The sequence below is a fragment of the Gibbsiella quercinecans genome, assembly GCF_002291425.1.
Taxonomy (GTDB): domain Bacteria; phylum Pseudomonadota; class Gammaproteobacteria; order Enterobacterales; family Enterobacteriaceae; genus Gibbsiella; species Gibbsiella quercinecans.
This window is the reverse complement of sequence record NZ_CP014136.1, coordinates 3,448,426-3,909,798: the sequence shown is the minus strand read 5'-3', so window position 1 is coordinate 3,909,798 and position 461,373 is coordinate 3,448,426. Positions and strand designations below refer to the sequence as shown.

The 461,373-nt window shown below is 56.6% G+C and carries 396 protein-coding genes, 7 tRNA genes, 3 rRNA genes, 2 other RNA genes and 9 pseudogenes (1 of these 417 only partly in view); 169 read left to right on the top strand and 248 right to left on the bottom strand.

Annotation, left to right across the window (positions count from 1 at the left end; translation table 11 throughout):
* Nucleotides 1–185: the 5' portion of a Fe-S cluster assembly transcriptional regulator IscR gene (gene iscR, locus ACN28Q_RS18000; protein WP_095847597.1), read on the bottom strand. It extends 310 nt beyond the left edge of the window; only the first 185 of its 495 coding nucleotides appear in the window; it begins with the start codon at nucleotides 183–185; its stop codon lies off the left edge, out of view.
* A 192-nt stretch (nucleotides 186–377) separates the two neighbouring features.
* Nucleotides 378–1,112: a tRNA (cytosine(32)/uridine(32)-2'-O)-methyltransferase TrmJ gene (gene trmJ / locus ACN28Q_RS17995; protein ID WP_095847596.1), complete on the bottom strand. Its 735-nt coding sequence runs from the start codon at nucleotides 1,110–1,112 to the stop codon at nucleotides 378–380.
* Between the two features lie 118 nt (nucleotides 1,113–1,230).
* Between trmJ and suhB the strand changes: the two genes are divergently transcribed.
* Nucleotides 1,231–2,034: an inositol-1-monophosphatase gene (suhB, locus tag ACN28Q_RS17990; protein WP_095847595.1), complete on the top strand. Its 804-nt coding sequence runs from the start codon at nucleotides 1,231–1,233 to the stop codon at nucleotides 2,032–2,034.
* Between the two features lie 79 nt (nucleotides 2,035–2,113).
* Here suhB and ACN28Q_RS17985 read toward each other — a convergent pair whose 3' ends face one another.
* The 4 genes from ACN28Q_RS17985 to glyA all read right to left on the bottom strand — a co-directional run bounded on the left by ACN28Q_RS17985 (nucleotide 2,114) and on the right by glyA (nucleotide 6,417).
* Nucleotides 2,114–3,136 (bottom strand): nickel/cobalt transporter, encoded by a 1,023-nt coding sequence (locus tag ACN28Q_RS17985; protein ID WP_095847594.1) that lies wholly within the window; start codon nucleotides 3,134–3,136, stop codon nucleotides 2,114–2,116.
* Complete coding sequence (locus ACN28Q_RS17980; RefSeq protein WP_095847593.1) at nucleotides 3,127–3,795, bottom strand: DUF1007 family protein; 669 nt, start codon at nucleotides 3,793–3,795, stop codon at nucleotides 3,127–3,129. The genes ACN28Q_RS17985 and ACN28Q_RS17980 overlap by 10 nt, the downstream gene beginning before the upstream one ends.
* A 58-nt stretch (nucleotides 3,796–3,853) precedes the next feature.
* Nucleotides 3,854–4,990, bottom strand: coding sequence for a 3-phenylpropionate MFS transporter (locus ACN28Q_RS17975; RefSeq protein ID WP_095847592.1), 1,137 nt, complete (start codon nucleotides 4,988–4,990; stop codon nucleotides 3,854–3,856).
* A 173-nt stretch (nucleotides 4,991–5,163) separates the two neighbouring features.
* On the bottom strand, nucleotides 5,164–6,417 hold the full coding sequence (gene glyA / locus ACN28Q_RS17970; protein ID WP_095847591.1) for a serine hydroxymethyltransferase: 1,254 nt from the start codon (nucleotides 6,415–6,417) through the stop codon (nucleotides 5,164–5,166).
* Between the two features lie 602 nt (nucleotides 6,418–7,019).
* On the opposite strand from glyA, the gene hmpA reads away from it, so the two are divergent.
* Nucleotides 7,020–8,210 carry an NO-inducible flavohemoprotein gene (hmpA, locus tag ACN28Q_RS17965; protein ID WP_095847590.1) on the top strand — a complete coding sequence of 397 codons (1,191 nt, stop codon included), beginning with the start codon at nucleotides 7,020–7,022 and terminating at the stop codon, nucleotides 8,208–8,210.
* A 50-nt stretch (nucleotides 8,211–8,260) separates the two neighbouring features.
* On the opposite strand, the gene ACN28Q_RS17960 is transcribed toward hmpA, so the two are convergent.
* From ACN28Q_RS17960 to purL, 15 genes are all read right to left on the bottom strand, one after another.
* Nucleotides 8,261–9,433: a c-type cytochrome gene (locus tag ACN28Q_RS17960; protein WP_413541195.1), complete on the bottom strand. Its 1,173-nt coding sequence runs from the start codon at nucleotides 9,431–9,433 to the stop codon at nucleotides 8,261–8,263.
* Between the two features lie 2 nt (nucleotides 9,434–9,435).
* Nucleotides 9,436–11,346, bottom strand: a complete 1,911-nt coding sequence (locus ACN28Q_RS17955; RefSeq protein ID WP_095847588.1) for an NAD(P)-binding protein — start codon at nucleotides 11,344–11,346, stop codon at nucleotides 9,436–9,438.
* 1,061 nt (nucleotides 11,347–12,407) lie between these two features.
* Nucleotides 12,408–13,832 (bottom strand): aminobutyraldehyde dehydrogenase, encoded by a 1,425-nt coding sequence (patD, locus tag ACN28Q_RS17950; RefSeq protein WP_095847587.1) that lies wholly within the window; start codon nucleotides 13,830–13,832, stop codon nucleotides 12,408–12,410.
* Between the two features lie 77 nt (nucleotides 13,833–13,909).
* Entirely contained in the window at nucleotides 13,910–14,716 is an 807-nt protein-coding gene (locus ACN28Q_RS17945) for an ABC transporter permease (RefSeq protein WP_095847586.1), read from the bottom strand.
* Nucleotides 14,706–15,650 (bottom strand): ABC transporter permease, encoded by a 945-nt coding sequence (locus ACN28Q_RS17940; RefSeq protein ID WP_095847585.1) that lies wholly within the window; start codon nucleotides 15,648–15,650, stop codon nucleotides 14,706–14,708. Before ACN28Q_RS17940 ends, ACN28Q_RS17945 begins: the two co-directional genes overlap by 11 nt.
* A gap of 1 nt (nucleotide 15,651) precedes the next feature.
* Nucleotides 15,652–16,677, bottom strand: coding sequence for an ABC transporter ATP-binding protein (locus ACN28Q_RS17935; protein WP_095849082.1), 1,026 nt, complete (start codon nucleotides 16,675–16,677; stop codon nucleotides 15,652–15,654).
* Between the two features lie 107 nt (nucleotides 16,678–16,784).
* Nucleotides 16,785–17,936, bottom strand: coding sequence for a putative ABC transporter substrate-binding protein YdcS (gene ydcS, locus ACN28Q_RS17930; RefSeq protein WP_095847584.1), 1,152 nt, complete (start codon nucleotides 17,934–17,936; stop codon nucleotides 16,785–16,787).
* 160 nt (nucleotides 17,937–18,096) lie between these two features.
* The gene (locus ACN28Q_RS17925) at nucleotides 18,097–19,560 is read right to left on the bottom strand and encodes a gamma-aminobutyraldehyde dehydrogenase (protein ID WP_095847583.1); all 1,464 of its coding nucleotides are present in this window, start codon (nucleotides 19,558–19,560) and stop codon (nucleotides 18,097–18,099) included.
* Between the two features lie 100 nt (nucleotides 19,561–19,660).
* Nucleotides 19,661–20,581, bottom strand: a complete 921-nt coding sequence (locus tag ACN28Q_RS17920; protein WP_095849081.1) for a LysR substrate-binding domain-containing protein — start codon at nucleotides 20,579–20,581, stop codon at nucleotides 19,661–19,663.
* 270 nt (nucleotides 20,582–20,851) lie between these two features.
* On the bottom strand, nucleotides 20,852–21,190 hold the full coding sequence (gene glnB / locus ACN28Q_RS17915; RefSeq protein WP_095847582.1) for a nitrogen regulatory protein P-II: 339 nt from the start codon (nucleotides 21,188–21,190) through the stop codon (nucleotides 20,852–20,854).
* A 13-nt stretch (nucleotides 21,191–21,203) separates the two neighbouring features.
* A complete protein-coding gene (locus tag ACN28Q_RS17910; RefSeq protein ID WP_095847581.1) occupies nucleotides 21,204–22,826 on the bottom strand; it encodes an NAD+ synthase in 1,623 nt (540 codons plus the stop codon).
* Between the two features lie 131 nt (nucleotides 22,827–22,957).
* The gene (glrR, locus tag ACN28Q_RS17905; protein WP_095847580.1) at nucleotides 22,958–24,295 is read right to left on the bottom strand and encodes a two-component system response regulator GlrR; all 1,338 of its coding nucleotides are present in this window, start codon (nucleotides 24,293–24,295) and stop codon (nucleotides 22,958–22,960) included.
* The gene (qseG, locus tag ACN28Q_RS17900; protein ID WP_095847579.1) at nucleotides 24,292–25,146 is read right to left on the bottom strand and encodes a two-component system QseEF-associated lipoprotein QseG; all 855 of its coding nucleotides are present in this window, start codon (nucleotides 25,144–25,146) and stop codon (nucleotides 24,292–24,294) included. Before qseG ends, glrR begins: the two co-directional genes overlap by 4 nt.
* A gap of 3 nt (nucleotides 25,147–25,149) precedes the next feature.
* On the bottom strand, nucleotides 25,150–26,586 hold the full coding sequence (locus tag ACN28Q_RS17895) for a sensor histidine kinase (protein WP_095847578.1): 1,437 nt from the start codon (nucleotides 26,584–26,586) through the stop codon (nucleotides 25,150–25,152).
* 983 nt (nucleotides 26,587–27,569) lie between these two features.
* On the bottom strand, nucleotides 27,570–31,460 hold the full coding sequence (gene purL, locus ACN28Q_RS17890) for a phosphoribosylformylglycinamidine synthase (RefSeq protein WP_095847577.1): 3,891 nt from the start codon (nucleotides 31,458–31,460) through the stop codon (nucleotides 27,570–27,572).
* 279 nt (nucleotides 31,461–31,739) lie between these two features.
* Between purL and mltF the strand changes: the two genes are divergently transcribed.
* Nucleotides 31,740–33,185, top strand: a complete 1,446-nt coding sequence (mltF, locus tag ACN28Q_RS17885; protein WP_095847576.1) for a membrane-bound lytic murein transglycosylase MltF — start codon at nucleotides 31,740–31,742, stop codon at nucleotides 33,183–33,185.
* Nucleotides 33,186–33,201: 16 nt separating this feature from the next.
* Here the strand turns inward: mltF and tadA are convergent, their stop codons facing one another.
* The 3 genes from tadA to murQ all read right to left on the bottom strand — a co-directional run bounded on the left by tadA (nucleotide 33,202) and on the right by murQ (nucleotide 35,528).
* Nucleotides 33,202–33,708: a tRNA adenosine(34) deaminase TadA gene (tadA, locus tag ACN28Q_RS17880; RefSeq protein WP_095847575.1), complete on the bottom strand. Its 507-nt coding sequence runs from the start codon at nucleotides 33,706–33,708 to the stop codon at nucleotides 33,202–33,204.
* A 134-nt stretch (nucleotides 33,709–33,842) separates the two neighbouring features.
* Entirely contained in the window at nucleotides 33,843–34,499 is a 657-nt protein-coding gene (yfhb, locus tag ACN28Q_RS17875; protein WP_095847574.1) for a phosphatidylglycerophosphatase C, read from the bottom strand.
* A 129-nt stretch (nucleotides 34,500–34,628) separates the two neighbouring features.
* Nucleotides 34,629–35,528: an N-acetylmuramic acid 6-phosphate etherase gene (murQ, locus tag ACN28Q_RS17870; protein ID WP_095847573.1), complete on the bottom strand. Its 900-nt coding sequence runs from the start codon at nucleotides 35,526–35,528 to the stop codon at nucleotides 34,629–34,631.
* 148 nt (nucleotides 35,529–35,676) lie between these two features.
* On the opposite strand from murQ, the gene ACN28Q_RS17865 reads away from it, so the two are divergent.
* Entirely contained in the window at nucleotides 35,677–36,525 is an 849-nt protein-coding gene (locus ACN28Q_RS17865) for a MurR/RpiR family transcriptional regulator (protein ID WP_095847572.1), read from the top strand.
* A gap of 221 nt (nucleotides 36,526–36,746) precedes the next feature.
* On the opposite strand, the gene ACN28Q_RS17860 is transcribed toward ACN28Q_RS17865, so the two are convergent.
* From ACN28Q_RS17860 to ACN28Q_RS17850, 3 genes and pseudogenes are all read right to left on the bottom strand, one after another.
* Entirely contained in the window at nucleotides 36,747–37,076 is a 330-nt protein-coding gene (locus ACN28Q_RS17860; RefSeq protein WP_095847571.1) for a type II toxin-antitoxin system RelE/ParE family toxin, read from the bottom strand.
* Nucleotides 37,045–37,281: a ParD-like family protein gene (locus tag ACN28Q_RS17855; protein WP_095847570.1), complete on the bottom strand. Its 237-nt coding sequence runs from the start codon at nucleotides 37,279–37,281 to the stop codon at nucleotides 37,045–37,047. The genes ACN28Q_RS17860 and ACN28Q_RS17855 overlap by 32 nt, the downstream gene beginning before the upstream one ends.
* Nucleotides 37,282–37,431: 150 nt before the next feature.
* Nucleotides 37,432–37,585 (bottom strand): annotated as a pseudogene (locus ACN28Q_RS17850) (IS4 family transposase); the annotation flags it as partial.
* 270 nt (nucleotides 37,586–37,855) lie between these two features.
* On the opposite strand from ACN28Q_RS17850, the gene ACN28Q_RS17845 reads away from it, so the two are divergent.
* Nucleotides 37,856–38,116, top strand: coding sequence for a YfhL family 4Fe-4S dicluster ferredoxin (locus ACN28Q_RS17845; RefSeq protein ID WP_095849080.1), 261 nt, complete (start codon nucleotides 37,856–37,858; stop codon nucleotides 38,114–38,116).
* Nucleotides 38,117–38,152: 36 nt separating this feature from the next.
* Here ACN28Q_RS17845 and acpS read toward each other — a convergent pair whose 3' ends face one another.
* From acpS to lepA, 7 genes are all read right to left on the bottom strand, one after another.
* Nucleotides 38,153–38,533: a holo-ACP synthase gene (gene acpS, locus ACN28Q_RS17840; protein WP_095847569.1), complete on the bottom strand. Its 381-nt coding sequence runs from the start codon at nucleotides 38,531–38,533 to the stop codon at nucleotides 38,153–38,155.
* Entirely contained in the window at nucleotides 38,533–39,264 is a 732-nt protein-coding gene (gene pdxJ, locus ACN28Q_RS17835) for a pyridoxine 5'-phosphate synthase (protein WP_095847568.1), read from the bottom strand. The genes acpS and pdxJ overlap by 1 nt, the downstream gene beginning before the upstream one ends.
* A 75-nt stretch (nucleotides 39,265–39,339) precedes the next feature.
* Nucleotides 39,340–40,071: a DNA repair protein RecO gene (recO, locus tag ACN28Q_RS17830; protein ID WP_095847567.1), complete on the bottom strand. Its 732-nt coding sequence runs from the start codon at nucleotides 40,069–40,071 to the stop codon at nucleotides 39,340–39,342.
* A gap of 6 nt (nucleotides 40,072–40,077) precedes the next feature.
* A complete protein-coding gene (era, locus tag ACN28Q_RS17825) occupies nucleotides 40,078–40,986 on the bottom strand; it encodes a GTPase Era (protein WP_095847566.1) in 909 nt (302 codons plus the stop codon).
* Nucleotides 40,983–41,663 carry a ribonuclease III gene (gene rnc, locus ACN28Q_RS17820; RefSeq protein ID WP_095847565.1) on the bottom strand — a complete coding sequence of 227 codons (681 nt, stop codon included), beginning with the start codon at nucleotides 41,661–41,663 and terminating at the stop codon, nucleotides 40,983–40,985. The genes era and rnc overlap by 4 nt, the downstream gene beginning before the upstream one ends.
* A 344-nt stretch (nucleotides 41,664–42,007) precedes the next feature.
* A complete protein-coding gene (lepB, locus tag ACN28Q_RS17815) occupies nucleotides 42,008–42,985 on the bottom strand; it encodes a signal peptidase I (protein WP_095847564.1) in 978 nt (325 codons plus the stop codon).
* Nucleotides 42,986–43,015: 30 nt separating this feature from the next.
* Nucleotides 43,016–44,815 (bottom strand): translation elongation factor 4, encoded by a 1,800-nt coding sequence (gene lepA, locus ACN28Q_RS17810; RefSeq protein WP_095847563.1) that lies wholly within the window; start codon nucleotides 44,813–44,815, stop codon nucleotides 43,016–43,018.
* Nucleotides 44,816–45,380: 565 nt separating this feature from the next.
* Between lepA and ACN28Q_RS17805 the strand changes: the two genes are divergently transcribed.
* A complete protein-coding gene (locus ACN28Q_RS17805) occupies nucleotides 45,381–46,208 on the top strand; it encodes a hypothetical protein (RefSeq protein ID WP_095847562.1) in 828 nt (275 codons plus the stop codon).
* A gap of 29 nt (nucleotides 46,209–46,237) precedes the next feature.
* Here the strand turns inward: ACN28Q_RS17805 and rseC are convergent, their stop codons facing one another.
* Genes rseC through rpoE form a run of 4 tightly spaced genes read right to left on the bottom strand, consistent with a single transcriptional unit; the run spans nucleotide 46,238 to nucleotide 48,929 of the window.
* Nucleotides 46,238–46,717 (bottom strand): SoxR-reducing system protein RseC, encoded by a 480-nt coding sequence (gene rseC, locus ACN28Q_RS17800; RefSeq protein ID WP_095847561.1) that lies wholly within the window; start codon nucleotides 46,715–46,717, stop codon nucleotides 46,238–46,240.
* Entirely contained in the window at nucleotides 46,717–47,670 is a 954-nt protein-coding gene (gene rseB / locus ACN28Q_RS17795) for a sigma-E factor regulatory protein RseB (RefSeq protein ID WP_095847560.1), read from the bottom strand. The genes rseC and rseB overlap by 1 nt, the downstream gene beginning before the upstream one ends.
* Complete coding sequence (gene rseA / locus ACN28Q_RS17790; RefSeq protein WP_095847559.1) at nucleotides 47,670–48,323, bottom strand: anti-sigma-E factor RseA; 654 nt, start codon at nucleotides 48,321–48,323, stop codon at nucleotides 47,670–47,672. The genes rseB and rseA overlap by 1 nt, the downstream gene beginning before the upstream one ends.
* Before the next feature lie 30 nt (nucleotides 48,324–48,353).
* Nucleotides 48,354–48,929 carry an RNA polymerase sigma factor RpoE gene (rpoE, locus tag ACN28Q_RS17785; protein ID WP_095847558.1) on the bottom strand — a complete coding sequence of 192 codons (576 nt, stop codon included), beginning with the start codon at nucleotides 48,927–48,929 and terminating at the stop codon, nucleotides 48,354–48,356.
* Nucleotides 48,930–49,147: 218 nt separating this feature from the next.
* Between rpoE and nadB the strand changes: the two genes are divergently transcribed.
* Nucleotides 49,148–50,749 (top strand): L-aspartate oxidase, encoded by a 1,602-nt coding sequence (gene nadB / locus ACN28Q_RS17780; protein WP_165907078.1) that lies wholly within the window; start codon nucleotides 49,148–49,150, stop codon nucleotides 50,747–50,749.
* A gap of 8 nt (nucleotides 50,750–50,757) precedes the next feature.
* Here the strand turns inward: nadB and trmN are convergent, their stop codons facing one another.
* Entirely contained in the window at nucleotides 50,758–51,510 is a 753-nt protein-coding gene (gene trmN / locus ACN28Q_RS17775; RefSeq protein WP_329957321.1) for a tRNA(1)(Val) (adenine(37)-N(6))-methyltransferase TrmN, read from the bottom strand.
* Nucleotides 51,511–51,632: 122 nt separating this feature from the next.
* Between trmN and srmB the strand changes: the two genes are divergently transcribed.
* Entirely contained in the window at nucleotides 51,633–52,943 is a 1,311-nt protein-coding gene (gene srmB / locus ACN28Q_RS17770) for an ATP-dependent RNA helicase SrmB (protein WP_095847556.1), read from the top strand.
* Between the two features lie 111 nt (nucleotides 52,944–53,054).
* Here srmB and grcA read toward each other — a convergent pair whose 3' ends face one another.
* Nucleotides 53,055–53,438 carry an autonomous glycyl radical cofactor GrcA gene (gene grcA, locus ACN28Q_RS17765; protein ID WP_095847555.1) on the bottom strand — a complete coding sequence of 128 codons (384 nt, stop codon included), beginning with the start codon at nucleotides 53,436–53,438 and terminating at the stop codon, nucleotides 53,055–53,057.
* Between the two features lie 357 nt (nucleotides 53,439–53,795).
* Between grcA and ung the strand changes: the two genes are divergently transcribed.
* The gene (gene ung, locus ACN28Q_RS17760) at nucleotides 53,796–54,479 is read left to right on the top strand and encodes a uracil-DNA glycosylase (RefSeq protein ID WP_095847554.1); all 684 of its coding nucleotides are present in this window, start codon (nucleotides 53,796–53,798) and stop codon (nucleotides 54,477–54,479) included.
* A 146-nt stretch (nucleotides 54,480–54,625) separates the two neighbouring features.
* Here the strand turns inward: ung and grpE are convergent, their stop codons facing one another.
* Nucleotides 54,626–55,213, bottom strand: coding sequence for a nucleotide exchange factor GrpE (gene grpE, locus ACN28Q_RS17755; RefSeq protein WP_095847553.1), 588 nt, complete (start codon nucleotides 55,211–55,213; stop codon nucleotides 54,626–54,628).
* A 126-nt stretch (nucleotides 55,214–55,339) separates the two neighbouring features.
* Here grpE and nadK point away from each other — a divergent pair, with 126 nt between their 5' ends.
* From nadK to bamE, 3 genes are all read left to right on the top strand, one after another.
* Nucleotides 55,340–56,218 carry an NAD(+) kinase gene (gene nadK / locus ACN28Q_RS17750; RefSeq protein WP_095847552.1) on the top strand — a complete coding sequence of 293 codons (879 nt, stop codon included), beginning with the start codon at nucleotides 55,340–55,342 and terminating at the stop codon, nucleotides 56,216–56,218.
* Between the two features lie 86 nt (nucleotides 56,219–56,304).
* Nucleotides 56,305–57,966, top strand: a complete 1,662-nt coding sequence (recN, locus tag ACN28Q_RS17745; RefSeq protein WP_095847551.1) for a DNA repair protein RecN — start codon at nucleotides 56,305–56,307, stop codon at nucleotides 57,964–57,966.
* A 408-nt stretch (nucleotides 57,967–58,374) separates the two neighbouring features.
* A complete protein-coding gene (bamE, locus tag ACN28Q_RS17740; protein ID WP_095847550.1) occupies nucleotides 58,375–58,713 on the top strand; it encodes an outer membrane protein assembly factor BamE in 339 nt (112 codons plus the stop codon).
* 99 nt (nucleotides 58,714–58,812) lie between these two features.
* Here the strand turns inward: bamE and ACN28Q_RS17735 are convergent, their stop codons facing one another.
* Together ACN28Q_RS17735 and ACN28Q_RS17730 are read right to left on the bottom strand one after the other, a co-directional pair.
* The gene (locus ACN28Q_RS17735; RefSeq protein ID WP_095847549.1) at nucleotides 58,813–59,097 is read right to left on the bottom strand and encodes an RnfH family protein; all 285 of its coding nucleotides are present in this window, start codon (nucleotides 59,095–59,097) and stop codon (nucleotides 58,813–58,815) included.
* Nucleotides 59,090–59,524: a type II toxin-antitoxin system RatA family toxin gene (locus ACN28Q_RS17730; protein ID WP_095847548.1), complete on the bottom strand. Its 435-nt coding sequence runs from the start codon at nucleotides 59,522–59,524 to the stop codon at nucleotides 59,090–59,092. Before ACN28Q_RS17730 ends, ACN28Q_RS17735 begins: the two co-directional genes overlap by 8 nt.
* A 160-nt stretch (nucleotides 59,525–59,684) precedes the next feature.
* Between ACN28Q_RS17730 and smpB the strand changes: the two genes are divergently transcribed.
* From smpB to ACN28Q_RS17715, 3 genes are all read left to right on the top strand, one after another.
* Nucleotides 59,685–60,170 carry an SsrA-binding protein SmpB gene (gene smpB / locus ACN28Q_RS17725; RefSeq protein ID WP_095847547.1) on the top strand — a complete coding sequence of 162 codons (486 nt, stop codon included), beginning with the start codon at nucleotides 59,685–59,687 and terminating at the stop codon, nucleotides 60,168–60,170.
* A 49-nt stretch (nucleotides 60,171–60,219) separates the two neighbouring features.
* Nucleotides 60,220–60,582: a transfer-messenger RNA gene (gene ssrA, locus ACN28Q_RS17720) on the top strand.
* Between the two features lie 180 nt (nucleotides 60,583–60,762).
* Nucleotides 60,763–62,004 (top strand): integrase domain-containing protein, encoded by a 1,242-nt coding sequence (locus tag ACN28Q_RS17715; RefSeq protein WP_095847546.1) that lies wholly within the window; start codon nucleotides 60,763–60,765, stop codon nucleotides 62,002–62,004.
* Between the two features lie 69 nt (nucleotides 62,005–62,073).
* On the opposite strand, the gene ACN28Q_RS17710 is transcribed toward ACN28Q_RS17715, so the two are convergent.
* Both ACN28Q_RS17710 and ACN28Q_RS17705 read right to left on the bottom strand, forming a co-directional pair.
* The gene (locus tag ACN28Q_RS17710; RefSeq protein ID WP_015854887.1) at nucleotides 62,074–62,340 is read right to left on the bottom strand and encodes a helix-turn-helix transcriptional regulator; all 267 of its coding nucleotides are present in this window, start codon (nucleotides 62,338–62,340) and stop codon (nucleotides 62,074–62,076) included.
* A gap of 108 nt (nucleotides 62,341–62,448) precedes the next feature.
* On the bottom strand, nucleotides 62,449–62,730 hold the full coding sequence (locus ACN28Q_RS17705) for a helix-turn-helix domain-containing protein (RefSeq protein ID WP_095847545.1): 282 nt from the start codon (nucleotides 62,728–62,730) through the stop codon (nucleotides 62,449–62,451).
* A 158-nt stretch (nucleotides 62,731–62,888) separates the two neighbouring features.
* On the opposite strand from ACN28Q_RS17705, the gene ACN28Q_RS17700 reads away from it, so the two are divergent.
* From ACN28Q_RS17700 to ACN28Q_RS17655, 10 genes and pseudogenes are all read left to right on the top strand, one after another.
* Entirely contained in the window at nucleotides 62,889–63,134 is a 246-nt protein-coding gene (locus ACN28Q_RS17700; RefSeq protein ID WP_095847544.1) for a helix-turn-helix domain-containing protein, read from the top strand.
* 767 nt (nucleotides 63,135–63,901) lie between these two features.
* Entirely contained in the window at nucleotides 63,902–64,777 is an 876-nt protein-coding gene (locus ACN28Q_RS17695; RefSeq protein WP_095847543.1) for an integrase domain-containing protein, read from the top strand.
* Between the two features lie 80 nt (nucleotides 64,778–64,857).
* Nucleotides 64,858–65,112, top strand: a pseudogene (locus ACN28Q_RS17690) (IS110 family transposase); the annotation flags it as partial.
* 176 nt (nucleotides 65,113–65,288) lie between these two features.
* Nucleotides 65,289–65,621: a hypothetical protein gene (locus ACN28Q_RS17685; protein WP_095847542.1), complete on the top strand. Its 333-nt coding sequence runs from the start codon at nucleotides 65,289–65,291 to the stop codon at nucleotides 65,619–65,621.
* A gap of 193 nt (nucleotides 65,622–65,814) precedes the next feature.
* Nucleotides 65,815–66,117, top strand: coding sequence for a hypothetical protein (locus ACN28Q_RS17680; RefSeq protein WP_095847541.1), 303 nt, complete (start codon nucleotides 65,815–65,817; stop codon nucleotides 66,115–66,117).
* A gap of 438 nt (nucleotides 66,118–66,555) precedes the next feature.
* Nucleotides 66,556–67,629: a patatin-like phospholipase family protein gene (locus ACN28Q_RS17675; protein WP_095847540.1), complete on the top strand. Its 1,074-nt coding sequence runs from the start codon at nucleotides 66,556–66,558 to the stop codon at nucleotides 67,627–67,629.
* 23 nt (nucleotides 67,630–67,652) lie between these two features.
* Complete coding sequence (locus tag ACN28Q_RS17670; RefSeq protein WP_131928990.1) at nucleotides 67,653–68,717, top strand: cyclic GMP-AMP synthase DncV-like nucleotidyltransferase; 1,065 nt, start codon at nucleotides 67,653–67,655, stop codon at nucleotides 68,715–68,717.
* The gene (locus tag ACN28Q_RS17665; RefSeq protein ID WP_095847538.1) at nucleotides 68,717–70,483 is read left to right on the top strand and encodes a ThiF family adenylyltransferase; all 1,767 of its coding nucleotides are present in this window, start codon (nucleotides 68,717–68,719) and stop codon (nucleotides 70,481–70,483) included. Before ACN28Q_RS17670 ends, ACN28Q_RS17665 begins: the two co-directional genes overlap by 1 nt.
* A complete protein-coding gene (locus ACN28Q_RS17660) occupies nucleotides 70,458–70,919 on the top strand; it encodes a M67 family metallopeptidase (RefSeq protein WP_165907080.1) in 462 nt (153 codons plus the stop codon). Before ACN28Q_RS17665 ends, ACN28Q_RS17660 begins: the two co-directional genes overlap by 26 nt.
* Nucleotides 70,920–72,054: 1,135 nt before the next feature.
* A protein-coding gene (locus ACN28Q_RS17655) for an IS3 family transposase (protein ID WP_418251455.1) occupies nucleotides 72,055–73,568 on the top strand; the annotation gives its coding sequence in 2 pieces (ribosomal slippage) (nucleotides 72,055–72,505 and nucleotides 72,505–73,568; 1,515 coding nt in all).
* Nucleotides 73,569–73,732: 164 nt separating this feature from the next.
* Here the strand turns inward: ACN28Q_RS17655 and ACN28Q_RS17650 are convergent.
* The 5 genes from ACN28Q_RS17650 to dapA are packed head-to-tail and all read right to left on the bottom strand — an operon-like array spanning nucleotide 73,733 to nucleotide 78,423.
* Nucleotides 73,733–74,419 (bottom strand): GntR family transcriptional regulator, encoded by a 687-nt coding sequence (locus tag ACN28Q_RS17650; protein WP_095847536.1) that lies wholly within the window; start codon nucleotides 74,417–74,419, stop codon nucleotides 73,733–73,735.
* Nucleotides 74,420–74,468: 49 nt separating this feature from the next.
* A complete protein-coding gene (gene hydA / locus ACN28Q_RS17645) occupies nucleotides 74,469–75,887 on the bottom strand; it encodes a dihydropyrimidinase (RefSeq protein WP_095847535.1) in 1,419 nt (472 codons plus the stop codon).
* Nucleotides 75,887–76,633 carry an amino acid ABC transporter permease gene (locus tag ACN28Q_RS17640; RefSeq protein WP_095847534.1) on the bottom strand — a complete coding sequence of 249 codons (747 nt, stop codon included), beginning with the start codon at nucleotides 76,631–76,633 and terminating at the stop codon, nucleotides 75,887–75,889. The genes hydA and ACN28Q_RS17640 overlap by 1 nt, the downstream gene beginning before the upstream one ends.
* Nucleotides 76,634–76,656: 23 nt before the next feature.
* Nucleotides 76,657–77,487 (bottom strand): ABC transporter substrate-binding protein, encoded by an 831-nt coding sequence (locus tag ACN28Q_RS17635; protein ID WP_095847533.1) that lies wholly within the window; start codon nucleotides 77,485–77,487, stop codon nucleotides 76,657–76,659.
* Nucleotides 77,488–77,523: 36 nt separating this feature from the next.
* Nucleotides 77,524–78,423: a 4-hydroxy-tetrahydrodipicolinate synthase gene (dapA, locus tag ACN28Q_RS17630; protein ID WP_095847532.1), complete on the bottom strand. Its 900-nt coding sequence runs from the start codon at nucleotides 78,421–78,423 to the stop codon at nucleotides 77,524–77,526.
* Between the two features lie 86 nt (nucleotides 78,424–78,509).
* Here dapA and ACN28Q_RS17625 point away from each other — a divergent pair, with 86 nt between their 5' ends.
* The 3 genes from ACN28Q_RS17625 to ACN28Q_RS17615 are packed head-to-tail and all read left to right on the top strand — an operon-like array spanning nucleotide 78,510 to nucleotide 83,423.
* On the top strand, nucleotides 78,510–81,443 hold the full coding sequence (locus tag ACN28Q_RS17625) for an FAD-dependent oxidoreductase (RefSeq protein ID WP_095847531.1): 2,934 nt from the start codon (nucleotides 78,510–78,512) through the stop codon (nucleotides 81,441–81,443).
* A gap of 14 nt (nucleotides 81,444–81,457) precedes the next feature.
* A complete protein-coding gene (locus ACN28Q_RS17620) occupies nucleotides 81,458–82,693 on the top strand; it encodes a M20/M25/M40 family metallo-hydrolase (protein WP_095847530.1) in 1,236 nt (411 codons plus the stop codon).
* Nucleotide 82,694: 1 nt separating this feature from the next.
* On the top strand, nucleotides 82,695–83,423 hold the full coding sequence (locus tag ACN28Q_RS17615; protein ID WP_183096712.1) for an amino acid ABC transporter ATP-binding protein: 729 nt from the start codon (nucleotides 82,695–82,697) through the stop codon (nucleotides 83,421–83,423).
* Between the two features lie 362 nt (nucleotides 83,424–83,785).
* Here ACN28Q_RS17615 and ACN28Q_RS17610 read toward each other — a convergent pair whose 3' ends face one another.
* The gene (locus ACN28Q_RS17610; RefSeq protein ID WP_095847528.1) at nucleotides 83,786–84,754 is read right to left on the bottom strand and encodes a LysR family transcriptional regulator; all 969 of its coding nucleotides are present in this window, start codon (nucleotides 84,752–84,754) and stop codon (nucleotides 83,786–83,788) included.
* A 267-nt stretch (nucleotides 84,755–85,021) separates the two neighbouring features.
* Between ACN28Q_RS17610 and ACN28Q_RS17605 the strand changes: the two genes are divergently transcribed.
* Genes ACN28Q_RS17605 through ACN28Q_RS17595 form a run of 3 tightly spaced genes read left to right on the top strand, consistent with a single transcriptional unit; the run spans nucleotide 85,022 to nucleotide 87,531 of the window.
* Complete coding sequence (locus ACN28Q_RS17605) at nucleotides 85,022–86,464, top strand: NAD(P)-binding domain-containing protein (protein ID WP_095847527.1); 1,443 nt, start codon at nucleotides 85,022–85,024, stop codon at nucleotides 86,462–86,464.
* Nucleotides 86,457–86,954, top strand: coding sequence for a CMD domain-containing protein (locus ACN28Q_RS17600; protein WP_183096711.1), 498 nt, complete (start codon nucleotides 86,457–86,459; stop codon nucleotides 86,952–86,954). The genes ACN28Q_RS17605 and ACN28Q_RS17600 overlap by 8 nt, the downstream gene beginning before the upstream one ends.
* 1 nt (nucleotide 86,955) lies before the next feature.
* Nucleotides 86,956–87,531 carry a peroxidase-related enzyme gene (locus ACN28Q_RS17595; RefSeq protein ID WP_095847526.1) on the top strand — a complete coding sequence of 192 codons (576 nt, stop codon included), beginning with the start codon at nucleotides 86,956–86,958 and terminating at the stop codon, nucleotides 87,529–87,531.
* An 87-nt stretch (nucleotides 87,532–87,618) separates the two neighbouring features.
* Here ACN28Q_RS17595 and ACN28Q_RS17590 read toward each other — a convergent pair whose 3' ends face one another.
* The 11 genes from ACN28Q_RS17590 to smrA form a co-directional block, all read right to left on the bottom strand.
* The gene (locus tag ACN28Q_RS17590; RefSeq protein WP_095847525.1) at nucleotides 87,619–89,103 is read right to left on the bottom strand and encodes a tripartite tricarboxylate transporter permease; all 1,485 of its coding nucleotides are present in this window, start codon (nucleotides 89,101–89,103) and stop codon (nucleotides 87,619–87,621) included.
* Nucleotides 89,100–89,582 carry a tripartite tricarboxylate transporter TctB family protein gene (locus tag ACN28Q_RS17585; RefSeq protein WP_095847524.1) on the bottom strand — a complete coding sequence of 161 codons (483 nt, stop codon included), beginning with the start codon at nucleotides 89,580–89,582 and terminating at the stop codon, nucleotides 89,100–89,102. Before ACN28Q_RS17585 ends, ACN28Q_RS17590 begins: the two co-directional genes overlap by 4 nt.
* Nucleotides 89,573–90,499, bottom strand: coding sequence for a tripartite tricarboxylate transporter substrate binding protein (locus ACN28Q_RS17580; RefSeq protein WP_230469551.1), 927 nt, complete (start codon nucleotides 90,497–90,499; stop codon nucleotides 89,573–89,575). The genes ACN28Q_RS17585 and ACN28Q_RS17580 overlap by 10 nt, the downstream gene beginning before the upstream one ends.
* Before the next feature lie 432 nt (nucleotides 90,500–90,931).
* Nucleotides 90,932–91,939, bottom strand: coding sequence for a family 8 glycosyl hydrolase (locus ACN28Q_RS17575; protein WP_413541220.1), 1,008 nt, complete (start codon nucleotides 91,937–91,939; stop codon nucleotides 90,932–90,934).
* A 3-nt stretch (nucleotides 91,940–91,942) separates the two neighbouring features.
* Nucleotides 91,943–92,425, bottom strand: coding sequence for a cellulose biosynthesis protein BcsD (bcsD, locus tag ACN28Q_RS17570; RefSeq protein WP_095847522.1), 483 nt, complete (start codon nucleotides 92,423–92,425; stop codon nucleotides 91,943–91,945).
* Between the two features lie 15 nt (nucleotides 92,426–92,440).
* Nucleotides 92,441–96,394, bottom strand: coding sequence for a cellulose biosynthesis protein BcsC (locus ACN28Q_RS17565; RefSeq protein ID WP_095847521.1), 3,954 nt, complete (start codon nucleotides 96,392–96,394; stop codon nucleotides 92,441–92,443).
* A 61-nt stretch (nucleotides 96,395–96,455) separates the two neighbouring features.
* Complete coding sequence (bcsB, locus tag ACN28Q_RS17560; RefSeq protein WP_095847520.1) at nucleotides 96,456–98,864, bottom strand: cellulose biosynthesis cyclic di-GMP-binding regulatory protein BcsB; 2,409 nt, start codon at nucleotides 98,862–98,864, stop codon at nucleotides 96,456–96,458.
* Nucleotides 98,861–100,960 carry a UDP-forming cellulose synthase catalytic subunit gene (bcsA, locus tag ACN28Q_RS17555; RefSeq protein ID WP_095847519.1) on the bottom strand — a complete coding sequence of 700 codons (2,100 nt, stop codon included), beginning with the start codon at nucleotides 100,958–100,960 and terminating at the stop codon, nucleotides 98,861–98,863. Before bcsA ends, bcsB begins: the two co-directional genes overlap by 4 nt.
* Nucleotides 100,961–101,015: 55 nt before the next feature.
* Nucleotides 101,016–101,789 (bottom strand): cellulose biosynthesis protein BcsQ, encoded by a 774-nt coding sequence (gene bcsQ / locus ACN28Q_RS17550; protein WP_095847518.1) that lies wholly within the window; start codon nucleotides 101,787–101,789, stop codon nucleotides 101,016–101,018.
* A complete protein-coding gene (locus ACN28Q_RS17545; protein ID WP_095847517.1) occupies nucleotides 101,780–102,493 on the bottom strand; it encodes a cellulose biosynthesis protein BcsO in 714 nt (237 codons plus the stop codon). The genes bcsQ and ACN28Q_RS17545 overlap by 10 nt, the downstream gene beginning before the upstream one ends.
* 423 nt (nucleotides 102,494–102,916) lie before the next feature.
* Nucleotides 102,917–103,489 carry a DNA endonuclease SmrA gene (smrA, locus tag ACN28Q_RS17540; RefSeq protein ID WP_095847516.1) on the bottom strand — a complete coding sequence of 191 codons (573 nt, stop codon included), beginning with the start codon at nucleotides 103,487–103,489 and terminating at the stop codon, nucleotides 102,917–102,919.
* Between the two features lie 205 nt (nucleotides 103,490–103,694).
* Here smrA and ACN28Q_RS17535 point away from each other — a divergent pair, with 205 nt between their 5' ends.
* Together ACN28Q_RS17535 and ACN28Q_RS17530 are read left to right on the top strand one after the other, a co-directional pair.
* The gene (locus ACN28Q_RS17535) at nucleotides 103,695–104,033 is read left to right on the top strand and encodes an MbeD/MobD family mobilization/exclusion family protein (protein ID WP_095847515.1); all 339 of its coding nucleotides are present in this window, start codon (nucleotides 103,695–103,697) and stop codon (nucleotides 104,031–104,033) included.
* Between the two features lie 49 nt (nucleotides 104,034–104,082).
* Nucleotides 104,083–104,529, top strand: a complete 447-nt coding sequence (locus ACN28Q_RS17530; protein WP_095847514.1) for a DUF1198 family protein — start codon at nucleotides 104,083–104,085, stop codon at nucleotides 104,527–104,529.
* Between the two features lie 31 nt (nucleotides 104,530–104,560).
* On the opposite strand, the gene ACN28Q_RS17525 is transcribed toward ACN28Q_RS17530, so the two are convergent.
* From ACN28Q_RS17525 to ACN28Q_RS17515, 3 genes are all read right to left on the bottom strand, one after another.
* Nucleotides 104,561–104,896 carry a DUF2002 family protein gene (locus ACN28Q_RS17525; RefSeq protein ID WP_095847513.1) on the bottom strand — a complete coding sequence of 112 codons (336 nt, stop codon included), beginning with the start codon at nucleotides 104,894–104,896 and terminating at the stop codon, nucleotides 104,561–104,563.
* Between the two features lie 103 nt (nucleotides 104,897–104,999).
* Nucleotides 105,000–106,205: an MFS transporter gene (locus ACN28Q_RS17520; RefSeq protein WP_095847512.1), complete on the bottom strand. Its 1,206-nt coding sequence runs from the start codon at nucleotides 106,203–106,205 to the stop codon at nucleotides 105,000–105,002.
* A gap of 78 nt (nucleotides 106,206–106,283) precedes the next feature.
* On the bottom strand, nucleotides 106,284–107,306 hold the full coding sequence (locus ACN28Q_RS17515) for a helix-turn-helix domain-containing protein (RefSeq protein WP_095847511.1): 1,023 nt from the start codon (nucleotides 107,304–107,306) through the stop codon (nucleotides 106,284–106,286).
* 146 nt (nucleotides 107,307–107,452) lie between these two features.
* Between ACN28Q_RS17515 and ACN28Q_RS17510 the strand changes: the two genes are divergently transcribed.
* Nucleotides 107,453–108,499: an alpha/beta hydrolase family protein gene (locus ACN28Q_RS17510; RefSeq protein WP_095847510.1), complete on the top strand. Its 1,047-nt coding sequence runs from the start codon at nucleotides 107,453–107,455 to the stop codon at nucleotides 108,497–108,499.
* A 111-nt stretch (nucleotides 108,500–108,610) separates the two neighbouring features.
* Here ACN28Q_RS17510 and asr read toward each other — a convergent pair whose 3' ends face one another.
* Nucleotides 108,611–109,003: an acid resistance repetitive basic protein Asr gene (gene asr / locus ACN28Q_RS17505; RefSeq protein ID WP_095849077.1), complete on the bottom strand. Its 393-nt coding sequence runs from the start codon at nucleotides 109,001–109,003 to the stop codon at nucleotides 108,611–108,613.
* Nucleotides 109,004–109,216: 213 nt separating this feature from the next.
* Between asr and ACN28Q_RS17500 the strand changes: the two genes are divergently transcribed.
* Complete coding sequence (locus tag ACN28Q_RS17500; protein ID WP_095847509.1) at nucleotides 109,217–109,525, top strand: ElaB/YgaM/YqjD family protein; 309 nt, start codon at nucleotides 109,217–109,219, stop codon at nucleotides 109,523–109,525.
* 90 nt (nucleotides 109,526–109,615) lie between these two features.
* On the opposite strand, the gene ACN28Q_RS17495 is transcribed toward ACN28Q_RS17500, so the two are convergent.
* From ACN28Q_RS17495 to ACN28Q_RS17485, 3 genes are read right to left on the bottom strand one after another with little or no spacing between them, the layout of a single operon-like run.
* On the bottom strand, nucleotides 109,616–111,313 hold the full coding sequence (locus tag ACN28Q_RS17495) for a M28 family peptidase (protein WP_095847508.1): 1,698 nt from the start codon (nucleotides 111,311–111,313) through the stop codon (nucleotides 109,616–109,618).
* Complete coding sequence (locus ACN28Q_RS17490; protein ID WP_095847507.1) at nucleotides 111,300–112,103, bottom strand: transporter substrate-binding domain-containing protein; 804 nt, start codon at nucleotides 112,101–112,103, stop codon at nucleotides 111,300–111,302. The genes ACN28Q_RS17495 and ACN28Q_RS17490 overlap by 14 nt, the downstream gene beginning before the upstream one ends.
* Nucleotides 112,100–113,311: a M20 family metallopeptidase gene (locus tag ACN28Q_RS17485; RefSeq protein WP_095847506.1), complete on the bottom strand. Its 1,212-nt coding sequence runs from the start codon at nucleotides 113,309–113,311 to the stop codon at nucleotides 112,100–112,102. The genes ACN28Q_RS17490 and ACN28Q_RS17485 overlap by 4 nt, the downstream gene beginning before the upstream one ends.
* A gap of 162 nt (nucleotides 113,312–113,473) precedes the next feature.
* Here ACN28Q_RS17485 and ACN28Q_RS17480 point away from each other — a divergent pair, with 162 nt between their 5' ends.
* The 10 genes from ACN28Q_RS17480 (at nucleotide 113,474) to proX (ACN28Q_RS17435) (ending at nucleotide 124,949) form a co-directional block, all read left to right on the top strand.
* Complete coding sequence (locus ACN28Q_RS17480; protein WP_095847505.1) at nucleotides 113,474–114,328, top strand: LysR family transcriptional regulator; 855 nt, start codon at nucleotides 113,474–113,476, stop codon at nucleotides 114,326–114,328.
* A gap of 240 nt (nucleotides 114,329–114,568) precedes the next feature.
* Complete coding sequence (gene nrdH / locus ACN28Q_RS17475) at nucleotides 114,569–114,805, top strand: glutaredoxin-like protein NrdH (RefSeq protein WP_095847504.1); 237 nt, start codon at nucleotides 114,569–114,571, stop codon at nucleotides 114,803–114,805.
* A 9-nt stretch (nucleotides 114,806–114,814) separates the two neighbouring features.
* A complete protein-coding gene (gene nrdI / locus ACN28Q_RS17470; protein WP_095847503.1) occupies nucleotides 114,815–115,219 on the top strand; it encodes a class Ib ribonucleoside-diphosphate reductase assembly flavoprotein NrdI in 405 nt (134 codons plus the stop codon).
* Nucleotides 115,201–117,345, top strand: coding sequence for a class 1b ribonucleoside-diphosphate reductase subunit alpha (nrdE, locus tag ACN28Q_RS17465; RefSeq protein ID WP_095847502.1), 2,145 nt, complete (start codon nucleotides 115,201–115,203; stop codon nucleotides 117,343–117,345). The genes nrdI and nrdE overlap by 19 nt, the downstream gene beginning before the upstream one ends.
* A gap of 8 nt (nucleotides 117,346–117,353) precedes the next feature.
* Nucleotides 117,354–118,313, top strand: coding sequence for a class 1b ribonucleoside-diphosphate reductase subunit beta (nrdF, locus tag ACN28Q_RS17460; RefSeq protein ID WP_095847501.1), 960 nt, complete (start codon nucleotides 117,354–117,356; stop codon nucleotides 118,311–118,313).
* 146 nt (nucleotides 118,314–118,459) lie between these two features.
* A complete protein-coding gene (locus ACN28Q_RS17455) occupies nucleotides 118,460–120,055 on the top strand; it encodes an ATP-binding protein (protein WP_095847500.1) in 1,596 nt (531 codons plus the stop codon).
* A 428-nt stretch (nucleotides 120,056–120,483) separates the two neighbouring features.
* On the top strand, nucleotides 120,484–121,683 hold the full coding sequence (gene proV, locus ACN28Q_RS17450; RefSeq protein ID WP_095847499.1) for a glycine betaine/L-proline ABC transporter ATP-binding protein ProV: 1,200 nt from the start codon (nucleotides 120,484–120,486) through the stop codon (nucleotides 121,681–121,683).
* The gene (proW, locus tag ACN28Q_RS17445) at nucleotides 121,680–122,837 is read left to right on the top strand and encodes a glycine betaine/L-proline ABC transporter permease ProW (protein WP_095847498.1); all 1,158 of its coding nucleotides are present in this window, start codon (nucleotides 121,680–121,682) and stop codon (nucleotides 122,835–122,837) included. Before proV ends, proW begins: the two co-directional genes overlap by 4 nt.
* A gap of 63 nt (nucleotides 122,838–122,900) precedes the next feature.
* A complete protein-coding gene (gene proX / locus ACN28Q_RS17440) occupies nucleotides 122,901–123,896 on the top strand; it encodes a glycine betaine/L-proline ABC transporter substrate-binding protein ProX (RefSeq protein WP_095847497.1) in 996 nt (331 codons plus the stop codon).
* A 51-nt stretch (nucleotides 123,897–123,947) separates the two neighbouring features.
* On the top strand, nucleotides 123,948–124,949 hold the full coding sequence (gene proX, locus ACN28Q_RS17435) for a glycine betaine/L-proline ABC transporter substrate-binding protein ProX (protein ID WP_095847496.1): 1,002 nt from the start codon (nucleotides 123,948–123,950) through the stop codon (nucleotides 124,947–124,949).
* A gap of 30 nt (nucleotides 124,950–124,979) precedes the next feature.
* Here proX (ACN28Q_RS17435) and ACN28Q_RS17430 read toward each other — a convergent pair whose 3' ends face one another.
* Nucleotides 124,980–125,858 (bottom strand): LysR family transcriptional regulator, encoded by an 879-nt coding sequence (locus ACN28Q_RS17430; protein WP_095847495.1) that lies wholly within the window; start codon nucleotides 125,856–125,858, stop codon nucleotides 124,980–124,982.
* Nucleotides 125,859–125,960: 102 nt separating this feature from the next.
* Here ACN28Q_RS17430 and ACN28Q_RS17425 point away from each other — a divergent pair, with 102 nt between their 5' ends.
* The 7 genes from ACN28Q_RS17425 (at nucleotide 125,961) to emrB (ending at nucleotide 133,663) form a co-directional block, all read left to right on the top strand.
* The gene (locus tag ACN28Q_RS17425) at nucleotides 125,961–127,142 is read left to right on the top strand and encodes an MFS transporter (RefSeq protein WP_095847494.1); all 1,182 of its coding nucleotides are present in this window, start codon (nucleotides 125,961–125,963) and stop codon (nucleotides 127,140–127,142) included.
* Nucleotides 127,143–127,268: 126 nt separating this feature from the next.
* Nucleotides 127,269–128,006: an AzlC family ABC transporter permease gene (locus ACN28Q_RS17420; RefSeq protein WP_095847493.1), complete on the top strand. Its 738-nt coding sequence runs from the start codon at nucleotides 127,269–127,271 to the stop codon at nucleotides 128,004–128,006.
* Nucleotides 127,996–128,337, top strand: coding sequence for an L-valine transporter subunit YgaH (ygaH, locus tag ACN28Q_RS17415; protein WP_095847492.1), 342 nt, complete (start codon nucleotides 127,996–127,998; stop codon nucleotides 128,335–128,337). The genes ACN28Q_RS17420 and ygaH overlap by 11 nt, the downstream gene beginning before the upstream one ends.
* A 172-nt stretch (nucleotides 128,338–128,509) precedes the next feature.
* Complete coding sequence (mprA, locus tag ACN28Q_RS17410) at nucleotides 128,510–129,028, top strand: transcriptional repressor MprA (protein WP_095847491.1); 519 nt, start codon at nucleotides 128,510–128,512, stop codon at nucleotides 129,026–129,028.
* A gap of 28 nt (nucleotides 129,029–129,056) precedes the next feature.
* Nucleotides 129,057–130,508, top strand: a complete 1,452-nt coding sequence (locus tag ACN28Q_RS17405) for an efflux transporter outer membrane subunit (RefSeq protein ID WP_095847490.1) — start codon at nucleotides 129,057–129,059, stop codon at nucleotides 130,506–130,508.
* A 408-nt stretch (nucleotides 130,509–130,916) separates the two neighbouring features.
* Nucleotides 130,917–132,110 (top strand): multidrug efflux MFS transporter periplasmic adaptor subunit EmrA, encoded by a 1,194-nt coding sequence (emrA, locus tag ACN28Q_RS17400; protein ID WP_095847489.1) that lies wholly within the window; start codon nucleotides 130,917–130,919, stop codon nucleotides 132,108–132,110.
* A 17-nt stretch (nucleotides 132,111–132,127) separates the two neighbouring features.
* Entirely contained in the window at nucleotides 132,128–133,663 is a 1,536-nt protein-coding gene (gene emrB / locus ACN28Q_RS17395) for a multidrug efflux MFS transporter permease subunit EmrB (RefSeq protein ID WP_095847488.1), read from the top strand.
* Between the two features lie 81 nt (nucleotides 133,664–133,744).
* Here emrB and ACN28Q_RS17390 read toward each other — a convergent pair whose 3' ends face one another.
* The gene (locus ACN28Q_RS17390) at nucleotides 133,745–134,833 is read right to left on the bottom strand and encodes a tRNA/rRNA methyltransferase (protein WP_095847487.1); all 1,089 of its coding nucleotides are present in this window, start codon (nucleotides 134,831–134,833) and stop codon (nucleotides 133,745–133,747) included.
* Nucleotides 134,834–135,039: 206 nt separating this feature from the next.
* Between ACN28Q_RS17390 and trxC the strand changes: the two genes are divergently transcribed.
* The 5 genes from trxC to ACN28Q_RS17365 all read left to right on the top strand — a co-directional run bounded on the left by trxC (nucleotide 135,040) and on the right by ACN28Q_RS17365 (nucleotide 140,926).
* Nucleotides 135,040–135,459, top strand: coding sequence for a thioredoxin TrxC (gene trxC, locus ACN28Q_RS17385; RefSeq protein ID WP_095847486.1), 420 nt, complete (start codon nucleotides 135,040–135,042; stop codon nucleotides 135,457–135,459).
* A 155-nt stretch (nucleotides 135,460–135,614) separates the two neighbouring features.
* A complete protein-coding gene (locus ACN28Q_RS17380; protein ID WP_095847485.1) occupies nucleotides 135,615–136,319 on the top strand; it encodes a tRNA-uridine aminocarboxypropyltransferase in 705 nt (234 codons plus the stop codon).
* A 34-nt stretch (nucleotides 136,320–136,353) separates the two neighbouring features.
* A complete protein-coding gene (locus ACN28Q_RS17375; RefSeq protein ID WP_095847484.1) occupies nucleotides 136,354–139,005 on the top strand; it encodes a bifunctional acetate--CoA ligase family protein/GNAT family N-acetyltransferase in 2,652 nt (883 codons plus the stop codon).
* A 151-nt stretch (nucleotides 139,006–139,156) separates the two neighbouring features.
* Nucleotides 139,157–140,512 (top strand): CDP-diacylglycerol--serine O-phosphatidyltransferase, encoded by a 1,356-nt coding sequence (pssA, locus tag ACN28Q_RS17370; protein ID WP_165907127.1) that lies wholly within the window; start codon nucleotides 139,157–139,159, stop codon nucleotides 140,510–140,512.
* 81 nt (nucleotides 140,513–140,593) lie between these two features.
* Nucleotides 140,594–140,926, top strand: coding sequence for a YfiM family lipoprotein (locus ACN28Q_RS17365; RefSeq protein ID WP_095847482.1), 333 nt, complete (start codon nucleotides 140,594–140,596; stop codon nucleotides 140,924–140,926).
* A 1-nt stretch (nucleotide 140,927) separates the two neighbouring features.
* Here ACN28Q_RS17365 and ACN28Q_RS17360 read toward each other — a convergent pair whose 3' ends face one another.
* The 7 genes from ACN28Q_RS17360 to gmhB form a co-directional block, all read right to left on the bottom strand.
* A complete protein-coding gene (locus tag ACN28Q_RS17360; protein ID WP_095849076.1) occupies nucleotides 140,928–142,232 on the bottom strand; it encodes an MFS family transporter in 1,305 nt (434 codons plus the stop codon).
* Nucleotides 142,233–142,520: 288 nt separating this feature from the next.
* A 5S ribosomal RNA gene (gene rrf / locus ACN28Q_RS17355) occupies nucleotides 142,521–142,636 on the bottom strand.
* A gap of 108 nt (nucleotides 142,637–142,744) precedes the next feature.
* A 23S ribosomal RNA gene (locus ACN28Q_RS17350) occupies nucleotides 142,745–145,654 on the bottom strand.
* A 174-nt stretch (nucleotides 145,655–145,828) separates the two neighbouring features.
* Nucleotides 145,829–145,904 (bottom strand) — tRNA-Ala (locus ACN28Q_RS17345).
* A gap of 118 nt (nucleotides 145,905–146,022) precedes the next feature.
* Nucleotides 146,023–146,099: transfer RNA gene (locus tag ACN28Q_RS17340), tRNA-Ile, on the bottom strand.
* A gap of 73 nt (nucleotides 146,100–146,172) precedes the next feature.
* A 16S ribosomal RNA gene (locus ACN28Q_RS17335) occupies nucleotides 146,173–147,714 on the bottom strand.
* Together the 16S, 23S and 5S rRNA genes with 2 tRNA genes alongside form the textbook arrangement of a ribosomal RNA operon.
* A 386-nt stretch (nucleotides 147,715–148,100) precedes the next feature.
* Entirely contained in the window at nucleotides 148,101–148,664 is a 564-nt protein-coding gene (gene gmhB, locus ACN28Q_RS17330) for a D-glycero-beta-D-manno-heptose 1,7-bisphosphate 7-phosphatase (protein ID WP_095847481.1), read from the bottom strand.
* 187 nt (nucleotides 148,665–148,851) lie between these two features.
* On the opposite strand from gmhB, the gene metN reads away from it, so the two are divergent.
* The 6 genes from metN (at nucleotide 148,852) to proS (ending at nucleotide 154,793) form a co-directional block, all read left to right on the top strand.
* The gene (gene metN, locus ACN28Q_RS17325; RefSeq protein WP_095847480.1) at nucleotides 148,852–149,883 is read left to right on the top strand and encodes a methionine ABC transporter ATP-binding protein MetN; all 1,032 of its coding nucleotides are present in this window, start codon (nucleotides 148,852–148,854) and stop codon (nucleotides 149,881–149,883) included.
* A complete protein-coding gene (locus tag ACN28Q_RS17320; RefSeq protein ID WP_095847479.1) occupies nucleotides 149,876–150,529 on the top strand; it encodes a methionine ABC transporter permease MetI in 654 nt (217 codons plus the stop codon). Before metN ends, ACN28Q_RS17320 begins: the two co-directional genes overlap by 8 nt.
* A gap of 251 nt (nucleotides 150,530–150,780) precedes the next feature.
* Entirely contained in the window at nucleotides 150,781–151,596 is an 816-nt protein-coding gene (locus tag ACN28Q_RS17315; RefSeq protein WP_095847478.1) for a MetQ/NlpA family lipoprotein, read from the top strand.
* Nucleotides 151,597–151,836: 240 nt separating this feature from the next.
* Entirely contained in the window at nucleotides 151,837–152,250 is a 414-nt protein-coding gene (gene rcsF / locus ACN28Q_RS17310; RefSeq protein WP_095847477.1) for an envelope stress sensor lipoprotein RcsF, read from the top strand.
* Nucleotides 152,247–152,954, top strand: a complete 708-nt coding sequence (gene tsaA, locus ACN28Q_RS17305) for a tRNA (N6-threonylcarbamoyladenosine(37)-N6)-methyltransferase TrmO (protein ID WP_095847476.1) — start codon at nucleotides 152,247–152,249, stop codon at nucleotides 152,952–152,954. The genes rcsF and tsaA overlap by 4 nt, the downstream gene beginning before the upstream one ends.
* Nucleotides 152,955–153,074: 120 nt before the next feature.
* On the top strand, nucleotides 153,075–154,793 hold the full coding sequence (gene proS / locus ACN28Q_RS17300; RefSeq protein WP_095847475.1) for a proline--tRNA ligase: 1,719 nt from the start codon (nucleotides 153,075–153,077) through the stop codon (nucleotides 154,791–154,793).
* Nucleotides 154,794–154,871: 78 nt separating this feature from the next.
* On the opposite strand, the gene nlpE is transcribed toward proS, so the two are convergent.
* The 3 genes from nlpE to ACN28Q_RS17285 are packed head-to-tail and all read right to left on the bottom strand — an operon-like array spanning nucleotide 154,872 to nucleotide 156,562.
* Nucleotides 154,872–155,558 carry an envelope stress response activation lipoprotein NlpE gene (gene nlpE / locus ACN28Q_RS17295; RefSeq protein WP_095847474.1) on the bottom strand — a complete coding sequence of 229 codons (687 nt, stop codon included), beginning with the start codon at nucleotides 155,556–155,558 and terminating at the stop codon, nucleotides 154,872–154,874.
* Nucleotides 155,559–155,596: 38 nt separating this feature from the next.
* A complete protein-coding gene (gene arfB, locus ACN28Q_RS17290; RefSeq protein WP_095847473.1) occupies nucleotides 155,597–156,010 on the bottom strand; it encodes an alternative ribosome rescue aminoacyl-tRNA hydrolase ArfB in 414 nt (137 codons plus the stop codon).
* Nucleotides 156,011–156,013: 3 nt separating this feature from the next.
* Complete coding sequence (locus tag ACN28Q_RS17285) at nucleotides 156,014–156,562, bottom strand: YaeQ family protein (RefSeq protein WP_095847472.1); 549 nt, start codon at nucleotides 156,560–156,562, stop codon at nucleotides 156,014–156,016.
* A gap of 251 nt (nucleotides 156,563–156,813) precedes the next feature.
* Here ACN28Q_RS17285 and ACN28Q_RS17280 point away from each other — a divergent pair, with 251 nt between their 5' ends.
* Together ACN28Q_RS17280 and rof are read left to right on the top strand one after the other, a co-directional pair.
* The gene (locus ACN28Q_RS17280) at nucleotides 156,814–157,014 is read left to right on the top strand and encodes a YaeP family protein (RefSeq protein WP_095849075.1); all 201 of its coding nucleotides are present in this window, start codon (nucleotides 156,814–156,816) and stop codon (nucleotides 157,012–157,014) included.
* Nucleotides 157,001–157,264 (top strand): Rho-binding antiterminator, encoded by a 264-nt coding sequence (gene rof / locus ACN28Q_RS17275; protein ID WP_095847471.1) that lies wholly within the window; start codon nucleotides 157,001–157,003, stop codon nucleotides 157,262–157,264. The genes ACN28Q_RS17280 and rof overlap by 14 nt, the downstream gene beginning before the upstream one ends.
* A gap of 64 nt (nucleotides 157,265–157,328) precedes the next feature.
* Here rof and ACN28Q_RS17270 read toward each other — a convergent pair whose 3' ends face one another.
* From ACN28Q_RS17270 to rpsB, 21 genes are all read right to left on the bottom strand, one after another.
* Complete coding sequence (locus tag ACN28Q_RS17270) at nucleotides 157,329–157,646, bottom strand: c-type cytochrome (protein ID WP_183096690.1); 318 nt, start codon at nucleotides 157,644–157,646, stop codon at nucleotides 157,329–157,331.
* On the bottom strand, nucleotides 157,643–158,968 hold the full coding sequence (gene tilS / locus ACN28Q_RS17265; protein WP_095847469.1) for a tRNA lysidine(34) synthetase TilS: 1,326 nt from the start codon (nucleotides 158,966–158,968) through the stop codon (nucleotides 157,643–157,645). Before tilS ends, ACN28Q_RS17270 begins: the two co-directional genes overlap by 4 nt.
* 11 nt (nucleotides 158,969–158,979) lie before the next feature.
* Nucleotides 158,980–159,372 (bottom strand): VOC family protein, encoded by a 393-nt coding sequence (locus tag ACN28Q_RS17260; RefSeq protein ID WP_095847468.1) that lies wholly within the window; start codon nucleotides 159,370–159,372, stop codon nucleotides 158,980–158,982.
* A 28-nt stretch (nucleotides 159,373–159,400) separates the two neighbouring features.
* Complete coding sequence (locus ACN28Q_RS17255) at nucleotides 159,401–161,557, bottom strand: lysine decarboxylase LdcC (RefSeq protein WP_095847467.1); 2,157 nt, start codon at nucleotides 161,555–161,557, stop codon at nucleotides 159,401–159,403.
* 158 nt (nucleotides 161,558–161,715) lie between these two features.
* Complete coding sequence (gene accA / locus ACN28Q_RS17250; RefSeq protein ID WP_095847466.1) at nucleotides 161,716–162,675, bottom strand: acetyl-CoA carboxylase carboxyl transferase subunit alpha; 960 nt, start codon at nucleotides 162,673–162,675, stop codon at nucleotides 161,716–161,718.
* Between the two features lie 12 nt (nucleotides 162,676–162,687).
* On the bottom strand, nucleotides 162,688–166,176 hold the full coding sequence (dnaE, locus tag ACN28Q_RS17245; RefSeq protein ID WP_095847465.1) for a DNA polymerase III subunit alpha: 3,489 nt from the start codon (nucleotides 166,174–166,176) through the stop codon (nucleotides 162,688–162,690).
* Nucleotides 166,177–166,250: 74 nt separating this feature from the next.
* A complete protein-coding gene (rnhB, locus tag ACN28Q_RS17240; protein WP_095847464.1) occupies nucleotides 166,251–166,847 on the bottom strand; it encodes a ribonuclease HII in 597 nt (198 codons plus the stop codon).
* Nucleotides 166,844–167,992 carry a lipid-A-disaccharide synthase gene (gene lpxB, locus ACN28Q_RS17235; protein WP_095847463.1) on the bottom strand — a complete coding sequence of 383 codons (1,149 nt, stop codon included), beginning with the start codon at nucleotides 167,990–167,992 and terminating at the stop codon, nucleotides 166,844–166,846. The genes rnhB and lpxB overlap by 4 nt, the downstream gene beginning before the upstream one ends.
* A 3-nt stretch (nucleotides 167,993–167,995) precedes the next feature.
* A complete protein-coding gene (lpxA, locus tag ACN28Q_RS17230) occupies nucleotides 167,996–168,784 on the bottom strand; it encodes an acyl-ACP--UDP-N-acetylglucosamine O-acyltransferase (protein ID WP_095847462.1) in 789 nt (262 codons plus the stop codon).
* 3 nt (nucleotides 168,785–168,787) lie between these two features.
* Entirely contained in the window at nucleotides 168,788–169,243 is a 456-nt protein-coding gene (gene fabZ, locus ACN28Q_RS17225) for a 3-hydroxyacyl-ACP dehydratase FabZ (protein ID WP_145957819.1), read from the bottom strand.
* Nucleotides 169,244–169,599: 356 nt separating this feature from the next.
* On the bottom strand, nucleotides 169,600–170,622 hold the full coding sequence (gene lpxD / locus ACN28Q_RS17220; RefSeq protein WP_095847461.1) for a UDP-3-O-(3-hydroxymyristoyl)glucosamine N-acyltransferase: 1,023 nt from the start codon (nucleotides 170,620–170,622) through the stop codon (nucleotides 169,600–169,602).
* Nucleotides 170,623–170,625: 3 nt separating this feature from the next.
* Complete coding sequence (skp, locus tag ACN28Q_RS17215) at nucleotides 170,626–171,123, bottom strand: molecular chaperone Skp (RefSeq protein ID WP_095847460.1); 498 nt, start codon at nucleotides 171,121–171,123, stop codon at nucleotides 170,626–170,628.
* 220 nt (nucleotides 171,124–171,343) lie between these two features.
* Nucleotides 171,344–173,749, bottom strand: coding sequence for an outer membrane protein assembly factor BamA (gene bamA / locus ACN28Q_RS17210; RefSeq protein ID WP_095847459.1), 2,406 nt, complete (start codon nucleotides 173,747–173,749; stop codon nucleotides 171,344–171,346).
* Nucleotides 173,750–173,784: 35 nt separating this feature from the next.
* On the bottom strand, nucleotides 173,785–175,140 hold the full coding sequence (gene rseP / locus ACN28Q_RS17205; protein WP_095847458.1) for a sigma E protease regulator RseP: 1,356 nt from the start codon (nucleotides 175,138–175,140) through the stop codon (nucleotides 173,785–173,787).
* Between the two features lie 29 nt (nucleotides 175,141–175,169).
* A complete protein-coding gene (gene cdsA / locus ACN28Q_RS17200) occupies nucleotides 175,170–176,018 on the bottom strand; it encodes a phosphatidate cytidylyltransferase (RefSeq protein ID WP_095847457.1) in 849 nt (282 codons plus the stop codon).
* 9 nt (nucleotides 176,019–176,027) lie between these two features.
* Complete coding sequence (ispU, locus tag ACN28Q_RS17195) at nucleotides 176,028–176,786, bottom strand: (2E,6E)-farnesyl-diphosphate-specific ditrans,polycis-undecaprenyl-diphosphate synthase (protein ID WP_095847456.1); 759 nt, start codon at nucleotides 176,784–176,786, stop codon at nucleotides 176,028–176,030.
* Between the two features lie 279 nt (nucleotides 176,787–177,065).
* Nucleotides 177,066–178,262, bottom strand: a complete 1,197-nt coding sequence (gene ispC / locus ACN28Q_RS17190) for a 1-deoxy-D-xylulose-5-phosphate reductoisomerase (protein WP_095847455.1) — start codon at nucleotides 178,260–178,262, stop codon at nucleotides 177,066–177,068.
* A gap of 157 nt (nucleotides 178,263–178,419) precedes the next feature.
* On the bottom strand, nucleotides 178,420–178,977 hold the full coding sequence (frr, locus tag ACN28Q_RS17185; RefSeq protein ID WP_095847454.1) for a ribosome recycling factor: 558 nt from the start codon (nucleotides 178,975–178,977) through the stop codon (nucleotides 178,420–178,422).
* Between the two features lie 175 nt (nucleotides 178,978–179,152).
* Nucleotides 179,153–179,878 carry a UMP kinase gene (pyrH, locus tag ACN28Q_RS17180; protein ID WP_095847453.1) on the bottom strand — a complete coding sequence of 242 codons (726 nt, stop codon included), beginning with the start codon at nucleotides 179,876–179,878 and terminating at the stop codon, nucleotides 179,153–179,155.
* Between the two features lie 147 nt (nucleotides 179,879–180,025).
* The gene (gene tsf / locus ACN28Q_RS17175; protein ID WP_095849074.1) at nucleotides 180,026–180,877 is read right to left on the bottom strand and encodes a translation elongation factor Ts; all 852 of its coding nucleotides are present in this window, start codon (nucleotides 180,875–180,877) and stop codon (nucleotides 180,026–180,028) included.
* Between the two features lie 180 nt (nucleotides 180,878–181,057).
* The gene (gene rpsB, locus ACN28Q_RS17170; protein ID WP_095847452.1) at nucleotides 181,058–181,783 is read right to left on the bottom strand and encodes a 30S ribosomal protein S2; all 726 of its coding nucleotides are present in this window, start codon (nucleotides 181,781–181,783) and stop codon (nucleotides 181,058–181,060) included.
* Nucleotides 181,784–182,189: 406 nt separating this feature from the next.
* Between rpsB and map the strand changes: the two genes are divergently transcribed.
* The 4 genes from map (at nucleotide 182,190) to ACN28Q_RS17150 (ending at nucleotide 187,235) form a co-directional block, all read left to right on the top strand.
* On the top strand, nucleotides 182,190–182,984 hold the full coding sequence (gene map / locus ACN28Q_RS17165; protein ID WP_095847451.1) for a type I methionyl aminopeptidase: 795 nt from the start codon (nucleotides 182,190–182,192) through the stop codon (nucleotides 182,982–182,984).
* Between the two features lie 133 nt (nucleotides 182,985–183,117).
* On the top strand, nucleotides 183,118–185,796 hold the full coding sequence (gene glnD / locus ACN28Q_RS17160; RefSeq protein WP_095847450.1) for a bifunctional uridylyltransferase/uridylyl-removing protein GlnD: 2,679 nt from the start codon (nucleotides 183,118–183,120) through the stop codon (nucleotides 185,794–185,796).
* 42 nt (nucleotides 185,797–185,838) lie between these two features.
* Complete coding sequence (dapD, locus tag ACN28Q_RS17155) at nucleotides 185,839–186,663, top strand: 2,3,4,5-tetrahydropyridine-2,6-dicarboxylate N-succinyltransferase (RefSeq protein WP_095847449.1); 825 nt, start codon at nucleotides 185,839–185,841, stop codon at nucleotides 186,661–186,663.
* 185 nt (nucleotides 186,664–186,848) lie between these two features.
* Nucleotides 186,849–187,235 carry a DUF3461 family protein gene (locus ACN28Q_RS17150; RefSeq protein WP_095847448.1) on the top strand — a complete coding sequence of 129 codons (387 nt, stop codon included), beginning with the start codon at nucleotides 186,849–186,851 and terminating at the stop codon, nucleotides 187,233–187,235.
* A 57-nt stretch (nucleotides 187,236–187,292) separates the two neighbouring features.
* Here the strand turns inward: ACN28Q_RS17150 and ACN28Q_RS17145 are convergent, their stop codons facing one another.
* Genes ACN28Q_RS17145 through ACN28Q_RS17135 form a run of 3 tightly spaced genes read right to left on the bottom strand, consistent with a single transcriptional unit; the run spans nucleotide 187,293 to nucleotide 188,875 of the window.
* The gene (locus tag ACN28Q_RS17145; RefSeq protein ID WP_095847447.1) at nucleotides 187,293–187,742 is read right to left on the bottom strand and encodes a flavodoxin; all 450 of its coding nucleotides are present in this window, start codon (nucleotides 187,740–187,742) and stop codon (nucleotides 187,293–187,295) included.
* A gap of 30 nt (nucleotides 187,743–187,772) precedes the next feature.
* Nucleotides 187,773–188,546, bottom strand: a complete 774-nt coding sequence (gene truC / locus ACN28Q_RS17140) for a tRNA pseudouridine(65) synthase TruC (RefSeq protein WP_095847446.1) — start codon at nucleotides 188,544–188,546, stop codon at nucleotides 187,773–187,775.
* Nucleotides 188,546–188,875, bottom strand: a complete 330-nt coding sequence (locus tag ACN28Q_RS17135; protein ID WP_165907093.1) for a YqcC family protein — start codon at nucleotides 188,873–188,875, stop codon at nucleotides 188,546–188,548. The genes truC and ACN28Q_RS17135 overlap by 1 nt, the downstream gene beginning before the upstream one ends.
* 173 nt (nucleotides 188,876–189,048) lie before the next feature.
* On the opposite strand from ACN28Q_RS17135, the gene ACN28Q_RS17130 reads away from it, so the two are divergent.
* Entirely contained in the window at nucleotides 189,049–190,287 is a 1,239-nt protein-coding gene (locus ACN28Q_RS17130) for an MFS transporter (RefSeq protein WP_095847444.1), read from the top strand.
* 91 nt (nucleotides 190,288–190,378) lie between these two features.
* Here ACN28Q_RS17130 and ACN28Q_RS17125 read toward each other — a convergent pair whose 3' ends face one another.
* A complete protein-coding gene (locus ACN28Q_RS17125) occupies nucleotides 190,379–190,888 on the bottom strand; it encodes a GNAT family N-acetyltransferase (RefSeq protein ID WP_095847443.1) in 510 nt (169 codons plus the stop codon).
* Nucleotides 190,889–191,077: 189 nt separating this feature from the next.
* Between ACN28Q_RS17125 and ACN28Q_RS17120 the strand changes: the two genes are divergently transcribed.
* Nucleotides 191,078–191,716 carry a LysE family transporter gene (locus ACN28Q_RS17120; RefSeq protein ID WP_095847442.1) on the top strand — a complete coding sequence of 213 codons (639 nt, stop codon included), beginning with the start codon at nucleotides 191,078–191,080 and terminating at the stop codon, nucleotides 191,714–191,716.
* Here ACN28Q_RS17120 and ACN28Q_RS17115 read toward each other — a convergent pair.
* From ACN28Q_RS17115 to syd, 4 genes are all read right to left on the bottom strand, one after another.
* Entirely contained in the window at nucleotides 191,687–192,508 is an 822-nt protein-coding gene (locus ACN28Q_RS17115) for an AraC family transcriptional regulator (RefSeq protein WP_095847441.1), read from the bottom strand. The genes ACN28Q_RS17120 and ACN28Q_RS17115 overlap by 30 nt on opposite strands.
* A gap of 281 nt (nucleotides 192,509–192,789) precedes the next feature.
* On the bottom strand, nucleotides 192,790–193,293 hold the full coding sequence (locus ACN28Q_RS17110; RefSeq protein WP_230469467.1) for a VapC50 family PIN domain-containing toxin: 504 nt from the start codon (nucleotides 193,291–193,293) through the stop codon (nucleotides 192,790–192,792).
* A gap of 71 nt (nucleotides 193,294–193,364) precedes the next feature.
* On the bottom strand, nucleotides 193,365–193,826 hold the full coding sequence (locus ACN28Q_RS17105; protein ID WP_095847439.1) for a helix-turn-helix domain-containing protein: 462 nt from the start codon (nucleotides 193,824–193,826) through the stop codon (nucleotides 193,365–193,367).
* An 837-nt stretch (nucleotides 193,827–194,663) separates the two neighbouring features.
* On the bottom strand, nucleotides 194,664–195,215 hold the full coding sequence (gene syd, locus ACN28Q_RS17100; RefSeq protein ID WP_095847437.1) for a SecY-interacting protein: 552 nt from the start codon (nucleotides 195,213–195,215) through the stop codon (nucleotides 194,664–194,666).
* A gap of 62 nt (nucleotides 195,216–195,277) precedes the next feature.
* On the opposite strand from syd, the gene queF reads away from it, so the two are divergent.
* From queF to xni, 3 genes are all read left to right on the top strand, one after another.
* Nucleotides 195,278–196,123 (top strand): NADPH-dependent 7-cyano-7-deazaguanine reductase QueF, encoded by an 846-nt coding sequence (gene queF, locus ACN28Q_RS17095; RefSeq protein WP_095847436.1) that lies wholly within the window; start codon nucleotides 195,278–195,280, stop codon nucleotides 196,121–196,123.
* Between the two features lie 196 nt (nucleotides 196,124–196,319).
* The gene (gene ppnN, locus ACN28Q_RS17090; protein ID WP_095847435.1) at nucleotides 196,320–197,687 is read left to right on the top strand and encodes a nucleotide 5'-monophosphate nucleosidase PpnN; all 1,368 of its coding nucleotides are present in this window, start codon (nucleotides 196,320–196,322) and stop codon (nucleotides 197,685–197,687) included.
* Nucleotides 197,688–197,781: 94 nt separating this feature from the next.
* The gene (xni, locus tag ACN28Q_RS17085) at nucleotides 197,782–198,540 is read left to right on the top strand and encodes a flap endonuclease Xni (RefSeq protein WP_095847434.1); all 759 of its coding nucleotides are present in this window, start codon (nucleotides 197,782–197,784) and stop codon (nucleotides 198,538–198,540) included.
* 324 nt (nucleotides 198,541–198,864) lie between these two features.
* On the opposite strand, the gene rlmM is transcribed toward xni, so the two are convergent.
* From rlmM to ACN28Q_RS17065, 4 genes are all read right to left on the bottom strand, one after another.
* Nucleotides 198,865–199,965 carry a 23S rRNA (cytidine(2498)-2'-O)-methyltransferase RlmM gene (gene rlmM / locus ACN28Q_RS17080; protein WP_095847433.1) on the bottom strand — a complete coding sequence of 367 codons (1,101 nt, stop codon included), beginning with the start codon at nucleotides 199,963–199,965 and terminating at the stop codon, nucleotides 198,865–198,867.
* Nucleotides 199,958–200,353: a DUF423 domain-containing protein gene (locus ACN28Q_RS17075; RefSeq protein WP_095847432.1), complete on the bottom strand. Its 396-nt coding sequence runs from the start codon at nucleotides 200,351–200,353 to the stop codon at nucleotides 199,958–199,960. The genes rlmM and ACN28Q_RS17075 overlap by 8 nt, the downstream gene beginning before the upstream one ends.
* Nucleotides 200,354–200,401: 48 nt before the next feature.
* Nucleotides 200,402–201,319 (bottom strand): transcriptional regulator GcvA, encoded by a 918-nt coding sequence (locus ACN28Q_RS17070; RefSeq protein WP_095847431.1) that lies wholly within the window; start codon nucleotides 201,317–201,319, stop codon nucleotides 200,402–200,404.
* A 376-nt stretch (nucleotides 201,320–201,695) separates the two neighbouring features.
* Nucleotides 201,696–201,920: a YgdI/YgdR family lipoprotein gene (locus ACN28Q_RS17065; protein ID WP_095847430.1), complete on the bottom strand. Its 225-nt coding sequence runs from the start codon at nucleotides 201,918–201,920 to the stop codon at nucleotides 201,696–201,698.
* 193 nt (nucleotides 201,921–202,113) lie between these two features.
* On the opposite strand from ACN28Q_RS17065, the gene csdA reads away from it, so the two are divergent.
* The gene (csdA, locus tag ACN28Q_RS17060) at nucleotides 202,114–203,319 is read left to right on the top strand and encodes a cysteine desulfurase CsdA (RefSeq protein ID WP_095847429.1); all 1,206 of its coding nucleotides are present in this window, start codon (nucleotides 202,114–202,116) and stop codon (nucleotides 203,317–203,319) included.
* 19 nt (nucleotides 203,320–203,338) lie between these two features.
* Nucleotides 203,339–203,773: a cysteine desulfurase sulfur acceptor subunit CsdE gene (gene csdE / locus ACN28Q_RS17055; RefSeq protein WP_095847428.1), complete on the top strand. Its 435-nt coding sequence runs from the start codon at nucleotides 203,339–203,341 to the stop codon at nucleotides 203,771–203,773.
* On the opposite strand, the gene tcdA is transcribed toward csdE, so the two are convergent.
* Nucleotides 203,764–204,570: a tRNA cyclic N6-threonylcarbamoyladenosine(37) synthase TcdA gene (tcdA, locus tag ACN28Q_RS17050; RefSeq protein WP_095847427.1), complete on the bottom strand. Its 807-nt coding sequence runs from the start codon at nucleotides 204,568–204,570 to the stop codon at nucleotides 203,764–203,766. The genes csdE and tcdA overlap by 10 nt on opposite strands.
* Nucleotides 204,571–204,673: 103 nt before the next feature.
* Complete coding sequence (gene mltA, locus ACN28Q_RS17045; RefSeq protein ID WP_095847426.1) at nucleotides 204,674–205,813, bottom strand: murein transglycosylase A; 1,140 nt, start codon at nucleotides 205,811–205,813, stop codon at nucleotides 204,674–204,676.
* Nucleotides 205,814–206,025: 212 nt separating this feature from the next.
* Between mltA and ACN28Q_RS17040 the strand changes: the two genes are divergently transcribed.
* Nucleotides 206,026–206,102: transfer RNA gene (locus ACN28Q_RS17040), tRNA-Met, on the top strand.
* 65 nt (nucleotides 206,103–206,167) lie between these two features.
* Nucleotides 206,168–206,244 (top strand) — tRNA-Met (locus ACN28Q_RS17035).
* 91 nt (nucleotides 206,245–206,335) lie between these two features.
* On the opposite strand, the gene amiC is transcribed toward ACN28Q_RS17035, so the two are convergent.
* Nucleotides 206,336–207,592, bottom strand: coding sequence for an N-acetylmuramoyl-L-alanine amidase AmiC (gene amiC / locus ACN28Q_RS17030; protein ID WP_095847425.1), 1,257 nt, complete (start codon nucleotides 207,590–207,592; stop codon nucleotides 206,336–206,338).
* A gap of 226 nt (nucleotides 207,593–207,818) precedes the next feature.
* Between amiC and argA the strand changes: the two genes are divergently transcribed.
* The gene (gene argA, locus ACN28Q_RS17025; RefSeq protein WP_095847424.1) at nucleotides 207,819–209,144 is read left to right on the top strand and encodes an amino-acid N-acetyltransferase; all 1,326 of its coding nucleotides are present in this window, start codon (nucleotides 207,819–207,821) and stop codon (nucleotides 209,142–209,144) included.
* A gap of 24 nt (nucleotides 209,145–209,168) precedes the next feature.
* Here the strand turns inward: argA and recD are convergent, their stop codons facing one another.
* The 12 genes from recD to rppH form a co-directional block, all read right to left on the bottom strand.
* On the bottom strand, nucleotides 209,169–211,025 hold the full coding sequence (recD, locus tag ACN28Q_RS17020; protein WP_095847423.1) for an exodeoxyribonuclease V subunit alpha: 1,857 nt from the start codon (nucleotides 211,023–211,025) through the stop codon (nucleotides 209,169–209,171).
* Nucleotides 211,022–214,570: an exodeoxyribonuclease V subunit beta gene (recB, locus tag ACN28Q_RS17015; protein WP_095847422.1), complete on the bottom strand. Its 3,549-nt coding sequence runs from the start codon at nucleotides 214,568–214,570 to the stop codon at nucleotides 211,022–211,024. Before recB ends, recD begins: the two co-directional genes overlap by 4 nt.
* A complete protein-coding gene (ptrA, locus tag ACN28Q_RS17010) occupies nucleotides 214,567–217,455 on the bottom strand; it encodes a pitrilysin (RefSeq protein ID WP_095847421.1) in 2,889 nt (962 codons plus the stop codon). Before ptrA ends, recB begins: the two co-directional genes overlap by 4 nt.
* Nucleotides 217,456–217,656: 201 nt before the next feature.
* Nucleotides 217,657–221,037, bottom strand: coding sequence for an exodeoxyribonuclease V subunit gamma (gene recC / locus ACN28Q_RS17005; RefSeq protein WP_095847420.1), 3,381 nt, complete (start codon nucleotides 221,035–221,037; stop codon nucleotides 217,657–217,659).
* A gap of 27 nt (nucleotides 221,038–221,064) precedes the next feature.
* Nucleotides 221,065–221,451, bottom strand: coding sequence for a prepilin-type N-terminal cleavage/methylation domain-containing protein (locus tag ACN28Q_RS17000; RefSeq protein WP_413541200.1), 387 nt, complete (start codon nucleotides 221,449–221,451; stop codon nucleotides 221,065–221,067).
* Nucleotides 221,429–221,872 carry a YgdB family protein gene (locus ACN28Q_RS16995; protein ID WP_095847419.1) on the bottom strand — a complete coding sequence of 148 codons (444 nt, stop codon included), beginning with the start codon at nucleotides 221,870–221,872 and terminating at the stop codon, nucleotides 221,429–221,431. The genes ACN28Q_RS17000 and ACN28Q_RS16995 overlap by 23 nt, the downstream gene beginning before the upstream one ends.
* Nucleotides 221,869–222,447: a prepilin peptidase-dependent protein gene (locus tag ACN28Q_RS16990; RefSeq protein ID WP_095847418.1), complete on the bottom strand. Its 579-nt coding sequence runs from the start codon at nucleotides 222,445–222,447 to the stop codon at nucleotides 221,869–221,871. The genes ACN28Q_RS16995 and ACN28Q_RS16990 overlap by 4 nt, the downstream gene beginning before the upstream one ends.
* Nucleotides 222,441–222,941, bottom strand: coding sequence for a prepilin peptidase-dependent protein (locus ACN28Q_RS16985; RefSeq protein ID WP_095847417.1), 501 nt, complete (start codon nucleotides 222,939–222,941; stop codon nucleotides 222,441–222,443). The genes ACN28Q_RS16990 and ACN28Q_RS16985 overlap by 7 nt, the downstream gene beginning before the upstream one ends.
* Before the next feature lie 212 nt (nucleotides 222,942–223,153).
* Complete coding sequence (thyA, locus tag ACN28Q_RS16980; RefSeq protein WP_095847416.1) at nucleotides 223,154–223,948, bottom strand: thymidylate synthase; 795 nt, start codon at nucleotides 223,946–223,948, stop codon at nucleotides 223,154–223,156.
* Between the two features lie 16 nt (nucleotides 223,949–223,964).
* A complete protein-coding gene (gene lgt / locus ACN28Q_RS16975; RefSeq protein WP_095847415.1) occupies nucleotides 223,965–224,828 on the bottom strand; it encodes a prolipoprotein diacylglyceryl transferase in 864 nt (287 codons plus the stop codon).
* 233 nt (nucleotides 224,829–225,061) lie between these two features.
* Nucleotides 225,062–227,308 carry a phosphoenolpyruvate--protein phosphotransferase gene (gene ptsP / locus ACN28Q_RS16970; RefSeq protein WP_095847414.1) on the bottom strand — a complete coding sequence of 749 codons (2,247 nt, stop codon included), beginning with the start codon at nucleotides 227,306–227,308 and terminating at the stop codon, nucleotides 225,062–225,064.
* 12 nt (nucleotides 227,309–227,320) lie between these two features.
* Nucleotides 227,321–227,848: an RNA pyrophosphohydrolase gene (rppH, locus tag ACN28Q_RS16965; protein WP_095847413.1), complete on the bottom strand. Its 528-nt coding sequence runs from the start codon at nucleotides 227,846–227,848 to the stop codon at nucleotides 227,321–227,323.
* A gap of 697 nt (nucleotides 227,849–228,545) precedes the next feature.
* On the opposite strand from rppH, the gene mutH reads away from it, so the two are divergent.
* From mutH to ACN28Q_RS16945, 4 genes are all read left to right on the top strand, one after another.
* The gene (mutH, locus tag ACN28Q_RS16960) at nucleotides 228,546–229,232 is read left to right on the top strand and encodes a DNA mismatch repair endonuclease MutH (RefSeq protein WP_095847411.1); all 687 of its coding nucleotides are present in this window, start codon (nucleotides 228,546–228,548) and stop codon (nucleotides 229,230–229,232) included.
* Between the two features lie 96 nt (nucleotides 229,233–229,328).
* Nucleotides 229,329–230,045 (top strand): TerC family protein, encoded by a 717-nt coding sequence (locus ACN28Q_RS16955; RefSeq protein WP_095847410.1) that lies wholly within the window; start codon nucleotides 229,329–229,331, stop codon nucleotides 230,043–230,045.
* Between the two features lie 129 nt (nucleotides 230,046–230,174).
* A complete protein-coding gene (locus ACN28Q_RS16950) occupies nucleotides 230,175–230,393 on the top strand; it encodes a YgdI/YgdR family lipoprotein (RefSeq protein WP_095847409.1) in 219 nt (72 codons plus the stop codon).
* Between the two features lie 187 nt (nucleotides 230,394–230,580).
* Nucleotides 230,581–231,621, top strand: coding sequence for an NADP(H)-dependent aldo-keto reductase (locus ACN28Q_RS16945; protein WP_095847408.1), 1,041 nt, complete (start codon nucleotides 230,581–230,583; stop codon nucleotides 231,619–231,621).
* A gap of 22 nt (nucleotides 231,622–231,643) precedes the next feature.
* On the opposite strand, the gene lplT is transcribed toward ACN28Q_RS16945, so the two are convergent.
* The 6 genes and pseudogenes from lplT to ACN28Q_RS16915 form a co-directional block, all read right to left on the bottom strand.
* Complete coding sequence (gene lplT / locus ACN28Q_RS16940; protein ID WP_095847407.1) at nucleotides 231,644–232,843, bottom strand: lysophospholipid transporter LplT; 1,200 nt, start codon at nucleotides 232,841–232,843, stop codon at nucleotides 231,644–231,646.
* Nucleotides 232,840–234,996 carry a bifunctional acyl-ACP--phospholipid O-acyltransferase/long-chain-fatty-acid--ACP ligase gene (gene aas, locus ACN28Q_RS16935; RefSeq protein WP_095847406.1) on the bottom strand — a complete coding sequence of 719 codons (2,157 nt, stop codon included), beginning with the start codon at nucleotides 234,994–234,996 and terminating at the stop codon, nucleotides 232,840–232,842. Before aas ends, lplT begins: the two co-directional genes overlap by 4 nt.
* 793 nt (nucleotides 234,997–235,789) lie before the next feature.
* Complete coding sequence (locus ACN28Q_RS16930) at nucleotides 235,790–239,104, bottom strand: NERD domain-containing protein (protein WP_095847405.1); 3,315 nt, start codon at nucleotides 239,102–239,104, stop codon at nucleotides 235,790–235,792.
* Nucleotides 239,104–239,484, bottom strand: a complete 381-nt coding sequence (locus ACN28Q_RS16925; protein ID WP_095847404.1) for a hypothetical protein — start codon at nucleotides 239,482–239,484, stop codon at nucleotides 239,104–239,106. Before ACN28Q_RS16925 ends, ACN28Q_RS16930 begins: the two co-directional genes overlap by 1 nt.
* A gap of 291 nt (nucleotides 239,485–239,775) precedes the next feature.
* A complete protein-coding gene (locus tag ACN28Q_RS16920) occupies nucleotides 239,776–240,000 on the bottom strand; it encodes a DUF2274 domain-containing protein (RefSeq protein WP_095847403.1) in 225 nt (74 codons plus the stop codon).
* Nucleotides 239,997–240,125, bottom strand: a pseudogene (locus tag ACN28Q_RS16915) (TrbI/VirB10 family protein); the annotation flags it as partial. The pseudogene ACN28Q_RS16915 and the gene ACN28Q_RS16920, both read right to left, overlap by 4 nt.
* On the opposite strand from ACN28Q_RS16915, the gene ACN28Q_RS16910 reads away from it, so the two are divergent.
* The 3 genes from ACN28Q_RS16910 to ACN28Q_RS16900 all read left to right on the top strand — a co-directional run bounded on the left by ACN28Q_RS16910 (nucleotide 240,064) and on the right by ACN28Q_RS16900 (nucleotide 242,712).
* The gene (locus tag ACN28Q_RS16910; protein WP_165907092.1) at nucleotides 240,064–240,270 is read left to right on the top strand and encodes a hypothetical protein; all 207 of its coding nucleotides are present in this window, start codon (nucleotides 240,064–240,066) and stop codon (nucleotides 240,268–240,270) included. The pseudogene ACN28Q_RS16915 and the gene ACN28Q_RS16910 sit on opposite strands and share 62 nt — an antisense overlap.
* A 353-nt stretch (nucleotides 240,271–240,623) precedes the next feature.
* Nucleotides 240,624–241,637, top strand: coding sequence for an HTH-type transcriptional regulator GalR (gene galR / locus ACN28Q_RS16905; RefSeq protein ID WP_095847402.1), 1,014 nt, complete (start codon nucleotides 240,624–240,626; stop codon nucleotides 241,635–241,637).
* A 61-nt stretch (nucleotides 241,638–241,698) separates the two neighbouring features.
* Nucleotides 241,699–242,712, top strand: a complete 1,014-nt coding sequence (locus tag ACN28Q_RS16900) for a LacI family DNA-binding transcriptional regulator (RefSeq protein ID WP_095847401.1) — start codon at nucleotides 241,699–241,701, stop codon at nucleotides 242,710–242,712.
* A gap of 49 nt (nucleotides 242,713–242,761) precedes the next feature.
* Here ACN28Q_RS16900 and lysA read toward each other — a convergent pair whose 3' ends face one another.
* The gene (gene lysA, locus ACN28Q_RS16895) at nucleotides 242,762–244,018 is read right to left on the bottom strand and encodes a diaminopimelate decarboxylase (protein ID WP_095849072.1); all 1,257 of its coding nucleotides are present in this window, start codon (nucleotides 244,016–244,018) and stop codon (nucleotides 242,762–242,764) included.
* Between the two features lie 121 nt (nucleotides 244,019–244,139).
* Here lysA and ACN28Q_RS16890 point away from each other — a divergent pair, with 121 nt between their 5' ends.
* Nucleotides 244,140–245,063: a LysR family transcriptional regulator gene (locus ACN28Q_RS16890; RefSeq protein ID WP_095847400.1), complete on the top strand. Its 924-nt coding sequence runs from the start codon at nucleotides 244,140–244,142 to the stop codon at nucleotides 245,061–245,063.
* Here the strand turns inward: ACN28Q_RS16890 and ACN28Q_RS16885 are convergent.
* Nucleotides 245,060–246,223, bottom strand: a complete 1,164-nt coding sequence (locus tag ACN28Q_RS16885; protein ID WP_095847399.1) for an MFS transporter — start codon at nucleotides 246,221–246,223, stop codon at nucleotides 245,060–245,062. The genes ACN28Q_RS16890 and ACN28Q_RS16885 overlap by 4 nt on opposite strands.
* A gap of 313 nt (nucleotides 246,224–246,536) precedes the next feature.
* Nucleotides 246,537–247,445 carry a LysR family transcriptional regulator gene (locus tag ACN28Q_RS16880; RefSeq protein WP_095847398.1) on the bottom strand — a complete coding sequence of 303 codons (909 nt, stop codon included), beginning with the start codon at nucleotides 247,443–247,445 and terminating at the stop codon, nucleotides 246,537–246,539.
* 106 nt (nucleotides 247,446–247,551) lie between these two features.
* On the opposite strand from ACN28Q_RS16880, the gene ACN28Q_RS16875 reads away from it, so the two are divergent.
* The 4 genes from ACN28Q_RS16875 (at nucleotide 247,552) to lldD (ending at nucleotide 253,400) form a co-directional block, all read left to right on the top strand.
* Nucleotides 247,552–248,433: an MBL fold metallo-hydrolase gene (locus ACN28Q_RS16875; protein ID WP_095847397.1), complete on the top strand. Its 882-nt coding sequence runs from the start codon at nucleotides 247,552–247,554 to the stop codon at nucleotides 248,431–248,433.
* Nucleotides 248,434–248,652: 219 nt separating this feature from the next.
* The gene (locus ACN28Q_RS16870) at nucleotides 248,653–250,395 is read left to right on the top strand and encodes an ABC transporter ATP-binding protein/permease (protein WP_095847396.1); all 1,743 of its coding nucleotides are present in this window, start codon (nucleotides 248,653–248,655) and stop codon (nucleotides 250,393–250,395) included.
* 417 nt (nucleotides 250,396–250,812) lie between these two features.
* Nucleotides 250,813–251,733 (top strand): LysR family transcriptional regulator, encoded by a 921-nt coding sequence (locus ACN28Q_RS16865; protein ID WP_095847395.1) that lies wholly within the window; start codon nucleotides 250,813–250,815, stop codon nucleotides 251,731–251,733.
* A gap of 524 nt (nucleotides 251,734–252,257) precedes the next feature.
* Nucleotides 252,258–253,400 (top strand): FMN-dependent L-lactate dehydrogenase LldD, encoded by a 1,143-nt coding sequence (gene lldD / locus ACN28Q_RS16860; RefSeq protein WP_095847394.1) that lies wholly within the window; start codon nucleotides 252,258–252,260, stop codon nucleotides 253,398–253,400.
* Nucleotides 253,401–253,451: 51 nt separating this feature from the next.
* On the opposite strand, the gene actS is transcribed toward lldD, so the two are convergent.
* From actS to ACN28Q_RS16845, 3 genes are all read right to left on the bottom strand, one after another.
* On the bottom strand, nucleotides 253,452–254,204 hold the full coding sequence (actS, locus tag ACN28Q_RS16855; RefSeq protein ID WP_095849071.1) for an amidase activator ActS: 753 nt from the start codon (nucleotides 254,202–254,204) through the stop codon (nucleotides 253,452–253,454).
* A gap of 195 nt (nucleotides 254,205–254,399) precedes the next feature.
* A complete protein-coding gene (locus ACN28Q_RS16850) occupies nucleotides 254,400–255,413 on the bottom strand; it encodes an ABC transporter substrate-binding protein (RefSeq protein ID WP_095847393.1) in 1,014 nt (337 codons plus the stop codon).
* Between the two features lie 63 nt (nucleotides 255,414–255,476).
* On the bottom strand, nucleotides 255,477–257,693 hold the full coding sequence (locus ACN28Q_RS16845) for a TonB-dependent receptor (RefSeq protein ID WP_095847392.1): 2,217 nt from the start codon (nucleotides 257,691–257,693) through the stop codon (nucleotides 255,477–255,479).
* A gap of 291 nt (nucleotides 257,694–257,984) precedes the next feature.
* On the opposite strand from ACN28Q_RS16845, the gene ACN28Q_RS16840 reads away from it, so the two are divergent.
* The 4 genes from ACN28Q_RS16840 (at nucleotide 257,985) to ACN28Q_RS16825 (ending at nucleotide 261,053) form a co-directional block, all read left to right on the top strand.
* Nucleotides 257,985–258,914: a LysR family transcriptional regulator gene (locus tag ACN28Q_RS16840; RefSeq protein ID WP_095847391.1), complete on the top strand. Its 930-nt coding sequence runs from the start codon at nucleotides 257,985–257,987 to the stop codon at nucleotides 258,912–258,914.
* 89 nt (nucleotides 258,915–259,003) lie between these two features.
* Nucleotides 259,004–259,411, top strand: a complete 408-nt coding sequence (locus ACN28Q_RS16835) for a DoxX family protein (protein ID WP_095847390.1) — start codon at nucleotides 259,004–259,006, stop codon at nucleotides 259,409–259,411.
* Between the two features lie 70 nt (nucleotides 259,412–259,481).
* Nucleotides 259,482–260,432, top strand: a complete 951-nt coding sequence (locus ACN28Q_RS16830) for a glutathione S-transferase family protein (RefSeq protein WP_095847389.1) — start codon at nucleotides 259,482–259,484, stop codon at nucleotides 260,430–260,432.
* Between the two features lie 18 nt (nucleotides 260,433–260,450).
* Nucleotides 260,451–261,053 carry an alpha/beta hydrolase gene (locus ACN28Q_RS16825; RefSeq protein ID WP_095847388.1) on the top strand — a complete coding sequence of 201 codons (603 nt, stop codon included), beginning with the start codon at nucleotides 260,451–260,453 and terminating at the stop codon, nucleotides 261,051–261,053.
* 40 nt (nucleotides 261,054–261,093) lie between these two features.
* On the opposite strand, the gene lpxL is transcribed toward ACN28Q_RS16825, so the two are convergent.
* Entirely contained in the window at nucleotides 261,094–262,017 is a 924-nt protein-coding gene (gene lpxL / locus ACN28Q_RS16820; protein WP_095847387.1) for an LpxL/LpxP family Kdo(2)-lipid IV(A) lauroyl/palmitoleoyl acyltransferase, read from the bottom strand.
* Between the two features lie 519 nt (nucleotides 262,018–262,536).
* Between lpxL and ACN28Q_RS16815 the strand changes: the two genes are divergently transcribed.
* A complete protein-coding gene (locus tag ACN28Q_RS16815; RefSeq protein ID WP_165907095.1) occupies nucleotides 262,537–264,090 on the top strand; it encodes a sensor domain-containing diguanylate cyclase in 1,554 nt (517 codons plus the stop codon).
* 49 nt (nucleotides 264,091–264,139) lie between these two features.
* On the opposite strand, the gene ACN28Q_RS16810 is transcribed toward ACN28Q_RS16815, so the two are convergent.
* Both ACN28Q_RS16810 and ACN28Q_RS16805 read right to left on the bottom strand, forming a co-directional pair.
* The gene (locus ACN28Q_RS16810; RefSeq protein ID WP_095847385.1) at nucleotides 264,140–265,909 is read right to left on the bottom strand and encodes an EAL domain-containing protein; all 1,770 of its coding nucleotides are present in this window, start codon (nucleotides 265,907–265,909) and stop codon (nucleotides 264,140–264,142) included.
* 220 nt (nucleotides 265,910–266,129) lie between these two features.
* A complete protein-coding gene (locus tag ACN28Q_RS16805) occupies nucleotides 266,130–267,251 on the bottom strand; it encodes an aminotransferase class V-fold PLP-dependent enzyme (protein WP_095847384.1) in 1,122 nt (373 codons plus the stop codon).
* Between the two features lie 751 nt (nucleotides 267,252–268,002).
* Between ACN28Q_RS16805 and ACN28Q_RS16800 the strand changes: the two genes are divergently transcribed.
* The 4 genes from ACN28Q_RS16800 to ACN28Q_RS16785 all read left to right on the top strand — a co-directional run bounded on the left by ACN28Q_RS16800 (nucleotide 268,003) and on the right by ACN28Q_RS16785 (nucleotide 276,006).
* Nucleotides 268,003–268,830 (top strand): TonB family protein, encoded by an 828-nt coding sequence (locus tag ACN28Q_RS16800; protein ID WP_095847383.1) that lies wholly within the window; start codon nucleotides 268,003–268,005, stop codon nucleotides 268,828–268,830.
* A gap of 45 nt (nucleotides 268,831–268,875) precedes the next feature.
* Nucleotides 268,876–271,458, top strand: a complete 2,583-nt coding sequence (locus ACN28Q_RS16795; protein WP_095847382.1) for a TonB-dependent receptor plug domain-containing protein — start codon at nucleotides 268,876–268,878, stop codon at nucleotides 271,456–271,458.
* A gap of 97 nt (nucleotides 271,459–271,555) precedes the next feature.
* Nucleotides 271,556–274,342 carry a M16 family metallopeptidase gene (locus ACN28Q_RS16790; protein WP_095847381.1) on the top strand — a complete coding sequence of 929 codons (2,787 nt, stop codon included), beginning with the start codon at nucleotides 271,556–271,558 and terminating at the stop codon, nucleotides 274,340–274,342.
* Nucleotides 274,339–276,006, top strand: a complete 1,668-nt coding sequence (locus tag ACN28Q_RS16785; protein WP_095847380.1) for an ABC transporter ATP-binding protein/permease — start codon at nucleotides 274,339–274,341, stop codon at nucleotides 276,004–276,006. The genes ACN28Q_RS16790 and ACN28Q_RS16785 overlap by 4 nt, the downstream gene beginning before the upstream one ends.
* Nucleotides 276,007–276,223: 217 nt before the next feature.
* Here ACN28Q_RS16785 and ACN28Q_RS16780 read toward each other — a convergent pair whose 3' ends face one another.
* From ACN28Q_RS16780 to ACN28Q_RS16760, 5 genes are read right to left on the bottom strand one after another with little or no spacing between them, the layout of a single operon-like run.
* Nucleotides 276,224–277,168 (bottom strand): agmatinase, encoded by a 945-nt coding sequence (locus tag ACN28Q_RS16780; RefSeq protein ID WP_095849070.1) that lies wholly within the window; start codon nucleotides 277,166–277,168, stop codon nucleotides 276,224–276,226.
* 14 nt (nucleotides 277,169–277,182) lie between these two features.
* Nucleotides 277,183–277,932 (bottom strand): amino acid ABC transporter ATP-binding protein, encoded by a 750-nt coding sequence (locus ACN28Q_RS16775; RefSeq protein WP_095847379.1) that lies wholly within the window; start codon nucleotides 277,930–277,932, stop codon nucleotides 277,183–277,185.
* Nucleotides 277,929–278,600, bottom strand: a complete 672-nt coding sequence (locus ACN28Q_RS16770) for an amino acid ABC transporter permease (RefSeq protein WP_095847378.1) — start codon at nucleotides 278,598–278,600, stop codon at nucleotides 277,929–277,931. The genes ACN28Q_RS16775 and ACN28Q_RS16770 overlap by 4 nt, the downstream gene beginning before the upstream one ends.
* Before the next feature lie 15 nt (nucleotides 278,601–278,615).
* Complete coding sequence (locus tag ACN28Q_RS16765) at nucleotides 278,616–279,356, bottom strand: transporter substrate-binding domain-containing protein (protein WP_095849069.1); 741 nt, start codon at nucleotides 279,354–279,356, stop codon at nucleotides 278,616–278,618.
* Between the two features lie 18 nt (nucleotides 279,357–279,374).
* Complete coding sequence (locus ACN28Q_RS16760) at nucleotides 279,375–280,340, bottom strand: agmatinase (RefSeq protein WP_095847377.1); 966 nt, start codon at nucleotides 280,338–280,340, stop codon at nucleotides 279,375–279,377.
* 105 nt (nucleotides 280,341–280,445) lie between these two features.
* Between ACN28Q_RS16760 and ACN28Q_RS16755 the strand changes: the two genes are divergently transcribed.
* Entirely contained in the window at nucleotides 280,446–281,336 is an 891-nt protein-coding gene (locus ACN28Q_RS16755) for a LysR family transcriptional regulator (RefSeq protein WP_095847376.1), read from the top strand.
* Between the two features lie 173 nt (nucleotides 281,337–281,509).
* Here ACN28Q_RS16755 and mgtU read toward each other — a convergent pair whose 3' ends face one another.
* From mgtU to ACN28Q_RS16730, 5 genes are all read right to left on the bottom strand, one after another.
* Nucleotides 281,510–281,596, bottom strand: coding sequence for a magnesium transporter protection protein MgtU (mgtU, locus tag ACN28Q_RS16750; RefSeq protein ID WP_252997359.1), 87 nt, complete (start codon nucleotides 281,594–281,596; stop codon nucleotides 281,510–281,512).
* 13 nt (nucleotides 281,597–281,609) lie between these two features.
* Nucleotides 281,610–281,702, bottom strand: coding sequence for a protein MgtR (gene mgtR, locus ACN28Q_RS16745; protein WP_095847375.1), 93 nt, complete (start codon nucleotides 281,700–281,702; stop codon nucleotides 281,610–281,612).
* A gap of 18 nt (nucleotides 281,703–281,720) precedes the next feature.
* On the bottom strand, nucleotides 281,721–284,453 hold the full coding sequence (gene mgtA / locus ACN28Q_RS16740) for a magnesium-translocating P-type ATPase (protein ID WP_095847374.1): 2,733 nt from the start codon (nucleotides 284,451–284,453) through the stop codon (nucleotides 281,721–281,723).
* A 155-nt stretch (nucleotides 284,454–284,608) separates the two neighbouring features.
* Nucleotides 284,609–285,304, bottom strand: a complete 696-nt coding sequence (locus tag ACN28Q_RS16735) for an MgtC family protein (protein ID WP_095847373.1) — start codon at nucleotides 285,302–285,304, stop codon at nucleotides 284,609–284,611.
* Nucleotides 285,305–286,156: 852 nt separating this feature from the next.
* Nucleotides 286,157–287,029 carry a DUF6998 domain-containing protein gene (locus ACN28Q_RS16730; RefSeq protein WP_095847372.1) on the bottom strand — a complete coding sequence of 291 codons (873 nt, stop codon included), beginning with the start codon at nucleotides 287,027–287,029 and terminating at the stop codon, nucleotides 286,157–286,159.
* Between the two features lie 31 nt (nucleotides 287,030–287,060).
* On the opposite strand from ACN28Q_RS16730, the gene ACN28Q_RS25195 reads away from it, so the two are divergent.
* Complete coding sequence (locus ACN28Q_RS25195; protein WP_461628984.1) at nucleotides 287,061–287,198, top strand: putative zinc ribbon protein; 138 nt, start codon at nucleotides 287,061–287,063, stop codon at nucleotides 287,196–287,198.
* Nucleotides 287,199–287,346: 148 nt separating this feature from the next.
* The gene (locus tag ACN28Q_RS16725) at nucleotides 287,347–288,549 is read left to right on the top strand and encodes a multidrug effflux MFS transporter (RefSeq protein ID WP_095847371.1); all 1,203 of its coding nucleotides are present in this window, start codon (nucleotides 287,347–287,349) and stop codon (nucleotides 288,547–288,549) included.
* Nucleotides 288,550–288,720: 171 nt separating this feature from the next.
* On the opposite strand, the gene ACN28Q_RS16720 is transcribed toward ACN28Q_RS16725, so the two are convergent.
* Entirely contained in the window at nucleotides 288,721–289,770 is a 1,050-nt protein-coding gene (locus tag ACN28Q_RS16720) for an alpha/beta hydrolase (protein WP_165907096.1), read from the bottom strand.
* 250 nt (nucleotides 289,771–290,020) lie between these two features.
* On the opposite strand from ACN28Q_RS16720, the gene ACN28Q_RS16715 reads away from it, so the two are divergent.
* From ACN28Q_RS16715 to ACN28Q_RS16670, 10 genes are all read left to right on the top strand, one after another.
* Nucleotides 290,021–291,187 (top strand): aldo/keto reductase, encoded by a 1,167-nt coding sequence (locus tag ACN28Q_RS16715; RefSeq protein ID WP_230469466.1) that lies wholly within the window; start codon nucleotides 290,021–290,023, stop codon nucleotides 291,185–291,187.
* A 14-nt stretch (nucleotides 291,188–291,201) separates the two neighbouring features.
* Nucleotides 291,202–291,882 (top strand): heavy metal response regulator transcription factor, encoded by a 681-nt coding sequence (locus ACN28Q_RS16710; protein WP_095847368.1) that lies wholly within the window; start codon nucleotides 291,202–291,204, stop codon nucleotides 291,880–291,882.
* Between the two features lie 14 nt (nucleotides 291,883–291,896).
* Complete coding sequence (locus ACN28Q_RS16705; protein WP_095847367.1) at nucleotides 291,897–293,354, top strand: heavy metal sensor histidine kinase; 1,458 nt, start codon at nucleotides 291,897–291,899, stop codon at nucleotides 293,352–293,354.
* Nucleotides 293,355–293,418: 64 nt separating this feature from the next.
* Nucleotides 293,419–293,898: a (R)-mandelonitrile lyase gene (locus ACN28Q_RS16700; protein ID WP_095847366.1), complete on the top strand. Its 480-nt coding sequence runs from the start codon at nucleotides 293,419–293,421 to the stop codon at nucleotides 293,896–293,898.
* Nucleotides 293,876–294,637, top strand: coding sequence for a carboxymuconolactone decarboxylase family protein (locus ACN28Q_RS16695; RefSeq protein WP_095847365.1), 762 nt, complete (start codon nucleotides 293,876–293,878; stop codon nucleotides 294,635–294,637). The genes ACN28Q_RS16700 and ACN28Q_RS16695 overlap by 23 nt, the downstream gene beginning before the upstream one ends.
* 9 nt (nucleotides 294,638–294,646) lie before the next feature.
* Entirely contained in the window at nucleotides 294,647–295,231 is a 585-nt protein-coding gene (locus ACN28Q_RS16690; RefSeq protein ID WP_095847364.1) for a flavodoxin, read from the top strand.
* Nucleotides 295,232–295,338: 107 nt separating this feature from the next.
* Nucleotides 295,339–296,403, top strand: coding sequence for an alpha/beta hydrolase (locus ACN28Q_RS16685; protein WP_095847363.1), 1,065 nt, complete (start codon nucleotides 295,339–295,341; stop codon nucleotides 296,401–296,403).
* A 357-nt stretch (nucleotides 296,404–296,760) separates the two neighbouring features.
* Entirely contained in the window at nucleotides 296,761–297,291 is a 531-nt protein-coding gene (locus ACN28Q_RS16680) for a glyoxalase superfamily protein (RefSeq protein ID WP_095847362.1), read from the top strand.
* Between the two features lie 201 nt (nucleotides 297,292–297,492).
* On the top strand, nucleotides 297,493–298,344 hold the full coding sequence (locus ACN28Q_RS16675) for an aldo/keto reductase (RefSeq protein ID WP_095847361.1): 852 nt from the start codon (nucleotides 297,493–297,495) through the stop codon (nucleotides 298,342–298,344).
* A gap of 26 nt (nucleotides 298,345–298,370) precedes the next feature.
* Nucleotides 298,371–299,360 carry an aldo/keto reductase gene (locus ACN28Q_RS16670; protein ID WP_095847360.1) on the top strand — a complete coding sequence of 330 codons (990 nt, stop codon included), beginning with the start codon at nucleotides 298,371–298,373 and terminating at the stop codon, nucleotides 299,358–299,360.
* Between the two features lie 34 nt (nucleotides 299,361–299,394).
* Here the strand turns inward: ACN28Q_RS16670 and ACN28Q_RS16665 are convergent, their stop codons facing one another.
* Nucleotides 299,395–300,288, bottom strand: coding sequence for a LysR family transcriptional regulator (locus tag ACN28Q_RS16665; RefSeq protein WP_095847359.1), 894 nt, complete (start codon nucleotides 300,286–300,288; stop codon nucleotides 299,395–299,397).
* 148 nt (nucleotides 300,289–300,436) lie between these two features.
* Between ACN28Q_RS16665 and ACN28Q_RS16660 the strand changes: the two genes are divergently transcribed.
* Together ACN28Q_RS16660 and ACN28Q_RS16650 are read left to right on the top strand one after the other, a co-directional pair.
* Nucleotides 300,437–301,213, top strand: a complete 777-nt coding sequence (locus tag ACN28Q_RS16660; RefSeq protein ID WP_095847358.1) for an SDR family oxidoreductase — start codon at nucleotides 300,437–300,439, stop codon at nucleotides 301,211–301,213.
* A gap of 452 nt (nucleotides 301,214–301,665) precedes the next feature.
* Nucleotides 301,666–302,133 carry an NIPSNAP family protein gene (locus ACN28Q_RS16650; protein WP_230469465.1) on the top strand — a complete coding sequence of 156 codons (468 nt, stop codon included), beginning with the start codon at nucleotides 301,666–301,668 and terminating at the stop codon, nucleotides 302,131–302,133.
* A 55-nt stretch (nucleotides 302,134–302,188) separates the two neighbouring features.
* Here the strand turns inward: ACN28Q_RS16650 and ACN28Q_RS16645 are convergent, their stop codons facing one another.
* From ACN28Q_RS16645 to xerD, 8 genes and pseudogenes are all read right to left on the bottom strand, one after another.
* Nucleotides 302,189–302,527 carry a DUF1493 family protein gene (locus tag ACN28Q_RS16645; protein ID WP_095847357.1) on the bottom strand — a complete coding sequence of 113 codons (339 nt, stop codon included), beginning with the start codon at nucleotides 302,525–302,527 and terminating at the stop codon, nucleotides 302,189–302,191.
* A pseudogene (locus ACN28Q_RS16640) lies at nucleotides 302,518–302,661 on the bottom strand (STM2901 family protein); the annotation flags it as partial. The gene ACN28Q_RS16645 and the pseudogene ACN28Q_RS16640, both read right to left, overlap by 10 nt.
* Before the next feature lie 440 nt (nucleotides 302,662–303,101).
* Nucleotides 303,102–303,175 (bottom strand) — tRNA-Gly (locus tag ACN28Q_RS16635).
* Between the two features lie 165 nt (nucleotides 303,176–303,340).
* Complete coding sequence (gene lysS, locus ACN28Q_RS16630; RefSeq protein ID WP_095847356.1) at nucleotides 303,341–304,858, bottom strand: lysine--tRNA ligase; 1,518 nt, start codon at nucleotides 304,856–304,858, stop codon at nucleotides 303,341–303,343.
* Between the two features lie 9 nt (nucleotides 304,859–304,867).
* Nucleotides 304,868–305,966 (bottom strand): peptide chain release factor 2 gene (gene prfB, locus ACN28Q_RS16625; RefSeq protein WP_121525517.1). Its coding sequence is split into 2 segments (ribosomal slippage): nucleotides 304,868–305,890 and nucleotides 305,892–305,966, totalling 1,098 coding nucleotides; the frame shifts between segments, so codons are not numbered across the junction.
* Between the two features lie 391 nt (nucleotides 305,967–306,357).
* The gene (recJ, locus tag ACN28Q_RS16620; RefSeq protein ID WP_095847355.1) at nucleotides 306,358–308,091 is read right to left on the bottom strand and encodes a single-stranded-DNA-specific exonuclease RecJ; all 1,734 of its coding nucleotides are present in this window, start codon (nucleotides 308,089–308,091) and stop codon (nucleotides 306,358–306,360) included.
* A 6-nt stretch (nucleotides 308,092–308,097) separates the two neighbouring features.
* Complete coding sequence (gene dsbC, locus ACN28Q_RS16615; RefSeq protein ID WP_095847354.1) at nucleotides 308,098–308,814, bottom strand: bifunctional protein-disulfide isomerase/oxidoreductase DsbC; 717 nt, start codon at nucleotides 308,812–308,814, stop codon at nucleotides 308,098–308,100.
* A 26-nt stretch (nucleotides 308,815–308,840) separates the two neighbouring features.
* Nucleotides 308,841–309,791 carry a site-specific tyrosine recombinase XerD gene (gene xerD / locus ACN28Q_RS16610; RefSeq protein WP_183096689.1) on the bottom strand — a complete coding sequence of 317 codons (951 nt, stop codon included), beginning with the start codon at nucleotides 309,789–309,791 and terminating at the stop codon, nucleotides 308,841–308,843.
* 68 nt (nucleotides 309,792–309,859) lie between these two features.
* Here xerD and fldB point away from each other — a divergent pair, with 68 nt between their 5' ends.
* Nucleotides 309,860–310,378 (top strand): flavodoxin FldB, encoded by a 519-nt coding sequence (gene fldB / locus ACN28Q_RS16605; protein ID WP_095847352.1) that lies wholly within the window; start codon nucleotides 309,860–309,862, stop codon nucleotides 310,376–310,378.
* Nucleotides 310,379–310,399: 21 nt separating this feature from the next.
* Here fldB and ACN28Q_RS16600 read toward each other — a convergent pair whose 3' ends face one another.
* A complete protein-coding gene (locus ACN28Q_RS16600; RefSeq protein WP_095847351.1) occupies nucleotides 310,400–310,831 on the bottom strand; it encodes a protein YgfX in 432 nt (143 codons plus the stop codon).
* Nucleotides 310,812–311,078 (bottom strand): FAD assembly factor SdhE, encoded by a 267-nt coding sequence (gene sdhE, locus ACN28Q_RS16595; RefSeq protein WP_095849067.1) that lies wholly within the window; start codon nucleotides 311,076–311,078, stop codon nucleotides 310,812–310,814. Before sdhE ends, ACN28Q_RS16600 begins: the two co-directional genes overlap by 20 nt.
* 288 nt (nucleotides 311,079–311,366) lie before the next feature.
* Between sdhE and ygfZ the strand changes: the two genes are divergently transcribed.
* On the top strand, nucleotides 311,367–312,356 hold the full coding sequence (ygfZ, locus tag ACN28Q_RS16590; RefSeq protein WP_095847350.1) for a tRNA-modifying protein YgfZ: 990 nt from the start codon (nucleotides 311,367–311,369) through the stop codon (nucleotides 312,354–312,356).
* A 41-nt stretch (nucleotides 312,357–312,397) separates the two neighbouring features.
* Here the strand turns inward: ygfZ and trhA are convergent, their stop codons facing one another.
* Nucleotides 312,398–313,072: a PAQR family membrane homeostasis protein TrhA gene (gene trhA / locus ACN28Q_RS16585; RefSeq protein WP_095847349.1), complete on the bottom strand. Its 675-nt coding sequence runs from the start codon at nucleotides 313,070–313,072 to the stop codon at nucleotides 312,398–312,400.
* A gap of 194 nt (nucleotides 313,073–313,266) precedes the next feature.
* On the opposite strand from trhA, the gene ACN28Q_RS16580 reads away from it, so the two are divergent.
* Nucleotides 313,267–313,875: an HD domain-containing protein gene (locus ACN28Q_RS16580; RefSeq protein WP_095847348.1), complete on the top strand. Its 609-nt coding sequence runs from the start codon at nucleotides 313,267–313,269 to the stop codon at nucleotides 313,873–313,875.
* Between the two features lie 58 nt (nucleotides 313,876–313,933).
* Here ACN28Q_RS16580 and gcvP read toward each other — a convergent pair whose 3' ends face one another.
* From gcvP to ACN28Q_RS16545, 7 genes are all read right to left on the bottom strand, one after another.
* Complete coding sequence (gene gcvP, locus ACN28Q_RS16575) at nucleotides 313,934–316,810, bottom strand: aminomethyl-transferring glycine dehydrogenase (protein ID WP_095847347.1); 2,877 nt, start codon at nucleotides 316,808–316,810, stop codon at nucleotides 313,934–313,936.
* A 95-nt stretch (nucleotides 316,811–316,905) separates the two neighbouring features.
* Nucleotides 316,906–317,292, bottom strand: a complete 387-nt coding sequence (gene gcvH / locus ACN28Q_RS16570; RefSeq protein WP_095847346.1) for a glycine cleavage system protein GcvH — start codon at nucleotides 317,290–317,292, stop codon at nucleotides 316,906–316,908.
* A gap of 82 nt (nucleotides 317,293–317,374) precedes the next feature.
* Entirely contained in the window at nucleotides 317,375–318,472 is a 1,098-nt protein-coding gene (gcvT, locus tag ACN28Q_RS16565) for a glycine cleavage system aminomethyltransferase GcvT (protein ID WP_095847345.1), read from the bottom strand.
* Between the two features lie 517 nt (nucleotides 318,473–318,989).
* A complete protein-coding gene (gene ubiI / locus ACN28Q_RS16560) occupies nucleotides 318,990–320,192 on the bottom strand; it encodes an FAD-dependent 2-octaprenylphenol hydroxylase (RefSeq protein ID WP_095847344.1) in 1,203 nt (400 codons plus the stop codon).
* Nucleotides 320,193–320,288: 96 nt separating this feature from the next.
* Complete coding sequence (gene ubiH, locus ACN28Q_RS16555; RefSeq protein WP_095847343.1) at nucleotides 320,289–321,467, bottom strand: 2-octaprenyl-6-methoxyphenyl hydroxylase; 1,179 nt, start codon at nucleotides 321,465–321,467, stop codon at nucleotides 320,289–320,291.
* Between the two features lies 1 nt (nucleotide 321,468).
* Entirely contained in the window at nucleotides 321,469–322,791 is a 1,323-nt protein-coding gene (gene pepP / locus ACN28Q_RS16550; protein ID WP_095847342.1) for a Xaa-Pro aminopeptidase, read from the bottom strand.
* Between the two features lie 95 nt (nucleotides 322,792–322,886).
* Nucleotides 322,887–323,465 carry a YecA/YgfB family protein gene (locus tag ACN28Q_RS16545; protein ID WP_095847341.1) on the bottom strand — a complete coding sequence of 193 codons (579 nt, stop codon included), beginning with the start codon at nucleotides 323,463–323,465 and terminating at the stop codon, nucleotides 322,887–322,889.
* 351 nt (nucleotides 323,466–323,816) lie between these two features.
* Between ACN28Q_RS16545 and zapA the strand changes: the two genes are divergently transcribed.
* From zapA to ACN28Q_RS16530, 3 genes are all read left to right on the top strand, one after another.
* On the top strand, nucleotides 323,817–324,146 hold the full coding sequence (gene zapA / locus ACN28Q_RS16540) for a cell division protein ZapA (protein ID WP_095847340.1): 330 nt from the start codon (nucleotides 323,817–323,819) through the stop codon (nucleotides 324,144–324,146).
* A 41-nt stretch (nucleotides 324,147–324,187) separates the two neighbouring features.
* Nucleotides 324,188–324,369: non-coding RNA, 6S RNA (ssrS, locus tag ACN28Q_RS16535), on the top strand.
* Nucleotides 324,370–324,416: 47 nt separating this feature from the next.
* Nucleotides 324,417–325,031 carry a 5-formyltetrahydrofolate cyclo-ligase gene (locus ACN28Q_RS16530; RefSeq protein ID WP_095847339.1) on the top strand — a complete coding sequence of 205 codons (615 nt, stop codon included), beginning with the start codon at nucleotides 324,417–324,419 and terminating at the stop codon, nucleotides 325,029–325,031.
* Between the two features lie 112 nt (nucleotides 325,032–325,143).
* On the opposite strand, the gene serA is transcribed toward ACN28Q_RS16530, so the two are convergent.
* Nucleotides 325,144–326,382, bottom strand: coding sequence for a phosphoglycerate dehydrogenase (serA, locus tag ACN28Q_RS16525; RefSeq protein ID WP_095847338.1), 1,239 nt, complete (start codon nucleotides 326,380–326,382; stop codon nucleotides 325,144–325,146).
* A 340-nt stretch (nucleotides 326,383–326,722) separates the two neighbouring features.
* Nucleotides 326,723–327,379: a ribose-5-phosphate isomerase RpiA gene (rpiA, locus tag ACN28Q_RS16520; RefSeq protein WP_095847337.1), complete on the bottom strand. Its 657-nt coding sequence runs from the start codon at nucleotides 327,377–327,379 to the stop codon at nucleotides 326,723–326,725.
* A 208-nt stretch (nucleotides 327,380–327,587) separates the two neighbouring features.
* Here rpiA and ACN28Q_RS16515 point away from each other — a divergent pair, with 208 nt between their 5' ends.
* The gene (locus ACN28Q_RS16515; RefSeq protein ID WP_095847336.1) at nucleotides 327,588–328,481 is read left to right on the top strand and encodes a LysR family transcriptional regulator ArgP; all 894 of its coding nucleotides are present in this window, start codon (nucleotides 327,588–327,590) and stop codon (nucleotides 328,479–328,481) included.
* 95 nt (nucleotides 328,482–328,576) lie between these two features.
* On the opposite strand, the gene ACN28Q_RS16510 is transcribed toward ACN28Q_RS16515, so the two are convergent.
* The 3 genes from ACN28Q_RS16510 to mscS form a co-directional block, all read right to left on the bottom strand.
* Nucleotides 328,577–329,305, bottom strand: coding sequence for an oxidative stress defense protein (locus tag ACN28Q_RS16510; RefSeq protein ID WP_095847335.1), 729 nt, complete (start codon nucleotides 329,303–329,305; stop codon nucleotides 328,577–328,579).
* Nucleotides 329,306–329,541: 236 nt separating this feature from the next.
* Nucleotides 329,542–330,159 carry an arginine exporter ArgO gene (gene argO / locus ACN28Q_RS16505; RefSeq protein WP_095847334.1) on the bottom strand — a complete coding sequence of 206 codons (618 nt, stop codon included), beginning with the start codon at nucleotides 330,157–330,159 and terminating at the stop codon, nucleotides 329,542–329,544.
* A gap of 228 nt (nucleotides 330,160–330,387) precedes the next feature.
* Complete coding sequence (gene mscS / locus ACN28Q_RS16500; protein WP_095847333.1) at nucleotides 330,388–331,254, bottom strand: small-conductance mechanosensitive channel MscS; 867 nt, start codon at nucleotides 331,252–331,254, stop codon at nucleotides 330,388–330,390.
* Nucleotides 331,255–331,462: 208 nt separating this feature from the next.
* Here mscS and ACN28Q_RS16495 point away from each other — a divergent pair, with 208 nt between their 5' ends.
* Nucleotides 331,463–332,131: a DUF1345 domain-containing protein gene (locus ACN28Q_RS16495; RefSeq protein ID WP_095847332.1), complete on the top strand. Its 669-nt coding sequence runs from the start codon at nucleotides 331,463–331,465 to the stop codon at nucleotides 332,129–332,131.
* Between the two features lie 53 nt (nucleotides 332,132–332,184).
* On the opposite strand, the gene fbaA is transcribed toward ACN28Q_RS16495, so the two are convergent.
* The 3 genes from fbaA to epd all read right to left on the bottom strand — a co-directional run bounded on the left by fbaA (nucleotide 332,185) and on the right by epd (nucleotide 335,629).
* A complete protein-coding gene (gene fbaA, locus ACN28Q_RS16490) occupies nucleotides 332,185–333,264 on the bottom strand; it encodes a class II fructose-bisphosphate aldolase (RefSeq protein ID WP_095847331.1) in 1,080 nt (359 codons plus the stop codon).
* A 114-nt stretch (nucleotides 333,265–333,378) separates the two neighbouring features.
* Nucleotides 333,379–334,542, bottom strand: a complete 1,164-nt coding sequence (gene pgk / locus ACN28Q_RS16485; RefSeq protein ID WP_095847330.1) for a phosphoglycerate kinase — start codon at nucleotides 334,540–334,542, stop codon at nucleotides 333,379–333,381.
* Between the two features lie 70 nt (nucleotides 334,543–334,612).
* Entirely contained in the window at nucleotides 334,613–335,629 is a 1,017-nt protein-coding gene (gene epd / locus ACN28Q_RS16480) for an erythrose-4-phosphate dehydrogenase (RefSeq protein WP_095847329.1), read from the bottom strand.
* Nucleotides 335,630–336,000: 371 nt separating this feature from the next.
* Here epd and ACN28Q_RS16475 point away from each other — a divergent pair, with 371 nt between their 5' ends.
* On the top strand, nucleotides 336,001–336,288 hold the full coding sequence (locus tag ACN28Q_RS16475; RefSeq protein WP_095847328.1) for a putative quinol monooxygenase: 288 nt from the start codon (nucleotides 336,001–336,003) through the stop codon (nucleotides 336,286–336,288).
* A 39-nt stretch (nucleotides 336,289–336,327) separates the two neighbouring features.
* Here the strand turns inward: ACN28Q_RS16475 and ACN28Q_RS16470 are convergent, their stop codons facing one another.
* On the bottom strand, nucleotides 336,328–337,266 hold the full coding sequence (locus tag ACN28Q_RS16470) for a LysR substrate-binding domain-containing protein (RefSeq protein WP_095849066.1): 939 nt from the start codon (nucleotides 337,264–337,266) through the stop codon (nucleotides 336,328–336,330).
* 101 nt (nucleotides 337,267–337,367) lie between these two features.
* On the opposite strand from ACN28Q_RS16470, the gene ACN28Q_RS16465 reads away from it, so the two are divergent.
* On the top strand, nucleotides 337,368–338,447 hold the full coding sequence (locus tag ACN28Q_RS16465) for a tartrate dehydrogenase (RefSeq protein WP_095847327.1): 1,080 nt from the start codon (nucleotides 337,368–337,370) through the stop codon (nucleotides 338,445–338,447).
* A 144-nt stretch (nucleotides 338,448–338,591) separates the two neighbouring features.
* Here the strand turns inward: ACN28Q_RS16465 and tkt are convergent, their stop codons facing one another.
* Entirely contained in the window at nucleotides 338,592–340,586 is a 1,995-nt protein-coding gene (gene tkt, locus ACN28Q_RS16460) for a transketolase (RefSeq protein WP_095847326.1), read from the bottom strand.
* A gap of 237 nt (nucleotides 340,587–340,823) precedes the next feature.
* Here tkt and loiP point away from each other — a divergent pair.
* A pseudogene (loiP, locus tag ACN28Q_RS16455) lies at nucleotides 340,824–341,576 on the top strand (metalloprotease LoiP).
* Between the two features lie 94 nt (nucleotides 341,577–341,670).
* Here the strand turns inward: loiP and speB are convergent.
* From speB to ACN28Q_RS16440, 3 genes are all read right to left on the bottom strand, one after another.
* Complete coding sequence (gene speB, locus ACN28Q_RS16450; RefSeq protein ID WP_095847325.1) at nucleotides 341,671–342,591, bottom strand: agmatinase; 921 nt, start codon at nucleotides 342,589–342,591, stop codon at nucleotides 341,671–341,673.
* 223 nt (nucleotides 342,592–342,814) lie between these two features.
* Nucleotides 342,815–344,803: a biosynthetic arginine decarboxylase gene (gene speA, locus ACN28Q_RS16445; protein WP_413541201.1), complete on the bottom strand. Its 1,989-nt coding sequence runs from the start codon at nucleotides 344,801–344,803 to the stop codon at nucleotides 342,815–342,817.
* Nucleotides 344,804–345,023: 220 nt separating this feature from the next.
* The gene (locus ACN28Q_RS16440; protein ID WP_418251454.1) at nucleotides 345,024–345,167 is read right to left on the bottom strand and encodes a small protein YqgG; all 144 of its coding nucleotides are present in this window, start codon (nucleotides 345,165–345,167) and stop codon (nucleotides 345,024–345,026) included.
* A gap of 508 nt (nucleotides 345,168–345,675) precedes the next feature.
* Here ACN28Q_RS16440 and metK point away from each other — a divergent pair.
* Nucleotides 345,676–346,830, top strand: coding sequence for a methionine adenosyltransferase (gene metK, locus ACN28Q_RS16435; protein ID WP_095847323.1), 1,155 nt, complete (start codon nucleotides 345,676–345,678; stop codon nucleotides 346,828–346,830).
* Nucleotides 346,831–347,050: 220 nt separating this feature from the next.
* Here metK and ACN28Q_RS16430 read toward each other — a convergent pair.
* The 8 genes and pseudogenes from ACN28Q_RS16430 to hrpB all read right to left on the bottom strand — a co-directional run.
* Nucleotides 347,051–347,200, bottom strand: a pseudogene (locus ACN28Q_RS16430) (type II toxin-antitoxin system HipA family toxin); the annotation flags it as partial.
* A gap of 7 nt (nucleotides 347,201–347,207) precedes the next feature.
* Nucleotides 347,208–347,504 carry a helix-turn-helix domain-containing protein gene (locus tag ACN28Q_RS16425; RefSeq protein WP_095847322.1) on the bottom strand — a complete coding sequence of 99 codons (297 nt, stop codon included), beginning with the start codon at nucleotides 347,502–347,504 and terminating at the stop codon, nucleotides 347,208–347,210.
* 197 nt (nucleotides 347,505–347,701) lie between these two features.
* Nucleotides 347,702–349,684, bottom strand: a complete 1,983-nt coding sequence (fhuB, locus tag ACN28Q_RS16420; protein ID WP_095847321.1) for a Fe(3+)-hydroxamate ABC transporter permease FhuB — start codon at nucleotides 349,682–349,684, stop codon at nucleotides 347,702–347,704.
* Nucleotides 349,681–350,577, bottom strand: a complete 897-nt coding sequence (gene fhuD, locus ACN28Q_RS16415; RefSeq protein ID WP_095847320.1) for a Fe(3+)-hydroxamate ABC transporter substrate-binding protein FhuD — start codon at nucleotides 350,575–350,577, stop codon at nucleotides 349,681–349,683. The genes fhuB and fhuD overlap by 4 nt, the downstream gene beginning before the upstream one ends.
* On the bottom strand, nucleotides 350,577–351,371 hold the full coding sequence (gene fhuC / locus ACN28Q_RS16410) for a Fe3+-hydroxamate ABC transporter ATP-binding protein FhuC (protein WP_095849065.1): 795 nt from the start codon (nucleotides 351,369–351,371) through the stop codon (nucleotides 350,577–350,579). The genes fhuD and fhuC overlap by 1 nt, the downstream gene beginning before the upstream one ends.
* A 45-nt stretch (nucleotides 351,372–351,416) precedes the next feature.
* Nucleotides 351,417–353,606: a ferrichrome porin FhuA gene (fhuA, locus tag ACN28Q_RS16405; RefSeq protein ID WP_095847319.1), complete on the bottom strand. Its 2,190-nt coding sequence runs from the start codon at nucleotides 353,604–353,606 to the stop codon at nucleotides 351,417–351,419.
* Nucleotides 353,607–353,831: 225 nt separating this feature from the next.
* The gene (gene mrcB / locus ACN28Q_RS16400; protein WP_095847318.1) at nucleotides 353,832–356,372 is read right to left on the bottom strand and encodes a bifunctional glycosyl transferase/transpeptidase; all 2,541 of its coding nucleotides are present in this window, start codon (nucleotides 356,370–356,372) and stop codon (nucleotides 353,832–353,834) included.
* Nucleotides 356,373–356,471: 99 nt separating this feature from the next.
* Complete coding sequence (gene hrpB, locus ACN28Q_RS16395; protein ID WP_183096692.1) at nucleotides 356,472–358,910, bottom strand: ATP-dependent helicase HrpB; 2,439 nt, start codon at nucleotides 358,908–358,910, stop codon at nucleotides 356,472–356,474.
* A gap of 137 nt (nucleotides 358,911–359,047) precedes the next feature.
* Here hrpB and thpR point away from each other — a divergent pair, with 137 nt between their 5' ends.
* The 6 genes from thpR (at nucleotide 359,048) to folK (ending at nucleotide 364,007) form a co-directional block, all read left to right on the top strand.
* The gene (thpR, locus tag ACN28Q_RS16390; RefSeq protein ID WP_095847317.1) at nucleotides 359,048–359,590 is read left to right on the top strand and encodes an RNA 2',3'-cyclic phosphodiesterase; all 543 of its coding nucleotides are present in this window, start codon (nucleotides 359,048–359,050) and stop codon (nucleotides 359,588–359,590) included.
* Nucleotides 359,587–360,294: a DNA/RNA nuclease SfsA gene (sfsA, locus tag ACN28Q_RS16385; protein ID WP_095847316.1), complete on the top strand. Its 708-nt coding sequence runs from the start codon at nucleotides 359,587–359,589 to the stop codon at nucleotides 360,292–360,294. The genes thpR and sfsA overlap by 4 nt, the downstream gene beginning before the upstream one ends.
* Before the next feature lie 182 nt (nucleotides 360,295–360,476).
* Complete coding sequence (gene dksA / locus ACN28Q_RS16380; RefSeq protein WP_095847315.1) at nucleotides 360,477–360,932, top strand: RNA polymerase-binding protein DksA; 456 nt, start codon at nucleotides 360,477–360,479, stop codon at nucleotides 360,930–360,932.
* 63 nt (nucleotides 360,933–360,995) lie between these two features.
* Nucleotides 360,996–361,907 (top strand): tRNA glutamyl-Q(34) synthetase GluQRS, encoded by a 912-nt coding sequence (gene gluQRS / locus ACN28Q_RS16375; protein WP_095847314.1) that lies wholly within the window; start codon nucleotides 360,996–360,998, stop codon nucleotides 361,905–361,907.
* A 61-nt stretch (nucleotides 361,908–361,968) separates the two neighbouring features.
* The gene (gene pcnB, locus ACN28Q_RS16370) at nucleotides 361,969–363,513 is read left to right on the top strand and encodes a polynucleotide adenylyltransferase PcnB (protein WP_095847313.1); all 1,545 of its coding nucleotides are present in this window, start codon (nucleotides 361,969–361,971) and stop codon (nucleotides 363,511–363,513) included.
* Nucleotides 363,513–364,007: a 2-amino-4-hydroxy-6-hydroxymethyldihydropteridine diphosphokinase gene (gene folK, locus ACN28Q_RS16365; RefSeq protein ID WP_095847312.1), complete on the top strand. Its 495-nt coding sequence runs from the start codon at nucleotides 363,513–363,515 to the stop codon at nucleotides 364,005–364,007. The genes pcnB and folK overlap by 1 nt, the downstream gene beginning before the upstream one ends.
* Nucleotides 364,008–364,018: 11 nt before the next feature.
* Here the strand turns inward: folK and qseC are convergent, their stop codons facing one another.
* Together qseC and qseB are read right to left on the bottom strand one after the other, a co-directional pair.
* Nucleotides 364,019–365,389 carry a quorum sensing histidine kinase QseC gene (gene qseC, locus ACN28Q_RS16360; RefSeq protein ID WP_095847311.1) on the bottom strand — a complete coding sequence of 457 codons (1,371 nt, stop codon included), beginning with the start codon at nucleotides 365,387–365,389 and terminating at the stop codon, nucleotides 364,019–364,021.
* Nucleotides 365,386–366,048: a quorum sensing response regulator transcription factor QseB gene (gene qseB / locus ACN28Q_RS16355; protein ID WP_095847310.1), complete on the bottom strand. Its 663-nt coding sequence runs from the start codon at nucleotides 366,046–366,048 to the stop codon at nucleotides 365,386–365,388. The genes qseC and qseB overlap by 4 nt, the downstream gene beginning before the upstream one ends.
* Before the next feature lie 172 nt (nucleotides 366,049–366,220).
* Here qseB and panB point away from each other — a divergent pair, with 172 nt between their 5' ends.
* From panB to panD, 3 genes are all read left to right on the top strand, one after another.
* Nucleotides 366,221–367,015 carry a 3-methyl-2-oxobutanoate hydroxymethyltransferase gene (gene panB, locus ACN28Q_RS16350; RefSeq protein WP_095847309.1) on the top strand — a complete coding sequence of 265 codons (795 nt, stop codon included), beginning with the start codon at nucleotides 366,221–366,223 and terminating at the stop codon, nucleotides 367,013–367,015.
* 59 nt (nucleotides 367,016–367,074) lie between these two features.
* Nucleotides 367,075–367,929: a pantoate--beta-alanine ligase gene (gene panC / locus ACN28Q_RS16345; protein WP_095847308.1), complete on the top strand. Its 855-nt coding sequence runs from the start codon at nucleotides 367,075–367,077 to the stop codon at nucleotides 367,927–367,929.
* A gap of 277 nt (nucleotides 367,930–368,206) precedes the next feature.
* Nucleotides 368,207–368,587 (top strand): aspartate 1-decarboxylase, encoded by a 381-nt coding sequence (gene panD, locus ACN28Q_RS16340; protein WP_095847307.1) that lies wholly within the window; start codon nucleotides 368,207–368,209, stop codon nucleotides 368,585–368,587.
* Nucleotides 368,588–368,638: 51 nt separating this feature from the next.
* On the opposite strand, the gene ACN28Q_RS16335 is transcribed toward panD, so the two are convergent.
* A complete protein-coding gene (locus tag ACN28Q_RS16335; protein ID WP_095847306.1) occupies nucleotides 368,639–369,409 on the bottom strand; it encodes an ABC transporter permease in 771 nt (256 codons plus the stop codon).
* Entirely contained in the window at nucleotides 369,406–370,329 is a 924-nt protein-coding gene (locus ACN28Q_RS16330) for an ABC transporter ATP-binding protein (RefSeq protein WP_095847305.1), read from the bottom strand. Before ACN28Q_RS16330 ends, ACN28Q_RS16335 begins: the two co-directional genes overlap by 4 nt.
* 187 nt (nucleotides 370,330–370,516) lie before the next feature.
* Between ACN28Q_RS16330 and can the strand changes: the two genes are divergently transcribed.
* The gene (gene can, locus ACN28Q_RS16325; RefSeq protein WP_095847304.1) at nucleotides 370,517–371,209 is read left to right on the top strand and encodes a carbonate dehydratase; all 693 of its coding nucleotides are present in this window, start codon (nucleotides 370,517–370,519) and stop codon (nucleotides 371,207–371,209) included.
* Nucleotides 371,210–371,262: 53 nt separating this feature from the next.
* On the opposite strand, the gene hpt is transcribed toward can, so the two are convergent.
* Together hpt and cueO are read right to left on the bottom strand one after the other, a co-directional pair.
* Nucleotides 371,263–371,799 (bottom strand): hypoxanthine phosphoribosyltransferase, encoded by a 537-nt coding sequence (gene hpt, locus ACN28Q_RS16320; RefSeq protein WP_095847303.1) that lies wholly within the window; start codon nucleotides 371,797–371,799, stop codon nucleotides 371,263–371,265.
* A gap of 141 nt (nucleotides 371,800–371,940) precedes the next feature.
* Nucleotides 371,941–373,536, bottom strand: coding sequence for a multicopper oxidase CueO (gene cueO, locus ACN28Q_RS16315; protein ID WP_095847302.1), 1,596 nt, complete (start codon nucleotides 373,534–373,536; stop codon nucleotides 371,941–371,943).
* Nucleotides 373,537–373,787: 251 nt separating this feature from the next.
* Between cueO and ACN28Q_RS16310 the strand changes: the two genes are divergently transcribed.
* The 3 genes from ACN28Q_RS16310 to speD all read left to right on the top strand — a co-directional run bounded on the left by ACN28Q_RS16310 (nucleotide 373,788) and on the right by speD (nucleotide 375,936).
* Nucleotides 373,788–374,135 (top strand): YacC family pilotin-like protein, encoded by a 348-nt coding sequence (locus ACN28Q_RS16310; protein WP_095849063.1) that lies wholly within the window; start codon nucleotides 373,788–373,790, stop codon nucleotides 374,133–374,135.
* Between the two features lie 115 nt (nucleotides 374,136–374,250).
* Nucleotides 374,251–375,114 carry a polyamine aminopropyltransferase gene (gene speE / locus ACN28Q_RS16305; RefSeq protein ID WP_095847301.1) on the top strand — a complete coding sequence of 288 codons (864 nt, stop codon included), beginning with the start codon at nucleotides 374,251–374,253 and terminating at the stop codon, nucleotides 375,112–375,114.
* A 27-nt stretch (nucleotides 375,115–375,141) separates the two neighbouring features.
* Entirely contained in the window at nucleotides 375,142–375,936 is a 795-nt protein-coding gene (gene speD, locus ACN28Q_RS16300) for an adenosylmethionine decarboxylase (RefSeq protein WP_095847300.1), read from the top strand.
* 128 nt (nucleotides 375,937–376,064) lie between these two features.
* Here the strand turns inward: speD and ACN28Q_RS16295 are convergent, their stop codons facing one another.
* The 6 genes from ACN28Q_RS16295 to ACN28Q_RS16270 all read right to left on the bottom strand — a co-directional run bounded on the left by ACN28Q_RS16295 (nucleotide 376,065) and on the right by ACN28Q_RS16270 (nucleotide 384,668).
* On the bottom strand, nucleotides 376,065–377,060 hold the full coding sequence (locus ACN28Q_RS16295) for a VirK/YbjX family protein (RefSeq protein WP_165907116.1): 996 nt from the start codon (nucleotides 377,058–377,060) through the stop codon (nucleotides 376,065–376,067).
* A 399-nt stretch (nucleotides 377,061–377,459) separates the two neighbouring features.
* Entirely contained in the window at nucleotides 377,460–380,531 is a 3,072-nt protein-coding gene (locus ACN28Q_RS16290; protein WP_165907115.1) for an efflux RND transporter permease subunit, read from the bottom strand.
* Nucleotides 380,528–381,742, bottom strand: coding sequence for an efflux RND transporter periplasmic adaptor subunit (locus tag ACN28Q_RS16285; protein WP_095847297.1), 1,215 nt, complete (start codon nucleotides 381,740–381,742; stop codon nucleotides 380,528–380,530). The genes ACN28Q_RS16290 and ACN28Q_RS16285 overlap by 4 nt, the downstream gene beginning before the upstream one ends.
* A 24-nt stretch (nucleotides 381,743–381,766) precedes the next feature.
* On the bottom strand, nucleotides 381,767–382,612 hold the full coding sequence (locus ACN28Q_RS16280; RefSeq protein WP_095847296.1) for a MipA/OmpV family protein: 846 nt from the start codon (nucleotides 382,610–382,612) through the stop codon (nucleotides 381,767–381,769).
* Nucleotides 382,613–382,782: 170 nt separating this feature from the next.
* Nucleotides 382,783–383,973: a sensor histidine kinase gene (locus tag ACN28Q_RS16275; protein WP_095847295.1), complete on the bottom strand. Its 1,191-nt coding sequence runs from the start codon at nucleotides 383,971–383,973 to the stop codon at nucleotides 382,783–382,785.
* Nucleotides 383,970–384,668, bottom strand: coding sequence for a response regulator (locus tag ACN28Q_RS16270; RefSeq protein ID WP_095847294.1), 699 nt, complete (start codon nucleotides 384,666–384,668; stop codon nucleotides 383,970–383,972). Before ACN28Q_RS16270 ends, ACN28Q_RS16275 begins: the two co-directional genes overlap by 4 nt.
* A 244-nt stretch (nucleotides 384,669–384,912) precedes the next feature.
* On the opposite strand from ACN28Q_RS16270, the gene ACN28Q_RS16265 reads away from it, so the two are divergent.
* From ACN28Q_RS16265 to ACN28Q_RS16250, 4 genes are read left to right on the top strand one after another with little or no spacing between them, the layout of a single operon-like run.
* Nucleotides 384,913–386,175, top strand: a complete 1,263-nt coding sequence (locus tag ACN28Q_RS16265; protein WP_230469468.1) for an aminotransferase class I/II-fold pyridoxal phosphate-dependent enzyme — start codon at nucleotides 384,913–384,915, stop codon at nucleotides 386,173–386,175.
* Between the two features lie 15 nt (nucleotides 386,176–386,190).
* Entirely contained in the window at nucleotides 386,191–387,327 is a 1,137-nt protein-coding gene (locus ACN28Q_RS16260; protein WP_095847293.1) for a GNAT family N-acetyltransferase, read from the top strand.
* Entirely contained in the window at nucleotides 387,324–388,544 is a 1,221-nt protein-coding gene (locus ACN28Q_RS16255) for an MFS transporter (protein WP_095847292.1), read from the top strand. The genes ACN28Q_RS16260 and ACN28Q_RS16255 overlap by 4 nt, the downstream gene beginning before the upstream one ends.
* An 8-nt stretch (nucleotides 388,545–388,552) precedes the next feature.
* A complete protein-coding gene (locus ACN28Q_RS16250) occupies nucleotides 388,553–389,977 on the top strand; it encodes an efflux transporter outer membrane subunit (RefSeq protein ID WP_230469469.1) in 1,425 nt (474 codons plus the stop codon).
* A 118-nt stretch (nucleotides 389,978–390,095) separates the two neighbouring features.
* Here ACN28Q_RS16250 and ACN28Q_RS16245 read toward each other — a convergent pair whose 3' ends face one another.
* The 8 genes from ACN28Q_RS16245 to pdhR all read right to left on the bottom strand — a co-directional run bounded on the left by ACN28Q_RS16245 (nucleotide 390,096) and on the right by pdhR (nucleotide 402,060).
* Nucleotides 390,096–390,728, bottom strand: a complete 633-nt coding sequence (locus ACN28Q_RS16245) for an ECs1377 family protein (protein WP_095847290.1) — start codon at nucleotides 390,726–390,728, stop codon at nucleotides 390,096–390,098.
* 255 nt (nucleotides 390,729–390,983) lie between these two features.
* Nucleotides 390,984–391,349, bottom strand: coding sequence for a protein YacL (gene yacL, locus ACN28Q_RS16240; protein ID WP_095847289.1), 366 nt, complete (start codon nucleotides 391,347–391,349; stop codon nucleotides 390,984–390,986).
* Nucleotides 391,350–391,486: 137 nt separating this feature from the next.
* Entirely contained in the window at nucleotides 391,487–394,084 is a 2,598-nt protein-coding gene (acnB, locus tag ACN28Q_RS16235) for a bifunctional aconitate hydratase 2/2-methylisocitrate dehydratase (protein WP_095847288.1), read from the bottom strand.
* Between the two features lie 325 nt (nucleotides 394,085–394,409).
* Nucleotides 394,410–394,694 (bottom strand): hypothetical protein, encoded by a 285-nt coding sequence (locus ACN28Q_RS16230; RefSeq protein WP_095847287.1) that lies wholly within the window; start codon nucleotides 394,692–394,694, stop codon nucleotides 394,410–394,412.
* 161 nt (nucleotides 394,695–394,855) lie between these two features.
* Nucleotides 394,856–396,280, bottom strand: a complete 1,425-nt coding sequence (gene lpdA / locus ACN28Q_RS16225; RefSeq protein WP_165907118.1) for a dihydrolipoyl dehydrogenase — start codon at nucleotides 396,278–396,280, stop codon at nucleotides 394,856–394,858.
* 210 nt (nucleotides 396,281–396,490) lie between these two features.
* Entirely contained in the window at nucleotides 396,491–398,401 is a 1,911-nt protein-coding gene (gene aceF, locus ACN28Q_RS16220; RefSeq protein ID WP_095847285.1) for a pyruvate dehydrogenase complex dihydrolipoyllysine-residue acetyltransferase, read from the bottom strand.
* A gap of 13 nt (nucleotides 398,402–398,414) precedes the next feature.
* Entirely contained in the window at nucleotides 398,415–401,078 is a 2,664-nt protein-coding gene (gene aceE, locus ACN28Q_RS16215) for a pyruvate dehydrogenase (acetyl-transferring), homodimeric type (protein WP_095847284.1), read from the bottom strand.
* 217 nt (nucleotides 401,079–401,295) lie between these two features.
* Complete coding sequence (gene pdhR / locus ACN28Q_RS16210; protein WP_095847283.1) at nucleotides 401,296–402,060, bottom strand: pyruvate dehydrogenase complex transcriptional repressor PdhR; 765 nt, start codon at nucleotides 402,058–402,060, stop codon at nucleotides 401,296–401,298.
* Nucleotides 402,061–402,673: 613 nt separating this feature from the next.
* On the opposite strand from pdhR, the gene ACN28Q_RS16205 reads away from it, so the two are divergent.
* Nucleotides 402,674–404,050: an amino acid permease gene (locus ACN28Q_RS16205; protein ID WP_095847282.1), complete on the top strand. Its 1,377-nt coding sequence runs from the start codon at nucleotides 402,674–402,676 to the stop codon at nucleotides 404,048–404,050.
* An 87-nt stretch (nucleotides 404,051–404,137) separates the two neighbouring features.
* Here ACN28Q_RS16205 and fumA read toward each other — a convergent pair whose 3' ends face one another.
* Nucleotides 404,138–405,784 carry a class I fumarate hydratase FumA gene (gene fumA / locus ACN28Q_RS16200; RefSeq protein WP_095847281.1) on the bottom strand — a complete coding sequence of 549 codons (1,647 nt, stop codon included), beginning with the start codon at nucleotides 405,782–405,784 and terminating at the stop codon, nucleotides 404,138–404,140.
* A gap of 316 nt (nucleotides 405,785–406,100) precedes the next feature.
* Here fumA and ACN28Q_RS16195 point away from each other — a divergent pair, with 316 nt between their 5' ends.
* The 6 genes from ACN28Q_RS16195 to ruvX all read left to right on the top strand — a co-directional run bounded on the left by ACN28Q_RS16195 (nucleotide 406,101) and on the right by ruvX (nucleotide 410,274).
* Entirely contained in the window at nucleotides 406,101–406,616 is a 516-nt protein-coding gene (locus tag ACN28Q_RS16195) for a SprT family zinc-dependent metalloprotease (RefSeq protein ID WP_095847280.1), read from the top strand.
* Between the two features lie 98 nt (nucleotides 406,617–406,714).
* Complete coding sequence (endA, locus tag ACN28Q_RS16190) at nucleotides 406,715–407,401, top strand: deoxyribonuclease I (protein WP_095847279.1); 687 nt, start codon at nucleotides 406,715–406,717, stop codon at nucleotides 407,399–407,401.
* Nucleotides 407,402–407,487: 86 nt separating this feature from the next.
* A complete protein-coding gene (gene rsmE / locus ACN28Q_RS16185) occupies nucleotides 407,488–408,219 on the top strand; it encodes a 16S rRNA (uracil(1498)-N(3))-methyltransferase (protein ID WP_095847278.1) in 732 nt (243 codons plus the stop codon).
* Nucleotides 408,220–408,234: 15 nt separating this feature from the next.
* Nucleotides 408,235–409,185: a glutathione synthase gene (gene gshB / locus ACN28Q_RS16180; RefSeq protein ID WP_095847277.1), complete on the top strand. Its 951-nt coding sequence runs from the start codon at nucleotides 408,235–408,237 to the stop codon at nucleotides 409,183–409,185.
* A gap of 103 nt (nucleotides 409,186–409,288) precedes the next feature.
* Nucleotides 409,289–409,852, top strand: coding sequence for a YqgE/AlgH family protein (locus ACN28Q_RS16175; protein ID WP_095847276.1), 564 nt, complete (start codon nucleotides 409,289–409,291; stop codon nucleotides 409,850–409,852).
* On the top strand, nucleotides 409,852–410,274 hold the full coding sequence (gene ruvX, locus ACN28Q_RS16170) for a Holliday junction resolvase RuvX (RefSeq protein ID WP_095847275.1): 423 nt from the start codon (nucleotides 409,852–409,854) through the stop codon (nucleotides 410,272–410,274). The genes ACN28Q_RS16175 and ruvX overlap by 1 nt, the downstream gene beginning before the upstream one ends.
* Here the strand turns inward: ruvX and ACN28Q_RS16165 are convergent.
* Nucleotides 410,237–411,274: a type IV pilus twitching motility protein PilT gene (locus ACN28Q_RS16165; RefSeq protein ID WP_095847274.1), complete on the bottom strand. Its 1,038-nt coding sequence runs from the start codon at nucleotides 411,272–411,274 to the stop codon at nucleotides 410,237–410,239. The two genes, ruvX and ACN28Q_RS16165, sit on opposite strands and share 38 nt — an antisense overlap.
* A 20-nt stretch (nucleotides 411,275–411,294) precedes the next feature.
* On the opposite strand from ACN28Q_RS16165, the gene ACN28Q_RS16160 reads away from it, so the two are divergent.
* The 6 genes from ACN28Q_RS16160 to hemW all read left to right on the top strand — a co-directional run bounded on the left by ACN28Q_RS16160 (nucleotide 411,295) and on the right by hemW (nucleotide 415,528).
* A complete protein-coding gene (locus ACN28Q_RS16160) occupies nucleotides 411,295–412,002 on the top strand; it encodes a YggS family pyridoxal phosphate-dependent enzyme (RefSeq protein ID WP_095847273.1) in 708 nt (235 codons plus the stop codon).
* Between the two features lie 20 nt (nucleotides 412,003–412,022).
* The gene (gene proC, locus ACN28Q_RS16155; RefSeq protein WP_095847272.1) at nucleotides 412,023–412,844 is read left to right on the top strand and encodes a pyrroline-5-carboxylate reductase; all 822 of its coding nucleotides are present in this window, start codon (nucleotides 412,023–412,025) and stop codon (nucleotides 412,842–412,844) included.
* 85 nt (nucleotides 412,845–412,929) lie between these two features.
* Nucleotides 412,930–413,484: a YggT family protein gene (locus ACN28Q_RS16150; RefSeq protein ID WP_095847271.1), complete on the top strand. Its 555-nt coding sequence runs from the start codon at nucleotides 412,930–412,932 to the stop codon at nucleotides 413,482–413,484.
* Nucleotides 413,481–413,771: a DUF167 family protein YggU gene (gene yggU / locus ACN28Q_RS16145; protein WP_095847270.1), complete on the top strand. Its 291-nt coding sequence runs from the start codon at nucleotides 413,481–413,483 to the stop codon at nucleotides 413,769–413,771. The genes ACN28Q_RS16150 and yggU overlap by 4 nt, the downstream gene beginning before the upstream one ends.
* Nucleotides 413,772–413,790: 19 nt before the next feature.
* Nucleotides 413,791–414,387 (top strand): XTP/dITP diphosphatase, encoded by a 597-nt coding sequence (locus ACN28Q_RS16140; RefSeq protein ID WP_095847269.1) that lies wholly within the window; start codon nucleotides 413,791–413,793, stop codon nucleotides 414,385–414,387.
* Nucleotides 414,377–415,528 carry a radical SAM family heme chaperone HemW gene (gene hemW / locus ACN28Q_RS16135; protein WP_095847268.1) on the top strand — a complete coding sequence of 384 codons (1,152 nt, stop codon included), beginning with the start codon at nucleotides 414,377–414,379 and terminating at the stop codon, nucleotides 415,526–415,528. The genes ACN28Q_RS16140 and hemW overlap by 11 nt, the downstream gene beginning before the upstream one ends.
* A 41-nt stretch (nucleotides 415,529–415,569) precedes the next feature.
* Here the strand turns inward: hemW and ACN28Q_RS16130 are convergent, their stop codons facing one another.
* From ACN28Q_RS16130 to trmB, 4 genes are all read right to left on the bottom strand, one after another.
* Nucleotides 415,570–416,286: a YggN family protein gene (locus ACN28Q_RS16130; RefSeq protein ID WP_095847267.1), complete on the bottom strand. Its 717-nt coding sequence runs from the start codon at nucleotides 416,284–416,286 to the stop codon at nucleotides 415,570–415,572.
* A 30-nt stretch (nucleotides 416,287–416,316) separates the two neighbouring features.
* Nucleotides 416,317–417,240, bottom strand: coding sequence for a glutaminase B (gene glsB / locus ACN28Q_RS16125; RefSeq protein WP_095847266.1), 924 nt, complete (start codon nucleotides 417,238–417,240; stop codon nucleotides 416,317–416,319).
* Between the two features lie 117 nt (nucleotides 417,241–417,357).
* Nucleotides 417,358–417,684, bottom strand: coding sequence for a YggL family protein (locus ACN28Q_RS16120; RefSeq protein ID WP_095847265.1), 327 nt, complete (start codon nucleotides 417,682–417,684; stop codon nucleotides 417,358–417,360).
* Nucleotides 417,684–418,403 carry a tRNA (guanosine(46)-N7)-methyltransferase TrmB gene (gene trmB / locus ACN28Q_RS16115; protein WP_095847264.1) on the bottom strand — a complete coding sequence of 240 codons (720 nt, stop codon included), beginning with the start codon at nucleotides 418,401–418,403 and terminating at the stop codon, nucleotides 417,684–417,686. The genes ACN28Q_RS16120 and trmB overlap by 1 nt, the downstream gene beginning before the upstream one ends.
* A 222-nt stretch (nucleotides 418,404–418,625) precedes the next feature.
* Between trmB and mutY the strand changes: the two genes are divergently transcribed.
* The 3 genes from mutY to mltC all read left to right on the top strand — a co-directional run bounded on the left by mutY (nucleotide 418,626) and on the right by mltC (nucleotide 421,133).
* On the top strand, nucleotides 418,626–419,723 hold the full coding sequence (mutY, locus tag ACN28Q_RS16110; RefSeq protein ID WP_165907114.1) for an A/G-specific adenine glycosylase: 1,098 nt from the start codon (nucleotides 418,626–418,628) through the stop codon (nucleotides 419,721–419,723).
* On the top strand, nucleotides 419,720–419,992 hold the full coding sequence (locus ACN28Q_RS16105; protein WP_095847263.1) for an oxidative damage protection protein: 273 nt from the start codon (nucleotides 419,720–419,722) through the stop codon (nucleotides 419,990–419,992). The genes mutY and ACN28Q_RS16105 overlap by 4 nt, the downstream gene beginning before the upstream one ends.
* Nucleotides 419,993–420,056: 64 nt before the next feature.
* Complete coding sequence (gene mltC / locus ACN28Q_RS16100; RefSeq protein WP_095847262.1) at nucleotides 420,057–421,133, top strand: membrane-bound lytic murein transglycosylase MltC; 1,077 nt, start codon at nucleotides 420,057–420,059, stop codon at nucleotides 421,131–421,133.
* Between the two features lie 70 nt (nucleotides 421,134–421,203).
* On the opposite strand, the gene speF is transcribed toward mltC, so the two are convergent.
* Complete coding sequence (gene speF, locus ACN28Q_RS16095; protein WP_095847261.1) at nucleotides 421,204–423,366, bottom strand: ornithine decarboxylase SpeF; 2,163 nt, start codon at nucleotides 423,364–423,366, stop codon at nucleotides 421,204–421,206.
* Nucleotides 423,367–424,071: 705 nt separating this feature from the next.
* Here speF and ACN28Q_RS16090 point away from each other — a divergent pair.
* Nucleotides 424,072–424,147 (top strand) — tRNA-Phe (locus ACN28Q_RS16090).
* A gap of 116 nt (nucleotides 424,148–424,263) precedes the next feature.
* Here the strand turns inward: ACN28Q_RS16090 and ACN28Q_RS16085 are convergent.
* A pseudogene (locus ACN28Q_RS16085) lies at nucleotides 424,264–424,869 on the bottom strand (transposase); the annotation flags it as partial.
* A 130-nt stretch (nucleotides 424,870–424,999) separates the two neighbouring features.
* On the opposite strand from ACN28Q_RS16085, the pseudogene ACN28Q_RS16080 reads away from it, so the two are divergent.
* A pseudogene (locus tag ACN28Q_RS16080) lies at nucleotides 425,000–425,872 on the top strand (IS110 family RNA-guided transposase); the annotation flags it as partial.
* Between the two features lie 364 nt (nucleotides 425,873–426,236).
* Here ACN28Q_RS16080 and ACN28Q_RS16075 read toward each other — a convergent pair.
* From ACN28Q_RS16075 to gpt, 14 genes and pseudogenes are all read right to left on the bottom strand, one after another.
* Nucleotides 426,237–426,617 (bottom strand): hypothetical protein, encoded by a 381-nt coding sequence (locus ACN28Q_RS16075; protein WP_131928998.1) that lies wholly within the window; start codon nucleotides 426,615–426,617, stop codon nucleotides 426,237–426,239.
* Nucleotides 426,614–426,841 (bottom strand): hypothetical protein, encoded by a 228-nt coding sequence (locus tag ACN28Q_RS16070; RefSeq protein WP_131928997.1) that lies wholly within the window; start codon nucleotides 426,839–426,841, stop codon nucleotides 426,614–426,616. The genes ACN28Q_RS16075 and ACN28Q_RS16070 overlap by 4 nt, the downstream gene beginning before the upstream one ends.
* Nucleotides 426,842–426,874: 33 nt before the next feature.
* Nucleotides 426,875–427,525: a hypothetical protein gene (locus ACN28Q_RS16065; RefSeq protein WP_095847260.1), complete on the bottom strand. Its 651-nt coding sequence runs from the start codon at nucleotides 427,523–427,525 to the stop codon at nucleotides 426,875–426,877.
* Nucleotides 427,526–427,858: 333 nt separating this feature from the next.
* Nucleotides 427,859–428,101 (bottom strand): annotated as a pseudogene (locus tag ACN28Q_RS16060) (integrase core domain-containing protein); the annotation flags it as partial.
* A gap of 245 nt (nucleotides 428,102–428,346) precedes the next feature.
* Nucleotides 428,347–428,526 carry a DNA N-6-adenine-methyltransferase gene (locus tag ACN28Q_RS16055; protein WP_165907113.1) on the bottom strand — a complete coding sequence of 60 codons (180 nt, stop codon included), beginning with the start codon at nucleotides 428,524–428,526 and terminating at the stop codon, nucleotides 428,347–428,349.
* 385 nt (nucleotides 428,527–428,911) lie between these two features.
* On the bottom strand, nucleotides 428,912–429,664 hold the full coding sequence (locus tag ACN28Q_RS16050) for a YaaW family protein (protein WP_095847257.1): 753 nt from the start codon (nucleotides 429,662–429,664) through the stop codon (nucleotides 428,912–428,914).
* A 14-nt stretch (nucleotides 429,665–429,678) separates the two neighbouring features.
* Complete coding sequence (locus ACN28Q_RS16045) at nucleotides 429,679–430,140, bottom strand: helix-turn-helix domain-containing protein (protein WP_230469470.1); 462 nt, start codon at nucleotides 430,138–430,140, stop codon at nucleotides 429,679–429,681.
* A 170-nt stretch (nucleotides 430,141–430,310) separates the two neighbouring features.
* The gene (locus ACN28Q_RS16040; protein WP_165907112.1) at nucleotides 430,311–430,463 is read right to left on the bottom strand and encodes a hypothetical protein; all 153 of its coding nucleotides are present in this window, start codon (nucleotides 430,461–430,463) and stop codon (nucleotides 430,311–430,313) included.
* A 656-nt stretch (nucleotides 430,464–431,119) separates the two neighbouring features.
* Nucleotides 431,120–431,195: transfer RNA gene (locus ACN28Q_RS16035), tRNA-Thr, on the bottom strand.
* A gap of 204 nt (nucleotides 431,196–431,399) precedes the next feature.
* Nucleotides 431,400–432,653, bottom strand: a complete 1,254-nt coding sequence (gene proA / locus ACN28Q_RS16030; RefSeq protein WP_095847256.1) for a glutamate-5-semialdehyde dehydrogenase — start codon at nucleotides 432,651–432,653, stop codon at nucleotides 431,400–431,402.
* Between the two features lie 9 nt (nucleotides 432,654–432,662).
* On the bottom strand, nucleotides 432,663–433,766 hold the full coding sequence (gene proB, locus ACN28Q_RS16025) for a glutamate 5-kinase (RefSeq protein ID WP_095847255.1): 1,104 nt from the start codon (nucleotides 433,764–433,766) through the stop codon (nucleotides 432,663–432,665).
* 118 nt (nucleotides 433,767–433,884) lie between these two features.
* Complete coding sequence (gene crl / locus ACN28Q_RS16020) at nucleotides 433,885–434,286, bottom strand: sigma factor-binding protein Crl (RefSeq protein ID WP_095847254.1); 402 nt, start codon at nucleotides 434,284–434,286, stop codon at nucleotides 433,885–433,887.
* Nucleotides 434,287–434,346: 60 nt separating this feature from the next.
* Nucleotides 434,347–435,594 (bottom strand): esterase FrsA, encoded by a 1,248-nt coding sequence (frsA, locus tag ACN28Q_RS16015; protein WP_095847253.1) that lies wholly within the window; start codon nucleotides 435,592–435,594, stop codon nucleotides 434,347–434,349.
* 253 nt (nucleotides 435,595–435,847) lie between these two features.
* On the bottom strand, nucleotides 435,848–436,306 hold the full coding sequence (gene gpt / locus ACN28Q_RS16010; RefSeq protein ID WP_095847252.1) for a xanthine phosphoribosyltransferase: 459 nt from the start codon (nucleotides 436,304–436,306) through the stop codon (nucleotides 435,848–435,850).
* Nucleotides 436,307–436,622: 316 nt separating this feature from the next.
* On the opposite strand from gpt, the gene pepD reads away from it, so the two are divergent.
* Nucleotides 436,623–438,083 (top strand): beta-Ala-His dipeptidase, encoded by a 1,461-nt coding sequence (gene pepD, locus ACN28Q_RS16005; protein ID WP_095847250.1) that lies wholly within the window; start codon nucleotides 436,623–436,625, stop codon nucleotides 438,081–438,083.
* Nucleotides 438,084–438,113: 30 nt separating this feature from the next.
* Here the strand turns inward: pepD and dinB are convergent, their stop codons facing one another.
* Complete coding sequence (gene dinB, locus ACN28Q_RS16000; RefSeq protein WP_095847249.1) at nucleotides 438,114–439,178, bottom strand: DNA polymerase IV; 1,065 nt, start codon at nucleotides 439,176–439,178, stop codon at nucleotides 438,114–438,116.
* 195 nt (nucleotides 439,179–439,373) lie between these two features.
* On the opposite strand from dinB, the gene ACN28Q_RS15995 reads away from it, so the two are divergent.
* On the top strand, nucleotides 439,374–440,267 hold the full coding sequence (locus tag ACN28Q_RS15995) for a glycerophosphodiester phosphodiesterase family protein (protein ID WP_413541202.1): 894 nt from the start codon (nucleotides 439,374–439,376) through the stop codon (nucleotides 440,265–440,267).
* Nucleotides 440,268–440,292: 25 nt separating this feature from the next.
* On the opposite strand, the gene nqrM is transcribed toward ACN28Q_RS15995, so the two are convergent.
* The 6 genes from nqrM to ACN28Q_RS15965 are packed head-to-tail and all read right to left on the bottom strand — an operon-like array spanning nucleotide 440,293 to nucleotide 445,841.
* On the bottom strand, nucleotides 440,293–440,520 hold the full coding sequence (gene nqrM / locus ACN28Q_RS15990; protein ID WP_095847247.1) for a (Na+)-NQR maturation NqrM: 228 nt from the start codon (nucleotides 440,518–440,520) through the stop codon (nucleotides 440,293–440,295).
* A gap of 33 nt (nucleotides 440,521–440,553) precedes the next feature.
* A complete protein-coding gene (gene nqrF / locus ACN28Q_RS15985; RefSeq protein ID WP_095847246.1) occupies nucleotides 440,554–441,777 on the bottom strand; it encodes an NADH:ubiquinone reductase (Na(+)-transporting) subunit F in 1,224 nt (407 codons plus the stop codon).
* A gap of 60 nt (nucleotides 441,778–441,837) precedes the next feature.
* Entirely contained in the window at nucleotides 441,838–442,467 is a 630-nt protein-coding gene (locus tag ACN28Q_RS15980; RefSeq protein ID WP_095847245.1) for an NADH:ubiquinone reductase (Na(+)-transporting) subunit D, read from the bottom strand.
* Nucleotides 442,460–443,257, bottom strand: a complete 798-nt coding sequence (locus tag ACN28Q_RS15975; protein ID WP_095847244.1) for a Na(+)-translocating NADH-quinone reductase subunit C — start codon at nucleotides 443,255–443,257, stop codon at nucleotides 442,460–442,462. The genes ACN28Q_RS15980 and ACN28Q_RS15975 overlap by 8 nt, the downstream gene beginning before the upstream one ends.
* Nucleotides 443,247–444,488 carry an NADH:ubiquinone reductase (Na(+)-transporting) subunit B gene (locus tag ACN28Q_RS15970; protein WP_095847243.1) on the bottom strand — a complete coding sequence of 414 codons (1,242 nt, stop codon included), beginning with the start codon at nucleotides 444,486–444,488 and terminating at the stop codon, nucleotides 443,247–443,249. The genes ACN28Q_RS15975 and ACN28Q_RS15970 overlap by 11 nt, the downstream gene beginning before the upstream one ends.
* A 3-nt stretch (nucleotides 444,489–444,491) precedes the next feature.
* Nucleotides 444,492–445,841 (bottom strand): Na(+)-translocating NADH-quinone reductase subunit A, encoded by a 1,350-nt coding sequence (locus tag ACN28Q_RS15965; RefSeq protein ID WP_095847242.1) that lies wholly within the window; start codon nucleotides 445,839–445,841, stop codon nucleotides 444,492–444,494.
* Between the two features lie 378 nt (nucleotides 445,842–446,219).
* Here ACN28Q_RS15965 and dpaA point away from each other — a divergent pair, with 378 nt between their 5' ends.
* Nucleotides 446,220–446,978: a peptidoglycan meso-diaminopimelic acid protein amidase gene (gene dpaA, locus ACN28Q_RS15960; protein ID WP_095847241.1), complete on the top strand. Its 759-nt coding sequence runs from the start codon at nucleotides 446,220–446,222 to the stop codon at nucleotides 446,976–446,978.
* Here dpaA and ACN28Q_RS15955 read toward each other — a convergent pair.
* Nucleotides 446,922–447,716 carry a class II glutamine amidotransferase gene (locus ACN28Q_RS15955; protein ID WP_095847240.1) on the bottom strand — a complete coding sequence of 265 codons (795 nt, stop codon included), beginning with the start codon at nucleotides 447,714–447,716 and terminating at the stop codon, nucleotides 446,922–446,924. The genes dpaA and ACN28Q_RS15955 overlap by 57 nt on opposite strands.
* Nucleotides 447,717–447,971: 255 nt before the next feature.
* Complete coding sequence (gene lpcA / locus ACN28Q_RS15950; protein ID WP_095847239.1) at nucleotides 447,972–448,553, bottom strand: D-sedoheptulose 7-phosphate isomerase; 582 nt, start codon at nucleotides 448,551–448,553, stop codon at nucleotides 447,972–447,974.
* A 252-nt stretch (nucleotides 448,554–448,805) separates the two neighbouring features.
* Here lpcA and fadE point away from each other — a divergent pair, with 252 nt between their 5' ends.
* Nucleotides 448,806–451,262: an acyl-CoA dehydrogenase FadE gene (fadE, locus tag ACN28Q_RS15945; RefSeq protein WP_095847238.1), complete on the top strand. Its 2,457-nt coding sequence runs from the start codon at nucleotides 448,806–448,808 to the stop codon at nucleotides 451,260–451,262.
* 94 nt (nucleotides 451,263–451,356) lie between these two features.
* Here fadE and ACN28Q_RS15940 read toward each other — a convergent pair whose 3' ends face one another.
* A complete protein-coding gene (locus ACN28Q_RS15940) occupies nucleotides 451,357–452,214 on the bottom strand; it encodes a DMT family transporter (protein WP_165907117.1) in 858 nt (285 codons plus the stop codon).
* 350 nt (nucleotides 452,215–452,564) lie between these two features.
* Between ACN28Q_RS15940 and ACN28Q_RS15935 the strand changes: the two genes are divergently transcribed.
* Both ACN28Q_RS15935 and ACN28Q_RS15930 read left to right on the top strand, forming a co-directional pair.
* Entirely contained in the window at nucleotides 452,565–453,056 is a 492-nt protein-coding gene (locus ACN28Q_RS15935) for an Lrp/AsnC family transcriptional regulator (protein WP_095847236.1), read from the top strand.
* Between the two features lie 195 nt (nucleotides 453,057–453,251).
* Nucleotides 453,252–454,268, top strand: coding sequence for a 1-aminocyclopropane-1-carboxylate deaminase (locus ACN28Q_RS15930; protein ID WP_095847235.1), 1,017 nt, complete (start codon nucleotides 453,252–453,254; stop codon nucleotides 454,266–454,268).
* A gap of 52 nt (nucleotides 454,269–454,320) precedes the next feature.
* Here the strand turns inward: ACN28Q_RS15930 and ACN28Q_RS15925 are convergent, their stop codons facing one another.
* Nucleotides 454,321–454,830 (bottom strand): Lrp/AsnC family transcriptional regulator, encoded by a 510-nt coding sequence (locus tag ACN28Q_RS15925; RefSeq protein ID WP_095847234.1) that lies wholly within the window; start codon nucleotides 454,828–454,830, stop codon nucleotides 454,321–454,323.
* 982 nt (nucleotides 454,831–455,812) lie between these two features.
* Here ACN28Q_RS15925 and ACN28Q_RS15920 point away from each other — a divergent pair.
* On the top strand, nucleotides 455,813–461,338 hold the full coding sequence (locus tag ACN28Q_RS15920) for a glutamate synthase-related protein (RefSeq protein ID WP_095847233.1): 5,526 nt from the start codon (nucleotides 455,813–455,815) through the stop codon (nucleotides 461,336–461,338).
* The last annotated feature ends 35 nt before the right edge of the window (nucleotides 461,339–461,373 follow it).

Below are 461,373 nucleotides of genomic sequence, written 5' to 3'. Positions count from 1 at the left end.
CCTGGCCCACGCACGCTGGCCACCAGGCCATTTTTACGCAGGCGCGAGAAGAGTTGTTCCAGATAGGAGAGCGAAATACCCTGGCGCTCAGAAATATCCGCCAGAGGAACTGGCCCGTCCTGGGAGTGTAATGCCACATCGAGCATTGCGGTTACGGCATAACGGCCTTTGGATGTCAGTCTCATAGCTAAATGGTTACCTGTTGGTGGAACATAGCCGGAGTCTGACATTCCCGAGTAAATCAGTCAACTATTTAACCGAGTAATTTACTCAAGTATTAGCATTTTTGAGTTTTTTCCTAACGGTAGCATCTCAAATACATGTTATAACCCACTGAAAATAAATGCCATTACCGTTTCTTTCTAGGCCGCGTTAAATTAATTTCCTTGATGTTTATCCTGTTTTTCGATCGAAGTCAGCATGCCGCGCAGGATGTTCAGCTCTTGGGCTTCAGGCCGCGCGCGAGCAAATAAACGGCGCAAACGGTTCATCACCTGCCCAGGGTGGGCCGGGCGAATAAAGCCGGTTTTTTGCAGCGTCTGCTCCAGATGCTGATAAAAGCGTTCCAGATCGTCCACCAACGGATAAGGCGAGGCTTCCTGCGGCGCGGCGCCCTGCTGCTGGCGATCCAGGTAAGCAACGCGCACTTCGTACGCCAGGATCTGCACCGCCATCGCCAGGTTCAGCGAGCTGTATTCCGGGTTGGCGGGAATGGCGACGTGGTAGTGGCACTTTTGTAGCTCATCGTTGGTCAGGCCCACGCGTTCGCGGCCGAAGACCAGCGCCACCGGTGCCTGTTCGCTTTCCTGCACGGCGCGCACGCCGCACTCGCGCGGCTCCAGCATCGGCCAGGGCAGCGTGCGTGAACGCGCACTGGTGCCCACCACCAACCCACAACCGGCGATGGCCTGATCGAAACTGTCAACAATGGTGGCATGGCCGATCACGTCGCTGGCGCCGGCGGCCAGGGCAATCGCCTGGGAATCGGGTTTGACTAAGGGATTAACCAGATAGAGGTTGGTCAACCCCATGGTTTTCATGGCTCTGGCGGTGGAGCCCATGTTGCCGGTATGGGAGGTTTCTACCAGAACAATGCGGATATTATGCAGCATACAAACTCTAAACGTAGCGGAAAATCGCAGCATCTTAACACAGGCATAGGTATTTTGCCGAACACCTGCTATACTCTGCGCCGTTTCCTGTTCTTTAACATCCTAGTGGAAGATACCCATGCATCCGATGCTGACTATCGCCGTGCGCGCTGCGCGCAAGGCCGGTAACCTGATTGCCAAAAACTATGAAACCCCGGACGCTGTAGAAGCGAGCCAGAAAGGGACCAACGATTTCGTCACTAACGTCGATCGCGATGCAGAGCATCTGATCATCGACGTCATTCGCAAATCCTACCCGCAGCACACCATTATTACGGAAGAACGCGGCGAACTGGTTGGCGAAGACCAGGATGTACAATGGGTGATCGATCCACTGGATGGCACGTCAAACTTCATCAAGCGTTTTCCTCATTTCTCCGTTTCCATTGCCGTACGTATTAAAGGCCGCACTGAAGTCGCCGTCGTGTACGATCCAATGCGCAACGAACTCTTTACCGCTAGCCGTGGCCAGGGCGCACAGCTCAATGGTTACCGCCTACGCGGCACCCACGCCAAAGATCTGGATGGCACCATCCTGGCAACCGGCTTCCCGTTCAAGGCCAAACAGCATGCGCCGGCCTATATCAACCTGGTGGGCAAACTGTTCACCCAGTGCGCAGACTTCCGCCGCACCGGCTCCGCCGCGCTGGATCTGGCCTATGTTGCCGCTGGCCGCGTTGACGGTTTCTTTGAAATTGGCCTGAAGCCATGGGATTTTGCCGCCGGTGAACTGCTGGTGCGTGAATCCGGTGGCGTGGTGACCGACTTTGTCGGCGGCCATAACCATTTCAGCTCTGGCAATGTGGTGGCAGGCAACCCGCGCGTAGTGAAAGGGCTGCTGTCGACCATGCGTGAAGAATTAAGCGAAGCGCTAAAACGCTAATCCGCCCGTTGCAGCACCTAATCTATGCCAGTCCGCTCACGCCGACTGGCATTTTTTATGGTGCGTACTGCACTGGCGCTCAGCGGGAAAACGGCCGGATGCCGCCGCCAAGCTCCGGCTGGGCGCTCAGGTAAAGCAGCACCCCGGCGAACAGCAGGATCAGCCCGCCGGCCAACGCCAACGCCCCCCAGGCGACCGAGCGCCAGGCGGCCGGCGCTCGTGTGCGGCTAATGCGCTCCGCCATCTGGCGGCTGTAATGCACCAGCAGCGCCAGCAGAGAAATGGTTAACGACGTGCCCAACGCCATTGCCAACGCGGAAATTACCCCCCAGACATACACGCCGAGCACTTTGGCAAACAGCAGCACCAAAATCGCGCCGGAACAGGGCCGCAACCCCATGGCCAACACGATGGCGGCCTGGGTGCGCCAGTCGCCGCCCGCCTGCAGTTCGGCATCATTGGGCAAATGGCGGTGGCCGCAGCCGCAGTTGGCGCTGTGCACATGGCCCGCCGGCAGCGGCTGCAAGCGGTTGATCCGCAGCCCCGGTGCCGGCTTTAGCGCCTTAATGGTGTGGTAAAGTTGCTTCAACGCCCGCCAGCTCAGCATCACGCCCAACACAATCACCAGCAAGAAACTGCCCTTCTCCATCCAGAAGCTGCTCTGGTGCAGTTGGCGGGAAGAAAGCTGTAATACCACCAGCACCAGCGTGACCAGCGCGATAGCCACCAGCCCCTGAACCAGTGAAGAAACAAAAGTCAGTTTCAGGCTGCTTTTCAACCGTGCTGGATGCGTCGCCAGGTAGGTGGCGATCACCACTTTACCGTGCCCCGGCCCCAGCGCATGCAGCACGCCATAGCCCAGGCTGAACAAGAGCAGCGTTATCCCGGCCTGCCGTGGCGCGGCTTTAACCTGTTGCATCAGCCCGGCCATCTCCTGGTGCAGGCTTTTCTGCCATATCACGCTTTGCATCACGATCTGCGGCCAGAAATGCCACGCAATCTGCGCGCCAGCGGCCAACACCAGCAGGAATAGCGCCAACGGCCACAGGCTGAAAGCCCAATGGCGTTGGCTGGCAGGCGGCTGGCTAAGGTTTATTGACATTGCAGCGTTATCCGTTGTGCAAACTGCTGCCCCAGCGCCATATCTTCGCCGGGGGAATCGTTTTTATCCAAAGACAGCGCATACGCCTGCAGTGAGGCATCCGGCTTTGGCGTCTTCAGCGTAAACTTGCACTGCTGAGCGATTTCTGGCGGCAGATGAATGGCTTTCTCATCTTTGTAGCTCATATCGACAAAGTAGGTGGGATCGTAGGTGGAGATTTCAAACGGCTTGCCGGCCAGCGGCTGCGGCGTGGCCAACGGCAGGATAAACTCCAACACCGCCTGGTTGCCCTGGCGCGAAAGATGGTATTCCGGCGGCAGGTTCAGGTATTTCACCGGTTTGCCGTCGCGGTAGATGTCGGTAAAGTAACGCTGGCCGAGCACATTGGCCATCACCTCTGCCGCCAGCTTTTTCCAAATTTCGGAATCGCTTTTGGCATTCTGTGCATCATAGAGCAGATCGGCAGACGTAATCTCATCCATCACCCACACCATTTTCAGCCCCTGGAGCTTGCCGTCTTTCACCACCAAGGTGGTGTTGATATCGATAAAACTGTGCGGATGGGCGGCAACGCCACCGCAAAACAGCATGAATAATCCGGCCAGTAAACCACGTATCTTCATGATCAAAGCATATTCGCTCTTGGTGTAAAACAACATAAACAGAGGCTAAACGGCGGTTAAACGCCGCGGGCATCGTAAGCGCGATACCCCCGACTTAACGCACCACCGCTGGGCGAATGAACAACGCAGGCAGCGCCAGCGCCGCCATCACCCAGAATAATCCACCGCCCCAGTGTTCAAACAGGAAGCCGGCAAGCACCGTCATCACCGCAATGCCACCGCCCATCGCCAATCCTGAATACACTGCCTGCAGGCGAATCACCTCAATGCCTTTATAGGCGGTGATAAAGCGCATCGCCGCCAGGTGGCAGACGGTAAACGTCCCACAGTGCAGCACCTGGATTAGCAACAGCAAGTTCAGGTCGGTTGAGGATGCCATCAGGCTCCAGCGCACCATACCGCAGCAGGCGGAAAGCAACAGCAGGTGGCTGGCGCTCCAGCGGCGGAACAGCACATTGCTGCTGGCAAAAATGACGATTTCCGCCACCACCCCCAGTGACCAGAGGTAGCCGATGGTTGCGGCAGAATAGCCGGCATCCTGCCAGTAAATCGAGGCAAAGCTGTAATAGCCGGCGTGCGCGCCCTGCAATAGGGTAACGCAAAGTAAGAAGCGCCAGACCGGCCCCTGCGTTAGCAGCGCACGCCAGCTGCGCGTGGATCCCGCCGGGCCGCGCGCCTCCCCTTTCGGCATGACGCTAGGTTTGAGCAACATGCCGAGCAGCATGGCGCACAGGCTAGCGATCAGGCTAAACAGAATGGCGTTATGCCCCCACACCGAAACCAGCTTGCCGGTCAGCGCCGAGCCAATCACAAACGCCAGCGATCCCCACAGCCGCACCCGGCCGTAATCCATAGCGATCTGCTTTTGCCAGGTGGCAGACAGAGCATCGGTGAGCGGCACCAGCGGCGAGAAAAACAGGTTAAACCCGGCAATCACCAGCATCAGCCAGGCCCAGCCTTCACCAAAACAGAACCCCACCGCAAAGGCCAGCGCCAACAAGGCCAGCAGGCGCAATGCGCTAACCAGATGCGCGGGCTCTTTTACCCGCGGCGCAATCAGCAGGCTGCCCAGAAAACGCGCCACCAGGCCGGCGCCCAGCAGAATACCGATGGTGTCCGGCGCCAGGCCTTCGCCTTTGAGCCACACGCCCCAGAAAGGCAAGAAAATGCCATAGGAAAAAAAGTAGGTGAAATAACTGAGCGCGAGCCAACGCGTTGATTGCAGGACCATGAACCCTCCGGTGTAAGGGCAATACTTTGACAGAGGCCCCCCCTGCCCGCAAGGCTCACGTTGCCAGCCGGGCGGCGGCCCAGGCATAAAAAAACGGAGAATAGCCAAAAGGCATTCTCCGTTCGTTTACCGCCGTCTTTGCGCAGCGTCAGCAGACGCTGCGATGCCCATGTTTAGGCATAAACCGGCAGGCGCGCACAGATTTCCAGCACTTTCTTCTTGGTACGTTCGATCGTGGCTTCATCATTGATGTTGTCCAGCACGTCGCAGATCCAACCGGCCAGTTCACGCACGTCCGCTTCTTTAAAGCCGCGGCGCGTTACGGAAGGCGTACCGATACGCACGCCGGAGGTGACGAACGGGCTTTTCGGATCGTTTGGCACACTGTTTTTGTTCACCGTGATGTTAGCGCGGCCCAGTGCGGCATCGGCTTCTTTACCGGTCAGGTTTTTATCAACCAGATCCAGCAGGAACAGGTGGTTATGCGTCCCGCCGGAAACGACGTTGTAACCACGTTCCAGGAACACTTCAACCATCGCCTTGGCGTTTTTGGCAACCTGTTGCTGGTAAACTTTAAACTCTGGCTCCATGGCTTCTTTCAGCGCCACCGCTTTACCGGCGATCACGTGCATCAGCGGGCCGCCCTGGCCGCCAGGGAACACGGCGGAGTTCAGTTTTTTGTACAGATCTTCATCGCCACCCTTCGCCAGGATCAGGCCACCGCGTGGGCCAGCCAGGGTTTTGTGGGTGGTGGTGGTCACGATGTGGGCATGGGGAACCGGGTTAGGGTAAACGTCTGCTGCCACCAGGCCGGCCACGTGGGCCATGTCCACAAACAGGTAAGCGCCGATGCTGTCAGCGATTTCACGCATTTTTGCCCAGTCAACCACGCCGGAATAGGCAGAGAAACCACCCACGATCATTTTTGGTTTATGGGTTTTCGCCAGTTCAGCCAGCTCGTTATAGTCAATCTGGCCTTTATCGTCGATGCCGTAAGAAATCACGTTGTACAGTTTACCGGACAGGTTGACCGGGGAACCGTGAGTCAGATGGCCGCCGTGCGCCAGGCTCATGCCCAGGATGGTGTCGCCCGGCTGCAGCAGCGCGGTATAGACGGCAAAGTTAGCCTGGGAGCCGGAGTGCGGCTGAACGTTGGCATAATCTGCGCCGAACAGCGCTTTTGCGCGATCGATCGCTAGTTGTTCAACGATATCAACGTATTCGCAACCGCCATAGTAACGCTTGCCTGGATAGCCTTCCGCGTATTTGTTGGTCAACTGGGAACCCTGTGCCTGCATAACGCGCGGACTGGTGTAGTTTTCAGAAGCAATCAGCTCAATGTGCTCTTCCTGACGCACCACTTCCTGCTCCATTGCTCGCCACAGTTCGGCATCGTAATCGGCAATGTTCATTTCACGCTTTAACATCCGGCATCTCCTGACTTCAATCAGCTAACTAAAAAAATCACCAAAAATATACCCATAAACTCTGCGTTGTTGCCTGCCGGCACGCGCATCAATCCTCAGGCGCCGGTTTCACCCAGGTGACTGAGGATGAAGGCGCGGGGCCAACACCGCTGCAACAAGAAAGAGGAAGGGTATACCTACCCAGGTTGGGTTCTGGCTAACAGTGTAAACTGTTTTCCCCCGTTGAAGATAGGCCTTGACAGAGGTTTTTACGCAAACGATTGGCTTTAGGCCCGGCAAGGATTTCACCCGCCAAATTGGCCATCCAGGCAACGGACTTTTCCTCATATCGTGAATGCGTGTTTTTCATGTTCTGCATGCCCTGGCGCCGCCATAACGATTCTGGGGGTATTTACAAACGTAGTCGCACCCAATAAGATGCATTTAAAATGCAACATTTAACTCACCCCAGGAACTCTACCCAATACATTCGAGCCGCAAAACAACCTGCCAACGCGTTTTAAACTGCGTTTGCGTTAACGCTGGCCCCTTAGGACGGGTAACAGAGCCAACGTAGCTGCGGCCAGAAAGAATGAAAGGTATATCCCTTAAGGAGCGTCACCATGCTAGATAGCCAAACCATCGCCACCGTTCAATCCACTATTCCCCTGCTGGCTGCAACCGGGCCGAAGCTAACCGCTCATTTCTACGATCGTATGTTCAGCCATAACCCCGAGTTGAAAGACATTTTCAACATGAGCAACCAGCGCAACGGCGATCAGCGCCAGGCGTTGTTCGATGCCATCTGCGCCTATGCCAGCAACCTGGAAAACCTGGCGGCGTTGCTGCCGGCGGTGGAGCGCATCGCCCAGAAGCACGCCAGCTTCAATATTCAGCCGGAGCAATATCAGATTGTCGGCCAACACCTGCTGGCGACGCTGGATGAAATGTTCAGCCCCGGCGACCAGGTATTGGATGCCTGGGGTAAAGCATATGGCGTGCTGGCCAACGTTTTTATCCAGCGCGAAGAACAAATCTATGATGAAAGCGCCGGGGCCAACGGCGGCTGGCGCGGCCTGCGGCCGTTCCGTATTGTCAGCAAGCAGATGCAGAGCGAAGCGATCTGCAGCCTGACGCTGGCGCCGGTTGACGGCCGCCGCGTGGCAGACTACCAACCGGGGCAATATCTGGCGGTTTACCTGCGCCACCCTAGCCTGCCGCAACAGGAGATCCGCCAGTATTCACTGACCACCGCCCCTAACGGCGAGTATTATCGCATCGCGGTAAAGCGCGAAGATCACGGCGCTGTCTCTGGTTTTCTGCACCAGCATAGCCAACCAGGCGATGTGATCGAACTGGCCGCGCCGCACGGTGATTTTTTCCTTGATGAGCAGCCCGGCACACCGATTGCGCTGATTTCGGCCGGCGTTGGCCAAACCCCGATGCTCAGCATGCTCCATACATTGCATAACCAACGGCACACGGCGCCGGTGTATTGGCTACATGCGGCAGAAAATGGCGCGGTGCACGCCTTTGCCGATGAAGTGGCGGCGATTGCCGGCCAGATGCCAAACCTGAGCCGCCACGTTTGGTACCGTGAACCGGGGGCGAACGATGTCGCTGGCCAAGATTACCAACACCGCGGGTTGATGGCGTTCGATCAATTAGGCAGCGCGCTGGCCGATCCGCAGATGCAATTCTACTTCTGCGGGCCAGTGGCATTTATGCAGTTTATCGCGCAACAATTGCTGGAGCAGGGAGTGGCGGCGGAACGCCTTCATTACGAATGCTTTGGCCCGCATAAGATCCTGTAATTCCCACGAGCCGCTTCCCTATGGTGGAAGTGGCTCGTGTTTACAGGCGCTTACTGCCCGGCCAGTTTGCGCGTCTCCTTCACCTGCCCGGCGGTGACCGGCGCCGCCTGGTTGCCCCAACTGCCGCGCAGATAGTTCATCAAATCAGCCACCTGACGATCGTCCAGCGCCCAGGCATAACCGGGCATGCTGAGCGCCGCCCCATGTTCGGTAATGGGCGTCTGCGCCCCTTCCAACACCACGCGCAGGGCCGTCAGTGGGTTACTTGCCGTTACGCTGGGGTTACCCGCCAGGGCGGGAATGGCGTTGTCGCTGCCCTCGCCCTGATTGCCGTGGCAGGTAGAACAGTACATGGCGTAGGTCTGTTTGCCGGATGAGCCGTCTGCGGCGCCCGCCGATTGAACCGCCGGCACCGCCGATGCCAGGCTATGCAAATACAGCCCGATACTCTGCAGATCCGCATCGTTCAGGTACTGGGTACTGTGCGTGACCACCTCGGCCATTGGGCCGGCTACCGCCGCATGCCGGCTGCGGCCGGTTTTCAACAATGCCGCCACGGCGCCCGGCTCCAGGCCACGCAGCCCGGTTGCATACCAGCCATCCAGCTCCGCCCCGCTCAAATACAGCGGCGAGGCGTTATCCAGCGCCTTTTCCTGCATCGCCAAACCGCGCGGCGTATGGCAACTGCCGCAGTGGCCAAGCCCTTGTACCAGATAAGCCCCGCGGTTCCATTCAGCGCTCTGCCGGGCATCCGGCTGGTAAGGCGTGTCATCGTGGAACAAAAGGTTCCAAGCGGCCAGCGGCCAACGCATCGACAGCGGCCAGGGGATGTCGCTGCGGCGGTTGGCGGTGGGGTTGGGATCCACATCATGCATCAGGTAGTCGTAGAGCGCATGCATGTCTGCGGCGCTCATCCTGGCATAGGCGGTATACGGCATCGCCGGGTAGAGGTGATGCCCGTCTTTGGCGATCCCCTGGCGCATCGCACGGTCGAAATCCTCAAACGAATAGGCGCCAATGCCGTGCTGCTTGTCCGGGGTAATATTGGTGGCATAGATATCGCCGATCGGCGTAGAAAAACGCCGGCCGCCGGCAAGCGGTGCGCCATTCTCGCTGGTGTGGCAGGCGGTGCAGTCGCCCGCTTTCGCCACGTATTCACCGGCAGGCATGGCGTTAACGGTGCCGGCCAAGGCCAACAGCAGGCCAAGATAACATTTACGCATCGTTATACCCCTTCCCTGGCGGCAATCTTGCCGTAAGCCAATTCATTCACCGCACGCCATGCCTGATCGATCGCCGAATTGGCATATGGGCTCCAGTCCGCATCGGAGTTGGCAATCGCGATTTTGCCGATCGGCCGGCGGGCAATGGCGATAATCTGCTGCGCTTCGTCTTCATCATCGAACAGGCCGTTGAGAAAATAGGAATAGCCGTGGGACCAGCGGTTGACGGTGATCGCCTGAATATCACGCTGGTGATCAAAGCCAGCGGCACCCAGCATGCCCTGCAACTGTTCCCGGATCATGTTTTCATGCACCTCAAACGGCGTGCCCAGCAGCAACGCGCGCCCTTTGCGCGACTGTTCGCGCGGGCTCAGGCCGCTGCCCGGCAATACCGGCACATACACCATATGCAGGCCGATTGGGTTGTCGGGATCGTCCGGGTGGGCGTAGCCGCCCATGCTCACCGGGTAATCCAGCTTCACGCGGCAATACGGCGCGGTGGGCGAATACACTTCGTGTACGCCAAGCTTGAGGAATGGCCGCCAATTGCGGATCACCACTTTGCTGTACACCAGCGGCGCCTTCACGTTTTGCTTCAGCGCTTCCTGTTGCGCCAGCGGCATCTCCGGCACCAGGTAAGGGATCATCATGTTGTAGCCGGCCATCACTACCTGCCCGGCGCGCACTTTGGTCATTTTCTCACCGGTCATATAGGTGACTTCCACCCGATCGCCCACGTTGGCCGCATGCAAGCCGGTGCTGTTCAAGCGAAGCTTCACCGGCGATTCGGGGCGATCGAGCTGGGCATAATCAAACCGGGCCAACACGATATCGTTCATATCTTTGCCGGCAGGCGCCACGGCCGGGATCAGATGGCGCACCATCAGGCGTGCCAGCGTTGCGTTGCCGTCCGGAAAGTGAAACACGTAAGGATCGTCCAAATCCGCCTGTGATTCGGCATCCAACGGCGGCAGGTTCATGCCGTCTAACCCAGGCAAATCGCAAATCCGCGCATCGCTGCAGGAGGTGGCATCAATGCCCACCGCCTGAAAATCGCTGGTCGTCTGCTGGAAATAGCGTATCGCCATTTCGCTCAGCCCTACCTTTTCACGCAGGAACTGTTCATAGCTGTGGCTATCCAGCCACTTCACCTTTTCGTCTACGCTTAGCCCCGGCAGATAGTCTTTCTCCACCGTGTGCAGCGCAATCAGGGCCTGACGATCGCTTTCCGGCAGCGGAAAATCACCGATAAACGCCTGATAAGAACGGCCGTTGAGCCGATCGCGCGGGATGTCATCCGCCACCATGCGGCCCGGATCGCCGCTGACCACTTTATCCACGCCAAAGTTTTTACGATCGAAATAAACGCCGCGGCTCAGATTCAGATCGGGGTAAAAGGTTTTGTCGAAGGCGTTTTCCAGCCCATCGATGCTGACGCCGAGCGTTTTCAACAACCCGATGGCCACCGGGCTAAAGTTAGAACGGGGTGACTGAAGCGATTCGCTGCCGCCGTAACCCAGTATCCTATTCTGGCCGCTGCCGAATTCGTTGCGCTTGGCGTGGCCGCCAAAGTCATCATGGTTGTCAATGATCAGGATGCGCTGCTGCGTGCCTTTCATCTGTTGCCAGAAACAAGCGGCAGCCAGACCGCTGATCCCGGCCCCCACCACCACTAAATCAAATTCTTCGGTTACCGGCACCGCGCTGAAATCAAACTGCCGGCCATCGCGGCCAAGCTGGTGCGCATGTTCGAACGATCCGGGGTGGTTGCCACGCAAACCGGTTAATGCCGGCGGGTAGTACAGCGTTTTCTGGGCAGTTTGCGGCGCAGCGCGCAACGCCTGCATCGGCGTTAGCCCAGCGGCGATGGTTATCGCTACCCCATTGAGAAAATCACGACGAGTTATACTCATATTGGCTTCCTATGCTTTTTTATTATTATCAGGCCGGCGTCTCTGGCCGCCTGAAAAGCGCGTCATTGTGCAGATATGCAAACTGATAGCAAGATGCAATGCTGTGGGGGATCAGGCAGAAGCAGGCTTGGTGTCAGTGCAGACGCAACAAAATAAATATCCTTGTAGTATAGATGGTTATTAGTCGACCGGAGGGGGCGTTTTTTATGCCTGCGGTGGCAGGGTATTGTTTCGGCAACGTTCTTTGCCCTGACCGAGAGGGTTTCGGTCGCTATAACTCGGTCGTTTTTTGTCGCCTTCAATGGCTTCAACCCCCGTGCTCCACTCACCAATAATATTGTCTTTAATTGTGTCAAAACCGAAGGTTAGGTTGCCCGGTGGCGATAGATTCTGGTTTTGACCCTCCGCGCGCATCTTGGGCTGCCGAGCAAGGCACCGTTGCCAGGGGCAATCGGCCACGGCCGGCCGGTTGAGGCGAGACAAACAGGGAGGTTTGTCGTAGCCGACCCGTCCGGCGACGGTAACGCCGCGAGGGTACCCGCGCAGCGGGCAGGCCATGTTAAGCGCAGGCCGGGGTGTCGGGGCCGGGCCTTCGGCCCTGACAATTGCCTGCCACTATTGCCGCAAAGAAATTCGATACGATTAAGGCAATTCCATTTACATCGGTGGTTACAGAGTCTGTTCCAGCAACGTTCTTTGTTAGGTTCGGGGAGGGTTTCGGTCGCCATAATATCGTGGCTTTTTGTCGCACCGCAGCCCGCGCCCGAGTAAGGGGCCGTGGGCGCGGCCCCTTACGACCCGCGCCTTCGCCATATCAGGCGGCCGCTACGCGGCTACCCTCACTGTGTCACTGCGCATCAACGGCCGGCTACGACAGGCGTCCCTGCCTGTCTCGCCTGAAACCGCCGTCCTGGCGGTTTCGCCTATGCTACGTTCCGCCGTTCGGCGCCTTCAATGGCTTCCACACCCGTGCTCCACTCACCAACGATATTGTCTTTGATTGCGTCAACACCAAGAGTTAGGTTGTATTAAAACCGACAAAAGCAGCCTGATAACGCGCGTTAGTGCTTAAACATCACATGCCGAACAACGGTGTAATCTTCCAGCCCATACATCGACATATCCTTGCCGTACCCCGACAGCTTCTGCCCACCGTGCGGCATTTCACTCACCAACATGAAGTGCGTATTCACCCAGGTGCAACCATACTGCAAGCGGGCGCTCAGGCGGTGCGCGCGGCCAACGTCCTGCGTCCATACCGAAGACGCCAGGCCATAGTCAGACGCATTGGCCCAGGCCAGCGCCTGTGCTTCATCCTCGAATGGCGTAATGGTCACTACCGGCCCAAATACCTCACGCTGCACAATTTCATCTTCCTGGCGCGCGCCGGCCAGCAGCGTCGGCTGGAAATAGTACCCCGGCCCATCCACCTTCTCACCGCCGGTGACCACCTGAATGTGCGGCAGCGCCTTGGCGCGCTCGACAAAGCCGGTCACCCGCTCCAGGTGCTGTTGGGTAATCAATGGCCCAAGCTCGGTGCTGCTGTCGTCCGGCGAGCCGATTTTCAGGCTGGCGACCGCTTCGCCCAACGCCTTCACCAGCTCAGGATAGATGCCTTTCTGAGCGTAGATACGGCAGGCGGCGGTGCAGTCTTGCCCGGCATTGTAGTAACCGAAGGTGCGGATGCCTTCAACCACCGCGGCCAAATCGGCGTCGTCAAACACCAGCACCGGTGCCTTGCCGCCCAGTTCCATATGGGTGCGTTTCACCCCCTGGGACGTATGGGCGATAATGTGCGAACCGGTCGCGATCGAGCCGGTGAGCGAAACCATGCGCACTTTGGCATGCCCAGTCAGGGCATCGCCCACGCTGGCACCTGCGCCGAACAGCACATTCAGTACGCCGGCCGGGAATAGCCCGGCGGCCAGTTCGGCCAGTTTGAAAGCGGTCAGCGGCGTCTGCTCGGCGGGTTTCAGCACCACGCAGTTGCCCGCCGCCAACGCCGGCGCCAATTTCCAGGCCACCATCATCAGCGGATAGTTCCACGGCGCGATCGACGCCACCACGCCAAGCGGATCGCGGCGGATCATTGAAGTGTGGTCCGCCAGGTATTCACCGGCGGCCAACCCGCCAAGGCAGCGGCTGGCGCCGGCAAAGAAGCGGAACACGTCCACCACCGCCGGCAGTTCGTCATTAAGCACCGCATGGTAAGGCTTGCCACAGTCCTGCGATTCAAGCCGGGCAAAAGTTTCCGCGTTTTGTTCTATCAAATCGGCCAGCTTCAGCAGGTGTTCGGAGCGCTCTTTCGGCGTGGTCTGGCCCCAGGTCGCGAAGGCCGTATCGGCGGCCTGTACCGCCTGATCGACCTGCTCGGCGCTCGCCTGTGCAATCTGCGCAATCACCTCACCCGTCGCCGGATTATACACCGGCAGTTTTTCGCCCTGGCCGGTCACCAGTTGGCCGTTAATCAGCAGTTGACTTTGCATAGGGGTATCCTTTTGTGTTCATTAACCCTGGTTCTACAAGTTTGCAGACATCAGCATATAAAAGCAGTGGCGCAGAGCTATTTGCCGCTGCCGGCAACGCCTTCCCCACCTTTGGTGAGGTAATAGGCACCCAAAATCGGGATCATGGTCATCACCATTACCGCTAGCGCCACCACGTTGGTGATCGGCACGTCACGCGGCCGGCTCAACTGATTGAGCAGCCACAGCGGCAGCGTGCGTTCGTGCCCGGCGGTAAAGGTGGTGACGATGATTTCATCAAACGACAGCGCAAAAGCCAGCATCCCGCCCGCCAACAGCGCCGAACCGAGGTTCGGCAGGATCACATGGCGGAAGGTTTGCCAGCCATCGGCGCCAAGATCCATCGAAGCCTCAATTAGGCTGTACGACGTGCGCCGAAAGCGCGCTATAACGTTGTTAAACACAATCACCACACAGAACGTGGCGTGGCCGATAACGATGGTCATCATCCCCGGTTCAATATCCAACGCCTTAAACGCCGCCAACAGCGCGATACCGGTAACGATCCCCGGCAGCGCGATCGGCAACAGCAGCAGCAGTGAGATACTTTCCTTGCCGAAAAAGTCGCGGCGATACAGCGCGGCGGCGGCCAGCGTGCCGAGGATCAATGCGATCATCGTCGCCAGACAGGCGATCTGCACCGAAAGCCACACCGCATCCATAATGTCCTGGCGGCCGGCGGCCACGCTAAACCAGTGCAAGGTGAAGCCGCGCGGCGGAAAGCTGAACGCCGCGTCCTCCGTATTAAAAGCATAGATAGCAATAATCACCAATGGAAAATGTAAGAAGACCAGGCCGCCCCAGGCGGCGATCTTCAGGGCTAATGGCGCGCGTTCAGAGTGCATCAAAGGCCCCCAGACGTTTCACAATGGAAAGATAAATGGCGATCAGTACGATGGGCACCAGCGTGAACGCCGCCGCCATCGGCATATTGCCGATCGCCCCCTGCTGGGCATACACCATGCTGCCGATAAAGTAGCCCGGCGGCCCCACCAGCTGCGGCACGATGAAATCCCCCAGCGTCAGAGAGAAGGTGAAGATCGAACCGGCGGCGATCCCCGGCACGGCCAACGGAAGTATCACGTGGCGAAAGGTCTGCGCCGGGCGCGCGCCCAGATCCGCCGAGGCCTGCAACAGCGACGGCGGCAAGCGCTCCAGCGCCGCCTGGATCGGCAGGATCATGAACGGCAGCCAGATATAGACGAACACCAGAAAACGCCCCAGCCCGGATGTCGACAGGGTATTGCCGCCCACGCCGGGTACAGACAGGATCGCCGTCAGCACCGGCTCCAGGCCAAGGTGCATCAGGAACCACTGCGCCACGCCGTCTTTCGCCAGCAACAGCGTCCAGGCGTAGGCTTTGACGATATAGCTGGCCCACATCGGCATCATTACCGCGATATAAAACAGCGCCTTTACCTTGCCGCTGGTGTAGCGCGCCATGTAATAGGCGATGGGGAATGCCACCACCGCGCTGGCCAGCGAAACCACAATCGCCATCGTTAACGTACGCACGATGATGTCGTAGTTGGCCGGGTTGAGCAGCGCACGCAGGTTGTCGAAGGTCAGATCCGGCGTCACCGTCATGGTGAAATCATCAAAGGTGTAAAACCCCTGCCACAGCAACGTCAGCAGCGATCCCAGATACACCGCGCCAAACCACAGGAGCGGCGGCACCAGCAGCAACGACAGGTACAGCGTGGGTTTGCGATACAGGAAAGTTGATAGCGCACGCATCCTACCGCCGCGCGCCCTCGGGCAGTCAATGCTCATATCCATCTCACCTCTCCTCCAGCTCCACCATCGCCTCACGCGCCCAACAGGCGGTCACCGGTTGGCCAATCGTCGGCAAGGGTTGCGCTGCAGGCCATTGCGGGTTGGCCTGGCTGACCAACAGCTTTTCGCCGTTAGCCAGCATGATTTCATAACGTGTGGCCGCCCCTTGATATTGAATATCCTGCAAGGTGCCCTGCACCTGCACATCGCCATGAGCAGCGTCCATCCCATCCAACAGCCGAATATGTTCCGGGCGGATGGAGTAAGTGGCGCCCTGGCCCAGCAGTTGCTGCGCCAGTTCGCGGCGCACCACGTTCGACGTGCCGACAAACTCGGCGACGAACGGCGTTTTGGGGCGCATATACAGCTCACACGGCGCATCCACCTGCTCAATGCGGCCGTTGTTGAATACCGCCACCCGATCGGACATCGACAAGGCTTCACTCTGATCGTGAGTAACGAAAATAAAGGTGATCCCCAACTGGCGTTGCAGCTTCTTCAACTCGCCCTGCATCTGCTCGCGCAGCTTCAGATCCAGCGCGCCCAGCGGTTCATCAAGCAGCAGCACCCGCGGGCGGTTGACCAACGCGCGCGCCAGCGCCACCCGCTGGCGTTGGCCGCCGGAAAGGTGCGCCGGTTTGCGCTGGCTAACAAAACCCAGTTCCACGCTTTCCAACGCTTCCTGCGCACGCGCCAGGCGTTCTGATTTGGACACGCCCTTCACCATCAGGCCATAGGCGACGTTTTCCAGCACTGACATATGCGGGAACAGGGCGTAATCCTGGAATACGGTGTTCACATCACGCTGGTAAGGCGGCAGGCCGGCGGCTTCCTGGCCGTGGATACGGATAGCACCTGCGCTCGGTTGTTCAAAGCCGGCGATCAAACGCAAGCAGGTGGTTTTGCCCGAGCCAGAAGGCCCGAGCATGGAAAAAAACTCGCCATCTTGAATATCAATGGATACACGATCAACAGCGCGAACATCGCCGAAAACCCGAGAAACATCTATAAACTGCACGGCAATGGTCATAATCATCGCTCCCAATTTTACTGAAACCCGTCAAAGCGGCGCAGCCGGGCGGGGGATAGGCGGCCTACGGTGCCACCCATAGCCAGGCCGGCTACGCATACGCGGCCTTAACGCCCACCCATAATGGCGATATAGTCCTGCGTCCAGCGGCTGTAAGGGACAAACTTACCGCCCTGGGCCTGTGGCGTTTTCCAGAAAGCGATTTTGTCGAACTGGTTGAATCCATTGGTTTCACAGCCTTTTTCACCCAGCAGCGTGCTGGCCTTGCAGCCGGCGGGCGCCGCAGGCACCGAGCCAAACCAGGCGGCGATATCGCCCTGCACTTTCGGCTCCAGCGACCAGTTCATCCATTGGTAGGCGCAGTTCGGGTGTTTGGCTTCGGCGTGCAGCATGGTGCTGTCGGCCCAGCCAGTCACGCCCTCTTTCGGAAAGACGGTGGCGATCGGCTGCCCTTCCCCTTTCAGGGCGTTGGCCTGATAAGGCCAGGCGCTGGAGGCGACAATGCCTTCATTTTTGAAGTCGCTCATCTGCACCGAAGTGTCATGCCAGTAGCGATGCACCAATGCATGCTGGCTGCGCAGTAGCTTCAGCACGGCCTGGTACTGCTCTTCATTCAATTGGTACGGATCGGTAATACCGAGCTGCGGTTGGGTGGTTTTCAGGTACAGCGCCGCATCGGCGATGTAAATCGGCCCATCATAGGCCTGCACGCGGCCCTGGTTGGTTTTGCCGTCCGGCAGAGTTTGCTGTTCGAAGACCACCGCCCAACTATCCGGTGGCGTAGGGAAGGTTTTGGTGTTGTACATCAGCAGGTTCGGCCCCCACTGATAAGGCGTGCCGTAGGTTTTACCGGCAACGGTATACCACGGGCCGTTCAGCAGGCGCGGATCGATGTTTTTCCAGTTCGGGATCAGCGCGGTATTGATCGGCTGCACCCGCTTGCCGAAAATCAATCGCAGCGAGGCATCGCCGGAGGCCGTAACCAGATCGTAGCCCCCTTTGGCCATCAGGCTGACCATTTCATCAGACGTGGCGGCGGTTTTTACATTCACCGCACAGCCGGTTTGCTTTTCAAACTGGGTGACCCAGTCATATTGTTTGTCGGTCTGGCCGCGCTCGATATAACCCGGCCAGGCGATAATATCCAGGCGCCCTTCGCCCTTGCCAATCTGCTGCGGAAGTTCGGCAGCCAGAGCCTGGCCGCAAAGCACCGTGAAACAGAGTGCGGAGAGCGTGGAGACAGTAGTGGTTTTTCCCATCGTAATTTCCCCTGTATTGCGTATATTGCGTTTTATTACGGCAGGGAACGGCTGCCGCGGTTTTTATCCCCGTTCTCTTTCAGGCCACAACGGCGTTTTTAGGGCGTGCGTGCGCCGCCTTGCCGCGGCCTGAAAGCTATCAGGTGTAATTTATAAGTCGCTAAAATGCGGGTTTAACTTTCGCCATCACATGCCTGACCACGCTGTAGTCCTGCAGTGAATCGCTGGAGAGATCCTTGCCGTAGCCCGAGCGCTTCATGCCGCCGTGGGGCATTTCACTCACCAGCGTAAAATGGGTATTGATCCAGGTGCTGCCGTATTGCAGATGGGCGGCAATGTGCAGCGCCCGATCGATATTCTGTGTCCACACTGAGGAAGCCAGGCCGTATTCCGAATCGTTCGCCCAGTCGACCGCCTGCTCCAGCGCCTCAAAGCGCGTGACGCTGACCACCGGGCCGAAGACCTCGCGCTGTACGATTTCGTCGCTTTGCCGGCAACCGGCCAGCAGCGTGGGCTGGTAGTAAAAGCCAGGCCCCGAATGTTCGGCGCCGCCGGTGATAAGCTCAATATGCGGCTGGCTGAGCGCACGTTCGACAAAGCTGGCGACGCGATCGCGCTGGCGTGCGCTGATCAAGGGGCCCATCTCGTTTTCTTCGTCGCGCGAGCGGGCAAAGCGCAGGCTGGATACCGCTTCACCCAGCGCGTCCACCAGCCGTGGATAAATCCCGGCCTGAGCATAGATACGGCAGGCGGCGGTACAGTCTTGCCCGGCGTTGTAATAGCCGAAGGTGCGGATACTGCTGACCACCTCATCCAGATCGGCGTCGTCACAGACGATCACCGGGGCCTTGCCGCCCAGTTCCAAATGGGTGCGTTTGATGTTTTTCACCGACGCCTGCAGGATTTTCTGCCCGGTAACGATATCGCCGGTAACCGACACCAGCCGCACCTGCGGGTGGCCGACCAAATGGCTGCCGACGCTCTCCCCGCCGCCATACACCACGTTCAGGACGCCGGGCGGCAGAATCTCCTGCAACGCCGGCACCAGCGCCAGGATGGTCAGCGGTGTATGTTCAGACGGTTTGAAAACCACGGTATTGCCCGCCGCCAGCGCCGGCGCAATCTTCCACGCCGCCATCATTAACGGGTAATTCCAGGGCGCGATCGAGGCCACCACGCCCAGCGGATCGCGGCGGATCATTGAGGTGTGCCCGGCCATGTATTCGCCGGCCAGTTGCCCTTGCTGCGTACGCACGGCGCCGGCAAAGAAACGGAACACGTCGACGGCGGCCGGTAAATCATCATTAAGCGCCAGATGCAGCGGCTTGCCGCAGTTGAGCGCTTCAAGCTGCGCCAGGCGTTCGGCCTGGTGTTCGATGGCGTCGGCGATGCGCAACAAGAGCGAGGAGCGATAGGCCGGCGTGGTACGCGCCCACTGGCTGAACGCCTGCTGCGCGGCCTGTACGGCGTGGCCGACCTGCGCGGAAGAGGCCTCGGCGATGGAAACCAGCGTTTCGCCGGTCGCGGGATTGATAATGCTTTCATTCCGGCCTTCGCCAGCCACCGATTGCCCATTAATGTACTGTTGGCAGGTAAAGCCCGTCGGGAAGCACACATCCACCATTGCGTATCCCCCTTGTTAACTAAATGTGATAAGCCGGTTTTATCAGACTAGGCGAGACGAAGGCGGGCAACAAATTCTAAATACTGAACGCCGCGTTCGGTTAAACCGAATGCTTGGCGGCGGCGCTCATCGTGCTGTTTTCCCGAGCAATAGTCAGGAACGGCGTAACCAGCTCCGGCCGCGCGCTGCCACGCCGCCAGGCCAAGCCGATATCCAGCGGTTCCAGCAAGTCCACCAGCTTGCGCGCTTCAATCAGGTTGCCTTCCAGCGACCAGGCGCGGTAGGCCATATCGGGCTGAATGGAAATCCCAATGCCGGCGGCAACCAGGCTGCGTACCGCTTCCGTCGAGGCGGTTTTCATCGCAATATCCGGCTTCAGGCCGGCGCGCGCCCAGATACGCTGCGCGTGCATATCCATTTCATCCACGTTGAGCTGGATCAGCGGCTGCTTGGCCACGTCCGCCAGGCTGATGCTCTCATGCTCCAGCAGTGGGTGCAGCGGCGGTAGCCACAGGCGATACGGCGAGTGCATCAGCACTTCGGTTTGCAAGGCGTCACGGTCTTCGATGTTGGATAGAATAAGCACGCCGATATCGATTTCACCGTTGACCAGCAGGTGCTCGATATACCGGCGCTCGTCTTCGATCACCCGCAGGGTGACGTTGGGGTAAGCGGACTGAAAGCGCTTCAACAGCTCCACCAGAAAATAGCCGGCCACCAAGCTGGTCACGCCGATGGTCAGCTTGCCGGTCAGGCTTTCCGTGCCCAGTTGCAGGCTGCGCCGGGCGTTGTCGACGGTCGCCAGGATCAAATAGGATTGGCGTAAAAACTGGTGGCCATGATGCGTCAGCTCCATGCCTTTGGCGTGACGATCGAACAGGCGGACACCGATATCGGTTTCCAACTGTTGGATCGCTTGCGTCAGCGAAGATTGGGAAACAAACACCGTTTGCGCCGCGGCCGAAATTGAGCCATTTTCAGCCACGGCAATGAAATGGCGGATCTGGCGTAACGTCATCATGGCAAGAACCTCAAACAAAACATACGGTTTGAGTATATGTATTTGCCTGCGGCCGATCGAGTAACCTGCGAAAAACGCGATAGCGTTCGCTTTTTCCGAATGATAACAGTGGGAAATAGCGAGTTTTGCAACGATTGCGGTCTGATTACACGGGCGAAGAAAGAAAAACGCGCCACCAATGAGAAAGGCGCAGCACGCTGCGCCTTGATAAACAGGAAGGGAGACGGCCGCGCCGCACAGTGTTTAGCGCGCGCAGCCGCGATGGCAAAATCAGATCGCCTCTTCGTCCTGCTCGCCGGTACGGATCCTTATCACCCGCGCCACGTCAAACACAAAGATTTTACCATCGCCGATTTTACCGGTCTGGGCCGTTTGCATGATGGTTTCCACGCAGGTGTCCACGATATCGTCAGGCACGACGATTTCCACTTTCACCTTCGGCAGGAAGTCGACCATGTACTCGGCACCACGATACAATTCGGTGTGGCCTTTCTGGCGACCAAAGCCTTTCACTTCGGTGACAGTCATCCCGGTGATGCCGACTTCAGCCAGCGCTTCGCGGACGTCATCCAGTTTGAACGGCTTGATAATAGCGTCAATTTTCTTCATGGCGATTCCTTAATTACCAATTTTTACGGCCAAAGCCGGATGTGATCGGATAGCGACGATCTTTGCCGAAGTTACGGGCAGTGATACGTGGCCCGACGGGGGCCTGACGGCGCTTGTATTCGTTAATGTCTACCAGGCGGATCACCTTGCGCACCGTGGCTTCGTCAAAGCCCTCGGCCACCAGATCGGCCACCGATTTATCAAGCTCCACATAACCGCCCAGGATCGCATCCAGAATATCGTACGGCGGCAGGCTGTCCTGATCGACTTGATCCGGCGCCAGCTCGGCGGATGGCGGACGATCGATCACCCGCTGAGGGATCACGTAAGAGACGGTATTACGGTATTCCGACAGCTTGAACACCAGGGTTTTCGGCACATCTTTCAGCACGTCGAAGCCCCCGGCCATATCGCCGTACAGCGTCGCATACCCCACCGCCATCTCGCTCTTGTTGCCGGTGGTCAATACAATACTGCGCCGTTTATTGGACAGCGCCATCAACACCACCCCACGGCAACGCGCTTGCAGGTTTTCTTCTGTGGTGTCGCGTTCGGTGCCGGCAAACATCGGCGCAAGCTGGCCCATAAACGCATCAAACATCGGCTCAATCGAGACGATATCGAAATCCACACCGAGGATCTCGGCTTCTTCTTTCGCATCGGCAATGCTGATATCTGCAGTGTAGCGGAACGGCATCATTAACGCCTGAACCTTGTCTTTGCCCAGCGCATCCACCGCAATGGCCAACGTCAATGCGGAATCGATACCGCCAGACAGGCCGAGCACCGCCCCCTTGAAGCCATTTTTGGTCACGTAGTCACGCACAGCCAACACCAACGCCTGGTAGATTTGCGCCAGCGCCGGCAGCTCTGCCGCCGGTTCCGCCATCGGCTGCGGCGCCAGATCGTTAAATTGCAGCATCGTCACCTGTTCGGCGAACGCCGCCAACCGATGAGTCATATTGCCGGCGCCGTCAAACACTTTGGAGCCGCCGTCAAAAATCAGCTCATCCTGGCCGCCAACCTGGTTCAGGTATACCAGCGGCAGCCCGGTGCGCTGGCAGTGGCCGGCCATCAGCGTTTTACGCACGTACGGTTTTTCACGATTATACGGTGAAGCATTGATAGACAGCAGGATCTCGGCCCCTGCCGCGCTGGCGGCGTCGACCGGTTCCGGGAACCACATGTCTTCGCAAATCAACAGCCCCAAACGGTAGCCTTTCAATTCAACCACGCAGTTTTCCGTGCCTTCACGGAAATAGCGTTTCTCATCGAAAACGCCGTAGTTCGGCAGGCGCTGTTTAAAGTAGCGCGCCAGCAGTTTCCCTTCAGAGAACAGCGACAGTGCGTTATACAGCGCCCCGTCCTCGCGCCACGGGTGGCCGACCAGGATCCCCACCCCGCCGGACGCTTGCTGCAGCCGGGCCAGTTGCGTATCGCAGCGCTGGTAGAAATCGTCGCGATACAGCAGGTCTTCCGGCGGATAGCCGGACAGCGCCAGTTCGGTGAACATAACCAGATCGGCTCCCGCCGCCTGCTGCTCCTGCACTATTTGCAACATACGTTCGGTGTTGCCTTCAATATCGCCCACCAGCAAATTCAGCTGGGCCAGAGCGATGGAAAGTGATCTGCTCATTGTTTTCGATCTCGCTTAATACGATCCAAATTCACGACGAACGGTCATGCCGCAAAAAAAGAAACCGGAGTGTAAAACATTCCAGGCCATTTGTTGAGAACCCGCGTTACCGCAGGCCCGGCAAGAAAACATCATTCTTTGAAATCGTTCGCGTCCAATTCGTGGCGCGATAACAATTTATAGAACTCCGTACGGTTGCGGCCCGCCATGCGCGCCGCCTGGGTGACGTTCCCTTTGGTAATCTGCAGCAGCTTGCGCAGATAGTGTAATTCAAACTGATTACGCGCTTCGACAAACGTCGGCAACGCGGTATTTTCTCCCTCCAGCGCCTGCTCGACCAGCGCTTCGCCGATCACCGGTGCCGAAGTCAGCGCCACGCACTGTTCGATCACGTTGACCAGTTGGCGCACATTGCCCGGCCAGCTGGCGGTCATCAGCCGCTTCATCGCATCGGTAGAGAAACTGCGCACAAACGGCTTATGCCGATTAGCGGCAACCCGCAACAGGTGGTTCGCCAACAGTGGAATGTCCTCCGCACGCTCGTTCAGCGCCGGGATTTTCAGATTAACCACGTTCAGGCGGTAGTAGAGATCTTCACGGAATTCGTTTTTCGCCATCGCTTTTTGCAGATCGCGGTGCGTGGCGGAAATAATGCGCACGTCGATGTCCAGATCGCGATTGCTGCCCAGCGGGCGCACCTTGCGCTCCTGCAATACGCGCAGCAGCTTTACCTGCAAAGAAAGCGGCATATCGCCGATTTCATCCAGGAACAACGTGCCGCCCGCCGCTGCCTGGAACAGCCCCTCACGGTTGCTCACCGCGCCGGTAAAGGCGCCTTTGGCGTGGCCGAACAGTTCCGATTCCAGCAGCTGTTCCGGCAGCGCACCGCAGTTGATGGCGATAAAGGCCTTGCCTGCGCGCGGGCTGGCGCCGTGGATTGCCTGGGCCAGCACCTCTTTGCCGGTGCCGCTTTGGCCATTGATCAACACGCTGACGTCAGACTGCGCCACCATTTTTGCCTGCTCCAGCAGGCGCAGCATAATCGGGCTGCGGGTGATGATATCCTCACGCCAGCTTTCATCGCCGGCCGGCGCGGCAAGCGCCAGCGCCTCGTCAATCGCCTTGTACAACGCATCACGATCCACCGGCTTGGTGAGGAAACTGAACACCCCTTTTTGGGTGGCGGCGACCGCATCCGGGATCGAACCGTGAGCGGTCAGGATGATCACCGGCATCCCCGGCTGGTGCTTCTGGATTTCCGCAAACAGCGCCATGCCGTCCATTTCATCCATCCGCAAATCGCTTATCACCAGATCGATCTGCTCACGCGCCAGCAGGCGCAGGGCCTCCTGGCCACTTTCGGCGGTGGTGACGTGAAAACCTTCACTGCTCAGGCGCATGCCCAGCAGCTTCAGCAGGCTTGGATCGTCGTCCACCAACAACAGGTTGGCCGGTTTACGTGCGGTCATTGCGCGTCAGACTCCTTGTTGTCAGGCAGCGGCGTCTCGCTATCTTCAGGCTCTACCGGCAGCGCCGTGCCCTTCTCCGGCATAGATTCCGGCGCCGCTTTTTTGGCTGGGGCGCTGCCCTTGCCGCTGTTATCCGGCCGGGTGGCGTTTTCCGGAATGTCGCCCTGCAACTGTTTGCGTGAAGAAAGCCGCCGCTCAATATCGGTCAGGTTTTCCAGCTTGCGCGACGTTTCCTGCAGTTGCGTTTGCAGGCCAAGTTGGCTTTGGCGCAGCGCATCAATCTGGCTGTCGCTGCTTTCCTGCAAACGCTGATAGCGGGCTTTTTCATCGGCCAGCGCTATCTGCAATGCCTGCTGCTGGCTCCAGATCTGCAGCAACGGGCGCAGCGCATTCGGGAACTCAAGGCTGTAGCTGTTCACGCGCTCGGCCTGTTGGCGGCGCTCTGCCACCACGGGCTGTGCGGCGCCAAGCAGGATACCTTGCTTGAAGGCGCCGTCCCAGTGGCCATTTTCCACGGTTTTCGCCAGCGTTCGCGCCTGATTGGCGCTCAGGCTTTCCGCACATTCCATGGCGCGCAGCCAGTAAAGCGAATTCTCAAGCGTTTCCTGTTCATCGAGCTGCCACAGCGTGCCGCAGGCGGCAAGGCGAAAGTCCACCACTTTGCTGTCAGGGATGGTTTCTTGTTGTTGCAGGGCCAGGCTGCCGCTAACGGCGCGCTCAGCGCAACCCGCCAACAGGAAAGGCGCTAAAAAAAGCATGCCCCAGAAAGAAAGAGGATGTTTGTTGAGCAACGCTCCCTGCGTTGCACATTCACGCGTTATGCGACGTGGGCGTTTAAGCCATGTAGACATTTTTTATTCATTCTCGGCGGTTAATGGCAATTCAATACGGAAGCAGACGTCAGCGCCATCTACGCTGACCAACTGCAACTCTCCACGCATGCGGCGGATACAGTCCCGGGCAATGCTCAACCCCAGCCCACTTCCTTTTACCGCCCCTTTCCGCTGGTGACTCCCCTGGAAAAAAGGCTCAAAAATCATGGCTTGTTCGGACTCGGGAATCGGCGTACCGGTATTGGCGACATCGATCTGCACGCGTTGCCCAACCCGGCGGCTACGGATCCAAATGTTACCGGATTCCTTGCCGTAGTGCACCGCATTGGAATAGAGATTATCCAGCACACGCATTAATAGCGTAGGCTCTGCCCAGCAAATTTCCGCCTCGAGTTCCACATCGGTTGCGATCAGTTTGGCGCGCGCGGGCAAACTGTGGGCGGCGACCACCGCCTCGACCAGTGCAGCCAGCGCGACCTTTTCATGTTCCGCCGGCCCATCGGCCATTTTGCGGTTATAGTCCAGCAGTTGTTCGATCAGGCGTTGCAGATGGCGGCTACTCTGATCGAGGATCGCCACCACTTCTTTTTGATCCGGCGTCAGCGAGCCGACCACTTCATCCGCCAGCAGCTCCGTGCCCTCGCGCATGCTGGCCAATGGCGTTTTCAATTCATGCGATATATGGCGCAAAAACTCATGGCGTTGTGATTCCAGCCACGCCAGGCGCTCACTCAACCAGATAATGCGCTGCGCCAGGGAACGCAGTTCACGCGGCCCCTTGAAGGTTGCGGTGGTGCCCAACGCTCGCCCTTCGCCAAGGCGGTTGATCATGCGTTCTACCGCCTTGACCGGGCCGATGATCATCCGGGTGAACAAGCCCACCAGCAGCACGCTGACCAGAAACAGCAGCAGCGCCTGCCAGCCAAAGAACTGGCCACGCTCGGCGATTGCCCGTTGCAACTGCTGGCCGCGGGAAAATACCACCGTGCGCGTTGCCTGAACCATTTCGGCGTTTGAGCGGGAGAAAGATTCCAGCAATTCAGAGGTATCGGCGTCGGGGCCGCTATTGTGGCATTTTATCGCCGCCAGTTGCGTCAGCAGGCCGCGCAACGTTTGATAATAGCGCTCATCCGGCAGCACCGGCGCATGGGCATCTAACATTTGTGAATACTGCTTGCGCTGATTTTGGTAAAGCCGCGCCAGCGTTGGATCCACCAGCACGCAGTATTGGCGGTAGCTGCGCTCCATTTCCAGCGCCACGCTGGTCATCGCTTCACTGCGGCGCGCATCGACCAACGTGGTGCGGTTAATGTCCGCCGCCTGCGCACTCAGGTGATCCAGGCTCTGGTAGGCCTGATACGCCAAAACCAGTAATGGCAGCAATACCAGCAGGAAGGCCATCAATACCAGTTGGCGCAGCGAGCGCGGGGATATACGCCATTTTTTCAATGAAATCATCTCATGGTTTCTCTTCTGCTGTGATGCTAACCGAGTCGCCGGTAAGAAAAAAGCCCAGGTGGGAAGAATCCACTGATCCACGGCGCCCCGCCAGAATCAGCGTTAAAAAAGCACCGATTTACCTACCTTGCAGCGGTATTTGGCGCCAAAACAGCGTCGGCAGAACAGAATAGAGACGGCGGTGAGGGACGGCGTTATAGAGCGGATGAAAGCAGAGAAGTGCGGGGCAACGCAGTGCCCCGCAGCAGGAATGCGTGGATGCTGTGTTTCGCCCCAGGCCGATATCACCACAAGTGACATCGTTATTGCTGCGCCAGGCAGCCAGGGCGGAGAGCATCCGGTTTTGATGAATGCTTCACCAAAACTCAATACAGGCGGTGCCTCACTCCACGTGTCGCCCGATGCTTGATAAAGCGCTTGCGCGGCTGTTATCGGTTTGGTTGGACGATAGGCACCATTTCTTTGGCATCATTCTGGGCTTATGAGGTATGTTGCCGATCTATGCCGGACCATCATAAAAAGTTGAATGAGCAACTGGTGGGTATAATGCACGTGGCGTGCCAAACTTGCAAAATAAAAAATAACCAATTGAAAATAATAAGTTTTATTTTACAGCACAGATAATTCATCGGGGAATACCCGGCAAATGGCGTACGATAATTCGCTATACCGTCGCCAAAACCCGACATCCAAATACGGAAAATATAAACAGCATGAAAATCAATGGATTGCATGTCACCTTTTAGCGACAAGCAAAATCAGGTTTGTCGCTAAAAACCGACAATGGCGGATATCAGGCATAACAATGCGGGTGGTCAACAAAACACGTTGGCCGCAGCAGCGGCCAACGTTACACAGGCTGATACTCGTCATACTTCAAGTTGGCTACGCCAGCACGCCCCGGTCGCAGAATGCTCTCTGCTCCCAGGCACTCACTGACGCGCCGCCCCGGCGCATGGTGAGAATGATTTACCTCAGCGCGATCACCCTAATTGCTTACGCGCATTGCGGAACATACGCATCCATGGGCTATCTTCACCCCATGAATCCGGGTGCCATGAGTTGCTGACCGTACGGAACACACGTTCCGGGTGCGGCATCATCACGGTAGCGCGGCCGTTGGCGCTGGTCACCGCCGTGATCCCATTCGGCGAACCATTCGGGTTAGCTGGGTAAGTTTCGGTTACCTGGCCGGCATTATCAACAAACCGCAACGCCACCAGGCTGCTGCTTTCCAGCGCCGCCAGGTGCGCGGCATCACGCACTTCCACATGGCCTTCGCCGTGGGAAACCGCAATCGGCATCCGGGAACCGGCCATACCGTCCATAAACAGCGATGGGCTTGCCGCCACTTCCACCAGGCTGAAACGCGCCTCAAAGCGCTCTGACAGGTTGCGAACAAAGCGCGGCCAGTGCTCTGCACCCGGGATCAGTTCGCGCAGGTTAGACATCATCTGGCAACCGTTACACACCCCTAATGCCAAGGTCTGCGGGCGGTGGAAGAAGGTTTCGAATTCATCGCGTACGCGCGCATTGAACAGGATAGACTTCGCCCAGCCCTCCCCGGCCCCCAGCACGTCACCGTAAGAGAACCCACCGCAGGCCACCAGCGTGTGGAAATCTTCCAGGCCGATACGCCCGGCCAGCAGATCGCTCATGTGCACATCCACCGCATCGAAGCCGGCGCGGTGGAACGCCGCAGCCATTTCCACGTGCGAGTTGACGCCCTGCTCACGCAGCACGGCGACCTTCGGCCGCGCGCCGGTGGCGATATAAGGCGCGGCGACGTCTTCTTCCGGTGCGAAGGTTAGCTTCACGTTCAGGCCCGGATCGTTGTCGTCCTGCTTGGCCTGATGTTCCTGATCGGCGCACTCTGGGTTGTCACGCAGGCGCTGCATCTGCCAGGTGGTCTCTGCCCACCAGGTGCGCAGATGGGTACGGCTTTCGCTGTACACCGGCTTGCCGCCCTGGGTGATAACAAAGCGATCGCCCGCTTGCACGCGGCCAATCGGGTGTACGTTATCCACCAGGCCATGCTGAGCAAACACCTGTTGCACCGCCGCGCGCTGTTCAGCCGTAACCTGGATCACTGCGCCCAGTTCTTCATTGAACAATGCCGCCAGCGCATCGCTGCCCAGCGCCTGAATATCCACTTCCACGCCGCAGTGGCCGGCAAAGGCCATTTCCACCAGTGTGACCAGCAGGCCGCCGTCGGCGCGATCGTGATAGGCCAGCAGTGCGCCGTCGGCCACCAACTGCTGCATGGCATTAAAGAAGTCCGCCAGTTGTTCGGCGCTGCGCACATCGGCCGGTTTGTCACCCAGTTGGCGATAAACCTGCGCCAGCGCCGTTGCCCCCAGTGCGTTGTGGCCGTTGCCCAGATCGATCAGCAGCAGTTCGGTGTCGCCTTTATCCGTACGCAGCTGCGGCGTCACGGTGCGGCGCACGTCTTCCACGCGGGCGAACGCGGTGATCACCAACGACAGCGGCGAAATCATCTCGCGTTGTTCGTTGCCTTCCTGCCAGCGGGTTTTCATCGACATGGAGTCTTTGCCCACCGGAATGGTAATGCCAAGCGCCGGGCAGAGTTCTTCGCCCACCGCCTTCACGGCATCATACAGGCCGGCGTCTTCGCCCGGGTGGCCGGCTGCGGCCATCCAGTTGGCGGAAAGTTTCACGCGCTTCAGCGAGCCGATATCCGTCGCCGCCAGGTTGGTCAACGCTTCGCCCACCGCCAGGCGGCCGGAAGCGGCAAAATCCAACAGCGCCACCGGCGCACGTTCGCCGATCGACATCGCCTCGCCGTAATAGCTGTCCAGGCTGGCGGTGGTCACCGCGCAATCGGCCACCGGCACCTGCCAGGGGCCGACCATCTGATCGCGCGCCACCATGCCGGTTACGGTACGGTCGCCGATGGTGATCAGGAAGGTTTTCTCGGCCACGGCCGGCAAATGCAACACGCGTTTTACCGCATCGGCGAGGGTGATGCCGGCACGATCGATCGCTTCGCCGGGCGCCGGCAAGCGCGTCACATCGCGGGTCATCTTCGGCGTTTTGCCCAACAGCACGTCCAGCGGCATATCGATAGGCTTATTGCCAAAGTGGCGATCGCTCAACGACAGGTGCTGTTCTTCGGTGGCTTCGCCAATCACCGCATACGGCGCGCGCTCACGGCGGCAGATTTCGTCGAACTGCGCCATCTGCTCCGGTGCTACCGCCATTACGTAACGCTCCTGAGATTCGTTACACCACACTTCCAGCGGGCTCATGCCCGGCTCATCGTTAAGGATATCGCGCAGCTCAAAGCGGCCACCGCGGCCGCCGTCGCTCACCAGCTCCGGCATGGCGTTCGAAAGGCCGCCGGCGCCCACATCGTGGATAAACAGAATCGGGTTCGCCTGCCCCAGTTGCCAGCAGCGGTCGATCACTTCCTGGCAGCGGCGCTCCATTTCCGGGTTGTCGCGCTGCACCGAAGCAAAGTCCAGATCGGCGTCAGACTGGCCGGAAGCCATAGAAGAAGCCGCGCCGCCGCCCAGCCCGATGTTCATCGCCGGGCCGCCCAGCACCACCAGCTTGGCGCCAACGGTGATTTCCCCTTTCTGCACGTGTTCGGCACGAATGTTGCCGATACCGCCGGCCAGCATGATCGGTTTATGGTAACCGCGCAGCTCAACGCCGTTGTGGCTGTTGACCTGTTCTTCATAGGTGCGGAAGTAGCCCACCAGCGCCGGACGGCCGAATTCGTTGTTAAACGCTGCGCCGCCCAGCGGGCCGTCGGTCATGATATCAAGCGCGGTCACAATGCGTGCCGGCTTGCCGAAATCCTGCTCCCACGGCTGTTCAAACCCCGGAATGCGCAGGTTGGAAACCGAGAATCCCACCAAGCCCGCTTTAGGCTTGGCGCCACGCCCGGTAGCACCTTCATCGCGGATCTCACCGCCGGAGCCGGTTGCCGCGCCTGGCCACGGCGAGATCGCCGTTGGGTGGTTGTGGGTTTCCACCTTCATCAGGATATGCGCATCTTCCTGATGGTAATCATATTTGCCGTTTTCCGGCGCAGCGAAGAAACGCCCAACCGATGAGCCTTCCATCACCGCGGCGTTGTCCTTATAGGCAGACAGCACGTAGTCGGGGGTTTTCTCGAAGGTGTTCTTGATCATTTTGAACAGCGATTTGGGCTGCTGTTCGCCGTCGATGATCCAATCGGCATTGAAAATTTTGTGGCGACAGTGCTCGGAGTTGGCCTGCGCGAACATATACAGTTCGATGTCGGTCGGGTTGCGCCCCAGGCCGGTAAAGGCCTGCAGCAGATAGTCGATTTCATCCTGCGCCAACGCCAGCCCCAGCCGGATGTTGGCCTGCTCCAGCGCCGCATGCCCTTCACCCAACACGTCCACCGTCTGGTACGGCGCCGGTTGATGATGGGAAAACAGTTGCTCGGCCTGCTGCAAATCGCTGAATACGGTTTCCATCATGCGATCGTGCAGCAGCGCCGCCAGTTGCTGCCACTGAGCCGGCGCCAACTGCGGCGCAGTGACGTAAAACGCCAGGCCGCGCTCCAGGTGCACAACCTGCGCCAGGCCGCAGTTACGGGCAATATCGGTCGCTTTGGAAGACCACGGCGAAATGGTGCCGGGGCGCGGGGTCACCAGCAGCAGCCGCCCTTCAGGGGCGTGTTCGGCGAGAGAGGGGCCGTATTTGAGCAGGCGCTGCAGTTTGGCGTGCTCTTCAGCGCTTAGCGGCGCGCTGACATCGGCAAAGTGAACGTATTCGGCGTAAATATCACTAACCGGAAGTTGAGCGTCCTGAAAGCGGGACAGCAGTTTAGTAATACGAAAGGCCGACAAAGCGGGCGAACCACGCAGTATTTCCATAATCAAAGTTCTCTCGTCTTCGAAGCAACTGACTTCAGCACTTCATTGGGCGCAACAGGGGGAAAACGCGCGCCATTATAGAGAATCAACGCCGCAGACGAAACCGTTTGCGCGGTGATAATTAATAAAAGCGCACCGGCCCGGCAAATTGTCATAACGTGTCAATAAAGTTGCACACTGGCGTTTTGTTGCGCAAAATGCCCCGACACTGTTGATTTAACCATAACAAATTTGCGGTAAAAAACCAGCGGTGTTTATGTGTCACCAGCGGATAACTTTTTGAAACGTATAAAAATAAATTACATACTGATCGGTATTGTCGCCTTGCTCCTGGCGCTTGCCTTATGGCCCAATATTGCCTGGCGCAGTGGGCAAGGTGGGCAACTTGATGCCATCAAATCCCGTGGGGAACTACGGATTAGCACGTTAAATTCACCGGTCACCTACTTCTCGACCCCGCAAGGGCCGGGAGGGCTTGACTACGAGCTGGCAAAACGCTTTGCCGATTACCTCGGCGTGAAGCTGGTGGTGCAGGCGCGCCAGAACATCAACGACCTGTTTGACGATCTGGACGACGGCGATGCCGATCTGTTGGCCGCCGGGCTGATCTACAACCAGGAGCGCATCAGCCGTGCGCGCACCGGCCCGGCTTATTACTCTGTTTCCCAGCAGTTGGTCTATCGCCTGGGCACGCCGCGGCCGAAAAGCTTTGCCGATATCAAAGGCCGGCTGGGGGTTGCTTCCGGCTCGGCGCATGCCAGCACGCTGAAACAGCTCAAGCAGGCCGCCTTCCCGGCGCTCAGTTGGGAAGCCGCCAGCGACCAAACCTCAAAAGAGTTGCTCGAACAGGTTGCCGACAACAAGCTGGATTACACCGTGGGCGATTCGGTGACGATCGCCCTGCTGCAGCGCATCCACCCACAGTTGGCGGTGGCGTTCGACGTTACCGACGAAGAGCCCGTCACCTGGTATTTCAAACGCGCGAATGACGACAGCCTGTACGCTGCGATGCTCGATTTCTATAGCAAGATGGTGGAAGACGGCACGCTGGCAAAGCTGGAAGAAAAATACCTTGGCCACGTTGGCAGCTTTGATTATGTCGATACCAAGACGTTCCTCTCAGCGATCGATACCGTGTTGCCGAACTTCCGCACGCTGTTTGAACACTATGCCAACGAGATCGATTGGAAGTTGCTGGCGGCGATCGCCTATCAGGAATCACACTGGAACCCGCAGGCCACCTCCCCTACCGGCGTGCGCGGTCTGATGATGCTGACACGCGCCACGGCCGATGGGCTGGGGGTTAATAATCGCCTGGATCCGGAAGAAAGCATCCAGGGCGGCGCGCTCTACCTGCGGCGCCTGATGGACAAGGTGCCGGACAGCGTGCCGGAAGATGAGCGCATCTGGTTTGCTTTGGCTGCCTATAACATGGGCTGGGGCCATATGCTGGATGCCCGCAAGCTGACAAAAATGCAAAAAGGCAACCCGGACAGTTGGGTGGATGTAAAACAACGCCTGCCGATGCTCAGCCAAAAACGCTACTACCCGCATCTGACCTACGGCTACGCGCGCGGGCGCGAGGCTTACTCTTACGTAGAGAATATCCGCCGCTATCACGTCAGCCTGGTAGGGTATCTGGTGGAAAAAGAAAAGAAGGCGGCAACGCAGAAGTATAGCTACCCGGCCGTTGCGCCGGAGCTGGCGCTCAATCAGCAGCGGTGAGCCGCATGGCCCACGCTTATTGCTCGCCTTTATCCGCGCGGCGCGCCAGCTTTAAGGCCTTTTGCTGCTCACGGCGCTGGCGGAAGAACGCGCTCAGCATCCCTGCACAGTCATCGGCTAACACACCGGCGGTAATGGCCAATTGGTGATTCATGCCTGGGTGGCGCAGGATATCCAGCAACGAACCGGCCGCGCCGGTTTTCATATCTGCCGCGCCGTAAACCAGGCGGCCGATGCGGCTGTGGATCATCGCGCCGGCGCACATGACACAGGGCTCTAACGTCACGTACAGCGTAGCGTTCAGCAAACGGTAGTTTTGCAACACCGCCCCGCCTTGGCGCAGCGCCATAATTTCCGCATGGGCCGTTGGATCGTGGCGGCCAATCGGCCGGTTCCAGCCTTCGCCAATCACCTGGTTGTCCAGCACCAGCAGCGCCCCGACCGGCACTTCGCCTTCCTCCTGCGCACGCAGGGCAAGCTGCAATGCCTGGCGCATCCAGTATTCATCATTATATTCGGTCATGGCATGGCTCCTCGGGCGCTTTTGCGGCGGGCATTATACACACCCGGCGAAGCCCGGCAATGCTGCGTGAGTGCCCGCAGCCATGATTAGGCTACGCCGCCAGAAACAACAAAGGGCGGAAATCCGCCCTTTTTTCATTCCAACTGCTGCAGTTCACCCTTCTTGCTCACCCGCCAACGGTGTTCGCAAAAAAACAGCAGCGGGTTGTCTTGCTTGCTGTCGCTGTAGCCACTGTACAGCTTGAGCGGTGCGCCCAACCGCTGTTCCAACTGCACCACTTTCTGCACGCCAAGACAGCGCATCGCCAGCACCCAGCCGCCGTGGCGGCGCGCCATCTGGCTGCCCACCAGCCGCACCCCGGGCAAAAAAGCCGAATCACGATAGACCTGCTCCACCAGGCGCTCTGGCGAGCCGGTGATCAACCACACCTGCGCATCGTGCGATTCAAGGTATTGCCGCAGGCGCAACTGCACCACGGGAAAAGCAGTGACCTTCGCGCGGAACTCGCTGACAAACTGTTGCTCCAGCGCTTTCAACCGGGCTTCGCGACGGCCGAAGGTAATGGCCCACAGCAGCACGCTCATCGGCCAGCGCGCCGCGCGCCCCATCACCAGCATGGCCAGCCCGACGATTGGCAACAGCGGCACCACCAACAGCAGGTTCAATGGCATATTACGCAGCAAAAAGCGCAGAAAGCTGCCGAACATGTCTTCCTGATGCAACGTACCGTCCAGATCGAAAAAGACGATGCGGTAACCTTCTATGGCCTCCTGGCCCTGTTGGTCATTCAAACCTGACTCCTTTAGAGAGTAAACCCAGCATTCGGGCAAACATGCACCCAGCGGCTATCGTAATCACCCCGCCGGGCAGATACAACTGAGGCCGCATTCCGAATACCGGCACGGCCCCAACGCCGGCCATCAGAGCTGCGGGCCTAACGCCGCACGCAAATAGCCCTGGTGCTGGCGCAAACGCCGCTGCGCTTCGGGTGCGTCAACGCCGGCCAGTATCATCAGGATCGCCGGTTTTACCTCAAACCCCGTTTGCGCCAGCGCCGCCTGCGCCACGCTGCGTTCCGCGCCAGTGGCTTCGACGACGATACGGCAGGCGCGATCCACTAACTTTTCATTGGTGGCTTTCACATCCACCATCAGGTTCTGATACACCTTGCCCAGTTTGACCATCGCGCCGGTTGAGATCATATTCAACACCAGCTTTTGCGCAGTGCCGGACTTCATGCGCGTGGAGCCGGTCAGCGCTTCAGGGCCGACCACCGGGGAAATAGCCACCTGCGCTTCTTTTGCTATCGGCGAACCGGGGTTGCAGGAAATAGCCGCCGTCGGGCAGCCCAGCTGGCTCGCATAGCGCAATGCGCCGATCACATACGGCGTGCGCCCGGAAGCGGCCAGGCCAATCACCATATCGGTAGCGGCCAGGTTTAACGCCCGCAGGTCTTCTTCGCCCAAGGCGGCGTTATCTTCCGCCCCTTCCACCGCTTTCAGCAGCGCACCCGGCCCGCCAGCGATCAGCCCCACCACCATGCCATGCGGCACGCCAAAGGTCGGTGGGCATTCCGAAGCGTCCAGTACCCCCAGGCGGCCGCTGGTGCCCGCCCCCAGGTAGATTAAGCGCCCGCCGGCCTGCAGTGCCGCCGCGGCCAGATCCACCGCCTGCGCGATCGCCGGCAGCACCTGCGCCACTGCCTCCGGCACGTTGTGATCTTCCCGGTTAAAGCAGGCTACCATCTCCAGCGTGCTCATCTCATCAAGCGCCATGGTCGCCGGATTGCGGGTTTCTGATACTAAAGCCCCTAAATCCATCTCATCACCTTTCGATTCTCTAATTGATTAATTTTTGAATACTTTATGCAACAAAGCGAGCGCTATTTGCTATTTTAAATGCGTACGCACGGAAAAATTTAACGTTTTTTTGACTGCCAGCCTCCGCTGGCTCAAAGGAAAGGATTCAATGAATACCTTACTGCGCATTCGCCAACTGTACCCAACGTTGGCGCAGAACGATCGCAAACTGGCGGACTTTCTTTTGCACAATACCGAGCAGGTTTGCCATATCAGTTCGCAAAAGCTGGCCGATCTCATCGGAGTGAGCCAGTCAGCGGTGGTGAAATTCGCCCAAAAAATGGGCTACAAAGGCTTCCCGGCGCTGAAACTGGCGCTCAATGAAACCCTGGCCCATGCGCCAGCAGAGACGGTGGTGCCGGTGCACAACCAGATCCTCAGCAGTGACGCGCTGAAGACCGTGGGCGAAAAACTGCTGGCCGAAAAGCAGGCGGCGCTGCGTGCTACGCTTGATATCAACAGTGAGGATCGCCTGGCGCAAGCGCTGGAGATGCTGCGCCAGGCGCGGCGCATTATCCTGGTGGGCGTGGGCGCCTCCAGCCTGGTGGCCAAGGATTTTTGCTTCAAGCTGCTTAAAATCGGGGTGATGGCCACTGCCGAAGCGGATACCCACGTGCAGTTGGCCGCGGTGCAGGCGATGGAAAAACAGGATTTGCTGGTGGCGATTTCATTCAGCGGTGCGCGGCGGGAAGTGAATCTGGCGGCGGAAGAGGCGCGCCTTGCCGGCGCCAGCGTGCTGGCGTTAACCAGCTTTACCCCCAACGCCCTGCAGCAGCGGGCCGATCACTGCCTGTATACCATTGCCGAAGAGCCCAATACCCGCAGCGCAGCGATCTCTTCCAGCACGGCGCAGTTCGCGCTGACCGATCTGCTCTTCATGGCGCTGATCCAGCACGATCCCGATCACGCGCGCGATCGCATCCGCCACAGCGAACAATTGATGAAAAAATTGGTATAACCGCCAGGGATTGCCGGGCGGCCTTGAAATAATCAATGAGGGGCTTGAAGCGCCCATATTTGTTACGCTCGTCCTGCTGTTCGCAGCACGGGCAAAGGTTCGCTAGTGACCAATGACATGAGCGCCTGGCGCTCTGAATGTTACCTCATCCTTTCCGCCGCCCACTTCGCAAACATTAAGCTGGAAAAAGCCCCGGATATTATTCCGAGGCTTTGAAGTCGTCACCCGATAAGCTTCAAATCAACTTTTCGGTGTGTCTTTTGGTCTTGGTAGAAGTTTTCATGAGGCCCCACACTAAGTAAGTAAAGCTCCAATTTATCCTCCACCCAGCTGTAACCAAGAAGAGTTAAGCGGTTGTTCAGCTGAAATTTATGAACACGCAGAAATGACAAGTCGCCTTTCTTTTGTTCACCAATTTCAGGGTTTGCAATTATCACATCGATTTCATCTTCAACGATTTCTTGCAAGGGTTCAGGAAGTTTATCAATGGTCTTTTCAAAGCGGCGGCTCTGATAAACATCAACCTCTCTTTCGTTCTGTCCTTCTGACATAACGCTTTACCTTGTTGTTCTTGATTTCGCTTTGTGCAAGCAAGACTTCGCTGATGAAACTGAATGGTAAATCGGGGTTATCCTCGGCTATACGGCCAATTCTAGCCCAATGTTCAATCTGCTTCGGAATGCTCCTACTGGAAGCGTCAGCATAAACCTTAACATCACTTACAAAGTCGTCGTCTAAGCGGATGCTGGTTGCCATATGGGATCCTCGGATTTCGTTTTCAGGTTTTCGGGCTTCAGCTAGGAGGCCCACAATCATGTTGCGACAATTTGTCGCGCATTGCAACCAAAAGAAGCAAGGTTAGCCATTAACGCCAGAACGAAAAAAACCGCTCATGACGTACACTGTTTACCTAAGATGTTTTGAGTGAACGGAATACTGGGTTTTTGAGATACGAACGGTCCTCTGTTTGGGCCGTTTTCTTTTCTCTGGCAGGATAAACTGCTTCACATTCTTCCTCCTTCCTCAGCTTCGTCGGGATAGACCCGGGTTTTCCCAACGAAGCGCGCAGATGCGGCCAAGAAATCATCATTTTTGGGGATATCCTGCATCTGTGTTACAGTGCGCGGCATTGATATTCCCGTGTATCAGAGGCCACCAGCAGTAAGCTCACACATGAGGTTAAATCTGGGGGCTAAAAAAGGCATGTGTTGCCATTCTGTGTTGCTGAACATGTTTTTTCAATGTTTGAAATATAAACACACACACCGCACGGAATAAAAAAAGCATATAACCGCATGATTTTAACAGATTAAACTCGTAAGTGATTGATATGGCGTTACTAATAACAAAGCGGTGCATCAACTGCGATATGTGCGAACCAGAGTGCCCTAATCAGGCCATCTCAATGGGGGACAATATTTACCAGATAGACAGCGACCGCTGCACGGAATGCGCCGGCCATTATGATACCCCGACCTGCCAGCAGGTTTGCCCCATCGATAACACCATCATTACCGATCCGCAGCGGGTGGAAAGCCAGGAACAGCTGTGGGAAAAGTTCGTGGTGCTGCACCACGCCGACCGGCTGTAAATCCGCGGCCAGCGCAGTTTCGCAAAGCCCAGTGCTTTAGCCTTCGATAATCACCGTCGCGCAGGCGTAGCGGCGTTCATCCGCCAGTGATACATGAATCGACGTGATGCCCATTTGCTGCGCCAGCTCGGCTGCGCGCGCGTGCAAGCGAATGTTGGGTTTACCGAGCGCGTCGTTGAACACTTCGAACTGATTGAAGGCCAGACCATTGCGGATGCCGGTGCCGAACGCTTTCGCCGCCGCTTCCTTGACCGCAAAACGCTTGGCTAAAAAGCGCACCGGTTGCTGATGTTGCAGAAACAGCGCCCACTCCGCCTGATTGAGCACGCGCCGCGCCAGACGATCGCCGCTGCGCGCCACCACTGCCTCGATGCGCGCGATTTCAACGATGTCGGTGCCCAGCCCCAGCACAGCCATCAGCGGCGGGCTTCCCGCATCAGTTGCTTCATCTGCGCCACCGCAACCGGCAGGCCGCTCATTACCGCTTGGCCGATAATCGCGTGGCCGATATTCAGCTCATGCATTTCCGGCAGCGCAGCGATCGGCTGCACGTTATGGTAGGTCAGGCCATGGCCGGCATTCACTTTCAGCCCTTTGCTGGCGGCGTAGCGCGCCGCTTCAACAATGCGCGCCAGTTCAGCCTGGGTGGCCTGTTCGCCCTGCGCATCGGCATAGGCGCCGGTGTGGATTTCGATAAACGGCGCGCCGACGGCGACCGCGGCATCAATCTGGCGCGCGTCAGGATCGATAAACAAAGAAACCGCAATCCCCGCCTGCGCCAGGCGTGCCACGGCCACCGCCATTTTATCCAACTGGCCGGCGACATCCAGGCCGCCCTCGGTGGTGACCTCTTCGCGTTTTTCGGGCACCAGGCAGCAGAAGTGCGGCTTAAGCTCAACGGCAATCTCCACCATTTCATCCGTCACCGCCATTTCCAGATTCATGCGCGTCTGGATAGTTTGGCGCAGCAGGCGCACGTCGCGATCGGTAATATGGCGGCGGTCTTCACGCAGGTGCACCGTAATGCCGTCCGCGCCGGCCTGCTCGGCAATAAATGCCGCCTGAACTGGATCCGGGTATTGGGTTCCGCGCGCGTTACGTAACGTGGCGATATGATCGATGTTAACGCCGAGCAATAAATCAGCCATGACAACCTTCTAAATAACAATGACAAAGTACAGGCAGTTTACACGCTGGCGGAAAACGGCAAAAGCAGAAAGCGACTAGGCGTCGTCGACCGGAGGTGGGGAGGCTTTGCGCACGAACTGGCGGAACAGCTCGCGGCTTTTCAACGGTTTGCCGCCCAGGTAGGGTTTCAGCGCGATGCGGGTAAAGCGTTTGGCGGCGCGCAGCGTCTCGGCGTCAGGAAACTGGCGCTGCGCCAGCGCCCGCAGCTCGCGGCCGGTGAAGCTGTAGTGATCCACCACCAGACTGGCGATAAAGCCCTTTTCTTCGCGGTAGCGGTAGGTCATGCCGTCATCGACAGGCTGGCCGCTGCCGGCGCAGTGCAGGAAATCAACGCCGTACCCCAGGTGATGCAACAGCGCCAACTCAAACTGGCGCAGGGCGTGCTCCGGCGAGCTGTCCTCGCCGGCCAGCGCCTGCAAACACTGCAGGTAATCGAAAAACAGCACTGAGTAGTTGGCTTCCTGCTCCAGCACGCGCGACAACAGCTCGTTCACATACAGGCCGCTGTAGAGCATCATGCCGCTGAGCGGCAAACCAAGAGAGACGGCCTCTGCGCCGCGCAGCGTTTGGATTTCGCCACGCCCGCCCCAGCGCACCAGCAGTGGCGTAAAGGGCTGCAGCGAGCCCTTCAGATTAGAACGGCGGCTGCGCGCGCCTTTGGCCAGTAAACGCACCCGGCCATGCCCTTCCGTGAACAGATCCAGCATCAGGCTGGTTTCACTGTACGGCCGCCCATGCAGGACGAAAGCGCGCTCCCAGCCATCCATGATGGGTTACTTCAGATCGTCAACATAACCCAGGCTACGCAATGCGCGTTCGTCATCAGCCCAGCCGGATTTCACTTTCACCCACAGCTCCAGATGCACTTTGGCTTCGAACATCTGTTCCATATCCTGGCGCGCTTCAATACCGATGGTTTTGATCTTGCTGCCTTTATTGCCGATCACCATTTTCTTCTGGCCTTCACGCTCAACCAGAATCAGGCCGTGCACGTCATAACCACCGCGATCGTTGGCGACAAACTGCTCGATCTCGACCGTCACGGAATAAGGCAGCTCTTCACCGAGGAAACGCATCAGTTTTTCACGAATGATTTCCGAGGCCATAAAGCGCTGGGAACGATCGGTGATGTAGTCGTCCGGGAAGTGGTGCTCCGCTTCCGGCAGCTGTTTGCGCACGATAGCGGCGATGGTGTCCACGTTCATGCCTTTTTCCGCAGAGATTGGCACTACATCGAGGAAATTCATCTGCTGGCTGAGAAACGCGATATGCGGCAACAGCTTGCCTTTATCGGTGACGTTATCGACTTTGTTGATCGCCAACAGCACCGGGCATTTCAGGCTGCGCAGCTTGTTGATCACCATGTCATCGTCGTCAGTCCAGTTGGTGCCTTCCACGACGAAGATCACCAGCTCGACATCGCCGATGGAGCTGCTCGCCGCACGGTTCATCAGCCGGTTGATGGCACGCTTTTCTTCGATATGCAGCCCGGGGGTATCCACGTAGATGGCCTGGTATGGCCCATCGGTATCGATGCCCATGATTCGGTGGCGCGTGGTTTGCGGCTTACGCGACGTAATGGAGACTTTTTGCCCCAGCAGTTGGTTCAACAACGTGGACTTGCCCACGTTTGGCCGGCCAACGATCGCGATAAACCCGCAGTATTGCTTCTCTTCGCTCATTCAAGCTCCAGCTTTTTCAGCGCCTGTTCCGCCGCGGCCTGTTCGGCTTTGCGACGGCTTGAACCCGTACCTACTACGGGCTCGCTTAACCCACTCACCTGGCAATGGATGGTAAATTCCTGATCGTGCGCCTCACCACGGACTTGCACCACCAGATAAGCCGGTAATGGCAGATGCCGGCCCTGCAGGAACTCCTGCAAACGGGTTTTCGGGTCTTTCTGCTTATCACCGGGGCTGATTTCATCCAGCCGGCTGCGATACCAGTCCAGGATCAACCGCTCAACGGTTTGAATATCGCTGTCCAAAAATACGCCGCCGATCAGCGCTTCTACCGTATCGGCCAGGATCGATTCACGGCGAAAACCACCGCTTTTTAATTCCCCCGGCCCCAGGCGCAAACATTCACCCAGATCGAATTCTCGCGCCATTTCCGCCAGCGTATTACCACGCACCAGCGTCGCACGCATTCTGCTCATGTCCCCTTCGTCAACCCGGGGGAAACGATGATAGAGCGCATTGGCGATGACAAAACTGAGGATGGAGTCGCCCAGAAACTCAAGACGTTCATTGTGCTTGCTGCTGGCACTGCGGTGAGTCAACGCTTGCAGCAAAAGCTCGTGCTGTTGAAAAGTATAGCCCAGCTTCCGCTGCAGCCTGTTAATTACGATGGGGTTCATGAGTTACCAATAGATATAATGCGTCAAAAACTTTGCAGCATACGGAACAGGCCTGAGCCGAGCAGAAAGCCAATCCAAAGCTGTTTCGTTTGCAGTGGCTCCCGCAGAAGCCAACTTTTATCATGCGTGAACTATTCTACAACGAGTGGAAATATAATGCTGCGTTTATATATACCCAAAATAACGCGCGTTGCCCCCAAGGGTGAGCAAAGAAAGCCAACGCACTTGCAACCAGGGAGCTTCCCCTGGCAACAGCTTATTGCCCTAACCTGCGAATAAAACCCCGGCGCTTATTTTAAATAATGCGTCGGGGTTAATCTGCGGATTAAAGAGGATATACGCGCTTAATGAATTCCACCGATACGGCTAAACCTTACGCCGGTAGGCCATTCACCTTCTTGTTTTTCAAAACTCATCCAGATTGCCGTGGCTTTACCCACCAGATTTTTCTCCGGCACAAAGCCCCAGTAACGGCTGTCGGCGCTGTTATCGCGGTTATCACCCATCATAAAATAATGGCCCGCCGGCACCACCCACTCCGCCAGTTGCTGCCCGGGCTGCTGGTAATAAGCGCCGATCTGATCCTGAACGCCCGGTACCGCTAGAATGCGGTGGGTAACGTCGCCCAGCGTTTCCTGGCGCTCACGCAGGCGGATGCCCCCCTGAGGAACGGCATCGCTGGTCGGGATCTGATAAAAACCGTTGCTGGCTTCGCCCATGCCGCTGCGGCTGAACATCTGCACAAAGTCACTGGGCTGCGCATTGCTGTAGGTGACTGCCACTGCGGTATCGCAAGACTGCCCGCTATTGCAGGAAGGCTGCACCGTCACACGTTTGTTGACCGGATCATAAGTTACGCGATCGCCCGGCAGGCCGACCACGCGCTTAATATAGTCGAGCTTAGGATCAAGCGGATATTTAAATACGGCGATATCGCCGCGTTTCGGGTGGCCGGTTGGAATCAACGTGGTCTGGGTAATCGGATCTTTAATACCGTAGGCGAATTTCTCCACCAGAATAAAATCGCCAATCAGCAGCGTCGGCATCATTGAACCGGACGGGATCTGGAAAGGTTCATAAATAAATGAACGCACCACAAATACCAGCAACAGCACCGGGAACACCGATGCGCCGGTTTCAACCCAACCCGGCTGCTTGGCGGCCTTCGCCAACGTGTTGTCGTCTACCACGCCCGCAGTCTGTGCATTCAGCGCCGCGATTTTCTCGCGCCGCGCCGGCGCCCATTTAAAGCGCTCGAAGCACCAGATGATCCCGGTCACCAACGTTGCGACCGCCAGGATCAGGGCAAACATATTCGCCATGCAAACTCCCTCGTTACGTAAGCCTTCCGCTTACTTACCGTCTTTACCAACATGCAGGATTGCCAAGAAGGCTTCTTGCGGCAGCTCAACGTTACCGACCTGCTTCATGCGTTTCTTACCGTCTTTCTGTTTCTGCAGCAGCTTTTTCTTACGGCTGACGTCACCGCCGTAGCACTTGGCCAGCACGTTTTTACGCAGCTGTTTCACCGTGGAACGGGCAATAACCTGGTTACCGATAGCCGCCTGGATCGCGATATCAAACTGCTGGCGCGGGATCAGCTCTTTCATCTTCTCCACCAGCTCACGCCCGCGGTAGTTCGCGTTATCGCGGTGAGTGATCAGCGCCAACGCATCCACGCGCTCGCCGTTGATCAGCACGTCAACCCGCACCATGTCTGAAGCCTGGAAACGTTTGAAGTTGTAATCCAACGATGCATAGCCGCGCGACGTTGACTTCAGGCGATCAAAGAAATCGAGCACCACTTCCGCCATGGGGATTTCATACGTCAGCGCCACCTGGTTACCATGGTAAACCATGTTGGTCTGCACACCACGCTTTTCCACACACAGCGTGATGACGTTGCCCAGGTATTCCTGCGGCACCAAAATATGGCACTCGGCGATCGGCTCGCGCAGCTCTTCAATGTTATTCAGCGGCGGCAGCTTGGAGGGGCTATCGACGTAGACAGTCTCTTTGCTGGTGGTCTGCACTTCGTACACCACCGTCGGCGCCGTGGTGATCAGTTCCAGATCGTATTCGCGCTCCAGGCGTTCCTGGATGATTTCCATGTGCAGCAGGCCAAGGAAGCCACAACGGAAGCCAAAGCCCAGCGCCGTCGAGCTTTCTGGTTCATAGAACAAGGAAGCATCGTTAAGGCTTAGCTTGCCGAGCGCATCGCGGAAGCTTTCGTAATCGTCAGAGCTGATCGGGAACAGGCCGGCATACACCTGCGGCTTCACTTTCTTAAAGCCTGGCAGAGCCTTTTCCGCTGGCTGACGGGCCAACGTGAGGGTATCACCCACCGGCGCGCCGAGGATGTCTTTGATCGCACAGACCAGCCAACCCACCTCACCGCAGTTCAGAATGTTGCGGTCGACCTGTTTCGGGGTAAAGATGCCCAAACGGTCGGCGTTATACACCTGGCCGGTGCTCATCACCTTGATTTTGTCGCCTTTGCGCAGCGTGCCGTTTTTTATCCGCACCAGCGAAACCACGCCCAGGTAGTTATCGAACCAGGAGTCGATGATCAGCGCCTGCAACGGCGCATCGGCGTCGCCTTCCGGCGGCGGAATATCACGCACCAGGCGTTCCAGCACTTCGGGCACGCCCACGCCGGTTTTCGCCGAACAGCGCACAGCGTCGGTGGCATCGATACCAACGATATCTTCAATTTCCTGCGCTGCGCGTTCTGGATCGGCCGCCGGCAGGTCGATCTTATTCAGCACCGGCACAACTTCCAAATCCATTTCGATCGCCGTGTAGCAGTTGGCCAGCGTCTGGGCTTCTACGCCCTGCCCGGCATCCACCACCAGCAACGCGCCTTCACAAGCCGCCAGCGAGCGAGAAACTTCATAAGAGAAGTCAACGTGGCCCGGGGTATCAATGAAGTTCAGTTGGTAAATCTGGCCGTCTGGCGCTTTGTAGTCCAGCGTAACGCTCTGCGCCTTGATGGTGATGCCGCGTTCACGCTCCAGGTCCATAGAGTCAAGGACCTGCGCAGCCATTTCACGGTCGGCCAGGCCGCCGCAAATCTGGATAATACGGTCAGACAGCGTCGACTTACCGTGGTCAATATGGGCAATAATGGAAAAGTTTCTTATGTGCTTCATTTAATTAATTTTATCTCTAATTAAGCGCTTAAGTTTTAATTTGGTGGACACAGTCATGGACACAAACCCAAAACCACCCACATAGCATGGGGCGCATCTTACACTGTATATGCGCTGCGTGAAAGGCAGTGAGGGCTCGCTGTTTGTAAGGTTGGGTAACCCTAAACCTGGCAATCGGTTCAGTGAAACACGCTATTATGCAGGCTTCAGTGTGTTACATGCCGCGCAGGGTTATGAAAGCAGATGTTAAAACGCCAGGCGCCCCCTTTGCCGAATAAAACATCACGTTAATCCTCGGCCCACCATCTGCTAAACCATTAACGACGATCGCGCCATAAACCCTTTCCTAAAAATTTAAAAAATAATATTGAGATCAAGGTATTAGATTTTAATATCGCCGTTCCGCTTTAGGAAAAAACCCATATACGCTACCGCGGCGCCCAGTTAGAAAGGGGGCCGAACTCCGCAAAAAAAATACTTCGCGTCACCACGCATGGGCTCTACACATCGGCATGCCCACCGGAGTTCATCAGCATATCTCTGTTCGTTGTTTGGAAGGTAAGTCATGATCGATAAAGGGCAAATGCTGAGCCGGCACGATTTTTCGAAGGTCAACTGGGGCATTCTGGCGGCCGCCGCGCTGCTGTTAACCACCGGCGCAGTGCTTTTACTGCTGCCGTTGCTGAATAACAGCATGGATGAAGCCGGCGTTCTCGCCCTGTTGCAAGCCGGCACGGCCACAATACTACTGGGGTGCATTCTACTGGTGCTGCGGCATTACCTGCGGCCAACGCTCACCTATCGTCTGTATGAGTACGGCGTGCGGGTTGTGGATAATGCCAGCAATAAAGAACGTTTTATTCCGTTTGAAAAAATCAGCGAGATCTACCGCTACCGGGCAAGGAACCCGTTTGGCCAATTATGCAACGTTATGGCCTTCCGCTGCGCGGCGGAGCGGCCCTGGTACACGATTTTTAGCAATCTTTCCCATGCCTGGAGCCTGAGCGATGCCATCATCAACCAGCAGGTGCAAATCCGTGGGCCGCAGGCGCTGAACGAGCTGTATAACGGCAACGTGCTCGACTTTACCTATATCAACAACAACGCCCGGGCGCTGTTCCACCTGCTGCGCAACGACATGCGAACTCTGCCGGGGCAAACGTTGCGTTTAAGCAGCACGCTGTTGATCACCCCGCAGCGCCAGATCCCGCTGGCAACCCTTGGCGCGCTGGAAAGCAACCGTGAGCAGGGCACGATTCGTTTGCTTGATAAGCAGGGGAATACGCTGTTTGTAGCCGATTACTTCGCGCTGATCTGCGCGGATTTATTTATCGCACTGCTGGAGCATATGATTTATCACCGCGCCACGGACGCCAAGCGCCTCTCCCAGTAGGCACTCAAAGCCGGTGGCGCGGCGGCGGTTTACAGCGGGGAATGTTGTTCCGGCGGCTCGCGCATTGCGCCAGGCGGCAGACCAATTTGCAGCACCACCGGTTGGTAACTCGCCTGGGCGCTCAAACGGCCAGCCAGGCGGCGCACCACGAGAAAGGCCCCGCCGCCGCCTACTAAGGCGCCAAGCAGCGCAGCGCTGTCGCTGCCCATCAGCCATTGCAGCATAGCGGCACCTAAGAGGATCCCCAGCAGCGGCGCCAGATACACCAGCATGGCGGAGCGCAGCAGGCTGCCTTCGGCGATCCCCACCTCAATACGCTGGCCCGGCACCACCGGCTGGGCAATGTGCACCTGCAGTTGATGCTGCGTCTCGGGCGCCAGTTCGTTCAGGGCGCGGGCGCCGCAGCCGGTGCGAGCGTGGCAACTGCCGCAGCCGCCGGCTTTGGGCTCACAGCGCAGCACCGCTACGCCCTGCTGCCACGAGATGACCGTGGCCCATTCTTTCATCATTAGGGAGCTACCTTAAACGTAATACTGTCTGCAATGCGTTTGGCCGTTGGCGTTGGCAACTCGCCAATAATCGTGATCTCATGGCCATTGCGCACCTCAATCTGGATAGTACGCCGCCCCTGGCGGTAATACTGCGGAGCGCTGCCGCTCGCCGCCGGGCTGACATTCACCGAGAAACTAAACAAACCATCGCTATAGAGCCGTGATTCCACCGGCACCGCCACGTTAGGCAGCGAGTGGCGAGTGGTCGCCACCTCATCAACGCCAGCCGGCAACCAACCCACGGCCCACCCCAGTTTAGCGGTGGCGGCCGCCGGTGGCGATAACACCGGCGGCAGGTTGGCTTTGAGCAACCCGCGCATCACGTTCTGCACGTCGCTGCCGACCACGAAGGAAATGACCCGGTATTGTTCCAGCGTTTCACCATCGCGATCAAGCAAATCGACCCGCAGCGGCAGCTTGGTGTCTTCATCAATCCACACCAGGTAACTGTAGCGTGAACCATCACGGGCCACGACGCGAACCACTTCGCACGGGCGATCGGCAATACGGGTACGGCCCACGGAGAGAAAGTCGTAATATTTCGCCAGGCGGTTGAAATCGCTATAAACGATGCCCGGCAGCGCATCGACGATATGATCCCCAGGCAGGGTGAACGGCTCTAAACCGGGCTCAAAATAACTGATGCCCTTGCCCCGCTGCAACACTTCACGGCGCGGGCCATCCATATGCAATAGCTGGGCAAGCGGCTGTTGATCAATCAACGCATAGCGATAGCGCAGGGATTCAATCCCCAGCTTACTGATGCTGATATAGGCGAGTTCATAATTGAGCGTGCGGCTGGCGCTGTTCATCTGTTGTAACATCGCCCCGGGCGTATCTTGCGCCGGGGCGATGCTTGAGTAGAACAGGCTACCCGCCAAGAGACAGACGGAGAACCAAAGTTGCTTCATTACTGCTGCTGCATTCCTAAGGACTGGGTGCCTGGAACCTGAATGGCGGCCTGCTGCGGATTGCTTTGTTCAAGCTGCAGATCGCCAGAATGCAGGCGGCGTTGCAATTCATAATCCTGCAGCATTGCGTTGATACGCCGGCGCTGTTCCTGCACCTGCTGCTGTTGGCCGCTGCCCACCGCCAGGCCTTCAGACGGCACGCCAAGGCTGACCGGTGAAGGTTGCCCCATGATCGGCAACGTATTGAACGCCGGCGTTTCAGCCGCCTCGGAGTGCGCGGCCGGCTGGTTGTACTGCTGAACCCCAACAATCACCGCCAGAGAAACACAGGCGGCAACGCCCACCTGAGTGAGCTGGCTGGCCCACGGGCGAACCTTGTGCCAAAACGGCAGTTTTTGCCAGGTTTCGGGCTGGGGTTGAGACTCGGGAATAGCTGAAGGAACCAAACGAGCCGGCTCTTTCTCCAGCGCTGCAGCCACACGTTCTGCGATATCGAAATGAATTACTTGCCCGATATCACCCCGCATCGTGTCACGTATCAGGTGATAGCTCTGCCAGCTTTGTTGAAGCGCACGATCTTTAGACAATGAACTCAGCAGTTCATTATCGAGCGATTCCCCATCCATCAGAGCGGAAAGCTTTTCTTTCTGCATGCCTAAGTACCCTTCCTGTGCCCGCTATTGCTAACGTTGGATCAGCGGTTGAACTTTATTATCGATAGCCTCCCGAGCACGGAAAATGCGCGAACGCACCGTTCCGACCGGGCAATCCATGACGGCCGCTATCTCTTCGTAGCTTAAACCGTCCAGCTCACGCAAAGTGATCGCCATGCGGAGATCCTCTGGGAGCGACTCAATAGTACGGAAAACTATCTGTCTCAGCTCTTCTGACAACATTAAGTTCTCAGGGTTCGAAATTTCTTTCAGTGCGCCCGCACTTTCGTAATTTTCCGCATCGTTGGCGTCCACATCGCTGGACGGCGGACGGCGGCCCTGGGCAACCAGGTAATTCTTTGCCGTGTTCACGGCGATACGATATAGCCAGGTATAAAAGGCGCTATCACCACGGAACGACTCCAGTGCGCGATAGGCTTTAATGAACGACTCCTGCACCACATCAGGCACATCGCCCTGCGGCACATAGCGGGAAACAAGGCTCGCAACCTTGTGCTGGTAACGAACAACCAGCAGGTTAAACGATTTTTGATCACCCTTTTGGACCCGCTCAACCAGAACCTGATCCGTTAACTGCTCGCTCATCCGAGGTAATGTCTCCCCAAATCTGTCTCCACGCATAAAATTGTACTGCCAGCCATACGTTCTTTTCCTGAGCAAGCATTCGCTTGGAGTTTACACATAACACGAAGTTCCCTGACGCCGTTGTTTTTTTGTACCACTTGTGTGCCCCATCCATGGCTTTTGCCGGGAGAAGTAGGCTAACATGAATTTCATTCTTCTTCCTGCACAGATCATACGCTATGCAACCGTCATCTGAACATGTCAGCGATGTGCTGATCATTGGCAGCGGTGCTGCTGGCCTTTCTTTAGCCCTGCGGCTGGCCGAATACTGCAAAGTTACCGTACTGAGTAAGGGGCCGCTCAATGAAGGCTCGACCTTCTATGCGCAAGGCGGTATCGCCGCTGTGTTTGATGAAACCGACAGCATAGCCTCCCACGTGGACGATACGCTGATCGCCGGCGCGGGCCTGTGCGATAAGGAAGCCGTTGAGTTTATCGCCGGCAATGCGCGCCACTGTGTGCAATGGCTGATCGACCAGGGCGTTTTATTCGATACCGAAACCAACGCCCAGGGAGAAGCGCGTTACCACCTGACGCGCGAAGGGGGCCACAGCCACCGCCGCATTCTGCATGCCGCCGACGCGACCGGCAAGGCAGTAGAAAACACGCTGGTGGGGAAAGCAAGCGCCCATCCGAATATTTATGTAAAGGAACGTAGCAACGCCGTTGATCTGATCACCTCGAACAAAATCGGCCTGCCGGGCACCCAACGCGTCGTCGGCGCCTATGTCTGGAACCGCGATCGCGAGCAGGTGGAAACTCACCGTGCCAAAACGGTCGTGCTGGCCACCGGCGGCGCGGCAAAGGTGTACCAATATACCACCAACCCAGACGTTGCCTCGGGTGACGGCATCGCCATGGCCTGGCGCGCCGGCTGCCGGGTGGCGAATCTCGAGTTCAACCAGTTCCACCCCACCTGCCTGTTTCATCCGCAGGCGCGCAACTTCCTGCTGACGGAAGCGCTGCGCGGTGAAGGCGCCCATTTGAAACGCCCGGACGGCAGCCGTTTTATGCCGGATTTCGATCCGCGCGGCGAACTGGCCCCGCGAGATATTGTGGCCCGCGCCATCGATCATGAAATGAAGCGCCTGGGCGCAGATTGTATGTATCTGGACATCAGCCATAAACCGGCTGAATTCATTACCCAGCACTTCCCGATGATCCACGAAAAGCTGCTGTCGCTGGGCTTTGATCTCACCCGCCAACCGATCCCCATCGTCCCGGCGGCCCACTACACCTGCGGCGGAGTGATGGTCGATCAGCACGGCCGCACCGATCTGGACGGCCTGTACGCTATCGGCGAGGTCAGCTATACCGGCCTACACGGCGCCAACCGCATGGCCTCTAACTCACTGCTGGAATGCCTGGTGTATGGCTGGGCGGCGGCGGAAGACATCCGGCTGCGCCTGCCTGCCATAAAAGCCGCCAAAGCGCTACCCGCCTGGGATGAAAGCCGGGTTGATGATTCCGATGAACGCGTGGTTATTCAGCATAACTGGCATGAGCTGCGGCTATTTATGTGGGATTACGTCGGCATTGTGCGCACCACCAAGCGGCTGGAGCGCGCCCTGCGCCGTATAACGACGCTGCAGCAGGAAATCGATGAGTATTACGCCAATTTTCGCATTTCCAACAACCTGCTGGAACTGCGCAACCTGGTTCAGGTGGCGGAGCTTATCGTGCGCAGCGCCATGGCGCGCAAAGAGAGCCGCGGGCTGCATTACACGCTGGACTACCCTGACACGCTGCCGGAGGCGAAGCCCACCATTCTGCAGCCCTGAGTTTTCTATTAATAGAACAGATAAAAATCAGTAATCAGGCGGCGAAACTGCGCAGTATAGCTACCGTCCGCCTGCTTGATGGCGAGCGCCGTTTCCGCCGTTGCCTGCGGCTGGCGCACCAGCGCCAACAGTACCCGATGGCATGGCGTGTCGGCACGATCGCTAACGTTAACCCGCTGTGCGCAGTGCCAACCGCACTGCAACGCGGCGGTTTCAAACGCGCTGCCGATATCATGGGGCAACACCACGCAGAAAACCCCCTGCTCACTCAGCAATTGGCTGGCGCAGGCCAGCAGCGCTTCGTGTGTCAGGGTGCCGGTGTAACGCGCCTGGGCGCGGGCGTCATCGCGGCAGGCGACGGCGGGTTCGAAATACGGCGGGTTGCTGACGATCAGATCGTAAACCCCGGCGTGCTGCCGCACATAGTCGTGAATATCCTGCTGGTGCACCTGAATGCGCTGCGGCCAGGGGCAAGCTTGTACGTTGTCGCTGGCCTGGGCGGCGGCATCGGCATCCAGTTCCACCGCATCAATATGCAGTTGCGCGGAACGCTGCGCCAGCATGAGGGCAATCAACCCGCTGCCGCAGCCGATATCCAACGCACGGCCCTTGGCGGGTAGCGGCGCCCAGGCGCCGAGCAACACGCCATCAGTGCCCACTTTCATGGCGCAACGATCGTGGGCGACAAAAAATTGTTTGAAGGTAAACCCGCCGCGGCGCGGCTTAAAATTCGCTTTAGACTGACTGCTCACAGTAACCACCGGGTGTTAAAACTGGCGTAGCATAAGGCAAAGCGTTTTTCGGGAAAAGGAAAGCTTTCCACTTAAAGGGTGAACAACGCGGCCAACCCGTCTATAATCGGCGCCCCAAGTAGAGGTAGACAATGACAGCAACCAATTTTTCCGAACTCGATCTCGATGACCGCCTGCTCGACGCGCTGCGCGACAAAGGCTATGACCGCCCAACCGCCATTCAGGCTGAAGCTATCCCACCGGCAATGGATGGGCGTGATGTATTGGGCTCTGCGCCAACCGGCACCGGAAAAACGGCTGCGTTTTTGCTGCCTGTATTACAGCACTTGCTGGATTTCCCGCGCAAAAAATCCGGGCCGCCGCGCGTACTGATCCTGACCCCAACGCGTGAACTGGCGATGCAAGTGGCCGATCAGGCCCGCGAACTGGCCGCCCATACCTCGCTGGACATCGCCACCATCACCGGCGGTGTGGCTTATATGAACCACGCCGAAGTCTTCAGCGAAAACCAGGATTTGGTCGTCGCCACCACCGGCCGTTTGCTTCAATACATCAAAGAAGAAAACTTTGATTGCCGCGCGGTCGAAACCCTGATCCTCGACGAAGCCGACCGCATGCTGGATATGGGCTTTGCGCAGGATATCGAAACCATCGCTGCCGAAACCCGCTGGCGCAAACAGACCATGCTGTTCTCCGCCACGCTGGAAGGGGAAGCGATCAGGGAATTCGCCGAACGCATTCTGGAAGAACCGGTAGAGGTGGAGGCTGATCCTTCACGCCGCGAGCGCAAAAAGATCCTGCAGTGGTACTACCGCGCCGACGACATCCAGCACAAAACCGCCCTGCTGGTGCATCTGCTCAAACAGCCGGACGTGCAGAAATCCGTGGTGTTCGTGCGCAAGCGTGAGCGGGTGCATGAACTGGCGGCCTGGCTGCGCGAAGCGGGCATCAACACCTGCTATCTGGAAGGCGAAATGGTGCAGGCCAAGCGTAACGAAGCGGTTAAGCGCATGATGGATGGCCGCGTGAATGTGCTGATCGCCACCGACATCGCCGCCCGCGGCCTGGATATTCTGGATATCACCCACGTATTCAACTTTGATATGCCGCGCACTGCCGATATTTACCTGCACCGCATTGGCCGCACCGGCCGCGCTGGGCGCAAAGGCACCGCCATCTCACTGGTTGAAGCGCACGATCATCTGCTGTTGGGTAAAGTGGGCCGTTACCTGAATGAACCGCTGAAGGCGCGGGTGATTGACGAACTGCGGCCCAAGAGCAAGGTGCCCAGCGAAAAGAGCAACGGCAAACCTTCGAAAAAGGTGCTGGCAAAGCGCGCTGAACAGAAAGAAAAGAATAAAACCAAGCCTAAAACCAAAGTGCGCCAGCGCGACGCGAAAAACGTCGGCAAGCGCCGCCAGCCAAAAGCTAACCAAGCCTAATCCAGGCCGGGCAACCGGCCTCAGCTCCCGCCACACTTTTCGGCCAAATGTAAAAAAGCCAGTCAGCGTTAACTGACTGGCTTTTAGCCCCCCTGTTACCTTAAGCCGGAATTACAGGCTTTCAGTAAAGGTACGGGTGATAACGTCGCGTTGCTGTTCTGGAGTCAGTGAGTTGAAACGCACGGCGTAGCCAGAAACACGGATGGTCAACTGCGGATATTTTTCTGGGTGTTTAACCGCATCTTCCAGCGTTTCACGGCGCAGTACGTTCACGTTCAGATGCTGACCGCCTTCTACGCGCACGGAAGGTTGCATTTCCATTGGCACTTCGCGGTATTCGAACTGGCCCAGTTCGCTGACCGGTACAACCTGGTCTTCCGCGTAGTCAGCTTTGGCGCATACGCAGCGGGCTTCAGATTTGCCTGCATCCAGCAGCCAGAAAGAATTCACCAGCGCCTGATTGTTCGCTTTCGTGATTTGAATACCTGTGATCATCTTGTGCCTCCTACAAGAGCGAAAGAATTTTGTTGCGTGAGAAAACCTAACGCCGGTTTTGGCCATTTGGTAAAACCATTGTTGTCTTGTTGTTCTATATACCAGCCTAAACGTGGCGATTCTTTGACTAATATCAATTTTTTAGGGGTAACGCGAAACACCAAAGAAGCAAATTTCTGTTTTATATCAATATTCTCATTTTCGCCGGTAAAAAATAATTTTGTAAATTTTCAACTATTTTTGCAAAGATCGTGGGCATTCTACTTTTTCAGGATCACGAAAAGCAGGTTTCACTCAACGTTGGTAAACGGTAAGCTATGCCCGGTGAAATGTTAACAAAAACAAAGGAGAGCGGTTATGTCCACTTCCCTCACATGGCATGACGTGATCGGCAAAGAAAAAGAGCAGCCCTATTTTCGTGAAACGCTCGCCTTTGTTGCCGCAGAACGCCAGGCCGGTAAGACCATTTACCCACCCCAGAAAGACGTATTTAACGCTTTCCGCTTTACTGAACTGGGCGACGTGAAAGTGGTTATCCTGGGGCAAGATCCTTATCACGGCCCGAACCAGGCGCATGGCCTGTCGTTTTCCGTTCGCCCGGGCGTGCCTGCGCCACCGTCTCTGGTCAATATGTATAAAGAGTTGGCGACGGATATTCCCGGCTTCCAACGCCCGGAGCACGGCTACCTGCAAAGCTGGGCGGAACAAGGGGTTATGCTGCTCAACACCGTGCTGACCGTTGAGGCCGGCCGGGCGCACTCCCACGCCAACCTGGGCTGGGAAACCTTTACCGATCGGGTTATCGCCGCATTAAACGAACATCGCGAAGGAATTGTGTTCTTGCTGTGGGGATCGCACGCGCAGAAGAAAGGGAATTTTATCGATCGTAACCGCCACCACGTCCTGAAAGCGCCGCATCCTTCACCGCTTTCTGCTCACCGTGGGTTCTTTGGTTGCCATCATTTTTCGCAGGCGAACCAACTGCTGGAACAACAGGGGCTGGCGCCGATTGATTGGGTGCCGCGTTTGCCGCAGGCCTAAGCGACAAAGCGCTAAAGGTTATCGCCCCCTCGATCAATAAACCGAGGGGGCATGCAGTGCCTTGCCCCTGACTTTACCCTGCGGGTAACAGCAAGGAACAGCCACCGCGGGGTTCAGCGGCGGCCGATGCACTGCATAGGGGTTTGTTAGCTTTTGGCTTTGGAAACCGCCACCATCGCCGGGCGCAGCAGGCGGCCATTTAACGTATAGCCTTTCTGCATCACCATGGTCACGTGGTTTGGCTGGTGTTCTTCAGATTCCACCATGCTCATCGCCTGGTGCACATCCGGGTTGAACGGCACATTCACATCCCCGACGATCTCAATACCGTATTTGCGAACCACATCCTGCAGCGATTTCAGCGTCAGCTCAATGCCTTCAATCATCGGCGCCAGATCGGGGTTATTTCTATCCGCCAGTTCCAGTGCACGCTCCAGGTTATCGATCACCGGCAGCAAATCGGCAGAGAATTTTTCCAGCGCAAATTTATGCGCCTTTTCAATATCCAGCTCGGTGCGGCGGCGGATATTTTCTACTTCAGCCTTGGCACGCAGCAGGCTTTCACGTTCACGTTGCTGCGCTTCGGCCAGTTGCGCTTCCAGTTCAGCAATACGCTCATCACGCAGATCGGCACTTTCGGTCTGCACATCATCATGTTCGTTGTGTACTTCCTGCGCCTGATCCTTTTCTTCCGAGACTTGCTCGTTTGGCGTCTTCTGTTCTTTACTACTCATGAATATCTCCGCGTTTTAGCATTAATCTCGCAACTTGGCTTATTATGTGGGGATCAAAACCGGGGTTTCAAGTCAACCGGTGATAATGTCGGGCATAATCCGGCTCGGGTGAGGAAAATCACACCAATGAATAAAAAATTCAAATGTATTGGCATTGTTGGGCACCCAAGGCACCCCTCTGCACTAGCAACCCATGAGATGCTGTACGACTGGCTGAAAGCCCATGGTTACCCGGTGATCGTCGAACGGCAAATTGCCCATGATTTAAAGCTGAAAGGCGCGGCAACTGGCAGCCTGGCGGAAATAGGCCAGCAGGCCGATCTGGCCGTGGTGGTCGGCGGCGACGGCAATATGCTCGGCGCCGCACGCGTGCTGGCGCGCTATGCCATCAAGGTGATTGGCGTTAACCGCGGCAACCTCGGCTTCCTGACCGATCTGGACCCGGACAACGCCCTGCAGCAGTTGGCTAACGTGCTGGAAGGCGAATATATTGATGAACAGCGCTTCCTGTTGGAAGCCCTGGTGCACAATCAGCATCAACAGTGCCGCACCAGCACCGCCATCAACGAAGTGGTGCTACATCCGGGCAAGGTCGCCCATATGATTGAATTTGAAGTCTATATCGACGACATTTTCGCCTTCTCGCAGCGCTCTGACGGGCTGATTATCGCCACCCCCACCGGCTCGACCGCCTATTCGCTCTCTGCCGGCGGCCCGATCCTGACGCCTTCGCTACAGGCCATCGCACTGGTGCCAATGTTCCCACATACCCTGTCTGCGCGCCCGCTGGTCATTAACGGCGACAGCACCATCCGGCTCAAATTTTCGCAGGTGAGCAGCGATCTGGAGATCAGTTGCGACAGCCAGATTGCTCTGCCGATCCAGGAAGGAGAAGAGGTGTTAATCCGCCGCAGCGACTTCCATCTGGATCTGATACACCCCAAAGATTACAGCTATTTCAATACGTTGAGCACCAAGTTGGGGTGGTCAAAAAAATTATTCTGAAAATAGCGCCAGCTACTTTACTGTATATAAAACCAGTTTATACTGTATGAAACCACAGTCATGTATTTATACACAGGAAGGTCACCATGCTGGCGCAATTAACCATCAGCAATTTTGCTATCGTTCGTGAGTTGGAAATTGATTTTCAACCGGGTATGACGGCGATTACCGGTGAAACCGGCGCCGGTAAATCCATTGCCATTGATGCCCTGGGGCTGTGCCTGGGCAACCGGGCTGATGGCAACGTGGTGCGCCAGGGGGCCTCCCGCGCCGATATCTGTGCACGCTTTTCGCTGGCAGACACCCCATCGGCTCGCCAGTGGCTGGAACAAAACCAACTGGACGACAGCAACGAATGCCTGTTGCGCCGCGTGATCGGCGCCGATGGCCGCTCACGCGGCTTTATTAACGGCACCGCCGTGCCCCTTTCACAACTGCGCGAACTGGGCCAACACTTGATCCAAATCCATGGCCAGCATGCCCACCAACTGTTGCTCAAGCCCGAGCACCAAAAGGCCCTGCTGGACGCCTATGCCGGCGAACACGCGTTGTTCACCGCCATGCGCCAGGCATACCTGCAGTGGCACCAAAGCTGCCGCGAACTGGCGCACCATCAGCAGCAGTCGGTTGAGCGCGACGCACGCAAACAGTTGCTGCAATACCAACTGAAAGAGCTGAACGAGTTCTCACCCCAGGCTGGCGAGTTCGAACAAGTCGACGCCGAATACAAACTGTTGGCCAACAGTGGCCAGTTGCAGACCCTTAGCCAACAGGCACTGCTATTACTGGCCGATCACGACGAGCAAAACATGCTCAGCCAGCTCAACAGCGCCAGGCATCTGCTGGTTGAACTGGCCGGTATGGATGAAAAACTGGCCGGCCTGTTGGAGATGCTGGAAGAAGCCACGATTCAAATCAGCGAGGCCAGCGACGAACTGCGGCACTATGCCGATCGCATGGAGCTTGATCCCAACCGGCTGCATGAACTGGAACAACGGTTGTCGCGCCAGATCGGCCTGGCGCGCAAGCACCACGTTGCGCCGGAAGAACTGCCCCAATTGCACCAGCAACTGCTGGATGAACAGCAACAGCTTTCACAGCAGGAAAGCGATCATGCCCACCTGAGCGAAGCCGTGAACCAACATCATCAGCAGGCGCTGCAGTTGGCGCAACAGCTGCAACAAAAACGCCAGCACTATGCCGACGAACTGACCCAACTGATCACCGCCAGCATGCACGCGCTGGCGATGCCGCACGGCAAGTTCCATATCGCCGTGCACTTTGAGCCGGAGCATCTTAGCGCCGAAGGGGCCAGCCGGGTGGAGTTTTGCGTTTCCACCAACCCAGGGCAGCCGCTGCAGGCGTTGGCAAAAGTGGCATCAGGCGGTGAGCTTTCGCGCATCGCATTGGCGATCCAGGTGATTACCGCACGCAAAATGGAAACCCCGGCGCTGATCTTTGACGAAGTGGACGTGGGCATCAGCGGCCCAACCGCCGCCATTGTCGGCCGCCTGCTGCGCCAACTGGGGGAATCAACCCAAGTGATGTGTGTGACCCACCTGCCGCAGGTTGCCGGGTGCGGGCATCAGCACTTCTTTGTTAGCAAACTCACCGACGGCACAGAGACGGAAACCCAGATGGCGGCGCTGGGCAAACGCGCCCGTCTCCAGGAGCTGGCCCGCCTGCTGGGTGGCAGTGAAGTCACCAAAAATACGCTGGCAAACGCAAAAGAACTGTTAGCCGCATAGAAAAGCTCAACTTTTTTGCATCCTCGTGGTCTGAGTTTGGCGCTCTATGCCCGGCAGCTTTCCGTCAACGGGAAAACGCCGCTCCCGCCCTTCGATCGCCTGGTGCCTAAGGGCCGGAGGAGCGCCAACGCTCTGGCAAGTTGAAATATGCCGGGTATATACTCTCATAATCTACGTTGCAGAATAAAAACGCCAACAGCGCGTTTATTCTGCCCTTGTGCTGGCCCCGCGGGCGTATCGCCGAATACGCGGCAAGCAAAGGAGCCGAGGGCTGACTCAGATAAATGATTCGGGCGGCTGAGCGCAGCCAACGCACAGGCAACTTGCAGTATGGTGAGCATAAAGGTTTCCAACTGCTGCAAGGTCTATTATCATCGGCACCCTATGCCCAAAAGGAATGTAATTACTATGCGCTGTAAAATGCTGACTGCTGCCGCTGTGGTTCTTGTGATGCTGACTGCAGGCTGTTCAACTTTTGAAAAAGTGGTTTACCGGCCGGATATCAATCAGGGGAACTACTTAACAGCAGCCGATGTGGCGAAAATTCACAAAGGTATGACCCAACAGCAGGTCGCTTACACCTTGGGTACCCCTATGATGCAAGATCCGTTCGGTACTCAAACGTGGTTCTATGTGTTCCGCCAGCAGCCTGGCCATGAGCCAATCAGCCAACAAACGCTGACGCTGAGTTTTGATAGTGCGGGTGTATTGACGGATATTCAGAACAAGCCAGCGCTGACCAATTAATCAGCCCGGCGCCCGTTATCATCGCAGGTGGCGCTGGCCTTGCCAGGCTGGCGCACTTTCCGGTGATGGGTAGCAAAAAAACAAGGCGCCTTCCGCGCCTTATTTTTTTGCTCTTTCCGCCCGCTGGCGGCGCAACTCTTTCGGATCGGCAATTAACGGCCGGTAGATCTCCACCCGATCGCCATCATTCACTTCATCCCCCAGCTTGGCCGGGCGGCTATAGATGCCCACCTTGTTGGCGGCAAGATCGATCTCGCTGCGCAGTTCCAACAGCCCGGAAGCCCGGATCGCCTGTTCAACACTGCTGCCCTGCGCCAGGGTAACCGTGCGCAGGTACTGGCGCTCCGGCAGTGCGTAGACCACTTCGACCCGGATATCAGGCACTGTAAACCTCTTTGGCCCGCTGGGTGAACGCTTGCACCATGCTGCCTGCCAGCTCTTTGAACACTTTACCGAAAGCCAACTCGATCAGCTTATTAGTGAATTCAAAATCCAGATGTAACTCCACCTTGCAGGCATCGGGGCTCAGCGGCGTGAAATGCCAGCCGCCCATCAGTTTGCGGAATGGGCCATCCACAAGCTGCATATTGATGCTTTGGTTATCCTGCAAGGTGTTACGTGTGGTAAACGTTTTGCTAATCCCCGCCTTGGCGACATCTACCGCCGCCGTCATTTCCTTATCCGTGGCGTTGAGCACGCGGCTACCGGTGCAACCCGGCAGGAAATCAGGGTAAGAATGAACATCATTAACCAATTGGTACATCTGCGCAGCACTGAACGGTACCAACGCAGACCGACTGATCTGTGGCATATCATTTCCTGTGAATCATAAACGCGCAGATAATAACATCGATCGGGCATCAGACAAAAAATCTACGCTTGATTTACCCGGCGCAAAAAGCGAGAAATTACGCATGTGCTGAACGGGAAAGGATTTCTTTCGCTGCGGCATCCAGTATAATGACCGCACTATGACAAAGAAAAAAGCATACAAACCCGGTTCCGCCACCATTGCGCAAAACAAGCGCGCCCGCTACGAATACTTCATTGAAGAAGAGTTCGAAGCCGGCCTGTCCCTGCAAGGGTGGGAAGTTAAATCGCTGCGTGCTGGCAAGGCCAACATCAGTGACAGCTACGTTATGTTCCGCGACGGCGAAGCTTATCTGTTTGGTGCCACCATCACGCCACTGAACGTGGCTTCTACGCACGTGGTGTGCGATCCCACGCGTTCACGCAAACTGTTGCTGAACAAACGCGAGCTTGATTCACTGCTCGGCCGCGTTAACCGCGAAGGCTACACCGTGGTCGCCCTTTCCATGTACTGGAAGAATGCTTGGACCAAACTGAAAATTGGCGTAGCCAAAGGTAAAAAAGAGCACGATAAGCGCGACAACATTAAAGAGCGCGAATGGCAAACGGCGAAAGCCCGCATCATGAAGAACGCCGCCGGCCGTTAAGTTGCTGGCGTAGCAGGGTAAACTTCTGTTATACTGCTGTTTAGTTACTGGGGCTGATTCTGGATTCGACGGGATTGTGAAGCCTTAGGAGCATGCCGAGGGGCGGTTGGCCTCGTAAAAAGCCGCAAAAAAATAGTCGCAAACGACGAAAACTACGCTTTAGCAGCTTAATAACCTGCTCTGAGCCCTCTCTCCCTAGCCTCCGCTCTTAGGACGGGGATCAAGAGAGGTCAAATCCAAAAGAGATCGCGTGGATACCCTGCCTGGGGTTGAAGCGTTAAATCCAATCAGGCTAGTTTGTTAGTGGCGTGTCCATCCGCAGCTGGCAGGCGAATGTAAAGATTGGACTAAGCATGTAGTGCCAACGGTGTAGTAATTTCGGACGGGGGTTCAAATCCCCCCAGCTCCACCAAATTTTGTTCTATAGAACGCCAAAGAAGTCCACTAAGCCCGCATGGCACAAGCCCTGCGGGCTTTTTTACGTCTGCTGGGCGCTGGGGCGATCTTGTGGCTTCCACAACTTTTAGGTACCTTCTTAGGTACCCGAAAGGCAGGTACCCATTTAGCGGGTACCTAAATGATGGAGGTACCTATGGCACGGTTAACAAAACCCCTCACCGATACGGAGATCAAAGCCGCCAAACCACAGGAGGCGGATTACACACTGCATGACGGCGACGGTCTGCAACTGCTCATCAAAAGCAGCGGCAGGAAAGTCTGGCAGATGCGCTACTACCGGCCTTTAACCAAAAAGCGCGCAAAACTGACTTTTGGGCCTTATCCCGAAGTTACTCTGGCCGACGCCCGGCAACGCCGTACAGCGGCCCGCGCCCTGCTGGTAAAAGATATTGACCCTTATGAACACCAGCTTTCATTGCGCAAGCAAGCGCTGGAAACCCAATCCAACACCTTTAAGGTCGTTGCCGAACGCTGGCTACAGCTAAAAAAGAGCAGCGTCACCGCCGACTATGCCTCCGATATCCAGCGCTCCCTCGAAAAGGATATCTTTCCCGCCATCGGCGATATCAGCATCACGGATATTAAAGCGCGCACGCTGGTGCAGGCTATTCAGCCGGTACAGGCCAGAGGCGCGCTGGAAACGGTAAGGCGGTTATGCCAGCGGATTAACGAAGTGATGATCTATGCCATGAACGTTGGTCTGATCGATGCGGCTCCCAGCGTCAATATCAGCAAGGCATTCGAGAAACCGCAGAAAAAGCACATGCCCAGCATCCGCCCGGATCAACTACCGCAACTGATGCAAACAATGCGGCTGGCAAATATCGAGTTACCGACCCGCTGTCTGTTCATGTGGCAGCTTCTCACCCTCACCCGCCCTGTCGAAGCCGCTGAGACGCGCTGGCAAGAGATCGAGCTGGAAGCTAAAGAATGGCGCATTCCGGCCGAACGCATGAAAATGAAGCGGGTACATATCGTTCCGCTGTCAGAACAGGCGTTGGCGATTCTGGCGCTAATGAAGCCCTTAAGCAGCCAGCGGGAATATGTTTTCCCCAGCCACATTAAGCCGTTACAGCCAATGAATAGCCAGACAGTCAACGCCGCGCTGAAACGCGCTGGATTAGGCGGCATTCTGGTATCCCACGGCATGCGCTCCATTGCCAGCACCGCGCTCAATGAGCAAGGCTTTCCGCCCGATGTCATCGAAGCCGCCCTCGCCCACGTAGATAAAAATGAAGTACGCCGGGCCTATAACCGCAGCGATTATCTGGAACAACGTCGCCCCATGATGCAATGGTGGGCTGACTTTGTGAAAGCGGCGGACAACGGCAGCGTGCTGGAAGGCGGAGTCCGGGGACTTAAGGCGATCGGGTGATTGTATGAGGCCGTGTTTTCTCTCCCGCCTCACACCATAAGCAAGTGATGGTGTGAGGCGGGAGACGCGTTATTTTTCTTTGCGTCGGGAACGCTCAAGGTACAAATTCAGCACATCTTCTGCGAATTCATCGTCAACAATGTAAAAGTAGCACTCCGGCACATTGAGTACACGGGCAAATTCGCAGGCCAATTCAAACGTGGGTTTATGCGTGCCATTTTCATAATGAGACAGACGCGAATAGGCGGTAGCCTCTTCGATACCAGCCAGTACGCCGAGCTTCTCCTGCGTAAGATTCGCTCTTAATCTGGCCGCTTTCAAACGCTTAGGAATCATTCAGTTATTACCGGCAGTTAATGTATTGCGGTAATCTTTAGCATTCCTCAATATGAATTTTCTTTAGAGTTTATAAAGATGGCGACGCGCTTAGTGTGTACCCTGCCCTTATTTGTCATCTGGTGTGCGTTGCCACCGTACGGTTTCACCGGCATACAGTGTCAGGATCGCTTCTGCAAAGCTATCGTCCACGGTGTAGAAATAGCTCTCTGGCACGTTCAATGCGTGTGCAAAGGCGCAAACCGTTTTGAACGATGGCGTATGCGTTCCGCTCTCATACTGCGAGAGACGAGAATAGGCCGTCTCTTCGCCAATCCCGGCTAATACGCCAAGCTGCTCTTGCGTCAGATTAGCCCGTAACCTCGCATTTTTAAGACGTTCAGGGATCATAAGGATCTGCCACCAATAACTGTATTGACAGAATCTTTAGCATTCCTTAAGATTCATTATCTTTAGACTTCCTAAAGAAGAAACATAAAACATGCCTGAGTCGGAAGAAGGCAACTTCGCTGACTCTGTCTTATGACTACTAACGAGGGTAACTTCCGATGACCGAACAAGACTGGCATCCGGCAGATATCATTGCTGGTTTAAGAAAGAAAGGCACAACGCTGGCTGCGGTTTCCAGAGAAGCGGGACTCGCCTCTTCCACTTTGGCAAATACACTGACGCGCCATTGGCCTAAAGGAGAACGCTTAATCGCCGAAGCCTTGCATAAACGCCCCGAAGAGATCTGGCCTTCGCGTTATAACAGCGGACAACATCAACAATACCGAGATGGAACCTCGGATTAGCCACTAAAAATTTACAAAATTTTTTTTCATCCTGTTGGTGGATTTAGACACTCCTCACTGGATTTCTATGGAATAGAAATCCAGTGAGGAGCCAACAAGCGCAGCGCGTTAGCCGCTTGATATACGGATTTTGGCGCAGTAAATTGTCAGTGCGATACCGCTGCTGCAAGCAGCATTCCCATGTTGCCACGACCTTCAAGGCAACGCGCAGGCCCAGCCTGTGTGGTCGACCCCCAACCCGCCCCGCTACCCTTTTGCGGGTGATCGCTGCGGCGATGGTAGCTACCTTATCCCAATGCCTTAGGGCTGCATCCTTTTTGCATACGCACTGATGCGTACAACAACCTCTATTGCTGGCGCAACCGTCTGCGGCCTTTTGCTGCCTCAGCGAATACTTCAATGAGGCTGCGGCGTCACTTCATACGGCGCATAGCCGTTGCAAGTGACGCCGCGAACAAACCCTGCGCCAGCCCTTACGCCACAACGCTTTCCGGCGTGCCCTGTCATCTGACGCACATTTTCTGCGTCAATTCTCATCAACCCACTTATCAGAGGAGGACTGAACCGATACCTGAGGCAGGCTTTCAGCCTGAGGGGATTACCCTGCTGATGCAGGCGGCTGCACCGAGTGCATAACCGATATCTCCGTCATACCTCAACCGCTGCCGCTCCGGCGCGCAGGTATTGCTCAGTGCGGCACGGTTTCCCCGTGTCGTAAATCGCCGTGCGCCGGAGAACAGAGGTTATTGAGGATGGGGGGATAACATATGTCACGATTAAGCCGGGAGATGCAGACGCTGGCCCGACAGGCTGGCGGCAGCCATAAGACGGTACATGACCGACTAAAAATTGCAGAGCGGCTTGCCAGCCACCTGCTGTCTTTGAATATTCAGATACGCACGGTGCAGCATCTGAAAGCGAAACATATCGAATGCTATATCGCCGGGCGGTTAGAACAGGGAATTACTCTACGCACGCTGCATAACGAAATGGCGGCGGTACGGGTGATGCTGCGCACCGCCGGGCGAGTTAAGCTGGCGGATGCGGAACGCTTGAGCAACAAGGCGTTAGGGCTGAGCGGCGCCAGCCGGGACGGTACGCGGCAGGCGATTACGCCGGAGCGCTATCAGGCAGCGCTGGCAACCCTGCAACAGAAAGACACCGGACTCGCGCTGACGCTGCAACTGGCTCGCATGATGGGCCTGCGCTCACAGGAAGCGGTGCAGTGTTCGCAGTCGCTTCAGACATGGGCCACCGCGCTGGAACGGGGCGACGAGCAATTGACGGTAGTATTTGGCACCAAGGGCGGACGGCCCCGACAAACGCGGGTGCTGGATCGGAAAGTGTTAATGCAGACGGTGAATCAGGCGCTGGCGATTGCCGCTACCCGCAACGATCGGCTGATTGATAAACCGGATCTGAAAAGCGCCATGAATCGCTGGCGCTCGCAAACCGTTCTGGCAGGACTAAAGGGGCAATATTCCCCGCACAGCCTGCGTTACGCATGGGCGCAGGATGCGATGCGTTATTACCGGCGACAGGGGTTCAGCAACCGGGAAGCCCGCTCGCTGGTGTCGATGGATTTAGGGCATGGTGATGGACGTGGGCGGTATGTGGAGCGGGTTTATGGGAAAGCGCTGTAGAGTGTCGTTGAATAAATCGGCGTGTTCTGACCCATGCTCGATCTGGCTCTTTTGCTGATCTGAGCGCAATCTAATCCGGCAGGCGGCTATGTGCCAAGTTCGTCCGACAGACATTCGTGGAATGGACTGCGAAGACGGTTAACTCATCATACTGGGCCAAACTGTATTATCAGGGGCAGAGAGAAAAGGGAAAATCTCATCAATCCGCGATCCAGGCTCTGGCGTTCAAATGGATAAGGATCATTTACCACTGCTGGAAGGCCAGAACATGCTACGACGAAGCAAAATACTTGCTGGCACTCAAAGAGATAAATTCGCCCTTACTGAAGTCATAAAAAACTTGTCGAGTGCCTCAGGGCGTGAAGCGGACATGGCTGACATCATGAGGAACTGGTCCTCTCTTTGCCGATTTTACAAAATGGGATAGAGTTAAGTGCTGGCCCCGGAAGCTTTTCATTGCAAACTTAGCTCACATTTATGACGCTGAGACGTAAAATATATGGAGATCATTATGGCATTTATACGTAAGCCGCAAACAATCCTTTCAGTACCAAATACTGAATCATTAAATGAACAGGAGTTTAACGAACTGGTAACAGAATTATCAGCGCAGGGCTTCACACATAGCTCGGAGGTTTCTGAATATATTGTTAAGAATAACCTTGGCGCTAAATATAAAAATATATCTGGTGTTCTGCAGATGAAGAAACGTGGTGATGAATGGTCATTTGACGGAGGTTTTCCTCCCGATATTTATGCTCGGTTATGCCAAAAGCTAAAGCTTAAAAATAAAGGATCACAAGCTCGTCCGGGAGAATTTACTCCCTATAAAAACGTCAAGTAATCTGTTGTGGATGATGCATCGATGAATAAGCCACAACTGAGAAGTGTTTGCCGTCAGCACTGACGGCCCTTCCGGCAATAGTTGGAGGGGGCCGAACGTCCTCAGAGTGCCAAGAGCGGAAGTTTCATAGGAACTCTTATGCTAGATTATTCAGGTTCTGACACTATAAATCTGGGGCAGCAAGGAGTCATGAGTGGAAGCATTTACAGTACGGCGCATAATCGAGAACGATCTGGACGATTTCAGGAAATTGAGGTTGGAGGCTTTACGGCTTCATCCTGAAGCCTTTGGTGCGTCTTATGGAGAATGCAGCCAGAAGCCACTGCAATTCTTTGCCGAACAACTACGAACCAGTCATGTCTTCGGCGGTTTTGATGTTCATAACACCTTGCAGGGCATGATTGGCGTGAACAGAAGCTCGTTACCAAAGCTGAGTCATGTTGCGAATATCTGGGGAATGTATGTTCGCGCCGAGAAGAGAGGTTCCGGGCTTTAAGCCAGACTCATGGATGCGGCGCTGGAAGCCGCCAGTTCAGCCAAAACAGTAAAACTGTCAGTAGTTACAACCAACCGGGCTGCATATGCGCTTTATCGTTCCTTCGGGTTCACCGAGTGGGCGACTGATAACGCTGCGCTATGCGTTGATGGGGAGTTTCATGACGAATTTCTGATGAGACGCGATTCACAGACCGATTCATAATAGGGATGTGATGTTCGATGTGAAAAATATTCAACCCTGACTAGTCAATGTCAGGTCCTCGCGGTGTTTCAGGCGATCCGCTCCGTGCCAAAAGCGGAAGTAGCTAACAGCACTTAGTGTTGACTGACGGGGAGCAAGTCACAGTATGTGATTATATCCAGCATGACTTGAAAAAAGATTGAAATCACTATATATAGTAACTAACCCATTTTTCTTTTGGCATATATAGTGCAAATGAACCCATTTCGTGTTTTGTGCTTAGACGGTGGTGGAATGCGTGGTGTTTATCAGGCCACCTACTTACAGACTTTTTCTCAAAGGCTAAGTCAGACAGGTTTTAAACAGTCTGACCCTGGTTCTGCCTTCGATCTACTGGTAGGTACCAGTACAGGAGGGATCGTTGCCTGCGCATTAGCCGCTGGTATTCAGCTTGAGAAGGTTCTCGAGCTTTACCAGACTTACGGTAAAGATATTTTTCCACGGCAGCGACTTCGTGCCCTTCCTTTTGTAGGTAAATACGTTCGCGGGTTGTGCTCGGGACTAGCTTCAGGTGAATTTGCCTTACGTAAAGTGCTTAAAGATACCTTTGGTGAAGAAACTATTGGCAAAGTTTATGAACGCCGAGGGATCGGTTTAGCCATCACTACTTTAGATTTAAATCGTCACTCCTCAACTGTATTTAAAACACCGCATATGGCTCGCCTAAATGGACGAGACAATGATCGACTACTGGTTGATGTATGTATGGCAACTAGTGCTGCACCTATCCTCCGATCAATCGCACGCCTTGAGGAGCCAGGCTCTGGCGGAGCAATCGTCGATTACGTTGACGGTGGGCTCTGGGCTAATAATCCAGGTGCTGTAGGCATGATCGAAGCCCATGAAATTCTCCAGCTCAGGGGCGAGACTGAACGCCCTGTACACTTATTCATGCTGGGCACTCTTCCTGTTCAGGGAGGTGAGGAACTTGCCAGTAGCAGTATGTTGCACCGTGGAGCTTTGGGATGGTCCGGCGGCCTCAAAGCAATCACTGCGAGTATGAATGCCCAGGCGGTTGCTTACGATTATATGGCTCGGAAAATTGCCGAGTTGAGAGGCAATGGCAGTTTTGCATACCGAATGCCAGCTCAGTGCCCCTCTGGGGAGCTACACAAATACCTCGAAAATATGGATGACGCACGTCCAAGAGTACTTAATGCATTAGCCCGGCAGGCAGTGTCCGACGTTGATTACGCATGGGCTCTTGCCGAATCAAATAATCACATGAAAGAATTTCGAACCGCCCTGTCGATTAAATCTAATACCTAAATTTAAATCTCTGGGAGATCAACATGACGTTAATTGACTGCAATAAAGAAATGAAAGGGTATCATTCAGAAAAAGTAACTCTGTCAAACACTGACCAGTCTGAAATGCGTGACCGTCGTGATAATGGAAGAAAACGGCTCGAAAATGGCCTGACTCGCTCATCCCATCCATTGCCAAAAGAATTTAGCTCCCAAGGTTCTTATGCGATGCGCACCATGGTCCAGGACGATTTATGTGATTACGACATCGATGACGGAATTTATTTCAACAAAGAAGACCTGAAAGATGGAGACGGTAATTATCTTGGTGCGCAGGATGCACGAAAGCGAGTTCGAAAAGCGTTGAAAGACGACAGGCTGGCCTATAATGCTGTTGTTAAGACAAATTGCGTACGCCAACTCTACCCTGATGGTTATCACATCGATATCCCAATATACCGTTCATTTATCACAAAGGACTTTTGGGGTAACGAAACAACTGAATATGAGCTCGCCAGTGGCGATGAGTGGACTAAATCCGATGCCCGTAAGGTTACCCGATGGTACAACAATGCTGTTGGTTCAGAGCTTAAAACTGGTCAGGCTGATACCAGCCAACTTCGCCGTGTTACAAAGCTGACCAAGAAAATGGCTCGTTCCCGGACCTCATGGAAAAAGAAAACCACCAGCGGTATTTGTATTTCGAAATTAGTTGTAGATCATTTTGTTGGTCAGGCGGGCCGAGATGATGATGCTTTACGTGAAACGTGGAAGGTCATCAAATCTCAGCTGACATATAGCCAGCGCATCGGGCATCCGGTGTTTGCAGATAAGAATCTTGCAGAAGAAAACGATGACGCCGTAATTTTCTTTCAAGAATGCCTAACTGAGGCGCTAAATGTACTTGAAGTGCTTGAAGAGTATAACTGCACTCGTGAAAAAGCCGCGCTTGCCTGGGATAGGGTTTTCAACACTGATTATTTCAGTACAGAAATCTCTCAGGACACCAACATGTCCAAATCTCTCATGCGCCCAGCTGTCAGCGCATCGGCATATCTATCCTTCCCCGCTCACCCCGTCACACCTAATAAATCAGCGGGGTTTGCCTGATGAATTGGTTACTGGAGAATCCTGCGCGCTTTTTGCGTGAGCAGGAGGAGCTCAAACGCCTTGAGAGTGAGCAAGAGTGGCTAAACATAGCTTTGCGCTTTAAGGGCGATGGTAAGTTGTCAGTAGAAATAAACATGACTATTCATGGTCGCGTTTATGAAGGGAGAATGACTTATCCGGACTCGTTTCCAGATTCTCCACCCTATATCCGTCCCAGAGATAGTTCCGAGAGATGGTCAAACCACCAATATGGTGAAGGGGGGTCATTGTGTCTGCAATGGCGAGCAGATAACTGGCAGCCTGACGTAACTGGGGCGGATATGGTGCTCAGTGCCTTTGAGTTGCTGAACACAGAGCAGCATCCCGAACTACCAAATTCAGTTCCCTCAGCACATCGTTTAACAGAAGGCCAGATTTTGCGGAGTTCGACCTGGCGCTTAATACTAACCACCGATATCATGGAAACTTGGAGTAATCTTCCTCCTCTATCCAGAGCCAGTTTAAAAACGGCAACCCTGTTCAGTTCTGATAAGGCTGTTACATTCATCACTCAGATTTCCGATGCAGAGAATAATTTCAAAAACGTCGAAGACGTTCCACAAAGTCTTGGGGCATTAACTTACTTACTTTCACTTTCCGGAGAAGGGTGGGTGTTCAAAAGTGAAGGATTTGATTTGAGATTGAAAATTAAATCTGGAGAAGATTTAATTCAGGCGATATCAGATGAGGGCTTTGATACAGAAGACATTCTGGTTCAGGAAGATAATAAGTACAAGGCCAGAACGATAGCGTTACTAGGTAGAGATGGATCATCAGTGAGAACTTTTTACCTTACCTCTAGTGATGAACCCACTATACACGAATTCAGTATTATTTTTCCTTCATCCACAGAGCTTAGGTTATCAGAGGAATCACAACGACTGACGAAGATCAGAGTAGGAATCATTGGCCTGGGCTCAATGGGTAGTAAAATCGCAACTTCACTTGCCCGGTCAGGAATAAAGCGATTTTTGTTAGTTGATGATGATTACCTGGCTACCAGCAATATGGTACGTCACGAGCTGTACTGGAATCATGTTGGCGAACATAAGGTAGAAGGCGTAAAAAGTGCACTTTCACTGATTTCTGCGGGCATTGAAGTCGATGCAAGTATTATTCGTCTGGCGGGACAAGAGTCCTCGGTATTTATGGCTTCCATCCTTAATGAACTCTCCAAATGCGATCTGCTTATTGACGCAACGGCAAACCCTGAGGTTTTTCTTCAGCTGTCCGCTCTTGCGAAACGCTATAAGATTCCGCTGTGTTGGGGGGAAATTTTTGCAGGAGGGTACGGGGGAATGATTGCTCGTTCCCGTCCGGGTTATGACCCAAACCCTTTGGCCGTTCGCGATGCATTTTATAGTCATCTATCAACTCTTCCTAAAGCACCTTTTGATAGCGCCCAAAATTACGATGGCAGTGAAGAACAGCCTCTGACCGCATATGACAGTGATGTTGGATTTATCGCTACAGCGCTAACCAGGCTTGCTATTGATACAGCATTATCAAGAGACCCCAGCGTATTCCCTTACTCTCTATATTTACTCGGCATGCGCTGTGAGTGGATTTTTGAGCAACCTTTTGACACGCACCCAGTCCATGTGTCTGGTGCTGGGTGGGATACCGATGACACAAGCGTCAGTGAAGAGGATCGTTTAGCTGCCCTACAAGCAATACTGAAAATTTATGAAGGAGAGGAACGTGCTGAACCTGATTCTTCCGGCTGAACAACAGGCAGTGATAATGGACGCTCTATCTAAAGCCGGACGCCGCGAAATTGGTGGGGTTTTAATGGGGGAACATATTGGACCCAATGAATTTATAGTACGCGAAATGACAGTACATCGTTGTGGTGCATTTGCCTACTTTGTCAGACGGCTTGAAGAAGCAATCAGTGGGTTCAGTAAATTTTTTAACGAAACAGGCCATAATTATCAGATATTTAACTATATCGGTGAATGGCACTCCCACCCATCTTTTGAACCGTACCCCAGCAGTAAGGACGACAGGTCCATGCTTCAAATTGTTCAGGATAAAAATGTTGGAGCAAACTTCGCGGTCCTTGTCATTGTCAAATCAGGTTCGAAAGGTGAGCTAATTATAACTGCTCACACCTATCTCCCAAATGGAACGAAAAGCGAATCAGAAATAACTTTGTTATGACCCTGGCCACGAATATGATCCATGCATAATCAGGAATAACCGGCTTCATGACCCTGACCCCGAATATGATCCATACATAATCAGGAATAACCGGCTTCAGGTTGGTTGCTTATTCTGGCAACCGGCAGATTTCTCGGCGAATTCGGACGGGGTCATCCTGACCTGCTCCCCGTTGATAAACACACCATAATGATAGGTCTGCTTATCGCTCATAGCCGCCTGATGGAACTCTTGCAGGCAACTGAGTGCCAGAAGCAGATATTACAAACACTACCGTATGTTAATCAATTGGGAGCAGGTCACTATGGCTAAAAACACATAATTCGATTCCTCGGTTGAAAATATTTTGCTACTCATGTCAAAAATGAGTCCCACAGCATCTACTTTAAGCAAGCAAAAAATTTTTAGGCCCACACTTGGGCCCATAAAACAAAAATCAAATCATGAATAAGCCATATAATCAAAATAATAGGGAATAAATTCAACTTCCCCCAGCGCGGGCTGTTTTGTGCCTGCTAAATGCGGTGGCGGCCTTATCGCTGGCGTAACTGCTACAGCCCGTAGCTGCTACCAAGCATTCCGGCGGCAGCTCTGTCATTAGATGCACATGTTTTGCGCCAACTCTTTTCAACCAATCGATCAGAGGAGAACTAAACCGATGCCAGGGCAGGCTTTCAGCCTGAGTGTCTACTGTACTGCTGAATGTACCACTGTATGAAACTGAAGAGATTGCGCTAAAACCAATCATGTGCCCTTCATCCATTCATTTACCCCTGTGAAGGCTCAAGAATGAGTATAAAACAGTCAGCGGCCGCAAATATTCAACACTTTGCCTGAAGAAACGCAGTGGAACGATATCGGAAAGGAAGGAATTCGTCATCAGGGCCAAAAGCCACATCCACTCTTCGCAGGCATAGCGGATATTTAGTTAATCATAATATATTGGTCATGCTGCAAGTTTCAGGTGTGTTGGCTTGGTTACCCGGCTTATCCTGATAGCTCTCTGCACCGCTGCCCTCCTGCAACGCGAATTGTTTTTGGTATATCACCATATTTCAGGCTGCAGATACGCCCCCTCTGTCAGGATAGATGGCACCCCCTATCGAAAACACTAATGACAAGATGGGACCCGATCGTGAAACGTATTTCACCAGAACGTAAATCAGCCGCACTGGCTAAATTACTGCCGCCCTACAACATGACCGTCACCGCAGTTGCACAGATGGAAGGGATATCAGAAGCTACCCTCTATAACTGGCGTAACAAGGCGAAAACAGAGGGAATACCGGTGCCGGGTGCAGACAAAACCACAGACCAATGGTCAGCCGATGCCCGGCTGGCAGTGATTATCGAAACCGCCACACTCAGTGAAGCGGAACTGGCGCAATACTGCCGTAAGAAAGGGATTTATCCTGAGCAGATTAGTCAGTGGAAACAAGGATTTTTGCAGGTATCTTCGCCTAATGATAAAGCCGCGCTCAGACAAAGCCAGAAAGAAGTCAAGCAACTGAAACGCGAACTGGTTCGTAAGGAAAAGGCGCTGGCGGAGGCGGCAGCGATACTGGTGCTCCGAAAGCAGTTGCGGGACTTCTACGGGGAAACCGACGAGGACGACTGACATCCGGCACAGAGCGACAGGTCCTGGTGGGTTATGTGCGCGAAGCGATGGTGTCAGGCGCTCGGTTGTCGGTGTCGCTCACTGAAGCCGGATTAAGTGAGCGGACGTGGCGGCGTTGGCAAATCTCGATGGAGGACAAGCGTGCCAGCTCAGTCAGACCCTCGCCGGCGAACCGGCTAAGTGCGCAAGAAGAGCAACAGATACTGGCGGTGTGCCATCAACCCGCGTATGCCAGCCTGCCCCCGTCACAAATCGTGCCGGAGCTGGCTGATAACGGGATTTATCTGGCGAGTGAATCAACCTTCTACCGTGTGCTGCGTCGGCATGGAGAAGCGCATCGCAGGGGACGACAGCGAGCGGCACAGAAAGTCACCCCGGCAACGACCTGGCAGGCCAGTGGGCCGAATCAGGTGTGGACATGGGATATCACATGGCTCCCGTCAACCGTGAAGGGACGCTGGTTTTACCTGTATCTGGTGGAAGACCTCTTCAGCCGAAAAATCGTGGGATATGAAGTGCATGAAGCAGAAAGTGGCGAGCAGGCAGCCGCCCTGATACAGCGCACGGTACGTCGGGAAGGATGCTGGCAATGTCCGCCGGTGCTGCATGCGGATAATGGGGCGGCGATGAAGTCACAGACGTTGCAGATGAAGCTGCATGAGTTGGCAATAACGCCATCTCACAGCCGGCCAAGGGTCAGTAACGATAATGCCTATGTGGAGTCGCTGTTCAGGACGCTGAAATATGTGCCGCAGTGGCCGTCATCGGGGTTCGACAAGTTAGATGATGCGCGTGAATGGGTAGAGAGTTTTACCCGGTGGTATAACGAAACGCATCGACATAGCGGCATCAGGTATGTAACGCCAGGCCAACGGCACCGTGGTGAAGATGGCACGGTGCTGAAGAAGCGGGATGACGTGTACCAGATGGCAAAAGCGCAACGACCTGAACGCTGGTCTGGCAGGACACGGAACTGGCAACCGATAGGCGAGGTAATGTTGAATCCAGAGCGGGAAAAACAGGCAGCCTAAATTAACCGGGGGTGCCAACTATCTTGACACTTACCGTACGTCGGCTGCACTTAATTATATGGCCCGCGACGTGGCCTCAACAACCAGCAGCGCTGAAATCCCGGCCGGCAGATTTTTCTGCCCCCCAAATTATTTAGAGTATATATTTTTATTACTGGTAAAAATTAGCCGGATAAAGAAACAATCACGTCGTTACGCAATTTACTAATATGCATTCTCATCGCCTCGACGCTTTTTACCGCATCGCGCTGAGTCAGGTAATAAATAATATCCTGATGCTCGACATGATTTTCACTCTGGCGATGCAGCGGGCTGTGCAGGCGAAACAGCCGCACATTAATACGCAGCTTTTCCAGCATTTGCACCAACACTTTATTGCCTGAGGATTCGGCGATAAAATTGTGCAGCCGGTCATCAAAGCGCCAGTATACATGTTCCTCATGCTCGCCAGACATCAACGCCTGCAGTTCGCTGGCATACTGGCCGAGTTCGTCCAGGTCGATACGCTCTACCGCGCGGTTTACCGCCTCGCACTCCAGCACCTCGCGCAGCGCCATGGTGTCCAGATATTCTTTAATATCCACGGAACGCACCGCATAAGAGCGAGCGCCACGCCTCACCAGCAGATTCTCGCCCGCCAGTCGGACCAATGCTTCACGCATCGGCGTGCGCGATACCTGCAATTCATCAGCCAGCCGCGATTCAGACATCTCGCTGCTGCCCGGAATTTTCCTTTCCAGAATCAACTCCCGCAGCAGCAGGTAAACCTGCTCGGAAAGACTGGCTGATTTCAGATAAAGTGGCTTAGCCGCCATAATCGCGGCAAGCACGTGATCCTGATAGTCTGACATGGAACATGTTTACCTGTGTCCATAAAAGTAAGGGCCTAAGTGTAACGAATTATATGGCCGGAGGGAAAGGCGCCGCGCAGGGTAAAAAGCGCCCGTCGCCCGCCTGGCCACAAAAAGCCCCATCGGCCCATACTACTTTGCCGCGCGCCAGCGTGATCGATGGCCAGGCGCGCAGCGCCTTACCCTCATACGGCGTGTAATCGGCAGCCGAATGCAGATCCGCATGGCGGATCGTTTTATCGCTCTGTGTATCCCAGATAACAATATCCGCATCGGCGCCGATCGACAGCGTACCCTTCTGCGGATACAGCCCGTACAACTTTGCGGGCGCCGTCGCGGTCAGCTCGACAAACCGCTGCGGCGTCAGCCTGCCGCTCAGCACCCCTTCGCTCATCAATAACGGCATACGCGTTTCCAGCCCCGGAATACCGTTGGGCACCCGATCGAACGAGGCGTTATCGCCATGCAGTTTCTTGCCGTGCGGATCGTCATAGTTATAGGGCGAATGATCGGACGAAAAAATGCTAAAGGTGCCGTTGGTCAGCCCGGTCCAGATCGCGTTTTGGCTGTCGGTATCGCGAGGTGGCGGGCTGCAGATACATTTCGCGCCGTGGAAATGATCGTCGATCCCCAGATCTTCCGCGGTCAGGAACAGATACTGTGGACAGGTTTCAGAGAAAATATTCAGCCCCTTGCCACGCGCCCAATAGATCTGCTCCAGCGCAGAGCGGCTGGAGACGTGCACCAGTAAAATCGGTACATCGACCAGTTCGGCCAGCGAAATCGCCCGGTGCGTCGCCTCCCTCTCGCCGATCGCGCTATGCGCAACGGCATGGAAACGCGGCGCGCTCTTACCCTGCTTTAACAGACGTTCAGTCAGCCAACTGATGCAGTCGTCGTTCTCCGCGTGGATCATGCTAAGCGCCCCCAGTTTGCGCGATGCGTCCAGCACGTCAAGAATGTCGCGATCTCTGAGTTTCAGCGCGTCATAGGTCATGTAAATTTTAAATGAGCTATAGCCAGACGCCACCATGCGTGGCAGTTGTTCATTCACCACGTCGGGCGCGGCGTCGCTGATGATCAGGTGGAAGGCATAGTCGATACAGGCCTTACCGTCGGCACGCCGATGGTAATCGGCCACCGCGTCATCCAGGCTTTGCCCCTTAAACTGCATGGCGAACGGGATCACTGTGGTGGTGCCGCCGCAAGCGGCCGAGCGGGTGCCAGTGAGAAAGTCGTCGGAACCGACAGAGCCGTCGGCCGAAGGCTGATCGAGATGACAATGCGCGTCTACCCCGCCCGGCGTCACCATCCGCCCCGCCGCGTCAATGGTCTGTTCCGCCAGAGCCGGATCAAGCCGTTCGCCAATGGCGACAATCCGCCCCTGATGAATACCGATATCGCCGGTAAAGCGATCCGCCGCAGTTACGATGTCGGCCCGGCGGATGATCAGATCATATGCTTTCATTAGCGCGTCTCGTTATTTAATTTGTTGCCGGCGCCGATCGCCGCCCCGGCCTTTTCGTCCTTCGGCGTATGCTCGCTGCGGTAAGCGTTAGCGTAATGTCGCTCAATGCGGCGCTGTATCAGATCCCACAGCGTGGTCAGAATCAGGTAATAGGTGGCGGCCACCATAAACAGCTCCAGCACCATAAACTTTTCCTGAATCAGCATCTGCGTACGGCGCAGCAGCTCTTCCATCGAGATCACCGAGGCAATCGAGGTAGTTTTCAGCAAGCCGTTGAAACTGTTGCCAAGAGACGGCAGGATCAGCCGCATCGTCTGGGGAAAGATGACGTAGCGCAGCACGCCTACACCGCCGAACCCCAGCGCTTTCGCCGCGTTGATCTGGCCACGCGGGACCGCCTGCACGCCGCCGCGGATAATCTCGGCCAGATAAGCGGCCTCGTTCAGAATCAGGCCAATCAGCACCGCCTCCACAACGGTAAAGCGAATACCTATCTGCGGCAGGCCGGTATAGATGATGATTAACTGCACCAGCAACGGCGTGCCGCGGAATATCCATGTATAGAATTTGGCCGTCTGGCTCAACCAGACTATCGGGGAGAGGCGGGAGAAAGCGACTAACGCACCCAGCAGTAGGCCTCCGAGCATCCCCACCAGGGTAAGACAGATGGTATAAACAACACCCATCATTAAATAATGATTGAACAGGTACTCGAAGTAGCCTGCCCAGCTCCAGCCGTGATTCATTGCTCATCTCTCCCGTAAGGCAGTTACAAGGAAGGGCCGTGAACGGTAAAAGTTCCGGACGTCGTTTGCGCATTAAAGCGTTTAAACAGGGCATCCAGGCTGCCATCGGCACGCATCTCGTTTAGGACTTTCGCCGTGGCCTCCGCCAGGGCGCGATCGCGGAACGCAAGAGAAACCGGCGTTGGCTCCAGGCCGGAAATCACCTGGCGAAACTGTCCCTGCCGCTGGTATTCATTGGCCACAGCATCCAGGCTGATCACTGCGTCCACTTGGCCGGCGCGTAACGCCTGAAAAGCGATGGCGAAGTTATCAAAGGTGAGGATCTCAATCGGCTTGAGCTTTTTAGCCTGCAGCTCAGCGCTGACACGGCGGATCGCTTTTTCTTCAAAACCGCCGATCTCCACGCCCACGCGCTTACCTGCCAGATCCTCAGGCTTGCTGATACCGGCTGGGTTGTCCGGGATCGTCGACAGGCCCACTGACTGATTTTCATACGGGATCATCCACATGATTTTGGCGCGTTCCGGCGTAAAGAAAATGCCGGTATTGATCATGTCCCAGCGGCCGCCCTGCAGCCCCGGCACCATGGCGGAAAACTCGATACGAATATAGTTCGGTTCAAGGCATAGCCTCTTCGCGATCTCTTTGCCCAGCTCGATACGCATCCCCTTCAGTTGGCCAGTGTTATCAACAAACTGCAAAGGCGGCAGCGTCGGGTTAGTGGACATATTTAACTGACCGGGAACGATCAGCTGCGCGCCGGCTGGCGCGCTACAGGCGGCGGCGAAAGATCCCGTGCTAACCAACAGCCCGGACAGCGCAACAGCGTGAAGCAAAGCAGACAATTTTTTCATATCGTTTTCCCCAGTAATGAACAAAGAGAGAATCGGTTACTGCATATTGATGCTATTAAGCACACCGAGCTTATCCAGCGCCTGGCGCAACGCCTGTTGGGCGGACGCCTCCAGCGGCAAACGCGGCGCGCGCGGATCGCCGACCGGCAGACCGAGCATATCGAGCCCGGCTTTGCTGGCCGAAACATAGAATGGCCCGCCCACGGCCCGGACGACAGGCACGATCTGTTTATAGATCGCCAGCGCTTCGTCGCGGTTCTGCCGGTCCACCGCAGCTTCAAACATCTGGGCGCACAGTTGCGGCAGCAGATTAGAGGCGACGGCAATCCAGCCACAGGCGCCCAGCCAGAAGGATTCATAACCGAGAATGCCGGCGAATACGTTCATTTTGTCGCCGCACAGTTCGATGATGTCGCGCACCCGGGTGACTTCCAGCGTCGATTCCTTGATGTAATTCACCGTATCAATCTGCGCCAGCCGCGCGACCAATTTGGGTTGCAGATCAACATTCGCCGTAGCCGGGTTGTTGTAGATCATGATCGGAATGCTGATCGCTTCGCCGACTTTGCGGTAATGGGTGAAGAGCTCATCATCATTCGGGCAGCTATAGAACGGCGGAATGATCATCACGCCATCCGCTCCCATCGCCTCCGCTTCCCGGCTGAGTTCGATACAGTCGCGGGTCCATTCGGCCCCGGTGCCCATTAGCACGGGCACACGCCCTCTGCTGGTGCGAATCACCGTTTCGGTGACCAATTGTCGCTCTTCCCGCGTCATCGACAAAAACTCGCCGGTGCTACCAAGCGGAATAAGCCCATGAATTCCCTGTTCTATTTGCCATTCCACCAGCTGTTCCAATGCTGGCACGTCAATTGCTGCTCCATCCGGAGTAAATGGAGTGACTAAAACCGTATAGGTACCGCGAAAAGTTTCCATCGTTCTGTCCAAATGTAAATGAGGTTATTGCATACGAAGTGTATACGTATACAATGTGTATGCAACCTTTTTTTGGACAGGATCAAATGCGCCTTATTCATCCCTCAATTGAATGTGATTCTCCGACGATCCAGATCTGGTTCAACGGCACCCCGATTCCCGCCCAGCAGGGGGAAACCATCGCCGCCGCGCTGGCAAGAGCCGATCTGGTCAGCATTCGCCAGACTCAGAGCGGCGATCGTCGGGGGCTATACTGCGGCATGGGTGCCTGTTTCGAGTGCGTGGTGGAAGTCGACGGCTGTCCTGGGCAACGCAGTTGTATGACCAAAGTAGCGAACGGCATGCAGATCAGCAGTGCGCCGTCCACCCTTGACCAGCGCCAGGCGCTGAGCAATACGCCGTGCGAAAATGAACCGCCGCTGGAAACCTGTGATGTGCTGGTGGTGGGCGCGGGGCCTGCGGGGCTCTCCGCCGCGCTGGCCGCCGCACGCCAGGGGGCGAAAGTCTGTGTCCTCGACGAACGGGCGCAAAGCGGCGGGCAGTTCTATAAACCGCTGGCGCCATCGCACCGCTTTGTCCGCCGGGTGCCGGCGCAGTTCGCCAATGGACTCTCCCTCCTTACACAGTTGAAGGATGTTGGCGTTACCCTGTATCAGAACACTACCGTCTGGGGCGCCTTTGCAGCCGATGAAATCGCGGTGTTGATCGACGGTAAAGCGAGATTGTTTCGTCCCCGTAAACTGATCATCGCTGCCGGCGCCTATGAACGGCCGGTGCCCTTTCCCGGCTGGACCCTGCCGGGCGTCATGACCACCGGTGCGGCGCAAACTTTATCGCGGGCTTACCAGGTTATGCCCGGCCAGCGTATCGCGATCAGCGGCAATGGCCCGCTGAATCTACAGCTAGCGGCCGATCTGACCGCCGGCGGTGCCAGCGTGTGCGCGCTGTTGGAAACCGCCCCCCGGCCCGGCCTGAAAGACAGCGTACAGGCATTGAGGCTACTGAAAAATGCGCCGGACCTGATCGCCGAAGGGCAGAAATATATCGCGCGGCTGAAACTGGGCCGCGTACCGATGTACTGGGGGCAGACAGTGATTGCCGCACACGGCGCTGAACGGCTCGAGGCGATCACCGTTGCCCGGTTTGATCCGTCAGGCCAGGTCGTGCCCGGCAGCGAGCGGCGTATCGAGTGCGATGTGCTCTGCCTTGGCCACGGTTTTATTCCTTCCACCGAGCTGGCGCGCATGCTGGGCTGCGAGCAATACTTGCGCGACACCCCGTTCAGTACGCCGGCCATTAAAACCGATCCTGCCGGCGCCAGCAGCGTCGACGGGGTGTTCGTGGTGGGCGACGGCGCGGATCTGGGCGGCTCCCGCGTGGCGTTAGCCCGCGGCACGCTGGCCGGACTGGCCGCCGCCGCCGCGCTGGGGCTTGGCGACAATGCGCCCGCGCGGCGTCAGGCGGAAGCGAAGCTGCGGCGGGCGGAGGATTTTCAGCGCGCGCTGTGGCGTATTTACCAGGCGCCGCCGGTTAGTCTGTCCCATCTGCCCGACGACACGCTGATCTGCCGCTGTGAAAATATCACCCTTGGCGAGCTTCGCAACCAGATCAAACAGGGCTATGACACGCCCGGCATGCTAAAACGCAATACCCGGCTCGGTATGGGCCCCTGCCAGGGGCGCTACTGTTCCGGCGTCGCTGCCCGCTTAATCAGCGAAATGACCGGGCGCCAGCCCGACGTGGAAGGATTTTTCGCCCCCCGAGTGCCGGCCAAACCCGTTCCGATCGCCGCCCTAACGTTCGAAAAACCGGAATGGGGCGGCCACTTCCCGGCCATCACCCCCAACCTCGCCCGGCCGGTGGTCAGCGATACGCTGCCAGAACAATCTGTCGACATCCTGACCATCGGCGCCGGCGTGCTGGGCAATTGCCTGGGCTATTACCTGGCCAGTCAGGGCGCCGACGTTCTGGTGATCGACCGCGACGAGGCCAATATGCAGGCTTCAGGCGCCAATGCCGGCAGTCTGCACGTCCAATTATTGTCATTTGATTTCGGCCAGAAAGCGCAGGCCGGCGGCGGCCCGGCAGCCCAGACGCTGCCGCTCGGCCCACACGCCATCCGTCAGTGGCAAATGCTGGAAGCGTTGAGCGGCGAGTCGCTGGAGATCAAAATCACCGGCGGCCTGATGGTCGCGGACAGCGAACAAGGGCTGCGTTTCCTTGAGCAAAAAATCCGCATGGAGCGCAGCTACGGCATTGAAGCGGAACTGCTGGGCCAGGCGGATCTGCTGCGTCTTTCGCCGCACCTTGCGCCAACGCTGAAAGGGGCGGAATTCTGCCCGTTGGAGGGAAAAATCAACCCGTTGCGCGCCACCTATGTGGTTGGCCGTCTGGCTCGGCAACAGGGAGCGCGCTTCCAACGCGGCACCAACGTTTTGTCGATAGAAACGCTGCGCGAAGGCGGCTATCGCGTCACTACCAGCCGCGGCGTTATCCGCGCCCGGAGGCTGGTCAACGCCGCAGGCGCCTGGGCCGGCAGCATCGGTCAGATGGCCGGTATTAACGTTCCGGTACGCGGCGCACCGCTGCAGATGATCGTGACTGAACGGGCACCCAAAATGATCGACCACCTGATCGCCCATGCCGACCGCCATTTAAGCCTGAAACAGACCGTCAACGGCGGCCTGCTGATCGGCGGCGGCTGGAGCGCGGGCTTTTCCGCCGATATGCGCATGAATTACGCCCTGCGCCGCAGCATCGAAGGCAATTTATGGGTCGCCGCCAACGTGCTGCCACCGTTGCGCGGGCTGCATATGTTACGCAGTTGGGCCGGCATGAACGTCAACATCGACGGCGCGCCGATCATCGGCGAGGTGCCCGGCAAACCGGGCTTCTTCAACGCTGTGACCTCGAACGGCTACACGCTGGCGCCGATTGTCGCCCGCATCGTGGCCGATCTGATGACCCGCGGGCATACCGACATCGATATTTCCCCCTACCTTATTGAGCGTTTCAACTAAAGAGGCCGTATTGAATGAATGTGGATAAACAACGACTGGCAACTCTGATTGACGACGACTTCGCCGCCCAGGTCGATATGCTGAAAGCCCTGGTGCAGACGCCGTCGGATAATCCGCCGGGCGACTGCGCCCCGCATGCGGAACGTACGGCCCAGTTGCTGGAGGAAATGGGGTTCACGGTGGAACGCCATCAGGTGCCGGCGGACGTTGTGCAGGGTGCCGGCATGCGCAGTGCAACCAACCTGATTGTGCGCGAGCATTTCGGCGCCGGCCCGACTATCGCACTCAATGCGCACGGCGATGTGGTGCCGCCTGGCCAGGGCTGGAGCGTGGATCCCTACGGCGCGGAAATCCACGACGGCTGGCTGTATGGCCGGGGCGCAGCGGTATCCAAATCGGATATCACCACCTTCGCCTGCGCGTTGCGAGCGTTGAAACAGCTGGCCCCTCCCCTTGCCGGCTGCGTTGAGCTGCACGTGACCTACGATGAAGAAACCGGAGGCCAAACCGGCCCGGGCTGGATCCTCGATAACGGTAAAAGTAAGCCGGATTACGTGATCTGCGCGGCGCTGCCCTACCACGTAGTTACCGCGCACAACGGTTGCCTGCATCTGGAGATCACGGTGAAGGGCGTGTCAGCCCACGCGGCGATGCCGGACAGCGGCACCGATGCCATTGAGGCGGGCGTACAACTGCTGCAGGCGCTGTACGCCTATCGCGATAGTCTGGCGCAGCGCAGTTCAGCCATTCCCGGGATCGGTCATCCCACCATGGTGGTCGGCTTAATTAACGGCGGCATCAATACCAATGTGGTGGCTGATACGCTGACTCTGCGGCTAGACCGACGCATTATCCCGGAAGAATCCCCGGAAGAGGTTGAAGCAGAAATGCGCGCGCTAATCGCCCGCGTGGAGGAGACGCTGCCGCAGATCACGATTCAGGTGCGCCAAATCCTGCTGGCACGCCCGTTTACCCCGGTGGCGGGCAGCGATCGGCTGGCGGAGCTGGTATGCCGGGAAGCCGAAGCCGTGCTGGGCGAACCGATTCCGGTGGTCGGCCTGCCGCTCTATACCGATGCCCGCCTCTACAGCAGCGCCGGTATTCCCACCATCATGTATGGCGCCGGTCCACGCACGCTGCTCGAAGCGAATGCCCACCGCGCCGACGAACGCGTGCGGCTGGAAGATTTGCGTCTGGCCACGCATGTTGTGGCGAACAGCCTGTTCTCTCTGTTATCCGAAGGAGTATAAAGTGATAAAAATCAACAATCTTTGCAAATCTTACGGAGACTTTCAGGTGCTGAAGAACTGCTCCGTTCAGGTGAATACCGGCGAAGTCGTTGTTATTTGCGGCCCGTCCGGCTCCGGCAAATCGACGTTAATTAAATGCATCAACGCGCTGGAAACCTTTGATCAGGGCAATATCCAGATCGATGAGATGCAGCTGGGCGATAAAAATACCCATTTGCCGGAGCTGCGCCGTCAGGTCGGCATGGTGTTTCAGTCATTCGAACTGTTCCCACATCTGACCGTGATGGATAATTTGGTGATTCCGCAGAGAAAGATCTTAAAGCGCAATAAGGCGGCCGCGCTCTGCAAAGGCCAGGCGCTGCTGCGACGCGTCGGCCTGCTGGAGCACGCCGATAAATATCCGGAGCAACTGTCCGGCGGGCAACAGCAGCGCGTCGCCATCGCCCGAGCGCTGGCGATGGAGCCTCGCGCAATGCTATTTGACGAACCGACATCTGCGTTAGATCCGGAAATGGTGGCGGAGGTGCTCGCGGTGATGGCCGAACTGGCGCACGACGGGATGACCATGTTCTGCGTAACACATGAGCTGGGCTTCGCGCGAAAAATAGCCGATCGGATATTGTTTATGGATGCGGGAGAGATTGTTGAAGATACCGACGCCGAGCAATTCTTCCAGGCACCGAAGTCGCAGCGCGCGCGGGAATTTCTGCAGCAGGTGCTAACGCATTGAGGGAAGCCACTGCCAACCGATGGCGCCACCAGGCACACGCGGTGCGGAGCCAGCCTGGCGCTGGGGGGCGGATTGGATACGCGAGAATGGCAAACTGATTATCGGCTGCGGTGGTATGAACCGAACACAGGGGTCACAGGTTATAACTCGCACAGTCAACGAGATAGATAGGTTTACTGTGCCTTGGTCTGTAACCTATGTGCCAGGTTCATACACAGTTCGAACGCCTACTGAAGAAAATTAGCATCGAGACGGCGCTCAACACTGAAATAACTCACCGCCCAGGTTACGAAAACCAACCACATCAGGCTCTAATACCTGCAACGGCTACCCGGCACCACGGTTAATACCCAAAATCTCCCCTACAACGCCTTTTCCTTATTCAGCAGTTGCATCACCCGCTGGTGCTCGCCCGGTGCCAGGCGCTGGAACATGGGCAGCATGGCGGCGGCAACGTTACCCAGGGCTTCCACCAGCGCCAACACCCGCTCGTTCGGCGCCCGGCCAAGCGGCGTGACCACGCCAAAGTAATAGGGAATATCAATCTCCAGCTCGCGGATCGCCACCCCTTGCACCGGCAGGCCATAGGCCGTCACCGGTTCCAGAATGGCGATGCCCAGCCCGGCGCGCACACAGGCAAGAATATTGGCAGAGGAGTTGGTTTCAACGATCGTTTTTGGTCGGGTGCGGTGCTTTGCCAGCGCCTTATCGAAGCGGCGACGCAGACGCCAGGGGTTGTGCGGGGCAATCAGCGGGCGCGATGCCAAATCGCCCAGGCTAATCACCGCCTTGGCCGCCAGCGGATCGGCTTCCGGCAGCGCCAGCACGCAGCGCGCCTGGCCGATCCAGTGCAGGTTTACCGCATGGTGCTCCAGCGGCAGGCTACTGATGGCCAGATCGGCCTCGCCGGTGATCACGGCATGGGCGGTTTGTTCAGCCGAGTCGCTGAGGATCTGCACGCCCGCCGTCAGCGCCATCTGCGCCAACGCCCCCGGCAATAAACCGGAAGACATCGCCGGGGTGGCGGCAATCATTAGCGGTTTCTCCCCTGCCTGGCCGATCTCCTGCGCCCGCAGGCGAATCTGCTCCAGCGAAAGCAGCGCCTTTTCTACATACTGATGCAGCTTCAGCGCCTGTTCGGTGGGGTGAATGCGCGGGCCATTGCGCACAAACAACGGGTAGCCCAAAGAAGCTTCAAGATCCTGAATAAGCCTAGTCACCGCCGGTTGCGAACGGCCCAACACTCTGGCCGCCGCCGTCACGCTGCCGGCAGAGATCACGGTGGCGAACGCTTCCAGTTGGCGCAGATCCAGATCGTTTAGTGATGTCATGTTACTTCTTCTCCCCTGAGCGCCATCAGCGCTTGGGCGCGCTAAAACGCCCGATAATCCGCGGTTAACCAGCGATAATAAATCGCTGTTTGTGAATAAGCTAATGATTAATTATTATTAATCAATCACATCAAACACCAATTATAATCCATAAAAAACATAATAAGCATTCGCCTCTGGCGGCCTTCTCGGGCATGCTTACCGAAGGTTGCCGCTTAAACGGCCCCGCTCCATCGCGAAATACCGATCTGAAGGAGACACTGTTCGATGAGCAGTCATCACACCACTCTGAAGGCGCTTGAACAGCGGCTGGCAGACGATCTCAGCCTGCTGGAACTGCCGGCCAAACCCTGGATCCCGCCACGCCATTACCAGCAGCATGCGGTTCACGATGTGATCATCATCGGCGCCGGCATGTGCGGCCTCACCGCCGCCGCATCACTGCGCTTTCTCGGCGTGGACAACCTGCTGTGCCTTGATAAATCGCCAGCGGGATTAGAAGGGCCCTGGCTGAAGTTTGCCCGCATGGAAACGCTGCGCTCGCCAAAACAGCTCACCGGCCCGGCGCTGGGCCTGCCGGCACTCACCTTCCGCGCATGGTACCAAGCGCAATTCGGCAACGCCGCCTGGGAGGCGCTCGGGAAAATCCCCCGCACCCAATGGATGGACTACCTGGCCTGGTATCGCAAGGTGCTGCAATTGCCGGTGGTTAACCAGGTTGAGGTAACGGATATTCGATCCATTGAACCCGGCCTGTTTGCGCTGCACACACAGGATTTGGCGAACGGCGGCACACAGATTTATTACGCGCGGCGCGTGGTGCTGGCGAATGGCCGCGACGGCCTGGGCGGCCCTTACGTGCCGGGCATCGCCCACTCGGTGGATCAACGCTTCTGGGCGCACTCGGCCGATGATATCGATTTTACCCAACTCGCCGGTAAACACATTGCGGTGATCGGTGCAGGCGCTTCGGCAATGGACAACGCTGCCACCGCGCTGGAACTGGGGGCCGCCCAGGTGGATCTGTTTATTCGCCGTGGCGATATCCCACGCATTAATAAATTCACCGGCATCGCCAGCCAGGGTGTGGTGCACGGTTTCCAGGCGCTGGACGATCACTGGAAGTGGAAGTTCCTGCACCATACGTTAGCGGCACAGACCCCGCCGCCGCGTGATTCAACGTTGCGCGTTTCACGCCATCCAAACGGCCGGTTTTGGCTCAACAGCCCGGTTCTGTCGCTTAAGCAACAGGGCGAGCGCGTGCTGCTGGCAACGCCTTCCGGTACCCACGAACTGGATTTTGTGATTTTCGCCACCGGCTTTCGGGTTGATCTGGCCCAAAAGCCAGAATTGGCGCGCTTTGCTTCGGCCATCAAATTCTGGCAAGACGCCTTCACGCCACCCGCCGGTGAAGAACAAGGCGAACTGGCAACCTCCCCCTATCTGGGGGATGACTTTAGCTTCCAGGAGAAACAACCGGGCCAATGCCCTGCGTTGCACCGCATTTACTGCTTCAACTATCCCTCCACCCTCAGCCACGGCAAACTCTCCGGCGATATTCCGGCGGTGAGTGAAGGCGCGCGCCGCCTGGCGCAGGGGATTGTGCGCAGCATTTTTGTGGAAGACCGCGAAACCCACTTCGCCAACCTGGTGGCGTTTGATACGCCGGAGTTGTTAGGGGATGAATGGCAGGATGCAAACCATGAATAATCAGGGTGAAGCCCCACTCAACGTGGTGGATGCCGTGGCCGGCATTGCGCCCGGCTCTGCACTGCATGCAATACGCCGCGCCCGCCCGGAGTTTGTCGATGGCGTCGAAGCCTGCCGCGCTACTGTGCTGTGGCCCAAGAACGATCAAGGGCTCCCCAGCGCACTGCGCATCGCGCTGGCGCAACGCATAGCCCGGCTAAGCGGTAACCCGGCGCAGGCGGCGTTTTACCACACGCTCGCCCAGGGCGACGCCTATCAAGCGATCGCCAACGGCGGCTCGCCGTCGGCAGAAGACACCTGGCTGGCGGCCATCGTGCGCCATAGCGATCACGTTACCCTGCAGCCCAGGCACAGCACCGAGCAACACATTCACGCGCTGGCCGAAGCCGGCCTGAGCGCGCCGCAGATTGTCGCGCTAACGGAGCTGATAGCCTTTGTTAATTTCGAATCCCGCGTGATGGCGGGCCTACAGTTGCTGGGGGCGCTGTAATATGGCGAACAAGGCCGTAAAAGTCACGGTGAAAGCCCAGCACTGGGCGCCCTGGATCACGCCGGTTGACGTCGCGGAAGCCACGCCGGAACAGTTGGCGGCGATGCAGGTCACGCCGTCCAATACTAAAATCTCGCCCTACGTGCGCACCCTGGCGCACGATCCGGAATCCTACCTGGCGCGTACCCGCCTGTTTAACGCCATCATGTACTGCCGTGGCGGCCTGGGCCGCGATGAGCGGGAACTGGGCGCGTTGGTGGCCTCTGGCGTTAACGGCTGCGTCTACTGCGCATCCGTGCATGCCCGCCGCTATCTGGAGCTTTCCGGCCGGCAGGATGTGATCAACGCCTTATATACCCAAGGCTTTAGCGCCCGTTTTGCTCCGCGTCAGCAGGCAATTATCGATTTCTGCCGCGCACTTTCGCAAAGTGCCGATGCAGTTACCGCCGAACAGCTGCAGCCGTTGTTGGCCGCCGGCCTGAGCAAAGCGGAAATCGTCGATCTGATCCACGCCGCCGCCATTTTCGGCTGGGCCAACCGTTTGATGCATACGCTGGGCCACGCCACGCCCAGGTAGGCGCCGTTTTATTTCCGCATCAGTGATAAAAAAAGCGCAACGGCCGGAATGGCGGTTGCGCTTTTGGCTGTGCCGTTGCACGCCGGCTCAGCGGCGGTTGCGCAGGTAACGCCAGCCAGGCGTCAGCAGGATAAACACCGAAAGCGCGATCAGCAGCCAGGAAAGCGGCGTATTGACCAACGCCACAGGATCGCCGCCTGAAATGGTCAGCGCCAGGTTCAACTGGGTTTCGGCAATCGGCCCAAGCATCACCCCCAGAATAATCGGTGCGCTGGGATAGCCCAATTTCTCAAGGAAATACGCCACAATGCCAATGCCGAAGAACAACCACAGATCAAACTCGGCGTTATTGACCGCATAGACCCCCACGGTGATAAACAGCATGATCACCGGTGCCAACAACACGGTCGGCAGGCGCAGCGCCTGGCCAAAAATACGCGTGGCGGTCAACCCGCCCACCAGCACCAACATCAGGGCAGAAATCAGCATTTGCAGCATAAAACCGTAGACCACGTCGGGGTGATCCTGAAACAACTGCGGGCCAGGGCGCAGCCCCTGCACCAGTAGGCCGCCAAGGATCACCGCCGCCACCCCGGAACCGGGAATGCCCAGCGTCAGCGCCGGGATCAGTGAAGAGGCGTTATCCGCGCCGTTGCCCGCTTCCGATGCCGCAACGCCGCGCGGGTTGCCATAGCCAAAGCTTTCCGGGTCTTTATCGCGGCGCTTGGCATCGTTATACGCCAGATAGCAAGACATGCTGCCGCCCGCGCCGGGCAAGATACCGATGATGATGCCAATCACCGAGCTGCGCAGCCACACCGGCAGAAACTCACGCCACTTCGCCAGCACCGAGCCCTGTTTGCGCAGATGCAGCAGGTGCGAAGACATGCCTTTCAGCGTTACCTTCTCCAGCATGTGGATCACCGGCGGGAAAGCGAACAGCGCCGTCAGCAGCACCACCAGATCCAGCCCTTCCGCCAGTTCCAATCTGCCAAACGTGTAGCGCTCGTCACCGGTGGAGATATCCTGCCCGATGGTGCCAATCACCAGCCCGATAATCGCGGCAATCAGCCCTTTCAGGAAATCGTTGCCCAATAGCGAGGTGACGGTCGCCAGGCCAAGGATCGACACCCAGAAATACTCCGCCGGGCCAAATACCAGGCTGACCTTCGCCAGCCCCGGCGCAAATAAGATCAGTGAAATCGCCGAAAGCACACTGCCCACCACGCCGGAGACTACCGCTACCTGCAGCGCATAGGCCGCCTTGCCCTGCTGGGTCAGCGCGTAGCCATCCAGCGTGGTGGCGACGGATGCCGGCGTGCCGGGGATACGCAACAAAATCGCCGGTATGGCGCCGCCGTAGCTGCCGCCGTTGTACATCCCCGCCATCATGCCAAGCGCAAACAGCGGCTCAATGCCAAAGGTGAGCGGGATCAGCACCGCAATACCGGTCGTCACGGTCAGGCCGGGCAACGCCCCAACCACCAGGCCGGCCACCGTGCCCAGCAGCACCGCCAGCAGGTTCATCGGGGCCAGCACGAGTGGCAAGGCGTTAATCAGCGCATCGATCACAATAGGCCCCCCAGGAACGACGCCACAATGCCCTGCGGCAACGGGCGCTCCAGCAGCACGTTAAACACCAGCCAGATAAACACGATGGTGCCGCCGATCACCCACAGCAGTTGTTTCCAGTCGCGATAACCGGCCAGCAACGGCAGCACCAGGCCAAACAGCAGGCTGGCGGCGATATACCCCACCCAGTCCATCAGCAACAGATAGAGGAACACCAGCACAAAGCCCATCAGCACGCGGCCCGGCGCCTGAAACAAGCGTGCCGCCTGCGCGGCGGGCAAACGGCGCAGCGCCAGGAAAGATTTAACGCTGAGCACCACGCCGCAAATACCAAGCAGCACCGCCAGCGCGCGTGGGAAAGTGGCACTGGCCGCGCTGAAATGGCCGGCCTCAACATACAGCCAAATGGCTAACGCCACCCAGAGGATGGCGAACAGCAACTCAACCCGAGCCTTGCGGGGGTTAAAACTTAACGCCATGGCGTGATTTTCCAGGTTTCGGCCAGGTCAGTGTTAATACGGGCGATTAACGCGCTGTAGCTTTTGGCATCCAGGTAGTTCAGCGGCATTTCGGCTTTTTGCGCGGCCGCCAGGTAGTCCGGATCGTTAACCACATCGTGCAGCGCTTTTTCCAACCTGGCGACAATCGCCGGCGGTGTGCCCTTCGGCGTAGCGATTCCCCGAGAGGCGCCGGCGATCAGATCGATATGCTGCTCACGGAAAGTAGGCACATCTTTCACATAGTCCGAGCGCTGTTCGGCCATCACGCCGAGGATACGTATCTGCCCTTCACGCGCCAGTTGCAGCGCTTCGCTCAGGTTCATGGTCGCCGCCGGCACATGGTTCCCCAACACCGCCTGTTTTACCGGCGCGGTGCTGCCGAAGAACGCGGCTTTCAATTCAACGCCCGCCAGGCGGTTAAGGTTGAGCAACGCCACATGTTCAGAAGAGCCGGCCGCGCCAGACGTGCCGATCACCAGCTTGCCGGGCGCTTGCTTGCCGGCGTCGATAAACTGCTGCAGCGTTTGATACGGGCTCTTGCTATTCACCACCAGAATGGCCGGATCGTAAACAATATTGGCGATCGGCTGGAAATCATCCATGGTGTATTTGGCTTTCCCCTCCACCACCAGTGAATTGGTGGCTGGCGGGTTGATCATACCGATGGTGTAGCCATCCGGCTTGCTGCGCGCCAGCGCTGTCCAGCCGATTTCGCCGCCCGCGCCGGGTTTGTTGATCACCGCCACGCGCGCGCCGTCCGCCAGGTGTTTTTCCAGGTAATGCGCAATGGTGCGCGCCGCGATGTCGGTGCCGCCGCCCGGCGCAAAGGCGACAATCATCTGGATCGGTTTATCAGGGTAGCTGGCATCCGCCGCAGCAAAACTCGCGTGGAACATGGCAGCACCTGCCATTAAGCCGTATAAGCCAGAGCATAACTTCTTCATGATTTCCCCTCGATTTTGCTGCAACGCCGTGGTTACCGGTGCCATCGCCAGCCTGGCACAGGTTAAATATCGCTATGATTTGTATATAAAAAAAATAAAAAAACGCGCTATGTGTTGCAAAATCATGCGGTAATTCATTCACCATGTACAGGCACATTTTTTTATAAAATTATGCTTTTTTATTATTAATAAACCGCATCAATGAAGTTTAACAATACTTTTTATGCATAATTGAAGGCGTCGATAGGCTAACCGATGAAGTCTAGCCAGCCAAGGCAATGCATTGACAGCGGCAGGGCCATGCTGGCGGGGCAAATCGATTTGATTGCTGGCAGAGTGAGGGAAAGGACCAGGCCGCCGGTCAGCGCACGGCCTGGCGCGCGCTTAATGGGCGCCGTTGGCGGCCCACCAGGCCAGCAGTTGCAGGCTGGAGGAGTAGTAATCATCCCCCTGGGAGAGTTGATCGCTGATGGCGCCGGTATTTGCCATGGTGAAATCGCGAATCGCCAGTTGGCCCGGCGACATCATGTAATTGGCCTTGGCGCCACTCAACACGTTAACCCAGGCCGGGGTGGCATTACGCGGGGTTTGCTGCCAGAACTGAATATAGGGCGCCAGCGCCGCTTGCCCAGGGTGCGCCCAGCGCAGATAAAGTGGGATGCGAATAGCATCGTAACTGAACAGCGCCGGCCACTTGCTGGCGGGCGCCAGTGTGCCGTCGGCATTGAGCGTGACCCAATCGGAAGGCAACCGGTATTGGCCAAACGTCATTTTCCCAAGCATCGCCAGCGCGCTGGTGTCCAGATCCTTCCACACCTTCAAATGGCTGTGTTGATAAAACGCCTGCCACGCAGGGAAAAGGAAGTAGGAAGGGTTAACGGTAATCGACGTGGTTTGGTTAAAACCACTTAACCCAGGCAGCATCACGGTATAACCGGCGTATTTTATTACCGTATGTTTGATCAGCGCCGCCTGCAGCTTCTCGGAAGCCTGGGTATAGCGGGTATCATGCCATTTGTCGCCGGCCAGCAGCAGCGCCCATGCCATCAGCGTATCACCGTCGGAAGCGGTATTCTTATCCGCCACCTTGGGCACGCTGTTGGGATCATAACGCCAGGAATACATCCCTACGTCGCTGCGAAACAGGTTGGCGTTTGACCACTGCCACAGTTTATCAAAGGTTTGCCGATCGTTATTGAACACCGCCAGCAACATGCTGAACCCCTGCCCTTCGGTATGGCTGACGTTTTTATTCGCCGTATCAACGATACGTCCATCAGCCATTAGGAAACGCTGTTTGTAGGTTGACCAACCGTTGCCTTGGGCCAGCGCCGCTGTGGAAAACAGCGCCAGCACCAACAGACTGATAGCCCTTATCGACCGCATAAACATTCCTTACAATCCATTTTGGTAACGGAAGATAAACGCGCCTTCCGCCGAATTATTCACCCAGCGCAGCGGCACCGTGGGGTGCCCGCCCTGGGACAGCAGCCATTCAGCGTACATGCCTTCAAGCAGTGAGATCAACGCCACGCGCCACAACTCATCGTCCTGCCCCTGGGGGGAAGGCGGCCACGCCAGGTGCACCAGCGTGAGCTGTTGCTGGCTGGCTTCGATGGTTAACACGCCCCAGTCAAAGCGGCCGAGGATGGCATTCATATTGTCTTCCAATTCCCCCAGCGAACGCGAAAACGGCAGCGGGTGCTGGCCGGCCAAATTCTTGCCGACCAGGTTGAGAAAGCGCCGGCCGTCTTCATCATCCGAAGAGGACAGAATACCGGAAAACAAGGCCTGGGTAAGGACTTGCCAACCGGAGACGGCCTGCTGACGATGGCGATAATATTCCTGTTCGAGCTGTGTATAACGGTGTTCTTGCATATTCCCCACCAGCAATCAGTTGTCGCCCATCAAATAGCGGAAGTAAACCTGCGCTTTGCTTTCATTGTAGTCGCCGAAGGTATCGTAGCTGACCTGGCCGCCAATGCGCATGTTCCTGTTCAGATGATAATTGCCGCCAACCCCCAGATTCCAGCCAATGCCGTTCTGGGTTGCGCCCGCGTAGTAGGCTTCGGTGGCGTAACCGGCCGCCACCAGATTTTCGAGCTCGCTCTGCATATCCGGGTTGTTCGGATAATAGGCGCTGCGGTCCTGCGTATACGATTGGTAACCCACCGCACCGCTAAGCTTCAGATCCCAGTTGCTGTATTGCTGGGTATATTCCACCGGGAACGACACGCTAACGTAGTTCTGCGGGCTGAAATAGCCCCCCTGGCCGTAGCTGTAGTAACTGAGGTTTTTATCGAAGTTGAGGTAACCGACGTTAATGCCGGTTTTCAGCTCGCGGTCATCCTCGCGGTATGGGCGAATATACAGGCCGGCGTTGGCATTGACCGAGCTATTGCTGGCGACGTTGTTGCCCAAATAGCTGTAATAGCCGGCGCCGGCATAGAACCCGGCGTCGCCGTCATCATAGGACAGGTTCAGGCTGCCGCCGTTTTTGGTAACCTGGCCCCAGGTATCGCCGCTGTAGGTATCTTTGGTACCCACGTAAGACAGGTAGCTGTCGGTAACCATCCGCCGCTCGGCGGTGGCGGTCAGCGTAGTGTAGTCCGTCAGCTTCGGCGACCACTGGACGCCCCCCACCAGCGTGTTGAGATCCTGGCCCAGCGGTGTGCTGCCGATATCCGCCCGGTAATTGTCACCGGACAGCGCCAGGTTCAGCTCAACGCCGGTAGTGCTTTGCCCGCCGGCATCAGGTGCGGAATAGGTGGTTGGATCCATACCGCTGATAGCGCTATAGGCATCGCACTGCGTGTCTGATGCGGTTTGTGAACTGCTGCTACAACTGCTGCTATAGGCTCTGGTGGCTGCGGTTTGCAACGCCGACAGCGTATCCCCCGAAATCCCCAGCGTGCTCGCATATCCTTCGGCATCTTCTTTTGCATACTGTGCCTGGGCAAGCGCCCCCTGCCCAAAACGCGTGTTGCCGGTGCCGGATGGGTTGCCGGCATTCAGAGAAACCGGCGTCGCCGTCAGGCTTAAGCGCGAGGTTTCGAACGGCACAAACGAGAAGGTCATCGGTGCTTTGGCTTCCGTCAACTGGCTGAGGCCGCTTTCGCCATCGCGCCCACGCACCGACAGATCGCCCTGTACCCACGTGGCCGTTTTGTCCCGCAGGCGATCGAGCATGGTGTCGATCTGCTGCTCCGTCGCACTGCGCTGCGCCACCGCGGTAGGCACGCTGCCGGCCTGCAATGCCGCCGCGCCGGAAGAAAGCTGATCGGACTGCTGCCATGGCATTACCGTACCGTAAACCGACTGCGTCGCCGGCCGGTTGCCGCGCGTTGTGCGATTGACGAACGGATTGTCGGCCATCTGCAGGCCGGCAATTTGCAATGAGCCTTCCCCGCCATCCAGGCCAATCATTTTTCCTTTGGCGGAGCGCAACAGCGCCTGCGCCTGCTGGTGATCGCCCTTCGCTTCCGCCACCCTGGCCGCCAGTAGCAGACGATCCGGCGTGCGCGGGCCAGTTAACCCTTGCATCAGCGTATCCGCCCGCTGGGTATCCCCTTCAGCCAACGCGATATTGATCGCCCCCATACGCGCATCCTGCCCCGGGGTGTCATTGTTCATCAGGTAGGTATAGACCTGATTCGCCTGTTGATTCATTTTGCCCGACTGATAAAGGCGCGCCATTGCCAGCATCATATCGCGGTTTTGCGGATCGGCCTGTAGCGCCACCACCAGCCGATCGTAAGCTTCGGCATATTGGCCCTGCTCGCGCAGCCGATCGGCTTCGTTGATCACAAAGCCGTTGCGGATATCCGCCAGCACCGTTGAGGAGGTCGAAGACTGAATCTGCGGATCCTGTAAGAAGGCCAGCGCTTCATTGCTCAGGCCGGCTTCATTGAGCACCGCGACCTGATCGGCATAGTCGCCGGCATTGCCTTTCACCCCGGCCTGCATGCTCTGGCGCACCAGTTGCACCGCCAGCGGCAGTTGCCCGGTCGCGGCCAGTTTCTTCGCCAGTGCGCCCACATCGGCCGGCGCAGCCGGTGGGTTTTGCGCCAGCGCGCGCAGCGTATTGGCGGCGGCAACACTGTTGCCCTGTTGCAGATAGGCATCGGCGGCGGCCATCTGCTGGTTGAAATTGGCACGCTGGTTCAGCTCACGCATAGCCGCCGTCTGGCTGCCCGATGGGATGCGCGCCATCAACGCACGGGTATAAGGCCAATTTTGTTTTTCCGAGGCAAACAGCGCGGCGGCGTACAAATCGGTAGTGCCGGCTCCCGGGCGTTCCAGCGGCAGCATCAGCGCCTGAGCCTGCGCGGTTTGCCCCTGTTGTTGCAGGATGCGCGCCATATCCAGCCGCACCCAGACGTTGCCGGGCTGGCGCGCCTGCGCCTGTTGCAGCAAGCTCAGGGCACGCTGCGGCTCGCCATTAGCCACCGCCTGGGCCGCCTGGCGGCGCAGCGGTTCAATGGCATCCACCACCGGCGGCGCCTGCAACCGGCTGCGCAATTCCGCCGGCAACGTTTGCAACACCTGATCGGCCTGCGCCGTTTTGTTCTGCTGGCGCAGCACGTAATACAACCCAGCGCGGGCATTCTGGTTGCTGCCCAGCGCGCTGTATTGCTGCTCAGCCGCGGCCAGATCCCCTTTGCTGCGCAGAATATCGGCACGCAGCAGCGCGGCAGACACGCCCTTGTCATCACTGCCTTGCGCCAGCGGCGTCACGGCAGCCAGCGCGGCGTCATAGTTACCGCGGTCCGCGCTCGCTTTGGCGTTAGCCAACTGCGCATAGAAGGCGGCGTCTTCCGCCTGGCTTTTCAGCTGTTCGCTATTCGCGCCGCCCTGCTGAGCTGCACGTGACAGGTAGTCGGCGGCCTGGGCAAAATCGCCGCTGCGCTGGGCGATATACCCTAGGCCGGCCAGCGCATCCTGATCGTTCGGGTTGCCGGCCAGCACGCTGTTAAACTGGCTTTTCGCTGCGTTGACATCGCCGCTGTTTAGCGCCGTGAACCCCTGGTTTTTGGCGGCGCCGCCGATGTTCTTCTGGAAATATCCCATCACCGCCGTATCATTCGGGTGGCGCGCCTGGTACTCCTGATAGACATCGCGATCGCTTTCCTGTGGGGCCTGCCACAGCAATGCCTGGCGCAAAGCGCGATCGGCCTCGGGGCTGTCGGCCGCCATGCCGTTCAGCAAGGCAATCCCCTGGCGGCGCGTGGTTTCCTGATAGGTCATGATCTTGCCCAACGCCAGGCGCGCTTCGGCATCGCCCGGGCGCTGGGCAACCCGTTGTTCCAGGCTGGCTATCGACTGCGGCAACAGTTTTTTATCCCCCGCCATGGTGAGGTAATATTCGGTCGCCAGGCTGTCCAAAGGGGTATCGCCGTTGAAAATCACGCGGTAAGCAGCCAGCGCGCCGGTAATGTTGCCCTGCGCCGCCATCTGGCGCGCCGAGGCAAGCTGCGAAGGCGGCACCGCGCGCAGCGTCTTGGCGTTCCCCAGTTCAATCAGCAACGGATCTTGCGGCGACACCTTCGCCAACCGCTCACGCCACTGGGTCGCCGCCGCCGTATTGCCGCTTTGCAGCGAATACAGCGCCATCAGATACAGCGCCCGGCTGTTGTTCGGATCGACCAACAGCACTTTCTGCAAGGCGTCTTTCGCTAATTCATCGTGCGCCCGCGCGTGCCAGTACTCCGCCTGCTCAAACAGCGCCCTCATCACCGGGTTGGGCGCATCCGCCGCCTGGGCCGGCATGGCGCCCGCAAGGATCCCTGCGCTACCGACCAGGTACAGCACCCTGAGTATTGCCAAAGACAGCGTTGTTCTTTTCATTTTCTACCCCGGGAATCGCCAGGCTGCTTAATAGGTAATGCGTTTATCATTGTCATCATCGTTATTTCTTTGGCTGCTTGCCCAAGCGCCTGGCCGAATGGCGCACCAGCATCAGATAGGCCGCGCTGCCCGCGATCAGGGAAAGCGCCACGGCGATCCACGCCAGGATCACAATATGGGTGCTGGCATACCAGATCACCATCATGTGCCAGGGCATTTGGCCGCTCGGGAACTGTTGGCCAACGCTGAAACTGCGCACGCCATTTTCATCGGTGATCACCGCGAGATCACCGCGCACGCCGGCGTTGATCTCCGGCGACTTCAGATCGTTATGGATTTTGGCCAATTCCTGCTCGTCGCTGCCACTCACCAGCACCACAACATGATTGGCCGACCACGGTGAACGGTAGCTGACAAAGCCGCGCCACTCGCCGTTAGACTGCAGATAACGATCGGCATCCAGCGGTTGGGTATACCAATCACCGGTCAGCCAGGACACCAGGCGCTGTAACTGGGTGGTCTTTTTCACTGCCAGTAAGTCAGCGCTGATGTCAAACGGCGACTGCTGCAACAACCGTTGGTTAAACCCGCTGTTCGCCAGCGTGCTGACCGCCAAAATATCGCGGGCAAACAGCGGGTTTTCCTGGGCGTTTTCCGGCAAGCCAAACGCCACCTGCACATTGCCCACCGGCACTCCGGTAGCATTACCGGCACGGGCGCTCATGTTCATCAGGCTACGGATTTCCCCTGCGCTAGGCGCCTCCGGCAGCAACAGCAGGCTGCTGGAAAAATCCGCCAGTTTAGAGAAGGGATAGGAAGCGCCGACAAAGTAGGACAGGTTCGGTAACTGGGTAAAATGATAGCTGCCGCTCAGATCGATATACGAGCGGGGGTCAATGCGGCTTTTGCTGTTATTGCTGGTGAGAATGCTGCACGGTGTGCCCTGCTTCGGCTTGATGTCGAAGTAAAACTGCAGTTGGTTATCGCCGTAGATCAGGTAAGGGGAAAGCTGCAACGTGTAGCTTTCCTGGCGGCTGTCGCCCCCCAGGCGGCGCCAGATATTCTCCAGCAGGCCAACTTTATTCACCGTCAGATCGCGCAGGAAGGTGCCGTTGATTGACACGTTGAGCCGCGAGCGGTCTTCATCAATCCAGTGATCCGCCGGGAAGTGATAATCCAGGCGCAGCGGAATATGGCGGCCATCCCACATGAACAGATCCGGCGCGGCGCGGAAGGCCACCTTGATGCCCTCATGGTAAATGCCGTTCGATGTCAGCGCATTGTTCTGATCGCGGCCGATCAGTTCGCCCAGGGGCACGGGCTGCGAAGTATCAATCCAGCGCGGGGCATCATAAGGCGCCCTTGACGGGATCAACGTGTTGTCCACGGCCACCGTATCCATCTGATCGGGCAGCGGGCTGGTCACCAGCCGGTAGGCGGCCTGGCGCAATTGGACATCGTTATTGCCCAGCACCAGCAACAGTTTGTAAACCGGGTTCACCGGGTTATTGATAACCTTCAGTGAGGCGCCGTTGCTGGCCGGCAGCGTCAGCGAGCCAATTTTTTCGCCCGGCCGGCCAAACAAAATGCCGTTTTGCTCCGGCAGATCGCCCAGCACCACGGGGAAATCCACGCCGCGATAATCGGACACTATACCAAAATAAGAGGCAACGATGGCCGCGGCGCTAACGTCGCCCGGTTTCATCGTGGAGGAGAACGCCAGCGGGATTTTCGATTCCTGCATTTGCAGCGAATCAAAGAATGGCCGTGGGAAATGGCCCAAATCCGGGCTGCTGTCCAGTTGTAACCCTTCCAGCTTCAACACGCTGTTCGGTTGCACGGTAACCCAATACTGTGAGGATTCCGACGCCTGGCAGGTCATACTGTCGCTGCCGCTCACCCGGAAGCTCAGGTTGTTGCTGGAGACGATCATCGCGCCGGGAATATCCAGCTCATAGGTACCGTTGCCGCCGCTATCCTGGCTGAGCGGCAGGCTACCCAGCGGCTGGCCGTTGAGCATCAGATCGAGCGAGGCGTCGCGGGCAAGCAATGCCGGCGACACCTTCAGCACCAGGGTCAATTTGGCATTGGTGATCACCTGATCGCGCGGCAGCGTGAACGTGATGCCGGATTGCAATTGCACGCCGCTCAGCGTCAGGCCGCCGGGCTGCCCCATTTCAGCTACGGTCAGATCCGTGGCGAGCGGCTGCGCCGCTGGCCCGCCGGGCGGCGGCGTAACCGGCTCATCAGTTTGTTGTTGGGCTGTGGGAGCCGCTCCCACAGCCGCCGGCGCCGTAGGCGCCGGCGGTAACCAGTCGGGCAACGTAACCGCAGCGGCATCGCCGGCGGCAGGGGCGGCTTCTTCCGCAGCGCTCTGCGCTGCGGGTAATATACCGAGCATCAACAGCAGGCTGCTGAGCAGTTTATGGCCGCGAAATAAACGCTTGCCGTTTTTCACACTGTATTTCATGCCGCTTCACCTTTGCTGGCAGGCGCAGCAGGCTTGTTTTTGGCCCGACGCTCTTTCCATGTGTTGTAAAAAAGCTCAAAGACACAGCGCACAATGCTGGCCAGAGAGCGCAGCGGGTTATCCTGTGGGTAACTCTCGCCAATCCAGGCGTCCGCTCGGCATAAAACAATGCGCACCAGCTCACGGCGCCGTGGTAAAGACAGGTTCTTGAACTGCAGACGAAGACGATCTTTGTCGCCGCTGATTTGCCGCACCGGGAAGCTTTCGGCACCGGAAGATAACTGAATTTCCACATCCTCAATCTCTTCATTCAGGTAACGCTCATCCGGGGTGATCAGTTGAACGCCGCCCATAGAGATATCAATGGTGGTGGTGCGCAGGGAAATACCGTTGGCGTAGTGGATAATCGCCGGGATCGCCGCTTCCACGCGGATAGTTTTGCGCACCTGGCGGGTTTCCTTGGCAACGGCGATCGCCGCCAGCAGGATCAGTACGCTAAATCCCCCCCACAGCACGTTCAGCGCCACTACGCGCGGATCCACGCCAAAGTAATCGTGGAAAATGGCCCGCACAATGCCGTAGCCGATACCGATCATCATCAACACGGCAACGATTAGGTGCGGTTTTACGATGTTGAAGTCGAAGAAGCCGACGTCCAGCAGCCCGCCTTTATCCGTGACGTTGAATTTACCGCGCTTGGGCGCCAGCATGGTGACGAGCGTCGGCAATACCAGGTGAAACGCCATGACGGTATCGTAAATTTCGCCCCAGAAACTGTAGCGAAAGCGGCCGTTCATGCGCGAGTTGACATAGATCGACATCACCAGGTGCGGCAGCGCATAGGCAAAAATCAGGCTGGCCGATGAGGAGATAATATTAAGGTTAAACAACAGGTAGACGCTCGGCGCCGTCAGGAACACCACCCGCGGCAGCCCCAGTTGGTAATACAGCATGGCGCTGAGGTAACACAGGCGCTGCGGTAGCTTCAGCCCACGGCCAAGCAGCGGGTTGTCGACGCGGAAAATCTGTGTCATGCCGCGCGCCCAGCGGGTACGCTGAACAATGTGCAGCCCCAGGCGCTCCGTTGCCAGCCCGGCGGCCAGCGGAATCGACAAAAAGGACGTATTCCAGCCGCGACGCTGCATTTTCAATGCGGTGTGGGCATCTTCGGTTACCGTCTCAACGGCAAAACCGCCGACTTCATCCAGCGCAGTACGGCGGATAACCGCACAAGAGCCGCAGAAAAAGGTGGAGTTCCAGTTGTCGTTGCCCTGCTGAATCGGGCCATAGAACAACGCCCCTTCGCCCGGCATGGCACGCGCGGCGGACAGGTTGCGTTCAAACGGATCGGGGGAATAAAAATAGTGCGGCGTCTGCACCAGCGCCAGGCGGGGATCCTTCAGAAAACCGCCAACCGTCGCCTGCAGGAAAGCGCGGGTGGCCACGTGGTCACAGTCAAATACGCAGATCAACTCGCCTTTGGTGACCTTCATCGCATGGTTCAGGTTGCCGGCTTTGGCATGCGAGTGCTCGGCGCGGGTAATGTAGCCCACGCCGGCGTCCGCCGCGAACACGGCAAACTCGTTGCGCGTGCCGTCATCCAACACATAGATTTTTATTTTGTCTTTTGGGTAATCAATGCATTGTGCGGCCAGTACGGTGTCGCACACCACGTCCAGGCTTTCGTTGTAGGTGGGGATATAAACATCCACCGTCGGCCAAAGTGTGGTGTCATCCGGCAACGGCTCAATCTTGCGCTGTAGCGGCCACGTGGTTTGCAGGTAGCCCAGCAGCAGGATCCCCCAGATGTACAATTCGGCCAGGTATAACCCGATGCCTAGGATGGCTTCGATGGTGGAGTTAAAATGCAGCGTTTCCGTCGTGCGCCAGTAAATGTAACGTATCGACATCATGGCCGACATGATGACCATTACAACCGTAATACGCTTGCTTTTGCTTTGCCCCAGCAAAAACAGTATGGCGATGCTAATCAGACCAAAAATATACTGTTTCTCGCTATCCATCGGCGTAATGATAATCACCACGGCAACCGGTAATAGCAAAAGCATCAGGAGATAAAAAAGTATTTTATTCATAACATCAGGCCACCAAAAAATAATATTGATAATTATTTATATCTAATCGTGCGAATCATTCCCCCACGCCGATTTTAATCCCCAAAATGGCGGCAACCTTTTTGCTAATCAATTCAATATCAAACGCCGAAGCAGATACCGGATTAAAGTCAATTATGGCCTGTTGCGAAGCGTTAGCCTCCGGCACACACTCATCCCGGTGAACCGTTCCTAATAAATGCTCATGCAAACGCTGCTCAAAAAACTGCGTGACATCTCGGCTTAACGTACGGCGGGTATCAATTTGGTTGACGACATAATACTCGCCATTTTTATTATTGAGCGGCATACCGATTAATTTATGTTGCTCCATATGCGGCAACAGTGACAGCGAGGCGGTATCCGCCAGCATCACCACCACGTGCAAATCGGCAATGGCCTGCACCGCTTTGAGCGCCGGCCCTGGGCCTGGCGGAAAGTCGGCGATAATCACCAGCCCCGGATAATTCAATACGGCGTTCAGGCCGCGCTTCAAAAACAGCGGATCGGCCGCCAAACGGTGTTCAAACGCCAGGCGCTGATCTTCCGTCACGTCGCCATAGGGCAGCACAAAAGTATTAGAGCCGGCCTTTAAAATAAACTGGCTCCAATCCGATTCCTCCGTGGCATTCGCCACAAAGCCACGCGTATCCGAAATGGGCACGCCAAAGTGCAAACGCAGTGCGTTCTGCACGTCAAAATCAATCACCAGGATTTTACTGCCACTGCGGGCCAGGGAATAGGCCAAATTTGCAGCTATCGTGGTTTTCCCTACGCCACCTTTCGGCGAACAAACGCAAACTAACGGCATAATGCAATCATCTCTAGCAAGGGTTGGAGCGGTGTGTCGCGAGGTAATAATGCCGCGGCCTGCTGCGGTGCTTTTTGCTTAAACATCTGGCGGAACCCGCTATCCGCTGCCGCTGGCGGCAGTGTAGCCGCTACCGGCGCCGTTAATGGCGCCTTCTCCAACAGCGAAGGGGCAGCCGCTGGCGCAACATCCTGCTGGCCTGGCGGCAAAAACTGATTAAGGGAATCAAGCAGGTTCTGTTGGTGGCCCGGGGTAATGGATGCGACTTGCAGCACCGGGTTTTCGTCCTCCAGCGCCACAGTGGGCGCCGATTGCGGCGGCAGCACCGCATGCAGGGAATCCATCAGACGGGAGCCTGGTACCGGCGGCGGCACTTCGGAAGAAAAAGGATCAATCGCAGGCGCAGAGGTGGCTTTTGGCGCGCGCGGTGCGGCAGCAGCCGTTTCTGCTTGCTTACGCGCCTGCCGTGCCGCATTGGCAAACTCTTCCGCACTCACGGGCTGCGGCACAGATTGGGTGGTCATGCCTTTACCAAAAGGGGGATCGGAATCTTCTTCAATGGCGGAAATTTGTTTAATCAAACTCCATTTTTTCATTGAGGTTGCCAGATCCTCTTCCACCACCCTTTCATTTATCTCTTTATAATCAATGCCTTCTACTTTTGTTTTTTCGATAAAGCGTTTGATATCATCATACTTATTCATATAGGCAACCCTGTCTGGATTATCTTTTTATCCACGCAAAAGGCACTGACATCACCATTAATCAGGGAGACAAACGGCGGGTTCATAGTAAAAAAACACAGTCCATTGTAAAAACACCGTCTTACGCTTTAATGTTACTCAAAGTGTAACGAAGATCAAAAAAATATCACGAGATTATTTTTATTGTGTACAGAAAAACATCTGTAAAGGCACATAAAGGAAACAAATATAAACCCGGCGTAATTATTGATTACGCAACGTAATCTCTATCCCCTTCATACTTCAAGTTGCAGGTGTGTTGGCTTTCTTCGCTCACCCCAGTCACTTACTCAAGTAAGCTCCTGGGAATTCGCTGCGTTGCCGCCTTCCTGCAACTCGAATTATTTTGGGTATATATTCATTAGTTTTTTTAAAATATTTTGGCTAACGGCTATGTTTGGCATGACGCTCGAAGTTATCGGCCCTTGCCGCCGCAGACTTACGCAGCGTGACATAACAGGCGCCATCGCCGCCGTCCCGCGGTAAAGCCCGGCAAAACGCTTGCACCTGCTCGAGCTGCGCCAGCCATTTGGCGACATAGCTGCGCACGATGTTCGCATGGCTGTCATCCGCCCGGCCATAGCCGTGCACAACCAGCAACGAGCGCAGGTTTTGCCTTTCCGCCTGGACAATAAAACTAAACAACGCCTGCCGGCACTGCTCCACCGTGCTGCCACGCAGGTTCAAACTGCCCTGCAGGGCATAGCGCCCCTGGCGCAGCTTATCCAGCACGCCCTGCTGGATCCCTTCACGTTTATATTCCAGCGCCGTAGCTCGGGGAATAATCGCCAGAAAATCAGTGCTAAGAACGTTGTCCAACGGTAAGGCCCGCGCCTCCCGGCGCTGGGTTTTATCCACATAATCCTGCGGTTTCAAGTACAGCGTCTGCTGCCGCCCGGCGAGCGGGATCACATCCGCCATCGCCTGCTCAAAAAAACCTTGTTCATCGTTGCTCATCGTCGTGTCACTCTTACTGGCTTACTGGGGATAGCAAAAAAAAGGCTGGGATCCTTCTCCGTCAGGGGATAGTGATGATTGTAAGACACCGCCGCAGGGTTGCAAGTAACAGATTGTCAACAAAGGGTGCGGCAACGGGTGAGCTTCTGAACAGTTTTCGCTATACTGCCAACCTCGATTGAGTGCCGCAATAAGGAAGAAGAAGATGACAATGCGCGAGCTGGATATTCGGTTTCAACATGCAATGAATGAATTGCAAGCCAGCTTCGAAAAGCAGCACCGTGAATGGCAGCAAAGCTATCAGGCACTGCAACAGCTGCTGGAAGAAGCCAAACAGCGGGAAGCGGCTCTGCGCGCGCAGAATGAACAGTTGCGGCGCAAATTGAGCACCGCCAGTTCGGTGCCGGAACAGCATGCGTTGGTGAAACAAATCAAAATGCTGGGCGCCCATCTGGATGCGCTGGCGAAAGATGCCGCTACCTTCAACCACCACCTGCATAATTCGCAAACGCGCCCCGGCGGCAGTTTTGGCAATGAGCACTAAGCCGGTGCCTATAGCCCGGCACAGCGCCCCAACACAATAAGACAACGTCATGACGTGGATCATCATCGCTGCCTTGGTATTCGTTTTTATCGCGGGTTACTTCATCCTGACTTCCGATACCCGCAAAGCGGTGGCTTCACTGGCGCATCGGCTGAAGATCAAACCCTTGCTGATTGAGTCGATGATGCAGGAAATGGGGCCGCGCCAAAGCCAAAATTTCATCAGGATGCTGAATAACGGCTACACCGAAGAAATGCATCAGGCAGCCTATCTGATCTTTATCTATGCCACCTTTGTCAAACAGGCGGACGATGAGCAGATCGGCCACTGGCGCGAAATATTAATACGCGCGGGCCTGTCGCCGGAGTTGCTCAGTGAGCACACCGAGGCCGCGCTGTTTTATTTTGCCGATATGGATCTGGACGCGTTTGAGCTGGCGCAGTTTCGCCGCAGCTATAACGAGCGTTTCAACCATGAGGTGCTGGTAGCGCTGTGAGTGCGTTCCCCCTCAGCCGGGGGAAAACGCATCAGAACATGCTGTACAGATAGCGTGAAAGCGCATCGCGGGAGCTAAAACCGTGAGGGATACCATAACGCTGGGTTGGCGCATCACCACTTAAGTCCAGAGGGAATTCGAGATACTGCTCGCTGGTGCGCACCGGTGAGGTCGGCGAGGCAAAATGCTGGCTCTTCTCTTTCAGCGCGGGGTGGATCACCAGGGCTGTTCGCCCCAAACGCGCTTCCCGGTTAACATACACATAGTGTTCGCCCTTGCGGTAACCATAGGCCTGGTCGCTGACATAATCACGTACAAAGCCGGCACTCTCCAACACTCTAGCCACTTCATCCGGCCGTAAATACATTAATTTCTCCTTATTTTTATTTCTAAATAGCAGTGCGACCTTACCGCAAACGACAGATGAAACAATAACTTTATTAATATAAATAAGGGTTTCAGAATAATCCCTAGTTATGGTTTATTGCCGATCCACGGCGCGCCAGCGCCTGCATCCGCAGCGTTAACAGCGCGCCAAAAAACACCATCAGCGCCGCCGCCAGATAGATTGACGGCATACCGCTATAGGTGATCAGCAGCCCGGCCACCGGCCCAGTGATCCCCAGCGCCAAATCCAGAAACGCCGAATACAACCCAAGCGCAGTCCCCTGGTTTTGTTGCGGCACCTGTTTTACCGCCTCAACGCCCAGCGCCGGGAACACCAGCGAGAAGCCCGCCCCGGCCAGCAGTGCGCCGATCTGCACCATCCACGGCGCAATCGCCAGCCAGATCAACAGCAGGCCGGCAATTTCGATCGCAAAAGACACCAGCGTCACACTCAGGCCGCCATGACGGTTGATGGCATTACTGAACAACAACCGCATACCGACAAACGCACAGCTAAATAACGTGAGCGTGAAGGCCGCGCCACTCCAGCTTTTTTCGGCGTAGTACAGGGTGATGAACGTGGCGATAACGCCAAACCCCACGGTGCCGAGCGCCAACCCCACCCCATACGCCCAGATGCGCCCAAACACGGCGCTGAAGGCAATACGCTTGCCGGCCGAAATCGCCACCACCGGTTTGCCGCTTGCCAGCCACAACGACACCAGCACCGCGAACACAATCAGCCCGGCCACCCCGGCCAGGCCCCAGTGCTGGTTAAGATAAACGCCCAGCGGCGCGCCGCCGGCCATCGCACCATAGGTGGCCACACCGTTCCAGGAAATCACTCGCGCCGTATGTGCTGATCCCACCAACCCGATGCCCCACAGCGTCGAACCGGTGCTGGCGAAGCTTTCCCCCACGCCCAGAAACACGCGGCCAACGCACAGCAGGATCAGGCTCAGCAACGGCAGGCCATCGAACCAATAGGCGATAGCGTAAAACACCCCGCTCAACCCGCAGCAGGCCAGGCCAAACAGCACCACCTTTTTCGGCCCGAACTGATCGGCGTAGCGGCCGGCATGCGGACGGCTGACCAGCGTTGCGAAATATTGCGCGCTGATAATCAACCCTGCCATCACCGAGTTATAACCCAGGTGGTTATGTACAAAGCCCGGCAACACCGCCAGCGGCAAACCGATGGTCAGATAACAGGTAAACGTAAACATCACCACGGATAAAATCCGCTTGTTAAGCTGAGAATTATTTTCTTTGCTACTGATTGCGGTCATGGGGCGTGGCTCACAAACAAGGGGGAACGACAACGTCTATCAGCATACCCCAGCACAAACCGATGAGAAATGTGATAGTTATAACGAATTATTATTTTCATTCTCAGTTTGCTGCCTGCGCCATTCACTGGGGCTCATGCCCAGGACGCGCTGAAACTCGCGATTAAAATTCGATTTAGTGATAAAACCGGCATCCAGCATAATTTCTGTCACGGGCTTTTCACTGCCGCGCAGCCACGCCGCCGCCTGCTGGATCCGCAGTTGATTCACATACTGGGAAACGTTCATCCCGGTCTGCTGGTTAATGGCCTGCGAAACCTTACGGGCCGGCAGGCCCACTTTGCGCGCCAGGCTGGCCAGGTTCAGCTCAGGCGTTAAGTAAAGATTATCCTGTTGCAAACGCTGGCATATTTGGGCAAACCACGCCGCCGTCTGTTCAGGGGCGGCACGCTCCTCGCCGCCCGGCTCCGCCACGGGCTCCACCGCGGCCTCCGGCGGCCGCATCAGCCCAAGCGCCAGGGCGACGCCAAGAGCCAGCAGCGTATTGCTGACGGTGGCCACCAGCGCCGCCAACCGCCCGTCGAACAGCTCGAAATCCACAATAATCACGATTTCAGCCATGCTGCACAGTATCAGCACGGCGCCCAATGCCCGCCACAGCCGGTAGCTCAGCCAGCTTTCCGTCAGCGCCACCTGTTGCAGGCAGTTCTCCCCCCGGCGCAGGTAAAACAGCATGGCGATGCCATAGCCCAGATAGCTGGCGACAATCGACGCATCCAACAACACCGGCGCCCACCGGACAACCAGCCACACCCACAGCGGCAGCAGCAGGTGCCCATAGGTATAACGGCTCAACCGCCCCTGGGCACTGGTCAGCAACGCCAGATAGCTCAGCACCGGCACCAGCACGGCGCCGAAGGGCTGCAACGGATTAAACAGCGCCACATGGTAGCCATAGCGCACCCCAATCAACAGGCTCTGCCAGATACACAACAGCAGCAACAGTTGGAACGCCCAGCGCTGGCGCTGTGGGCGGCCAAGGCGCAACAGCAGGATCAGGCACATCAGGCTAAACAGAAAGGAAAGCGGAACAAGTGGCATAGCGATCCATCAGAGTAGTGACTGAATGCCGAGTGTAGGGCCTTAAAACTGTTAAAACAATCGGTTGAGGTGCTGGATCGCGATCGAGGTCGCGGCAATTCCCGGCGTGGGCACAATGGCGTCTCCATCAGCCATGAGAACCCGAAATGAAAACCCTACTGCTGCTTATTGCATTATTCAGCACATTGGCGAATGCCGCGCCCTATCAGGTCGCCAGCCATCAACAGACCTTTCACAACGGTGAGCGAGTGCTTACTGGGTGGGTACGTTACCCCACAACGCCGCCCGATGAACAACGCGCGGCGAGCACCCCGGCGCCTGAATGCCTCTCCGCAGTATTTAACTGCATCAACACCCATCTTGATGCGCCTGCCGCTGCCGGGCGTTTCCCGCTGATTGTGTTAAGCCATGGCAGCGGCGGCAACGCAACGAGCCAAGCCTGGCTGGCGCAGGCGTTGGTGCAGCAAGGCGCTATCGTGGTGGCGGTGAACCACCCCGGCAGCACCACCGGCGATTCCATACCGGCACGCTCGGCCAGGCTGTGGCAGCAGACGCAGGATATTTCCGCCCTGATTACGGCGGTCAGCCAAGACCCACGCTGGCGCCAACATATCAATCCTAACGCCATCGGCGTCATCGGCCATTCCAAAGGGGGCTACAGCGCCATTGCCGCCATCGGCGGACGCATCACGCGCGAGGGTTTCGCCCACGGTTGCCGCCAGGCGCCAGCTACGCCAAGCTGCCAATTCTATACTGCGGCCGGGGTAGATTTGTCGGCCTTGCCGGCACAGCAAATGGATGCAGACTATACCGATCCGCGCATCCGTTTTGCCATCGCGCTCGATCCGGGGATGGTGCATTACCTGTCGCCGTCCAGCCTGCGCAGGCTCAGTGCGCCGCTGTTGGTTATCGTGCCGCAGCACTATATGGAAGGGAACACGGTGGGGAATCTGGGCGGCGCCAAACTGGCCGCCGATAGCGGTAACTACCCTATTCGCACGCTAACGTTGCCTGGCGGTAACCACTTCGATTTTTTGCCGACCTGCACACCGGCGGCGAAATCCATCCTGGAAGCGGACGGAGAAGCATTTATTTGCGCCACACCGGCGGCGCAACGCGACGAATTTCACCAACAGGCCATTCGTGCCGCCGTTGACTTTATCCGGCCATGGCTCCCGCCGCGCAGCGCATGACAGCGCACGGATGATTGCCCCGTTGGCGTACAAAAAGAAAACACCCGGGCAAGCCCGGGTGTCTGCATACTGGCACGGTGCCGTTAACCGGCACCGTTCCGTCACTGATGATTAAGCGGCTGGGGTAGCGGCTTTTTTAGCGACGGTTTTTTTAGCGGTTTTGTGGTGTTTTTTGGCAGCCTGCGCTTTTTGAGCGGCTGGTGCTGCTTTCTTAGTGGCTTTGTGGTGTTTTTTTACAGCCTGTGCTTTTTGAGCGGCTGGCGCTGCTTTTTTAGTGGCTTTATGATGTTTTTTAGCCGCCTGAGCTTTTTGTGCCGGGGCTTTTTTGGTGACTTTTTTATGGGCTTTCTTGTGAGTGGTGGTTTTAGCCGGTGCTTTCTGTGCAGCAGCAGGCGCCGCAGCAGTAGCAGGTGCTGAAGCAGGTGCAGCTGCAGTATCAGCGGCAAAAGCAACAGAAGACAGACCCATAGCGGCAGCAACGATCAGCGCAAATACTTTTTTCATAGTGACATTCCTCAGCGTTTTTTTCGGTAAGCCCCCAATGGAGCCGTTGCGCTGATAATAGAGGAACCCGTGTAGCACTTCAGTAAGGGATTGGTTTCCTCGCGTAACCAAATGTACAGAAGCCGTTTGCCGCAGCTCAAACACATCAGCACCGCCTGCAAAATGACCAAAATGGTCTATACTTACTGGACATGTGTCGAAACGGAGAGCCGAATGTTTAAGAAAAGCGAAAAAGTAGAACGAGATATCGATCAGGACGTCACTCTGCTTGCCGATACATTAGACGAAGTCCTACGGGCTTCCGGTGATAAGAGTAAAGAGGAACTGAAAGAGCTGCACAATAAGGCAAAAGGGGTTTTACGCGATGCCCGAGCACGCTTTAACGACTCCCCCAGCCTGACACAGCACGCGCGTGACGCGGTCAGCCATGCTGACAACTATATACACGACAAACCTTGGCAGGGCGTAGGCATCGGGGCCGCTGTTGGCATCGTGCTCGGCGTCCTGCTGGCCCGGCGTTAACACCCCCTGTAGTTATAAAGAGAAAACAACAAATGTGCGTCTGGCCCGTGGGTAACCACGGGCCGCTTACGTTTTATCCCCCCGGCTTCCCTACGCCTTTGGCTGCTCGCACAGCAGGGCATGGCTCTGCGCCAGCAGACTCAGCGCCCGATCGCGCTGGCGATAAAACTGGGTTTCCATCATCAAAAAGGTCACTGCGGTACAGTCGGCCTGATGCTGGCCGCGCAACATCTGTAGGCCGGGAAACGCGCCGCCGCGGTAGCTGAGATCGTAATGAAAATCATCCGTTGAGCTGTAGCGCAATTGATGCCAAAGCGCCAACACCCCGCGAACCGTTGGCTGCCAACGCCGTGGATCCTGCCGCCAACCGGCCACGGTGCGGGAAACATCCGCAGCCATCGCCGCTAGGCGTAGCAGAAGCGGCGTGAGATCGAAGCGCGCATCAAGCTCCACCTGCAGTTCTACCAGGGATTGCACCATCTGCTGGCGGTAGCTTTCCAGATCGGCCGGTAAGGCCGGCTCACTCAACAACCCCGCCAGCCAATGGGCATGGATACGGCAATCGCGCCATAAAATCGCTTCATCAACCTTATCTAGCGTATCAGCCTGAGTATGCCACCACCAGCCGCCACCGCTGCCCGGCGATTGGGTAGCCCGCACCGCCGGCTCTTCCCGGAAAGCAAAATGCAGGGCAATGCCGCTGCCCCAGAATGACTGGTCACCCCCCTTGCCCAAAGGGGCGATACGCCGCGCTGGCGCACCGGTCACGGCGATAACGGCCTGATTGAGAAATGCGAGATCTTCCGCGCCGCTGGCATTGATCACCACTTCTGTAGCCTGCCGGCACCCTGGCGAATCAACGTTGATGTGCGCCACGCAATGCTTCTGCAGCACGGCACGGTGCCGATCGGCATACCAGGTCGAGCCGCCATAGCGCGCATTGGAATGGCCAGGCCACCAGGCAATACGCAGCCCACGCTGCAACTGCCCGCGCTGCTGATGAAAATGCAACGCCAGCGCCAGGCACAGTGCATTGCCGGTAGCGTTATCGGTGACGCCCTCATGCCAGGAATCATAATGCGATGACAACAGCACAAACTCATCGCTGCGCCCGGCAATCGTGACCAACGGCAGGCTGCATTCGGCAACATGCACCCGCACCTCGGTCGCCAGACGTGCCGTTAATCGCCCCTGGCGGCACAGCGCCAGCAATGATTGGCCCTGCTGTTGATTAATGGAAACCACCGGCAGCGCTGGATAGCGCACGGCATCATCCGGCACAGGGGTTCCCCAGATGGGGCCAACCGTTTCTTCGTGCAGCGCCTCTTCCGGCGAGCCCCAAATATGCACCAGGCCAGCGGCACCCGCGGCGGCTAGCCGTTGCACATAGTCTTCAAACCCCTGATCGGCAATCACTATCTTGCCACGCACCTGCTCCGCCCACTGTGCCTGTAGCCGATCCGGAATCGCCATCCGCGATCGCTCGTCATAAAACAGTTCGGCTTCAACCCCTTGTGGGCAATGGGCAGAAAATGAACGCGTTTTCGCTTCGCAGCGCCAATCTGGGTTGCCCGGCAACGCCAGGCTGGCGGAGAGCGGATCGCTTAGCAGCAGCGGGCAGCGCTCCCGCGTCGCCACGATGCCAAGCGCTTCAAGCATCTGCAGCAACACATCGGCGCTGTGCTCCGCATCCGCCGAACCGGAAAGCCGATGCAGATGCTGGAAACGAGCCAACAGTTGCTGCATCAGCGGCGCCAACTGCGCCTGATTGAGTTCACTGAGCGGCATGGCGGCTCCCTGATGGGGCCACTTTCATGTCGATATCGCCGAAATAGTGCTGTTTAATCTTGTCCCAGGTTCCGTCGGCCATAATCTTCGCCAGGCCGGTATTGAGCAATTCACGCGTTTTATCATCCCCTTTGCGCACCCCATAGGCCGAGCCGATGCTGAACAGTACGTCATCACGCACCTCGCCGCCGACCAGTGCGAAATCTTTCCCTTCCGGCGTGTTCAAGAAGCCATGGCTCACGGCCACCGCCGGGCATAATGCCCCATCAAGACGGCCGGAAACCAGATCCTGATAGATCATGTCTTGATCGGGATACATCACAATCTCCACACCTTTCGCCGCCCAGTACTTGTTGGCGTACATTTCCTGGATCGATCCCTGTTGCACGGCGATCCGTTTGCCCTGCAATACGGCCGCATCCGGCAACAGATTACTGCCTTTACGGGCAACCAACTGCGTCGGAACATGGAAAATATAGTCACTAAAATCAATAGACTGTCGCCGTTTGGTGGTGGCGCCCAGCGGTGAAATAAAATCGACTTTTTTAGCCACCAACGATGGGATCTCGGCATCAAAACTGCTGACGACGTAATCACACTTCACCTGTACCGCCTGGCAAACCGCATTGGTGATATCAATTTCAAAACCGCTCGGTTTGCCGTTTTGATCGCGGAACTGGAACGGCGGATAGGCCAGATCCGCCGCCACGCGCAGCGTTTGCCCCGCCGCCAACGCAGCATGGCAAGTCAGGGCCAAGGCCGCAACGGCCGCTATTTTCAACAGTTTCATGAATGCATTTCTCCGGTGGAAGTCGAACGGGACTGCCATTGCGTAAACTCATCGCGGACAGCGTGGAAAAACGCCGGATCGGCGCAAAGATCATAGGCGGTCATCGCCAGCGCTTTGGCGGCATTCAGCATGGCGATCATGCCCGCGCTGGAGCCAGCGGCAACGGCAAACTCCGGCGTATGCGGCATGGCGTCGCCAATACGTAAATACGGGTGAATAGCGGCGGTCACCTGGCTGACGTTGCCGATGTCGGAGGAACCGACGCCGCCGCCCGCAGGCGGCTCATTCACCGCTATCCCCAGCGTTGCCAGGTTGCGCTGGAAACCGCCCGCCAAGGCCTGGTTGTTATTACGTTCGGCATAGGTCAACCCTTCTTCGATCTCAAGCCGGGCGCCGCTCATTTCCGCAGCGGCCCGCGTAGCGGCATACACTTTGCGCCGCACTTCTTTCAGGCCAGCCACCGTCGCGGCGCGCAGCAGGAATTTAGCCTCGGCATAGGCCGGTACGATATTGGTGGCGCTGCCGCCGTGGGTAATAATGCCGTGTACCCGGACATCGTCGGTAAAGAACTGGCGCAGCGCATTGATGCCGACAAACGTTTGGATCACCGCATCCAGCGCGCTGATGCCCAGGTGCGGCGCGGATGCAGCATGCGAAGCCTTGCCATAAAAGCGAAACACCGCATCCACGCAGGCCAGCGCACCACGCGTCACCATGTTACGTTCGCGCGGATGGAACATCATGGCCGCATCGACATCCTGGAAAACGCCGCCATCGACCATCATGATTTTACCGCCGCCCTCTTCTTCGGCCGGCGTGCCAATCACTTCAATACGGCCGGGGATTTGCGGGCAAGCGCGCACTAGCGCCAAAGCCGCCGTCACCGATGCCGTGCCGATCAGATTATGTCCGCAGGCATGCCCCAGTTCCGCCAGCGCGTCGTACTCCGCCAAAAAGGCAATGCGCGGCCCAGCCTGGCTACCGTTAAAGGTCGCGCGAAACGCCGTCGCCATGCCGGCCACGTTTTCCTCAATCTCAAAGCCAGCGGCTCGCAGCGGCGCGATCAGCGCTGCCGCAGCGTGGTATTCCTGAAAACTCAGTTCAGGCTGCGCATGGATCGCCATCGCCAGTTGCGTCATCGGTTGGGCCAACTCATCCACGGCATAAATAATTTTTTCCTTATGCCCAATATTGGTGCATTCGCTCATATCCCATCCCCATAAAAGTGCAACTAATTTCTTTTAAATTAAGATATTAACTAGATATAAGCGTTTTTATTACGCATGCCCAATTAAGCTTTTTTATCGCTTGCAGCCCGGCTGCAAAAATTATTTTATGGTAGGAGCGTAAACAGCGGCGGAGGGCGCCACATGAATGAAAAAGACTGGCTGATCGTACAGGCGGTTTGGCAGCATAAAAACATCACACGCGCCGCCGAACAGCTTTACACCTCACAGCCGGCGCTAAGCTACCGCCTGCGCCAAATTGAGCGCAAACTCGGTATCCGCCTGTTTGACAGCAGTAGCCGCGGCCTGGTGTTCAGCGCGCAGGGGCGCTATCTGGCACAGCGCGCCACAGGCATGCTGCAAGAATTCCAACAGTTGAAGAGCACGCTGTCCGATCTTGACCGGCCCCGGCAAGGCGAACTGCGGATCGGCGTTTCCAGCAACTATGCCGCTTACCGTTTGCCGGAACGGCTGGCCGCTTTCTGCAGGCTGTATCCCGGCATCAGCGTGAGTTTGATCAGTGGTTATAGCGAAGCAATATTTCGCAAACTACAGCGTGAAGAGATTCACCTGGCGCTGGTCAAGGATGATTTCGGCTGGAAAGAAGGCAAAAAGCTGGTCGAAGAAGATGATTACTTGCTGGTGAGCAGCCAGCCCATCGAACTGGCGCGGCTGCCGCAACTGCCGCAAATCCGTATCAATCACGGGCCGCACCTTACCCAATTGATTGAGCGCTGGTGGAACGCCAACTACTCACAACCGCCGCGAGTGGCGATGACGGTAGATAAGCTGGAGGTGTGTTTAGCCATGGTGGCGCGCGGCCTGGGCTATGCCATTGTTGCCAACTATCCGGCGTTGAACGATCGCCTTTGGCGGGTTCCTATCCAGATTGCCGATGAAACGGTGAAAAACCGCACCTGGCTACTTTACCGCCACGCCAGCGCCGATGCGGGCGTTACTCACCCGTTTGTCGAGATGTTTGAAGACGGGCCGCATTAAGAACAACTCACGCCAGAAAAAAAATTTTTCCCGCGCAACCCAGCCCGGCTGGGGTTTGCATAAAAAAAGCAAAAAACACTATATGTAGAATGGTTGATAAAACCAACATCAATATATAGTATTCATTGTGTCAGCCGCAGGGACATCGCGCCGGCTGATAACACTGCCAGAAACGCCGTAAGATGCTCCGTTTCCTGGCGTTGTCCGCCTTTCCTTCAAACCACAAGGTAAATGCGAATCATGAGCATTATTATTTACAGTAAACCTGACTGTGTCCAGTGCAATGCCACCTATCGCGCATTTGATAAGCAAGGGATTGATTATCAGGTCATCGACCTCACGCAGGATCAACAGGCCCTGACACACGTAAAATCATTAGGTTACCAACAGGTTCCGGTGATTATCGCCGGCGACGATCACTGGGCCGGGTTCCGCCCGGACAAAATCGGCGCGCTGGCCCAAGCCCTGGCATCGTGAGGTTCAGGCATGAATCCGTTGGTCTATTTCTCCAGCAGTTCGGAGAACACCCATCGGTTCGTTGAGAAGCTGGGCCTGCCGGCGATCCGCATCCCGATCGCCGGCGCCCGCAGCAAGCTGTTAATGGATCAACCCTATATATTGATTGTGCCCAGCTACGGCGGCGGTAGTCCCGTCGGCGCGGTGCCGATCCAGGTGATCCGTTTTCTCAATGTGCCACAGAACCGTTCCTATCTGCGCGGCGTGATCGCCGCCGGGAATACCAACTTCGGCGCAGCGTACGGCATTGCCGGCGACATTATCGCTAAAAAATGCCAGGTGCCTTTTCTTTACCGTTTTGAACTGCTCGGCACCGAGCTTGACGTTGCAAACGTTCGACAGGGAGTAACCGCATTTTGGCAACAACAGAACTGACCAAACCGGCGTCCGGCGCGCTGGATTATCATTCGCTCAACGCGATGCTCAACCTTTACGATGCCGAAGGGCGCATCCAGTTCGATAAAGATCGGCTGGCCGCACGCCAATACTTCCTGCAACACGTCAACCAAAACACCGTTTTCTTCCATAACCTGGAGGAAAAGCTGCGCTATCTGGTAGAGGAAGGCTACTACGAGGCGCAGGTGCTGGCGCAGTATGAGTTCGCCTTTATCAAGCAACTGTTCCGCCAGGCCTATGCCAAGAAGTTCCGCTTCGATACCTTTCTGGGCGCCTTCAAGTATTACACCAGCTACACGCTGAAAACCTTTGATGGCAAACGCTATTTGGAACGTTATGAAGATCGCGTGTGCATGGTGGCGATGACGCTGGCGGCCGGCAACACCCAACTGGCGCAGGATCTGGTCGAGGAAATTATTTCCGGGCGCTTCCAGCCGGCCACCCCCACCTTCCTCAACTGCGGCAAGCGCCAACGCGGGGAGCTGGTTTCCTGCTTCCTGCTGCGCATTGAAGACAATATGGAATCCATCGGCCGGGCGGTGAACTCTGCGCTGCAGCTTTCCAAGCGCGGCGGCGGCGTGGCCTTCCTGCTGACCAATATTCGCGAAGTGGGCGCACCGATCAAACGCATCGAAAACCAGTCGTCCGGCGTTATCCCGATCATGAAAATGCTGGAGGATGCCTTTTCCTATGCCAACCAGCTTGGCGCGCGCCAGGGGGCCGGTGCGGTATACCTTAACGCGCACCACCCCGATATCCTGCGCTTTCTCGATACCAAGCGTGAGAACGCCGATGAGAAAATCCGCATCAAAACCCTGTCGCTCGGCGTGGTGATCCCGGATATCACCTTTGAGCTGGCGAAAAACAACGAAGAAATGTACCTGTTCTCGCCGTATGACGTGGAACGGGTGTATGGCGTGCCGTTCTCAGAGATCAGCGTCAGCGAAAAATATCGCGAAATGGTGGGCGACAAGCGCATCCGCAAATCCCGTATCAATGCGCGCGAGTTTTTCCAGGTGCTGGCGGAAATCCAGTTTGAATCCGGCTACCCGTATATGCTGTTTGAAGATACGGCCAACCGCGCCAGCCCGATCGCCGGGCGCATCAACATGAGCAACCTGTGCTCGGAGATCCTGCAGGTCAACCGCGCCAGCACCTACCGCGACGATCTGAGCTACGCGGAAGTGGGCAAAGATATCTCCTGCAACCTCGGTTCGCTGAACATCGCCAAGACCATGGACGCGCCGGACTTCGGCAAAGCGGTGGAAACGGCGATTCGCGCACTGACGGCGGTGGCGGACATGAGCGATATCAGCTCGGTGCCTTCGATCGCCAGCGGCAACCGCGCCTCGCACGCCATCGGTCTGGGGCAGATGAACCTGCACGGCTACCTGGCGCGTGAGCGTATCTACTACGGTTCCGAAGAAGGGATTGATTTCACCAACATCTATTTCTACACCGTGGCCTACCACGCCATCCGCGCGTCCAACCAGTTGGCGATAGAACGCGGCAGCAGCTTCGGCGGGTTTGAAAACTCCACCTACGCCAGCGGCGAGTATTTCAGCAAATACATCGAGCAAAGCTGGCAGCCGCAAACCGCGCGCGTCAGCGAACTGTTCGCCCAGGCCAATATCAGCATCCCCAGCCAGGACGACTGGCAGGCGCTGCGCCAGTCAGTGATGGCGCACGGGCTGTATAACCAAAATCTGCAGGCGGTGCCGCCAACCGGTTCGATTTCCTATATCAATAACTCCACCTCAAGCATTCACCCGATCGTGTCACGCATCGAGATCCGCAAAGAGGGCAAGATTGGCCGCGTGTATTACCCCGCGCCTTACATGACCAACGACAACCTGGATTACTACCAGGATGCCTATGAGATCGGCCCGGAAAAGATTATTGATACCTATGCCGCCGCCACCCAGCATGTCGATCAGGGGCTGTCGCTGACGCTGTTCTTCCGCGATACCGCCACCACGCGCGACATCAACCGGGCGCAGATTTACGCCTGGCGCAAAGGGATCAAAACCATTTACTACATCCGCCTGCGCCAGATGGCGCTGGAAGGCACCGAGGTGCAGGGCTGCGTGTCCTGCTCGCTGTGAGGGATCTTATGACTATGCAACGTGTCCAGGCGATTAACTGGAACAAAATCGAAGACGACAAGGATCTGGAAGTGTGGAACCGCCTGACCGCCAACTTCTGGCTGCCGGAGAAAGTGCCGCTTTCCAACGATATCCCCTCATGGGCCACGCTGACCCCACAGGAGCAGCAGTTGACCATCCGGGTGTTTACCGGCCTGACGCTGCTGGACACCATCCAGAACACCGTCGGCGCGCCGGCGCTGATTGCCGATGCGCTAACGCCGCATGAAGAGGCGGTATACTCGAACATCAGCTTTATGGAAGCGGTGCATGCGCGTTCTTACAGCTCGATCTTCTCTACGCTGTGCCAAACGCCCGACGTCGACGACGCCTACCGCTGGAGCGAAGAGAACCGCGCGCTGCAGAAAAAGGCCAGCATCATTCTGGCCCACTACCGCAGTGACGATCCACTGTTGAAAAAGGTCGCCAGCGTCTTCCTGGAATCTTTCCTGTTCTATTCCGGCTTTTATCTGCCGATGTACTGGTCCAGCCGCGCCAAGCTGACCAACACCGCCGATCTGATCCGCCTGATCATTCGCGACGAAGCGGTGCACGGTTACTACATCGGCTATAAATTCCAGAAAGGGCTTGAAAAAGCCGATCCGGCACGCCGCCAGCAGGTGAAAAACTTTGCCTTTGATCTGTTGCAGGATCTGTACGACAACGAAATTCACTACACCGAAGAACTGTATGACGGCGTCGGCTGGACGGAAGATGTGAAAACCTTCCTGCATTACAATGCCAACAAGGCGCTGATGAACCTGGGCTATGAGGCTCTGTTCCCACCGGCGATGGCCGAAGTCAACCCGGCGATCCTTTCAGCGCTGTCGCCGAACGCGGATGAAAACCACGATTTCTTCTCCGGCTCCGGTTCGTCATACGTCATCGGCAAGGCCGTCAATACCGAAGACGAAGACTGGGATTTCTAAGCAGGCCGTCACCGCCCCGCCTCACGTTGCGCCAAACCCGGCGCAACGTGATCGGCCGCAATATTACTGGCACCGCATATCATGTTAGGCTTACCGGCTGAACGCACCACTGCGCCCTTGTTATTCACCGGATTAAGCGGCAGGCCATGCGCATAAAACTGTCTTTCCAAATCAAACTGTTTCTTGGCCTGGTCGCCTTTTCCTGCCTGCTGCTGACGGCGATCGGTATCTATACCTATTACCGGCTGGATGCCAAACTGCATGAGGATCTTGGCGCCCGCGCCCAGGTACAGGCACGGGAAATTGCGCTGATGCCGCCGCTGATCAGCGCGGTGGAACACAACGATACCGGGCAAATCGCCGCCCTGATGAACAAAATCCGCGCCGTCAGCGATGCCAGCTATATCGTTATCGGCAATAGCCAGACCCTGCATCTTTATCACTCACAATCCCCCGACAGTATCGGCACGCCGATGGTCGGCGGCGATAATAAACAGGTGCTGGCCGGCAAGAGCATCATTTCAGTGCGCGAAGGCGGCATCGGCATTTCGCTGCGCAGCAAAGCCCCGATTCTGGATGAGCACAACCGGGTGATCGGCATTGTCTCCGTCGGCTACCTGAAATCGTACATCGACAGTTTGAATGCCCGTAGCCTAAGCCAAATTGTGCTCTCCGTGGTGTTGCTATTGCTCACCCTGTTCATTTTCTCCTGGCTGCTGGCAAAAAACCTCAAACGCCAGATGTTTTGGTTGGAGCCGGAAGAGATCGCCCTGCTGGTCCGCCAGCAAAAGGCCTTGCTGGAAGCCATCTACGAAGGGGTGATCGCCATTGACGATCGGCGGCGCATCATCACCATCAATCGCGCCGCACGTGAACTGTTAACGCTGCATCAACCGGCCAGCGTGTTGATCGGCAAAGAGATCAACGAAGTGATCAACGCCCAGCCAGACTTTTTCAGCCCGGCCAAGCTCGCGCAGAATACCCACGATGACGTTTGCCGCTTTAACCACGTGCGCGTCATCGCCAGCCGGGTACGCATCCTGCAGGAGGACAAACTGCAGGGCTGGGTGATCAGCTTCCGCGACAAAAACGACATCAATACGCTAAGCAGCCAGCTCAGCCAGGTGCGGCGCTACGCGGATACCCTGCGTATCATGCGCCATGAGCAGCTTAACTGGGCGGCGACCCTGGCCGGGCTGTTACATATGCATCGCTACGATGAAGCCGTGCGCTATGTCGAGGCGCAGTCGGAAGGCGCCCAGGAAATCCTGGATTTCATTGCACAACGCTTCAGTTCGGCGGCGCTGTGCGGCCTGCTGTTAGGGAAATATGCCAGCGCCCGCGAAAAAGGCATTACTCTGCAGTTTGATCCCGCCTGCCAACTGCGCCAGCTGCCTGCCGCGCTGAATGAAACCGAGCTGATGTCGATCATCGGCAACCTGGTGGATAACGCCGTAGAGGCAACGCTGCACGGCGCAACACCGCAGGCGCCCGTCGAGCTGTATATTAGCGATAGCGGCAGCGAACTGGTGATAGATGTCGCAGACCAGGGTACCGGCATTGCACCGGCAATCCGTGACACGCTGTTTGAGCAAGGGGTGACGACAAAAGATAAGGGCGATCACGGCATTGGCCTGCACCTGGTCGCCAGCCACGTGGCGCAGGCGCACGGCAGCATAGAAGTGACGGATAATTCGCCGCATGGCACCGTGTTCTCCCTTTTTATTCCCAAAGCAAGATAACCATTCGGTTCATTAGGCGGGGTTACATATCCACACAATAATTAAGCGTAATTTGTGTTTTATTGCAGCGAAATATCCCGCAGAAAATAGCATCACGTAAACCTAAAATGTAACGCCTATTTTCCCCAGAAAGCGTCACGTATTACGGTAATATTTTAATACTAAGAATAATTTTTGAAAATCTCACAACGAATTTATTACATCTAAAAATCAGTGTGTTCGTGGAATTATTGCGAATAGTGAAAAAAATATTCAAGGTGGGCGAAACTACCATAACCAATAAAAAAGCGGATGTAAACCGCAGATATACCCTTGAGGGAAGATTGAGACTTGTCTCAGAAGCTCACTGTGTTAGGGTATAGGGCACTATTATTTTCTATTAGGAAATTTTTATCGTTTGAATTACTCCAGAGGAAACAGAAAATTGCATGGCAATTAAACTCGAAGTAAAAAACCTATATAAGATATTTGGCGAGCACCCAGATCGCGCATTCAAACTGATTGATAAAGGATTATCCAAAGATCAGCTGTTTGAAAAAACCGGGTTATCACTGGGTGTAAAAAACGCAAGTCTGGCCATTGAAGAAGGCGAGATATTTGTCATCATGGGGCTTTCCGGTTCGGGGAAATCCACCCTGGTACGCCTTCTCAATCGTCTGATAGAACCTACCCGCGGGCAGGTTCTGATCGACGGTGAGGATATTTCAAAAATATCCGATGCCGCCCTGCGTACCGTGCGTCGTAATAAGATCAGCATGGTGTTCCAGTCATTCGCGCTAATGCCACATATGAACGTATTAGACAATACGGCATTCGGCATGGAATTAGCCGGCGTACCACTGCGTGAGCGCCAGGAAAAAGCGCTGGATGCATTGCGCCAGGTGGGGCTGGAAAATTATGCCAAATCCTATCCGGATGAACTTTCCGGCGGCATGCGCCAGCGCGTAGGGTTAGCCCGTGCGATGGCAAACGATCCCGACATATTATTAATGGATGAGGCCTTCTCGGCGCTGGATCCATTAATCCGTACCGAAATGCAGGATGAACTGGTGAAATTGCAGTCTAAACACCAGCGTACCATCGTGTTTATTTCCCATGATTTGGATGAAGCCATGCGTATTGGCGATCGTATTGCCATTATGCAAGGCGGTGAAGTTATTCAAGTCGGTACACCGGATGAAATCCTGAATAATCCGGCCAATGATTATGTCCGCACCTTCTTCCGCGGCGTTGATATCAGCCACGTATTTAGCGCGAAAGATATCGCCAAACGCCGCCCGGTAACGTTAATTCGTAAAACCCCCGGTATTGGTCCGCGTTCAGCGCTCCGGCTGCTGCAGGATGAAGACCGCGATTATGGCTATGTTCTTGAACGCGGGCAGAAATTCATCGGCGTGGTGTCGATAGAATCGCTGAAAAAAGCCCTGGCGGCCGGCCAGACGCTGGACGATGCGCTGCTCGAAGCGCCCGCACCGGTGCCGGCCGACATGCCGCTCAGTGAGCTGATTTCCTTGGTCGCGCAGGCGCCTTGCGCCGTGCCGGTCGTCGGCGAAGAGAACAACTATATCGGCATTATTTCCAAAGCCATGCTGCTGCAGGCTTTAGATAAAGAGGGCTCAACCGAATGACTGATCAAACTCAAGACCCGTGGGCCAGCACCGCAGAACAGAGTGCCGCTCCGGCCCATGATGCCGCAGGCCAGGCCACGGCAAGCAGCGATCCCTGGGCCAGCACCGCAGCGCCCGCAGGCAATGCGAACGATGCCTGGTCAACGTCACCGCCGCCCGCGTCACACGATGCCGCCAGCCAGGCCGCACAGGGCAGCGACTGGCTGAACAGCGCCCCGGCACAGCCGGAGCACTTCAACCTGCTCGATCCGTTCCATAAAGCCTGGGTGCCGTTCGATTCCTGGGTCACCAGCGGCATCGACTGGCTGGTGCTGCACTTTCGCCCCCTGTTTCAGGGGATCCGCGTGCCGGTGGATTTCATTCTGAGCGGCTTTCAGCAAATGCTGCTCGGCATGCCGGCACCGGTCGCCATTGTGCTGTTCTCGCTGATCGCCTGGCAGCTTTCAAGCCTGGGCATGGGCGCCGCCACGCTGGTGTCGCTGGTGGCCATCGGCGCCATTGGCGCCTGGTCGCAGGCGATGGTCACGCTGGCGCTGGTATTAACCGCCCTGCTGTTTTGTATCGTGATCGGCTTACCGCTCGGCATCTGGCTGGCGCGCAGCAGAAACGCCGCCAGGGTGATACGGCCGATTCTTGATGCCATGCAAACCACCCCGGCGTTTGTTTACCTAGTGCCGATCGTCATGCTGTTTGGTATCGGCAACGTGCCCGGCGTGGTGGTGACCATCATCTTTGCCCTGCCGCCCATCGTGCGTTTGACGATCCTGGGGATACAGCAGGTGCCGGAAGATCTGATCGAAGCGGCCGAGTCCTTTGGCTCCAGCCCACGCCAAATGCTGTTCAAAGTACAACTGCCGCTGGCGATGCCAACCATTATGGCGGGCGTGAACCAAACGCTGATGCTGGCGCTTTCGATGGTGGTCATCGCCTCGATGATTGCCGTTGGCGGCCTGGGCCAGATGGTGTTGCGCGGTATCGGTCGCCTTGATATGGGCCTGGCGGCGGTCGGCGGCGTCGGTATCGTTATTCTGGCCATTATTCTCGATCGCCTGACCCAATCACTGGGGCGCGATCGCCGCAGCAAGGGGATGGGCCGCTGGTACGCCCACGGGCCAATCGGCCTGCTCGCCCGTCCATTCATCAAAAAAGCGTAATAGCTCGGCTCCCGGCGCCAGCCGGGGGCCGTGGCACGCAACCATCACCGAAGGGGAACCATTATGCGTTCGGCAGGAATTTGGGCTGTCGCCCTTGGAGCATTGTTTAGTGCTCAAGCCTTTGCCGCAGAACTTCCCGGTAAAGGCGTCGTGGTAAAACCGGTACAAAGTACCCTTGCAGAAGAAAGCTTCCAGACAGAGCTGGTCAACCGAGCCTTGACGGTATTGGGCTACGACGTTCAGCCCACGGCAGAAGTGGACTACAACGTAGCCTATACCTCGATTGCCGCCGGCGACGCCACCTATATGGCGGTGAACTGGGAACCGCTGCAGGTGGATATGTATAACAACGCCGGCGGTGGGCAAAAGTTTTATCGTGAAGGGGTGTATATCACCAACGCCGCACAGGGCTATCTGATCGATAAGAAAACGGCGGATCGCTACAAAATCCACGATATTTCCCAGTTAAAAGACCCCAAGCTGGCGAAATTGTTTGACGCGGACGGCGACGGCAAGGCCGATCTGGCCGGCTGCGAGCCGGGTTGGGTGTGCGGCAATGTGATCGACACCCACATCCATGCCTATGGGCTTAGCCAAACCGTTACACAAAACCAGGGTAACTACTCGGCGATTATCGCCGATACCCTGACCCGCTTTAAACAGGGCAAGCCGGTGCTCTACTTCACCTGGACACCATACTGGGTCAGCGACGAACTGGTGCCGGGCCGCGACGTGGTGTGGCTGACGGTGCCGTTTTCCTCCGGCCCCGGCTCGTTGAAAAACACCGACACCACCTTGCCTAACGGCAAAAACTACGGTTTCTCGGTCAATAACGAGCATATCGTCGCCAATAAACAGTGGGCGGCGGCCAACCCGGCGGCGGCGAAACTGTTCGCCATCATGAAGCTGCCGCTGGCCGATGTGAACGCGCAGAACCTGCGTATGCACAACGGCGAAAACAGCAGCGCCGATATACAGCGCCATGTCGACGGCTGGATCCACGCTCACCAGGCCACGTTTGACGGCTGGGTCAAAACGGCTGCCGCGACGGCGAAATAATCTCCTGCGCCGGTAACCCGGCGTCACATGACAAAAATAAGGTATTTCACTATGCGCAAAGCAGGAATATGGGCTCTGGCCCTGACAACACTGATGGGTTCATCGTTCACCTACGCCGCCGATCTGCCAGGCAAAGGCATTTCGGTACAGCCGGTGCAAAGCACCATCTCGGAAGAAACCTTCCAGACGCTGCTGGTCAGCAAAGCGCTGGAAAAACTCGGCTATGACGTTAAGCCGCCGCGTGAAGTGGACTATAACGTTGCCTATACCTCCATTGCCTCTGGCGACGCCACTTTCCTCGCCGTGAGCTGGGATCCGCTGCACGCCGATCAGTACAAGGCTGCCGGCGGCGATGCCAAGTTCTACCGTGAAGGTGTGTACGTTAACGGTGCCGCACAGGGCTACCTGATTGACAAGAAAACCGCCGAACAGCACCACATCACCAACATTGAACAGCTGAAAGATCCCAACATCGCCAAGCTGTTTGATACCAATAACGACGGCAAGGCCGATCTGACCGGCTGTACGCCAGGCTGGGGCTGTGAAGCGGTGATTAACCACCAGATAGAGGCTTACGGCCTAAGCAAGACCGTTGAGCACAACCAGGGCAACTACGCAGCGATGATTGCCGATACCATCACCCGTTATAAAGAAGGCAAGCCGGTGCTGTACTACACCTGGACGCCATACTGGGTTAGCGACGTGCTGGTGCCAGGGCGTGACGTAGTGTGGCTGCAGGTGCCGTTCTCATCCCTGCCGGGCGCGCAGCAAAACGTGGATACCAAGCTGCCTAACGGCAACAACTACGGTTTCCCGGTTAATACCATGCGTATCGCCGCCAACAAACAGTGGGCCGAAGCCAACCCGGCAGCCGCCAAACTGTTCGCGATCATGCGCCTGCCTATCGCGGACGTGAACGCACAAAACCTGCGTATGCATGAAGGCCAGTCTTCTGAAGCCGATATCGAAAACCACGTCAATGGTTGGATTAAAGCCCACCAGGCGACCTTCGACGGCTGGGTCAAAACCGCCGCTGAAGCCGCACAGAAATAATGCCTTCCGGGGCGCAGCCTGCTGCGCCCCTTATTCCTCGACGACAATCCCCCCACACTGCAAAAAACGCTCAGCGGCCTTTGACAGCGGCTGTGGCCATACGCAAAACACCTGGCGCCGCGGCCCATCCTGAATCGGGATCGACACCAGCGTGCTCAGGCGCTGCGCCGTTGAGATCGGCACGATACCCGCAGCCAATCCTCGGCTGACCAGATTTTCCAGCCATTCGAAATGGTCGATTTCAAAGCTGACGTGCCGCTTGATACCCGCAGCCTGAAACGCGCGATCGGTCTGCCGCCTTGCGGCGGTGCCGCTATAAAAATCCACCAGCGGCACTTCCGACAGCGCCTTCAGGCTTACCCGTTCACAGCCGGCCAACGGGTGCTGTGCGGCCACCAGCGCCACCAATGGCTCATCGATCAACCGACGATGGGAAACCGGCAGCAGATCGATATCCCCCGGCCAGATGCCAACAAACGCCAGGTCGATTTTCTGCTGGCGCACATCCTCCAGCAGCATCTCGCTCATGCCCACATACAGCCGGATATTCACCGCCGGATAGTGGCGGTGAAACTTGTCGAGCATACTGGGCAGATCAATCGCGTTTATCGTTGAGATGGTGCCGATACTCAGGGTGCCGGACACCGTGCTGCTGGCGGCGGTGACCTCTTCCACCAGCGCCTGTTTCGCCGCCAGCAACCGCTGCGCGGACGGAATAAATGCCTGGCCAGCGGTCGTCAGCCTGACCCGGCGCGAAGTGCGTTCAAACAGTGAACAACCCAGCTCATCCTCCAGCTTGGCAATCTGGTGGCTCAGAGCCGACTGCACCGTATGGCAGCGCTGCGCCGCCCGGGTAAAGCTCTGCTCCTCGGCCACCGCCAGCGCATAGCGGATCTGTTTCAGGTTCATGGTATCTATCTCAAAATGAGATTAATCAAATGAAAATTATACATTGGTTTAATGCACCGCGCTGCCGGATACTCCCCCCACGTTTTCCGATGATGAGAACCTATGCGCCCATCAACCCCAACTTCAGGCCTCAGCCCGATGCTGACCGCCCTGATCGCCATCGCCACCGGCCTGGCGGTCGCCAGTAACTATTATGCCCAGCCACTGCTGGAAACCATCGCCCAGAGTTTCCGCCTGTCGGTCAACCAGGCTGGGCTGATCGTCACTGTCGCCCAGTTGAGCTATGCCACCGGCCTGCTGCTGCTGGTGCCGCTCGGCGATATGTTTGAACGCCGCGGGCTGATTGTATTCATGACGCTGCTGGCAGCCTGCGGCATGCTGATCACCGCCAGCGCGGGCACACTGCCGCTGATGATGTTGGGCACCGCCCTGACCGGGCTGTTTTCGGTGGTGGCGCAGATACTGGTGCCGCTGGCGGCCTCGCTGGCGCAGCCGGAAAAGCGCGGAAAGACCGTGGGGATTATCATGAGCGGCCTGCTGCTGGGTATCCTGCTGGCGCGCACTGTGGCAGGCGCGCTGGCGGCGATCGGCGGTTGGCGCACCATTTACTGGGTAGCCAGCGTGCTGATGATCCTAATGGCGCTGCTGCTGTGGCGTGCGCTGCCGCGCTACAAACAGCATACCGGGCTAAATTATCTCCAGTTGCTGAAATCGATTTTCACCCTATTCAGCGGCACGCCGTTGCTGCGTACCCGCGCGCTGCTTGGCGCGCTGTCGTTCGCCAACTTCAGCGTTCTCTGGACGTCCATCGCCTTTCTGCTGGCAGCGCCGCCGTTCAACTATTCGGAAGGCGCCATTGGGCTGTTCGGGTTGGCGGGCGCTGCCGGGGCGCTGGCCGCTTCACGCGCCGGCCATCTGGCCGATAAGGGCAAGGCTCGCCTGACCACCAGCGTTGGCCTGGCGCTGTTGCTGTTGTCATGGCTGCCCATTGCGCTGGCGAAACAATCGCTATGGGCGCTGATTGTGGGGATTGTGATCCTCGATCTGGCGGTACAGGCGGTACACGTCACCAACCAAAGCGTGATTTACCGTATTATGCCGGAAGCCCGCAACCGCCTGACCGCCGGCTATATGACCAGCTATTTTATCGGCGGCGCGCTGGGCTCACTGTTGTCCGCCTCGGCCTACCAGCACGCAGGATGGTATGGGGTGTCCGCTGTCGGCGGCGTTTTATGCCTGCTCAACCTGACGATTTGGCAGTTCGGCAAGCGGCTTGATCCCTAGGGCGCAGCCGAAAGCCTGGGTAGGGGTATAAAGGCGCCTGGCTCTCTGGTAAGGTGATGAGCATGAAACGGGGCCGTATTTCGCTATGCGTGACGGCGCCCTTTATCCCTGATAATTCGAATAAAAATGCCAAACCAAGCAGCAGACAACCTCACCCCCGCCGCCACCTTCACGAACGGCGTCGTTGACAGTTTACCGATCGTGATCGGCTATGTGCCTGTGGCGTTTGCCTTTGGCCTGAGCACGGTAAAACTGGGCTTCACCCCGCTCGAAAGTATTTTCTTCTCCTGCATTATCTATGCGGGCGCCAGCCAGTTCGTGATTACCGCCCTGCTAAGCGCCGGGATGTCGCTGTGGGTATCGGCCCTGACAGTGATGGCGATGGACGTGCGCCACCTGCTGTACGGCCCGGCGCTGCGCCACCGTATTGTTACGCACATGTCGGGCGGGAAAACCGCGCTGTGGGCGTTTGGCCTGACGGATGAAGTGTTTGCCGCCGCCACCACCAAACTGATGCGCAATAACCGCAGTTGGAGTGAAAACTGGATGCTGGGTATTGCGCTGTGTTCCTGGCTGGCCTGGGTGGCCGGCACCGCCGTTGGGGCACTCTTCGGCAATGGCCCGCTGGAGCAGTTCCCGGTGCTGGAAGCGGCGCTTTCCTTCATGCTGCCGGCGCTGTTCCTAAGCTTTCTGCTGGCCGCATTTAAACGCCCGCAAAGCCTGACGATCGCCGCCGCGCTGGCCGGCGCGCTGCTCGGCGTGGTGCTATTTTCCATCCCGGTCGCCATTTTAACCAGCCTCGCCGCCGGCGGTGTGGCTGCGCTGTGCCGCCCCGCAGCCGAGGAGGCCGCCGATGAACACTAATGTCCTGCTCATTGGGCTGATCGTCGGTTGCGCCAACTACCTGTTCCGCTACCTGCCATTGCGCCTGGGCGCCAGGCGCAATCCGGCGGCGCTCAAACGCGGTAAAACCGCCCTGCTGCTCGACAGCATCGGCATCGCTTCTATCTGCGCGCTGCTGGTGGTTTCCAGCACGCCGGTGATCATGCGCGAACCCGACAAACTCTGGCCCACGCTGGCGGGGTTCGGCGCGCTGGCGCTGTGCTTTTATCGCAGCAAAAGCATCATTCTTTCGACATTAACTGGCGCATTAACCTTTGGGATTACATTAAAACTACTTATATGTTTCAGCTAAGGCTGATACGCTACGGCGTACAGCTTGCGGTCATAATCACATTTTTCTGCCAAAACACGCATTTGTTACCGCTGAAAATGACACAAATTGTTAAATTATTCACCGTGCTGAACATTTACATTATTAATCACCATGGTTATTATGCCAGACGAAATTAATGAGGCGATAGATTATGGAAAGTTCGTTCACTCCCATAGAGCAAATGCTGAATTATCGGGCGAAGCGCGAGAAGGATTTCCCCTATCAGGAGATCCTGCTCACCCGTCTGTGCATGCATATGCAAAGCAAATTGCTGGAAAACCGCAATAAGATGCTCAAAGCGCAAGGCATCAATGAAACGCTGTTTATGGCGCTGATCACCCTTGATGCACAGGAAAGCCACAGCATCCAGCCTTCCGAGCTCAGTTCGGCCCTCGGCTCTTCGCGCACCAATGCCACCCGCATCGCCGATGAGCTGGAAAAACGCGGCTGGATCGAACGCCTGGAAAGCGATAACGATCGCCGCTGCCTGCACCTGCACCTGACCCCGCAGGGCGAAGAGTTCCTGGCGCAATTACTGCCACCTCAGCACAAATGTCTGCACCTCCTGTGGTCCACGCTCAGCGCCGACGAACAAAGGCAGTTGGAAGCGTTAACACGCAAGCTATTAGCACGTCTGGATCAAATGGAAGTGACAGAACAGTTACTCTAATTAGCTCTTTCTGTTCAGGTACACACGTATGAACCCCCTGTTTAACTGGAGATTGACCCCGTTGTGCGCGGTTTTGCTGCTCGCCGGGTGTGCATCAACCGATAATATTGCGCCGCAGTCTACGCTGATGGATGCGCAAAACCTGCAGTTGGCTCAGCCAAAGGTCAGTTCGCTGGCGCTTAGCCCACAGTGGTGGCGTTCACTGAACGATCCCCAGCTTGACGACCTGATGGCCCGCACGCTGCAAAGTTCGCCCTCACTAAGGCAAGCCGCCGCCCGCGTGCGTGAAGCGCAGAGCGTGGTGGGTGAAGCCAACGCCGCCAATGGGCCGAACCTGGATCTTAACGGCAGCATTACGCGCCAGCGTACGCCGCAAAACGTCTATGAGGTCATCGGCTACCCAACCAGCCCGGTCTACACCAGCGCCAACTCGCTGGGGTTGAATCTGGCCTATGAGCTGGATTGGTGGGGCAAATACCGCAATCAGGTCAATGCGGCGCAGGCCCAGGTGAATGCCGCCAGGGCAGAGCAGGAACAGGCCACGCTGACGCTGACCTCGTCGGTCGCCTCCGCTTACTATCAGTTGCAGAGCACCTACGCGCTGGAAAACGTGCTGCAACAGGAAGTCGATAATAACCAGCGCCTGGCCGATCTGCGCCAACAGCAATATAAAGCCGGCATCACCGGGGTGGATATCCCACGGCAGATCCAGGCCCAGGCCGACGGCGCCAAGCAACAGCTGTTGCAACTGCAATCCCAGATTGAACAACTGAAGCACCAACTGGCGGCGCTGGCCGGCCAGGGGCCGGATGCCATGCAGCACCTGCGCCCGGTTGCCTTGCCGGCCGATGGGCTTTTGGCGCCACCGGGCGAGCTGACTACCGATCTCCTGGGCCGGCGCCCGGATATTGTCGCCCAGCGGCAGTTGGTCGAATCGTATAACCAACGCGTGAGCGCAGCCCGGAAAGAATTTTACCCCAGCTTGTCGATCTCGGCCTTCGCCGGCCTGACGACCACCAACATCAGCGGCACCAGCCCGAACCTGTTGGAAGCGGCGAGCCAGGCCTGGAATTTTGTGCCGGCCATAACGCTGCCTATTTTCCATGCCGGCGCGCTGCGCAGCAAACTGGGCGAGGAATCCGCGCTTTACGATCAGGCGGTGGAATCCTATAACCAAACCATCGTCAACGCTGCACAACAAACGGCAGACGCCATTACCGTGCAAAAAAGCAGCACACAGCAATTGGCGCAGGCGTCTTCCGCCGCCGGCGCTATCCAGCAGGTCTATCATGTCGCGAATGCCCAATATCAGGCCGGTATTATCGGGCGCGATCAGCTGCTGACCAGCCAAACCCAGTGGCTCCAACAGCAACAGGCGGAACTGAACGCTCGCAGCAATGTGATCCAGGCGAAGATAGGATTGATCCGTGCCCTTGGCGGCGGCTATCAGGCCCCGCAAAGCGCGGATAAAAAAGCATAAATATACTCTAAATAATTCGAGTTGCAGGACAAAAACGCAAAAGCGTTTTTGAACAGCGTTAGCGCTGGCCCCGTAGGGGTGAGGCCGTATGGCCGTATGGCCGAATCACGCGGCGACGCAGCGAGTCCCCAGGAGCTTACCGAAGTCAAGTGACTGGGGTAAGCGACAAATCTGCCGGGAGCAGATTTGAACGCTGTTAGCAGCGGCCCCGAAGGGGCGAGACCCAGGGATGGGCCGAGTAACCAAGCCAACACACCTGCAACTTGAAGTATGACGAGTATAAATAATAAACATGCCCGCTATAGCCTGTGTTGTCAGCAAGCGCTAGCCCACTCCCGACATCAAGCAGGGAGCGCATACGGCGCATAACGCAGCGGCACGGCAGTGAGGGTAAACGTGGAGAATACCATGAGTGTAAGCGCGGAGAATCAAGCCCCGCAGCAGCAGGCCGGCCAGAAACGCAAACCGGCAGGCAAGAAAAAACAACGTAAATTTTGGCTATCACTATTAACCGTTATTTTCGTCGTCATTGGGGTGGCCTATCTGGTGTATTGGTTCTTGGTGCTGCGCCATCACCAGGAAACGGATGATGCCTATGTGGCCGGTAATCAGGTGCAAATCATGGCCCAGGTATCCGGCAGCGTGAACCGCATCAACTTCGATAATACCGATCTGGTGAAACAGGGTGATGTGCTGGTCACGCTCGATCCGACCGATGCGCAACAGGCCTTTGAGCGTGCCCGTACCGGCCTGGCCAATGCGGTGCGCCAAACCCGGCAGTTGATCATCAACAGCAAGCAGTATCAGGCCAATATTACCCTGCGCCAGGCGGATCTCAGCAAAGCGGAAAACGATCTGAAACGCCGCGTGGTGCTGGGCAACGTTGACGCCATTGGCCGTGAAGAGCTGCAACACGCCCGCGATGCGGTAACCAGCGCTAAGGCCGCGTTAGAAGTGGCCACGCAGCAATACAACGCCAACCAGGCCATGGTGTTGAATACGCCGCTGGAGAAACAGCCGGCCGTCCAGCAAGCCGCCGCACAGGTGCGTGACGCCTGGCTGGCCTTGCAGCGCACCCAGGTAATCAGCCCGATTACCGGTTATGTGTCACGCCGCAGCGTGCAGGTGGGGGCGCAAATCGCCGCCGGTTCCCCGCTGATGGCGGTGGTGCCGGCCGATCACGTCTGGGTTGATGCCAACTTCAAGGAAACCCAAATCGCCAATATGCGCATCGGCCAGAGTGCCACGGTGGTCAGCGATGTTTATGGCGATGATGTGGTGTACAACGGCAAGGTGGTCGGGATCGATATGGGTACCGGCAGCGCCTTCTCATTGCTGCCGGCGCAAAACGCCAGCGGCAACTGGATCAAGGTGGTTCAACGCCTGCCGGTGCGTATTGAGCTGGATGCCAAACAGGTGGCGGAGCACCCGCTGCGTATCGGCCTGTCGACGCTGGTCAAGGTAGATACCGCCGATCAGGCCGGCCGTATGCTGGCGGACGTGGTGCGCGACACGCCACGCTACCAGAGCGACGCTCTGGCGTTGGATCTGGCGCCGGTGAATCAGATTATTGCTGAGATCATCCATGCAAACGCCGGTTAAACGAGTGGGAGGCTTCCTTGGCACAAAAACCGCTTGAAGGCGCCCAGCTCGCCTGGATGACCGTCGCCCTGGCTATGGCGACCTTCATGCAGGTGCTGGACTCCACCATTGCCAACGTTGCGATACCGACCATCTCCGGTAACCTGGGGGCCTCCAACTCGCAGGGCACCTGGGTGATCACGTCATTTGGGGTAGCGAACGCGATCTCCATTCCGATCACCGGTTGGCTGGCGAAGCGTATTGGTGAAGTCCGCCTGTTCCTCTGGGCGACGGTGCTGTTCGTCCTTGCCTCTTGGCTGTGCGGGATTTCCAACAGTTTGGGTATGCTGATCTTCTTCCGCGTGGTTCAGGGCGTGGTGGCCGGGCCGTTGATCCCGTTGTCGCAAAGCCTGTTGTTGAACAACTACCCACCCGCCAAACGGGCAATGGCGCTGGCGCTATGGTCGATGACGGTGATCGTGGCGCCGATTTTCGGGCCGATCCTCGGCGGCTATATCAGCGACAACTACCACTGGGGTTGGATCTTCTTTATCAACATCCCGATTGGCCTGTTCGTGGTCATCGCGGCCATGTCGACGCTGAAAGGCCGAGAGACCAAAACCGAGATCAAACCGATCGACACCGTCGGGCTGGTGCTGCTGATCGTGGGTATTGGCTCGCTGCAGATCATGCTCGATCAGGGTAAAGAGCTGGACTGGTTCAACTCCACCGAGATTATCACCCTGACGGTGGTCGCCGTGGTTTCGTTGCTGTTCCTGGTGGTCTGGGAGCTCACGGACGATCACCCGGTGGTGGATCTGTCGTTGTTCAAATCGCGCAACTTTACCATCGGCTGTCTGTGTATCAGCCTGGCCTATATGCTGTATTTCGGCGCGATCGTGCTGTTGCCGCAGTTGTTGCAGGAGGTCTTCGGCTATACCGCCACCTGGGCCGGCCTGGCTTCGGCGCCGGTGGGGCTGATCCCGGTGCTGCTGTCGCCGATCATCGGCCGCTTTGGCAACCGGCTGGATATGCGCCGCCTGGTCACTTTCAGCTTCATTATGTATGCCGTTTGCTTCTACTGGCGCGCCTATACGTTTGAACCGGGAATGGACTTTGGCGCCGCCGCGTGGCCGCAGTTTGTGCAGGGCTTTGCCATCGCCTGCTTCTTTATGCCGCTGACCACCATTACGCTGTCAGGGCTACCGCCGGAACGTATGGCGGCGGCGTCAAGCCTGTCCAACTTTACCCGTACTCTGGCAGGCTCGATCGGTACGTCGATCACCACCACGCTGTGGACCCAGCGCGAATCGCTGCACCATGCGCAATTGAGCGAGTTTGTGAACCCTTACAACCCGCAGTCGCAGTCGATGTACCAGCAGTTAGAACAGTTGGGTATGAGCACCCAGCAAGCCTCTTCCTATATCGCCAGCGAGATCACCGCACAGGGGCTGATTATCTCCGCCAATGAGATTTTCTGGCTATCCGCCGGGGTGTTCCTGGTGATGCTGGTGTCGGTCTGGTTCGCCAAACCGCCGTTTGGCTCCGGCAGCGGCGGTGGTGGCGCTCACTGATCGCCAAGGCGGTTGCTTTGCGGTAAAAAAAGGCGGGCCAGTGCATCCACACTGGCCCGCCTTTTACATGCGCTAACCGAATCAGGCGTGGTTCTGGCGCCACCAGTCCGCCAGCAGGATGCCTGCAGCCACGGACACGTTCAGGCTTTCCACCTTGCCGGTTCCGCCGATCGCCACGCTAATATCCCCTTGCTGCAGAGTATTGTCACTCAGGCCATCGCCCTCATGGCCCAACACCAGCACCATTTTAGCCGGCAGTTTGGCCTGCGCCAGCTGCGTTGCGCCTTTATGGCTGGAGGTGGTGACGATGGTGTAGCCCGCGTTGCGGAAAGTTTCCAACTCGGCCTGCAGGTTGTCTGCGCCGATCGCCCGGATATGCTCGGCGCCCCCTTCGGCGGTGCGCACCGCCGCACCGGACTCCAGCAGCGCCGGATCCTGCAGCAACAGGCCATTAACGCCAAAGTGTGCGCAGGAGCGAACAATCGCCCCCAGGTTATGCGGGTTGCCCACGTCTTCCAGCGCCAGCACGCAGTCTGTCGCCGGCGCGTCTTGCAGATAAGCCTGCGCATCCAGGCCCTGACGTTTTTTAATCAGGAAGCAAACGCCGCCGTGGTGCTCAGTGCCGGACGCTTTGGCCAGCTCTTCTTCATCCACCACATGGTAGGCTTTGCGGTTCGCGGCCATCCAGCGCAGCGCCTCGCGAAAACGCGGCGTAACCGACTGAATAAACCACGCGCGGACGATCGCCTCTGGGCGGCTGGCAAACAGCGCCTGGCAAGCATTCTCGCCGTAGACGCGGGTTTCTTCCGCGCGCTGGCGGCGCAGCTGTTCCGGATCGATAAAGCTTTTACCGCTGATGCCGCCGTGATCAAATGCCGGCTCTTCATCCGGCCCACGGGAAACGGTTTTCCATGGGGAATCGTAGCCATCGCGGCTATCCTGGCGCGCCGGCCGGCGTGGGCGTTCGCCCTCGTTGCGGCGTGGTTCGGCGCCACGGCGCTCGCTGCCACGCGGTTTGTTGTGCCCGGCGCGATCTGGGCGCGCACGGTCATCCGCCCGCCCTTTGCCCGCCGGACGCTTGTTCTTGTTACGGTTGTCGCCGCCTTCGTCGTCGCTGCGGACGTACATCACTTTGACCTTACCGTTCTTGCCACTAAATGAATCGTTCATTGTCTTCTCCACCAACGCGCAGGGCGCGAAGATTACCTGATGTCCGTGCACTAAGCCACCAGCTTGGGCCAAAAGCCAACAACTATTGCACTTATTGAACAAACCGTTTTGTTCGGCTACGCGGTTTTACCGATAATCGTCAACATTAATAGAACATACTCGCAGCCAACGCGGCGTGTGTAACGCTTTCCGAAAACGAGGTAAATATGAATACCGTTTGTTCAGCTTGTAATGCGACCAACCGCGTTCCGGAAGAACGCCTGGCAGACAGCGCGAAATGCGGCCGCTGCGGCCACGATCTGTTCGACGGCGAAGTGACGAACGCCACCGCCGCGACGCTGGATCAATTGCTGGCGGACGATCTGCCCGTGGTAGTCGATTTCTGGGCGCCGTGGTGCGGCCCGTGCCGCAGCTTCGCCCCCATCTTTAAAGATGTGGCCGAAGAGCGCGCCGGTAAAGTCCGTTTCGTTAAGGTCAACACCGAGGCCGAACCGGAACTGAGCGCCCGCTTCCGCATCCGCAGCATCCCCACTATCATGGTGTTCCGTGACGGCAAGATGGTCGATATGCTCAATGGCGCCATGCCCAAGGCGCCATTTGATAGCTGGCTCAATGAGTTAGTCTAACCTATAACGCATCAGCCTGCCCGGCCCTGGCGCCGCCAGGCTTTTGATATGGCCGTAACGGATAACGTTGCGGCCTTTCTTTTAACACCGAGCCTGGCAGAAGGCCCTCGCGCCGGTTTTTTTACGCTACAATAGCGGTTTTCACCGGGATCATCATGACCGCTAACGCCGTACTTCGCCTGCGCCAGTTTCGCTTAGATCGCGCCACCCGCCCGTTTCTGGCGCGCGGCTGCCGCGTGGCCCGTTGCCAGGGCTGCCTGTTGCCGCAAAAACAGTGCCTGTGCAGCACGATAACCCCCCAGCAGGCCAGCAGCCGCTTTTGCCTGATCATGTTCGGCGCCGAACCGCTAAAACCCAGCAACACCGGCCGCCTGATCGCCGATATCTTGCCGGATACCCTGGCCTTTCTCTGGGCGCGTACCGAAGTTGATCCCGCGTTGCTGGCAGCGATTAGCGATCCCACTCGCCAGCCCTATGTGGTGTTCCCCGGCTCTTACGCACTGCCGGGGCGCGAAGTGGTCACCCAACTGCCCGCGGGCGGCAAGCCGCCGCTGTTTATCATGCTGGACGGCACTTGGGCCGAGGCGCGCAAAATGTTCCGCAAAAGCCCTTACCTGGACGCCTTGCCGGTATTTTCCCTCAATGTCACCCAGGGGTCAGATTATCAACTGCGCGAGGCCAGCCGCGCGGAACAGCATTGCACCGCGGAGGTTGCCGCCGCGTTGCTGGCGCAGGCCGGGGATCACGCCGCCGCCGACGGCCTGGGCCAACACTTCCGCTACTTCCGCCAACAGTATCTGGCAGGGAAACCCACACGCCAGGAGGCACCGGTCACAGCAAGCCTGCCGCAAAGCACCTAAAATCAGGCAATAACATTGCCGAAAGGAGCAGCACATGAGCCAACGGGGATTAGAAGCGCTGTTGCGCCCCAAATCGATCGCCGTTCTCGGCGCCTCACAGCAACCAGGACGCGCCGGCTACCTGATGATGCGCAACCTGTTGGCCGGCGGCTTCAACGGCCCGGTGCTGCCCGTTACGCCGCGTTATAAGGCCGTGTGCGGCGTGATGGCCTACCCAGACGTCGCCAGCCTGCCACTCACCCCCGATCTGGCGGTGATTTGCACCAACGCCAAACGCAATCTGCAGTTGCTGGCCGCACTGGGGGAACGCGGCTGTAAAACCGTCATCGTGCTTTCCTCGCCGCAGGAACAGTTCCCGGCGCTGAAAGGCTGCGCCCAACAATACGCCATGCGCCTGCTGGGCCCCAACAGCCTTGGGCTATTAGCTCCCTGGCAAGGCATTAACGCCAGCTTTTCCCCGGTGCCGATTCAAAAAGGCAAACTGGCCTTTATTTCGCAATCCGCCGCCGTCGCCAACACCATTCTTGACTGGGCGCAGCAGCGGGAGGTCGGATTTTCCTACTTCATTGCGCTTGGCGACAGCCTGGATATCGACGTTGACGATCTGCTCGACTTCCTGGCGCGCGACGGCAAAACCAGCGCGATCCTGCTGTATCTGGAAAATATCAGCGATGCACGCCGCTTTCTCTCCGCCGCGCGCAGCGCTTCGCGCAACAAGCCGATTCTGGTGATTAAAAGCGGCCGTAGCCGCCAAGCCCAGCAGTTGCTCAACGGCCACCCAGGGCTGGACGCCGCCTATGACGCCGCGATCCAACGCGCCGGTTTGCTGCGCGTGCAGGATACGCATGAGCTGTTCTCCGCAGTGGAAACGCTGAGCCATATGCGCCCGCTGGGCGGCGAGCGGCTGATGATCGTCAGCAACGGCGCCGCCCCCGCCGCCATGGCGCTGGATGCGCTGATTGCCCGCAACGGCAAGCTGGCCACGCTGAGCGAAGCCACGCGGCAAAATCTGGCGCAAGCGCTGCCCGAACTACGCCATATCAGCAACCCGCTCGATCTGTACGACAATGCGACGCCAGAGCGCTATCAGGCCGCAGTGCAGGTACTGCTAAGCAGCCATGACTATGATGCCCTGCTGCTGATCCATGTGCCCAGCGCCGCCGCGCCCGGCACGGCAACGGCGCAGCGAGTGATCGACGTTTGCGGCCAACACCCCCGCGGCAAACGCGTCACGCTGTTAACCAACTGGTGCGGGGAATATTCATCCCAGGAAGCGCGGCGGCTGTTTAACGAAGCGGCCATACCGACTTACCGCACGCCGGAAGGCGCTGTGACCGCGTTTATGCATATGGTGGAATACCGGCGCAATCAAAAACAGCTGAAAGAAACGCCGGCGCTGCCGGTGGGGCTGACGGCCAATACCGCCGATGCCCACCGCCTGATTCATCAGGCGCTGGCAGAGGGCGCGACGCAACTGGATACCCACGAAGTGCAGCACATCCTGCGCGCCTATGGGCTGAGTACCTTGCCCACCTGGATCGCCAGCGACAGCGCCGAAGCGGTGCATATCGCTGAACAAATCGGCTACCCGGTAGCGCTGAAACTGCGCTCACCCGATATTCCGCACAAGTCGGAAATTCAGGGCGTGATGCTGTACTTGCGGTCAGCCACCGAGGTGCAGGGCGCCACCGAGGCGATTCTCGATCGCGTTAAACGCACTTATCCGCAGGCCCGGATCCACGGCCTGCTGGTGCAAAGCATGGCTAACCGCGCCGGCGCGCAGGAACTGCGTATTAGCGTTGAGCAGGACGCCATTTTCGGCCCGTTGATTATGCTGGGCGAAGGCGGGATTGAGTGGCGGCAGGAAAACCAGGTCGCGGTGGCGCTGCCGCCGCTGAATATGGCGCTGGCGCGCTATCTGGTATTGCAAGCGGTAAAAGGCGGCAAGATCCGCGGCCGTAGCGCCCTGCGGCCACTGGATATCCCCGGGTTAAGCCGCCTGCTGGTGCAGGTTTCCAACCTGATCCTCGACTGCCCGGAGATCACCCGGTTGGACATCCACCCGGTGCTGGCTTCCGGCAGTGAATTCACGCTGCTGGATGTCAACATGCAGTTGGCGCCGTTTAGCGGCGATCCGCAGGCACGCCTGGCGATCCGCCCGTACCCGCATGAGCTGGAAGAAACCATTACGCTCAAAGACGGCACCCACTGCCTGTTCCGCCCGATCCTGCCGGAAGATGAACCGGCGCTGAAACATTTTATCGATCGGGTCACCAAAGAAGATCTCTATTACCGTTACTTTAGTGAGATCAGCGAGTTTACCCATGACGATTTAGCCAATATGACGCAAATTGACTACGATCGCGAAATGGCCTTCGTGGCCGTGCGCAATGATGAGGAAATTATCGGCGTCACCCGCGCCTTGTCCGATCCGGATAATACCGATGCGGAATTCGCCGTGCTGGTGCGTTCCGATCTCAAAGGGCTGGGGCTGGGCCGCCAACTGCTGGAAAAAATGATCGGCTACGCCAGCGCTCACGGCCTGACCCGCCTGACGGCGGTCACCATGCCACGCAACCACGGCATGGTGGCGCTGGCACGGAAACTGGGCTTTACGGTGGATATGCAGCTTGAGGACGACATTGTTAACCTGAGCTTGCCGTTAGCTAAGAGCGCAGCAAAGTGAGCCACGTCGCAATGCGCTATGAATCCATGACTTAACGCTAAAACATGCGCACAAGCGGGAAAACTAGTGGTATTATCGCCCGATTGTTCATTTTTTTATTTACGTACGTGGCGTTATGGCCATCTAATTATGAGAGAAGAAGCGCACTGTGATGTTGTCAAAATTTAAACGTAGCAAACATCAACAACACCTTGCACAACTGCCCAAACTCCCCCAGACGGTTGCTGATGTACGTACCCTGTACAGCCCTGCAGATTTCCGCACTACGCTGCTGGAAGCTATCGCAAACGCCACAACACGTATCTATCTGGTCGCCCTCTATCTGGAAAATGACGATGCAGGCCGCGACATCCTCAACGCGCTTTATCAGGCTAAACGCCAGCGCCCGGAGTTGAAGATCTGCGTGCTGGTTGACTGGCACCGCGCCCAGCGCGGGCGTATCGGCGCCGCCGCCGCCCATACCAACGCAGACTGGTACTGCGAAATGGCGGCGAATAACCCTGAGCAATCGATAGCGATTTACGGCGTGCCGGTAAACACCCGTGAAGCCCTGGGCGTGCTGCACCTGAAAGGCTTTATCGTGGATGACACCGTGATTTATAGCGGCGCCAGCATCAATGATGTTTACCTCAACCAGCACGACAAGTACCGCTATGACCGTTATCAGTTGATCGCCAATGCGCAATTGGCCGACATCATGGTGGGCTACATCCGCCAGCACCTGATAAATGCCAGCGCAGTGCATCGCCTGGATCGCGCCGATCGGCCGAAAAGCCCGGAGATCAAAAACGAAACGCGCATATTCCGTTTCTCACTGCGCCAGGCCAACTATCAGGTGCGTGCCAAAGCCGGCAACGGTGAACTGGCGGTAACGCCGCTGGTTGGGCTGGGCAAGCCCAGCATCCTGAATAAAACCGTTCACCACCTGATGGCCAGCGCCGATCAAAAACTGACGCTGTGCACGCCTTATTTCAACCTGCCCGCGCTGCTGGTGCGCAATATCATTTATCTGCTGCGCCAGGGTAAGCAGGTGGAAATTATCGTCGGCGACAAAACCGCCAATGATTTCTATATTCCAGAAGATCAGCCGTTCAAAATCATCGGCGCCCTGCCTTATTTGTACGAGATCAATCTGCGCCGCTTCCTCAGTCGCCTGCAGCGCTATGCCGACACCGGCCAGCTGATTATTCGCCTGTGGAAAGACGGGGAGAACAGCTACCACCTGAAGGGAATGTGGGTAGATGACGAATGGCAGCTAATTACCGGCAACAACCTTAACCCGCGTGCGTGGCGGCTCGATCTGGAAAATGCCATCTTGATCCACGATCCCAAACAGGAAATGCGCGAGCAGCGCCTGAAGGAGCTGGAGCACATTCGCACCCATACCAGCATCGTGGACAATTACCAGGATCTGCAGAGTATTCAACAGTATCCGGTAAAAGTGCGCAAACTGATCCGCCGCCTGCGCCGTATCCGCATCGATCGCTTGATTAGCCGTATACTCTAACCGCGCTATACTTTTCATCCGGGCCGAACCGTGCCCGGCTGTTCCTCCGTTCGGGGTACTGAAACAACAGGATGTTTCATCATGCGCGTGCTTCCCCCCTTGCTGTTACTCCCTTGCCTGCTGTTGGCCAATGGCTGTACACACCTGGCCAACGATCGCTGGACAGGGAAAGATAAAGCCCAACACTTTGTGGCTTCTGCGGCGTTAGCCGCGGCGGGGGCGGCATATGGCGACCATCGCGATTGGAGCGCGGCGCACAGCCGGGGGTTTGGCTTGTTGTTTTCTATCAGTCTGGGGGCTGGTAAGGAGTTGTATGACAGCCGGGCCGCAGGCACCGGCTGGAGCTGGAAAGATTTCGCCTGGGATGTGGCAGGCGCAGCCACCGGCTACGGCCTGTACCACATCACACGCTAATTTAGAGCTGAATTTCCATCCCTTTGCGGTGCAGGCGCAGTGAAACAATCAGCGCCAGCAAACACATCCCGGACACATACCAGAAGAACGCGTTTTCAAAGCCAAAGGATTTGAGCGACAGCGCCACATACTCAGCCGAACCGCCAAAGACCGCGTTCGCTACCGCATAAGACAGGCCAACACCCAGCGCCCGCACCTCCGGTGGGAACATTTCTGCTTTCAGCAACCCGCTGATGGCGGTATAGAAGCTGACGATCAGTAATGCCACAGTGGTCAGGGCAAACGCCAGGAACGGATTGGTTACGCTTTTCAGGGTTAGCAAAATAGGAACCGTCAGGAACGTCGCTAAAGAAGCAAAGGCGATCATTGAGTTACGGCGGCCAATGCGATCGGACAATGCGCCAATCAGCGGTTGCACCAACATAAACACAAACAGCGAGCCTGTCATGACGGCGCTGGCCAATTTGGCATCCATCCCTGCGGTATTCACCAGGTACTTCTGCATGTAGGTGGTATAGGTGTAGAAACTTAACGAACCACCGGCGGTGAAGCCCAACACCATCAAAAAGGCCTTACGGTTTTTCCATATCCCCTTCAACGAACCGGCATCCTTGTGATTACGGGTTTTGGCATCCGAGGTTTCATTTAACGAGCGGCGCAGGAACAGCGCGACAATCGCCAATGCTGCGCCCAGGCCAAACGGAATACGCCAGCCCCAGGCACGCAGCTCTTCCGTTGACATTACCTGCTGCAGAACGACCAGCACCAACAGCGCCAACAGTTGGCCGCCAATCAGCGTGACATACTGGAATGAGGCATAGAATCCACGGTGGCCCTTAACGGCGACCTCGCTCATATAGGTGGCGCTGGTGCCATATTCCCCACCAACAGACAGCCCCTGGAACAGGCGAGCTACCAACAGCAAAATCGGTGCCCAATAACCAATGCTGGAATATACCGGCAGGCACGCAATGGCCAACGAACCGGCACACATCATGCAGACAGAAATCAGCATTGAGGTTTTACGGCCATGCTTATCAGCGATATAGCCAAACAGCCAGCCGCCGATTGGCCGCATAAAGAACCCGGCGGCGAAGATGCCTGCCGTCTGCAACAGCTGTGTGGTGGCGTTGCCCGCGGGGAAGAACGCCGATGCGAAATAGATAGAACAAAAGGAATAGACGTAAAAGTCAAACCACTCGACCAGATTCCCGGAGGATGCCCCAACGATAGCAAAGATACGTTGTTTCTTATCTTTATCATCCGCAAGAGGACGATCCGCGATACCCGAGGTTGTTTCTGCCATAATATTTTCTCCCGGCCAGACCGGCATTACCGTCCGGCTTCCTGCCTTGTGTTATGTATGTTGTGAATTGCGATTTCTTATTTTTTTGAACATTAACAATTAGCACCGTCGGCAGACGAAGAAAAGCAGAATATTTATTAATTATGCAAATATATACAGCAACAGCGGCATCATGATGAATAAATAAGCAAAAAAACAGAAAAAATAACGCTAAATATGGGGAAAATAAAAGGCAATAAAACGCAAAAAGCCCCGCGCTGATGCACGGGGCTTTCTACTGGATTTGATGCCTGGCAGTGTCCTACTCTCGCATGGGGAGACCCCACACTACCATCGGCGCTACGGCGTTTCACTTCTGAGTTCGGCATGGGGTCAGGTGGGACCACCGCGCTATTGCCGCCAGGCAAATTCTGTTTCATTCCGGCCGTTGTGCACTTTCACACAACCACCAAAACCAATCTGCAAACAAGCCAAAAATCTCTATCAAGTCTCTAAAACACCTTCGGTGTTGTAAGGTTAAGCCTCACGGTTCATTAGTACTGGTTAGCTCAATGCATCGCTGCACTTACACACCCAGCCTATCAACGTCTTAGTCTTAAACGTTCCTTTAGTGGACTCAAGGTCCAAGGGAAGACTCATCTCGAGGCAAGTTTCGCGCTTAGATGCTTTCAGCGCTTATCTCTTCCGCACTTAGCTACCGGGCAATGCCATTGGCATGACAACCCGAACACCAGTGGTGCGTTCACTCCGGTCCTCTCGTACTAGGAGCAACCCCTCTCAATCTTCCAACGCCCACGGCAGATAGGGACCGAACTGTCTCACGACGTTCTAAACCCAGCTCGCGTACCACTTTAAATGGCGAACAGCCATACCCTTGGGACCTACTTCAGCCCCAGGATGTGATGAGCCGACATCGAGGTGCCAAACACCGCCGTCGATATGAACTCTTGGGCGGTATCAGCCTGTTATCCCCGGAGTACCTTTTATCCGTTGAGCGATGGCCCTTCCATTCAGAACCACCGGATCACTAAGACCTGCTTTCGCACCTGCTCGAGCCGTCACTCTCGCAGTCAAGCTAGCTTATGCCTTTGCACTAACCTCCTGATGTCCGACCAGGATTAGCTAACCTTCGTGCTCCTCCGTTACTCTTTGGGAGGAGACCGCCCCAGTCAAACTACCCACCAGACACTGTCCTCACCCCCGCTCAGGGGGCAGAGTTAGAACATCAAACATTAAAGGGTGGTATTTCAAGGTTGGCTCCATGCAGACTGGCGTCCACACTTCAAAGCCTCCCACCTATCCTACACATCAAGGCTCAATGTTCAGTGTCAAGCTATAGTAAAGGTTCACGGGGTCTTTCCGTCTTGCCGCGGGTACACTGCATCTTCACAGCGAGTTCAATTTCACTGAGCCTCGGGTGGAGACAGCCTGGCCATCATTACGCCATTCGTGCAGGTCGGAACTTACCCGACAAGGAATTTCGCTACCTTAGGACCGTTATAGTTACGGCCGCCGTTTACCGGGGCTTCGATCAAGAGCTTCGCCTTGCGGCTGACCCCATCAATTAACCTTCCGGCACCGGGCAGGCGTCACACCGTATACGTCCACTTTCGTGTTTGCACAGTGCTGTGTTTTTATTAAACAGTTGCAGCCAGCTGGTATCTGCGACTGGCTTCAGCTCCGTCCGCGAGGGACTTCACCTACGCGCCAGCGTGCCTTCTCCCGAAGTTACGGCACCATTTTGCCTAGTTCCTTCACCCGAGTTCTCTCAAGCGCCTGAGTATTCTCTACCTGACCACCTGTGTCGGTTTGGGGTACGATTTGATGTTACCTGATGCTTAGAGGCTTTTCCTGGAAGCTGGGCATCAACTGCTTCGCCACCGTAGTGACTCGTCATCACGCCTCAGGGTTAAAGCAGTCCGGATTTACCAGGACTACCCCCCTACACGCTTAAACCGGGACAACCGTCGCCCGGCCAGCCTAGCCTTCTCCGTCCCCCCTTCGCAGTAACACCAAGTACAGGAATATTAACCTGTTTCCCATCGACTACGCTTTTCAGCCTCGCCTTAGGAGTCGACTCACCCTGCCCCGATTAACGTTGGACAGGAACCCTTGGTCTTCCGGCGTGCGGGTTTTTCACCCGCATTATCGTTACTTATGTCAGCATTCGCACTTCTGATACCTCCAGCAACCCTCACAGGCCACCTTCAACGGCTTACAGAACGCTCCCCTACCCAACAACGCCTAAGCGTCGCTGCCGCAGCTTCGGTGCATGGTTTAGCCCCGTTACATCTTCCGCGCAGGCCGACTCGACCAGTGAGCTATTACGCTTTCTTTAAATGATGGCTGCTTCTAAGCCAACATCCTGGCTGTCTATGCCTTCCCACATCGTTTCCCACTTAACCATGACTTTGGGACCTTAGCTGGCGGTCTGGGTTGTTTCCCTCTTCACGACGGACGTTAGCACCCGCCGTGTGTCTCCCGTGATAACATTCTTCGGTATTCGCAGTTTGCATCGGTTTGGTAAGCCGGGGTGGCCCCCTAGCCGAAACAGTGCTCTACCCCCGAAGATGAGTTCACGAGGCGCTACCTAAATAGCTTTCGGGGAGAACCAGCTATCTCCCGGTTTGATTGGCCTTTCACCCCCAGCCACAAGTCATCCGCTAATTTTTCAACATTAGTCGGTTCGGTCCTCCAGTTAGTGTTACCCAACCTTCAACCTGCCCATGGCTAGATCACCGGGTTTCGGGTCTATACCTTGCAACTTGACGCCCAGTTAAGACTCGGTTTCCCTACGGCTCCCCTATGCGGTTAACCTTGCTACAAAATATAAGTCGCTGACCCATTATACAAAAGGTACGCAGTCACCCTGATAAATCAAGGCTCCCACTGCTTGTACGTACACGGTTTCAGGTTCTATTTCACTCCCCTCGCCGGGGTTCTTTTCGCCTTTCCCTCACGGTACTGGTTCACTATCGGTCAGTCAGGAGTATTTAGCCTTGGAGGATGGTCCCCCCATATTCAGACAGGATAACACGTGTCCCGCCCTACTCATCGAACTCACAATCCATGCCTTTTGGTGTACGGGGCTATCACCCTTTGCTGCGCGACTTTCCAGACGCTTCCACTAAGACACAAACTGATTCAGGTTCTGGGCTCTTCCCCGTTCGCTCGCCGCTACTGGGGGAATCTCGGTTGATTTCTTTTCCTCGGGGTACTTAGATGTTTCAGTTCCCCCGGTTCGCCTTGCATGGCTATGGATTCACCATGCAATAGTGTGTCGAAACACACTGGGTTTCCCCATTCGGGTATCGCCGGTTGTTACGCTTCATATCAGCTTACCGACGCTTATCGCAGATTAGCACGCCCTTCATCGCCTCTGACTGCCTAGGCATCCACCGTGTACGCTTAGTCACTTAACCTCACAACCCGAAGATGTTTCCATCATCGGCTGTGCGCTTTTGAGAGACTCGTGAATAATCTTCCGATTATTCATCATTTCAATTTTCAGCTTGTTCCAGATTGTTAAAGAGCAAAATACTTCGCAGCATACTGTCGCCAATATACTCTGAAGTATTATAAATACAGGACCGATATGGTGGAGCTAAGCGGGATCGAACCGCTGACCTCCTGCGTGCAAGGCAGGCGCTCTCCCAGCTGAGCTATAGCCCCATACAGTCTTGCAGAGACCTTTATTCATACCGAGTCAATTCTTTCTCAGACAAGGCATGCGAACGGGAAGTTTACTTCGGTAAACAACCGCGAGCATAACGCAGTATGAGGAAGAATTTGGTAGGCCTGAGTGGACTTGAACCACCGACCTCACCCTTATCAGGGGTGCGCTCTAACCACCTGAGCTACAAGCCTATAAAGGTTTCTCTGCTCGTTACTTTTTCATCAGACAATCTGTGTGGACACTGCACATTTCAATATCGTTCGGTAAGGAGGTGATCCAACCGCAGGTTCCCCTACGGTTACCTTGTTACGACTTCACCCCAGTCATGAATCACAAAGTGGTAAGCGCCCTCCCGAAGGTTAAGCTACCTACTTCTTTTGCAACCCACTCCCATGGTGTGACGGGCGGTGTGTACAAGGCCCGGGAACGTATTCACCGTAGCATTCTGATCTACGATTACTAGCGATTCCGACTTCATGGAGTCGAGTTGCAGACTCCAATCCGGACTACGACATACTTTATGAGGTCCGCTTGCTCTCGCGAGGTCGCTTCTCTTTGTATATGCCATTGTAGCACGTGTGTAGCCCTACTCGTAAGGGCCATGATGACTTGACGTCATCCCCACCTTCCTCCAGTTTATCACTGGCAGTCTCCTTTGAGTTCCCGGCCGAACCGCTGGCAACAAAGGATAAGGGTTGCGCTCGTTGCGGGACTTAACCCAACATTTCACAACACGAGCTGACGACAGCCATGCAGCACCTGTCTCACGGTTCCCGAAGGCACCAAGCCATCTCTGGCAAGTTCCGTGGATGTCAAGAGTAGGTAAGGTTCTTCGCGTTGCATCGAATTAAACCACATGCTCCACCGCTTGTGCGGGCCCCCGTCAATTCATTTGAGTTTTAACCTTGCGGCCGTACTCCCCAGGCGGTCGATTTAACGCGTTAGCTCCGGAAGCCACGGCTCAAGGCCACAACCTCCAAATCGACATCGTTTACAGCGTGGACTACCAGGGTATCTAATCCTGTTTGCTCCCCACGCTTTCGCACCTGAGCGTCAGTCTTCGTCCAGGGGGCCGCCTTCGCCACCGGTATTCCTCCAGATCTCTACGCATTTCACCGCTACACCTGGAATTCTACCCCCCTCTACGAGACTCTAGCCTGCCAGTTTCAAATGCAGTTCCCAGGTTAAGCCCGGGGATTTCACATCTGACTTAACAGACCGCCTGCGTGCGCTTTACGCCCAGTAATTCCGATTAACGCTTGCACCCTCCGTATTACCGCGGCTGCTGGCACGGAGTTAGCCGGTGCTTCTTCTGCGAGTAACGTCAATCGCTGCAGTTATTAACTACAACGCCTTCCTCCTCGCTGAAAGTGCTTTACAACCCGAAGGCCTTCTTCACACACGCGGCATGGCTGCATCAGGCTTGCGCCCATTGTGCAATATTCCCCACTGCTGCCTCCCGTAGGAGTCTGGACCGTGTCTCAGTTCCAGTGTGGCTGGTCATCCTCTCAGACCAGCTAGGGATCGTCGCCTAGGTGAGCCATTACCCCACCTACTAGCTAATCCCATCTGGGCACATCCGATGGTGTGAGGCCCGAAGGTCCCCCACTTTGGTCTTGCGACGTTATGCGGTATTAGCTACCGTTTCCAGTAGTTATCCCCCTCCATCGGGCAGTTTCCCAGACATTACTCACCCGTCCGCCGCTCGCCGGCGAGGAAGCAAGCTTCCTCCCGCTGCCGCTCGACTTGCATGTGTTAGGCCTGCCGCCAGCGTTCAATCTGAGCCATGATCAAACTCTTCAATTAAAAGCTTGATTTGCTAAGTTAATAGCGTGCTCGAAGATTTACTGCATGAATTTTACTTCAGTTAGTCACTCTTCAAGACTTGATATTTTTGTGCACCCGAAGGTGCTGGATATCGTCTTGTGAGTGCCCACACAGATTGTCTGATAAATTGTTAAAGAGCAATGAGTTACGAGACTTGGCTCGTTCACTCGAGGTGGCGTATATTACGCTTTCCTCTTTCAGAGTCAACCCTAAATTTCAGGATTCTCTCTTTTCTTCCCGACCGCCTCGTGAAGTGAATCACTTGCGCCGTGTCGATGGAGGCGCATTATAGGGAGCCGATTCAGAATGACAAGCGATAATCTGCAGTTTTCTTTCAACCGCTCACTATTCGGCCGGAGCGTTTATTAAACCCGCGATTTAATCGCTTTCGGCAAGTCCGCCAGGCTATTTAGCACCCAGTCGGCCAATTCTTCACCCGCTTGCGTCACCGGTTTGCCGGTACGCACCAAAACCTTGGTGCCGACGCCAGCGGCAATCGCCGCCTGCATATCTTCTGGTTTATCCCCCACCATATAAGAGGCGGCCATATCAATATTCAGTTCTTGCTGCGCCTGCAGCAGCATACCCGGCTGCGGTTTACGGCAATCGCACACCTGGCGATACTCTTCGACTGCCGCATCCGGCAAATGTGGGCAGAAATAGATACCGTCGAGATCCACATCGCGATCGGCCAATGACCAGTCCATCCATTCGGTCAACTGCATAAACTGATCTTCGCTAAACTTGCCGCGCGCAATGCCGGACTGGTTGGTCACCAGCACCAGAACATAGCCCATCGTTTTTAATTCACGGCATGCCTCTATTACACCGTCGATAAATTGAAAATCGTCAATTTCATGGACATAACCATGATCTATATTAATGGTACCGTCACGGTCTAAAAAAATAGCTGGAACGCGTTGTGTCACCGGTTTACTCCTGAGGGCCTGAAATCGCCCACAGTATCGCATGTTTTACCCACGGCTGAGAACGCCGGATAATATGCGTGTCCGTTGACTTAGACGTCTAGACACCTTAGCATCGGCCCACATCTTGGTACCAGGCCAAGGTCAACTGTTATCTAGCCACGGGCAACCACGCGACAATTAGAAGAATATGATAAAACTTTCTAACATAACTAAAGTGTTTCAGCAGGGGGCGCACACCATTAACGCGCTCACCGACGTCACGCTTCATGTCCCCGCCGGGCAAATCTTCGGCGTTATCGGCGCATCAGGCGCGGGTAAAAGCACCCTGATCCGCTGCGCGAATATGCTTGAGCGCCCAACCTCCGGCCAGGTACTGATTGACGGCCAGGATCTCACCGCCATGTCTGACAGCGAACTGACGCGTGCACGCCGCCAGATTGGTATGATTTTCCAGCACTTTAACCTGCTGTCGTCGCGCACCGTATTCGGCAATGTCGCCCTGCCGTTAGAACTGGACACGACTCCACGCGCTGAAATCAAAAAGCGCGTCACCGATTTGTTGGATCTGGTCGGGCTGGCGGACAAACACGATGCCTATCCGGCCAACCTGTCCGGCGGGCAAAAACAGCGGGTGGCGATCGCCCGCGCGTTGGCAAGCCAGCCTAAAGTCTTGCTGTGCGATGAAGCCACCAGCGCGCTGGATCCCGCCACCACCCGCTCGATTCTGGAATTGTTGAAAGACATTAATCGCCGCCTGGGCCTGACGATCTTGCTGATCACGCATGAAATGGATGTGGTAAAACGCATCTGTGACCAGGTGGCGGTCATCAGCCAGGGCCGGCTGATTGAGAAAGACACGGTGAGTGAAATCTTTTCGCACCCCAAAACGCCGTTGGCGCAACAGTTCATTCAATCCACCCTGCATCTGGATATTCCCAATGACTATGCCGAGCGCCTCAACCCGGTGCGCACGGGCGACCTGAAGCCACTGCTACGCCTGGAGTTCACTGGCCAATCGGTTGATGCGCCCCTGCTTTCGGAAGCGGCACGCCGCTTTAACGTCAACAACAATATTATCAGCGCGCAAATGGATTATGCCGGCGGCGTGAAATTCGGCGTAATGTTGGCCGAACTGCAAGGCGATGAGGCCGGCACGGCGGCAACCATCCAGTTCCTGCAGGAAAATCAGGTTAATGTAGAGGTTTTGGGGTATGTCTGAAGCAATGATGTGGTTAATGGCGCGAGGCGTATGGGAAACCGTCATGATGACGCTGGTCTCGGGCTTCTTCGGCTTTGTGCTTGGCCTGCCGGTCGGTGTTCTGCTGTATGTCACCCGCCCGGGGCAGATTGTCGCCAACAACACGCTGTATAAGGTGCTGTCTGGGCTGGTTAACATTTTCCGCTCGATTCCGTTCATTATCCTGCTGGTGTGGATGATCCCCTTTACCCGCATGATTGTCGGCACCTCTATCGGCCTGCAGGCGGCCATCGTGCCGCTGACCGTCGGCTCCGCGCCCTTTATCGCCCGCATGGTGGAAAATGCCCTGCTGGAAATCCCCTCCGGCCTGGTTGAAGCGGCGCGCGCCATGGGCGCAACACCGATGCAAATCATCAAGAAGGTTCTGCTGCCGGAAGCGTTACCCGGTTTGGTGAACGCTGCTACCATCACGCTCATTACGCTGGTAGGCTATTCGGCGATGGGCGGTGCGGTCGGCGCCGGCGGGCTGGGGCAAATCGGTTACCAATACGGTTATATCGGCTACAACGCGACCGTAATGAATACCGTATTAGTGCTACTGGTTATTTTAGTGTATCTGATTCAGTTTTGTGGTGAACGCGTCGCCAAGGCCGTTACCCATAAATAAGCTCATAGCAAACACGCAACGTATCTACCCAAAATAATTCGAGTTGCAGGAAGGCGGCAACGCAGCGACTCCCCAGGAGCTTACTGGAGTAAGTGACTGGGGGGAGCGACAAATCTGCCGGGAGCAGATTTGAACGCTGTTAGCAGCGGCCCCGAAGGGGCGAGGCCCAGGGATGGGCCGAGTAACCAAGCCAACACACCTGCAACTTGAAGTATGAAGGGTATACATACGAGTCTAATTGAGGAAGGAATATGTCGTTAAAATTTAAATCCATTGCGGCAATCGGCGCACTGATCGGTACTCTGGCTCTGGCCGGCTGTGGGCAAGATGAAAAAGATCCGAACCATATCAAAGTGGGGGTGATCGTCGGTGCGGAACAGCAGGTTGCCGAAGTAGCGCAAAAGGTTGCGAAGGAAAAATATGGCCTGGACGTAGAACTGGTGACGTTCAACGACTATGTGCTGCCAAACGAAGCGCTGAGCAAAGGCGATATCGATCTTAACGCCTTCCAGCATAAGCCTTACCTGGATCAGCAGATCAAAGACCGTGGTTACAAGCTGGTTTCCGTCGGCAACACCTTTGTTTATCCAATCGCCGCCTACTCCAAAAAAATCAAGTCGCTGTCTGAACTGCAAGACGGTGCGCAGATCGCCCTGCCAAACGATCCCACCAACCTGGGGCGTTCACTGTTGCTGCTGCAGAAACAAGGCCTGATCAAGCTGAAAGACGGCGTCGGCCTGTTGCCAACCTCACTGGACGTGGCCGAAAACCCGAAAAACCTGAAGCTGGTAGAACTGGAAGCACCGCAGTTGCCGCGCTCACTGGACGATCAGCAAATTACGCTGGCCATCATCAACACCACCTATGCCAGCCAGATTGGGCTGACGCCGGCCAAAGACGGCCTGTTTGTTGAAGATAAAGACTCGCCGTATGTGAACCTGTTGGTTGCCCGCGAAGATAATAAAGACGCGGAAAACGTAAAGAAATTTGTACAAGCTTACCAAACGGATGAAGTTAACGAAGCAGCCAACAAGATTTTCAACGGCGGCGCGGTGAAAGGCTGGTAAGCCGGTTATTCACTTTTATACTCTAAATAATTCGAGTTGCAGGAAGGCGGCGACGCAGCGAGTCCCCAGGAGCTTACTCCAGTAAGTGACTGGGGTGAGTGAGGAAAGCCAACACACCTGCAACTTGAAGTATGACGAGTATAGGCGTTTTATTGTAAGGCGGGCTTAGGCCCGTCTTGTTATTTCCACCATAGCTTGCTTCAATAGCGCCACTTTATATAAAAAGGCAGAGGAATTTCTATGCGTGTTTTACCTCTCTGTTTGTTCGCGCTTACGTTGAGCGGTTGCTCCATGCTGCCCGGGGGCTCTACCCCAGCAAACAAGACCAGCAAACCCGCTGCTACCAGCAGCAGTGCCCCGGCTAAAACGGCATCGGCACCACGCCCGGCACCGGTAAAGCTTTATAAGAATGCAGAAGAATTAGTTGGCAAGCCCTTCCGCGATCTGGGCGAGGTTTCCGGTGAATCATGCCAGACGACCGCGCAAGATTCGCCGCCGAACCTGGCAACGGCGCGCAAACGCATGCAGATCCGCGCTTCCTACATGAAAGCCAATGCCGTGTTGCTGCACGACTGCCAAATCATCAGCGGTGTGGCAGGTTGTTACCAACAGGCCGTTTGCCAAGGGTCGGCGCTGAACGTTTCCTCCAAATGACAGCGTTTCATTTCAACCAGATAGGCACCATTCGCTCACCGTATAAAGAGAAATTTGCCGTTCCCCGCCAGCCAGGGCTGGTGGAGGATGGCGGCGGTGAGCTGGTGCTGTTACCGCCGTACAATCAGGCAGAAGCGGTGCGTGGCCTGGACGATTTCAGCCACCTGTGGCTGATGTTTGTTTTCCATCAAACGATGGAAGGCGGCTGGCGGCCAACGGTTCGGCCACCGCGCCTGGGCGGCAATGCCCGCATGGGCGTGTTCGCCACCCGCTCCACCTTCCGGCCAAACCCGCTCGGCATGTCCCTGGTGGAATTGAAAGGCATCCGTGCCCAAGGGGGAAATGTGGTGTTGGAGCTCGGCAGCCTCGATCTGGTTGACGGCACGCCGGTGATCGATATCAAGCCCTATCTGCCGTTCGCCGAAAGCCAGCCCCAGGCCCGCGCGGGCTTTGCCAAGGAAGCGCCGGCCGGCGATATGCCGGTTTATTTTTCGCCCCAGGCGGAGCAGCACCTGCAACTGCACCAACGGCGCTATCCACAGCTGCGCCGTTTTATCACCCAGGTGTTGGCGCAGGATCCGCGCCCGGCCTACCGGAAAAACGAAACGGCCGAGCGAGAATATGCCGTCTGGCTGCTGGATTTCAACGTGCGTTGGCGGGTGGTTGATCGGCAAACTGAAGTGCTGGCCCTGGAGGCCCGTTAAAATTCCTTCCGCTCTCTTTTGGCGGCCGGCTCACGCTGGTAAACTAAACCACTTTTATTTTTTTCGGCTGCCATGCTGACAGCCCGATGCTACTTGCTGTTCTAACGGAACCAAAACACCATGCGTACTAGCCAATACCTGCTCTCCACCTTGAAGGAGACACCTGCCGATGCCGAAGTGATCAGCCACCAACTGATGCTCCGCGCCGGGATGATTCGCAAGCTGGCCTCCGGTCTTTATACCTGGTTGCCCACCGGCCTGCGCGTTCTGAAGAAAGTTGAAAACATCGTTCGCGAAGAAATGAATAACGCCAATGCGATCGAAATCTCGATGCCGGTAGTGCAGCCCGCGGATTTGTGGCAAGAAAGTGGGCGCTGGGAACAGTACGGCCCGGAACTGCTGCGCTTTGTCGATCGCGGCGAACGCCCGTTTGTGCTGGGCCCAACGCATGAAGAAGTCATTACCGATCTGATCCGTAACGAAATCAGCTCATACAAACAGCTGCCGCTAAACTTTTTCCAGATCCAGACCAAGTTCCGTGACGAAGTCCGCCCACGCTTCGGCGTAATGCGCTCGCGCGAGTTCCTGATGAAGGATGCTTACTCGTTCCACACCTCACAGGAATCGCTGCAGGCAACCTACGACGCCATGTATGCCGCTTACAGCAAGATCTTCAGCCGCATCGGCCTGGATTTCCGCCCGGTGCAGGCAGATACCGGTTCGATCGGCGGCAGCGCTTCGCATGAATTCCAGGTGCTGGCGGATAGCGGTGAAGACGATATCGTGTTCTCCACCGGCTCCGATTACGCAGCCAATATCGAGTTGGCTGAAGCGGTCGCCCCGGCAGAACCGCGCGCGGCAGCCACAGAAGCATTGCGCCAGGTTGATACGCCGAACGCCAAAACCATCGCCGAGTTGGTTGAACAGTTTAAATTGCCGATCGAAAAAACGGTGAAAACCCTGCTGGTTCGCGCCAAAGAAAACAGCGGCCACCAGTTAGTTGCACTGCTGGTACGTGGCGATCACGAACTGAACGAAGTGAAGGCGGAAAAACTGCCGCAGGTGGCTGCACCGCTCACCTTCGCCAGCGAAGAAGAAATCCGCGCCATTGTAGGTGCCGGCCCTGGCTCCCTGGGCCCAATCAACATGCCGCTGCCGGTAGTGATTGACCGCAGCGTAGCGGCAATGAGCGATTTCGGCGCCGGCGCCAATATCGACGGCAAGCATTACTTCGGTATTAACTGGGAGCGCGATTTGCCGCTGCCGCAGGTTGCCGATATTCGCAACGTGGTCGAAGGCGACGCCAGCCCAGACGGCAAAGGCACCTTGCTGATCAAACGCGGGATTGAAGTTGGCCACATTTTCCAGTTGGGCACCAAGTATTCGGAAGCCCTGAAGGCAACGGTACAAGGCGAAGACGGCCGCAACCAGATCCTGACCATGGGCTGCTACGGCATCGGCGTGACCCGCGTGGTCGCAGCGGCGATTGAGCAAAACCACGACGATCGCGGCATTATCTGGCCAGACGCTATCGCGCCTTTCCAGGTGGCGATTCTGCCAATGAACATGCACAAGTCCTTCCGCGTGCAGGAACTGGCGGAAAAACTGTACGCTGAACTGCGTGCCCACGGCATCGACGTGATCCTTGACGATCGTAAAGAGCGCCCAGGTGTGATGTTCGCGGATATGGAGTTGATCGGCGTGCCGCACTCTATCGTGATTGGCGACCGTAACCTTGACAGCGACGAGATCGAATACAAGAACCGCCGCATTGGTGAAAAACAGATGATCAAAACCGGCGAGATCATTGATTTCCTGCTGGGGCAGATTGCACGTTAATCGGTAAAAACCCACTGCCCTCTGGCGGTGGGTTAACGCTGACAACAACAACCCGCCGCGGCGGGTTGTTTTTTATCGTTACGATGCGCTGTCGCAGTGCTTAGCGTTATCGAACACCGCATTGCCATCCGGCACCAGCGCCTTGTGCATCTGCCCGTCTTCTGTTGATGGCTGAGTGCTAAAATGGCCATCAAGCATCAAAAACACCGGTTCGCCTGCGGCCTTGCGGGCCCTGGCATATCCCTGTTCCAGGCTGACGTTGTTATTGATAGGAAAAGTTTTACCGGTGACACAGTCTTTAAAGATCGCCGCATCGGCCATGTAGGTGTAGCTGCCTTTCAGCGCCATCGGGGTGCTCGGCAGTTTCTTTTCAACCGGCGCCAACTGGTAGTTCAACGGCGAGCGAATAGGCACACCGCTTTGATCAAGCATTTCCAGGTTTTTACCCAGCGGGCGGAAATAGCGCTTATCCCCGTTGCTGCCGGTTAGCACCAGTTTATCTGCGGTGCGTTCCCATTTGCCGTACTCGGCAAAGGTTTGATCGCCATCTTTCGTCTCGCGATAGGTTTCCTGCAGCACAAAGGTACCGTCGGTATCCAGATACAGTAACGTATCCAAACCGCTACAGTCGGCGCAGGGCAATACCCCCTGATAGCTTTGCTGCATCGGCTGGAGCGGCTGCTCTTTAGGTTGAAAGTGGTTATTACATCCCAGTAATGAAAGTGCGCCCGCTGCTAAAAACAGGGCAACTGATATATTCTTCACAGTTTTTCTCCTACTGTGTTGCCGTATCCCATACTCCATCAGGTGCGGATCTTGCCGCGCAGTGCTTTGGTTGCGCCTTTGCGAACTTTGCCTTCTAACCGGCGTAATTTCGCCCCTTTGCTGGGCTTGGTCGCTTTACGTGTTTTTTCGACTACCAGCGCCTGAGCGATCAGCGCCGCCAGACGCGCTAGTGCCGCCTCGCGGTTGAGCTCCTGGCTGCGGTATTCCTGCGCCTTGATAATGACCACGCCTTCGTCCGTCACCAAATGGTGCTTCAGCGCCAATAGCCTTTGTTTGTAATACTCTGGCAGGCTAGAGGCCCGGATGTCAAAGCGCAAATGGATAGCCGTTGAGGTTTTATTCACATGCTGCCCACCGGCTCCCTGGGCGCGAATTGCCGTAAGGACTATCTCCGAATCCGGTATAACCACGTTTTTTGATAAAACCAACACCCATTACACCTGCGGCCGTTGCCATTCGGCAAATTGAATTTCCAGACTATTCTGAGCATCGGACAGCCAGATCATCCCTTCTTGCAGCGTGGCTTGCAGCACCATATTACGGTTTGCCAATGCGGCAAGCCGGGCTAGCTGGGCGTCGTCCAGAAAACGTATATGCAAATTTTTGTGATTGGCCGCTTTTGCCTGCATGCCCTGCCACCACACCTGGCCGGCGCGCTCGCCATAGGCATATAACACCACCTGCGCCGATTGATTACAGGCTTTTCGCAGGCGTTTTTCATCCGGCAGCCCCAGCTCAACCCATAACTCCAGGCCGTTATGATCGTTACGCTGCCAGATTTCCGGCTCATCGGCAGTGCTCAACCCCTTGGTGAACACCAGGCGCTCATTGGCATGGCAGATCCAGGCCAACAGGCGCAGCATCATACGCTGCTCGGTTTCTGAAGGATGCTGCGCCAGCGTAAGCGCGGCGTCATAGTAAAAATGGCGATCCATATCCGCGATATTGACCGTGGCTTTGTAAATAGTTGCTTTTAGCGCCATGAGAAACCTCGTAATTATCAGGCGATAGTGTACTTGATTTCCCTCGCCGGCGCAGTGAAAGCTCGGCGCAACGGCCCCGAAGGGGCGAGGCCCAGGGATGGGCCGAGTAACCAAGTCAACGCACCTGCAACTTGAAGTATGACGAGTATAGCTGTGCTATAGTCGTCTAAGTCAGGTTGGTAGCGCCAAGATCCTGCGCTTCATCACGATAATGCTTCCCGATGATGCAGAGGCTCTTGTGGGAGGAAACTGTGCAACAATACTGTGAGTTAGTACGCCGTTTTTACGCTGGGATAGGCAGTGGAGATCTCGGTTACGTGCCCGATGCACTAACATGTGTATTGAAGGCATTGGACGATGTTGCCGCAAATGAGGCACTTCCGTCCTCCGTTAGGGAACAGGCGGCTTTTGCCGCCGCTAACTTATTGGTGAGCGACTATGTTGATGAATGATGAGTATCAACCCATCAATTGTGATGACTACGACAACCTGGAACTCGCCTGTCAGCATAAACTTGTACTGAAGCTGGCGTTACGCGACGGCGAAGAGATCGAGGCCAAGGCCCTTGATTTGCTGCAAAAAAAACGTGTTGAATACCTGACCATTGAACTCAATGGCGAGCAACGCGATCTGCGCCTGGATTATATCCACAGCTTTAGCCACCCGGAAATCGGCACCGTCGTCGTGAGTTTGTCCGACTGAACAGCGCTGGCACTACAACCACGCAGGGCAGCCATTGGCTGCCCTGCTTTGTTTCGGCGGCGGCTCAGGGTTTCAGGCTGGCATAGTAGGCAGCCAGATCGGCAATGTCATCATCAGACAGGCCGGAAACATAGGCCCGCATCACTTCGGCCTGCCCGCCGGAACGCTCCCCTTTCTTATACGCCTGCAGCGCTGCCCCCAGATACAGGGCATTCTGGCCGGCAAGGTTCGGGTACATCGGCACGCTGGCCTTTCCCTGCATACCGTGGCAGGCCATACAGCTTGCCGCTTTCGTCTTGCCCACGGCGGCATCCCCCGCCGCCATCGCCGGCAGGCTCAGAAAGCCAACGGCCAACAACATGGCGCTCACCCATTTCATCATTGCTCCTTGGTATTTTCTTCTTCTTTATCCCAGCGCAAACGCCACGGCTGCTCATCTGGCGGCACGCCCCCGGCTTCAGTCACGAAGACGCCAAGCGCGGCGATCAGCCGGGCATCATAATAGATCAGCGGCGTACGCTCACGCAGCCAGGGCGGAACGCCCAGCTCCTGCCACAGCTTTTTGATCGGCCGGGAATGCGCTCGCCCGATAATACGGTGCTTGCCCGCTGCGCTAAAACGCACGCTCACCTGCTCCCCTGGCTGCGGCGCACGCAGCAGGATATCCCCTTCCCCACTGACCAGCGTGCCCAGGCCATCCGGCAGCGGCAACCGCGGCTGCCACGGCAGGCACAGCGCATGCAGATCGGCCATTTGCGGCAGCAGATACAAGTGCTGGCGATAGCGGCGTATTTGATACTGGCCCAGTTGCAACTGTGGCACGGCATCCGGCCGGGCCATCGCCACTTCATCCCACAGCCGCTGAAGTTGCTCCCGCGCCGGCATGGTCACGCCAAAGCGGGCTATCCAGCGGCGCAGCAGGGCAAAGCGGCGCACGGGTGAGCAGGCCACCAGCCCCGCGATGGCCAGCGAACCGTCATTTGCCAGCAATGCGTGTAGCTCTTCCGCCAGCAGTTCATCCAGCAATTGCTCCTGCTCGGCGCACAGGCTGGCGCTGCGGGCGCTGGCTGCGGCAAAGTGCGGCCATCGCTGCTGCAACAACGGCAACACCTGCAGGCGCAGGAAATTGCGATCGAAACGCGCATCCTGATTGCTGTCATCCTCAATCCAGCACAGTGAGTGCTGCCGGGCATAGGCTTCCAACTGCACGCGGGAAAAATCCAGCAGCGGGCGCAGCAACGGCTTCCCACTCAGTTGGCTTTGCGCCGCCATGGCGGAAAGCCCGGCCGGGCCGCTGCCACGCTTTAGCGCCAGCAAAAAGGTTTCACACTGGTCATCAAGATGCTGCGCGGTCAGCAGCGTTTCGCCGCCGGCCAGCGCCTCTGCCAGCGCGGCGTAGCGCGCATTACGGGCGGCGGCTTCGATACCGCCGTGCTGGCTGTCAACCTGCACATGCTGCACTTGCAGCGGCACCTGCCATTCCAGGCACTGCTGCCGGCAATGCGCTACCCACTGGTCGGCAAAACGGCTCAGCCCATGGTGCACGTGCACCGCGCGCACCTGCAGTTCAGGGCGCTGCCGGCGCAGTTGCGCCAGCAGGTGCAGCAGCACGCTGGAATCCAGCCCGCCGCTGAACGCCATCAGCAGCTTGCTGTGCCCGGCCAACCGTTGAGCAACCTGTTCGGCTAAACGTTCGCTATCCATCGTGGGGTTTATCACCGTTGTTCATACAGCTCCAGCGGCAGCCCGTCCGGATCGCTAAAGAAAGTGAAACGGGCCTGGGTGTAAGGATCCACACGCACCGGTTCGCAGGCAACGCCCGCCTGCTGCAGGTCCGCCACCGCCAGTTCGATATCGGCGACGCTGAAGGCCAAATGGCGCAGGCCACAGGCCTCGGGGCGGCTCACGCGCGCCGGCGGCGAAGGGAAGGAAAACAGTTCCAGGGTATACTCGCCATTGAGCGCCAAATCGGCTTTCCACGAATCACGCTCGGCGCGGTAAACCTCCGCCTGCAGCGTGAAGCCAAGAATGTCGCAATAAAAATGCTTGCTGGCCGCGTAGTCAGAAGCAATAACCGCGATGTGATGGAGCTTGCGTAATGCCAACATTGAACACCCTCTTTCAGGATAACTACCGCTATTGTTCCACTTCAGGCTGCGGCGCTTTCAGCACCTTGACCAGGTAGCGCCCGTCTTCCGTCAGCCTGGTGCCGTGGATATCGGTTTCAAAGCCGGGATAGTGTTCCCCGATGGAACACAGCATCAGCAGGAAATCAAGCACCGCCCGGCTCTCTTCAGTGATCATTTCCCCCGGCATCACCAGTGGAACGCCCGGCGGATAAGGCAGGATCATATTCGCCGCCACCTTGCCGATCAACTGGCCGATCTCGCAGGTTTCGACATTGCCGCGCACCTGCTGCTGGAACATTTGGTGCGGGGTCATTTTCATTTCCGGCAGCACATCGAAGGCGCGTTGCATCAGGCGCGGCAGATCGTGCTGGCGGATCAAATTATGGATCCCGGCCGCCAGATCCTGAATACGCATCGTGCGGTAGAAATCCGGATCTTCCGCATACAGATCCGGCAGCATGTTCCTCACCCGCAGATTGAGATCATAAGAACGTTTGAAGTCGGTCAGGCCACGCAGCAAACTCATCGACTTGGTTTTATCAATGCCAATGCTGAACAGGAACAGCAGGTTGTACGGCCCGGTTTTCTCAACCACGATCCCGCGCTCATCAAGGTATTTCGCCACCAACGCGGCGGGGATGCCGTCATCCGCCAGCCCGCCCTCTTCACTCATGCCCGGCGTGAGAATGGTCACCTTGATCGGATCAAGATACATATGATCGCGATCCGTCTGCCCAAAGCCGTGCCAGTTATCATCCGGGTTCAACGGCCAGCATTGCGCTTCACCGATCTCATCCGGCTGCCAAATATCAAAAAACCAGCTGTCGCTTTCTTCACGCAGGCGCTGTATCTCATGCCGGAAGTGCAGCGCGCGCTCCAGCGAGCGATAAATCATGCGCCGGCCAGGGTTGCCACGCAGCATCGCCGCGGCGGTCTCCATGGACGCCACAATGCCGTAATGCGGCGAGGTGGTGGTATGCATCATATAGGCTTCATTGAAGGTATCTTCATCATATTCACCTTTGATATGAATCATCGATGCCTGTGAGAATGCCGCCAGCAGCTTATGCGTTGATTGGGTTTCATAGATCACTTTGCCGGGAACGCGCTCGCCGCTCATACCGCTTTTGCCATCATACATCGGGTGAAAATTGGTATAGGGCACCCAGGCGGAGTCAAAGTGGATCGAAGGCACATCCAGCGTGTGTTTGATGTAATCGGTGTTGTACAGCAGGCCGTCATAGGTGGAGTTGGTGATCACCGCGTGCACCGGCCAACTGGCGCCGGCGGTTTCCGCCACCCGCTTGGCTATGCTGTCGCGCGTGAATTCACGCTGCGGGATCCCCCCGAGAATGCCATAGGCATTACGCAACGGGCGCAGGTAAATCGGCACGATATCGGTCATCATCATTAAATGGCACAGGGACTTGTGGCAGTTACGATCGATTAATACCGTGCTGCCCGCCGGCGCCGAATACATGCCGACAATCTTATTGGCCGTCGAAGTGCCGTTGGTCACCATATAGCTTTGCTCGGCATTGAAGGTGCGGGCGATATACTCTTCCGCCTCAAGATGCGGGCCGGTGTGATCCAGCAACGAGCCCAGCTCGGTGACAGAGATAGAAACGTCCGCCTTCATGGTGTTGGCGCCGAAAAAATCATAAAACAGGCTGCCCACCGGGCTTTTCTGAAACGCGGTGCCGGCCATATGCCCCGGCGTGCAGAAGGTATACTTCCCCTCCTTCACATAGTTGAACAACGCCTTGGTCAGCGGCGGCGTGATGGTATCCACATATTCGTCGGTGTACTGGCGAATACGTTGCGCGATATCGCCCGCTGCGTGCAGATCGTACTCGAAGAAATACAGCACCATACGCATTTCATGCAGGCTGACGTCGAAGGTGGAGTGGGTATTAATGAACGCATACAGCGGCAGGTATTCGTTCAGTTCGTTAATTTCGCTGCATAGCTCCAGGCTGTATTCATCCCAGTCAAACACCACGCCGCAGATACGCGCATTGTGTTCAATAAGCTTGAGCAGATCGCTGCTGCTCTTCGGGTATACCAACTGAAACCCCATGGCGGCCAGCGCCTGGTGAAGTTCGCGGATGGGTTCATCTTTGTAGTACACGCCCATTGGGCTCATGATGGCGATGATGTTCATCGTGCGACTCCTGTCAGTTAACGGTCTTTATAACAACATGATTTACCGCCGTTGTGTACCCCGGGCGCCAGGGCAGCCAGCGCGCTGCGGATAAAAAAATGCCAGTCAGCTTAACTGACTGGCATTTTTCACAACTGCGGCCTGGAGAAACGCCAGGATCAGCAGTAACCGTAGCTCATCAGGCGCTGATAGCGGCGGTTGAGCAACTCTTCGGTGTTCAACCCGTCAAGATCGGTCAGATCGGCCAGCAGCTGGGCTTTCAACGCTGCCGACATCGCCGGCACGTCGCGATGCGCGCCGCCCAGCGGTTCCGGGATCACCGAGTCAATCAGCTTCAGCTCTTTCAGGCGCGGCGCGGTGATGCCCATGGCTTCCGCGGCCAACGGTGCTTTATCGGCGCTTTTCCACAGGATCGAGGCGCAGCCCTCCGGCGAGATCACCGAGTAAGTGCTGTATTGCAACATGTTCACTTTATCGCCAACGCCGATCGCCAGCGCGCCGCCGGAACCGCCTTCGCCGATAACGGTGCAAATCACCGGAACGTTCAGCCGGGACATTTCGCGCAGGTTGCGGGCGATAGCCTCTGACTGGCCGCGTTCTTCCGCGCCCACACCCGGGTAAGCCCCCGGCGTATCAATGAAGGTGATGATCGGCATATTGAAACGGGAAGCCATTTCCATCAGGCGCAGGGCCTTACGGTAGCCTTCCGGTGCCGGCATGCCGAAGTTGCGACGGATTTTCTCTTTGGTTTCACGCCCTTTCTGATGACCAATGATCATCACCGGGCGACCATCCAGCCGCGCAATACCGCCAACGATCGCTTTGTCATCGGCATAGGCGCGATCGCCCGCCAGCTGTTCGAAGTCGGTAAAGATGTGTTTGATATAATCCAGGGTATAAGGACGGCGCGGGTGGCGTGCCAATTGGGCAACCTGCCAGGCACCAAGATCAGAAAAAATCTTGCGCGTCAGTTCAACGCTTTTTTCGCGCAGACGCAGAACCTCTTCGTCCAGATTAATATCCAATTTTTCGTCTTGACGACTGACTGCAGTCAGCGAATCAATTTTCGCTTCCAGCTCTGCAATCGGCTGTTCAAAATCAAGAAAATTCAGACTCATAGCATTCCTATTTTAGTCAAATTCCAGGTCCACCTGCTCATTACCTACCAAAGTCCGCAAATCTATCAACAAGCGGTCAGTGGGCGTTACACGCCATGCGGCCCCAAAACGCAGCCTTGCGCGCGCATCTTCCCGTTGATAGTAGAGATGCACTGGAATCGTCCCCGAGCGATGGGGTTCCAACGACTGACGGAGACGGGTCAAAAGCTGGTCATCAATTTGCCTGTCCGTCAGCGAGATAGCAAGCCCGCGAGCGTATTTTTCACGGGCTTCACTGATATCCATTAGCTCGCGGGCCATCATTTTAAGCCCACCGCTAAAGTCATCAAAGCTGACCTGTCCACTGGCGATCAGGATACGGTCTTTTTCCAACAAATGCTGGTATTTTTCCAATGCCTCGGTGAATAACATCACCTCCAGGCGCCCGGAACGGTCATCCAGCGTACAAATCCCAATGCGGTTGCCACGCTTGGTGATCATCACCCTGGCGGCAACCACCAGCCCGGCGGCGGTGATCATTTTTCCGCGCTCGGTTGGGTGCATATCTTTCAGGCGCTGGCCGCCGGCGTAACGTTCGATTTCCTTCAGGTACTGCGTGATCGGGTGGCCGGTCAAATACAGCCCCAGGGTCTCACGCTCGCCGTCCAGCACCACCTGCTCCGGCCACGGTGCTACGCTGGCGTAGGATTGTTCCACCTGCTCCGGCGCATCCGCCAGCACGCCAAACATATCCACCTGGCCGATCGCTTCGGCCTTGGCGTGCTGATCGGCCGCTTTCAGCGCATCGCCCAGCGCATTCATCAGCGCGGCGCGGTGCGGCCCCAGCCGATCAAACGCCCCGGACATGATCAGTTTTTCCAGCACCCGGCGATTGAGCTTTTTAATATCAACGCGGGCGCACAGATCGAACAGGTCTTTGAAATACCCCTGTTCGCCACTGTTACGCGCTTCGATAATAGCTTCAATCGGGCCTTCGCCAACGCCTTTAATGGCGCCAATGCCGTAGACGATTTCCCCGTCATCGTTAACGTGGAAATGATACAGGCCGCTGTTGATGTCCGGCGGCAGGATTTTCAGCCCCATACGCCAGCACTCATCCACCAGGCCAACCACCTTATCGGTGTTGTCCATATCGGCGGTCATTACCGCGGCCATAAACTCGGCCGGATAGTGCGCCTTCAGCCACAGCGTCTGATAGGAAACCAGTGCATAGGCCGCGGAGTGGGATTTGTTAAAGCCGTAGCCGGCAAACTTTTCCACCAAATCGAAGATTTTCATCGACAGCTCGCCGTCGATGCCCTGGCTCTTGGCGCCGGCTTCAAACACCGAGCGCTGTTTCGCCATCTCTTCCGGTTTTTTCTTACCCATGGCGCGGCGCAACATATCTGCGCCGCCCAGCGTATAGCCCGCCAGAACCTGGGCTATCTGCATGACCTGTTCCTGATACAGGATGATGCCGTAGGTCGGTTCCAGTACCGGCTTCAGCGATTCATGCTGCCACTGAATATCCGGGTAAGATAATTCTTCGCGCCCGTGCTTACGGTCGATAAAGTTATCCACCATGCCGGACTGCAAAGGCCCTGGGCGGAACAGGGCCACCAGCGCGATCATATCTTCGAAGCAGTCGGGCTTCAGGCGCTTGATCAAATCTTTCATGCCGCGCGATTCAAGCTGGAATACCGCCGTGGTTTCCGAACGCTGCAACATGTCGAAGCTTTTCTTGTCCTCAAGCGGGATGGCGGCAATGTCTATCGGCTCTTGCCCGGCCTTGGCCCGCCGGGCGTTGATCATCTCCAGCGCCCAGTCGATGATGGTCAGCGTGCGCAGGCCCAGGAAGTCGAACTTCACCAGGCCGGCATACTCAACGTCGTTTTTATCAAACTGGGTAACCGGATGGTTCCCTTCGGCATCGCAATACAGCGGCGCAAAATCGGTGATTTTGGTGGGTGCGATCACCACCCCACCGGCGTGCTTACCGGCGTTACGCGTCACCCCTTCCAGCTTGCGCGCCATGTCGATCAGCGCCTTGACCTCTTCGTCCGCTTCGTAGATTTCCGGCAGTTGCGGTTCGGCGGCAAAGGCTTTTTCCAGCGTCATGCCCGGATCGGGCGGCACCAGCTTGGAAATACGATCGACAAAACCATACGGGTGCCCCAATACGCGGCCGACGTCGCGGATAACCGCTTTCGCCGCCATGGTACCGAAGGTGATGATTTGCGAAACCGCATCGCGGCCGTACATGTCCGCTACGTGGTCAATGACCCGATCGCGTTTTTCCATGCAGAAATCGACGTCGAAGTCAGGCATCGAGACACGTTCCGGGTTCAGGAAACGTTCGAACAGCAGATCGAATTCCAGCGGATCAAGATCGGTGATTTTCAGCGAGTAAGCCACCAATGAGCCCGCGCCGGAGCCGCGCCCCGGCCCAACCGGCACGTCATTGTCCTTGGACCACTGGATAAACTCCATCACGATCAGGAAGTAGCCGGGGAAGCCCATCTGGTTGATAACCTGCAGTTCGATCTCCAACCGCTCATCGTATTCCGGCCGGCGCTTGGCGCGTTCTTCCGGCTCCGGGAACAGGAATTCCAGGCGTTCTTCCAGGCCCTGTTTGGCCTTGGCAACCAGGAAATCTTCGGTGGTCATCTCACCGGTTGGGAACTGCGGCAGGAAGTACTCGCCCAGACGAATGGTCACGTTGCAGCGCTTGGCGATCTCAACACTGTTTAGCAGCGCTTCCGGAATGTCGGCAAACAGCTCGCACATTTCATCTTCGCTGCGCATATATTGCTGTGCGCTATAGTTACGCGGGCGTTTTGGATCGTCGAGGGTAAAACCGTCATGGATCGCCACGCGGATTTCGTGGGCGTCAAAATCGTCGGCCACCAGGAAGCGCACATCGTTGGTCGCCACCACCGGCAGGCCGCGCTCGGCTGCCAGCGACACCACGGCGTGCAGGTAGTTTTCTTCATCCTGCCGGCCGGTACGAATCAGCTCCAAATAGTAGCTGTCCGGGAAATATTCCTGATAAAACGCCAGGCATTGATCAACCACCGCCTGATTGCCGCGCAGGATAAACTTGCCCACGTCCCCCATCCGGCCGCCAGACAGCAGGATCAGGCCGTTGCGGTGTTCAATCAACCAATCGCGATCGATAGTCGGGCCTTCGCCGCCGTAACCGCGCTGATAGGCGCGCGAAATCAACAGCGTCAGGTTCTGATAACCTTCATTATTGGCCGCCAACACCGTCAGTTGCGCCAACTCATCGCCCAGGGCTTCGCTTTGCACATGGAAATCGGCGCCGATAATCGGTTTGATCCCGGCACCATGCGCGCTGCCATAAAACTTGACCAGGCCGCACAGGTTGGTGAAATCGGTAATGGCCAGAGCAGGCATGGCTAACGCGGCGGCTCGTTTCACCAATGGCCCGACTTTAGCCAGCCCATCGATCATGGAATAGTCGCTATGAACACGCAGATGAATAAAACGGGGTTCGGCCATATCCAGATACCAGAAACGAATGAGTGAATAACCTGCGTATTATGCCGCAGCGCGGGGCCCAGGTGTAGGGGGCATTACAATGCCAGAACTCTGCGCACCGGAGCAAAACTGCGGCGATGGTGTTCCGTCGCGCCCAGCTGCGCCAATTTCTCCAGGTGGAAAGCCGTCGGGTAGCCCTTGTGCTGGGCAAAACCGTAGGCGGGAAAGACCTTGTCCAGCTCGGCCATTTCACGATCGCGGGTGACCTTGGCAAGAATAGAAGCGGCGCTGATTTCCGCCACCCGGCTATCGCCTTTCACCACCGCCAGGGCCGCCATCGGCAAGGCGGGACAACGGTTGCCGTCAATCAGCACGTAGTCCGGTATCACAGATAAACCGGCTACCGCCCGCTGCATGGCCAGCATGGTGGCATGCAGAATATTCAACTGGTCGATCTCCTGCGGCTCGGCGCGCCCCAGGCTCCAGGCCAAGGCTTTATCGGTGATTTCGTCATACAGCGCCAGCCGCCGTTTTTCACTTAGCTTTTTTGAGTCCGCCAGCCCAACGATCGGCCGAGCCGGATCGAGGATCACCGCAGCCGTTACCACCGCGCCCACCAAGGGGCCGCGGCCAACTTCATCCACGCCGGCGATTAACCGGGCCGTCGCAGGGTAAATAAAGGGATCTATCATGATTTTGCCAGCTCCAAGACGGCCTGAGCAGCCTGTTGGTCGGCACCGCAGCGAATGCGCTGGTGCAACTCAAGAAAAGTCTGTTTCAAACGCGCAGATTCGGGGCTGTCTTCCAGCAACGGCAGCAGCGCCGCCGCCAGCTTGGCCGGCACGCAGTCGTGCTGCAGCAGCTCGGTAACCAGCTCGCGCCCGGCCAGCAGGTTGGGCAATGAAACATAAGGGGTTTTCACCAGCCGCTCGGCCAGCCAGAAGGTCAATGGCTGCATGCGATAGCCCACGACCATCGGGCATTTAGCCAGCATGCATTCCAGCGCCGCCGTGCCGGACGCCAACAACGCCGCATCGCTGGCGATCATCGCTTCACGCCCTTTGCCATCCAACAGATGGGCCGGCAAATCGGGCGCTACCTCGGCCTTGATGCGCTCAAACTGCGCACGGCGCTTGGCGTTGACCAGCGGCACCACCACTTCCAGATCCGGATAGTGGCTGCGCAACTGCAGCGCAGTTTTCAGAAAATCGGCGCTCAGCATTTCCACTTCAGCGTTACGGCTGCCCGGCAGCAGCGCCAGGCAACGCGCATCGGGCGCAATGCCCAGCACCGCGCGGGCGGCCAGCCGATCCGGCTGCAGCGGCATGGCATCGGCCATAGTGTGGCCGATAAAGCGGCAGGGAACATTGAAACGATCGTAAAACGCTTTTTCAAAAGGGAGAAACGCCAATACTAGGTTAGTCGCTTTACCGATTTTGAAAACACGCTTTTGGCGCCATGCCCAAACGGAGGGGCTGACGTAATGAATGGTGCGGATGCCGTGCTGCTTCAAACGGCCTTCCAGGGTGATATTGAAGTCCGGAGCGTCGATACCGACAAACACATCCGGCTTCAACTCGCTGAACCGGCGGGTAAGATCGCGGCGGATCTTTAACAAGCGTGGCAAACGTTCAAGCACTTCCACCACGCCCATTACCGCCAGCTCTTCCATCTCGTACCAGGCTTCACACCCTTCGGCCTGCATCAGCGGGCCGGCGACGCCGACAAAACGCGCGCCAGGGCACTGCGCCTTGAGCGCGCGGATTAATCCGGCGCCCAGGATATCGCCGGAGGTTTCCCCGGCAACCAAGCCGATAGTCAATGGACGATTAGGCATAACTCAGCGAATGATGCCGCGGGTGGAACGGCTAAAGAAATCAAGATATTGCTGCACTACCGGCTGTTGCTTCGCCAGTTCAGCAAGTTCTGCTTTAGCTTCATCCAGCGTCTTTTCGCTGCGGTAGATGATCTTGTAGGCATTACGGATCGCCTGCATTTCATCCTTATCAAAACCACGGCGTTTAAGGCCGACGGCGTTGATGCCGAAAGGCGTCGCATGGTTGCCCTGTGCGATGACAAAAGGAGGTACGTCTTGCGCAACGCCGGAACAGCCGCCAACCATCACATGGGCGCCAATGATGCAGAACTGGTGGATTGCCGTCATGCCGCCAATGATGGCGTGATCGTCAATTTCCACATGGCCTGCCAGCGTCGCGTTGTTGGCGAGGATACACGAATCGCCCACCACGCAGTCATGAGCGACATGCACGTTGACCATCAGCAGGTTACCGCTGCCGACTTTGGTCACACCGTGAGCTTGTACCGTCCCACGATGAATGGTGACGCTTTCGCGTATGCTGTTGCGATCGCCGATTTCCACACGCGTGGGCTCGCCCGCGTATTTCAGATCCTGGTTTACCTCACCAATGGAAGCAAACTGGTAGATCTGGTTTTCGCGGCCGATACGGGTAATACCGTTCACCACGACATGGGATTTCAGCACCGTACCTTCGCCGATTTCCACCTGGGAGCCGACGTAGCAGAAGGGACCGATATGCGCGCCAGCGCCGATCACGGCGCCCTCTTCAACAATCGCGCTTGGGTGGATAAAGGCGGTTTTGTCTGTCACAGATTAAGCCTCCCGGCTACGGGCACACATCATGGTTGCTTCACAAGCAATTTTACCGTCGACGGTTGTGACCCCTTTAAAGCGCGTCAGACCACGACGAGTTTTTTCGAAGGTGACTTCCATGATCATCTGATCCCCTGGCACAACGGGGCGCTTGAATCGCGCTTCGTCAATCCCGGCGAAGTAGTACAGCTCGCCTGGCTCCAGTTTACCGACGCTTTTGAATGCCAGAATGCCGGTGGCCTGCGCCATCGCTTCCAGGATCAATACGCCCGGGAAAATCGGTTTACCAGGAAAATGCCCCTGGAAAAACGGTTCGTTTACGGAAACATTCTTCACAGCACGCAGATATTTATGTTCTTCGAACTCCAGTACACGGTCAACCAATAGGAACGGATAACGATGAGGAAGCAGTTCCAAAATCTCTGCAATATCTAGAGTATGAGTGTCAGTAGTCAAAATACTCTTCCTGTCTAAAAAAACTTATGATATCAACAACACGGCCTGCATTTATCCCCAAAAGAGGGAGTCAGGCAGGCCGCAAATTAACAACGCAATACGCTTGGGGAACCTGTTCAATCGGCGTTATTATCGCAGACAGTGTAGGCTTGGCGAGCACGGAAAAACCGGGAACGCACGCAAGGTACGCAAATTTTATCCGTATCGCTCACCAGATTGAGTGTTAACAAGGCTGCCAGATGCCAGCATGTATCAACTCGGCCCCTGTCCAAATGGCTGGTAAATGGCCTGTTTGAACCGGTTCCTGGCCTCGCGGCCAACGCATTCGTTTTACCCAGAATGACGGGCGGTAGTGACTAGTCTTTTCCGACTTTTCGTTCGACAGCTTTTAAGCGCTTGCTAATCTCATCGATATTCATCACCAACGCGGCGGTTTTACGCCAAACTTTGTTGGGTTGGAGCGGGATCCCCGAAGAGTATACCCCAGGTTCGGTGATTGGTCGCATAACCATTCCCATCCCGGTCACCACAACCTGATCGGCAATCTCCATATGACCATTGATCACACTGGCGCCGCCGATTTGGCAGTAACGACCGATTTTCAGGCTGCCCGCCATGATCACACCGCCGGCAACGGCAGTATTCTCACCAATCACCACGTTGTGTGCAATCTGACACTGGTTGTCGATGATAACACCATTCCCAATCACGGTGTTATCCAGCGCGCCGCGGTCGATGGTGGTACAGGCGCCGATTTCCACGCGATCGCCAATAATCACTGTCCCCAACTGCGGGATTTTGACCCAGTTGCCGCGTTCATTGGCATAGCCAAAACCATCGGCGCCGATCACCGTACCGGACTGGATCAGGCAACGCTGGCCAATTTCAACTTCATGATAAACGGTAACATTCGCCCACAGGCGGGACCCAGCGCCAATACGCGCGCGTTGCCCAACAAAGCAACCGGGGCCAATAACAACGTTATCACCCAGCACCGCACCCGATTCGATAACCGCATTCGCGCCAACCGCAACGTTTTGCCCCAGTTGGGCATCAGCGGCGATCACCGCGCTGGGCGCGATGTCCTGCGCCGGCGAAGGCGTGGTATCCATCAACTGCGCCATACGCGCATAGGTGAGGTAGGGATTTTTCACTACCAGCGCCGCACATTTGCAGTGCGGTAAATCCGCCTCGGTAAGCACGATAGCGCTCGCCTGGCAGGCCGCCAGCTGTTCTTGATAACGGCTGTTTGACAAAAACGTGATTTGGCCAGCCTGTGCCGAATGCATAGAAGCAATGCCGGTGATGACGATATCGCCATCACCGTGCAATTGTGCATCCAACTGCTGTGCTAAATCAGCCAGTCGAATTGAAGGCATGTCTTATTTAACCTGTTTCAGCACGTCAGCAGTAATATCTTTAGACGTTCCTGCGTAAGCAACGGCGTTGGCGTCGATCACCACGTCATAGCCTTCTTTGCTGGCAACAGATTTCACAGCGTCCTGAATACGGCTCAGGATTTTGTTACGTTCTTCCATCTGGCGGCGACGGTTGTCCTGCTCGAAAGCCTGGGCTTTCTGAGAGAACTGTTCACGCTGCGCCATCACGTCTTTTTCCAGTTTGGTACGTTCGCTGGCTTTCATGGTAGAACCATCGCGCTGCAGCTTCTGCATTTTAGTCTGCAGACTGCGTTCCATGTTCTGGAGTTCGCCCGCGCGGCCTTTGAACTCATTTTCCAATTGCTTAGCCACGGTGTCACGTGCCGGTAATTGCTGGAAAATGCTGGCTACGTTCACTACAGCGATTTTATCTGCAGCCTGAACGCCAGCCGAAGCAGCCATTGCTAAACCGAGGCCTGCGGCACACAACCACTTTTTCACTATAAACTCCTTACCATCACCCATATGTGTCATATGACACTTTGAAGTACACAATTTGCCAGATGCATTCCGCCAGACAATGAGAATTATCCCTCTCTGTCTGGGCAAGGCCCGGCAATGTGATGCTCAGCTACTACTGCTTATACTTTCGTTCTGCAGGTTGCAGAAGGATTTCCTGCAACCTGCCATCATTGGCTACCCTCAGAGAGGAACCGGCCCGTTACCAGGTCTTGCCAATGTTAAACTGGAACTGCTCTGACTTATCGCCATCATATTTCTTGATAGGATCGGCATACGAGAACACCAGCGGCCCCAACGGTGACATCCACTGCAGCGCGATACCGGCAGAAACGCGGATATTGCCCGCCTTGCTGTAATCCGGAATATCATACATCCGCGTCAGATCGGTATTCTGCCACTTGGTGTCCCACACGGTACCGGCGTCGACAAACAGCGAGGTACGCACGGAGTTGGCGTACTTTTCACTGATGAACGGCGTAGGCGTAATCAACTCCATGCTGGCGACCGCCATGGCGTTACCGCCCACGGCATCGTCAGAGTTACAGATCGCGGTGCTGCCGGAACAGCTGTACGAATTGGAATTGTAGTACACCGCTTTCGGCCCGATGGTATTGGACTGGAAGCCGCGCACGGTACTGGAGCCACCGGCATAGAAGTTTTCATAGAACGGCATTTCTTTGCCGCCCAGCCCATCGGCGTAGCCCAAGCGGCCACGGCCCAACAGCACCCAGGTGCGATCTTCGTTGATCGGCACATACTGCACGCTGTCTAACGTCAGCTTGTAGTAGGAGTTGTCAGAACCAGGGATCGTCACCTTACCGTTCAACGTAGTGCGGTTACCGGCGGTTGGGAAGTAGCCACGGTCAAGGTTGTTGTAGGTCCAGCCCAGGTTCAGCGTAAAGTCGTCAGCCTTGTAGCTGGCGCGATCGGTGCTGGTTGGATCCTGGCCCACGGACTCCAGATAACGCCACATGGCGATCTGCGGCTGCATATCCGACAACGAGTTATGCACGTAGCCCAGGCCGGCGCGCAACGAGTTGAACTCGTTGATTGGGAAGCCCAGCGTGCCGTCAAGGCCATAGCTCTTGTTGGTATAGTCCGACAGATCGGCGTCGTACGCTTTAAAGCTGTTGTAGAAGATGCGGCCACCCAGGCTAACACCGTCAACGGTGAAGTACGGGTTGGTTACCGACAGTTCGGAATACGTCTGGTAGTCGTTCTTGGTGCCGCTGATCCCGACCGAGTAGCCGGTACCCAGCCAGTTGTCCTGCTGGACGCCCGCCTGGAAGCTGACGCCGCTTTCCGTGCCGTAACCGATACCGAAGTTCAAAGTACCGGTATTGCGTTCTTTCACCTTATAGGTCACGTCCACCTGATCGGCGGTGCCGGGAACGCGCTGGGTTTCAACATCGACGGTTTCAAAATAGCCCAGGCGGTTCAAACGCTCTTTGCCCTGCTCAACCTGATCGTTGCCCAGCCATGCGCCTTCCATCTGGCGCATTTCGCGGCGCAGCACCGAATCTTTACTGGTGTCGTTGCCTTCGAACTTGATACGGCGCACATAGAAACGGTTGCCGGCATCAACGTTGACGTGCAGCTTGACGGTTTTATCCGCGTCGTTGATTTCCGGCTGGGTCTGTACGCGCGGATAAGCATAACCATAACGGCCGAACATCTTCTTGATGTTGTCTTCCATCTTGGTCACTTTGCTGCCGTTGTACAGCTCGCCCGGCTCGATTTTGGTCAGCTGCGTTACTTCCGCCGAGTGGCCGGCCAGGCTGCCGTTCACCACCACGTCGGACAGTTTGTACTGTTCGCCTTCGGTGATATTGATGGTGATATAGATGCCTTTTTTGTCCGGCGTCAGGCTGACCTGCGTCGAATCAATATTGAAACGCGCATAGCCACGATCCAGATAGAAGCTGCGCAGGACTTCAAGATCCCCGGCCAGTTTCTGTTTCTGGTATTTGCGATCGCCGACAACGTTCCACCACGGCACTTCATCACGCAGTTGGAAGCGGGAAATCAGCTCATCGTTGGTGAAGGCATGATTCCCCACGATATTGATTTGTTGAATCTTGGCGGAGACCCCTTCCGTGAAGACCAGCTTAAGATCGACACGGTTGCGCGGCAGCGGCGTGACCACGGCTTTCACCGAAGCGCTGTACTTACCGACGCTGTAGTAGAAGTCTTCCAGGCCTTTTTCAATGCTGGAAATCGTGGTGCGATCGAGTGCTTCCCCCACCCGGACGCCGGAGGCTTCCAGGTTTTGCTTCAGCATGTCATCTTTCACCGATTTGTTGCCGGAGAAGGTGATGCTGGCAATGGTTGGGCGCTCTTTCACCTGGACAATCAGCGTATTCCCATCACGCAGGACGCGGACGTCCTCGAAGTTGCCCGTGGCAAACAACGCGCGGATGGTATTACTGATATCATCGTCAGTGACGGTATCGCCTACGCGAACCGGCATATTGAGTAACGCCGCACCGACGGCAACCCGTTGCAGGCCTTCGAAATGAATATCTCTCACTACGAACCCGTCTGCACCGTATACGGTGGCGCTGCCAAACAGCAGCGACGCTATGAGCAACTTTTTCATCGCCATCGTTGTTATGCGTTCTTCCTAACCTGTCCCCGCCCCTAAAGGCGAGAAAAATCATTGAAAAGCGCAAGCCCCATCAGCAACACCAGCACGATCGATCCAATGCGGTAGCTGTAGTCCTGCACTCGCTCAGAAACCGGCCCTCCCTTCAGCTTTTCTATCGCCAAGAAGAGAAGATGCCCACCATCTAATACCGGCAAGGGGAACAGGTTGATGATCCCGAGGTTGACGCTAATCAACGCCAGAAACATCATGTAGTACACAAACCCGACCCCGGCTGACGCCCCTGCTCCCTGTGCAATAGAGATAGGGCCGCTTAGGTTATCCAGCTTTACATCACCGGTTATTAATTTGCCCAGCATGCTGACCGTAAGCCGCATCAGTTGCCAGGTTTTGTCCCCGGCCTGATACAGCGCCTGGAACGGCCCATACTGACGAATCGTTTTGTACTCATCCGGCAGCGGCAACACTTTCGGAATTATACCGGCAAATCCCACCACCTTGCCTTTGCCCACCGGCTTTGTATCCGGAATCAGCGTTAAAGACAAGGGGGCGCCGTTTCTTTCAATCTCTAAAGCCAGCGCTTGCCCCGGGCCGTCGTGGATTCGCTTCACCAGCGTTTGCCAACGCCCCAACAGTTGCCCATCGACTTTAACGATCCTGTCCCCGGCTTGCAAACCCGCCTTTTGCGCCGCCGACCCGGCTTGAACTTCCGCCAGTACCGATTCTATCTGTGGACCGCGTGGAATAATACCCAGCGATACCACGGGATCCTGCTGGTCCGGTTCAAAGTGCCAATCGCGCAAATCCAGCGTTTTATGCACCACTTGCGAACTGCCAAACGGCGCGATACCCACTTCGCTTTGCGCATCGCCGATTTTACCGACCAGGGCCAAACGAACAGATTCCCAATCAGGCGTTTCGATACCGTCAACGGACTTTAGTTCCATTCCTGGAGAAATTTGCGCCTGCTCGGCAATGGACTGCGGTGATATTTCACCGATCACTGGGCGGTAGCTGGGCACACCGATGATGAACACCAGCCAGTAGGCAAGAATGGCGAACAGAAAGTTGGCGACGGGCCCGGCACTGACGATCGCCGCACGCTGCCAAACAGTTTTGTTGTTGAAGGCACTATGGCGCCGCTCCGGCGCCACCGTATCGACGCGCTCATCCAACATTTTGACGTAGCCGCCCAGCGGGATCAGCGCAATCACATATTCTGTGCCCTGCCGATCGGTGCGCCGCCATAGCGCGCGGCCAAAACCGATTGAAAAGCGTTCAACATAGACACCGCAGCGGCGAGCCACCCAAAAGTGCCCAAACTCATGCACAGTGATCAACACACCGAGAGCAATAATAAACGCTACCAGGTTCCAGAGCACACTGACCATTCTATCTCCACTTTGCCGCTACTGACGGATTAAAACACTAACAGCATCAGGCAAGCAAATACAGGCACTGCCGCCGTTAGGCTATCGATACGATCCAGTATCCCGCCGTGCCCAGGTATCAGGCTACCGCTGTCTTTGATACCCGCTTCGCGTTTGAACATGCTTTCCGTCAGATCGCCCAGCACCGAAGCCAGCGCGGCGATCACCGAACAGACAAGCAGCGTCACCGGCACCACGCTTAGCGGCGCGTAACGGCCAAACAGCCAGGAAATCACCGCCGAAGTAACCAAACCGCCAATCAACCCTTCCCAGGTCTTGCCTGGCGAAACCTTCGGCGCCAGCTTGTGTTTGCCGAACAGCTTGCCAAACATATAGGCGCCGGAATCCGCGCCCCACACCAACAGCATCACGTACAGCAACCACCAGGCGCCGGTAAACGGGTTTTGGGCATAATCATATTGGCGCAGCGCCAGCATGCCCCAAAAGAACGGCACGATGGTCAGCAGGCCGAAAACCAGCCGCAACGAGCGCGAATTACGCCACACGCCGGCAGAGCCAGGGTAAAACAGCACCAGTAGCAATGCGGCCAGCCACCAGGCCAGCGACAGCCACAGTGAGCCGCCTATCTGCAGCAAATGGACGGAATGTTGATAAGCAGGAATGCTCAGCACCATCAGCGCCAACAGCAGGCCACACAACACGGCCAGCCAAATGCGCTGTGAACGGGAAGAGAAGCCGGCCAGCGGCCCCCACTCCCAAGCGGCCAGCATGCACACAGCGAGCGTAACCAGCGTAAAGCCCAGCGGCGGCAGCAAGAACAGGGCCGCAATAACAACCGGTATTAAAATCAGAGCGGTAATGAGGCGATACTTCAGCAAAAGTTCCCCCTAGGACACATGGGTGCCGATAGGTGTTGTTCCCCCGAAGCGACGCTCACGTTGTGCAAACGCATTCAGCGCACCTTCAAAGACAAGTTCATCAAAATCGGGCCAGAGCACATCGGTAAAATACAGTTCAGCATACGCAATCTGCCACAGCAGAAAATTACTGATGCGATGCTCGCCACCGGTGCGGATCACCAGATCCACTGGCGCCAAATCGCTCATACAAATTTTTTCGCTCAGTAAACGCTCACTGATTTGAGACGGACGCAGCATGCCTTCCTGCACCTGCTCAGCCAGTTGCCTGACACCCTGAATGATATCCCAACGGCCGCCATAATTCGCAGCGATATTCAGCGTTAGCCCATCGTTATTTTCCGTCAGCTGTTCGGAACGGCGGATCCGCTCTTGCAAACGCTCGCTGAAACGGCTGGTATCGCCGATGACGCGCAACCGGACATTATGTTTATGAAGGCTTTTTACTTCGCTGTCCAACGCACGGACAAACAATTCCATCAATGCAGAGACTTCTTGAGCCGGACGATTCCAGTTCTCACTGCTGAAGGCATAAAGCGTGAGCGCATCCAAATGGTGGCTGGCAGCAAAACTGACTGCCCGACGCACGGATTTCACTCCTGCTTTATGACCGAAGACACGTAATTTACCCTGACGTTTAGCCCAACGCCCGTTACCATCCATGATAATAGCGACATGACGTGGCCCAGGAGCGGACAGATTAGCCTCTTGTTGGTTTGCGGACGACATAACTCGTACTTATTTCCTCAATAGAAATACAACGGCCTTCCCGGAATAAAGAGCCCTTACGCGCAAAAAAAAACCGCGTGCCCGACACGGCTTTTTTAGTCTGCCCGCCAATGCCCCAGAAAGCCCCGGAAATTGCCTGGCATCAACCGCCAGACCGGCCATTATTCAACGGTATATCCGCTGACAGGTGGCGCAGACTATATCACCTCAGCAGGACACGAACAAACAACCCCACTTCAGCCACACGATTAACAGACAAAAATCAGGAAATATCGAACGCTAATTACGCAGCGCCGCCACCATGCCAGCGGCGGTTTCGCGTGCCTGGCGATCTATCTCCAGAACTTCATCAATGCTGACCGGTTCCGGCAACGCCAGTTGCTCAACCACGCGGCGGTTAACCGCGGCAATATCGCTAAAGCGGATCTGCTGCTGCAAAAACGCCGCAACCGCAATTTCATTGGCGGCGTTGAGCGTGGTGGTCGCCGCCTGGCCGGCATCGCAAGCTTCGATCGCCAGAAACAGGCAAGGGTAGCGTTTGGGATCGGGCTCAGAGAAGCTCAGCGCCCCCATGCGGCAGAAATCCAACGCCGCCACGCCCGAGCTGACGCGCTGCGGATAGGCCATCGCATGTGCGATCGGCGTACGCATGTCCGGCGTGCCCAACTGCGCAATAACGCTGCCGTCAACATAGCGCACCATCGAGTGAATCACCGACTGCGGGTGTAAAATCACTTCCATTTGCTCTGCCGAGGCATTAAATAACCAGCGGGCTTCGATATATTCCAGACCTTTATTCATCATGGTGGCGGAATCGACCGATATCTTGCGCCCCATCGACCAATTGGGGTGGGCGCAGGCCTGATCCGGCGTCACGTACGCCAGTTGCTCTGGCGGCGTCGTGCGGAACGGCCCGCCAGAGCCGGTCAGCACGATGCGTGAAATCCCATGATCCTGCAAAGAAGCATATCCCAACTGGCGCTGAATGCTCTCGGGCAAACTCTGAAAAATCGCGTTATGTTCGCTATCCAACGGCAACAGTTGCGCTTTGCTCTTTTGCACCGCATCCATAAACAAACGGCCGCAGGTCACCAGGGATTCCTTATTGGCCAGCAACACCTGCTTGCCCGCCCGCACGGCCGCCATGGTCGGCAGCAGGCCAGCGGCGCCCACGATAGCCGCCGTCACCTGGTCAACGCCGCTCAACGCGGCCAGTTCACAGGCCGCCGGTTCACCCGCCAACACCTCGGTTTTCACGCCGTTTTCCGCCAGCACGCTGCGCAGCTCGCGCGCGGCGCCTTCATCCGCCATGGCCGCGTAGTCTGGCCGAAATTCCATACATTGACGAGCCATTACCGCTACGTTACGCCCGGCCACCAGAGCCTTAATCGCGAAACGCTCGGGGTTTTCCCTGACCACGGCCAGGGTGCTGGTGCCCACAGAGCCGGTGGAGCCCAGAATAGTCAGTTGCTTCATGAGTTCGCTCTGAATAACTGTCTGATCAGATCGGAGGTGCACCAGTTTGAAACCTTCGCTACCGCTTGTCTATGATCTTTCAGTACGGTGAAACGGGATCTGCTTCATAAAAAACAAAGCGCCGCACAGGCGACGCTTGATAACCGCTAGGTGCTGATTAGAAATCCAGCAACTCTTTTTCTTTGTCCGCCAGGGCGGCATCTACCTGCTTGATGTAGACGTCGGTCAGCTTCTGAATATCGTCTTGTGAACGGCGCTCTTCGTCTTCACTGATTTCTTTGTCCTTCAGCAGCGCTTTCACTTTGTCGTTGGCATCACGACGGACGTTGCGCACGGCCACACGGCCTTGCTCAGCCTCACCGCGCACCACTTTGATCAGATCCTTACGGCGCTCTTCCGTCAGCGGCGGCAGCGGAACGCGAATGTCAGTGCCGGCAGAGGATGGGTTCAGGCCCAGATCGGATGTCATGATGGCTTTCTCAACGGCCTGGCTCAGGGAGCGGTCAAACACGTTGATTTTCAGCGTGCGGGAATCTTCAACCGTCACGTTAGCCAGTTGGCGCAGCGGCGTAGCGGCGCCATAGTATTCCACCATGATGCCGTCCAGAATGCTGGGAGAAGCACGGCCGGTGCGAATTTTGCTGATTTGGTTTTTAAATGCTTCGACGCTTTTTTCCATGCGTGCTTGCGCATCTTTTCTGATGTCGTTGATCACGTTGCGAACCCTTGGAAGCTGGTTACTTGGCAGGCCATAATGCATTACAGCCCGTGCGTTTCACTTGGAGCCTAGCCCGCTTGCCGTTTTGGCTTAGGATAGGCTCAAAAGCGTGAACAGAACATAGCGCACCGGGCGCTGCCGTTCCCGCTCAATAAAATCGTGCGATCGGCAATTATTTGCTGATCAGCGTACCTTCGTTTTCACCCATCACCACGCGGCGCAGCGCGCCAGGCTTGTTCATATTGAACACGCGGATCGGCAGGCCATGATCCCGTGCCAGCGTAAACGCCGCCAAGTCCATCACTTTCAGCTCGCGTTCCAGCACGTCCTGATAGGTTAATTGCTCGTAAAGCGTTGCATCCGGATTTTTTACCGGATCCTCAGAGTATACACCATCCACTTTAGTCGCTTTCAATACTACATCCGCTTCAATTTCAATACCACGCAGGCAAGCGGCGGAATCGGTGGTGAAGAACGGGTTGCCGGTACCGGCGGAAAAAATCACCACGCGGTTATTGCGCAGCAGGCTGATAGCCTCTGCCCAGCTGTAGTTGTCACACACGCCATTGAGCGGGATTGCCGACATAAGGCGGGTGTTCACATAGGCGCGGTGCAGCGCATCACGCATCGCCAGGCCGTTCATTACGGTCGCCAGCATCCCCATGTGGTCGCCTACTACGCGATTCATGCCGGCTTGCGCCAGGCCCGCACCGCGGAACAAGTTGCCACCGCCAATCACTACACCGACCTGAATGCCCAGTTCGACCAGCTCTTTCACTTCCTGAGCCATGCGATCCAAAATGCTAGCATCGATACCAAAGCCTTCTGCACCTTGCAGGGCTTCGCCGCTCAGTTTGAGCAGGATACGCTGATATACGGGTTTTGCATTGGTTGCCATGGTGTTTTGTCCTAAGAAGCAGTAATAGTATTGGGGATTTTAGCCGACAAGCAGCGCCTGTCTGAGTATAGCGCGACAGGGGTCATCGTCGGCGATTTCTGGCTGGATAAAACGGAACCGCCTGACCGGCGGTTCCATTTACAAGCATTAAGACTGTTTGCTCATTGCTGCAACTTCAGCAGCAAAGTCAGTTTCAACTTTCTCAATGCCTTCACCCACTTCAAAGCGGATGAAACCTTTCACGTCAGCGTTGTGTTCTTTCAGCAGCTGAGCAACGGTTTTGCTTGGGTCCATAACGAAGTGCTGGCCGGCCAGAGAAACTTCGCCGGTGAACTTACGCATACGGCCTTCAACCATTTTTTCTGCGATTTCGCGTGGTTTGCCAGACTGCATGGCGATATCCAGCTGAATCTGGTGTTCACGTTCAACCACTTCCGCAGGAACGTCTTCAGGCTTCACGTATTCTGGTTTGCTTGCCGCGATGTGCATCGCGATATGTTTAACCAGTTCTTCGTCAGCGCCGGTTGCAGCAACCAGAACGCCGATACGTGCGCCGTGCAGGTAAGAACCCAGCACATCGCCTTCCAGAGCGGCAACGCGGCGGATATTGATGTTTTCACCAATTTTAGCCACCAGCGCGGTACGCTGCTCTTCGAATTGCGCTTTCAGCGCTTCGATATCGGTGATACGGCCAGCCAGAGCGGCGTTGATCACTTCTTCGCCAAAGGCTTTGAAGCCGGCATCTTTAGCCACGAAGTCGGTTTCGCAGTTCAGTTCAACGATAGCCGCGTAGTTACCGTCGATTTTGGTCAGGATGATGCCTTCAGCAGCCACACGGCCTGCTTTCTTGGCAGCCTTAGCCTGGCCGGATTTACGCATGTTGTCGATCGCCAGCTCGATGTCGCCGTTAGCTTCAACCAGCGCTTTCTTACATTCCATCATGCCTGCGCCAGTACGTTCACGCAGTTCTTTTACCAGGGCAGCGGTAATATCAGCCATTTTATTTTCCTCGGTTATCTCGCACGGAGATAGCCCTTCATCTTTCATGCCGCGTTGCCGCGATATGAAAGTATCGGGCATGGTTCTCATTCAGATAAGCAAAGGGGGCCTTTCTAGGCCCCCCTAACCAACATATGTCAATACCTGGTTAATAAGGGCTCGGGTTGCGAGCTTGCCTTATTATTCAGCTTCTACGAAGCTTTCTTCCGCCTGAACGGCCAGATCTTGAGAACGACCTTCACGTACAGCGGCAGCAACGGCAGTCAGGTACAGGCTTACTGCACGGATTGCGTCGTCGTTACCAGGGATGATGAAGTCAACGCCGTCCGGATCAGAGTTGGTATCAACGATAGAGAATACCGGGATACCCAGGTTGTTGGCTTCTTTGATCGCGATGTGTTCGTGATCGGCATCGATAACAAACAGAGCGTCTGGCAGGCCACCCATGTCTTTGATACCACCCAGGGAGTTTTCCAGCTTGTCCAGTTCGCGAGTACGCATCAGCGCCTCTTTCTTGGTCAGCTTGTCAAAGGTGCCATCTTGAGACTGAGTTTCCAGATCTTTCAAACGCTTGATGGACTGACGAACGGTTTTCCAGTTGGTCAGCATGCCGCCCAGCCAGCGGTGGTTCACGAAGAACTGATCGCAGTTGGTTGCAGCTTCTTTTACCGCTTCGCTAGCTGCGCGTTTGGTACCAACAAACAGGATCTTGCCTTTACGGGAAGAGATCTTGCTCAATTCAGCCAGCGCGTCATTGAACATTGGTACGGTTTTCTCAAGGTTGATGATGTGAACTTTGTTACGAGAGCCGAAGATGAAAGGCTTCATTTTCGGGTTCCAGTAACGGGTCTGGTGACCGAAGTGAACACCGGCCTTGAGCATATCGCGCATGGAAACAGTTGCCATGATTAAAACCTCTATAGATTAATTGGGGTTATGCCTCCACGTATCCCATAACGCCGACCCGAAAAGCGCAAACCGCTTTCAGGCACCCCGGCGCATGTGCCGATACGTGTGTGTTATTTACACAATGTGAGTGCAGTTCAGTATTTTCGGCCAGAACCTGCGTTGTCACGAAGAACAACATCAATGGATCTGCCGGCGCGCTTTATACCATAAACCCGCCCCAGACTCCAACTTTTGTTGCACTTTCAGCGGCGATTTCATCGCGGCCAGGCCCCGACGGCTCATGTTCCCGCCCGGTTCTCGCCGGCCATGAAAAGAAATGAAATTTGGCAGCGGCCCGGCTGGGCTGGTACCATAGGGTACTGCTTCTCATTGTCGATAATACAGACCCTTGCGGACAAATTTCATGGCAATTTCAATTAAATCATCAGATGACATCCAGAAAATGCGCGTAGCCGGCCGCCTGGCCGCCGAAGTGCTGGAAATCGTTGAACCGTATGTTAAACCCGGCGTCACCACCGGCGAGCTGGACCGTATTTGCCACAACCACATCATTAACGAACAGCACGCGATTTCGGCCAGCCTTGGCTACCACGGCTTTCCCAAGTCGGTGTGCATCTCCGTTAACGAAGTGGTATGCCACGGCATCCCCAGCGACGAAAAAGTGCTGAAAGACGGCGATATCGTCAACATTGATGTGACGGTCATCAAAGACGGTTTTCACGGCGATACCTCCACGATGTTCATCGTCGGCAAACCCACCATCCTGGGTGAGCGGCTCTGCCGCATCACGCAAGAAAGCCTGTATCTGGCGCTGAAAATGGTGAAACCGGGTATCCGCCTGCGTTCACTGGGTAAAGCCATTCAGCAATTCGTTGAAGCGGAAAAATTCTCCGTGGTGCGCGAATACTGCGGCCATGGCATCGGCGAAGGTTTCCACGAAGAGCCGCAGGTGCTGCACTATGACGCCGACGACGGCGGCGTGGTTCTTCAACCCGGCATGGCATTCACCATTGAGCCAATGGTCAACGCCGGTGACTACCGCATCCGTACCATGAAAGACGGTTGGACGGTAAAAACCAAGGATCGCAGCTTGTCGGCACAGTACGAGCATACTATTGTGGTTACCGATAACGGCTGCGAGATAATGACGTTGCGCAAGGATGAGACTATCCCCAACATCATTACGCACGAACAGTAAAGAAAAGGCGGTCCGTTGCCGCCGTTTCTTGTGATAAGCCGGCTTTATATCTGAGCGTTGGTCAGCCCCGCCCTGGCGGCGGCTGGAACAACTGCGGTGGTATAACCGGCTTTTTTATGGGCTGCTTACTACTATGTCTGAAAATTTTCGCCAACAGGCCGCGCCGGCCATCCCCTCACAGGCCATACCGAAGCAGCCGGAATATCCCAACGCCTATGGCGATGAGGAAATTAATTGCGTTGCGTTGAAACAGCGCCTTGAGCAGTTCCAGCTTTGGCTGGCTGCGGCGTTTAACGCCGGTGCCAGCGTAGAAAGCCTGGTGGCCGCACGCTGCGAGTTTATCGATCGGCTGTTGCGGCGGCTGTGGTTGTTCTACGGCTTTGAGGATATTCCCGCCACCTCACTGGTGGCGGTGGGCGGCTACGGCCGCGGCGAGCTGCACCCGCTTTCCGATATTGATGTGCTGGTGCTTAGCCAGCAACGTTTAAGCGACCGGCAAGCGGCGCGGGTGGGCGAATTCATCACCCTGATGTGGGATTTAAAGCTGGAAGTCGGCCACAGCGTGCGTACGCTGGAAGAGTGCCAGCTGGAAGGGCTGGCGGATCTGACCGTCGCCACCAACCTGATTGAATCCCGCATGATCTGCGGTGATGTAGCGCTGTTTCTGCAACTGCAAAAACACATCTTCAGCGACGGCTTCTGGCCCTCGCCCAAGTTCTTCCCCGCCAAAGTGGCGGAACAGCACGAACGCCACCAGCGCTACCACGGCACCAGCTACAACCTTGAGCCGGACATCAAAAGCAGCCCCGGCGGCCTGCGCGACATCCATACCCTGCTGTGGGTTGCGCGGCGCCACTTCGGCGCGACCTCGCTTGACGAAATGGTCGGCTTCGGTTTTCTGACCCAGGCTGAACGTAACGAACTCAATGAATGCCAGAGCTTCCTGTGGCGGATTCGCTTTGCTCTGCACCTGGTGCTGCCGCGCTACGATAACCGGCTGCTGTTCGATCGCCAACTGAGCGTAGCCCAGCTCTTGTGCTACGAAGGCGAAGGCAACCAGCCCGTTGAGCGCATGATGAAAGACTTCTACCGCATGACGCGCCGCGTCGGCGAGCTTAATCACATGCTGTTGCAGTTGTTCGACGAAGCGATTCTGGCGCTCGACGCCACCGAGAAGCCGCGGCCGCTGGACGAGGATTTCCAACTGCGCGGCAACCTGATCGATCTGCGCGACGAAACGCTGTTTATCCGCCAGCCGGAAGCCATCATCCGTATGTTCTACGTGATGGTGCGCAACCGCGAAATCGCCGGCATCTATTCCACCACGGTGCGCCAACTGCGCCATGCCCGCCGCCACCTGAAACAGCCTCTGTGCACGATCCCGCAGGCGCGGGAACTGTTTATGGCCATTTTGCGCCACCCGGGCGCCGTATCGCGCGCGCTGGTGCCGATGCACCGTCACAGCGTGCTGTGGGCCTATATGCCGCAGTGGGGCAATATCGTCGGCCAGATGCAGTTTGATCTGTTCCACGCCTATACCGTGGATGAACACACGATCCGCGTGCTGCAAAAGCTCGAAAGCTTCGCCGATAATCAAAACCGGCCGAGCCACCCACTGTGCGTTGAGCTGTACACGCGGCTACCGAATCTGGAGCTGTTGCTGATTGCCGCCCTGTTCCACGATATCGCCAAGGGGCGTGGCGGCGATCACTCGCTGCTCGGCGCGCAGGACGTGGCGGAATTCGCCCAGCAGCACGGCCTGAACGTGCGTGAAACCCAACTGGTCGCCTGGCTGGTGCGTTGCCACCTGTTAATGTCGGTCACCGCCCAACGCCGTGATATTCAAGATCCCACCGTTATCCAACAGTTCAGCAACGAAGTGCAGAACGAAACCCGCCTGCGCTATTTGATTTGCCTGACGGTTGCGGATATCTGCGCCACCAACGAAAGCCTGTGGAACAGTTGGAAGCAAAGCCTGCTGCGCGAGCTGTATTTCGCCACCGAAAAACAGCTGCGCCGCGGCATGCAAAACGGCCCGGATCTGCGCGAACGCGTGCGTCACCACCGCTTGCAGGCGCTGGCGCTACTGCGCATGGATAATATCGACGAAGAGTCGCTGCACCGCATCTGGAGCCGTTGCCGCGCCGATTATTTCCTGCGCCATTCGCCGAACCAGCTGGCCTGGCATGCGCGCCATCTGCTGGCCCATGACTCCACCAAACCGCTGGTGCTGTTGAGCCCGCAGGCCACGCGCGGCGGCACCGAGATCTTTATCTGGAGCCCGGACCGCCCTTACCTGTTCGCCGCCGTGGCCGGGGAGATGGATCGCCGCAACCTGAGCGTGCACGATGCGCAGATCTTTACCAACCGCGACGGAATGGCGATGGATACCTTCATCGTACTGGAGCCGGACGGCAGCCCGTTGGCGCCGGATCGCCACGAGGCCACGCGTTTCGCGCTGGAGCAGGCGCTAACGCAGCGGGAATACCAGCCGCCGCGGACGCGGCGTCCCTCTTCCAAACTGCGCCACTTCAGCGTGCCGACCGAGGTCACCTTCCTGCCGACCCATACCGATCGCCGCAGCTACCTCGAACTGGTGGCCCTCGATCAGCCCGGCCTGTTGGCTCGGGTGGCGGAAGTGTTCGCCGATCTGGGGGTTTCCCTGCACGGCGCGCGTATCTCGACCATCGGCGAACGAGTTGAGGATTTGTTCATTCTTGCCGATAGCGATCGCCGGGCGCTGAATGGCGAAACGCGCAAAAAGTTGGCGCAGCGGCTGGTCGAGGCGCTCAACCCGAACGAAAAAATGTGATACAAGTAATCTTTTGACCAACAAAATCAGGAAAGAAACAGAATGCAGCAATTACAGAACGTTATTGAAAACGCCTTCGAGCGCCGTGCGGAGATCACCCCGGCGAACGTAGACACGGTAACGCGTGAAGCGGTAAACCAGGTGATCGCCCTGCTGGACAGCGGCGCACTGCGCGTAGCTGAAAAAATCAACGGTCAGTGGGTCACCCATCAATGGCTGAAAAAGGCCGTGCTGCTTTCTTTCCGAATCAGCGACAACAAAGTCATCGACGGCGCCGAAACCCGTTTCTACGATAAAGTGCCCATGAAATTCGCCGATTACGACGAAGCCCGCTTCCAGAAAGAAGGCTTCCGCGTGGTGCCGCCGGCCAGCGTACGCAAAGGGGCGTTCATCGCCCGCAATACCGTGCTGATGCCTTCTTATGTCAACATCGGCGCTCACGTGGATGAAGGCACCATGGTGGACACCTGGGCTACCGTCGGCTCATGCGCGCAAATCGGCAAGAACGTTCACCTGTCCGGCGGCGTCGGCATCGGCGGCGTATTGGAACCGCTGCAGGCCAACCCAACCATCATCGAAGACAACTGCTTTATCGGCGCGCGTTCCGAAGTGGTGGAAGGTGTGATCGTGGAAGAAGGTTCCGTGATCTCCATGGGCGTATTTATCGGCCAAAGCACCCGTATTTACGATCGTGAAACCGGTGAAGTTCACTACGGCCGCGTTCCTGCCGGCTCCGTGGTGGTTTCCGGCAACCTGCCTTCCAAAGATGGCACCTACAGCCTGTACTGCGCCGTTATCGTGAAGAAAGTGGATGCGAAAACGCGCAGTAAAGTCGGCATTAATGAGTTATTGAGAACAATCGACTAAAATGAAATGGCGGGTATTTACCCGCTATTTTTTTATCTTCAATCTGCGGGCGATCACTGCCGTGGGCGGGCGCAGGCGCCATAATCACCACATGCGGTATGCCCCGAGGATTGCAGGCGAGCGGCAAACAGGCAGGCATGGCCGGCGTGCAGGTATGAAGGGTATAAAATCTAAAGGGGCGCTCTATGTACGATAATCTGAAAAGCTTAGGCATCAACCAACCGGAAGACATTGATCGTTATACACTTCGCCAAGAGGCCAATAACGATATTCTCAAAATTTATTTCCGTAAGGATAAAGGCGAGTTCTTTGCAAAAAGCGTCAAGTTCAAATACCCACGCCAACGTAAAACCGTGGTTTCGGACAGCAGCCAGGGTTACAAAGAAATCCACGAAATCAACCCAAACCTGCGCTATGTGATCGATGAACTCGATCAGCTGTGCCAGCACGAACAGGCGGACGTCGATCTTAAACGCAAAATTCTTGACGATCTGCGCCACCTGGAAAGCGTGGTTTCCAACAAAATTGCCGAGATCGAAGCCGATCTGGACAAACTGACGCACGGGAAATAACCCACGCGGCGCTGCATCGGGTCGGCGCATCCGCACCGACCCAGCACTGGCCGCGGGTTATTTCAGCAACGTGCTCCACTGCTCAACCCATGGGCAGGAGATCGCCTCCGGCTCTGGGTGCTCAATCGCATCAATTTCCAGCACATCGCCTATCCGCGTCGCCCCCTGCTCCTGCAACAGCGCGTCAAACGCCCGCCCGCCGCCGCAGAAACGATCGTAGCTGCTATCGCCCAATGCGATCAGGCCATAACGTAACTCCGGCTGGTAGCCAACCTGATCGCGGATCGCGGCGAACAGCGGCGCGATGTTATCGGGCAGATCGCCCTGCCCGGTGGTGGACGTGATCACCAGCGCATAGTGCTGGCGATAGTATTGCCAGGCTTCCAGCGTGCCTTCTTCGAACAGTTTGACCGTATGCCCCTGCTCGTTAAGAATGTTTTCCGCCTCTTCCGCAACCAGCAAAGCATTACCGTAAACCGTCCCGACGAAAATACCGACCTGAGCCATCGCTCAAACTCCCTTGATGATCCATAAAAATTACGGGCTATCCTGACCGCTTACCGGGGGAAACTCAACCCTGGCGAGTTCAGGGACAACGTCCAGCCAGCCAAATTGTGACATCAACCGCTGCCACGGGCTATCCCAGCGCGCAGAAATCTGCAGCGGCTCACCGCTGATCGGGTGCGCCAGGCGCAGGTGGCTGGCGTGTAACATCAGGCGCGGGCAGCCAAAGTGCTGCGCCATCGCCCGGTTCTGGCGCAGATCGCCATGCTTACTGTCACCGACGATCGGGTGCCTGATATGCACCATATGGCGGCGCAGCTGATGCTTGCGCCCGGTTTCCGGCCGCAGTTCCACCAGCGTATAACGGGCACTGGCATAGCGGCCCACCGCGACCGGCATTTCCACCCGCGCCAGCGGCCGATAGTGCGTGAGCGCAGACTGGGGCGCTTTGTCTGCACTGGCGAACCTGTCGGCGACTTTATCCCGCTCTTGCGTGAGCGGGTAATCCAAGGTGGCGGCGTCATGCACATAGCCGCGCACCACCGCGTGGTAGGTTTTCTGCACCTGATGCTGTTCAAACTGTTGCGACAACCGGTGCGCCACCTCGCTGGAGAGCGCCAACAGCAGCACACCGGAGGTGGGACGATCGAGGCGGTGCACGGTGAACACATGCTGGCCGATCTGATCGCGCACGGTCTGCATCACAAAAACCGTCTCGTGGCGATCCAGCCAACTGCGATGCACCAGCCAACCGGCCGGCTTATTCACGGCCACCAGATGCGCATCCTGATAAAGAATCTCCAGCATTACGGCGATTCTTGATTCAGCATGTTGTCCAGGCGCTGCAGCACCGCCAGCAGCGGCAGGCAAACCGGCTCTCTATGCTTAAGCGCCTCTTCGAAATAAGGCGTGATGGCAAAGCGGGTGGGCAGCGGCGCGTTCGCATCCAGCAGCGCATACATCCGCGGCAGGAAGACCCATTGCAGCCACTCTTCCGCCTGCATGCTGTCAACGCAGAACGGTTCCACGCTGGTGAAAGCCTCAGGCTCCGGCGGTGCCGATTGCCACAGCGCCAAATCGCGCATTGACTGCTCAATCGCCAGCAAACATTGGCGAACCTGATTTTCTATACTCATCTGCATTCCCGATTGTGTAAATCATGATCTTCAGCGGCCTGGCTGAAGGGCGGCAAAGCATAGCATTTTCCCGGTGTGCGCCCAAACCCTTGCCAGCCTACTGAATTTATTATGGAGACTCTTCGCGCTCGGCGGCACAATACCTGCTCCAGATAAACAACAAGATAAAAAATATGCCCAACCACACACAGCGTAATCATCATGCAACACCCGGTAAGGCGATGCTGGCTTCCGTTAGCGGCTATGCCATGGACGGCTTCGATTTACTGATCCTTGGCTTTATGCTGCCGCTTATCGCCGCTGAACTGCAGCTCACCTCCCCGGAGGCCGGCTCGCTGGTCACCTGGACGTTAATCGGCGCGGTGCTCGGCGGCGTGATTTTCGGCCATCTTAGCGATCGCTTTGGCCGCATCCGCGTTCTCACCGTCACGATTTTGATGTTTTCCCTCTTCACCGGCCTGTGCGCCATCGCACAGGGTTACTGGGATTTACTCGCCTACCGCACGCTGGCCGGTATCGGCCTGGGTGGAGAATTCGGCATTGGCATGGCGTTGATCGCCGAGGCCTGGCCCGCGGAAAAGCGCAACCGCGCTTCCGCCTACGTCGGCATGGGCTGGCAGCTTGGCGTATTGGCCGCAGCCTTTTTAACGCCGTTATTGCTGCCGCACATTGGCTGGCGCGGCATGTTCCTGGTCGGCCTGTTGCCGGCGCTGGCGTCGTTTCTTATCCGCCGCACCATGGGGGAACCCGAAGCCTTTGCCCAGCGGAAAAGCCACAGCCACACGCTGTCTTTCGGCCAGCGCATCAGGCTACTGTTTAAAGATAGCGCCACCAGCAAGGCCAGCCTGGGTATTTTCATCCTCTGTTCGGTGCAGAACTTCGGCTACTACGGCCTGATGATCTGGATGCCCACTTACCTGGCGAAGAACTTTGGCTTTTCGCTGACGAAATCTGGGGTATGGACCGCGGTGACGGTGGTTGGCATGGCCTTCGGCATCTGGCTGTTTGGTGTGTTGGCAGACCGCTTCACCCGCTGGAAAATTTTCGTTGCTTATCAGATTGGCGCTGTGGTGATGGTCATTTGCTACGCCCAACTTAGCGATCCCACCCTGATGCTGTTTGCCGGCGCGGTCATGGGGCTGTTCGTGAACGGTATGATCGGCGGCTACGGCGCGTTGATCTCCGATACCTACCCGGTTGAAGCGCGCGCCACCGCACAGAATATCCTGTTCAATCTTGGCCGCGGCGTCGGTGGCCTGGGGCCTTGGGCGATTGGCGCATTAGCCAGCCAGATCTCCTTCAATGCGGCCATTAGCCTGCTGGCGGCAATTTATCTGCTGGATATTTACGCCACGCTGTTCCTGTTGCCGAAGAAACAAAGCCAGGGCGATACGCTGGGCGCTATTGGCTAAGGGGAATGCGCTTAGCCCTGAGCTGGCATTTTGCGGCTCAGGGCTCTATCCAGGTCTGATAGGCAGATTCAGCGTTGAGAATAATAATATTCTAATAGTGCAGTTGCATGGCGACGCGACGTTGCGGATCCATTCCCGATGCGGCTTCTTTATCGAGCAAATCTTTCAGCCGCCGTTGAATTCCCTCCCCTTCCACAATTTTAAACCCCAGAGAGGCGTAAAAAGATGCGTTGCAAGGCACGTAGCGATCGGTGGTCAGAGTAGCGCCAGTGAAACCACGAGCCTTCCCTGCAGAAAGAAGCGTATTCATCAGGCGCCGACCTATTCCGCGGTGCTGCCAGTTCGGGTGCACGTCAACTTCTGCAATGTGCAGCCAATTATCAACGATTGACGCTCCAGCGAATCCTACCGGGATGTCGGCCGGGGCGAAGGCGACAAAGAGCAATCCTTCATGGCATAACTGGTTGAAGTCATCAATGCTGCCCGCGGCAGGAGGCCCTGTCACTGCGCCTCCTGCGCGTAGCGTCTCAAACGCCGCTAACTCAATGATGCGAAGCGCGGCCAGGTGTTCATTTCGCGCAAGACTGATCGTGATGTCCATGATTAGGTTGATCCATATTTTAGCAATGCCGGTAGTACGGCGTATGAGTAAGGCTCCGGCAAGGAAATAACCTGTTGTCTAAAAAGACAGTATCATTTCATACACTCTGCGCAATTCCTTCCAATACCGGTTACGCATGCAATGGTTAAGTAAACGTCTCGGCATGCTTAAAATCAAAGGCTTCACTTTATGATCCCGTTTTCAAATGGTTTTTTACTGAGCCTTTCGCTGTGTCTCGATATCGGCATTGCCAATATCGCCATGATTACGCTGGCCATGCAACGTGGGTATTTTCATGGTTTCTGGCTGGGAATTGGCACCTGCGTGGGTGATTTAGTCTATGCGTTACTGGCGCTGGCAGGAATGACCCTATTGCTTCAGTATGAAGCCGTACGCTGGATCTTATGGATTGGGGGCGGCGCGATGCTGTTGTGGTTCGCAGGCAAAATGCTCATTGCAGCTTTTCAGAAGGCTGCAGAGCTTAACGTGAACGAAGCCCATCAATACCGCTCACTACTGCGCGAATTCGGACGAGGAGTCTTGCTCGCGATGTCCTCTCCCACGGCCATCCTGTGGTTTGCTACAGTGGGAGGGGCGCTGATTTCCCGGATGGGGCAACACAGCGTAACGGCATCATCCTGGTTTTTAAGTGGCTTCTTTATTGCGGGCGTGTTCTGGACCTGTGTGCTGTGCCTGGTCGGTAGCTTTGGTGGCAGGCTACTTGGCCATCGTCTGCTTAAATATTCCTACATAGCGTCAGCGCTGATATTCAGCTATTTTGCCCTTTATGTGATCGTGTCAGGTTACCAGGAGTTTATGGCGGCCTGATCTTACCTGAGAAGCATAGTGATGGGGCGTCGTTCCCATCACTTTGCGAAAAGAATTGATGAAATGACTCTGGTCATAGAATCCCAGCATAATGGCCACATCAAGCGGATGAACATTCCTGCGCAACAAATCGCGGGCCTGGTGCAAGCGCAACTGCATATGATATTGCAAAGGCGGCATGCCCGTCTGTCGGGTGAAACAGCGAACAAGATGATATTTACTCAACCCGGCCATCTGCGACAGTATTTCCAGCTGTGGTTTTACGTTGAGATGCTCGCGTAAATATTCAATGACTAAGTTAACCCTCTGTTTATCACTGCCCTGCAGCATGGCGGGTGTTTCCAGCAGCTCGCCACAAAGTAATATCAGCTCCTGCTCCTGATTAATGCTGTGTTGTTCCTGCCGAGCGGATGTTGCAAAACGGCACAGAGCATCAAATAGGCGCACATTATTGATTATGCCCTCACGCAGGATCGGTGCTTCACGATCGCTGCGTAGATTTTCCTCATCGGCAAGCGTTTTCATCACTGACTGAGGCATATGCACGCTGATAAATTCAACGCACTGACTATCAAAGCGCGACGCTTGAATCGTGCCAGGGTTATATAAGGTCACCTGACCACTTTTAACGTATGCAGTTTCTCCTGACAGCCAGATCTCCTCGACACCCGTCAGGTTTGCACTGATAACATATTCATCATGGAGATGTTTCGGAAAGCAGGAATTTCTGGCTTTTACTCGGGAGCACTCTACCCCATTCCGGCTAAACCACTCTGCAGACTGTAATGACAACGTATCTGACCTTATGCTGGAATTGTGAATAGTTATTAAGGTTTAATAAAACCATTGGCTGCCCATTTTTTCAACTATTGGTTTGGACTCCCTGCTTTCGATGAACAGTAATGCGAACCCCGGTCCCCAGCAATGGGCCTGACAGAAACAACTACCTGCGGTATGCACAAGGCCTGGCTGTCTGAGCTGGAAGACAAAAAGCAATAAACGGGGAGCAGATCATTTGATGACGATTTTCAGTTGAAGCCGTTTGCCAGTGGCCGAAGCGGCCAGCAAGCTGACTAAATAAGGGCGCGGAATTTACTCAATTCTTTTACTGTTTGTGGTAGAGCCTGGCGAAGTAGCGCATCAAGATACTCATCAACCGATTTCGGCGGCTTTCTCATATTGCGGCGCTGCTTGTTTACGGCCGCCAGAACAAGTGCCTGATTCAAATCGAAAAAATCAGTAATAAAATCATCTGGATGTAATGCTTCAATGCCGAAATTATTCAGGTATTGTAGTGGGAAATCTTTCAAGTTGAACGTAACGACGATTTCAGCATTGCTGCAAATGGCGGCAGCAACAACATGCCTGTCATCAACATCAGGAAGATCGATACTGGCAACGAGCGGCTCGAAACCTGTAACCATTGCATCAGGCAATGCCCGATTCATAAGCTCCCCAGTTTGTTTGATTTGGTCAGAATTTAAGTCAGGTCTATCCTTAATCAAATTACGCTGCCATTCTTCTTCGATAATGGCCGACCATTTCGGTTGATACAGCCCGGTCAGTCCCAGATGCATCAATAAATCCCGTAGTAAGGATGGATAGAGTACGCAAGCATCTAATACTACGGGATAAGGTGAAAGAGTCATCAGTAAAATCCAAGTTCCTGGCTATGATCTGCCAATACCTGCATTGCTTTGTGGCTTTCGCTATCTCGCTGATCTTTGTACCTCATTAAATCGGCGAAAAGCACGCGGCGATGGCGACCTGTTTTGTGAAAAGGTAGCTTCCCATCTTCCAGTAGTTTCACCATATGAGGGCGAGAAACATTCAGAATGTTGGCAGCTTCCTGCGTTGTTAATTCAGCATGCACAGGAACAACCTGAACCGCGTTACCGACGGCCAACTCTCCTAAAATCGACATAAGCAGCGTCAATGAAGACGTTGGCAACTCGATCTGGCGAGTGTTGTTATCTGCGTCCTGAATCGAAATTTTTTGTGTTTCCATTTTCGTGGAGAGGTAGGCAGCAAGCTCCCTTTGCCCACGAACAGCTGCCTCAATCTCCCCTTGAGCCGGAAGGCTCAGGCTATCAAGAATTGAGTTTTTCATTTAAGTATCCAATGTTTAGGTTTAGTTTATGAGTTTCAGTTTTACGATTTAGTGTTGACAGCAATGATTGATTGCAGATTAGTCGAAACAAACGAAAAACACAACAAACGAAACAGACGAAACGGACGAAACGGACGAAACGGACGAAACGGACGAAACTAAATTTAGACGGGAATGGTTACCGGTACGGTGTGCTGGCAGTGGATAAGGCGTATTGCCTTCGATTATTGGCTACCGCGCGCGCCCTTATCACATTCTCCCGGACACAATGAATGGGTAAAAAAATAGGGGCACTGCGTTAACAGTGCCCCCAGTTCGTTTTATAGCCATCCAGCTACAAAGTGTGCTCCCTGCTCAATCCCTGAAAACTTTTCCCTATGGCCATCCTGGCCCAACATCCGTGCAAATCCCTGAACGCCTTCCCAGCGTGGTTCCTTATAGCCTTTCATGGCCCGCCAATATTCCTTTATCGGCTCTCGATCTCCTTCCTGGAGGTGTCCCGAGTTCATCCTGAAAACCGCAAGGCCCCTGCCTGATAGGTTGCCTTTTGCCCAGAACGGGCTTGTTCGTGCTGCCCTTAAAACGCCCGGCGCCTGCCGTTATCCGTTTCAAGTTCATATATCCTATAAACATCAAGATCGCTTAATTTTCATTGTTGCACAATATACCAAGAACGCGGCTAGCGGACGGATGAGGGAAAAACACGAAGAGATCAAAAACAACCTATTGATAAACAACTAGATAATATTGATCTGGGACAAATTTCGAAAAAAATAAAAAGCAATATCTCACACGTAATGTGAGATATCTCTTACACGGTATTACCTATAAACGTAATTAATCAGAGAGGGTTGGCCGCAGCGCGTCGAGGAAATTGCCCAGTGAGGCCGCCAGCAACGTGCGTTTGCTGCTGCCGAACTGCTCCAGCACCACGTTGCCGCTGACGTTGCAAAGCGATACCACTGTCATCTCTGATGCCGTGGTGGCGAGGAACAGCGTGGGCGAGAGTTTCAGGCGTTTTTGCGTCACCAGGTGACCGATCAGGTTTTCCTGCAGGCGAATGAAATCGTCTTCACTCCACACCTGCAGCAGCGTCAGGTGCTGCTCGCCAAATTGAGCGGTCATATCGCCGGCATATTGCTGCGTGTAAAAAGTATGGATATCCGGCTGCAGCCGCAGTTCAAGTGCGGTTTCCACCCGGGCCAGCGTCGCCGGTGGCGTGAACGGCTGCGGCAACCACAGCACATCGTCAGTGCGGCTTTCCACAATGCAAGGCGAAGACACGCCGTACAGTTCGCTACTGGCCGGCGCATGGCCGCGCTGCTGTTGCCAAAGTGCAACATAACGCTGGGTAAATTCACGCAGAGCGTGTGCTACATCATGGTCCATATTTTATCCCATATACGGTAAACTGGCGGCCATTGTATCGTTCTGGGACCAAGGTGACATCTATGTCCACATATCAAAACAATCAGGCGCTCGCCGGCCTGAAGCTCGGTAAACCCACTGCCTATCACGATCAGTACGACGCCACGCTGCTACAGCCGGTTCCGCGCAGCCTGAATCGCGAGCCGCTGGGGCTGTATCCGCAGAGCCTGCCTTTCCACGGCGCCGATATCTGGACGCTGTACGAACTCTCCTGGCTGAATGATAAAGGCCTACCGCAGGTGGCCGTGGGGGAAATCAGCCTGAACGCCAATAGCGCCAACCTGATCGAATCCAAAAGCTTCAAGCTGTATCTCAACAGCTTCAACCAGACGCGCTTTGATAATTGGGACGCCGTGCACAGCACCCTGCAGCGCGATCTGGCGGCCTGTGCGCAAGGCGAAGTCAGCGTCACCCTGTTCCGCCTGGAACAACTGGCCGGGCAACCGATCGCCATGCTGGCGGGAGAATGCATCGACGAACAAGACATCGCTATCGATAACTATGACTTCAACGCTGGCTATCTGCAAGGCGCCAACACCGGCCCGCTGGTGGAAGAAACGCTCGTCAGCAATCTGCTGAAATCCAACTGCCTGATCACCAACCAGCCGGACTGGGGTTCAGTGCAGATCCAATACCGCGGGCCGCAGATCGATCGGAAAGCGCTACTGCGTTACCTGGTGTCTTTTCGCCATCACAACGAGTTCCACGAGCAATGCGTTGAACGCATCTTTAATGATGTGCTGCGTTTTTGCCAACCGGAGCAACTGTCGGTATACGCGCGCTACACGCGCCGCGGCGGGCTGGATATCAACCCCTGGCGCAGCAATACGGCGTTCACCCCGAATGCCGGGCGGCTGGCCCGCCAGTAAGCCAACCATTGCTCAACGAGTGCGCTAACGCGCTGCGTTGTATTGGTAAAAATCAAGGGACGGCGGTAAGGTTAAACCAGAGTATCCGCCGCCGTAGAATGCGTTCCGGCACGCAGGCGCCAAGCGCGATGCTCGCATACAATAACAAGCTGCTGTATGGATTGCTAATGCCCAGCCAGGGCGCAAAGGAGTTATCTTGATTACACATATCAGCCCACTCGGCTCTATGGACTTGTTGTCGCAGTTGGAAGTAGACATGCTCAAGCGTACCGCCAGCAGCGACCTGTACCGTTTGTTCCGCAACTGTTCACTGGCCGTATTGAACTCCGGTAGCCAGACTGACAACAGCAAGCAACTGCTGTCACGCTATGAAAACTTTGACATCAACGTGTTGCGCCGTGAACGCGGCGTTAAACTGGAATTGATTAACCCGCCGGAAGAGGCCTTCGTCGATGGCCGTATCATCCGTTCACTGCAAGCCAATCTGTTTGCCGTACTGCGTGATATTCTGTTTGTGCATGGTCAGATCGCCAACGCCACCGGCCGTTTTCAAAACTTAAACCTGGAAAATTCCACGCACATCACCAACCTGGTGTTCTCCATCCTGCGCAACGCCCGCACGCTGCATCTGGATGAAGATCCGAATATGATCGTCTGTTGGGGTGGCCACTCCATTAATCCGACCGAATACTTGTATGCGCGCAAGGTGGGCAGCGAGCTGGGCCTGCGCGAACTGAACATCTGCACGGGCTGTGGGCCTGGCGCGATGGAAGCGCCGATGAAAGGCGCCGCGGTGGGCCATGCCCAGCAGCGTTACCGCAACAGCCGTTTTATCGGCATGACCGAGCCTTCGATCATCGCCGCCGAGCCGCCTAACCCGTTGGTCAATGAACTGGTGATCATGCCGGATATTGAAAAACGGCTGGAAGCCTTTGTGCGCATTGCGCACGGCATCATTATCTTCCCTGGTGGCGTTGGCACCGCCGAGGAATTGCTCTATCTGTTGGGGATCTTGATGACCCCGGAAAACAGCGAGCAGGTGCTGCCGTTGATCCTGACCGGGCCAAAAGAGAGCGCCGACTACTTCCGCGTTCTGGATGAGTTTATCGGCAATACGCTGGGAGAACAGGCCCGCCGCCACTACCAGATCATCATTGACGATCCGGCCGAGGTTGCGCGCCGCATGCGTAACACCATGCCGTTGGTTAAAGAAAATCGCCGTAATACCGGCGATGCCTACAGCTTCAACTGGTCAATGCGCATTGCGCCGGATCTGCAATTGCCGTTTGAGCCGACCCATGAAAACATGGCTAATCTCAACCTGTCGCCGGCCCAGCCAGCCGAACAGTTGGCGGCGGCGCTGCGCCGCGCGTTTTCCGGCATCGTGGCGGGCAACGTGAAAGAAAATGGCATACAGGCCATTGAAGAGTTCGGCCCCTATAAGCTGCATGGCGATCGGCAAATGATGAAGCAGATGGACCAACTGCTGCAGGGTTTTGTCGTCCAGCACCGGATGAAACTGCCGGGCACGGCCTATGTGCCCTGCTATGAAATCATCGCCTGATTGTCTCCAGCCCAGCATGCGGGCGGTCAACACCGCCCGCCGTTAATAACGCTTATCATGGCGTTGCCGGCCAATATTCCAACAGCGATTAACGATGCCTATACACTTACTGATTGTTGACGCCCTGAACCTGATCCGCCGCATTCATGCCGTGCAGGGTTCCCCCTGCGTGGATGCCTGCCGCCATGCGCTGCAACAGCTCATCCAGCACAGCCAACCTACGCATGCGGTGGCGGTATTTGATGAAGACGATCGCCGCGACAGCTGGCGCCATCAATGCCTGCCTGACTATAAAGCCGGCCGCTCGCCGATGCCGGAAAACCTGCAGCAGGAGATGCCGCAGTTGCGCCAGGCCTTTGAAGCCAGCGGCGTAGCTTGCTGGCATTCGCCCGGTAATGAAGCGGACGATCTGGCCGCCACGCTTGCGGCAAAAGTGGCCGCGGGCGGCTATCAGGTCACGATTGTTTCAACCGATAAAGGTTACTGCCAACTATTGGCGCCCAGCGTACAACTGCGTGATTATTTTCAGAAACGCTGGTTGGATATGCCTTTTGTTCAGCGTGAGTTTGGCGTGCTGCCACAGCAACTGCCGGATTTCTGGGGGCTGGCGGGCATCAGCAGCAGCAAGATCCCTGGAGTTGCAGGCATTGGCGCCAAAACTGCCGCGTTGCTGCTGCAACAAGCCGGCGATCTTGACAGGCTTTATCAGGATTTGGCAAGCGTGCCAACGAAGTGGCGAACCAAACTGGAGCAACAGCGTGAAATGGCCTACGCCTGCAAGCAGGTTGCCACGCTGCGTACCGATCTTCAGCTAAGCGGCAATCTGCAGCAATTGCGGTTGCCGGCAAGATAATGCCCTCACCCCAACCCTCTCCCACCGGGAGAGGGAGCAGCCCGAGTGAATATGGGGCTATGGCAGACGGAAAACCCCCAGCTATTCATTGTGCACGGACACTCCCCCTCTCCCACTGGGAGAGGGAGCGGCCCGAGTGAATATGGGGCTATGGTAGACGGAAAACCCCAGCTATTCATTGTGCACGGACACTCCCCCTTTCCCACCGGGATAGGGAGCGGCCCGAGTGAGTATGACAGGCAGAAAGCGTTAGCTATTCATTGTGCACCCTAGCCCTCTCCCGGTGGGAGAGGGCTAGGGTGAGGGCGAGGAACAAAGAAAAGATTAACGCTCGTCGCGGCGCCCTGGGATCGCCGACCAGATACGGCGCACGTGCACAGTGATCTCTTCACGATCGTGATACAAATGCCGGGCATGAATCTCTGAATTAATACCAAACGCGTCAAGCGCTTCGCGGATCGTCTGCAGGTTTTGCGAAACCTCTTCATAGCGCTTTTTCATCGGCAGCTTCAGGTTGAAAATCGCCTCGCGGCACCAGCCGTTGGTCAGCCAGTCGATCATCAACTGCGTTACGCGCGCCGGCTTCTCTACCATATCGCACACCAGCCAATAGATATTGCTGCGCGTCGGCTCAAACTTAAAGCCGTCGGCGCGATGGTGGGTCACTTGCCCGGTATCCATCAGGCTGGGCGCCATTGGGCCATTGTCCACCGCATGGACCATCATGCTGCGCTTCACCAATTGGTAAGTCCAGCCGCCCGGGCAAGCGCCCAGATCCACCGCATGCATGCCGCTGCCCAAACGTTCATCCCACTCATCGGCGGGAATGAACACGTGAAACGCCTCTTCCAGCTTCAACGTGGAACGGCTTGGCGCATCAGCCGGGAACTTCAACCGTGGAATGCCCATATAAAACGGGGAATTGTTGTTGCTGTAAGAGTAACCCACGTAGCAGCAACCCGGCGCGATAAAGAACACGTGCACCACCGGGCGGGTTGGATCCTCACGCGCCATCAGCACCTTTTCCTGCCGCATCGCCGCGCGCAGCGGTACCGTCAGCTTGCGGCAGAACTTCATCAGCTCTTTGCTTTCGTTGGTATCCGGTACTTCCACCCGCAGCTCGCCTGCGCGCTCCACCACGCCCATCAGCATACCGACGATCGGCGTGACGCGATCTTCCGGCGGCAGATCGCGCAACAGTTCGCCCACCACGATCATCTGGCGGGCGAAAATCATCTCGCGGAACGGCAGCTCGCGCGCCAGGCGGTCGGCATCTTCCGGCTGGTAACATTCGAACAGCACGTAGCCGCTGTTCTCTTTCACCCTGGCGAAGCCAAACACCTCGCGCTGCGCGGCCTTATCGGTGATCTCCGCCGCGCACTCTTTTTCAAAGCCCAGGCGGCAGTACAGTGCAATCTTATTCATGGCGCTCGGCCTTTTTCCTCAGACGCAAAGCGCCAATCAACATCAGTATCCAACCGATCAGGAAGCACGCGCCCCCGATTGGCGTGACATAAACCCAGAGCTTCAGGTGCGAAAGCGCCAGGCAGTAAAGGCTGCCGCTAAACAGCACGGTGCCCAGCGCCAACAGCGCGGCGCTCCAGTAAAACCACAAACAGACGCGGCGCTGCATCGCCACGGCCAATGCCAAAATAGCCAGGGTATGAAACCCCTGATATTCCAGCCCGGTATGGATCCAGGCCATTTCATCGGCGCCCAGCGTATTACTTAATACGTGGGAGCCTATTGCCCCTAGGGCGACAAAAACAAAACCGCTGATCGCGGCAAAAATAAACATGGAACGACTCGTCATCGTTATTTTACCTTTTGATCTTTACCGGCGGTGGCGCCGCCACCGGCCTTATTGTTCATAGCGGAAACGGAATTTTTCCTGCTCACTGGCGGCGCGCGTCAGTATCCATTGGCGAAAGGCGGCTATTTTACCCAGTTCTGCCTGGCTGTCATGGCATACCAGATAATACGCATTTTTACTTACCAGCACGTCGTTGAACGGGCAGACCAAGCGCCCTGCCTCCATTTCCGTTTGCGCCATCACATTATTCACCAGGGCCACCCCTTGCCCATGCACCGCTGCCTGCACCACCATCGCACTATGGCTAAAGATTGGCCCCTGCTGCACATTGATATGCTGCAGCCCAAGTTGGCGGGTGTAAGTCTGCCAGTCACGGCGCGAAGTATCATGCAACAGGGTATGATAAACCAGATCGCCCGGCGATTTTAATGCATGCTCGCCGCCGAGCAGCGCCGGGGAGCAAACCGGCAGCAGGTATTCCGCATACAAGCGCTCGGCCCGCAGCCCCGGCCAGTTGCCGCGCCCGTAGAAAATCGCGACGTCAACGTCATCCGCCAACTTATCCTCTTCGCGGTCAACGGCCTGAATGCGCACGTCGATCCCCGGATAAGCGGAGTTAAAGCCCGAAAGGCGTGGCACCAACCATTGAATGGCAAAACTGGGCGGCACGCTGACGGTCAATGCGCCCTTGGCGCTACGCGCCTGTAGTTTGCGGGTGGCCTCATTGATAGAAGAAAAAATCTCTTTGATATCGAGGTAGTAACTCTGCCCTTCTTCCGTCAGCAACAGTGACCGGTTACGCCGCCGAAACAGTTTCAGCCCCAGAAAATCCTCCAGCGATTTAATCTGATGGCTCACTGCCGCCTGGGTAACAAACAGCTCTTCAGCGGCTTTGGTAAAGCTAAGATGACGGGCGGCGGCATCAAAGACCCGCAGCGCGTTAAGGGGGGGTAAGCGTTTTGACATGAATTATCGGCTTTTTACCAATTTATCGGATTAAGCTGCGTAAAAAATCAGGCGGCATCAGGCGTTCGCCACTTCGGCGCCACCAGAAACCGCTAATATTAGTTTTTTTTATCCGAGGCATTATAAATTGTCCGTTGAGGGTACGCCAGCAAATACCTATAGTGGCGGCACTTCCTGGGCCGGAACGAAAAGGGATTGGGTGTTCAAGGCACCGATGAACTTTTGGCCTGTGGTTGTGATGTTGTGTTTGCAAATTGTCCGGTTTTTCGGACATGGTAGCCAAGCTACTTTTTTCACTTCCTGTACATTTACCCTGTCTGTCCATAGTGATTTTTTGCAGCACCGCAAGCTTGCGGTGCTTTTTTTTACCTGGCGTTTACTGGTCGGTTTCGAGCATTTCTTTGACTTCAGAGCGGTTAATCTGCTGCTGTACGCCGTTGGCGTCTTTGTAGCTGATCATCCCGGTATCTTCATCTACCTTGGGTTTTCCATCTGCGACAATGGTGCGCCCATCGTTGGTATGCATAACATAGTTACTGGAACACGCGGCCAGCGTAAACACCAACATCAGGGAAGAGATAACTGCGGCTGTTTTCTTCATTTGGCACTCCTTGTAGATAAAAATTCTGTTATAAAACTTCTTATTCATCTAAGAAACTGCTACATGCCGTCTATAACAGCATAACAAACTTTCACCAGTTTTCCAGAAAACGGGCCGATTGTTCAGGGTAACTTGTCTGAAAAGACAAAATAGGACAGGATCACCTCATCTTCAGGCCAGTGATAATCAGGGTATGTCGCCATTTAACCCCACGCTTTTCCGTAACCAGTTCCCGGCGCTCCGCCAAAGCGGTATCTATCTCGATAGCGCCGCCACGGCGTTGAAACCGCAGGCCGTCATCGACGCCACGCAGCAGTTCTATTGCAGCAGCGGCGCCACCGTACACCGTAGCCAACACCGTGCCGCACAGGATCTGACCGCCCGCTTCGAGCTGGCGCGCCAGTGGGTGGCCGAATGGCTCAATGCCCCTTCAGCGCAAGACATCGTCTGGGTGCGCGGCGCCACCGAGGCGATCAATCTGGTGGCGCAAAGCTACGCCCGCCCGCGCCTGCGGCCGGGTGATGAAATCATCGTCAGCGAAGCGGAACACCACGCCAACCTGATCCCATGGTTGATCGTCGCCGAACAGACCGGCGCCAGGGTGGTTAAGCTGCCGCTAGGGGGCGATCTGCTGCCCGATTTAGCGCAACTGCCAACCCTGCTGACCCAGAAAACCCGCCTGCTGGCGCTAACGCAGATGTCCAACGTCACTGGCGGTTGCCCGGATCTGGCACAAGCGATCGGCCTGGCCCATATGGCCGGTGCAGTAGTGATGATCGATGGTGCGCAGGGAATGGTCCACCGCCCGGTGAATCTGCAGCAGTTGGATATCGATTTTTACGCTTTTTCCGGCCACAAGCTGTATGGCCCAACAGGTATCGGCGCGCTGTATGGCAAAAGCGAATTGCTGGCGCAGATGGTGCCATGGCAGGGCGGAGGGAAAATGCTCACCCAGGCTTCCTTTAACGGCTTCACCCCGCAAAAGCCCCCGCACTGCTTTGAGGCGGGAACGCCAAACATTGCCGGCGTGGTCGGCCTGGCGGCTGCGCTGGAGTGGTTACGCACGCAGGATATGGCCGGGGCCGAACGCTACAGCAGCGAACTGGCGGCAAGCACGCAGCAGCGCCTGGCGCAGTTGCCCGGTTTTCGCAGCTTCCGTAACCCCGGCGCCAGCCTGTTGGCATTTGACATCGCCGGGATTCATCACAGCGATATCGTCACCCTGCTGGCCGAACAGGGCATTGCGCTACGCGCCGGCCAGCACTGCGCCCAACCGCTGATGGAGGCGCTGGGGGTGAGCGGCCTGCTGCGCGCCTCCTTCGCCCCGTACAACACGCCGGAAGATGCCGATGCGCTGGTCAACGCCATGATCAACGCCATCGCGCTGCTGGCCGATTAACCCGATGACCGGAGGAACCATGCTCGCCCCTCATCCGTTTGGCAACACCCTAACCACAGAGACGCTGGCCGCCCGGTTCGCCCCGCTGCGCCAATGGGAAGATCGCTATCGCCAGGTCATCTTGTTGGCCAAACAACTGCCGCCGCTGCCGGAGGCGCTACGCACGCCGGATATTGAACTAAGTGGTTGTGAGAACCGTGTGTGGCTGGGGCACCAACTGCTGGAAGATGGAACGCTGCACTTTTATGGCGACAGCGAAGGCCGTATCGTGCGGGGGTTACTGGCGGTGTTGCTCACCGCCATTGAAGGCAAAACCCCCGCTGAAGTGTTAACGCAGGATCCCCTGGCGTTATTTGATCGCCTGGGGCTGCGCGCCCAGCTTAGCGCCACCCGGGCCAGTGGGCTGGCGGCGCTGGCTGCCGGCGCCAAATCAGCGGCAGCGCGCTACGCTTGACGCGCCGCCTTCGCCAGCATTTTCTTCAACGCGTGGGAAACCGCCACAAAACCAAAGGTGGCGGTCACCATGGTCGCTGCCCCGAAGCCGGCGCTGCAGTCCATCCGTTTTGGCCCTTCCGCCGTGCTGCGTGACGCACACACCGTGCCGTCCGGTTGCGGGTAAACCAACGGTTCGCTGGAGAACACGCAGTCAATCCCCAGGCGGCCCTTGCTGTTTTTCACCACGTTGAAATCATGCTTCAGGCGCTCGCGCAGTTTGGCGGCCAGCGGATCCTGAATGGTTTTGGCCAGATCGGCCACGGCAATGCGCGTTGGGTCGATCTGCCCGCCCGCGCCGCCGGTGGTGACCACCGGGATCTTAAAACGGCGGCAATAGGCCAACAGCGCCGCTTTTGGGCGCACGCTGTCGATGGCGTCAATCACATAGCTGAAGTTTTGCGCCAGCAGTTCGGCAACGTTATCCGGGGTAATAAAGTCATCTACACAGGTCACGCGGCACTCGGGGTTGATGGCCTGAATACGCGCCGCCATCACCTCGGTTTTCGACTGGCCCACGTGCTGGCGCAGCGCGTGAATTTGGCGGTTGGTGTTCGTTACGCACACATCGTCCATATCAATCAGGGTGATGGCGCCGATGCCGGTGCGCGCCAGCGCCTCCGCAGCCCATGAGCCCACGCCGCCGATGCCGATCACGCACACATGCGCCTGCGCAAACAGCGCCAACGCCTGCTGGCCATATAAACGTGCCGTGCCGCCAAAACGCTGCAGATAGGCTTCCGAATAGGGTGTACTCATAACGCGTTACTTACCTTAACGATTGCAAATGACAAGGGCCGGAAGATCCGGCCCTGGCTTTGGGCGCAGCCCCACATGGGAGCGCCGCGGGAAACAGGTGCGCTCAGCGGTTAACCAGCAGCGAACCGCCGCCGGGTGCCGGCGAGTTGGCGCTAAACAACGTGCCCGCATTCGCCCCTTTCAGCACCCAAACGCGGCCATAGTGGTTGTAATAACCCGCTGCGTGGCCAGCCTCTGGCCCAATGCCCTGATAAATATCGAAGTGCTGCCCTTTAATGGCGCCGCCGACGTCCAGCGCCACCATCAGGCGCATCTCATATTTTCCCGTGAATTTCCCCTGGTTGTCCAGTAGGGGTACTTCCGCCAGCAATGTGGTGCCGGCGGGGATCAGGGAACGATCGGAAGCAACGGAAGCCTTGGCGATCAGCGGAACGGCGCTTGCCCCTTTCACCGGCGCAAACGCCTCTGGGCGGAAGAAGACAAAGGAAGGGTTCTGCTCCAGCAGTTCGCGCACTTCCGCTTCACTGTGGGTTTCCGCCCAGTGGCGAATCGCCTGCATGGACATATCTGCCCTGGCGACTTCGCCGCGATCAATCAGCACTTTGCCGATGCTGCGGTAGGCGTGGCCGTTTTTGCCGGCGTAGCCGAAGAACATCAGCGGTTGGCCGTCGCCAAAGTCCACATAGCCGCTGCCCTGGACTTCCATCATAAAGTTGTCCATCAGCGAGTTGGTGTAGGCGATAACATAGCGATCGTCGAGAGCGCCAGAATAGATACCGGCACGATCGGGCAGGCGGCTACAGCCTTTTGGCGGCATACGGTACAGCGGATAACGGAACTCACCCTGCCGGGTATAGCGCGCCTGCACCACCGGCGTGTAGTAACCGGTAAACTGTACGTTGCCATAGTTGTCCACGCCTTCCATCTGGAAGGCGCTCAGCCCAAACTGGCCCAGTTGGCGCGTATCGCCGCCGGAGGCGACCCAGCGCTGCACCGCCTCATAGGTTGGCGTATTACGGTTAAACAAAGCAGGAGACGCGTACTGGATCTCCATCAATTGATTCGAATAATCTTTGGCATTTGCCGGCATGCCCTGCGCATTGGGGCTATTGACCAATTCCAACGACTGATCAAAATGGCCGTCCTTATACTGCTGCCCCCGGTCCGTCGGCTTGGACGAACAGCCCGCCAACACCGCTATTACCAATCCGCCCAGCAGATATTTGCCCCAACGTCCTTTCATTACGCTTGCTCTCATACTGAATTAGCCCACCGGCGAACGATAACAAACCCCTATAGATAAAGGAATCGCTGCAAATAAAAAAAACCACGCGTATAACGATGAAAAAGAACGCGAATTGGGGAGAAATTCAACAAAAAAACGGCTTACGTTCAATTAATTGCAAAAAGGAGTTGCAAGATAATCCATGCAGCGTATAGTGCGCATCCATCGGACGCGGGGTGGAGCAGCCTGGTAGCTCGTCGGGCTCATAACCCGAAGGTCGTCGGTTCAAATCCGGCCCCCGCAACCAACCGATGCTGTACCAGCAGCATCACAGTAAAAAGTTGGTTTCGATAACATAAGCATTAAGACGGACGCGGGGTGGAGCAGCCTGGTAGCTCGTCGGGCTCATAACCCGAAGGTCGTCGGTTCAAATCCGGCCCCCGCAACCATTTTAATGAATTACATCAAACACCTTAACGGGTGTTTTTTTGTATCTGCCGCCTGTGAAATGGCCCTTCCCACGGGCACATGCGCCGGTGTTTACTGCGCCCGCGCGCCACCGTTCGCAAAGTATGCCTTGATCCCTGCCAGAATCGATTCGGCCACCTGCTGTTGAAAATGGCTGGTCTTCAATTTACGCTCTTCTTCCAAATTGCTGATAAAGGCGGTTTCCACCAGAATGGACGGAATATCCGGCGCTTTCAATACGGCAAAACCGGCCTGTTCAACGCGGTTTTTATGCAATCGGTTGATTTTCCCCATCCGGCCCAGCACTTCCTTGCCAAACTTCAGGCTGTCGTTGATGGTGGCGGTCTGCAACAAATCCAACATGGTGTGATCCAGATAGCGATCGCCGCTTTTACTGACGCCGCCAATCAGATCCGATTCGTTCTGGGTTTGCGCCAGGAATTTTGCCGCCGAGCTGGTGGCGCCTTTGGTCGACAGGGCAAACACCGAGGATCCACGCGCCGCGCGGCTGGTAAAGGCATCGGCATGAATCGAGATAAACAGATCGGCGCGCTGTTTACGCGCTTTGGCGACCCGCACCCGTAGCGGAATAAACACGTCTTCGTTGCGCGTCATATGCACCCGCATGTTAGGTTCACGCTTGATCAGGTTGCTCAGGCGGCGGGCAATCTGCAGCACGATGTCTTTTTCGCGGGTTTTATATTTGCCAATCGCCCCCGGATCCTCCCCGCCGTGGCCGGGATCCAGCATAATGACGATCGGCCGATCGCGCCCGGCCTTACCGGCCTGGGTGGCCTGCGCCCGCGCCGGTAGCGTGCGCTCAAGATCCCCTTTATTGTAATCTTCCAGCAACGCCAGCAGCGGATCATATTCTTCACCCTGCGCCGTCCCACCGGTGGGGTACAGATCCATCACCAGGCGGTTGCGGTATTCCGCCACCGGCGGCAAGGTAAAAATATTGGGCGCCACAGGGTGTTTAAGATCCAACACCAGCCGCACCGTATTTTTATCGAACTGCCCTACGCGGGCCTGCTGTAGGTAAGGATCGTTGGCATTCACCTGCCCGGCAATGCCCTTCAGGACGCTGTTGAGGTGCACGCCTTCAATATCAACCACGATGCGATCGGGGTTGGTGAGCGCAAACTGTTTATAGTTAAGCGCAATATTGGATTCAAGCGTAATACGGGTATAGGTGGAAGAAGGCCAGACGCGCACGGCGACGATATGCGATACAGCAGCCAAACCAACGCGACTCACACTCAGCAACCAGGTTGCAGTTACGCCCTGCAGAAAACGGCGGCGACCCAGATTGTGATTAGCGTTTGGCATGCGGCTCCGACATAAAAACAGGTTAAAAAAACACCAATGGTTACAATGCCCAAAACTTTAACTAATCCGTCATACGCTGTCATCAGAAAATATATCGATGTTTTTTCAGTTTATTAATGAGTTAGCATTCATGATTCAAAAATCCAAGATAATTCCCACTTGCCATTGCGCCAAGAAAGAATAAAAATACAAAAATATCGTATAAATATGCAAAAGAGGTTTTGCCGTGAAGGAACGTAGTACAGAGCTGGTTCAAGGATTCCGTCACTCAGTTCCCTATATCAATGCGCACCGTGGCAAGACATTTGTCATCATGCTGGGCGGTGAAGCCATTGAACATGAAAACTTTTCCAATATCGTCAACGATATTGGCCTATTGCATAGTCTGGGTATCCGCCTGGTCGTGGTGTATGGCGCGCGCCCACAGATCGACAGTAACCTGGCGGAGCATCACCTTGAGCCGGTTTACCACAAATATACCCGGGTAACCGATTCCCAAACGCTGGAATTGGTAAAACAGGCTGCCGGCCTGCTGCAGCTGGATATCACCGCGCGGCTCTCCATGAGCCTGAACAATACGCCGCTGCAGGGCGCGCATATTAATGTGGTGAGCGGCAACTTTGTGATCGCTCAGCCGCTCGGCGTGGATGACGGCGTGGACTACTGCCACAGCGGCCGCATCCGCCGCATTGATGAAGATGCCATCCATCGCCAGCTCGACAGCAACGCCATCGTGTTGATTGGCCCAGTCGCGGTTTCCGTTACCGGCGAAAGCTTCAACCTGACCTCGGAAGAAGTGGCCACCCAGTTGGCGATCAAATTGAAAGCAGAGAAAATGATCGGCTTTTGTTCTTCGCAAGGCGTGACCGATGCCGATGGCAACATCGTTTCAGAGCTTTTCCCGAACGACGCGCAAAAACGCATTGAAGAGCAGGAAGAAAGCGGCGATTACCTGTCCGGCACCGTCCGGTTCCTGCGCGGCGCGGTAAAAGCCTGCCGCAGCGGCGTGCGCCGCAGCCACCTGATCAGCTACCAGGAAGACGGTGCGCTGGTGCAGGAACTGTTCTCACGCGATGGTATCGGCACCCAGATCGTTATGGAAAGCGCCGAGCAGGTGCGGCGCGCGACTATCAACGATATCGGCGGTATTCTGGAACTGATCCGCCCGCTGGAGCAACAGGGGATCCTGGTGCGCCGCTCACGCGAACAGTTGGAAATGGAGATCGACAAGTTCACGATTATCGAGCGCGATAATCTGACCATCGCCTGTGCCGCCCTCTACCCGTTCCCGGAAGAAAAGATCGGCGAAATGGCCTGCGTGGCAGTGCACCCTGATTATCGCAGCTCGTCGCGCGGTGAGCTCCTGCTGCAGCGGGTGGCGAGCCAGGCGCGGCAAATGGGGCTCAGAAAGCTGTTCGTGCTGACCACCCGCAGCATTCACTGGTTCCAGGAGCGCGGCTTTACCCCGGCGGATGTCGATGTGCTGCCAATGCGTAAGCAGGCGCTGTACAACTATCAGCGGCGTTCAAAAATCCTGCTGGTCGATTTGTAATCCACAAGGGGCGCCATTGCGCCCCTACCCTTCCGCCGGCAGCAGGCGCTCGGCCAATCCGCTGCGGCGCTGGGTCGGCGTATTGATGGCGCTCAGCAAAACCTTGTCCACCGCATAGAGAGAAAGCTGGCTGCGCGCGCGCGTGATGGCGGTATACACCAGCTCGCGCGTTAATACCGGCAGCATATGGTTCGGCAACACCAACAACGTGTGATCAAACTCCGAGCCTTGCGATTTATGCACCGTCATCGCGTAGGCTGTTTCATGCGCCGGCAGGCGGCTTGGCTGCACCGATTTGATACTGCCGTCCGGCAGTGGGAAGTGCACGCGCAGCTCGCTACTGCCCGGTTCTGACAACGCAATGCCGATATCACCGTTAAACAACCCCAGCGTGCTGTCGTTGCGGCCAATCATGATCGGGCGGCCCGGGTACCAACGCCCTAGGCTGCCGCTGGGCCGGTTAATCGCCCCCGCACGCTGCAGCCCGGCTTCAATCCGCTCATTTAACCCCACAACGCCAAACGGCCCTTCACGCAATGCACACAACACTTGAAAACGGCCGAAGGCTTCCAGGGTTTGCCCGGCATCCGCCCCGGCGGCCATCTGCGCCAGGTAGTCACGGTAGCCCGCCACGCAGGCGGCCAACAGCGCCTGATAATCGGCGGTTTCCGCCAGCGGATAGCCGTGAAGATCGCCAAAGCGGCCATCCAGCGCCGCCAATGCCGCTTTGCCGTCGCCGGCGTTGACGGCAAACGCCAGTTGCCCAATACCCGAACCGGCATCAAAGCGGTAACTTTTGCGCAGCAGGCACAGGCTATCGCGCACCGCCGCGCTGCCTGCGTTATCCTGCCCAGGTACCACGTAACCGGTCAACCGGGCCAGTTGGCTCGCCCGCGCCGTGCTGTAGCCCTGTTCGGTAAAGCGGCAAATATCGCCCAACACCGCCCCCGCCTCCACCGACGCCAACTGATCGCGATCGCCAAGAAAAATCACCCGCGCATGGGCGGGCAAGGCGGCGATCAGGCGCGCCATCATCGGCAAATCCACCATTGAGGCTTCATCCACCACCAGCACGTCCAGGTGCAGCGGATTGCCGCGGTGGTAACGCATCCGCTGGCTGTTCGGCTGCGCGCCCAGTAAACGGTGCAAGGTGGCGGCCTCCTGCGGGAACAGCGCCTGCTGCGCCGGCGTCAGAGCCAGCTTGCGGCTGGCCCGGCCCAGCGATTCAGTTAACCGCGCAGCCGCTTTACCGGTCGGCGCAGCCAGTTGAATGCGCAAGCGCGCCTCGCCGGCCAACTGCACCAGCGCCGCCAGCAGTTTAGCGACGGTGGTGGTTTTGCCGGTGCCCGGCCCGCCGGATATCACCGCGATCCGGCGCGTGGCGGCCACCGCCGCGGCGATCTTCTGCCAATCCGGCTCCCCAGCGGCGGGGCCAAACAGATGATCGAGAATGTCACGCAGGCGCTGTTCATCCACCGCCGCCGGCACGCTTTCGCTGCCGATAAACGCCGCCACCTCGCCTTCGCTCTGCCACATGCGCTGCAAATACAGGCGCTGGCGCTGCAACACCAGCGGCGTGGCCTGGCTGCCGTCGCTGACCGCAGCCCAGGCGCCCAGGCTTTGCTGCCAGCCTTCAGCCCCCGGCTGCCCAGCCGCCGCCCACAAAGCCTGCGCCAGCGCAGGGAAACGCCCTTCAAACAACAGCGCCGGCTGCAACTGATCCAGCGCCAGGCAAACATGGCCGGCACCGGCCTCTGCGCTCAGGCAAGCAGCGGCCAGCAGGCGATCCGGTTCATCTTCCCCCGCCACAACGCGGGCAAACTGCACGTCCAACGGGCGCAGTGCCCCCAGTTCCACCGCCTGTTCCAGCAGATCGATCATGATTCATTTTCCTCTGCGGCCGGGGCAGCGCCAAACAGGCTATCCATCCCCTCGACCAGTTCCTGCGCCGGGCGGCAGGCAAAAATGCCATTGCCGGGATGCTCAACATCCACACCGCGCAAAAACAGGTAAATAACCCCGCCAAAGTGGCGCTGGTAGCTATAGTCCGGCAGACGGTGGCGCAGATAGCGGTGCAGCGCCAGCGTATAGAGCTGGTATTGCAGATCGTAGCGGTGCTCCGCCATCGCCTGTTCCATTGCCGGCCGCGTATAGGCCGCACTGCTTTCGCCCAGCCAGTTGGATTTGTAATCCAGCAGATAAAACTTGCCCTGCCAGCAGAACACCAGATCGATAAACCCCTTCAGCATCCCCTGCACCTGTTGGAAATCCAACGGCGGGCAGTTGGCGGATAGCGGATCATGGCGTTTTGCCAGCGCGTCCAGATCATGCGCCTGCAACATGCGGCTAATGGGCAGATAAAACTGCAGCTCAGCCTGTTTATGCTGCGGTGCCAGCGCCGCCAGCATAATCCCAGCGTCATTCAGCGGGGTGTTCAGCAACGCCTGTATCCATTGCGCCAGCACCGGCAGCCACTGTTCGTCGATACCGTTCTGCTGCAGTTGTTCCTGTAGCCAGCTCTCATCCAACGGCTGGCTGAAATCCAGGGTTTCAAACAGGCTGTGCAAAAACGTGCCGGGTGCCGCACCGCGCGGGAAGGTGTGCGGGGTAAGCGCTGGCTCAGCCTGTTGCGCTTGCTCGCCGGCCGCATCGATATCCAGGCGCGGCAGCAGCTCCTGCATCAGGCCCGCGCCGTGCTGCTGCAGGCCGGTATAGCTGGTTACGCGCCAATTGTCCTGCACCCGGCGGGAAAAGCGTTTTGCCGCCAGTTCCACCGCCGCATCCTGCTGTGGCTGCCACACCTGTTCATCCGGCGCCTCAACCAGCGAAAGCGCGATATCGTCGCCGGCCAACTGTTGCAGGCAAGTTTGCAGGTAAGCCGCATCCCCGGCGTCGCCCGCCTGCACCAGATAGCCCAGCGCGCTGTGGTGCAGATCGGTTTCCCCCTGCTTTTTACGGCTGCCGTGAATCAGCGGCGCAATCCCGATGCTACAGTGGTAAACCGAACGGGTCAGCGCCACATACAGCAGGCGCAAATCCTCCGCCAGCCGCTCCTCTTCCGCCCATTTTTTGCTGTCTTCATCGGCGTTCAGATCAAGCAACGCCTGGAAATTGCTGCGGTCGTGATACAGAACCTGCTGCTGCAGGCGGAAGTTGCCGACAAACGGCAACCACACCAGCGGGTATTCCAGCCCTTTCGATTTGTGGATGGTGATCACCCGCACCAGGTGGCGATCGCTTTCCAACCGCAGTTGCTGGTTGTCGGACTGGCGGTTCGGCTGCGCAATCTGCTGCGCCAGCCAACGCACCAGCGCATGTTCGCTGTCGAGCTGGGCCGCCGCCTCCTGCAAAAGCTCGCCCAGGTGCAGCACGTCGGTCAGGCGCCGCTCGCCGCCGGGGCTTGCCAGCAGGTTTTCCGCCAAATGGCGCTGCTTCATGATCTCGCGCAGCATCGGCAACACCCCGCGCGCCAGCCAGTGCGTACGGTAGCGGTCAAATTCATTAACCAAGGCGTCCCAGGCGAGTTCATCGCGGTTCAGTGCATCCAGCGCCGGCGCATCCAGCCCCAACAGGCCGGTGGCCATCGCGCTGCGCAAGGTGCGCTCCTGCTCCGGCGCCAGCACCGCCTGCAACAGCCACAGCAAATCTTTGGCCTCTGGCGTATCAAACACGCTGTCCCGGTTCGACAAATAAACCGAAGGAATAGCCAGTTGGCTTAAGGCATCGCGCACCAACGCCGCTTCGGCGCGGCTGCGCACCAGAATAGTAATATCCGATGCCTGCACGGCCCGCCGCTCATCGCCATTGACCAACCAGGCACGGCCGGCCTGCCCGGCGCTTAGCCAGTCGCGGATTTGCGCCGCGCACAGCCGCGCCATGGTTTGTTGGTAATCACTTACCCCCACACCCTCGCCCTGCTGCAGCCAAAACTGCATCGCTGGCTGCGGGCAGGCGTCAAGCTCAAACCCCAGCCCGTGATTCTTCGGCGCCGCCGCCACGTTGATAAAGGGGATCTGGCTGAAAATGAATGGGTTTTCCTGCCGGGTGAACAGCCGGTTAACGCTGCCGACCATCGCCGGGGAGGAGCGCCAGTTGGTCTCAAGCGTATAGTGGGCGCTCACCTCTGAACGGGCGCGCATATAGGTAAAAATGTCGGCGCCGCGGAAGGCATAAATCGCCTGCTTGGGATCGCCAATCAGCAGCAGGCCGCACTCCGGCCGGCCAACGTAAAGGGTTTGAAAGATACGGTATTGCTGCGGATCGGTATCCTGAAATTCATCAATCATCGCCACCGGGTAGCGCTGGCGGATCGCCTGCGCCAGCGCCGCGCCGCCGCGCCCTTGCAGGGCGGCATCCAGGCGGCTAAGCAGATCGTCAAAGCCCAGCTCAGCCCGCTGGCGCTTTTCCTGCTGGATGGAGGTGCGGATCTCACTCAGCGCCCGCGCCATGATTAAGTCACGCAGGGTTAACGGCTCATCAAACAGCGCGTCAATCGCCGTGAACAGCGCATGTCTTGGCGCCTCGCCCTTTTTGGTTTTATCCAACAGCACCGACTGGCGGAACTTTTCCAGCTCCTTCGGCAGTTGGTAATCCTGCGTTTCCAGGCCCGCCCATTCGCTGACCTTGCCGAGCCAGTTAGGCAAATACCGTGCGCTGTAGCTACGTTTATCAACGCCAGAGGCAACGATCAGCACTTCGATCTCCCCGGCGGCCGCTTGCCAGTGGCTTTTCACGGCGTCAATGCGCGCGACAATCTGCGCATGGCGCATCAGCACGGTCTCATCGGCCGGCGGCGGCTGTCGCAGCGCCGGCGCTTCACCGTGCAGGAAGCCGGCCAGATCGGCCAGCAGCGCCTCGGGGCCGCTCCACTCCTGGCTCACCACCCGGGCGATAGCCAACGGCAGCGGGTAGCAGTGGCGGCGCCAGAAGTCCGCACAGGCCTGGCGGCGCAGCGGCAACTCATCCTGCACCAGGGTTTGTTCAAACAGAATGCCGGATTCGAAGGCATTGTGGGTAAGCATTCGCTGACAAAAGCCGTGGATGGTATAAATCGCCGCTTCATCCATTTGCCGCTCGGCCGCCAGCAATTGGGCCGCCGCGTCGGCGTGATCGCCAATCTGCGCCAGCAGTGATGCCATCAGCGGATCGTCACTGTGGCCACGCACGCAGGCGATACGCAGCGTATGGATATTACTGCGGATACGCCCACGCAGCTCTTCGGTCGCCGCTTCGGTGAAGGTCACCACCAGGATTTCTTCAACCGTCAACGGCCGGGGAAACGCCGAGGCTTGCCCCAGGCCAAGCAGCAGGCGCAAATACAGAGCGCCGATGGTAAAGGTTTTGCCCGTCCCCGCCGATGCTTCGATCAGCCGTTCGCCAAACAGCGGCAGCGCCAGCGGATCAAGCGTCTGTGGTGCCGCCGTCATGGCGTAGCCACCTTGCGCGGCAAGGTCTGTTGCAACGCAGACGCGCTGGGGTAAGTTACCCAACCGTCCTGCACCGCATATTCTGCGGCTTGCTGGCCGTTACCGCTGATTTGTGAAAGCACCGCCATGCCCTGCGGCTCAAGCACCGCCCGGTGGAAAAAGTCCGCCAGCGCCGTTGGCGACAGCGTTTTTATCTGCGCGATCAACTTTTCACGGGTATCAAAGGCGAAATTGCCGCGATCAAAATCGTTGCTAACGCGGCCGGCTTCCTCGCTCAGGGTTTGTGGCCGCTGTTTAAGTTCGTTGATCGCGGCCTGTTTATACTGTTCGAATTCCGTCGCACCAATCTCACGCAGACGTTTTTCGGTCTTCAGGTAAAAATCCTGATAGCGCTGATAAAGGTAGCCAGGCTGCTTGCTGTTGCTTTGCAGCAGCAAGCCAATCCCCCACTGGCGCCCAACCGAAATCGGGAAGGCGAATACCGCATAGCCCAGCTGTTCTTCGGTGCGCAGTTGGCTGTAAAACCAGGGCTGAATAATCTGCCCCAGCAGCGAGCTATGCGCCATGCCGGCAACCTCATCGTAGCCGGTCGGCACATAGGCCGCGGCCAACGCCGAGTCGGTGCTGCTGCCCGCACGCTGTAAATTGGCCAACTGTTTATTCACCACCTGCACGTTTTCACCGTGCCACCAGGACACACCGGTGCAGCCCAGGCGGTGTTTCAGCGTTGAGGCCAGCGTATCCACCTGCTGTTTGCTCATGTTGCCCACCACCAATAGTTCGGGGGTAGCATCGACCAGTAGGCTGTTGCGATAAGCGATCACCTCTTCCAGGGTGATGGATTTCAGCAGTTCCCGGCGCGCCTGGCGCTCGGTATAAGGGACGCGGGACAGCGCCTGGATCGGCTGGATAGCCAGCTCAAACGCTTTCCCTTTCTCTGCGGCATCCAGCTTCTCCAGATACCAGGACTTGGCCTGCGCCAGTTGATCCGCCGTCGGGGTAAAGCCGGCATATCCTTCGATTAACGCCGTCAGCAGCTTCGGCAAACGTTGGGTGAAGCCGTTGGCGTTGAACAACAGGCCGTTGTCCGGCGCGGTGGAAAAACTCAACCCGCCGACGGATGCCTGATAGCTCAACTCATCCAGCGCAATACCGGCCAGGTAGTCGGTCAGCGAAAACAGCACCTGGTTGCGCGCCGAATCCATGGTTTTGGCATTGCGGAACGCCACGGTGACATCCGCTTTCGGCTCGTCGGCAAAATAGCGGCTTGGCATATACAACACGCGCAACCCGGGTTGATCCACCACCAGCTCCGGTTTCGTGAACGTGCGCGAAGGTTTGGTCAGCGTAAAATCGTCTGGGATATAAGGGTTCAGCGCCGGCAGAGAAAGGCTGATGCCCTGGCCGAGCTGCTGCCACTGAGCAAAGCGCGACGCCGGGATTTTATCAACTTGGTACGGCGCGCCGACGAAATAGGCGGTTTTGTTATGTGGTTCATCCGGGCTGATAAACCAGACACGGGCATTCTGCGGCGTCATCTCATCCAGGCGGGCGGCAATCGCTTTAGGATCGAAACGGTCGGCCAGATAAGGCGCATCCAGGGTATGCGCAACCGGCACCCGCATCATGGTGTCCACCAGCCATTCAATATATCCCATATCGCGCGTAATGGACGGGTAACGGAAGTCCAGATTCAGCACGTGGGCTATCTCATCAAAATAGCTTTGTTTGATGCCTTCGCTGCGCAGCATCGTCAGGTAGTTGAAAATCGCAGCCACCACTTTGTCGCGCTGCGCCAGCCCCTTATCCGTTAGCGAAACGCTGATGACAAACACCCCGCCGTTGCGATCGACCATCGGATCCGCCCCGGCGTTAATTGCATCGGCCAGCCCTTGCTGCTGCAGCCAGTCAGACAGCGTGTTCTGGCTGCGGTTACCAATCAGGTAACCAATGTAGGTATCTGTTTTGCTGCGAAATTCCGCGCTGTTGTTGTCAATGCGGAACTCCACCTTCAACTGTTTGCGTGGCTGTGCCGGCACATAATGAATAATGATGCCTTTCTGTTCCTGGGTTGCGGCAGGCACGGCGATCGCCGGCACGCTGGCGTTGCGATTGGGCACGCGGCCAAAGGTGCTGCTGGCCAGCGCCGCCAACTGCGGCAATGGCTGATTGCTGTACAACACGCCGACCATCAGGTTCGCCGAATAGTAGCGTTGATAAAACGCCGTCAGCTCATCGTGCAGCTTACTGCCTGGCTTATCCTGCAGCGTCTCCAGGTTGCCGCCGGAAAAGCGGGCGCTGGGATGCGCCGGATTGAGCGTTTCCGCCCCCACCTGCGCCATACGCATACCGTCGCGTGAACGCGCCATGGTCAATTCGGCGTTAACGGCATTGCGCTCTTTGTTGGCGTTTACCGGATCCAATAACGGCGCGGCGAGCGCATCCGCCAGGCGATCGACAGCAGGCTGCAGCGCATCGTTCTCGACCTCCAGATAATAGGCGGTGCGATAAGAGGCTGTGCTCGCATTATGGCTGCCGCCGTGCTTTTTCAGGAACTCGGTGAGGTTTTCCGGATCGGGATAACGCTGGGAGCCCATCAGCACCATGTGTTCCAGATAATGCGCCAACCCAAGCTGGCTATTGGGATCTTCGAGCGATCCCACGGGCAACGCCAGCGCCGCCAGGGATTTCGTCGCCTGCGTATCGGAAACCAGCAGCACCGTCATGCCGTTTGCCAGCGTGATCGCCTGGTACTGGCGCTTATCGTAGGCGCTTTTATGAATGGTTTCCGTCTGCGGCTGCCATCCTTGTTCTGCCCAGGCTAACGGCGCCAAAAACATCACGAATAAGATTAACCCGGCAATGCGAGCCAACTGTTTACGCATATCCAAAATGAACCCCTATGCAAACACCGCCTGCGCCATTCCCTGACGCCAACCGTGCGATAAAAAAATCACCCAAATGCTATGCTCTTTACAACCCGCCATACGTCAAGCCGCCGCGGCGTTAGCGTTTCTGCAACGCGCATTACGTTGGCGAGAGACTTCTTTTACCACTTCCCCCTGACCGGCACCACCGGCCAAAAACTAACCCAGATTGTGCCTGATCACCGGCAAAAGATAACGCTCTGTTTCCGCCAGAATTTCCGCCAGGTGCGCAGGATCCATTTGCCGGAAGACACGCTGAATATAAGGATCTTCCCCTTCTCCCGGAATGCGCTGATCCCCTTGCCACACCTGCAGCAGTTTGACGCGCGCCTTGGCCTGCACCGCCTCATCCCAGTCAATCTGTTGGGTTTCCGGCTGGTAACATTGGCTTAGCCATGCCCAACCGCTTTTATTTAGCAGCATCAATGGCTGGCACATCCCGCGTTGGTAGCCGACGATCAGTTCAGCCAATTGTTGCTGCGCCTCTTCAACCGCTAACGGCGCAAAACGCCAGGCGGTATTTTGGCGCCCGTAGATACGGCTTTCACCATGGCCGCCCGCGCAACAATACACCAGGTGCTCCAGCCATAACAGGATGCCATCGACGGCGGAAAGCGCGGCCGGGCGCCAGCGCAACAGGCCATCGTCCTGCACCTGGTGCAGCCAGCCGTTAATCTGTACCCCGGCAACCTCGATATCCAACTCCAGGCTGGCCCCCTCGCGGCGCTCTTCAGACACCCGCTGCGCCAGTTCAGCCATCTCTTCCTGCTGTTTTTGCCAGTAAATTTCACCAAAGGCGCCATAAGGCAGGCCGCCGCCGGCACGGACCCGTTGATACAAGCGCATGGCGTCTTCCCCATCAATCAGCGCATTCAGCAATTGGCTATTGAACTGATAACGGCTGAGATTATCCAGCGTGAAGGGTTCTTCGTCCGGCAGTTCGGTTTCTTCCAAAATGAAGTTCACGCCAAGGCGCAATTGGAAGAACGCCCGAATCGGGTGGCGATAAAAACGCTGCAGTTGGTCCAGCGAAAGCGCCTGCGACGGCGCCCGTTCGTCCGGCGGCAGCGGTTGGTTAAACGGCGGCAGCGGCGCGCCATGCCCGCCCGCCGCCGGCAGCCATTCGGCGGCATAGCTTTGCCGATCGCTGCCCGGCAGGAAGTTTTCCGAGGCAAACGGCATGCGCGCATGCCAACACAGCAGATGTTCGGCAACCTTGCGCGCGCTGCTATCGGCATCTAGCGTTTCATCCCCGGGCAGATAATAGCTCTGCTGCAGATATTCCAGCAGCTCGGCCACCAGCACCGAAGGATAGCGCTCACTGTTGTCCTGAATGGAACGGCCGATAAAGCTGATATACAATTTTTGCTGCGCGGACAGGATCGCCTCCAGGAACAGATAGCGATCGTCATCACGGCGGCTGCGATCGCCGCGCCGAACCTGCTGCGCCATCAGATCAAACCCTAACGGCGGCAGCGTACGCGGGTAAACGCCGTCATTCATCCCCAGCAGGCAAACCACTTTAAACGGGATGGAACGCATCGGCATCAGCGTGCAGAAATTAATCTGCCCGGCGAGGAAACGCTGGCTGATGCGCTCCTGATCAAGCCGGGCCGCCAGTTCATCACGCAAGAGCGTCAGCGGCACCACATCCGGGTAGCGCGCGGCCTGCCCATAGCCAATCACCTGCTGCCACTGCTGCTCAATCAGCGCCAGCACCACTTCGGTATCGCTGTCGGTGCTGAAGAAAGCGTTCATCAATTGGCGGCAAAGCGGCAACCACTCCGCCAGCGTGCGCGCTTCGCCCAGCCGCAGGCGCCATTGGCTGAGCTGCGCCAGCAGTTCGGCCAACTGGCCCGCCAGTTCCGCCACCAGGCCGCTGGATTCATCATAAGGCAGCACGCCCTGCCAATCCCCTGCGTTGCTGTCCATCGCATAACCCAGCAGCATACGCGTAATGCCAAAGCGCCAGGTATGCTGGCCGGTGGCCGGCAGCGCCAGCTCGCGCACATTGTCGTCGTCCAGCCCCCAACGCACGCCGGACTCCGCCACCCAGTGGCGCAGCAGGCGCAGCCCATCTTCCTGAATGGCGAAGCGCGCCGCCAGCGCAGGCACTTCCAGCAGCGCCAGCACCTGTTCAGCGGTGAAGCGGCTTTGCGGCAGATCCAGCAGCGCGATAAAAGCCTGCAGCACCGGGTGCGCCTCGCGGGCCTTACGGTCGGAAATGGCAAACGGCAGGTAGCGCTCTTGCGCCGCATTGCCGAACACCGCCTGAATGTAGGGGGTATAACTGTCGATATCCGCCACCATCACGATAATATCGCGCGGCGTGAGCTGCGGATCGTCAGCCAGCATGGATAACAGCCGATCGTGCAGCACTTCCACCTCACGCTGCGGGCTGTGGCAGGCGTGCAGGCTGATGGAGCGATCGTCAGGATCCAACAGGCGCTTGCCGTTGCTGGATGCCAAGGCGCTCTGGCTGGTTACGATGACGGCATGGTCTTCAAGCTCCAGCATATCGTGCTGGACCGCATGCAGGAGGTTATCCGGCGCAATATCAACGAAGGCGTCCACTTCCTGCGTGGCTTGCATTTGCGCCAGCAGATACAAGTGATCGCGCCCCAGTTTGCCCCAGGAAGCCAGCAAAGGGTTGCTTAGCTGTTGCTCCCCCTCGGCGTCAAACAGTTGCGCGGCCTGCTCCGGCTGCCGAAATAGCCCCTGTTCCAACGCCTGATGGTAGCGGCGGCGTTTCCGGCTTTGCAGCCGCGCCAGAAAAGCGTAATCCTGAATATCCCCCCAGTAATAGCGGCAGGGGTTGGTGAACATCAGGTGGATATCAATATGTTTGCCCAGCGCCTGTAAGGCATCCAGGTACACCGGCGGCAACGCGGAAATGCCGCAGATGAAGACCCGCGGCGGCAGACCGGGCGGGCACGCATCCGCCTTATCCAGCGCGGAAATAAATCGGTGATACAGGTTGGCGCGGTGCCATTCAGGCTGCTCGAGCGCCCGCGTATACTCGACCAACTTGTTCCACAGCGGCGCCTGCCACTGCTGGGCTTCGGCCAGTTCTTCAACGCGCTCCCCCCGCTCCCAGCGCTCCAGCCACTGGGGGCGATAAACCAGGTATTGGTCGAACAGATCCGCCACGCGGCCGGCCAACTGGTGAATTTTGCGTTTGTCGCCGTCGTCGGTCAGGTAATGCTGCAGCGGCGCAAACGCGGGCTCCGGCAGCAGCTCAGGCAGCAGCCACATCAGCTTCCAGGTCATGGCATCTTTACTGAATGCGCTTTCCTTAGGGATATCGGGCAACACCCGGGTAAACATGTCCCAGATAAAGGATGCCGGCAACGGGAAAGCGATATTCGCGGCGATGCCAAACTGCTCGGCCAACTGCATCTGCAGCCACTGCGCCATGCCGGGGCTTTGCACCAGCACCACTTCCTGCTGGAATGGATCCGCCAGCGGCTCACGGGCGATCAACGCGCAGGTTAACGTCTTGAGCAGATCCAACTGATTGGAATGGTAAACCGTAAACATGAGGCTCCTTAACAGCTTGAGGCCGGCTTAACCGGGCGAGCAAAACCAGCGGCTCAGCGCCGCTTCTTGCCGCAAGGGGGTACGTATCCTGACCACCACCCGCTGGCAGGGCGGATCAACAATAACGCGCTGCATATCAGCCTGCCAGCCCGCGGGCAACGGCGCGGCGTTTTCCGTTTGCCCGCTCGCCGCAACGCTTTCCAACTGCCGGTGCGCCAATGCCCAGGCCTGGCGATACTGCCACTGGCGCTGGAACCCCTGCAATAAAACCTGCTGGTATTGTAACAGGCCCAGCAGCGAAACGGCGAACAGCAACGCCGCCACCAAAACCTCCAGCAGGCTGAACCCGCGTTGCGTTGACGCTCGCCCATTGGCGGGGCAGGCACGCCGATCAGCCATCACAGTCAGCCGCATTCTTTTCCGGGCAAAAATCCAGCCAGCCCCCCGGTTCAGCGCTCAAGAGATCGCCAGCGCCCGGTACCGTTAGCGCATACAGCCAAAACGGTGACACATTGCGCATTTCCCCCATACCGCGCAACACCACGACGCCTTCCCGCGAGGCGGGCCTGGCGCAGGCTTTCAGGTTATCGCTCCCCTGTTGCCGGCAATGCCAGGCACCGGCGCGCAGCTCGGCCTGGGGCCAACGCTGCGTTAAGCCCCAGGCTAACGCAGAGGCCGCCTGATTATAGGCCCGCAGATATTGCTGCTGATCGGCCGCCATCAACAATGCGTTATCCAGTTGCCGCTGCTGCGCCGTCAATAGCATCAGCCCCATGGCTAACAGCAACAGCACCGCCGCCAGCGTGCTGCCCCCCTGTTGGGCCGGCACGTTCATCGCGCCTCCAGAGCGATCGCCCAGCGCATGCTGCGGCGAATGTCGGCGTTAAACGCCGAGCGACCGGTTAATGCCAGCGCCACCTGCGTTTTCCCGCTCATCCCTGGGGTAACCGCCACGGTAAAGGCCTCGATGATAATATCGTCCTGATCAAATACCCGCTCCCAGCCATTGCCGCGGCAGTGGGTTACGCCACGCTGCGTTTCCAGCGCCCCACGGTGCAAGCGGTAGCCAAACTGCTCCGCGTCGCTGCCGCCAGCGTCTTCCCAGCGGCCGTTGCGGTTCAAATCGTAAACAACAATAACGCAGCTGCCGGTGGCTTCGCCTTCGGCATTGCCGATCAGCAATGGCTTACCCGTACATTGGCCCGCGCAAAAACCGGCGCGGCGCAGATCCTTTTCAATACCAAAAGCGATTTGGCGCAGAGTGACTTCCAGGCGATAGTGTTGCCCCAGCGCCAAAGTTTGCTGGCGCAGCAAAGGATAAGTTTTTGCCGCCGCTATCGCAATCAGGCTGCCGAAGGCCATGGCCAGCAACACCTCCGGTAGGGTGAAGCCACCTTCCCGTACTAGCATGAGGTTATTCCTCCGATCGCTACGCCTTCGCTGCATAACCGCAGCCGCCCTTTGGCGGATAGCACCACCCGCACGTTGCCCGCCCCGTTGCCAAGCGTAATGTGCCCAGCCTGGGCATTGTTGCGTAATCCATAGAACCCCATCTCCTTTTGGGTAACGTCCTTAAGCGCCACATCGGGGTGCACGGGAACAAACAGCCAGGCGTTGCCCGGCCGGCACTGCTGCTCACTGCCGCCGCTGCCAATGCACCAGGGATCGCCCTGCCGAAACCACAGCAGCGCCGTGCGGTTGCGCCAATTGGCATCGGCCTGCAACCGGGTAAGAAATGCCAGCAGTTGCTGAGCCGTGTGTTCCAGCCGCAGCACCTGTTGCTGGCGGCGCCACTGGCCAATCCCCCAACCGGTCAATATCGCCACCAGCGCCATAACGGCCAGCAGTTCCAGCAGCGTGAACCCCCGCTGCTGCCGAAGGCTTTCCATCCGTTTGATCTTCATGGGCGTGAGGATACCTGCCCGGCAGCATCAGGGGCAGCGGGTTGTTTTCAGGTTGGGAAAGACATGGCGAAAAGATGTTGCAACCGCCTGGGAAACCGGCCGCTATGCGGCGTGCGCCGCAAAAAACAAGCTATCTGCCTGGCGGCAGCAGGCAAAAAAACAGGGGCGCAACGTGGTTGCGCCCCTGAGAGGAAAGCGGTGTATCGCCCGGCTTAGATGGCAACCGGTGCTTTGATCGCTGGGTGTGGATCGTAACCTTCAATGGCAAAATCATCGAAGCGGTAGTCAAACAGCGATTCAGGCTTACGCTTGATGATCAGTTTTGGCAGCGGGCGTGGCTCGCGCGTCAACTGCAACTGGGTCTGTTCCATATGGTTGTTGTACAAGTGGGTATCGCCACCGGTCCAAACAAAGTCGCCCACGGCCAGATCGCACTGTTGCGCCATCATGTGCACCAGCAGCGCATAGCTGGCGATGTTAAACGGCAGGCCGAGGAACACGTCGCAAGAGCGCTGATACAGTTGGCAAGAGAGCTTGCCATCCGCCACGTAGAACTGGAAAAAGGCATGGCACGGCGCCAGGGCCATTTGATCCAGCTCGCCCACGTTCCAGGCGGAAACGATGATGCGGCGCGAGTCAGGATCCTGCTTCAGTTGCTGCAGCACAGTGCTGAGCTGGTCGATTTGCCGGCCGTCGGCCGCACCCCAGGCACGCCACTGTTTGCCGTAAACCGGCCCCAGATCGCCGTTTTCGTCCGCCCACTCATCCCAAATGCTCACCTTATTCTCGTGCAGATAAGCAATGTTGGTGTCGCCATTCAGGAACCATAACAGTTCGTGGATAATTGAGCGCAGATGGCATTTTTTGGTGCTCACCAGCGGGAAACCTTCCTGCAGATTGAAACGCATCTGGTGGCCGAAAATCGACAGCGTGCCAGTGCCGGTACGGTCGGCTTTAGGGGTGCCCTCAGCGAGCACTTTTTTCATTAGGTCCAGATACTGTTTCATTTTTCCTCACAAACGGTTATTGCTGCGGGCGACGACGGTACGCCCAAATCATCATAATAATACCGGCCAGCACCATCGGAATCGACAGGATCTGCCCCATGCTGATCATGTTATCAAACAGGCCGAGTTGCGCGTCAGGCTGGCGGAACGCTTCGACGATAATCCGAAACGCCCCATAGCCAATCAGGAACAGCCCGGAAACGGCACCCATCGGGCGGGGCTTGCGGATAAACAGGTTCAGAATGATAAACAGCACAATCCCTTCCAGCAGCAGCTCGTACAGCTGCGACGGGTGGCGCGGCAAAACGCCGTACTGATTCAACAGCGGCAGCCATTTAGGATCGGCCACAGCGATGGCCATATCCTCGGTGCGCGAGCCAGGGAACAGCATCGCCCAAGGCACATCGGTGGTGACACGGCCCCACAGTTCGCCATTGATGAAGTTGCCAAGCCGGCCGGCGCCCAGGCCAAACGGGATTAACGGGGCGATAAAATCAGACAGTTGAAAGAAGTTGCGCCCGGTGCGGCGGGCAAACCAAAACATCACCAGAATAACGCCGATCAGGCCGCCGTGGAACGACATGCCGCCGTCCCACACTTTGAACAGATACAGAGGGTTATCCAGGAACAGCGGCAGGTTGTAAAACAGCACATAGCCAACGCGGCCGCCGACAAACACACCGAGGAAACCGGCGTACAGCAGGTTCTCCACCTCATCCCGGGTCCAGCCGCTGCCCGGTTTATTGGCGCGGCGAATGGCTAACCACATGGCAAAAACAAACCCCACCAGGTACATCAGCCCATACCAATGCAGGGACACCGGGCCGAGCGAGAAAATCACCGGATCAAACTCAGGAAACGCCAGATAGCTATTGCTCATCTATCACCACAATAAGTCTATTGTTCTACCCATCCACAGGCGGATGGTGCCAAATACGGCGAAACACAGCTGCGATAAATCATCTTGCCACTGCCTTCAACGCAACCAGTGGAACCTGCCAACCAAAATTGAACGGTATGACGGCCAAAGACGCGCATGATAGCACAAGCACAACCCCGACCGGATTGGCCCGCTGGGAAAAGTTCTGTAAAAAAATCAGACAGCCGCTGCCTTCAGCGGCCGCCGCGGATCAGCCCGCCCATGCCGCGCCGCTCCATAAACGCCGCCACCAGGTGGCGCACTTCGCTGGTCATCTGGGCATTCAGCACGCGCTGGGCCAATGCTTGCGCATCCGGCAAGGCAATATGCCGCAACAGGTACTTAATGCGCGCCACGCTGCGCCCGTTCATGCTCAGGTTGCGGAACCCCATGCCGACCAGCAGCAGCGCCCCCATCGGATCGCCGGCCAGCTCACCGCACAGCGCCACCCGCAGACCGGCGGCTTCCCCCTGGCTGACGATCAGTTGCAGCACGCGCAGCATGGAAGGATGCAGGCCATCGTACAACGCGGCCACCCGGGTATTGTTGCGATCGACCGCCAACAGGTACTGGGTGAGATCGTTGGTGCCGACGGAAATAAAATCCACGCGCCCGGCCAGATGCGGGATCAGGAAGATCATCGAAGGCACTTCCAGCATCACGCCGATCTGCGGTTTGGGGATGGCGTAGCCGAGCATCTCTTCCACCTCATGCCCGGCGCGATCGATCAGGCGTTTCGCCTCGTCGATCTCATCCAGGCTGCTTACCATCGGCAGCAAGATGCTCAGGTTACCCGTGCCGGCGTTGGCACGCAGCATGGCGCGCACCTGAATCAGGAATATCTCCGGCTGATCAAGCGTAATACGAATGCCGCGCCAACCGAGGCAGGGGTTCTCTTCGCTGATCGGCATATACGGCAGTTGCTTATCCGCGCCGACATCCAGGGTGCGCAGCGTTACCGGCTTTGACGGGTAAAGCTGCAGCATGCCCTGATACTGCGCGACCTGCTCCTCTTCGGAAGGAAAGCCGCTTTGCAGCATGAACGGGATTTCGGTGCGGTACAGCCCCACGCCGTCGACCCGGCCGCCAAGCAGTTGTTCATGCTCCGGGCTCAGGCCGGCGTTGAGCAATATCTGCACCCGTTCGCCGCTTTGCAACTGTGCCGGCTGCTCAACGTCCCCTTCCGCCAGCTTGCTGAGCTCTTGTTCTTCGGTAATCAGCCGCTGGTATTCCTGCACCAGTACCGGCTCCGGATCCACCAGCAACTCGCCGCGGTAACCGTCGACGATCAGCAGGCGCTGGCTAAGCAGCGCGGGCTGAATATCCGCGCCCATCACCGTCGGCACGCCCATGGCGCGCACCAGGATCGCCGCGTGCGAATTGGCGGCGCCATCGCGCACCACCACGCCGGCCAGCCGATCCTGCGGCACTTCCGCCAGCAGGGTGGCACTCAGTTCTTCGGCCACCAAAATAAAGCGTTGCGGCCACTGGGTGGCGCCGTGGGTGGTGTCGTCAAGGTAGAACAGCAGGCGTTGGCCGAGCGCGCGCAGATCGCTGGCGCGCTCGCGCATGTAGGTATCCTTCAGCTTGGCGAACTGTTCGGCAAAGGCTTCGATCACCTGTTTCACCGCCCATTCGGCCACCGAGCCGGCGTCAATTTCGGCAAACAGTTCGCGCTTCAGGCGGGAGTCGTTCAACAGGTGGGAATAAAGATCAAAAATCGCCGCGCTTTCTTTTTGCGCGCCGGCGCTAAAGCGCTTGCTGAAACGGCGGAACTCCGCACCGGCCTCTTCCAGCGCGTGCGTCAGGCGCTCACGCTCTCTGGCGGTATCGAGCGTAGAGGCCTTGTACACCTGCTCAAGCGTGGGCTGGCTGCTGTCCTGCCAGCCTTCCGCCACCGCCACGCCCGGCGCGGCGGCCAGCGCACGCACACGCGTTTGGCGATACTGACCGAAAATGGCATTGAGTTGCGACTGCGAGAGGATCCCGGCCATTTGTGTGGCCAGGGTGACCATAAAGGATTCTTCACTTTCATCGAACTGGCGCAGCTCACGCTGCTGCACCACTAACACGCCAAGCAGTTGGCGGCGGTGGATGATCGGCACCCCGAGGAAGGATCGAAAACGATCTTCCTTTACCTGCGGCACATACTTGAAGCTGGGATGGCTCTGCGCATCCGCCAGGTTGATGGGCTCCGCACGGCGCCCCACCAGCCCAACCACGCCTTCATCAAATGCCAGCGCCACGGCGCGCCCGCGCGGTTTTTTCAACCCGCGCGTCGCCATCAGGTAATAACAGCGGCGATCATTGTCAGCCAGATAGATAGAGCACACTTCCGTATCCATCGCCTGACAGGTTTCGTTGACCAGAATATCCAACGACTCTGCCAAACTGGCCGCACCAGCCACCTTTTCAACAATTTCTCGCAAGCGCGTCAGCATAGTCTGCTTAACTCAACCTCTCTTTCTACGGTAGGCGGGAGCCTGCCGTTGCGGCGCTGGCTCCTGCATCGGCATGACGGTCACGGAGAATTCCTTCATCACCCGGCGATAGACATCACGCTTGAACGACACAACCTGCCGCACCGGATACCAGAAGCTCACCCAGCGCCAGCCATCAAACTCGGGCGTGCCGCTGCGCTGCATGTTGATATCCGCTTCGTTGCACATAAGCTGCAGCAGAAACCATTTTTGCTTTTGGCCGATACATACCGGCTTTGTGTCCCAACGCACCAAACGTTTTGGCAATTTATAGCGCAACCAGTTACGGGTTGAGGCCAGGATACGCACATCCTTTCTGCTCAAGCCCACTTCTTCGAACAGCTCACGGTACATCGCTTGCTCAGGCGTTTCGCCAGGGTTTATGCCGCCCTGGGGGAACTGCCAAGAGTGTTGACCGTAACGGCGGGCCCATAGGACCTGCCCCTGACGATTACAGATTACGATACCAACATTCGGGCGGTAGCCATCATCATCGATCACCGGACTACCTCGATAAGCATAAATTCGTAAAGATGACCTGATTGTTTCACACATGCCACAGGCGGTAAACCACTGCTTTGCAGCCGTGCGCGCCGGATAACATTTGGATAACTCACAGATAATGGCAAAGTTATAAACACACGCTGGCCTCGCAGGGCGCTTTTATTCACTTTTTCTGTGGATAGGTGTGTGTAGAACTCAATGAATAAACGGGTAAAACTCCAGACAGTACAAAATCACCGCCAAAAAAAAATTTATAGATTTACTTTAAAAACAAACAGGTAAATCGATTACTTCAGTTATGAACAGGGGAAAAATGTGATCTATGCACGCTTAGGATCTTAGGCTGGCGAAAGATCCACCAACGCCTTTTTTATCCACAGATTATCCGCTGGAGTTACGCACAAAACGGGCAATTTCGCAATTAGCCCGCCACGTCAAGGCTGTAAATCGAACCAGTGATCGGGAAAATTTTGGGTTATCCCATAAATCTGTGGATAAATAGGTGTAAGATCCTGTTCATTGTCGGTGGCTTCAGGTGCACAAGCGCAGGTCAGTTTCGGCCATCCAGCGCCAGCACAGAAAAAAACCATGGAAAATCATGCTACTATTACACTTTTCCCTTATCGTACCCAGCCATTATTTGCGGTGCGTAAAGTCAGTGTGTTTTTTGACCAGCATTAACAGGCTTTGATTTATGGTTTTTTTATCCCCACTGCCCGCCCCGCCGGAAAACGAACGCCAGCTGTTTGAGCGCGCCCAAGCACTGGCCGGCTTTAGCTTTGGCGAGCTGGCCGCGCAGGCGCAAATCGCCATCCCCAACAACCTGAAGCGGGATAAAGGCTGGGTGGGCATGCTGCTGGAGCTTTACCTGGGCGCAATGGCCGGCAGCAAACCGGAACAAGATTTCCCGGAGCTGGGCATTGAGTTGAAGACCATTCCGGTCGACGCCGCCGGCAATCCGCTGGAAACCACCTTTGTCTGCGTTGCGCCGCTGACCGGCAACAGTGGGGTAACCTGGGAAAGCAGCCACGTGCGCCACAAGCTGGCCCGGGTGCTGTGGATCCCGGTTGAAGGCGAACGCCAAATTCCACTGGCGCAGCGCCGGGTCGGCTCGCCACTGCTCTGGAGCCCCAATGCGCAAGAAGAAGAGATGCTGCGCCGCGATTGGGAAGAGCTGATGGATCTGATCGTGCTCGGCCACGTTGAACGTATCACCGCGCGCCATGGCGAAGTACTGCAACTGCGGCCCAAGGCGGCCAACAGTAAAGCCCTGACCGAAGCGATCGGCGAACAGGGCCAACCCATTCTGACCTTGCCACGCGGTTTCTATCTGAAAAAGCGTTTCACCGCGGCCCTGCTGGCCCGGCATTTCACGGTTTAAAGGCTGTTAGCCGCACGCCATTGCAGGCAACGCGGTGTCACGGCTTTCAGAAACGCGTATAATCGCTACTTTGCATTTTTTGAGGTGTTCTGGGCAATGTTTGAATGGATTATGGATCCCAATGCCTGGTTGGCATTAGGTACGCTGACCATCCTTGAGATCGTTTTGGGTATCGATAACATTATTTTTCTTTCACTGGTGGTAGCAAAGCTGCCGAAGGCACAGCAAAACAAAGCGCGCCGCATGGGGCTGGCGGCGGCGATGCTGATGCGCCTGGCGCTGCTGGCTTCCATTGCCTGGGTTGTCCGCCTGACACACCCGTTGTTCAGCGTCGCTGGCTTTGATATTTCCACGCGCGATCTGATTCTGCTCTTCGGCGGGTTGTTCCTGATTTGGAAAGCCAGCAAAGAGATCCACGAAACCATCGAAGGCACGGAAGAAGAACACCACACCAAAGTGCACAGCTTTTGGGGCGCCATCATTCAGATCATGCTGCTGGATATTATCTTCAGCCTTGACTCGGTGATTACCGCGGTCGGGCTATCCGATCATCTGTTCATTATGATGGCCGCCGTGGTGATTGCCGTGGGCGTGATGATGTTCGCCGCCCGGCCGATTGGCGAATTCGTCAGCCGCCATCCTTCGGTAAAAATGCTGGCGCTCTCTTTCCTGATCCTGGTGGGCTTTACCCTGATGCTGGAAAGCTTCCAGATCCACGTGCCCAAAGGCTATATCTACTTTGCGATGTTCTTCTCAATGTCGGTCGAAGCCTTGAACCTGGTGCGCAACAGGAAAAGCCATACGGCGGATTAAGCCGTGCGCCTGGCCCTTGTGTGGGGCCAGGACGGCACCAGCCCCAGATAAAGACTTATCCGAAACTTTCGCCGGCCGAAATTTGTTAATCTTAACAGCGACTCTTTGACACAGATGAGGATTCGCGCAATGAAGAAATGGGTAATGGCGGCATCAGCGCTGCTGACGATCGCCGTGCTGGCGGGGTGTTCCAGCAATTATGTGATGGCGACCAAAGAGGGGAACATGATCCTCACCCAGGGCAAGCCACAGATGGATAGCGACACCGGCTTAATCAGTTATACGGACGAACAAGGCAATAACCGCCAGATTAACAGCGATCAGGTTTCACAAATCATCGAACGCTAAGTTAAGCCCAGGCAGTGCACCGCCTGCTTCATTGCGCTATCGCGCCCTCACGGCGTGATAGCTTTCTGCTCTGCCCCGCTTTAATCCTCTTCCCCCCCGTTCGCGGCTTGGTTATAGTCGGAAAAGGCGCCCTGCGTCGCATCTTTCACCAGGCTCCTGTTAAGCGCTCTATTAAGGAAGGCCGTTAATGCAATATCACCGAATTCCCCACAGTTCTTTAGAAGTGAGTGTGCTGGGACTGGGCACGATGACCTTTGGCGAACAAAATAGCGAAGCCGATGCCCATGCGCAGCTGGATTATGCCTTAGCTGCGGGTATCAACCTGATTGATACTGCGGAAATGTACCCGGTTCCCCCGCGCCCGGAAACACAGGGCCTGACCGAACAGTACATCGGCAGTTGGATCAAAGCGCGCGGCAACCGCGAAAAGATCGTGTTGGCGAGCAAAGTGGTCGGGCCGGTGCGCGGCAACGACAACGGCATTCGCCCCAACCAGGCGCTGGATCGAAAAAACATCCGTGCGGCGCTGGACGCCAGCCTGCAACGCCTGAACACCGATTACCTGGATCTGTACCAGTTGCACTGGCCGCAGCGCGCCACCAACTTTTTCGGCAAGCTGAACTACCGCTATAGCGATGAAAAAGCGGCGGTCACGCTGCTGGAAACGCTGGAAGCGCTGAACGAACAGGTGCGCGCCGGCAAAATCCGCTATATCGGCGTTTCCAACGAAACGCCCTACGGCGTGATGCGCTACCTGCACCTGGCGGAAAAACACGAACTGCCGCGCATTGTGACCATCCAGAACCCCTACAGCCTGCTGAACCGCAGCTTTGAAGTCGGCCTGGCGGAAATCAGCCAGCATGAAGGGGTGGAACTGTTGGCCTATTCCTGCCTGGCCTTCGGCACCCTGACCGGCAAATATCTGAACGGCGCCAAGCCGGCCGGCGCGCGCAATACGCTGTTCAGCCGTTTTACCCGCTACTCCTCGCCGCACAGCGAGCAGGCGATCGCTGAATACGTGGCGTTGGCGAAAAAGCACGGGCTGGATCCCGCGCAGATGGCGTTGGCGTTCGTGCGCCAGCAGCCGTTTGTCGCCAGCACTCTGCTGGGCGCCACCACGCTGGAACAGTTGAAAACCAACATCGACAGCTTCAACCTGACGTTAGGTGAAGAGGTATTGCAGGCACTGGAAGAAATCCACAGCCGCTTTACCATCCCCGCGCCTTAGCCTGTAATCCCCGGTGCGCGGTCTAGGCCGCGCGCCGCTGCGAAAACCACAGTGCGGCAATCGCCAGCGCGAACACCACGCCGAACCCAATACCGACCCCGACCACCGGCACGCCCATTTTCACCACCAGCGAATACAGGCCCAGCATTAACAACATCGCCGCGTTTTCGCCCAGGTTCTGCACGGCGATCGCGTTGCCCGCGCCAACCGACAACTTGCCGCGCGCCTGCAACAGCGCATTCAACGGCACCACGAAAAAGCCCCCCAACACGCCAATGGCGAACAGCAACAGGTAGGCATTGAGCATGCTGGTCTGCAGTGCGAAGATCGCCACTACCACGCCAATCAGGATCCCGGACGGCATACAGCGCTTTACCGTTTCCAGCGTCACGAAGCGCGCCGCCGCCCCAGCGCCGGCGACGATCCCCACGGCGACCATGGCATTGAGCAACGTCGGCGTGGCGTTATCGCTAATGCCCAGCGCAACCGGCACCCACAGCACCAGCAGGAAACGCAGCGTCACGCCGGCGCCCCAGAACAGGCTGGTGCCAATCAGCGAGAAGCGCGTCTGGCCATCGTGCCATAGCGTTTTGCAGGCGCTGAAAAACGCCCGGCCCATCGCCAGCGGCCGCCAGGAGGTGCCGGGATGCGCCGCCGCAAGATACGGAATGTAGTAGTTCGCCACCACCGCGGCGGCATAAACCAATGCGCACGCCGCCAGCGCGGCGATAATATGCCAGTCCGCCAGCACCCCGCCGGCGACGGAGCCTATCAGGATTGCCGCGATGGTCGACGCTTCCATCAGGCCGTTCGCCTTCACCAACTGATCGCCGCGGGCGATTTCCCCCAGGATGCCGTATTTGGCCGGCGAATAGGCCGCCGCGCCAATCCCCACCAGGGTATAACCGAGGAATGGGTCAAAGCCGAAACAAATCGCCAGCGCGCCGGCCAGCTTCAGGCCATTGGCCACCATCATCACCCGCCCCTTGGAGAAGCTGTCGGCGATCTGGCCGACAAAAGGCGCCAGAATAATGTAGGTGGCGACAAACGCCATCTGCAACACCGGCTGGCTCCAGTCCGGGTAGTGCTGCTGTTTGATCAGCGCCAGCGTAGCGAACAGCAGTGCGTTATCGCCAAACGCCGAAAAGAACTGGGCGCAGATCACCGCCATCATGCTGCGTGACAGCAACGGCGCCTCCGCATTATGCGACGAGGTATTCATTGGGCATTCTCCGGCTGCTCGGCCATTTTACGCAGGGTCACAAAATCGGGTTTGCCGCTGCCCAGCACCGGCAACGTTTTCTGTATGCGAATATCGCGCGGCACCGCCAGCTCCGGGATGCCCTGCTCGCGCGCGGCGCGCAACAGCGCATCGCGGGTGACTGCGGCATCGGTGGTAAACAGCACCAGCACTTCGCCTTTGCTGCTGTCGCTTTTCACCGTCGCCGCGTGCTGGCCATCCGGCGATACGCTGAGCGCCAGCTGTTCAACGCTCTCCAGCGAAACCATCTCCCCGGCCAGCTTAGCGAAACGCTTCACCCGGCCGCGGATAGCGCAGTAACCCTGTTCATCCAGCGTGACGATATCGCCGGTGTCATACCAGCCTGGCTGCACGTTGCCGTGTTGGTCTTCTGCGGCCGGCGGCTCCAGTTCGCCTGGACGTTCGACGCGCAGATAGCCTTTCATGATGTTTGGGCCTTTCAGTTGCAGGCGGCCGCCGTGCTCAATCCCCGGCATGGCGATCAGGCGCGCCTCCATCTTCGGCATGATGCGCCCGACGGTGCCCACTTTGGCCGCCATCGGCACGTTGATCGACACCACCGGCGCACACTCGGTTACGCCATAGCCCTCCAGAATGCGGATACCGAACTTGTCCTGCCAGATTTGCCGGGTGCTGTCCGCCAGTTTCTCCGCGCCTGCAACCACGTAGCGCAGGCGGGCAAAATCATACGGGTGGGCAAAGCGCGCGTAGTTGTTCAGGAAGGTCGGCGTGCCAAACAGCACCGTACAGTTTTTATCGTAAACCAGCTCCGGCACCACCCGGTAATGCAGCGGGCTTGGGTAGAGGAAGACCCGGCTGCCGGTGATCAGCGGCGTAATCAGCCCGACGGTCAGGCCGAAGGAGTGAAACAGCGGCAACGACGACATAAAGCGATCGCGCGGGGTGAAATCGGCAATCGTGCGAATTTGCTCGACGTTGGCCAGCAAGCTGGCATGGGAATGAACCACGCCCTTCGGCGTGCCTTCAGAGCCGGAGGTGAACAACACCAGCGCCGCATCGTCCGGCTGCTGCGCCAGCATGGCACGGGCGGGCTGCAGCAGGTGGCGCAGGATCCACAGTTTATCCGCCAGGGTAACCGTGTCTTTCAGATCTTCCAGATAGACCCAGTTGGCCTGCGGCACCTGTTCGGGCAAGTGGGTGAGCTTACCCTTTTCCAGGAACTGCCGGGAGGTGACAATGGTGTTGATGGTCGCCGCGGTCATCGCGCTTTTCAGCCCGTTGGCGCCTGCGGTGTAATTCAACATCGCCGGGATGCGGTTGCGCAGTGAGGCGCCAAAAATCGCCGCCACGGTGATGGTGGCGTTCGGCAGCAGCAGCCCGACGTGTTCCCTTTCCGCCGTAAAACGTTGCAGGATACGGCTGACGCCCAGGGACTTTTTGATCAGCCCGCGGTAGCTGTCTTCCTGAAAATTGATGTCTTCAATGCAGGGCTTGCCGTAGCCATAGCGTTGGCTGGCCGCCAGCAGCGCGCCGAACAGCGTTTGCGGCGTGCGGGTGTCCATCCGCGCCTGCATCATGATCTGGTGCAATTTTTCCCCCGCCAGCATGCGGCGCTCGCGGGCGCGCGGCGCTTGCGGCATCGGCAGTTGACAAGGGGGTAAAATAGACAGGGTGATCGACGGGAACCAGCGGATTTTAAATACCCCGGCCATACGGCCAAACGGGCTGTATTCAGGACCGTCAATACGCACCGGCACCACGGTGGCGCCGGATTTGGCGGCGATAAACCCGGCGCCGTCATAAACCTTCATCAGCGAACCGGTCACCGTGATGCGCCCTTCCGGGAACACCACGATAGGCCGGCCTTTTTGCACTTCGCGCACCAGGTTCTTCACCGCCATCGGCTTGGTGGGATCCAGCGAGACAAAATCGACATAGTTTTTCAGCCAACGCATAAACCAACGGTCGGAAACGCTGGAATAGACGGCAAACACCGGCTTGATCGGCAGGAACAGCGCTAACAGTGCGCCATCAAGGAAAGAGACGTGATTGGGGGTGATCAGCAATTTTTGCTGATTTACGTTGTTTAGGTCACCTTCAACGCGCACGCGAAACAACACCCGGAACAGTGTGCGTAATATGGCATACATCATGCCCCTTCTCCTTGGCTAAACGGTTGTAGGGGCAAAGAATACTATATGGTAGGGGCGGGGCAAAAAAAAACCTACGCATCCGCGTAGGTTGGTGCAATTGAAAATGGTATCAACATACCGGGTATGCTGATTTCTCACCAATCAATACCTCTGGGACTACCTACTCTAGAGAAAGGCCGCGTAAGAAACTACCGCGGAAACGCAAACGTTCTGCTCTAAATGCAACCAGCTGTAAATATCCCGCACCGGCTGGAAATAACTCATAAAATCAGCAGAAATGGGCTGCGGCGACGGCTAAACGGCGGGCAAAAAAACCGATGTCAAACCATTCGCGCAAATCACCATTTAATTAAAAATACATACAATACAGATGGTTACGCCACTTTTCATACCGCTTGCGGGAGATGCAGCGTTGTGGGCTGGAAGCCACATAAAAGCCCAGAGAAAGCAAGCCGGGGGCGTGTTGTAAAGGTGACGATTGCCAAGAGAAAGATAGTGGGCTTATATCGTCATCGTAGTTCATTTCTTCACGCTCCATCCAGAACAAAGAAGGAGCGAGTTAGCCACCAAAATGCAACATGCCGAGTAGATCTTCGAGTCGTTCGAACCGACTTGATCAAGGCCTGCTATGCAGCGATGACGGTCGGCGCTGCACATGAAGCACGTAATACATTTCTATGCAGCGACTCCGCTCCCAGAATTTCGTATTACCCGACAGTCAATAGAAAGAGCCAAGAGACGCAGTGCCAGAGATAAGAGGTTCCGATGGACATGAATATCCCCGCTGACGCATTTACTTTCGGTAACGAACACGGTCTTCAATCTTCTGGATCGCGTTGAGTGCTTCATGACCTAGCTCCTCTTCGTCGCAAAGACTGCGTAAATGTTGCAAGTCGTCGGCATCTCCAAACTGCCCAATCACTTGAATGGAAAAGGAAACAATTCGCGTCAGATCATTCATGAACCCGTGTTCGTGGTACGTCTTCTGCGACTCGCGATTGGTCAATGCATCACGGCAGACAGCCAGGGCTGTGTTCGGATAACTCGTTGTAACGTGAGTTCTTGTACCATCCGAAGACAACATTTGAGATGTTGAATACCACAGTGCTCCGGCACTTGCCGATGCGGAGTAAGCCAGTAACGTAGTTCGTGCACTGAGAGTCTGGGGCGAGGATTCGAGTTCGTAATCGCTCAACCGGCAAGCCCAGTAAGCTAATTCCCCGCAGGCCCGCATGGTTTCATCGACATCGACCGGCGATGTCGGAGCAGCAGGAAGTGGAAGGCTCAAAATTCCCATTGCTTCGTGTGCTGCGAAAAATGCCTCGACCGCATCTTGCGGCATGACCGACCGTTTGGCTGGCAACCTAAGCCATGGCTCAATAGCTTCGGAAACTGCTGGATCACCGAAGTCTGTAAGCTGACGAATCAGAATGCCGACAAACGAAACATACTCTGTGCTCGCCCCTTTGAGCGCCTTGAATAGGAATTGCCGCTTCTGATCGCTAGCGAGATTGTCGATCTCCTCCCAATAAATTCTGTCATACGGGTGATCGAATTGTCGCAAGAAGATATCCCATGCTTCCGTATTGGCCTGGGGCCCCGACTCGGAGAACACGCTTTTGATCTCCTCTAAGACTGCCGTTCTGTAATTTTCTTCTTCAGCGTCTAGTCCACCCAAACTCTTCAGTGCATCGAAAATCATGGAATTCATAAACACGCCGAGTTTATCCATGGAGTCCTCAAGCGCCACGATCATCTTCGCCTTGACGGCATCATCCACATCTCTCAAGTGGACACAAAAATCCATTGTGGCTAGCTGAAGGTGGTAGGGCAAGCTCCTTAGTCGTTCAAGAAGATTCAACACACATGACGCTGCCCATGATGTATGCTCCGTGAACCTGGTGATTCCGATAAGAACGTAGAACTCGCTATGCGTGCTCGCTTCATTCCATGCTCCTTTTAGGGCCTCACCAAACTCACGCCCTGGATTGTGGCGAAAGCTCAGGCCTCCACTATGGATAAAGGACACAAGCTGTGACAGCGCGACCTTGCGATTGAACACATAGACTTGGCTAAAGATCTCATGCCGAAGCGGCACCTCTTTGGCTCTTGCTTCCTCATAGAGATCATGATTGGCTTCGACAATTCTCTCTTCCATGGCACGACATGCCGTCATGATTTGATTGAAGTGGATTCCCTGCATTAGAAGCCAGCCAATAGCAGGAAGAAAAGCTTCAAACGTCGAGAGGATTGGCCGACGTTCGCCAGTCTCAATCGAACAGCTATGCCACCCCTCGCCATTCAGAAGGAAGTGCAGTTCAGAAGGCTCTGCGACCATTTCGGCGAGCAGCACGTCGAGCTTTGCTTTCACGATACGTCTAGCTGCACCTCCACATTCCCCCCGAACACAAGACTCCAGGATGCCCTGATCAGTGGTCTTATCCAGAATATCCCTTAGCGTCGAATCGTCCTCCATCGCCCCTAGGATAAGAACCTTGGAGCCATGGAATCGCGGCGATCGCAGCATAGCTTGCACACGCTCAGAATCTTTGTGAGTTGCGCGAACCACAAATTCTGCCATGAAGGCATAGAAAAACATTTCGTGAGAGAAGCTGAGTCTGTCACCGCGCTGTGACACAAGCCGCGACTCAAGGACCGCGTGCCATGTTGCGTCTGTCACGCCTGCCGCATCGCAAAACCTGTCAAATTCTCGAACAGACAAACTAAATGCAGTTTGGGAGAACAGTTCTCCTGCGAACCCGGAAAGCAGCCGAATTCCCGCCGCTGCGGAATCACCGAAACGCATTCGGGCGACTGTGTCGAATAGAACGAACTTACTTGCTCCGGCAGGCAGTAATGCAGCGGCCTGCCCAATAAGTTCCGCTTCAAGTCCTGAGCGCGCTATTTCTAGGAGGGGTTGGCAGTTCGTGAAGTTTTCATCTTCCCGACTAAGTTTTGCAAGCAATGACTTCAGCTTGGGTTGTGGCGGATTGACAAGAATTTCTTCGACTGGCAGAAGGTCTTGCCTAGCAAGGGTGCATTGTGAGGTAATAACAATGCCCGCACCATAGCGCAGTGAGAACGCTTGGAGACTTCGCGTCAAAGCAGTTCGCAAAGGCTCTGGACACTCGTTGTAGCCGTCGAGAAACAGAACAATATGCTTTGCAAGGAGGCGGCTGGCTCTTAGGAAATCGCGCGCGGAAGTGCCTAGTAGTCCAAGCTCGACGTCAATGATCTTCTGCAGCTTGCCCTCGAAGTCTTTGCCTTGGATGTGAATAGGCAGCACACCGGCCTGGATACATTCCGTGGCGATGCGTGCACTCAGCAAGGACTTTCCACATCCTGACGGCCCTCTGATCAGAAGCGCAGATTTCGACGACAGGGCCATCTCTAGAATCTTAGATGCCGAGATAAATTTGTCATCAAGGTGGTATTGGTCCTCTGCCAGCCGTGCACCGATTGGCCCGTGAAACTCCAAAAAAGCGGACTCATAACTTGACACTATTCGCTCTGATAAGAGCACAGTTTCATGAATTGCCGCATCTTTTCCCGATACGCGTTCAAGGTTCAAATGAGCTGCGAGCACTTGGCATCGCTCTTCACTCAACAAGGCTCCTGACATTGTGCTGAGAGCAACCTCGATCGCATCCAGCCCGCCAGTGATCACCTTGAAATCACTCGGTGGCAACGAGGAGCCTGACGGAATCGCCGGCGCAATGGCTAGCAAGGAGTTGGGATAGCCGGAAAGAGCGCCGAATAGCTCGGCCATTGCATCACGCAACGCATTCTTGGCATCCAAGGCTTGAATGTACCCGTTGCGTAGCTTTCGACTACCGTACGATCCGACCTGGGTCCAACTGCCGTTCACACCTCCCTTGATGGGCAGTGTGTATCCCTTGGCTTCAATAACAAGCGTAGTTGTGGCGGAAAAGACCGCGACATCAACCTGACGCCCATTAACGTTGAAGTTGGCGAATATGTAGGCCCACTCAGTGCCCTTTTCTAGAGCATCGCAAACGGTGACCAAAACCTCGCGATCCGAGGCGTGTTCAAGCCGCTCTCCGATAAATAGCCGGACGCCGTTCCCACCGTGACGTGCTGTGCTCATCAGTTTGAATCACCCGTACGACGCGCCAAATATCGACACAGCACTCCACTCCCCCCGACCATCAATTCCGCTTCTTCAAATTCAGGCGGCATTTCTTCCACGAGATGCCTGCCGAAGTTGGAGGAGTAGGCCCATGCCTTTTCAACGATCTGATCGACAGGCTTGGGAAAAAGTCCGGAATTTCGCTGGGTCAGTTGACCCGGCGTGTCTTTGCTTCCTACAACGTCTCGCGCCACGTACTCAAGAGCGGCCATCGCATGTTGGATCGCCCCACTAATTTCAGGTTGAGGCCTACGTGACAGATTTTGCAGGGCCTCGTGCCTGATACTGATTTCTGCATCAGGCCTTGAATATCCCTGTCGCCTGGAAAACAAATCCATAGTACCTCCGTGAAAATAACATACCAAGCTACCACATCCCCCCCCCGAGTTTCCCAACTGCTAAATCCGGCCGCCATATACTTTCGCCTGCTCCGACTGATAATCATACTGCTCACAGAATTACCAAGCCCCGGACAACTTGTGCCCCAGCATAATTTCCGCGACGTGCTGCTCGGTGAACGTTAAAATGTTCGCTCTGGCCGCAGCCAGGCTGAAACTGTAGGCCAAACGGGGGACGATCGGCAGTTCCTGGTCGATAATGGAAATTATAGAATTCTATTTAGTTTTTTGTTACTTCGGCCTAGCCCCCTTTCTGAACCCCCGCTCCCCCGCCATGAATGCTTCCAGCATGTGCGGGATCAGCGTCGCGGCATCGACCACCTCGCCATACACCTGCGCATGCAGCGCGGCGTAACGGTCTAGGTCGGCTTTCAGGCTAGCCGGGCAGACAAAGGTCAGCTTGACGTTCTCGGTCTTGGGTAGGGGCCCCAGCAGCAGTTTACTGGTCGTGCTCATCGCGAAGTCCACTTGTTGAAGAACATCGGCTGATAGGGCCGTAGCACCAGATGGCAGTTGACGATGATGCGCACCGGCAAGCCAGGGCGGCTGGTCAGCGTGGGCTGGATGTTAAGGTTGGGCCGCATCGACTGCGGACTTGGCGAGCTTGATCTTCGCCATGATGACTCCTCGGAAAGCCCGGTTTCCAAGATCCGCATTGGGGCCACGCGATGGGAAGCCGGGTCAAGTTTTGGAAAGCACCGGCATATGTTGGTTGAACTCGCCTAATGGATTGATAAACCTGCTGTACCTAGCCTTGGCGTAGTCCAGTGAACTGCGGTACTGGAGTCATCGTGAAACAAAAAAAAACCTACGCATCTGCGTAGGTTGGTGCAAGGACAATGGGTTCAACACGAATGTTGACACTCACCAATCAATACCTCTGGGTCCGAATACTGTAGCGCGTAGCCCGGCCAGGCGGCCAACGAACAATCGAAACATTAGCGCGCAAAGTGTAACGAGCGGTGTAAAGCGCCAATTATGCCGGTAACACCACAGTTGGCGCTGCCGCCGCTTGCAGCGCCGGTTTTTTTCCGCAAGACTGTGGGCGTGTAAGCGGTTACCCAGGATCATTGAAAACTATGGCCACGATAAAGGATGTTGCCAGGCTTGCGGGCGTTTCCGTAGCCACGGTATCACGCGTCATCAACAATTCGCCCAAAGCCAGCGAAGGATCGCGTAACGCCGTGCTGGCGGCGATGGAACAACTGCAGTACCACCCCAACGCCAATGCGCGCGCGCTGGCACAGCAATCCACCGAAACGCTGGGGCTGGTGGTTAGCGACGTATCCGATCCGTTCTTTGGCACGATGGTCAAGGCGGTGGAACAGGTGGCCTACGCCACGCACAACTTCCTGTTGATTGGCAACGGCTATCACGATGCCGAAAAAGAGCGCCAGGCGATTGAGCAACTGGTGCGCCACCGCTGCGGCGCGCTGGTGGTGCACGCCAAAACGCTGAGCGACAGCGAACTGGGCGTGTGGATGGAACAAATCCCGGGCATGGTGCTGATTAACCGCACGCTGCCGGGGTTTGAGCAACGCTGCGTGGCGCTCGACGATCGCTATGGCGCCTGGCTCGCCACGCGCCATCTGATCCAACAGGGGCACCGGCGCATCGCGATCCTCTGCTCCACCCACAAGATTTCCGATGCGGCCGACCGGCTGCAGGGCTATCTGGACGCCTTACAAGAGCATGACATCGCGCTGGATGAAAAACTGATTGTCTATGGCGAGCCGGACGTGGTCGGCGGCGAACAGGCGATGATCGAGCTGCTGGGGCGCAGTAAACCGTTCACCGCCGCCACCTGCTACAACGATCCGATGGCCGCCGGCGCGCTTTCGGTGCTAAGCGACAACGGCATTGACGTGCCGGGGAAAATTTCGCTGATTGGCTTTGACGATGTGTTGATCTCGCGTTACCTGCGCCCACGCTTAACCACCATCCGCTACCCGGTGGTGGCGATGGCCACCCAGGCTGCCGAGCTGGCGTTAGCGCTGGCCAATAACCAGCCGCTGCCGGAGACCACCCACATGTTCAGCCCCACGCTGGTACGCCGCCATTCGGTCGCCAGCCTGGCGGGCGCCGATCGCTGACGCCGCTATGTTAAACTCGGCAAAATTTGTCATAGCGGACGTTGAAAGAGGTTAGCCACAGATGATCACCATGTTGGATGTCGCCCTGCGCGCGGGGGTTTCTAAAGCCACGGTATCACGCGTATTAAACGGCACCGGCCAGGTGAAAAAAAGCACCCGCGACGCGGTATTCAAAGCCATGGATGAGTTGGGCTACCGGCCGAATTTTCTCGCCCAATCGCTGGCCAATAAAAGCTCCAACAGCATTGGGTTGGTGGTTTCCAACTTCGACGGCCCCTACTTTGGCCGCCTGCTACGCCAGGCCGCCAAGCAGGTGGAAGCCAGCGGTAAGCACCTGATCGTGACCGACGGCCATGACTCGCCGGAGGATGAACGGCAGGCGGTGCAGTTGCTGGCAGACCGCCGTTGCGACGCGATTATTCTTTATACCCGTTTTATGTCCGAACCCGCGCTGATGGCGCTGCTGAACACCCTGCCGGTTCCGTTGATGATCATCAACCGCGATCTGCCCCAGGCGCGCGAACGCTGCGTGTTCTTTGAGCAGCAGCGCGCCGCTTTCAACGCCGTCGACTATTTGATCCGCCAGGGGCACCGTGAGATCGCCTGCATCACCGGGCCGATCGCCACGCCAACCGCCCAGGCGCGCCTGGCCGGCTATCGCCAGGCCTTACAGCAGCAGCGGTTGCCGTATAACGAGCGGCTGATCGCCCACGGCGACAGCAGCGTACCCAGCGGCTATCACGGCTGCCGCGAGCTGCTGGCGCGCAAGGTGGCGTTCAGCGCCCTGTTTGCCAGCAATGACGATATGGCGATCGGCGCGATGAAAGCCCTGAATGAAGCGGGGAAACGCCTGCCGCAGGAGGTTTCGCTGTTCGGCTTTGACGACGAACCCAGCGCAGCCTACCTGCACCCGGCGCTTTCCACCGTCTACCTGCCGATTGATGCGATGATCGAAGCCGCCATCACGCAGGCCTTCCGCCTGATTAACCATGAAAAAACGCCGCCGCTGACGCCGTTTACCGGCGAACTGCGGCTGCGTGATTCCGTGGTGCCGGGGCCCTACGCCGGGCAGTAGCCGTGGGCAGCGTGTGGCCCGGCGGCAATCACCAGCCCACGTGCCACGGTTAAACCAACTCCAGCGCGATCAGCTCTTCAATGGTCTGCCGGCGGCGGATCAGGCGCGGCACGCCATGCTCAAACAACACCTCCGGCAACAGTGGGCGGCTATTGTAATTGGACGACATCGAAGCGCCGTAGGCGCCGGTATCGTGAAACACCAGATAGTCATCCACCTGCACCGGTGGCAGCGCGCGGGTTTCAATACCGCCGCCGGCCTGCTGGGTAAACACATCGCCGGATTCGCATAGCGGCCCGGCAACCACGGTTTCACGCAGCGGTTGCCCGGCAAGCGCGCGGCCATCCGCCGGCAATAGCGAGATATGGTGGTAGCTGCCATACATGGAGGGGCGCATCAGATCGTTAAACCCGGCGTCAACCAGCACAAAGTGGCGGCTGCCCATGTCTTTCACCGCGCGCACTTGCGCCACCAGCACGCCGGCCTCCGCCACCAGGAAACGGCCCGGTTCGATTTCCAGCTTCACCGGGTGGCCAAGGTGCGCGGCAATGCGCGCCCGCGCGGCGTCCCACAGCCCGAAGTAGTTTTCCGTATCGATCGACTCATCCCCTTGCTGATAGGGAATCGACAGGCCGCCGCCGGCGGAGATGGCGTGTAAATCCTGCCCCAGCGCAATCACCTGCTGCACCATGGCATCACAAACGCGCGCCAGGTGCTGGTAATCCACGCCGGAACCGATATGCATATGTACGCCGATCAGTTGTAGGCCATGGCGCTGAATCTTTTCGATCGCCTGCGGTAAATCCTCATACCAGATGCCGTGCTTACTGTTCTCGCCGCCGGTGTTAGTTTTCTGGCTGTGGCCGTGGCCAAACCCCGGGTTGACGCGCAGCCATACCGGGTGCCCGGCGGCGCACTGCCCCAGTTGTTCCAGCATATCGATGGAGCCGGCGTTGACCGGGATTTTCAGTTCGCTAACACGCGCCAGCGTAGCCTGATCCAGCAGATCGGCGGTAAACACGATCTCATCGCCGCCCGGCTGAAAACCGGCCTGCAGCGCACGCTCGATTTCCCCCAGCGACACCGAATCCACCTTCACGCCCTGCTCACGCATCAGGCGCAGAATGTGGATGTTGGAACAGGCCTTCTGGGCGAAGCGGATCACATCGAAGTGCCGCAGTTGGGCAATCTGTTGTTTGATAATTTCGGCGTCATAAGCCCAGACAGGGCAACCAAAGCGGGCGGGTAGCGCCAGCAGGTTAGCGGCGTTCAAGGCGGTGGTGGTGTCATTCAATGCGCGTGGCATGGCAGTTATCCCAAAATAACGATTTTCATCATCATGCCGCAAGCCGTTACGGCTGAAAAATATCTATTTCGCCATAGTCTATTCATTTATGATATGGCTTTAGCCGCCAGCAGAGAGCCCCATGCACGCCATTACCCTGCGCCAGATTGAGATCTTCCAGGCGGTGATGACCACCGGCAACCTCACCGAAGCCGCGGCATTGCTGCAAACCTCCCAGCCGACCGTCAGCCGCGAGCTGGCGCGCTTTGAAAAACTGATCCGGCTGCAGCTGTTCGATCGGGTGCGCGGCCGCCTATACCCGACGGTGCAAGGGCTGAGGCTGTATGAAGAAGTGCAGCGCTCCTATTACGGGTTGGAGCGCATCATCAACGCCGCCGCCGGCATCCGCCAGTTCGAACAGGCGCAACTTTCCATCGCCTGTCTGCCGGTATTTTCGCAATCGTTGCTGCCGGCGATCTGCAAACCTTTTATCGACCGTTATCCAGAGGTCAGCTTCAGCGTGATCCCGCAGGAGTCACCGCTGCTTGAGGAGTGGCTGTCGGCGCAGCGCCACGATCTGGGCCTGACGGAAAACCCGCATACCCCCGCCGGCACGGAACGGCTAACGTTGATGGCGCTGGATGAAGTGTGCGTATTGCCCACTGGGCACTCGCTGGCGGCAAAAAAGATCCTGACGCCGCAGGATTTCGACGGCGAGAATTACATCAGTTTGTCCAGCACCGACAGCTATCGCCAGTTGCTTGACGCCCTATTCCAGGAACAGCGGGTTGATCGGCGGCTGGTGATGGAAACCCACAGCGCCGCTTCGGTATGCGCCATGGTAAAAGCGGGGGTCGGTCTTTCCATCGTCAACCCGTTGACGGCGCTGGATTACGCCGGCAACGGCGTGCACGTGCGCCCATTCAGCACGGCGGTGCCCTTTACCGTCAGCCTGATCCGGCCATTGCACCGCCCGTCTTCGGCGCTAGTCACCGCCTTTATTCAGCACCTGCAGCAGCAGGTGGAACAGTTGCCCGCCCGCCTGGCGGAGGTGACGACCCACTAAACGCCGTGCTGCGCCCGGATACGCCGCATGCGCCCGAAGGTCAGCAGGCACAACGCCAGGCCGAACGCGGCGATCAACGCCGCCGCCAGCGGCACCGCGGTCAGCCCAAAGCCGTGCGCAATCACCTGGCCACCAGCCCAGGCGCCCAGCGCATTGCCCAGGTTAAAGGCGGCAATGTTGAGGGTGGAAACCAGGTTGGGCGCTTTTTTGCCGTAGGCCACCACGTTAATCTGCAGCGCCGGCACCGCGGCAAACGAGACCGCCGCCCACAGGAACAGCGTTAACTCGGCCGGCACCAGCGAATGGCTGGTCCAGTGAAACAACGCAGAGAAAAAAGCGATCGCCAGGAAAACGCCGGTCAGCGTCACCCCCAGGCGCCAGTCCGCCAGGCGGCCGCCGAGGATATTACCCAGCGTCAGGCCAACCCCCATCAACAACAGCGTCCAACTGACCCCGGCAGGCGCCACGCCGGTCACTTCCGTCAACAGCGGCGCGATATAAGTAAACAGCGCAAACATCGATGCGGCAAACGCCACCGTCATCAACAGCGACAGCCAAATGCCGCCGCCACGCAGCGCCGCCAGTTCCTTTTTCAACTCGGCCGGCGCTTCGTCGCGCACCTCCGGCAGTTTGGTATACAGCGCCAGCAGGGAAAACACCCCAATCAGCGATACCGCCCAAAATGTGGAGCGCCAGCCCAACATCTGCCCCAGGGCCGTCCCCAACGGCACGCCGAGCACGTTCGCCAGCGTCAGCCCGGTAAACATCATCGCCACGGCAGAGGCCCGGCGGTTCGGCGCCACCAGGTTGGCCGCCACCACGGCGCCGATGCCAAAGAAAGCGCCATGGCACAGTGCGGTAATCACCCGCGCCAGCATCAGGAAACCATAGCTGTAGCCCAGCGCACACATCAGGTTGCCCACGATAAAAATCGTCATCAGCAACAGCAGCGTTTTTTTGCGCGGCAGGCGGGCGGTCAGCAGCGCCATGATCGGCGCGCCGATCGCCACCCCCAGCGCATAGCCGGAGATCAGCCAGCCGGCGCTGGGAATCGACACCTGCAAATCGCCGGCCACCTCCGGCAACAGCCCCATAATGACAAATTCAGTCGTGCCAATGGCAAATGCACTTAGCGCCAGTGCAAACAGTGAAGCCGGCATGTATTACGCTCCCAATCAACAACGCCCCGCTGCAACGTGCGCAGAGCAGATTAAAGACGAAACGCGGTGAACGGCCGGACGGCCGCCAAGATGAAAACAAAGACGCCGCACGGCGAAACGCCCCAGCGGCTTGCAAGATAGATATAACCCAGGAAAAACAGCGTGTTCCCGTTTATAGCAATAGCATGGCAGGTAAAAAGTCCGCCAGTGGCAAAACGCCCACAGCGCAGAAAAAACCACTGGCGGCGCGCTAAGCGATTGAATGGGCTAATGATGAAAAATGTGTATAAATGTTACACCACCGTTAATAATGTTAGCGTAAGCCGGCACGCCACTGCCCATCATTGGCAAACCACGCCACCAGAAAATCCAGCATGGTGCGCACCGCCGCCGGCATCTGGTGGCGTGAGGTGTAAATACCATAAATCCCCATCGCCCGCGGCCGGTATGCCGGCAGCAGTTCCACCAGTTCGCCGCTGGCCAGCAGCGGCGCCACCGAATAGTAAGGCTGGAGCGCTATGCCGGCGCCCAGCAGGGCGCTGGTCATTAACACCATCGATTCATTGGCGCTCAGGTTGCCACTCACCGCCACCGCGGTTTCCCCATCCCGATGGTTAAAGTGCCACAGGCTTTTACCGAAATAGGAATAGGTCAGGCAGTTATGCAACGCCAGATCCTGCGGCTGGCGCGGGATGCCGTGCGCGGCCAAATAGGCCGGTGCGGCGCAGACCACTGAATCACAGGTGGATAGCGGCCGGGCGATCAGGTTGGGGTCCAGTTCGTTGGTGATGCGCAATGCCAAATCAATCCGTTCCTCCACCAGGTTCACCGTGCGGTTGCTCATCTGCATATCGACCGCCACCTGTGGGTAACGCTGCTGATATTCCACCACCGCGCGGGCCAATGCGTTTTGCCCCAACGACTGCGAACAACTGATACGCAGCAAACCGCGCAGCTCATCCCCCTGTTCGCCATTGGCCAGATCGATCTCACCGGCCAGCGCCAGCATCCGGCGGCAGCGCTCTAACGTGCGCTCGCCGGCATCCGTCAGGCTCAGGCGGCGCGTGGTGCGGTGCAACAAGCGCGCGCCGGCCCATTGCTCCATCTGCGCCAGATAACGCGTCACCATGGCGCGCGACATGCCCAACGCTTCAGCCGCCGCAATCATGCTGCCGCGCTCAACAATGGCGACGAAGACCTCTGCCGCAATAATGCGATCCATAATTCGCTCGATTTACGCAATTGATAATTGCAGATTATCCGGTTTTTCGTTCGTTTTATGCAACCTATCCTATGGCGCTAACATCACCTCATCTAGGGCACCACACATGTTCAAACACCTTTTTCTGGCGCTGGCTCTCAGCGCCACCACCACGTTAAGCGCCGCCGCCGTCACGCCGCCACTGACGCTGGAGGTTTATAACCCAGGGGAAAAAAGCATCTTCCCGGTATCATCCGAAATTATCAGCGGCCAACACGAAGTGGCACTGATTGATGCGCAGTTTCAGCGCAATGACGCTGAAGCTCTGGTGAAAAAGATCAAGGCCGGCGGCAAGAAACTGACCACCGTCTACATCAGCCATTCCGATCCGGATTTCTATTTCGGCCTGGACGTGATTCAGGCCGCCTTCCCGGCGGCGAAAATCATCGCCTCGCCGGCGACCATCAACGAGATCAACGCCAGCAAAGACGGCAAGCTGGCCTATTGGGGGCCCATCCTGAAAGAAAACGCGCCACGCAAGTTGATCGTGCCGCAGCCGTTGCAGGGCGACAGCTTTAGCGTTGACGGCCAAAAGATCGCGATCAAGGGCCTGAATGGCCCAACGCCGGACCGCACCTATGTGTGGAGCCCGGTGCTGAAGGCGGTGGTCGGCGGGGTGCCGGTTTCCGGCAACAACATCCATCTGTGGATGGCGGATACGCAAACCAAAGCCTCGCGCGTTCACTGGCAGCAAACCCTTGCCGGCATCCAGGCGTTGCAACCACAGACGGTAGTGCCGGGGCATTATCTGCCGGGCGCGGCGCAAACCCTGGAATCGGTCACCTTTACCCAACGCTACCTGAGCACACTTGAAGCTGAATTGCCCAAAGCCCGTAATGCCGCCGAACTGATCGCGGTGATGAAAAAGCACTATCCCGCCCTGCAAGACGAATCGAGCCTGGAAATGAGCGCCAAGGTGTTGAAAGGCGAGATGCAATGGCCGCAGTAAACGCGCTGCCCCCGGCGTAACCGGGCAGCCGCGCATTGCCCCATGCCCTATCAGGCAAACCCGCAGGCCTCTTCCACACGCAATAATCATGCAAACGCCTGGTAACGAAAAAACTACTTACAACACACCGTTTGTTTGTTACCGTTGCCACGCCCATGCTGAAACGCAGCGGCTCTCGCCCCACGTGGCCTGGCAATCTGCTGATTTAATTGGAAGAGTATGAGTACTACACACGAAAATACCGCCCCTAAACATGCTGTTTGGCAGTTAATCAAACCCTTTTGGGTTTCCGAAGAAAAATGGCGCGCCTGGGCCATGCTGGTCGCCATCATCGCCCTCTCACTGGGCCTGGTTTACATCAGCGTACTGCTGAACCAGTGGAACCAAGTGTTCTACGATGCGCTGCAAAATAAAAACTTTCCGGTGTTCAAGCAGCAGCTATGGCGCTTCACCTATCTGGCGCTGATTTTTATCGTGTTGGCGGTGTATAAGGTCTATCTGACCCAGGGCCTGCAGATGCATTGGCGCAACTGGATGACCCACAAATACATGGATAAGTGGCTGGCGCATCAGGCCTATTATCATACCGAACAGCAGCAGACGATAGATAACCCGGACCAGCGTATCGCCGAAGATTTGAACGTGCTCACCCAGTACACCCTGTCGCTGTCGCTGGGGCTGCTTTCCAGCCTGGTCACGCTGTTTTCCTTTATTACCATTTTGTGGAGCATCAGCGGCCCGCTCACCTTTGCCATCAGCGATCACAGCATTTCCATACCGGGTTACATGGTGTGGTTTGCCCTGCTGTATGCCGTGTTGGGTTCACTGTTGATTTGGTGGATCGGCAAGCCACTGGTGCTGCTGGGCTTTAACCAGGAACGCTATGAGGCAAACTTCCGTTTTGGCCTAATTCGCATCCGCGAAAATAACGACGCCATCGCGCTTTATCACGGCGAGCCAAGCGAAGTACAGCAGCTAAGCGGCCGCTTTGCCGCGATCCGCAACAACTGGTGGGCGATCATGCGCGTTACCCGGCGGTTGAATATCGCCTCCAACTTCTATGGCCAGTTCGCCAATATTTTCCCGATCCTGGTGGCGGCGCCGCGTTATTTTTCCGGTGCCATTCAGATGGGCGGGCTGATGCAGATCGCCTCGGCCTTCGGCCAGGTGCAGGGTGCGCTGTCCTGGTTTATCGATGCGTTCAACAATTTGGCCACCTGGAAAGCCTGCGTCAACCGTTTAGCCGGCTTCAACGCCGCCATCGATCAGGTGCACCACCAATCCTACGGTATCACCACGCGGTATGAAGACGCTGCGCCGCTGGCGCTGCATAACCTGGGGCTGGAGTTGCCGGACGGCCAGGCGCTGTTGGCCGGCGCCAATGTGGCGCCTAAACGCGGTGAGCGGGTGCTGATCGTCGGCCCATCCGGCTGCGGCAAATCCACGCTGCTGCGCGCTATCGCCGGGATCTGGCCTTACGGCTCAGGTACTATCGGGCTGGATGACACCGCCAGCACGCTGTTCCTGCCGCAGCGCAGCTATATCCCAATCGGTACGCTGCGCGAAGCGCTGAGCTACCCGCATCTGGCGGCAGAATACAACGATGAGCAACTGCTGGCCGCACTGGAAAAATGCCAACTGAAGCACTTGCAACGCTGGCTGGATACCGCCGCCAACTGGAGCCACCGGCTTTCGCCCGGCGAGCAGCAGCGGTTGGCGTTTGCACGGGCGATCCTCACCCGGCCGGATATTCTGTTCCTGGATGAGGCCACCAGCGCTCTGGATGATGAAACCGAACAGCTGATGTACAGCCTGCTGCTGAGCGAGCTACCGGAAGTGACGCTGATTAGCGTCGCACACCGCAACAGCGTGGCGAAATATCATCAGACCTGCTGGCGCTTCTGCCGCCAGGAAAATCAACCGGCCATCATGACCGTTAACCCGCTGCCAGGCGGGGCGTAAACGCAAGCAGCCGGGCGATGAAAGCCCGGCTGCCGGCAAAACGGTGCTGTATGTAGTTATCTGCGCTTGCCGGGGATACGCCCGAACGGCGTGCCCAATGCCCGGCTCGATAGAAAGAAACGCTTAATTCAGTTCAACCAACCAACGGTAAAATGCGTCACCAACCCGACGATAACCAGGATGGCAATCACCGCTGCGGTATAAAGGACTATGCGACGCGGGCTATAAAACGACATGCAGTCTCCTCAATGACACAGGCGTTAAGCCATCAATATACTATGTTTCGGCGCCGCGCCGCTATGGCGTATGTTCGCCGCGGGCGATTCTCTTTGCCCGGCAGGCGATGCGCGAAGTGATTGATTACTGACCGGCATGCCGTAAACTTACGCCCAACCCGCCTTGAAAACACGGAGCGTTATGTTAGCCAGCCACGAATACGCCAACGACCTGCTGCTGTTCGCGCTGATTGTCGACTGCGGATCTTTTAGCAAAGCGGCGGAAGCCGCGGGCATCACCAGTTCGGTAGTCAGCAAACGCATCGGCCGCCTGGAAAAATCCCTCGGTGCGCGTCTGCTTTACCGCACCACTCGCAGCCTGACCCTGACCGAAAACGGCCAGGAGCTGTATCGCCAGGCCAAAGAGATCAGCCAGCAAATCCAGGGCGCCCTGTATGCCGTCAGTGAGAAAAGCGACGAACTCACCGGGGTGATCCGCATGTCGGTGCCTACCATTTCCGGCGAACTGCTGCTCAGTGAAAGCGTAGCGGAATTTTGCGCCCGCCACCCGCAGCTAAAAGTAGAAATGCGCCTGGAAAACCGCTTTGCCGATCTGGTCAACGAAGGTATCGATCTGGCCATCCGCACCGGCACCATGCCGGATTCCAGCCTGATCGCCCGGCCGATTCTCGATTCACATTGGGTGATTGTCTGTTCACCCAGTTACCTGCAACAACACCCGCAGCCGCAAACGGCGGACGATCTGCTCAGCCATAATTGCCTGACCTATACCTATCAGGAAAATGGCACCGCCAACTGGCTGATGAAGCGCCCCGGCAGCAGCGAAATTTATGAGCTGCGAGTCAACGGCAACTTTTCCGCCAACAATGCCCGCGCAATCCGCAAAGCCGTGCTCAGCGGCTATGGCATTGCGATGGTTCCGCGCTGCATGGTGTACGAAGATTTGATGGCAGGAAAACTGCTGGAAATACTGGCCGGGCACTGCGGCAAGGTGCTGGGCGTCTATGCCGTTTACCCGTATACCCGCAACCTGCCGTTAAAAATACGCCTGCTGATTGAACATCTTATTATCGCCTATAAAAATATTGGTCATTATTTTTGAAGCTGATCACATTATTATTTTTACCCTGCCGTAATCCGGGCGTTAATTACTGCATTTTTAGACATAATCTCGTGAAAATTACGGCGTAATCACGGTTCCCCTATTTCCCCTCTCGCAATAAAAAAAGCTAATTAACTGATTTTAATATCATTAAATAAATAACCATATAAATCAAATACCCACAGCGTGCAGACAATATGCCCTCCGTTAATTTGTTAAAAAATTGAAGCGTGGAACATTAATAATGGTTGTGATTAGAATAAGATATTGTTGCAAGCGGCACTGATTGCCGCAGAAAAAACACGGGTAACGCAATAAACCCGCGCAACAGATTCTATTCTGCCGCTCACGGGCATAGGGATGGCTCGCGCCGCAACGGTGCAGGCCAGTCATGCAAAGGGAAGTTAAAGCCGCCCCAACCGGTGCCGCGGGCCATTTGGAGCCTGGCGGCGCAACGGCCGCTGTGCAACGCCGCAGGGTTTAACCAACTGGGGGCTTTCAGTTAACGCATAAGGATACAAACTATGATTATCTCCGCTTCAACCGATTACCGTGCCGCCGCCCAGGCAAAATTACCGCCTTTCCTGTTTCACTATATTGATGGCGGCGCCTATGCCGAACATACGATGCGCCGTAATACTGCCGACCTGGCGGATATCGCCCTGCGCCAGCGCGTATTGCGCAATATGTCGGATCTGAGCCTGGAAACCACGCTGTTCGGTGAAAAGCTGGCGATGCCGGTGATACTGGCGCCGGTGGGATTAACCGGTATGTATGCGCGGCGCGGTGAGGTACAGGCGGCGCGGGCCGCCGCCAAAAAGGGCATTCCGTTCACCCTTTCCACCGTGTCCGTTTGCCCAATCGAAGAAGTGGCGCCGGCCATCGATCGGCCGATGTGGTTCCAACTGTATGTGCTCAAAGATCGCGGCTTTATGCGCAACGCACTGGAGCGCGCCCAGGCGGCCGGGGTGAAAACGCTGGTGTTTACCGTGGATATGCCGGTGCCCGGCGCCCGTTACCGCGATGCCCACTCCGGCATGAGCGGCCCGAATGCCGCGATGCGCCGGGTTTTGCAAGCGATGGTGCACCCACAGTGGGCATGGGACGTCGGCATTAACGGCAAACCGCACGATCTGGGTAACATCTCGACCTACCGCGGCCAACCCACCAAACTGGAAGATTACATCGGCTGGCTCGGCGCCAACTTTGATCCGTCCATTTCCTGGAAAGATCTGGAGTGGATCCGCGAGTTCTGGCAAGGGCCGATGATCATTAAGGGCATTCTGGATCCTGAAGACGCCAAAGACGCCGTGCGCTTTGGGGCCGACGGCATTATCGTCTCCAACCACGGCGGCCGGCAGCTTGACGGCGTGCTCTCGACCGCACGCGCCCTGCCCGCCATCGCCGATGCGGTGAAAGGCGATATTACTCTCCTGACCGATTCCGGCATCCGCACCGGGCTGGACGTGGTGCGCATGATCGCGCTCGGCGCCGATAGCGTGTTGCTGGGGCGCGCCTTTGTTTACGCACTGGCGGCGGCCGGCGAAGCCGGAGTGAGCAACCTGCTGGAGCTGATCGATAAAGAGATGCGCGTGGCGATGACGCTCACCGGCGCGAAGTCCATTGCCGATATTAATGCCGATTCGCTGGTTAACGGCCGCGGTTAAACCGCCGTGCTGGGAATGGTAAACGCCGCGGCAGCCCCGCGGCGTTTTGCTTTAACCGCTACAGCGCGGGGTAGTGCCCTGTGCAGGTAAATAACGCAGCGGATCGATGGCGGTGGCGCGATAGCGGATCTGGAAATGCAGCCGCACGGAATCCGTGCCGGTGCTGCCCATAGTGGCGATCTTCTGCCCGGCATTGACATCCTGCCCGTTGCGCACCAGCGTGGTGTCGTTATGCGCATAGGCGGTGATGAACTCTTCCCCGTGCTTAATCATGATCAGGTTGCCGTAACCGCGCAGCTGGTTGCCGACATACACCACCCGGCCTTTTGCCGAAGCGTACACCGGCTGGCCGCGGCTGCCGGCGATATCAATCCCCTTGTTGCCGCCGTCGGTGGTAGAAAACTTGAGCACCACCTGCCCGTTGGTCGGCCAGCGCCAGCAGCGGGATGTGCCCGGCGGCGGTGCCGTGACGATCGCCGAAGCAGTTGCCTTGCGGCTGCCTGATGAAGCACGCGCCGGCGCCGATGCGCTCAGCCGCAGCACCTGCCCCACTTCAAGGCTATAGGGCGGGCGGATTTTGTTGGCGCGTGCCAGTTCGCTCACTTCATTCCCGGTGATCCAGGCAATGTAGTACAGCGTATCGCCGCGCTTAACGGTGTAGGTCTTGCCGCTATAGGTGCCTTTCGGCAGCGTATCGTAATTGCGGTTATAGCTATTTTTGCTGGAACAACCTGCCAGCAGTAGCCCTGCCAACAGGCATAGGGTTATTCGTTGCAGTAAAACCCGCTTGCTTCCAGTGCTCAATATTCCATCCCCAATCAGCAGATTACACAATACGTCAGCGGCGTAGAAAGCAGCCATATTAACATCTGCGGTTTGGCAGTCAAAAACTTGAGGCGGTTATTTACCTGTACGCAGCAAAAACCCATAATACATTGATTTAATTTAACTATTATGGGTTAAACAACGGCGCATAACAGCAAGACCGCCGGTTGTTCCCTACGGATTCAGGATGGCCTTCACCTCGGCGGGCGTTAGCACAAGCCCAAAGAACTCATGGTAGAAACGCCAGGTTTCCTGCGTCATATCGATATCGGCGAAACGCGCGGGGTACAGCATTTTCGCCAGCCAAAGAAACTGCAACGCCTCTTCGCTGCTTTCCCGGCACCACCAGAACATTCCCCGGGGGTTGACGTAGACACGGTGATTTTTTATCGCGTTGATCCCTTGCCACTGCGGGGAATGCCGCATAACCTCGGCGTCCTTCTTGTTCATCACCACAATCACATCCGGGTTGGCCTGCGCGATGGTTTCCATCGGCACCTCGCCCGAACTGTTCGGCTTGCCACGGAACCAGTTTTCCGCCACGTTTTGCGCGCCGGCCAGATCCATCCAGTCCTGGTTCAGCGAAGGCCGGCCGGTGGTGATGAGCGCGCTCCCCATGCTGTGATAGAGCGTCACCTTTTCACTTGCCGGCAGCCCCTGCAAACGCTGGCGCACCCGCTGCACGTTATCGGCAAAGTATTGTTGATACTTCACCGCCTTGGCCTGCGCGTCAGGCCCAAGCACCTTGCCGGTTGCCAGCACCCGTTCGACCAACGCCTGCATCGAATTGGCCTTAAACGCCAGCACCTTCACCCCGGCGGCCGCCAGCATCTCTTTTTGCGGCAGTTGCATGTTTTCCGGCACGAACAGCAGCTCCGTGCGCAACCCAATAATCTGTTCCGGGTTGATCTCGTGGTTGCTATTCATACTGATGGCCGGCACATCCACAATGCCCGGGAACGCCTGCCTGAATAGCGGGATTTTCTGGGCAATGAGCGAGGTGCCGACGATATTCGGCCCATACCCCAGCATGGCGATAATGGTATTTTGCGCCGGCCACGGCGAAGCAATGCGAACCGCGCCGGCCGGCAGTTCGGCGCCCGGCTGGGCCAGGCCGCATACCGGCGCCAGTAATACACCGGCCGCCAACAGGGCGGCGCGGCAACAGCGAAGAAAAGTGAGAGGCATCGTTTTCAGCCACCCCTGCCCCCGCGAACGGCGGCAGGCGGTGTTCCTTATCATGGTGATTGATTAAAAATCAAAAGTGACGGAAGCCCGAACTTCGCGGCCGTTGCCAAGGAATGCGCTGGCGGAACTGCCGCTGCCATCGGTATCCCCAGGGAAGATAGAAGCCCAGTAGTGCTCGTTGGTGACGTTATTCACCCCAACCCGCCAGGTGGCCGGCACGTTCGAGATTTTGTGGCTGTAGCGTACGCCGAGATCCAGCGTGGTATAGCTGTCTGCCCAAGTGGTGTTGGTATTGTTGGCCGCACGTTTGCCGGTGTAATGCACGTTCGCGGTGTAGACCAGCTCCGGCATCGAAGGCAGGCCGTATTCCACCAGCAGGTTGCCCTGAACTTTCGGCACCCCGACCACCCGTTTATTGCTGGTGCTGGCCGATACGGTGTCTTTCAGCTTCGGATCAAGCAGCGTGATGCCGCTGTAGATATTCAGCCCCGGATAAACTTCGCCGCTGGCCGTCAATTCCAGGCCGTTATTCACCTGCTCGCCCTGTTCCTTGTAGACCATATCGTCAGGATCGACAAAGGCGAAGGGGCGTTTCAGGCGGAACACCGCCGTGCCTAAATTCATGCCGCCGACGTTGGCCTTCAGCCCCGCTTCCAACTGTTTACTGCGATAGGGGTTAAGCGTCTGGCCTTCGTTTTTCACCCCCTGGTCGGTCGGCGCGGTGCCGCCCTGCTCCAGGGAATCGGCATAGCTGATATAGGCCATCACCGCCGGGGTGATTTTGTACATCAACGCCGCCGTCGGGCTCAGGCCATTTTGATTCCCCTGGCTCGTCTTGCTGCCGGTACTGCTGTAGCTGCGCGTTTCCAGCCAGCTTTGGCTGAGGTAAAACATCGCCGACCACCGTGGGGTAAAGGTGATGGTATCGCCCACGGTAATGCTCTGCTGGCTGCTCTCATTGTTTTTGTAACGTGCGCCGTGCTTGCGGATTGTGCCATCGGAAGGCTCCTCCAGCGCCGACGGGGCGTAAATATTCGTGGTACCGAGATCATAGCGCGTGCTGCTTTCTTTAGCGGAATAGTTCGACCATTTATACCCGGTGGTGGCAAAGGCCAGATCGTGCCCGATGCCGCCGGTATCGGCGTGGCCGTTTAAGGTTATGGTGTTGCTCAACACCCTAAAGCGCCCGGCCGCCGCCGAATCGCTGAGCGAACGGCTGATATCGCCCTGATTATTGGTGATGGTGCTGCCGACCGAACGCATGGCGCGGTCAGCCTGCTGGTAGCCCACGCCGGCGGTCATATACCAGTCGGGCGAGAAGTAATGGATCAGGCGCGTGCTGGCGGTGGTGGTAGTGAGATCCATCCCGGCGCTGCTCAGAGTAAACGCTTTTTGTTTAGGATCCGGTGCTTTCGGCAGATCGATCCCTTTGCCGTAGCTAAAACTGCCAACGTAGCCTTTCTGGACGAATTCGTACTGGCTGGCATTGAGCTCCAGCTTGGTGCCCGGCTGAATATTCCAGTCCAACGCGATGGCGACCAGTTTGCGGCGCAGCGTACTGTCATCCACGTTGCCTTCGCCTTCTTCATTCAGCACATTCAGGCGATAGCCAAATTTTTTCTCATCGTCAAAGTGGCCGCCCAGATCGGCATGGCCGGAAATGGCGCTGCGGCTTTGATACCCCAGGGTAACCCGGTTTAACGGCTGATCCGTGGGGCGTTTCTGTACAAAGTTAAATTGCCCTGCCGGGCTGGCGGGGCCGTATAGCGCACCGGTCAGGCTGTTGAGAATATCCAGCCGCTCCAGCATTTCCACGGGGAAGGCGGTGGTGGAAACAATATTCAGCCCATCCATACGGCTATTGGCGACCACGCTGCCTTGCATGCCGCGGCTTTGCGGCCGGCCGACATCCATGCCCCCACGCGCCTGCATCTGGGTGCTGGGCGCATATTTCAGCAGTTCGCTCACGCTTCTCGCCTGCTGGTTATCGATCATATTCCGGGTAACGGTATTGGTAGAATATGGCGTATCTACCCAGTCTTTATCCCCTATCGGCCCTAAATTGATATCCTGCGTGACAAAGCCCGCCCCGGCGGCGGCGTCTTCCATTGAAGGCTGCGCCGCGTCTTTGGCGGTTACCACCATCAGTTCTTCCTGGTTCGCACTGCCGGCAGCCGCTTTCTGATCGGCATTTTTTTTAGCGGTTTCAGCCAGTGCTAAAGGCGATAGCAGACTGGCCAGCGCACATAATAAGAGCGCCTTCCTTTGATTATTATTCATATTCCACCCAGCGTTGTATAAAGCTTTATACTACGTTTAGCAAACGCTTATTTTAATGATCGCGATCATGCTTTTTTTATCCATAAATTATTAACACCGCCGGGTGAAAATTAATTTATCGATATTACTCAACGGCTGTAAATTAAATAACCATAAAGTAGTATTTATATAATCAATATAAAGAAGACCAGTTTCATTATATTATTTACTCGAAGCCGTAATCTCTATTTCACGCGCGGGTGAACGCCTGTGTTACAGTAATCGCGGGTCAATAAACGGGGTGGAATCAAGATGGAGCGCTTGAGCTGCGATCGCATGTTTGTCGCGATCTATGAACTCGGCAGTTTTGCCAAAGCCGCTGAGCGGATGAATACCAGCGCAGCCCAGGCCTCGCGGCTGGTCAGCCGCCTGGAAACCTATCTTGGCGTGCAGTTATTCAAACGCACCACCCGCGCGCTGGCACCAACCGATGTGGGCAAAGCCTATTATGAGCGCATCAAGCTGCTGCTGGAGGAATTGGATACGCTGGATATTGCGATCCGCAACGAAGCGGCGATGCCCTCTGGCCGCCTGCGCCTTTCCGCCCCCATTTCGTTCGGCTCGGCGCAATTAACCCTGGCGCTGACCGAGTTTGCCAGCCTGTATCCGGATATCCACCTGGATGTGAACTTCGCCGATCGCTTAGTGCATCTGGTCGATGAGGGGTACGATCTGGCAATACGCATCGGCAATCTGGCCGACAGCAGCATGATCGCCCGCAGGCTATGCGATGCGCGCATCGTTTACCTGGCTTCCCCGGCCTATCTGGCACGCTGCGGGGTGCCGCAAACCCCGCAGGCGCTGCTGGAGCACAGTTGCATTATCGATACCAACTTCCACGATCCCTTTAGCTGGAAATTCACCCTGGCGGGCAAAGAGCAAACGGTGACCATTCCCGGCCGCCTGCACTTTTCCAACGCCGAAGCCTGCCTGGTCGCGGCCAAACAGGGGCTGGGCATCACCCGTATCCCCAGCTTTATCGCCGGCCCCAGCCTGCAGCGCGGCGAAGTGACCGCCGTGTTGCAAACCATGGAATCGCCCGCGCTGGGTATTTATGCCGTTTACCCGGCGGCCCGTTCACTGGCCGGCACGGTGCGTACGCTGATCAACTTTCTGGTTGAACACTACCGTGGGGAACCGGAATGGGATCAAGGCTGGCAGTCATTATTATCAAAAACGTAATAATAAATCTCATTTTGGCGGATTAATGCGGATACAGGAAAGAGTGTATCTTGTTCCTACAGCAATGACGTTAATTTGAGGATACCAACATGATCGATAACAAAACCGCCCCGTATGCCGCCCTGCTGCTGCGTGTAGCATTAAGCATTCTGTTTTTTGCCCACGCCGGGATGAAAATTTTTGTCTTTACGCCAAGCGGCACCGCGGCTTTCTTTGGTTCCATCGGCCTGCCGGGCTGGCTGGCTTACGTGACCATTTTGTGGGAACTGTTTACCGCCGTAACGCTGCTGCTTGGCATCTGGAGCCGTATTACCGCGCTGCTTTCGATCCCGATCCTGCTGGGGGCGATTTTCAGCGTGCACATTCACGCAGGGTTCTTCTTCAATAACCCGAACGGCGGTTGGGAATTCCCGGCGCTGTGGATTGTCGGCCTGATTTCCCTGGCACTGATCGGCGACGGCCCTTATGCTCTGAAACCAAGCTGCAAACGCAAATAACCCACGCAGGCACTCTGCAATCGCCAGGGTGCCACCGCATAGCCCACAGCGGCCCAGGCAGGAGGAAACCATGTTAGTTGACGGTAAATGGATGGCGGACTGGCACCCGGTGCAGGCTTCAGATAAGCAAGGGCGCTTTCTGCGCCAGCAATCAAGCTTTCGCCACTGGGTCACGCCCGATGGCAGCGCTGGCCCAACCGGCGATGCCGGCTTCCAGGCGGAGCCGGGCCGCTATCATCTGTATGTGGCGCTGATCTGCCCCTGGGCCAGCCGCACCCTGATGGCGCGGAAACTGAAAGGGCTGGAACAGGCGATCGCCGTTTCGGTGGTGGAGCCTTATCTGGGCGATCAGGGCTGGCGCTTCGGCGATTACCCGGGCGCCACTCGCGATACCCTGAACGGCACCGATTATATTCACGAACTCTATACCCGCGCGGACGCCCACTATACCGGCCGGGCCACGGTGCCGGTGCTGTGGGATAAAAAGCGCCAAACCATCGTCAATAATGAATCGGCCGATATCTTGCGCATGCTGGACAGCGGGTTTGGCCCGCTGGCCAACGATGACTACTCGCTTTACCCGGCAGCATTGGCGCCCGAAATTGACGCACTGAATGCACGCATTTACCCGCAGTTGAACAATGGCGTCTATCGCGCGGGCTTTGCGACAACCCAGGCGGCCTACGAGGAAGCGGCCAACGGCGTATTCGCCATGCTGGACGAACTGGAAGCACGGCTGGCGCAGGCCGGCCCCTGGCTGTTGCGCACACAGTTTACCGAGGCGGATATTCGCCTGTTCGTCACCCTGGTGCGCTTCGACGTGGCCTATCACGGCCTGTTTAAATGCAACCTGCGCCAACTCAAAGACTACCCTGCGCTGCATCGCTATATGATGGCGATACTGGCTATCCCCGGCGTCAAAGAGACGGTCAATATTGATCACATCAAGCAGGGGTATTATTCCATCAAGGCGCTGAACCCGAATGGCATCGTGCCCATCGGGCCGATGTTGGCTGAATAACGGCAACGAGGAAAACTGATGACCCCATCATTGATAATCTTTTTGCACGGCGTTGGCAGCCGGGGCGATGATTTTACGCAACTGCCGCAGATCTGGCAGCAACGCTGGCCCAATGCCAGCTTCGCCATGCCCAATGCGCCGTGGCCGTTCAATTACGGCGGCGGCTACCAATGGTTTAGCGTCGACGGCGTGACCGAAAACAACCGCCTGGAGCGCATCGTGGCTGCCCGCGCGGGATTCGACCAGACCATTGCCCAGATCATGGCGCAGCACGGCCTGGCCGATCGCCCCCAGCAGGTGGTGTTGGTGGGCTTTTCCCAGGGATCGATTATGGCGCTGGATACCATCGCTTCCGGCCGTAGCCGCTACGGGGCCATCGTGGCCTTTTCCGGCCGGCTGGTGCCGCCTGCCGCCGCCCAGTTCGCCTTGGATACGCCGGTCGCGTTGATCCATGGCGACGCCGACAACGTGATCCCATGGCAGGAAAGCGAACGGGCGCAGCACGCACTGCAGCAGGCAGGCGTTGATAGCGAACTGCACGTGCTGGCGGGGCTTGGCCATAGCCTGTCCGCCACTGGCGTTAGCCTGGCGGAAACGTTTATTGCTCGCGTTGGCCACTGACGGCGCATTAACCCGCCAAATAGCGGGCGATGCGCGTTTTTTACGAGTAGCAAGAGGCTTCGCCGGGCGGGCGGGTTTTGAAGCGGCGATGTAGCCAAAGATATTGCTCCGGCGCTTTCATAATTTCCTGCTCGATAACGCGGTTCACATAGTTTGCCGCCGCCAGATTATCGTCATACGGGTAATGATGCAGTTCCGGTGAGATATTGAGCTGATACCCAGAGCCGTCGGGGTTACGCACCACCACGGCGCTGATCAACGCCGGTTTTGCCAGCCTGGCGATGGTGAACGTCCCATTGCTGGTGGCTGCTTGCTTAACGGCAAAAAACGGCACGAACACGCTGCCTTTCGGCCCGTTGTCATGATCGGGGGCAAACCAGACAACGCCGTCGTTGCGCAAAATATGCACCATGCCAATCAGGTTTTTACGGTCAACCAACGTATTGCCAGAACGCTCACGCCCCCATTTCTGCATGATTTCCAGCACCGCGTTATTATGCGGCCGGTACATGACTGTCATTGGCCGGCAATGCCCAAGCAGCCTGAAATGCAGCTCCAGCGTCATAAAGTGCACGCCGATGACGATCACGCCACGCTGGCAAGCGCTGGCGGCCGCCAAATTCTCTGCCCCCGTCACGCTGAACCACTTTTTGATGCGCCGATCGGACCAGAACCAGGCCATCCCGGTTTCCATCAGCCCGATACCCAGTGAAGAGAAATTATCTATCAGCAGCGTTTCCAACTCGCTGGCGGAACGATGGGGGAAGCTTAATGCCAGATTGCGTTTGGCAATGGCGACGCGGCGCTTCATAAAGCGCATGGAAAGGCGCCCCAGGCGGCAGCCTAACGCCAACAAAAATGCATAAGGTAACTGAACCAGTAAGAAGAGAACCGCCAGCCCAAACCACAGGCTCCAATAGCGGGGATGGAAATGACACAACTGCAGAGCAGGCCATCGAGCCATAATTATTTATCTCTGTGATGGATAATTCCCAATATGAACACAGGTTCCGCCCATAGCCGCTGTATTTGGCTATTCAGGCCGGTTTATAACACCAGAGCATGGCTTTATTCTGTGATTCACCGCCAGAACAAAACCGTTTTGCAGGCGAAAATTTGTGCAGTTTTACCTCGCACAGTGTGACACACTTCCCTGCATATTTATGTTACATCGCCCTTTTTCGGCAGAAATATTTATTCCTGCCGGCCGTGTGGGCTAATACCCCCCTCCGCTTATCTTTCAGCCCAATGCCGCGCACGGAAAACCCCGCCAAACGCCGCGGCGAAAGCGGGTGAAATTACACCGTTTTTCATTGACAGAAGATAGCGATCCTAAGATCATCCGAGGCATTTATCAGCCAACCCGAGACAGATGCCATTTACGGTCATCCTTACACGCCTCTCGGCCCACACCATGGCATGCGGATACGGCAGCAAACCGCCATATCGCTTCACGTTTACCCACCAGTCAGAGGCGATCATTATGTTCCATAAGCTGTTGCCACGGATTGATCTCCGCTATCTCATTACCAGCCTGGTGATTGCCAGCATTCTCATCACAGCACTGAACATACTGCTGGCGGCATTTCACGTGCAGCGCGAGGTGATGTTTAACAACACGCAGGAATCAAACCGCGTGGCGGCAATAAAGCTGGCCAATACCACCGAACTGTTCTTGCAAAACGCCTTCGCACAGCTTAGCTGGAGCGCAAAAATACTCGGCAACGACTTTAATAATGATGCGCTGCTCGAAAGCGAAGTCCGCCGGCTACACGGGCAAACCAGCAGTTTCAATTCGGTATTGGTGCTGAATAACTACAGGTTGGTTCGCACCATTGCGCCGGAAAATTTGAATGCCAAGGGAAGAGTGGCGACCAACGATGCGCTGGATAAGGCGCTCCATTTAGACGCACCGGCAGTCAGCCCGCCGTTTGTCACCGCAAACCATAACTATGTGGTGCTGATCACCGCCCCAATAAAGAATAAGAATGGGGAACGGCTTGGCTTGGTTGGCGGCTCTATTTATCTTGAAAAGAACAGTATTTTGAACCTGCTGCTCGGCCAGCAATACTACCGCGACGGCACGCGCCTGCGCGTGATGGATGCCGACGGCAACGTATTGTATGACAACGATAAAAAGGGTGGGAAATTGGAACCGTGGTCCTCTGGCCTGTTTGACCACGAAACCAGCGATTCAGCGTTGCTTGGCAGCACGACACAGGAGCAAACGCTGGCCGGCTTTGCGTTGATCCCCTCATCCGGCTGGACGGTGCTGGTGGATAAACCCGTGTCGACCACCCTGCATCCACTCACCGTTTTACAGCAGCGCGTGATTTGGAACGCCGCGCCCTGGGGCATCCTCACTACCATTCTGGCGCTAATCATCTCGCTGTTCCTGGCAAGACCATTATGGCAGCTTGCCGTGCAGGCCAGGCAAATGAACTCGCCGAAGACGATTGAAAATATCAGTATTATTCGCTCATGGTATTTCGAATCCCGCGAGATTAAACGCGCGCTGCTTGTCGGCCTGACGCTGCTGAACAAAAATATGAATGAGTTACGCCAAGAAACGCTGACCGATCCTATGACCGGTCTGTTGAACCGGCGGGGGCTGCAGTTCAAGCTGGAGCAGTGGCAGGTCATTAAGCAAGACTTCACCGCATTGGCGATAGATATTGACCATTTCAAACAGGTTAACGATACCTGGGGCCATGAAACCGGCGACGAAACCATCAAAAAGGTGGCACAGTTGCTGACCCGCTATTGCCGTGAAGAGGATGTGGTGTTCCGCCTGGGGGGAGAGGAATTTCTGGTGCTGATGCCAAACGCCGATCCGGCTCAGGGGCATGATATCGCTGAACGCCTGCGCGCCGGAATCGAAGCGAATAGCCTGATCGCCGGGCACACGGTCACCATCTCGGTTGGCGTGGCATTCAGCCAGGATAACGCCAACGCCGACGATGTGCTCAACTATGCCGATCAGGCGCTGTATCGTGCCAAAGCCGGCGGGCGCAACCGCGTGACCGTCTACAGTTGATTGCCGGCCATCTAAACGCCGCGTGAGAAAATGTGATAGCGCCCGCTGACTACGGGCCTAACAGCAAGGCCTGGATTTGCTTGGGTGAAACCGGTTTGGAAAAATAATAGCCTTGCGCCTCATCACAGCCGAATTCCTTGAGCATCAGCGCCGTTTCCTCATCTTCGACCCCTTCGGCAAGCACGATATAGTCCAGCTCTTTCAGCATCACAATGACATTTCTGACAATAATACGGCTGCCGGGATCCGTAGTGATCTGGCTGATTAACGAGCTGTCGAGCTTGATAATATCCAACGGTATACGGCGCAGATAGTTGATATTGCTATACCCGGCGCCGAAATCATCCAGCAAAATCCAGAAACCTATTTGCCTTAGCAGCCCCAGTTCATGCAGGGCGACGGTGCTTTCCAGCACCTTTTCCGTTTCCAGGCACTCAATGCGCAAATCGGCGGGGATAAGGCCGGCGGCATGCACCTGTTCTTCCAGCCGGTCGGCAAAGCCGGGTTGCGATAAATCGCTGACGTTCACGTTGATCGAAATAGGGATGCGAATGCCCATGGCGCGCCATTCTTTAAGTTGCGCCAGCGCCCTGGCGATAACCCATTTGGTAATATCGGCCATCACGCTGGTTTTCTCCGCCAGCGCAATGATCGTTGCCGGGGAGATATTCCCCCTCGCCGGGTGCTGCCAGCGCAACAGCGCTTCCACGCCTTCCATATGGCCGTCCGCCAGCGAGACTTTCGGCTGATAGACCAGGTAAATCTGCCCTTCGGATTCTATCGCCTCACCGAGATCGTACAGCAGCCTGAACTCATCGTTTCTTCTTTTATCCAGTTCAACATCAAAGGGTTGAACAGGCCGCATTTGCCTGATGGCTTCATGCAGGGCGCTGATCGCATGGCGAAAAACCTCATGTACCGAAGCCTGAACCGGTTTAAACGAAACATAGCCAGCATGGATATCAAGCGTGATATTCACGTCGGTGGTGATGTTTGCATCCGTTGACGCCAGGGATGCCGCTTTTTGAATAAGCCGTTTGGCATTGCGCGATTTAACCAAAACCGCATACCGGCCGGTGGCAAAGGCATATAACACCGTTTTTTTCCGCAGATTAAGCCGCAGGCGCAGCAATGAACTGAAGTCTTTCAACATGCGTTCTACCGCCGCGACCCCCAGATAACGGGAAAGCTCATAGGCTCTGGGCATATCAATACAGTCAAAGAGAATCAAACTGTAAGACGTATGCACCCCTTCTTCAGCCAGTTTTTCAATGTCCAGATGCAGTTGCCGCCGGTTCGGTAGCTCGGTCAAGGCATCAATACGGCCAATCGAGTAACGGGACTCAAGATAAACGCTGGCCAGCGCAGCAATGCGCAGAAAGCTGGCGATATCGTCTTGCGACGGGTGATGCGGGCAGCGATCGACTACACAGAGCGAACCCAACACATAGCCATCCCGCGTTCGCAACGGCGCCGCCGCATAGAAGATAACGGAGCCATCGCGAGCCACGCGGTGGTTTTTGAACCGCTGATCGGCACGCGTATCTGGGCAGATAACGGGGCCGCCGGCCGCCAGCGCTTGCTGATACAAGGCTTCGGCCATCGGCTGCCGGCCAACAGAAAAAGGCACATTTTTTGCGAATTTGATGTTTTGATAGGCATTATCAAAAATCGTCACGAAATAGCCTGGCACGCCCATGACCATGCTCGCCAGCCATGCAAACTCACCCAACGCCCGATCGCGCACGTTGTCTTCGGCTTTAAGCAGCTCAAGCGTAGCCAGTTTTTTTTCTTCGTTTTTATTCAGGCCAGTAAACACGTTGATTTTTATCCAATTGCAGACGTTATGGCCAATCTGCGCTTATGAAAAAAAGAAGTCCATTCTAGTGTAATGGTTTTATGCCACTGTGCACGCTATCTGCAAAGATAAAGCACTGGGTGTTTGGCTAAAGCGCAGGGCCGCGCTTGAGAGTACGTTCGATATTGGGCAGTGGCGCGCCGCAGATAAAAGGCGGCACTTTTGCAGTGCCGCCGGGAGGTTAAGCGGCGAATTCACCGCTGGCGACCAGAAAATCGATCAGAGCGGTGAGCCTTCGCAGATCGTCAAAAGCGATGTTGTGGAATAATGCAATGCGCAACTGATTGCGGCCCAGCGCCCGGTAGCCATCAATGCCGTGAGCATAGCCCTGCGCGTCCAGATAAGCGATCAGTTTGCTCGCGGAGATCCGCGCGTCCACATCAATGGTGGCGACGGTGGTTGAGCGCAAGCCCGGCTCCGCCACATAGGCGCTGAGATATTCCCGCTCCTGCGCCCACTGATACAACAGTTCGGCTTTGCGCGCGGCCCGGCGCTGCACTTCAGCAAAGCCCAACGCATTCATACGTTTCAGCTGTTCTGCAAACAGGAACAGAGTGACTACCGCCGGTGTGTTATAGGTCTGTTGTTGCTCACTGTTGCTAAGCACTAACGTCCAGTCGGCGAATGCCGGGATATAGCGCGTGCTATCGCTGGCAATCTCCGCGATGCGCGCTTTGGCTTTCGGTGACAATATCGCCACGAATAATCCGCCTTCGCTGGCGAAAACCTTCTGCGGCGAAAAGAAAAACAGATCAACGCGGGAAAGATCGCAGGGAATTTGCCCGGCGCCGCTGGTGGCATCCACCGCCAACAGGCAATCGTCCCCCACCTGCGGCAATGCGGTGTTCATCACGCCCGTGGACGTTTCGTTCAGCGTCGTCGTCACCACGTCTGCACCGGCGGTAACAAACTCACTGAAACCCTGGCCGTACTCAACCCGCTGGGCCTCCGCGCTGATCCACGGGATGCGTTTGGACGCTTTAAACCACTTATCGGAAAATTCGCCGCAAACATGATGAACAATGCGGGATTTCACCATCCCCAGCCCAACCATGTCGAACAACGCCGTGGCGCCGCCGTTGCCAAGCACAATGCTGTAATCTTCCGGAACGGACAACAGCTCCCGCAGCCCTTGTTGAATGCTGCCGCACAGCGCACGCACAGGCGCTTTACGGTGGCTGGTACCCAACAGATGCGGCCCAAAATCCTTAAGGGCGGACAGATCGTCCAGGTGGATCAACGATGGGCCGCAGCCAAAGCGGGGATCGCCCGGCAGCAGTTCTGCCGGTGGGGTTAGTTTCACAGAAATCTCCTTGGTTAAAACGGATGGCGAAACGCCAGCATCAAGATACGTCGTGGCAACAGAATATCACTAACGCCGGCGTCTTCCAGCGAATGCACATCATGTTCCGGTAAATTCGCCATAGCGGCTATATTTATGAGAGAACGGAGTAGTGTAATATTGTTTATCGATAAATAAATCGTCATCGGCATTATTTTCCACATAACTGACATAAAGCCCCTCTAATGTAATAAAAATATTCCGATTAACCGTTTTTTTGAAAATACAGAATATCCCTGAGTTATTATTTTTACTTAAACACGATAAAAATACGCCACAGCACAAGTATGCGCGCGGCAGAGATAACCATTATTTCCATATGGTTATCATCATCTTAAGTAACTCCGTATCAAACAATAAGAAACTACAACCAACCACAAAACCTAACAATTTTAACATTTTGCAATTTTTTGAAATAGTTATTGCACTAATAGTTCTTATTCGTATAATCATTCTCATTAACACGAGACGCCTACCGATAAAAGAATGTCTCCGTGTTTGATCGTAACCATCCCATTAGCCTGTTGTCTGCGGCAGTTACTGCACCGCCGTAGAGACCTTGTCGAACGCAATATCAAGGGACAGTTGTTGGCCAATAAGAAATGATTGGCCAGGCTTCATTGCGGTGGGAAGAAGAATCTTAGGGTAAATGCTTGCTTGCGGCTGGGTAACATTGTTGCGTGTTCGACTGAGAGATATTCATTAACTTCCGATGATGAAAAACCCTAAATCCCCCCCTTCCCTATGGCGACACGCTGCATTCCTGCTGTTTTCAACGTTACTCCATCTGGGGCTGATCGCGATGATTCAATACGCGGCACGCTCGAAGCAGCCTGGCAAAGAATTGATGGGCAAAGCTGGCGATAGCCTCAATTTTACCTTGGTGCAAATGCAACACACAGCACCAGAAATTGGCCAGACGGCGCCGACACCGGCTCACACGCCACCACCGATCGATAAAATAGCGCTGCCGCTGGCGGACAAGCCGCGCATCATCGTGCCACAAAAACGCCCAGCAACGCCGATGGAAAGAAAGCCGACGACAGAACCGGTGAAAAAAACGGTTACAAAAGCGCCCCCGGTACAGAAACCTTCGCCTCAATTACACAGCAGCCAGCCACCGGTAGTTGGACATCAAACCGAGTTGTTAACCGCCAACACATCGGGCGCATCCCTGCACGCTTCATCTGCGGTGTCCTCTGGACGGACGGCCACTTCGCCTGATGGCAACAATGGTCAGGCCAAACAGGGTGCCGGCAGCGCCAATGCGCAAAAATTAACGGCCTTAACCCGCCGGGTCAATTATCCATCACGCGCCCGTTCACTCGGCGTCGAGGGGCGTGTGCGTGTGCGGTTCGACGTTACTGCCAGCGGTACCGTGACCAATATTCGTATGTTAAGCGAAGAACCGGCCGGCGTATTTGCCGCATCGGTAGTAAAAGACATGGCTCGCTGGCGTTATCGAGCACAGACCGCCATGGCGGATCAACACGTATCCATTGTGTTTAAGCTGGATGGCAATATCCGGCTGGAAAATTAAGTCATAAAAAAAAGCGTCTTTTTCAATACCGGGGATAGTTAGATAATGAATAAAAACATGTATTTGATGATGATATTGTCATTATTGTCATCGTCAGCTTTCGCGCAGGATAATAACGGCCAGGGCAGCAGCACGCCGGCGGCGGACGAGAAGGAAACAGAGAGTAGCGCACAGGGCGGCGATACAGCCGCCGGTGAGGATACGATCCTGGTCCGTTCAACGCCAACCAGCCAATCAATGGGGACGCAGATTTTAACCGCCGAGCAAATTAGAAAAATGCCGACCCGCAACGGCTCGGTAACGGAATTGCTGAAAAACAACCCTAACGTGCAGTTTGCCAATACGGCGGATAACGGCGATGCACCGGGCGAAATCGCGCCGGAGAATGTCTCTTTCCACGGCGAGAAGTTTTACCAAAACAACTACATGATCGACGGGTTGTCCAACAACAGCACCATGAACCCCGGCGCCAACGGCGGCGAATTAGGCTCTACCCCTGACGGCTATTCACCAACCGATCTACCGGCCGGCGGCGCACAGTCATTCTGGATCAATGCCGAGCTGATTGAACAACTGGAAGTCTTCGACAGCAATATCTCCGCTAAATACGGCGACTTTACCGGCGGTGTGGTGGACGCCAAACTGAAAGATCCGGATCTGAGCAAGGCTTCGGGTAAAATATCCTATCGCACCACGCGCGATAGCTGGACGCGTTATCACGTGGATGCGGGTAACCGCGAAAACTTTGAATCCGCCACCAACCTCTATAATCAACCCAAGTTTAAGAAGCAGTTTTATACCGCCAGCTTTAACCAACCGCTGAGTGATAAGGCGGGCTTTATTTTTGCCTATAATCGCCAGCAGTCGGATATTCCGTACTATCACACCTGGCAGGATCAGTGGACGGATCAGGAACGCATTGCCGAAACCTACTTGCTGAAAGGCACTTATCTGGCCGATAACGGCGATATCATTCGCCTTACCGGCATGTATGCGCCGCATGAGTCCAAATATTATAAGCAAAATGTGAAAAACGGCTCCTATACCAACACCGGCGGCGGTTATCGCTTCAATATTGAATGGGAGCATAACGCCAACTGGGGGAAAATGACCAGTCTGGCTGGTTATCAACATGAGCGGAACAAAATCGAGCACGAATCCAACCTGTTCAGCAGTTGGATTTATTACAGCCCGACGTTAAATTTCACCTCTGACGCCATTGACTGGCAAACCTCCGCCAACGCATCCCAGATTGGCGGATATGGCACTTACGAGACGGAAAAAAGCACCACCACGCTGAAACAGGATTACGAACTGAATCCGCTGGCACTGTGGGGCACGCAGCACCAATTAGATTTTGGCTGGCAAACGGATTTTTATAGCGCGCAATATCGCCGCTTCAGTGATGCTTATACGAGTTTGGTGTCCGCCAACGCAAGATACGTTAACGCCGATGTGGTTTGTCAGGCGGGTGACGCCTTGTGCATTGACGGTGAACAATTTGCCGGCACTCGCACCCTGTACCCGGGGCGAAGCGTTAAAGGCAACTATATCAATTATGCCGCCTATCTTCAGGATAGCATCACGTTCGCTCGCCTGGAGGTGACGCCGGGGGTGCGGTTATCTTATGACGATTATTTAAAAAACCTGAATATTGCGCCGCGTCTGGCCGCTTCTTATGATGTATTTGGCGATCGTTCCACCCGCGTATTCGGCGGGGCAAACCGCTACTATGCACAAAACATGCTGGCCTATAAACTGCGCTCGGGCATTAATGAACGCTACACGCAAACGCGCACCAGCGCCAGCAGCGACTGGAGCGCGCCGATTAGCGCCAATGTGGCGACCTATGACGTTTCAGATTTGAATACGCCGTTTAGCGATGAGCTGAATTTGGGGATATCCCAGCGCGTGATGGATACCATCTGGACGGTAAAATGGGTGCACCGCAAAGGCCGCGATCAGTTTGGCCAGGAAAGCTATCTTGATGATAACCGCCAGCGCCATTATTACTTAAGCAACAGCGCCAGCACCGAAGGCAATTCGTTCTCCCTGACGGTTGAACCGATCAGCCCGTATAACTTCCAATGGGCCCAGGTTAATTGGGCGCTGGGCGCAAATATTTCGAAAAATAAAACCAGCACGCAAACCTATTACGATGAAAGTAGCCAGGATGACGTCAAAGTTATTTTTGACGATAAGCTGATGGATAAGGCCGATATTGATGCCCTGGATTTCAACACGCCGTGGAATATGTTCCTCACCGTGGATACCTATTTCCCCGCCGCGCGTCTCACCTGGGGCCAACGCCTGGCCTACACCTCAGGGTATAAAGGCTATATCACCTCTAGCGTTGACTGCCCTGGGGGCCATAGCGCCTGTGGCGATTATACCGGCAGGCCTACTATGTACACCGGTATGAAATACGGCGACTTCTTCTCCTACGACTGGCGCTTTAACTACTCACAGCCCATCTATAAAGATCAGACGCTGGATATCACGCTGGATGTGCTGAACGTGTTTGATAACGTGGTGGAAACCTCACAAACGTTGGCGAACTCAAGCACCAGCGTCGTCACCTACAAACCCGGCCGCCAGTTCTGGCTAGGGATCGCCTACACCTGGTAACTCCGCGTATCCGCCAGGCCTGAATCGTTTTTGAACGCGCTTTCCGCCAGCGGAAAGCGCGCCGCAATATGAAAGAGCAATCGCATTAAAGGTCGTTATGAACTGGAAGAGATATTACCGGTTGGCGCTCGCCGTCGGCCTGTTGGCGTTCGGCATCGGCAGCCAGGCCGCCGATACGGCGCAAAGCCCGCTGCCGAAAATAACAGAAGGCGTATTGGCCAACAGGCTGAAATATACCCTGGTGCCGCTGGCAGGGCAGCAAAACCGCATCGATATTCGTTTGAGCGTCGATGTCGGTTCGATTGATGAACAGGATAATGAATCCGGCGTGGCGCATATGGTCGAGCATATGGTATTCCATACCAGCGATGCATTTGCGCAAGGCGTCAGCCACGCGCTCAGTCAGCAGGGCTGGGTACGTGCGCGGCACTATAATGCCATGACCAACTATGAGCGTACGCTGTACATGATGAGCCCGCCGGCCGGTAAACGCGAGCTTGACCTGGCGCTGCAGGCGCTGAGTCAGATGGCCGGTCACGCCCATTTTCTACCACGTGATTGGGAAAATGAACGCCAGATTATCCTCGAAGAATGGCGCGGAAAATTGGGCGTGGCGGAGCGCATGAATCAGCAGCGCGTAGAGGCTATCCGCCATGATTCGCGTTATCCCTTGCGGCCGGTGCTCGGCACTGAACGGGCGATCAATGAAACGCCCGCCAGTGTGTTACGCGCGTTTTATCAGCGCTGGTACCATCCGGCGAATATGCGGCTGTTGCTGATCGGCGATATCCAGCCCGCCGAGGCCGAGCGCGTGATTAAACGCTATTTTGCCACACTGCCGGCTGGCACTGTGCCAGCACGCAGCTATTATGAGCCGCATCTGGCGCCACAGCTTAAGGTGGTGCGTTTACAGGATAGCCAGAGCGGCGTCAGTCAGGTGTCATGGGTGTATCGCTTCCATGATGAGGGCCTGACAAGCCAGGCGAATATGCGTTATCGCCTGCTCAATCAGATCGCTCTCAGCGCATTGAGCCGGCAGGTTCGTCGGCAAAAAGCGGAACTGCCGCCGGAAGTCATCAGCCTGGTGGTGCGCAAATCGGATATCGGCAGGGCCACCGCCGCACTGGGATTTTTTACCGATGTGATGCCGGATGGCCACCACGCCGCACTCTCCGTGCTACTGCGGGAAATCGAAAGGATCCGGCGTTACTCATTAAACGCGCAGGATATTGCGGCGGTACAGTCGGATATTCGCGAAGTCGCTCAGCGGATGGCGAGCCAGCCGGAGCTAGAGGATTTCGCCGGTTGGGTGCAGAAAATCGCGGTGGAATGGCTACAGGGGCGCAGCTATAACGGCAGCCAGCAACGCGGCCGGGAAGCACTGGCGATTCTGAACACGATTACCGCCCAGGATGTTAATCAACATCTGCAGCATTGGCTGGCCGAAACGGATACGCTCGTGCAGTTCAGCGTGCCGGGCGCCGCCCCGTTTACACCGCCGGCACCCGCCGCCGTGCGGCAACGGCAAACCCAGTGGGCAACCGCGCCGCTGGCAGCGCCTATTGCACCACGCCAGCAAGATACGGCCGCGCCGGTTACGCTGCCGCCCGTTACGCAACGCGGCCAACGAACGGCGCAGAAAAGTTTCCCTGAACAAAGCGTCGAACAGTGGTCACTCAGCAATGGCGATCGCGTAGTCTGGCTGCGCACGCCGCTGGCGGGCAATACGGTTTATTTTTCCGCACAGAGCCAGGCAGGCTTTTTAGCCGAGGGGCTCAACCCATGGCAAGCGCAGTTGGCCAGGCAGTTGGTCGGGCTGAGCGGGCCCGTTGGCTGGCGCGGTGAAGATTTAAGCCGTTGGAAGCAAGCGCATTCGCTATCGATGAATACCGATCAGACGGCTGAACAGCTCCTGTTCAACGGGCAGGCCCCCAGGGAGCAACTGCCCAATCTGTTCGGGCTTTATTACGCGCTACAGCGTGCACCCGGTATTGATCCTGACGTCATGAAAGAAAGTATGGCGCGGTTGATCCGCCAGCAGGCTAACAACCAGCAATCGGTGATGGAGAGCCGCACGCGCCAGATTACGGCGCTACGCTTTGGCCAGCCCGCTTATCAAGCGGCTCAATTGTCACAGCTAAAACAGATCACCGCTCCCGAACTGCTTGCGCAGTGGCGCAAAGCCGCCTCGGCCCCGGTCACCTACTATCTGCTGGCGGATATGCCCGCAGAACAACTGTTGCCGCTGGCCGAGCGTTATCTGGCGACGATCCCACGCAATAAGGCGCTTGGCGATATTCGGCCGCAGTTGGCGCTGGCCGGCCGGCGGGAGGCGACCTCGGCCATCAGCATTGAGCCACGTGCCGATGTGCTTGCCTGGAGCTTTACCCCTATCGACTGGACGCCGCAAGCCGCGGTGCAGGTGAGTATCGCGGCCAAACTGGCCGACAAGTACCTGAAAAGCAGCCTACGGGATGACGCACTCGGCATCTATCGTATGCGCTTGAATAGCCATCTGGAAAACAGCAAACGGCGTATTGAGACCGAAGTGAGCTTCACCAGCGCGCCGCACAGAGCACAGGAGCTATGGCTGCGCGCGGAGCAGGCTTTCGCTACGCTACCGCAAAAAATCACCCGCCAGGATATTGATGAACAAAAACAGCAATTCCTTCGCGCCGAACAGCAGCGGCAGCAGGATGTCGCCACTCAGCAGCGCCGCCTGATACTGAGCTATCAGCAATATAACGACCCGCGCTATCTGAGCGAACAAACCCAACTGGCAGAGGCGATCACCCTGGAAAGCGTGCGGGCCATGGCCGCCCGTTTATTGAATCCAGACAATCGGGTGCTGTTCATCACCTTGCCACAGGAGGCACGGCCATGAGAAAGCTGGCGGCACAAATGTTGGCTCTCTGCCGCCCCTTCTGGGGCAAGGCACATCACTGGCAGGCATGGCTATTCCTGCTGATTTGCATCGGCATGGGGATGTCTATCGTCTATCTCAACGTTCTGATTAATGCGTGGAGCAAGGCCTTTTACGATGCTCTGGGCGCGTTTAACCGCGGGGCATTGTATGAACTGGTGAAAGAGTATTGCGTCTACATTTTGATTTATATCGGCGTTTTCGTGTATCAGGAGTGGTTTACCAAGCTGCTGATTATTCGCTGGCGCACCTTCCTGACCGAACGTTTTATCAACGGCTGGCTGGCGCAGCGCGCGTTCTATCGTTTGTCGCTCAGCGGCCAAATGGATAACCCCGACCAGCGCATCGCGCAGGATATCGATCTGTTCGTTACGAAAAGCGTGCGCCTGACGATCTCGTTTCTCGTGACCTTCGTCCAGCTGTTTTCCTTTATTGTTATTTTATGGCAGCTTTCCGGCGTTCAGCGTTTCTCCCTGTGGGGCTATGAGATAGTCCTGCACGGCTACCTGGTCTGGGTGGTGCTGATCTATAACCTGTTGGGCAGCGTGATCACCCATACGATCGGCAAGAAACTGCACGGCATTAATTATCATCAACAGCGCGTTGAGGCGGATTTCCGCGCCGCACTGCTGCGCAAGCATGATAATGCCGAACAGATTGCGCTGTATGGCGGCGAACAGCAGGAAAAAAATCAGCTGCGGCACGCGTTTTCCGCCATTACGGCCAACTGGCGGCGGGTGATGAACGGCGAGCGCGATCTGGGATTGTTTACCACCGGTTACACCCGGGTCAGCCTGATTGTACCGGTGTTCGCCGCACTGCCGGCGTTTCTCAGTAAAACCGTGACGCTGGGCGGGCTGATGCAAATTCGCAGCGCGTTCGGCCAGGTGCATGGCGCGTTGAGCTGGTTTATCAACTTTTACTATTCTCTGGTCCAGCTGTCCGCCAGCATGGAGCGCCTCAGCCAGTTTCAGCAGGAGATCCTGCGCCATCAGTCCGACGATGCGCCGGTTCAGCAGAGTGACAGACTCAGCGTCGAGGGGCTGTCGTTCACCACGCCACAGGGGCAACCCTTGCTGCAAGATGTGGCGTTCAACTGCGCGCCCGGCGATTGGTGCCGGCTTTCCGGCCGTAGCGGGTTAGGCAAGTCGACGTTATTGCGCACGCTGAATGGGCTGTGGCCTTATTATCAGGGGCACTGGCAGGCGCTGAGCGGCAAGAGCCTGCTGTTGCCGCAGCAAAGCTATCTTGGGCAAGGAACGTTAGCTGAGCTGTTGTGCTACCCTGAACCGCCGATTGCGGATCGCGAACGGTTGCGGCAGGTGTTGGGCGCCACCGGTTTAGCGGCATGGTGCGACAAACTTGACGAACAGCTCAACTGGGATCGGGTATTCTCCGGCGGGGAGCGCCAGCGGCTGGCGTTCGCACGCGCGCTGATCGTCCAGCCTGATACGCTGTATCTTGACGAAGCCACCAGCAATCTCGATCCGGCCGCCGCCGCCGCGATGCTGACGCTGATAAAAACGGCGCTACCCGGCTGTACGGTCATCGCTATTACCCATCAGGACGAACTAAATGAATTTTTCCCTCGGCATTGCGATCTGAACGTATTTTATCCCGCATAAAGGGAAACGCCGGTTCTTCTTAGCAATAGCAGTAAAAGAGCGCCGCATAATGAGGGGATGCGGCGCTTTGAGTGCAGCGCCCCGCTGCCCCACTTTTATGGGGGCAACAGCGGCTGGGGGAAAGGAGCCCGGAAGATTTTGCCTGGCTGCCATCACGTTGGAACACGGAGTTGCTGGCCCGCATCGTCAACCCGCTTTTTGACGGCGGGTGGCTACCTCAACGGTGAGCAAAAATATGGCCGATAAACTCCACCATCGTATGGGCCGCCAGATAGGAAGTCATACCCGTACCAACATCCAGCAACGGGTTAACCTCGACCAGGTCAAAACCAATAATCTCCATCCGCTCCGCCAGCGCGCACAACGTGTTGCGTAACTGTGCATAGTTCATGCCGTCAGGCTCGGCGGAAACGCAGCCGGGTACCAGCGCCATATCCAGCACGTCGATATCAATGCTGACGTAGCATTTCTCACCGGCGGGTAATAATGACGCGATCTGTTGCGGGCTGCTTTTACGGAAATCATTAATGGGAACGATGCGGCTGCCTTGAGCACGAGCATCGGCGACTTCTTCAGGGCGCACGCGCAGGCTGCGGATACCGACCTGAGTCAGGCTTTTCACCTGCGGCAGAGCTGCAATATGGCGGAAAGGCTGACCATTGGTGTAGTGCATCTGGTTTTGTACCGGCGCAAAATCCAGATGTGCGTCAAACTGAATCACATGTATCGGTTCTTCAATACCGCGAATCAACGGGTACGAGACGGAATGATCCCCGCCTATCGCCACCGGTATCACCCCTTTACGCCGTAGCTGGCGAGTCATCTGCGAGATATTTTCCAGAGTTTGCTGCAGATTGGTGGGCAAAATATCCACATCCCCCACATCCTGAATTTTGCCGCTGGTAATTTCATTAGCGAGAAAATGTTGCTGGCTGGCGATATCGTAAAAGCCGCTGGGGGAAAACCGCATCGAATGTTCGCGGATACTGCGCGGTGCCATGCGCGATCCCGGCATAAAAGGCGAAGCTTCATCCAGCGGTACGCCAAATACCGCCATCTGCGCCTGTAGCTGCGTAAGATCATCGCAGTAATTGGCGCGCAGAAAGGTGGCGATTCCGGTAAAGGCACGGTTAACCCGATCGATCCCACGCATATTGGTCATCTTATGGCGCACCCTCAACTGATTTTTTTAAGCAATGCCTGCGTTCTGGCGTGCGCCGGGCGAGCGAAAATCGCCGCGGCCGGCCCCGCTTCCACAATGCGCCCTTCCTCCATCACCACCAGCGTATCCGCCATCTCTCTGGCGAAGCTCATCTCGTGAGTCACCACCAGCATGGTCATCCCTTCTCGCGCTAACTGCTTCATGACCGCCAACACTTCATCAACCAGCTCCGGATCCAGCGCGGAGGTAGGTTCATCAAACAGCATCACCTCTGGCTGCAACGCCAGCGCACGCGCGATGGCGACGCGCTGCTTCTGCCCACCGGAAAGGCTGGCCGGCATCGCATCCGCTTTATGCCCCAAACCAACTTTATCCAACAGTTGCATCGCCAACTGCTCGGCGTGCGCTTTTGGCTGCTGCAAAATTTTGCGTGGGCCGATAGCCACGTTTTGTAAAATCGTCAGGTGGGGAAATAAATTAAACGACTGGAATACCATGCCCACATGCGTCCGTAACGCATTCAGCCGCATATCCTCCAGCATGATGCCCTTCTCCAGCAACCGCTCGCCGCAGATACGAATCGAGCCGCTCTCCGCCTGTTCAAGGCCATTACAACAGCGCAAAAAAGTGCTTTTCCCGGAGCCACTCGGCCCGATAATCACCACCACCTCACCGCGTTTCACCTCAAGGCTGATGCCGTTAAGAATGCGGTTGGCGCCGAAGGATTTGTGCAGATCGCTAACCTGAATAATACCCTGGCTCATTGCACCATCCCCCCGGCGCGCAGCTTGCGCTCCAGTTGCCGTAACGCCAGCATCGTGGCGCTGGTCAATATCAGATAGATAAAGGCAATCACGATATAGACCTCCAGCGAGCGGTAAGACACGCTGATAATCTTCTGCCCCTCATGCATCACATCGTGAATGGTCACCAATGACACCAGGGCCGAATTTTTGGTCAGCGCGATAAACTCGTTCGCCATCGGCGGCACCATCCGCACCAGCGCTTGCGGCATAATGACCCAACGCATCGCCTGCCCGGATGACATCCCCATCGAACGCCCCGCCTCCATCTGGCCGCGATCGATAGACAAAATGGCGCCGCGCACCAGTTCAGACACATAGGCTGCAGAGTAACAGCCCATGCCAATCACCCCGCAAACGAAGGCCGGGATCACAATGCCGAAGTAAGGCAGGCCGAAATAGAGGATAAACAGTTGCACCAGCAGCGGCGTGCCGCGGACCAACACTACATAGGTGTTACCGGCCAGCCACAAGGCTTTACGCGCGGGATTAACGCGCGCCAGGCCGATCAGCGTGCCGAGGATACAGCTCAACAGCATGGCGCATAGCGTCACTTCTATCGTCACTAGTGCGCCTGCGAGCAACTCTCGCCAGCCTGCCAGAGCGGGTGAAAAATCAAAAGTGAGCATATTCGCGATGCTCCCTTAGTTACCGGCGGCGCCAAACCACTTATCGTAAATACGCTGCCAACTACCGTCTGCGCGAATTTGTTCCAGTGCTTTATTCAGCGCCGCACGCAACTCAGGTTCACGTTTGCTGACGGCAATGCCATAATCTTCATGCGTGACAGGTTCCGCCAACACTTTGCTGGTGCCGCGCGCTTTCGCAAACAACAGCGCAGCCGGCTTGCCGGTAACCACTGCATCTGCCCGGCCGGAAGTCAGTGAGTTGAACATCTCCTCATTCTTTTCTACCTCGATCAACTTCGCCGTCGGGTACTCGCGATTCAACACGCTCACCGATTTGGTGCCTACCTGAACCGCTACCCGTTTGCCGGCAAGATCGGCCGGGCCTTTAATGCTGGTGTTGTCTTTATTGACTAAAATGACCAAACCGGCGGAAAAATAAGGTTCGGTAAAGTCGACGACTTTTTTGCGGTCATCCGTAATATAAATCGCCGATAAGATAATGTCGGAACGGCCGGCCAGCACCGAAGGCACCATCGCTTTAAAATCCATATCGGTATATTCTAGCGGGCGGCCCAGTTTTTCCGCCAGCGCTTCGGCCAGATCGATATCAAAGCCGACGCGTTTCCCCTGCTGCATGTATTCCATCGGCGGGAAGGTAGGATCGATGGCGACACGTATCGGCTCTGCGGCCATACTGCTGCCGAAATACAGGATCGCTGGCATACAAAGCGTGATCAGTAATGTTTTCAGTTTCATCAGCATTTCCCCGGTTAATTAACGAGCGGTATCACAATAGCCAGCGCGGATCGCAGCCCCGATGAAATTGAGGATCAAACGGCCAGCGATCATGCAGGAGTGTTGGTGAATATCTTTTGCTGGCTGGATTTCCACGAAGTCCATTCCGACCACGCGTCCTTTCTTCACCAGCCCATGTATCAATTTCCGTGCCTGAACGAAGGTAACGCCACCGGGCGCCGGCCCGGCCACGGCCGGCATACAGGAGGGATCGAGGCCATCGGCATCGATAGTCAGGTAATAACGCCCCCCATCAGGGATCCGCGCCAGTACCGCATCCATACCGATATCATGTAATTCATAAGCGGTAATGATTTCAGCGCCCCATTGCCGCGCATAGTCTGCCTCTTCCTGGCGCGCACTGCCCGATGCTCGCATGCCGATCTGAATAATCTGTTTCACATACGGCAGCTCTGAAGCCCGGCGCATCGGGCTGGAGAGCCCGTCCTTAACGCCGTTCACCTCGTCGCGCCAGTCAAGATGCGCATCCAGGTGAACAATAGTGATGGGCCCCTGCTCGTCAAAAGCGCGCAGAATGGGGTTAGTAATACCGTGATCGCCGCCCAGCACGATAGGAATGCCACCCGCCGCCAGGATTTTGCGCGTTGCCAGCTCGGCGCGCTTAAAATGGCCACGCGGTTCGTTCAGATCGGCAGGCACATCACCACAATCGACAAAGCGCACATCCTTCCGCCCCTGTAATAGTGGGCCATCAATATCAAAATCATAACGTTCCGGGCTACGGATCACCCGATCGGAGGCCTGGCGGATCGCCGTTGGCGCATTGGTTTGATCATTGTTGTAGTCCTGCGGGGTATAAGCCGCGCCATATGGCATACCTAATACGGCAAAATGCGCCTGCAGATTATCCAGATCCAACGCTAATTCAGAAAATAACAGAGATTTATGATTTGTTTTTGGTGCAACAGTCAATATTTCTGACATGGTATATTTCCCTGGTGTGGCAAAAGTGTTATCGGCGATTGTATTAATGCTCGCCCATACGGAAAATAGACTTTTTATGCAATCATCGTTGCAGGAAAAACAACCATGAAGCCCCGAGTACTGAATGAACGTGATTTAAGAGCGCTGCGAATATTTTGCGTGGCGGCGCAGGCCGGCGGTTTTTCCGCGGCGGAAAATAAACTGAACATGACGAAAACCACCATCAGCCGGCAGATTAAATCCGTTGAGGAAACGCTGGGGGCCAAACTCTGTAGCCGCGGCCCGCAAGGATTCGAGCTCACCGAAGCGGGTAAGGCCGCGCTGGTTTACGCCCAAGAAGCGCTGGATGCACTCGATCGTATTTTCCCGGCTATAGATGCCAGCCGTGAAATTATCTCCGGTGATTTATCCATAGGTTTTTCTGATAATACTATCGGTAATCCCGGCAGTTTTTTACATCTGGCATTAAAAGAATTACACCATATGGCACCGCTGGTAAATTTATCGTTGCATACGCTAACGGCACCGCAGCTTATTCAGGCATTGCTCGACCGCAAGCTGGATATTGCGGTTAAAGGTATTATGGAGCACCAGAAGGTCATATCTTTACGTTATATTGAGTTGTACAGTGAAAGCCATCAACTTTATTTCATCGCTTCCGAATTGCCGGGTGAAAAACGCCCTGTGGTTTTCCGTCGTCAGCAGGCTTTTGTTGAAGAGAGCATTGCCCGCCTGGGTTACCGGCGTGGCCCGGAAGCGAATGGGATTGAGGCCGTAGCGATGCTGATTGCCACCGGGCAATATGTCGGCATTCTGCCAACCCACTATGCTGAACGGCTGCGCCCTGAGCTACCCTTGCAGGAAGTGCCGGGCACGCCGCGTTGGGAAGTGAAGCATTACGCAGTCACCCATGGCTCGCGCCCTTTATCGCCCGCCGCCGAAACCATGCTGAAACTGCTGCTGGCCGCTCACCGCCGGCAAGGCAATAAGGCATAGCCGCTTACGGCGGCGCCAACGTGGGGGTATGCCGCTTTATTACCCAGTTCGTTGACCGCCAGGACGGCCACTACGGAAAAAAGGCATTTACACGGAATGCGGTACAGGCTCCCGCGGGAGGGATACCCATCACATCACGACTTGAAATCCCGGGCCACAGGCCCGGGCTCCTCTTATCTTATCCAGATAGTCAGTAGAATAATGATGGCCGCAATAATCACCACCTGAATAAAGACGTTATCCAGCGATCCTTTACGCATCGAGCCCCCCTTTTCAGCACAGGATTTGCCAGATAGCCCACAGCAGCACCAGCAACCCCATCAGGAAAAATATCAGCGCGATGATGGTGTCCGGAGAACGATTCATCTCTGCGCCTCCTTATCATCAGAACCACTGGCCGAAACGTTTGATATAGAAACGCTTCATTCCCTGCGCCACCAGGCAGTAACTGAGCAGCGTCGCAACCAGCCACGGGAAGTAGCTCAGCGGCAACGGCTCCAGCCCGACCACCGCTCCCAGCGGCGAGAACGGAATGTAGATCCCTATCGCCATAATCAGCACAGTGGTGAGCAATACCGGCAGCGTCGCACAGCTCTGGATAAACGGAATTTTCTGCGTTCTCAGCATATGCACCACCAGCGTCTGCGACAGCAGCCCTTCAATAAACCACCCGGACTGGAACAGCGCCTGCGCTTCGACGTTATTCGCCGCAAACACGTACCACATCAGCGCGAAGGTGGTGATATCAAAAATGGACGACGTGGGGCCAATCCACAGCATAAAGCGGCCGATGTTTTTGGCATCCCACTTGCGCGGTTTGCGCAGAAACTCTTTGTCCATCTTATCCCACGGCAACGAGAGCTGAGAGAGATCGTACATCAGGTTCTGGATCAGCAGATGGATCGCCAGCATCGGCAGGAACGGAATAAACGCGCTGGCCACCAGCACCGAAAAGACGTTGCCGAAGTTAGAGCTGGCGGTCATGTTCAGGTACTTAATGATATTGCCGAAGGTCTCACGTCCTTTGATCACCCCCTCTTCCAGCACCATCAGATCCTTTTCCAGTAGGATGATATCGGATGCCTCTTTGGCGATATCCGCCGCGCTGTCAACCGATATCCCCACGTCCGCGTCGCGCAACGCCGGGGCATCGTTGATGCCATCGCCGAGGAAGCCGACGGTATGACCATTTTTCTGCAACGTTTTCAAAATGCGTGACTTCTGTAGCGGCGTCAGCTTAGCGAACACCGAACGTGTTTCCACTTCGCGCTCCAGTTCGCGATCCGACATCGCTTCAATCTGCGCCCCGGTCAGGATGCCGTGGGCATCAATGCCCACTTCAAGGCAAATGCGTGCCGTAACCACCGGGTTATCGCCAGTCAGGACTTTCACCGCCACGCCGTTATCGCGTAGCGCAGTAATCGCTTTTCCGGCGCTCTCTTTCGGCGGATCAAGGAAGGTCAGCATCCCTTCGACCGTCAGACCCTGCTCGTCGGCGGTGCTGAGCGGGGTTATCAAGGCTGAGTCATCCAGTTTGCGGCTCGCCACCAGCAGTACGCGGAAACCCTGAGCGTTATAGTCCTCGGTTTTAGCTAACAGCTGATCGCGGCGGGTTTCATCCAGCGCGACCACGTTGTCGCCTTCGCGCAGGTGGGTCGCCACCATCAGCATCTCTTCGACTGCGCCCTTGCAGATCAGGCTCTTATCGCCGTGGCGTACATCTTCCACGGAGACCGACACCCGACGGCGCACAAAGTCGAACGGCAGTTCATCAAGCTTCACAAAGCGCTCTTTCGTCGATGCTGCAATCCGCCCCTCGCCAAAACGCAGCACCGCTCTATCCATCAGGTTGCGCGCCCCACTCTGGCTGCTGCTGTTGAGCCATGCCAGCGTCAGCACCCGGTCGCTCTCGGTACCGCTCACGTCCAGATGATGCTCAAGAATGATATTGTCCTGAGTCAGCGTGCCGGTTTTATCGGTACACAACACGTCCATGGCGCCAAAGTTCTGAATCGCATTCAGGCGTTTGACGATCACTTTGCGCCGGGACATCGCGATAGCGCCTTTAGCCAAGTTTGAGCTGACGATCATCGGCAGCATCTCCGGCGTCAGGCCAACCGCTACCGCCAGGGCAAACAACGATGCCTCTACCCAGTCGCCTTTGCTGAAGCCGTTAATCAGCAGCACAATCGGTACCATCACCAGCATAAAACGAATCAACAGCCAGCTAACGCTGTTCACCCCGCGATCGAACGCCGTCTGGGTACGCGAGCCAACGATCGACTTCGCCAGCGAGCCAAACCAGGTGCGGTTTCCGGTAGCCACGACCACCGCCTGCGCCCTGCCGCTGGTCACGTTGGTTCCCATCAGGCAGATATTGCCCATCTCAAGCAGGCTATTGCTCTTGTTTGGCTCAGGAAGCCGGTCGCTGCCTTTGCCGGAAACGCTGGCCATCACGTCATACTTTTCAACCGGCAGTGACTCTCCGCTGAGTATCGACTGGCTGACAAACAGGTCCCGGGACTCCAGCAAGCGAACGTCCGCCGGAACCAGGTCGCCCGCCGCCAGGAAGATGATGTCCCCTGGCACCAGCGCTTCAATCGCAATTTCTTCCTGCACCGGGCCGACATCGCCGGGGCCGCGCCGCAGCACCGTCGCCGTGGTGCGGACCATTGATTTCAACGCATGCGCCGCTTTGTTGGTACGAAATTCCTGCCAGAAACGCAATAACCCGCTCAAGCTGACCATCGTCACAATGATGATAATCCCTGTCAGATCGGTCTCTTCACCGTTACGCAGCGGTAGCCAGTAATCGGTAACGAAGCTAACGGTAGCTAGCGCCATCAGGACATAAATAAACGGGTTATTGAATGCCTGCAAAAGTTGGATTAGCGCGGGGGGAGCCTGCTCATGCGCCACTTCATTACGGCCATATTCCTCCAGCCGTTCAAGCGCATCCTCAGTTGTTAGCCCCTGGCGACTGCTGTTTAGCCGCGCCAGCGTATGGTCTGGGCTGTTAAAAGCCTCAGTTTCAATGGCGAAGCTTTTTTTATGCTGTTTATCATTTTCTGACGCAGGCCGGTTTACTTTCCGGTGTTCTATTTTCATGTCAGTCATGATTTATCCTCAAATTAAAGACGTCGTTATTCCTGCATAAAATATTTATGCATAATTTATCTTTACGCTATTAAGCGTTTATATCTTTAATTGCCTGGGAACATCCATAATTCCCTCCTTATGTAACGCATTCCAATAGTAGAATATCAAGGAGATTAACTCCCCTCGACGCACCAGCGGACTGATGTAATATTTTCGTGACCGCCAATTTTTGCCATAATAAGGTCTCGAGCCTTGCGAAAATCGGCATTGCCGACCAGCTCGATGCGGATTTCTTTATGCCCTTGTTCTTTCGCTGCAATTGAGGCCAGCCCCTGCAAGCCGAGCGCCATCTCTTTGCTGATATTTAGTAATAACTGACGAATTGCGTTTTCATGTTCGCTATTACAGATGATATTCAGGACATAGCACTTCTCTTCTTCTGACGCACAGGGGATCTGATTAATACGCTGTGCCGCTTCGCGCAGCAAAATATTAGCGCATAAGATTATCAGCGTCGCCGCCGCCGCTTGCCAGAACTGGCCCAACCCGCACAGCACGCCAATCGCCGCAGAGCACCACAGCGTGGCGGCGGTATTCAAGCCGCGTACGTTCATGCCTTCACGCATGATGACGCCCGCGCCAAGGAAGCCAATTCCTGAGACTACCTGCGCCGCAATACGCCCCGAACTATCCGGCGATGTTGAAATTGAACTCAGAATAAAAACCGCTGCGCCGGTTGCGACCAACGCATTAGTGCGTAGACCAGCCATACGCTGGCGCCATTGCCTTTCGGCGCCAATCAGCGCACCCAATAACATCGCTGCGAGTAAGTTTACGATATAAGGATACATCAACATACGTTCCTCCATTTTTGCTGGAAGAATTAAGTACGTGCTTTATTAAGCACACGACAAATTGTCACCGGAGAGGCGATTAACGTCGTGTTGAAGGCGGAGGGAATAATGTATTTTTAAACATGAACATGACGATTATCCTCACAGCTATGCTGTGTTTATATTTATGGGATGCAATCGTCTGTATAAGGAGATCGCTACCCGCCGTTTTGGCAAGCAGCGCAGGGGAAATAGCGTCAGCTTGCCTTGATATTTAAGTAAGGGTGACTGTCCAACACATTTCTCCTTTTTGAATTTGAGCTCATTATAGCCATTCAATTATTTGAGTAAAGTTAAAATCTCGCTTCAGTGACGATTTGTTTAGAATTATCGGTCTTGACTGATTATTTGATATAGCCGCCTGTGAAACACCGGACGTCACTCAGCGTATCAAGGCAGAGCCTTATGAGCGTATTGATAAGCAAGAAGCATAATGTGACCGCCAGTACACCCCCCGTGTCAACAAGGGGTTAAAGGTGGTGTGGCTAACGATCCAGGCGGCGCCACAAAAATGGACGATGCCGCTGAAGGCGTGATGGAGGCAATAAGCCGCTTGATGATCGAGTTCGATAACCACCTGCCACCCCCCCACAATCGGCTTGACCTACGTCGAAGTACATTGTGTTCTGTTGACCATTAAACAATGAAAAAACATTGATATTACAAGGAATGATTGAATTCAGGAGAGTTAGGAATATGCAGATTTGGAGCGGGCGAAGGGAAATCAACCCCGCTCCAAAGATCTCGCAATCCCATGGATTTATTAAAAAAACTTGATGCATTGTAGGAGAGATTTGTAGGAGGAACTACAACTCCCTACAAACCGTTTTACTCAAGAACACTGATAAGTTTAAGCGCATCATTTCTGACAGAATCTTGTATTCGCCCAGAGTCAGCGATCAACGTCAGCGCTTCAATACTTAAACCATCCCTGATCACTTTTCGCGCTTTACTGAGACGACTCCGGCAACTTTTCTCTGTATAACCCTCACGTGAGTGCATTTGCTCCATGATGTCAGCGCTTGATAAATTTGAATCGGCAAAACGATGGTAGTAGTTTACGAAACACTCCATTCCGATAGCCTTGAGGAGTTCAGCCAGCGTAGCGTGGCTTGTTATCCTTTCTTGCTGCTTCAAAACGCCCGCCATAGTTTCGAACTGAGAGGTTTGGATAGACACTTCATTTACTGAAACTGAATTGCTGATAGTCAAGTTTTCTTTGATGGAAATAACACGAGGATCAGCAAGAATCGCGCCCTTGAGGTTAATGATGTGTGCGTTAACGTGATCACTATGCCGCGCGTAATTTCGTATTACTTCATGCGGGATTTTGTAACCATCAAGAACGTTGTAAGTTTCATCGAAAATAACCGCGATTAAATAATCAAAGTCGGCTGCCTCATAGTTACGCAAAGCACTAAGTTGCCGGGAAGGATTATCCGGCGTAACTCTCCTCGCTTTGATCTGCACTTTCATGCCGTCAGCATCAATGGCATCAGCACCCGCCGACGAATTACTGAGAAGAGTCATACCTAGAGCTTTAGAAACCAGCCATTCGGCATAGTCACCTACAGGATTATTCTTGGTGCGTATAACACCTCTTGAACGCAATTCTATTAAAATTTCGGAATGAAGCGACAGTAATTCAATATCCCCCAGCGAGGTTAGTAAACCATCTGATATTAAATGATTATTTTTCAAATCTGCTCTCCTTCATAAGTTGCGCCGTTACGTGGCAGATGCTCAACCCGAGATACTCAGGACTGACTGGCACTGTAGCGGCTGCGGCAACGATTACCACGGTAAACGCTATTGCCTGATATGTTGTACTGGCGACTTTAGCAACATGCAGGAAGAGGTAACACTATGAGAATACTGCTTATCGTTGACTCCACAAAACCTGCAATTATCTTTTCGATTAATGAATATCACTCATAGTCCCATTCCTCCTGCCTGTGATTATCAATAAGCACAAACCCGTTAACATACCCCTATCTCTTCATGTCCAACGGATCACCATGCTTAATCAACAGGCACGTACACAGTCGGCTACAGCTAAAAAAACCGGTTTATCGTTTCTGCTCATTCTCAGCGCACTGATGGCTGTTACCTCCTTATCAACCGATATCTATCTTCCCGCCATGCCCGTCATGGCGAAGGATTTACAGGGAGATGCTGAGCTGACAATCACAGGGTTCCTTATCGGCTTTTGCATTGCACAACTGATTTGGGGACCGATTAGCGATCGTTATGGGCGTCGTCTGCCGCTGTTTATCGGTTTAGGTCTATTCATCATCGGCTCGGTGGGCTGCGCATTATCAACAGATATTGTACAAATTATCTTCTGGCGTGTTTTTCAGGCGTTAGGTGCCTGTACCGGCCCGATGCTGGCGCGGGCAATGATCCGCGATCTGTTTAGCCGTACTCGTGCAGCGCAAATGCTTTCGACTCTGATGATCATTATGGCCATCGCGCCGATTGCCGGCCCCCTGATCGGCGGGCAAATGATTAAAGTCACTTCGTGGCATGCCATTTTCTGGCTACTGGCGGTTATCGGAACATTAATGCTGATATCGTTATTCTGGCTACCGGAGACATTACCTGCAGAAAAGCGCTCACAAGCTTCCGTAACGAGCGCTTTTCATAACTATTACGCACTACTGACCAACGTCAAATACATGCGTTTTACGCTTTGCCTGACGTTCTACTACGTCGCGGCATACGCCTTTATCACTGGCTCTCCATTTGTTTATATCACGTACTTTGGCGTTGACCCGCAGCATTACGGTTGGCTATTTGCAGTAAACATTGTTGGATTGATGGCAGTGAGCATGGTCAACAGACGCCTGGTTCATCGCTATCCATTGGAAGCGTTACTTAAGATTGCTGTATTCATCGCCACCCTTGCCGCAATAGTACTTGCAATCACAACCGGATTGGATGTTGGCGGGATCACCGTGATTGTGGGGGCTGTATTCGTGTTCTTCTCCATGAATGGCATCATCGCCGCAACGTCTACGGCTTGTGCATTAGACGCAGTATCTAATGTTGCCGGCTCTGCATCGGCGCTGATGGGGGCGTTGCAATACGGTAGCGGCATCATATCTTCATTACTCCTGGCACTATTTAGTAATGGCACACCATGGACAATGGGCTGGATTATTACGGTATTTACGGCAGCCAGCGCTTTAATGGCGCTTGGCATTCAGGAAAAAAAATAACTACCACATACCCCTATGGTTTTATGAATTTCATTCATAGCGGCTATTTAATGTGCGTAATTATCTTTCTCTCCGACTTCGTTAGTCTTAGATGCACGCGCGGATAAGCACTCATCAAGTTTATGAAATGGCCAGCCTGACAGGCTGACCGGGGGTATTGCCGGATAAGGATTAAATATTCTTATCGAAAAAGACGTCTAATTTTTGCATTGCCTGGTCAACATATTTGGGAACCCAGTAAGTCTCAATATGGGTAGCGCCGTCGATCAGGAACAGCTCTTTATTCTTCGTACCGATGGCCAGCTTGAATGCACTTTCAGTCATGTAAAGCGAATCCGCTTTGGTACCGGCCATCATTAACAGCGGCTGATTGATAAGATCCATGTTGCTTTGCGCATCAAAGCGCATTAAATCCAGCAGGCTGCTGGTGGTATAGCGGAACGTTGAATTCGGGTGGGCATGCGTTTTCCAGTAATACTCATAGCCCTGACGGTACAAATCAAATGGCAGTTTCGCGATTTGTTCATCGGTCAGGTTGGCATCACCGGAATAGCTGACCTCCCCCGTGGAGACTTCTTTGGCACGCGCATCGCTTGCCTGCTTCAGACGTTCCTGGATGGTGGAAATCTGTGAGTCCTGGTAACCGTTGCGTCGCACACGGCCGGAGTCAAACATGCTCAACGTCGCCAGCGCCTTAAAACGCTTATCAGTCTGAGCGGCTTTTAATGAATAACCACCGCCGCCACAGATGCCCAGCAAGCCGATACGCGCGGTATCAACACCTGGGTACTGGCTGATGTAGTCAGCCATGCCGTGGATATCCTCGGTGCGATTGGCGGATTTATCCACGCTGCGAGGCATGCCGCCGCTGGCCCCCTGATAGGCTGCATCGGCGGTAATAGTGATATAGCCATGCTCGGCGAGACGCTGAGCATACAACCCGGCGACTTGCTCTTTTACGCCGCCATTAGGATGCGCGACCACCACTGCAGGGTATTTTTTCGCGGGATCGTAGTTGGCTGGCGTATAGACATTCGCGGCAATCTGGATGCCATGCAGATCGTATTTCACCGGATGGATGTTGACCTTGCCTTTGACGTTCTCAGTGATGGCGCCGTCATAGACGAGTGTAAATGGATTTTTTTTGTAATCAGCCGCATTGACTGAGGTAACTCCGGCCATTGCCGTGAGCAGTATTGCACTTAATAGATTGAATTTCATGCTCTCTCCCGATGAGTTTCAGCCTGGCAATGCAGGCTCGCGGAATTAAATTTGCAGGCACAGGTTAGTGAGAGATGGCTGTCAGCATCGTGACGGGGAAATAACATTTTTGTCAGGAAGCGGACTGGGATGGGTAAGTGTTTCTGACAACGCTGTCAGGTAACCGTCAGCTTTATGTTGGCAATCAAGGGGCAGAATGGTCTTGGTTAAATGAGGCTCATGTTCAATTTTCTGAGAAAAGGAGTGACTAGTGGAAAGTCAAAACAAACCTGCAATGCCCGAACGACGTAAGCTATTAGTAGCCGGAGCCGGTATCGCCGCCGCCTCGCTGATTCCCCACGCAACGGCGGCAGGGAAATCCTCCCTGGCCGATTCATCGAGACAAAATAGCCAGCATCCTGCTGCACCAGGCAAACGTCAACTCGGGAAGTTGGAAGTCTCAGTCTTAGGCTTGGGCGTTCAGAACATGAGTCGCAAATACGACACGTCCGTTCCCTGGCGTCCCGAGATGATCAATGTTATCCACCGGGCATTTGATGAAGGGGTAACGTTCTTCGACGCTGCTGAAGCCTACGGCCCGTTTGAAGTCGAAAAAATTTTCGGGGAAGGAGTCGCCCCGTTCAGGGACAAAATCGTTATCGCCACCAAGTTTGGCTGGAACATTGATCAGCAGACAGGCAAACGCCTGCCGGGCCTTAACAGCAGACCGGAGCATATCAGGCAGGTCGTCGAAAACATGCTCAAACGCCTGCGTACCGATCGTATCGATTTACTGTATCAGCACCGGGTTGATCCGCAGATCCCGATCGAAGATGTCGCCGGTGTGGTGAAAGATTTAATGGATCAAGGGAAAGTCCTGCACTGGGGCCTGTCTGAAATGGGCATCAATACGTTGAGACGCGCCCATGCAGCATTACCCGTTACCGCCGTACAAAGTGAATACTCCATGCTCTGGCGCGGCCCTGAAAAACAGGTCCTTCCGGTGTGCGAAGAGCTGGGCATTGGCTTTGTACCATGGAGCCCACTCGGCGTGCAGTTTTTAACAGGCTGGATTGATGAGAATACCCGGTTCGCTACCGGTGATTTCCGCGCGACAGAAACGCGCTTCTCGCCTGAAAACCTGCCACACAACTTACAGCTGGTTGAACTACTGAAATCCTGGGCAATAAGAAAAAATGCCGCACCGGGGCAGATTGCGCTGGCATGGCTCCTGGCTAGTAAACCCTGGATTGTTCCCATCCCGGGCACCACAAATAAAGACCATATGCTGCAAAACACTGCTTCTACAGGTGTCTCGCTGCCTCCCGCCGAGATGGCCGAGCTTACCCGTGCCCTGGATGCTATCACCATCCAGGGCCAACGACTGCCGGATGCCGTACAGGTTTATTCAGATGTTGAAGCACCGATGAAAAGTTAAGAGGAAGTCTCGTTATGCGCCTGTTGTTAGTCGAAGATGAAGAAAAAACGTCAACCTATCTCAGCCGTGCATTAGGTGAATCCGGATTTACGGTAGATGTCTCTGCAGACGGCGCTGAAGGTCTTCATTACGCGCTGGAGTTCGACTACGACGCAATAATCCTTGATGTGATGCTGCCGGGGATGGATGGCTACCGGGTGCTCGAGGGCATGCGAGCCAGTAAACAGACCCCTGTGCTGATGTTATCCGCACGGGGATCGGTCGACGAGCGCGTTAAAGGGCTTCGTCTTGGCGCAGATGATTATCTCCCCAAGCCCTTTTCCCTTATTGAGCTGGTGGCGCGTATTCAGGCACTGGTGCGTCGCCGCTCTACGGATGGCGCAGACATCACCCAACTGCAAATTCACGATCTGCACCTCGACTTACTGGCTCGCCGGGTATTTCGCGCCGGAACGAGGCTGGAACTGACCGCAAAAGAGTTTTCCCTGTTGAGCCTTTTGGCCCGGCATCAGGGGGAGATTCTGTCAAAGATGATGATTGCGGAGCAGATATGGGACATGAATTTTGACAGCGATGCCAACGTGGTTGAAGTGGCCATTAAACGTCTGCGGGCCAAAGTGGATGCCCCGTTCGATATCAAACTGCTGCATACCGTTCGTGGCATGGGCTATGTCCTCGAAGTCCGGTCAGAATAATGAAGGGGATAAGCATGCTTAAGCGTTCCATCTCCGTTCACCTGGCGCTGATGTTTGCCTTATCCGCGCTGCTGATTGTGTCCGTTATCGGTATCCTGCTCAGAAGCTCCTTGCATGACTCTTTGCAAAAGCAGATGCACAACGAGCTGTTGTTCCGGGAATCATTAATGAGTCCGTGGATCACCGCACGAACCTCGGCTGACGGCTGGTCTACGCTGGCCAATAAATTCACTGTCTTAACCAATTCTGAAGGTGAACGCGTTCGCTACTGGATTGTGAGCGATAACCCACGTTTTAGCGTGGGCGGAACACCACCGGTGGGTGTTCAGTGGTCTTCTCTACAGGAAGGTTTTAATAAAGTACCCGGCGCATCAGAAGGCGCATGCTCACTGTTCCTGTTAGTGAAAACCATCCCCGCCAACGGGGAGCGACCTGAGTTGCGCTATGTGGTTGCTATCGACTCCACACCGTACATGGGAACACTCGATGCCTTCACACGTACATTGCTGATCATTACCGCGCTGGGCGTCGTGATTGTCGCCTTATTGGGATACGTCGTTTCAAGGATCGGTCTTCGTCCCGTTGGGGCGCTCAGTAAACAGGCCCGGCAACTCGCTCCCGGGGACCATGGTCAGCGCCTGAATACCGAAGCATTACCTGACGAATTACAGCAGTTAGCATCATCTTTTAATGGCGTGCTGGAACGGCAAGAGGTCGCCTGGAGGCAGCTCGAAAGCTTTAATGCCGATGTTGCGCATGAACTCCGGACTCCGCTGACTAATCTGATCGGCCAGACGCAGCTGGGGCTCTCGCGCCGACGCTCGCATGATGAACTGGAAGAGTTACTGGGTTCCAATCTGGAAGAACTTGAACGCATGACCTCGATAGTTAATGACATGCTGTTCCTGTCCCATGCTCACGCGGGTGAGCATGCTTCCCAGCTTACCCAGGTGTCCCTGCGGGAAGAAACCCTGAAAACAGCGGAGTATGTAGAACCCTCTTTTGCTGAAAAACAGCTCTCTCTGGATGTTCAGGGCGACGTCACCGCGCACATCGACCGACGACTGTTCCACCGCTCACTGGCTAATTTACTGGAAAATAGCGCAAGACACTCACCATCCAACAGCACGGTTACGGTGCGGTTAAGCGAAACCGGTCATCAAGCCTGTGTTGAAGTTTCAAACCCGGGCGATCCGATAGCACCAGAGCACTTACACCGGCTTTTCGAGCGGTTCTATCGCGTTGACACCTCCCGAGCCAGGAGTGATACCCATCATGGGCTGGGCCTATCGATCGTGCGTGCCGTCGCCATTATGCACCGGGGAGATGTCTTTGCCCGTAGTGAAGGTGGCATCAATACATTTGGCCTCACGTTTGCGATGCAAGCGGATAAAGCGGCGGGCAATGCTCAATCAGGCACTGAGCCGGGACTAGGGTTAACTGACAGAATTGTCAGGGGGGCGTCAGCCTGACGTCATCACCCTCTCGATAAAATCATGGCAGGCAATTCCCTCTTCATTGATAAGGACGCTTTGCATGATCGGACATTTACGTTACCTCGGGCTGTTACTGCCACTCTTCACATTTTCATCCTGGGCAGCGGAGCAAAATCCCGCTGTCCATATCGCCCCCGCAGGAAGTCAGAACGCGGTGTACGGGCCAGCCGAGAACTTTACCGGTCGCGTCAGGGTTGATCCTCTCTTCAAACCAGATAACGACATTCATGTTTCCGGGGCTTATGTCACTTTTGAGCCTGGTGCCCGTTCCGCCTGGCATACGCATCCGGCAGGTCAGCGGCTGATTGTGACCTCGGGTGTTGGGCTCACCCAACAAGAAGGCCAGCCGGTGCAGGTTATCCGCGCCGGTGACGTTGTCTCTTGCCCGGCGGGCGTCAAACACTGGCACGGGGCGGCACCCGGCAGCGCGATGACGCATCTGGCGATAACCGGGATTGTGGATGGCAAAAGCGTTAACTGGATGGAGAAAGTGAAAGATGAACAATACCACGCCCATTAAAGCATTAGCGGCAGCGGTACTGCTGACCTTTGGTTTTGGTCTCGCGGCACATGCTGCGCCCGTCAATAAAGGAGCCTCAGAAATGAACCACGAACAAACGGTTTCAGATACGCTGTCAGCCAGCCAACAGGCCATCCCGTTGATTGCGGCATCGATGGCCAGCAGTCAGATGGATAAGCTGAATGCAGCCCTGAATCAGGGTCTTGACGCAGGATTCACGATAAACGAAACCAAAGAGATTCTCGTCCAGCTTTATGCCTATACGGGCTTCCCCCGTAGCCTGAATGCGCTTAGTGAACTGATGAAGGTCGTCGAAGCACGTAAACAACGTGGCATCGACGACGTTGAGGGCAAAGAACCGGTCGCCACCATCCCAGTCGGGGATGAGCTTCGCCGTGTCGGTACCGCAAACCAGACGAAAATCTCAGGCGCTGCCGTCCAGGGTCCGCTGTTTGATTTTGCCCCGGTCATTAACCAATTCCTGCAAACGCATCTGTTCGGGGACATTTTCGCCCGTGATAACCTCGACTGGCAAAGCCGTGAGCTGGCAACGGTTGGCGCGTTAGCGGCCACACCAGGCGTTGAAGCCCAACTGCTGTCGCATACACGAGCAAGCATGCGGGTCGGCCTGACGGCAGCGCAGCTGCGCCAGCTGGCACAGGTTCTGCGTGAACATGGCGAAAATGATGCAGCAACGCGAGCTGAAAAGGCGCTGCAGCAGGCGCTCGCAAACAATTAGGAGTGGGTTATGGAGCATGATCCCAACCGCAGAATGTTAATCACCGCACTTGCCGGGCTCACGCTGGCGAACGTTTCTTTGGCATCAGCTGCGACCGGAACCGCAAACGTGCAGGGTAAAAGCCGTGTTTTGGTGGCGTACTTTTCCCGCAGCGGAAATACACGAGTCATTGCGGGCGTCATTCACCGCAGCCTGAATACCGATCTGTTTGAAATCGAACCAGCTACGCCTTATCCAAAAGACTATTTTCAGACCGTTGAACAGGCGAAAAATGAGCGTGAGCGGGGAGTAAAACCCGCATTGAAAAATAGCGTCGCAGATATCTCACGCTACGAGACCGTGTATTTAGGCTTTCCGATCTGGGGGACCAGCGTGCCGCCTGTAGTGCAAGCATTTCTCAGCAGCCACAACCTTGCGGGCAAATTACTCATCCCCTTCATTACTCACGGTGGCTACGGTAAAGGAGACAGCGACGACATCCTTACCAGTCTCGCCCCAACTGCGCGTCGGGAAAAACCGCTGGTTATTGAATGCGACCAGGAGCGAAGAACAACTGAAACGGTCACCAGTTGGTTAGAGACAATACGCAGTTAATCGTCCGCATTCATGAGTCTGCCAAATAAGGGCAATCAGGGGTGCTAAATAATTAACGTTGACAACTCAGATATGATTGAACGGCAAACATAACAGAGGATGTAATCTTGAAGACAATCTTAAAAACGCTGGCCATCTGCGTAATGGCGGGTGGCCTGGTGGCTCAGTCGGTATACGCCGAGCCGCTGGTCATTCAGGAACAGGGAAGCTTTTCTGCTGGTGGCACTATCATCACCGCGCCTGGAACATTTGACGCGAAAAAGCCGCTGGATTCTGCCGGCCAAACCTACCATGGCGATCATGCGTCTGTGTTCTACCAAATCCCGGAGAATCCGCATAAATACCCTATCGTCATGCTGCATGGCGCAGGTCAGTTCTCCCGTACCTGGGAAAGCACCCCGGATGGTCGTGAAGGTTTTCAGAACATTTTCCTGCGTCGCGGGTTCTCAACCTATCTTGTCGATCAGCCACGTAGGGGCAGCGCCGGGCGCACGACTGTAGAAGGTACTGTTACACCTAAACCGGATGAACAGATGTGGTTCAACCAGTTCCGCGTTGGCGTGTGGCCAGAGTATTTTAAAGGCGTTCAGTTCTCTCACGACAAAGAAGCGTTGAATCAGTATTTCCGTCAGATGACCCCAAATACCGGGCCGTTTGATATCAATGTTATCTCTGATGCGATGTCCGCAGTAGTGGATAAATCCGGCCCGGCGATCCTCTTCACCCACTCTCAGGGTGGCGGACCAGGCTGGTATACGGCGATGAAAAACGACAAGGTTAAAGCCATTGTCGCCTTTGAGCCTGGCAGCAGCTTTGTCTTCCCGGAGAAAGAACTCCCTGCCCCTATGCCAAGCGCGTTTGATACGCTGAAGGGTGAGCCTGTGCCAATGGAGCAGTTTATGGCGCTGACCAAAATCCCGGTTCTGATTATTTATGGCGATAACATACCGGATAAACCTGTAGCTATGCCTGCGCAGGACAGCTGGCGCGTACGTCTGGCGATGGCTCGTGAGTGGCGTGACGTGGTGAACAAGCATGGCGGAGATGTGACGGTGACGCATTTGCCCGAGATAGGGATCAAAGGTAATACCCACTTCCCGTTCTCTGACCTCAACAATGTGCAGATTGCTGATTTGGTGAGTAAATTCCTGAAAGAAAAGGATCTGCAATAGGAAGAGCTAGTATTGAGTCTTCATCAATGAAGGCTCAATACAAACATCAGTTTTATCAAAAAAATAAAATGGGAACGTGACGGTCTGCTTTGAGCGAGAAGCAGAAACTGGGCTAATTGTGTTTGAGATTTGGCAGCCGCAGAATCGTGTACGCTGAGAATGTACCCATCCGGACCTGAACACTTGTTCTATTTGCCGGGCCTGTATATTCTCATTTAAGGCCCGTGCTGCCTGCCGCTCGCTTCCTGTATGGAAAAGGTGAAAGCATGTTCGTCCTCAACCTCATTGATTTAACCCCTCTTGACGGTCGGGATTTGGTAATGCGGGCACCATTGTTTCCTGACGACAGGAGAAATTATGTTATCAATTGAGCAAGCCAAGCAAATGGCTGCGAAGTTAAAAAACTCTCTCCAAATGCATGGTCATAAAATTTCTTATTCCGTCGCACTCGAAACTGTTTCACACCAGTTAGGCTACAGGGACTGGAACACGGCATCGGCTGCGTTGACCCCACAAGTTCCTCAGCCTCAAATACATCTCATCAAGTCTATACCCATTTTACGAATGTTTGATGAGCGCAAAGCGCGAGAGTTCTATCTCGAATTTCTGTCATTCAGCGTTGAATTTGAACACCGGTTCGAGCCCAGCTTACCTTTGTATCTGGGCATTGCACGAGAGGGTCTGCAGTTGCACCTCTCTGAACACCATGGTGACGCTAGTCCGGGAGCAACGATATTTATCCCTATGCAGAATATTGAGTTGTTCAGAGACCAGCTACACGAAAAAAAATATGGCTATGGCCACCCGGAAATTGTGAAGCAGGACTGGGGAGATATTCTGGAAGTTTTCGATCCATTTGGGAACCGGCTCCGGTTCTGTCAAAGCTGATTATTATTCTCGATAGGGGGGATTGCCATAGGCAGTACCCCTTTTTTTATGCGTACGCAATGTCCGCTTCTTGGCACAAAGCCGACCATCCCCCCTCTAAATTAATGAACACATCTAATAAACCCTAGCTAATTACCCCATCTAATCGAATAAATCAGTTTGCGTTATGCTTTTCCAACACAACAGCTGAAGGATAACGTCATGCAAACTGTAAAACTAAACAACGGTATTGAAATGCCCCTGCTGGGCTTTGGTGTCTTCCAGATGACGGATTCTGCAGAATGCGAAAGAGCCGTTATTGATGCCATCGATACGGGATACCGCCTGATCGATACCGCTGCGTCTTACCAGAATGAAACCCAGGTCGGGAACGCTCTGAAACAAAGCGGTATAGCGCGTAACGAACTCTTTGTAACGACCAAACTTTGGCTACAGGATACCAATTACGAAGGCGCTAAAGCACAGTTCGAACGCTCCCTGAATCGACTGCAACTTGATTACGTTGACCTGTACCTGATTCACCAGCCTTACGGTGATGTCCATGGGGCCTGGCGTGCCATGGAAGAACTGCATCAGGCAGGAAAAATTCGCGCCATTGGCGTCAGCAATTTCCATCCTGACAGACTGGCCGATCTTATTGCCTTTAACAAAGTTGCCCCTGCAGTAAACCAGATTGAAGTTAACCCCTTCAACCAGCAACTGCATGCCGTTCCATGGATGCAAAGCCGTAGTATTCAGCCGGAAGCCTGGGCTCCGTTTGCCGAAGGTAAAAATGGCCTGTTCCAGCATCCTGTTCTAACGACGATTGGTCAGAAATACGGCAAGAGCGTGGGACAGGTTGTACTGCGATGGATCTTCCAGCGAGGTATCGTTTCACTGGCTAAATCGGTGCGAAAAGAACGTATGGAAGAGAACATTAACATCCTCGATTTTGAACTCAGCGCTGAAGATATGCTGCAAATTGCCGCGCTCGATACCGCAACCAGCGCCTTCTTCTCTCACCGCGACCCGGCGATGGTGGAATGGCTGACTGGCCGCAAACTTGATGTTTAAGTCGCAATAAAAGAGGTATTCATTCAATGCAAAAACGTTATCTGGGTAAATCCCGACTCGAAGTGTCAGCTCTTGGATTCGGTTGCATGGGGCTCAGCCACGGCTACGGCCCAGCGACAGATACCCACCAGGCTATCGAGCTCATTCGCACAGCGGTTGAACGTGGTGTCACGTTCTTCGATACCGCCGAAGTATATGGTCCATTTCTGAATGAAGAAGTTGTCGGCGAAGCCTTAAAGCCCTTTCGCAACCGCGTGGTTATCGCCACCAAATTTGGTTTTACTTTTGGCGACGACGACAAGCAGCAGATTTTAAACAGCCGTCCGGAGCATATCCGTGAAGCTGTGGAAGGATCATTACGCCGTCTTAAGACTGATGCCATTGACCTGCTATATCAACACCGTGTCGACCCGGATGTCCCGATTGAAGATGTTGCGGGTACTGTAAAAGACCTGATAGCTGAAGGCAAAGTTAAACATTTCGGTCTGTCCGAAGCGGGTGCGCAAACCATTCGTCGTGCGCATGCCGTACAACCTGTCACTGCCCTGCAAAGCGAATACTCAATGTGGTGGCGCGAGCCTGAGCAGGAGATCCTGCCGTTACTGGAGGAACTGGGCATTGGTTTCGTGCCCTTCAGCCCATTAGGCAAAGGCTTCCTGACGGGAACGATTAAGCCAGGAACCACTTTTGGGAAGGATGATTACCGCAGCACGGTGCCGCGTTTCGCCGCACAAGCGATTGAAGCCAATGAAAAGCTGGTATCTCTATTAGGTGAACTGGCAGCCGCAAAAGGTGTAACGTCTGCTCAAATCGCGCTGGCATGGCTGCTGGCACAAAAGCCGTGGATTGTTCCTATCCCTGGAACCACGAAACTGCACCGGCTGGAAGAAAATCTGGGGGCTGCCGACATCATTCTTTCGCAGAATGACTCACGGCAGATAACCCAGGCGCTTGAAACGATTAAAATCGTCGGCGAACGTTACTCTCCTGAGCATCAGGCTCGCGTAGGCCGTTAATTCCCGCACGGGTCCGCAGCGGATAACGGACCCGTTATTCAACGTAGCGAAGTGCATCGATCATCAGCGCAAAAGCGGGCGGATGCTGCTTACGGCTCGGGTAGTAAAGATAATATCCGGGAAAAGACGGACACCAATCCTGCAGAACCTGAATAAGCTCTCCTGACTTTATATAATCCTGAACCCTGTCTTCAGGTATACAGGCGATGCCAAAACCGGATAACGCCGCATCAATCCTTTCCGCCTGCAGATTAAACGTTACCTGCCCTTCCACTCTGACCCGCAACGGTTTCCCTTCCCTCTCGAACTCCCAGTGATAAAGACCACCGGCAGTCGGCAGGCGCATATTGATACACCGATGATTTTGTAGTTCGTGCGGCGTTTCAGGTGCAGGATTTGCAGCGAAGTAAGATGGTGCCCCCACTACGGCCATTCTCATGTCCGGGCCAATTCTTACCGCAATCATGTCCTTATTAACGCTTTCGCCCAGGCGGATCCCAGCATCAAAACGCCCCTCAACAATATCGACAAAGCCGTTATCTACCACCAGTTCGAGATTAATTTCCGGATATTCCCTGAGGAAGGGTTTTAGCTTCGGCCACACCAGGCTTCGCGCGGCATGCTCCCCGGCAGATAAACGGATATTACCGGAGGCTGTGCCATTCAGTTGAACCAGCGATTCCAGCTCCTGCTCAAGATCGGCTATCCGAGGTTCAAGGCAGGCAATAATTCTCTCGCCTGCTTCTGTGGGTGCAACACTTCGGGTGGTTCGAGTCAAAAGGCGGATGTTTAGTCTTTCCTCCAGTGCTTTCATTGCATGGCTAAGTGCTGACTGAGAAACACCGAGTTTGCCAGCAGCTTTGGTAAAACTTCGCTCCCTTGCTACCACAAGAAAGATTTGGAGTTCGTTGAAGTTTTCTTTGAGCATTGGCGATTTCCTTATTGAAGCATTCCCTCCAAAGAGCACTTATGAAGGGTGTTCATAGACACAATCATTTTAGCCCCATTACTGACAATAATGATAATTGATATTCTGGCTGTATCGAAAATAAGTCTGAATTATCAGAAGGTTTATCATGAAAATACTCGTTGCCGGGGCGACAGGAAGCATTGGTCTTCGTGTCATGAATACCGCCATTGAAATGGGCCATCAAGCCGTGGCCCTGGTCAGAAATCGGCGCAAAGTAAAATTACTTCCTCGTGGAGCTGATATTTTTTACGGCGATGTTTCAATGCCTGAAACACTCACCGATTTACCGAAAGATATTGATGCTGTCATTTTTACTCTCGGTTCCGATGGCCAGGGGCGTATTGGCGCCAGAGTGATAGATTATGGCGGTGTGCGTAATGTCCTGAAAATGTTCAAGGATAAGCCTATTCGCATAGCCTTAATGACAACGATTGGCGTCACTGAGCGGCTCAGTACATGGAATCAACGCACTGAGGTTCACGACTGGAAAAGGCGTGCCGAGCGTCTGGTCAGGGCTAGTGGTCATCCCTATACCATCGTCAGGCCGGGCTGGTTTGATTACAACAATGATGATGAGCACAGGATCGTCATGCTTCAGGGCGATCGACGCCATGCCGGAACGCCGGAGGACGGCGTGGTATCCAGAGAGCAAATCGCCCAGGTTCTGGTCAGTGCGCTGAGCAACGATGCAGCAAAAAATAAAACGTTTGAGCTGGTGGCTGTACGAGGAAAAGCACAGCAGGATCTTACCCCGCTGTTTGCAGACCTGCGGACTGATAATCCCCAAAAAAATGATGGGGTTTTAGATATGGACAATATGCCTCTCAGTGAAGAACCTGAGTGCATTATTAACGAGATAAATCTGAATTCAAAACCAATTTAACCAACCCAAAAACCCCGACAATTTTGTTATATAGCGTTCAGTCTTATGACTGCTTAGAACTGTATATTTATTTGTGAAGATGGCGGGGGGCAGGGAATAACAGCGATGTTGCCCCCGTAATGGGCTTAAGTTGATTAAGCAGATCGATCGCCTGGTTTGATAATGGCACAAGATGTGGGCGATAGATTTTCATTCATGCGTTCCGCAGGAACGTTACAAATCTTTGAGAGCGTTCAAAAGCAAATTACTGTCACTCTGCTTTTTCGGGGAATTACCATCCTTGCGCGGTCGTCTCGATATGTGGCATTTGGGGCATCGAGCTCAAATACGCTTCACTGAAAGTTTTTGGGAGTTATGCCAGATGCACGCTTTTTGTTCCTTGTTGTGCTATCGCGGTAAGAACGTGGAACGCCCCCCTCTGTCAGGATAGTTGTCTCCCACCGCTGGTGCTGTTGATTCCTCAAGGTGAAGAAATCTTTGCCATGCATAGCCTGCCGCCGTCGCAAATCGTCCCGTTTCTGGTGGATGAAGGAATTTACCTTGACGGAAAACCCTTGCGGGTGTTCTATATTAGTAGAACTATTCAATACATAAAGGCATTATTTATGTTTTATGAAATGCGGACTTATACAGTCAAGATAGGGAAGTTGGCAAATTATATAAAATTATTTGAAGATGTTGGGCTTCCTATAATATCCAAATACTCAAAGCTTATTGGCTATTGGCAGACAGAATCGGGAGAACTAAATCAAGTTATCCACATTTGGGAATATGATAGTCTAGATGTAAGGGTTAAAAAGCGTCAGCAACTTTACCAGGATAAAAGGTGGCTAACAGATTTTATTCCTTTAGCCTTACCTATGTTAGAAAAACAGGAAAGTAGAATTCTTGTTCCTAGTAGCTTTTCCCCCATAAAATAACAAGTAGGTTTAATCTCATGGGATTAGGAGGAAGGGTTGCAGTTTATTCCTCCTGTTAATCGTAAAGCCAGCGGCCAGCCTTGGCGGATTCAATCAGCATACCGATAGTAAAATCGGGAACGGGGACGGGGACGGGTTCCGTTTTCTTAAATGGGTTAAGGACAACACTTAGCGGTGGATCCGGTGGGTAATAGGTTTTAATGGAAAAATTCCCCTTATCAACACTGAACGTTGAAAAAAACTCTTCCATGAGCGCCAGCGCCTCGTCATCCTCAAGATTGAGATCGCTGTCAAGATCGGTTTCATGGGTCAGTGTTGGCTTTTTAAACAGGTAGATACCATCATGTTTTCTCACCAACTCAAAGATGCGTTGCTCGATGTTATCTATTGCCATAGTTTATCATTCCCCCTGGCGATCGCGTTGTACTTAACTACAGTACGATAGCTAATTTCTGATACATCCGTTGCCAGAATCACCCAGCCCACAACAGGTATACCTCTGCCAACAAAAGCGCCGACATTTCTAACTCAAGCGGTCAGCATCTAGACAATAAAAACCATAAAGCGCCGTGATGGGTACATCCATCGATCAGCACCGTTAGGCATAGCGTCAGATTTTCAGCGGTAACGATCAGTGAGTCAGGAGTGCATTATCGTATACACGAAACGGGGTAGAGCCAGCCACTTTCCCGGACTGGTTAGGAATCCCATCATATCGCCTGTTTATCCCGCGCTAAGGTCGTCGTAAGCGCCGCTGTTTGGGAGAGATTTAAAGCCTTGGTAAAGGCATCTTTTGTTCATGTTGGACTGTCGCAGTATGAACGATGGAACGACTGCCAGCATGATGATATGCCCCCCTGTACCACAGACCAATCACACGACAGGTATGGGCGTAGTACAATGGATGGCTAAAGTTGTAACTGCTTTGCAGGGCAACGTAACTAATAGGAACTTGAGGAAGGTTTGTTTGGAGCGGGCGAAGGGAATCGAACCCTCGTATAGAGCTTGGGAAGCTCTCGTTCTACCATTGAACTACGCCCGCTTGGGTGTGCGCTTGGCATTATAACCGGTTATCTGCGCCGGGCAAGCGGAGATAGCGCTTAACTGCCGATAATTTAGGCAGTTAGCAAACCGTAGTGCTCGGCTGCACATAAAAAAACCGATACGGCGAGCCATATCGGTTTTTATCCAGGACGAAAGGCTGCGCTTACTTACTTGGGCGCATCGCCGGGAACAGAATCACGTCGCGGATGGTGTGGCTGTTGGTAAACAGCATCACCATACGGTCGATACCGATGCCCAACCCTGCGGTTGGCGGCAGGCCGTGCTCCAGCGCGGTAACGTAATCTTCGTCATAGAACATCGCTTCGTCATCGCCCGCATCCTTCGCCGCAACCTGATCGGCAAAGCGCTGCGCCTGATCTTCCGCATCGTTCAGCTCAGAGAAACCGTTGCCGATTTCACGGCCGCCGATGAAGAATTCAAAGCGATCGGTGATTTCCGGGTTAACGTCATTACGGCGCGCCAGCGGGGAAACTTCCGCCGGATATTCGGTAATAAAGGTCGGCTGAATCAGATGGCTTTCCGCCACTTCTTCGAAGATCTCGGTGACAACGCGGCCCAGGCCCCAGCTTTTTTCGACGTTGATGCCGATAGATTCAGCAATGGCGAGGGTTTTCGCCATGTCGTCCAGATCGGCCAGATCGGTTTCCGGGCGATACTTTTTAATCGCCTCTTTCATCGTCAGCTTTTCAAATGGCTTGCTGAAGTCGAACACCTCGTCGCCATACTGCACCTGCGGCGTGCCCAATACGTCTTGCGCCAGCGTGCGGAACAGGGTTTCGGTCAGTTCGATCAGATCTTTGTAATCCGCATATGCCATATAGAGTTCCATCATGGTGAACTCTGGGTTGTGGCGTGGGGAGACGCCTTCATTGCGGAAGTTACGGTTGATTTCGAATACGCGTTCAAAGCCGCCGACCACCAGGCGCTTCAGATACAGTTCCGGCGCAATACGCAGATACATATCGATATCCAGCGCATTGTGGTGAGTGATGAACGGACGTGCAGACGCACCGCCTGGGATCACCTGCATCATCGGCGTTTCTACTTCCATAAACCCGCGACCGACCATAAAGCTACGGATGCCGGCCATGATTTGCGAACGCACTTTGAACGTGTTGCGGGATTCGTCGTTAGCGATCAGATCCAGATAGCGCTGGCGATAGCGGGTTTCCTGGTCAGCCAGGCCGTGGAATTTGTCCGGCAGCGGGCGCAGCGCTTTGGTCAACAGGCGCAGTTCCGTGCAGTGCACAGACAGCTCGCCGGTTTTGGTTTTAAACAGTTTGCCGCGGGCGCCCAGAATGTCGCCTAAGTCCCATTTTTTAAACTGTTCGTTGTAAATGCCTTCGGCCAGATCGTCGCGCGCAACGTAAAGCTGAATACGGCCGCCAACGTCCTGCAAGGTAACAAACGATGCCTTGCCCATGATACGGCGCGTCATCATGCGGCCGGCAACGGTAACTTCGATGCCCAGCGCTTCCAGCTCTTCGTTGTCTTTGCCGTCGTATTCGGCGTGCAGCTTGTCAGAAATGCTGTCGCGGCGGAAATCGTTCGGGAACGCAATGCCCTTCTCGCGCAGCAGCGCCAGTTTTTCCCGGCGAGCCTGCAGCTCGTTATTCAGTTCTGACGCGTGCTCGGCGCCTTGTGGTTGTTGCTCAGACATTTTCGTTCCTCATAACCCGGCTTTCAAACTTGCCTCAATGAATTTATCCAGGTCGCCATCAAGTACGGCCTGAGTGTTACGCGTTTCAACGTTGGTACGCAAATCCTTGATGCGGGAGTCGTCCAGCACATAAGAGCGGATCTGGCTCCCCCAGCCGATATCGGACTTGTTGTCTTCCAGCGCCTGTTTATCAGCATTTTTCTTTTGCATCTCAAACTCATACAGCTTGGCACGCAGCTGTTTGAAGGCTTGATCCTTATTTTTATGCTGAGAACGGTCGTTCTGACACTGCACCACGATATTGGTTGGCAAGTGGGTAATACGCACCGCAGATTCGGTTTTGTTCACGTGCTGCCCACCGGCGCCGGAAGCGCGGTAAACGTCGATACGCAGATCTGCCGGGTTGATATCGATATCAATATCGTCATCCACTTCCGGGTAAACAAACACCGAACTGAATGAGGTGTGGCGGCGGCCGCCGGAATCGAACGGGCTTTTGCGTACCAAGCGGTGAACGCCGGTTTCGGTACGCAACCAACCAAACGCATAATCGCCCATAATCTTGATAGTGGCGGATTTCAGGCCGGCGACTTCGCCATCGGATTCTTCGATAACTTCGGTTTTAAAGCCCTTGGATTCCGCCCAGCGCAGGTACATGCGCAGCAGCATGCTGGCCCAGTCCTGGGCTTCGGTGCCGCCGGAGCCGGCCTGGATATCCAGGTAGCAATCCGCGCTGTCGTACTCGCCGGAAAACATGCGGCGGAACTCAAGTTTCTCAAGGTTCGCGATCAGTTGGTCCAACTCGGCCGCGGCTTCGTTGAAGGTTTCTTCATCATCAGCCTCTACCGCCAGCTCCAGCAGGCCGGTGACGTCTTCTGCCCCTTGGGTCAGGCTATCGATGGTTTCAACAATCGCTTCCAGCGAGGAACGTTCTTTCCCCAGCGCCTGTGCGCGCTCAGGTTCGTTCCAAACGTCCGGCTGTTCCAGCTCGGCGTTTACTTCTTCAAGGCGTTCCTGCTTGGCATCGTAGTCAAAGATACCCCCTAAGAACGGCCGTCCGTTCAGACAGGTCCTGAATTCGGTTTTTTACCGGATTAATTTCAAACATGGTTTTTTACGTTCTTACGTTAGATGTCGTCGGTGGCGGGATGCCATATCCCCATCATGTTTCAAGTTGCAGGCATATTGGCTTTATTCTTCGCCCCTACCGGGCCGCCGCCAACTGCGTTCAAAACTGCTCCCGGCAAATTTATCTTTCGTTTGCCGCCTGCCTGCAATTTGAAATATTGGGCATAGAGCCGGTAATTCTAGCGGATCTGGGCGCCAGTTTATATACCCGTCATACTGCAAGTTGCAGGTGTGTTTGCCGCAACTTGAATTATGTTGGGTATCGCAAGTGGGCGTTTTTTTTCGTGGTGATGGCAAGGGCGCCGGGCGGCGCCCTTCTTATGGCCTTGCCGCGCCGGAGGTGGCGTGCCGCAACGCACCTGCGGCCACGTTCAGTATGGCCACAGGTGCTGAATCAGCAGTTGCACATTGCGGTTGCCGCGGAATTCATTGACATCCAGCCGGTAAGCCAGCTCCACTTCGCGCACACTGTTGTCCGGCCACTGGCTGGTATCAATGTTAAAAGCAATGCCGTCGAGCAAAGGGCCGCCGCCCAGCGGTTCCACCATCAGCTTCAGGTGCTTCTCGCCCACCAGCCGCTGCTGCAGGATACGGAACCGGCCGTCAAACGTTGGCTCGGGGAAGGCCTGCCCCCACGGGCCGCCGCTGCGCAACAGCTCGGCCATTTCCAGCGTCAGCTCTTGCTGGCCCAGCTCGCCGTCGGACCAGACAACGCCTTCCAGCAGCGCCGGATCGAGCCACTCCCCGACCAGTTCGCCAAAACGCTGGCGGAACTCGTCAAAGCGCGCCGCTTCCAGCGAAAGCCCGGCCGCCATCGCGTGGCCGCCGAACTTCATCATCAGGCCCGGGTGCAGCGTATCCAGCCGCTCCAGCGCATCGCGCATGTGCAGCCCGGCAACCGAACGCCCGGAGCCTTTCAGGATGCCTTCCCCCGCCGGGGCAAACGCGATCACCGGCCGGTGGAAGCGCTCTTTAATGCGCGAAGCCAAAATCCCCACCACGCCCTGGTGCCATTCCGGGTGATACATCGCCAGCCCGTAAGGCAGCGCCGTACTGCTGCGTTCCAGCTGATCGCACAGTTGCAGCGCTTCCAGTTGCATACCTTGCTCAATCTCGCGCCGCGTCTGGTTAAGCGCGTCCAGATCGTTGGCCAGCATCCTCGCTTGTGCGATATCGTCGCTTAACAGCAGCGCCACACCGATCGACATATCATCCAACCGCCCGGCGGCATTCAGGCGCGGCCCAAGGGCAAACCCCAAATCGCTTGCCACCAGTTGGCGCGCATCACGGTTCGCCACTTCCAGCAGCGCCCGAATACCGGGGCGGCACTTGCCGGCGCGAATGCGGTTCAGCCCCTGATACACCAGAATACGGTTATTGGCGTCAAGCGGCACCACATCCGCCACCGTGCCCAGCGCCACCAGATCGAGCAGATCTGCCAGGTTCGGCATCGCCAAACCGCGCTGTTCAAACCAGCCGCTGTCGCGCAGCCGGGTGCGCAGCGCCAGCATCAGATAAAACGCCACGCCAACGCCGGCTAACGCCTTCGAGGGGAACGCGCAGCCGCGCAGGTTCGGGTTGATGATCGCCTCCGCCGCCGGCAGCGTGTCACCCGGCAGGTGGTGATCGGTCACCAGCACCTGCATCCCTTTGGCGTGCGCCACGTCTACCCCGGCATGGGAAGAAATGCCGTTATCGACGGTGACGATCAGTTCGGCGCCGCGTGCGTGCGCCTGTTCAACCACTTCCGGGCTTAGCCCGTAGCCGTCATCAAAACGGTTCGGCACCAGGTAGTTAACGTCGCCGCCGCCCATGCTGCGCAGCGCCAGCACTGTCAGCGCCGTGCTGGTAGCGCCATCGGCGTCAAAATCGCCCACCACCATAATGCGGCGGCGATCGGCCAGCGCCTGTTGCAACAGATCGATCGCAACGTCGATGCCGTCCAACTGCTGCCACGGCAGCATGCCTTTAACGCTGCGCTCCAGTTCCTGTTCACCTTTCACGCCGCGCAGCGCGTACAAGCGGCGCAGCAACGGGTGCAGGCTGGCGGGCAACGTGCTGTCATCCACCGCCTCACGGCGGCGTAATTGGGTTTTGATTATCACCGGCGATCAACCACCGGTTTTCATGGCGGCCTGATGCGCATTCAGCATGGCGGCCAGCTCTTTTGGCCCCTGGTAACCCGGGATCATCATGCCGTTTTGCAAAATGATCGCCGGAGTGCCCTGGATACCGAACTGCACGCCGAGCGCATAGTGCTTGCTGATGTCGGTTTTACAGGTGGCCGGCGAGATGGCATCGCCCTTCATGGCGGCGTCAAAGGCTTTGGCCTTGTCGGCGGTGCACCAGATGGACTGCATGTTTTTTTCCGCCTCGGAGTTCAGCCCCTGGCGCGGGAACGCCAGATAGCGCACGGTAATCCCCTGCGCGTTATATTCTTTCATCTGCTGGTGCAGTTTGTGGCAATAGCCGCAGGTGATGTCGGTAAACACGGTGATCACCTGTTTTTCCTGCGGGGCTTTGTAAACGATCATCTGATCCTGCAACGCGTCCAGCCGGGCGCTCAGCAGTTTGTTGGTCACGTTCACGGGTTCGCCGCCGCTCACGTCATACAGCGGCCCCTGCAAAATGTGTTTGCCGTCTTCAGAAACGTACAGCACGCCGCTTTCGGTCAGCACGGTTTTCAAACCGGCGACCGGCGATGGCTGCACGTCTGCCTGCTGGATACCCAGCCCGCCAAGCGCCTTTTGGATCGCCGCGTCGTCAGCGTGGGCGCTGCCGATGAGCGAAGCCATCAGCGCAGAGAGCAGCATTAAACCTTTTTTCATCCTTTAATCCTTTTAAACCCCGTGCATCAGGCACGCGGGTGATGCTGTTGATGTAGCTGTTTCAGCCGTTCAGTCGCTACATGCGTATAAATTTGCGTGGTTGAGAGATCGCTATGCCCTAATAACATCTGTACGACACGGAGATCCGCCCCGTGGTTCAGCAGGTGCGTCGCAAATGCGTGGCGCAGCACATGCGGCGACAAGCGTTCGCTGTCAATGCCGGCAAGGATCGCATAGTGTTTGATGCGATGCCAGAAGGTCTGCCGGGTCATCTGCTGGCAGCGCTGGCTCGGGAACATCACGTCCAGCGCCTGCCCGTTCACCAGCCACGGGCGGCCGTGCTCAAGATAATACTCAACCCAGTACACCGCCTCTTCCCCCAGCGGCACCAGCCGTTCCTTATTGCCCTTGCCGATCACGCGCACCACACCCTGGCGCAGGCTGACATCGCTGATAGTTAACCCCACCAGTTCGGATACGCGCAGGCCGGTGGCGTATAACACCTCCAGCATGGCTTTATCGCGCAGTTCCAGCGGCTGATCGATACAGGGCGCTTGCAACAGCGCCTCGACCTGCGCTTCGCTCAGATCTTTCGGCAGCCGCTGGGGAAGCTTCGGCGAAGCCAACTGCGCGGTTGGATCGTCAGCACGCTGCTTTTCACGGTAAAGGTATTGGAACAGGCGCCGCATGGCGCTCAACAGGCGCGCGGAGCTGGTGGCCTTATAACCGCCTTCAATGCGATCGGCGAGGAAAGCCTGCAAATCCACCGCCTGCGCCCGAAGCAGACTGCTGTTATTCTGCGCCAGCCAACCGGCCAGCGCCTGCAAATCCAACCGGTAAGAGGCCAGCGTGTTTTCCGCCAGATTGCGCTCAAGCCACAACGCATCCAGAAATTGCTCAATCAACGCGCTTTCTTGCTGTTGCAAGCTCACCTCCCTTAGAACCCACGCCGCCCGCAGGCTTCGGTTCGTATCCATAACACCCCGGCATTATGCCTTATGGTACACTCGTTGCAATTCCACGAAGAGTACAAAACGGTTTAAAGATGAAGATTGGTTTGTTTTACGGCTCCAGCACCTGTTACACCGAAATGGCGGCGGAAAAAATTCGTGAGATTCTGGGTGAAGACCTGGTCGATCTGCACAACCTGAAAGACGAGTCCCCCAAGCTGATGGAGGATTACGCAGTACTGATCCTCGGTATCCCCACCTGGGACTTCGGCGAACTGCAGGAAGACTGGGAGGCCATCTGGCCGCAGTTGGCGTCGCTCGATCTGAAAGGCAAAATCGTGGCGTTGTTCGGCATGGGGGATCAGCTTGGCTACGGCGAATGGTTCCTGGATGCGCTTGGCATGCTGCACGACCAACTAGCGCCGCGCGGCGTGCAGTTTATCGGTTTTTGGCCGACGGAAGGTTATGAGTTTACCAGCCCGAAACCGGTCAGCGCCGACGGCCAACATTTTGTCGGCCTGGCGCTGGACGAGGTCAATCAATACGAGTTAAGCGAAGAACGCCTGCAGCAGTGGTGCGAACAAATCCTGCTGGAAATGGAGCCTTTGCTGTAATCACAACAGCGCAGCAGCCGGTTAGCTGCGCCATTGATCTTCACCATCCGCGGCCGGCGGGAAATTCAACCGCTGGCGCAGTTGGCGCCACTCCGCTTTATCCATACTGTCGGAAGCCAACCACAAACGGCGGCGCTTTTTCCCCTGAATCTGGCGCAGCGACAGCATAACCCCATAAGGCTGCAGCCAGGGTTTCTTCACCAACAGCCACTCCTTGCCGTGCCAACTGACGTGCCGATCGGCCTGCAGGCGCAGTTCACCACGGCATTGCGCGATACGCCGCTGGCTGCGAATACATTCAAATACCACCAGCGTCAGCAATACCAGCCAGACGGGGCCATAGCCATCCGGCCAAGGCGAAACCAGAATCAGCAGGATAAGAACGCCGTGCAACAGCAGCGAAAGTAACTGGGTGCGCCAGGAGATGCGGACATCACATCGCCACTGGGCCACGGTCTTTATTTCGCGTCTGGATCAATCTCACCATCCTCTGCAGTTCAGCATCCTGCGGAGCGCCATGATTCATCAGCCAGTTAAACAGATCGGGATCATCACTCTCGAGCAGGCGAATAAACAGCGCCTTGTCCGCATCGCTCAACGTGTCGTATTCGTATTCGAAAAACGGCATGATCGATATATCCAGCTCACGCATCCCACGGCGGCATGCCCAATGAATACGTGCTTTATTATTAATATCCATGTTGTTATAACTCACCTCTTTCAGCGGGGCAGTGCTCAAACGACATTCTGTAAGGCAACGCTTATGCAAGATAATTCCCTTAAACAACTATTGTCGGCCCTTGGGGCTAAAACTTCATGCGTACAGTATAGAGTAACAATTTGACATACTCGGCGGGAAGGCGCTTCTGCGGCAAAAGAAAAATAATGGCAAAAAAAGCGCTGTTGCCGAATAACTGTTTGCAAAGGCTGCGCCCTCTCTTACCATGGTGGCAATACTTTCGGCGCAACGTTAAGCAGGTACATATTTATGGCGTTCAATATCCCCTTTCCGCCCCTTCAGCCCTCTGCATCCACCCATTTGCCCCTGACTCTGATCTCGCTGGAAGATTGGGCGCTGGTGGCGCTGAACGGGCCGGATACCGAAAAATACCTTCAGGGCCAGGTAACGGCCGATATCGATAAGCTCACCGCCCAGCACGTATTGTGCGGCCATTGCGACGCCAAAGGCAAAATGTGGAGCAACCTGCGCTTGTTCCGCCGCGATGACGGGTTCAGCTATCTGGTGCGCCGCAGCGTGTTGGAAAACCAACTGGCGGAAATCAAAAAATACGCGGTGTTTTCCAAAGTGACCATTGCGGCGGATAACGATGCCGTGCTGCTGGGGATCGCCGGCTTCCAGGCGCGGGCGGCGTTGGCCAGCGTCTTCACAACGCTGCCGGATGCCCAGAACCAAGTGGTGCAGGAAGGCGAAACCACACTGCTGCACTTCGCATTGCCGGCCGAGCGCTTTTTGTTGGTCACCCGTGCGGCAACCGCCGAGCAGTTGGTCGCCAAACTGCATGAGCAGGCCGAACTGAATGACAGCCAGCAATGGCTAACGCTGGATATCGAAGCCGGTTACCCGATCATCGACGCACCAAACTGCGAGCAGCTCATCCCGCAGGCCACCAACCTGCAGGCGCTGGCCGGCGGCATCAGCTTCAGCAAAGGCTGCTACACCGGGCAGGAAATGGTCGCCCGCGCAAAATTCCGCGGCGCCAATAAACGCGCGTTATACTGGCTGGCCGGCCAGGCGGGCCGCACGCCGGCGGCGGCGGAAGATCTGGAATTGAAGCTGGGTGAAAACTGGCGCCGTACCGGCACCGTGCTAGCGGCCAGCAAGCTTGCCGACGGCACGCTGTGGGTGCAGGCCGTGCTAAATAACGATCTGGCGCCGGACAGCGTTTTGCGCGTGCGCGACGATGCCGGCAGCCAGTTGGCCATCAAGCCACTGCCGTATTCACTGGTGGAAGAGTAATCATCAGGCAGGGCCGCGCGCCTGCGGCCCTGAAATGGTGGTTAGACGTACAGATAAATCGCCAGGAAATGGCAAAAACAGCCGCCCAGCACAAAGCCGTGCCAAATGGCGTGGCCGAAACGAATACGCTTCGACGCATAGAAAATCACACCCAGCGTATACACCACGCCGCCAACCGCCAGCAGCGTGACGCCGCCGGCTTCCAGCCGGGTTGCCAACTGGTAGATAACGATCAACGAGAGCCAGCCCATGGTCAAATAGGTGACCAGCGAAAGCACCTCAAAGCGGTGGGCAAACGCCAGTTTGAAAATCACACCGAACAGCGCAATGCTCCAGATAACCACCATCAGGCCCCGCGCCAGCGCGGAATCCAGCCCGACCAGCAGGAACGGCGTATAGGTACCGGCAATCAGCAGGTAAATGGCACAGTGATCAAACTTCTTCAGCCAGTGCTTGGCCTTCTGATGTGGGATGGCGTGATACAACGTGGAAGCCAGAAACAGCAGGATCATACTGCCGCCATACAGGCTGTAGCTGGTAATGGCCGTGACGCCCGCGCCGCTGTTCACCGCCTGCACCAGCAGCATCACCAGCCCCACGATACCAAAGATAAAACCAATGCCATGGCTGATGCTGTTCGCAATTTCCTCTGCCCAAGGATAGGCTGAAACCACATTCTTTTCTGCCCTGGCCTTTACGACACCTGCTTTTTCCATCATGGATACCTCTGACACACCAATAACTGTTCGAAATTGCCGCAAACAGCTTAACTGAGAATAATTCCAGTGTACACGTGTAAGCCAAAAATAAAACGGTGAAAAAATGTATCCCCGCGCAAGCGTCGAAATCTCCGCGGCAGTGGTCTACAATTCCCGGGTTCACCTTTCATAACTCCACCCTGAGGTTGCTCATGTCATCCGCTGTACCCGCGTTAGATTTTGGCTCCATGACCCAGACCGTTGCATTTTTGATGGAAATCGACAAGCTGAAAGGCGTCCAACGCCGCACCAAAGTGCTTGATAGCCAGCGTCATGAAAACTCCGCCGAACATAGCTGGCACTTTGCCGTCGCCGCAATGAGCATGGCGCCCTATGCCGGTGAAGGCGTGGATATCCAACGCGTGATCCAGATGGCGTTGCTACACGATATCGTCGAGATCGATGCCGGCGACGTGCTGGTTTACGATTTGGCGGCGCGTGCGGCCATTCACGATCAGGAAGTCGCGGCGGCGCGCCGCTTGTTCGGCATCTTGCCGGAAGCCCAGCGTGAGTATTTCACCGCCTTATGGCAAGAATATGAAGATAACGAAACGCCCGATGCGCGCTTCGCGCTGGTGCTGGATCGCACCATGCCGATGCTGATGAACCTGCACAATGGCGGCCAAAGCTGGGTGGAAAATAACATCAGCCTGGAACAGGTGGTGGCGCGCAACGCCATGATCGGCGAAACCTATCCGGAACTGTGGCACTACCTGCTGCAACACCTGCAGGAAGCGCAGCGCAAAGGCTGGTTGAAGTAAGCGTTTACGCCATAAAAAAGCAGCGCATGTGCGCTGCTTTTTTGCCGTTGCCTACTGCTTAGTATTCGCTGATTGGCGCGCAGGAACAGAACAGGTTGCGGTCGCCGTAAACGTCATCCAGGCGCTTCACGGTCGGCCAGTATTTATTCTCACGCACCGCGGCGGAAGGGAACACGGCCAGTTCGCGGCTGTAAGCATGCTGCCAGTCGCCGACCAATTCTTCCTGAACGTGCGGCGCGTTCACCAACGGGTTGTCGGCCAACGGCCATTCGCCGCTGATAACCCGTTCGATTTCGCCACGGATCGCCAGCATGGCATCAATAAAGCGATCCAACTCCTCCTGGCTTTCAGACTCGGTGGGCTCAACCATCAAGGTACCGGCAACCGGGAACGACATGGTCGGCGCATGGAAACCGTAATCGATCAGGCGTTTGGCGATGTCCATTTCACTGATGCCGCTTGCCTCTTTCAGCGGCCGCAGATCCAGAATGCATTCGTGCGCTACCCGATGATCGCGCCCGGTATACAGCACCGGATAAGCCGCTTTCAGGCGGGTCGCAATATAGTTGGCGTTCAGGATCGCCACCTGGCTGGCCTGCTTCAATCCTTCCGCCCCCATCATGCGGATATACATCCAGCTAATGGGCAGGATCGACGCGCTGCCGAACGGCGCGGCGGAAACGGCGCCCTGCTGGGTGAGCTGATCTTCAATCTGTACAACGCTGTGGCCCGGCACGAATGGCGCCAGATGCGCCTTCACGCCGATAGGCCCCATGCCTGGGCCACCGCCGCCGTGCGGAATGCAAAAGGTTTTGTGCAGGTTAAGGTGCGATACATCCGCGCCGATGTAGCCCGGCGTAGTAATGCCGACCTGCGCGTTCATGTTGGCGCCGTCCAGATAAACCTGCCCGCCATACTGGTGAACGATCTGGCAGACTTCACGGATGGTTTCCTCATAAACCCCGTGCGTTGACGGGTAGGTCACCATAATGCAGGAGAGCGTATCCCCGGCCTGCTCCGCCTTGGCGCGCAGATCGTGCAGATCGATGTTGCCGTTTTTATCGCAGGCCACCACCACTACGCTCATCCCCGCCATATGGGCAGAGGCCGGGTTAGTGCCATGCGCAGAGCTTGGGATCAGGCAGACGTGGCGCCCGCCCTCATTGCGGCTTTCGTGATAGCGGCGAATCGACAGCAGGCCGGCGTATTCCCCCTGAGCGCCAGAGTTCGGCTGCATGCACACTGCATCGTAACCGGTCAATTGCACCAGCCAACGGGAAAGCTGGCCGATCATCTGTTGATACCCCACCGCCTGTTCCGGCGGGCAGAACGGATGCAGCTCGGCAAATTCCGGCCAGGTGATCGGGATCATTTCCGCCGCCGCGTTGAGCTTCATGGTGCAGGAGCCCAGCGGGATCATCGCCTGATTCAGCGCCAGATCCTTACGTTCAAGACGATGCATATAGCGCATCATCTCGGTTTCGCTGTGATAGCGGTTGAACACCGGATGGGTCAGGATCGGATCTGTACGCCGCATCGCCGCCGGGATCGACGCGCTGCTCTGGCTCACTTGCGCATCCAGTGCGGCGATGTCCAGCCCGTGATCGTCGCCGGCCAATACCGCAAACAGCGTTTGCACGTCTTCACGGCTGGTGGCTTCATCCAGCGTAATGCCAACCGCGCCGTGGATATCGGTGCGCAGGTTAATGCCAAAGCCCAATGCGCGCTCCAGCACGGCAGCCTTGTCTTTCACTTCCACCGTCAGAGTGTCGAACCAGGTTGTGTGGCGCAGCACCAGGCCTGCCTGCTGCAACCCGGCGGCCAGAATATCCGTCAGGCGATGAATGCGCCCGGCGATGCGCTGCAGCCCCTGCGGCCCATGGTACACCGCGTACAGGCTGGCGATGTTGGCCAACAGCACCTGTGAGGTACAGATATTGGAGTTGGCTTTCTCCCGGCGAATATGCTGTTCACGGGTTTGCATCGCCATACGCAGCGCGGTATTGCCAGCGGCATCGCGCGAAACGCCGATAATGCGGCCCGGCATGGCGCGTTTGAATTCATCGCGGCAGGCGAAAAATGCCGCGTGCGGGCCGCCGTATCCCATCGGCACGCCAAAGCGTTGGGCTGAGCCGAACACCACATCCGCCCCCTGTTTGCCCGGTGCGGCCAGCAATACCAGCGCCATGATATCCGCCGCCACGCTGGTAACGATCTTGCGGTTTTTCAGCTCGGCCAACAGGGCGCTGTAGTCATGTACTTCACCGGTGCTGCCCACCTGCTGCAACAGCACGCCAAACACCCCCTGTAGATCCAGCACCTTCTCCGCCCGATCGACAATCACTTCAAAGCCGAAGGTTTGTGCACGGGTGCGCACCACATCCAGCGTTTGCGGATGCACATCGTTCGCCACGAAGAAGCGGTTGGCGTCTTTCAGCTTACTGGCACGTTTGGCCAGCGCCATCGCCTCGGCGGCAGCAGTGGCTTCATCCAGCAAAGAGGCCGAGGCCAGATCCAGCCCGGTCAGATCCAGCGTCAGCGTCTGGAAATTCAGCAGCGCCTCAAGGCGGCCCTGCGACACTTCCGGCTGATACGGCGTATAGGCCGTGTACCAACCCGGGTTTTCCAGCATGTTGCGCAGGATCACCGGCGGCGTCAGCACTGCGCTGTAGCCCATGCCGATATAGGATTTGTAGCACTGATTCAGCGCCGCCATCGCCTTCAGCTCCGCCAGCGCCTGATGCTCGGTGGCCGCATCACCCACCGCCGGCGGCCCCGGCAGTTGAATATCCGCCGGTACAATCTGCTGGATCAGCGCACCAAGCGAGCTGGCGCCCACCGTTGCCAGCATCTGTTGCTGCTGTTGCGCCGAAGGGCCGATATGGCGTTCGATGAACGCGTCGCTGTTTTCAAGTTGGCTGAGTGTCTGGGTCATTGCTCCAAATTCCTGAGTGCTAACATGGGACTGGGGGACATACGTTCACCGTATCCCTCCCTGAGCGGGAGGGAATGGCGGTTTGCTGCGCAGGCTTACTCTTCGATAGAGGCCTGATACTCGTCGGCGTTCAGCAGTTTATCCAGCTCGGCGCTGTCGCTCGCTTTAATGCGAAACAGCCAGCCTTCACTGTAAGGATCGCTGTTCACCAGCTCCGGCGAACCGTCCAGTGCCTCATTCACGGCGATAATTTCACCGCTCAGCGGGGCATAGATGTCGGAAGCAGCCTTTACCGATTCCGCCACCGCGCAGTCGTCGCCGGCCGCGACAACGGTGCCGACTTCCGGCAGATCGACAAATACCATATCGCCCAGCAGTTCCTGCGCATGCTCGGTAATGCCCACCAGATATTCACCGTTGCCTTCGTCACGCACCCATTCGTGGGATGCCGCATACTTCAATTCTGTTGGCACATTGCTCATGGCCTGCTTCTCCTTCGAAGAAATTATCGCCCCGAATTTCCAGGCCGCGGCCTGAAAACCAGGGGTGTCGCATCAACAAAAATTAATTAATCAGTGATTTACCGGCGCGGACGAACCCAGGTTTAGTCACCTTCACCGGCACTTCACGATTACGGATTTGCACAATCGCCTGTTCGCCGATCCCTTGCGGCACCCGCGCCAGCGCAATACTGAAGCCCAGGGTGGGCGAGAAAGAACCGCTGGTGATCACCCCTTGCTGCGCCTGGCCGCTAGCATCGGTAAAGCTGACCGGCAACCCATTACGTAATACGCCTTTTTCCGTCATGATCAAACCCACCAACTGTTCCGTGCCACGGCTACGCTGCTGCTCCAGCGCGTCACGGCCGATAAACTGGCGATCCTGCGGCTCCCAGGCGATGGTCCAGGCCATATTGGCCGCCAACGGCGAAACGCCTTCGTCCATCTCCTGGCCATACAGGTTCATGCCGGCCTCCAAACGCAGCGTATCGCGCGCGCCCAGCCCGGCCGGTTTCACCCCGGCCGCCAACAGCCGCTGCCAGAAATCAGCCGCCTGCTCGTTTGGCAGAGCAACTTCATAGCCGGCCTCTCCGGTGTAACCGGTGGTCGCAATGAACAGATCGCCGGCCTGCACGCCAAAAAACGGCTTCATGCCTGCCACCGCCTGTTGCTGTTCGGCGGTAAACAGCGTGGCGGCGCGCGCCTGCGCCTGTGGCCCCTGGATTGCGATCAATGACAGATCGTCACGCACCGTCAGTTGAACGCTATAAGGCGCGGCGTGCTCTTCAATCCAGGCCAGATCTTTTTCACGGGTGGCGGAGTTCACCACCAGGCGGAAGTTGTCTTCACTAAAGAAATACACGATCAGATCGTCAATTACGCCGCCCGAAGCATTCAGCATCCCGGTATACAGCGCCTTGCCGGGCTGGGTCAGTTTGGCCACGTCATTGGCTAACAGGTAACGCAGGAATTCGCGGGTGCGGGCGCCTTGCAAATCCACAATGGTCATGTGCGAGACATCAAACATGCCCGCATCCTGGCGCACCGCACGGTGCTCATCAAGCTGGGAACCATAATGCAGCGGCATCATCCAACCATGGAAATCCACCATCCGCGCGCCGCATGCCACATGCTGATCGTACAACGGGGTTTGCTTTGCCATCTTTTCCCTCTTTCTTTGCCGGAGATAGCATGCGCGCCGCTCATCAATCGCCAACGATGAGGTGTGCACACCGGCTCGCCAAACAGAAATGCCGCGCAGAAAACCACCTGAAAATACGGCCAGCCGCCGCGGCGCAAACGATACCTTTCCTTCGACGTTAGCACCGAACGCCCACATTAACCATAAGTAAAAATATTCATAACATCACCTGTGGCCAGTGAATTACCGCATCATCTTGCCGATTTTTTCACTAAAAAAATGGGATTTAATACATAAAAACCGCAATAAAAATATCAACATTATTATTTTGTAGAGCTATCAGGGAAAAATCGGCGGAGTTTCTACTTTTGGCTTTCCCGATAAGGATTAGAAAAAGTAATGGTAAAATCGGGCGAAAATTAGATTATTTCAAATGAAGGGGGATATAAGAAAAAATTATGGCTTCGCTGCTAACGCAGGATAACGGAAGAGAAATGATAAACCCCAGCGGATGCGCTGGGGCGAACTATCACAGGGGCTATGATAACCAATCCGGCAAATCATTCAGCCCCATCGCCTGGCGCACCAGCTTCGGCTTCACGCCGGGCAGCGTGTCTGCCAGCCGCAGGCCGACGTCGCGCAGCAGCTTTTTCGCCGGGTTAACGCCGTCAAATAGCTCGCGGAAGCCCTGCATGCTGGCCAGCATAACCGCCGCACCGTGTTTACGGCGGCGTTCATAGCGGCGCAGATACAGGTGCTGGCCAATGTCCTTGCCCTGGCGCTGCAAGCGTTTAAGCTCGGCGATCAGTTCGGCGGCATCCATAAAGCCCAGGTTGACGCCCTGCCCAGCCAGCGGGTGCACGGTATGCGCCGCATCGCCAACCAGTGCCAGCCGGTGGGCGGCAAAGCTGCGCGCATAGCGCCCGGTCAACGGGAAGACCTGCCGTTCGCTTTCCAACTGGCAGTGGCCAAGGCGCATATCAAACACCATGCCCAGTTCGCGGTTAAAATGCGCCGGCGCCAGTTGCATCAGCCGTTCAGCCTCCTCCGGCGCCACAGACCAGACGATCGAGCACAGATGAGGATCGTCAAACGGCAGGAATGCCAGGATACCGTCGCCATGGAACACCTGCCTGGCGGTGGCCTGGTGCGGGAGTTCCGTGCGGATGGTCGCCACTAAAGCGCTGTGGCGGTAATCCCAGAAGGTCAATGGGATATCCGCATGCTGGCGCAGCCAGGAATTAGCGCCATCCGCGCCCACCACCAGCCGGGCAGTCAACATTTGGCCGTCTTCCAGCGTGATAAAGGTGTCATTTTCCCCCCAGGCTACCTGTTGGAGCGCCGCAGGCGTCAGCAATGTGACCTCTGGGAGCGTTTGCGCTTTTTTCCACAGCGCCTGCTGAATGACATCATTTTCAATAATATGGCCTAGATGGCTAAAGCCACATTCGTCCGCATGAAAAGCGATTTTGCCGAAGCTATCGCGATCCCACACTTCCATCGCGCGGTATGCGCTGGCGCGTAGTTGCACAATTTCGTCCCACACGCCGATATGCTGCAGCAGGCGTTCACTGGCGGCATTGATGGCGGAAACGCGCAGCGCCGGCTGTGCCGGCAACGGCGTATGCCCCGGCTGGCGGTGTTCCAGCACCGCCACGCGCAAACCGCTGCCTTGCAGACCACAGGCAACGGCCAGTCCTACCATACCGCCACCGGCGATAACCACGTCAAATGATTGCATGCTGCTTAAATTCCTTTAAGTGACCCCGTTCGCGCCACAGGGTGTGCGCCGATAACCCCAAGCACAACACCAGGCCACGCCCGATAAAACCGTCGTTTAACGTTCAACCCAGCCCAGCGTGCGTTTGGCAAACGCATCACGCAGCGGCGGCAGTTGCTCCATTGCCATCAGGCCCAAATTGCGCCCAACCACCAAAGGCGCATAACGGTTGGCGAACAGCGAGATCAGCCCATCGGTCACGCCGATCGTCGCCTGTTGATCTTTCTGCCGCCGCTGTTGGTAGCGGCTCAACAGGGGATAAGCGCCCAGATCCTCCCCCTGCGCGGCCCCTTCCGCCAGCGTTTCCGCCAACGACATCACATCCCTCAGGCCCAGGTTGAAGCCCTGCCCGGCGATTGGGTGCAGCGTCTGGGCGGCATTGCCAACCAACGCCAGTCGATGGCTGACATGTTGCCGCGCCGTCAGCAGCCGCAGGGGATAACTGTGGCGCTTGCCGGCTTTTAGCATACGCCCCAGGCGCCAGCCGAAAGCCTGCTGCAGTTCGTTGAGAAAGCGTTCATCATCCCAGCCGGCCACCTGCTGTTGCTCGGCCTGTGCATGGCACCACACCAGGGAACTGCGCCCTTGCGACATCGGCAACAGCGCCAGCGGCCCCTGGCCGGTAAAGCGCTCAAAGGCTCGCCCCTGGGGATCTTCCGCCGTCGTGATATTGGCGATGATAGCGCACTGCGGGTAGTCTTTTTGCTGCCACTGCACATGGCAAGCCTGCGCCAGCGCGGAGTGTGAGCCATCCGCAGCCACCAGCAGCTGGCCGCTCAGGCGCTGGTAATTATCCAACAGCACCTCGGCGCGCTCGGCGGTACGCTGCACATCGATCACTTTGGCCGGGCAATGTAACGTTACCCCCGGCGCTTTTGCCAACAGGCTGAACAGCCGCAGGCCGGCATCATGCAGCTCGATCACCTGGCCAAGCGCGTCAACCCGGTAATCCTGCGCCCGGATATTAACAAAGCCAGCGTGGCCGCGATCGCTGACGTGCACATGGGTTATCGCCGTGGCGCAATCGCGCAGCGCTGGCCAAACGCCAATGTGGCTGAGCTGTTGGCAAGTGCCCTGCGCCAATGCGATCGCCCGTGCATCAAATCCCGGATGCGCGCGATCGCCCGGGCGCACCGCTTCGATCACATCTACCGGCACTTTCCCCTGGGTCAACGTAGAGATGGCCAACGCCAGGGTGGCGCCGGCCATGCCGCCGCCGACAATAATGACGCTCATGCTATTTAACCGCCCTGGCCGCCGCCATCAGCGCTTCTATATCATCGGCGTCTTTCACTACGCTGGCCGTCAGGTTTTCATTGCCGTCGGCGGTGATCAAAATATCGTCCTCAATGCGGATACCAATCCCACGATATTCCGGCGGCACGTCGGCATTCGGCGCAATATACAGCCCCGGTTCAATCGTCAGTACCATTCCCGGCTCCAACAACCGCTCGCGGCTTGGCGTGCCGTAATGGCCGACATCGTGCACATCCAGCCCCAGCCAATGGCTCAGGCCGTGCATAAAGAACTGGCGGTGCGCCTGTTCGGCAATCAGTTGTTCAACCTCGCCGTGCATCACCCCCAGCTTAACCAGACCGCTGACCATCACGCGCACCACGTCCTCGGTCACTTCGCGGATGCTGGTGCCTGGCCGGAACAGCGCTAACGCCTTGTACAGCGAGGCCAGCACGATATCGTACACCGCGCGCTGCGCCGTGCTGAACGAGCCGTTCACCGGGAAAGTGCGGGTGATATCGCCGGCATAGCCTTGGTATTCACAGCCGGCATCGATCAGCACCAGATCGCCGTCACGCATTTGGCTGGCGTTTTCGGTGTAGTGCAAAATACAGCCATTTTCGCCGCTGCCGACAATCGTGTTATAGGAAGGATAACGCGCGCCATGGCGGGTGAACTCGTGGTGAATCTCCGCTTCCAGTTGGTACTCAAACATCCCCGGGCGGCAGGTTTCCATCGCACGGGTATGCGCCAGCGCGGTGATTTCGCCGGCACGGCGCATCACGCCAATTTCCTCCGGCGATTTAAACAGACGCATGTCATGCAGCCACGGGCGCCAATCGGTCACGGTGGCCGGCGCCTGCAGATTTTGGCGAAAGCCCTTGCGCAGCTTTTCCAGCGCGCCATACAAGATGGCGTCCGCATAGGCGTATTCCCCTTGCGCGTGGTACACCACGTTCAGCCCATTGAGCAACAGGTACAGGTGATCGTTGATTTCATCGAAGGGTAAGGCCCGATCCACTCCCAGCCTGGCCGGCGCCGCTTCCTGCCCCAGGCGGCGGCCGAACCAGATTTCCGCCGTTAAATCGCGCACCCGGTTAAACAAGACGCTGTGATTGTGCGTCTCATCGCTTTTCACCAGGATCAGCACCGCTTCCGGCTCGTTGAAACCGGTCAGGTACCAGAAATCACTGCTCTGGCGGTAAGGATATTCTGAATCTGCATTACGGGTTGCTTCCGGCGCAGCAAAAATAACCGCCGCGCTGGCCGGAGCCATTTTCGCTAATAACGCCTGCCGGCGATTATGGAATTCCTGCTGAGTCATGACCTTCTCCTGAAATCAGTTTTCCTGTAACAGCCTTCCTGCGATGCCGCCCGGTGTCTTCAGGGCGCACGGCAACATGGCCGGCGACAAAGCGATTAGTGCAGCGTCGGCTTTTTCACTTCCGGCGCCGTCGGCTGCCGGCGGGCGAACTCGCCATAGCACAGGAGAGCGGCCACACGCACATACTCCACCACTTCCTCCAGCGACTGTTCAAGCTCTTCCTGGTCTTCGTCTTCGTCATAGCCCAGTTGAGCAATATTGCGCAGATCGTCGATCGCTTCGCCTACGTCATCCTTCACCTGTGCCAGTTTCGGCTGCATCATGCCCAGGCCCAGCAGGAAATGGTTGACCCAGCCGGCCAGCGCATCGGCGCGCTCAAACACGCTAACCGTTTCGCCTTCGGGCATCATCACCTGGAACATGAATTCGTCCTCGTCCAGCGTATCTCGGGTGGCGTCATACAACTGCTGCAACGGCTGGCTCAACGCCAGGGGGAAAGCCACCCCTTCATTGGTCAGATCGTGCATCAGCGTCTGCCAACTGGCATCGCGGTTGCCGCCACACAGCATACCGCTGATCAAACCGTGCATTTCGGCGGCGGTGAGTGCGACGGCCTGCTGGTTAAGGGCCGCGGTCAAAGACTGGTAACTTGGAAATGTATTCTGTGTAGACATGCGCATTCGTCATCGTTGGCAGGATAAGTTCGTGTTATGCTACCACCAAGGTCCGTGGTTATACCAGATAAGCACGCCCCTTCAGCAACGCGTTATAATCACTGCGTGTCAGGCGGGCGCAACATCGGCCAGCCTTTAACCAACCGTCAAACAGGCGGCAAGAGCGTTTGTTAACGCACGCGCAATGAATATGGCAGGGCCCGTTTTGACGGCACGCGCCATACACAGTAGATTACAACCAAGTACTGAAAAGGGGTTGTATCTTGGTATCGAGGTATATATAGTGGCGCCCGCTTTGGCAACCCGGTATGGCAAGCTGAAGCAGTCGCGAAATTTAGGCAGGAAGGTGGCATGTCTGCACAACCGGTAGATATTCAAATTTTTGGCCGCTCGTTAAGAGTCAATTGCCCGCCAGAACAGCAAGATGCGTTGAACATGGCGGCGGACGATCTTAACCAACGGTTGCAAGATCTTAAAGTTCGCACTAGAGTCACAAATACTGAGCAGCTAGTTTTCATCGCAGCGTTGAACGTTTGTCATGAACTTGCACAAGAGCGCTTGAAAACGCGTGACTATGCGGCCAATATGGAACAACGCATCCGTATGCTGCAACAGACCATTGAACAGGCATTGCTTGAACAGGGTCGCATCTCTGAACGTCAGGATGCACAATTCGAATAGCATAAGTTGCTGAAGGCTAACGCTTCAGCAATGAGTACAAAATTTCTCTGAGATGTTCGTCAGCGGGCCAGTCCCCTGAGCCGATATTTAGTACAAACAGAATGTGTTGCTCCGTGATCGGTGCGCATGCTCGCTTGTCGAGAAGCCTTAAGATTGCGACGGCACGTTCACCTTGAACCATGGGTTCAAGGGTTACAGCCTGCGACGGCATCTCGGAGATTCCCTTCCCGCGTTTATGGGCCATCCCCCATCACCTACGCAGATTGTACTATGTCTTTCCAGCCCAAATTCGCCGAACAACGCCAACACATCCGCAGCCAGATACGCCAACGCCGCAAAGCCCTCTCCGCGCAGCAGCAGCACGCCGATGCATTGCGTGCCAGCGAGCGTATTGCCGCGCACCCACGGATTCAGGCCGCGCAGCACGTTGCCGCATTCCTTTCTTTTGACGGCGAACTGAACACCGGGCCGCTGATTGAAACGCTGTGGCGGTTGGGCAAGCAGGTTTACCTGCCGGTGTTGCACCCATTCAGCCCGGGCAACCTGCTATTCCTGCACTATGCGGCCCATACTCCCCTGGTGCGCAATCGCTTTAATATTCAGGAACCCGCGTTGGATGTGCGCGCCGTCTTGCCGCGTGGCCAATTGGATGTGATGCTGACGCCGCTGGTCGCCTTTGACGATCGCGGGCAACGGCTGGGCATGGGTGGCGGGTTCTATGATCGCACGTTGCAAAACTGGCGGCATACCGGCCCCTATCCGATTGGGCTGGCGCATGATTGCCAACAGGTGGCGGCATTGCCGATTGAACAGTGGGATATTCCGCTGCCGGAGGTCATCACGCCGTCACAGACCTTTGCCTGGCCGATTGACGAAGAGGAATAGGCAACGCTCAGTAGGGCGCCCGGTTTATCTCCAAAAAAAACACGGGGTTGGCATTGCCAACCCCGTGTTTTATGCCCTGCCTATTGGGGCGGTGAAACCCCAATAAGTGCGCTTAGTACAGCAGGCGAGCACGGATGGTGCCCGGAATCGCCTTCATGCGCTGCAGTGCAGCGTCGGCGCTTTCGGTTTCCGCTTCGATATCAATAACCACATAGCCGATTTCCGGGCTGGTCTGCAGGTACTGAGCGGCAATGTTCACCCCTTCGTCGGCAAAAATATTGTTGATTTGCGTCAGAATGCCCGGGCGGTTTTCGTGGATGTGCAGCAGGCGGCTGGCGCGCGGGCCATGCACCGGCAGCGAGGCTTCCGGGAAGTTCACCGCAGACAGCGTAGAGCCGTTGTCGGAGTATTTCACCAGCTTACCGGCAACTTCATCACCAATGTTTTCTTGCGCTTCCTGGGTGGAGCCGCCGATATGCGGCGTCAGCAGCACGTTGTCGAATTCACACAGCGGTGAATGGAACGGCTCTTTGTTGCTGGCCGGTTCTTCCGGGAATACGTCAATCGCCGCCCCGACAAGGTGTTCGCTGGCCAGCGCTTCACACAGTGCGGGAATATCCACCACCGTGCCGCGCGAAGCGTTGATCAGCATAGCGCCCGGCTTCATCTGCGCCAGCTCTGCTTTACCGATCATATTTTGGGTGCTCGGGGTTTCCGGCACGTGCAGGCTGACAACGTCGCTGTTAGCCAGCAGTTCAGACAACTGCTGGGTTTGATGCGCGTTGCCCAGCGGCAGCTTGCTCTCAATGTCGTAAAACGACACTTTCATGCCCACGCCTTCGGCCAGGATGCCCAACTGGGTACCGATGTGGCCATAGCCAATGATGCCCAACTTTTTGCCACGCGCTTCATGGGAGCCCACGGCCAGTTTGTTCCACACACCGCGGTGTGCTTTGGCATTGGCAGCCGGGATGCCGCGCATCATCAGCAGCAGTTCGCCCAACACCATTTCGGCTACGGATCGGGTATTGGAGAACGGTGCGTTAAACACCGGAATACCGCGTTTGGTCGCTGCCTTCAAATCAACCTGGTTGGTACCGATACAGAAACAGCCCACCGCCACCAGTTTTTCTGCGGCGGCAAAGACTTCTTCAGTCAGGTGCGTACGCGAACGAATACCGACGAAGTGCGCATCACGGATGGACTCCTTCAGCGACTCCGTGTCCAGAGCACCCTTGTGATATTCAATATTGGTATAACCGGCAGAACGCAAATTATCGACCGCGCTCTGATGAACCCCTTCGACCAGCAGGAACTTAATCCTGTCTTTCTCCAATGATACTTTTGCCATTTACCCGACCCTAATTATTCAGACTTCAGAAGCGGCTGTTAGAAACAGCACGCCCTCCAACATAACAAAAATAACGCGCCCGGCAATACAAACGATTGCCCTGTTCCTGGCTAACGCCCTAACGACCCCGGACATCCACAGATAAAAACACCAGTTGGATATCAATATTCAGCACCATACTGCAACTCTTCGCAAGAATGTGACAGATGTCACCAAATTTGGCGTTTTTCAAGAAAAGATGTTTTATAACGAGAATTATGTGAGTTTGCTAGCCAATGCCACATCAGCGCATGCTATGTCTTGCTTTGGCGGGCGCTGGATTGGCGCCCGCTTTAACGCATTATTTAACGACTTTCACGCCGTCCGGCGTGCCGACCAACGCAACATCGGCGCCACGGTTGGCGAACAACCCAACGGTGACGACGCCGGGGATACCGTTGATGGCGTTTTCCAACGCCACCGCGTCCAGAATCTGCAGGTTGTGCACATCCAGAATAACGTTGCCGTTATCGGTCACAACATTCTGGCGATACTCCGGCTGGCCGCCGAGCTTTACCAGCTCACGCGCCACGTAGGAACGTGCCATCGGGATCACTTCCACCGGCAGCGGGAATTTGCCCAACACGTCAACCTGCTTGCTGGCATCGACAATACAGATGAACTGCCGGGCGATCGCCGCGATCACTTTTTCACGGGTCAAGGCCGCACCGCCGCCTTTAATCATCTGCATATGACCGTTGATTTCGTCCGCGCCATCGACATAAATATCCAGCAAATCCACTTCATTGCTATCGAACACATGGATCCCCAGGCTCTGTAGCTTGACGGTGGAAGCCTCGGAGCTGGAAACCGCGCCTTCAATCTGGTTTTTCATCGTAGCCAGCGCGTCAATAAAGTGTGAGGCGGTAGAGCCGGTGCCCACGCCAACAATAGTACCTGGCTTGACGTAATCCAAAGCGGCCCAACCCACCGCTTTTTTCAGTTCATCCTGCGTCATGGTATGTTCTGTGCCTATGTACGAAAACGTGTGCGTATTATAGGGTAAATTGCGTGCTGCCACGCAGACCCTATCGCACTTATTTGCCCCACATCGCACTTTCCTTGACATCAGGCCGGTATTGGCCCGAGTTTTTTTCCCCCGAAAAAAACCAAAAATGTGGCATAGTGCCAATATTATCAATTTAACGTAATGGATATCCTCTCCGATGAAACGCCCTGACTATCGGACGCTGCAAGCTCTGGATGCGGTGGTTCGGGAGCGCGGTTTTGAGCGCGCAGCACAAAAACTTTGCATCACCCAATCGGCGGTATCCCAGCGCATTAAACAGTTGGAAAACCTATTCGGCCAGCCGTTGCTGGTTCGTACCATTCCACCGCGCCCTACCGAGCAGGGGCAGAAACTCTTGGCGCTGTTGCACCAGGTGGAACTGCTGGAAGAGGAGTGGCTAGGAAACGATAACGGGGCAGACACGCCGCTGTTGCTTTCATTGGCGGTCAACGCCGACAGCCTGGCCACCTGGCTGCTGCCCGCGTTGAAATCCGTGTTGGCGGATTCGCCTATCCGTTTGAATTTACAGGTTGAAGATGAAACCCGCACCCAGGAGCGCCTGCGCCGCGGCGAGGTGGTGGGCGCAGTCAGTATTCAACCCCAGCCGTTGCCAAGCTGCCTGGTGGACCAACTGGGCGCCCTGGACTACCTGTTTGTCGCTTCCAAACCCTTTGCCGAGCGCTACTTCCCCAATGGGGTGACCCGCGCCGCCTTGCTGAAAGCACCGGCGGTGGCTTTTGATCATCTCGACGACATGCACCAGGCGTTCCTGCAGCAGAATTTTGATCTTTCCCCGGGCAGCGTTCCCTGCCATATCGTCAACTCGTCAGAAGCCTTCGTGCAGTTGGCCCGCCAGGGCACCACCTGCTGTATGATCCCGCACCTGCAAATTGAAAGGGAGCTGGAAGAAGGGGAGCTGATCAACCTGACGCCCGGGCTGCTCCAGCGCCGGATGCTGTACTGGCACCGTTTCGCCCCGGAAAGCCGCATGATGCGTAAGGTCACCGACGCGCTGCTGTCGCATGGGCGGCAGGTACTGCGCCAAATCTAACGGCGATCATCAGAAAGGAAAGCCTGGCTGCGGCAAACACAACGGTAGCGCCATCGGGCGCCACCGCCGGAGTTCAAATGCGGATATGGCAGTGATTACTGCGCGTTGCGCTCAAGCTCGAACACCACATCAACCTGATCGTCAAAGTGAATGCTCTGCTGCTCATAAGTTTGCGCAGCGTCATTTTGCGGCGCGGCCGCGGCGGCGGTATACATACGCGCTACCGGCATCGGCTGATAATTGGCGACGTGATAGCGGATGCTGTAAACCGGCCCCAGCTTGGCTTTAAAGCCCTGCGCCAGCGAAGTCGCCTGTTGGGTGGCGTTTTCGATCGCCTTCTGGCGCGCCCGATCGCGGTAAACATCCGGGTTTGCCACACCAAGCTCAACGGCGCGGATCTCATTCAGGCCGGATTTTAACGCACCGTCCAGTAATTCATTCAGTTTATCCAACTGGCGCAGCGTTACCTGCACCTGGCGCACCGCCCGGTAGCCCTTCAAAACCGATTCACCGGTTTTCAGATAATCGTATTCAGGCTGCGTACGCAAATTAGCCGCGCTGATATCTTTCTTCTCTATGCCGTTTTTCTGCAGAAAATCAAAATATTGCGCCACGCGGTCGTCCACCTGTTTTTTCGCCTGGGTGGCGTCTTTGGACGATACGTTGACTTCAATCGCCAGCGTGGCGATATCCGGCACCGCGTCGACGCTTGACGTGCCCGAGGTCACGACATGAGGCCCCTGCGGGACTTCCGCTGCCTGCAACGCCAGAGGTAATGTACCTAATCCAACCATGGCGGCCATCGCCAATGCTTTAAGCTTCACTGTATCTCCTTAATGACAGTTGGTATCTGATTCATCGGTTATTCCCCGCCTGCGCAAACCACCTAAACCCGTATCCTTCCTGCTTCCTGTTACATGCGTTCGCTTTGCCTGCAACGTAAAACCATCTTGGATCTATTGGCTCGAATCGCAGTAAAACTGCAGCAGGAATAACCGATAACTACCGCTAAACCGTAGCATAACCGCCAAGGTTTTAAACTCGGATTAGTGACAAATTCTCACAGGTTAGCCCCCTGCCAGGCCAGCCTCAGCGCAATGCCCCACATCACTATTCCCACCAACACGTTAATCACCCGCTGCGCCCGTTGGGTTTTCAGCAGCGGCGCTAACCAGGCGGCTAACAGCGCCAGGGCAAAGAACCACAGGATGGAAGCGCTAACCGCCCCCAGCGCGAACCAGGAGCGCACATCCGCCGCCAGTTGCCCGCCCAGGCTACCCAGCACCACAAAAGTATCCAGATAAACATGCGGGTTCAGCCAGGTTACCGCCAGCATGGTCACCACGATACGCCAGCGGCTCTGCTGCATTTCTTCCGCTTGCGCCAGTTCGATATGCCGGCTAAACGCGGTGCGCAGCGCGCTCCAGCCGTACCATAGCAGGAACGCGACGCCCCCCCAGGTCACCAATGCCAACAGAACGGGCGAACGAACCAGCAATTCGCTGCCGCCAAAAATGCCGCCGCAGATAAGGATGATATCGCTGAAGGCACACAGTGCGGCGATCATCAGGTGGTATTGGCGGCGGATGCCCTGATTCATGACAAACACATTTTGCGGCCCGAGCGGCAGGATCATCGCGGCGCTCAGGGCAAAGCCCTGCAGAAAAACAGCTAACATGGTGTTCCCCTATAAAATAGCGCCGACGATGGCGCACGCGTTACAGCAGGAGCATCATAGGGAGATAAAATTATTAGGTGAAATGGATAATTCTAATATTTAATTAGCCAAATTAATGGCCGTCATGCATCCAGGCGGAAAAGCGGCGGCCCAGACCAGGGCGTGAAAAGCAGAAACAAAAAGGCCAGTCAGATGGCTGACTGGCTACCGGCTGGCGATTGTTTGCCGTTATTCCGCTTTGGCGGTTGGGTTATCAACGCGGTGCACATGGACATCCATCTGCGGGTATGGAATACCGATGTTGTGGGCATCCAGTTGGCGTTTGAAGTTTTCCATCAGATCGAAGTACACATTCCAGTATTCAGCATTGGTGGTCCAGGAGCGGGTTACGAAGTTCAGGGAAGACGCCGCCATCTCATTCAGGCGAACGGTAACTCCTTTATCGTGTTGGATACGCTGATCGGCTGCGATCACATCGCCCAGTACCTTCTTTACCAGATCGATGTCCGCATCATAGGCAACGCCCACGACGATATCCACGCGGCGGTTTGGTTCGCGGGAATAGTTGATGATATTGCCGGCAATCACTTTGCCGTTCGGCACCACGATGGTTTTATTGTCTGCGGTACGCAGCGTGGTAGAGAAAATTTGCACCTGATCAACCGTACCGGCCACGCCGCCCAGATCGACATACTCACCGGCACGCAGCGGGCGGAAAGCCACCAGCAGCACACCAGCGGCAAAGTTGGACAGTGAGCCCTGCAACGCTAAACCGACGGCCAAACCTGCGGCACCCAATACGGCAATCACCGACGTGGTCTGCACGCCGACGCGCCCAAGCACGGCGATAAAGGTGAATGCCAGGATACCGTAGCGCACCATCGCCGCCAGGAAATTGGTTACGGTGGCATCAATACCCCGCAGCTTCATCACACGGTTCACCGTATTACCGACGATGCGGGCGATGATCGAACCAATGATAAAAATAACAATGGCGGCAACAATGTTCACCGCGTACTGAATCAATAAATCCTGGTTTTTCACCAACCAACTGCTGGCATTGTTAATACCATCCACTACGTTGAGATCTTTCATTCGTGCCGTCCTAACTTTTCCCTAAGGGGATAAATTCGCAAAAAAATACACTGACGTCTGCGCCAGTTGGAAACCACCGCCTAAGGTTAACCAACATTCCCGCAGCATGCCAACCGTAAGCGGTAAAAATAGCCAAAACAACGGCCCCGCTTCTTCTATGCTGAACACAGCGCCATCGTCTTTATCAGGAGAAGGAATTTCACCCGCTATGCACTTTACATCGTCGATTAAACACTATTGGCAGGTTCGCCCGCGGCTGTTGCTTTCCATCGGCGCGGGCATCCTATGTTACCTGCTGCTGCCGAGTCAACTCAATGAATTGCAAAGATTGATGCTCGGCTGGAATGTGCTGGCCTGGTGCTATCTGCTGTCGCTCTGGCGGATGATGCTGGTCAGTACGCCAAAGCACATCCGCCAACTCGCCCGCGCGCAAGATGAGAGCGCCGGCAAGGTGCTGGCGCTGGTCAGCATCGGCTGCTTGGTCAGCATTCTCGCGATATTGTTTGAATTGAGCACCGCCAGGCAGGTCAGCGATCCGCTGAAAACGCTACATTTAGCGCTGACCGGCGCCACGCTGGTGGTGTCCTGGCTGCTGCTGCCGACGGCCTTTACCATGCACTATGCCCACCAGTTTTATCGCCAGGACGCGCAGCAGGATCCTTTGCCGTTGCTGTTCCCCGGCAATCTTAAACAACCGACCTATTGGGATTTCGCTTATTTCTCTTTCACCATTGCAGTGGCATCGCAAACCGCCGATGTGGCGGTTGGCACGGCGGAGGTACGCAAAATCGCCCTGCTGCAGTCGGTCATTTCCTTTGTCTTTAACCTGGTCATTCTGGGGCTATCGATTAACGTCGGCGCAGGTTTGCTGAGTTAAGCCATAAAAAAAGGCCCCCCGGAGGGAGCCTTGATAACAACGGTTAGCCGAGATTACAGCACGTCGATAGCGTTCAGTTCTTTGAATGCTTTTTCCAGACGGGCCAGCATGCTGGTCTGCGCAGCACGCAGCCATACGCGTGGATCGTAGTATTTTTTGTTCGGCTGATCGGCGCCTTTCGGGTTACCCAGTTGGCTCTGCAGGTAGCCTTCGTTTTCTTTGTAGTAGTTCAGGATACCTTCCCAGGTTGCCCATTGGGTATCGGTATCGATGTTCATTTTGATCACGCCGTAGCCGACGGATTCTTTGATTTCTGCATCGCTAGAGCCAGAGCCGCCGTGGAACACGAAGTTCAGGCTGTTGTGCGGCAGGTTGTATTTTTTGGAAACGTAGTCCTGAGAATCACGCAGGATAGTCGGGGTCAGTTTCACGTTACCTGGTTTGTACACGCCGTGTACGTTACCGAAGGAAGCCGCGATGGTGAAACGTGGGCTGATCGCATTCAGTTTTTCGTAGGCGTATGCAACGTCTTGTGGTTGGGTGTACAGGGCGGAAGCGTCCATGTGGCTGTTGTCCACACCGTCTTCTTCACCACCGGTGCAACCCAGTTCGATTTCCAGCGTCATACCCAGTTTAGCCATACGGGCCAGGTATTTGCTGCTGATTTCGATGTTTTCTTCCAGGGATTCTTCTGACAGATCGATCATGTGAGAAGAGAACAGCGGTTTACCGGTTGCAGCGAAATGTTTTTCACCGGCGTCCAGCAGGCCGTCAATCCAAGGCAGCAGTTTTTTCGCACAGTGGTCGGTATGCAGGATAACCGGCACGCCGTAATGTTCAGCCATCTGGTGAACGTGGTGTGCGCCGGAGATTGCGCCCAGAATCGCAGCACCCTGAGGAACGTCAGTTTTCACGCCTTTACCTGCGATGAACGCAGCGCCGCCGTTAGAGAACTGAACGATAACAGGTGCACGAACTTTTGCTGCTGCTTCCAGAACGGCATTGATGGAGTCGGTACCCACGCAGTTTACCGCTGGCAGAGCAAAGTTGTTTTCTTTTGCTACTGCGAATACTTTCTGAACGTCATCACCCGTGATGACACCCGGTTTTACGAAATCAAAAATTTTAGACATGTTAAGTTGTCCCGTTTCGTCGGCCGTAGATGGATGTAAATCGATTCTTACACTCCGCACCCAACCGGGTGCGGAATAAAACAAACGGGCGGCTTCCGCCTCCCGTTGTTTGAATTACTGCTTAGCGCGCTCTTCCAGCATCACTACCGCTGGCAGCTGTTTCCCTTCAACGAATTCCAGGAACGCACCGCCGCCGGTGGAGATGTAGGAGATTTTGTCAGCAATGCCGAACAGGTCGATTGCCGCCAGCGTATCACCGCCGCCTGCGATAGAGAAACCTTCGCTATCGGCGATGGCGCGCGCAACAATTTCAGTCCCCTTACGGAAGTTAGGGAACTCGAATACGCCAACCGGACCATTCCACAGAATGGTTTTGGCGTTCTTCAGGATATCAGCCAGACGCTGGGCTGAAACATCACCGATATCCAGAATTTGCTCGTTGTCTTTGATTTCAGAGACTTGTTTCACCGTTGCCGCAGCACTTTCAGAAAACTCCGTAGCAACACGCACGTCGGTCGGAACCGGGATGTCGCTGGTTTCCAGCAGTTTTTTGGCGTTCGGGATCAGGTCGGCTTCATACAGGGACTGACCAACGTTGTGGCCTTGAGCGGCCACGAAGGTGTTGGCGATACCGCCACCCACGATCAGCTGATCGGCAATTTTGGCCAGGGAATCCAGCACGGTCAGTTTGGTAGAAACTTTTGAACCACCAACGATGGCGACCATTGGGCGAGCAGGTTCTTTCAGTGCTTTACCCAGCGCTTCAAGCTCTGCGGAAAGCAGCGGGCCTGCACAGGCAACCGGTGCGAATTTACCCACGCCATGCGTAGAAGCTTGCGCGCGGTGTGCGGTGCCGAAAGCATCCATCACATACACGTCGCACAGCGCAGCGTATTTTTTAGACAGCGCTTCGTCGTCTTTCTTTTCGCCTTTGTTGAAGCGAACGTTTTCCAGCACTACCAGTTCGCCTTCGGCAACGTCAACGCCGTCCAGATAATCTTTCGCCAGACGCACTGGGTTTTTCAGATGATCTTTCAGGTAGTTTACTACCGGCAGCAGAGAGAATTCTTCGTTGTATTCGCCTTCGGTCGGGCGGCCCAGGTGGGACGTGACCATAACACGAGCGCCTTGTTTCAGCGCTGCTTCGATAGTCGGCAGGGAAGCACGGATACGTGCATCGGAAGTCACTTTACCGCCTTTCACTGGTACGTTCAGGTCAGAACGGATCAGAACACGTTTACCTGCCAGATCCAGATCGGTCATCTTAATTACAGACATGGTGAACCCTCTTAGTTGATTCTCTTTAAAAATTGCCTGAGCGGCGCATCAACAACACGATGCCGCCGAGCTAGAAACCACTTGCGGCCATTGCCCGGGTTGTATCCAACATCCTGTTGGCAAAGCCCCATTCGTTATCACACCAGACCAACGTCTTTATCAGGTGTTGCCCACTGACCCGGGTTTGCGTGCCATCCACGATGGCGCTGTGCGGGTCATGGTTAAAATCTATCGAGACTAGCGGCAGTTCCGTATAGTCAACTATACCACGAAATGCGCCCTGTGCGGCCTTTTGCAGTAGCTGGTTGACCTCTGTGACTCGCACCGCCGCGTGCACGCTGACGCTTAAATCAATGGCCGTTACGTTGATGGTCGGCACACGCACGGAAATCGCTTCAAAACGATCGCAAAACTGCGGGAAGATGCGGGTAATGCCCGCAGCCAGCTTGGTGTCGACCGGAATAATCGACTGGCTCGCCGCGCGGGTACGCCGCAAATCCTGATGATAGGCGTCTATCACCGGCTGATCGTTCATTGATGAGTGGATAGTGGTCACAGTGCCGGATTCAATGTTGAAAGCGTCATCCAACAGCTTGATAACCGGAATAATGCAGTTGGTGGTACAGGAGGCGTTGGAAACGATGCGATGCTGCGCCTGCAGCGCCTGGTGATTGACGCCAAACACCACGGTGGCATCCAGATCGTTACCGCCTGGGTGGGCGAACAACACCTTCTGCGCACCGGCGGCAAGATGCGCCTCACCGTCTGCCCGGCTGCCATACGCCCCGCTGCAATCCAGCACGACATCTACCGCCAAGTCGCCCCAGGGCAATTGCGTTATTTCCGGCTGGTGCAGCAAACGAATGCTATCGTTGCCGACAATCAGCGTGTCGCATTCCTGGCGTACATCCCAGCCAAAACGCCCGTGGCTAGAGTCAAACTTCAACAGGTGAACCATCCCATCGGCATTGGCCAGCTCGTTGATTGCAACCACGGAAATCTCTGCGCGTTTCCCTGATTCATACAATGCGCGTAACACGCTGCGGCCAATGCGGCCAAAGCCGTTTATCGCTATGCGAATGGTCATGCTGCTCCCTGAAGAAGGGCCTTCCACGCCGGTATTGTCACCGGGCTGGCTGGCGCTGACTGGTTATCGTGCTAACCTGCATAGAATACTGAGAGCGTGGCTCGCTGTGAACCGCCAAGTGGCGTCATGGATAAAATCCTGTTGCCCACAGCAACTACTCACTCCGGCATTTCTCTTGGATATGCTCCAACTGAAACGCTTCAGCCGAGGATAAACCAAAGCTTTCTGAAAGGGAACAGCTCCGAGAGCCAAGCGGTTAACCAAGCAGTATTTTGCGAAAATAAAATGATCTAGCGCACATTTTTACAAGCGCTTAATCCCTATCTTTAACGACATCCGTCCATATGTAATAGGCCATACAAGGAGTATCAATGAGCGAAGTTAAAGTTGTAGCCTTAATCAAAGCCACCCCAGAACACCGCGCCGCAGTGGATAAAGCCGTGCGCGCCATGGTCGCTCCAAGCCGTTCCGAACCTGGCTGTATTCAATACGATCTGCACGAAGAACAGGGCACGCCGGGCGCATTCGTCTTTATCGAACGCTGGAAATCGGAGCAGGCGCTGAAGGAACACATGGCAATGCCTTACCACGATGCCTTCCTGGCCGAACTGGATGGGAAACTGGAAAGCCTGGAAGTGAAAAAACTGACGCAGTTGTAAGCTGCCAACGCAGGGCACCACTGCGTGCCCTGCCGCCCCTCAACGCCGCGACAAATATTCCGCCAGCGGCGCAACCGCCCCCACATTGGCCTGGAAATAATCACGCAGGAAGGCCAGCGCAACGCGTATCTTGGCTGACGTCGCCAAACGTGGAATATACACCGCCCAAATATTGGCCGGCTGAGTGTACTCCGGCAGAATTTGCACCAACCGCCCGTTAGCGATGCTGTCTTTCACATCCCAGAATGAACGCAGCGCCACTCCCTGCCCCTGTAAACACCACTGGTGCACGATTTCGCCGTGGTTAGACGCCAGCGCGCCGGTCACCTTCACCGTTTCCTCCCCTGCCGGGCCTTGCAGCCGCCAGACGCCGAATGCAAGATCCCGTTCTTTGATCACCAGACAGTGGCGGCCGCAGAGATCGTTGAGCGCCTTTGGCGTGCCATAACGCTGCAAATACTCGGGCGCAGCACATAAAACGCGGTGGTTATGCGCCAGCTTGCGGGCCACCAGATTTGGCGCAATGTCATCGCCAACGCGGATATCCAGATCGTAACCTTCGCTGGCCAAATCGACCAGGCGATCGGACACATCCAGCCGCAGTTCCAGCCCGGGATACTGCTGTGCCAGCGCGGCCACCGCCTGCGCGACAAAACGCCGGCCAAAGCCAAAGCTGGTGACGATCCGTAGCGTACCCTGCGGCGCCTGCCGCAGATCCGCAACTTCATCCATCATCCGATCAACATCGTTCAGGATACGCTGCGCCCACTCGTAGATGCGCTCGCCATCGGCGGTAATGGCGACCCGCCGCGTGGTACGGTGCAGCAGAGAAACGTTCAGCGTATTTTCCAATAACGCGATGCGCTTGCTGACATAGGCTGGCGAAACGCCCATCTCCTCTGCAGCGGCGGCAAAACCGGCCCGGCGCGCCACCAGCACAAATACCCGCAAATCGTTTAGCACAGGAAGATTATTCATGATTCGTGTTTTATGTTTCACCATTTGCGCGATTGATTAACATTCAGTCAATTATAGGATGGTAGGGAAGTCAATCCCTCTTTCCCTAAGTGAGACCTATAATGAACAAAACCTACAAAATTGCGGCCATCGCAGGTGATGGTATCGGGCAAGAAGTGTTGCCGGAGGGCCTGCGCGTGCTGCACGCGGCGGCCGAGCGCTGGTCGCTCGATCTGCAGTTTGAAACCTTTGCATGGGCCAACTGCGACTATTATCAGCAACACGGCCAAATGATGCCGGATGACTGGTTTGAGCAACTGAAAGGATTCGATGCGATTTACTTCGGCGCCGTGGGCTGGCCGGATAAAGTGCCAGACCATATTTCGCTGTGGGGCTCCCTGCTGAAATTCCGCCGTGATTTTGATCAGTACGTCAACCTGCGGCCAGTCCGCCTGTTTCCCGGTGTGCCCTGCCCGCTGGCGAATAAAGCGCCGGGAGATATTGATTTCTTCGTGGTGCGCGAGAACACCGAAGGCGAATATTCCCCGCTCGGCGGCCGCATGTTCGAAGGCACCGATCGCGAGGTAGTGATCCAGGAGTCGGTCTTTACCCGCCACGGGGTGGACCGCATCCTGAAATATGCGTTTGAGCTGGCGCAACAGCGCCCGCGCAAGACGCTCACCGCCGCCACCAAATCCAACGGTATGGCGGTCACCATGCCGTTCTGGGATGAGCGCGTCGCCGCGATGGCGCAGCACTACCCGGACATCGTCTGGGACAAACAGCATATTGATATCCTGTGTGCCCGCTTTGTGCTGAACCCGGAACGTTTCGATGTGGTGGTGGCCTCCAACCTGTTCGGCGATATTCTTTCCGATCTTGGCCCAGCCTGCGCCGGCACCATCGGCATCGCGCCATCCGCCAACCTGAACCCGGAGCGCCACCTGCCCTCGCTGTTTGAACCGGTGCATGGTTCAGCGCCGGATATTTTTGGCCGGAATATCGCCAATCCGATCGCCATGATCTGGTCCGGTGCATTGATGCTCGATTTCCTTGGCAACGGCGACCAACGTTACCGTCAGGCGCACGACGGCATTCTGTCGGCAATTGAGAAAACCCTTGCCGATGGGCCGCGCACGCCGGATCTGCGTGGCAGTGCTTCTACCCAGCAGGTGGGGCAAGCCATTGCGGATTTATTGTAATCGAACGTAGCCTGTTACGGCCGGGATAACGGGGGGTAAGCAAGAGAAAGGGGCACGAAATATGCCGATGAGCACAGGCGCTTGCCCTGCAGGAAGGAAAGACCAAAAGCGGGAATGCGGCAAGCCGCATTCCCGCCGTTACTGTTATTTCAGCAACGCTTTCGCTTTGGCGACCACGTTTTCTACCGTAATGCCAAACTCTTTAAACAGCAGATCCGCCGGCGCCGACTCACCGAAGGTGGTCATGCCCACGACCGCGCCGTTCAGGCCCACGTACTTGTACCAGTAGTCTGCGATACCCGCTTCCACCGCCACCCGTGCGCTGACCGCCGCCGGCAGCACCGCTTCACGGTAGGCTGCATCCTGCTTGTCGAACGCATCGGTGGACGGCATGGAAACCACGCGCACCCGGCGCCCTTCCGCTGTCAGTTGCTCATAGGCGGCAACCGCCAGTTCCACTTCCGAACCGGTGGCAATCAGGATCAGCTCCGGCTGCCCGTCGCTGTCTTTCAGCACGTAGCCGCCGCGGTATACGTTCGCCAGCTGTTCCGCCGTGCGCGGCTGCTGGGCCAGGTTCTGGCGCGAGAAAATCAGCGCCGTCGGGCCGTCGTTGCGCTCGATGCCGTACTGCCAGGCCACCGCCGATTCCACCTGGTCGCACGGGCGCCAGGTGCTCATGTTCGGCGTCACCCGCAGGCTGGCCAGCTGCTCGACCGGCTGGTGGGTCGGGCCGTCTTCGCCCAGGCCGATGGAATCGTGGGTGTAGACAAACACGTTGCGCAGCTTCATCAGCGCCGCCATGCGCACCGCGTTGCGGGCATATTCCACAAACATCAGGAAGGTGGCCGAATACGGCAGGAAACCGCCGTGCAGCGCAATGCCGTTGGTGATGGCGGTCATGCCGAACTCGCGCACCCCGTAGTGGATGTAGTTGCCGGCCAGGTCTTCGTTGATGGCTTTGGAGCCGGACCACATCGTCAGGTTGCTTGGTGCCAGGTCGGCGGAGCCGCCGAGGAACTCCGGCAGCACCTTGCCGAACGCTTCCAGCGTGTTCTGCGAGGCCTTGCGGCTGGCGATGCTGGCCGGGTTGGCCTGCAGTTTTTCCACAAAGGCTTTGGCGTCCGCCTGCCAGCTGGCCGGCAGTTCACCGCTCATGCGGCGTTTGAACTCGGCGGCCTGTTCCGGGAAGGCTTGTGCATAGGCGGCGAATTTGGCGTTCCAGGCGGCTTCACGGGCCTTGCCGGCTTCTTTGGCGTCCCACTGGGCGTAGATGTCCTGCGGGATAACGAACGGCGGATAATTCCAGCCCAGTTTTTCACGGGTGGCGGCCACTTCGGCATCACCCAGCGGGGCGCCGTGCGCATCGTGCGAGCCGGCCTTGTTCGGCGACCCGAAGCCAATCACGGTCTTGCACATCAGCAGCGACGGCTTGTCGGTCACCTGGCGGGCTTCTTCAATCGCCGCCTTGATGGCTGCGCTATCGTGGCCGTCCACGCCGCGCACCACGTGCCAGCCGTAGGCTTCAAAACGTTTGGCGGTGTCGTCGGTGAACCAGCCGTCGATGTGGCCGTCGATGGAGATGCCATTGTCATCGTAGAAGGCGGTCAGTTTGCCGAGCTTGAGGGTGCCGGCCAGCGAGCAGACTTCGTGGGAGATACCTTCCATCATGCAGCCGTCGCCCATGAACACGTAGGTGTGGTGGTCAACGATGTCATGGCCTGGGCGGTTGAACTGCGCCGCCAGAGTACGTTCGGCGATGGCGAAGCCCACGCCGTTGGCGATGCCCTGGCCCAACGGCCCGGTGGTGGTTTCAACGCCCGGGGTGTAGCCGTATTCCGGGTGGCCCGGGGTTTTGGAGTGCAGCTGGCGGAAGTTTTCCAGCTCGCTCATCGGCAGGTCATAGCCGGTGAGGTGCAGCAGGCTGTAAATCAGCATTGAGCCGTGGCCGTTGGAGAGCACGAAGCGGTCGCGGTCGGCCCAGTGTGGGTTGGTGGGGTTATGGTTAAGGTAATCACGCCACAGGACTTCGGCGATGTCCGCCATCCCCATAGGCGCGCCCGGGTGGCCGGATTTTGCTTTTTGCACGGCGTCCATGCTAAGTGCGCGGATCGCGTTGGCAAGCTCTTTACGAGAGGACATGTTTTACTCCAGGTCGGATTAAAAAATCGGTCAAGATTACCATTTTCTCAGACTCCGCATTAAAACGGCAATCCCTAATGCCAAATGAGAGCCAGTTCACAACTTATGAGCACAATCGGCTCATTTTTCGGAATAACGCCGTTTCGGCGCCAGACAACGTAAACTAGGCTCTCACTGCCAATTTGTTTTATTTAAGATTGCCCTTTTCCCTTGTTACTATCACAGGAAGATAGCTTTATGAAATTCCGTACTTCTTTGATTATGTTGAGCATTACCGGCTTGTTAAGCGGCTGTCAGAATCTTGACACCAATACGCTGATGCAGTCTGGGGCACAGGCCTACCAGGCCGCCACGCTCAGCGATGGCGACGTAAAAACCTTAAGTGATAAATCCTGCGCCGAGATGGACAGCAAGGCACAAATCGCGCCGGCCAACAGCCCCTATACGTAGCGCCTGAATAACATCGCCGCGGCACTGGGCGATAACATCAACGGCACGCCGGCCAACTATAAGGTCTATCTGACCAAAGACGTCAACGCCTGGGCGATGGCCAATGGTTGTATCCGCGTCTACAGCGGCCTGATGGACATGATGACCGATAACGAAGTCGAAGGCGTGCTGGGGCATGAAATGGGCCATGTGGCGCTCGGCCATACCCGTAAAGCGATGCAGGTGGCCTATGGCACCGTCGCCTTGCGCACCGCAGCGGCCTCTACGGGCGGCGTAGTGGGATCATTGTCTCAATCGCAGTTGGCGGATCTGGGGGAAAAATTGGTGAATGCGCAGTTCTCGCAAAAGCAGGAAATAGAAGCGGATAACTACTCGTTCGATCTGCTGAAAAAACGCGGGCTCGATCCGAACGGGCTGGTCACCAGTTTTGAAAAGCTGGCGAAGCTGGAAGCCGGCCGCCAAAGCAGCATGTTTGACGATCACCCGGCTTCCGAAACCCGCGCGCAAAATATCCGCGAACGCATTGCCGCCGGCAAATAAAGCGCAATAGAGTTAATACGACAATGCTGTCCAGCCGGCACCGGCTGAACAGCATTTTTTATGGCGGGTGGCAAGCCGCCGCTGAAGAAGCGGGTTACGCGCCCTTCTTCGCCGCCTGCAGGTACAGCATTTCCAGCGCCAGGGTAGCACCCGCCAGCGCCGTGATCTGCGAGTGATCGTAAGCCGGCGCCACTTCCACCAGATCCATACCGACAATGTTCAACGGTTGCAGCCCGCGCAGCAATTTCAGCGCGCGATCGGAGGTCAGGCCGCCGATCACCGGGGTGCCGGTGCCCGGTGCAAACGCCGGATCCAGGCAGTCGATGTCGAAGGTCAGATAAACCGGCATATCCCCGACGATCTGTTTGATCTGCGCCAGCAGATCGTCCACGCTGCGATCGTTAACCTGTGCGGCATCCAGCACGGTAAAACCGTTGTCGCGATCAAACTCGGTGCGAATACCGATCTGTACGGAATGGGTAGGATCGATCAGGCCTTCATTCGGCGCATGGTAGAACATGGTGCCGTGATCGAATTTACTGCCGTTAGAGTAAGTGTCGGTATGGGCGTCAAAATGCACCAGCGCCATTTTGCCAAAGTGTTTGGCATGGGCGCGCAGCAGCGGCAGAGTGACAAAGTGATCGCCACCGAACGACAGCATGCGCTTGCCGGCAGCCAGCAGTTTCTCCGCGTGCGCCTGCAGCTTATCGGTCAGATCCTGCGCATCGCCGAAGTTAAATACCACGTCGCCGCAGTCAACCACCTTAAGGCGATCGCGCAGATCAAAATCCCACGGCCAGCGGGCGCCTTCCCAGGCCAGATTGGTGGAAACCTGGCGGATAGCCGCCGGGCCGTGGCGGCCGCCGGCGCGGCCAGAGGTCGCCATATCGAAAGGAATACCGGTAATCACCCACTCCGCATCGCTGTCATACGGCATGAAATTCAGCGGGAAGCGCAGGAAACCAAAAGCGTTAGACACTAAAGAGTTATCGAACTGATGGCCTAAGGTACTCATAAAAAACCTCATTGATCAACAGATTGCCTGTAGCTCAACCGCTCAGGCAAGGGCAAAAAAAATCCCTCCCGCGTCGTTAACCCGACGAGGAAGGGATTGATTTGATATACGTTACGGTAATGCCGATAGCGCAGATTATCGCCGGATTCTCATCCGGCTTCAAGTGCGGCAAACAGGCAGCGCCAGGTCGCTAATCGTATAGATGAACCCGGCAGCCACCCGCTTACTCATCTTCCAGATAAGTATAGCCATACAGGCCGGCTTCAAACTCTTCCAGGAATTCCTGTTGCAGCACGCTGTCCAGATCGGTTTCTTTCACCTGATCGCGGAAGCGCGCCAACAGCACCTGGGGATCAAGCTGAACGTACTGCAGCATATCGGCAACGCTGTCCCCTTCGTCGGAGAGTTCGCTTTCCACCGTGCCGTCCGGGAACACATAGACATCGACCGATGCAGTGTCACCAAACAGGTTGTGCATGTTGCCGAGGATCTCCTGATAGGCGCCCACCATAAAAAACCCCAGCACCGGTGGGTTTTCCGGATCGTACGGCGGCATCGGCATGGTAGTAGCCACGCCGTCGCCGTCCACGTAGTGATCGATAGTACCGTCGGAGTCACAGGTGATATCCAGCAGCACGGCACGGCCTTCCGGCGGCTTATCCAGCCCTTCCAGCGGCAGCACCGGGAACAGTTGGTCGATCCCCCAGGCATCCGGCATTGACTGGAACAGCGAGAAGTTAACGTAGAATTTATCCGCCATCCGCTCCTGCAGCTCATCAATGATCGGCCGGTGGGCGCGGTTGCTCGGATCCAGCTGCTGCTGGATCTTGTTGCAAATATTCAGGTAGATCTGCTCCGCCCAGGCGCGTTTGCTTAGATCGAGCATGCCATGCGCGTACTGGGTGTGCACATCGTGCAGATCCATCTGGCTGTCATGCAGCCATTCACGCAGCGAACGGCGATTTTCCGGCTCGTTCAATTCCAGCCAGGTTTCCCACATGCTTTCCAAGGCGCGCGGCGCATCTTCCATCGGCGGCTGCGGTTCGCTGAACTCATTACGCTCAACGCCAATAACGTTGGATACCAGCACCGTATGGTGCGCCGTCACGGCACGGCCGGATTCGGTGATTACCGTCGGGTGCGGCAGGCCATGCTCGTTACAGGCGTCGCCGATACCCCAGATCACGTTATTGGCATATTCGTTCAGGCCGTAGTTCACTGAACAATCAGACTGCGAACGGGTGCCTTCATAATCGACGCCCAGCCCGCCGCCAACGTCGAAGCATTGGATATTGACGCCCAGCTTGTGCAGCTCAACATAAAAACGGGCGGACTCGCGCACGCCGGTGGCGATATCGCGAATGTTGGCCAGCTGCGAACCCAAGTGGAAATGCAGCAGTTGCAGGCTGTCCAGGCGGCCCGCTTCGCGCAGGGTTTCAACCAGTTTCAGCACCTGCATCGCCGCCAGGCCAAACTTGGACTTTTCGCCGCCGCTCGACTGCCATTTACCGGAACCCTGCGACGCCAGACGCGCACGCACGCCCAGGCGCGGTACCACGTTCAGCCGCTCGGCCTCTTCCAGCACCAGCTTGATTTCCGACATCTTTTCAATTACCAGGTACACTTTGTGCCCCAGCTTCTCGCCGATCAGCGCCAGGCGAATATATTCACGGTCTTTATAACCGTTGCAGACGATCACCGAACGGGTCATACCGGCATGCGCCAGCACCGCCATCAGCTCCGCCTTGGAACCCGCTTCCAGCCCTAACGGTTCACCGGAGTTAATCAGCGATTCAATCACGCGGCGGTGCTGGTTGACCTTGATCGGATAAACCAGGAAGTAGCCGCCCTCATAGCCGAATGATTCACGCGCACGTTGAAACGCCCCGTTAATCGAACGCAGGCGATGCTGCAAAATCTGTGGGAAACAGAACAGCGCAGGCAAACGCTGGCCGTCTTGCTGGCGTTCTTTCACCAGCTTCGCCAGATCGACACGGGCCTGCGGAACGTCGGGATCCGGGCAAACGCTGATGTGCCCCAGTTCGTTGACGTCGTAGTAGTTGTTGCCCCAGTAGGCGACGTTATAAGTACGCAGCATCTTGCTGGCGTTACGATCATTCATGGCAACCTCCTGCATGGAGCGCAAAGATAGAGATTCACCCACCGCTGACGGACGGTGAACCAACGGATCATCAGACATAACTCGCCTCATCTCGCATGTTGGCGATATAGCCAACTACTATCGCAGCTACACTGCGCAAGAACAACCCAGCAACCCGTCTGGCAACAGCGTATTCTGCTGCCGCTCGCGATTGGCGATCGGTTGATCATGCATATCATTGTAAGACACCCTGTTCAAACTTCATGAATCGGGCAAGGAAACTTCCCACAGGAAGGCTGCAGGCACCCTTAATTCGTTTTTCAGGCGGTGATTAGCCGGCCCGGGAATCCTGAGTGGCGCCCTGATGTGCATAACATCGGGTGGATGGTAGAGAAACAAGACGGGAAGGCACTGAAACATGTGCGCCAGAACGGCGATATTGTTGAAATTCAACAACCAGGAAACAACGGATCATTAATCCAACCACCTCCACGCCAGCCGCCCACAGTGAACGACGAAGCCTCTATATATAGTGTAAGAACGTGACCGTTCGATGAAGCGGCGCCGCAACGGCACCTACGGTTGGTGATGGTTTCGCTACCGGCCGGTCACAGAATTTTACAACTTCGTGCCGGGCAGTGCGCCAAATGAACCGCGCGCGCCGTTTATACCGGTAAGCCATACAAAATGCAAAATGAAAATATGTGGCCAACCATTTCAAGCGATGAATATAGCACCGCTTTAGGCGCGCAAATCGCTACACCGGCAAAAAATTACTGGCAATCCGTCTAAACCCTGACCTAAAATAGACGTCCAGATGTTAATCCATCTATACTGATTAACTGTTAAACTGCTTAACGGCTTTGCCAGAGCGGCGTTGCAGGATGCATCTCGCCATCGGCGGAAGACCCTTAGCTTTAATGCCCGGATCTCCAGCGCTGTGCAGTAATTTCTAACCCGTTTCATGCAAGGTAAAGAAGACAATGGCTAAACACCTCTTCACGTCCGAATCCGTTTCTGAAGGACATCCTGACAAAATTGCTGACCAGATTTCCGATGCGGTTCTTGACGCGATCCTGGAGCAGGATCCTAAAGCGCGCGTGGCCTGCGAAACCTACGTCAAAACCGGTATGGTATTGGTCGGCGGTGAAATCACCACCAGCGCTTGGGTAGATATCGAAGAAATCACCCGCAACACCGTGCGTGAAATTGGCTATGTCCATTCAGATATGGGCTTCGACGCCAACTCCTGCGCCGTGCTGAGCGCCATCGGTAAGCAATCCCCGGATATCAACCAGGGCGTTGACCGCACCGATCCGCTGGAACAGGGCGCCGGCGATCAGGGCCTGATGTTCGGCTACGCCACGAACGAAACCGATGTGCTGATGCCAGCCCCCATCACTTACGCCCACCGTCTGGTGCAGCGCCAGTCTGAAGTGCGTAAAAACGGCACCCTGCCATGGCTGCGCCCAGATGCGAAAAGCCAGGTCACCTTCCAGTACGACGACGGCAAAATTGTCGGTATTGATGCCGTTGTGCTTTCAACCCAGCACGCGGAAGACATCGCGCAGAAAGATCTGCAAGAAGCGGTGATGGAAGAGATCATCAAACCGATCCTGCCTGCTGAATGGCTGAACGCCGGCACCAAATATCACATCAACCCGACCGGCCGTTTTGTCATCGGCGGCCCCATGGGCGACTGTGGCCTGACCGGCCGTAAAATCATCGTCGATACCTACGGCGGCATGGCTCGCCACGGCGGCGGCGCGTTCTCCGGTAAGGATCCCTCCAAAGTTGACCGCTCTGCGGCCTACGCGGCACGCTACGTAGCGAAAAACATCGTTGCTGCCGGCCTGGCAGACCGCTGTGAAATTCAGGTGTCCTACGCGATCGGCGTGGCGGAACCGACCTCCATCATGGTGGAAACCTTCGGGACGGAAAAAGTGCCGACCGAACAGCTGACGCTGCTGGTGCGTGAATTCTTCGATCTGCGCCCATACGGCCTGATCCAGATGATGAACCTGCTGCAACCTATCTACCGTGAAACGGCGGCCTATGGCCACTTTGGCCGTGAGCACTTCCCATGGGAAGCCACCGACAAAGCTGCGCAACTGCGCGACGCGGCGGGCTTGAAGTAAACCCAGCGGCGGTAAAGAAACACGTAAACGGCGGGCCAAGTGCCCGCCGTTTTTTATCCCTGCATAAACACCACTGGGGCATGCGCTTTCTTGAATTACAGTGGGAACACCAGGCTGAATTCCACGTCAAAACCTTGTATCAAGGGTAGGTTATAGAAGGCTCTCCATTATCCTCTACCTGCTAATCGCCCACACTGTTGCCGCATACCATCAAAAACACATAAGGCAACGAGAGCGATAAAGGCCGGCCCTGCTCGTCAGCAACCCACTCTGGCAGATATTGCAACCGGTCTTCGCTCCTGACTTTTTCCCAGAACCCGACCTGAATCCCGTTCATCCAGATAGCTAAACGTTGTTGTCTACGGCGCATATCATCATCATTTTTCCTGTCTGGCCGGTGATTCTTTCTGCTTATCTGGCTTTCCCATGGGCTTGTTGGTTGATGACGATGGCCCGGAGGAGGAAAGCACCATTTCAATCCCCAGCACATTAAACACTTTAAACAGGCGCTCAATACTGGCGCTGCTGGGGTTGGATTCCAAACGGGCATAGGTTTGCTGCGTTACGCCCAATCGTTCAGAAACCTCTTTTTGCGTCAGTCCGTTAGCTTTGCGAAAGCCTATCAGTAATGGACGCAACTGATTCAAGGTTTTCAACGGATAAACAGTATTCATAATGTGCTGACCATTGTTTAGATGTTTGTACAAACTATAAGCTGTTTTCAACACATTACACCCTGTAAGTTGTAACCGCAAAATACAGCTTATAAGATGTATTAATGCCGTAACAGCGTATAGGCTGTAAAAAGGATGTTTATTGAGACGCAATCTAACTTGGCTGTCCCTGCAGATCCCAATACTGAAATGACTGACTACCGTCTGCGCAGCAGATAAACAAAATAAGGCGCGCCGATAAACGTCGCCAGCAGCCCGGTTGGGATCTGATATGGAAACATCATCATCCGCCCGCACCAATCTGCCACCACCATCAGCAGGCCCCCCAGTAATGCGGCCGTGGCCATTTGCGGCATCGCGCGGCGGAAACCCAGCATTCGCGCCATATGCGGCGCCATCAGGCCGATAAAGCTTAACGGCCCGACGGTCAGCGTGGCCATCGCGGTCAGCGTTGCGGCCAGCAGCAGGATTGCCAGACGGGCCGGTGCCAACGCCAGCCCCAATGAACGCGCCGTCGAGCTGCCCAATGGCAAAATCACCAGCCAGCGGCGGCACAGCGGCGCCAACACCATCAGCACCGCGGCCCCCCCGAGCGTGCGCAGCGCTTGCGCTGTACCCACGCTATAAGTCGAGCCGGAAAGCCAGGTCAACAACCCGCCCAGACGCGGATCGCCACTGGCGAGCAGCAAATACATGGCGGCGTAAAACGCCGTGCTGAGCGCAATACCGGCCAACAACATCCGCTCGGTTGAAAACCCGCCGCGGCCGGCGGCCAGCATAATGAGCAGCAACGTGGCCGCCGCCCCCAGGCTGCCGGCCGGCAAAAGCCAGGCAAAGGCATCGCCCGGCACCATGAACAGCATGACGACCACGCCGAACGCCGCGCCGGAACTGACGCCCAGCACTTCCGGGCTGGCCATCGGGTTGCCGGTCAACTTCTGGATCAACGTGCCTGCTACCGCCAACATCATGCCCGCCGCTAACGCCGCCGCCAGGCGCGGCCAACGCCACGGCAACAGCGCCTCCAGCTCGGCGCCCAGGCTCCAATGCCAGCCGGCGGCGTTTTGCCCCAGCGTTAACGCCAAAGCCAGCGTCACCAGCAGCAACCCCGCGCCCCCGGCGCACCACAGCGGCAGATGCCGCCGCTCTGGCTGCACGTTGTCCCCCAGAACCATTGGCGCAGGAAGCGCATGGGTGCGCAAGCGCGGCAGTAGCCACAGCAGCAACGGCGCGCCGATCAGCGCCGTGGCGGAACCGGTCGGGATTTCGCGCCATACCTGCGTCAGCCAGATCATGATCTGATCGGTCAGCCACAGCAGCAGCGCACCCAGCAGCGGCGTCAGCAGCATGCGCGGCAGCAAACGGCGCGCGCCGAGCATTTTCGCCATCAGCGGCGCAAACAGGCCGATAAAGCCAACCACGCCGACGGCATTCACCAACATGGCGCTGAAAATAATCGCCAGCGCCAGAGCGCCCAGACGGGCGGCGTTAAGCCCCAACCCCAGATTGCGCGCCACGCCGTCGTCCAGCCCAAGCAGCGTTAACGGACGCAGCAGCAGCAACGCCAGCAGCAGTGCGATCAGCAAGCGCGGCAGCAGAAACGCCACCGTCGACCAATCCTGCTGGTTCAGGGCGCCGGTGCCCCACAGGAATACGCCTTGCAGTTGATCGTAATTAAACAGCGCCAGCAGGCTGTTTACCGCGCCGCAATACAGGCCCAGCACCAGCCCGGCCAGAATCAGCGTCACCGGCGACATACGCTTGCCCCAGGCCACACCGAATACCAGCACGCCCACCACCACTGCGCCGACCATCGCCGCCAATTGCCGGGTGAACTCGCCGCCCGGCAACAGCCACAGCGTTGCCGCCGTCAGGCCAAGCTGGGCGCCGGCGGAAACGCCCAGCGTTGCCGGCTCCGCCAACGGGTTACGCAATACCTGCTGAAACAGCACGCCGGCCAGCCCCAATCCCGCCCCCACCAGCAGTGAAACACAAAGCCGCGGCAACAGGCTGTAGTGGAACAACATCTGGCGGATGTCATCAACATTGGGCGTAAAGAACCCCTGCCGCCACAGCGGCGCCGGCAGTTGCTGCCTCAGGTTGTAAACCGTCAGGCCGGCCGCAACGGCCAGCAGCAGCAACAGCACCGCCAAAGGAAACAGACGCAAGCGTGAACTCATTGGCGGTGCTCCTGCACCTGTTGCAGCAGGCGGCAAAAACGCATGGCGGATAGCGTGGCGCCGTAAAACCATACCGCCGGCGCTTGCCGGAGCTGATTCTGCCGCACGAACGGCAATGCCTGCCAGAGCGGCGTGGCGCTGACGCGAGTGAACATCGCCGGATTATGGTGATCGAGATAAATGGCACGCGCCTGCTTCACTTCGGCCAGGCGTTCAATCCCCACCACGGAGGTGCCCCAGAAGTTGGTTTCCCCTTGCCAGGCGTTGCGGATCCCCAATCTGTCCATCACCTCCTGGAACAGGCTGTTTTGCCCCATGATCAGCGCATGGCGGGTATCCAGCAGCGAGAACAGCAGCAACGGCTGTTCGGTATAGGCCTGTAACCGTTGGCGCGCCCCTTGCACAAAAGCATGGAACTGCGCCAAATGTTGCTCGGCTTTCGCTTCCAGCCCCAGGCGCTGCGCCAGCTCGCGCAATGAGTGCATGCCAACGGTTAACGGCTTGCCGCTGCCATCGTTAAAGCCAAACGCCATACTCGGGGCGATCGGCCGCAGCGCCTGCGGCGCGGGGCCATAGCCTTGCGAAAGCAGCAACAGCGAAGGGCGCAACTGCTGCAACAATTCCAGGTTAGGCTCAGTGCGCATACCAACGTTTACCACCGCCGCCGGCAGGCGCGGCGATGCCACCCAGCGGTTGTAGTTGGGAATATCGGCCACCGCCATCGGCATAACGCCCAGCGCAAACAGCAGCTCTACCGGCAGCCATTCCAACGCCACAATGCGCGCCAGCTCCGGGGCAGAGTTGCTCCGCCCCGGCAGGGAATAAAACAGTGGGGACAGCGCCAACGCCGCCAACAGGCGGCGGCGCAGAGGGTCTTGTGGGTAATCAGCCATCAATATACAAAGCTTACCGGCGCCCCGCCGCTGGGGTGCGGCAGCGTCCCCATCGGGATGCCGTAAATCTGTTCAAGCACTGGCGCACGCATCAGTTCCAGCGGCGCCCCTTGCGCGATCATCGTGCCCGCACGCAGCGCCACCAGCAGATCGCAGTACCGCGCCGCCATATTGATATCGTGCAACACGGCAATTACCGTCAGCCCGCGCTGATGGCTCAGGCGCTGCACCAGGGCCAATACCTCGACCTGATGGGCGATATCCAGCGCCGAGGTGGGTTCATCCAGCAGCAGGCAGCGGCTGTCTTGCGCCACCAGCATCGCCAACCAGGCGCGCTGGCGCTCGCCGCCGGATAGGCTATCCACCAAGCGGTTGGCAAACAGTGTCAAACCAACCAGATCAATCGCTTCCTCGACCCGTTGGTGATCGCCGGCGCCAAAACGCCCCAGCGCGCCATGCCACGGATAGCGCCCCACCGCGACCAGTTCACGCACCGTCATCCCTTCCGCGGCGGGCAACTGCTGCGGCAAATAGGCCACATGGCGCGCAAAGGCTTTGTTGCCCCACTGGGCCAGCGGTTGGTCATTGAGCAATACCTGGCCGCTACTGGGCGGCTGGTGGCGGCCCAAAATTTTCAACAGCGTGGATTTGCCGGAGCCGTTATGGCCGATCAATCCACTGACCTGGCCTGGTGGAAAGGCCAGCGACAGCGGCTGCAACAGCACGCGCCCCGCCACGGCGAAGCTCACCCCGGCCAGTGAAAATCGTGCTTCGTGATGATGTGTATCCTGCATAAGCCCTGTTTTTACCGGGCCGGCATGGCGCCGCTCGGTTATCAATTAGAAACGGAAGGTTGCGGTAGCTACCACCTGGCGATCGCTGCCCCAGTAGCAAGCATAATCAGCGTAGCAACTGGCGACATATTCACGATCGAGCAGGTTTTTCACATTAAGGCCAACGGAAGAGCCAGCCAACCCGAAACGCGCCAGATCGTATTTAACGGTGGCGTCAACCACACTGTAGCTGGCCACCTTGAAACTGTTGGCGGTATCGCCTTGCGAGCTGCCGACATAGCGCACACCGCCGCCGACGGTCAGGCCGCTAAGCGCCGTTTCGTTGAAGGTGTAATCCGTCCAGAGCGATGCCATATGGGTCGGTACCTGCTCCGGGGTGTTGCCTTGGTAGGTGTTGTCGTGGGTATACTCGGCGTTGGTATAGGTATAGGACGCGGTCAAATTGATATTGGCGTTCAGGGCGGCTTTGGCTTCCAGCTCGACCCCGCGCGCGCGTATCTCGCCGCTTTGTACGTTAAAGCCGCTATGATCTGGATCCGGATCCGCCGTCAGATTTTTGGTTTTGGTCAGTTGGTAAAGCGCCGCCGTCAGCGTAATGGGGCGATTTTGCGGGATATACTTCACTCCGGCTTCGTACTGTTTGGCCCGGGAGGCATCAAAAGGTTGCTGTAACGCATCAGTGCCCGGCGTCGGCAGGAAAGATTCACTGTAGCTGAAGTACGGTGAAATGCCGTTATCAAACAAATAGTTCAGCCCGCCACGCCAGGTGAACTGCGCATCATTTTTTTCTACCGTACTCAGTGTAGAGCGATTATATACCGAGGTGGTCGCCCAATCGTAGCGGCCGCCGAGCGTCAGCACCCAATGGTTCCACTCGGCCTGATCCTGCACATACAGGCCGGTTTGTTCCTGCCGGTTAAGTATTTTATACGGGAAGGTCAGCACGATGTTCGGGTTGCCATAGTCAGGCGCCAGCATGTTGAGGCTGCTGGCGGTGCCGTAATAGGCATTGATGTCGTTACGCATGCGCATGTAATCCACCCCCAGCAACAGGGTATGGTCAACGTCGCCGTAACGGAACTTCGCCTGGGCCTGGGTATCCACGGTAAAACTGTTCAACTTTTCCTGCGATTGGGCATAGGCGCGGTTCAGCGTGGCGGGCGCGCTGTAGCCGTTGCCGTACACCGCTTTATAATCGCTGTCGATTTGCATATAACGCAGGTTCTGGCGCACCGTCCAAACATCGTCAAACTGGTGCTCGGCGCTGTAGCCCACCATTTTCTGCTTACGCGCCAACTTATTGCTGGCCTCGCCTTCGTTGAAATTGGTCGGCAACTTGTGCTGGTTGCCTTCAGCATCGGTATAGGGCACCACGGTGCCCTGCCGCGGCAGCCAGCCGTAGAAGCCGGCGTCGGGCTCATTCTGGAAATAGCTCAGGAAGGTCAAGGTGGTTTTATCATCCGGCCGCCAGCTAAAGGCCGGTGCGATGGCATAGCGTTTTTCCTTCGCCATTTCCTGCTGGCTGTCGGCGCTGCTGGCCAACCCGGTCAGGCGATAGGAGTATACCCCGCTGTCATCCAGCGCCCCGCCGAAGTCAAAGCCGGTGGAGAATAGATTGTCGGTGCCCATCTGGAACTGCACTTCACGCAGGGTTTCGGTGGTCGGCTGCTTGCTGACCAGGGAAACCACCCCGCCAGGATTGCTTTTGCCGTACAGCACCGAAACAGGGCCGCGCAGCACCTCTACGCGCTCCAGCATGTAGGGGTCGATTTTCGCTTCAGAGTAGTTATCCCCCTGCAGCTTGAGGCCATTCAGGTACTGGTTGGTGTTAACTTCCGTGAAGCCGCGGATCGATAGCGCATCATAGGAATTGGAGCTGCCGCGCGTGCCCACCATCACCCCCGGCGTATAACCCAGCACCTCTTTCACCGAAACCGGCTGGTGCATCTCTATTTCTTCACGCGTCACCACGGAAACCGACTGCGGCGTTTTTTCCAACGGCGTATCGGTTTTCGTCCCGGTGGCACTATGCCTGGCGACATAGGTGCCTACCGGCCCCCAGGCGCTCTCCTGCGACGCGTCGCTGCCGACAACCGTAAGCGTTTCGCTATTGTCCACGGTGCTCTGCGCCGCAAAGGCAGGGCCGGCAACCGCAGCAGCGACAGCTAACGCTACGCCCCGCAAACCATTTTTCCCTTTGCGGGCATGCGCTAAAACCAGGCGTTTGTTCGGCATTATTTACCCCCACCAGATAAAAACCACAGTAATGCTAATAATAATGATTATTATAAGCATATCATCTTGTTCATTCGGGGAGAATAATAACTGAACAATATTTGGGCCGGCGGCGGCACGCGATTAAACGCGGAGCATAATGATGCTGTATCCCACTGAAACAGAATGAAAAAAAGCCCGTAGCATTCGCTACGGGCCTGATACGCACAACAGGGTGAATGGCGATTACTGGCCGAACATATCCTTAATCCAGCCGGCAACGCCGTCGCTGTCTTTCTGCTCATTCTGCTGTTGTTGCTGCTGCTGAGGCTGTTGCTGCGACGGCTGCTGCGCCTGTTGCTGCTGTTGCACTTCAGCCTGGCTGGCCTGGCACATCCCCTGCGGGTTGTCTGTCCAGACAGGGATGGTACGCCAACTGCCGCCGCAGCAGATGAAGTTGCCGGCAGAGTCGATGCCCATTTGGCTGATTCCTTCCGGCGGTTGCAACATCAGCGGCAACGGCGTTTGGTTTTCCAGATAACGCCGGTACAGCGTCAGGGCTCCGTTGGCGCCGGTCAGCTTGGCTGGGCCGTTATTGTCGCGCCCCACCCAGGCGATCGCCACTTCTTTGCCGTCGATGCCGGCGAACCAACTGTCACGCAAATCGTTGGTGGTACCGGTTTTGGCCGCCAGATGGTAGTTCGGGAACTTCACCGACAGCGAACGGGACGTGCCGCGCGCCACGCCTTGTTGCATGGCGTACAGAGTCAGGTATGCCGCCTGGGCAGGCACCACCCGCTCCGCCTGTGGGAAGCTCTGATACAGCACGGTGCCGTCTTCGGCAATTACCGAACGCACGGCTGATAACGGCGCCCGGTTCCCCACGCCGGCGATGGTCTGGTATTCCTGCGCCACTTCCATCGGCGTCAGGCCGATAGCCCCCAGCAGCATCGAAGGCACCGGGTTGATGGCGCTTTTCGGTATCCCCAGGCGCTGCAGTGTAGCGCTGATCTGATCAAGCCCCACCGACATCCCCAGGTTGACCGTTGGCACGTTGAGCGAGTTGGCCAGCGCGTCCACCAGCATCACCTTGCCGCGGAACTGGCGATCGTAGTTGTTCGGCTGCCAATTCGTGCCATTCGGCAATTTGATGCTCACCGGCTGATCGCTCAGCCAGGTATTCAGGCGGTATTTGTCCGGCTCGGATAACGCGGTCAGGTAGGTTGGCGGCTTCGCCAGCGAGCCCACCAGGCGGCGTGCCTGCATCGCGCGGTTAAAGCCGGCAAACTGCGGTTCGGCCCCGCCCACCATAGCGCGCACCTCACCGCTGAAGCGATCGACAATCACCATCGCCGCTTCCAGATCGCTGACGTGGCGGGCCGCGCGCAATGCTGGAATGCCTTCTTCCACTGCTTTTTCCGCCGCATCCTGCGATACCGGATCCAGCGTGGTGAAGATTTTCACGCCGGACAGATCGTTCACCTTATCGCCCAGCCGGGCCTGCAGCTCCTGGCGCACCAGTTGCATAAAGGCCGGCTGCGGCGTAATCACGCCGCCCTTCGGCTGCACGCCCAGCGGGCGGGCGCTCAGCATGTCGTACAACTCCGCGTCGATCACCCCCTGGTTTTGCAACAGTTTCAGCACCAGATTGCGGCGCTCCAGCGCCAGCCGCGGATTGCGCCACGGGTTATACAGCGAAGCGCCTTTCACCATGCCCACCAGCAAGGCCTGCTGATCGAGGCTCAGTTCGTCCACCGGGCGGCCGAAGTAATACAGGCTGGCCAGCGGGAAACCGCGAATCTGATCGCTACCGCTCTGGCCCAGGTACACTTCGTTCAGGTACAGCTCCAGGATGCGATCCTTGCTGTAGCGGTAGTCCACCAGCAGCGCCATATAGGCTTCGTTCGCCTTACGCCACAGCGAACGTTCGTTGGTCAGGAACAGGTTTTTCACCAGTTGCTGCGTCAGGGTGCTGCCCCCCTGCACCGCGCGGCCGGCGGTCAGGTTTGCCAGCAGCGCGCGGCCGATCGACCCCAGGCTGATGCCGTCATGCTCATAGAAATGGCGATCTTCCGTCGCCAGCAAGGTATCCACCAGCAGATCCGGGAAGCCGGCGCGCGGCACGAACAGGCGCTGTTCGCCGTTCGGCGATTGCAGCATGGTGATCAGGCGAGGATCGAGCCGGAAAAAGCCAAAGCTACGTTGGTTATCCAGGTTCTCGATCTTCGACAGACGGTTGTTCTGGAAGTACAGCCGCGCACGGATTTGCCCTTCTTTCCCATCCGGGAAGTCAAACGGGCGGCGCAGCATCTCGATGCTGTTGGCCTGCACGGTGAATTCGCCAGGGCGCGTCATCCGGGTGACCTGGCGGTACTGCATGCCCGCCAGCAGATTGACCATTTCGTTTTTGCTGTACGGCATGCCCGGTTCCAGGTTGACCATCCGGCCGTAAACCGCCGCCGGCAGTTGCCATACCTTGCCGTCGATGCGGCTACGAATCTGGGAATCGAGATACACGCCATAAATCGCCACCAACACGGCAATCACCAGCAACAGTTTGATTATCAGCCCGAGCCAACGGCGTTTTTTACGCGGAGGGGCCGCTTTTACCTTACGTGACATCGGCGCCTCCTCGTCATCCTTCTCATCATCGTCATACTCATCCTGATACTCGTCTTCCTCGTAATCATCGTAGTCGTCTCTGCGACCACGCAGCGGCCTGCGCGGCGTACTGCGTTTCGGTTGTTTCCCTTTGCGCCCAATCGGTTCGCGGTCATCCCCAGCCATTGCTGTCGTTCTCCACGCTTGCGGCTCTGCTGGCCATCATCTTGTCGCTTAATCTGTTCCTGCGCCCGGCCACTGAACAGAAGAAACATCTGAATTATCTTACTGATATTTTTTAGTGCGCCGCGTCGGCGCCGCATTGGCGGGATCATCCGGCCATACGTGTTTCGGGTAGCGCCCTTTCATCTCTTTCTGCACGTCCCGGTAGGCGCCCTGCCAAAACGCCGCCAGATCGCCGGTGATTTGCAGCGGCCGCTGTGCCGGCGAAAGTAACTCCAGCACTACCGCGATGCGCCCTTCCGCCAACATCGGGCTGCTGCGTTCGCCAAACATCTCCTGCAGGCGAACGGGCAACAGCGGCGGTTTATCAACATGATAGCGGATAGGCAGACGACTGCCGGTTGGCACAGTGTAATGAGTGGGCAGCGCATTATCCAGCCGCTGTTTTTGCGACCAGTCCAGCAGGCGGTTGAGCGCCTCGGCGATATTCACCTGCTTCAGGCCGCGCAAATCGCGCACGCCCGAGAGTGAGGGCAGTAACCATTGCTCAAGCGCCGCCAACAATGCCTCGTCGTCCACCGCCGGCCACGCCGCCTCCGGCAACCATTGGTGGGCGCACTGCAGGCGGGCCCGCAGTTGCTCGGCGGCCGCATCCCAATTCAACACCGCCAGCCCCTGCGCCCGCACCCACGCCAGCAGCGCCTGCTGCAGCTCTTCATCGGCGGGCTTGGCCAACGGCTGCGCCCGCAGCGTCAAACGGCCGATTTGCTGGCGCTTCCAGGCGCGCAGCGTGCCTTTTTCTTCATCCCACTCGACCGCCGTCTGTTGTGAAACCAACCCCGGTAGTTCCGCCGCCAGCGCCGTTATCTCCACCGGCAACGCCAACAGAATACGCGCTTCCGGGCTGTTCGCCCCTTGCAGTAGCGCAGGCGCGATCAGCCAGGCCGCACGCGACAACGCTTCATCACGCTCCAACGCGGCGCCAAAACCGTTAGCCAGCAGATAATGCCCGTCCTGCCCGCGTTGCTGGGCGATGCGATCGCTCGCGCCCTGCGCCAACAAGCGCGGCGCCAGATCGACATCTACCTGCCCGGCACGCTGCGCCACGCGCTTGGCCAACTGCGCAGCGCGGCGCTGCCAGTGCGGCTGTGGGCGGCTTAACCAGTAGCCAATATCCGCCTGGCCTGAACGCGGCGGCTCTTCCAGCAACGCTACCAGCAACGCCGCCGTCGCCAGCCCATCCGCCCCTAACTGCGCCCCGGCCAGCAGCATCGCCGCCAGCCGTGGTTCGCACCCGAGCGCGGCCATCTGCCGCCCGTTGGCGGTGAGTTTGCCGCCGGCATCCACCGCGCCAAGATCTTGCAGCAAGCGCCGGGCGGCCGCCAGCGCGCTGGCCGGCGGGGCATCCAGCCAGGTGAGTTGGCTCGCGTCATGGCAGCCCCATTGCAACAGTTCCAGCCAGAAACCGGTGAGTTCGCTTTGCAAAATCTCCGGCTGCGCATGTTCCGGGGCGCGTTCAGCCTGCTCTTTGGCAAACAGGTGCCAGCAGATGCCCGGTTCCAGGCGACCTGCCCGGCCGGCGCGCTGGATCATCGAAGCCTGGCTGATACGCTGCGTCACCAGCCGCGTCAAGCCGGTGCGCTGATCGTAGTTCGCCACGCGTTCCAGGCCGCTATCCACAACCAGGCGGATCCCTTCGATAGTCAGGCTGGTCTCGGCAATGTTGGTCGCCAACACCACCTTGCGCCGCCCGGCCGCGGCGGGCTGGATCGCTTTTTGTTGTTCCGCCTGCGGCAGCGCGCCGTACAACGGGCACAGTTCGGTATCCGCCGCCAGTTCGCCGTTCAGCCGCTCCAGCACGCGGTGGATCTCCCCCACGCCCGGCAAAAACAGCAGCAGCGAGCCGTGCTGCTCAGCCAGCAGACGTTTGACGGCATTGGCTATGCCGTCTTCAACGCGCTGATGGCTGGCAAGCGGATGATATTGGCGCGCCACCGGGAAACTGCGCCCTTGCGATACCGCCACTGCCGCCGCCGGCAGGCACTGCGATAAGCGCGCGTTGTCCAACGTCGCCGACATGATCAGCAGTTTTAGATCGTCACGCAGCCCCTGCTGAACATCCAGCAGCAGCGCCAGCGCCAAGTCGGCCTGCAGGCTGCGCTCATGGAATTCATCCAGGATCACCAAGGAGACCCCTTGCAGTTCAGCATCCTGCTGCAGCATCCGCGTCAGAATGCCTTCAGTCACCACCAGCAGCCGGGTGTTGGGCCCGCTTTTGCTTTCCGCACGCATACGGTAGCCAACGGTTTGGCCCACCTCCTGGCCCAACTGCTGCGCCAGCCGGTAAGCCACGTTTCTCGCCGCCAGCCGCCGTGGCTCCAGCATGATAATGCGCCCGGGCAGGTTGGCCCGCGCCAGTATCTGTAGCGGCAACCAGGTGGATTTACCGGCGCCGGTCGGCGCGTGCAGCAGCACCTGCGGAGCGGATTGCAGCGCGGCCAATATTTCATCGACAACCTCGCTGACGGGCAGTGAAGACACAGCATTCTCCCTGGGTTCCCCCCCAACACTCGATGGCGGCGCAGGCGCCGTTGCCAGAAAGGTGAAGGGGATGGTTAACATTGAATGGCGCACATTGTAGCATTACGCCCAGCGTTTCATTCATTTACCGGGGTTCCATGTCCAATTCACGCCGCCTGTTTTTTGCACTGCCTCTGCCGGCTCCGCTGCAACAGCAGATCGTCCGCTGGCGGGCCGGCGCGTTTGCTGCAGAGGCGGGCCGGCCGGTTGCGGCGGCAAACCTGCACCTGACGCTGGCGGTCCTTGGCGAGATCAGCACCCAAAAAGAAGCGGCGCTGCAAGCGCTGGCGGGCCGCATCCGCCAACGCCAGTTCAAGCTGGTGCTGGACGATCTCGGCCATTGGCCCGGCCCCGGCGTGGTTTGGCTTGGCGCTAAACATGCGCCGCGCGGGTTGCTGCAACTGGCGGAGATGCTGCGCTCACAGGCGGCGCGCAGCGGCTGTTATCAAAGCCCTTTGCCGTTTCACCCCCATATCACCCTACTGCGCGCCGCCAACCAACCGGTGGCGATCCCGCCGGCAACGCCCGGCTGGGCTTACCAGGCCGACCATTTTTCCCTTTGCCAGTCCATTTTTGAAAACGGGCGCACACGCTACCACGAGCTGGCCCAATGGCCGCTGAACAACGCAGGAAACACATGAAATTCACCCCACCGCTGCAACCCGCCACGCTGATCAAGCGCTATAAACGCTTTCTGGCCGATGTCGTGACCCCGCAAGGGGAAACCTTCACCCTGCACTGTGCCAACACCGGTGCCATGACGGGCTGCGCGACGCCGGGCGATACCGTCTGGTACTCCACCTCGGATAACGCCAAACGCAAATATGCGCACAGTTGGGAACTGACCCACACCCAGCAGGGCGACTGGATCTGCGTCAACACAATGCGGGCTAACGGCTTGGTGCGCGAGGCGATTGAGCAAAACCGTATAGCGGAATTATCCGGTTACAGTAAAATCAGCGGCGAGGTAAAGTACGGCAGTGAAAACAGCCGTATCGATTTGTTATTACAAGCGGAAAACCGGGTTAACTGCTATATTGAAGTCAAGTCGGTCACATTATTGCAACACAACCGTGGTTACTTTCCTGATGCAGTAACGCTCAGGGGGCAGAAGCATCTGCGGGAGCTGCAAAACATGGCGGCTGATGGGCAACGGGCAGTGCTGTTTTTTGCCGTTTTACATACCGGCATCACGCAGGTTGCCCCGGCACATCATATAGATGCGCATTATGCAGAGCTTTTGGCTCAGGTTCAGCAGTCGGGGGTGGAAGTGGTGTGTTATGGGGCCGATGTCTCACCCGGCGGCCTGTCTCTTCGCGGGAAAGTGCCATTATTTGCCGGTTAATAATGCCCGGTATTAATAATGCAAAAGAGAGATATTACGCCGCCAAATACGCCTTCCTTCACACCATTGTCAAGCAGGCGACAGGAATAATTGCCAACCCCCTCACCATCTGTTATTTATAGCGGCCTGTTTTTCCCCCGCATTGGGGATTCGATAGTGCGTGTGTATGTAGGAGAAGCAACATGCAAGAAGGGCAAAACCGTAAAACCTCGTCCTTGAGCATTCTCGCCATCGCTGGGGTGGAGCCGTATCAAGAGAAGCCGGGCGAAGAGTACATGAACGACGCCCAGTTGGCGCACTTCAAGCGTATTCTTGAAGCATGGCGCAACCAGCTCAGGGACGAAGTGGACCGTACTGTCTCGCATATGCAAGATGAAGCTGCCAACTTCCCGGATCCGGTCGATCGGGCCGCTCAGGAAGAAGAATTCAGCCTCGAACTGCGTAACCGTGACCGTGAACGCAAACTGATCAAAAAGATCGAAAAAACGCTGAAGAAAGTGGAAGACGAAGATTTCGGCTACTGCGAATCTTGCGGCGTGGAGATCGGCATTCGCCGCCTTGAGGCGCGCCCAACCGCCGATTTGTGTATTGATTGCAAAACGTTGGCCGAGATCCGCGAAAAGCAGATGGCCGGCTAATCACGTTACCCTGCGGCGCGCTTAACGGCGCGCCGTATCATGAGGTAACGGCCTTTTCCAACTATGTCTGAACATCATTATGTGGGGCGTTTCGCTCCATCGCCTTCCGGGGATCTGCACTTCGGTTCACTGATTGCCGCCCTGGGAAGCTATTTACAAGCCCGCTCGCAACATGGGCAGTGGCTTCTGCGTATTGAAGATATCGATCCTCCCCGCGAAGTCGCCGGCGCCGCCGACAGCATCCTGTTTACGCTGGAACACTACGGCCTACATTGGGACGGCCCGGTGCTCTACCAATCCCAGCGCCACGACGCCTATCGCGCCGCCTTAGCGTGGCTCCGGCAGCAAGGGCTCTGTTATTACTGCACCTGTACCCGCAGCCGCATTCAGCAAACCGGTGGGCTGTATGACGGCCACTGCCGCAATCTGCAGCTGGGCCCACAGGGTGCGGCAATCCGCCTGCGCCAGACCAACCCGGTATACCGCTTCCACGATCGCCTGCAGGGCGAACTGCTGGCCGATCCGGCATTGGCGCAAGAGGACTTTATCATCCGCCGCCGCGATGGCCTGTTTGCCTATAACCTGGCGGTGGTGGTGGACGATCACGCGCAGGGCGTCAGCGAAATTGTCCGCGGCGCCGACCTGATCGAACCCACCGTCCGCCAGATCGCCCTTTACCGGCAGTTACAGGCACCGGTGCCTGCCTACGTACACCTGCCGCTGGCGCTGGGTGAACACGGGCTGAAACTCTCCAAGCAAAACCATGCTCCGGCGCTGCCGGCGGGCGATCCGCGCCCGGTGCTGGTTGCAGCGCTAAAATTTCTGCGCCAACCGCTGCCGGAAAGCTGGCAAGATCTTGACCTGCCGTTATTATTGAGCTGGGCAGTGGACCATTGGGCGCTGGAAAGCATCCCGCGCCAGAAGGCCATTCCCCTGGATAAAGCCACATCAGCATTCTCAAAGGCGCCATGGTGAGCTATGATTAGCCGCTATTTTTTATTAGCGCCATTTTTATCAGTCACTATCGAGGTGTACCATTTTTACCCGAGTAGCCAATTTCTGCCGTAAGGTACTAATCCGCGATGACAAGCCGGCAGGCGAACAGTCGCCCGCCAGCGATAAAAACGCAGCTCGCGAACCCCGCCAGGCTGCCAAGCCGCCGCGCGCCATCGAAAGCAGCAAAGAAGCCCCGCGTCGCCGCACTGCGCCGGCAAAACGCCCGCAGCCGCCCGTTAGCGAAAGCGCCGGCTCTATGACCGTCATCCCCCGCGATCAGCACGCCATTTCACGCAAAGACATCAGCGATAACGCACTGAAGGTGCTGTACCGCCTGAATAAATCAGGCTTTGAAGCCTATCTGGTCGGCGGCGGCGTGCGCGATCTGCTGCTGGGCAAAAAGCCCAAAGATTTCGACGTCACCACCAATGCGACGCCGGAACAGGTGCGCAAACTGTTCCGCAACTGCCGCCTGGTCGGCCGCCGCTTCCGCCTGGCGCACGTGATGTTCGGGCCGGAAATCATCGAAGTGGCCACCTTCCGCGGCCACCATGAACAGCACCAGGAGCAAGACCAGGAGCACGATAAGAATTCATCCCAGCAGGCGCAAAACGGCATGCTGCTGCGCGACAACATCTTTGGTTCGATCGAAGAAGATGCTCAGCGCCGCGACTTCACCATCAACAGCCTGTATTACGGCGTGGCGGACTTTACGGTGCGCGATTACGTCGGTGGCATGCGCGATCTGCAAGCGGGCGTGATACGCCTGATCGGCGATCCGGAAACCCGCTATCGGGAAGATCCGGTACGCATGCTGCGAGCGGTGCGCTTCGCCGCCAAGCTGGATATGACCATCAGCGAAGAAAGCGCAGAGCCGATCCCTCGTCTGGCCGCACTACTGCACGAAATTCCGCCGGCGCGCCTGTTTGAAGAGTCGCTCAAGCTGCTGCAGGCCGGCTACGGGCTGCCGACCTACCTGAAGCTGTGTGAATACCAGTTGTTCCAGCCGCTGTTCCCGTTAATCGCGCGCAACTTCACGCCGAACCACGATACGCCGATGGAGCGCATCCTGATCCAGGTGCTGAAAAACACCGATCACCGGTTGCAGAACAACATGCGCGTCAACCCGGCGTTCCTGTTCTCGGCCATGCTGTGGTATCCGCTGCTGGAGCACGCGCAGAAGCTGGCGCAGGAAAGCGGGCTGGCCTATTACGATGCCTTCGCGCTGGCCATGAACGATGTGCTGGACGAGCAGTGCCGTTCACTGGCGATTCCAAAACGCATTACCACGCTGGTGCGTGATATCTGGCAATTGCAGCTGCGCTTGTCCCGCCGTCAGGGGAAACGTGCCCACAAACTGATGGAGCACCCCAAATTCCGCGCGGCTTACGATCTGCTGGCGCTGCGCGCCCAGGTGGAAAACAACCCGGAAATGCAACGCCTGGCCGACTGGTGGGGCGAATTCCAGGCCGCCACCGCCGCGCAGCAGAAAAACATGCTCAGTACGCTGGGCGACGATCCGGCACCGCGCCGTTCACGCCAACGCCGGCCACGCCGCCGTGCGCCGCGTAAAGAAGGCGAATAATGATCCGCGTCTATGTCGCGATCGGCAGCAACCAGGCGCAGCCGTTGCAACAGGCGAATGCGGCATTGGAAGCGCTGGCGCACATTCCGCAAACCCGGCTGATCGTGTGTTCGTCATTTTACCGCACCAAGCCGCTGGGGCCGCAAAACCAGCCTGATTTCCTCAATGCGGTGGTGGCGCTGGATACCCGGTTGCCCGCCGAGCAGTTGCTCGATCACACCCAACACATCGAACGCAATCAGGGGCGGGTGCGCAAAGATGAGCGCTGGGGGCCGCGCACTCTCGATCTGGACATGCTGTTGTATGGCGATAGCCAAATCGCCACTGAACGGCTGACGGTGCCGCACTACGGCCTGAAAGAGCGCGAATTTATGCTCTACCCGCTGGCCGAGATTGCACCGGATCTGGTGCTGCCCGACGGCACGCCACTGGCTGAATGCCTGAAGCGCGTGCCGCGAAACGGCATGCAGCTGTGGCACCCGCCCGGCGCGTGATCCAGGGCCGGCTAGCCGCGCCCCGGAAACATCACCGTAGCAATAAAGCCCCCTTCCGTGCGGTTAGCGAAACGCATTGTCAGCCCATGCAATGCGGCGATACGTTGCACTATCGATAAGCCCAATCCGCTGCCGCTCTGCACCTGCCCCGGCGGCCGGTAAAAGCGCTCGCCCAACCTGGCAAGCTGCTCCACGCTTACCCCCGGCCCGTTATCCGCCACCTGCAGTTGCCCTTCATTCAACGTGACCGTTACCCGGCCGCCCACCGGCGTATAGCGCAGCGCGTTATCCACCAGGTTGCGTATCAGCAAAGACAGCAGCAGCGGTTGCCCAGGCAGCGGCTTCGGCGTGCCCTGCGGCTGATAGTGCAATGCAACGCTCCGGCTGTTGGCATAACGCTCCTGCTCGGCCAGCGCCGCCGGCACCAGTTGGCACCAGTCGGCCGGCTCCAGCGGCTCAAGATCCGACAGCGAATCCAGCCGCGAAAGCGTCAGTAGTTGGTCCACCAAGCGTGTGGCGCGGTCGATACTGACCATCAGGTTTTCTACCGCATGCATACGCACCGGCACATCATCACCGGCCAGTTGCACCACTTCAGCCTGCACCCGCAACGCCGCCAACGGGCTGCGCAGTTCATGGGCGGCGTCGGAGGTGAAGCGGCGCTCGCGCACCAACATGGTATTGATGCGGGTAAACAATGTATTGAGCGCATCCACCAGCGGGCGCACTTCCGTTGGCACCTGCCGGGCGTCGATCGGTGCCGCATCATCCGGCGCACGCTGGCGCAGCCCGGCGGCCACGGCGCGCAGCGGCCGCAGTTCCCGCCCCACCATCAAGGCGATCAGCAGCATCAGGATCGGTAAGGTGATCAACCACGGCAGCAGTTGCCCGGTCACCATATCCAGCGCCATATCCTGGCGGTATTCCAACTCCTGCCCCACCACGATGCGATAGCGGCCATCGGGGCTGGTCAGCCACAGCAGCCGCCAGGCATCGTCATCGCCCCTTAGGCGGCCAACGATAAACCCGTCGTTGCGCTCATCGAACATCACATCGGCGCCGTTTTCACCGTCATGCAGCAGCATGTGGCCCTGGCGGTCGAAAATGGCGAAGGCCAGCGCATCGTCATCCTGTTCACCCCGTTTGCCGTTGCGCACCAGCCTCTTGGTTTGCGGCAGGCTGCGCACCTGCTCGCTGGCCAGCCGATCCCCCAGGCTGGCGGTAGCCAGCCGTTTGGCAAACAACATCTGCTGGGTGTCGAACACTTCGTTGATGTTATCGCGCGTGATTTTCCACGCCACCAGGCTTGCACAGCACCAGGTCAACAACGCCAATAGGCCGAAAATAACGATCAGCCGCAGCCGCAGGCTCCAACGCTTCATTCAGCCGCCCCCAACGTATAGCCCACGCCATGCACCGTGCGGATAAAGCCGCTGCCCAGCTTGCGCCGCAGGTGGTGAATATGTACCTCCACCGCGTTGCTGCTCACCTCATCGTCCCAGGCGTAGAGCTTTTCCTGAATCAACGGCCGCGCCAGCACCCGCCCTTTGTTGTGCAAGAACAGCTCCAGCACCGCCAGTTCGCGCGGCGTCAGCGCCACCGGTTCACCATTAACGCTAACGCTGCGGGCGGCGCTGTCGAAGACCACATTGCCGTGCGCCAACTGCGGCATCAGCTGCCCGTGGCGCCGGCGGATCAACGCCTGCAGGCGCGCCGCCACTTCCGCCAGCGCGAAGGGTTTGCACAGGTAATCGTCCGCGCCGTTCTGCAAACCGCAGAGGCGCTGCTCCAGCGCATCGCGAGCAGTGAGAATCAATACAGGAATGTCATGGCCGGCCTGGCGCCAGGCGCGCAGCAAATCCAACCCATCAAGGCCCGGCAGGCTAAGATCGAGGATTACCGCATCATAGGGCGCGCTGGCCAGGGCGCGCTTGCCCACCACGCCGTCGGTAAACCAGTCCAGGGTGAAACCGAGCTTGGTCAGGCCGGCTTTAATGCCATCGCCAATCAGCGTGTCGTCTTCAATCAGCAGAATTCTCATGCATGTCCTTATTCATCATTAATCGCTTTATTACAGCATCCATTTCTTAAGAAGCGCTTAAGCATCATGATCTGCGCTACCCACCCCGTAAGGCTTACAGTAGAATGACCGCACTTTTTTTGTAGTCAGGGGCCTGGCTGACGCCGTGCGGCCCTATTCAGGAGACGTTGTGATGAAACCCACCACCATAACCCATCTGCGCCAGTGGAAGCAGGAACAGCGCAAGTTCGCTACTCTTACGGCCTACGATGCCAGTTTTGCCAAGCTGTTTGAAGAGCAAGGCATTAAAGTTCTGCTGGTTGGGGATTCACTAGGGATGACGCTGCAGGGCCACGACTCCACGCTGCCCGTCACCGTCGCCGACATCGCCTACCACACCCGCGCGGTGCGCCGCGGCGCACCGGCCTGCCTGCTGTTGGCCGATCTGCCGTTTATGAGTTACGCCACCCCGGAGCAAACCTTTACCAGCGCCGCCGAACTGATGCGCGCCGGCGCCAATATGGTCAAAATCGAAGGCGGCAGTTGGCTGTGCGATACGGTGAAAATGCTGGCCGAGCGCGCGGTGCCGGTTTGCGGCCACCTTGGCCTGACGCCGCAGTCAGTGAATATTTTTGGCGGCTATAAGGTTCAGGGCCGCGACGAACTGGCGGCCAAACAGCTGCTGGAAGACGCGCAAAACCTGGAGCTAGCCGGCGCGCAGTTGCTGGTGCTGGAATGCGTTCCCAGCGAGCTGGCGCGCAAAATTACCGAACAGCTCACCATCCCGGTCATTGGCATTGGGGCGGGCAACGCCACCGACGGCCAGATCCTGGTGATGCACGATGCGTTCGGCATCACCGGCGGCCACACGCCCAAGTTCGCCAAAAATTTCCTGGCGCAGAGCGGCGATATGCGCACGGCGGTGCAACAGTATATTCATGAAGTAGAACAGGGCAGCTACCCTGGGCCGGAACACTCTTTTAATTAATCTTGCCGCAGGCTTATTGGCCTGCCCGGGCCTGAAACGGCCCGTAACGGAGTTATGCAATGCTGATTATCGAAACTCTGCCGATGCTGCGCCAACACGTTCGGCGCTGGCGCCTGGAGGGTAAACGAATCGCGCTGGTGCCCACCATGGGGAACCTGCACGAAGGCCATATGACGCTGGTTGATGAAGCGCGCGCGCGCGGCGACGTGGTGGTGGTGAGCATCTTTGTCAACCCGATGCAGTTCGATCGCCCGGACGATCTGGCGCGCTACCCGCGCACGCTGCAGGAAGACTGCGAGAAACTGACGCGCCGCGGCGTCGACTTGGTGTTTTCACCCGCCCCCGCCGAAGTGTACCCGCAAGGCCCGGATAGCCAAACCTACGTCGATGTGCCGATGATCTCCACCATACTGGAAGGCGCCAGCCGCCCCGGCCATTTCCGCGGCGTTGCCACCATCGTCAGCAAGCTGTTCAATCTGGTGCAGCCGGATCTGGCCTGCTTCGGCGAAAAGGATTACCAGCAGTTGATGCTGATCCGCAAAATGGTGGCGGACATGGGCTACGATATTGATATCATCGGCGTGCCGATTGTCCGCGCCCAGGATGGCCTGGCGCTTAGCTCACGCAATGGCTATCTGAACGCCGAAGAACGCAAAACCGCCCCGCAGCTTAACCAGATCATGAACGAACTGGCCGAGCGGCTCGGCAATGGCGAGCGGCAAATTGATGAACTGCTGGAGCAGGCCGCCTATAAATTACGTGTAGTGGGGTTCACCCCGGACGAGCTGTTTATCCGCGATGCAGACACGCTGCTGCCGCTCACGGTGGAAAGCAAATGCGCGGTGATTCTGATGGCGGCCTGGCTTGGCAAAGCGCGCCTGATCGACAATCAGCAGGTCGATTTAACGCTGTAAGCCATTTGCACAGCGGTTGCCGTTTCCCCCGGGTTTATCGGCAACGGTCATATATACCCCAAATAATTCAAGTTGTCGGGTATATACACAAAATCATTCATGATGCATCGCGGCGGCAAGTCAGTAGTTCCCGGGAGCATAGATGGCTATGTGACCGGGACGCGCTGACGCAGCCAACAAAGAAGCAGCCTGAAGGATGACGTGTATGGCAGGGATGCAGGAAGATGTTTAACCCCAGTCGCCCACAAGGGCCGACGTTCAGTTAGGTTTAAAAGCTATGATACGTACAATGCTGCAAGGCAAGCTGCATCGGGTGAAAGTGACTCAGGCTGATTTGCACTATGAAGGCTCCTGCGCCATCGATCAGGACTTCCTGGAAGCCGCCGGGATCCTGGAATACGAAGCCATTGATATTTACAACGTTGACAACGGCCAGCGTTTTTCCACCTATGCGATCGCCGCCGAGCGCGGCTCGCGCATCATTTCGGTCAACGGCGCTGCCGCACGCTGTGCCTGCGTGGGCGACAAACTGATCATCTGCTCCTATGTACAAATGAGCGATGCCGATGCGCGCCAGCACCATCCGAAAGTGGCCTACTTCGAAGGCGGAAACACCCTGCTGCGCAAAGCGAAAGCCGTGCCGGTACAGGTTGCCTGACCCCTCACGGGCGCCCGTTGCCCCGGCGCCCGCTTCCCTGCCTTTCCCCAGCTACGAACGCAGGCCGCGGCCACGCTCGATCAGATACCAGGTCAGCAGGTAAAACACCACAATAAACACCACCAGCACCAGCAAGGTCAACGCCAGCGGTACGTCGGTAATGCCGAGGAAACCGTAACGGAATCCGCTGATCATATACACAATCGGGTTCAGTTTGGACACCGCCTGCCAAAACGGCGGCAGCAGCGTCAGCGAGTAAAACACCCCGCCCAGATAGGTCAACGGCGTCAGCACGAAGGTCGGGATCAGGCTGATGTCGTCAAAGGTGGTGGCAAAAATCGCATTCAGCAGCCCGGCCAGCGAAAACAGAATCGCCGTCAGCAGCAGCGTTGCGGCAATCACCCACCAGGCGTGGACATGCAGCGGCACAAAGAACAGCGAGATGGCGGTGACCAGAATACCGATGCAGATCCCGCGCGCCACACCGCCGCCGACGTAACCGGCGATCACCACATGGGTGGGCACCGGCGCAACCAGCAGTTCCTCAATGTTACGCTGGAATTTGGCGCCGAAAAACGAGGAAGCCACATTGGAATAGGCGTTGGTGATCACCGACATCATGATCAGCCCCGGCACGATAAACTGCATGTAGCTGAAGCCATGCATATCGCCGATGCGCGAACCAATCAGGTTGCCGAAAATAATAAAGTACAGCGTCATGGTGATCACCGGCGGCACCAGCGTCTGTATCCAAATGCGTGCGAAGCGGTGGATCTCTTTCGCCCAGATGCTTTGCAATGCCACCCAGTATAAACGCGTCATGCTTTCCCTCCATTGCCGTTAACCAGTGTGACAAACAGCTCTTCCAGCCGGTTGGCCTTGTTGCGCATACTCAGCACCTGAATGCCCTGGGCGCTCAATTGGCTAAACAGCGCGTTCAGCCCCTGCTCGCGCATCACTTCCACCTCTAAGGTCGAGGTATCCAGCAATTGGCTGCGATAGCCGTCCAGCTTCGGCAACGGGCTTTTGGCCGCCAGATCGAGGATGAAGGTTTCCGACTTCAGCTTGGCCAGCAACGCTTTCATCGAGGTGTTTTCCACCAGTTGGCCGCCCTGAATAATGCCGATGTTACGGCACAACATTTCGGCCTCTTCCAGATAGTGGGTGGTCAGGATAATGGTGGTTCCCTGCACGTTCAGCTCTTTCAAAAAGCCCCACATGGAGCGACGCAGTTCGATATCTACCCCGGCGGTAGGCTCATCGAGGATCAGCAACTTCGGCTGATGCATCAGCGCGCGGGCGATCATCAGCCGGCGTTTCATCCCCCCGGACAGCATGCGCGCACGATCGTTACGTTTGCCCCACAGATCCAGCTGGTTGAGGTACTTTTCGGCACGGTTCAACGCTTCACGGCGCGTAACGCCGTAGTATCCCGCCTGATTGACGACGATTTGCATCACGGTTTCAAACGGGTTGAAGTTGAACTCCTGGGGCACCAGACCAAGCTGGCGTTTGGCGTTGACGATGTCTTTATCGATATCAAAGTCAAATACCCGCACCGTGCCGGACGTTTTGTTGACCAGTGAGCTGATAATGCCGATGGTGGTGGATTTCCCTGCGCCGTTTGGCCCCAACAGGGCATAAAAATCCCCGGCCTCGACGCGAAGATCGATACCGCGCAATGCCTTGACGCCACCTGCGTAGGTCTTGGTCAATTGCGCTAATTCCAATGCGTAACTCATAAATTAGAAAACACCTTGTAGCGTTATGTATGCTGCAGAATTCTTATCATTGGGCGAATTTTATCACCGCTCGCATTTTCATCGCGGTCTAATCCGTGCGGAAAATTCAACACTTATGATTTTCAAATGGTGACGCTTGTCCTATATTACCTCAACGCAATCTGCTCGTTACAGGTCAATAACTTCCATGAAAGAAATAGAAAGGCTCATTGCCAACAATCAGGTTTGGTCGGCGAATATCAGCCAGGACGATCCCGGTTTTTTCGAACGCCTGGCACAGGCGCAGAAACCCCGTTTTTTATGGATTGGCTGTTCTGACAGCCGGGTGCCCGCCGAGAGATTGACCGGCCTGGAGCCCGGAGAACTGTTTGTTCACCGCAATGTGGCCAACCTGGTCATCCATACCGATTTGAACTGCCTGTCGGTGGTGCAGTACGCCGTCGACGTGCTCGAAGTGGAACACATCATCATCTGCGGCCACCTGGGCTGCGGCGGTGTAGAAGCGGCGGTGGAAAACCCGGAGCTGGGTTTAATTAACAACTGGCTGTTGCACATCCGTGATCTGTGGTTCAAACACAGTTCACGCCTGGGCGAACTGGAACCGGAAAAACGCCTGGATGCGCTGTGCGAAATCAACGTTGTGGAACAGGTGTATAACCTCGGCCACTCCACGATTATGCAATCGGCCTGGAAACGCGACCAGAAGGTGATGATCCACGGTTGGGTGTACGGTATTCATGATGGCCGCCTGCGCGATCTGGAAGTCACCGCCACCAGCCGTGAGAGCCTGGAGATGGGCTACCGCAAAGGGATGGCCACGCTGCTGCAAGAGAAAGAAAAAAGCATCACCGGCAAACCGAACCCGCTGCACGCCGATTAAACGCAACCGGCGGCCGCCCCTTTACTCTTCAGGTGCGGCCGCCAGCATTAGGTTTATTCGTCCAGCAGGACGACTTTGCCCACGTACGGCAGATGGCGATAGCGCTGAGCGTAGTCAATGCCGTAGCCCACCACGAACTCGTCAGGAATGGAAAAGCCGACAAACTCGACCGGCACTTCCACTTCACGGCGCTCCGGTTTATCCAGCAACGTACAAATCGCCAGCGATTTTGGCCCGCGCAGCGCCAGGATTTCGCGCACCTTGTTCAGCGTATTGCCAGAATCGATGATGTCTTCAACGATCAGAATGTCTTTACCGCGGATATCTTCATCCAGGTCTTTCAGGATTTTTACGTCGCGGGTGGTGGACATACCGCTGCCATAGCTGGAGGCGGTCATGAAATCCACTTCGTGCGGCACGTCAATCGTGCGGCACAGATCGGCCATGAACATGAATGAGCCGCGCAACAGGCCCACCAACACCATTTCACTGCCGCTGTTGCGGTAATGTTCGGTGATCTGGCGGCCGAGTTCGGCGATACGGGTTTTAATTTCCTGTTCGGAAATCATGACGTCTACAGTGTGTTTCATAGGTTTTCAGATCGGTTGCCGGAAGGAAGGCGCAAAGTTTATCACAGCAGGAAGGCGCTGGCGACGCGCAGCGGCACGGCAAGCCGCAGCGCCCACAGCTTAAAGCGCGGCCTGATGGCCGCACCGCGTGCATCAGGCGGGTTAATCCTGGTCGGTGACCGTGAACCCCAGCATCATGCCGGTATCTTCGTGTTCCAGCAGGTGGCAATGCGCCATATAGGCATGTTCTGCGCTGGCCAGATGATCGAAGCGCACCAGCACCTCGCTGCGCCAACCCTCAACGTGCACGGTATCTTTCCAGGCCGCCCGGTGTGCCGCCGGCGGCTTGCCGTTTTCCGACAGGATGCGGAACTGGGTGCCGTGAATGTGGAACGGATGCAGCATCATGTCCCCTTCGCCGGAGATAGTCCATTTTTCATACTGGCCGCGTTTGGCGGCAAACATCGGCTTCATCATGTCGAAAGCCTTGCCGTTGATCATATTGCCGTGGCTGAAATCAAACGGCGCTTCGCCGTGCGCCATGCCGGCCATATCGCCATGATCCATTCCGGCCATACCACCGTGCCCTGTCTCGCCCATGTTGCCGTGGTCCATGCTCATGCCAGCCATCGCCTGGTGGCCGTAGCGCTGCATCAAGGCCTGCATGCCGAGCTTATCCAGCGTGGGATCCATCATCAGTTGCAGCCAGCGCTCCTGCACGCCGTCAAGCGCGGGCAAGGCCGGCAGCGCCACCAGCGTGTCGGGCAGCGTTGTTACCCCCGGCGCCTGGGTGGGCTGAATGCGCAGCACCGGCAGCGGCTTATCGAACGGCGCCAGCGTCATCCCCATTTGTTTGACCGGCAGCGTGACGATGTCAAACGGCTGCCCATCCGAAGTATCCACCAGCACTTCAAAACGCTCGCCCATCAGTATCGGCAGTTCATGCAACTTGACCGGCTCATTGAGAAAGCCGCCATCGCTGGCTATCACATACAGCGGGCGGTTATCGCTGGCGGCCAGCCTCAGTGAGCGCGCATTGCAACCGTTGAGAAAGCGCAGGCGCAGCCAGCCGCGCGGCGCCGGGTGCTGCGGATACTGCACGCCGTTGGTGAACATCCGATCGCCGAACCAGCCGACGGCCGCGCTCATCACATCCAACTGATAGGCGATCTGGCCGTCGTTACCCAGGCGTTTGTCCTGCAAGATCACCGGAATGTCGTCCTGGCCCCAGGTTTTCGGCAACGGCAGGCGGCTGCTTTCTTCGTCCTCTATCAGCACCAGCCCCGCCAGGCCCATCATCACCTGCTGGCCGGTTTTGCCATGGGTATGCGGATGGAACCAACAGGTCGCCGCTGGCTGATCGACGGTAAAATGCGCCGTACGGGATTCCCTCGGCGGGATCAGGGCATGTGGGCCGCCGTCGGCTTCGCCGGGGATCGCCAGGCCATGCCAATGCAGGGTGCTGGCCGCAGGCAACTGATTACGGATATCGACGGTTACCGGCTTCCCACGTTGCAACCTGACCGCCGGCCCCAGCAATGCGCCATTCACGCCCCAAGTTTTGCTCGCCACATGCGGCAACCAACGGGTTTCCCCCGCCTGGAACGCCAGCGCGATGTTCCCCTGCGCGTCCGGAGCTAACAGCGGCGGGATCGGCAACGCAGGCTGTTCAGCCGCCCAGGCGGCACGGCTCCATAGCGGCAAAGCGCTCGCCGCACCCAGTGCGGCGGTCAGTTTGATAAAATCACGGCGCAGCATCGCAGGCTCCCTTGATGAATGGCATAGCGTATAGAGGCCAAGCCTAAACCCTCCCCCTGGCGGAAGGTCAAGCCTTAACAAGCCCGCCACAGGCGCGCCGGTAATAAAATTTGGTGCCTTTACAAACAAGTGTGGTAACGTCACACAGGTTGTCTCCCGCGATGGGCACACGCCGCCAAAAGCCAAACGGCCGCGCGGCTAAACCATTGCCGCTGGGAGCACAACCTGATAATCAACGGGTCTATTTCATGCTGAAAAAAACAACGTTACTAGTGCTGTTACTGTCTATGCTGGGGTTCTCACGCGCCAGCCTGGCCTTGAATGAGTCTGAAGCGGAAGATCTGGCCGATCTTACCGCGGTGTTCGTCTATCTGAAGAACGACTGCGGCTACAACGATTTGCCCAATACGCAAATCAAACGTGCGATCGTGTTCTTCGCCCAGCAAAACCGTTGGGATCTCAGCAACTACGACAGTTACAACATGAAAGCTCTGGGTGAGGCCAGCTACCACGATCTGCGCGGTATCGCCATTCCAACCCAGACAAAATGCAAATCTCTGGCGCGCGATTCACTCAGCCTGTTAGCCTACGCAAACTAGCCCCCTTCCTTTCTTCTGCTATCTCTGTTTGAAATTCAGCCGTGCAACATCAGGCAGAGTTAGCTATCATGTTGCGCCAATTTTTCATGGCTGTTATTTACGGAGTATGCCGAATATGACCCAGAAAGAAATTTGGTATGAGACGCTGCATGCCAACTTCGGCCAGTACTTTTCGGTAGAGAAGGTGCTGTACCGCGAGAAAACCGAGCATCAGGATCTGGTGATTTTTGAAAACCTGGAGATGGGCCGCGTCATGGCGCTCGACGGTGTGGTGCAAACCACGGAACGCGATGAGTTTATCTACCATGAGATGCTGACCCACGTTCCCCTGCTGGCGCACGGCCAGGCGAAGAAAGTCCTGATCATCGGCGGCGGCGACGGCGGCATGCTGCGTGAAGTCAGCCGCCATCAAGGCGTCGAACAGATTACCATGGTAGAGATCGACGCCGGCGTGGTGGCGTTTTGCCGCCAGTACTTGCCCAATCATAACGCCGGTGCTTATGACGATCCGCGCTTTCATCTGGTGATTGACGACGGCGTCAACTTCGTCAGCCAAACCGATGAAAAATTCGACGTCATCATTTCAGACTGTACCGATCCGATCGGCCCCGGCGAAAGCCTGTTCACTTCAACCTTCTACCAGGGTTGCGCACGCTGCCTGAATGAAGGCGGGATCTTCGTGGCCCAGAACGGCGTCTGCTTCCTGCAGCAGGATGAAGCGGTGAACAGCCATACCAAACTGAGCCACTACTTCAAGGACGTCAGTTTTTACCAGGCGGCAATCCCAACCTATTACGGCGGCATCATGACGTTTGCCTGGGCCAGCCAAAATCCGGCGTTGCGCCAGCTTGATTTGGCCACGCTGCAGCAACGTTTTGTACAAAGCGGGCTGCCTTGCCGCTACTATAACCCGGCGATCCACGTAGGCAGCTTTGCTCTGCCGCAATATTTACTCAATGCACTGAACGTTTCACGTTAAGCGAGAAGATAAAGGAGGTGAACCAAATTGCACAAGCTGAAACTGCACGGCTTCAATAACCTGACCAAGAGCCTGAGTTTTTGTATTTACGATATTTGTTACGCCAAAACCGCAGATGACCGCGACGGCTATATCGCCTACATTGACGAACAATACAACGCCAACCGGTTGACGGAGATCCTCACCGAGACCTGCTCAATCATCGGCGCCAACATTCTGAACATCGCACGTCAGGACTACGAGCCACAGGGCGCCAGCGTGACCATCTTGGTCAGCGAAGAACCGATGGATCCGAAAGATGTCGATACCTCGGAGCACCCCGGCCCGTTGCCAAACACGGTAGTCGCACACCTGGATAAAAGCCATATCTGCGTTCACACCTACCCGGAAAGCCATCCAGAAGGCGGCCTTTGCACCTTCCGCGCCGACATTGAAGTGTCGACCTGCGGGGTGATTTCACCGTTGAAAGCGCTGAATTACCTGATTCATCAGTTGGAGTCCGATATCGTCACCATGGATTATCGCGTGCGCGGCTTTACGCGCGACGTCAACGGTGTGAAACACTATATCGATCACGAGATCAACTCGATCCAGAACTTTATGTCTGAGGATATGAAGTCGCTGTATCACATGATGGATGTGAACGTTTATCAGGAGAACATCTTCCATACCAAGATGCTACTGAAGGACTTCGATCTGCAACACTATCTGTTCAACGCCAAGCCGGAAGCGCTCGGCGAAGAAGAACGGAAACGGATTACCGATCTGCTGTGGAAAGAAATGCAGGAGATCTATTACGGGCGCAATATTCCACACCTGTAATGACAGGCCGTGCCCCCAGAGGCACGGCCCACTTTCCCCGCATTCATCGCAGCCGCCAAAAGACCTTGCTTATACCCGTCATACTTCAAGTTGCAGGTGTGTTGGCTGCACTCAGTCACCCGAATCACTTACCGGCGTAAGCTCATCGGGATTCCTTCGATTGCCGCCTGCCTGCAACTCGAATTATCTTGGGTATATAAACCGACGTTCAACTGATCGAGCAGTTCATAGCGCTTGCGGTATTCCGATCGCTTTTTACTTGGCAATTCGCTATTGTCCTTTCTCGGAATAGATAGCGGCAATGCATAAAGATGTTTGGAGACTTTCTGCCCGCCAATCGCTTGCCAGAAATTATTGTAGCTGGCATGGAACTGGCTGCGTTTACTGAACACGTAACGCAGGCTTCTAAATACATGCGCGTTATCACTTACGCCAAATATTTTATCGATATTATTTTCACGGGCGAACTGGAAAATAACCTCCATTAAAATTCTTTTCGGGAATAACCCATAGCACAGCTTGGTGGCTTGTTTTATCACCTCGTTGCCGACGCCTTTGCTTGCCCCCTGCACGCCACCGATAAAAATACTTTGCCGTTGGTTATGGCTAGCCACGGAAAAGGTGATGCTGGCAAGCAACGTATCACCCATTTTTAAAAATACGGTGCTTTCCCCTTCGCGCTCTGCCCGTTTCGCCGTGCTGCCGCAAATAGCAAACTCAACGCCATCCTTCCCTTTCAGGGTATAAATACATTTATCTTCCAAGCTGGTGAGGGCGTTGCTAATTTGGAAATTCTGCATTTCCCCCAGGAAGGTATAATGATTAATGATGACGTCCGTGCGTTGCTTGACGGTCAACGCGCGGTAGAGATACGGACGGTGTACCTTTATCGGTATATTATTCTGTGATTGTAATAACTCGCGATAATAGGGCAGCCCGGCAAGCAGCGAAAGCAGCCGGGATGTTTGCAGTGGGAAAATTAACGAACGCAGCAGAAACTTTACCCGATGCGATTTTTTATCCCAATAAGTATTCGGGCACAATTTCCCTGTCGCTAACGACAGCGCAAAGCCGATGTTATTCAACGGCTGAGCATTAGACGTTTCCTTTTCTATTAAATACATATTCTCACCTGTAATGACTATACCCGTCATACTTCAAGTTGCAGGTGTGTTGGCTTTCCTCGCTCACCCCAGTCACTTACTCCAGTAAGCTCCTGGGGATTCGCTGCGTTGCCGCCTTCCTGCAACTCGAATTATTTTGGGTATACAACCGCCGCCTTTGCCTGTTTGCGCGCCAATAAAAATACCAAGCCAGCCCGTTATCATCGGCAGCAATAGCGAAGGGAATTGATGGCTAACAAAAATTATGATGAACCTTTAGTGTTAGGATTCTATCAGCGTTTCGTTAAGAAACCGTCAACGACACTTAAACAGCCAGCGATACGGCGATCAAAAAATAATGCGGATGCCGCTGCTGTCGGCTCTGGCGGCGCCCGCTCACGGAGCGCAGCCAGTCTCCTGTTATTCGCCGGCCAAATCTTCCGGGCTGACCGTCGTCAGGCGGGTCAAACGCGGCCCCAGCCACGCGCGCAGATTGTCGATGCGGGCAAACACCACCGGCACGCACACCAGGCTGAGCAAGGTCGAGGTCACCAGCCCGCCGATCACCGCCGTGGCCATCGGGATACGGAACCCCGAATCGGCGCCAAAGCCCAGCGCCGCCGGCGCCATACCGGCGATCATCGCCACCGTGGTCATCACAATCGGCCGCGCCCGCATCATACCGGCATGGATCAGCGCATCATGCGTCGTCATCCCATTGCGCCGGCCCTCCAGCGTGAAGTCCACCAGCAGGATAGCGTTCTTGGTGACGATCCCCATCAGCATCAGCAGCCCGATGATCGCCGGCAGATCCAGCGCAGCGCCGATCAGCCACAGTGCGGCGATGGCGCCGACCAGCGACAGCGGCAGTGTGAACAGAATGGTGAACGGCTGCAGGAAATCGCGGAACAGCAACACCAGAATGGCGTACATCGTCAAAATACTGGCCGCCATCGTCAGCGAAAAGTTGTCGAACATCTCCGCCATATATTCCGCATCGCCGTATTGCACCTGCTGCACCCCGGCGGGCAAATGCTGCAGCGCCGGCAACGCTTGCACCGCATCCAGCGCCTGCCCCAGCGAGGCCGATTGCAGGTTGGCCTCGACGCTGATACGGCGTTGGCGATCGTAACGATCGATCCGCGTTTGCCCCTCGCCGTAGCTGATGTCCGCCACCGCCGACAACGGCACCCCGCCTTCCCGCCGGATGCTGGAAACGCGCAGGCTGCGCAACAGATCCAGATCGGCGCTATCATGCTCAGCAAGCCGGACGCGCAGCGGGATCTGCCGTTCCTGCAAATTGTAATGCGCAGACAAGGATTTCTGCTCACCGGTCGTGGCGATGCGTAATATGTCGCCGATGGCGCTGGTGTTGACGCCAAGCCGCGCTGCGTCGCCCGGGCGCGGCCGCACCCGCAGTTCCGGGCTGACGGGCGAGAGGCTTATCTGCACGTTGGTCAACTGTGGCAGCCCGCGCATTTCACCCGCCAACTGCCGCGCCGCAGCCTCCAGCGCCTGCGCATCGCGCCCCACCAGCATGATCGAGACTTCACTGCCGCCATCAACCAGAAACTGGAAGCGCATGTCGGGCAACGCCGCCAATTGCCGGCGGATCGCGTTTTCAAATTCCTTACGCGTCACTTGGCGCTGATCGCGCGGTTGCAGCGTGATGCTGAAGCTGGCTTCATCCGGCGAGCCGGCGACCGCCAACACATGCTTAACCGCCGGATGTGCACGCAGCACGGTGGTGATGCGCTCGGAGGTCTGTTGCGCCTGAGACAGTGAACCGCCCGGCGGCAGCGTTACGCGCAGTTGCGACAGGTTCGCATCGTTAGCAGGCAGGAAACCGCCGGGCAGATACCCAGCCAACATCACAGCCGCCACAAACAGCGCCCCGGCGGCCAGCAGGGTTTTCCAGGGGTGCCGCAACACCTGTTCCAGCCAGCTCACATAGCGGCGCATCAGCCGCCCTTGCGGCTCGCCGTGATCCTCCGGCGTAGCGTTCACCTTGCGCGTGGCGCGCAGGAAATAGGCCGCCAGCAACGGCGTCAGCAGGCGTGCCACCAACAACGAGCACAGTACCGCGATGGAGGCGGTCACCCCGAACTGGCGGAAATATTGCCCGACCACCCCCTGAACAAAACCGACCGGCGCAAACACCGCAACAATGGTCAGCGTGGTGGCCAATACCGCCAGCGCGATGCCGTCCGCCGCGTGCAGCGCCGCGCTGTAGGGCCGCTCGCCCATATGAATATGGCGATCGATGTTCTCGATCTCGACGATCGCATCATCAACCAGAATGCCGATCACCAGCGTCAACGCCAACATCGTGATGCTGTTAAGCGTGAAATCCAGCCACAGCATGGCTAAAAACACCGGCAGGACGGACAGCGGCAAGGCGACGGCCGCAATGGCCGTGGCGCGCCAGTCACGCAGAAACAGAAACACCACCAGAATCGTCAGCACTGCGCCTTCAACCAGGGTATGCATCGCCGTGTCGTAACTGGCGCGGGTGTATTCCACCGTCGATGTCACCTCGCGGATGACGACGCCGGGGTGCTGCGCCTGCAACGTTTGCAGCCGTTCGGCCACGCGGGCGGCAACTTCGGTGTCGCTGAACCCTTTACGGCGCCATACCGAGAACCCCACCGCCGGTTTACCGTTGAGCTGGGCGAACCCCGAACGATCGGCGACGGTATCGCTGATGCGCGCAATATCGCCCAGCGGCAGCCAACTACCACCCGGCATCGCGATCGGCAACGCGCTTAGCGTTTCCGGCGAAGCCAGGCGCCCTTGCACCCGGATCGTCTGGCGTTGCCGTTGCGTTTCCAGATGGCCGCCGGGCACGTCGGTGAACGTCTCACGCAACTGGCTATTCAGCGTATCTATCGTCATGCCGTACTGCGCCAGCACCGCCGGGTTCGGCTCGATGCGCAACTCGCGTTCGGCGCCGCCAAAGCGGGCGACGCGCTGTACCCCCGGCACGGCGAGCAACTCACGGCTGATACTGTCGTCAACGTACCAGGACAGCGCCTGTTCAGACTCCCCAGGCGCTTCCATAATGTATTGCAGCATCGCGCCGCCTTCGACGTCGACGCGCTGCACCACCGGCGCCGGAATATTTTGCGGCAGTTCACCGCGAATCTCGTCCACCGCCGCACGCACATCGTTTGCGGCGCGATCGGGATCGGTCCCCAGTTGGAACTCCACCGTGGTGCTACTGACCGAAGCTTTGACGGTCGACTCCAGATGGCGCACGCTCGGCAGACCTGACAGCGCGTTTTCGACGCGGCGGGTGATTTCGGCTTCAATTTCCGCCGGCGCAGCGCCCGGCTGCAACACCGTGACGCTGACCAGCGGGAAAGCCACCGGCGGGTTGGCGTTCACCGGCAAACGCAAAAAAGCGGCGATGCCCGCCAGCGTCAGCACGCAAAACAACACCAACGTCGGAATTGGGCGGCGAATCGCCCATGAAGAAATACCTTGTTTCATGGCTGCGTGTTCTCCGCTGTGCACCGCTCTGTCGGCATTACGCGGAGTTCCTTGCCGGGCGCCGCCGCAGCCACGCTCTCAACCGGCTCCCCTTCCGCCAGCAGCGCCGCGCCGGCCAGCACCACCCGATCCTGCGGCGACAACCCTTGCTGAATTTCCACCCACTCGCCGTCACGCCAGCCAACCCGCACCGCCGCACGTTTCACACGGCCATCCGGCCCGACGATAAACACATAGGGTTGCTCATCACTGGCATAGCGCAATGCGCGCGCATCCAGCGCCATCGCCTGGCGTTGGCCCAGCTCAATGCGAGCGCCGCCCACGGCGCCGACGCGCAATTGCTGCGGCACGGCGCCGTTAACAGCAATGCGCGCTTCGCCATAGCCGCTGTCGAGATCTACCATGGCGCCCACCAGCCGGATCTGCCCGGCCAACGCCTGTGACGGCAACGCCAACCGCGCAGCCATGCCGGCTTGAAGATCCGCCAATGCCGAGGCGGGGATCTGCGCGACAAACTCCAGCTCGCCGTCGCGTACCAAACTGAACAACGCGCTCTGAGCATTAACCAACGCGCCGGCCTGCACCTGCCGTTTGACGATCAAACCGGCCATTGGGGCGCGCACTTCCGCATGGGCGAAACGAATACGCGTCTCTTCCACCTGCGCGCGAGCCTGTCGCAGCGCCGCCTGCGCCTGATCGCGCGTCGCTCGCGCTGCGGCATAAGCGGCGGCGGCGGCTTCAAACTCCTGGCGGCTGATCGCGCCGTCAGGCTGTAAACGGCGCGCACGGGCGTAAGCAGACGCGGCCTCGTTAAGCCGCGACTGAGCCTGGGAAAGTTCGGCGCTGCCGCGCTGCACGCCCTGGCGGCTCTGTTCCAACTGCGCGTCCAGCATGTTGCGCTCCAGGCGTGCCAGCACCTGCCCCTGCCGCACCCGCTCGCCGACGTCCGCCAGTACCTCACTGACGCGCAACCCTTCCACCGGCGCCATCAGCGTAACGTCTTCACGCGCAGCCCAGTGGCCCGACACATCAAGCTGCCGCACCAGTAACCGCTGTTCCAGGCGCTGCGTTTCCACCTGTTGCACCGGTGTCGGCTGAATATTCTCCGTGCCGCCAGACAGCAACCATCCGCCCAGCAATAACACCAAGACGGCTATCGCCAGGAAAACCACCGGCCTGATACGCCGTAAATCTTTCCTATGGGAATCCATTGTGTACTACTGCCGCCTTCTGTCTCAGAACGTATAATTGAGCATCGCAATGCCCGTCACGTTGGTGTTGCCTTCCACCACCGGGCTACGGTGCGCCCGATCGCTGAACGTCATCACTTCCAGCCCGACAAACAGCGACCAGTTCTGATCAAAATTGTGTTCCCAGTCGGCCGACGCCGAATAGGCATAAATCCCGGACTTGGCGTCAAAACGAGAAAAACGCGAATGGCGGTGTTGTTCTTCGCTCACGCCGAAGTAAGTGCGGTTATAGCGGCTGTCGCCCGCATGCACGTTCACGCCCAGGGTGAACGCATCACTGCTGTCGCGAAAAACGGTGCCTTCCAACCCCACCCGGTAGCGGTTCCCACGGTCGGCGCCGGCCACGCGAAACTCGGCTTCACTGTTGATCGCCAGCCAGGAGGTAATTTGTTGGGATATCAGAAAATCGGCCGTGGTGGCGCCTTTAACTTCGCCCATGCCGCGCAGCCGTTTGGAGCCGGGCTGCCAGGTGCTGTTTTCATCCTTGCGGCCAAGGTCGTAAGACAGTGCACCGCTCAGGTAAAACCCACTGTCAGTCAGATACTCCGCGCCGATGCCGCGCAATGTATCGATAAAAAAGATACCGCGAGAGACGCTTAACGCCAGTTCTGGCGACACCCGCGTCTGGCGTGCGCCCATGTAACGCGGGCCGATAGACGCTCCGAACCCCACGTTGACGTCGGTTTTATCGCCGAACAGGCTGGTCGGTGCAGGCGTCAGGGGATCGATTGGCTGCGCCTGGCTGGCCTGCGGCAATACCGCCAGGGCGCAAGCCAGACAGATCAGCGCAGGCGTATAGCGCCGCGCCGGGAAACGGTGTGTATCGCTCATCCGTACTCATCCTCAAGCTGAATGGAAACCGCATGCAGTAAAGCAGCGTTCGGACAAGTTCCAGCCGAGAAACGATGAAGATTCTATGAAGAGAGGGGAAAAACCTGCGGTTTTACCCCGCCATAGGCCGTGGCGCTCAACGCCCGTTATGCACGATGGCGGGACACTGCCTAGCCGGGCAGATCGATACGGGTCAGTGCGCCGCCGCCGTCACGGTTGCACACGGAAAGCTGCCCCCCGTGCGCCTGACAAATCGCCACCGCGACCGCCAACCCCAGCCCACTGCCGCCGGCATGCCGTGAACGCGAGCTTTCTGCGCGCCAGAAACGATCGCACACACGGTCAAGGTGCTCCGGCGCGAAACCGGCGCCGCCATCTTCCACCTCGATACGTACGCCACCACCTTGCCGCCGGGCGCTTAGCGCCACCCAACCGCCTGACGCCGCGTAGCGGATAGCGTTATCGAGCAGGATGGAAATCACCTGCCCCACACGCCCGCGATCCGCCAGCACGCGTAAATCCTCCGCCACATCAAGGCTCGCCTGCATCTGCGAAGCCTGCAAACGCGGCGCAGCCCAGGCGATACGCTCTTCCAGCAGAGAACGCAGCGTGAATTCAGAGGGCAACAGCGACAGTTGCCTGGCGGAAACCAAAGACAACAGATACAGATCGTCGATCAGCCGGTTCAGCTGATCCAACTGGCACATAATGAGGTGGAAGTTTTGCGGCGTTGGTTCGAACACGCCATCCAGCAGCCCTTGCAAACGGCCCTTGGCCGCCGTTAACGGCGTGCGTAGCTCATGAGCGGTGGCCGCGCTGGAGGCCTGCAACTCCCGTTCCTGGCGCTCCAGCCGTTCGGCCATGCGATTAAAATCACTCGTCAGGCTACGCAGCGCCGGCGGCGTATGGGCCACCCGCGTAGCTCGCGTGGTGAAATCCCCTTGGGCTATGTGGTCCGCGGCGATCGCCACGGCGCTGAGCTGGCGCGATAGGTGCAGCGAAACCCAGACGCCGCCGCCGACAATCAGCGGGATCGACAGCAGCACGAAGGCGCCGAAAAACAGCATGTCTTCATTCACGGCTTCGTTGGTGAAGTATTCGCCATACAAATATTCACCGTAAATTTGCAGTAGGCGCTGCCGATGTTCGGTCGGCTGAGCCTCCAACTGCTGCAATTCCTGCCGTACCGGTTCAGGGATCGCCGCGCGCTGATGCGCCTCCCACCAGGAGAAACGCAGCCACATGCCGCCGCCGATCACCAGAATCGCGACCATCGCCAGGCCGATCATGCGCAGGCTGATCCAGCGCCATAACGGCTCGGCGGCGCAGCGCTCGCTTTTGTTGATGTCGTTGTTCGTCATAGCACGTTGCAGAAACGGTAGCCCAGCCCACGCACCGTCTGCAGCACATCGCTAATGCCGGCACGCTCCAGTTTACGGCGCAAATTATAGATGTGCGCATCGACCACCCGCTCCAGCGCGTCGCTTTCCGGCAGGCAGCCGGCGAGCAGTTCCGTCCGTGAGAACATTCGGGTCGGGCAGGCCATCAACATGGCCAACAGGTTGAACTCCGTGCGCGTCAGTTCCAGCGGCTGCCGAACGCCGTCGGCCTCAACCGAAACCTGCACCGCATCGATATCCACAATTAAATTACCGTGGCGCAGGCAGCGGGTGCGCGCCTGGGCATTGTTGCCCCAGCGCCGCAAGACGGCATGAACGCGGGCAACCACTTCGCTGGGGTTGTAAGGCTTGACCACATAATCGTCGGCGCCATACAGCAATGAATTGATACGGTTGGATTCGCTGCCGACCGCCGTCACCATAATCACCGGCGTGGAGGCATGCTGGCGGATCGCCGCCAGCACGTCGTTGCCGCTCAACCCTGGCAGCATGATATCCAGTAAAACCAAATCCGGCCGCCACTGCGCATGTTGTTCCAACGCCTGGCGCCCATCGGCCACATGACGAGTCTGGAATCCATCCCGGCTCAGGTAAGCACTCAACACCTCGGCACCGTCGAAATCATCTTCGACGATCAATACTCTCCGCAGACTCATAGATTCTATCCCTTCATGAAACCTTGATAATTCATTAAGCATCACTTGATGTTGCAATGCGAAGATCAATCTCGCTTCTCGTTTGTGCGTGCGGTTTTCTGCTGGTATTCATCAAGCGGCGGCGACTGCGGGCAATTATAGAAAAAGCAGCTAGTTATTTCAATTTCAATTGTTTTTACGGGCCATTTGGTGAAAAGAAACGGCAAAATCCCGAACGGGTATCGGGTCAATGGGGCAACATATTATGGATAATATTCACAGCAAAGATCGTTGGGGATTCAAAAGTTTTGTTGAACATTCAAAACAGGAAGGCTTCTTACGCGAGCCGGTCGTCATGCAGGGAATGTCAGGGCCGCGAATCATACGCGACGGTCAACAGCATGTTAATTTTTCCGGCATTAATTACCTCGGCTGGCAGCAGAATCCCGAAGTGCTCGATGCCTTCTGCGATTCAGTCAAACGCTATGGCTTATCGACAGGCGGCTCGCGCGCGACGCAAGGCATCTGCGAACCGCATTACCGGCTGGAAACGCTGCTCAGTAAACTTCATGGCAAGGACAAAACGCTGACCTTCGCCTCTGGGCTATTGGCCAATATCGGGTTTATCAATGCGATAACGGCGAAATTCAATTTCTCAGCCAAGAGCGGTATCGATAACCGTGATGCGGTACTGATTTTCGATCACGATTGCCACTGGAGCCTATGGAAAGCCGCCTCACACCTGAAATACGGTGAACAGCTGTTTGCATTCAAACATAACGATCCAGACGATTTGGAACGTCTGCTGCGCCGCGTCGGCGATCGCAAAGCCATCGTGGTGTTCGAAAGCATCTATTCTTCCGACGGCAGCATCGCGCCAATCGGCACCATCCTCGATCTCTGCGAACGCTACGGCGCGTTGAGCTACATCGATGACGCAAACGGCTTCATGGTCTACGGCGAGCCTCAGCGTGCGTTCTATAACGAATTCCGCCATGTGCCGCGCGCCGATTTCGTGATGGTTTCACTGTCTAAAGCCGTAGGGCTTGAAGGCGGCGCCATCAGTGCGAATGCGGAATATATCGATGCGTTTGAAATTCTTAGCGGAACCTCCATCTTTACCGCAGCCATCCAACCACCGACGGCGGACGTTGCGGCATCGATCATCCAGCGCCTGCATGATGAACCGGCAATCATGGACGGCTATCTGCAAAAAAGCGAACGCTTCCGCCGCCGCCTGCTGGAAGCGGGGCTGCAGCTGAACGAAACGCCGTCCTATATCATTTCCGTACTGCTTGGCTCCGACAGCGAAGCGGAGAAAGTGCGCGTCACGTTAGAAAAACAGCGTTATTGCGTGCCGATTTTCCGCTACCCCGCCGTCAAACTGAACCAAGCGCTGATACGTCTGATTCTGCATAAAGATCATACCGATAGCGAAATCGAGCAGTTCATTCACTGCCTGACGAATTCGCTCAACAACAGTACGGGAAAAGAGGCGGCGCAGCGCGATCTGCTCACCGCGAACTGACAGGGAGATATTGATATGCAAGGTGTTAATTGCCAACCGGCCCCCACTTGTCAGGTTCACCACCAGGCGGTGGGTACGGAGGGTGCGCTACGTATAGAATTCAGACATTCGGTAGCCGACATTGACGCGCAGGATTGGGACCGGCTTTGTCAGCCGCATCAATTCTGCCGGCACGACTATATGGCGGCGCTGGAAGCCAGCGGGCTGGACTGCCGCTTTCTATACGCACTGGCAATAACGCCAGCAGGGCTGGCGGGTATCGGCATCGCCACACGGTGGTCGCTCGCCATGCCCTGCCGCCTGTCGCTCAGCATTATGACGTTAGGCACACCGGTCAACACCGGGCTCCCCTTGATGATCGCCCCCTGGGCAGACCCTGCGGCGGTGTCGCAAAAGCTGGTTCAGGCGCTGGCGGCACAATCAGGCAAACAGGGAACCCGCCTGTTTATCGGCAGGGATTTTCCCGAGCCGCGTTTTTTAGGGCCCACCCGGCTTGACCGGCTCTATGCCTGCGCTCATTTGGATCTGGCCTGGCCCGATTTTGAAACCTATCTGGCCGGGCAACCCAAACGTAAATCACTGCGCCGCGATATCCGCAGCCTGGGAAAAGCGGGTTATGAGCTTGAAATCCGCAAGGGCCAAAGACTGTCGGAAGAAGAAGCGCTGCGCCTGCATGCGTTGTGGCTGCAGTTGTACAAGAAATACCAGTCACCCGACCAAATCATGGTGACAAAAGAATTTTTCCTTGAAATGAGCAGCCTGGAACATACCGTATGGCTTCTGTTGCGCAAAGATGGCCGCATTGACGCGTTCGATATGTGTTTCACCCTGGGCGATACGCTGGAATCCACTTACTGCGGCGTGGATATTGAACAAACGGGGCGGCTCTCGGTACACCGCGTTATGGGTTATGAGATCGTACGTTATGCGCTAGAACAGGGGCTGCGCAGCATCAACTTCGGCATCTCCAACGAACAGAGCAAAGTTGATATGGGGTGCCGGCTGGAAACCTGCTACGCCTGGTTCAAAGCCAACCCCAACTGGCTTGGATTCCTTTTCCGCCCGCTGATTTTCAAATTCGTGCTGGAAAACGAAGAGTTTACGCCCCATGAAACCCGGCCGAAAATCAGCGAGCCGGAAGCCTGCCAATGAAACCGCATCTTGTTTGCCAAAACCCGGCGTTTTCCCGGCTGGCCGCCCTGCAACTGATCATTTCGCTGGCCGACTGGATGCTGATCGTACTCTTGCAAATCATCGTCTTCGATCTGACGCACTCGGCATTCAACGTGATGTTGCTGATCATCTGCGAGCTGGTGCCCATGCTGCTCTTTGGCGCATTGGCCGGCGCGCTGACGGATCGCGCCAATCTCAGGCGGGTGCTCGGCTGGGCCTGCCTGCTGCGCCTGGTGGTGATTGCGGCGTTGCTGGTGCCGTTTTTTCGCCAGCAGCTCATTCCGCTGTTCGTGGTGACGGCGCTCAGCGCAACCTGCAATCGTTTTTTCGTGCCGGCGGCCAGCGCGCTGCTGCCGCGGCTGGTGCCTGCCGAGAAGTTGTCGGCGGCGAATGCCCTGATCATGAGCGTGCGCATGGCCGGCATGGCGGCGGGCACGCTGATCGCCGGCGTTGTCGCCAGCCACTATGGGCATACCGTGGCGGTGAGCGCTATCGCCGTGCTATTGCTCATTGCCGGCGTGCTCTGTTTGGCGATTCCTGGCCTGCGTAGCCAGCCGCCGCAGGCCCACGAAGGCAGCCTGTGGGGCGATCTGCGCCTGACGATTACCCGTTACGGCGCCAACCTGACACTGCCGTTGGCGGCCAGTATGCTGGTCATGCTGGCGCTGGGCAGTTTCGAAATCCTCGCGCTGATTTACGTTTCCCGCATCCTCCACCGCCCCTCTTCAGACGTCAGCCTGCTGTTCGGTTGCTATGGTTTCGGCATGTTGGCCGGGCTGGTGCTGTCGTCAATGAAGAACAGCCTGCCGCGTTACAACCGCTGGATGCTGATCAGCCTGGTTTTGATGTGCGTCTCCATCTGGGCGCTTTCTCAGGCCAAAACGATGGCCTGGGCGCTGCCGATGGTGGCGATCGCCGGCCTGGCGGAAGGGCTGGTGATCACGCTCAGCCTGCTGCGGATTTATACACAGGTGCCGGATGAATTCTGCGCCCGGGTTATCGCTCTGTTAGATACCGGCACCGGCGCCGCTTACCTGGTATCGGTGCTGCTGACGGGGTTTTTGGCCGATCGCTACGCAGCCGACGTGTTGCTGCACGGGATCGCGCTAACGCTCTCCGCATTGCTGGCGCTGGGATTCATTCTGACCCAAACGGGCAATGCCCGTCGCTCACACAAACATTTATCAAAACAATGAGAGCCGTTATGAACAAAAAGCTGCGCCGCACTGGCCTGCTGCTGCTCACTTTGCCGCTGGCGGCCTGCACGATGGCGCCGGATTATCAACGCCCGCCGCTGCCGGTCGCCCCCCTTTACCCACCGCACGAGGCGAAAGCGGCGGCAGTGCATGGTGAAGCGCCAGACTGGCAGGATTTCTACCGCGATGAACGCCAACGCCGCCTGATCGCGCTGGCGCTCGACAACAACCGCGATCTGCGGCTCGCAGCGTTAAACGCGGAACGGCTGCAGGCGCAATATCGGGTACGCCGCGCAGAATTGTTGCCGACGATCAACGCCGGCATAGAGCAAAGCCGTATTCGCCCGGAAACCACGGAAGATCTCGCCACCTACGGCGTCACCGTCACGGAATATGAACTCGATTTGTTCGGCCGGGTGCACAGCCTGAAAGACGCCGCGCTGGCGGATTATTTCTCCTCCGTCGCCACGCGCCAGGCGGCGCAGATCAGTTTGATCGCCTCTGTGGCGACGGCGGATCTCACGCTGCGGGCCGACGACCAACAGCTGCAGCTCGCCCGCGACACACTGCAGGCGCAGCAGAAAACCACCGCGCTGGCGCAGCAGCGCGTTAATGAGGGCCTGGACAGCGAGACTACCTATCATCAGCATGCGGTGGCCTTGCAGGATGCCGCCACCAACGTGGCGCAACTGGAACGGCAACAGGCGCAGGATCTGCATACGCTGCTGTTTTTGGTCGGGGTGCCCCAATTGCCGGCCGATCTGCCCGCCGGCGCGGGTGCGCAGTTTGCCGGCATCAACACGTTGCCGGCCGTTCCCGTCGGCCTGCCGGCCGATCTGCTGACGCGCCGCCCCGATATCATCGCCGCCGAGCAAAAGCTGATCGGCGCCAATGCCAACATCGGCGCCGCACGCGCTGCGTTCTTTCCTCGTATCGCGCTGACCGGCTCCTACGGCCAGGCCAGTTCAAACCTGTCGGACTTGTTCAACCATTCAACCCTCGGCTGGTCGTTCTCGCCGAAGCTCACCCTGCCCTTGTTCGACTTCGGCGCCAATAGCGCCAACCTGGAGGCGGCTAAAACGGAAAGAAAGATGGCGGTGGCGGAATATGAAAAAACCATTCAGACCGCCTTTCGGGAAGTGGCCGACGCACTCAGCGCAGAAACGACATGGCGCAACGAATTGGCGGCAGCCCGCGCCAAAGCGCAAGCGCTGGGCAGAAGCGCCGAACTGGCGGAGCAGCGGTACCGCGACGGCAGCGACAATATGCTGGAGCAGCTCAACGCGCGAAGCACCTGGCTGGATGCGCAGCAAGCGTGGGTTCAGGCCAATCTGCACCAGCAGTTAAACCTGATTTCGCTGTATAAATCGCTGGGCGGCGGCTGGGACAAACAAGCGGTGCCGGCGCAGATATTACCGCCGACACAGGGCTGACAAGCATCATCGCCGCTGCAAAACGGGCTGCGAGCACTGTTGTCTGCTCTGATGTAGAAAGCTGTCAATATCTGGTGCAACCGAACGGGGAAATAAGCCCGAGAAAATCCCGGCCGACTCAACTCACTGCGCGTAGGTAAACCGGGATACGTCGGGTTGTCCCCGTCAGATTATCAAAAACGTTCGTTTCCGATGTCGCTATTCTCATCCCCGTTTTTCTTAGCCTCTGCACATCAGCGGCAATGCGCTGAAGCCCAAACCAGAAAAGTCCGTCCAAGGCTGTGACTGCCAGCCCGTTTTCCAGCGCCAGCCTGAGACGTTCACGGGGCGGTTTTACCTGCTGCGCGATTTGCCGGTAAGGAGCTTCGGTGCTCCCAGTGGGGTCAATCCGCCTGATTCGGGTAGTCAGACGGTACTGGTATTCGTCGGGTATTCCGCTTAAATCCTGCTTCAGGCTCCAGACGCAGCCAAACCGTTTACCATTAAAGATGACATTCTTCTGGCTGAGCTGCAGTTCGTCCCGTAGCCCGGCAATGAGCTGGGGTGCACGGGTGAGCAACAGTCTGAAGGGGAGCTCAAAACTGGTGACGTAATCCACGTTTAGCAGGGCAATACGCAGGCGTTCTTCTGCGCTGGCCGTATTCTCCTGACATTCGGCAAGTACATCGGCCCACTGACGGATCAGACGAGGGGATTCATCCGCTTCCGTGAAGCAGTACTTTTCAATCTGGTAGTCAACGCGTCCACTCACCCTGCATTCCCTTACGGTCAGATGTCAGTATCCATTGCTCAATTTACCAGCGTAAAGCCCCTGCGGAAAGCCCGTTACTGCCGCAGATAGCCTTCTTTTTATCTCCAAATGGTCATCAACCGTGGTTACGGTTTTATCGCATAACCGTTGCGGACGCGGGCCAGTTTTGTTTTGATGTGGGATTGAACAGATCAAAACCAGGCAATGACACAAATCTATATACTGGCCCCTGTGCCGCAATGCCCCATCTCGGTATCAGCCATATTGGCGGATAAAGGCGCGGTAGGCTTTCAGCGCCGCCAGAAAGTCCTCCACGCCGCAGAAGGAGAGGCTTTCATCATCGTAGTAATTCATGCCCTCCTCCATCTCATCGCCTTCAAACGCCAGTTGGTTGGCACGGATCATTACCTCTTCACCGTCCATCAGCAGCGTATATTCATGCCCTTCCAACTGCCACTGGCGCTCGCTGCCTTTTACCTGCTCCGCCCCGGCTTCGATTTTATCCAGCAGGGTAAGATCGCCTTTCACCTCTTCGTTGATCCAGTGGCCGATCGCTTCATGCCCCATCGAAAATCTGACCATTACCTGCCCGGTCACATCACGCAGAAATTCGTAGTCCATAGCATGCCTCCTGAGCCGTTTTTACCAGTTTAATCATTAATGCATTTCTTACCTGGCGCGCGCTCGCAAAGTTGACGGCCGGAAAAGAAAACGGGAGGCCAAGGCCCCCCGTTTGTCACGTTGCGCAATATAGCGGCTTAAACGGCCGTTTGGAAGATGACGCCATCAGCTTTTTCGGTGTACTGGCTCAGCCGATCGAAGTTCAGATAACGGTAGGTGTCCAGCGCGGTTTTATCAACCTGCTCCATGTAAGCCTGATATTCCTCCGCCGTCGGCAAACGCCCCAACAGCGAAGCCACCGCCGCCAGCTCGGCCGAAGCCAGATAAACGTTGGCGCCGGTGCCCAGGCGGTTAGGGAAGTTACGCGTCGACGTGGAAACCACGGTGGCGCCATCCGCCACCCGCGCCTGGTTGCCCATACACAGCGAGCAGCCTGGGATTTCAATGCGCGCGCCACTCTTGCCAAAGACGCTGTAATAGCCCTCTTCGGTCAACTGCGCGGCATCCATCTTGGTCGGCGGTGCGACCCACAGGCGGGTCGGCAATTGCCCTTTGTGCTGATCCAGCAGCTTACCGGCGGCACGGAAGTGGCCGATATTGGTCATGCAGGAGCCGATAAACACTTCGTCGATCTTCGCACCGGCTACGTCAGACAGCAGGCGTGCGTCGTCCGGATCGTTCGGGGCGCACAGGATAGGCTCTTTGATCTCGGCCAGATCGATATCGATCACCGCCGCATATTCGGCATCGGCGTCGCCTTCCAGCAGTTGCGGATCGGCCAGCCATTTTTCCATGCCCTGAACCCGGCGCTCCAGCGTGCGAAGATCGCCGTAGCCTTCAGAGATCATCCACTTCAACAACACGATGTTGGAGTTCAGATACTCTTCGATCGGCGCTTTACCCAGCTTGATGGTGCAACCGGCGGCAGAACGCTCGGCGGAAGCATCGGTCAGTTCGAACGCTTGCTCCACTTTCAGATTCGGCAGGCCTTCGATTTCCAGGATGCGGCCGGAGAAGATGTTTTTCTTGCCCTTCTTCTCAACGGTCAGCAGGCCCTGCTTGATCGCATACAGCGGGATGGCGTGCACCAGATCGCGCAGGGTAATGCCCGGCTGCATTTCGCCCTTGAAGCGCACCAGTACCGATTCCGGCATGTCCAGCGGCATCACGCCGGTGGCGGCGGCAAACGCCACCAGCCCGGAGCCGGCAGGGAAAGAGATGCCGATCGGGAAACGGGTGTGGGAGTCGCCGCCGGTGCCGACGGTATCCGGCAGCAGCATGCGGTTCAGCCAGGAGTGGATAACGCCGTCGCCTGGGCGCAGCGAAACGCCGCCGCGGTTCATAATGAAATCCGGCAACGTGTGATGGGTGGTGACGTCAACCGGCTTCGGATACGCCGCGGTATGGCAGAACGACTGCATCACCAGATCGGCAGAGAAGCCCAGGCAAGCCAGATCTTTCAGTTCATCACGCGTCATCGGGCCGGTGGTGTCCTGCGAACCCACGGAGGTCATCTTCGGTTCGCAATATTCGCCAGGGCGAACACCGGCAACGCCGCAGGCGCGGCCAACCATTTTCTGCGCCAGCGAGAAGCCTTTCGTGCTGGCGGCCACCGCTTTGGCGATACGGAACACCTCGCTATGCGGCAGGCCCAGCGCTTCACGCGCCTTGGTGGTCAGGCCACGGCCGATAATCAGTGGAATACGGCCACCGGCGCGCACTTCATCCAGCAGCACGTCGGTTTTCAGTTCAAAATTAGCCAGCAGTTCGCCGGTTTCGTGGTTACGGACTTCGCCTTTGTAGGGGTAGATGTCGATCACATCGCCCATGTTCAGCGCATTCACGTCCACTTCGATCGGCAACGCGCCAGCGTCTTCCATGGTGTTAAAGAAGATTGGCGCGATTTTACCACCCAGCACCACGCCGCCACCGCGCTTATTCGGCACGTACGGGATATCGTCGCCCATAAACCACAGCACGGAGTTGGTGGCGGATTTACGCGAAGAACCGGTGCCCACTACGTCGCCCACATAGGCCAGTGGGAAGCCTTTTTTATTCAGCAGTTCGATCTGCTTGATCGGCCCCACGTTGCCCGGCTGGTCCGGCACGATACCGTCGCGTTCGTTTTTCAGCATAGCCAGGGCGTGGAGCGGGATATCCGGGCGCGACCAAGCATCGGGTGCCGGCGACAAGTCGTCGGTGTTGGTCTCGCCCGTCACCTTGAACACGGTAACGGTGATTTTTTCTGCCAGCTTGGGGCGTGACAGGAACCATTCCGCTTCGGCCCACGACTGCATGATCTGCTTGGCATGCGGGTTGCCAGCTTTCGCTTTGTCTTCCACATCGTAGAAGTTATCGAACATCAATAGCGTATGGGACAGCGCTTTGGCGGCGATCGGCGCCAGTTTTTCGTTATCCAGCGCTTCAATCAGCGGGTGAATATTATAACCACCCTGCATGGTGCCCAAGAGTTCGATGGCTTTTTCGGGAGTAATCAGTGGAGAGGTTGCTTCGCCTTTGGCGATGGCCGCCAGGAAACCGGCTTTGACATATGCCGCTTCGTCGACACCCGGTGGAACGCGGTTGATTAACAGGTCCAACAAGAATTCTTCTTCGCCCGCAGGCGGGTTTTTCAGCAGTTCTACCAGCGCGGCCATTTGGGTTGCATCTAAGGGTTTGGCAACAATCCCCATGGCGGCACGCTCAGCTACGTGCTTACGGTATTCTTCTAGCACGACGGTTCTCCTCGCTCTCATTGTAAAATGCGGCGGGCGATTCTCTTCACGCTCCTGTGAGACAGTAGTTTGTAGGGTAAATGCCCGATACCGCATCGGCAGCATAGCAGGATTTTGGTCAGGCGTTAATCTGTTTACAAAAAAGCAACATTAAAATTTAGCTGAATCGTTAAGGTCAGGAATTTTACAGGCTTTCCGCGCCTTTCCCGGGATATAAATTTCATCCTCTTGCCGATAACTGCTCACGGGGACAGGCTGACGCGCCTTCGCTGGGGCTTAAGCCATAAAAAACGCCCGGCGCAACACCCTGCGGCCGGGCGTTTTGTTAGCCCTGATGGGGCATCAATTCCGGGTAGCCTTTAAAGGCCGGCTTGTTGCTGCTCAACGCGGCTTCATCATCATGGATGCTGCCGGAGTTCGTTGCCCATACCCCTTCCGTCGTTTTCGTTATCTTCTGATGCTGTCCATTCAGATCTTGGCCCATCGCGGCGATATGCGTACTTTCCGTCCCGCCGCTGTTGGTCGCCCAGGGAATCGAAGGATCCGCGGCGCAGGCAATCCCGGAAGCCAACGTTGCGGTTAACAGAGCCGTTGTTAAAAGAATTTTCATAACACACCTCACTCATTATTAACACGCTATAAGTTTAGTTCGTAATTATTTCCTAGGTATCTATAAGATGTGCCAGGTTGTTAACGCTGACATAGTTCTGAACATCCGGCGTAAAAAAAGCGGCTCTCAGAGCCGCTTATGCTTTTGCCGGAAAGAAAAAATTACTTTTTCTTGGCTTTCGGGTTCGGCAGGTCAGTGATGCTGCCTTCGTAGACTTCCGCCGCCAGCCCAACGGATTCATGCAGCGTTGGGTGCGCGTGGATCGTCAGCGCGATGTCTTCGGCATCACAGCCCATCTCGATAGCCAGGCCGATTTCACCCAGCAGCTCGCCGCCGTTGGCGCCGACAATCGCCCCACCGATAACGCGGTGGCTTTCTTTGTCGAAGATCAGCTTGGTCATACCATCAGAACAGTCAGAGGCGATAGCACGGCCTGAAGCTGCCCAAGGGAACACCGCGGTTTCGTAGCTGATGCCCTTTTCTTTGGCTTCTTTCTCGGTCAGGCCCACCCATGCCACTTCTGGTTCGGTGTAGGCAATGGAAGGAATGACTTTCGGATCGAAATAGTGTTTTTTACCGGCGATCACTTCCGCGGCGACGTGGCCTTCATGCACGCCTTTGTGCGCCAGCATCGGTTGGCCGACGATGTCGCCGATAGCGAAGATGTGCGGCACGTTGGTGCGCAGCTGTTTATCAACGTGGATGAAGCCGCGTTCGTCCACTTCCACGCCCGCTTTACCGGCTTCCAGCAGTTTTCCGTTTGGCACACGGCCGATAGCAACCAGCACCGCGTCATAACGCTGTGGTTCTGCCGGCGCTTTTTTGCCTTCCATCGTCACGTAGATGCCGTCTTCTTTCGCTTCTACCGCGGTGACTTTGGTTTCCAGCATCAGGTTGAACTGCTTGCTGATACGCTTGGTGAAGACTTTCACCACGTCTTTATCAGCCGCCGGGATCACCTGATCAAACATTTCGACCACGTCGATCTGCGAACCCAGCGCATGGTATACGGTGCCCATTTCCAGGCCGATGATACCGCCGCCCATGATCAGCAAACGTTCAGGAACGGTTTTCAGCTCCAGCGCATCGGTAGAATCCCATACACGCGGATCGTCATGAGGAATAAACGGCAGCTTAATCGGGCGGGAACCAGCGGCGATGATCGCGTTGTCGAAGTTGATAGTGGTGGCGCCATTTTCACCTTCAACCACCAGGGTGTTCGCACCGGTGAATTTACCCAGGCCATTGACCACTTTGACCTTGCGGCCTTTCGCCATGCCAGCCAGACCACCGGTCAGCTGATTGATGACTTTTTCTTTCCAGAGGCGAACTTTATCAATATCGGTTTTCGGTTCGCCGAATACGATGCCATGCTCAGCCAGCGCTTTGGCTTCTTCAATCACTTTGGCAACGTGCAGCAACGCTTTGGAAGGGATACAACCCACGTTCAGGCACACCCCGCCCAGCGTTGAATAACGCTCGACCAACACGGTTTCCAGCCCTAAATCAGCGCAACGAAAGGCAGCAGAGTAACCTGCAGGGCCTGCGCCAAGTACCACGACCTGAGTTTTGATTTCAGTACTCATCATGACCTCTTAATTTGTTTCCGGCGGGTCTGACGTTATTGTTCTTGTCTTAACGCCCTGTTCCACCGGGACGTGTCTTGCCGCGACAGTTTACAAAATCGTTAACAATTTTGAAACAACAAGCGACAAACGATTTGTCCTTTATCACTGGCAACCGCCACCAAAAGATAGCTTACCAGAAAAAAGCCGGCCGTCAGGCCGGCTTGCCGATTACATCACCAGACGGCGGATATCAGACAACGTGTTGTTGATGATGGTGATAAAGCGAGCACCATCAGCACCGTCAATGACACGGTGGTCGAAGGACAGAGACAGCGGCAGAATCAGACGCGGCACAAAGTCTTTACCATTCCAGACCGGTTCCATAGAGGACTTGGAAACACCGAGGATCGCCACTTCCGGCGCGTTGACGATCGGCGCGAAGTGGGTCGTGCCCAGGCCGCCGATGCTGGAGATGGTGAAGCAACCGCCCTGCATTTCACCTGCGGTCAGCTTGCCATCACGCGCTTTTTTGGAGATGACCATCAGCTCACGAGACAGCTCAACGATGCCTTTTTTATCCACGTCTTTGAAGACCGGAACCACCAGGCCATTCGGCGTATCAACCGCAACACCGATGTTGATGTATTTCTTCAGTGTCAGTTTCTGGCCGTCTGCGGACAGGGAGCTGTTGAAGCGCGGCATCTGTGCAAGTGCAGCGGCGGCGGCTTTCATGAGGAAGACAACCGGCGTGATCTTCACGTCCAGCTTTCTTTTCTCCGCTTCAACGTTCTGCTGTTTGCGGAACGCTTCCAGATCGGTGATATCCGCTTTGTCGAAGTGCGTAACGTGCGGGATCATCACCCAGTTGCGGCTCAGGTTGGCGCCCGAGATTTTCTGGATACGGCCCAGCTCCACTTCTTCGATCTCGCCAAACTTGCTGAAATCGACTTTCGGCCATGGCAGCATGCCTGGCAGACCGCCGCCGGCAGCAGCAGCCGGCGCCGCTTCTGCACGCTTAACCGCGTCTTTCACGTAAGCCTGGACGTCTTCGCGCAGGATGCGGCCTTTGCGGCCGGTGCCTTTCACTTTCGCCAGGTTAACGCCGAATTCGCGCGCCAGGCGGCGAATGACCGGAGTAGCATGCACGTAAGCGTCGTTCTCGGCGAACTCGCTCTTGCCTGCCTCAGCGGCAGCCGGAGCGGCCGTTTTAGCTTCCTGTTTAGCCGGTGCCGGTGCTGGCGCAGAGGCCGCAGCCGGTGCAGCCGGTGCAGCCGCAGGGGCTGCGCCTTCCACTTCGAAGGTCATGATCAGCGAACCGGTTTTCACCTTGTCGCCAACGGCCACTTTCAATTCTTTGACCACGCCGGCAAACGGCGCAGGCACTTCCATTGAGGCCTTATCACCTTCAACCGTGATCAGCGACTGTTCAGCAGAGATCTTATCGCCCACTTTTACCATCACTTCGGTGACTTCAACTTCGTCGCCGCCGATATCCGGTACGTTAACGTCTTTCACCGCCGATGCGGCAGGCGCGGCAGCAGCAGGTGCGGCGGCTGGCGCAGCTTCCTGTGCGGCAGGCGCGGCGCCGGCGATTTCAAAGGTCATGATCAGCGAGCCGGTTTTCACCTTGTCGCCGGTGGCGATCTTGATTTCTTTCACGGTGCCCGCGAACGGCGCCGGCACTTCCATCGAGGCTTTATCGCCTTCAACGGTGATCAGCGATTGTTCAGCTTCAACCTTATCGCCCACCTTCACCAGAACTTCGGTGACTTCAACTTCATCGGCGCCGATATCAGGCACTTCAACGTCTTTCACCGCGCTGGCCGCAGCCGCCGCAGGGGCCGCAGGGGCCGCAGGGGCCGCTGCCGCAGGCTTCTCTTCTTTGGCCGGAGCCGCTTGCGCGGCGCCTTCGGCTTCAAAGACCATGATCAGCGAACCGGTTTCTACTTTATCGCCAACGGCGATTTTGATCTCTTTAACCACACCGGCCTGCGGGGAAGGCACTTCCATTGAGGCTTTATCGCCTTCAACGGTAATCAGCGACTGTTCGGCTTCAACCTTATCGCCCACCTTCACCAGGATCTCGGTGACTTCAACTTCATCCGCACCGATATCCGGTACTTTAATTTCAATTGCCATTGTCCTGTACCTCTTATGCCAGACGCGGGTTAACTTTCTCAGGATTGATGTCGAATTTCTTAATGGCTTCAGCCACTACGGAAGCTTCAACTTCGCCGCGTTTGGCCAGTTCACCGAGCGCAGCCACAACCACATAGGAAGCATCGACTTCGAAGTGGTGACGCAGATTTTCGCGGCTGTCGGAGCGACCGAAACCATCGGTGCCCAGTACGCGATAATCGCTGGCCGGCACATAAGTGCGAACCTGTTCTGCGAACAGTTTCATATAGTCGGTAGATGCCACCGCCGGTGCGTCGTTCATCACCTGAGCGATGTAAGGCACGCGCGGCGCTTCGGTTGGGTGCAGCATGTTCCAACGTTCGCAATCCTGGCCGTCACGTGCCAGTTCGGTGAAGGAGGTCACGCTGTAAACATCGGAACCCACGCCGTATTCTTCAGCCAGGATCTTGGCCGCTTCACGCACGTGGCGCAGGATGGAGCCGGAGCCCAACAGCTGTACCTTGCCTTTGCTGCCCGCCAGGGTATCGAGCTTGTAGATACCTTTACGGATGCCTTCTTCCGCACCCTGCGGCATGGCCGGCATGTGGTAGTTTTCGTTCAGCGTGGTGATGTAGTAGTAAACGTTCTCTTGTTTCTCACCGTACATGCGTTCCAGGCCATCGTGCATGATGACAGCCACTTCGTAGGCATAGGCCGGATCGTAAGAGATGCAGTTCGGGATGGTCAGCGACTGAATGTGGCTGTGGCCATCTTCGTGCTGCAGGCCTTCGCCATTCAGCGTGGTGCGCCCGGAGGTGCCGCCGATCAGGAAGCCGCGCGCCTGTTGGTCGCCCGCCGCCCAGCACAGATCGCCGATACGCTGGAACCCGAACATCGAATAGTAGATGTAGAACGGGATCATCGGCAGATCGTTGGTGCTGTAAGAAGTCGCCGCCGCCAGCCAGGAAGAAGCCGCACCCAGTTCGTTGATGCCTTCCTGCAGGATCTGGCCTTTCTCGTCTTCTTTATAGTAAGCAACCTGCTCACGGTCCTGCGGGGTGTACTGCTGGCCGTTCGGGCTGTAGATACCAATCTGACGGAACAGACCTTCCATACCGAAGGTACGCGCTTCATCAGCGATGATCGGCACCAGACGATCCTTGATCGACTTGCTCTTGAGCATCACGTTCAGGGCGCGCACGAAAGCGATGGTGGTGGAAATTTCTTTGTTCTGCTCTTCCAGCAGCGCAGAGAAGTCTTCCAGCGCAGGGATTTCCAGCTTCTCGCTGAAGTGAGTCAGGCGGCTTGGCAGGTAGCCTTGCAGCGCCTGGCGGCGTTCATGCAGGTATTTGTACTCGTCAGAGCCTTTATCAAAGGTGATGTACGGCAGTTTTTCGATGTCTGCATCGGCAACCGGCACGTTGAAACGATCGCGGAAGTGGCGCACCCCTTCCATGTTCATTTTCTTCACCTGGTGAGCGATGTTTTTCCCTTCCGCGGTTTCACCCATGCCATAGCCTTTGATGGTATGCGCCAGGATGACGGTCGGTTTGCCCTTGGTGTCTTGCGCTTTTTTCAGTGCCGCGAACACTTTCTTCGGATCGTGACCACCGCGGTTCAGCGCCCAGATTTCGTCGTCGGTCATGTCTTTGACCAGCGCAGCGGTTTCCGGGTATTTGCCGAAGAAGTGCTCACGCACGTAGGCGCCGTCTTTGGATTTAAAGGTCTGGTAGTCGCCGTCCAGGGTTTCGTTCATCAGCTGCACCAGCTTGCCGCTGGTATCTTTACGCAGCAGCTCGTCCCAACGCGCGCCCCAGATCACTTTGATCACCTGCCAGCCGGCACCGCCGAAGATACCGTCCAGCTCGTTGATGATCTTGCCGTTGCCGGTAACCGGGCCGTCCAGGCGCTGCAGGTTACAGTTGATCACGAACACCAGGTTATCCAGTTTTTCACGGGTGGCGATGGTGATCGCACCTTTGGATTCCGGTTCGTCCATTTCGCCATCACCCAGGAAGGCATAAACCGTCTGGCCGGCGGTGTCTTTCAGGCCGCGGTGCTCCAGGTATTTCAGGAACTTGGCCTGATAGATGGCGCTGATTGGGCCCAGGCCCATGGAAACGGTTGGGAACTGCCAGAATTCCGGCATCAGTTTTGGATGCGGATAGGAAGACAGGCCGTTGCCGTGAACTTCCTGACGGAAGTTGTTCATTTGTTCTTCGGTCAGGCGGCCTTCAAGGAAGGCACGCGCATAAACGCCCGGAGAGATGTGGCCCTGGAAATACACCAGATCGCCGCCGTCTTTCTCGTTGCGTGCGCGGAAGAAATGGTTAAAGCAGACTTCATAGAAAGTCGCGGAAGACTGGAAGGATGCCATGTGGCCACCCAGCTCCAGGTCTTTCTTGGATGCATGCAGAACGGTCATGATAGCGTTCCAGCGGATAGCTGAACGAATACGGCGCTCCAGATCCAGGTTGCCTGGGTATTCAGGTTCATCTTCCACTGCGATGGTGTTGACGTAGTTGTTCGCTGCAGCACCGGCTGCAACGCTAACGCCGCCTTTGCGCGCTTCTCCCAATACCTGATCAATCAGAAACTGAGCTCGCTCAACACCCTCTTCACGGATGACCGATTCGATCGCCTGCAGCCAGTCGCGGGTTTCGATCGGATCCACGTCATTGTTTAAACGTTCTGACATGGTGGTATTCCTTATCTGTCTAATGGTTTGTATGGAGCCTGTCTTCCTGTACTCCAAAGCCGAAATACACGAAGACAGGCTCGTCAGTTTAGTTGCCGCAAAAGTACTTAATCAGACGGTAGGCCAGCGCCAGTGCTCACGCACCGCGCTGGCCTACGGCCCCAGCACCCCGAGCTCCCATTCCCCACAGGCTGGTGTGCCCTGAAGGGAACAACGCTCAATCCCTGCGTTGCTGGAGACGCCGCAGCGATCTCTCACGCCGGGTGTGTTCCCGGCTGAGATCCAGCAAGATTTCCTCGATAAACGCCAGATGGCGGTGCGAGGCTTCGCGCGCCTTCTCCGGCTCGCGTGCCACAATCGCCTCAAAAATACCGGCGCGGTGGCTGCTCACTGTTGCCAGCATTTCCCGGCGCGAGTAGAGCAATTCAAAATTTTGGCGGACATTCTGCTCCAGCATCGGCCCCATACAGCGCAACAGATGCAGCAAAACGACGTTATGGGCCGCCTCAGTGACGGCAATCTGATACTGCATAACCGCATCGGCTTCAGCGGCCAGATCGCCGCTGTCCTGCGCCTGCTGAATCACCTGGTGGCAATCACGAATGCGCGCTAAATCTTCATCCGTGCCCCGCAGTGCCGCATAGTAGGCGGCGATGCCTTCCAGCGCATGGCGGGTTTCCAGCAGATCGAATTGTGATTCAGGGTGATTGGCCAGCAGTTCAGCCAGAGGATCGCTAACGCTTTGCCACAGATTTGCCTGCACAAAGGTGCCGCCGCCCTGGCGGCGCAACAGCAGGCCTTTGGCTTCCAGACGTTGGATAGCCTCTCTCAGAGAAGGACGGGAAACATCAAATTGCTTCGCCAGTTCACGCTCGGGCGGCAGTTTTTCGCCTGGGCGCAGTGTCCCTTCAAGGATCAGATATTCGAGCTGCTGCTCAATAACGTCTGACAGCTTGGGCTGACGGATTTTGGTGTAGGCCATGGGTGATTTCTTCTCTGCGAAATGGCGCGGAGTCAATTGGTAATACCAATTTAAAAAACGTGACCGTAAAGTAACAAAGTATTCACCTCGTGTCCATATTGGGCTTGATCGAAATCATGATTTGCCGCACATTTTAACACCTCACCTCATGGCCGGCTGCAATACGATAACGCGGTGCTAGTCATACTCTTTACCCACCCATCACCCGATTTAACCTTTGCGAAACCTCCGTCCGGCAGGCCAAGCTACGATAGCGCCATGACGATTTTATGAACGGCGGGCGCAGTGCCACCATCGTGCCGGGCAGCCGGCGGCCAGGTATCAATAACCCGGAAATAGCGCAAGGTTTTGCACAAAAACGCGGGCGTTGCTTGTTTCATGCACCACACAGCCAATAAAGACACATAACCCGCACTTTATTGGCAAAAGTGCTGCAATATTAATCACTCCGATGATAAAGCAGGTGCAAACCGCCGCGCTTAACATTATTCTGAGCTGAACGGTAGCGGTGCCGTGGAATAAATAGCAATAACACCGTAAAAAATAAGATACACACACCGTAATCACCGCTTTACAAGCGGGGGGTTATTCTGCAACGACAGAGGGTAAATGGATGGATGGGAAAACGCAGGGCGATCAGTTGAAACGTGGCCTGAAAAACCGCCATATTCAGTTGATTGCCTTAGGTGGCGCAATTGGTACCGGGCTTTTCCTCGGTATCGCACAAACAATAAAGATGGCCGGCCCTTCAGTGATCTTGGGCTATGCGATCGGTGGGTTTATCGCCTTCCTGATCATGCGCCAACTGGGCGAAATGGTGGTGGAAGAACCGGTCGCCGGCTCCTTCAGCCACTTTGCCTATAAATACTGGGGCAACTTCGCCGGCTTTGCCTCCGGCTGGAACTACTGGGTGCTGTATGTCCTGGTGGCGATGGCGGAACTGACCGCCGTGGGGATTTACGTCCAGTACTGGTGGCCGGGGATCCCGACCTGGGTATCCGCCGCCGTGTTCTTCCTACTGATCAATGCCATCAACCTGGCGAACGTCAAAGTTTACGGCGAGATGGAGTTCTGGTTCGCGATCATCAAAGTGGTGGCGATTATCGGCATGATCGTATTCGGCGCCTATCTGCTGTTCAGCGGTATGGGCGGCCCGGAGGCGACGGTCACCAACCTGTGGGCGCAGGGCGGGTTCTTCCCTAACGGCATCCTGGGGCTGGTTATGGCGATGGCGGTGATCATGTTCTCGTTCGGCGGGCTGGAGCTTGTCGGGATCACCGCGGCGGAAGCCGACAACCCGGAGAAAAGCATCCCGCAGGCCACCAACCAGGTCATTTACCGTATCCTGATTTTCTATATCGGTTCCCTGACCATCCTGCTGTCGCTGTATCCGTGGGGGAAAGTGGTTGAAGGCGGTAGCCCGTTCGTGTTGATCTTCCATGCGCTGAACAGCGATGTGGTAGCAACGGTGCTGAATATCGTCGTACTCACCGCCGCACTGTCGGTTTACAACAGTTGCGTATACTGCAACAGCCGCATGCTGTACGGCCTGGCAAAACAGGGCAACGGCCCGAAAAGCCTGCTGACCGTGGACGGCCGCGGCGTGCCGGTGGTGGCGATTGGCCTGTCCGCTCTGGCAACCGCATTCTGCGTGCTGATCAACTATCTGATCCCAGGCCGCGCGTTTGAACTGCTGATGGCACTGGTGGTTTCCGCGTTGGTGATCAACTGGGCAATGATCAGCCTGGCTCACCTGAAGTTCCGTGCCGCCAAGCGCCGCGAAGGCATTGAGCCGAAGTTCAAAGCCTTCTGGTACCCATTGAGTAACTACCTGTGCCTGCTGTTCCTGGCCGGGATATTGGTGATCATGTACCTGACGCCGGGCATCCGCATTTCCGTACTGCTGATCCCAGTTTGGATCGCGGTTCTGGCGCTGGGCTACATCATTAAGCAACGCAGCCAGAAAGCGGCCGCTGCCGCCAATCGCTAACCGAAGCGACATGCCTATCAGGCAAAACGCCGCCCGGTAATCCACCGGGCGGCGTTTTTTATATCCCTCATCCTGGGACGACGGTGGTTATTTCACGCAGTGCGTGCACTGCGTCGCCTGTATTTTCTGGAAGAAATCATTGCCTTTATCATCCACCAGGATAAAGGCCGGGAAATCCTCAACCTCGATTTTCCAGATCGCCTCCATCCCTAACTCAGGGTAGGCCACACATTCCAGGCTCTTGATGCTTTGCTGCGCCAGCACCGCCGCCGGGCCGCCGATGCTGCCCAGGTAGAAGCCGCCGTGTTTGTGGCAGGCGTCGGTCACCTGCTGGCTGCGGTTGCCTTTCGCCAGCATGATCATGCTGCCGCCGTTGGCCTGCAACAGGTCAACGTAGGAATCCATGCGCCCCGCGGTAGTCGGCCCCAGGGAACCGGAAGCATAACCCTCCGGCGTTTTGGCCGGGCCGGCGTAATAGATCGGGTGATCTTTCACATACTGCGGTAAGCCCTCGCCCCGTTCCAGGCCCTCTTTGAGTTTGGCATGCGCAATGTCGCGCCCCACGATGATGGTGCCGCTCAGCGACAGACGAGTGGAAACCGGGTATTGCGAAAGCTGCTTGAGGATCTCGCTCATCGGGCGGTTCAGATCCACCTTGATCGCATCCCCCTCGCCCGCCTGGCGCAGCTCAGCCGGAATGAATTTCCCCGGATTGTGCTCCAGTTTTTCCAGCCAGATGCCGTCGCGGTTAATCTTGCCTTTGATGTTACGGTCAGCCGAACAGGAAACGCCCATGCCGAGCGGGCAAGAAGCGCCGTGGCGCGGCAGGCGGATCACGCGGATATCATGGGCAAAATATTTGCCGCCGAACTGCGCGCCCAGCCCCAGGTTCTGCGCCTCTTCCAACAGTTCCTGCTCCAGTTGCACGTCGCGGAACGCCTGGCCGTGTTCATTACCTTCGGTGGGCAATTGATCATAATAGTGGGTGGAAGCCAGCTTGACGGTTTTCAGCGTCGCTTCTGCCGAGGTGCCGCCGATAACAAACGCCACGTGGTACGGCGGGCAGGCCGCGGTACCCAGCGTGCGCATTTTATCCACCAGGTAGTTTTTCAGTTTGCCCGGCGAAAGCAGCGCTTTGGTTTCCTGGTATAGGTAGGTTTTGTTGGCGGAACCGCCGCCTTTGGCGATGCAGAGGAATTTATATTCATCGCCGTCCACGCTGTAGAGATCGATCTGTGCCGGCAGGTTAGTGCCGGTATTGACCTCTTGATACATATCCAGCGCGGCGTTTTGCGAGTAGCGCAGGTTATCTTCGATAAAGGTGTTGTACACCCCGCGCGACAGCGCTTCTTCATCGCCGCCGCCGGTCCATACCCGTTGCCCCTTTTTCCCGACGATAATCGCGGTGCCGGTGTCCTGGCAGGTGGGCAAGATGCCCTTGGCGGCGATTTCAGAGTTGCGCAGGAATTGCAGCGCCACATACTTGTCGTTTTCGCTGGCCTCGGGATCATCAAGAATGGCGGCGACCTGCTGCTGGTGCGCCGGGCGTAGCATAAAAGAAGCATCATGAAACGCGTGCTGGGCCAGCAGAGTGAGCGCTTTAGGATCGACCTTCAAAATCTCCTGCCCTTCAAACTGGGTGACGGAGACATAATCACGGCTTAACAGATAATATTCCGTGCGGTCTTTCGCTAGCGGAAAGGGCTCTTGATAGTGGAACGGTTTATTCGACATTGATCTCTCACTTGCAACATCAGTTGCGCAAAAATTCATACGTCAGCGCACGGCATCGGCGCGCTGTATCAAAACCAACCTTTACCTTACGTATTTTTGTTCACGCTATTATTGCGCCAAATCGCAAATAACCATTCAATTTATAATGATAACGGTTGCGTTGGCGCCGCCGTGCGGTAAAAGCCGTGAAGCCGTATCCGAAGACACGATTCATTATCCATTAATTAACACATTCATTACAATCCATTACCTTCAATCCGGGTATAAAACGGTTGGCATATTGCCAGCCGCTGCGCCCCCGTCTATGCTAGCGGCAATGAACAAAGTAAGAATCCCCATTGCGCTGCAGCAGGCGGTGATGCGTTGCCTGCGGGAAAAACTCCAGTTGGCGCGCACGCATTTTGCGATCGATTTCCCCGAGCCAAAGCTGGTTTACCAGCAACGCGGCACCAGCGCGGGAACCGCCTGGCTGCAAGCCTGGGAGATCCGCCTCAACCCGGTGCTGCTGCTCGAAAACCAACAGCCATTTATTGACGAAGTAGTGCCGCATGAGCTTGCGCACCTGCTAGTGTTCCGCCAGTTTGGCCGCGTGCCGCCACACGGGCGCGAATGGAAATGGATGATGGAAACGGTGCTGTCAGTGCCGGCCAGCCGCACGCACCGCTTTGAAATCAGCTCGGTGCAGAGCAAAACCTTCCCTTACCGCTGCGCCTGCCAGATGCACCAGCTCACCCTACGCCGCCATAACCGCGTCATGCGCGGCAAGAGTGAATACCGCTGCCGCCGCTGCGGCGAAAAATTAAAATTTACCGCTACAGAAACGCCTAAATGAAACGCTTTATGCGTTAAAACTAGGAATTCCCACCCTTTGCTACGCCATGCAACTTCCGTTACCCTGCCTGCTTTTCCAATTTCGAGTTGTTTTGGAATATGCTTCGCAAAATTTTGTTCGCAACACTACTGACGATCGGCACCGTACAGGCGCACGGCATCAATAATTTTAGCCAGGCCAAAGCGGCGGCGGCGGCCATCAACCGCGATGCGCCCGGCAGCTTTTACTGCGGTTGCCAAATACACTGGCAGGGTAAGAAAGGCGTGCCGGATCTCACCAGCTGTGGTTACCAGGTGCGTAAAAATGCGCAGCGCGCCAACCGGATCGAATGGGAACACGTGGTGCCCGCCTGGCAGTTCGGCCACCAGTTGCAATGTTGGCAAAACGGCGGGCGCAAAAACTGCAATAAAGATCCGCTCTACCGCCAAATAGAAACCGATCTGCACAACCTGCAGCCGGCCATTGGCGAGGTGAATGGCGATCGCAATAACTTTATGTACAGCCAGTGGCGCGGCGGCGAAGGCCAATACGGCCAGTGCCCGATGAAAGTGGATTTCAAAAACAAGCAGGCCGAACCGCCGGCACGGGCCCGCGGCGCCATCGCCCGCACCTATTTTTATATGCGCGATCGATACCACCTGCAGCTATCGCGCCAGCAAACCCAGCTGTTTGAGGTTTGGAACCGCCAATACCCCGTCAGCCAGTGGGAATGCACCCGTGACGCACGTATCGCTAAAGTACAGGGCCAGCACAACCCCTATATTCAACGGGCTTGCCAGCGGTAAAAAGGCTAACCTACTATAGTGGCTATCTATTTCTTTTCGCCGCGCCGCCGGATGCGGCGCGCTTTCATCAGGATCAAACAACCATTATGCGTATACCCCGCATTTATCACCCGCAACCGCTGGCCGCCAATACCGATATCGCGCTGAGCGACGATGCCGCCAACCACGTAGGGCGCGTACTGCGCATGGGCGTTGGCCAGGCGCTGCAACTGTTCGATGGCAGCAATTGCGTGTTCGATGCCGCCATTAGTCACGTGGATAAAAAAAATGTGCGGGTGCAGGTGGGCGCGGGCCAGCCAGAAGACCGCGAGTCGCCGCTGAACCTGCATCTTGGCCAGGTGATCTCGCGCGGTGAAAAGATGGAGTTCACCATTCAGAAATCGATCGAACTCGGCGTCAATGTGATTACCCCACTGTTTTCCGAACGTTGCGGCGTAAAACTGGACGGCGAGCGGCTGGCGAAAAAGACGCAACAGTGGCAAAAAATCGCCATTGCCGCCTGCGAACAGTGCGGCCGCAACCGCATTCCGGAAATCCGCGCGGCGATGCAACTGGAAGCCTGGTGTGCCGAGCAGGACGGTAGCCTGAAACTGAATCTGCACCCACGCGCCAACCACAGTATCAACACGCTGCCCTTGCCGGTGGATCATGTCCGCCTGCTGATTGGGCCGGAGGGCGGTTTATCCGCTGACGAAATTGCGATGACCACAGGTTACGGATTTACTGATATCCTGCTGGGGCCACGTATTCTGCGTACAGAAACCACAGCGCTCACCGCAATTACCGCTCTGCAGGTGCGTTTCGGCGATCTGGGTTAAAGGAGAAGAGAAAGAATGATCAAGCTCGGCATCGTGATGGATCCGATTTCATCCATCAACATTAAAAAAGACACCAGCTTCGCCATGCTGCTTGAAGCACAGCGCCGCGGCTGGGAGCTGCACTACATTGAGATGAACGATCTTTACCTGCACCAGGGTGAAGGCCGCGCGCGCACCCGCCTGTTGAGCGTCCAAGAAGACAAGGCAGATTGGTACAGTTTCGGCGCCGAGCAGGATCTGGCGTTACATGAGCTGGATGTGATTCTGCAGCGCAAAGACCCGCCGTTTGATACCGAATATATCTATGCCACCTATATTCTGGAGCGTGCGGAAGCCAAAGGCACGCTGGTGGTCAACAAGCCGCAAAGCCTGCGTGACTGCAACGAGAAACTGTTCACCGCCTGGTTCCCAGAGCTGACGCCGGACACACTGGTCAGCCGCAGCGCACAGCATATCCGCCAATTCCACCAGCAGCACGGCGATATCATTCTCAAACCGCTGGACGGCATGGGCGGCGCATCGATTTTCCGCGTGAAACAAGACGATCCTAACCTGTCGGTGATTATCGAAACCCTGACCGAGCACGGCAGCCGCTTCTGCATGGCGCAGAACTTCCTGCCGGCCATCAAAGACGGCGACAAACGCATCCTGATGGTGGACGGTGAGCCCGTTCCGTATTGCTTGGCGCGTATCCCTGCGCAGGGCGAAACCCGCGGCAACCTGGCGGCCGGCGGCCGCGGCGAAGCGCGCCCACTGAGCGAAAGCGATTGGGCGATCGCCCGCGCCGTTGCGCCGACGCTGAAAGAAAAGGGCCTGATCTTCGTTGGCCTGGACGTGATCGGCGATCGCCTGACCGAAATCAACGTCACCAGCCCAACCTGTGTGCGTGAGATTGAAGCTGCGTTCCCGGTTTCGATTACCGGCATGCTCATGGACGCCATCGAAAAACGTTTGGCCGCCAGGTAAAACCAACGCCAGCACGGGCGCCAACCCCGCCCGTGCTGTGCATACTGTAGGCCGCATGACTTACGGCTGCTCACTTTCAACCGGATGAGCCTTATATAACACGATGAATTTACAACACCATTTCCTGATTGCCATGCCAACCATGCAGAATCCCCGTTTCAAGCATTCGGTGATCTACCTGTGCGAGCACAACGACGATGGCGCCATGGGGTTGGTGATCAATAAACCGGTGGAGCAATTTACGGTGGAAAGCGTGTTGCATAAGTTGAAGATCGCCCCTTCCCCGCGAGATCCGGCCATAAGCCTGGACAAACCGGTGTTTGCCGGCGGGCCGCTGGCGGACGATCGCGGTTTTATTCTGCACACCCCCCGTGAAGGCTTTGCCTCTAGCATCATGATCTCTGCCGATACCATGATCACCACCTCAAAAGACGTGCTGGAAACCCTCGGCACGGCAGAGCAACCGGCCGACGTGCTGGTGGCGCTGGGCTATGCCGGTTGGGAAAAAGGCCAACTGGAACAGGAAGTGCTGGAAAATGCCTGGCTGACCATCGAAGCCGATGCCGATATCCTGTTCCACACGCCGATCGCCAGCCGCTGGCGTGAAGCGGCAAACCGCCTGGGAATAGATATCCGCAGCATCGCCAACCATGCGGGGCACGCCTGATGAGCAACCGTACTCTTATCGCCTTTGATTTCGGTACCAAAAGCATCGGCGCGGCCATCGGCCAGGAAATCACCGGCACCGCGCGAGCACTGGCAGCATTCAAAGCGCAGGACGGCACCCCGGACTGGCAGAAGATCGAGCGCCTGCTGAAAGAGTGGCAGCCGGATTTGGTGATCGTCGGCCTGCCGTTAAACATGGACGGCACCGAGCAGCCGCTGACCGCCCGCGCCCGTAAGTTTGCCAACCGCCTGCATGGCCGCTTCGGCTGCGAAGTCACGCTGCATGACGAACGCCTGAGCACCGTTGAAGCACGCGCGCACCTGTTCGATCGCGGCGGCTTCCGCGCGCTGGACAAAGGCAGCGTGGATTCGGCTTCTGCGGTGGTCATTCTGGAAAGCTGGTTTGAGCAGCATCTGGGCTAGCCTCTGCGCCCAGCAGGCCGGCCTGGATCCGCTGTCGCAGGCCCTGTTCAAAGGTTTGCATGCCCGCCTGCGCACCGGTTTGCAGCAGGCTGGCGAGCTGATGCGTTTTGCCTTCGCGGATCATACTGCTGACCGCCGCCGTGGCGGTCAGGATTTCAAACACTGCCACCCGGCCAGCGCGGTGTTGGCATAATAACCGCTGGGCGATCACCGCCTGCAGGCTGTTCGCCAGTTGGGCGCGCACGTAGGGTTTCTCATCCGCCGGGAATACGTCCACCAACCGCTCCACCGCCTGTGCCGCGCCGCGGGTATGCAACGTAGCCAACACCAGGTGGCCGGTTTCCGCGGCGGTCAACGCCAGCCGAATGGTGGCGGTATCCCGCAGCTCTCCCAGCAAAATCACATCCGGATCTTCACGCAGGGCGGCGCGCAGTGCGCCGTCAAAATCCGGCATATCCCGCCCCAGCTCACGCTGCTGAATCAGCGCGCGGCGGCTGTGGTGAATAAACTCGATGGGATCTTCCAGCGTCAGGATGTGGCGCGGCTGGTGTTGATTGATGTGATCGATCATCGCCGCCAACGTCGTCGATTTGCCGCTGCCGGTGGCGCCCGTCACCAGGATCAAACCGTCATCCCGCTGCGCCAGCGCGGCCATTATCGGCGGCGCCCGCAGCTGTTCCAGCGTGGGGCAACGCTCGGCAATACGCCGCAGGGCGATGGATACCCCCAAATGCTGCAGAAAAACGTTGGCCCGCAGCCGGCTGCCGCCGGGCAATGCCACGGCTTTGTCGAGCTGGCCTTCCTGCCGCAGGCGCCGTTGTTCGGCGGGCGTTAACAGTTGTGAACACAACGCCGCCATCGCCGTGGTGGTTAATTGCAGCGCGCCGGCCAGCGGCTGTAGCCGGCCGTCAATACGCAACATCGGCAGATGGCCGGTACAAAGGTGCAGATCAGAGGCATTATGCTTTACACTAAGGGCCACAAATTCATTGATGTCCATCTCAATCTCCTGGGTCAATAATGAGCACTATTCAACAGAATCTGCAGGATGTCAGGAGCCGTATTGCGGCCGCTGCGCAAAGCTGCGCGCGCAATCCAGCAGAAGTGACATTGCTTGCGGTAAGCAAAACCAAACCTGTGGCGGCGATCGCAGAAGCGATTTCCGCCGGCCAGCGCGCCTTTGGCGAGAACTATGTGCAGGAAGGCGTGGATAAAATTCAGCACTTTCGCCAGTTGCCGCAGGGCGCGGAGCTGGAGTGGCACTTTATCGGCCCGCTGCAATCCAATAAAAGCCGGCTGGTGGCGGAGAACTTCGCCTGGTGCCACACCGTCGATCGTCTGCGCATCGCCCAACGCCTGAGCGCACAGCGCCCGGCGGGCATGGCGCCGCTAAACGTGCTGATTCAAATAAATATCAGCGATGAATCAAGCAAATCTGGCATTGTATTGGCTGAGCTGCCGGCACTGGCGCAGGCCGTCACCGCCCTGCCTCATCTTCGGCTGCGCGGCCTGATGGCGATCCCGGCGGTAGAAACGGACTATCAGCGCCAGTTGGCGGTTTTCCAACAGATGAACGATGCGTTCCTGCAATTGAAACAGCACTACCCGCAGGTGGATACGCTATCTATGGGCATGACGGATGATATGGCGGCGGCCATTGCCGCAGGCAGTACCCTGGTGCGCATTGGCACCGCAATTTTTGGCGCCCGTGATTACTCACAGGCCTGACAGAAAAGACGAGGGATTTGATGCAGCATCGCAAGATTACCTTTATCGGCGCAGGCAATATGGCCCGTGCGATTATCGCCGGCCTGGTTGCCGGCGGCTACCCGGCTAACGCCATCAGCGTCTGCGCCCCGTCGGCGAAAAATCGGGATGCGCTGGCGGCGGAATACGGCATCAACAGCAGCGGCGACAACGCCGCCTGCGCGCGCGAAGCGCAGGTGATCGTGCTGGCGGTGAAGCCGCAGATGATGGCCGATGTCTGCAAACCACTGCAGGAACAGGTGGATTTCAGCGGCAAGCTGGTGCTTTCCATCGCGGCCGGAGTGCAGGTCAGCCGCTTTTACCAGTTGCTGGGCGATAAGCTGAGCATCGTGCGTATCATGCCCAACACCCCGTCGTTGGTGGGCAAGGGCATGAGCGGCCTGTACGCGCCGCCGCAGGTCAGCCAGGCAGATCGGGATTACACCAGCGCGCTGATGAGCGCGGTGGGAAAAGTGAGCTGGGTGGATGAAGAACAGGGCATCAATGGCGTGATTGCCGCTGCTGGCAGCGCCCCGGCCTACTTCTTCCTGTTTATGGAAGCCATGCAACAAGAAGCCGAACGTATGGGCTTTAGCAGCCAAGCGGCGCGTGAGCTGGTGCAGCAGGCCGCCGCCGGCGCCGCCGCGCTGGTTGAGGCCAACCCGGATACGCCGCTTTCCACGCTGCGTGAACAGGTGACCTCAAAAGGCGGCACCACCGCCGAAGCGCTGCGGGTGTTCAATGAACAGCAACTGCCGGCAACCGTCGCCAAAGCGATGCAGGCTGCGGTCAACCGGGCGCAGGAAATGGAAAAGCTGTTTTAACCGATAAAATAACCAACACAGCCTATCCCGCCGAGCACAAGCAAAATAGCCTACCGGGATAGGCGCTAAGGAGAAAGGCCACTACATGCTGACACTGACTTTTCTGGTCAAAACCGTTATCGATCTTTACGTGATGGTGCTCCTGCTGCGTATTTGGATGCAGTGGGCGCGCACCGATTTCTACAACCCGTTTTCACAGTTCGTGGTTAAGATCACCCAGCCGCTGGTGGGCCCGCTGCGCCGCATCATCCCGCCGCTGGGGCCGATCGACAGCGCGTCGCTGCTGCTGGCGTTCCTGTTGATGACCATCAAGTATCCGCTGTTGCTGCTGATACAGGGCGGCGCCATTGCGCTCAGCCCGTATAACCTGCTGTTTGGCCTGATCTCGCTGGTGAAGTCGGCCGGTTACCTGATCTTCTGGGTGATGATCATCCGCGCGCTGATGAGCTGGATAAGCCAGGGGCGCAACCCGCTTGATTACGTGATGTATCAACTTACCGAGCCGTTGATGGCGCCGATCCGCCGCGTGCTCCCGGCTATGGGCGGCATTGATTTTTCCGCCATGGTGGTGATCCTGATCCTCTATCTGATCAACTACCTGGGGATGGATCTGTTCGGCGAAATCTGGTTCCTGCTGTGAGTGCGGTAACCCCTCTACTGGACGGGCTGGCGCTCAGGCTATATATTCAGCCGAAAGCCAGCCGCGACCAGATTGTTGGCCTGCATGGCGACGAATTAAAAGTCGCCATCACGGCTCCGCCGGTGGACGGCCAGGCCAATGCCCATCTGATCAAGTTCATCGCCAAGCAGTTCAAAGTGGCGAAAAGCAACGTCATCATCGAGAAAGGCGATCTGGGGCGGCACAAACAGCTGCGCATTATGAACCCGCAACAGATCCCCGCTGTGGTCGCTGCACTCATCGAATAATTTTCAAGGTAGTCTCATCATGCAAAAAGTGGTTCTTGCCACCGGCAATCCCGGTAAGGTACGCGAGCTTGCCAGCCTGCTGGCCGATTTCGGCCTGGATGTGGTCGCCCAGACCGATCTGGGGGTGGAATCCGCCGAGGAAACCGGCCTGACGTTTATTGAAAACGCGATCTTGAAGGCGCGCCATGCCGCTCAGGTTACCGGCCTGCCGGCCATTGCCGACGATTCCGGCCTGGCGGTGGATGCTCTGGGCGGCGCACCGGGCATCTATTCCGCCCGCTACGCCGGCGAGGACGCCAGCGATCAACAAAACCTGGAAAAACTGCTGGCGGCGCTGAAAGACGTGCCGCCGGGCAGCCGCGGCGCGCAATTCCACTGCGTGCTGGTTTATCTGCGCCACGCGCAAGATCCAACGCCGCTGGTGTTCCACGGCAGCTGGGCCGGTGAGATTACCGCCGAACCGGCCGGCCAGGGCGGCTTTGGCTACGATCCTATTTTCTACGTTCCGGAACAGGGGCGCACCGCCGCCGAGCTGACCCGCGAAGAGAAAAGCGCCGTGTCGCACCGTGGCAAGGCGTTAACCCTGATGCTGGAAGCCCTGCGTAATGCCAAGTAATGCCCTGCACCTGCCGCCGCTCAGCCTGTATATCCATATTCCCTGGTGCGTGCAAAAATGCCCGTACTGCGATTTCAACTCGCACGCCCTGAAAGGCGAGGTGCCGCACCGGGAATATGTCGATCATCTGCTGGCGGACCTGAGCGCCGATCTGCCGCTAACCAGCGGCCGCGGCGTCAGCACCATTTTTATCGGCGGCGGCACGCCAAGCCTGCTGTCGGCCGATGCGATGCAGGCATTGCTGGATGGCGTGCGTGCGCGCATCCCGGTGGCGGCCGATGCCGAGATCACCATGGAGGCCAACCCCGGCACCGTCGAGGCCGATCGCTTCAGCGGCTACCAACAGGCCGGGGTGAACCGCATTTCGATTGGGGTGCAAAGCTTCAGCGCAGAGAAATTAACGCGCCTGGGGCGCATTCACGGCCCGGAAGAGGCCCGGCGCGCCGCCCGGTTAGCCACTGGGCTGGGGCTGCGCAGCTTTAACCTTGATCTGATGCACGGCCTGCCAGACCAATCGTTGGAAGAAGCGCTGGACGACCTGCGCCAGGCCATTGCCCTCAACCCGCCGCACTTGTCCTGGTATCAGTTGACCATCGAACCCAACACGCTGTTCAGCTCGCGCCCGCCGGTGCTGCCGGACGACGACGCACTGTGGGATATCTTCCAGCAGGGGCATGCGCTGCTGAGCGCCGCCGGCTATCAGCAATATGAAACCTCGGCCTATGCCAAGCCGGGCTACCAGTGCCAGCACAACCTCAACTACTGGCGCTTTGGCGACTACCTGGGAATTGGCTGCGGCGCCCACGGTAAACTGACCTTCAGCGACGGGCGCATTCTGCGCACCATCAAGACCAAGCATCCACGCGGCTTTATGCGCGGGGACTATATGGCCAGGCAGTATGACGTGTGCGCCGAGGAACGGCCGTTTGAATTCTTCATGAACCGTTTTCGGCTGCTGGAAGCAGCACCGCGCGCCGATTTTTGCCATTACACCGGGTTAGCGGAAAGCGTGATCCGCCCGCAGTTGGATGAAGCGCTGGCCAAGGGCTATCTGATTGAAACGCCAGAGCACTGGCAAATTACCGAGAAAGGCAAACTGTTCCTCAATTCGCTGTTGGAACTGTTTTTGGCGGATGAATAACGTCGGCAGGGGAAGCCCCCTGCCCGTTAACGATAATGCGGTTATTTCAAGACGTTGAGCAAATCTTTACGCTGGTTTTCCAGGGCGATGACGCGGTTGCACACATCGCGGCCAAAATTCTGAAAATCCTGCTCCTGGTTGTTCCACTCGTTTTGGATGGCCTGCTGCAGCCCGCCCAGGTTGCCCATAATCGCCTGCAGCGGGTTGCCGTTGCTGTTGGCCACCTGCTTCACCCCCATCTCATTCAGGCTGTCTTGCAACACGCCGCCCATGCTTTGCTGCACGATATTGCGGCCGTCCTGTTCCACCTGATCGATCGCCTTATGATGAAAGGCCAGACCATCGCTACGGTGTTCGATAATGCGCCCCATCTGCTGTTTAAGCTGATCGTTAAGGGTGCTCAGGCGGTTGCGCACGTTGCTGCCGCTGCCCAACTGTTCGACAATCACGCGATCCAACGCCACCCGCGCCTTTTCCAGATGCTGGGTGGCGCCGCGATCGATCCACGGCAGATCTTTGCGCAGTGCGCTTTGGTAGCTGAACGCCTTTTGGCGCTGGGTGTCGTCCAGGCTGAGCGTTTTGCCATTGCGGATCACATCGCCATCCGGTGAGATTTGCAGATCGCCGCCGGCGCCGACCACCTGGACGTTATGCGGGCTGATAATCACATCATCCTGGGGCTTTACGCTGCACTGATAAGCGGCATGCGCCTGCCCGACCACCAGCAGCAATAAGGCTAACCCGGTTTTCTTTAACATATCGTCTTCTGACTCCCTTCCGAGGTGGCACTAAAAAATTGAACGGTTGATTCGTTCAGACAACAACTCCAGCGCCGCAGTTCCCGCCAGCGAGTTACCGGAAGGATCCAGCTCCGGCGACCATACCGCAATCGCCATCTCCTCCGGCACGATGGCGATAATGCCGCCGCCCACGCCAGACTTGCCCGGCATCCCAACGCGGTAGGCGAATTCGCCGGCGCCGTCGTACATGCCGCTGGTCATCATCAGGGCGTTAATCTGGCGCGATTGCAGCGGGCTAATCACCGCATTGCCCTGCAAATCGCGGCCGTGGTTAGCCAGATAGATAAAGCAGCGCGCCAGTTCGACGCAGCTCATGCGCAGCGCGCAGTAATGAAAATAAGTGCGTAAAACGGTGAGCACATCGTTTTCAAAGTTGCCGAACGACTTCATCAGATAGGCAATCGCGGCATTGCGGTCGGAATGCTCAAACTCCGAACGCGCCACGCGCGCGTCGTAGGCCAGATCGTCTTCACAGGCGAGTTGACGCACCACTTCCAGCATCCGCTGTTTCGGCGCGCTGAGCCGGGTTTGCAGCATGTCGCAGACCACCAACGCCCCCGGGTTGATAAACGGATTGCGCGGCTTGCCCTGCTCCATCTCCAACTGCAACAGCGAATTGAACGGCAGGCCGGAAGGCTCTTTCCCCACCCGCTGCCAGATTTCGCTTTCCTGGTAGCGCGTCAGCGCCAGCGTCAGGCTAAGCACCTTGGAAATCGACTGAATTGAAAAGCGCTCGCCGGCGTCGCCGGCTTGAAACATGTCGCCGTTAACGGTACACACGGCGATGCCCAGCCGATCGGCCGGGACTTCGGCCAGCGCCGGGATATAGCCCGCCACCTTGCCTTTGCCAATCAACGGGCGAACCTGTTGCAGGATCTCATCCAGCAACGCGTTGTTTAATGCTGTAACCACCCCGCCACTCCACACATCGCAAACAGGCACCCGGCCATCCTATCAAAAACAGGCTGGGCGCCCAGTCTGCCGCGCCGGCGCTATATCGGGGCGCTTTGCGCCCCGCGCCAGGCAATATCAATCCCACCAAATATCGAACAAATCGCTGACTTTAACCTCAACCAGGCCACGCGCTTCCAGCCAGTTTTTCACCAGTTCGCGATGCTGCTCGGTGCAATGGCCGATTTGCTGCAGGCAGATCAGCCCTTCCCAGCGCAGGTAACCGCTGCCGTCAAAGGCCAGGCTATTGGGTTCGATCACGTCGTCAATAAACGCATCCAGCGTGCTGTCGATATCCTCAACGCTGGTGCCGGGCGCAAAGCTCCAGGCAACAGAGAAACCCAGCTCTTGAAACTCATCAATGTGTAACTTCTTGCGTAAACGACGACTGCGGTTCTTAGCCATTATGCTCTCCTCTCAAACATCAAATCCCAAACGCCATGCCCCAGACGTTGGCCACGTAATTCAAATTTGGTTAACGGCCGTGAATCCGGCCGCGGTACGTAATCATTATCGGCCGAAAGGTTACGGTACGCCGCGACGCCGTGCATAACCTCCAGCATATGTTCCGCGTAGGGCTGCCAATCGGTCGCCATATGGAATACGCCGCCGACTTTCAGCTTGCGCAGCACCAGTTCCACAAACGGCGTCTGCACGATACGGCGCTTGTTGTGACGCGCTTTATGCCAGGGATCCGGGAAAAACAGCTGCACCATATCCAGCGAGCCGTCCGGGATCATGTTTTCCAGCACTTCCACCGCGTCATGGCACATCACGCGCAGGTTGCCGAGGCCCGCTTCATGGGCGTCGGCCAGGCAGGCGCCCACGCCCGGGGAATGGACTTCAATCCCCAGGAAGTTCTGCTGCGGGTTATTACTCGCCATCGTGACCAGCGAAGCCCCCATGCCAAAGCCGATTTCCAGCACCACCGGCGCTTCGCGCCCGAACAGCGCCGCCAGATCGACCGGTTCAGTCTGATATTCCACGCCCATCACCGGCCAATAGTTATCCAGCGCGTGCTGCTGGCCTTTGGTTAACCGCCCCTGGCGGCGGACAAAACTGCGGATACGGCGCATTGGGCGGCCGTTCTCATCAAATTCCGGGGATATGACGTCATTAATCATCGTGTTTTCTGTCTGTTTGGCTGCCAATGAAGGAAACGCGCATTATGCAAAGATACAAAAACAATACAACCTACTTATTGGTTAACGGCATGGTTGCGCCGATAAAGTTGCCGCTTGCGGCAGCCGGACTGCCAGCGTAGGAAAGTTCCGGTTTACAGCCCACTGACTCTATGCTGCAATCGCGCTTTAATTTAATTTGTCAGCCGAACACGAAACCCACTTATGATGCAAGCACAGCAGTTCTCGCACCTGGTGCTTGAATGGTATCAACGCTGCGGCCGTAAAACGCTGCCGTGGCAACTGGATAAAACGCCTTATCAGGTATGGCTCTCTGAGGTGATGCTGCAACAAACCCAGGTGGCCACCGTTATTCCCTATTTCCAGCGTTTTATGGCCCACTTCCCCAACGTGCGCGCCTTGGCTGAAGCACCGCTGGACGAAGTGCTGCACCTGTGGACCGGGCTTGGCTACTACGCGCGGGCCAGAAATTTGCATAAGGCAGCGCAAACTATTGTGGCACAGCACGGCGGTGAATTCCCGACCAGCTTTGAAGAAATTGCCGCGCTGCCCGGCATCGGCCGCTCAACGGCCGGCGCCATCCTGTCTTTATCGCTTGGGCAGCATTATCCGATCCTCGACGGCAACGTAAAACGCGTGCTGGCGCGCTGCTACGCGGTGGAAGGCTGGCCAGGAAAAAAAGAGGTGGAAAACCGCCTGTGGCAAATCAGCACCGACGTCACCCCGGCGCAGGGCGTTGGCCAGTTCAACCAGGCGATGATGGATCTGGGCGCGATGGTGTGCACCCGCTCCCGCCCCAAATGCGAACTGTGCCCGCTCAATACCGGCTGCATGGCCTACGCTAATCATAGCTGGGCAAAATACCCAGGCAAGAAACCCAAGCAGACGCTGCCGGAAAAAACCGCCTACTTTTTACTGTTGCAGCACGGCGATCGCGTATGGCTGGAACAGCGCCCCGCCGTTGGCCTGTGGGGCGGCCTGTTTTGCTTCCCGCAGTTCGCCGCCGAGGCCGATTTGGAACTCTGGCTGCAACAACGTGGTCTGAAAGGCAGCCGTTTGGTACAGCTCAACGCATTTCGCCATACCTTCAGCCATTTCCACCTGGATATTGTGCCTATGTGGCAGCCGCTCGATAAGCCAGGCTGCGGCATGGATGAGGGCAACGGTCTCTGGTATAACTTAGCGCAGCCGCCATCGGTTGGGCTCGCCGCGCCGGTAGAGCGCCTGCTATTGCAGTTGGCAAAGCACCCGATCCAACACAGTTTATTTGGTAACAGCGCCATTGATGAGGAATTAGCATGAGCAGAACCATCTTTTGTACTTACCTGCAGCGGGAAGCCGAAGGCCAGGACTTTCAACTCTATCCGGGTGAAATCGGCAAACGCATTTTTAACGAAATCTCGAAAGAAGCCTGGGCAGAATGGATGAAAAAACAAACCATGCTGATTAACGAGAAAAAGCTGAGCATGATGAACCCGGAGGATCGCAAGCTTCTGGAAGGCGAGATGACCAAATTCCTGTTTGAAGGGCACGACGTCCACATCGAAGGCTACACGCCACCGAGCGAATAGGCGTTTCGGGGCCTGGCGCTGGCCCCTGAATATATTTATATAATTCATCATGATACGGCTTAAGATGAAGAAAATTTTAGCTTTGCTAGTGATAGCACCCTTACTGATTTCCTGTTCCGGTAAAAAAAGCGATGAGTACAACGAAGCCTGGGTGAAAGACACCAACGCCTTCGACATCCTGATGGGCCAGTTTGCCCATAACATTGAGAATATTTGGGGGCTGAACGAGGTTCTGATCGCCGGGCCAAAAGATTACGTAAAATATACCGATCAGTACCTGACGCGTAGCCACATCAACTTTGATGCCGGTACCATTACGTTCGAGACCATCTCGCCAACCGATCCGGCCGCCAGCCTGCGCAAGGCGATTATCACCACCCTGCTGATGGGCGACGATCCGGGCTCGGTGGATCTCTATTCCGATGCCAATGATATCCAGATCAGTAAAGAGCCGTTCCTGTACGGCCAGGTGCTGGATAACAATGGCCAGCCGATCCGCTGGGAATGGCGCGCTGCGCACTTTGCCGATTATCTGGTGCAGACCAAGCTGCAAAGGCGCAACTCCGGCTTGCATGTGATTTACTCCGTGACAATCCAACTGGTGCCAAACCACCTGGATAAACGAGCGCACAAATACCTGCCGATGGTGCGCAAGGCATCGGAAAAATACGGCGTGGAAGAATCGCTGATCCTGGCCATCATGCAGACAGAATCCAGCTTCAACCCCTATGCGGTGAGCGGATCTGACGCGCTCGGCCTGATGCAGGTGGTGCAACACACCGCCGGTAAGGATGTGTTTAAACTGCGCGGGAAATGGGGCACGCCAAGCCGTAGCTACCTGTTCGATCCGGAAAACAACATCGATACCGGCACCGCCTATCTGGCGCTGCTGCAGGGCACCTATCTGGGCGGCATTCAGAACCCGACGTCGCGCCGCTACGCGGTGATCACCGCCTATAACGGCGGCGCCGGCAGCGTGTTACGGGTGTTCTCCAGCGATCGTTCGCGTGCCGTTGATATTATCAACAGTATGCAGCCTGGCGATGTGTACCTGACGCTGACCACCAAGCACCCGGCGGCTGAATCGCGCCGTTATCTGGTGAAGGTTAACACCGCCCAGAAAAGCTACCGCCGCAAATAGCGCCAACGGGGCCAATCGCTTTGATTGGCCCCTAAAACAGTAAGGGCCGGTTTATCGCCGGCCCTTACTGTTATTGCTTGATCATATAGCCGAAAATCCGCTTCCAGCCGTAGTCTTTTTTCTCGATATAAACGCCCTGCAGTTCCGGCGAGAACCCCGGTAACCGGTTAATCCCCTCTTCCAGCGCCAGGAAATAGCGCTGCACCGCACCGCCCCAGACTTCCCCTGGCACCACGCACAGTACGCCCGGCGGGTAAGGCAGCGCCCCTTCGGCGGCGATACGCCCCGCCGCCTGGCCGATCGGCACCAGTTCCACGTTGTCGCGGATAAACTCTACGTTGGCATCCTGCGGGTTCATCATCACCGGCGGGAAATGGGCCTGGCGGAACATTTCTTTCTGCAGTTGCTTCACATCATAGCTCACGTACAGATCGTGCATTTCCTGGCACAGCTGGCGAATGGTGTAGCCACGGTAACGCTGCTCGTTCTTGCGATAGACCGTCGGCAATACCTCGCTCAACGGCGCATCCTCCGCAACATAGCGCTCAAACTGCACCAGCATATCCACCAGCAGTTCCATCTTGGCCGGGTTTTCCGCCGGCGTGAGCAGGAACAGGATTGAGTTGAGATCGCATTTCTCCGGCACGATGCCGTTTTCACGCAGGAAGTTAGCCAAAATGGTGGCCGGGATACCAAACTCGGTGTATTGGCCGGTTGCGGCATCAATCCCCGGCGTGGTCAGCAGCAGTTTGCACGGATCGACCAGGTACTGATCCTGCGCATAGCCGGCAAAACCGTGCCAATGTTCGCCCGGCACAAAGCTGAAGAAGCGCGCATCGTCAGCGATGGTGCTGGTTTCATAATCTTGCCAGGGCTTGCCGGCCACCTGCTGCGGGATAAACGGCTTCAGCATTTCGCAGCGCGCCAACAGCTGCTTGCGCGCCTCGATCCCCAGATACACGCAGTCCATCCACATCCGGCGGCCAGCGGCGCCGGCATGCATTTTGGCGTTAACGTCCAGCGCGGCAAACAGCGGATAAAACGGGCTGGTTGAGGCGTGCAGCATAAAGGCGTTGTTCAGGTGCTTATGGTTGCAATGCCGTTTTTGCCCCTTGATGTGATCGTCTTTTTTATGGATCTGCGACGTTTGCGAGAACCCCGCCTGCTGCTTATGCACCGATTGGGTGACAAAGATGCCGGGATCGTGCTCATCCAGTTCCAGCAGCAGCGGCGAGCACTCTTTCAGCATCGGGATAAAGCCTTCGTAACCCACCCAGGCGGAATCAAACAGAATGTAATCGCACAGGTGGCCGATGGTGTCGATCACCTGCCGGGCGTTGTAGATGGTGCCGTCATAGGTGCCAAGTTGGATGATCGCCAGGCGGAACGGCCGTGCCAGATTAGCCTTCTCGGGCGCTACTTCGCGGATCTGTTCACGCAGGTAGCCTTCGTTGAAGCAGTGCGAATCAATGCCGCCGATAAAGCCAAACGGGTTGCGGGCGGTTTCCAGATACACCGGCGTGGCGCCGGCCTGGATCAGCGCGCCGTGGTGGTTGGATTTATGGTTGTTGCGATCGAACAGCACCAGATCGCCACGCGTCAGCAGCGCATTGGTCACCACTTTATTAGCCGCCGAGGTGCCGTTAAGCACAAAGTAGGTTTTATCAGCGTTGAACACGCGCGCCGCGTGCTTTTGCGCATCCTTGGCCGATCCTTCATGGATCAGCAAATCGCCAAGTTTGACATCCGCGTTGCACATGTCGGAGCGGAACAGGGTTTCGCCATAAAACTCGAAGAACTTGCGCCCCGCCGGGTGCTTGCGGAAAAACTCGCCGCCCTGGTGGCCGGGGCAGGCAAAGGTGGCGTTTTTCATTTCCACATAGGTTTTCAGGGTGCTGAAGAACGGCGGCAGCAATGCCTGCTCATAGGCATCCGCGGCCGCTTCCAGCTGCGCCATATAAAACGCTTTGGTGGCGGGCGTTAGCGCAAACACGCCGGTAATCAACGGCAGGAAATCCGGGGACAGGTGTTCGTCCCCTTCAACAGCAACAAACGTTGGGATATCAAACCCGGTGGCCTTCAGTTCAGCCAGAATACCGGCATTCACATCAGCCACAGACACCACCGCCGCGGCAACGTCGGTGTAGTCGGTCTGTTCGATGCGCACAACCTGACGCAGAGTTTCAATGCTGGCGACCAGATTGGCGCTTGTTGCTATTTTCAATTCTTTCATAAAGCGAACTCTCAAACTGTTAAGGATGAGGTGTGCCACAGGCACATACGTTAAAGGATAACAAAGGCTACCCCGGCCATGTGATGCTCGCATTGCAGCTTATCTGCAAGCGCGGCCAGCCTGATGCGTTGAGCGCAGGCAGTTATCGGGGACTGGGTTCAGCCACAACCGATAGACATCAGTAAAATCAGCGCCACAGCGCTATTTTTAATAATGCCTAACAGCGAGCATAGCGGCGCCCTCACCGCATGGGGGGCGAAGGTAATCGGGTATACAGCGTGCGGGGGAAATCACGGCGGAGCGAGGGCATCATCAGATGTCTGGTGCGCAAAAGCGCCTGAACAACCCAACCAGTCATGCCTGCAGTCCTCTAACGTTGATGAGCGATATCACCGTGATGTTAAGTGCTAAAATTTGCGCAATGATTACACGTTTCTTTATGGGGTTCAAGTAACAATTGTTCGATTTCCCTTCAACAAGAAGTTAACTTAATTAACTGTTATTTAAGTGATTAATCACCCGGCAAAAGAATAAATGGAGGTAGCCGCGCGCATAATGTAACGGCCTGCTACCGCTACCGCCTGTGCCCACAGCGGCGACGTAGCCATTACCCACACAAAGCTGAATAAAAATAGAGCAACCGCACCACTTTGCGACAGAAAGCCGTTGACGCCGGCGAGCCTTTACGGTTTAATGCGCCCCGTTGCCCGGATAGCTCAGTCGGTAGAGCAGGGGATTGAAAATCCCCGTGTCCTTGGTTCGATTCCGAGTCCGGGCACCACTTATTCAAAGAAACCAGCCTGATGGCTGGTTTTTTGCTTTCTGGGGTATGGATTTTCTATTGAACTGTGCGCTCAGAAACTGCAGCATGTTTCCCTTTCATCGATCATTCCCTTGTCGCCGCTCTAAAAACTGCCGATTGCGAGATGCCTGTACGGTTGATTCATGCAGCCACCTCATCGATATACTTATCAGGCCCAGAGCACATAGCTCGTCCGCCAGGCGTGGCGCACCGTAGCGCTTTTTTACCAACCAGAAGGCTTCACGAACAGCACGGTCACATTATACCCGGCGTTGCTGGCATAAACTCAGAATGCCATGGCGTTTACGCCAGGCATACCAGCCACTGCGGGAGACCTGAAACACGCGGGTCATCGCCTGGATGCTGAATTCAGCCTGATGTTTTTCGATAAAGACAGACTTCATTTCAGGCCCTTCGCAAAGTATGTCGCGGCCTTTTGGATAATGGTCAGCTCTTCATCCCTCTCTGTCAGTTGCCGTTTAAGCCGGACATTTTCAGCAGCCAGTTCGTTCTCACGTACAGACGGTGTCAGTTATTGCTGTTGTTTTACTGCGCCAGGCGCACAGTTGCGACTCATACAGGCTGAGTTGGCGAGCTGCGGCGGCAACCTCGATATGCTCATCCAGTTTAAGCGCTTCCTGACGAAATTCAGGCGTGTGCAGCTTACGGGGTTTCTTGCTGGTTGATACGGGTTTTGTCATGTGAGCGACCTCTGGTTGAAAGTTTACTCACTTAATCGCGTGTCCACTATTAATGAGATGGACGCTCCACTTAAACGCCATCAGATGTGCCAACGTTGAGTGTCACATTCTGGTTAAAAGGAGCGCAAAAATGCAAATATCTACCCTCGGCATTTATCTGGCTAAAAACGTATTCGTTCTTCATGGGGTTGATCATTCAGGAAAAACTGTTCTGAGAAAAAAACTTAGCCGAGGCCAGTTGGTACCCTTCGTTATACAACTGCCCCCCTGCCTGATTGGTATGGAAGCATGTTCATCAAGTCATCATTTCGCCCGTATATTTATCCGTCAGGGTCACGAAGTCCGGATGATGCCACCGCAGTATGTTAAGCCGTATGTCAAAACCAATAAAACCGACGCTGCTGATGCAGAAGCCATTTGCGAGGCTGTCACCCGTCCTAATATGCGATTTGTACAGGTGAAAACAATCGAACAACAGGCCGTTATTGCTCTTCATACTGAACGTGACCTGTATATGAGACAACGCACTGCGACCAGTAATAGTTTACGGGCAATGTTGTCCGAATTAGGATTTTGTATCCCCACAGGAATGCGCGCTTTGTATAAAAGCGTACCAACTATACTGGAGGATGCAGAAAATGAACTCTCGTCTTTTGTGCGCCGAAGTATCAGCCGCCGACTGGAGGAACTACAGGCAAAAGAAGAGCAGATTGCACAGGTTGAGCACGATCTTCAGTCATGGTTCCAGACTCAACCTGATTGCCAGAGAGTGGCCAAAGTGCCGGGTATTGGCTTGCTGACGGCAACTTACCTTATTGCGTCAGTGGGTAACGGTAAGCAGTTCAACACGGCGAAACAGTTTGCTGCATGGCTCGGTCTGACACCACGAGAGCACTCCAGTGGAGGTAAACAACGGCTCGGAGGAATAAGTAAACGTGGAGACGGATACTTCCGCTATCTTCTGGTTCATGGTGCCAGATCAGTGCTGAAACTGAGCAAAAGATAGGCACTGAGTATAAAATCCGCTTAGCTACCTGATACAAGCTCAGGCAGCGAAGTGGATTGCTGTTCAGACCCGATAATACGTTGTGGCAATGTGAGTGTAGATAGCAGGATGTCAACCACAGGTGAGAGAAACTGATACCCAGGAGGGGCAATAATAGCCCGTACTTATTGATTGGTACTCACCTGGCGGCGCTCATCATGGTTCGGGGTAATGAAAACCCCATCAGAAACCGGATATATGGCTGCAGTTACTCGTTTTGATCATTGCAGGAAACACGTTACACTGGCTGAGCGTCCATATATGCTGGGTAAGATCAAGCAGCCACCAACGTCGGCGCAGCCAACACACATCGCTGAACGTCTTACCGTCCGATGTGGTGACATAACCCCATCCCCTGATGATGCACTTTATTGTGATATGCCTTGTTCACGAATAGAATCAAAAGAACCATTTCATCCCGAGCTTTCAATCTGCGTGGTGATACAGGTGTGATCAGGTATTCATCGCAATGTTCGTTTGAACTATCGCTGAGATGCCCACGGGCAGTCACTATACCAGCCGAACTCAGTGTTACATCGTGGGCGCTCTTGTTGGAAACGTAGATTCTGTCTTCATACTGATCGCACCCCAAGAAAAGGTGTAGCGATGTTCTGGATTTTAATAACTGGAATACAGATAGTGCAAACCCAGCCCATGCAGCAAGCGTGGTCAGATTATCCACATCAAACAACCAATCTTTCAAAGTTCCATCCCCTGAGAACTAAGACAATCAGCAATCCCTTGACGCTGCGAGTAAGTTAATTGAAAGTACGAATCGAATACACCTAGGACTTGTGCAGTATTATCCACATGAACAGAACCTAGTGCATCGGAAGGAAGCGAGCCAGCAAGGATGACAGTAAAATATCCCGAAGAAATAGAAACTGTCAGGAAGCAACTGGGTAAAAACTCGTAACGCGTACTCATAACCACCTCATTTTCAGTCAATGCCCGTATCACCTACATCAATGATTGTATTTCTCGTACAGCATCAAAAAGCCCGTATATCAGCAAAGGAGAATGGATCCTTGCGGCCGGATGGGAATAGATAATCACAGGGCGATTATCACTGTTCAAAAACCATTGAATACCTCGACTAGTTTTAAAAACTTCGCAATCAGTGAAATCTAAAGCGGAACGAAAGTCCCAACCAGTCCCGCAGCAAATCGTTATGTCAGGGTTATAAAAGGCATACTGTTTCTGAATGAATAACTTGTCCTCAACTACAACAGGGACAAAGCTGGCCCTTTCAGTGGTGTGACTACCAGGGGATTTTTTCAGATTCATGGCGCAGATTGCGCGTAAAGTTTGCTGACGATCTTCTAAACTAATATTCGCCAGTTCTTTCCATCTCATTTCATGATCAATGCTTCTGATGCATTTGACCCAACGGGTAACGTTATCCCAAGTTTGCCGACGCCCGCCCCCGTAGATGTACTTACGCAAATCCCAATCTCCGCCATCAATATCATTCACCTCTTTCAGAACAAAGCAGAGTTTCAGCCCTGATTCAAGGTAATCAGTCTCGGATACAACACCATCAAATACAAAGCCTTTCCGGTTCAAGCTCCAAAGGTTAAAAAGCTCCATCTCTTGCTCAGTGATTGACATTGAAACCATTCCATTATTGATTTTTAAGATTAATCTCACGCTATCGTAAAAAAAAGAATTCAGCAACTATCAAATTTCTGACCTTGAATACCATTAAATCACCAAGATGGTGACATCGAGTCGCGCCGTAGGCGTATCATTGGTTATTACAAGGAAAGGAAAGACAAGAATAGAGTACAACCAGCCCTGCGGTTAGCTACTTTCAGATAAATTTCCTATTCTCTGTCACCCTGACCCCGAATATAATCCAGTCATAATCAGGAATAACCAGCTTCATTCTGGCTGCATATTCTGGCAACCGGCAGATTTTTCGGCGAATTCAGACAGAGTCATTCATCCAAACGCAGAATGGGGACGACTCTGGTTATAGTGTATACGCCTGGCCTCGATTTTGTACCGTGCATCATCCAAAGACATGAACCCGTTCTCGTTCAGACACTCCTGCCGCAGCCTGCCGTTAAAAGACTCAACCGTGGCATTATCCGTTGGTGTCCCGGGCCGCGAAAAGTCAATCCTTATACCCCGTTCGTAAATCCATTTATCCAGCATTTTCCCTGCAAATTCAGAATAATTGTCGGTTTTCAGTAATGCGGAAAAGGACGTCTGAGAGCAATGCTGTTTAGCATCTCTGCAACTTCGGTTGAGCACAGGTTCTGACCCACGCAGATCCCCAGACATTCGCGCGTATAGAGATCAATGACTGTCAGCAGACGCAGCCGACGCTCGTCGAACAAGTGTAAGCATACCGATTTTAGTCCCAGACACATTTTGAGATTTCCGGGTTTTCCACCATTAATTGGTACTCTTCCAGAGTCAGATTATTAAGGGTGACCATGTTCTATAAATGCTGGAATTTGGCTATATGGTGGGTTGCTCCATATGGACGACTCAGCACCCCAATCTTGCTTTAATGCATCTTCTTCCGCAGTCCAGAATCTGGAGCATAAAGCATTATCAGCGCTTGCCGCTGCATCCAGAGTGAAACTGAATTCTTTATTCAAGCCATGGAACAATGACCACGGCGATGGTCAGTTGTCATTACCTCCGCGGTTCTTTCCTATGGACAAATGCTGCATCAACGTCTGGAATCTTACATGATTACGGAAAGCAGCCACGACCAACAGCGGCGCAGCCAACTAACATCACTGAACAGCTTCCGGTTCGATGTCTTCACATATACACCGCCACGATGAAGCGCCTTTTTATGTGTGTATCTTCTTGATAAATGGTACTTCTAAGATCATTTCATCACAGACTTTCAATCTCAGCAACATCGGGCTGATGTATTCGCCGAAATGTTCATCTAAATAAATGCAAATATGTGAAAAGGCCATCTTTCAAGATGGTCTTTTATTTATTAAAAATAATAATTTAAACGCTAATTATTTAATCGAAGGTGATCTCGTCAGAAATACTATTTGCGATTTTCGAACGTAAAAATGCCACCTGTAATACAGCAGGAATAGTAACGCGGTACGCAGTACTTCCGATATCAATTGCTGTCCAAAGACCTGTAATACCCCACCCTATTGGGCCTGTAAGTATCGATAATGTTCTCATCATTGTTCCAGTAGCTGCAAAGCTCAAACCTCTGCCAATAAGAGCTTTCAAGACTTGGTTAACTATAATTGCAGTTAATTGATAAGATTTAAAACCACCGGCCCGGAATATAGCTTGAAAGCCTGCGGTTAATGTCTTCGCTGTTAAACCAGAAACATTTTTAACTCCAAGACTCTCACCTAATTCTTTAATTTCATCTTGAGACATAGATTCTAATGCTTTCGTCATGATAGTCATTAGTAAATTTGATTCAATCAAATCAATAGAAGATTTTTTATTATAATTTACTTTAAGTTTATCGCAGACATCACACAAAACTTCCTTATACAATACACCCTTTCCACCTCTCACAAGGGTGGCAAATGTATTACCACCAAAGCATTGTATTTCCGCTGCAATCTCCTTCCAATACATGCTGTGTTTGGGTGCATACTTTTTGTATGCCTCAGTCGTTGAAAGCTCTTCTGTCCAGCGGGTTTCGCCGTCTTTGTCATAGATAAGACATTGCACAAGATCGTTAAGATCTTCATCTGAACATTGTGAAAGAAACTCTAAATCAACATCATCACGATAAGCCATACACCACTCCGTAGCTATTTAAATTTAGTTGGAATCACATTGATAAATGACGCATAAACAGATGCATACTTCATTATGTTGCTATGGAAATCAGTATCTATGATATTTCCCATTTCTTTCTCTATAATTTTTCGCATTACAGAGTCAACTTTATAGGAAGTAGCAGAAACCAAATTTTTTCCGTCTATAAGATTGTCGTCTTCAAGCGGGGAGTATGAGACCGCCCATACTTTATTCAATAATTCGCGTGCTAATTTTTCTGCTAATAAAATTGTCTCATTTGCACCAACACCAGCAACTTTGCAGAATTTCATTAAATTTTCAACTAATAAAGAGGATTTGCCATTCTCTACCTTTCCCCATCCTGCACTTGTCATTCCAAGTTTTTCAGCGATCTCCGCTTGAGTAATACCCCGAGCTTCTCGGAGATCACGAATATGAAAAGCCAGAATAGTCAAAAACGATGTTTTCATCATATCACCTCAATGGTGATTGATAAACTGCAAGTTTATTTTTGGCGTCTGGAAATGTTTCTGAGCATAGCGATGGTTACACCCGTCGCTCATCATCGTGGGCGTATTATCTATTCCCTCAGCAGTGACATCGGTAGGATAGGGCCAAATCGGCCCTAATCAATTGACTATAATCAGATATATTTTCTGGCCTCTGATACCATTTTCAACTCTGCCTCTTCTGCCTTCTTCCGTTCAAGCCAAGCTTTACCTTCCGGTGTAGCAAAGAACTTACGAGCGTGGATCTTACGATTGTTGCGTTTGGTCGCTGCTGTATTTTTTGCCATGATTGCCTCCATATCGGCCCCACAGGGGACCACAAAGGTAAGCTATGAAAAAGCTCACTGAGAAGTAAACCTGCAAAATGCCACTGAAAAACGGGTTCGACACCCAATAGGTGACCATTACGTGCCGTGTTGGGCACATAAGGAGAGGCGGAACGTAGCGACATCGCTGTTAGCCCTTGTCCCTTCATAAGGAGGACCGAGCCATATGTGATCCCCTAGCGGGAATGATGACGCCTTGTCATGGCTTCTTACTCAGGTAGCCGTTGTGATCCGGTAGCTGAAACCGTGGCAGAGCCGGATTCTTTCCCGATCCGGTTAGTCTTCCCAACATTAACGCCTGTTTATTCGCTGCAACGTCATCGCGACGTGTTGCATCATAGAGCGCCGCACGAAGCGCGAGCCACATTGACAAGGGTTCTGGGAAAGGATTAGAGACGCTGGCGACGTCATCGGCTTCAAGTTGTTGGTGGAACGATGCGACTGTTCACACTTTGTACGTGTTTGAGCCTGGAAACGACACGCCGCTATGAGTTAACATCCCAATTGCCACTATTAACCACAGCGGCAACTGTTACTGAAAGAATCACTGATAAAAAGATCGTACATTGAGAGAGAAAATCTCTACAATAGATTGATTTATAAGGATTTTTACGTGATGGTGCCGATAATAGGAGTCGAACCTACGACCTTCGCATTACGAATGCGCTGCTCTACCAACTGAGCTATATCGGCTTTGGGGCGGGAATGCTGAGTGCATGCCAACGTGCGGTGAACAACTTATGCAAAAGCCCCCCCAGAGTCAAGAGGCAGCGTGCTAACCGCTGAAAATCTCATCAACCGTACACGTTTTGTGGTCTGATTCGCAGATAAAATACGCAAAAATAAAGCGCAGCCTTGCTGCGCTTTTCGGTGTTGCTGGGGTCAACAGCGCCAGATTTAGCGGCGCACCAGATCGTCGCCGTAACCAATCCATTTATAGGTGGTTAGCGCATCCAACCCCATGGGGCCGCGCGCATGCAGTTTCTGGGTGCTGACCGCCACTTCCGCCCCCAGGCCGAACTGGCCGCCATCGGTGAAACGGGTGCTGGCGTTAACGTACACGGCGGAAGAATCCACTGCACGCACAAAATGCTCGGCATTGCGCATGGAGCGCGTCAGGATGGCATCGGAGTGGTTGGTGCCATGGGTGCGAATATGGTCGATAGCCTGATCGATATCCGCCACCAGCGCCACATTCAAATCCAGCGAAAGCCATTCGTCTTCGTAATCCGCTGCGGCCACCGGCACCACCTTCGCCGGGCCCTGCTCCAGCAGCGCCAACGCCTCTTCGCTGGCATGCAGCGTCACGCCCAATTCGGCCATCCGCGCGCTCAGCGCAGGCAGGAAGCGGCCGGCAATGGCGCGGTTAACCAACAAGGTCTCGACAGAGTTACAGGCGCTTGGGCGCTGGATTTTGGCGTTTTCTATCACCGCCAGCGCTTTTTCATCATCTACGCTGTCGTCCACATAGATATGGCAAACGCCGATGCCGCCGGTAATGACCGGGATGGTCGACTGTTCGCGGCACAGCTTGTGCAGGCCGGCGCCGCCGCGTGGGATCAGCATGTCGATATAGCGATCCATACGCAGCAGCTCCGCCACCAACGCACGATCCGGGCTTTCAATCGCCTGCACTGCCGCCGCCGGCAGGCCGCACTGCTCCAGCGCCAACTGGATCACTTTCACCGTCGCCTGGTTGGTATGGAAAGTTTCTTTGCCGCCGCGCAGGATCACCGCGTTGCCGGTTTTCAGGCACAGGCTGGCCACATCGATAGTCACGTTGGGGCGCGCTTCATAAATCACGCCAATCACGCCCAGCGGCACGCGGCGGCGTTCCAGCTTCAGGCCGTTGTCCAGCAGGCTGCCGTCCAATACGTGCCCAACCGGATCGCTCAGGCGGCACACCTGGCGCACATCGTTGGCAATGGCCGTCAGGCGCTCAGGCGTCAGCAACAGGCGGTCCAGCAACGCATCGCTCATCCCCGCCGCACGCGCCTGCGCCATATCCTGCTCGTTAGCCTGCAAAATCGTGTCGCTATGGGCTTCCAGCATGTCCGCCATCACCGCCAACACCCGGTTTTTCTCTGCCGTGCTCAGCACCGCCAACTGCCAGGAGGCCTGCTTCGCGGCCTTCCCCATCTGCTCAAGCATGCATACTCCTTAACTTACAATCATATCGTCGCGGTGGACGGCCACCGGGCCGTATTCATAACCGAGGATCTCGTTGATCTCCTGCGAGTGATGGCCGGCAATCATGCGCATAGCATCACTGTTATAACGGCTAACGCCATGTGCCAGATCGCGCCCGGCCAGGCTGCGGATGCGGATCACTTCACCACGGGAGAAATCCCCACGCACCTCGCGGATGCCTTTCGGCAGCAACGAACTGCCGCGCGCCACAATCGCGTCAACCGCACCGTCGTCCACGGTGATCTCACCGGCCGGCGGCGCGCCGAAGATCCAGCGCTTGCGGTTTTCCAGCGGGGTTTCCTGTGCGTGGAAACGGGTGCCCACCGGAGTGCCGGCGATCACATCGGCGATCACCCCCGGCTTGCCACCGGCCGCGATAATCACGTCGATGCCGGCACGGCAAGCAACGTCAGCCGCCTGCAGCTTGGTGCCCATGCCGCCGGTGCCCAGGCCGGAAACGCTGTCGCCAGCGATCGCGCGCAGGGCATCATCAACGCCGTGCACTTCACGGATCAGCTCGGCTTGCGGATCTTGGCGCGGATCGGCCGTGAACAGGCCCTGCTGATCGGTCAGCAGCAGCAGTTTATCCGCCCCGGCGAGGATCGCCGCCAGCGCAGAAAGGTTATCGTTATCGCCAACCTTAATTTCGGCGGTTGCCACCGCGTCGTTCTCGTTGATCACCGGCACGATACGGTTATCCAACAGCGCGCTCATGGTATCGCGCGCATAGAGGAAACGTTCGCGATCTTCCAGATCGGCGCGCGTCAGCAGCATCTGGCCGATGTGGATACCATAAATTGAAAACAGCTGTTCCCACAGTTGGATCAGCCGGCTCTGCCCCACCGCCGCCAGCAGTTGCTTGGAAGCGATGGTGGCGGGCAACTCGGGGTAGCCCAAATGCTCACGCCCGGCGGCGATCGCGCCGGAAGTCACGATAACAATGCGGTGGCCCGCGGCGTGTTGCTGCGCACACTGGCGCACAAGTTCAACGATGTGAGCGCGGTTCAAGCGCAACGATCCACCGGTCAACACGCTAGTGCCCAACTTCACAACCAATGTCTGGCTGCCATTCATAATATTTCTGCCGTTAGATTTAAACAAAGAAAGGAATGCAAAAGACGTTGTAACAGGAGAGACGCGTTATGCCAACAGGCACAACGCGAAATCCGACCAATTGTGCAGCCAAATTGATCTAAGCGGAAAGTTTTATCGGTCGTTCGTCAAAATCATCGGCGGGTTCCAGCGCCAGCTCCATGGTCGCCAACAGCTCGGCCAGCCGTTGGTGAAAACCGCGCAGCGTGGTTTCCAGCTTCTCTTTCACTTCGGCGTCTTTGATTTTTTCCGCTTTCCAGTCGCCTTCTTTATTGTACAGGCCAAACTGATAAGCGTAGGTAAAACGTTCCTTTTCCGCCTGCAGCTCAATCCACCAGCCCCAGAACTCCCGTTTTTCCGGCGCGGGCTTTGCGCTCACGCAAACGGCTAAACAGTCAAAGAAAAAACGGTCATTCTTGCATTGCCCTTCCCGCAGGTATGGCCCCAGGCTGGCAAAACGTTGCATCAGTCTGCTTTTGGGGTGGCCACTCGGTAACGTCATACATCAACCTCCTCAATGTCGAGTATTCTTTTTAACAAAATGTTAAAAATTAGCAACCAGTTAACGCATTTTCTCTTTCAACCAGCGGCTGGTCTGCTGCAGCGCCTGATGAAAACTGCGATACACCGGCTTGCTCGGGATGTTCAGCAGCTTGCCATCCGAAGACGAGTTGGCAATAAGCTGCGCATCTTCTTTCGGGCTTAGCGGATCGTTTTCCCAATAGCCGGCCAGCATCGGCGTTGGACAACGGTGCCCCAGCAAGCCCTGCGTCTTCAGCGAATAGCGATTCAGTTCCACCATCAGCACGTCGTCAGAAGCATTGGTCATGCCCATCCGGCTGGCCAATACGTCCATATACATTTCCGGCACGTGCTGCTGGAACTGCGCATCGCACAGCAGCGTATGCACCACCGGGCCAAGGCACGCCACGGCCCGCAGGCGCTGCGGCTCCAGATAGGCCAGGCGCACCGCCACGTTGGCGCCGAAGCGGAAGCCAAGCGCCGCTACACGGGTATGATCGATCCACGGTACTTCCGGCAACTGCCTTAGCACCTGCTGATGCAGGAAACTGGAATCCTGCGTTAACTTCCATTTGCAGGAAGAACCGATGGAAGGCATATCGATGGTCAGCATGGCGATGCCAAGCGGCGCCAGGTAGTCACGGAACAGGCGGTGATAGTCGGTTTGCAGGGTGTCCAGGCTGCCGCACATCAATAGCGTTGGGTATGGCGCCTTATCGTCGCCCGGCATATGCAGGAAGCCGGAAATCGGGCTGCCGCCTTCCACTTTGAATTCCAACTCTTTGAGCTGGTAAGGCAACAGCAGCGCGGCCTCTTCATAGGCACGGTTGGAGAGCGCTTCGGCCTGTTCGGCCAGTTCATCCCCCTTCAGGTGCGGATACCCGGCAATGCTGTAGAAATTGGCGGCGTTCAGCCAGTATTTGCCGGCCAGCAACGGATCCTGTTGTTCCTGGGCCTGCTGCTGCCACTGCATCCCCTGGTGCACCCACTCGTAGATCCAGTTACCGTTGCGGTAACCCACCACGGTATCCAGCAGATTGGTATAGCTGTGTTCCGCCCGCGAGGCGGCAATCCGCGCCAGCACTTCGGTGATCTCGACCGGGCTAACGCCGCGCCAGGTCCACAGCAAGCGGTTGAGCATACGGTACCAGTTACCGGTACTGTCGCCCTCCAGCGCCGAGTGCATATCCACATTTTCGGCATGGTGCGAACGCAGCACCAGCGTCGATGTTTCAGGGTGTTTAAATGAAGGTTTGAATAAAATCTCTGACAGGTTGGCTTGCACCATGATGACAACAGCCTCCGTTCATCTGGCTACAGACAGAAAATGGCCTGATTATCTGTGGGCAGTGTACCTAACTCTGGGGATAGAAACCAAAATAACTGTTCAACAAAGCGGATTTGCCGTGCGGGTATCGGGTGAAGCATGGCCAGAATTATGCCGCCCCTTTCCGTGGGGAAAGGGGCGGCATAGGCAGAGGTTACCTCGGCCACGTAGTTCTGGCGCCGTCAGGCGCCATGGCCGCAGGAGGTGGGGGAAATTAACGCCCGCCGATCGGCGGAATAAACGCCACGCCCATATCCCATGGCTGTTCAATCCAGGTATTCTGTGGAATATCAACCACATAATCATCAACCAGCGGCCGGCCGGCCGGTTTGGCGAAGATGGTCACAAAGTGCGCCTTCGGGTACATCGCGCGGATAGCTTGCGCCGTGCCGCCGGTATCCACCAGATCGTCAACTACGATAAAGCCCTCACCGTCCCCTTCGGCACGTTTGAGCACTTTCATTTCACGCTGGTTATCATGGTCGTAGCTGGAGATACAAACGGTATCCACATGGCGAATACCCAGTTCACGCGCCAGCAGAGCGGCCGGCACCAGGCCACCGCGGCTGACGGCGATAATCCCCGTCCATTTGTCGGCAGGCAGCAGGCGGTGCGCCAATTTGCGGGCTTGCATTTGCAGCATGTCCCAGGTAACAACGTATTTTTCACTCATAGAAGGGTATCCCAGCCTGCAATGGTGCGGCTTACTCAGTGATCAAGGGAAAAAAGGTTGCGCGAGATTATAGAGAGTGAACGCGCCGAATGCCAGATGAACCGTGGCCATCCGCGCGTTTTCATCCGCTGCGCCATGCGCCGGCGGGCGGTTGAAACACGGCGAATCAAGCGCTTAAACCGCACAATACGGCGCGCGCGCCGGGTGAAAGAAAGTGATATTCTCTGCGTATTGTGCCCAAGCGCACCGTTATCCATGGCCTTTAACCACACAGCACGTTCTTCCATCGCCGAACAGCTGTTACAGGAGACTTATCGTGTCTGAATTGTCGCGTCTTGCACCACAGCCGCTGTGGGACATTTTTGCCAAAATCTGCTCGATCCCACACCCGTCTTATCATGAAGAAGCCCTGGCGGCGCACATCCTGGCCTGGGCCAAAGATAAAAAACTGCACGCAGAGCGCGATCGGGTCGGCAATATCCTGCTGCGTAAGCCCGCTACACCGGGGTTGGAAAACCGCAAACCGGTGGCCCTGCAGGCGCACCTGGATATGGTGCCGCAAAAAAACAACGACACCGTGCACGATTTCACCCAAGATCCGATCCAGCCCTACATCGATGGCGAATGGGTTAAGGCTCGCGGCACCACCCTGGGCGCAGACAACGGCATCGGCATGGCGTCTGCGCTGGCGGTGCTGGCCGACGACAGCGTGGAGCACGGCCCGCTGGAAGTGCTGCTGACCATGACCGAAGAGGCGGGAATGGACGGCGCCTTTGGCCTGCAGGCCGGCTGGCTACAGGCTGAAATCCTGATCAATACCGATTCGGAAGAAGAAGGCGAAATCTACATGGGTTGCGCCGGCGGCATCGACGCCATCACCACCTTGCCATTGCAACGTGAAGCGCTGCCAGCGGGCTACCAGCTCCTGAAGCTGACCCTCAAGGGCCTGAAGGGCGGGCACTCCGGCGCCGAAATCCATCTGGGCCTGGGCAATGCCACCAAGCTGCTGGCGCGTTTTCTGTTCGCCCATGCGCCAACGCTGGATCTGCGCGTGCTGGAGCTGAACGGCGGCAACTTGCGCAATGCTATCCCGCGTGAAGCCTTTGCCGTGATCGCCGTTCCTGCCGATAAGGCGGCGGCGCTGCAAACCCAATGCGACGAGTATCTGGCGTTGCTGCGCAGCGAACTGGCGGCCAAAGAAAAAAACATCACCCTGCTGCTTGAGGCGACCACCAGCGAGCTGCAACCACTGCAAGCGGAGTGCCAGCAACGCTTCCTGGCGTTGCTCAACAGCACGCCGAACGGCGTTATTCGCATGAGCGACGTGGTGAAAGGCGTGGTGGAAACCTCGCTTAACCTGGGTGTGGTCACCACCAGTGCAGATCAGGCGCAGATCAGTTGCCTGATCCGTTCCCTGATCGACAGCGGCAAAGACTACGTGGTGGAAACGCTCACGGCGTTAGGCCAGCTGGCAGGCGCGCAGGTAGTGGCAAAAGGCAGCTACCCTGGCTGGCAGCCGGATGCCGATTCCGCGGTGATGCATCTGGTGCGCGAACTGTATCAGGATCTGTTCAACAAGACCCCGAACATCATGGTGATCCACGCCGGGCTGGAGTGTGGCCTGTTCAAAAAGCCGTACCCGGATTTAGACATGGTGTCGATCGGGCCAACCATCACCGGGCCACACTCCCCGGATGAGCAGGTGCATATCAAAAGCGTCGGCGATTACTGGACGCTGCTGACCGCCCTGCTGAAAGCCATTCCTGAACGCGCCTGATTGTAGCGCCGGCGTGATGCCCTGGGGCGCTCAATTGCCCCAGGGCAGCGGCAGCTGCCGCTCAATCTGCGGATCGCGCAGGGTGACGTGCAGCCCCACCAGGCGCACGCCCCGCCCTTCGCGCCGTTCAAGCCACACCTGCTTTGCCACATTGAGCAAATCATCCTGGTTCAACACCGGCCAGACATGCTCCTGGGTGGTCTGTTGAAAATCCTGGAACTTCAGCTTAACCCCCTGGCGGGCAATCTGCAGATCCGGCTTTAGCCTGCTCAGGCGCATTTCCAGTTCCGGGTAGAGCTTTTCAACGATCAACGCTTCGCACGCCTGCCAGTCATGAATATCCTCCGCCAGCGTGCGCTCCACCCCCACCGATTTGCGCAGCCGATCGGGTGAAACGCTGCGCTCATCAATCCCCTGGCAACGTTCCCACAGCACCCGGCCAAACTTGCCAAAACGTTTTAACAGCGTGGCCAAATCATACTGCTGCACGTCCGCACAGGTTTTCAGCCCCATCTCTTCCAGCCGTTTGGCGGTCACTTTGCCTACCCCGGGGATTTTGCCCAGCGGCAACTGCTGCAAAAACGCCGGCACCTGCGCCGGGGTGATGACATATTGCCCGTTGGGTTTGTTCAGATCGGAGGCGATTTTGGCAAGGAACTTGATCGGCGCCACGCCGGCAGAGGCCGTGAGCTGCAGTTCATCGAAAATTGCCTGGCGGATCTCTTGGGCGATCAAGGTTGCCGAGCCGTTGCACTGCGTGCTTGCACTCACGTCCAGATAGGCCTCATCCAAGGACAGCGGCTCAATCAACGGCGTGTAGCGGGCAAAGATGGTGCGGATATGCTGCGAAGCTTCTTTATACGCGGCCATGCGGCCGGGTATCAGCTTCAGGTGCGGGCACAGCTTCAGCGCCATGGCGGACGACATCGCGCTGTGTACGCCGTAACGGCGCGCCGGGTAGTTAGCGGTACTGATCACCCCGCGCCGTTCGGCGCTACCGCCGATCGCCAGCGGGATATCGCGCAGGCTGGGATCGTCGCGCATCTCGACGGCGGCAAAAAAGCAATCCATATCGACATGAATGATTTTACGCATCTCCCCTCCCAGTTACTGTATGAGTATACAGTAAAAGGTAAGAAGCTCAAATCAAGCCAGCCCACCGCCAAGATGGCGCTATTGCCTTAATGGCGCATTATTTTGCGGTTGTTAAAAAAACGTCATTTTTCACGTTTATGATGCGGCAAGGAATTCAACGCCATCGGCTCATCACGCAACCACAAGGCACCAGTAATGAGAATGCTCCACCGCTACCTGTTTGTTTCCCTCTGTTTTCTGTTCCCAGCCGCCGCGCTGGCGGCGACCCCGGCCCCGGCGATTATCGCCCACCGCGGCGGCACCGCCGATGCGCCGGAAAACACCCTGGTCGCCATCCGCCAGGCGTTGCAACACGGCGCGGATGCGGTGTGGATCACCCTGCAGCAGGCAAAGGACGGAGCCATCGTGCTTTATCGACCGTCCGATCTGCGGGCGTTAACCGATAAACAGGGCCTGGTTTCCGCCTACAGCGCAGAAGAGTTGGCGCAGGCAGATGCCGGCTGGGCGTTCGGCAAAGACGGCAATCACCCGTTCCGCGGTAAACACATCGGTATCCCAACGCTGGAACAGGCGCTAACCGCCTTCCCGCAAACCACCTTTTATCTGGATATCAAATCGCCGGATAGCGATCCGGCAAAGTTCGCCGCCGCCCTGCTGGCCACGCTGGAAAAAAACCATAGCCTAGAACGTACCCGTGTCTACTCGACCGACGCCAAATATCTGCAGGCGCTGCCGCCGCAGATTAAACGTTTTGCATCACGCGATGAAACCCGCGATCTGCTGGCCAACATCACCATGGCGCACCAGTGCGATGTTACCGCAAGCAGTAATGACCCGCGCTGGTACGGGCTGGAGATGAAGCGCCAGGTGGAAGTGGTAGAAAAATACACCCTGGGGGAAGCCCGTTCCAAAGCGCTGCTGGTGTGGGATAAAGAAGCGGTGGACTGCTTCCGGGCCAAAGGGCCGGCGCACATCATTCTGTTTGGCATCAATTCGCCGCAGGATTACCAGCAGGCGCTGGCATTGGGCGTGGATGGCGTGATGGTGGATTCGCCGTTGCAGGCGGAAAAGTTCCGCAAGGCGCGCTAAACAGCACGTTGCTATCGGCCGGCGCTTAGAGAATGCGGTGTTTTTCCCGCAGCCGCTGGCGCCGCGCTTCACGCGCCAGGCGTTTTTTGCGGCTGTCGCAAGGCTCGGGGCAATCGCAGACTTTTTCCATCCCCAGCGCCGTAATGCCGCCGCAGCTGCCCTGCAGGCTTTTGCGTTTAAGCACGTAGCCCAGCGACATACCGCCAATGACCAGCAGGAATAATGCAAAGGTTACCGCAAACAGTGTCAGCATAAGCGCCTCGCAAACGCGTTGCCCGATTTAAGACTAGCCGCCAAAGTCATCCAACAGGATGTTGTCTTCCTCAACGCCAAGCGCCTTGAGCATGTTGATCACCGCGGCGTTCATCATCGGCGGCCCACACATATAGAACTCACAATCTTCCGGCGCAGGGTGGTGGCGCAGGTAGTTTTCCAGCAGCACGTGATGAATAAAGCCGGTATAGCCGTTCCAGTGGTCTTCCGGCTGCGGATCCGACAGCGCCACGTGCCAGGTGAAGTTCTCATGCTCCGCCTGCAGCTGGTTGAAATCCTCTTCATAGAACATCTCGCGCCGCGAACGTGCGCCGTACCAGAAGGTGATTTTACGTTTGCTGTGCAGGCGCTTGAGCTGATCGAATATGTGCGAGCGCATCGGCGCCATCCCGGCGCCCCCGCCGATGAACACCATCTCGGCATCGGTATCCTTGGCGAAGAACTCGCCAAACGGCCCGGAGATGGTCACCCGATCGCCCGGTTTCAACGCCCAGATGTAGGAGGACATCACCCCCGGCGGCACCGTTGGGTTGCCCGGCGGCGGCGTGGCGATGCGCACATTCAGCATGATGATGCCCTTCTCATCCGGGTAATTCGCCATCGAATAGGCGCGCACCGTGGTGGTATCCACCACCGAGCGATAGCGGAACAGGTTGAACTTGTCCCAGTCGCCGCGGTATTCCTGCGGCACATCGAAATCCGCATAGCTGACCTGGTGCGGCGGCGCTTCAATCTGAATATAACCGCCAGCGCGGAACGGCACGTCTTCGTCGTCGGGGATCTTCAGCTTCAGCTCTTTGATGAACGTCGCCTTGTTATCGTTGGAGATCACCTCGCAGATCCATTTTCTGATGCCGAAAATCTCTGCCGGCAGCTCGATTTTCATATCCTGCTTCACGCTCACCTGGCAGGCCAGGCGGCAGCCTGCCTTCGCTTCGCGCCTGGTGATATGGGAAAGCTCGGTGGGCAGGATATCGCCGCCACCCGCCGTCACCACCACCCGGCACTGGCCGCAAGAGCCGCCCCCGCCGCAGGCCGACGAAATAAAAATCCCCTGGCTGGAAAGCATATTCAACAACTTGTCGCCGGCGGGCGCCGTGAAGCTTTTCTCCTGGTCGCCGTTCACTTCCACGGCAACGTCGCCGGTATTCACCAGCCTGGATTTAGCGAATAAAATCAGCAGCACCAACACCATCAAGATGCTGGTGAACATGGCCACGCCTAATATAATTTCCATATCTGCTTCCCGTTTGTATCACGCAACGCCTGCAACCCGGCTGCACATGCCGTTAAGGGATTACTCTTTTTCGATCTGCGCCGGTTTGAGGGTACGCAACCCCCAGATCAACATGCCGATGATAAAGAACGCACTCGGCGCCAGCAGAAATAGCCCGTTTGGTTGATACCAGCCGCCGTTCTGTACCGCCTCCAATACCGGAAAACCAAACAGTTTGCCGGAGCCAATCAGCTCACGCAGAAACCCGACCAGGATCAACACCACGCCATAACCCAGGCCGTTGCCGATGCCGTCCATAAAGCTTTCGATTGGCGGGGATTTCATCGCGTAGGCCTCGGCACGCCCCATCACGATGCAGTTGGTGATAATCAGGCCGACGAACACCGACAGCTGCTTGGAGATTTCAAACGCGTAGGCGCGCAGCACCTGATCCACCACAATCACCAGCGAAGCGATAATCGCCATCTGCACGATGATGCGCACGCTGTTCGGAATGTGATGGCGAATCAGCGAGATAAAAAAGCTGGAGAATGCGGTCACCAGTGAAACGGCGATGGTCATCACGACCGCCGTTTCCAGCTTGGTGGTCACCGCCAGCGCGGAGCAAACGCCGAGGATCTGCAAGGCGATCGGGTTAGTGTCAAACAGCGGCCCCAGCAGAACCCGCTTAATCTCTTTGGAATCAGCCATTTTTCAGCGCCCCTTCACGAACTTTTTTCAGAAACGGGCCGAAACCCAGCTCGCCCAGCCAAAAATCAAACGTGTGCTGCACCCCGTTGGCGGTCAGCGTGGCGCCGGAAAGGCCGTCGACCGCATGCACGTCCCCCGGGGCCGCCCGGCCATTGACCACACGGAGCGCCGGGTTGCCGTTATCATCAAACAGCCGTTTGCCAATCCACTGCGCCCGCCAGCCGGCGTTTTCTATCTCGCCGCCCAGCCCCGGGGTTTCAGCGTGATCGTAATAAGACAGGCCCTGCACCGTGTTGCCGTCGCTATCCAGCGCCACAAACGCGTACATCATCGACCACAGCCCGGAGCCATATACCGGCAGCACAATCTTATCGACGCCGCCTTGCTCATCGCGCACCAGATAAATCTCCACCTGGTTGCTGCGCCGCCGAATGCCGGCTTTGTCTTCGCTGGCCGCCAGCGCGATGCTTTGGCTGCTATCACGCAGCGCGGCCGCCAGATCAAACGTATCCTCACTGCCGGCAACAAACTCGCCGCTGGCCAGATCCAGCAGGCGCGGCTCAATGCGCGCGCTAAACACCGCCTGCACCCGTTCGCCGTCCATTTTCGGCACCAGCAGGCCGACAACGTTGAGGATATTGCGCTGCTTATCCAGCAGCCGCTGCGCCTGCTGCTGGGATTTCAGACCGACGGCGGCGCCGGCCACCACCACCGAACACACCAGGCTTAGCAAAAACACCACCAGCAGCGTTTTCCCCACGCTGTCATTGTTCCTTGCCTCACTCGCCACGGGCTCGCCTCCGTTTGATGTTGGCCTGCACCACCAGATAATCAAACAGCGGCGCAAACAGGTTGGCGAACAGGATCGCCAGCATCATGCCTTCCGGATAAGCCGGGTTGACCACACGGATCAACACGCACATCACGCCCACCAGCACGCCGTACCACACTTTGCCTTTTTCGGTGAAGGCGGCGGAAACCGGATCGGTCGCCATAAAGATCATACCGAAGGCAAAGCCGCCCAGCACCAGATGCCAGTACCAGGGCATGGCGAACATCGGGTTGCTGTCAGAGCCCACCGCATTAAACAGGCTGGCGGCCGCCACCGTGCCCACCATCACCCCGGCCACGATGCGCCAGGATGCAATGCGGGTAAACAGGATCAGCGCCCCGCCGAGCAAGATCATCAGCGTGGAAACCTCACCGATGGAGCCGGGTATATTGCCCAGAAAGGCATCCATCCAGCTCACCGGCTGCCCGGTAAGGACGTTGGTCATGCTCGCCGCCCCACCCGCGCTCCACTGCGCCAGCGGCGTCGCGCCGGAAAAGCCGTCTGCCGCCGTCCACACCAGTTCGCCGGAAATCTGCGCCGGGTAGGCAAAAAACAAGAAGGCGCGCCCCGCCAGCGCCGGGTTGAGGAAGTTGCGCCCGGTGCCGCCAAAAATTTCTTTGGCGATCACCACGCCGAATGAAATACCAAGCGCCGCCTGCCATAGCGGCAGCGTGGGCGGCACGATCAACGCAAACAAAATAGACGTAACAAAAAAGCCTTCGTTGATCTCATGACGGCGAACCGTGGCAAACAGCACCTCCCAAAAACCGCCGACCAGAAACACCACGGCGTAGATCGGCACGAAATAGGTGGCGCCCAGCATCATATTGCTGGCCCAGCCGGCGTCGGCGGCCATTGAAGCCCCCAGCCACTGGGCCAGGCGATAGTGCCAGTCGGCCGCCAGCACCTGCTGCAGTTGCTCGCCCTGGTAAAGGTGGTGCAGCGCCAGCACCGCCTGCTGACCAACGTTGTACATGCCCCAAAACATCGCCGGGAACACCGCCAGCCACACCAGGATCATCATGCGTTTGAGATCGATCGCATCACGCACATGCGAAGCGCCGTGGGTAACCAACCCCGGCGTATAAAACACCGTCGCGGTAGCTTCATACAGCGGGTACCATTTCTCCAGCCTGCCGCCCGGCGTGAAGTGCGGCTCAATTTTTTCCAAAAAATGCTTCAGGCCCATCGCTTATCCTTCCAGCTCAATCGTATTCAGCACATCGCGCAGCAACGGCCCATATTCATACTTGCCTGGGCAAACAAACGTACACAACGCCAAATCTTCTTCATCCAGCTCCAGGCAGCCCAACTGTTGGGCGCTGTCGGTATCGCCGGCCAGCAAATCGCGCAGCAACAGCGTCGGCAGAATATCCAGCGGCATCACCCGCTCGTAGTTGCCAATCGGCACCATCGCACGTTCACCGCCGTGGGTTGAGGTGGAAAACGCAAAGCGTTTGCGCCTGAGGAAATGGCCCAGCGTGGTGCGGGTAATGGAAAACTTGCCCGGCGAAGGCAGTACCCAACCAAACAGCTCTTTCTCACGGCCTTCAAGCAACACCGAAACCTGCAGATGAAAGCGCCCAAGATAGGCGTTGGGGCCGGTGGCCTGCACGCCACTGAGCACCGAACCGGAAATCACGCGGTTTTCACCGGCCTTTAGGCAGCCGGCGGTCAGCTCATCCAGGCTGGCGCCAAGGCGCGTGCGCAGCAAGGCTGGCTGGGCGACCTGCGGGCCGGCCAGCGCGATAATACGCGTGGTATCAAGCTTGCCGGTGGTAAACAGGGTGCCGATGGCGATGACATCCTGATAGCCGATGTGCCAGACGGTTTTTTTCAGGCTGACCGGTTCCAGAAAGTGGATATGGGTACCGACCAACCCGGCTGGGTGCGGGCCGGAAAACGCGTGGTAGTGAATCTGCGGATGATCGCCCGCCGCCAACGGGGCGCCGGCGGCGTGGCAAACGTGCACCTTGCCAGCGGTCAGGCGCGCCAGCACCGCAAGCCCGGCGTGGAACTGCGGCAGTTGCCCGGCGATAACCTTCTGCGGATCGGCCGCCAGCGGCTGGGTATCCATTGCGGTAACAAAGATAGCGCGAGGAACCGTGCCCGGGCGTGGGGTTTTACTAAAGGGCCGGGTACGCAGCGCCGTCCACAACCCGCTGGCCAGCAGATCACTTTCTACCTGCTCACGCAACAGTTGCGGCAGTGCCTCCGGCCGGTAGTAAGCAAACTCCAGTTGCTCATCGCCGCCGTTTTCCAACGCGATCACCACCGACTGCAGCACCCGGCGCTCGCCGCGGTTGATAGCGGCCACCCGGCCGCTGGCCGGGGCGGTGTGAAAAACGCCGGGGTTCTTTTTATCTTCGAACAGCGCCTGCCCTTTCTTAACGCTATCGCCCTCCTGCACCAGCATCGAAGGGCGCATGCCGACATATTCTTCACCAAGCAGGGCAACGTGCCTGATGGCCGGCCCGTCATTTATCGTTTGGGCCGGGGCCCCGGCTATCGGGAGATCCAATCCTTTCTTAATTTTAATCATATGATTTGTAATGAGTTATCCCCCTCATACTGCTGGCGGCAGGTGTGTTCGCTTCCTCGTTCATCCCCACGGCAGGGCGGAGCCGGCCGGCGGTTAACCTTTGGACATAGTTTAACATCATTTGCAACATCATCCCGGTGCGAGGCAGTGACCAAGGTCAAGCAAATGGAATTAAAATGGGTTTATTTTCATCGCATGTGCCAGAAACGGCGCATAAAACGATTTTTATTTAAATTTGTTTGTTTTTTATACACGCTGCATATTGCGAAAAAAAAACACACTGGTAATCTGGCGGGGTTATTAACGTTATAAAATAAAAATCAGTGGCACGCCGGCGGTCATTGCACCATTGGCAATGTATATAAGCAGGAATAATTAATGAGTAAGATCGCGCTGTTGTTTGCGATGCTATTTTGTATGCCGACGATCACCGCCTGCAGCGCCAGCGAGCTGGTCCCTGAGTCACCGGCAGTTAAACAGCAATTATTAGGCTCCCCCGTCTATATCCAGATCTTCAAAGAAGAACGCGTGCTGGAATTGTATGCCAAAATGGGCAACGAATTCCGGCTGGTCAAAAGCTTCCCTATCTGCAAATTCTCCGGCGGATTAGGCCCCAAGCGCATGGCCGGCGATTTTAAAAGCCCGGAAGGGTTTTATAGCGTGGATGTGCGCCACCTGAAGCCGGACAGCAAATATTATCGGGCAATTAATATCGGCTTCCCGAATGATTACGATCGGGCGCAAGGTTATTCCGGCGCCTATCTGATGATCCACGGTGAATGCAAATCCATCGGCTGCTACGCGATGACCAACGACTACATGGATGAAATCTATCGCTATGTAGAAACCGCATTCGCTTTCGGCCAGGCCCGGGTCAATATCAGCATTTACCCGTTCCGCATGACCGACCAGAACCTGCAGCGCTACCGCACCTCCACCAACATCGGCTTTTGGCGCCAGTTAAAACCGGGCTACGATTACTTCGTGAAAAATCACCAGCCGCCCACGGTGGCCGTGGCTAACGGCCAGTACGTGCTGGCACAACCAATGATGGGCAGCAATAAGCCAACGCAGTTCGCATCAACCGCCGGTGGCGATCCGTTCGCCCAGGGCAAGCCGCTCACCGTAATAAAATAGCGCAAACTCACCTGGCGCAATTTTGTGCCAGGTTTCATTGCCGGTTAACGGTTGGGTAGCGATCACCGTCACCACGTCATCCGGCGTGGTTTGCCGCTGAAAATCGATTTCCACGTCCTGATCAAGCAAAGTCGCTTTGCCAAACGGCGCGCGCCGGGTGATCCAGTGCAGGTTGGTGGAGCAATAGGCCATCACGTAACGCCCATCCGACAGCAGCATATTGAATACCCCTTTCTGCCGCAGTTGATCCGCCAACAACGCAATATAGCGAAATACCGCCGGCCAGTTGCTTGGCGTGCGCGGATACTTCAGCGAAAGCTGATGCAGCAGCCAGCAAAAGGCGTATTCGCTGTCGGTTTGCCCAACCGGGCGAAAGTTGCCGGTTTCCAACCGGCGATACCCTTTCAACTGGCCGTTGTGGGCATAGGTCCAGTTGCGGCCCCACAGTTCGCGGGTAAACGGGTGGGTATTTTCCAGCGCCACTTCACCGCGGTTGGCCTGGCGGATATGGGACACTACGGCGCGGGATTTTATCGGGTAGTCCTGCACCAGGCGGGCTATCGGCGAATTACAACTGGGCTGGGGATCTTTAAACGTGCGGCAACCGTTGCCTTCATAAAAGGTAATTCCCCAACCATCCTTATGTGGCCCGGTACGGCCACCGCGCTGAACCAGCCCGGTAAAACTAAAGCAGATATCGGTCGGCACGTTTGCGCTCATCCCGAGCAGTTCACACATCGCCAATTACTCCTCAACATCATTGGCATTACCGCTTGCCGGGAAGCAGAACCTGCTCCCCTCACCGCTTCACGCCGGTATTCATTGATACGCTCAGGTACCTACCCTAACTCATTCGCCTTGCAGAACGAAAACGCCAAAAGCGTTTTTGAACGGCGCTTACGCTGGCCCCGAATGGGCCGAGGCATCAAGCCAACGCATCAGCAACTTGCAGTATGACGGGTATAGCGCAAGCGCGCTATACCCACAACACCATCAAGCCTTAACCATTTCTTTTTCAATCAATTGGATCAAGATATGGATCGCTTTTATGTGGATCTCCTGAATGCGATCGGCATAGCCAAAGTGCGGCACGCGAATTTCCACATCGGCGGTACCGGCCATTTTACCGCCGTCTTTGCCCGTTAAGGTGATCACTTTCATCCCTTTGGCGCGCGCCGCCGAAATCGCCTTGATGATATTGCCGGAGTTGCCGGAAGTGGAGATTCCCAGCAATACATCCCCTTCGCGCCCCACCGCTTCCACGTAGCGTGAGAACACGAACTCATAGCCAAAATCGTTGCTGACGCAGGACAGATGGCTGACATCGGAAATGGCGATCGCCGGGTAGCCCGGGCGGTTTTCGCGGTAGCGGCCGGTCAGTTCTTCGGCAAAGTGCATGGCATCGCAGTGGGAACCCCCGTTGCCGCAAGAGATCACCTTACCGCCGGCCTTAAAGGAATCGGCCAGCAACACCGCCGCGCTTTGGATAGCCTCAATATTGGCGTCGTCGCTGATAAAATTTTTCAGGGTTTCAGCCGCTTCATTCAGTTCACTACGAATCAAATCTTGGTACATATGAGGAGCCCTCTTTTAATCCTGTGGCATTGTCAATCTTTCGTCCGCAGTGTAACGGATTGGGCAAATAGCGAGAAGCATTGTCAACAAAAGCCGCATTCGGTTGAGGCACACGTGATTTTTTAGCTGCAGGTGCTGCCAGTTTGTGAGCCACGTTGTAATTAAAGTGTAAACGCATTGATAAAAACATGTGCATAAACTAAAACCATCATAGATAACAGGTCAGACCTCTTAGGACTTTGGAGCGACATTATGACGGTTCTTAGCATTCTTGCCTTACTGGCGCTTATCGGCGTGCTGTTCTACCACCGGGTTTCGCTGGCGCTTGGCAGCCTCGCCCTGCTGGGCTATACCGCGATCATGGGCGTGGCCGGCCTGTGGTCTTTCTGGCTATTGTTGCCGCTGGCAGTGCTGTTGCTGCCGCTGAATGTTAGCGCGCTACGCCGCCCGCTGCTGGCGGCCCCGGCGCTGCGCGCCTTCAGCAAGCTAATGCCGCCGATGTCCCGCACTGAGAAAGAAGCAATCGACGCCGGCACCACCTGGTGGGAAGGCGATCTGTTCCGCGGCCGGCCGGACTGGAACAAACTGCATAACTATCCTAAACCGCAATTAACGCCGGAAGAACACGCCTTCCTCGAAGGCCCGGTAGAAGAAGCCTGCCGTATGGCGAATGATTTCCAAATCACCCATCAGTTGGCCGATCTGCCGCCCGAGCTTTGGGCCTTCCTGAAAGAGCACCGTTTCTTCGCCATGATCATTAAAAAAGAATACGGCGGGCTGGCGTTTTCACCCTACGCCCAGGCGCTGGTGCTGCAAAAGCTGGCCGGGGTTTCCGGCATACTGGCGATCACCGTCGGCGTTCCTAACTCTCTCGGCCCCGGTGAGTTGCTGCAACACTACGGCACCGACGAACAAAAAAACCGTTATCTGCCCGCTCTGGCGCGCGGCGATGAGATCCCCTGCTTTGCGCTGACCAGCCCGGAAGCCGGTTCCGACGCCGGCGCCATTCCCGATACCGGCGTGGTGTGCATGGGCGAATGGCAAGGCCAGCAGGTACTTGGCATGCGCCTGACGTGGAACAAACGCTATATCACGCTGGCGCCGGTGGCCACCGTGCTGGGGCTGGCGTTCAAACTGTACGATCCGGATCGCCTGCTGGGTGATAACCCCGCGCCCGGCATTACCTGCGCGCTGATCCCAACCCGCACGCCGGGCGTTGAGATCGGCAACCGCCATTTCCCTTTGAACATCCCGTTCCAGAATGGCCCAACCCGCGGCAGCGATGTGTTCGTGCCGATCGATTATATTATCGGTGGCCCGCAGATGGCCGGTCAGGGATGGCGCATGCTGGTGGAATGCCTGTCGGTTGGCCGCGGCATCACCCTGCCCGCCAACTCCACCGGCAGCCTGAAATCCGCCGCGCTGGCGATCGGCGCTTATGCCCGTATCCGCCGCCAGTTCAAGATGCCAATCGGCAAGATGGAAGGCATTGAAGAACCGTTGGCGCGCATCGCCGGGAACGCCTACGTAATGGATGCTGCCGCCACGCTTATCACCAGCGGATTGATGCAGGGCGAAAAGCCGGCGGTGCTGTCTGCCATCGTCAAATACCACTGCACCCACCGCGGGCAACGGGCGATTATTGACGCCATGGACATCGCTGGCGGTAAAGGCATTATGCTGGGCGAATCCAACTTCCTGGCGCGCGCCTACCAGGGTGCGCCAATCGCCATCACCGTGGAAGGCGCCAATATCCTGACCCGCAGCATGATGATCTTCGGCCAGGGCGCCATCCGCTGCCATCCTTACGTACTGGAAGAGATGGCCGCCGCGCAACACGATGATCTGCCCGCCTTCGATCGAGCGTTGTTCGGCCACCTTGGCCACGTGGGCGGCAGCACGGCGCGCAGCATTTGGCTAGGTCTGACCAACGGCCGCACCAGCGGCACGCCGACCAAAGATGCTACGCGCCGTTACTACCAGCAGCTCAACCGCCTGAGCGCCAACCTGGCGCTGCTGGCCGATGTCGCCATGGGCGTGCTGGGGGGCAGCCTGAAGCGCCGGGAACGCATTTCGGCGCGTCTGGGGGATGTGCTCAGCCAAATGTACCTGGCTTCCGCCACGCTGAAACGCTACGACGATGAAGGGCGCCAGCAGGCCGATCTGCCGTTGGTGCACTGGGGCGTGCAGGACTGCCTGTATCAGGCTGAACTGGCGCTGGACGATCTGCTGCGCAACTTCCCGAACCGTGGGATCGCAGGCGCGCTGCGCTGGGTGATATTCCCGTTCGGCCGCGTACAAAGCGCCCCGGCCGATCGTCTGGATCACCAACTGGCGAAAATCCTGCAGGAACCTTCCGCCACCCGCAGCCGCCTGGGGCGCGGCCAATACCTGGCGGCCAGCCCACATAACCCGGTAGGCCTGCTGGAGGCCGCGTTGGCGAACATCATCGCCGCAGAGCCGATCCACGCGCGTTTGTGCAAACTGGCGGGCAAGAACCTGTCGTTCACCCGGCTGGATCGCCTGGCGCAACAGGCGCTGGAAGAAGGCAAGATCAGCAGCGACGAGGCGAAACTGCTGATCGCGGCCGAAGAGAGCCGTTTGCAGGCGATCAATGTCGATGATTTTGCACCGGAAACGCTGGCGGCCCACCAACCCGATCGGCCGCAACGGCAGGGAAAGCACCAGCCGCAGACTGAAGCGGCGTAAGCAACACCTGGCCTGATATTTTGGGCGCCAGCCATGGCGCCCACCTTCCCCATATCGTGGTCTTTCATAACAGCCGCTATTTAGCAGGCTACCGCTAACGCCGTGGCCGCATCAGGGTCACGATAAGCAGGCCACCGACGATCGCCGCAACGCCGGCGAGCAGGCTCAGCGTTAAAGGCTCGTTCATAAAAAGCACCGAAATCAACAACCCTACCAGCGGTACGCCTAACATCGAGGAAGCCATAACGGTACTGGTGAGCCACTGGCTGGCCGCATTGACGGCGCAGAAACAGAACGCCGTGGCCAGCGGCCCCACGAACAGGGCAACTTCCCAAAAACGCAGAGAATTATCACCGGTGTAAGGGCCCTCTTTACACCAGGCCAAGATCAGCAACGGTACCGCCGCAATCAGCATTTGCCAGGGCGCCAAATGATAGGCGCTTGAAGCGCCGCGATAATAACGCAGGTGAAGAATACAAATGGCCCAACAGAATGACCCCATCAGCAACAGCAGATTGGCCCGCAACACCGCGCCGTTCGCCCAATCGAGCGTCAACGGGTTAAACAGAACGGCGACGCCGGCAATGCCGATCAGCGTCCCGATCCACTCCGGGCGGGTCACCCGATGGCGAAAGAACAGAATAGCCCCCGGCATCACCCACAACGGGGTGGTATAGGCAAGGATGGCAGAGCGCCCGGCGGGAATCTCCATCATGGCAATGGCGCCCAGCGCAGTGAAGGCCAGCATCTGGAGCAGGCCAACGCTAAGCAGTAACGGAATGTCGCGGCGCTGTGGGCGCTTTAGCGTGCCGGTGACAATCTGGATAGCGAATAGGCAAAGCCCACCCAGAACAAAACGCAATGCGGAAAACCACAGAGGGGTGATGTGATGCAGCCCCATCTTCATGACCGGCCAATTCGCGCCCCAAATCAGAATCGCCAAAAACAGCATGGCCACCCCGCACACCCGCGGTGACGCTATGGCGGCTTTCCAGCGATGAACAGCCTGCGTTTTGTTCCAGCCTATGTTTTTACTTTCTGACGGGGAGTAATGCATTGTTATTTTAACTCTCTCGTTGAAGTTTGCTTTTCCAGGTTCCCCAATAACGCCAATTACCGGCCAGCGACATTAATACGCTTGGCGATTAATCAGGAAGCTGCACACCTGTAGCTCGAAATCTATCGGGTATAGGTATTTTATTATTTTCATGACAGAATGTTTTTCCGTTATTAAGCCGAACGCTGTTTGTTTCAGTGTGAATTTTCCATCCAGCCCTTCATTCACAGGAAAGGTTTTCTTTTATGCGTAAACTGGATAAAACCGATATCAATATCCTTAATAAACTGCAGGAAAATGCCAAAATCACCCATGCTGAATTAGCGAAAGCGGTGAATCTCTCCACCACGCCCTGTTTTAACCGGGTCAAAGCGCTGGAAGAACTTGGGCTGTTCCGCCAGCAGGTGACGCTGCTTTCGCCCGAGCGCCTGGGGCTGCGCGTCAACGTGTTTATCCACGTGAGCCTCGATCGTCAGATAGAGGAAGCATTGCAGCGCTTTGAACAGGCGATCGCCGAACGCCCGGAAGTGATGGAGTGCTACCTGATGAGCGGCGACGCAGACTACCTGCTACGCGTACTTGTAAATAATATCAATGAGATAGAAAGTTTTATCATCAACCACCTCACCCGTATTCCCGGCGTGGCCAACATTCGCTCCAGCTTTGCCCTCAAGCAAGTGCGCTACAAAACGGCACTGCCGTTGCCCGCGGAGGGCATGTGGCTGCAGCAAGATTAATTTTGTTTCGTTTTTTCTTGTTTTTTATGCCATTAAAACAATAAATATAAAAATACTTGAAATTTTTAATAAAAAAATAGAATTAATTAGCAATTTAAATTCGTTTTGTTTCGTGTAATATTTGGGGTACAGGATAACCGTGTTCTCCATAGAATACCCCAATCGGCCATTATCATTGTCTACCGGAGCCTTATTATGAATCTGGAAAAATTCCCACGTCATCAATTAACGTTTGGCCCCTCACCTATTACGCCAATGAAAAGGCTCAGTGAATATTTGGGCGGCGATGTAGAAATCTATGCCAAACGCGAAGATTGTAATAGCGGCTTGGCATTTGGTGGCAATAAAACCCGTAAAATGGAATATCTGATCCCAGAAGCATTAGCTCAGGGCTGCGATACTTTAGTTTCCATTGGCGGTATTCAATCAAATCAAACTCGCCAGGTAGCCGCCGTTGCTGCACATTTAGGAATGAAATGTATTCTGGTGCAGGAAAACTGGGTTAATTATTCTGACGCAGTTTATGATCGGGTCGGTAATATTGAATTGTCGCGTATTATGGGCGCCGATGTGCGCCTGGACAATGCCGGTTTTGATATCGGTATTCGCGAAAGCTGGAAAAGCGCCATGGAAGAAGCGGCACAAAACGGCGGCAAACCGTTCCCGATCCCGGCCGGCTGTTCCGAGCACCCTTATGGCGGCCTGGGTTTCGTTGGCTTTGCGGAAGAAGTGCGCCAGCAGGAAGAGGAACTTGGTTTTAAATTTGACTATATCGTCGTGTGTTCAGTCACCGGCAGTACCCAGGCCGGGATGGTGGTTGGCTTTGCCGCGGATGGCCGTGCCCGCAATGTGATTGGCATCGACGCGTCGGCAAAACCGGAAAAAACCAAGGCGCAGATTTTACGCATCGCCCAAAACACCGCCAACCTGGTTGAACTGGGCCGCGAGATCACGGAAGAAGACGTGGTGCTTGATACCCGCTTTGGCGGGCCGGAATACGGCTTGCCGAGCGAAGGCACGCTGGAAGCCATCCGCCTGTGCGCGCGCCTGGAAGGTGTGATGACCGATCCGGTCTATGAAGGCAAATCCATGCAGGGCATGATCGGCATGATCCGCAACGGCGAATTCCCGAAAGGCTCAAAAGTTCTTTATGCCCACCTGGGCGGTGCGCCAGCGCTGAGCGCCTACAGCTACCTGTTCCGCAACGGCTAATCGCAAACCGCAGGCCCGGGAAACCGGGCCTCGGCATCTCCGCGCCCCGGCTTTAAAAGGTTAACTGCGTGGTGGAAAGCACCTCGCGCAGGCCAATAAAAGAACGGATCTGGCGAACGCCAGGCAGAAACAGCAGTTGTTCCGCATGCAAGCGATTGAAACTCTGATTGTCCTTGGTGCGAATCATCAAAATATAATCAAACTCGCCGGTAACGACATGGCACTCCATGCAGCCACTGATCTGCTGCACCGCCGCCTCAAAGTCTTCAAACGAGCTTGGCGTTGAACGATCCAGCACCACGCCAATCAACACCACCAGCCCGGCATTCATCGCCTGCGGGTTCAGCAACGCGACATAACCTTTAATCAGGCCCGCCTGCTTCAACCGCTCCACACGCCGTAAACAGGCCGGCGGGCTCAGGCTGACTTTCTCGGCCAGCGCGACATTAGAGATGGAAGAATCCGCCTGCAGCAGGCGCAAGATCGCCATGTCAAAACGATCAAGCTCATGCGGTTTTTTTTCCTCGGCGTCCAGGGTCACGATTGGGGGTTTAGCTTTCATGGTTTCCTCGCAGCGGCATCACAATATTCAGTATGGCAATAATTTTGCCTGATAACCATTTTTCGTAATTAATGTCAGCCTTTTCCCTAAAAGGCGATACAAAACGGATAGAATCCAGACCAAAACGAACCACTGTTGTGCTGATGCGAAAAGACTGACCAATGCTATTGACTCGCGTTGGCAAAAGGCTATCCTTCCCCAACGGCAATCATGCCTGCCACTGTGGATCCCCACCCAAACAAAACGCCGTTTTCCCTTAAGCCAAAAACGCATAAAAATTCATTTTAAGTGCAAATAAAATCAAATTAACCCCATTAATTTCTCTTATCTGCCGCCGCGCTTTCATTAAATATGACTAAGAAGTTAAAAACAGCGCCATAATGCAAATTCAGAACATAAAGCAGCACAAAACCCCATAATGAAATCACATACCAGCACATAAAATTAATATAATAATCATTATCAGTTATAGAAACCATTTTTCGGTATGCCCGCAAACCGTCACAACACCCTCCTTTTACTCAAAAAAACCTTTTATTTCATAACTATAAGTAAAAATTATCCCTGAATGGCCGCAGCCATAATGCCATTTGACCTGCTCTGGGTTTGTCGCTAATTTGGGAGTCCGCTGGAAGGATCCCCGACGGAACAGCGTCTCGTCATATTTATGCAGTAAGCAATTAAAAAGAAGACTCCCTCATCAGGCAAGCCATCACCACTTGTGAGATCGTTTTGAGAGGCCGGAAAAGAGAGCGGCATAACCACTGACGCGTTAGGCATAGCCAGGCTCAGTGAGGGATCGCTCGCGGTAAAGGTGCCCGCGTTCTGGCGGTGAAGGGGAGTACCCCAGCAGAGCCTGGGAAAATATGCTCAATGCTCTTTTATGAGCAGAGCAATGTCAGCGACAATATAATATTTTATACATCAACAATTTGCATGAAATGCACCGAACTGATCCCATTTCGTGCAAAGGAGAACCCCGATGACAAATCCAAACCCTTATCCCTACGGTCTGTATGATCCGGCCCAGGCCAGCGATAGCTGTGGCGTAGGGTTCATCACCCGTAAGGATGGCACGCAAACCCACGAGGTGCTCAGTATGGCGCACAGCGCGCTGTGTACCGTGCCGCACCGTGGCGGTATGTCAGCAGAAGGCGTGGGCGATGGCGCGGGGGTCAACGTGGATCTTTCTCTGGCCTTTTTCCGCAAACTCACCGGCCTGCCGCTGGAAGCCGGGCGCTTTGGCGTGGGCAACTTCTTTGTGCCCAAAGATCCAGAGCTACGCGCCAACGCCGAACGGCTGGTGGAAGACGTGCTCGCCACCTATGGGCTTGGCGTGATAGTAAAACGGGATATTCCGCTCGACACCAGCGTGCTGCGCCCTGCGGCGATCGCTTTCCAGTTGCCTATCGTGCAGTGGATATTTAACGCGCCGCAGGACATCGCCGATCAGAATGCGTTTGAAAAGCACATCTACCGCGCGCTGCTGGATATTGAAGCCCGTGCCTTTACCGAAAGCGAATTTGGCGGCCTCTACCCGCTTTCGCTTTCCTCGCGTACCCAGGTGTTCAAAGCGCGGCTGAACTCCAACGAAGTGATCCCCTATTTTTGCGATCTTACCGATCCGGATCACGCGGTGCACAGCCTGTTCTTCCATACCCGCTTTTCCACCAACACCGATCCGCACACCACCATGGCGCAGCCGTTCCGCCTGATGGCGCATAACGGCGAGCTGAACACCGATCGTAAAAACCGCATCGCCGAAGCCGCGCTGGCGCTGGCACGCGGCAAAAACATCGTGCGGCCCAAGGGGCAGTCCGACAGTTCGCGGCTGGACCAAACCATTCACAGTCGCCTGATGGAAGACGATCTGGATCTGATCACCGCTGTGGTGTCGATGATGCCGCCTGCGTGGGAGAACGACGATTCGCTGTCGCCACAAGTGCGCGCCATGCTGGAATACTTCTCGCTGTATGAAGAGAAGAACGACGGCCCGGCGGCGCTGATTTTCGGCAACGGCGAAGTGATTGGCGCGCGGCTTGATCGCCTGGGCCTGCGCCCGCTGCGCTCCGTGGAAACCGCAGATTATATCGGCGCCATGTCGGAAGCGGGCCAGATCGCCTTCCCGCCGGAAAGCGTGCTGCGCCGCGGGCGTATCGAAGCCGGCGGCATGCTGTATTACGATCACCGGGAAAAACGCAGCTTCAGCACGGTGGAAGCGCTGGAAAAACTGGCGGCCGAAAAAGACTACCCGGCGCTGCTGTTGCGCGCACGCATCACCCTGCAGGATCTGCCGCCGATCCCGGCAGAAAAACAGGGTTCGCCACTGCGCTACAACGGCGATCTGGAACGCTATCAGCGCTTTGTCGCCTACTATTACAATCAGGAAAGCTTCAAGTTCATGATGGACCCGATGCTGGCCACCGGCGCGGAAAAAATTTCGGCCATGGGTTACGGCAACGCCATCAACGTGCTGTCCGACCACGAAGGCGGCGTCGCGCACTATTTCTCACAGCGCTTTGCGCAGGTGACCAACCCGCCGCTGGACTCCATCCGCGAGGCCGACGGTATGACGCTGCGCGTGGCGCTGGGCGCCAAACCTCATCTGGGCCGCAGCAAGGGCCGGCAGATTATCGTACCCAGCCCGATCCTCACCCACCTGGATATGCTGCGCCTGCGCGAACAGCAGGTGGCGCCCTATGCCCGCTTTGAAATGCTGTATACGCCGGTAATCGGCAACGATCTCATCAGCCGCGCCGCCAACGCCAACGCGCTGGAAGCCGCGATTGATGCGCTGGCACAGCAGGTGGTGGACTTCGCCCGTGAACAAGGCGGTATCGCGGTGATCACCGATCGCCATATCTCCTCTACCCGCGCCGCCATGCCGATGCTGCTGGTGGTTTCCGCCATCAACCAACGGCTGGTGCAAGAGGGCCTGCGCCTGGATCTTTCGCTGGTTGTGGAAAGCGGCCAGAGCATTTCTTCGCACCACATCGCCGCAGCGCTGGGCTTTGGCGCCTCGGCTATCTACCCATTAGGCGTGCAGATGCGCGCCGAAGAAAAATACGGCGAAGGCGAGGAAGGCAACAAAGCGTTTAAACGCTATGCCAAAGCGGCGGAAAAAGCGCTGATGAAAACCATGGGCAAAGTGGGTCTGTGCACCGTCGAAAGCTACACCTGCGGTGAGTTTTTCGAGCCGAACTTCCTTGATACCAACGATCCGGTGTTGAAGAAATACTTCCCCAACATCAAAACGCCGGTGGGCGGCGCCGACTTCGCCGCTATAGCCCAAATGACGGTAGACTGGCACCAAAGCGCGCTGAAGGTCAAAGGCGAAGCCGATGTGCCGCTGCTGGGGCTGTTTAAAGAACGCGCCGAGGGCGCCGGCCACTCTTATGGCACCATCGCCGTGCGCAGCTTTATCGATATGACGGAGCGGCCGATCCGCTTCGTCGACAAACCGCGTGAAGAAGATCGCTTCATGCGCCTGCTGACGCTGTCCAAGCTGGATGATGCCTTTGCGCTCAAGCCGGCCGCGTTTGCCCACACCAGCTTTGATCGCCTGTCAAACGCCACCATCGATAACTTCCAGGTGACCCCGGACTACCGCGAGTTCTCGGCCCTGATGGCCCAGGAACGCAAACGTCGCCCGGCCGCGCTACGCGACATTCTGGCATTCCCGGCGGATTTAACCCACATCGACAGCGTGATGGAGTTCGGCCGCAAGCTGGGCCGCTATGCGCTGATCAATAACGGGTTTGCGATTCGCGGGCTGGAGTGTGAAAACGCAGGCGACGGGCGCTTCACACTGCGCCTGGTAGACGCCGTCGACGGCCTGAAGCCAACGGCTGAACGGCTGAAGGCACTTGCTCTGGCGCTCGTCAACCGCTTTGCCGGCGAGATTGAAGAACGCGAAATCGTGGACGATACGCTACGCCTTCGCGCGCAAGGCGATGCCGCCGATTATCTGGCGCGCATCTTTACTACGCCGGCGCCGTTAGCGTTAAGCGCCGTGCAGCCCGCCAGCGAAATTACCCGCACCTTCGCCTCCGGCGCCATGAGCCACGGCGCACTGGTGGCCCCGGCGCACGAAGCGGTGGCGCACGGCACCAACATGGTTGGCGGCATGAGCAACTGCGGCGAAGGCGGCGAGCACTATTCACGCCATGGCACTCTGCGTGCTTCACGCATCAAACAACTGGCTTCCGGCCGCTTTGGCGTATGGGCCGGCTACCTGGCCGATCCGATGCTGGAAGAGCTGGAAATCAAAATCGGCCAGGGCGCCAAGCCCGGCGAAGGCGGCCAGTTGCCAGCGCCGAAAGTGACGGTGGAAATCGCCGCCGCCCGTGGCGGTACGCCGGGGGTTGAACTGGTTTCACCTCCGCCGCACCACGATACCTACTCGATCGAAGATTTGGCGCAGTTGATCCATGACTGCAAAGCGGCGCGGGTGCGAGTGATCGTCAAACTGGTGTCGTCGGAAGGCATCGGCACCATCGCCGTTGGCGTGGCGAAAGCCGGCGCCGATGTGATCAATGTGGCCGGCAACACCGGCGGCACCGGTGCAGCCTCCGTCACCAGCCTGAAATACACTGGCCGCGTGGCGGAAATCGGCATTGCCGAAGTGCACCAGGCGCTGTGCGCCAATGGCCTGCGCGATAAAGTCACCCTGCGCTGCTCCGGCGCGCAGCAAACCGGCAGCGATGTAGTGAAATCCGCACTGCTGGGCGGCGACAGCTTCGAATTCGGTACCACCGCGCTGATGATGCTCAAGTGCGTCATGGCGAAAAACTGCAACGTGAAGTGCCCGGCGGGGTTAACCACCAATGCCGAAGCCTTCAACGGTGATCCTCGCCAACTGGCGCAGTACTTTATGAACGTGGCGCACGAAGTGCGTGAAATTCTGGCCTGGCTCGGCCTGCGTTCGCTGCGCGAAGCGCGCGGCCGCGCCGATCTGCTGCACCTGATGGACCACCCGCGCGAAGTGGGCCAGTTGGATCTGCGCGCCATGCTGACCGTGGTGCCGGAGGTGAAAATCGCTCACCCGGTCTATCTGGAAAAAGACTTCCACCTGGATGAATCCTGGGTAGCACCGCTGCGCAGCGCGCTGGTGGAGCAAGGGCTAACCGATCTGGAACTGGGCCAGGGCATCACCCTCAACAACCGCTACAAGAGCGTGGGCGGCCAGTTGGCGATCGACATCGAAAGGCTGCTCAACCACCAGTTGGATCATACGCAGCTGGCCAACATGCCGGCCGTATTGCTCGACGATCGCGGTCGCCACTACCTGCACCCAGGCACCGTGCGGATCGCCACATCCGGCTCCGCCGGCCAATCCTACGGCGTGTTTTGCAACGATGGCATGCGCCTGCAGCACAGCGGCACCTGTAACGATGGCGTCGGCAAGGGCCAGTGCGGCGGCGAAATCATCGTCACCTCACCGGGCGGCGGCTCACAGGAACCCGGCGGCAATGTGCTGATTGGTAACTTCGCCCTGTTTGGCGCCACCGGCGGCCGTCTGTTTGTGCAGGGCCAGGCCGGCGACCGTTTTGCCGTGCGCAACTCCGGCGCTACGGCGGTGGTAGAGGGCGTGGGGGATTTCTGCTGTGAATATATGACCAACGGCGCCGTGCTCAACCTCGGCACCTTTGGCAAGGGCTTCGGCAACGGTATGAGCGGCGGTTTCGCCTACCAGTACGATCCCTACGGCACACTGGCCGCGCACGCAGCCGGCGACTCGGTGCTGTACGGCGCCATCGCCGCCGACGATGCCATGGCGCAGGTGCATGAGCAAGCGGTGCTGGCGATGCTGCAGTGGCATCTGGAAGCTACCGGCTCTGAGCGTGCCGCCTGGCTGCTGGATAACTGGCAGGCCGAACGGGCGCACTTTGTTTACGTGATGCCGCGCGCACTGCTGCTGTATCAGGACGCAGGCGAAATTCTCAAGGCCAAGCCGCGCAAGGATCTATTGGAAGAGCTGTCCGTCGCGCTGGCGACCCATCAGGTCGCCAAGTTCAAACGCGCATGGCGGGATAACAAAACCATCGCCGGCGGCGCAGTGCCGGGCTATGGCGATACCGACACGGCGGAAATGCTGGTGTTGCTCAACAACTACACCGTGTTGAGCACCGCCCAGCAGTTGGCGCTTTCTCGTTTACCCAAAGGCACCAGCGTGGAAGACCCAGCCGCCCAGAAAGCGGTGCGCAACCTGCTGATGACGGAGGATTTCGCGCTGATGAGCAAACTGCAGCGCCACGGCCGGGCCGCTATCGAGCACTACAGCGATGATGAGCTGGCTGCGCTGATCGCCGCCAAACGCGTGGCGGATTACAAGGCGGCGCTGAAGCAGCGCAATATCCGTTCGATGGACAGCCTGGCGACCTACGGCTGGATTATCCATCAGGATGCGCGCAACACGCAGACGCTGGGCAGCCTGCCAGACTTCGAAGAGCTGTTTGCCCGCGCCGCGTTGCCTGAACTGGCCGCGACGGTGGGCAAGCTGGCCTGATCGCGTTGCGATGAACAATGAACATTGAATTTACA

Coding starts and splice junctions, on each gene's coding strand:
- panC (WP_095847308.1), top strand. CDS start 367,075: ATGCTGATTATCGAAACTCTGCCGATGCTGCGCCAACACGTTCGGCGC.
- ACN28Q_RS17640 (WP_095847534.1), bottom strand. CDS start 76,633: ATGAATCACGGCTGGAGCTGGGCAGGCTACTTCGAGTACCTGTTCAAT.
- lysS (WP_095847356.1), bottom strand. CDS start 304,858: ATGTCTGAGCAACAACCACAAGGCGCCGAGCACGCGTCAGAACTGAAT.
- pyrH (WP_095847453.1), bottom strand. CDS start 179,878: ATGGCAACCAATGCAAAACCCGTATATCAGCGTATCCTGCTCAAACTG.
- ACN28Q_RS16945 (WP_095847408.1), top strand. CDS start 230,581: ATGCAATATCACCGAATTCCCCACAGTTCTTTAGAAGTGAGTGTGCTG.
- fhuD (WP_095847320.1), bottom strand. CDS start 350,577: ATGGCTGATTACCCACAAGACCCTCTGCGCCGCCGCCTGTTGGCGGCG.
- rof (WP_095847471.1), top strand. CDS start 157,001: ATGTTGATGAATGATGAGTATCAACCCATCAATTGTGATGACTACGAC.
- dinB (WP_095847249.1), bottom strand. CDS start 439,178: ATGCGTAAAATCATTCATGTCGATATGGATTGCTTTTTTGCCGCCGTC.
- sfsA (WP_095847316.1), top strand. CDS start 359,587: ATGAAATTCACCCCACCGCTGCAACCCGCCACGCTGATCAAGCGCTAT.
- ACN28Q_RS17425 (WP_095847494.1), top strand. CDS start 125,961: ATGCGCCCATCAACCCCAACTTCAGGCCTCAGCCCGATGCTGACCGCC.
- ACN28Q_RS16780 (WP_095849070.1), bottom strand. CDS start 277,168: ATGACCAATATGCGTGGGATCGATCGGGTTAACCGTGCCTTTACCGGA.
- ACN28Q_RS16680 (WP_095847362.1), top strand. CDS start 296,761: ATGTTATCAATTGAGCAAGCCAAGCAAATGGCTGCGAAGTTAAAAAAC.
- mutH (WP_095847411.1), top strand. CDS start 228,546: ATGGTTTTTTTATCCCCACTGCCCGCCCCGCCGGAAAACGAACGCCAG.
- fldB (WP_095847352.1), top strand. CDS start 309,860: ATGAAGATTGGTTTGTTTTACGGCTCCAGCACCTGTTACACCGAAATG.
- ACN28Q_RS16830 (WP_095847389.1), top strand. CDS start 259,482: ATGTTAGTTGACGGTAAATGGATGGCGGACTGGCACCCGGTGCAGGCT.
- fumA (WP_095847281.1), bottom strand. CDS start 405,784: ATGTCGAATAAACCGTTCCACTATCAAGAGCCCTTTCCGCTAGCGAAA.
- hmpA (WP_095847590.1), top strand. CDS start 7,020: ATGCTAGATAGCCAAACCATCGCCACCGTTCAATCCACTATTCCCCTG.
- rlmM (WP_095847433.1), bottom strand. CDS start 199,965: ATGAATAAGATTGCACTGTACTGCCGCCTGGGCTTTGAAAAAGAGTGC.
- nqrF (WP_095847246.1), bottom strand. CDS start 441,777: ATGGAAATTATATTAGGCGTGGCCATGTTCACCAGCATCTTGATGGTG.
- frsA (WP_095847253.1), bottom strand. CDS start 435,594: ATGGTGCAAGCCAACCTGTCAGAGATTTTATTCAAACCTTCATTTAAA.
- ACN28Q_RS16775 (WP_095847379.1), bottom strand. CDS start 277,932: ATGAGCCAGGGTATTATTCAGGTTAGCGATCTGCACAAATCCTTCGGC.
- ACN28Q_RS17975 (WP_095847592.1), bottom strand. CDS start 4,990: ATGGTCCTGCAATCAACGCGTTGGCTCGCGCTCAGTTATTTCACCTAC.
- ACN28Q_RS15930 (WP_095847235.1), top strand. CDS start 453,252: ATGAATCTGGAAAAATTCCCACGTCATCAATTAACGTTTGGCCCCTCA.
- dnaE (WP_095847465.1), bottom strand. CDS start 166,176: ATGGCCGAACCCCGTTTTATTCATCTGCGTGTTCATAGCGACTATTCC.
- gpt (WP_095847252.1), bottom strand. CDS start 436,306: ATGAGTGAAAAATACGTTGTTACCTGGGACATGCTGCAAATGCAAGCC.
- queF (WP_095847436.1), top strand. CDS start 195,278: ATGTCCACATATCAAAACAATCAGGCGCTCGCCGGCCTGAAGCTCGGT.
- ACN28Q_RS17715 (WP_095847546.1), top strand. CDS start 60,763: ATGGCACGGTTAACAAAACCCCTCACCGATACGGAGATCAAAGCCGCC.
- ACN28Q_RS15995 (WP_413541202.1), top strand. CDS start 439,374: ATGAGAATGCTCCACCGCTACCTGTTTGTTTCCCTCTGTTTTCTGTTC.
- bcsD (WP_095847522.1), bottom strand. CDS start 92,425: ATGCAAGAACACCGTTATACACAGCTCGAACAGGAATATTATCGCCAT.
- ACN28Q_RS16870 (WP_095847396.1), top strand. CDS start 248,653: ATGAGTACTACACACGAAAATACCGCCCCTAAACATGCTGTTTGGCAG.
- ACN28Q_RS16665 (WP_095847359.1), bottom strand. CDS start 300,288: ATGCTCAAAGAAAACTTCAACGAACTCCAAATCTTTCTTGTGGTAGCA.
- ACN28Q_RS17985 (WP_095847594.1), bottom strand. CDS start 3,136: ATGTCAATAAACCTTAGCCAGCCGCCTGCCAGCCAACGCCATTGGGCT.
- ACN28Q_RS17520 (WP_095847512.1), bottom strand. CDS start 106,205: ATGACCGCAATCAGTAGCAAAGAAAATAATTCTCAGCTTAACAAGCGG.
- ACN28Q_RS16875 (WP_095847397.1), top strand. CDS start 247,552: ATGTTCAAACACCTTTTTCTGGCGCTGGCTCTCAGCGCCACCACCACG.
- hemW (WP_095847268.1), top strand. CDS start 414,377: ATGCCAAGTAATGCCCTGCACCTGCCGCCGCTCAGCCTGTATATCCAT.
- rnc (WP_095847565.1), bottom strand. CDS start 41,663: ATGAACCCCATCGTAATTAACAGGCTGCAGCGGAAGCTGGGCTATACT.
- speF (WP_095847261.1), bottom strand. CDS start 423,366: ATGAAAGAATTGAAAATAGCAACAAGCGCCAATCTGGTCGCCAGCATT.
- ACN28Q_RS16840 (WP_095847391.1), top strand. CDS start 257,985: ATGGAGCGCTTGAGCTGCGATCGCATGTTTGTCGCGATCTATGAACTC.
- ACN28Q_RS16175 (WP_095847276.1), top strand. CDS start 409,289: ATGAATTTACAACACCATTTCCTGATTGCCATGCCAACCATGCAGAAT.
- ubiH (WP_095847343.1), bottom strand. CDS start 321,467: ATGAGCGTCATTATTGTCGGCGGCGGCATGGCCGGCGCCACCCTGGCG.
- ACN28Q_RS16165 (WP_095847274.1), bottom strand. CDS start 411,274: ATGGACATCAATGAATTTGTGGCCCTTAGTGTAAAGCATAATGCCTCT.
- ACN28Q_RS16800 (WP_095847383.1), top strand. CDS start 268,003: ATGATGAAAAACCCTAAATCCCCCCCTTCCCTATGGCGACACGCTGCA.
- ptrA (WP_095847421.1), bottom strand. CDS start 217,455: ATGCGTAAACAGTTGGCTCGCATTGCCGGGTTAATCTTATTCGTGATG.
- ACN28Q_RS17845 (WP_095849080.1), top strand. CDS start 37,856: ATGGCGTTACTAATAACAAAGCGGTGCATCAACTGCGATATGTGCGAA.
- trmB (WP_095847264.1), bottom strand. CDS start 418,403: ATGATTAATGACGTCATATCCCCGGAATTTGATGAGAACGGCCGCCCA.
- cueO (WP_095847302.1), bottom strand. CDS start 373,536: ATGCTGCGCCGTGATTTTATCAAACTGACCGCCGCACTGGGTGCGGCG.
- ACN28Q_RS17895 (WP_095847578.1), bottom strand. CDS start 26,586: ATGATTTCATTGAAAAAATGGCGTATATCCCCGCGCTCGCTGCGCCAA.
- proX (WP_095847497.1), top strand. CDS start 122,901: ATGCGTTCGGCAGGAATTTGGGCTGTCGCCCTTGGAGCATTGTTTAGT.
- ACN28Q_RS17595 (WP_095847526.1), top strand. CDS start 86,956: ATGGCGAACAAGGCCGTAAAAGTCACGGTGAAAGCCCAGCACTGGGCG.
- ACN28Q_RS17075 (WP_095847432.1), bottom strand. CDS start 200,353: ATGACGAGTCGTTCCATGTTTATTTTTGCCGCGATCAGCGGTTTTGTT.
- lpdA (WP_165907118.1), bottom strand. CDS start 396,280: ATGAGTACTGAAATCAAAACTCAGGTCGTGGTACTTGGCGCAGGCCCT.
- rsmE (WP_095847278.1), top strand. CDS start 407,488: ATGCGTATACCCCGCATTTATCACCCGCAACCGCTGGCCGCCAATACC.
- lpcA (WP_095847239.1), bottom strand. CDS start 448,553: ATGTACCAAGATTTGATTCGTAGTGAACTGAATGAAGCGGCTGAAACC.
- crl (WP_095847254.1), bottom strand. CDS start 434,286: ATGACGTTACCGAGTGGCCACCCCAAAAGCAGACTGATGCAACGTTTT.
- speE (WP_095847301.1), top strand. CDS start 374,251: ATGACCCAGAAAGAAATTTGGTATGAGACGCTGCATGCCAACTTCGGC.
- ACN28Q_RS16790 (WP_095847381.1), top strand. CDS start 271,556: ATGAACTGGAAGAGATATTACCGGTTGGCGCTCGCCGTCGGCCTGTTG.
- ACN28Q_RS16880 (WP_095847398.1), bottom strand. CDS start 247,445: ATGGATCGCATTATTGCGGCAGAGGTCTTCGTCGCCATTGTTGAGCGC.
- ACN28Q_RS17255 (WP_095847467.1), bottom strand. CDS start 161,557: ATGAACATCATCGCCATCATGAGCCCAATGGGCGTGTACTACAAAGAT.
- ACN28Q_RS16270 (WP_095847294.1), bottom strand. CDS start 384,668: ATGAGTCTGCGGAGAGTATTGATCGTCGAAGATGATTTCGACGGTGCC.
- ruvX (WP_095847275.1), top strand. CDS start 409,852: ATGAGCAACCGTACTCTTATCGCCTTTGATTTCGGTACCAAAAGCATC.
- ACN28Q_RS16330 (WP_095847305.1), bottom strand. CDS start 370,329: ATGAGTTACGCATTGGAATTAGCGCAATTGACCAAGACCTACGCAGGT.
- era (WP_095847566.1), bottom strand. CDS start 40,986: ATGAGCGAAGAGAAGCAATACTGCGGGTTTATCGCGATCGTTGGCCGG.
- recO (WP_095847567.1), bottom strand. CDS start 40,071: ATGGATGGCTGGGAGCGCGCTTTCGTCCTGCATGGGCGGCCGTACAGT.
- proV (WP_095847499.1), top strand. CDS start 120,484: ATGGCAATTAAACTCGAAGTAAAAAACCTATATAAGATATTTGGCGAG.
- mrcB (WP_095847318.1), bottom strand. CDS start 356,372: ATGGCTGGGGATGACCGCGAACCGATTGGGCGCAAAGGGAAACAACCG.
- glrR (WP_095847580.1), bottom strand. CDS start 24,295: ATGACCGCACGTAAACCGGCCAACCTGTTGTTGGTGGACGACGATCCA.
- suhB (WP_095847595.1), top strand. CDS start 1,231: ATGCATCCGATGCTGACTATCGCCGTGCGCGCTGCGCGCAAGGCCGGT.
- ACN28Q_RS16700 (WP_095847366.1), top strand. CDS start 293,419: ATGATCGGACATTTACGTTACCTCGGGCTGTTACTGCCACTCTTCACA.
- ACN28Q_RS16255 (WP_095847292.1), top strand. CDS start 387,324: ATGAAACCGCATCTTGTTTGCCAAAACCCGGCGTTTTCCCGGCTGGCC.
- proC (WP_095847272.1), top strand. CDS start 412,023: ATGCAGCATCGCAAGATTACCTTTATCGGCGCAGGCAATATGGCCCGT.
- ACN28Q_RS16760 (WP_095847377.1), bottom strand. CDS start 280,340: ATGTCAGAAATATTGACTGTTGCACCAAAAACAAATCATAAATCTCTG.
- fadE (WP_095847238.1), top strand. CDS start 448,806: ATGACGGTTCTTAGCATTCTTGCCTTACTGGCGCTTATCGGCGTGCTG.
- pdhR (WP_095847283.1), bottom strand. CDS start 402,060: ATGGCCTACACCAAAATCCGTCAGCCCAAGCTGTCAGACGTTATTGAG.
- ACN28Q_RS15940 (WP_165907117.1), bottom strand. CDS start 452,214: ATGCTGTTTTTGGCGATTCTGATTTGGGGCGCGAATTGGCCGGTCATG.
- ACN28Q_RS17480 (WP_095847505.1), top strand. CDS start 113,474: ATGAATGAAAAAGACTGGCTGATCGTACAGGCGGTTTGGCAGCATAAA.
- fhuB (WP_095847321.1), bottom strand. CDS start 349,684: ATGAGTTCACGCTTGCGTCTGTTTCCTTTGGCGGTGCTGTTGCTGCTG.
- ACN28Q_RS16770 (WP_095847378.1), bottom strand. CDS start 278,600: ATGCTCACTTTTGATTTTTCACCCGCTCTGGCAGGCTGGCGAGAGTTG.
- rcsF (WP_095847477.1), top strand. CDS start 151,837: ATGCGTGTTTTACCTCTCTGTTTGTTCGCGCTTACGTTGAGCGGTTGC.
- recB (WP_095847422.1), bottom strand. CDS start 214,570: ATGACGGCGGCACCACAGACGCTTGATCCGCTGGCGCTGCCGCTGTTT.
- ACN28Q_RS16720 (WP_165907096.1), bottom strand. CDS start 289,770: ATGAAATTCAATCTATTAAGTGCAATACTGCTCACGGCAATGGCCGGA.
- pgk (WP_095847330.1), bottom strand. CDS start 334,542: ATGTCTGTAATTAAGATGACCGATCTGGATCTGGCAGGTAAACGTGTT.
- rpsB (WP_095847452.1), bottom strand. CDS start 181,783: ATGGCAACTGTTTCCATGCGCGATATGCTCAAGGCCGGTGTTCACTTC.
- ACN28Q_RS17525 (WP_095847513.1), bottom strand. CDS start 104,896: ATGTATTTACGGCCGGATGAAGTGGCTAGAGTGTTGGAGAGTGCCGGC.
- panB (WP_095847309.1), top strand. CDS start 366,221: ATGAAACCCACCACCATAACCCATCTGCGCCAGTGGAAGCAGGAACAG.
- ACN28Q_RS17625 (WP_095847531.1), top strand. CDS start 78,510: ATGCGCCTTATTCATCCCTCAATTGAATGTGATTCTCCGACGATCCAG.
- ACN28Q_RS17120 (WP_095847442.1), top strand. CDS start 191,078: ATGATCCCGTTTTCAAATGGTTTTTTACTGAGCCTTTCGCTGTGTCTC.
- zapA (WP_095847340.1), top strand. CDS start 323,817: ATGTCTGCACAACCGGTAGATATTCAAATTTTTGGCCGCTCGTTAAGA.
- ACN28Q_RS16825 (WP_095847388.1), top strand. CDS start 260,451: ATGACCCCATCATTGATAATCTTTTTGCACGGCGTTGGCAGCCGGGGC.
- hpt (WP_095847303.1), bottom strand. CDS start 371,799: ATGAAACACACTGTAGACGTCATGATTTCCGAACAGGAAATTAAAACC.
- ACN28Q_RS16140 (WP_095847269.1), top strand. CDS start 413,791: ATGCAAAAAGTGGTTCTTGCCACCGGCAATCCCGGTAAGGTACGCGAG.
- ACN28Q_RS17935 (WP_095849082.1), bottom strand. CDS start 16,677: ATGACCATTGCCGTGCAGTTTATAGATGTTTCTCGGGTTTTCGGCGAT.
- ACN28Q_RS17545 (WP_095847517.1), bottom strand. CDS start 102,493: ATGAATAAGTATGATGATATCAAACGCTTTATCGAAAAAACAAAAGTA.
- ACN28Q_RS16280 (WP_095847296.1), bottom strand. CDS start 382,612: ATGAGCGATACACACCGTTTCCCGGCGCGGCGCTATACGCCTGCGCTG.
- tsf (WP_095849074.1), bottom strand. CDS start 180,877: ATGGCTGATATTACCGCTGCCCTGGTAAAAGAACTGCGTGAACGTACT.
- dpaA (WP_095847241.1), top strand. CDS start 446,220: ATGAGTAAGATCGCGCTGTTGTTTGCGATGCTATTTTGTATGCCGACG.
- ACN28Q_RS17380 (WP_095847485.1), top strand. CDS start 135,615: ATGACCGCTAACGCCGTACTTCGCCTGCGCCAGTTTCGCTTAGATCGC.
- trhA (WP_095847349.1), bottom strand. CDS start 313,072: ATGGAAAAAGCAGGTGTCGTAAAGGCCAGGGCAGAAAAGAATGTGGTT.
- speB (WP_095847325.1), bottom strand. CDS start 342,591: ATGAGTACCTTAGGCCATCAGTTCGATAACTCTTTAGTGTCTAACGCT.
- ACN28Q_RS16995 (WP_095847419.1), bottom strand. CDS start 221,872: ATGAACGTGCCGGCCCAACAGGGGGGCAGCACGCTGGCGGCGGTGCTG.
- ACN28Q_RS16040 (WP_165907112.1), bottom strand. CDS start 430,463: ATGGCAAAAAATACAGCAGCGACCAAACGCAACAATCGTAAGATCCAC.
- ACN28Q_RS17320 (WP_095847479.1), top strand. CDS start 149,876: ATGTCTGAAGCAATGATGTGGTTAATGGCGCGAGGCGTATGGGAAACC.
- ACN28Q_RS16065 (WP_095847260.1), bottom strand. CDS start 427,525: ATGTCAATCACTGAGCAAGAGATGGAGCTTTTTAACCTTTGGAGCTTG.
- ACN28Q_RS17585 (WP_095847524.1), bottom strand. CDS start 89,582: ATGGCGTTAAGTTTTAACCCCCGCAAGGCTCGGGTTGAGTTGCTGTTC.
- ACN28Q_RS17430 (WP_095847495.1), bottom strand. CDS start 125,858: ATGAACCTGAAACAGATCCGCTATGCGCTGGCGGTGGCCGAGGAGCAG.
- ACN28Q_RS16660 (WP_095847358.1), top strand. CDS start 300,437: ATGAAAATACTCGTTGCCGGGGCGACAGGAAGCATTGGTCTTCGTGTC.
- glyA (WP_095847591.1), bottom strand. CDS start 6,417: ATGTTAAAGCGTGAAATGAACATTGCCGATTACGATGCCGAACTGTGG.
- aceF (WP_095847285.1), bottom strand. CDS start 398,401: ATGGCAATTGAAATTAAAGTACCGGATATCGGTGCGGATGAAGTTGAA.
- thpR (WP_095847317.1), top strand. CDS start 359,048: ATGTCCAATTCACGCCGCCTGTTTTTTGCACTGCCTCTGCCGGCTCCG.
- tcdA (WP_095847427.1), bottom strand. CDS start 204,570: ATGAGTACACCCTATTCGGAAGCCTATCTGCAGCGTTTTGGCGGCACG.
- ACN28Q_RS16925 (WP_095847404.1), bottom strand. CDS start 239,484: ATGGATTTGTTTTCCAGGCGACAGGGATATTCAAGGCCTGATGCAGAA.
- dapA (WP_095847532.1), bottom strand. CDS start 78,423: ATGGAAACTTTTCGCGGTACCTATACGGTTTTAGTCACTCCATTTACT.
- mutY (WP_165907114.1), top strand. CDS start 418,626: ATGATGCAAGCACAGCAGTTCTCGCACCTGGTGCTTGAATGGTATCAA.
- ACN28Q_RS16795 (WP_095847382.1), top strand. CDS start 268,876: ATGAATAAAAACATGTATTTGATGATGATATTGTCATTATTGTCATCG.
- ACN28Q_RS17855 (WP_095847570.1), bottom strand. CDS start 37,281: ATGGCAACCAGCATCCGCTTAGACGACGACTTTGTAAGTGATGTTAAG.
- ACN28Q_RS16735 (WP_095847373.1), bottom strand. CDS start 285,304: ATGGAGGAACGTATGTTGATGTATCCTTATATCGTAAACTTACTCGCA.
- ACN28Q_RS17945 (WP_095847586.1), bottom strand. CDS start 14,716: ATGCACTCTGAACGCGCGCCATTAGCCCTGAAGATCGCCGCCTGGGGC.
- recC (WP_095847420.1), bottom strand. CDS start 221,037: ATGTTTACGGTTTACCATTCCAATCAGTTGGATCTGCTCAAGACGTTA.
- rseB (WP_095847560.1), bottom strand. CDS start 47,670: ATGAAGCAACTTTGGTTCTCCGTCTGTCTCTTGGCGGGTAGCCTGTTC.
- xni (WP_095847434.1), top strand. CDS start 197,782: ATGCCTATACACTTACTGATTGTTGACGCCCTGAACCTGATCCGCCGC.
- csdA (WP_095847429.1), top strand. CDS start 202,114: ATGTCGCCATTTAACCCCACGCTTTTCCGTAACCAGTTCCCGGCGCTC.
- ACN28Q_RS17125 (WP_095847443.1), bottom strand. CDS start 190,888: ATGGACATCACGATCAGTCTTGCGCGAAATGAACACCTGGCCGCGCTT.
- ACN28Q_RS16910 (WP_165907092.1), top strand. CDS start 240,064: ATGATGCGCACCGGCAAGCCAGGGCGGCTGGTCAGCGTGGGCTGGATG.
- ACN28Q_RS17105 (WP_095847439.1), bottom strand. CDS start 193,826: ATGAAAAACTCAATTCTTGATAGCCTGAGCCTTCCGGCTCAAGGGGAG.
- mgtU (WP_252997359.1), bottom strand. CDS start 281,596: ATGCGTAAAGGATCGCTGGATAACGTCTTTATTCAGGTGGTGATTATT.
- ACN28Q_RS17360 (WP_095849076.1), bottom strand. CDS start 142,232: ATGGCAGAAACAACCTCGGGTATCGCGGATCGTCCTCTTGCGGATGAT.
- smpB (WP_095847547.1), top strand. CDS start 59,685: ATGACAAAGAAAAAAGCATACAAACCCGGTTCCGCCACCATTGCGCAA.
- ACN28Q_RS17485 (WP_095847506.1), bottom strand. CDS start 113,311: ATGAGCGAATGCACCAATATTGGGCATAAGGAAAAAATTATTTATGCC.
- rpiA (WP_095847337.1), bottom strand. CDS start 327,379: ATGACGCAGGATGAACTGAAAAAAGCGGTGGGTTGGGCCGCTTTGGAT.
- asr (WP_095849077.1), bottom strand. CDS start 109,003: ATGAAAAAAGTATTTGCGCTGATCGTTGCTGCCGCTATGGGTCTGTCT.
- ACN28Q_RS16850 (WP_095847393.1), bottom strand. CDS start 255,413: ATGCCTCTCACTTTTCTTCGCTGTTGCCGCGCCGCCCTGTTGGCGGCC.
- ACN28Q_RS17635 (WP_095847533.1), bottom strand. CDS start 77,487: ATGAAAAAATTGTCTGCTTTGCTTCACGCTGTTGCGCTGTCCGGGCTG.
- ACN28Q_RS17135 (WP_165907093.1), bottom strand. CDS start 188,875: ATGAGTATAGAAAATCAGGTTCGCCAATGTTTGCTGGCGATTGAGCAG.
- ACN28Q_RS16885 (WP_095847399.1), bottom strand. CDS start 246,223: ATGCCGGCTTCACTGTTTGCACTGGCGCTAAGTGCATTTGCCATTGGC.
- ACN28Q_RS15955 (WP_095847240.1), bottom strand. CDS start 447,716: ATGTGTGAACTGCTCGGGATGAGCGCAAACGTGCCGACCGATATCTGC.
- ACN28Q_RS17000 (WP_413541200.1), bottom strand. CDS start 221,451: ATGCGGCTGACTGTGATGGCTGATCGGCGTGCCTGCCCCGCCAATGGG.
- pdxJ (WP_095847568.1), bottom strand. CDS start 39,264: ATGGCTGATTTATTGCTCGGCGTTAACATCGATCATATCGCCACGTTA.
- ACN28Q_RS17685 (WP_095847542.1), top strand. CDS start 65,289: ATGGCATTTATACGTAAGCCGCAAACAATCCTTTCAGTACCAAATACT.
- pepP (WP_095847342.1), bottom strand. CDS start 322,791: ATGACTCAGCAGGAATTCCATAATCGCCGGCAGGCGTTATTAGCGAAA.
- ACN28Q_RS16205 (WP_095847282.1), top strand. CDS start 402,674: ATGGATGGGAAAACGCAGGGCGATCAGTTGAAACGTGGCCTGAAAAAC.
- ACN28Q_RS17375 (WP_095847484.1), top strand. CDS start 136,354: ATGAGCCAACGGGGATTAGAAGCGCTGTTGCGCCCCAAATCGATCGCC.
- bcsQ (WP_095847518.1), bottom strand. CDS start 101,789: ATGCCGTTAGTTTGCGTTTGTTCGCCGAAAGGTGGCGTAGGGAAAACC.
- ACN28Q_RS16815 (WP_165907095.1), top strand. CDS start 262,537: ATGTTCCATAAGCTGTTGCCACGGATTGATCTCCGCTATCTCATTACC.
- ACN28Q_RS17565 (WP_095847521.1), bottom strand. CDS start 96,394: ATGAAAAGAACAACGCTGTCTTTGGCAATACTCAGGGTGCTGTACCTG.
- ACN28Q_RS16690 (WP_095847364.1), top strand. CDS start 294,647: ATGGAGCATGATCCCAACCGCAGAATGTTAATCACCGCACTTGCCGGG.
- ACN28Q_RS16475 (WP_095847328.1), top strand. CDS start 336,001: ATGAGCGAAGTTAAAGTTGTAGCCTTAATCAAAGCCACCCCAGAACAC.
- rseP (WP_095847458.1), bottom strand. CDS start 175,140: ATGGTCAGTGTGCTCTGGAACCTGGTAGCGTTTATTATTGCTCTCGGT.
- ACN28Q_RS17535 (WP_095847515.1), top strand. CDS start 103,695: ATGACAATGCGCGAGCTGGATATTCGGTTTCAACATGCAATGAATGAA.
- glnB (WP_095847582.1), bottom strand. CDS start 21,190: ATGAAGAAAATTGACGCTATTATCAAGCCGTTCAAACTGGATGACGTC.
- lysA (WP_095849072.1), bottom strand. CDS start 244,018: ATGCCACGCGCATTGAATGACACCACCACCGCCTTGAACGCCGCTAAC.
- ACN28Q_RS16070 (WP_131928997.1), bottom strand. CDS start 426,841: ATGAGTACGCGTTACGAGTTTTTACCCAGTTGCTTCCTGACAGTTTCT.
- mltA (WP_095847426.1), bottom strand. CDS start 205,813: ATGAAAGGACGTTGGGGCAAATATCTGCTGGGCGGATTGGTAATAGCG.
- bamE (WP_095847550.1), top strand. CDS start 58,375: ATGCGCTGTAAAATGCTGACTGCTGCCGCTGTGGTTCTTGTGATGCTG.
- tilS (WP_095847469.1), bottom strand. CDS start 158,968: ATGGATAGCGAACGTTTAGCCGAACAGGTTGCTCAACGGTTGGCCGGG.
- ACN28Q_RS16495 (WP_095847332.1), top strand. CDS start 331,463: ATGCACTTTACATCGTCGATTAAACACTATTGGCAGGTTCGCCCGCGG.
- csdE (WP_095847428.1), top strand. CDS start 203,339: ATGCTCGCCCCTCATCCGTTTGGCAACACCCTAACCACAGAGACGCTG.
- lpxD (WP_095847461.1), bottom strand. CDS start 170,622: ATGCCTTCAATTCGACTGGCTGATTTAGCACAGCAGTTGGATGCACAA.
- tadA (WP_095847575.1), bottom strand. CDS start 33,708: ATGACCGAATATAATGATGAATACTGGATGCGCCAGGCATTGCAGCTT.
- srmB (WP_095847556.1), top strand. CDS start 51,633: ATGACAGCAACCAATTTTTCCGAACTCGATCTCGATGACCGCCTGCTC.
- ACN28Q_RS17365 (WP_095847482.1), top strand. CDS start 140,594: ATGCGCGTGCTTCCCCCCTTGCTGTTACTCCCTTGCCTGCTGTTGGCC.
- ACN28Q_RS17700 (WP_095847544.1), top strand. CDS start 62,889: ATGACCGAACAAGACTGGCATCCGGCAGATATCATTGCTGGTTTAAGA.
- nqrM (WP_095847247.1), bottom strand. CDS start 440,520: ATGCTGACACTGTTTGCGGTAACCTTTGCATTATTCCTGCTGGTCATT.
- ACN28Q_RS16950 (WP_095847409.1), top strand. CDS start 230,175: ATGAAGAAATGGGTAATGGCGGCATCAGCGCTGCTGACGATCGCCGTG.
- ACN28Q_RS16290 (WP_165907115.1), bottom strand. CDS start 380,531: ATGAAACAAGGTATTTCTTCATGGGCGATTCGCCGCCCAATTCCGACG.
- ACN28Q_RS17675 (WP_095847540.1), top strand. CDS start 66,556: ATGAACCCATTTCGTGTTTTGTGCTTAGACGGTGGTGGAATGCGTGGT.
- proX (WP_095847496.1), top strand. CDS start 123,948: ATGCGCAAAGCAGGAATATGGGCTCTGGCCCTGACAACACTGATGGGT.
- grcA (WP_095847555.1), bottom strand. CDS start 53,438: ATGATCACAGGTATTCAAATCACGAAAGCGAACAATCAGGCGCTGGTG.
- ispU (WP_095847456.1), bottom strand. CDS start 176,786: ATGTCGTCCGCAAACCAACAAGAGGCTAATCTGTCCGCTCCTGGGCCA.
- ACN28Q_RS16675 (WP_095847361.1), top strand. CDS start 297,493: ATGCAAACTGTAAAACTAAACAACGGTATTGAAATGCCCCTGCTGGGC.
- recD (WP_095847423.1), bottom strand. CDS start 211,025: ATGATCGATCTGCTGGAACAGGCGGTGGAACTGGGGGCACTGCGCCCG.
- ydcS (WP_095847584.1), bottom strand. CDS start 17,936: ATGGGAAAAACCACTACTGTCTCCACGCTCTCCGCACTCTGTTTCACG.
- ACN28Q_RS17605 (WP_095847527.1), top strand. CDS start 85,022: ATGAGCAGTCATCACACCACTCTGAAGGCGCTTGAACAGCGGCTGGCA.
- argO (WP_095847334.1), bottom strand. CDS start 330,159: ATGTTAGCTGTTTTTCTGCAGGGCTTTGCCCTGAGCGCCGCGATGATC.
- ACN28Q_RS17315 (WP_095847478.1), top strand. CDS start 150,781: ATGTCGTTAAAATTTAAATCCATTGCGGCAATCGGCGCACTGATCGGT.
- trmJ (WP_095847596.1), bottom strand. CDS start 1,112: ATGCTGCATAATATCCGCATTGTTCTGGTAGAAACCTCCCATACCGGC.
- ACN28Q_RS16695 (WP_095847365.1), top strand. CDS start 293,876: ATGAACAATACCACGCCCATTAAAGCATTAGCGGCAGCGGTACTGCTG.
- lpxB (WP_095847463.1), bottom strand. CDS start 167,992: ATGCCTAATCGTCCATTGACTATCGGCTTGGTTGCCGGGGAAACCTCC.
- ACN28Q_RS17130 (WP_095847444.1), top strand. CDS start 189,049: ATGCCCAACCACACACAGCGTAATCATCATGCAACACCCGGTAAGGCG.
- hydA (WP_095847535.1), bottom strand. CDS start 75,887: ATGAAAGCATATGATCTGATCATCCGCCGGGCCGACATCGTAACTGCG.
- ACN28Q_RS16900 (WP_095847401.1), top strand. CDS start 241,699: ATGATCACCATGTTGGATGTCGCCCTGCGCGCGGGGGTTTCTAAAGCC.
- ACN28Q_RS16425 (WP_095847322.1), bottom strand. CDS start 347,504: ATGAATACTGTTTATCCGTTGAAAACCTTGAATCAGTTGCGTCCATTA.
- gcvH (WP_095847346.1), bottom strand. CDS start 317,292: ATGAGCAATGTGCCAACAGAATTGAAGTATGCGGCATCCCACGAATGG.
- ACN28Q_RS16285 (WP_095847297.1), bottom strand. CDS start 381,742: ATGGATTCCCATAGGAAAGATTTACGGCGTATCAGGCCGGTGGTTTTC.
- ACN28Q_RS17420 (WP_095847493.1), top strand. CDS start 127,269: ATGCCAAACCAAGCAGCAGACAACCTCACCCCCGCCGCCACCTTCACG.
- ACN28Q_RS16470 (WP_095849066.1), bottom strand. CDS start 337,266: ATGAATAATCTTCCTGTGCTAAACGATTTGCGGGTATTTGTGCTGGTG.
- ACN28Q_RS16275 (WP_095847295.1), bottom strand. CDS start 383,973: ATGACGAACAACGACATCAACAAAAGCGAGCGCTGCGCCGCCGAGCCG.
- ACN28Q_RS16990 (WP_095847418.1), bottom strand. CDS start 222,447: ATGCTAGTACGGGAAGGTGGCTTCACCCTACCGGAGGTGTTGCTGGCC.
- smrA (WP_095847516.1), bottom strand. CDS start 103,489: ATGAGCAACGATGAACAAGGTTTTTTTGAGCAGGCGATGGCGGATGTG.
- ACN28Q_RS16705 (WP_095847367.1), top strand. CDS start 291,897: ATGCTTAAGCGTTCCATCTCCGTTCACCTGGCGCTGATGTTTGCCTTA.
- map (WP_095847451.1), top strand. CDS start 182,190: ATGGCAATTTCAATTAAATCATCAGATGACATCCAGAAAATGCGCGTA.
- ACN28Q_RS16120 (WP_095847265.1), bottom strand. CDS start 417,684: ATGGCTAAGAACCGCAGTCGTCGTTTACGCAAGAAGTTACACATTGAT.
- panD (WP_095847307.1), top strand. CDS start 368,207: ATGATACGTACAATGCTGCAAGGCAAGCTGCATCGGGTGAAAGTGACT.
- rpoE (WP_095847558.1), bottom strand. CDS start 48,929: ATGAGCGAGCAGTTAACGGATCAGGTTCTGGTTGAGCGGGTCCAAAAG.
- ACN28Q_RS16440 (WP_418251454.1), bottom strand. CDS start 345,167: ATGATCCGTTGTTTCCTGGTTGTTGAATTTCAACAATATCGCCGTTCT.
- ACN28Q_RS15925 (WP_095847234.1), bottom strand. CDS start 454,830: ATGAAAGCTAAACCCCCAATCGTGACCCTGGACGCCGAGGAAAAAAAA.
- ACN28Q_RS17270 (WP_183096690.1), bottom strand. CDS start 157,646: ATGATGAAATGGGTGAGCGCCATGTTGTTGGCCGTTGGCTTTCTGAGC.
- ACN28Q_RS17500 (WP_095847509.1), top strand. CDS start 109,217: ATGTTTAAGAAAAGCGAAAAAGTAGAACGAGATATCGATCAGGACGTC.
- ACN28Q_RS15980 (WP_095847245.1), bottom strand. CDS start 442,467: ATGGCTGATTCCAAAGAGATTAAGCGGGTTCTGCTGGGGCCGCTGTTT.
- ACN28Q_RS16195 (WP_095847280.1), top strand. CDS start 406,101: ATGAACAAAGTAAGAATCCCCATTGCGCTGCAGCAGGCGGTGATGCGT.
- ACN28Q_RS17665 (WP_095847538.1), top strand. CDS start 68,717: ATGAATTGGTTACTGGAGAATCCTGCGCGCTTTTTGCGTGAGCAGGAG.
- dsbC (WP_095847354.1), bottom strand. CDS start 308,814: ATGAAAAAAGGTTTAATGCTGCTCTCTGCGCTGATGGCTTCGCTCATC.
- lgt (WP_095847415.1), bottom strand. CDS start 224,828: ATGAGCAATAGCTATCTGGCGTTTCCTGAGTTTGATCCGGTGATTTTC.
- gluQRS (WP_095847314.1), top strand. CDS start 360,996: ATGTCTGAACATCATTATGTGGGGCGTTTCGCTCCATCGCCTTCCGGG.
- ACN28Q_RS17860 (WP_095847571.1), bottom strand. CDS start 37,076: ATGTCAGAAGGACAGAACGAAAGAGAGGTTGATGTTTATCAGAGCCGC.
- rseA (WP_095847559.1), bottom strand. CDS start 48,323: ATGCAGAAAGAAAAGCTTTCCGCTCTGATGGATGGGGAATCGCTCGAT.
- ACN28Q_RS17285 (WP_095847472.1), bottom strand. CDS start 156,562: ATGGCGCTAAAAGCAACTATTTACAAAGCCACGGTCAATATCGCGGAT.
- ACN28Q_RS17980 (WP_095847593.1), bottom strand. CDS start 3,795: ATGTTGTTTTACACCAAGAGCGAATATGCTTTGATCATGAAGATACGT.
- qseC (WP_095847311.1), bottom strand. CDS start 365,389: ATGAAGCGTTGGAGCCTGCGGCTGCGGCTGATCGTTATTTTCGGCCTA.
- ACN28Q_RS17575 (WP_413541220.1), bottom strand. CDS start 91,939: ATGTTTATGCGGTCGATAAGGGCTATCAGTCTGTTGGTGCTGGCGCTG.
- folK (WP_095847312.1), top strand. CDS start 363,513: ATGATCCGCGTCTATGTCGCGATCGGCAGCAACCAGGCGCAGCCGTTG.
- ACN28Q_RS16050 (WP_095847257.1), bottom strand. CDS start 429,664: ATGGCTTATCGTGATGATGTTGATTTAGAGTTTCTTTCACAATGTTCA.
- ACN28Q_RS16160 (WP_095847273.1), top strand. CDS start 411,295: ATGAGCACTATTCAACAGAATCTGCAGGATGTCAGGAGCCGTATTGCG.
- speA (WP_413541201.1), bottom strand. CDS start 344,803: ATGAGGCGAGTTATGTCTGATGATCCGTTGGTTCACCGTCCGTCAGCG.
- ACN28Q_RS16335 (WP_095847306.1), bottom strand. CDS start 369,409: ATGACGCGTTTATACTGGGTGGCATTGCAAAGCATCTGGGCGAAAGAG.
- ACN28Q_RS17910 (WP_095847581.1), bottom strand. CDS start 22,826: ATGAGCAGATCACTTTCCATCGCTCTGGCCCAGCTGAATTTGCTGGTG.
- ACN28Q_RS17390 (WP_095847487.1), bottom strand. CDS start 134,833: ATGAACGATTCATTTAGTGGCAAGAACGGTAAGGTCAAAGTGATGTAC.
- lpxL (WP_095847387.1), bottom strand. CDS start 262,017: ATGGCTCGATGGCCTGCTCTGCAGTTGTGTCATTTCCATCCCCGCTAT.
- mgtA (WP_095847374.1), bottom strand. CDS start 284,453: ATGACTGACATGAAAATAGAACACCGGAAAGTAAACCGGCCTGCGTCA.
- ACN28Q_RS17650 (WP_095847536.1), bottom strand. CDS start 74,419: ATGTCAGACTATCAGGATCACGTGCTTGCCGCGATTATGGCGGCTAAG.
- ACN28Q_RS16725 (WP_095847371.1), top strand. CDS start 287,347: ATGCTTAATCAACAGGCACGTACACAGTCGGCTACAGCTAAAAAAACC.
- mgtR (WP_095847375.1), bottom strand. CDS start 281,702: ATGAATCGTTCTCCGGACACCATCATCGCGCTGATATTTTTCCTGATG.
- ACN28Q_RS16890 (WP_095847400.1), top strand. CDS start 244,140: ATGCACGCCATTACCCTGCGCCAGATTGAGATCTTCCAGGCGGTGATG.
- endA (WP_095847279.1), top strand. CDS start 406,715: ATGCTTCGCAAAATTTTGTTCGCAACACTACTGACGATCGGCACCGTA.
- ACN28Q_RS16150 (WP_095847271.1), top strand. CDS start 412,930: ATGCTGACACTGACTTTTCTGGTCAAAACCGTTATCGATCTTTACGTG.
- ACN28Q_RS15935 (WP_095847236.1), top strand. CDS start 452,565: ATGCGTAAACTGGATAAAACCGATATCAATATCCTTAATAAACTGCAG.
- ACN28Q_RS16530 (WP_095847339.1), top strand. CDS start 324,417: ATGTCTTTCCAGCCCAAATTCGCCGAACAACGCCAACACATCCGCAGC.
- ACN28Q_RS17600 (WP_183096711.1), top strand. CDS start 86,457: ATGAATAATCAGGGTGAAGCCCCACTCAACGTGGTGGATGCCGTGGCC.
- acpS (WP_095847569.1), bottom strand. CDS start 38,533: ATGGCTGTGCTGGGGCTGGGCACCGACATCGTTGAAATCGCGCGCATC.
- lepB (WP_095847564.1), bottom strand. CDS start 42,985: ATGGCGAATATGTTTGCCCTGATCCTGGCGGTCGCAACGTTGGTGACC.
- mltC (WP_095847262.1), top strand. CDS start 420,057: ATGAAGAAAATTTTAGCTTTGCTAGTGATAGCACCCTTACTGATTTCC.
- pssA (WP_165907127.1), top strand. CDS start 139,157: ATGTTGTCAAAATTTAAACGTAGCAAACATCAACAACACCTTGCACAA.
- ubiI (WP_095847344.1), bottom strand. CDS start 320,192: ATGCAATCATTTGACGTGGTTATCGCCGGTGGCGGTATGGTAGGACTG.
- metK (WP_095847323.1), top strand. CDS start 345,676: ATGGCTAAACACCTCTTCACGTCCGAATCCGTTTCTGAAGGACATCCT.
- purL (WP_095847577.1), bottom strand. CDS start 31,460: ATGGAAATACTGCGTGGTTCGCCCGCTTTGTCGGCCTTTCGTATTACT.
- amiC (WP_095847425.1), bottom strand. CDS start 207,592: ATGCCAAACGCTAATCACAATCTGGGTCGCCGCCGTTTTCTGCAGGGC.
- ACN28Q_RS17865 (WP_095847572.1), top strand. CDS start 35,677: ATGAATACCTTACTGCGCATTCGCCAACTGTACCCAACGTTGGCGCAG.
- ACN28Q_RS16955 (WP_095847410.1), top strand. CDS start 229,329: ATGTTTGAATGGATTATGGATCCCAATGCCTGGTTGGCATTAGGTACG.
- mprA (WP_095847491.1), top strand. CDS start 128,510: ATGGAAAGTTCGTTCACTCCCATAGAGCAAATGCTGAATTATCGGGCG.
- serA (WP_095847338.1), bottom strand. CDS start 326,382: ATGGCAAAAGTATCATTGGAGAAAGACAGGATTAAGTTCCTGCTGGTC.
- emrA (WP_095847489.1), top strand. CDS start 130,917: ATGAGTGTAAGCGCGGAGAATCAAGCCCCGCAGCAGCAGGCCGGCCAG.
- ACN28Q_RS16785 (WP_095847380.1), top strand. CDS start 274,339: ATGAGAAAGCTGGCGGCACAAATGTTGGCTCTCTGCCGCCCCTTCTGG.
- proW (WP_095847498.1), top strand. CDS start 121,680: ATGACTGATCAAACTCAAGACCCGTGGGCCAGCACCGCAGAACAGAGT.
- ACN28Q_RS16755 (WP_095847376.1), top strand. CDS start 280,446: ATGAAGCCCCGAGTACTGAATGAACGTGATTTAAGAGCGCTGCGAATA.
- truC (WP_095847446.1), bottom strand. CDS start 188,546: ATGCTGGAGATTCTTTATCAGGATGCGCATCTGGTGGCCGTGAATAAG.
- ACN28Q_RS17670 (WP_131928990.1), top strand. CDS start 67,653: ATGACGTTAATTGACTGCAATAAAGAAATGAAAGGGTATCATTCAGAA.
- ACN28Q_RS17530 (WP_095847514.1), top strand. CDS start 104,083: ATGACGTGGATCATCATCGCTGCCTTGGTATTCGTTTTTATCGCGGGT.
- nrdF (WP_095847501.1), top strand. CDS start 117,354: ATGACTATGCAACGTGTCCAGGCGATTAACTGGAACAAAATCGAAGAC.
- gcvT (WP_095847345.1), bottom strand. CDS start 318,472: ATGGCAAAGCAAACCCCGTTGTACGATCAGCATGTGGCATGCGGCGCG.
- ACN28Q_RS16710 (WP_095847368.1), top strand. CDS start 291,202: ATGCGCCTGTTGTTAGTCGAAGATGAAGAAAAAACGTCAACCTATCTC.
- proA (WP_095847256.1), bottom strand. CDS start 432,653: ATGCTTGAGCAGATGGGGAAGGCCGCGAAGCAGGCCTCCTGGCAGTTG.
- ACN28Q_RS16545 (WP_095847341.1), bottom strand. CDS start 323,465: ATGTCTACACAGAATACATTTCCAAGTTACCAGTCTTTGACCGCGGCC.
- ACN28Q_RS16515 (WP_095847336.1), top strand. CDS start 327,588: ATGAAACGCCCTGACTATCGGACGCTGCAAGCTCTGGATGCGGTGGTT.
- aceE (WP_095847284.1), bottom strand. CDS start 401,078: ATGTCAGAACGTTTAAACAATGACGTGGATCCGATCGAAACCCGCGAC.
- ACN28Q_RS17955 (WP_095847588.1), bottom strand. CDS start 11,346: ATGAGTATAACTCGTCGTGATTTTCTCAATGGGGTAGCGATAACCATC.
- lepA (WP_095847563.1), bottom strand. CDS start 44,815: ATGAAGCACATAAGAAACTTTTCCATTATTGCCCATATTGACCACGGT.
- ptsP (WP_095847414.1), bottom strand. CDS start 227,308: ATGCTGACGCGCTTGCGAGAAATTGTTGAAAAGGTGGCTGGTGCGGCC.
- trxC (WP_095847486.1), top strand. CDS start 135,040: ATGAATACCGTTTGTTCAGCTTGTAATGCGACCAACCGCGTTCCGGAA.
- galR (WP_095847402.1), top strand. CDS start 240,624: ATGGCCACGATAAAGGATGTTGCCAGGCTTGCGGGCGTTTCCGTAGCC.
- ACN28Q_RS17510 (WP_095847510.1), top strand. CDS start 107,453: ATGAAAACCCTACTGCTGCTTATTGCATTATTCAGCACATTGGCGAAT.
- nadK (WP_095847552.1), top strand. CDS start 55,340: ATGAATAAAAAATTCAAATGTATTGGCATTGTTGGGCACCCAAGGCAC.
- ACN28Q_RS17455 (WP_095847500.1), top strand. CDS start 118,460: ATGCGCATAAAACTGTCTTTCCAAATCAAACTGTTTCTTGGCCTGGTC.
- ACN28Q_RS17110 (WP_230469467.1), bottom strand. CDS start 193,293: ATGCATCTGGGACTGACCGGGCTGTATCAACCGAAATGGTCGGCCATT.
- ACN28Q_RS17805 (WP_095847562.1), top strand. CDS start 45,381: ATGATCGATAAAGGGCAAATGCTGAGCCGGCACGATTTTTCGAAGGTC.
- gshB (WP_095847277.1), top strand. CDS start 408,235: ATGATCAAGCTCGGCATCGTGATGGATCCGATTTCATCCATCAACATT.
- lplT (WP_095847407.1), bottom strand. CDS start 232,843: ATGAATACCTCGTCGCATAATGCGGAGGCGCCGTTGCTGTCACGCAGC.
- ACN28Q_RS16130 (WP_095847267.1), bottom strand. CDS start 416,286: ATGTTAAAGAAAACCGGGTTAGCCTTATTGCTGCTGGTGGTCGGGCAG.
- ygfZ (WP_095847350.1), top strand. CDS start 311,367: ATGGCGTTCAATATCCCCTTTCCGCCCCTTCAGCCCTCTGCATCCACC.
- nrdH (WP_095847504.1), top strand. CDS start 114,569: ATGAGCATTATTATTTACAGTAAACCTGACTGTGTCCAGTGCAATGCC.
- recN (WP_095847551.1), top strand. CDS start 56,305: ATGCTGGCGCAATTAACCATCAGCAATTTTGCTATCGTTCGTGAGTTG.
- rnhB (WP_095847464.1), bottom strand. CDS start 166,847: ATGATAGATCCCTTTATTTACCCTGCGACGGCCCGGTTAATCGCCGGC.
- metN (WP_095847480.1), top strand. CDS start 148,852: ATGATAAAACTTTCTAACATAACTAAAGTGTTTCAGCAGGGGGCGCAC.
- ACN28Q_RS16930 (WP_095847405.1), bottom strand. CDS start 239,104: ATGAGCACAGCACGTCACGGTGGGAACGGCGTCCGGCTATTTATCGGA.
- grpE (WP_095847553.1), bottom strand. CDS start 55,213: ATGAGTAGTAAAGAACAGAAGACGCCAAACGAGCAAGTCTCGGAAGAA.
- qseG (WP_095847579.1), bottom strand. CDS start 25,146: ATGTCTACATGGCTTAAACGCCCACGTCGCATAACGCGTGAATGTGCA.
- ACN28Q_RS16045 (WP_230469470.1), bottom strand. CDS start 430,140: ATGATGAAAACATCGTTTTTGACTATTCTGGCTTTTCATATTCGTGAT.
- ACN28Q_RS16465 (WP_095847327.1), top strand. CDS start 337,368: ATGAACAAAACCTACAAAATTGCGGCCATCGCAGGTGATGGTATCGGG.
- gcvP (WP_095847347.1), bottom strand. CDS start 316,810: ATGACCCAGACACTCAGCCAACTTGAAAACAGCGACGCGTTCATCGAA.
- mscS (WP_095847333.1), bottom strand. CDS start 331,254: ATGAAAGATCTCAACGTAGTGGATGGTATTAACAATGCCAGCAGTTGG.
- ACN28Q_RS16835 (WP_095847390.1), top strand. CDS start 259,004: ATGATCGATAACAAAACCGCCCCGTATGCCGCCCTGCTGCTGCGTGTA.
- fhuC (WP_095849065.1), bottom strand. CDS start 351,371: ATGCAGGATACACATCATCACGAAGCACGATTTTCACTGGCCGGGGTG.
- ACN28Q_RS16265 (WP_230469468.1), top strand. CDS start 384,913: ATGGATAATATTCACAGCAAAGATCGTTGGGGATTCAAAAGTTTTGTT.
- aas (WP_095847406.1), bottom strand. CDS start 234,996: ATGATGTATGCCATATTACGCACACTGTTCCGGGTGTTGTTTCGCGTG.
- glnD (WP_095847450.1), top strand. CDS start 183,118: ATGTCTGAAAATTTTCGCCAACAGGCCGCGCCGGCCATCCCCTCACAG.
- ACN28Q_RS17515 (WP_095847511.1), bottom strand. CDS start 107,306: ATGCCACTTGTTCCGCTTTCCTTTCTGTTTAGCCTGATGTGCCTGATC.
- murQ (WP_095847573.1), bottom strand. CDS start 35,528: ATGGATTTAGGGGCTTTAGTATCAGAAACCCGCAATCCGGCGACCATG.
- ispC (WP_095847455.1), bottom strand. CDS start 178,262: ATGAAGCAACTGACTATTCTGGGCTCCACCGGCTCTGTGGGCACCAGC.
- ACN28Q_RS16580 (WP_095847348.1), top strand. CDS start 313,267: ATGTCATCCGCTGTACCCGCGTTAGATTTTGGCTCCATGACCCAGACC.
- ACN28Q_RS15970 (WP_095847243.1), bottom strand. CDS start 444,488: ATGGGCCTGAAGCATTTTTTGGAAAAAATTGAGCCGCACTTCACGCCG.
- tsaA (WP_095847476.1), top strand. CDS start 152,247: ATGACAGCGTTTCATTTCAACCAGATAGGCACCATTCGCTCACCGTAT.
- ACN28Q_RS16260 (WP_095847293.1), top strand. CDS start 386,191: ATGCAAGGTGTTAATTGCCAACCGGCCCCCACTTGTCAGGTTCACCAC.
- ACN28Q_RS17730 (WP_095847548.1), bottom strand. CDS start 59,524: ATGCCACAGATCAGTCGGTCTGCGTTGGTACCGTTCAGTGCTGCGCAG.
- can (WP_095847304.1), top strand. CDS start 370,517: ATGAAAGAAATAGAAAGGCTCATTGCCAACAATCAGGTTTGGTCGGCG.
- ACN28Q_RS17920 (WP_095849081.1), bottom strand. CDS start 20,581: ATGATGACGTTACGCCAGATCCGCCATTTCATTGCCGTGGCTGAAAAT.
- ACN28Q_RS17070 (WP_095847431.1), bottom strand. CDS start 201,319: ATGTCAAAACGCTTACCCCCCCTTAACGCGCTGCGGGTCTTTGATGCC.
- ACN28Q_RS16985 (WP_095847417.1), bottom strand. CDS start 222,941: ATGAAGATCAAACGGATGGAAAGCCTTCGGCAGCAGCGGGGGTTCACG.
- dapD (WP_095847449.1), top strand. CDS start 185,839: ATGCAGCAATTACAGAACGTTATTGAAAACGCCTTCGAGCGCCGTGCG.
- syd (WP_095847437.1), bottom strand. CDS start 195,215: ATGGACCATGATGTAGCACACGCTCTGCGTGAATTTACCCAGCGTTAT.
- bcsA (WP_095847519.1), bottom strand. CDS start 100,960: ATGAATAAAATACTTTTTTATCTCCTGATGCTTTTGCTATTACCGGTT.
- ACN28Q_RS17580 (WP_230469551.1), bottom strand. CDS start 90,499: ATGTTCCACGCGAGTTTTGCTGCGGCGGATGCCAGCTACCCTGATAAA.
- ACN28Q_RS17065 (WP_095847430.1), bottom strand. CDS start 201,920: ATGAAGAAAACAGCCGCAGTTATCTCTTCCCTGATGTTGGTGTTTACG.
- fhuA (WP_095847319.1), bottom strand. CDS start 353,606: ATGCCGAACAAACGCCTGGTTTTAGCGCATGCCCGCAAAGGGAAAAAT.
- ACN28Q_RS16645 (WP_095847357.1), bottom strand. CDS start 302,527: ATGGCAATAGATAACATCGAGCAACGCATCTTTGAGTTGGTGAGAAAA.
- bamA (WP_095847459.1), bottom strand. CDS start 173,749: ATGGCGATGAAAAAGTTGCTCATAGCGTCGCTGCTGTTTGGCAGCGCC.
- epd (WP_095847329.1), bottom strand. CDS start 335,629: ATGACCATTCGCATAGCGATAAACGGCTTTGGCCGCATTGGCCGCAGC.
- ACN28Q_RS17960 (WP_413541195.1), bottom strand. CDS start 9,433: ATGCGTAAATGTTATCTTGGCCTGCTGTTGGCCTTGGCCGGCACCGTT.
- ACN28Q_RS17150 (WP_095847448.1), top strand. CDS start 186,849: ATGTACGATAATCTGAAAAGCTTAGGCATCAACCAACCGGAAGACATT.
- ACN28Q_RS16765 (WP_095849069.1), bottom strand. CDS start 279,356: ATGAAACTGAAAACATTACTGATCACGCTTTGTATGCCAGCGATCCTG.
- nadB (WP_165907078.1), top strand. CDS start 49,148: ATGCAACCGTCATCTGAACATGTCAGCGATGTGCTGATCATTGGCAGC.
- ACN28Q_RS17940 (WP_095847585.1), bottom strand. CDS start 15,650: ATGGATATGAGCATTGACTGCCCGAGGGCGCGCGGCGGTAGGATGCGT.
- yacL (WP_095847289.1), bottom strand. CDS start 391,349: ATGGACTACGAATTTCTGCGTGATGTGACCGGGCAGGTAATGGTCAGA.
- ung (WP_095847554.1), top strand. CDS start 53,796: ATGTCCACTTCCCTCACATGGCATGACGTGATCGGCAAAGAAAAAGAG.
- ACN28Q_RS17705 (WP_095847545.1), bottom strand. CDS start 62,730: ATGATCCCTGAACGTCTTAAAAATGCGAGGTTACGGGCTAATCTGACG.
- ygaH (WP_095847492.1), top strand. CDS start 127,996: ATGAACACTAATGTCCTGCTCATTGGGCTGATCGTCGGTTGCGCCAAC.
- proS (WP_095847475.1), top strand. CDS start 153,075: ATGCGTACTAGCCAATACCTGCTCTCCACCTTGAAGGAGACACCTGCC.
- ACN28Q_RS16845 (WP_095847392.1), bottom strand. CDS start 257,693: ATGAATAATAATCAAAGGAAGGCGCTCTTATTATGTGCGCTGGCCAGT.
- ACN28Q_RS17695 (WP_095847543.1), top strand. CDS start 63,902: ATGTCACGATTAAGCCGGGAGATGCAGACGCTGGCCCGACAGGCTGGC.
- ACN28Q_RS17405 (WP_095847490.1), top strand. CDS start 129,057: ATGAACCCCCTGTTTAACTGGAGATTGACCCCGTTGTGCGCGGTTTTG.
- ACN28Q_RS16670 (WP_095847360.1), top strand. CDS start 298,371: ATGCAAAAACGTTATCTGGGTAAATCCCGACTCGAAGTGTCAGCTCTT.
- lldD (WP_095847394.1), top strand. CDS start 252,258: ATGATTATCTCCGCTTCAACCGATTACCGTGCCGCCGCCCAGGCAAAA.
- qseB (WP_095847310.1), bottom strand. CDS start 366,048: ATGAGAATTCTGCTGATTGAAGACGACACGCTGATTGGCGATGGCATT.
- ACN28Q_RS16250 (WP_230469469.1), top strand. CDS start 388,553: ATGAACAAAAAGCTGCGCCGCACTGGCCTGCTGCTGCTCACTTTGCCG.
- ACN28Q_RS17710 (WP_015854887.1), bottom strand. CDS start 62,340: ATGATTCCTAAGCGTTTGAAAGCGGCCAGATTAAGAGCGAATCTTACG.
- ACN28Q_RS16105 (WP_095847263.1), top strand. CDS start 419,720: ATGAGCAGAACCATCTTTTGTACTTACCTGCAGCGGGAAGCCGAAGGC.
- ACN28Q_RS16920 (WP_095847403.1), bottom strand. CDS start 240,000: ATGAGCACGACCAGTAAACTGCTGCTGGGGCCCCTACCCAAGACCGAG.
- proB (WP_095847255.1), bottom strand. CDS start 433,766: ATGAATGGCAGCCAGACATTGGTTGTGAAGTTGGGCACTAGCGTGTTG.
- tkt (WP_095847326.1), bottom strand. CDS start 340,586: ATGTCCTCTCGTAAAGAGCTTGCCAACGCGATCCGCGCACTTAGCATG.
- xerD (WP_183096689.1), bottom strand. CDS start 309,791: ATGGATACGAACCGAAGCCTGCGGGCGGCGTGGGTTCTAAGGGAGGTG.
- patD (WP_095847587.1), bottom strand. CDS start 13,832: ATGCAAAGTCAACTGCTGATTAACGGCCAACTGGTGACCGGCCAGGGC.
- ACN28Q_RS15965 (WP_095847242.1), bottom strand. CDS start 445,841: ATGATTAAAATTAAGAAAGGATTGGATCTCCCGATAGCCGGGGCCCCG.
- ACN28Q_RS16230 (WP_095847287.1), bottom strand. CDS start 394,694: ATGAAAATTCTTTTAACAACGGCTCTGTTAACCGCAACGTTGGCTTCC.
- fbaA (WP_095847331.1), bottom strand. CDS start 333,264: ATGTCTAAAATTTTTGATTTCGTAAAACCGGGTGTCATCACGGGTGAT.
- nrdI (WP_095847503.1), top strand. CDS start 114,815: ATGAATCCGTTGGTCTATTTCTCCAGCAGTTCGGAGAACACCCATCGG.
- sdhE (WP_095849067.1), bottom strand. CDS start 311,078: ATGGATATTAATAATAAAGCACGTATTCATTGGGCATGCCGCCGTGGG.
- ACN28Q_RS17925 (WP_095847583.1), bottom strand. CDS start 19,560: ATGGTGGATGTGTGCTTCCCGACGGGCTTTACCTGCCAACAGTACATT.
- ACN28Q_RS17145 (WP_095847447.1), bottom strand. CDS start 187,742: ATGGCTCAGGTCGGTATTTTCGTCGGGACGGTTTACGGTAATGCTTTG.
- thyA (WP_095847416.1), bottom strand. CDS start 223,948: ATGAAACAGTATCTGGACCTAATGAAAAAAGTGCTCGCTGAGGGCACC.
- ACN28Q_RS17620 (WP_095847530.1), top strand. CDS start 81,458: ATGAATGTGGATAAACAACGACTGGCAACTCTGATTGACGACGACTTC.
- dksA (WP_095847315.1), top strand. CDS start 360,477: ATGCAAGAAGGGCAAAACCGTAAAACCTCGTCCTTGAGCATTCTCGCC.
- ACN28Q_RS16865 (WP_095847395.1), top strand. CDS start 250,813: ATGTTAGCCAGCCACGAATACGCCAACGACCTGCTGCTGTTCGCGCTG.
- ACN28Q_RS15920 (WP_095847233.1), top strand. CDS start 455,813: ATGACAAATCCAAACCCTTATCCCTACGGTCTGTATGATCCGGCCCAG.
- rseC (WP_095847561.1), bottom strand. CDS start 46,717: ATGATGAAAGAATGGGCCACGGTCATCTCGTGGCAGCAGGGCGTAGCG.
- ACN28Q_RS17260 (WP_095847468.1), bottom strand. CDS start 159,372: ATGTTGGCATTACGCAAGCTCCATCACATCGCGGTTATTGCTTCTGAC.
- ACN28Q_RS16295 (WP_165907116.1), bottom strand. CDS start 377,060: ATGTATTTAATAGAAAAGGAAACGTCTAATGCTCAGCCGTTGAATAAC.
- accA (WP_095847466.1), bottom strand. CDS start 162,675: ATGAGTCTGAATTTTCTTGATTTTGAACAGCCGATTGCAGAGCTGGAA.
- ACN28Q_RS17495 (WP_095847508.1), bottom strand. CDS start 111,313: ATGCCGCTCAGTGAACTCAATCAGGCGCAGTTGGCGCCGCTGATGCAG.
- ACN28Q_RS17610 (WP_095847528.1), bottom strand. CDS start 84,754: ATGACATCACTAAACGATCTGGATCTGCGCCAACTGGAAGCGTTCGCC.
- bcsB (WP_095847520.1), bottom strand. CDS start 98,864: ATGAAATACAGTGTGAAAAACGGCAAGCGTTTATTTCGCGGCCATAAA.
- ACN28Q_RS17490 (WP_095847507.1), bottom strand. CDS start 112,103: ATGAAACTGTTGAAAATAGCGGCCGTTGCGGCCTTGGCCCTGACTTGC.